Origin of the sequence: Rhodococcus jostii RHA1 (assembly GCF_000014565.1) — a bacterium.
Classification (GTDB): domain Bacteria; phylum Actinomycetota; class Actinomycetes; order Mycobacteriales; family Mycobacteriaceae; genus Rhodococcus_F; species Rhodococcus_F jostii_A.
Genome location: NC_008268.1, coordinates 4,173,636 through 4,590,000 on the forward strand (window position 1 = coordinate 4,173,636; position 416,365 = coordinate 4,590,000).

The window sequence follows — 416,365 nt, forward strand, 5'->3', positions numbered from 1 at the left end:
GGGCTGAGGCTGGTGGCAGGTCGGCGTACACGCGTCATCAGTTTCGACGCCACGGCGGGGGAGAGGACGCTGTCGCCGGCCGACGCCGCGCGAACGGCGGCGAGGAGTTCGGGCGGGGGAGTGTCCTTCAGGAGATACCCCGCGGCGCCGGCCGCGACCGCGTCGAGGATGTCGGCGTCCGTGTCGTAGTTGGTGACGACCAGCACGTGCGGTGGGTTCGGCAGAGACCGCAGGTTCCGGGTGGCGTCCACGCCCGAGGTGCCGGCGCCGAACCGGAGGTCCATGAGCACGAGGTCGACCGGAGTCGTCGCGCACAACGCCACGGCGGTGTCGGCGGTGGCAGCCTCGCCGACCACCTCGATGTCGTCCTCGTGCTCGAGGAGGGCGCGCAGGCCCGCGCGAACGATCGCGTGGTCGTCGGCGAGCAGTAGTCGGATCATGCGCCGACCTCGAGCGGGAAGGACACCGCGACCGCGGTCAGTCCTGGTTCCGACTCGACCGACATCGACCCGTCGAGCAGCTCGACGCGACGGCGAATCGAATTCAGCCCGAACGCTTTCGACGGTTCACGGTCGAGGAGTTCGGCATCGAAGCCGATGCCGTCGTCGACGACGTCCAACCGGACCGCGTCCTCGTAGTAGGTGAGAGTGACCGCCATCCGGGATGAATGCGCGTGCCGGACCACGTTCGACACCGCACCCTGTGCAATCCGCACCAACGCCGCCTCGACGGGCATCGGCAACCGCACCGGCTCCCCCTCGACCACGGCAATGGTGTCGAACGTGTCGCTCCTCGCCTGCGTGCAGATCCGCGCGAGCGCGTCCGCGAGTGACTGCCCGTCGAGGACGGCGGGTGTGAGATCACCGATGAGCTGCCGGGTTTCGGCGAGGCTGTCGGCGGCCGTCTCCCGCGCCAATCGGATACGGTCCCGGGCGGGGTGGTCGGGGGCCGCGCGCTCGGCGGCGTGGAGCAGCATCTGAATGCTCGACAGATCCTGCGCGACGGTGTCGTGGATCTCGCGTGCGAGCCGCTCACGTTCGGCCAGGGAGCCGGCGGCACGTTCCTGCTCGGCGAGTTCGGCTCGGGTTCGGGTCAATTCGCCGATGAGGCGATCGCGTTCGACGGCCTCCCTGTACAACGCCCGGTAGCCGAGGCCGATCGCCACCGCGACGCACGCACCGATCACCGGACCGACGACACCCGCGACGCTCCAGCCGCGGTGCATTCCGGTACCCACGACCGCCACGACGGTCGCGGCTGCGACCGCAAGGACTCCCCAGCGTCGCGGCAGCAGATGCAGGTACAGGAAGAACAGCCCGAACGCGAGATAGGCGGCGTCGGGGGCGAGGACCATCAGCGCCACCCACAGTGCCGTCAGCGCTGCGAGCCACCACGTCCCGCGCAGCCGACGCGTCGCTCCCACCGCGTACACCGCGAGGAACGCCACCGACAGCACCACGATCGCCGGTGCCTGCGGTGCGTCCGGAAGGACGGCGCGCAAGATCACGACTGCAGTGAGCGCCGCGATCAGCGCATGCAGTCCCAATTGGAGTCCCGCGAACACGGGTGTGAGAGGGGAGCGGTGCACCCCGCCCAGCTTATCGACGCGAGCGAACCCGGCATCCATCGAAAGTCGGAACGCGCACCCGACCTTCGACCACCGAGAATTCCACCCCACGTGCGATGGAACCGTGTCGTGCCCGGGGCACGGTGAGTTCGGAGGCCGTGAGCGCCGCCCCGGCCCGTATCGACTGCGGCGCCGGTCGTGATCTGGAGAGGACCATCTGTGTTCGTCGCATCGAGAGACCTGCGTGCCGCGCGTGGTCGCTTCGCGCTGATATCCGTCGTCGTGGTGCTGATTGCGCTGCTCGTCACGTTTCTCAGCGGTCTCACGGCCGGACTGCGTCATCAGAACGTGTCCGTCGTGGAACGCATCGACGCGGAGTCGGTGGTCTTCGCCGCCTCCGCCGACGGTCCGTCGTTCGACGAGTCCGTGCTGACGTCCGAGCAGGTGGCCGTCTGGCGGCGGAGCGCCGACTCGGTGCAGCCGATCGGCGTCGGACGGGGCTCGGCGTCGGCAGTAGGAGGTCCGGCGAAGGGGGTGGCGCTAGTCGGCGCGGACGGCGGTGTGGGCGACCGTGCGCCGTCCGCGCCGGGAACCGTGATCCTCGGGGCCGGCGCGGCGCGATCCCTCGGCGTCCGCGCCGGCGACAATCTCACCGTCGGCGACGTCACCTTCACCGTGACCGCAGTCCGCGGCGACGACTGGTACGGCCACAGCCCGGCCGTGTGGATGACGCTCGCCGACTGGCAGCACGCGAACCCGCGTGGGGGTGCGGCGACGGTGCTCGCGGTGTCGGGCGGGGACGACGCCACGAACGCCGTCGCGGGGACGACCTCCCGAAGTGTGGCCGACTCCTTCTCCGCCATCGGCTCCTATGCCTCCGAGAACGGGTCGCTGACGTTGATGACGGTGATGCTGTTCGCGATCTCCGCGCTGGTGATCGGCGCGTTCTTCACGGTCTGGACCCTGCAGCGGACCCCCGATGTCGCGACGTTGAAGGCGCTCGGCGCGTCCACCGGGTCGCTCGTGCGGGACGCGCTCGGGCAGGCGCTCGTCGTCCTGCTCGCCGGCGTGAGTGTCGGTGTCGGGATCGCGGCGGTGGCCGGGTCGATGATCGGCGACGCGGTGCCGTTCGTGCTCGACATCTCCACCACTGCCCTGCCCGCCACCGCCCTCGTCGGGCTTGGCCTCGTCGGCGCCGCGTTCGCGCTCCGCTTCCTGTTCACCACCGACCCCCTCACCGCCCTCGGGAGCACACGATGACCACACCCGCCCTCACCCTCGACGACGTCACCCTCACCTACCCCGACGGCGCGGGACGTGTCACCGCCCTCGACTCGGTATCGCTGACCGTCGGCCGGGGTGAGATCGCCGCGATCACCGGTCCGTCCGGTTCCGGAAAGTCGACGCTCCTCGCGGTGGCGTCGACGCTGATCCGGCCCGACTCGGGCTCCGTCCGGCTGGGCGCCACCGAACTCACCGCGCTGAGCCGCCGCGAGGCGTCCACACTGCGCCGCGACCGGATCGGCATCGTGTTCCAGCAGTCCAACTTGGTGTCGTCGTTGACGGCCCTCGAACAACTGGAGGTGATGGCGCATCTCGGGCAGCGATTGTTCGTGCCGCGGCGGGCAGGGCGCGCGAAGGCTCGCGATCTGCTCGACGCCGTCGGCCTCGCAGACCACGCCGGGAAGAGGCCCGCGCAGTTGTCCGGTGGGCAGCGGCAGCGGGTGAACCTGGCCCGGGCGCTGATGAACGATCCGTCGCTGCTGGTCGTCGACGAGCCGACCAGCGCGCTCGACCAGGAACGCGGCGCCGCGATCATGGATCTGATCCTCGGTGTCGTGCGAGAGCGCGAGGTCGCAACGCTGCTGGTGACACACGACCACACGCATCTGTGCAGAATGGATGCAGTCCACCGCGTAGTCGACGGCTCCCTCACCCGTGAGCACTTGTTAACCGCGGAAGGTTAATAAGTACGCACAGGTGTGAACAACATGTTTCTTCCAAAGTCAAGGGTTGACGTTTCTCATGTGCGTGAGATTACATCTTAGTGGTAAGCCTTTGAGGGCTTAAGTAAATGCCTCGACCCGACCCTGAGGATGCTCATGACGACGGTATCGCCCGCCATGGCTGCCACAGCTGAGATGATCAGCGCCCGACTCGAACGCCTGCCGATGAGCAGGTGGCATATCAAGGCCCGCGTCATCGTCGGCGCCGTCACGTTCTTCGACGGCTTCGACCAGTTGATGATCGCGTACTCTCTCCCCGTCCTCATCCCCAAGTGGGGTCTGACCCCCGGCGACATCGCCTGGGTGATCGCCATCGGCGGCATCGGCATGCTCGTCGGCGCCCTCGCCGGCGGCTGGTTCGCCGACCGCGTCGGCCGGCTCAACGTCATCATTTTCTCGCTCGCGCTCTACGCAGTGATGAGCCTCGGCATGGCGTTCACCGACAGCCTGATGCTCTTCCTCGTCTTCCGATTCGTGCAGGGTATCGGCCTCGGCGCCGAGGTCCCGGTGGCAGCGAGCTACATCGGCGAGATCACCAAGGCCCACAAGCGTGGACGATTCGTGCTGCTCTACGAGGTGATCTTCCCGATCGGGCTCGTGATGTCGGCAATCGTGTCGGCGTGGGTGGTCCCGAACTACGGCTACAAGATCCTGTTCGCGCTCGGTGCGCTGCCCGTCGTGCTCCTGCCGCTGCTGTGGAAGCTGCCCGAGTCGCCGCGCTGGCTCGCGTCCCGTGGCCGCTACGAAGACGCGCACGATGCCATGACCCGCATCGAGAACGAGATCACCGGAAAGTACGGCAAGACGCTTCCGGCTCCGCAGCCGCTGCCCGCCGTCACCGTCGATCCCCGCCGCGGAACCTTCGCGGAGGCCTTCCGGGGTATCTACCTGCGTCGCACTCTCATGCTCGCGGCCATCTGGGGCTGCGCCTACTTCGTCAACTACGGCATCGCGTCCTGGCTGCCGACGCTGTACCGATCCGCATTCGACGTCAGCGTCGACACCGCCCTGCACTACAGCATCGTCACCAGCGTCGCCGGCCTGATCGGCTGCATCCTCGTCGCGTTCCTCATCGACAACCTCGGTCGCCGCATCTGCATCACCGCGTCGATGGTCCTGTGCTCGTCGCTGCTCTTCCTGCTCGCCGCCTCCGGCGCCGACACCGCGACGAAGGTCCTGTTCTGGTCGGCCGGATCCGCGCTGTTCGTCTTCGCGGTCAACATGGCGCTCTACGTCTACACGGCGGAGCTGTACCCGACCCGGATGCGAGCCATCGGCTGCGCGATCGGCGGAGCGAGCGGACGCCTCGGCATCATCGTCGGTCCCCTCGCCGTCGGCGCCATCCTCGACGGGGGCGGCACACTCACCGTCGTCTTCGGAATGTTCGCCGCGGTCGCAATGATCGGTGCCCTCGTGGTCGGCTTCTTCGCCGTCGAAACCCGCGAAAAGACTCTCGAGGAGATCTCCCAGTGACCGTTCTCGACACCGCACCACACACCCTGCAGTTCGTCCCGGTCGCCGACCGGATCCTCGTCGCCGGGCAGTGGCGGCAGGCGAACGGCCCCGCCTTCGCGGTCACGGACCCGTCGACCGGCGAAACCCTGCAGGTGATCCACCAGGCCACCGCCGACGACGCCGACGAGGCGGTCCGGAAGGGCCGCGCCGCCGCCGACGACCCGGCGTGGCGCGCGCTGCTCCCGCACCAGCGGGCGAAGTACCTGCACCGCATCGCCGACGCGATCGAGGCGAACACGTCCCGGCTCGCGCTGCTGCAGAGCTACAACACCGGCAAGACGGTCGCCGAGACCACGGCACTCGTCGGCAGCGCGGCGGGCACGTTCCGGTACTTCGCCGCCGTCCTCGAAACCGCGGACGACGACCTCACCACCCCGCGAGGCAACTTCCTCACGATGAGCGTTCTCGAGCCCATCGGCGTGGTCGGTGCCATCGCACCGTGGAACTCGCCGGTGGCCAGCGACGCGCAGAAGATCGCGCCGGCCCTGGCGGCAGGCAACGCCGTCGTCCTCAAGCCCGCCGAATGGACGCCGCTGGTGTCGCTGGAACTGGCGCGGCTCATCGACCAAACACAACTGCCTGCCGGGCTGCTGTCGGTGCTGCCGGGCAAGGGCTCGGTGGTCGGCGACGCGATCGTCACCCACCCCGGTGTCGGGAAGGTGACGTTCACCGGCGGCACCAACACCGGACGGTCCATCGCGCACGCGGCAGCCGACAAGCTGATGCCCGTATCGTTGGAACTCGGCGGCAAGTCGCCGACGATCGTGCTGGACGACGCCGACCTCGACGCCGCCGTCAACGGCGTGATGTACGGGATCTTCTCGTCCACCGGGCAGAGCTGCATCGCCGGATCCCGGCTGTTCGTCGACCGCCGCATCTACGACGAATTCCTCGAGAAGCTGGTGGCCAAGACGCAGCAACTGCGACTCGGGCCCGGCCGCGACCCCGGCACTCAGGTCGGGCCGATGGTCCACCGCAAGCACCGCGACAGCGTGGCCGCGTACGTCGACCTCGCCCGCGAAGAGGGCGGACGAGTGTTGTGCGGCGGGGCGATCCCCGACGACGAGCGACTGCGCGACGGCGCGTACTACCTGCCGACGATCATCGACGGGCTCGCCAACAGTTCACGCACGTGCCAGGAGGAGATCTTCGGACCCGTCCTGGTGGTCCTGCCGTTCGACGGCGACGCGGATCTGGTTGCCCAGGCAAATGATTCGGTGTTCGGACTGGCGTCGGGAATCTGGACGGGCGACTACCGCCGCGCCTGGAAACTCGCCCGCCGGCTCCAGGCCGGCACCGTGTGGATCAACACCTACAAGCAGTTCAGCATCTCGACGCCGTTCGGCGGCGTCAAGGAGAGCGGACTCGGGGTGGAGAAGGGGCGCAGCGGTATCGCCGCCTACTCGCGGCAGAAGAGCATCTACTGGGGCCTCGACGAGGAACCCAATCCCTGGGCAGAATGAGCGACCCGCTCGTGGCGTCGCCGAATGTCACACGGGTTCCGTCTGACTGAACCGCTGTCACATCGGCCCACGGGAAGGCTGGAGTAGTAGGTCGTCCGGAAAGAAATTCCCGTCAGCTCTGTACGACCTATTACTTTAGCGCTAAGATATTGAGACCTAAGCAACTGGAGGCATGCGATGAACCAACCCATAGCCCGGCTGCGGTGCCTGCGCTCCGTCGAACTGCGCACGCAGGCCAGCGTCGAATCCACCGACTTCTACTCGGAGGTCTGGGGGCTGCGTGTGGTCGAGCAGGGCACGGACGGTGCCTGGCTGCGGGGGACCGGTGAGCACCACCACGCGCTGCAACTCACCCAGGCCGAGCGGAACGGCCTCGGCCGCATCACGTTCGCCGTCGCCACGCCGGCCGAGGTCGACGAGGCCGCCCGCCGACTCGAACTCCGCGGCGTCCCGATCGTCAGCGGCCCGGGGCCGGTCGACGATCTCGGCGGCGGCTACGGCGTGAGCCTGGTCGACCCCGAGGGCCGCGTCGTCGAACTGCTCGCCGACGCACTGGCGGTCCCGAAGCTCGGCCGCGAGGACGCCGTGCCGGTCGGCGTCACGCACGTCGTCCTCAACACCGTCGACATCGACGCCGCGGTGACGTTCTACTGCGACGTCCTGGGCATGCGGGTCTCCGACTGGTCCGAGCACCAGATGGCGTTCCTGCGCTGCAACACCGACCATCACAGCATCGCGTTCAACCAGGCCGAGTGGACGTCCGTCAATCACGTCGCCTACGAGATGCCCACCGTGGACCACTTCATGCGCGGCATCGGCCGGTTGCGTCAACACGGCACCGTGCCGCTGTGGGGTCCGGGCAAGCATGGCCCCGGCGACAACACCTTCTCCTACTTCGCCGACCCGGCAGGGCTGGTGTGCGAGTACACGTCCGGTATCGCGCAGGTCGACGAGGACCGGTGGCTGTGCAAGGTCTGGCGCCGGGTTCCGGAACTCTCCGACCTCTGGGGCACGGCGGGCCCGCCGTCCGAGCAGGTCCGCGACCACATGGCCGGCATCCCCGACCCCGGTGCGTTCGAGCGCTTCGACCTCGGGCGGGCGTCGTGACGCACGTCGTCGAATCCGGTTCCGGCCCCGCGCTGCTCCTGCTGCACGGGATCGGCGGCAGCGCCGACAGTTTCGCGCCGCAGTTCGACGTACTGTCGTCGTCGCTGCGATTGCTGGCCTGGGACGCTCCCGGCTACGGCCGCAGCGAAGACCCCGGCCGACCGTTCGACCTCGACGACTACGCCGACGCCGCCGCCGACGTGATCCGCGACCGTTGCGGTGACGCGGGAGCGCACGTCCTGGGAATGTCGTGGGGCGGCGTGATCGCCACCCGGCTGGCGATGCGCCACCCGGGGCTCGTGCGGAGTCTGCTGCTCGGCAGTTCCACCGTCGGCTCGGGGGCGGACGACGCCGCCGCCGCCCGCATGCTCGCCCGGGCCGCGACGCTCGAGCAGGAAGGTGCGGAAGCTTTTGCCGCCGAACGGGCCCCGCGGCTGTTGTCCGGGACCGCCGCCGACGACGTGACCGCGAAGGCCACGGCGATCATGGCGTCGTCGATCCGGCTGCCCGGCTACGGGTACGCCGCCGAGTCGATGGCGGCCACCGATCACACGGCCGATCTGCCGAAGATCGACATCCCCACGCTCGTCCTCGGCGGAGACGAGGACAGGGTGACCGGGGTTCCCGCGAGTCAGGTTCTCGCAGGCGGAATTCCGGGCGCCGTGTTCGTCACCATCCGGGGTGCCGGACACCTCGCGAACCAGGAGCGGCCGGAGGCCTTCAACGCCTGGGTCGAATCCTTCATCCACATCACCGAACGCCTACGCAACCACCTCTAGAGAAGGAGCACGACATGACACTCGAATACGGCACCGCCGATCTGAAGGAATTCACCGACTCGCTGATCCTCACCCGTGGCTCCCGCCACGAGGACTGGGACACCCTGGGTTTCCAGGCCAAGGCCGGCGACCAGTTCAAGCGCGCGCAGATCCGCTACGTCGGCTCCGGCGCGACGGGTAACCACGAGAGCGACAACCGCACGATCGGATCGCGCGGATTCACGTTCTCCAACATGCTGCTTCCCCCCGGTGCCGAGGGCCCGGAGCACACCCACCATGACGCCGAGGAAGCCTTCTTCGTCCTCGAGGGCGAGGTGGAGGTCGGTGTTCACCGCGACGGCCAGGTGGAGAAGCGCACCCTCGGCTACCGCGACATGATCGTCGTCCCGGCCGGTGTTCCGCGCAGCCTGAAGAACAACGGCGACAAGGACGCTCTGTTCTGCGTCATCATCGGCGCGCAGAAGCCGCAGATCCCGACGTACCCCGAGACGTCGGCCATGCACGGCGTGACGCGGGACTGACCGTGAATCTCGACGGCCGCAGCATTCTCGTCACCGGGGCGGGGCGGGGTCTCGGTCTCGCCCTGGCCCGCCGGCTCGGCGAGGACGGCGCCACCCTGTGGCTCGCCGACATCCGCGAGGACTGGGGCGAGGACGCGGCGGCAAGCCTGCGCGCCGACGGCGTCAAGGCACAGTTCGTCCGGGTCGATCTCCGCGACGCGGAGTCCGTCGACGCGATGGCGGCGACCGTCACCTCCGGTGGCCCGCTGTACGGCCTCGTCAACAACGCGGCCCTCGCGGACGGCGTGGGCGGCAAACCGATTCACGAACTCGATATCGACGAGTGGGACCGGGTGCTGGGCGTCAACTTGCGCGGCACGTTCCTCGTGAGCAGGGCGATCGTTCCCTCCATCATTGGGAACGGAGGCGGACGAATCGTCACCATCGGCTCGGACGCCGCCCTGTACGGTTCGCCGCGTCTCGCGCACTACATCGCGTCCAAGGGTGGGGTGGCCGCGCTGACCCGCGCCATGTCCCGCGACCTCGGCCCGCACGGTATCACCGTCAACACCGTCTCGCCCGGTCTGACCGAAAGCGAATCGGCGCAGAAGGTTCCGGAGCACCGGCACGAGCTGTACCGCCTGGGTCGTGCGCTCGAGCGGCCGCAGCAGCCGTCGGATCTCGTCGGCGCCGTCGCGTTCCTGATGGGACCCGAGGCGTCGTACATCACCGGCCAGCAACTCGTCGTCAACGGCGGATTCGTCCTGCACTAGAGAAGGGGACCACGTCGTGGACCTGCAACTGAAAGACCGCACCCACCTGGTGACCGGCGGAAGCTCGGGAGTCGGGCTCGCCACCGTCGCGATGCTGCTCGAAGAGGGTGCCAACGTCGTCACCTGCGCGCGCGACCGCGACCGGCTCGACTCCGTGATCGCGCCGCTGCCCGGCAGCGACCGCGTCCTCACCGCGTCCTGCGACGTCCGGGACCCGGCCGCGGTCGCCGCGCTGGTCGACGCCGGAGTCGCCCGATTCGGCGGCCTCGACGGTCTGGTCAACAACGCAGGCAAGTCCCGCATGGTCCCGCGCGGCGAGGCGACCCTCGACGACTGGCGTGACGAACTCGACCTCAAGTTCTCCAGCGTCCTCAACACCGTCGAGGCCGCCCTGCCGGTGCTGCGCAAGTCCGACGCCGCGTCCATCGTCAACATCTCGGCGGTGCTCGCACGTCAGCCCGAGCCGCGGCTGGTGACCACCAGCGCCGCCCGGGCCGGGCTGCTGAACCTCAGTAAGTCGCTGTCGCTCGAACTCGCCGCCGACGGCATCCGCGTCAACTCGGTGTCGCTCGGACTGGTCGACACCGGCCAGTGGCGGCGCCGCTACGAAGAGTCGGGCACCGACGCCACATTCGCCGAATGGGAGGCGGAGATCGCCCAGGACCGCGGTATCGGCCTCGGCCGGTTCGGCCGCGCCGACGAGGTGGCCGCCATGATCGTGACCCTGCTGTCCCCACGCTCGTCCTACGTGACGGGCACCAGCCTCGACGTCTGCGGAGGCGTCGCGCGCTATGTCTGAGAGGAACACCATGTCTGCAGGAAACGACAAGCAGGTGGGTAATGGGGGTGACCTGCTCGTCCAGGTGCTGCGCGAGGCCGGTGTCGACACAGTCTTCGGCATCGTGAGCGTCCACAACCAGCCCCTGGTGCAGGCGGTCAGCAAGCACCTGCGGTTCGTTCCGGTCCGGCACGAGGCCACCGCGGTCAGCGCCGCCGACGGGTACGCCCGGGCCACCGGCGGACTCGGCTGTGCTCTCACGAGCACCGGCACCGGTGCCGGCAACGCGGCCGGGTCACTGATCGAATCGCTCAGTGCCGGAACGTCGGTGCTGCACGTGACGGGCAACGTCGAGAGCCGGTACCTCGGCTCGGGTCGCGGCTTCATCCACGAGACCAAGGATCAGCTGGGGATGCTGACGGCGACGTCGAAGCACGCCGCCACCATTCTCGACACCGACAGCGCCGGAAAGGTGTTGCGGGAAGGCGTCGCTGCCGCGCTCGCCGCGCCCGGCGGCCCGTCGAGTATCGAATGGCCCATCGACCTCCAGTACGCGGAACACGTCGTCGACGTGCTCGAACCGGTGTCGGAGTCGCCGCGCACACCGGACGTCGACGAGTTGGCCGTGGCCTTCGCCCTGCTGCAGTCGGCGGAACGCCCGGTGATCTGGGCGGGCGGCGGTGTCGCCACGGCCGGTGCCGAGCTGACCGAACTGGTGGAGCGGTGGGGAGTCCCGTTGCTCACCAGCAACTCCGGGCGCGGCGCCGTGCCCGAGGACCACCCGCTGTGCATCGGCAACTACGGCAACACCCCCGTGGGGCGCGAACTCCTCCAGGATGCCGACCTGCTGCTGTCGCTGGGTACCCACTTCCGGTCCAACGAGACCGGCGACTACTCCATGCCCGTTCCCGCCGTGCACATGCAGGTCGATATCGACGCGGCCGCGATCGGACGCGTCTACCCGGCGCAGGCCGGGGTCACCGCCGACATCGCCACGTTCCTCCGGCAGCTGTCGGGCCTCGCGCCCGTCGACGCCGCCTGGACCGAACGTGCCCGCACCACCCGCGAACTCGTCCGCAGCAAGCAACGCGCCGGACTCGGCGATCACGCGGTGCTGTGCGACGCCGTGCGTGCCGCGTTCCCGCAGGATTCGGTGATCGCCCGCGACGTCACCATCGCGTCGAGTTCCTGGGGCAACCGGCTGCTGCCGATGTTCGACCCCAAGTCCAACGTCTTCCCCCGCGGCGGCGGCATCGGGCAGGGCCTGGGCATGGCCATCGGTTCCGCACTGGCCGACGAGACCCGGCCAACCCTGGCGCTCGTCGGCGACGGCGGCCTGGCCGTCCACTTCGGCGAGATCCTGACCATGGCGCAGGAGAAGCCGTGGCTGGTGCTGCTCGTGTTCAATGACGGCGGCTACGGCGTGCTGCGCAACATGCAGAAGGGCGGCGGCGACGACACCTACGCCGTCGATCTCGTCACCCCCGACTTCCCGTTGCTGGCGCAGTCCATCGGTGTGCCCTACCTGCGGATCGGTGCCGCAGGCGAGGCCCACGACGTGCTCGCCGACGCCGTGTCGCGGCAGGCGCCGGTGATCGTCGAGGTCGATCTCGTCGCCTACGGCGACATGCCGGCACCGTTCACGCCTCCCGTCACGGTGCCCGGGAAGGGTGCACAGTGACCACGGTCGCCGTCTGCGGCGGCGGCATCGGTGGACTGGCGACGGCGATCGCCCTCCGCAAGTTCGGTCTCGACGTCACGGTCTACGAACAGACGCGGCAGTTCGCGCGCGTCGGCGCCGACATCAACCTCACCCCCAACGCGGTCCGGGCTCTCGACGGACTCGGCATCGGGCCGGCGATCCGCGAATCAGCCGCCCGGCCCCAGTTCCGGATCAGCCGCACGTGGGACACGGGAGCCGAAACGTCCCGGCTGCCGATGGGCGACAGCGCGGAACAGCAGTACGGCGCACCGCAGTTGACCATGCACCGGGGCGACCTGATGACCGCGCTCGAGAACCGGCTGCCGTCGGGTGTCGTCGAAATGGGTCGCCGGGTCAGCGGCGTCGCCGAAGGCCGCATCGAGTTCACCGACGGCAGTACGGTTTCCGCAGACGTGATCGTCGGTGCCGACGGGATCCACTCCGCGGTCCGAACCTCGCTGCTCGGGCGGGAACAGCCGACGTTCACGGGGGTCGTGGCGTTCCGCGCAGTCGTCCCCACCGAACGCGTCGGCAACCTGCCGAACCTCGACTGCTTCACCAAGTGGTGGGGGCCGGATCCGTCCACGCAGATCGTGACGTTCCCCCTCAACCAGGGCAAGGACATCTTCGTCTTCGCCACCTGCGCGCAGGAGGAGTGGACCGAGGAATCCTGGACCACACCGGGATCCGTCACTGAACTACGCGAGCTGTACCGCGACTTCCACCCCGATGCGCGAGCCCTCCTCGACGCCTGCGACGACGTCCTGAAATCCGCTCTCTACGTGCGCGACCCGCTGGCATCGTCGACCGACGGACGCTCCGTGCTCCTCGGCGACGCAGCCCATCCGATGATGCCGTTCATGGCGCAGGGCGCCGGCATGGCCATCGAAGACGCCGTCGTGCTGTCCCGCTGCCTCAGCCTGTTCGGCGACCCCGCAGTCGCGCTGCAGACCTACCAGGACACGCGACTGCAGCGGACCTCACGCATCCAGCGGGGCTCCCGGTCCAACGAATGGCTGAAGGTCGCAGGCAATGGCGACTGGGTCTACGAATACGACGCCTGGCACGTGCCACTGGAGTTGGCCGCCGCCCGAACGGACGCATGAATGGAAGCCGTCGGCGGACACGCTCTGTCGAGGCGGCGGGCGCTGGCCCTGCTGGGGTCCGCCGCCACTGCCGTCGCCGCGACGAGCTGCGCGTCCCACACCTCGGACGCGCAGCCGAGTGGCGCGACGCCACCGGATGCCTACGAGTTGTCCGGTGACGTCGACGGTTACGCGACGACGCTGATTCTGCTCGGCACGGCAGCCGGTCCCATCGCCGTGCCGGGGCGGAGCGGCACGTCCAGTGTGCTCGTCGTCGGCGACAGACCGTATCTGATCGACGCGGGTCCCTGGTCGAGCCGAAAGCTGATCCAGGCTGGTATCGCCGCGGATTCGCTCGGTGGCGTCTTCGTCACGCACCTGCACAGCGATCACATCGCCGACCTGGTCAACGTCTTCTGGCTGCCCGGCGGGACACCGTCCTACACGTTCCGCGACGCTGGTTCCGCACGGCCCGGTCTATCCCTCGCTGGCGTACCGGTTCGACACGGAGGACGGTGCGGTCACGTTCTCAGGCGACACCGCGAAGTCGCCGAACGTGGTTCGACTCGCCCGAGGATCCGACATCCTCGTCCACGAGGTGATCGACGTCGACTTCTACGCGCAGACTTCGGGTCCCGCACTGGTCGAGCACATGATTCAGGCGCACACCACCGCGCAGGACGTCGGGCGCGTCGCCACGGACGCGGATGTCCGCCAGGTGGTGCTCTCCCACATCGGGCCGGGCGACCCCCGGCAGGTCACCGACGACCAGTGGGAACGAGGCGTGAAGTCCACGTTCGCCGGCACCGTGACAGTCGGGCACGATCTCGTCCGGATCGGCGTCGGGCAACGACGGTAGTGCCATTGCTGGCTCGCAGGATCTTGCGCGCCGCCGCTGTCCCGAGAAGGCTGGATGTCACGACACCGTGACGTGATCGGAGCCAGGGATGGACACCACGATTACCGAGATCGCTCCCGACATCTACCGGTTGTCCACGTATCTGGACGAGCCGAACCTGATCATGAACCAGTTCCTCGTCGACGGTGAGGAACCGTTGCTGTTCCACACCGGTCAGCGTGCGCTCTTCCCGTCCGTGTCCGAGGCGGTCGGGCGGCTGATTCCTCTCGACAGGCTGCGGTGGATCACGTTCGGGCACGTGGAGGCCGACGAGTGCGGCGCGATGAACTCGTGGCTGGCGGCCGCGCCGAATGCCGTGGTCGCGCACGGGGCGATGGGTTGCTTCGTGCAGGTCAACGACCTCGCCGATCGGATGCCGCGTCCCCTGCAGTACGGCGACGTGATGGAGACGGGCACCAGACGGGTCCGTCACCTCGACACTCCGCATGTTCCGCACGGGTGGGATGCCGGGCTGGTTTTCGAGGAGACGACGCAGACACTGTTCTGCGGCGACCTGTTCACCGCATTCGGTCATCACCCGCCCGCCACGGAGGAGGAGATCGTCGGCCCGGCGATCGCGGCCGAGGACATGGGGAACGCGACGTGCCTGACGCCGGCCCTCGGGCCCACGATCCGGGGACTCGCCGACCTGGAACCCCTGCTGCTGGCGCCGATGCACGCGCCGGTGTTCACCGGTGACTGCGTGCAGAGTCTGCACGACCTCGCACAGGCATACGAGGAGCGGCTCGCGGCCGAGACCGTGCGGTACCGCGAAGCGGAGTAGCCCGGCCTGTACTCGACGAATTTCCCCTCAACTGTGGCGCACGATACATCTTAGTGCTAAATTATTGAGCACTAAGGAACTATGCCTTCGGTTGAGCCTGGGAGTGAGCGATGACAACAGACGCAGACACCGTCTCCATGATGGTGCGTCAGATGCGGGTCGAGTCCTCGGGCGTGGTGTCGCTTCGCCTCGAACGACAGGACGGCGGCGCGGTCGACCGGTGGACGCCGGGCGCCCACCTGGACCTGCACCTGAACCGCGGGACCATCCGTCAGTACTCCCTCTGTGGAGACCCCGACGACAAGACCGGGTACCGCGTCGCGATCCTCCACGAGGTGACCGGCCGAGGTGGCTCCCGGCACGTCCACGAGACGCTGCGGCCCGGCGACAGCCTGTCGGTGAGCGCGCCCCGCAACAACTTCGAACTCCTGCCCTCGCCGCGCTACGTGTTCGTCGCCGGCGGCATCGGCATCACGCCGATCCTCGCGATGATCGGTGAAGCCGAACGCATGGGCGCCGAATGGGAACTGCACTACGGCGGCCGTGCCCGCGCGTCGATGGCGTTCCTCGACGAACTGTCCGCGTACGGCGACCGCGTGCACGTCGTCACCGAGGAGACCGACGGCGTCCTCGACCTCGCCGGCATCCTCGGCACCGCCCGAGTGGAGACGCTCGTCTATGCCTGCGGCCCCGAGGGTCTGCTCGGCGCGGTCGAGGGGTACACGGATTCCTGGCCGGACGGCGCGATCCGGCTCGAGCGGTTCAAGGCGAAGGAGATCCCCGCCGACACCCTCGCCGGCGACCGTCCCGTCCGCGTGATCTGCGAACGATCCGGCATCTCGGCCACCGTCGCCCCCGACCGGACCATCCTCGACACCCTCGAGGAATCCGGCGTCGACGTCCCCAACTCCTGCCGCGAAGGCATCTGCGGGACGTGCGAAACCCGCGTGCTCGCCGGCACCCCCGACCACCGCGACTCCCTGCTCTCCAGCTCCGAGCAGGAGTCCGGCACCACCATCATGATCTGCGTTTCCCGCGCCCGCTCCGACGAGCTCGTGCTGGATCTCTAGAAGGGAAGAACCATGAGCTTGTATCTGCAACCACGCCAGTCCGGCACGGCACCCACCCCGTACGAGCGGAAGCTGGCCGGTGCGATCGAAGAGGTCTTCGGCACCGGTGTGCACCACCTCGAAGGCTTGGTGAAGGGTTTGAACGCCCTCGGCATCCATAGTCCCGGCGGCGACGCCTGGACGACCGACACTTTCACGGACGAGATCCGACGGATGGGGGCCTGACATGGTGAACCGACTGCACAAGGCGGCACTGACCGGCGACGAGATCTTCGCGACCGGGATGCGTGACCAGTGGCACGCGGTGTGCCCGTCCGACTTCGTCGCGCGCGGCGACATGAAGAAGGTGCGGCGCCTCGGCGAGGACTGGCTGCTGTTCCGTCAGTCCGACGGCACCCTCCGCATGCTCGCGGACCGCTGCCCGCACCGCGGCGCCCCGCTGTCGCAGGGCCAGCACCTCGGCGATCGCGTCGCCTGCCAGTACCACGGCGTGCAGGTCGACGGCGGCGGCACCGTCGTCTCCGTCCCCGGAATGCCCGGCTGCAACCTCGAGGGCAAACGGCTGGTGACCAGCCTCCCCGTGCGGGAAGTGGCCGGCGCCGTGCTCGCCTGGTTCGGCACCGACCCCGACGCCGAGCCCGCGCCCCTGGAACTGCCCGAGCGCCTCACCGACGACGGCATCTCGCACTTTCTCTGCTACGCGGAGTGGAAGGCGCCGTGGCGGTTCACGCTGGAGAACCTCCTCGATCCGATGCACGGAGCGTTCCTGCACCGCGAATCGCATTCGATGTTCGGCGGCGAGACGTCCGCGAAGTTCCGGATCCGCGAAACCGATCGCGGGTTCTTCTTCGAGAAAACCGACCAGCGGGGTGTGAACTTCGACTGGGTCGAATTCTGCCGGACCGGCATCGACTGGGTGGACCTCGAGATCCCGTACCCGCCGACCGCGGGCCCGGGTGGCTCGTTCGGCATCGTCGGCATGGGAACGCCGATCGACGCCGAGACCACCGCGGTGTTCTTCTGGCGGTACCGCCGCGTCGAGGGCTGGGAACGCGACGTCTGGCGGTTCCTGTACCGCACCAAGCTGGAGGAGCGGCACTGGGTGGTGCTCGAGCAGGACCGCACCATGCTCGAGGCGATGGCATTCGACGCGGACCAGGCGGAGAACCTGTACCAGCACGACCTCGGCGTCATCCGGCTCCGCCGGCTCTACCGGGCGCAGGCCGAAGCCCAGGCGAAGGCACTCCAGGAGGCGTATGGTCGCCCGGGTTGACGTGAATGAAATGTCAACTAAGAATGTGTGACGGCCGACACGTCGGGCGCCGGCCGGGGTACGAGGAGGCGCGAGCGGTGCTTACGAACGGTGACGATCGAGGTCGGCTCGCGTTGGTCGAGGCGGCGGGACGGTGCTTCGCCGAGCTGGGATACGAGCGCACCACCGAGGCGGTCATCGCCGCTGCCGCCGGAGTGTCGCAGGCCGAATTCTCCGCCCGGTTCGCGTCCCGGGACGACGCGTTCCGTGCCGTCGCCGCCGCGGTGTTCGACATGTTCGTCGAGGCTCAGCGCATCCCGGTCCCGCCGGACGCGGACCCGCGCAGCGTCCTGCGGGCGGCCACCGCGGCGTTCATCGAGACCGTCTACAGCAGTGGCCGCCTGTTCACGATGATCGAGGATCGCGCCGCCGTCGACCCGGTGATCGGGGAACAGCTCGAGGCGGCCCACAACCGGATCCTCGGCCGGTACATCCGGTTCATCGAACGGCTCAACGAGGCCGGGATAGCGACGCCGTGCGCCGAACCCGCCCAGCTCGCCCGCAAACTGTCCGAGGCGCAGTGGACGGGTGCGGCGCGCCTGATCGGTGCGTCGCAGGACGAGCAGCGACGCTTCATCGTGGAGATGACGGCGGCGTCCGAACGGTTCATCGGATTCGGTGAGGTTGCCGATCTGACCGCCCGCGCGGCCAGCTGAGTCCTCCGCTCAGGCGGTGGGGGCCTGGTTCTCGACGATCGAGTGCTCGAGCTTGCGGAGCAATTCGGCCAGCGCCGCCTGATCGTCCTTCGACATCCCGCTGAGGATCTGCGACTCGTTGGCGAAGTGGGCCTCCGCGACCTTCTCGATCACCCGCAGGCCCTCGTCGGTGAGTTGCGCGTGCACGATGCGGCGGTCCTCGGCGTCACGCTCGCGCTGCACCAGTCCCGCCTTCTCCAGGCGGTCGACGCGCAGCGTGACTCCGCCCGTGGTGACGAGGGCGGATTCCGCCAGCTGTCCGGATGTCATCCGGTACGGCGGACCCGAGCGTCGGAGGGCGGCCAGAACGTCGAACGACGCCATGTTGATGCCGTGCTCCTCGAACACGGCGGCGAGGGACGTCTGGTAGCGCAGATACGAACGGTGTAGGCGGCCCAGCACTTTCAGCGGACTCACATCCAGGTCGGGCCACTGGTGGGCCCACTGGTCGACGATGTCGTCGACGGCATCGCGATCTGGAACGGGGCGTTGCGTCACCGGGCGCACCTCCTGGATCCTCGAGGGTTTCATCTGTTTAGTACCAAGATATCGAACGAAGCATAGGTGACGGCGACGCGCCGCGGGTCCCCGTCGATTCCTCGGAACGGGGACCCGCGGCGCTGCCGGACGGGAGCGCTGTCAGCGTCCCTCGACCGCCGCGACGGCGTCGATCTCGGCGATGGCGCCGTAGGGGAGGCTGCTGACCTCCAGGAAGGTGCGCGCGGGACGCGGCTCGTCGAAGATGCGCTCGAATTGGCGGTTCGCCTCCTCGCGCAGCGACAGGTCGGTGACGTAGTAGGTGAGCTTCACGACGTCCTTCAGCTGCCCGCCGACGGTGGCGAGGCGATCGACCATCCGGTCGACGGCGGCGTCGAGTGCCTCGGTGCGGCCCGGGACGGCGGTGCCCTCGGCATCGACGGAGAGTGCGCCGGAGACGAACGCGAGTCCGCCCGCGACCACGGCCGGGCTGTAGGGGTGGTGGGCGGTGACTTCGGTGAGGGACATGGAGGCTCGCTTTCTGGGTGGGCTTCTCCGGTGATTATATCTTAGCGCTAAACTAATTGACAGGGTTGCGCGAATGAAGCTCCGCCCGACGGGTACTCGACGCCCATGTCCCGAGCCACGAAACCCTCGGCCGCACCGTTCGTGCCGGACACCGACGACCTCGAGGCGCTGTCCCACGCGGCGGACGGGTGCCACGGCTGCGATCTGTACCGCGACGCCGAGCAGACCGTCTTCGGCGCGGGCAGGCGATCCGCGCGCATGATGCTCGTCGGCGAACAACCCGGCGATCAGGAAGACCGCGCCGGTGAACCGTTCGTCGGTCCGGCGGGAAAACTCCTGAACAAGGCGCTCGACGCGGCGGGCATCAACCGGGACCTCACGTACGTCACCAACGCGGTCAAACACTTCAAGTTCGTCCCCGCCGAACGCGGCACGCGTCGAATCCACAAGAAGCCGAACCGCACCGAGATCGTCGCGTGCCGGCCGTGGCTGATCGCCGAACTGGCGGCGGTCCAACCCGACGTCCTCGTCTGCCTCGGGGCCACCGCCGCGCAGGCGTTGCTCGGCCCGTCGTTCCGCCTCACCGAACACCGCGGGGAGCTGCTGCACCTCGACGGCGAAGTCGACGTCGACATGGATCCGGACGTCTTCGCGACGATCCACCCGTCCGCCGTGCTCCGCGGACCGTCGGACGATCGGGACGACGCGTTCGACGCCCTCGTCGCCGATCTGAAGAAGGCCGCCGCAGCCCTGTGATCAACCAGCCGAATCGCTGGCGCGACGGACCGCCGAGGACGAGATTGTTGGCATGACGAATTCCAACCCGAAGCAGACCATGAAGGCAGTCTCCTACTCGTCCTACGGCGGTCCCGAAGTGCTCGAGACCCACGACGTGCCCGTGCCCGAACCCACCGGCAACCAGGTGCGCCTCGTCATCCGGGCCGCCGGCGTGAACCCCATCGACTGGAAGCTGCGGTCGGGATCGATGGCCGAGGTGATGTCGGTGCAGTTCCCGAAGATCCCGGGCAGCGAAGTCGCCGGCGTGGTCGACGCGATCGGTCCGGACGCGACCGGCGTGGTGGTCGGTGACGAGGTGTTCGGCTGGTCCGACACCGGCGGCTACGCCGAATACGCGCTCGCCTCGATCGTCGTGCCGAAGCCGCACGGGTTGAGCTGGACGGACGCCGCCACCATCCCCGTCGCAGGCGAGGCCGCCACTCGTGGACTGCGGCTCCTGAAGCTGAAGTCCGGTGAGACGTTGCTGGTGAACGGCGCGTCGGGGGCGGTGGGAACCCTTGCGGCGCAACTGGCGCTGGACTCGGGTGTCACCGTCATCGGCACCGCGAGCGAGAAACACCACGACGCGCTGCGGGAGCTCGGCGTGACCCCCACGACGTACGGCGAGGGGCTGGCGGACCGGGTCCGCGAACTGGCCCCGAAAGGTGTCGACGCCGTCCTCGACGTCGGCTTCGGCGGGCTCGAGGCGGCGATGGACCTGCGCGGGGGCACCGACCGGATCGTGACGCTGTCGGACGGTGCCGCGTTCGGACTGGGAATCACGTTTTCGTCCGGCAACGCCGGCGACCGGAACGCGGAGACACTGCGCCGGCTGGGCGCCCTCGCCGCGGACGGGAAACTGGCCCTCCCGCCCGCGCGCACGTTCCCGCTGACCGAAGCTGCCGACGCGCAGCGTGCCGGCGAGAAGGGTGGAAGCCGCGGAAAGATCCTCTTGCGCTGACGCGCCCGTGAGTACTTATCAACCGCCGGGGGGCTGTTTCAAATTTCCGGGTCGGGGTGTCCGCGTGCCGCGGCGCCCCGACCTGATGTTTCTTGGATAATGTGTTGGTGGCCAAGGGGTATCGACCGGTGAATCGTGATCAGCAGTTTTTGTTGCCACCGGACATGCGGGAGTGGGTGCCGCCCACGCATCCGGTGTGGACGGTGATCGAGATCGTCGACACCCATCTCGACACCAGCGCCTTTCACGGCTCTCGCCGCACCGGGGGTGCCGGGCGCGCCGGGTACGACCCGGACATGCTGGTGACCCTGCTGATCTGGGCGTGGTCGCGGGGGGTGCGGTCGTCGCGGCAGATCGAGCGGGCCTGCTCGGAGGTGGTGTCCTACCGGGTGATCTGCGCCGGCGACACCCCCGATCACGTGACGATCTCACGGTTCCGCAAGGACAACCACACCGCCTGCGAGGCCCTGTTCACGCAGGTCCTGATCCTGGCCGCACGGTTGGGTCTGGGCCGACTCGAGACGATCGCGTTGGACGGGGTGAAGATCGCCTCGAACGCATCGAAGGACGCCAACCGCACCGAGGACGGGCTGCGCCGGGCAGCCGAGGCCGAGGCCGCGCGGATCGCCGCCGCCGCGGTGGCCGCGCACGCCGCCACCGATGACGCCGAGGACGACCTCTACGGCGAGGACGATTCGGGCCCGGGACAGGTGCCGGCGGAGTTGGCCGATCCCAGCACCCGCTCGGCCCGGATCGCCGAGGCATTGGCCCAGCTCGACGCGGAGAAGGACGCCGAACAGTGCGAGCGGGAGGGGAAAGCACAGGACTATCTGGCCCGGCTCGACGCGGGCCAGACGGTGATGGGCCGGGTGCCGGTCGGGGCCGAGGTCGCCGCCGCCGAGCGGCGTCTGGCCGAGGCGGTCGCCGCCCAGCAGGCGGTGATCGAGCGGTTCCAGGGTGGCACCGCGGCCGGGGGCGGGGGCACCCGGTTCGCACCGAAGCCGGTCGACGAGCACCACCTGGTCCGGCGCCGGCGCACCGAACTCGACACCGCCCTCCGCAAACAGGGTGAGCGCGCCGCCGCCGCCGGGCAGCGGCGCCGCAACACCACCGACCCCGACTCGCGGTTGCAGCCGCTGCGCGGCGGCGGCTGGGTGCAGGGCTACAACTGCCAGGCCTTCACCAGCGAGGACGGGTTGATCCTGGCCACCGGGGTCGGGACCGGCCCGGCGGACTACGACTATTTCCCCGAGATGGTCGACAAGGCCGGGGCGGCCGCGCACCTGATCGACGCCACCCGACGTGGGAAGGAACCGACCGGCACGAGCCCGGAGGAGCTGATCGGGGTGATGCTCTTCGACGCCGGCTACTGCTCCCGCGAGAACCTCACCGCGCCGGGCCCGGACCGGTTGATCGCCACCGGCAAATCCCGTCACCTCGAGGCCGCCGCCACCGCTGATCCGGTCACCGGACCGCCACCGCCGCAAGCGGATCCGATCCAGGCCATGACCCACCGGCTGCGCACCGAGGCCGGTATCGCCACCTACCGCAAACGCTCACCCATCGCCGAAACCGTGTTCGGGCACGCCAAACACAACCTCGGATTCCGCCGCTTCACCAGCCGCGGCCTCGACCGCGCCCGCAGCGAATGGGCGTTCCACGCCACCGTGCACAACCTCGGCAAGATCCTCACCCACCTGACCGGAGGCACCCCGCTCCCGGCCACCCCCTGACCCGGCGGGGGCCACCCCGCACCGGCACCCACCGCGGCACGAGACACCCGCACCCGGACCGCCCTCACTCAATTCCGCAACAGCCCCCCGGACGTTAACAAGTACTCACGGGTCAGGCGGTGGTGGCAAGGGCGGCGGCGAGACCGAACGGAACGGCCATCACCACCACCTCCACGATCGCCCGCCGCAGGGATCCTTCGGCGCTGATCCGGTGCGCGGCCGCCTGCCCGACCCACGTTCGCCGCCACCACCAGCCGAGCCCGAGGAGCGCCGCCAACGCCACCGCCTTGGCGAGGACGATGCGGCCGTAGCCGGTGTCGAACAGCGGCGTCACCCCGCCCAGCCGGACCGCGGCGTCGATGATCCCGGTCGCGGTCAGCAACCACACGCACCGCCACGCGACGACGGAATACCGCGGCAGCCACGACGACCAGTCCCCGCGCGACCGGAGCATCAGACCGAGGGCGGCGAGGAGCCCGAACCACACGGCGGCGGCCAGGGCATGGACGACGTCGAGGACCGAGCCGAGAACCTGCTGCGACATGTGGCCGGTGATCGGGCGGGCCACCAGGGCGAGCGCCGCGAGCACCAGCACCGGGACGGGGAGCCGGGCGTCGCTGCGGCGGAACGCGACCGCCGACCACGCGGTGGCCGCCGCCGTGCACACGAGAACGGCGAGGTCGACGCGTCCCGCGCTGATCTCGGTCACATACGCGCCGAACCGTCCGACCGACAGCTCGGACAATCCCAGGGCGTCGGCCTCGGCCGCCGTCATCGACAGCAGCACCGCCTCGGCGAGCATCCACGCGCCTGCGACGGCGGTCGACAACCGCCACAGCCGTTCGTCCCGCACGAGGGGACGGTTGTCCGCGCGACTCCACCAGCCCAGCGCGGCGAGTCCGAGCATCGCCGAACCGAGCACCAGGCACAGCGCCCGGACGGCGCTCGACGGTGAGGGGACTTCCGGTTGCGCCAACGCCCAACCGCACGCGACCCCGACGAGCGATGTGGGTACGGCGAACAGCAGCCAGGACTGTCGCGCCGTACCCACCGGGCTCAGTTCTCGCCGCGAGGCTTGCGGAGCGCGAACCACAGCCCGCCGCCGAACACGACCACACCGGCAACGATGAACGGCCACAACGGAACTCCGCTGCTGCCGGTTTCACCCGAGCTGTCCGCTGCGGCGCCGGGGGTGCCCGACCCCTCCTCGGTGAGGGTGAACGTGCGGGTTCCGCTCACCGGATGCCCGTCGGCGGACGTGACGCGGAACGCGACGGTGTACACACCGGCCGGCCCCAGCTCGCCGAGTTCGGCACTGACCGTGGGGCCCTCGACGGCCGGGTCACCCTTGGTCCACAGGTTGCCGTCGGGGCCCACCACGGTGAGGGACGCGAACGACTCCTGCAGCGCCTCGTTGAACGTGACGCTCACCCGTTCCGGGCCGGCCGCGATCTGCGCGCCGTTCTCGGGGGTCGAACTGATCACGACGGAATGGGCGACCGCGGTGCCGGCCCCGAGCATGCTCGCGAGCATGGTCAGCAGCCCGACCGCGATCACCTTCACCGACGTGAAGGTGGTGCGTCTTCTCATGAGCGACGGCTCCGGACCATGGCACCGAGACCGAGGGCCGCACCGAGCGCGCCGAGGACCAGGCCGATGCCGCCCAGCCAGCGGGCGGTGTCGTCGGTGCCGGACGCCGTCGTCTCGGTCTCCTCGGACGTCGTGGCGCCGCCTGCGTCGTGGCTGTGGTCTTCACCGCTCGCCGCGGCCAGCGTGAGCGTGGGTGCCGGCTTGTCGGGCTCCGCCCCGTCGGCGCCGACCGCCTGATCCCAGTTGACGACCTCGCCGTCGCTGTATGTCTGGGCGGCCGGGAACGACACCTCGTCCTGGTCCGGCAGCGGTCCGGCGGACAGTTCGAACTGCTGGAACTGGCCGGGCGCGACACCGACACCGGGGTCGGCGGTCCACGTCACGGACTTCGCGAGCTTGGACGTCGGGTCCTTCTCGACGACGGACGTCCACCCCGGCAGCGGTGTGGTGCGGGCCGACTTCAGGTCGGGGAGCGTGACGGTCAGCTTGGTGGTGGACGCCGTCTCGGATTCGGTGGGAACGCGGAACGTCAGGACGGAGTAGCCGCCCTGCTCGGCGCCGGGGGCGACGACGGTCACGTGGGCGGCGGCGACACCGGCCGCGAGCAGCATGGCGCCACCGGTGGCACCGGCCGTGAAAAGGGCACGGGAAACGAGGGAATTCATCGAAGGTCCTTTGAGGGTCTGAACGGAGAGGAGGTGAGAGTCAGACCGGGACCGGGGGACCGCGACGCGAAATGCTCACGCGCAGCAGGGCGACCACGGGGTTCGCGGGACGCGCGGGGACGTGTGCCGTGGTCGCGGCCGAGACGGGCTGCGGTGCACCGCGGAGCACCACCCGCCACACGTGGACGAGGGGGCCGTACAGACGCTCGGCGTTCGCGATCAGCAGCGCGCAGATCACGGTGGCGGCCGCGTGCGCGGCGAGCATCGGCACGGCCGGGACCGCCGAGTGCACGTGCGAGGTGAGCGTGAGCGCGAAGTGCCCGGCCACCTGGCCGACACCGAGGACACCCGCGAGCGCGAGCGGTCCGTGGAAGCGGGCGGGCAGTTGCGCGGTGACCGCACCGACACCGCTGCACGTGACGAGCAGCAGGGTCAGCGCGGCGGATTCGGGTAGGCCGCCCCCACCGACGCCGTGCGCGGCGACCGCGAGAGCGGCCACGAGCGCGCCGACCGCCGAACCCCGAAGGGTGGCAGTCGCGGCGGGGCGGGCAGGGGACATTGCGGTGGGTCGGGTCGTTCAGCGCACGCCGAGGCGGGCGAGGAGATCGGCTTCGACTCCGTCGAGTTCGGACGAGATGGCGTGATGAGCGGCCTTGCGGCGGGCCTGCGGCATCTGCTCGGCCGCGCGGACGGCGGTGCTGAGATCACCGAGGCGGTCACGGATGGCGGCGGCGAACTTCTGCGTCTCCGCGTCGTCCGGCTTCTGCCCGAGGATCTCCGTGGTGGAGCTTTCGGCACCGGCGATGCGGGCGCTGAGCTTGGCGCCGTGCCCGGTGAAGTTGGCGAGCTGGTCGATGTCGACGCCCATCCGGTCGGCACGGCGGGCATCGATCTGCCCGCGCACGACCGTGGCGGCCCGGTAGGCGATCGGCAGCAGCACCGGCGTCAGCAGGCGTGCGACACCGAGGTACTTGCGGACGGCGGCGACCGTGAAACCCTTCTGGGCCGCGGCCTTCTCCTCGGCCTTCAACGCAGCGATCTGAGCCTTCTCGACCTTCTTCAGCGACTTCAGCTCGGCAGCCTCGAGCTTGCGGCCGGCCTTGGCGGACTGCTTGTCGCGTTTCCGTTCGTTCCTCGCGCTCAGCTTCGCCTCCACTCCGGCCTTGTGCCTGAGTGCCTTGGCTTCCGCCTTGCGGGTGGCTCGGGACTTACGTTTCTTGAACAACCCCATCGAAAAGACCCCTTTTCCTGGTGTTTCAGCGCAGCCCACGCTACCAACTGCATCCGGTGCTTCGGGATCAGCCTAGGGGAGCACATAATCTTCGTCATCGTGTGTTCCCATATCGGTCAGCAATCAGAACCCGACGCCTCTCCCGGAAAGGCGTCGGGGACGGTGATCGATGCCAGCGCACTGACGCGGTGCCGCCACCGGGTGCACCTCGATGCGGCGTTCCCCGAACAACTCGCGGCCGCGCCCGAGGACCCGGGCGTCCGCCAGCGTCAGGATGCCGCCGCCGCCAAGCGTGAAGACGTCCGCCGGATCCTCACCGGCCACGCACCGGAACGGTGGGTGCAGATCGACACCGAGCAGAGCCTGCGCCTGCGGGCCGAGGACACCCTGGCCGCGTGCGAGGCAGGCGCGGACCGCATCTGGGGAGCCGTGCTCCCACTCGACCGGGACGCCGGCAGGCGGGCGCGCTGCGAGATCCTCATCCGTGACGAGGACCACGGTGGGTACATCCCCGTGATCGTCGTCAATCACAAGGTCACCGATCCCGGCCGCGGCGCGCTGACGTCGGACATGTTCGAGTGGCAACCGCGGGAGGACGCGACGCGGAAGCCGCGCAGCCAGGTCCGCGACCAGATGCGCGTCGCGCAGGTGTACCGGATGCTCGAGCGGCACGGGTTCGCGAGTCCGGCCCTGGTGGCCGGCGCGATCGGCTACGGCTCCGACGTCATCTTCGTGCACGACCTCACCACCATCCTCGACGACTACGACGAACGCTTCGCCGACAGGCTCGCCGTCGCCCGCGGGGAATCGGCGACCGTGCCGTCGAGGATCGGCGAATGCCGTTCCTGCCCGTGGTGGCCCGGATGCGAGGAGCAGCTGACCCAGACACACGACGTGAGCCTGGTGGCCACCGGTTCCCGCGCCGACATGCTGCGCGACGCGGGCTGCCACACCATCGACGACCTCGCGGCGTGGGACCGCGAACCGCTCGAGGACTGGCCGCACGGCGCGTTCGAGGACGCCGTCGTCACCGCGAAGGCGTGGCTCGCGGGAGCACCGCTGGTGCGACGGTTCCCGGAGATCCGGGTGACCCGCGCGGACGTCGAGGTGGACGTCGACATGGAGAGCTACCAGGAACACGGCGCCTACCTGTGGGGCACGCTGCTCAATGTGGACGGGGTGTCGGCGTACCGGCCGTTCGTCAGCTGGGATCCGGTGCCGACGCAGGACGAGGCACGGTCGTTCGCGGAATTCTGGACGTGGCTGATGGCCGAGCGCGAAGCGGCGGCCCTGAGCGGCAGAACCTTCGCCGCGTACTGCTATTCGCGGTCCGCGGAGGACAAGTGGTTGCTGGACTCCGCCCGCCGGTTCGCCGGGGCACCCGGAATCCCTACCGAAGCCGACATCCGCGAATTCATCGACAGCCCACAATGGGTCGACATCTACCAGGCCGTCAGCGACCAGTTCATCTGCCCGGGCGGTAAGGGCCTCAAGAAGATCGCCCCCGTCGCCGGATTCCGGTGGCGCGACGCCGACGCCAGCGGCGAAGCGTCGATGAGCTGGTACCGCGAAGCCGTCGGCTACGACGGCGAACCCGACCTCACCCAGCGCGAACGACTGCTGCAATACAACGAGGACGACGTCATCGCCACGAAAGTGCTGCGCGAATGGATGTCGGATCGGGCCGAGAAGGAGATCCCGCTCGCGTCCGACCTCTAGGCTGCAAGGCAGGCCCGATTCGGTAGGGGTGGTCAGGTGGAGGTGCCGAAGACATCCACGACGCTGCGGTTCGCTCTGCTCCTCACCGCCGCGGGCGGCTTCCTCGACGCCTACACCTACATCAGCCGCGGCGGCGTCTTCGCGAACGCCCAGACCGGCAACGTCATCCTGATGGCCATCGACCTGTCGGAGCGGCACTTCCACGCCGCCCGGGCACACCTGTGGCCGATCCTCGCGTTCATCGTCGGTGTCGCGTTCGCGCACCTGCTCAAGAGCGAACTCGCCCACAGCGTCTTCGACCACCCGATCCGGATCGCCATGGTCGCGCAGATCGTCGTCCTCGTCGCCGTCGCGTTCGTTCCCCCCAACGTCCCCAACGCGCTGGTCACCGTTCCCATCGCGTTCGTCGCCGCCATGCAGTTCGGCCTGTTCCGCACCATCGGGTCGCTGTCGTACATCGCCGTCGCCACCACCGGCAACCTCATGCGCTTCACCGAGTCGGCGTACGCCGGATTCATCGAGAAGGTCCCCGAATCGCGTCAGCACACCCGGGTGTACGCCGCCATCGTCACCAGCTTCGCCGGTGGGGCCGTCGTCGGAGCGTTCGCCACCCGCTATTTCGGCGGATCCGCCGCCTGGATCCCCGCCGCCCTCCTGTGCGGAGCCCTCGTGCTGTTCTACATCGACGACAGGCGGCGCCGCCGCCTGTGAGCGGTCGACGAGTCCCTGGACTCCTCAACCGCGCACGGGTGGCGAAGCCGCAACTCCGAGGGAATAGGCGCCGACGATCTTCGGCGCGGATGTCTCGTAGAACCGGTCGAGGTCCCGGACGTCGAATCCGGCGTTCGTCACCAGGGTGGGAATGTCGCGGGTGAGGTGGCATCCACCGGCGACGGTCTTCTGGAGCGGTTCGAGCCGGCGCTGCCACCGCTGCACGTTGGCGTCCGGGGCCAGGCCGTGCTCGACGAAATGCAGTGTGCCGCCCGGTTTGAGGACGCGCCGGACCTCCCGGAGTGCGGAATCGACGTCCGGGATGGTGCACATCGTCCACGTCGACAGCGCCGTGTCGAAACTGTTGTCCGGGAAGGAGAGTGACTGGCCGTCCAGGCCGGACCGCTCGACCGGTGTCGTCGACGCCGCCAGACGCTTGCCCGCCAGCTTCCAGCCGAGGTCGGCTGGTTCGACGGCGCTCACCGAATCGACGGCGGCCGGGTAGAACGGGACGTTGAGACCCGACCCGAATCCGATCTCCACCACACGCCCGTGCAGACCGGCGCAGACGCGTCGTCGCGTCGGCTCCGTGAACTTCATCCCGCAACTGATGTCGACGAGCCGCGGAACGATCCGGTCCGAGTAGAACCCCATGCCCACCTCCCAGCGAAGGGCGCTTCGCGCCCCGTGCGCGGTTGAAGAGTCCAGAGACTCGTTAACCACGCACGGGTGGCGGAGCCGCCTACCGCGGCGCCATGCGCAGAGCGCCGTCCATTCGAATGGTCTCACCGTTGAGGTAGTCGTGTTCGACGATCATCTGGGCGAGCTGTGCGTATTCGGCGGGCTGACCGAGGCGCGAGGGGAACGGGACGCCGGCTTCGAGGCCCTTGCGGTACTCGTCGGTGACACCGGCGAGCATCGGGGTGTCGATGATGCCGGGGGCGATGGTGTTGACCCGGATGCCGAACTGCGCGAGGTCGCGGGCGGCGGGGACGGTCATGCCGTGCACGCCACCCTTGGACGCGGAGTAGGCGATCTGCCCGATCTGGCCTTCGAACGCGGCGACGGATGCGGTGTTGATGATGACGCCGCGCTGCCCGGACTCGTCGACGGTGTCGGTCTTGGCGATGGCGTCGGCGGCGAGGCGCATCACGTTGAACGTGCCGAGCAGGTTGACCGTGATGACGGTGCGGAACAGTTCGAGGTCGTGCGGGCCCTTCTTCGACAGGATGCGCCCGGCCCAGCCGACGCCGGCACAGTTGACGACGATACGCAGCGGCAGACCCGATTCGACGATCTTCTCGATCGCGGCCTGGACCTCGTCGCCGCTGGTGACGTCGGTGGCGAGGAGGGTCACGCCGTCGGGGACCTTGTCGCCGGCGCGCTCGATGGACTGCTGCAGGTCGAGTCCGAACACGGTGGCTCCGGCGTCGGCGAGACGCTTGGCGGTGGCGGCGCCGAGGCCGGAGGCCGCTCCGGTGACCAGTGCGGCGGTTCCCTGAATTTCCACAGTTCGCATCCTTACTTTCCCGGCGACCTCCGTTGGCCGACCCTGGTGACCTGCACCATAACGCCCGCTCGGTGTGACGGCAGCGGCGAGGGAAACGTCACGGGCGACGGGAGCGGGTAGTTTGTCTTCTCGCGCGGATCAGGGGACGCGCAGGACCGTAGGGGGACGGATGACCGAGGACCGGCTCGAAGTGGATCGCGACGCGTTGGTGCGGTGCATCGCCGCGTGCGAGGTGTTGGCGGCCGACATGCAGGACCTGCGAGAGCGAGCGCACCGCGAACTCGCGCCCGAGAGCTTCGGTCTCGGCGAAACCCATCTGCGGTCGGCGGCGGACCTGGCGGCCCGGTTCCGGGCGACGGCGATCGGCGGCCCGGGCGTCGCCGTCGAGAACTCGGCGGTCGGGACGTTCGCGGCGCACGAGCGTTACGCGCTGGACCTGAAGGCGACGTTCGAAGCGGCGCTGGCCCGGTACGACGAGCAGGACGCGGCGACGGCACACCGCCTCGAGCAACTCTGACCACGTTCAGTGCGCAATTCTGCAGGGAAATATCGAGTGTGGGACTGCAGTTCTGCGCACTCGCGTCAGTGAATGTGCGCCTGCCAGTCCGCTGGAACCCGTGGACCGGGACCGGGAACGGTCTGGTCGATCGGATGATGTTGCGGCGGGGCAAGATCGGGTCCTTCGAAGGCAATCTCGGTGGCGTAGTTCCAGAACCAGTTCTCGCCCGGTTCGAAGCTCCGCACGACGGGGTGCCCGGTGTCGGCGGCGTGCTTGGTGGCGTGCTGCTCCGGGGAGGTGTCGCAGCAACCGATGTGGCCGCACTGCGCGCACCGGCGCAGGTGCACCCACCACCCGCCGTCGCGGTCGCACTCGGCGCACCCCTCTCCGCTCGGCGGCACGCTCGGGTCGATTCCCTCCAGCTCACCCATCTGAGGCTCCTTCTGCTGCTGCGACTTCGGGTTCGATCGGGATGCGGACCTGGAACCGGGTGTCGCCCGGTTCGGACTCCACACGCAGGTCGCCGCGATGCTTCTTCACGACGATCCGCCACGAGATGTCGAGGCCGAGTCCGGTTCCCTCACCCACGGGTTTCGTCGTGAAGAACGGTTCGAAGATGCGCGACCGGATCTCTTCGGGCACACCCGGTCCGGTGTCGCCGATCTCGATGAGGGCCATGTCGCCGTCGCGGCGGGTGCGGACGGTGAGGGTGCCGTGGCCGTCCATGGCGGCGACGGCGTTGTCGATGAGGTTCGTCCACACCTGGTTGAGTTCCGCGGCGTACGCCGGGATCTGCGGCAGCGTCGGGTCGTACTCTTTCACCACCGTGACGGAGTCGCCGATCTTGCGGCCGAGCATCACCAGCGAGCTGTCGAGCAGTTCCCGCAGATCGACGCGCTGGTAGGGGGCGCGGTCCATCTGCGAGTACTGCTTCGCGGCGTTCACCAGGGTGGACACCCGGGCGGTCGAGTCGGCGATCTCGTTCATCAGCAGTTCGGTCTCGATGGTGTAGTTGAGCCAGCGGATCGCGCTCTCGACCATCGATTCGTCGTCGACGCTGGCGACGATCCGCTCGAGCCACGGCACGTCGAGACCCGCCTGCACGAACGTGGGCGCCAGGTCCCAGCCACCGGAGACGCCGTGGTCGTCGAACCAGTCGCCGAGTTCGTCCTCGCGGTCGGACGCTTCGAGGGGGGTCAGCGTCGGCGCCTTCGCGACCAGTTCGGCTGTCTCCTCCTGCAACCGGATCAACGTGGCCAGCGCCTGCCGGTCGTACACGCCCGAGGCGATCACGCTCAGTTTCTGCCGCATGTGCGACACCCGGTCGCGCAGCGACGCCGTCGCCCGGACCGCGGCGGCCGCCGGGTTGTTGAGCTCGTGGGTGAGCCCCGCCGACAGCGACCCCAGCGCGAGGAGGCGTTCCCGCTGATCGACGACCTGCTTCGCGTTCTGGCTGCCGAAGAACAGCCCCTCCAGCAGGTGTACGGCCATCGGGAACCATTCGCGCATCAGCTGCCCGAAGCGGTCGGCGTCGAGGACGAAGAACCTCGACGGGGCGGTGACGCGCATCGACGCGGTGTACGTCTGGGGTGCTCGGTCACCGAGATACGACTGCCAGGCCCCGGAGTACACGCCGCGCTGGGACGTCCGGCTGAACTCGATCTCCTCGCCGCCCGACAGCTTGCTCAGCACGAGCTCGCCTTCGATCAGCACGTAGAAGCACGTCGCAACCTCACCTTCCGCGAACACGGGGCCGGGTTCGATCAGTTCGACGTGCCCTTTCTCGCACAGCTGCTCGAGCTGGTGGTCGGTGAGCTTCTCGAAGAGGAACAACGTCCTCAGCTCGGGGGGATTGCACGGGAGTTGGCTCATGGTCTGCCCCTGGTCACGGTTGGCCGATGTAGCGGTGGACGAGCATCACGGCCATGGCGCCTTCCCCGACCGCCGACGCCACCCGCTTCGCCGATTCGGAGCGCACGTCACCCGCCGCGAAGATCCCCGGGACGCTCGTCTCGAGGTGATGGGGGAGACGGTCGAGGGGCCAGCCGCTCGGCGGTTTCCCGTCGACGACGAGGTCGGGTCCGGACACGACGAACCCGTTCTCGTCCCGCGCGACGACACCCTCGAGCCACTCGGTCCGCGGGATGGCGCCGATGAACAGGAACAGGAACCCGGCGTCGACGGTCTCCTCGTCGCCGGTGGCGTTGTTGCGCAGCCGGACCTTCTCGAGGTGACCCTCGCCCTCGACGCCGATCACCTCGGTGCAGGGCCGGACGCGGATGCGCGGGTTCCGTTCGATCTGCTGGACGAGGTAGTACGACATCGAATCCTCGAGCGACTGCGCCCGGACGACGATGGTGACGGACCGGGCGCCCCGCGACAGGTAGACCGCCGCCTGTCCGGCGGAGTTGGCCCCGCCGACGATGTAGACGTCCTGGTCGGTGCAGCGGGCGGCCTCGGTGACGGCGGAGCCGTAGTAGACGCCGCGACCGGTGAGATCGTCGACTCCGGGCGCGGGATGACGCCGGTAGGAGACGCCGGTCGCCAGGATCACCGTGTGTGCGTCGATGGTGTCGCCGTCCGCGAACCGGACGGTCCGCGCCGATCCGTTGACCTCGAGCGCCACGACGTCGCGGGTGGTGATCAGTTCGGCCCCGAATCGGGTGGCCTGCCTGCGGGCCCGTTCGGCGAGCTGCGCGCCGGACACCCCGTCGGGGAAACCGAGGTAGTTCTCGATGCGTGAGCTCTGACCCGCCTGGCCGCCGGTCGCGGTCCGTTCGATCAGGGCGGTGCGCAGACCTTCCGAGGCGCCGTAGACGGCGGCGCCCAGACCGGCCGGTCCGCCGCCGACGACGACGAGGTCGTAGAAGTTCTCCGACGGGTCGGTCCGGAGACCGAGATGCCGGCCCAGTTCGGTGTCCGACGGCTCCACCAGGCATTCGCCGTCGGAGCAGATCACCACGGGCAGGCGCCGGCCGTCCTCGCCTGCGGCGGTGAGCAGCCGACCGCCTTCCGGCTCGTCCGACATGTACCAGCGGTACGACAGCTGGTTGCGGGCCAGGAACTCGCGCACTTCCGAAGACCGCGGCGCCCAGCGATGTCCCACGACCTTCGTCTCCTCGGCGGGGTGGTGATCCGACGACGCCCACGCCTCGAGCAGCGCGTCGACCACCGGGTACAGCTTCTCCTCGGGCGGGTCCCACGGTTTGAGGAGGTAGTGGTCGAGGTCGATGACGTTGATCGCCTCGATGGCCGCGTCCGTGTCGGCGTAGGCCGTGAGCAGCACGCGCCGCGCGACCGGATACAGGTCCATGGCCTTCTCGAGGAACTCGATCCCGCTCATCGACGGCATCCGGTAGTCCGCGAGGATCGCCGCGACGGGATCCCCGCGCAGCTTCATCTGCTTCATCGCGTCGAGTGCGGACTCGCCGGATTCGGCGCGGATGATCCGGTACTTCTCGCCGTATCGGCGCCGCAGATCGCGGGCGACCGCGCGCGAGACCCCGGGATCGTCGTCGACGGTGAGAATCGCAGGCTTGCCGCTCGCTACGGGATGGTTCACACACGCCCTCTCGTCCGTGAGAACTGCGAGGTACTCCAAGACTTCCGAGTATTGCCCGAGGGCGCGTCTTTGTCGACCGGGTTCAGTCCTGGTGCTGCATCTGTTCGGGCTCTGCCGCGGCACCGCGGCGGCGCCGCAACCACACTGCGCGACCGGCCGCACCGGCCAGCGCCAGAACGACGACGGCGGCGCCGGCGATCGGGCCGGCCACGTTGCCGGGGAGCAGGCCCTCGAGCAGTAACCAGATGCCGAACGCGAAGAACAGAACGGCCGCACCGATGCGGATGACACTCTCGGGCAGATGCTTACCCAGCACGGCGCCGACGACGATGGCGAGGGCGTCGGCCGCGACCATGCCGACGGTCGAGCCGATCCACACGCCGATCGTGTCGTGGTCGGTGGCGAGCGTGATGGTGGCGAGCATGGTCTTGTCGCCGAGTTCGGCGAGGAAGAAGGCGGACGTGACTGCCAGGAATGCGGAGCGGGTGGCCCGTCCGGCCTTGAGCTGCTCGTCCTCGCTGAGGTCGTCGCCGCGCAGCGTCCACGCACCGAAGATCAGGAAGGCCGCACCGCCGACGATGCTGATCGCCGCGGTCGGGAGCGCGACACCGAGGTAGTGGCCGACGGCGACGGACACCAGGTGGACCACGGTGGTCGCGACGGTGATGCCGGCTATCACGACCCACCAGCGGTAGCGCAGGGCGAACGTCATCGCCATCAGCTGGGATTTGTCTCCCAGTTCGGCGACGAAGATCACGCCGAAGCTCAGTAGTGCTGCGGTCAGCACGGGCATCCTCCTCCTGTGTCGGTCGGAGGATGACGGGTGGATTCCTCCGGCCTGGCAGACGCGGGTACGTCTGTCCGGCCGAAGGTCTCGCCCACCGGCGCCGGGTGATCCGGCGACGGTTCGCCAGGCCGGGTCCGGTGCGGTGAAGCAACGAGCCAGTATGTCGACACAGGCGATTGGGGGCTACTCCCCTTCGATGTCCGTAACGTTAGCGTGACTTATTTGAAAAGGCAAAGGCGGCAATAAGTTTGGGGCACCGACCGCTGAAACTTCGGGTACCCTCACGAGGCGAGCAGCATGGCCAAAACGGCCGTGTCGGGATCGCTGATCGGGTCGATGCCGACCCGGCTGACCATGGACGTCACCGTTCCGTCCGCCTCTGCCTCCACCCACGCCGCCCGGTGTTCCAGCCCCAGGTGGGGGAGTCCGGGGAGCAGGACGCAGCCCGACGCGGCGCCCGCGCACTCCGGGAGCGACGGGGTCGTCTCGGACGGCGGGTGCAGCATCATCAGCGCCGGCGGCTGATGATCCGCGAAGCGGCCGGGAGCGAGCGCGAACTCCCCGAGAACTGTGCCCTCGGCCACCACGAGGCCGACGGTCTCGGGTTCGGGCTCCTCCGGCAGGTCCTCGTGCGCACCGAAGACGGTCGTGGTGTGGAGCAGCCCCGGAACGCACGCCACCCGCACGGCGAGCGCGAGCAACTGGGCCCATTCCTTGGTGGTGTCGGGCCAGCGCCCGGAAATGACGAATCCCCGCAAAGTACCCGCGGCCTGGAAGGGCGAGATGCCGATGTAGCCGTCCCTGTTCATCTCTGCCTCCTCGGTGTGATGACACGCTTCGAACATGATTCGTTCTGCACACCTCGTTGGGTACTTGAAGAATGCGCCCGACAGTGCCTGGCACACAAGAGCAGGCGAGTGCTAAAGGATCTTCACGCGGGCGAGCATCTCAGAGAATCCTCAGAATCGCCACAATCTGCCGCTACGAAAGCCACCTATCCTCACCGGAATGACCTCTGAGCGCGCACGGAATTCCGCGAATCACGCCCGAACCGAGTCGACGCGAAAGGTCCTCACTTCGCGGCGCGTCGCCGCGGCCACGATGGCAGGCCTGGTCCTGGCGTCCGCGGGGGGACTCGGGTACGTGTTCCTCGGTGACAGCGCGGCAGACAGCCGGACCGTGGCCATCGTCAACACCGACGCCGGCGCGACCGTGGACGGAAAACCGGTGCGTGCGAGCGACACCCTCATCGAGAAGCTCGAGGCGAACGAGGCCTTCGACTGGCAGGTGGTCGACGCGGACGCAGCGGCGGGCGGCGACTGGTTCGCCACGGTGACCGTGCCCGAGGACTTCAGCGAGGCGGTGTCCTCGGTGTGGGGCGCGAAGCCGCGGCAGGCGACCCTCGACCTCGACGTCGCGGGTTCCGACACCGGTGCGTCAGAGGAACTCTCCGGAGTGGTGTCCTCCCAGATCGGCGCGGACGGCATCACGGATCTGCTGGCGGACATGTCCTCGTCGCGGACGCGGTTCCAGCAGGCGGGCATGACGGCCGGGTTCCTCGCCGCCGGCACGGCCGCGGCGGACGATGCGGCGCAACAGCTCACGGAGGGCGCCGACACTCTCCTCCCGTATCTCGAGAAGGCACGTTCCGGCTCGGTGCAACTGCTGGGCGTCGCCGACCAGGTGGCCGGTGTGGTCGACCAGACGTCGGGAACGGCCGACGACCTCGCGGACCGGTTGAGCGCGCTGGGCCTGACGCTGGGCGAAGCGAACGACAGCGCCACCCGGATGCGCACCAGAATCGACGAGGCGATCCGCGTTCTCGACGCCACACCCGTTGCATCGGACGTGGTCCCGTCGCTCCGACAGGTCAGTGCCGACCTCGAACTCTTCTCCGCACAGCTGGGTTCGGTGCCCGGACTGGTGGGCGGAGGAGTCGGCCCCGACACGGACTTGGGCGAACTCGTGCGCGTCGCGATGGGTCAGCTCACCGACGCCAGCAATCAGCTGAGCAGCGGGGCACGGCAACTGAACGACGGCATCGTTCCGATCGCCGATCAGGCACCGGAGATGCTCGAAGGCGCCACCTCGCAGATCGTCGACGGGTTCGCGAAACTGAAGACGTTGTCGGGGCAGCTGTCCACCGACCTCAACAACGGTGTCGCGGCGATGCCGGTGCGTACGGCGGCTCAGCAGAACCAGTTGGCGACGGTGCTCGCCGAACCGGTCGCGGTGACCCGCACACTGTCCGCGCCGTCACCGCTCCTCACCGCCGAGCACCTCGCCGTCGGCTTCGGGATCACCACCGTGCTGCTGGCGGGTGCCGTCGTGTGGATGGGCCTGCGGCGCAGGGCCTGACCGTCAGCGGGCGTCCTGGATACGACGCCACGGTGTGGCCTGCTCGAGCTCGAACGCCAACTCGAGCAGCGTCCGCTCGTCGCCGTGGTCGGCGGAGAAATGCGACGCCAGCGGCAGGCCGCGGGACGTCTCGTGCAGCGGCAGCGAGATGGCCGGTCCGCCCGAAGCGTTGTTGAGCGGCGTGAACGCCGTATAGGCGATCAGCTTGTCGAAGAGCTCCTCGAAACTCTGTGTCGGCGAGAGGTATCCGAGCTCCGGCGTCGTGTGAGCCAGGGTGGGCGACAGGATCACGTCGTACTTCTGGAAGATCTGCGCGTACTCACGGTACGTGCGCCGCAACCGGTAGAGCACCCGCGGAGTCTTCGCGATCTTCCTGCGGTACATCGCGGCGAGTCCGCGCGTCAGGTTGTCGGTGGCGTCGCGGTCGAAGTCCGGTCCGAGCATCCGCTTGCCGTTGCTGGAGATGACGAACGACAGGAATCCCCAGTAGATGCAGAAGTCCTCGACGAACGAGGAGTTCACCGGCATCGGGCACTCCTCGACGTGGTGCCCGAGGTCGGCCAGCAGATCGGCGGTCGCGTGGACCGACTTGCGGGTCTCGTCGTCCGTGCGGGAGGCGGTGACCGAGTCGACCACCACCCCGACCGTCAGCCGGGTGCTGCTCGGCCCCTCGACCAATCGGATGGGTGGCAGCGCCGGATTGCGGTAGTAGCGTTCGGCGGCCGCCATCCACTGTGCGGTGTCCCGCACCGAGCGGGTCACGGCGCCCTGCGCGATGATCCGGATCGGCAACGTCTTGTCCATGGCGTCGGGGACCGTCCGCCCGCGGGACGGTTTCAGGCCGACGAGCCCACACGCGGCCGCGGGAATGCGGATGGATCCGCCACCGTCGTTGGCGTGCGCGATCGGCACGACACCCGAAGCGACGAGCGCGGCCGAACCACCCGAGGACGCTCCCGGCGAAAACGCGGGATTCCACGGATTGTGCACGGCCTCGGCGTCCATGAACTCGGTGGACGCGCTGAACCCGAACTCGGGGAGCCGGCTCTTCCCCAGCGAGAGCACACCTGTGGACAGGTACTGCGTGACGAAGTCGCTGTCGACCGGGGCGGGCTGCGCGGCGAAGGCGACGCTGCCGTGCTGCGTGGGCAGGCCGGAGACGTCGACGTTGTCCTTGACGACGGTCGGCACCCCCGCGAAGGCGCCCTCGTGCGGGCGGTCCGCCTCCGTCAGTGCACGGTCGAAGTCGGCGAATGCCAGGGCGTTCAGGGCGGGTCCGACGGATTCGGCGCGCGCGATCGCCGCCTCCGTCACCTCGCGGATCGACACCTCTCCGGAGGCGATCCGTGCCGCGAGGCCGGTGGCGTCGAGGTCGCCGAGCGCGTCGTCGCGGAATGCGTGGACGACGGTGTCGTCCCGGGCGGGGTTGCTGAACTCGGTCACTTCCGAAGCCTATTGGACGCTCGGCCTGCTCGGAAGGAATTCCGGACCCGAAACGAGCACGGGCGCACGGACACACCCGAGAGTGGTCCGTGCGCCCATGGCCGCGAAGAAGAAACTAGACGATCAGGCCCGCGGTCTGCGTGCGTGCCTTCTCGAAACGAGCGGCGACGTCCGCCCAGTTCACGATGTTCCAGAAGGCCTTGACGTAGTCGCCCTTGACGTTCTGGTAGTCGAGGTAGAAGGCGTGCTCCCACATGTCGAGGAGCAGCAGCGGCGTGAGGCCGATCGGGATGTTGCCCTGCTGGTCGTACAGCTGGACGATGAGCAGGCGCTGGCCGATGGAGTCCCAGGCCAGGATGGACCAGCCGGAGCCCTGGATGGCGTTGGCGTTGGCCGAGAAGTGGTTGCGGAACGCGTCGAAGCCGCCGAACTGGTCGTCGATCGCGGCAGCGAGCTCACCGGTCGGCTTGTCGCCACCGTCGGGCGAGAGGTTGTTCCAGAAGACGGAGTGGTTGGTGTGGCCGCCCAAGTGGAAGGCGAGGTTCTTCTCGTGCAGGTTGACCACGGCGGGCAGGGTGTCCGACTCGCGGAGCTCGGCCAGCTTGTCGAGGGCCGTGTTGGCACCGGTCACGTACGCGGCGTGATGCTTGTCGTGATGCAGTTCCATGATCTTGCCGGAGATGTGCGGCTCGAGAGCTGCGTAGTCGTACGGGAGTTCCGGCAGCGTGTAAACAGACACGAGGGTCCCTTCATCTATGGGCGTGTGAGCCCTTGTGTTTCCGGGTGCCGACGACACGTGGGCACGCGTCTGACACCCGCCTTTGGCGAATCGTTCTCGGGTATATACCCAATCTCATTGGTACACCCTGCGCAACAGTTGGGGTCACCGAGCGATTCCCTCACAGGAAAGTTCGGGCACCCGAAAAAATGCTGACGAGGTGACACTGGATGTCGTGAGAATTCGTCCGACCGGTGAACGGAACCTTAAGCTGACGCGATGCCTTCGCTGATACCTGTTGCAGATTCGCATGCGGCCGCGCCGCGTGTGGAGCTCACGGGCGCGAATCTGCTCCGCTTCTTCGCAGTTCTGGCCGTGATCTACTCACACATCTCGTTCTATCTGATCGACGACCTCGGAACCGGATGGTGGTTCATCGACGTCGTCTATCAAATCTTCATCGAGCGGGGCGGTCTCAACCAGCATCTGTCCTTTCTCGGGGTCGCCGTCTTCATGATGCTGACCGGGGTGTTGATCACCCGTTCGGCCATTCGTCACGAGCCCGGGCAATTTCTGTTCAACCGGCTCGGACGAATCCTGCCCGCATTCTGGGTGGCCGTTCTCGCCGCGATCGTGCTCGTCCGCCTCGGCATCAACGGCATGTTCAGCGGCCAGGACGGGGTGTCGAATGTCGACGCGGCCCTGAGTTTCGTGCTCGGCGGTTTCTTCCTCAAACCCGAGGTGGCGGTTCTCGGCGTCACCTGGACCCTCGCCGTGCAGATCTGCTTCTACCTCGCCTGCGTGGCCGCGCGCCCCGTGCTGCGCACGCTGCCCATCGCGATGCCGATGGCCGGCGCCGCGGTCTGCGCGCTGATCCTGCTCTACAACCTGTACGCGCCGCAGCCGTACACGGTCCCCATGCTGTCCAAGATCGCCGCGACGCTCCCGGCCGTGTTCCTCGGGCAGATCATCTACCTCGGCTGGGCGCGACTTGCGGACTGCCGGTGGATCGTCGTCGCCGGGCTGGCCCAGGTCGAGGTCATCCGCCTCGCCACCGACTTCCGCGTGTACTGGGCCGGCGACCACTACCTCTGGACATTCGCCGTCGTCACCGCGTGCGTCGTGCTGGTGGGCCGATACGACGGTCCCGCGGCGCACTGGGCCGTCGTGCGGTGGACCGCGACGCGCAGCTACGCGATCTACCTCGTCCACACCCTGATCCTCTACCGCGTGTACGAGCACACGGTCGGCTCGTTCGGCGAGACCGGGGCGGTGATCGCATTCCTCGTGGTGACGGCACTCGTGTCGGAGGCGCTGTACCGGTGGGTGGAGATCCCCGCGACGGGGTGGGTCACGGCTCGCGTCGAGCGGATGCGCGCACAGTCGGCGCTCGCGCGGGAGGCCACCCCGGCACCGCGCGTAGCATCGAATCATGTCTTGGTACGACGAGCTTCTGGGTCGAGCAGCCGCTAAGTCCGTGATGGTCACCGCCGAGGATGCCCTCCCCGGACGTAGTCAGCCGATTCCCGTTCCGGCGACGCACTTCGTCAACGGTCACCCCCTGCAACCCCCGTTCCCCGAGGGCATGCAGACCGCGGTGCTGGGCATGGGATGTTTCTGGGGCGCCGAGAAGGAGTTCTGGCAACTCGACGGCGTCTACACCACCGCGGTGGGATACGCCGGCGGCTACACGCCCAATCCCACCTACGAGGAAACGTGCTCCGGTCGCACCGGGCACACCGAGGTGGTGCTCGTGGTCTTCGATCCCAAGGTGATCTCGTACGCCGAGATCCTCAAGGAGTTCTGGGAGAACCACGACCCCACGCAGGGCATGCGGCAGGGCAACGACCAGGGAACGCAATACCGTTCGGCCATCTACACGATCGACGAACAGCAGGTGGAGATCGCCGAGGCCACCGGTGAGGCCTTCGAGAAGAGGCTCGCCCAAGCCGGATACGGGGCGATCACCACGGAAATCGCCCCGCTCACGCAGTTCTACTACGCCGAGGACTACCACCAGCAGTACCTCGCGAAGAACCCCGGCGGTTACTGCCCCGTGCACGCCACCGGCGTCAGCTGCCCGGTCGGTCTGCTGAAGCAGGACGAGGTCCCGGCGCAGACCGACATCCTGCCGCCCTCGTAGTCCCCGGTCTCAACCGCGGGTCGCGGACCACGTGAGCACCGCAGACGCCGCGACGGCGCTGACGGTGCGCACGTGGTTCCACCCGGTCCATCCCGACACGTAGTCGCGCCAGTACGCCGCCGAGTCGGCCGCGGTGGGGTCGATCGCGTCCAGCGCGTTGTTGTGCGGCACGTGGTAGACGATGGTCAAGACGATCCCCACGAGATACAGCGCGCATGCGATCACCGCGTAGACGGCCGAACCGTCGTGCCGCACCACACTGACGACCGCGAGCACGATCGACGTCAGTGCGGTGCCGAACAACGCCGTCATGAACCAGAAGTTCGGCGCCTCGCGGTTGATCGCCTGCATCGCCGCGATGCCCTGAGCCGGTTCCAGGCGACCGAGCCCGGTCATGATGAACGTGGAGAACGCGAACATCACGCCGCCCACCACGCCGGCGCCCACCGCCGTGACGATCGTCAGATAACGCTCCATCGGTCAGACCCTCCAGACACCGGCCGCTGCTGCGGCACGGACGTAGTCGGTGAAGTCGCGGGGCGCGCGCCCCAGTGCGCGTTCCACCCCGTCGGTGAGTGATGCGTTGCGCCCGTCCAGCACTTCGTCGAACAGGTAGGTGAGCAGGCCGATCGCATCGGACGGTACCCCCTGCCCGGCGAGTTCCGTCGAAGTCACTTCGGAAGTGACTGGGGTGTACCGGATTTCGCGACCCGTTGCCTCCGAGATCTCGGCGACGGCGTCACCGAACGACAACAATCGTGGCCCGGTCAGTTCGTACAGTTCGCCGGCGTGACCGTCCTCGGTCAGTGCGGCGACGGCGATCTCGGCGAGATCGTCGGCGTCGACGAAGGGTTCGAGCACGTGCCCGTCGACGGGCAGTGCGAGCTCGCCCGCGAGCAGTGAGTCGAGCATGAAGCTCTCGCTGAAATTCTGGCTGAACCAACTGGACCGGAGGATCGTCCACTCGGCTCCCGCCTTGCGGATCGCGAGTTCGCTGCGCTCGGCCTCGGTTTCGCCGCGACCGGAGAGCAGGACGAGTCGCCGGGCGCCGTTCGCGACGGCCAGGCCCGCGAATTCCTCGACGACCTCCGCCGCTCCCGGCACCGCGAGATCCGGGTAGTAGGCGATGTACACCGAGGTGATTCCTTCCAGCGCAGGACGCCACGTGTCCCTGTTCTCCCAGTCGAACGGGGGACGGCCGGAGCGGGAACCGCCCCGCGCGGGTACTTCCGCGGCGGCGAGCCGGGCGAGGACGCGGCTGCCGATCTTGCCGGTGCCGGTGAGGACGAGTGTGTGCGGTTTCGTTGTCATGTCTTTCAGTCAAGACGCCGGCGCTGAGACTTTCCATGGCTGAAACGCGCTGATCCATACGCGAGCGTCTACGCTGGATGTGTGGATCCTCTCGCCGGTCTCATCAGTGGTCCCCGCGCCGCAGGCGCGTTCGTGCTCCGCTCGATCATGGAACCGCCGTGGTCGCTGCAGATCGACGACCACGCGCCGCTCAGCCTCGTCGCGATGGGTCGGGGCGAGGCGTGGATCCTTCCGCACACCGGCGACCCGGTGCAGCTCACCGAGGGTGACGTCGCGATAGTTCGCGGACCCGAGCGCTACGTCGTCGCCGACCATCCGGACACCCCGCCGCACGTGATCATCAACCCCGACCAGAGTTGCACGACCCTCCGCGGGGAACCACTCGCCGAGACGATGGACCTCGGCGTGCGCACCTGGGGAAACAGTGCGGACGGCCGCACGGTCATGCTGACCGGGACGTACCAGACCCCGGGCGAGATCAGCATGCGACTGCTGACCGCGCTCCCGGAACTCGTCGTGCAGCGCCGCGCCGACTGGGACTCGCGGCTGGTCACCCTCATGCACGACGAAGTGGTGCGGGACGAACCCGGACAGGAAGCGGTGCTCGACCGCCTGCTCGACCTGCTGCTGATCGCGGTGCTGCGCGCCTGGTTCGCGCGGCCGGCGGCCGAGGCGCCGTCGTGGGTGCGGGCGCAGAGCGACCCCGTGGTCGGCAAGGCGATGCGCATCCTGCAGAACAACCCCTCACGCCGGTGGACCGTGGAGTCGCTCGCCGCGGAAACCGGCATGTCGCGGGCAGCCCTCGCACGACGGTTCACGGACCTCGTAGGAGAACCTCCCATGACGTTCCTCGCCGGCTGGCGGCTGTCCCTGGCAGCGGATCTGCTCCGCGAACCCGACGCCACGGTCGCGTCCGTGGCCCAGCGGGTGGGGTACGGGAGCGGATTTGCGCTGAGTGCGGCGTTCAAACGCGTGCGCGGAGTGAGCCCCAAGGAGCATCGTGAGATGGCGGGGAGCAGATGAGTGTATTACGGCACAGTGCCCAAAGACACACCGGATTAACTTGATCTTGTTTGCCTTGCGTACGACCCTGGATGGTAGGGAATTGTCGGCGAGAGGACCGGATCCGGAATGTGGAACAACTCTCAAGCACGGGGGCTGCGTAAGCGGTCGGCCCGTCAGCGGCACAACCCGCTACTCCGACGCTCGGACCGGATCGAGAACATGCTCACCCTCGCGGTCGTGGTGCTCGCGTTCGCGATGCTCCCCCTGGCCATCCTCGTGGGTGCCCGGACCATCGACAGTCAGCTGACGCTGGCGGAGAAGCAGGTCGCGGACTACCGCACCGTCTCGGCCACCACGCTCGCCGACTCCACCGGCGTGTCCGTCACCTCCGACGTCGCACCGTCGGGCGTCGACACCGCCCCCGCCGAGTGGACATGGGGCAACGAAACCCGCCACGCCGACATCACCGTCGACCCCGCCACGCCTTCGGGGACGAAGGAAGACATCTGGGTCAACGCCGACGGCAACCTCACCACCGAACCGATGTCGCCGTCCGCGGCACGAATCGCCGGCGTGATCGCCGGCCTGTTCACCTGGTTCGCGGTGATGATGATCGCGCTGTCCGGCTTCCTCGTCTGCCGCGCGTCCCTGAACCGCGCCCGCGACGCGCAGTGGGACCGCGACCTCCGCCAATTCCTGGATTCGACCACCCGGCACTGAACTCGCTCAGCTGATCGAGCCCCTGAACTCGACTGCCTGCTGCGCAGCCTGCGTGGTGACGGCGATGTCGGCGACCGGGTAGACGTGGAACTCGAAGAAAGGTCCGAATTTCGTCGGACCGTCCAAGATGTCGTTCGGGTCATCCGCCTCGACGAAGGCGAATCCCCCGGTTCCGTCCAGACGACCGAGGAAATGATGGAAGGTCGCCCCTTCCGCCGGCGTCCATCTCGCGAACACTTCCAGGCTCCGCCGCGCAGCTGCCTCGTTCTCGGCGGCGGAACCACCGTCACGCAGCGTCCAGGTAATCACGTATTTCATCGCACCCTCCCGAGGGTGTGCCGGGATCAGCTCGCAGGGATCGCGCCGAGCTGCTGAAAGAATCCGAGTGTGTCCCACACCTGCCAGGTCTCGGCGATCTTGCCGTCGGCCAGCCGATGGATCGAGATCGCATCCACTCGGATCTTGTTTCCGGTCGGCGGAATCCCGTTCACCTCACCGACGTGCGTTCCCGTGCCCGTCCAGCGCACGACGACGCGGTCGCCGGCCGAGAACATCTCCTCGATGGTCCAGTGCCCGTCCACCCCGTTCTGATAGACCGAGATCGCCGCAGCCATTCCCGCGGGACCCGGCCCACCCGGGACCTGGGGATCGTGCATCTCGTGGTCGCTGCTGAACAGCTCCTCCGCTATCTCGTTCTTCCGATCGTTGTTCATCTCCTCGTAGAATCGACGCACTACCGCTTCTTCCGCAGAACCCATGACAACCTCCGGCGCACTCGAGTGACACGGCCGTTCCGGTCGTACTTCGAGCATTCCACCGCTGGAAAGGGAACGGAATGGTGCTGAGCACGCCGAATGACCCGGGCAGTCGTCGAGCGGAGGGGTGATGGGCGCGGAGTCCCGACTACGTGATCTGGGGCTGGTGCTGCCCCGCGCCGTCCAGCTGCCGCCGGGGGTGGAGTTGCCGTTCAGCTGGGTACGCGTGCACGGCCGCAGGGTGCTGGTGTCCGGTCACGGGCCGCTCGCCGAGGACGGCACACCCGCCGGACCGTTCGGGTCCGTTCCCGCCGACGTGTCGGCCGCCGATGCCACGCACTCCGCCCGGCTCACCGCCCTCGCGGTGCTGGCGGGGGTTCGCCGCGCGGTGGGCGATCTCGACCTCATCGGTGCGTGGCTCACCGTCACGGGGTTCGTCAACGCCGAACCGGGCTACGACCAGACGACCGCGGTGCTCAACGGGTTCTCCGAGGTGGTGCTCGACGTATTCGGCCCGGATGTCGGCGACCACGCCCGGACGGCGATCGGGGTGGCCGCGCTGCCCCTGAATCTGCCCGTCGTCGTGGCCGCCGAACTCGAGCTCGCCTAGCCCAGTTGCGGAACGACCTCACTGGCGACCAGTTCCAGGTGGTCGAGGTCGCTGAGATCGAGGGTCTGCAGGTAGATCCGCTGCGACCCGGCCTCGGCGTAGCGGCCGATCTTGTCGACGAGCTCGGCGGGCGACCCGGCGAGTCCGTTCTCGCGCAGCTCGCTCACTTCGCGTCCGATGTTCATGGCGCGTGTCGCGATCTCCTCCTCGGTGCGCCCGCAGCACAGGACGAGCGCGTTGGAGTACACCAACCTGGTGGGGTCGCGATCGATCGACTTGCACGCGAGCCGGACCCGTTCGAACACGTCCCGCGTCTCGTCGACGGACTGGAACGGGACGTTGAACTCGTCCGCGTACTTCGCGGCCAGCGCTGGCGTCTTCTTCTTGCCGGTGCCGCCGATCAGGATGGGCGGACCCTGCGGCTGCCGCGGCTTCGGGAGTGCGGGCGAATCCTTGACGGTCAGGTGCGTCCCGTCGTAGGAGAAGGTCTCACCGAGCGGAGTGCGCCACAGCCCCGTGATGACGGCGAGGGTTTCCTCGAGCCGCTCGAACCGCTCCTTCAGCGGCGGGAACGGGATGCCGTACGCCTGGTGCTCCTCCTCGTACCAGCCGGCGCCGATGCCGAGGTCGACGCGGCCGCCGCTCATCTGATCGACCTGCGCCACCGAGATCGCGAGCGGTCCGGGATGCCGGAACGTCGCGGACGTGACGAGGGTGCCGAGGCGGATCGTGGACGTCTCACGGGCGAGACCCGCCAGCGTGATCCACGCATCGGTCGGTCCGGGAAGGCCCTCGGTGTTCATGGCCAGGTAGTGATCGGACCGGAAGAACGCGCCGTATCCGAAACGTTCGGCGGCCTGCGCCACCGCCAGAAGATCGTCGTAGGTGGCACCCTGCTGGGGTTCGGTAAAGATTCGCAACTCCATGTGAACCACTCTGCCCGATCCGTGATCGGTACGCTGATTTCATGGCCAAGATCCCACTGAACCTGCCGAAACCGCTGGCCGACAAGCTGCCCGACGCGTTCGGGGGCTCCGGCGCCGGCGTGGTGCCGGTGGTCCGGCTGCAGGGGATGATCGCGTCCGGCGGAGCGGGTTTCGGGCGCGTGCTGAGTGCGGAATCGGTCGAGGAACCGCTGCGCCGCGCGTTCACCACGCACGGTGCGAAAGCGGTGGCGCTGCTGATCAACAGTCCCGGCGGGTCGCCGACGCAGAGCGAATACATTGCCGCCCGCATCCGTCAGCTCGCCACCGAACACGAACTGCCCGTACTCGCGTTCTGCGAGGACGTCGTCGCGTCCGGCGGCTACTGGCTGGCCTGCGCGGCCGACGAGATCTACGCGACCGCCACGTCGGTGGTCGGCTCCGTCGGTGTCATCTCGGCGGGCTTCGGGTTCTCCGAACTGATCGACCGCCTGGGCATCGAACGGCGGCTGCACTCGGCCGGCGAGGCGAAGGCCCGCCTCGACCCGTTCTTCGCGGAGAAGTCCGAGGACGTGCAGTGGCTCGAACAGATCCAGGAAGGCATCCACGACGAGTTCCGCGACTGGGTGGTGGGCCGCCGGGGGAACAAGCTGAAGGCGGACGGGGCCGAGTTGTTCAACGGCGACGTCTGGCTGGGGCGCCGCGCCGTCGAGCTCGGCATCGTCGACGGAATCGGCACGCTGCGCGAGGTGGTGGAGAAGCGGTTCCCCGACGCGACCCTCGAGATGACCGGGCCGCGCCGCTCGTTGTTCGCGAAGCTCGGGCTGCCCGCCGCGAGCTGGGACGAGGTGGCTGCCGCGATCGTCGGTGCGGCCAGTGCCCGCGTCGCGTGGTCCCGGTACGGGCGGTAACTACTTCGGCACGACGACCCCGACCGGGCCTGCGCCGATGCACAGCGACAGGTCCGGGGTCAGGGTGCTCACCCGCACGCTCTGCCCGCCGCCGGTGAGCCGCACGAACACCGAATTCGGGCCGCGCTGCACCGGCACCCGCACCGGGCTGCCGACCTCCATCGCGACGGCGATCTCACCGTCCGCGGTGGCCATGTAGTTGAGCTGCGCAGTCCACTCCCAGCCGGTCAGCGGTCCGTCGAGGGGGAGGGACACGAAACTGCGCTGATCCACCAGGTTCCCGCAGTCGGGGACGGGTCCGGGCTCGATCGCGCGCACCCACGTGACCTGGGCGTCGACCACCGAACCCGCGTCGTCGATCATCCGGAGGTCGGGGGTGCTGTCGGAGAACGCGGGGCGGTCCCGCAGCGGAGCGAACACCCGGCTCACCAGATTGTTCGGGTATGCCACCGGCAACAGCACCCAGATGGACGCGGGCTGCTGGAGGATCGGCGCGTCGTCCCGTTCGGCGAGCGACGCACGCGCGGTCGCGAGGTAGGCCGTGGTCGGGTTCTCCTCCCAGCTGCGGGTGAACGTGTATGTCGACCACAGGCTGCTCGCGACGAACGCGACCACGGCGGTGACGGCCACCAGCGGCCGCACCCGGACGGGGTCGGCGCGTCGGCGGGGTGCACGGGCGATCACCGCGACGCCGATCGCGAGGATCACGGCGGTGTCCGTGAAGTAGCGCAGCGTCTGCGCGAGTTCGTAGGTGGTGTCCGCGCCCCAGCGGGTGACGACCATCGCCGTCACCGACAGCAGAAAGTACGCGGCCGTGAGGATCCACACCCAGCCGATGCGGCGCTTCAGCCGGACCGTCGCGACGACCGCCGCGACGAGGACCACCCAGCCGACCACCTCCAGCGCCGTCGACGGGGAGGCCCACGGGGGACTCGGAATCCACCGGTCCCACGTCCACGGCCCACCCACGAACGTGGGCAGCAACCCGAGCGACGTGCCGTGGTGGAACAGTTCGAACGCGCGCGACGCGCCCGCCCATTCCCACTGCGACGCGACGGTGGAGACATAGAACGCCGCCCAGACCGCCAGCACCGCCGCCGACGGGACCCAGAGGGCCGCACCTCGCCGCAGCGTCGACCGCACCGGCCGCTCCCGCTCGCCGACGTATGCGAGCAGCGCCACGGTCGCGAACGCGACGAACGGGACCAGGACCGACTTCTCGAAGAACAGCAGCGACGCGATCAGCACGAGCGTGCCCGACACCGCGTACCGCCGCCGCCCGGTGCGGCACAACTCGAGGGCGTCGCGCGCCACCCACGCCAGCGCGATCTGCAGCGGCAGTGCGTTGAGCGCCGCCGCCCACCAGGCGAAAGCCGGCACGGTCAGCGGAGAGAACAGATAGATCGCCAGCGGAACCAGCAGGACCGGACGCGGCCCGAGGATCGTGCGAAGCAGCCGGAAGACCGCATACGACGCCACCGCCTGCAGCGCGATCATCGTCAGCATCGGCAGGATCCACTCGTACGGCGCCAACCGCGTCGCGATACCCGCCACCAGGAAAGCGCCGGGCATGAGGTGACCGTCGTGGTCGTAGAGCAGGAGGTCGGCGGAGAGCAGGGGGAGGCTTCCGCCGCGCCCGGCGAGGATCAGATCGTCCCAGTAGAAGTCGCTGTTCGCGGCCACCCACGTCCGCACGAGAAGTTGCACCACGACGAGGGCGGCGGCCACCTGGAGGACACGGGCGGGCCCGAGGTGCCACCGCGATCCGACGTCGTCCGTCATCGTTTTCCGAGATTACAGATCAGGTGGAACCAAACCGCGCCGGGCTGCGTCAGATCAAGTGTCGGGGCATTTTCGCCCGGCACAGGTGGGGGAGACGACGGCCGGTCCGGAGTTCTCGGGTCGCTTCGCGGGCGATCCGAACTGGAGGGGTAATTCCGGGCCGAGCCGTCGGTCACCGAGTCCGATTGTTCACCGAGCTGCGATGTCAAATTCATCCACCGTTGTGGACCGTTCATCCGAAGCTGTCAACAATCCCGGATTCGCATGCGCTCTGACCTGTGTATGAGCACTACTCACACTGTCCATAACTGTGTATGAACCTGTGGAAACTGTGGATAACTCGGCATTTTCCGTGGTGCAGCTCACACATTCTCCCCAAAAAGGACGATTCGGTCGTGGGCTGCCCGCATTCGCGGGTCGTGACAGAATCGGCAATGTGAAGTGGGTGCGGAGGGGATGAGCGTCGTCGTTCAGGTGTGCGCGCGATGCGCGGCTCGGTGGCCGGTCCTCGGCTCCCCGGCGCAGTGGTGCCCCCGTTGCCACGGCGTGCTGCTCGCCCCCGTCCGCACCGACCAGCACCAGCCACCCGCGAGCCGGGGATTCCGCTGGATCGCGCGATCCCCGCTGCGGCGGAGTGGCCTCGCGGCCGAGCCGCCGGCGCCGAGCCCCACCCCGCACTACACCGAGATCCCCCGCTGGGGACTCCACGATCACGTCGAGACCGCCGCTACGCGGCGCGACTGGCCGGAACTGCTCGCCGGCAAGGCGGCCTTCTTCCTCACCCTGACCGCCGGTCTGTACGCGTTCGCCGTGATCGCCGAACTGGGCCGGTACGCCGTCCTCCTCCGCAACCGCACGCGGCTGATCGACCCCACCCTGCTCGCCGTGTCCGACATCGCGGTGTTCCTCGGCCAGGCCGGCGGGATGCTCCTCGCGCTGCTGTCGGGCATCGGCGGTGTGTGCTGGTTGCTGCGGATGCGTCGCCGCACGTTCGCCCGAGCCAAGACGTCCGACCCGCGCACCCCTACCGAGGTGATCGTCGGTTGCGCGGTGCCGGGCCTGAACCTGGTGATGCCGGGGGTATACCTGCTCGAGGTGATTCGCCGCGACCCCCGCGCCGTCCTACTGGTCCGAGCCTGGTGGAGCCTGTGGATTTTCGGGGCGGTGCTCGTCGTCTTCAACTGGTTCTGGCGGTCCAGGCCCGGACTGCAGGCCATGGCGGACGGTGTCCTGCTGGCCGCCTTCACGGCGCTGGTCGCCTCCGCGACGGCCGTACTCGCACTGATGGTGCTCCGACGACTCGAGGGCCGGACGCTGAAGGGGGCGAAGGAACCCGTCACCCGCTGGGTGATCGCCACCGACCCGCCGCCGCTGACGGACGCGGAGAAGTCCGCGGAGAAGACGTCCGAGGCCGGCGACCGGGAAGCCGTCGCATCGTGAGCCCCGACCGGCGCGGACCCCTGGTCGTGGCGCACCGCGGCGCCTCGGCGGCCATGCCGGAACACACCCTCGCGGCGTACGAGCTGGCGCTGGAAGAGGGCGCGGACGGACTCGAATGCGACGTGCGGCTCACCCGCGACGGCCACCTCGTGTGCGTCCACGACCGCACCGTCGACCGGACGTCCACCGGAACCGGCGTCGTCAGCGAGATGACCCTCGAGGAGCTCGCGGAGTTCAATTACGGCACCGAAGAGGAGCCCGCCGAACTCCTCGAGCTGAGTGCGCTGATCGCGCTCACCCTGGACTGGTCGGCGCGCCCAGTGAAACTCTTCATCGAAACCAAGCACCCCGTGCGTTTCGGCGGCCTCGTCGAGAGCAAGGTGCTCGCCGAACTGCAACGCTTCGGCATCGCCGCACCGCCGTCCGCCGACCACTCCCGCGCCGTGGTGATGTCGTTCTCCGCCGGAGCGGTGTGGCGGATCCGCCGGTCGGCGCCGATGCTCCCGACCGTCCTGCTCGGCGAATCCGCCCGGTACCTCGGCGGGGGAGCCGCGACCACCGTCGGCGCCACCGCGGTCGGTCCGTCGGTGAAGACGCTGCACGAACACCCGGACATGGTCGACAAGGCCGCCGCCGCAGGACGAGCCACCTACTGCTGGACCGTCGACAACCGCAGCGACGTCGAACTGTGCCGCGAACTCGGGGTCAGCTGGGTGGCCACCAACCACCCCGGCCGCACCAAGAAGTGGCTGGCGTCCTGACCGGACCGGCGTCGGCGTGTAGGTTTTGGCGTCGTGGCAAAGAAGAGCAAGAGAAACAGTGGTCCGAAGCCCGGTAGTGCCCGCGCCGAGAAGCTCGCGCAGCGGCAGGCGGAACGGGAGAGCGCCGCAGCGGCCGTGACCCGGCCGTTCGAAGGCCTCGCCGCCGAATGCGATCTGGTGGCGCTGCGCGAGTTCGTCCCGTCGGCGACCGCCCCGCTGCCCGTCAAGGATTCGTCCCGTCCGGTGACCCTCGCGACCGTGCTGCCCGGTGCCGTCGCGGCGCTGGTCCGCGACGAGGGCGACAGTGCAACCGGGTTCGTCGGTGTGCAGGTCCAGGCGCATTCCGCGGATCTCGGCGCCGATCTGGCCGCCTCCGTCGCCTGGGTCCGTGACGCCGCGGCCGGCGAATCGCTGACCTCCGCCAACCCCGGATCCGACACCCCGGCACTGGCCGACGTGATCGACGCGGACGCACCGCTCGACATCACCGTGCACCAGGATTTCAACTGGTGGATTCCCGAAGGCGTGGAGCCGGCCCCCGAGGTCGCGACCACCGTGCAGCACGCGAATGCGGCGATCATGCCGTCCGCGCGCGTCGAGGCCGAAGGTGTCGTCGCGGCGTGGTGGGTCGATGCGGGAGAGAAGGCGCACATCCGCTGGGTGCGCCCGGAGAACGAAGACGATCTGATGCTGGCTCTGGCGCGCGTGCACGCGACCGGCGGCCTGCACCTCGGTGAGGGTTCGCGCTACGCGGGGTCGTTCCGGACACACGGCCTGCTGGTCCCGGTGTTCGACCTGGACCGCGAAAAGCATGCGAACGAGTGGGCGGCCGCCACCGTCGAACTCGGTCAGCGACTGGCCGAAGCGCTCGCCGTCGACGCGCCGCTGACCACCGAGGAGCGTCGCGCCCGCGACGGACTGCGCGGCCGCCAGGTCACGTTGCGATAGGCCCTACGGGCCCGTGAGTGGTTGAGGAGTGCAGAGACTCGTCAACCCCTCACGGGCGGCGGAGCCGCCTAGATGGAACCACCGGCCGCGTGCGGTGCCCCGGACGTGTCTGCGGGGCCGCTCATCTCGCGCGCGACGAACTCCTCGAGATCGAACAGGTTGCTGCCCGCGCGGTCGGCGATGGTCAGCAGCGTCGTCATGCTCGCGACCTCCTCGACCTGCTCCTTGAGGAACCACTGCATGAACTGCTCGCCGAGGTAGTCGCCCTCCTCGCGGGCGGTGCTCGCCAGCTGCACGATCTGCTCGGTGACCGTCTGCTCCTGCGTCAGGGCGAGGGCGATCGGCTCGCGTGTGTTCTCGAACTGGCCCTTCGCCGCGTCGACACCCGACAGTTCCACGGAGATGTCGCGGTCGAGGAAGTACTGGACGATCATCATGGCGTGGTTGCGCTCTTCGACGGCCTGCTTGTAGAAGTGCTTGGCCAACTGCGGCAGGTCCGCATTGTCGAAATAGATGGCAGTCGCGATGTACTGATGTGACGCGTTGAATTCGTTGCGAATCTGGTCGTGGAGCAGAGCGTGGAATTTCGTCTTGTGCGCGTCAGCGGAAGTCATGAAATGGATAATATCGCTGGTCAGAGCGGGTGTCATCCAAGTTCAACCTAATTTTGGGAAGCGTTCCCAAACTAAAGTCAACCTAATTTCGGGACCATTCTGATGTCATTTTCCTAACCTGAGCTGGCGGCGGAGGCTCGACGGGAACGGGGCAAACCACGTCGGCGGGCGCCCGCCCGTGTATAAAATTCACAGCGTTCCGACGGTGCGGAGGGGCAGGCACATGTTGAGACGATTCGGTACGTGGCTCGCGTTGATCCTCGGTGCCCTTTTCCTGGGGGCGACCATTCCCGCCCCGGCGCAGGCCGAACCGTTGTATCCGTGGCCGGATCCCGACCCCTTCTATCTCGCTCCGCCCGACCTCGGGGTCCTTCGTCCCGGCGACGTCGTCCGGACGCGGCGGATCGACACCTGGATGTACGCGAACTCGGACGGGTGGCAGATCGCGTTCCGGTCGACGAACTCGACGGGGCATCCGATCCTGGCCGTCACGACGGTGCTGCTTCCCCGCGGTGTCGCGAATCCTCCGCTCGTGTCGTATCAGGCGATCGTGAATTCGCTCGGAACCAAGTGCGCCCCGTCGCGGTCGTTGTTCAATCTGGAACTGCAGGAGTCGCCAGGCCTGTATCTGGGTCTGCAACGCGGCTGGGCGGTCTCGGTGCCCGACCATCTCGGCCCGACCGGCGCGTACGGTGCCGCGAAACTCGGCGGCATGATCACCCTCGACAGCGTCCGGGCGGTGCAGCGGGTGGCCGAACTGGGGTTGTCGCACAGCCCGGTGGCGCTCGCCGGATATTCGGGTGGGGGAATGGCCAGTGCCTGGGCCGCCGCGCTGGCCCCGAGTTATGCGCCGGAGCTGAAACTCGACGCGGTGGTGGCGGGTGGGATTCCCGCGGACCTCGAACAGATGGCCCAGGGCCTGGGCTTCAATCCGCACCCGGGCTTCGGGCTCGCGTTCGCCGCCGCGATCGGCTTGGAACGCGAATACCCGGACCAGCTACCGATTTCGTCGCAGCTCAACGAGACCGGGCTGTGGCTGCGCGAGTGGATGTCGAACGAATGCCGCCGGTTCCTCCTGTTTCACGGCGCCTTCCGCAGCGCCGGACAGCTGGCGGCGTCGACCAGTCTCATGGCGAGTTCGGGTGCGCATCAGGTGTTGCGCGACAACAGTCTGCGGTATTTCGAGGGTGTCCCGACCGCGCCTCTCTACCTGTGGCACGGCACGCTCGACGGGCTGACACCGTTCGATTCGGTTGCCGAGACCGCGCACCGCTATTGCGCTGCAGGCGCCAGACTGACGTTCGTCCCGTACGAGATCTCCGAGCACATGACGACGGCAGTGGTGGGCTTTCCGGACGCGTACGAATACGTCGCCGCGCGGTTCCGCGGCGAACCGGCGCCCACCCGCTGCTGACCCGGAAGGGTCAGACGCCGCCGCCCGCCCTCTTCGGCGCGCCCGGACGGATCGGTGAGTTCCCGCTCATCTCGCGGGCGATGAAATCCTCGATGTCGAACAGGTTGTCGCCGGCACGCTCGACGATGGTGAGGAGCGTGTGCATGCTGGCGACCTCCTCGACCTGTTCTTCGAGGAACCACTGGATGAACCGCTCGCCGAGGTAGTCGCCCGTGTCGCGGGCCGTGCGGGCGAGCTTGGTGATCTGTTCCGTGACGGCGCGTTCCCGTTCCACCGCCAGAGCGACGGGGCCGCGCACCGAATCGAAATCGGTGACCACGTCGTCGATGCCGGGGACGGTCACGCGGAGATTGTTGTCGATCAGGTACTGGATCATCATCAGCGCGTGGCCGCGCTCCTCGGCGGCCTGCGAATAGAACCGGCGAGCCAGTTGCGGGAGATCGTGCGAGTCGAAATAGACGGCCACCGCGATGTACTGCTGGGATGCGGTGAACTCGTTGCGGATCTGCTGCTGCAGGAGGGCATGGAACTCGCTGGGTGCTTTCGGCGCCGACTGAGACATGGGTGTCAGTTTACGGGCGTCGGTCACGGTCCGGTGGTGACCAGTTCGGCCGGGACCTGACGATCATTCGCCAGCGCGTCGAAGAACTGGGACGCCCGCTCGTGATCCCAGAGCAGCACGTTCCCGGCACCGTCGACGTCCTCGAAACCGCCCACGGGGACGGTGGTGGTGACCATGTCGCCGCGTACCGCCCAGGCGAGTGCGGCGAGGTGCCAGATGTGGTCGCTCTCGTCGACACGCAGCGATGCGGCGGTGTCGGTGACGAGCGGCCAGACGCGGAACGGGTTGAGCCACGTCGCGGGACTGGTGGCCTTCGACATCAACGCCGCCATGAACATCCGCTGATGGTTCATCCGGTCGATGTCGGCGAGCGCCGTCGCGCGGCTGCGGACGAAGCCGAGGGCCTGCGCCCCCGACAGTTCCTGGCAGCCGGGCGCGAGGTTGATCCCCGCGAGCGGATCGTCGATGGCGGTGTCCAGGCACATGTCGACGCCGCCGATCGCGTCGACGATGCCGGCGAAACCACCGAACCCGATCTCGGCGTAGTGGTCGATGTGCAGACCGGACGCCTCCTCGACCGTCTGGGTCAGCAGTTGCGGACCACCGAACGCGAACGACGCGTTGATCTTGTCCTCGCCGTAGCCGGGGATCGACACGTACGAGTCGCGCGGGATGCTCACCATCGTCGCCGGGCCGCCGCCGCTGGGGACGTGCACCACGATGATGGTGTCGGTGCGGTCGGGGCCGCTGTTGCCGCCGGTCGACAACTCCTGTTCCTGCTCGGGGGTCAGCCCGGTGCGGCTGTCCGAACCGACGAGCAGCCAGTTCGTGCCGGGGGTGTCGTCGATCCGGCCGGGGTAGTCGGCCAGCGCGTCGATCCGGTTCAGCGAGCTGTCGAGGTAGTACGTCATGCCCGCGAGCGCCAGGACCAGCACCAGGAACAGGATGCCGATACGCCGGCCCCAGTTCCGCTTGCGCTTGGGACGTCGCTGCGCCGGGGGCTCCGGGGTCCGCGGCGGTGCGAGCGGAGGGGGTGGTGGTGGCGTGCGAGGGGGACGCCGGTCGGGCACCCGAGGCGGCGGTGGCGGCGCGTCGCGGAACGGCTGCGGCGTCTGGGTGGGCGCGTAGCCGCGCGGACCCTGCGGCGGCGCCGACCGGGACAACTGCGGTTCGGGGGCCTGCGACCACGCCTGCTGGGGCGGCGGCGGGGCGCCCCGACCGTCGCGGCGGATCACCTGGGTGCCCTCCGGCGGCGGCGCCGGGGGACCCTGCCGGGGAGCGGGGTGTCGCGGGCGGGGCGCAGGAGGTCCCTGTTGCGGGGGACCCTGCGGTGGCACCCGCCGCGTCTGCGGAGGAACCCGCTGGTCAGGTGGCGGCATTCGGCGGTTCGGGGGCGGCGGCACCTGCGGCCCGCCCTGCGTCCGCCGGGGCGGACGGGGCGGCAGCGGAGGGTAGGGGGCGTCGCCGGTCACCCGCACGACTTTACTGGTCCCACCGGATTACGGAATCCAGCCGACGTGCCCGCGCAGGGCGGCGTAGCCGACGAACGCGACCGAATCGATGGTGGCGTGGGCGATCACGAGAGGCCACAACCGTCCAGTCTTCTGCCAGTACCGGCCGAACACCAGACCCATGGCCACGTTGCCCAGCCCACCGCCGAAACCCTGGTAGAGGTGGTACGTCCCGCGGAGCACCGCCGACGCGAGCAGCGACGAATTCTCGCTCCACCCGAGTTGCCGCAGCCGGGTGACCAGATATGCGACGACGAGCACTTCCTCCGCGCCGGAGTTCGCGATCGCCCACAGGATCAGGGCCGGCAGCCGCCACCAGTGATCCCCGATCGTGCTGGGCACGACGGTGAGGTTGGCGCCGATCGCGCGGGCCAGCAGGTAGAAGCCGAGCCCGGGCAGACCGATCAGGGCAGCGAGCCCGACACCCTGCGTCGCGTCGGGACGCCAACGGGGTCGGCCGAGCCCGACGGCGCACGGCCCGAGGCCGCTGCGCCACAGGAGATACAGACCCAGCGCGCCCCAGGCGAGAAGTTTCACCACGCCGAGCAATTGCCGGGCGACGTCGATGATCTGGTTCTCCGCGCGGGAGACGTTGAGGGCGACGGCCTGATCGGCGAGGTTGCCCGGGGTCAGCAGCGATTCGGACAGCGACAGCAGTCCCGACAGTCCGCTCGTCCCGAACGTGACGAGCAGCACGATCGTGATCTCGATCCACAGGGCACGCCGCTCACTCCCGGTGGCCGGCGGAGCGGCCGGTTCGGGCGATGCGGGCCGTATCCAGGAGGCGAGCGTTGCACGCGAGATCACGCGGCACACGCTAGCGCGCGCCGAACCGGAATGCCGATCAGCCGCGCGCGCGGAGTCCGTTCACGAACGGGCACCCCACCAGCAGCCGGATCGCCCTGCTCAGCGCGACGGCGTCGTCGACCGGCGCGGAGAACGGCATCCAGATGTCGCGGTCGCCGTGATCGTTCTCGACGCGCAGTCGCAGTCCGTACCGGTCGATGCCCAGCGGGCGGACACGTCCGCGTCGCATGTGCGGCGGCAATTTGCGGGACAGCATGTCGATGAGGTCGCGGTGATCCTCGTCGAGGTGCTGGAGCCAGGCGGTTTCCATTTCCCAGAACGGGTCGGGCCGGGCGGCGAGCAGGTCGTCGAGGGCGACGGGTTCGGCGCCACTGGAATCGGCGACCACCGCCGACTCGAGGCGGAGTTGCAGCAGCGTCGCATCGTGCCCGATGTCGAGAAGTCCGGGGTGCGGGTATTCGGACGCCACCTCGTCGGCCAGCGTCCGGGTGTGTGCCTCGCAGAGCGCGTGGAGGTTGCCGCGCAGCCAGACGAGTGACCGCACGGGCTCACGCAGCGCGAGCGGTGAGTTGTCGGTCAGCTCGAGCACGGCGGGGATCCCGCCGCCACCGGCGAGCCAGGACAGCGTGGCGGCCGCCGATTCGGTGGGCACGGCGACCACGACGTCGCCGCTGGACCGCAGGTGGTGTACCGACGTGACGGTCGGTGCGCTGCCTTCGACGGCGAGTACCGCGTCCTGGGTCCGTGCGCACGAGCTACGCACACGCTCGGCGGTGGACGGACCGGTGGTCGTGACGGGCATGGAGCCTCCTTCAGGGTTCCGCGATACTGAGGTAACCCTAACCTAATGTGGGCGAGTCGGCGATGGCAAGACCCCGAGACGAATCCGGTCCACGAGGTGGGCATTACGGTGGGGAGGTGGCTATACCTCTCTCCCTCGGTGTCCCGCGCTCCCGCGAACCGCAGTCGTTGCTCACCGAACTTCTCAGCGGATCCCAGGACACCGGCCCGGCCGCAGGCGGCGCACTCGGACCGCGGGTCGTTCCGGCGTCCGCGCTGCTCGACGCCGCCGGGACCGACGCCGGCCGCATCATCGTGGGTCTCGACGTCGACCCCGCCGCTCTCCGCACCAGCGAGCAGGCCTCCTACGAGGCGGTCCGGTTCCACCTCGACTGCCCCGCGGACCAACTCGGCGACGCGGTCGCGCTCCGGCTGCCGTCTCCGCTCGCGGTGTTCGTCACCGCAGACGGCAGCGACGACCCCGGTCTCGCCGAGACGGCGCAGCAACTCGCGGACGCCGGCCGCATCCCGGGCCTCGCGAGCGGGCACGCCATCGGCGAGGTCGCCGACTTCCTGGCCGTCCTCGCGCACGCGGACGTCGGATACGTGGCCAGGGCCCGGGACACGGCCGAGGTGCTCGCGCTTCTGTCCGGGACGGTCGCGTCCCTGCGCGGCGACGACGTGCGGGCGGCGCTCGCGGCACCGGATCCGACGAGGCTCACCTCGCTGATCCCCGAGGCCGCGGAGGCCGTCCGCGAGGTCCTGCTGGGGGTCGAGGTACACGATCCGGCGCTCGTCGCCCGTGAGCTGGCGGACGCGGGTCTGCGGTAAACATTCACCGTCAATGCGCCGGTCCGTCAACGCTCGGTGCGTAATCTCGTAGGCGTGCCAAAGATCGCGTATTTCGGACCCTCGGGAACCTTCACGGAGATGGCGCTCGCCCAGCTCGAGGCCGCGGGTGCCTTCGACGGCCCGGTCGAGCGGGTCGCCGCGACCAGTCCGCCCGCCAGCCTGGCCAAGGTGCGCAACGGCGTCGTCGACGGTGCCGTCGTTCCCATCGAGAGCTCCGTCGAGGGGGCCGTGGTGCCCACCCTCGACTCGCTCGCGCTGGGCGACCGCCTGCAGATCGTGGCCGAGACCGAGCTCGACGTGGCGTTCACGATCCTCGGCAGGGCCGGCATCGAGCGGCTCGATCAGGTGCGCACCGTGCGGGCGTACCCGGTGGCGGCCGGTCAGGTGCGAATCTGGCTGGAGGAGAACTGCCCCGGCGCCGATCTGCAGACGGCGTCCTCCAACGCGGGCGCCGCCGAGGACGTTGCGAACGGCCTCGCCGACGCCGCCGTGTCCACCGCCCTCGCGGGCGAAAGGCTCGGGCTGCGCAGCCTCGCCGACGGGGTGGCGGACGAGAAGAGCGCCCGCACCCGGTTCGTTCTCGTCACCGCGCCGACCCAGGTGCCCGCACGCACCGGCGGCGACCGCACGTCGGCCGTGCTCGAACCCCACAACACCCCCGGCTCCCTCGTCGGTGTGCTCTCCGAGTTCGCTACCCGCGGAATCGATCTCATCCGGATCGAATCGCGCCCGGTGCGCACCACCCCCGGCTTGTACCGCTTCTTCGTCGACTGCATCGGGCACATCGACGACCCGCTCGTCGCCGAGGCGTTCCGTGCGCTGCACCGCAAGTCGCACGTGCGGTTCCTCGGGTCCTGGCCCGCGGCGAACCCCAGCGGCCCGCCGCCGCCGTCCGACGGAGACGCAGCGGACTGGATCGAACGAATCCGTCAGGGAGAGAGGGAATCGTGAGCGGCAAGCTGATCCTGGTCCGGCACGGGCAGACCGAGGCCAACGTCGAGCGCAGGCTCGACACCCGGCTGCCCGGTGCCCGGCTGACACCCGAAGGGCTCTCCCAGGCCGAACGGCTGGGCACCGACCTCGCCGCGAAGGCGACGACGGTCGCCCTCGTGTCCTCGCAGGCACTGCGCGCCCGGCAGACGGCGCGCTTCGTCGAACTCGCGTCGGGCATCGCCGTTCAGGTACGGGAGGGCCTGCACGAGGCCCAGGCCGGTGAACTCGAGGACCGCAGCGACGAGGAGTCGCACAAGCTGTTCATGAAGACGTTCCACCTGTGGCACACCGGCGAACTGGACGCCCGCGTCCCCGGCGGGGAATCCGCCCACGACATCCTCGAACGGTATGTCCCGGTCGTGGACTCCCTGCGTGAGCAATACCTCGACGACCCGGCGGAATCGGGAGACGTCGTGCTGGTCAGCCACGGCGCCGCCATCCGGCTCGTGGCAGCGCAACTCGCCGGGGTGCCCGGGCTGTTCGCCGCCAACAATCATCTGGCCAACACACAGTCGGTCGAGCTGACACCACTCGCGGGTGGCGGCTGGGAGTGCGTGCGCTGGGGAACCGTCGAGCCACCGTTCGAGCACCGGGTGATCCCCGGCGCCGACGACCCGATGGGGTGACGTCGTTGCGTGCACCCTGGGGTTGCGCGACGATGGAGGAAACCGTCCTCGAGGAGTGACGGCGGTGGATTGGTTCGTTGGCGATGACTATTCGCTCGGTCGGCTGCTCGTCACCGAGGGGCTAGCCGCGATCTATCTCGTCGCGTTCGTGGCTGCGAGAAACCAGTTCAGGCCGCTCGTCGGCAGCAACGGGATGCTGCCGATCCCGAACTTTCTCCGCGCCGTCACGTTCGGACGTTCACCGAGCATCTTCCATTTCCACTACTCGGACCGATTCTTCGAGGCGGTCTGCTGGACCGGCGCCGGACTGTCCCTCGCCGCGCTGCTCGGTCTGACACAGGTCATTCCGCTCGCGGCGTGCATGTTCGTGTGGTTCGCCCTGTGGGTGCTGTACCTCTCGATCGTCAACGTCTCCCAGATCTGGTACAGCTTCGGCTGGGAGTCGTTGCTGCTCGAGGCGGGTTTCCTCGCGATCTTCCTGGGCAATGCCTCGGTCGGTCCGCCGATTCTCGTGCTGCTCGTGCTGAGGTGGTTGCTGTTCCGCCTCGAATTCGGCGCCGGGCTGATCAAGATGCGCGGCGACCGATGCTGGAAGGACCTCACTTGCCTGTACTACCACCACGAAACCCAGCCGATGCCCGGGCCGTTCAGCTGGTATTTCCACCGGCTGCCGAAACCGCTGCACAAGGTGGAGGTGCTCGGCAACCACTTCGCCCAGTTGGTGGTGCCGTTCGGGCTGTTCGCACCGCAACCGGTCGCTGCCGTGGCCGCGACGATCATGATCGTCACCCAGCTGTGGCTGGTGGCGAGCGGTAACTTCTCGTGGCTGAACTGGACGACCATCGTGCTGGGACTGTCCGTCATCCCGGACAGCGTGTACGAGAAGGTGCTGCCCGTCGACGTCCCGGCCGCCGGCGACTCGGCGCCGATGCCCTTCGTCGCGGCGGTGATCGCGGTGACGGCGCTCGTCGTCGTGTTGAGCTACTGGCCGATTCGCAACTTGATCTCCCACGGGCAGCGCATGAATGCGTCGTTCAACAAGTGGCATTTCGTCAACACGTACGGCGCGTTCGGCAGCATCACCCGGGTGCGTTACGAGGTGATCGTGGAGGGCACGTCGGACGCACATGCGAGTGTGCGTTCCGAGTGGAAGGAGTACGAGTTCAAGGGGAAACCGGGAGACGTTCGCCGGCGGCCGCGCCAGTTCGCGCCGTATCACCTTCGGCTCGACTGGTTGTTCTGGTTCACGGCGATCTCGCCCGGCTACGCCGAACCGTGGTTCCGGGGTTTCGTCGAGCGGCTGCTGCGGAACGATCGCGACACTCTGAAGCTGTTGCAGTACAACCCGTTCCCGGAGGAGCCGCCGAAACACGTGCGTGCGCGCATGTACCGGTACGAGTTCACCACCTGGAAGGAGCGCCGCGAGACCGGCGCATGGTGGAAGCGGCAACCGGTGTAGGTCGGCGGAGCCGGTCGGTCAGCGACTCCAGCGCCTGCCGCAGGCGCTGCGGGGTGCCGGGGCTGAGCGACGACCACGCCACCCCGTGCGCGGAAACACTGGACGTGCCGACGATGCGTCCCGCCGACGTGTCGAAGACCGTGACGGGCCCACCCACGGGATCGTATCGTCCGTCGCCGTAGACGATTCCGACGATCTCGGCGTAGGTGGTGCAGGCTGCCATCCCGTTGCCGAGGACGGTCGCGTCGGCCGCCGTCACCCCGAGTGCGGTGAGGGCGGCGGCGAGCGACTTGCCGTCCCCGCCGTGATCGAAGACTTCGCCGAGCTGGACCGTGGGTGCGTTGACGACGCCGACGTTCATCGGGTCCGCGGCCCCCAGTGCTCCGATGACGGGGGCGAAGATGTCGGCGCCCGCATCCTGGACGACGTACGTGTCACCGGCGCGCAGGGCCAGCACCGAGAGGGTCTCGCCCCGGGAGATGCACAGCCTCGAGATGCTGCCGTCGACGTACCAGCGCAGGGCGATCTCCCACAGCGGTCGGGCGAGAACCCGGAGGCGGTCGACGAGTTCGGGGTGAACCCCGCCGCCCGGGAGCAGATCCCGGGCGGCGAGGGTGTCGACGGCGCCGCGGAACGCTGCGTCCCTGGCGTCGTACGTGTCGTACCGCGGGATGGCGTCGAGCACCACCGTCAGCACGTCGAGTGCGAGCGTGTCGACGAGATAATCCATTTCGTCGAGGCTCAGGGTCACCGCCGGGAGGGTCGGTACGCCCGGCTGGGTGCCCAGATCGATCACCGTCCGGACTCCCGGTGGTCGGGGTTCGCGCCGATGACCGACGGAATGACGGTGCGCCCGTCGGAGAAGTGCTCGAAGTTCTTCAGGTAGTCGGGGGTCTCCCGCTCGTCCTCGTCCTGTGAACCCGCCCCCGCCGCGCCGCGCCCGACCGTCATCGGTCCGCTACCGGTGGTGCCGCGCGCCGCCGCAGCCGGGTTCACTTCGGCGCGAACGTCTCCGATCACCCCGCCGGGTGCCGTTGCCGGTGCGCCGGGCCGCGCGCCCTGGCCGCCGTCCGTCTTGCCCCAGCCTTCGGGCAGGGTCGCCCCGCCTGCGGCGCCGGCGCCGATCGCACCGACCGAGGTGCGGGCTGCCGCAGCGCTGGTCGAGGCGGAGCCGCCGCCGTACGCGCCACCGGACATCATCGGCGCGCCGCCCACCATCGGCGTGACGCCGCCACCGGTGACCGCGGACAGCGCCGCGCCACCGATGTTGCTCGCCGCCGACGTGGCGGTGGAGACCGTGGTGCCCGCGATGCTGCCGACCTGCGACGCGGCCGTGGTGACGGCCGGGTTCTGGCCGGCGGCCATCATGGCGGCAGCCGCGGCACGGGTCGGATCGAATTCACCGTCGGACGGGATTTCGTCGAACGTCCCGACCTCCTTCGAATCGGCCTTCGTGACGATCCGAGGGGGCTGCCTGTACGTGCGCTCGAGCGCCAGGATGTTCGACGCGGCCTCGTAACCCTCCATCACGAGACCGGCGCGAATGTCCATCGCGCGGTCCGCGGCTTCCGCGGCCGCGGCGGTGCCGTTGAGCGCCCCACCCGTCGAATACGCGGTGGCCTTCGCGGTCTTCACGGCGACGATCTCGGGGATGCTGGGCATGATGAGCGCGGCAGTGGTGTAGGCGCCCGCTTCGAGCCCCGCCTTCGCTGCGGTGTCCGCGGCGAGCTCGGCGCATTCGGCGGTCCACACCGTGAACGGCGTGATCTTCGCGAGCGCCGCGGCCGCCGAGACACCCTGCCAGCCGGCCGCGAGTTCGGCCATCACGCGGACCAGTGTGAGGTTGGCGTCGACGAAGCTCGTGGACAGCGCCGTCCACGCCGCGCTCGCCACGCTCAGCGGCACCGGGCCCGCGCCTGCGGCGAGGGTGGTCGAGTTGACGGTCGCCCCTCGGGGCAACCAGATGACACCTGTCAGTCCCATGGTCATGCTTGATCTCCTAGTGGTCTCGAGGCGCCGGCCGTCACATGCCCGCAGCGAGGGACGCGCCGAGCGCGAGGTCCTCGGCGACATACAGCGCGGCCTGGGTGCGGAGCGTGTTCGCGGTCTCGCGCATCTCGAGAATGCCCTGGGCGACAGCGGGAGTGAACGTGTTGGCCACGGTGTCGAAGTAACCGGCCGCGTGCAGAGACACCTCTTCGCTCCCGGAGGGGAGCACGCGGATGGCCGCGGAGTTGAGAGCGACCGCGGTCTCGAGACGCGCGGCGAGCGCGTCGAGTTCCACGGCGGCGGCGACAAGAGCTTCAGGTGCGACGTGCAGAGCTGGCATGGCGTCGAACTCCTTCTTGACCTAGGCAGGCGGAAGGCAGTTGCCCCCCGGCAAACGAACTGCATGTGCAGCTGTCCCTACACACTTGGACGCTGCAACGCGCTCTTCGTTTCCCCCCGATCCCGAGAATTTCTTCTCGGGAAAACCGTTCATCCCCAGCCGAGCTCGTGCAAGCGATCTTCTTCTATCCCGAAGTAGTGCGCAACCTCGTGTATCACGGTGACGGCCACCTCGTGGACGACTTCCTCCTCCGAACTGCAGATTTCGAGGAGGGCGTCGCGATAGACGGTAATCGTATCGGGCAGCGATCCGCCGTAATGGCTGTCCCGTTCCGTCAGCGCGATCCCGTGGTAGAGGCCCAGAAGATAGGGGTCCTCGTCGTTGCGGTCGTCGACGAGGACGACGACATTGTCGATCGCGGCCGCGAGCTGGGGTGGGATCAGATCGAGTGCGTCGCCCACCAATTCCTCGAATCGGTCGGGCGTCATGCTCACCGCCACATCAGTTCCCGGGGACCGGAGCTGCGCCGGGAAGCGGCGTCGGCATCGACCTGCCCTCCGGAACCGGCGGCGGCGGCACGGGCGCCGCGCCGTTGATGAGGATCTCGCCCTTCGCCGAACCGGTGATGGTCGAGAAGCCGCCGGCGTCGGTCTCCTTGCCCACCGAGCAGTTCACCCGCCTGCTGCCCGCGAGCCAGCTGTCGAGTTCCAGGTTGTCCCAGAACAGCGTGAGCGTCTTGTTCCGCAACGCGTCGGCGGAACCGAGGTACTCGTTGGCGGCCTGCGTGCACACACCCTCGAGGTACTTGTCCTGGTCTTCGACGGTCGGCATCGACGAGGGGAACTGGGTGGCCAGGTCGACGACGGAGATGACCTCGAAGGCGTGCGGTTGCGCGCAGCCGACGGGATCGGTGGGCACGTTCTGGTTGATGCCGATGCAGGTGCCCGGATCCCAGATGTTGGATTGGTCCTGCTCGGCCACCTTGCCGGCGAACGGCAGCAACGTCCCTGCGGTGCTGGAGAATTGGAGGCCGCACCGCAGTGTGCGCTCGCCCGCCGCCCAACCGGACTCGCTGGGGAACATGAGACCCACGCTGAACTTGCCGTACGGATCGAACTTCGCGCCGAGGTAGGTATCGACGGCGGGCACACAGTGTTCGTCGCGCAGCGCGGCGAACCGCAGCGCACCCGGGTAACGCGAACCCGGACCGAACTCGGCACCCGGATACACACTGAGATCCAGCGGCGCCGCCACCTCGAACCGGTGTTCCTCCGAGCAGTCGACCTTCGCGACGTCCTTCCGGTCTTCCTGCGGATCGTTCGACGGCGTCCAGTCGAGGCAGTCGCCTGCCGCCGCCGAAGCGAACGCGTCGCCCTCCACCGAACCCGTCGCCTGCGGTCCGGCACCGGTCGAGTGCGCGGGGAGGTTCTCGCTGCGGTTGAAACCGCCGGCGATCGCGAACGTCGCGATCGCCGCCACCACGGCACCTGCCGCGACGGCCGCGAGCGCGCGACGCGTCGTGGTCGCGGACATGCTGCGGGGCGCCTTCTCCGGTTGCCCGGCATTCTTCGGCTGGGGTTCGGCGCCGTTCGACTGATCTGAGGACATCGATTTCCATAATGCCTGTTCCGATCGTGGAAGCAGAACAACTCCCGCAATCGGCTCGAACCTGGCGTAACTTCGACGACCATGAGTGACGATCCTCAGCAGTCCGCCGAGCCGGTGGATCCTGAACTGCAAGAGCTCGCCGGGCGCGTGTTCGACACGGCACGATCCGGTGACGCCGTGTCCTTGGCCACGTACCTCGACGCGGGCGTCCCGGTGAACCTGGCCAATCAGAACGGCGACACCCTGGTGATGCTGGCCGCCTACCACGGTCACGCCGAGACCGTTCAGGTCCTGATCGACCGCGGCGCCGACGTCGACCGCCTCAACGACAAGGGGCAATCTCCGCTGGCAGGGGCGCTGTTCAAGGGTGAGGACGCCGTTGTGCGGACCCTCGTCGCCGGTGGCGCCGACGCCACGGCCGGCCACCCGACCGCCGTCGACGCCGCCCGCATGTTCGGCCGCGAGGACCTTCTGAGCCTGCTCGAACCGAAACCGGAGTGAGCCGCTCAGCGGCGCCCGGTAGGGTTTGAAGCCGTGATTGACCTGAAGTTCCTCCGCGAGAACCCCGACGCCGTCCGCGAGTCGCAGCGCACCCGTGGCGAAGATCCCGCCCTGGTCGACGCATTGCTCGAGGCCGACGCGTCCCGGCGCGCCGCCGTTCTCGCCGGCGACAACCTGCGTGCCGAGCAGAAGGCGTTCGGCAAGAAGGTCGGGCAGGCGTCCCCGGAGGAACGTCCGGCGCTGCTCGAGGGCTCCAAGGAACTAGCGGCCAAGGTCAAGCAGGCCGAGGCCGAGCAGCACGAGGCGCAGGCCGCGCTCGACGCCGCGCACCGGGCGATCTCCAACGTCGTCCAGGAGGGCGCACCCGCGGGCGGCGAGGACGACTTCGTCACCCTCGAGACGGTCGGCGACATTCCCGCGTTCGACTTCGAACCCAAGGACCACCTCGAGCTGGGTGAGTCGCTGGGGCTGATCGACATGGAGCGCGGCGCGAAGGTTTCCGGCGCCCGCTTCTACTTCCTCACCGGCTTCGGCGCGATGTTGCAGCTGGGAATGTTGCAGCTGGCCGCGCAGAAGGCGATGGCCAACGGCTTCCAGATGATGATCCCACCGGTGCTGGTACGGCCGGAGATCATGGCGGGAACCGGGTTCCTCGGCGCCCACGCGGACGAGGTCTACCACCTCGCCGACGACGACCTGTACCTCGTCGGCACGTCCGAGGTCCCGCTCGCCGGGTACCACTCGGGCGAGATCCTCGACCTCGCCGACGGCCCCAAGCGGTACGCAGGCTGGTCGACGTGCTTCCGCCGCGAGGCCGGCAGCTACGGCAAGGACACCCGCGGCATCATCCGGGTCCACCAGTTCGACAAGGTGGAGATGTTCACGTACTGCAAGCCCGAGGACGCCGACGCCGAGCACCAGCGACTGCTCGCGTGGGAGCGCGAGATGCTCGCCGCCATCGACGTGCCCTACCGGGTGATCGACGTGGCCGGCGGCGACCTGGGGTCGTCGGCGGCCCGCAAATTCGACTGCGAGGCCTGGGTGCCCACGCAGCAGGCGTACCGCGAGCTCACCTCGACGTCCAACTGCACGACGTTCCAGGCGCGTCGTCTCGGTGTCCGGTACCGCGACGAGAACGGGAAGCCGCAGACGGCCGCGACCCTCAACGGCACCCTCGCCACCACCCGGTGGATCGTCGCCATCCTGGAGAACCACCAGCAGTCCGACGGCACCGTCCGGGTGCCCGAGGCACTCGTGCCGTTCGTGGGGACGGATGTCCTGAAGCCATAAAAGCAGGCCCAGGGTTTTGGGAAGGCTACCCTTGCGCGAATTCCGAAATGATGTAACCCTTACCTAATCGAGTCGGTAAGGAGCTCCACATGTTCGTGTGCATCTGCAAGGCAGTGACGGAAGACGAAGTGCACGAGCACTGCGCCGCCGGAGCTGACAGTGCCGATGCCATCGGGGAGCGTTGCGGCGCCGGATGGGGATGCGGGACCTGCGTCGATCGGTTGAAGGAGATTCTGGAGCGGTCGGCCGCGAACAGCGTGGCCGCGTGACGCTACCGCAGCACAACTGAATCCCGCGATCTTCGACATCGCGGTTACTGCCGGTGGTACGTTCGCCTCAACCAGGGCGAACGGAGAAGTCATGCGCGGCGACGACGAAGTAATTGCTCTTCTCAACGAGCAGTTGACCAGTGAGCTGACTGCGATCAACCAGTACTTCCTGCACTCCAAGATGCAAGCCAACTGGGGCTTCACCAAACTGGCCGACAAGACTCGGGCCGAGTCCATCGAGGAGATGAACCACGCCGAGATCCTCACCGACCGGATCCTTTTCCTCGAGGCGCTTCCGAATTATCAGAAGCTGCTGCCGCTGCGGATCGGGCAGGACCTGCGCGAGCAGTTCCATTCCGACCTCGCCATCGAAGTCGAGGTCGTCGAGCGACTGCGTCCGGGAATCCAGATGTGCCGCGACAAGGGCGATGCCACGTCGGCGAAACTGCTCGAGACGATCCTCAAGGAAGAAGAGGATCACATCGACTACCTGGAGACTCAGATCGAATTGATGGACAAGATGGGCGACCAGCTCTACATGGCCCAGCTCGTCGATCAGCCGCCGACCGTCGGATAGGTCGAAAACGGGGTGACACCCCCGGCGCGGAGTGCGAAACTGGGCGCGTGAGATATCCCGCCGCCCAGCCTTGACCCAGTTCGCAGCGTTCTCTCGCCGTCCGCGTGGTCGGCTACGTGTCCACGCGCGACCTCATCCCGCTCTACGGTCTGTACGACCTATTCTTCGCCGACCACGGACTGAGTGTCGGTCAGATCTCGTCCGTGTTCGTCATCTGGTCGGTTGTGTCCTTCGTCGCGGAGGTGCCGTCCGGCGCGTGGGCCGACACCGTGTCTCGACGTGGCCTCCTCGTGTTCGCGTCCGTGCTGTACACGGCCGGATTCACCGTGTGGATCCTCGAGCCGTCGTACGCGGGATTCGCCGCCGGATTCATGTTGTGGGGCATCAGCGGCGCCATCCAGTCGGGCACGTTCGAGGCGCTGCTGTACGACGAACTCGTGGCGCGCGGCGCTGCCGGTGACTTCGCGAAGTTGCTCGGCTACGCCTACTCCGGCGCCATGGTGTGCAACCTTCTCGCGACGCTGACGGCGGCGCCGCTCTACATCATCGGCGGATATCCGCTGGTCGGGTGGGTCAGCGTCGGCGCGACCGTGGTCCACGGAAGCTTCGCCCTGCTGCTGCCCGCGGCACCCAGGGTCGAGGAGGCGGACGAGACTCTCGAAGCCGCGGACGAACGACGGGGACTCGCGGCCCGGTACGCCACGATGCTTCGGGCCGGCCTCGGCGAGGTGACCCGCGAGGCGGTGGTCCGGCGCGGAGTGCTGCTGTCGGCGGTGCTGATCGCGTTCCTGGCGTTCGACGAATACTTCGGGCTGCTCGCGCGCGACGGCGGGACATCGACGGCGTCCGTTCCGCTGCTCGTCGCGATCACGGTGAGCGGTCAGGTCGTCGGCACAGCCCTCGCCGGACGCACGGCGACGATGCGTGCCCTCACGATGGGGCGGGCCGTCGCCCTCGCCGCGATCCTGCTCGGCGGGGGAGCGCTGCTCAGCGGTGTCCCCGGATTCCTCGCACTCGGCGTCGGCTACGGCATCCTCGGCAACGCGATGATCGTGTCGGAAGCGCGCGTGCAGGATGCGATCACCGGTCCCGCACGCGCCACCGTCACATCGGTGGCCGGATTGCTCGGTGAGGTGGCCGCGGTGCTGATCTACGCGGGCATCGCCGTCGGATCACTGTGGCTGTCGGTCACGACGCTCGTCGCGGCACTCGCCGTTCCGGTGCTGCTGTCGGCGGTCCTGGTGCGTCGGTGGCTGCCGCCCGTCCGAGCCGACGCCCCCTCTGCCGGGTGAACGTACCGTTCGACGCCTCAGGTGCGCCGAAGGGTACGTTCGCCCGCCGGGGTCAGAGCTTCGTGGACCGCAGTTCGTGGCCCTTGGACGTCTTGCAGCGCCCCGATTCGAGGTCCCACTGCCAGCCGTGCAGGTTGCAGGTGAGGTTGGTGCCGTCGACGACGCCGAACTTCGACAGGTCGGCCTTCAGGTGCGGGCAGCGGCGCTGGATCTCGTACCCGCCGAGTTCGATCGACGCGGAGTCGTCGTGGGCTTCGGCGAACCAGCCGTCGGCGTAGGCGATGCGCTCGTCGGTGAGGCACTTGAAGAACGTGTAGAGGAATTCGTTGTATCCGCCGACGCGCCACGCCTCGAAGCGGGTGGACAGGAAGATGGTGTTCACCCAGTCGGGCTCGTCGTCGCGTAGCACCGTGCGCACCAGTTCGGGGGCGATGCGGAAGCCGTACCGGTACTTTCCGTCCTTCTCGCCGCGGGGGCGGACGGTGCGCTGCGGGAAGTCGAGGACGACGGTCTCGTCGCCCATCACCAGGCCGACGGGGTAGCCGATGCCGTCGCAGATCAGGTCGGACTGCTTCATGATCGGCTCGAACTTCGCCTTGAGCGCCTCGAGGAGCGGCTCACCCTCGGCGGGGGCCCACGTGGCCTTCTCGGCAGCGAGGACCGGCGCCATGCGCTTCGCCATGTCCTCGATGTACGCGGCCTTGTCGGAGAAGATCTTGTCGACCTCGGCGTCCGGGATCGGGTGCGTGAGCGTCAGCTCGCCGCCCTTCAGGTCCGCGGTCGACCCCGGGATCATCAGGACGCCGCCGTCGTTGCCGTGGATCCGCATCTGCTCGAGGAACGTGATCTGGTCGGGGAAGATGTTGCCCTCGTCACCCCGGTCGTCGTTCAGGTAGCGCAGTGCGTCGTCGAGGAACACCGGCGGTCCGGCGGACGGCACCACCCACGTGGCCGCGACCTGCTCGATGTAGCTGCGGCAGCGGTCCATGCCGCGCTGACGCTTCTGCTTGCCGAAGTTGGCCTTCGTCTTGGTGGGGATGTCGTAGACCATCGGGTACCAGATGGCGCCCGAGTACTGCAGCAGATGGATGTCGATCTTGCCGAACTCGTCGTGTAGAACGTCCATGTCGACGGGGCGTGCGTCGTTCATGTTGAAACACGTGGTCTCGCCGTCGGACACCACGAGACCCGAGTCGCCGATCGGACCGTCCGCGGGGGCGCGCAGCGCGATGATCATGATGTCGAGGTCACCCTTGGGGCCGGTGACCTTGTGTTTGACCGAATCCTCGGTCTCGAAGAACTTGTGGAAGCCCAGCGCCTCGAGTTCACGCCTGAGGTCCGGCACCGGGTAGTCGGGGAGCAGCACCGTCGCGTCCTTGTTGACGTGCTTGCTCAGGTTCTCCGGATCGAAGTGGTCCTTGTGCAGGTGCGACACGTACAGGTAGTCGCAGTTGCCCAGGGCGTCCCAGTCGAGCTGGGTGTTGTCCGGGAACGGGAACCAGGACCCGAAGTACGCGGGGTTCACCCAGGGGTCGCACAGGATCGAGCCTGCCTCGGTCTGGATATGGAATCCGGCGTGTCCGACGCTGGTGACCTGCACTGGTATGCCTCCTGGGAGCTGAGCGACTGTTCCAGAGTAGGCGTTCCCCCCAGGTGAGTGGCAATGCGCGCTCCAGCACACCATGCCACTCACGTGCGGTCAGGTCACTTCGCCCAGGCAGTAGCCGTCGGGGCCGATGGACAGCGTGACCTGCCTTGTGTTCGTCACACCGGACACGTCGGTGACCGGAACGGACACTTCCAGGTAGTCGCCGCGGACCGGGGTGGCGGTCATCGCGTCGGCGGCGAACGCCGTGGTCCCGGCCAGGACGTCGGGGTCGAGCTGGAGTGGCGGCCGGCCCCCGTTGCCGGTGCCGGACGGGTCCCAGGGGCTGAATCCGGGGCAGATCAGCGGGTAGGCGGCTTCGGTGTCCGCCCTGTTCACCGGCGCGCCCGACTCCCGCGACAGGAAACGGGTGACGGCGTACTCGGCGTCGGCGGGGGTGTAGAAGTCGACGGTCCCGGCGGGGTGGACGTGCGGGCAGGCGTAGCCGGAGGCGATCTCGCTGCGTTTGACGGACACCGTGGTGCCGCCGCCGGTCCACGAGACCGTGAACTGTCCGTCGACGCCGGGCCCGGCGAGCGCCCCGAGGATCGCGGACGTGTCGGCATACTGGCCGGCGGCCTGGGCGGGCGGCAGCGTCCAGCACTTCGCGGGGACGGTGCCGGGCCGGGTGACAAGGTCGGTGGCCCAGGCGCGGACGGCGTCGACCGCTGCGGGGTTGCCGGGCACCTCGCCGACGATCACCTGAGGCACCGGGGCGGGCGGCACGGTGGTCGTGGGCTCGGCCGCGGACGTCGGCGCGGAAACGGTGTCGGCCGGAGGCTCCTCCGTCGGGATGCCGGACTGCGAATCGCACGCCACCCCCGCGCCGAGGATCACCGCGACGACCGGCGCGATGAGCGCCCTCCTGCCCCTGCCAGCCATCTCCAGCGCGCCCTTTCTCTCAACTCCCAACCGAATGTCCGTCCCCGACGGCGGGCCAGATCGCGGATACCCGGCTACGCTAGCCGATTGTGGAACCCGTCTACCGAACCGTCATCGGCATCGCCCGCACCGTATTCGCCCTCGAGGGGCTGAAGTTCACGGTCGAGGGCGATCAGCACATTCCGTCGACGGGTGGGGCGGTGATCGCGATCAATCACACCGGCTACATGGACTTCACCTACGCCGGACTTCCGGCCCGCAGGGTAAAGCGGTACGTCCGCTTCATGGCGAAGAAGGAAGTGTTCGACAACAAGATCTCGGGCCCGATCATGCGCGCGCTCAAGCACATTCCGGTCGACCGGGCCGCCGGCGCGGATTCGTACAAGGCGGCCGTCGACTTCCTGCGCCGCGGCGAACTGGTGGGCGTCTACCCGGAGGCCACCATCAGCCGGAGCTTCGAGATCAAGGAATTCAAATCGGGTGCCGCGCGCATGGCGATCGAGGCGAATGTGCCGATCATCCCGGTGGTCATCTGGGGTGCGCAGCGGGTGTGGACCAAGGGGTTCCCGAAGCGGCTGGGCCGCACGAACACTCCCATCTCGATCGCCGTCGGCGAGCCGATCCAGCCGTTCGAACCCGCATCCGAGCTGACCGCGAAGCTGCACGCCACGATGACGACGATGCTCGCCGACCTCCAGCAGGGCTACGACCACCCGGCGGGCGAGTACTGGGTGCCCGCGCGCCTCGGGGGCAGTGCGCCGACGCTCGACGAAGCGAACAAGATGGACGCCGCCGACGCCGAGGCGAAGGCGCAGTCCCGTCGGGCCCGGGAGACCGGCAGCTAGAGAAGGTGGCGGTGGAGCCTGTCTACGCGGCTGTCGAGGCGACGGCCAAGGCGTTGTCCCTGTTCCAGGGGTTGAGGATGACGCGAGTCGGCCTGGACAACATCCCCACCGAGGGTGGTGCGGTACTCGCGGTCAATCACACCGGCTACCTGGATTTCGTCCAACTGGCACTGGCGGTCGGTGCGGTGGACCGCAAACTGCGGCTCATGGCCAAGGCCGAACTCGCGAACAACAGGGTGATGGCGTTCCTGATGCGTGGGTGCGGGGTCATCCCGGTCGACCGGACCGCAGGCGCGGGCGCGTACCTCGCTGCGGTGGAGCGGCTGCGCGAGGGCGAACTGGTGGGTGTATACCCGGAGGCGACCATCAGCCGGAGCTTCGAGATCAAGGAACTGAAGTCCGGTGCGGCGCGCATGGCGATCGACGCCCGGGTGCCGCTCGTGCCCGTCATCGTGTGGGGAGCCCAGCGGATAGCGACGAAGGGCAGACCGAGACAACTTGGGCGGCATCGGTTCCCGGTCACCGTCGAGGTCGGCAGGCCGATCGAGCCGCGGGAACCGGCGGAGGCCCTCACCGCGACCCTGCACACGGAGATGGACGCGATCCTGCGCCGGGTGCAGGACGGCTTCGACCATCCGGCGGGCGCGTACTGGGTGCCCCGGCGACTCGGCGGCAGCGCGCCGACCATCGAGGAGGCCACCGAGATGGACCGCCGCGAAGCCGAGGAACGGCGGGCCCGGTAACGGCCGCCCGGTGGCGCCGCAGACTCGGCAGGCAGAATGGCTGGGTGAGCCCAGACCGACCGAGCCTTGTAGCGTCCGATGTCGACGGCACCCTGATCGGGGAAGACGAGCGCATCAGTGCCCGCACCCGCGACGCCGTCGCGTCGGTGGTCGCGTCGGGAACCCCCTTCGTGCTGGCCACCGGCCGGCCCCCGCGCTGGATCCATCCCGTCGTCGAGGGCCTCGGCTACGCGCCGCTCGCCGTCTGCGCGAACGGCGCCGTCATCTACGACAGCGACAGCGACCGCGTGCTCAGCGCCGCGACCCTCGACGTCGACACCCTCACGTGGCTGTCGGAGATCGCGCTCCGCGTGCTGCCCGGCGCCGGGCTCGCGGCCGAGCGTGTCGGGGTCAGCGCCCACGACGCCGCGACACCGCAGTTCGTGAGCTCTCCCGGTTACCAGCACGCCTGGCTCAACCCCGACAACACCGAGATGTCCGAGAACGAGGTCGTCGCGGCTCCCGCGGTGAAGCTGCTGATCCGGGTGCCGGAAATGTCCAGTCAGGCGATGGTCGACGCGCTGGCTCCGCGCATCGGTCGCCGGGCGGATGTCACGTTCTCCACCGACAACGGGCTGATCGAACTGTCGGCGTCGGGAATCACGAAGGCGTCGGGTCTCGCGCTGGTGGCGGAACGGCTCGGCGTGACGGCGTCGCACATCGTGGCCTTCGGTGACATGCCCAACGACATTCCGATGCTGAACCTCGCGGGCCGGGGTGTCGCCGTCGAGAACGCGCACCCCGACGCCAAGGCCGCCGCCGACGAGGTGACGGCCACCAACTGGGACGACGGGGTCGCGAAAGTGCTCGAGCGCTGGTGGTCCTGAGACCACCAGCGCCCGAGAGGGTGAAACCCGATCAGCCGGCCGGAACCGGTGCCGGCTCGACGGGAGCGGGTGCGGGAGCCGGTTCGGGTGCCGGAGCCGGTGCCGGAGCCGGCTCTACCGGGGCCGGCGGAACCTGCGCCGGATCCGCCGGCGGTGCGACGGGGGCCGCGGCATCGACCGGGGCACCGTTCTTGTAGGCCTCCGCGTACGTGTCGTTGTAGGTCTTCAGCACCTTGGTGACGATGCCGGTGATCTCGTTGAAGATCAGAGAACCGTTCTCGAAGTCGGTGCGCAGACCGCCCGGGATCGGGTACTCGTCACTGGTCGGCAGGCCCAGTTCGCCGTTGTCGGCTCCGAGGTTCTGCCACGTCTTGAAGATCTGGCCGAGGACCGCCCACACACCGCCGTTGGGTGAGGTGAAGATGGCGCCGTTGGCGAACTGTGCGCCCGAGTTACCGGCCTTGGCCTGCAGCAGTCCGGTGAGGGCCTGGCCGAGCCGGCCGGTGTCGCCGCCTTCCGCCACCCACTTCTGGGCGACCGGCGACGGGTCGGTGAGCCGCAGCAGCTCGTTGACCAGGGCGGGGATTCCGGCGCCGAGACTGGCGCTGGCGTCCGTGCCGGGTCCGCCGGACGGCGCCGGAGCCTCACCCGCGGGTGCGTCCGAGGCCAACGAGGCGTTGCCGCCGCCGAGGCTGGCCGCCGCGATCTGCCGGATCTCGTCCATGTGTGAGTACGCCGCGTCTCCCGGGCAGGACGTGTTGCCGACGTCGCGGTGCGCGAAGATCACTGGAAGATCGACAGCCTCACCCTCCGCGTAGGGAGTGAATTCGGTGCCCTCGGAGTACATCGTCGTCTCACCGAGTGGGTCGAGTCCGGCCTTGCCGAGCTTCCAGCCCAGGAACTTGCCGACGGCGTCGAGGGTAGCCTGCGGCGGATCCTCGGACGAGAAGTCACCCATCATCGCGACTCCGGTGGTGTTCTCGTTGAACCCGCCGGCGTGCGCGCCCTGGACCGGACGGTCGAGACCGCCTGCGCGACCCTCGAAGATCTGGCCGTACTTGTCGACCAGTGCGTTGTATCCGATGTCGCACCAGCCCAGCGTCTGCGCGTGGTAGGCGTAGATCGCGCGGACGATCTCCGCCGATTCGGCCTTCGAGTAGTCGTTGGCCCCCGCGGTGTGGTGCACGGTGGCACCGCCGATGAAGTCGTCGTAGTCGGGGTCCTGGCACCGGATGGACTCGTCGGCACCCCACTGCTGGCGGCTGATGACCTTGGGGCCGCCGCTGTCGAGCGGGCTCGCGATGTCGCCGAGCGTCGCGTCGCCGGGGCCGCTGCCCGGTTCGATGAGGACGGCCGTGACGTCGTCGGCGCCGGCGCGTGCCGGCTGCTGCCGCAACGGCGTGTTGACGGCGGCGGGGGTGTAACCGAGCGGTGCGGCACCTCCGGCGGCGGGTGCCGGTGCGGGAGCGGGGGCTTCGGGTGCCGGTGCGGGAGCGGGAACTGCAGCGGGTGCACCGGCCGCAGCGGGCGTCGAGGTGGGCGTCAGGATCTGGATCGCCTTCGTCAGCCCGACGTAGACGGGTTCGGTGGCGACCTTGCCGTCCGACGCCGTCTTGTCCGTGCGCCGCGTGTCGATCATGTCGGGGGACACCCACTGTCCCCACGTTCCGTCGGCCTGCAGCGCGCGGACCTTCGACTCCGCGGACGCGAGGGTCTCGGAGGTGAGAGCCACCATGCTGAACGGGGTGTCGCGGGACAGTTCCTTGACGATCGCGCCGGGCTGCTGATCGGCCGGGGGCAGGATCGCGGGGTCGGAGACGTCGCCCGGGGCGGGGAGTTTCAGCGGGATCTGCAGGTTCGGGATCTGGATTCCGCCGGGGAGCTGCACATTGCTGGGGATGTGGAGGTACGGCGGGATCTTCAGGTTCCGCAGGTCGCCGATGTTGACGTCGGGCAGGTTCAGCCCGGTCAGTTCCTTCAGCGGAATCACGATGTCCGGGATCTGCGACAGCACGACCTGCGCGATCTCGGTGGACACTGCGGAGTTGGAGGTTTCGTTCGTGGATTTGACGTCGGAGGGTGCGCTACTGATGCCGTAGACCGCAACGGGACTTGCGACAGCCAGAGCGGCGACAGCCCCGAGGACAATCGAGGGCTTCGGTCGACGGTGCGGCAAGGGGGACTCTCCTCAGTTGTAGTTTCCTGCGAGCGACCTCGCGTGTCTGCAACTCGTGATGCTCGTGTGACTGAAGAGACTGTTGTTGCTAACTCCAACCACTCTTGCCACACTAGTCACACAGGTCCATAACGCTCAACCTTACATTGAGACTTTATCCCGAATTTCTCGGACCCGCTGAGACGAGGTGCACGCCCCGTCTCGGCGCTCGTTGTTCAGCGATGAGGAGTGCAGTGATGGCGAAGACCGAATTCGGGGTTCGTGCAGGTAGACCTGCCTGGACCCGCAGGAGGCGGTACATCGCGGGCCCTCCCACCCCGCGCGGATTCAGGGCCAAGCTTCTGCGCGCGTCGGCGCTCGGCATCGCACCCGTCCTCGTCATCGGCGCCGTCACCGGCGTCGTCGTGCAACTGCGCTCCTCCGGCCAGGACGTCCGGGAAACCGTCGCCTCCGACACGCCGTTCACGCTCTCCGGGCACGGCAACGGCCACGGCCGCGGGATGGGCCAGTGGGGCGCCTACGGATACGCGAAGGATCAGGGGTGGGCGGCCGAGCGCATCCTCGGCCACTACTACGGCGGCACCACGCTCGGGACCCTCGCCGACGCACAGATCAGCGTCCGGCTGCAGGCACGTGACGATCAGCCGCTCGACGTCTACTCGGACGCCGGCGCCGTCGTCGCCGGCAAACCCGTCGGACCGGGGGAGGCCGTCCACCTCACGCCGACCGCCGACGGCGGCGCCAACGTCGTGGTCACCCGCGGATGTGCCGGCGAGGTCCTGTGGCAGGACGCCACCGACCACCCGTGGGTGGACCCGGTCGACCTCGCCCCGGACCGTCCCGCCAACGAGCACCTCAAGCTGTGCGCCGGTGACACCCCCTACCGCGGCGCCCTCGGGGTCGCGCTCGACGGTGCCGCCGTGCGCACCGTCAACGTCCTCGACATGGACGACTACCTCCTCGGTGTCGTGCCCGCCGAGGCGAAGGCCGGCTGGGCCGACACCGGTGGGGCCGAAGCGCTTCGGGCGCAGGCCGTCGCGGCCCGCTCCTACGCCGCCGCCGAGAACCGGGAAGAGTGGGCGAAGACCTGCGACACCCAGAGCTGCCAGGTGTACGGGGGTTCTGCGAAGGAAGACCCGCGGACCACCGACGCCGTCCGTTCCACCAAGGGCATGATCCTGACGAAGGACAACAAGCCCGTCGCCGCCGAATTCTCGTCGTCCACAGGCGGATACACCGCGGGCGGCGAGTTCCCGGCCGTCGAGGACCAGGGCGACACCGTGTCACCGAACCACGACTGGACGGTGACCCTCACCGCGGGCGACATCGCGTCCGCATTCAACGTCGGAGACCTCGAATCGTTCGAGGTGGTCACCCGCAACAACTTCGGGGTCGACGGCGGGCGCGTCACCGGTGTGAAGGTGGTCGGATCGTCGGGCACGGCCGAGGCGACGGGCGCCGAGGCGCGGTCGAAGCTGAAGCTCAAGTCCGACTGGTTCACGGTCGGTGAGGGGCTCGGCGTCCCCGCGCCCCCCGCCGCTCCCGAACCCGAGTCCACCCTCGCGTCCGCGGGTGAGGACGAGGACACCGTCGGCACCACCGAGGGTTCGCCGATCGCCGAGAAGTACAAGGAACTCGGCGGCGTCAACAGCACGCTGGGAGCGCCGATCGGTCCCGAGTTGATGCTGCCGTCGGAGGCGGGGAAGTTCCGGATGTACACCAACGGAACCATCATCTGGACCAAGAAGCTGGGTGCACAGGTGATCGACGCCAGCGTGCTGCGCGAGTGGTTACCGACGGGCGGCAGTTAGGCCGGGCAGCGAGGACCGGTTCCCTCGAGCACCGCGAGCATCCCGTCGACGGACTCGCCCCAGCCGAAGTCCTCGGCCCGCCTGCGCGCCGACGCCCGGCGCGTACGCGAGGGGATCGCGAGAATGCCGCTGACCGCTTCGGCGAACGCGGGACCGCGGTCCCGGGCCAGGGCGCCGCAGCCGGGTGTGATGATCTCGGCGAGCGCCGACGACTGTGACGCGACCACCGGGGTCCCCGCCGCCAGCGACTCGAGCGCCGACAGGCAGAACGTCTCGTGCGGTCCGGGCGCCAGCGACACGTCCGCCGACGCGAACAGCGACGCCAGGCGGCCCTTGTCGCTGATGAACCCGGTGAAGTGCACGGGGAGCCCCCGGGCCCGGTACTGCAGCGCCTCGCGCCGCGGACCGTCCCCGGCGATGACCAGCCGGGCGTCGTGACCCTGCCGCCGCAACAGCCGGACGGCGTCGATGCTCCGTTCCACCTGCTTCTCCACCGACAGCCGGCCGCAGTGCAGAAGGAAACGCTGCGCCGGGTCGGCGAACGAGTCGCGCATCACCTGGTCGTGTTTGCCGGGGTGGAACATCGTCAGGTCCACACCGAGCGGCACGCGGTGCAGGTTGGGAGCCCCGATGCGGGTGAACTCCTCGCTCGCGAAGTCCGTCGTGCAGACGACGGCGTCGTAGTTGCGGGCCATCCGGCGGTTCGCGACATCGGCCCAGCCGCGGGCCACGCGGCGCGGAGCGACTTGGCCGAGCAGCCGGTCGAGGCGTTCGTGTGAGACGACCACACTGCGCACCCCGCGGGCGCGGGCCCAGCCCCCGAAACCGCGCAGTGTGAGCCGGTCGGACACCTCCAGGACGTCGGGTCGCAGACCGCTGACCACGTCGGCCACCCGCCGCGGATTGACCACGCGATAACCCCCGGTCGCGGGGATGGTGGGAGCCGACCGGGTGATCCGCAGGACCCCGCTCGGCAGCAGCTCCTCGCAGTCGCGCTGACCTGGGACGACGAGGATCACCTCGTGTCCGCGTTCGACGTAGCCCTGACCCCAGTTGTGGAGGGCAGTGCGGAGCCCACCGGACCGCGGTCCGTAGAAGTTCGCCAGCTGGACGATGCGCACCCGCTCATCAAGCGCGATCGCCGCGTCGGCGGGAACAACGAGGTCTGCAGAACCGGTGAATACAGGGAGAACTCCTCGTGCGTGCCGAGGGGGTGCTTGCCCCCCTTGGCCGCGCACGGGCGGCGGAGTCGCTTACCCTGGTTCATCGTGACCGCTGCAACCCCAGAGACAACCGCCCCTGGCCGGTACGACCTCATCGTCGTCGGCTCCGGATTTTTCGGACTGACCGTCGCCGAGCGTGCAGCAACACAGCTGGGTAAGCGTGTGCTGGTGCTCGACCGTCGTCATCACCTGGGCGGAAACGCCTATTCGGAGGCCGAGCCCGAGACCGGCATCGAGATCCACAAGTACGGTGCGCACCTGTTCCACACCTCGAACAAGAGGGTGTGGGACTACGTCACCCAGTTCACCGAATTCACGAACTACCAGCACCGGGTGTTCGCGCTGCACAAGGGGCAGGCGTACCAGTTCCCGATGGGGCTGGGCCTGGTGTCGCAGTTCTTCGGGCGCTACTTCACCCCGGACGAGGCGCGGAAGCTGATCGCCGAGCAGTCCAGCGAGATCGACTCCGCATCTGCGTCAAACCTGGAGGAGAAGGCGATCTCCCTGATCGGGCGGCCGCTGTACGAGGCGTTCGTGCGCGACTACACCGCCAAACAGTGGCAGACGGACCCCAAGAACCTGCCCGCGGGCAACATCACCCGCCTGCCGGTGCGGTACACGTTCGACAACCGCTACTTCAACGACACGTACGAGGGCCTGCCCGTCGACGGCTACACCGCGTGGCTCGAGAACATGGCGAAGGACCCGAAGATCGAGGTCCGGCTCGAGACCGACTGGTTCGACGTCCGCGACGACCTCCGCGCCGAGAGCCCCGACGCCCCCGTCGTCTACACCGGCCCCCTCGACCGCTACTTCGACTACTCCGAGGGCGAGCTGGGCTGGCGCACCCTCGACTTCGAGACCGAGGTGCTGGAGACCGGTGACTTCCAGGGAACCCCGGTCATGAACTACAACGACGCCGACGTGCCCTTCACCCGGATCCACGAGTTCCGCCACTTCCACCCGGAGCGGGACTACCCGAAGGACAAGACGGTCATCATGCGGGAGTTCTCGCGGTTCGCGGAGAGCAAGGACGAGCCGTACTACCCGATCAACACCCCAGACGACCGCGCGATGCTCGCCGCCTACCGCGACCGCGCGAAGGAGGAGATGGCGTCGAACAAGGTTCTGTTCGGTGGCCGCCTCGGCACCTACCAGTACCTGGACATGCACATGGCGATCGCCAGCGCGCTGTCGATGTTCGACAACTCCCTGCGTCCGCACTTCGAATCCGGTGCGGCCCTCGTGGGGGATGCCGAATGAGCGCCCGACATCTGCTCGAATCCGAGAAGGTCACCGAGGACGCCCCGTTACTCGGCAAGTCGCTGCTGCAGCGGGTGATCCTGCCGCGCGCCGGTGAGCCGCTCGACGTCCGCACCCTCTACCTGGAGGAGGCGAAGACCAACAGCCGCCGCGCGCATTCGCTGTCGCGCACCTCGCTGTCGGTCGGCGCCGAGGCGGAGGCGTCGTTCTGCACCTACTTCAACGCGTTCCCGGCCAGCTACTGGCGGCGGTGGAGCACCCTGAACTCGGTGGTGCTGCGTCTCGAGCTGTCGGGGCACTGCCGCATCGACGTGTACCGCTCGAAGGCCGACTCGTCGCGGATCCACGTCGAGGGCCGCGAGTTCCAGGACGGTGACGCCGCGCTGGAGTTCGAGATCGAACTCGCCCCGTTCGAGGACGGCGGCTGGATCTGGTTTGACATCACCACCGACACCGAGGTCGTCCTGGAGAGCGCCGGCTGGTACGCACCGGTCGACGCCCCCGGTGAGGCCACCGTCGCCGTCGGCATCCCCACGTTCAACCGGCCCACCGACTGCGTCAAGGCATTGACGGCGCTGGCGTCCGACGAACTCGTCATGGACGTCGTCAAGGCCGTCATCATCCCGGACCAGGGCACCCGCAAGGTCAAGGACGAACCCGGCTTCACAGAGGCCGCCGAAGCGCTCGGCGACCGGCTGGCCATCCACGACCAGGCGAATCTCGGCGGGTCCGGCGGCTACAGCCGGATCATGTACGAGGCGCTGAAGACCACCGACTGCCAGCACATCCTGTTCATGGACGACGACATCGAGATCGAGCCCGACTCGATCCTGCGCGCGCTGGCGATGTCGCGGTTCGCGAAGACGCCGATGCTCGTCGGCGGGCAGATGCTGAACCTCCAGGAGCGCAGTCACCTGCACTCGATGGGCGAGGTCGTCGACCGGTCCATCTTCATGTGGACGGCCGCCCCGAACGTCGAGTACGACCACGACTTCTCCCGCTACCCGCTCAGCGACCGCGAGAACTCGCGTCTGCTGCACCGCCGGATCGACGTCGACTACAACGGCTGGTGGATGTGCATGATCCCACGGCAGGCCGCCGAGGAACTCGGTCAGCCACTGCCGCTGTTCATCAAATGGGACGACGCCGAATACGGCCTGCGTGCCCGCGATGCCGGTTACCCGACCGTCACCATGCCCGGCGCCGCGATCTGGCACATGGCGTGGAGCGACAAGGACGACGCCATCGACTGGCAGGCGTACTTCCACCTGCGGAACCGGCTCGTCGTCGCGTCCCTGCACATGCCGGGCAACGGCCGCGGCCTCGTGATCAACACGGTCAAGGCCACGATCAAGCACCTGCTGTGCCTCGAATACTCGACCGTCGCGATCCAGAACCAGGCCATCGCCGACTTCCTGCAGGGCCCCGAGCACATCTTCGAACTGCTCCCCACCGCGCTCGGCAACGTCCACGCGATGCGCAAGGAGTACCCGGACGCGGTGGTCCTGCCGTCGTCGACGAGCCTGCCGCTGCCCTCGGGTGAGGAAGTCGGTGCGGTCGGCCTGCCCACGAACCCGCTCGCGAAGATCGTGCGCCTCGGCAAGGGCCTGATCCACAACGTCAAGCCCGCGCACGAGCAGCACCACGAGCGTCCCCAGCTCAACGTGCCCACCATCGACGCGCGGTGGTTCCTGCTGTCCCAGGTGGACGGCGTCACCGTCACCACCGCGGACGGGCGGGGAGTCGTCTACCGCAAGCGCAACCCCAAGCTGGCGCTCGCGCTGCTGAAGGAAGCGATCCGGCTGCGCCGCGAACTGGCCCAGCGGTTCCCCGAACTCAAGCGCGAGTACCAGGACGCCGTTCCTGCCCTGACCAGCAAGGAGAGGTGGGAACGTGTCTTCGGCATCAAGTGAGGTCCAGATCCTGCAGGCCGTCCAGTCGACCATCGCGAGCCGTCCCGGCGTCGTCTCGACGGCACGGGGTATGTCCCATTTCGGTGAGCACGCCCTCGGGTGGGTGGCCGTTGCCGGCATCGGCGCGGCACTCGACAAGCCTCGTCGCCGGCAATGGGCGGGAGTCGCGGTGGGTGCCGTCGGCGCCCACGCCGCGTCGATCGTGATCAAACGCATCGTCCGCCGCCCCCGGCCGAACGACCCGTCGATCCAGGTCAACGTGTCGACGCCCAGCAAATTGAGCTTCCCGTCGTCGCACGCGACGTCCACGACAGCAGCTGCCGTGCTGCTCGGCCGCCTCACCGGGCTACCCTTGCCTGCGTTGTTGGTACCGCCGATGCTGCTCTCCCGGCTCGTTCTGGGAGTGCACTACCCGACCGATGTGCTCGCCGGATCTGCCCTGGGGGCCGCCTCTGCGGTCGCGGTGCTGAAGGCCGAGCAGAAGTTTGGAGAGAAATGAGCGAGGAACCGGCCGTCGTCACCGGACCCCCGACATCCCTGGCGGCAGGCATCGTCAAGGCCGTTCGCCCGCGTCAGTGGGTCAAGAACGTCCTGGTCCTCGCAGCTCCCGTCGCCGCGGGCACGGCGACGGAATCCGACGTCCTGCTTCCCGTCGCACTCGCCTTCGTGGTGTTCTGCATGGCAGCGTCCGGCATCTACCTCGTCAACGACGCGATGGATGTCGAGGCCGACCGCGCGCACCCCACCAAGCGATTCCGCCCCATCGCGGCCGGTGTGCTGCCCGTCAACCTGGCCTACGGCATGGCGGTCGTGCTGCTCGGTGCGTCGATCGCCCTGTCGTTCCTCGCCAATTGGCAGCTGGCGGTGGTGATGGCCGTCTACATCGGCATCCAGCTCGCGTACTGCTTCGGTCTCAAACACCAGGCCGTCCTCGACATCTGCATCGTCTCGTCCGGGTTCCTGCTGCGCGCCATCGCAGGCGGTGTCGCCGCCGAGATCGCACTGTCGCAATGGTTCCTGCTGGTCATGGCATTCGGTTCGCTGTTCATGGCGGCCGGTAAGCGGTACGCCGAACTGCAGCTCGCCGAGCGCACCGGCGCGAAGATCCGCAAGTCCCTCGAGAACTACACCACGACGTACCTGCGTTTCGTCTGGACGCTCAGCGCCACCGCGGTCGTGCTCTGCTACGGACTGTGGGCGTTCCAGCAGGACGACCTGAAGGCCACCAACTGGTACGCCATCTCCATGGTGCCGTTCACCATCGCGATCCTGCGTTACGCCGTGGACGTCGACGGCGGCGAGGCGGGGGAGCCCGAGGAGATTGCGCTGGGCGACCGCGTGCTCCAACTCCTCGCGATTGCCTGGATCGGAGTGGTGGGTGTCGCTGTCTACCTCGTCTGACTTGGTAGGAGGCGCCGAGGACTCGGACGCCGCCGCGGAGCGGACCACCGAACGCCACCGGAAGGCCATCCTCTCGAGGGTGGTCTTCCTCGGGGGTGTGGCCGTCTCGGCTCTCCTGATGTTCTGGGGTGCCTGGGAACGGCGATGGATTGCCGACGACGGCCTGATCGTGCTGCGCACGGTCCGTAACCTCCTCGCAGGCAACGGTCCCGTCTTCAACTCGGGCGAGCGTGTCGAGGCCAACACCAGCACTGCGTGGACGTACATCGTCTACGCGTTCAGCTGGTTCTCCCAGGCCCGGCTCGAATACGTCGTCCTGACGATCGCGCTGATCCTGTCCACGGCGGCGATCGTGCTCGCCATGTTCGGCACCGCGCGCCTGTACCGCGGTGGGTCCTTCGCCGGCGGCGGCACGCTGTTCCTGATGCCCGCCGGTGTGCTCGTCTACATCGCGGTGCCCCCGGCCCGCGACTTCGCGACGTCGGGTCTCGAAAGCTGCCTCGTCATCTTCTGGATCGCGCTGCTCTGGCTGCTGCTGGTCCGATGGAGTCAGGCGACCACCCCGTCCACCACTTCGGTGCTCGTGCTCTCGTTCGTCGCGGGCATGGGGCCCCTCGTGCGCCCCGAACTGGCGATCCTGGGTGTGCTGTCGCTGGCCATGATCTTCCTCGCGCCCGGTCTCACCTGGGGGGTGCGTGTGGCGATGGTGTTCGTAGCCGGCATCGTTCCGGTGGGCTACCAGATCTGGCGCATGGGCTACTACGCCCTCCCGTACCCCAACACCGCGGTGTCGAAGGACGCCGGCGGCGCCAAGTGGTCGCAGGGTTTCGCCTACCTCTGGAATCTGCTCGGCCCGTACCTCCTGTGGCTGCCGCTGGTCTTCCTTTTCGCCGGCGCCGTGATCGCCTGGCGGGGCCGGGACAAGTCCATCGGAGATGGTGTTCGTCACACCGAGGGGAATCGGCTGACGCGCCTGCGCGGATGGCTGCGGACGCAGAATGCCGTCGTCGTCTTCATTCTCGCGAGCGGGCTGATCCTCGGTCTGTACTCGTTGCGCGTCGGCGGCGACTTCATGCACGGCCGCGTTCTTCTCCCCGTTCTGTTCTGTTTCATCGTTCCCGTCGCCGTAATTCCGGTGCGAATTCCGGACCGGGCCGCGTGGGGGCGTAATAGGGAATCGTCGATTTTCCTCGCAATGGCTTCGCTGTGGGTCGGCACCGTCGTGTGGGCATTTTTCGCGTCGAACACGACGGGAATGCCGGAGGGTGTCGTTATCGGACGGTCCGGAATTGTCGACGAACGCGCCTTCTACGTTCTCAACACCGGTCATGCGCACCCGATTCGCGCGGACGATTATCTGGACTACCCGCGGATGCGCGCCATGGTCCAGACCATCTCGGACACCCCCGACGGCGGCCTGCTCATCCCGTCCGCCGATTACACGTACTGGTTCGTCGTTCCTCCGCCCCTTCCGATCCCGGACGGCGGCGCAGGCCACACCGTGTACTTCCTGAACCTCGGCATGACGAGCATGAACGTCGGCCTCGACGTGCGGGTGCTGGACCAGATGGGTCTCGCCTACCCGCTTGCGGCGCACACCGAGCGGTTGGATGACGGCCGTATCGGGCACGACAAGGCCCTCTACCCCGACTGGGTCGTGGTGGACACGGGAATGATCGACAAGCACCCGTGGATGCCCGGATTCCTCGACGAGGAATGGGTGACCGAGGCGCGGGTCGCGCTCACGTGCCCCGAGACACAGGACCTGCTGACGTCGTACCGGTCCGAACTGACGTGGCCGCGATTCAAGCAGAATTTCAAGGATGCGCTGCATTTCGCAAGTTATCGATTCGAGCGAGTGCCCGCATATGAAATTCAGCGGTGCAATCTCGAGCCACCGTTCCCGGAACCGGCCAAATAGGGCGAACCGGGCGGTGCGTGTGTCACCGGGGCGTCCCGGGCAGATCTCGATGTCGGAACATCAGATCTCGTTTGTGTAACGCTGGAACTGTCGGCGACGATGTACGTCGATGATGAGTCATCGGTGACGGTGGTCTGGAAGTTCCCTGAAAAACGCTCCGTGAGCGTTTGTCAGGGAAGTTCGTGTGACATACAGTCCACCAAGCGCAGTGTGACTTGGAAGAGGTCCGCTGCCGACCCGGTTTCAACGCCCGGGCCGGCAGGTCGCCTGTTCCCCGACGGAATCCGCCGGAGCCGCCCAGTGGCGGAGTCCGCAGACGAAGAGAGTGAGCAGTATTCATGCGTTTTGCCAGACCGAGGTTGTCTCAGCGCCTCAAGCAGCGTGCGATGGCCATCGGTGCCGTCGCACTGGTACTGCCTGTGGGCGCAGGAATCGCTGGTGGAGCCGTCGCCGCAGCAGCACCGACGCACGCGGGTCCCGCCAAGACCGCGCCGGCCGGTGGCTACGAGGAACTGTGGGTTCCCTCTTCCATGGGACCGATCAAGGTCCAGGTCCAGTGGGCAGCCCGCGGCGGTAGCGCCGCGCTGTACCTGCTCGACGGACTGCGCGCCCGCAACGACCGCAACGCGTGGAGCTTCGAGACCAACGCGTTCGACCAGTACCGCAACGACAACGTGACCCTGGTCATGCCCGTCGGTGGCGAGTCCAGCTTCTACTCCGACTGGTACTCGGCGAGCAACTTCAACGGTCAGCCCGTCACGTACAAGTGGGAGACGTTCCTGACCAAGGAACTGCCCGACTTCCTCGCCAACTACGGCGTCTCGCGCACCAACAACGCCGTCCTCGGCCTGTCGATGGGTGGCAGTGCCGCCCTGACCCTCGCCGCGTACCACCGCGACCAGTTCAAGTTCGCCGGTTCGCTGTCCGGTTACCTGAACATCTCGGCTCCCGGCATGCGTGAGGCGATCCGCGTCGCGATGATCGACGCCGGCCGCTACAACGTCGACGCGATGTGGGGCCCGCCGTGGAACCCGGCGTGGCTGCGTAACGACCCGTTCGTGTTCGCCCCGCGCCTGAACGGTCTGTCGATGTTCATCTCGGCTGCCAGCGGTCTGCCCGGCGAGTTCGACCACCCGCGCGCTCCGATCGACTACTACAACACCGCGAACGGCATGGGCCTCGAGGCTCTCGCCCTGGCCAACACCCGCGCCTTCCAGGTGCGTCTGGCCACCCTCGGTGTCCCGGCCACCTTCGACTTCCCCGCCAACGGCACGCACTCGTGGCCGTACTGGGGTGCCGAGCTGTGGAAGGCCCGCGGCCAGATTCTGGACACACTGGGCGCCTGGTGATCTGACACCACTCCCGTGACGAATGCCGCCCCGCCGATCCGGCGGGGCGGCACTCGTGCGCTCCGGGGTGCCCGCGCCCCGGCCGGGTACGTGAGGGAAAACCCAGGATTCCCTTCCCCGGGAGTGCACAACGGAACGTTTTGTCAGTAAGGTGATCCCGTCGAGACGCCACCCGCGCAGCGAGCGCTGCGCGGGTGGCGTCTGTACGTGAGATTTTCACGAGAGTTATCGAGAGGTTGCCGCGGCCGCGGCGCGAGACGGATCAAGCGGAGGGAAGACGAGTTCATGCGAGTTGGGGGTTCGACGAGAACAAGCGGATGGGCCAGGCGTACCGCCGCCGCAATTGCTCTGGCGGTCGCACTGCCACTGGGCGTGACCATGGTGGGCGGCGGCGCAACGGCATCCGCAGCCTTCGACCCCGCCGCACAGGACTTCTGGGTCGATTCCGCCATGGGACCGATCAAGAGCCGCATCTGGCGTGCCGCCGACGGCAACACCAACCGGGTCGTCTACCTGCTCGACGGTCTGCGCGCGCAGGACGACCTGAGCGGCTGGGAGGTCAACACCGACGCGGGCCCGTTCCTCGCCTCGCAGAACATCAACGTCGTCCAGCCGGTCGGCGGGCAGTCCAGCTTCTACTCCGACTGGATTTCGAACTCGAACCTCAACGGCCAGAAGACGCCGTACAAGTGGGAGACGTTCCTCACTCAGGAACTGCGCGACGCACTGGCGAACCGCCTCGGGTTCCAGTCCACCCGTAACGGCGTCATCGGCCTGTCGATGGGTGGCAGCGCCGCCCTGACCCTCGCTGCCTACCACCCCGAGCAGTTCAACTACGCGGGCTCGCTGTCCGGTTACCTGAACATCTCGGCTCCCGGCATGCGTGAGGCGATCCGCATCGCGATGCTCGACGCCGGCCGCTACAACGTCGACGCGATGTGGGGCCCGCCGTGGAACCCGGCGTGGCTGCGCAACGACCCGTTCGTGTTCGCGAACAAGCTTCGCGACAACAACACCCGCCTGTGGGTGTCGGCGGCCAACGGCATCCCCGCCCCCGGCGGAGCCGCACCGACCGGATTCATGGACGTCTTCAACGCCAGCACCGGTGCGAGCCTCGAGGCACTGTCGCTGGCGAACACCCGTGCCTTCCAGGTCAAGATGGCGACCCTCGGCGCGAAGAACGTCACCTACAGCTTCCCGCCCCGCGGCATCCACACGTGGCGTTACTGGCAGCAGCAGATCCACGATCTGGCCGGCGACCTCGGCAACACGATCGGGTAGCTCGGAAGTAACAATTGCACCAGCTGTAACAGCGCGGCACTCCCACTCGTCTGTCGTTTGCGTGTAGAAAGAACCGGAACGCGAGGCCGTGCTCCGTGTTGGCCTCGACGCGCAGAGAGAGAGTGAACGTCATGCGAGTAGGCCTGTTCAAGGCAGAACGTCAGCGTTCGTCGGCCGGAAATGTTCGAAGGCGGACGCTGGCCTCGCTTGCCGCTGTGCTCGTGGTGCCGGTGGCGGTCGGGTTCGCCCAGACCGCCACCGTCTCGGCTGCGCCCGTCGCCGCACAGGCTCCGGTGGCCACGCAGGCCCCGGGCGCCGCGACGATCCATCACGTCGACTGGCTCACCGACCGTCGCGTGGCGATCTGGATCAACTCTCCGTCGATGGGTGTGCCCATCCAGGTGCAGATGCTGCTTGCACGGGACTGGAACTCGAAGCCCACCGAGAAGTTCCCGTCCGTCTACATGCTCGACGGTCTCCGCGCGCAGGACAACGAGAACGGCTGGACGCTCGAGACCGACGCCGAATCGTTCTTCGCCGACAAGAACATCAACGTCGTCCTCCCGGTCGGCGGCCAGTCCAGCTTCTACTCCGACTGGGTGGCCCAGGACAACGGTCAGAACTACCAGTGGGAGACGTTCCTCACGAAGGAACTGCCCCCGATCCTCGAAAGCGACTGGCGCACCACGCAGACACGCGGCGTCATCGGACTCTCGATGGGCGGCACGTCCGCGATGTTCCTCGCGGCTCGCAACCAGGGATTCTTCAAATTCGCCGCGTCGCTGTCGGGCATGCTCACCACCACCGCGCTCGGCATGCCGCAGGCCGTTGCGTACGCGATGAGCGACGCGGGCGGATTCGACGCGGACGCGATGTGGGGTCCCCCGACCAGCGCGGCGTGGGAGGAACACGACCCCTACCTGCTGGCCGACAAGCTCAAGGGCGTCAGCCTGTACATCTCCAGCGGTAGCGGAACCACGGGCCCGTACGACCAGCCGTCCGGAATCCCCGGCGTCAGCACCAATTACGCGGGTATGGGCCTTGAGATCCTGTCGCGGCTCACGTCCCAGACCTTCGCGACCAAGCTGAACAAGCTGGGCATCCCGGCCCAGGTCAACTACCGGCCGTCCGGCACGCACTCGTGGCCGTACTGGCAGTTCGAGCTCCACCAGCTGTGGCCGCAGCTCGCCAGCGCCGTCGACGTCGAACCCGACAAGCCGGTATGCGCCACAGGCGGTTCCATCGCCGGGGTGGCCGGCGCGAACCCGTGGATCGGCGACTGCCTCACCCCCGAGTACAGCCTCGCTGGCGGCACGGTCCAGGACTTCCGCAACGGCCGGATCTTCGCCAAGTCCGACACCGGCGCGCAGCCGGTGGCCGGCGCCATCGGCGGCGTCTACCAGGCGACCGGTGGTCCGGGTGGGCCGCTCGGCTACCCGACGACGCCCGAACTGGCCACCCCCGACGGTCGCGGTCGCTTCAACCACTTCGAGCGCGGGTCCGTGTACTGGTCGCCGCAGACCGGGGCACACGCCGTTCGCGGCGCGATCCGCGACGAGTGGGCACGTCAGGGCTGGGAAGCCGGACCGCTCGGATACCCGGTGGCCGAGGAAGTTCCCACGCCCGGCAAGGACGGCGCGGTGCAGGGCTTCGAGATCGGCGCCATGTACTTCAGTCCGGCGAACGGCACCCACCGCGTGCAGGGAATGATCATGGGCAAGTACGCCGAACTCGGTTACGAGGGCGGGTGGCTCGGATTCCCGAAGACCAGCGAGATCGCGGTCAAGGACGGCGGCCGGTTCAACCAGTTCGAGGGCGGCAACATCTACTGGAGCCCGCTGTCGGGTGCGTGGGCCGTGGAGAACGGACCGATCTTCGACGCCTGGAAGAGCGCCGGCTACGAGGGTGGCCGACTCGGCTTCCCGATCAGCGACAAATTCGCCATCCCCGGCGGAGTTCAGCAGAACTTCCAGACCGGTTACGTCACAGTGATCGACAACAAGGCCGAGATTCACTGATGGCCGGACCGCACTAGAAATCTCACGCGCAGCGGGCGGGGCCGGGTCCGGCGGACCAGGCTTCCGCCCGATCTGCGTCTGTACCCTGTCGAGAGACAACGACTTGGAAAGCAAGGACGGAAATAGATGCCGCAGCACTCACGTATCAGCACCACCTTCCGACGGGCGATCGCCGTAGGCGCGCTCGCCGTCGCAGCAAGCGGATTGTTGGTCGGGTGCGGCAGCGACGATTCCACGGCGACGTCGAACCCGTCCACCAGCGCCGCGACGTCGGCTGCGGCGTCCAGTTCCGCCGAGAGTTCGGCGTCCGCCGCGCCCAGCGCGAGCGCCTCGGCTTCGGCCTCCGCGCCGGTGACGAGCCCGGGTGAGGCGGCGACCGCGCCGCCGCAGCAGCCCGAGGAAGTTCCGGGTGATTTTCCCGGCCCCGCCGAGGTCCCGGTCAGCGCCGAAGGCCAGAAGTTCCTCGACGCGCTGAAGAGCAAGGGCATCGAGCCGGCCGCTGACGGCACCATGGCCGTGAGCACCGCCGACTTCATCTGCCAGGCCAAGGCCGAAGGCAAGAGCGACGCCGAAGCGATGGTGTTCGTCACAGCGATGGTCGGCACCGAGGCGTCGGCTGCGGGTCAGGAACTGACCCAGGAGCAGGCGACGGCCAACGCCCAGACCTACATGGATGTCGCCCACGCGACCTACTGCAAGTAGACGCCGATGTCGTTGACCGGAACGCGGAAGAAGAAGAGCAGCCTCCTGCGCAAGCTGATGGTGCTGATCGTGATCCTGCTGGTGATTCTCGTCGCAGTGATCGCGCTCTGGTATCTCCTCGCAGGGCGGCTGCCCAAGCCGATCCCGACCCCGCCCGGTCCCGAGCGTCCCAACGCCCAGCCGGCCAGCTGTCCCGACGTCCAGGTGGTGGTCGTCCCGGGCACGTGGGAGTCCAGCGCCGCCGACGACCCGTACAACCCGACGGCCAACCCGGCGTCGCTGATGCTCAACGTGTCGCGGCCGCTGCAGGAGCAGTTCGAGCCGTCGCGCGCCGACGTGTACACGGTTCCGTACGTCGCACAGTTCTCCAACCCGGTCGCCTTCCCGCCGGACGGGCAGCAGTCGTACAACAACAGCCGCGGCGCGGGCACGGCCGCCACCAACGACATCCTGATCCGTCGTCACGCCGAGTGCCCGCTGACCAGCTTCCTGCTCACCGGCTTCTCGCAGGGCGCGGTCATCGCCGGCGACGTCGCGTCGAGTATCGGCGCAGGTGACGGTCCTGTTCCGGCGGATCTCGTACTGGGTGTCGGGCTCATCGCCGACGGTCGCCGCGACCCGGCCGCCGCCACGAATATCGGGCAGCCGGTCGCCGGTGTCGGAGCCGAACTGTCGCTGGCCGGTCTGCAGATCCCGGGAATCACGATGACCGGTCCCCGCCCCGGCGGTTTCGGTGATCTCACCGACCGGGCGGTCGAGATCTGCGCCCCGTCGGACGGAATCTGCGACGCCCCGGCGCAGGCGTTGAAACCGAGCAACTGGATCGGAAGCGGTCTGCGTCTGCTCGAGTACAACAACAACCCCGTCCACGCGATGTACAACTCGTACGTCGTCGACGACTCCGGCACGACGGCCACGCAGTGGATCGCCGGATGGGCTGCCGAGAAGATCGAGGCCGCCCCGACCCCGGCACACAGTTGATTTTGTGGCGGATGGGTTCACCGTGGTCGGTGAGCCGTGAAACGTCCCAAACAGATAGGCGAGACGCGTACTGGCCGGTAGTGTGCGTTTCTCGGCACCGGTAGAGTGCTGCACTGTTGCGGCATCACCGGTGCCCGACCCCACCGATGTTCACGTCCTGAAACGCGGGCGTTTCACCACAGGAGAAGCTATTCATGAGTTCCGACGCCAGCTCGTTGCGTAAGTTCCGATTCGCAGCAGGCGGAGAGGGCAACGCGGACGAGGGCGGCGCGCGTCGGTTCGTCAAGCTTGCGCAGAAGGCCGAGGAACTCGGGTTCGACAGCTTCATGATCCCCGACCACCTGGGGAACCAGGTGGGACCGATCGCCGCTCTCGGTGCACTCGCGATCGCCACGGACAAGATCCGGCTCGGCACCGCCGTCCTGGCCAACGGCTTCCGGCACCCGGCGATCCTCGCCAAGGACGCCGCCACCATCGACGTCCTGTCGGGTGGCCGCCTCGAACTCGGCATCGGCGCCGGCTGGATGAAGGAAGAGTTCGACAAGGGCGGCATCGACTACGAGCGCCCGGGCGTCCGGATCGCCAAGCTCGAGGAAACCCTGCAGATCCTCGACGTGCTGCTGCGCGGCCAGGAGTGCAACTTCGACGGCAAGTACTACCAGATCAAGGGCCTGACCGGCAGCCCGCGACCGCGGCAGGGCCCGCGTCCCCCGATCGCCGTCGGCGGCGGCGGCCCCAAGATGCTGGCGCTCGCGGCCAAGTACGCCGACATCATCTCCGTGGCGACGCCGACCAGCAAGGAAGGCAAGCTCCTGCTCTCGGGTGTCACGCTCGAGAAGACGATGGAGCGCGTCGACCGGATCCGGGAAGCTGCCGGTGACCGGTTCGACGACATCGAACTGAACTGGACGATCACCACCATCGTCATCACCGACGACCGTGAGCAGACCGCCGAGATGGCGCTGGCCGCACTCGATCAGGGCTTCCCGCCGAACATCGAGGTCGACACCAAGCTGTCCGTCGAAGACATCCTGAGCTCGCCGTATCTCGCGATCGGAAGCTTCGAGGAGATCGCCGATCAGATACGTATGGTGCGAGAAAAGACGACAATGTCTTACGTCGGTGTGTTCCCCACACAGATGGATGCGTTCGCGCCGATCATCTCGCAACTGAAGGGCGAGTAGACGCAGCGTACCGAGGGCGGCGATGCCAATCTGTAACATATCGATGGTTTGGAATCGATGAACTTATTCGGGTGAGTGGCGTGTTACGTCGTTCCCCACGAGTTGTACAAGATCCGATTCGGCGAAGGAAGTCTGGGGCGCAGTCATGCCGGTGGCATGCCTGTGTGATCGCTTCGGAGGAGATGGAATGAACGCGAAGTTCGATGATTTTATCGACGAGAAGGGCCATATCAGGCTCGACTCGGGAAGCACGCTGGTCGACTACGTCCAGCGGCACACCCGGGAGAACTCGGACGAGCTGGCATACCGCTACATCGACTATTCGCGGGACAGAGACGGCGAAGCACAGGAGCTGACCTGGGAACAGTTCGGCCACCGCCTGCGCGCCGTCGCGGCTCGCCTCCAGCAGGTCACCAAGCCCGGCGACCGTGTCGCAGTCCTGGCGCCGCAGGGTCTCGACTACGTCATCTCCTTCTTCGCCGCCATCCACGCCGGAACGATTTCGGTGCCGCTGTTCGACCCCGACGAACCCGGCCATACCGACCGTCTGCACGCCGTCCTCAGTGACTGCACGCCTGCCGCCATCCTCACGGCCACCTCCTCCGCCGCGGGTGTTCGACAGTTCTTCCGGTCCCTCCCCGCCGCCCAGCGCCCCCGCATCATCGCCGTCGACGCCATCCCCGACAGCGTCGGCGAGTCCTGGGTGCGCCCCGAGATCGATCTCGACGACATCGCGTACCTGCAGTACACGTCCGGTTCCACCCGTGTGCCCGCCGGTGTGGAGATCACGCACCGCGCCGTCGGCACCAACGCGCTGCAGATGGTCGACTCCATCGAGCTCAACGAGAACTCGCGCGGCGTCACGTGGCTGCCGCTGTTCCACGACATGGGTCTGCTGACCGTCATCCTGCCCGCCCTGGGCGGCAAGTACATCACCATCATGAGCCCGCGCGCGTTCGTGCAGCGGCCGTACCGGTGGATCAAGGAACTGGCAGCGGTCTCCGACGGTGCGGGCACGTTCGCGGCCGCACCCAACTTCGCGTTCGAGCACGCGGCCGCCCGCGGTCTGCCGAAGAACGGTGAGAGCCTCGATCTGAGCAACGTGATCGGTCTCATCAACGGCAGCGAGCCGGTCACCACGTCGTCGATGCGCAAGTTCAACGAGGCGTTCGCGCCGTACGGCCTGCCGAAGACGGCGATCAAGCCCTCGTACGGCATGGCCGAGGCCACCCTGTTCGTGTCGTCCACCCGGCACTCGGACGAGGCCCGCGTCATCTACGTCGACCGCGACGAGCTCAACGCCGGTCGTGTCGTGAAGGTGGACCAGGACGCCGAGAACGCCATCCCGCAGGTGTCCTGCGGCTACGTCGCGCGCAGCCAGTGGGCCGCCATCGTCGACCCGGAGTCGCGGATCGAGCAGCCCGACGACCGGGTCGGAGAGATCTGGCTGCACGGCGAGAACATCGGCATCGGCTACTGGGGTCGCACCGACGAGACCGCCGAGACCTTCCAAAACAAGCTGACCAACCGGCTCGCGGAGGGCAGCCACGCGGAGGGCACGCCCGAGGACGCCAACTGGATGCGGACCGGCGACTACGGCGTCTACATCGACGGCGAGCTGTTCATCACGGGCCGCGTCAAGGACCTCGTGATCGTCGACGGCCGCAACCACTACCCGCAGGACCTCGAGTACTCGGCGCAGGAGGCGAGCACCGCGCTCCGCCCCGGCTTCGTCGCCGCGTTCGCGGTCCCGGCCAACCAGCTGCCCGCCGTCGTGTTCGAGAACACACATTCGGGTCTGAACTACGACGCGGGCGACTCCTCCGAGCAGCTCGTGATCGTCGCCGAGCGTGCACCGGGTGCGGGCAAGGCCGACCCCCAGCCGATCGCCGACACGGTGCGGGCGGCGTTGTCGAGCAGGCACGGGGTCACCGCGCGCGACATCCTGCTGGTGCCCGCGGGCTCGATTCCTCGTACGTCGAGCGGCAAGATCGCCCGCCGCGCGTGCAAGGCGAGCTACATCGAAGGCACCCTGCGCGGCGGATACACGCAGACGGCCTTCCCCGATAGCGTTTCCGAATAGTCCACTTCCTGACGGGTAGCTTGGTGAGTTGATGGCTGAAAAAGATGATGACCAGGTCGGGGCGAGCGAAGCGACGGGGAATGTCACCGGCAGCACAGGTGACATGACGGTCGCGCAGCTACGCGAGTGGCTGCGTAACTGGATTGCCGACGCAACAGGGCAACCGGTCGGTCAGATCACCGACGACCGCCCGATGGAAGAGTTCGGTCTGTCGTCTCGCGACGCAGTCGCGCTCAGTGGCGAGATCGAGGAACTGGTCGGCGTCACGCTCACCGCGACCGTCGCCTACCAGCACCCCACCATCGCGTCGCTGGCCACCCGCATCATCGAGGGCGAACCCGAGCAGCTCGACGACTCGGCCGACGCCGCGTACTACGCGTCGGCGCCGACGTCGGATGCGCACGACATCGCGATCGTGGGTCTGGCTTCCCGTTTCCCCGGTGCGGGTAAGACTCCTGCCGAGATGTGGCAGATGCTCGCGGAGGGCCGCGACGGCATCTCCGACCTGCCCGAGGGTCGCTGGGAGGAGTTCACCTCCGACCCGCAGATCAAGGCGGCCGTCGAGAAGGCCAACACGCAGGGCGGCTACCTCGACGACGTGAAGACCTTCGATGCGGAGTTCTTCGCGATGTCTCCGCTGGAGGTCGCGAACGTCGACCCGCAGCAACGCCTCGCGATGGAACTGACGTGGGAGGCACTCGAGCACGCTCGCATCCCGGCCAGCGACCTCAAGGGTGAGCAGGTCGGTGTGTTCATCGGCAGCTCGGCCAACGACTACCAGTTGCTCGCGGTCAGCGACCCCGTCCACGCGCACCCGTATGCGCTGACCGGTACGTCGACGTCCATCGTCGCCAACCGGGTTTCGTACTTCTACGACTTCCGCGGGCCGTCGATCGCCCTCGACACGGCGTGCTCGTCGTCGCTCGTCGCGGTGCACCAGGCGGTCCGCTCGCTGCGGTCCGGTGAGTCGGATCTCGCGCTCGCCGGCGGCGTCAACATGCTCGTGGCGCCCCCCGCCACGCTGGGCTTCGACCAGCTGGGTGTGATGGCCCCCGACGGCCGCATCAAGGCGTTCTCCTCCGACGCCGACGGCATGATCCGCGCCGAGGGCGGCGGTCTCGTGGTCCTCAAGCGTCTCGAGGACGCCGAGCGTGACGGCGACGAGATCCTCGCCGTCATCGCCGGCAGCGCCGTCAACCAGGACGGCCGCTCCAACGGTCTCGCGGCCCCGAACCCGGATGCGCAGGCCGACGTCCTGCGCCACGCCTACCGGGACGCGGGCATCAACCCCGCCGGCGTCGACTACATCGAGGCGCACGGCACCGGCACCATCCTCGGCGACCCCATCGAGGCCGACGCGCTCGGACGCGTCGTCGGGCGTGGACGCGCCGACGACAAGCCCGCGTTGCTCGGCTCGGCCAAGACCAACTTCGGTCACCTCGAAGCCGCCGCGGGCGCCGCGGGCCTGATCAAGGTCGTGCTGTCGATGCAGGAAGACACCCTGCCGCCGACGCTGAACTTCGCCGGACCCAACCCGTACATCGCGTTCGACAAGGCGCACCTGCAGGTCATTCCCGAGGGTGCGGCGTGGCCGCGCTACACGGGCACGGCCGTCGCCGGTGTGTCCGGCTTCGGTTTCGGTGGCACCAACGCGCACGTCGTCGTGCGCGAGTACACCGGACCTGCCGCGGATGACGCGGCCGAGATCACCGAGCCCGCTGTTCCCGCCGAGGAATCGGTGGCCGAGGCCGTCGAGCCGACGGTCGTTCTCGCCGTGTCGGGTGCGCTGCCGTCGCGTCGTCGCCGTGCCGCCGCCGATTTGGCCGACTGGCTGGAGACCGAAGAGGGCAGCACCACTCCGCTCGCCGACGTCGCGCGCTCGCTCGCCCGCCGCAACCACGGCCGCTCGCGTGCCGTCGTCCTGGCGAAGACCCGCTCCGAGGCCGTGACCGGGCTCCGCGCCATCGCCGCCGGAAAGCCGGGGCAGGGTGTGTTCTCGGCGGATTCGCCGTCGTCGAAGGGCGCCGTCTGGGTCCTGTCGGGCTTCGGTTCGCAGCACCGCAAGATGGCCAAGCAGCTCTACCTGGAGAACCCGGTCTTCGCGGCCGCCATCGACGAGGTCGACGCGCTGATCGAGGACGAGGCCGGCTACTCCATGAAGGAGAAGTTCCTCGACGACGCGATCGACTACGACGTCGAGACCTCCCAGGTCGGCATCTTCACCATCCAGATCGGTCTGGCGGCCCTGCTGCGTCACCACGGCGCCCAGCCCGAGGCCGTGGTCGGACACTCGATGGGTGAGGCTGCCGCCGCGTACATCTCGGGTGGTCTGCCGCTCGAGGACGCGGTGCGGGTGATCTGCGCCCGGTCCCGCCTCATGGGAGAGGCCGAGGCCACGCTGGAGGGCGACGACATCCGTCTGATGGCGCTCGTCGAGTACAGCGCGTCCGAGATCGAGACCGTTCTCACCGACTTCCCGCACCTCGAGGTCTGCGTGTACGCGGCGCCGACGCACACCGTGATCGGTGGCCCCGAGCCCGAGGTCAACGCCATCGTCGCGCGCGCCGAGGGCGAGGAGAAGATGGCCCGCGTCCTCAAGACGAAGGGCGCCAGCCACACCTCCCAGGTCGATCCGCTGCTGGGCGAGCTGGCCGCGGAACTGGCGGGCATCGAGCCGACCAAGTTGAAGCTGGGCGTGTACTCGTCGGTCGACCAGGACACGTACTACCGCGCCGGCCACGAGCCGATCCACCGCGAGGAGTACTGGACCAAGGGTCTGCGCCACAGCGTGTACTTCACCAACGCCGTCCGCCTCGCCGTGGGCAGCGGGCACACCACGTTCGTGGAGCTGGCGCCCAACCCGGTAGCCCTGATGTCCGTCGCCGCCACCGCGTTCGACGCCGGTCTGCACGACATGCAGCTCATCCAGACGCTCAAGCGCAAGGAGGACGAGCCGCTCGGTGTTCTCGCAGCGCTCGCGCAGCTGTACGTGCACGGGCACGCCGTCGACCTGTCGTCGCTGCTCCCCGAGGGCGACTTCGCGTCCGTTCCGCGGACCGCGTGGATCCGCAAGCCGTACTGGGTGGAGACCCGCATCGATTCCAGCGGCAACACCCGCGTCCCCGGTGCGCACGTGTCGCTGCCCGACGGCCGCCACGTGTGGGAGGTCCAGGCAGGCGCGGTCACCGACCTGCCCGCACTGGTCACCGCCGCCGCGTCGCAGGTGCTGTCGGACGTGACGCTCGCCGCGTCCGTTCTGCACGCCCACACTCCGGCGGAGGGCACGCTCACCACCACGCTCAACCCGCATCCGGGTGGCGCGTCGCTGCAGGTGCACGCGAAGAGCGGCCCGAGTTTCACGCTGCTGTTCGATGCCGCCGTCACGTCCGGTGCGGCGCTTCCCGAACCCGTCGTCGCGCCGCCGGTGCAGTCGACCTCCCCGGTGGAGGAGCTGCCCGAGGTCGTCGAGGACATCGGTGAGAAGTGGGACCCGAACGGTTCGCAGACCCTCGAGGATCGTCTGGCGCTGATCGTCGCCGAGTCCATGGGCTACGCCCCGGAAGACCTGCCCGCCGAGATCCCGCTCATCGAGCTGGGCCTCGACTCGCTGATGGCCGTCCGCATCAAGAACCGCGTCGAGTACGAGTTCGACATCCCGCAGCTGCAGCTGCAGGCGGTCCGGGACGCGAATCTGATGGAGGTCGGCAAGTACCTGCGCTACGCGGTCGAGAACCGCGAAGAGGTGCAGGCGCTGGCCGACAAGCAGAAGGCCGAGAAGGAAGCGGAGGAGGCCGCGGAGGCCGACCGTGACGCAGAGGCCGACCGTGACGCAGAGGCCGCTCGTGACTCCGAATTCGATGCGTCCCCGCTCGACGCCGAGGACACGTCCGTGGAGGCCGAGGCCGAGGCGATCCTCGCGGCCACCCCGGTGCCGGAGACGGCCGCGGCTCCCGAGGCGGCCGCCGTGGACAGCAAGGAAGCGTTCGCCGACGCGACCGGTTCCGACGTTCCGCCGCGCGACGCCGCCGAGCGCCTGACGTTCGCCACGTGGGCCGTCGTCACCGGCGAGTCCGCCAAGGGCATCTTCAACACGCTGCCGATCCTGAACGACGAGACGGCTGAGAAGCTGGCGGTGCGGTTGTCGGAACGCGCGAACGGTGAGATCACGTTCGACGACGTCCTCGACTCCACCACCATCGAGGAACTCGCCAACGTGGTGCGTGGATTCCTCGAGGATTCCGGCAAGATCGACGGGCTGGTCCGCGCGTTGCGGCCTCGCCCGGAAGGATCCGACGCCGTCCCCGTGTTCGTGTTCCACCCGGCCGGTGGTTCGACCGTCGCGTACGAGCCGCTGCTGAAGCGTCTGCCCGAGGGCACGCCGATGTACGGGTTCGAACGCACCGAGGGTCCGATCGAGGTCCGGGCGGCGGAGTACCTGCCGCTGATCCGCGAGATTCAGGGTGACGGACCGTACGTGCTGTACGGCTGGTCGCTGGGCGGTGTGCTGGCCTACGCGGTGGCGAAGCTGCTGCGTGAGTCGGGCGCGGACGTTCGCATCGTCGGCCTGATCGACACGGTCATGGCCGGTGAGAAGGTCGAGGACACCCCGGACGAGATCCGTAAGCGCTGGCAGCGGTACGCCGCGTTCGCGAAGAAGACGTACAACGTGGACTACCCGCTGCCGTACGACAAGCTCGCCGCGGCGGAGAGCGACGAAGAGCAGATCAAGATCCTGACGGAACTGCTCAAACTGAGTGGCACGAAGATTCCGGGTGGAATCATCGAGCACCAGCGCACGTCGTGGCTCGACAACCGGGCCATCCAGACCGCCGAGCTCGCGCAGTACGACGGCGACGTCGTCCTGTACATGGCCGACCGCTACCACGACGACGTGATGAACCTGGAGCCCGCGTTCAAGACCAGGAAGCCGGACGGCGGCTGGGGCGACGCGGTGAAGAACCTGGAGATCATCCACGTGGGCGGCGATCACATCCAGATCGTCGACGAGCCGTACATCGCGAAGGTCGGTGCCGACCTCACCAAGAAGCTGGCGGCGATCCAGGCCGCCGGAACCGGAGCGCATCAGTGACAACCACGACCGCAGAGAAGCTTGCCGAACTGCGCGAAAAGCTCGAAACGGCAAAGGAACCCGCGGGCGAACAGGCTATCGCCAAGCGCGCGAAGAAGGGCATTCCGAGTGCGCGCGAACGCATCGACATGCTGCTCGACCCGGGAAGTTTCATCGAGGTCGGCGGCCTGATGCGCCAGCCCGGTGATCCGGGTGCCCTGTACAGCGACGGCGTCGTCACCGGCCACGGGACCGTCGAGGGACGCCCGGTCGCGGTGTTCTCGCACGATCAGACCGTGTTCGGCGGTTCCGTCGGCGAGATGTTCGGCCGCAAGGTCGCCGCGATCATGGAGTTCGCCGCCAAGATCGGCTGCCCCTGCGTCGGCATCAACGACTCCGGTGGAGCGCGTGTGCAGGACGCGGTGACGTCGCTGGCCTGGTACGCGGAGCTCGGCCGTCGGCAGGAACCGCTGTCGGGTATGTGCCCGCAGATCTCGATGATCCTCGGCAAGTGCGCGGGCGGTGCGGTGTACGCGCCGATCAACACCGACGTCTTGGTGGCCACCGAGGAGTCGTACATGTTCGTCACCGGACCCGACGTGGTCCGGAAGATCACCGGTGAGGACGTCAGCCTCGAAGAACTCGGCGGCGCCCGGAACCAGGCCCAGTACGGCAACCTGCACCATGTGGCGGCCGACGAAAAGGCTGCGTTCGAGTGGGTGCGCAAATACCTCAGCTTCCTGCCGTCGAGTTGCATGGAGAAGCCGCCGGTGGTCAACCCGGGTCTCGAACCGGACATCACGGACTCCGACCGCGACCTCGACACGTTCATCCCGGATGCCGACAACGCCGGCTACGACATGCACGACATCCTGCTGCGGATCTTCGACGACGGTGAGTTCCACGAGATCGGTGGGCAGGTGGCGCTGAACATCATCACCGGCTTCGCCCGCGTGGACGGGCGCACGGTCGGCGTGATCGCCAACCAGCCGCTGGTCGCGGCCGGCGCGCTGGACGCCCAGGCCTCGGACAAGGCCGCGCATTTCATCCGCATCTGCGACGCCTTCGACATCCCGCTGGTATTCGCGGTCGACACGCCCGGGTTCCTCCCCGGCCTCGAACAGGAGCGGATCGGTGTCATCAAGCGTGGCGGCCGGTTCATCTTCGCGTTCGTGACGGCGACGGTCCCGAAGGTGACCGTCGTGATCCGCAAGGCGTACGGCGGCGCGTACGCCGTCATGGGCTCGAAGCAGCTGGGCGCCGACATCAACTTCGCGTGGCCGACCGCCCGCATCGCGGTGATGGGCGCGGAGGGTGCTGTCGACCTCATCGGGCGCAGGCAGATCGAGGCCGCGGGTGAGAACGCTCCCGCCGTCCGCAGGCAGCTGATCAACTTCTACAACGAGAACATCGCGACGCCGTACATCGCGGCGGAGCGTGGCTACATCGACGCCGTCATCGAGCCCGCCACCACCCGGCTCGAGATCCGCAAGGCGCTGACGATGCTGCGCGACAAGAAGGTGCAGCGCAACCCGCGCAAGCACGATCTGATGCCTCTGTAGGTGACTCATGCCGACCGCAGCTTCGGTTCGGTGTGGACGAACACCGGTGGCCGGGGGCGCGACGCCGCCAGCGTGTGTGCCGTGCGGAGATCCGCGAGCACCGTCGCCGGGTCGGCCTGGATCTGCTTCGGCAGGTGCGTCACGACGATGATGCCCTCGCGCTGCATGCGCGCCCGCCGCCTCATCGTCGCCTCGTGGAGTTCTGGCGAGAAGTGGTACTTCAGCGAGTCGATCTCCCAGGCGACGGCGACATCGTCCAGCCAGCCGTCGGGACGGGCGATCCACAGCCCGGCAGCGGACAGGACGTCCACGTTGTGCCGCATCGGCGGAAGACCGCTCATCGCATACACCTTCTGCGCGTGCACCTCGGCGACGGAATGCGCGTCGGCGCTCAGTTCACGCAGGACCGCGCGGGGCAGGCGGCTTCCGCGGTCGCTGCCGTGCGCGAGTTCACGAACGAGTTCGTCGACGGTCACGTCGCCGCGCTGGATGCCGCCGGCGAGGAGCGCCCGGCAGCTGTCGGCCTGAAGCGTGCGGCGTCCCGCGTCCAGGAGGCTGCGCGCCGGGGGAGCGAGGCGCAGGAGCCCCCGGTGGACCGGTGTGGGCATGCGCCACGTCCGCTCGACCTTCACGTATGCCCAGTCCCGTCGGTGCCGGGTGGACGGGATGAGCAGCAGCACGTCGTTCCGGGCCGCCGACGAGGTGTAGCCGAACGCGGCGAGCGCGGCGTGACCCGACAGCAGCGCGTCCGGACCGCCGTATTCGAGCGCCGCCAGATTGCGCTGCAGCGTCGTCGGCGGCCCGTTGTGCAGCAGGACCACGCCGGGAAGGATCCGCTGCCAGGGACCGCCGTCGGCGCAGCGTGAGGAGATGGTGCCCTTCGCGACACCCAGCCGTTCCGGGGTGGCCGCGCGGACCACACCGTCGCGGCTGACGGCGGCTATCGCAGAGAGATCTTCGGCCCAGGTTCCTCGTCGCATGGGTCAGAGCATGCCGCGGGCGAATCGGACCGTCGCCGGAAAGCCCACGTCGGAAATTGCCCTGTGGATGGACGGAAGGCTGTGGACAACTCCGCGGGTGGCGGAGCTGTTTCGCCGTGTCGGACCGCCCGGCGCGGCGCCCGATGTGACATTCGTTCAGTCAGACGGAACGCGTGTGACATCGGGCGACGCAAGCAGGGCAGGCACAAGAGAGCAGGCGCAAGCGGGCAGGCTTACGGGCTGCTGTACACCCGCAGGGTGCCCGGCTTCCACAGTCCGGATCGGGTGGCGGTCTCGGTGTCGACCGTGGCCGCGGTGGCGTCCGGGTAGTACCGGTCGAAGCGCTCGAGGGAGCCCCAGTCGCGGCCCCAGTCGTCCCGCATGTAGGTGGGGATGGCCGTGGCGCTGGCGAGCAGTTCGGTGAAGCCGAGGGGGCCACCGTTTTCCGGGGATTGCCAGGTGTCGGTGGAGCTGACGGCCAGCGGGCGGTCGGGGAGGATGCGGTAGTTCGGCATCTCCGCGACACCGTACTGGTGGTCGAACGGACGCTGGCACGGGAACTGCAGTCCGACGGCCCAGTCCAGCAGAACCGGCTGTGAGCTGCCGATCGTCGAGTTGAGGGTCTCGAGCTTGGGAACCCGCGGCGGGGTGAAGGCCAGCCACTGGTCGCCGGTGAGGTTGGGATCGTTCGCGACGATCCGCACGGAGTCGGCGTCGGGGGACAGTTCGCTGATCGGGACGCGCAGGTTGCGCCACGACGGTGCGGGTCCGATGTCCTTGGGCAGGTAGGTGCCCTGGGCCTGCACGGTGCCGTCGGGCTGACGCTTGCCGTATTCGAGGAGCAGTGACTGACCATAGGTGAGGGCGCCGGTCGAGTCGACCGACCAGATGCGTCCTGCGGCGGACATGACGATCAGCGGGGCGTCGTCGCTGCGCTCGGGGAGTGCGTACCAGCTGGACGACAGCGTCGCCGGTTCCTGCACGCCTTCCTGGTAGCTGCCCATGACGGGTGTGGTGCCGGGGTCGAGTCCGAACGGCAGCTTGGCGGTGCTGCCGTTGACGCCGACGTTGCCGGTGCCGCCGCTGGTTCCGGCGCTCGATCCGGTCTCGAAGCTGGGCCCGACGCTCTGGTTGTCGGTGTTGCCCATGCCCTGCTTGACCTCGACGTAGTCGGCGGTCAGGTCGGACGGCACCCCGTTGGGGGAGAAGCCGACGGGATCGGCTCCGCCGAGCGGGTCGGCGGGGTTCGCCAGCGGCTGCGCGGGATCGTTGATGGGCGTGAGGTTTCCGCCGTTGGTGTCGCCTTCGACGAGCACGTCCTCGGCGAGTCCGCACGTCTGCCCGGTGAGGGAGTCGAAGTTCGACCGTGCCAGCGAGTACGCCGGGTACTGGGAGACGGCGCCCTTGAGGAGTGAGAGGACTTCGAACAGCACCATGATGCCGGCGATGACGGTGAGCGGGGCGGCCGCAAATTTCCTGATCCGCCTGCCCTTCTCGGTGTTGGCGCGGGCAGGTGGCGCGGCGAATCCCTCACGCAGGTACTGCCAGGCGGCCAGTGCCACGGCCAGCCCGAACAGGACGAGGAAGAACGTGTTGGACTGGCGGCCGCCGATGGAGACCGTCTTGTCGAACCACGGCACGCCGTAGCTCGAGACGTACCAGTAGCCGTTGATTCCCGCGAACGTCAGGGCCAGCATGAGGAGCAAGCCGGCGAGGAAGATCGTGCGGTTGCGGCGCGACCGCAGCGCGGACGCCGACACGGCGACGGCGGTGAGTGCGGCCAGGGAGCCGGCGATGCCCGCGTACGCCCCGAAGTGGTGGGTCCACTTGGTGGGGTTGAACATCATGAAGAAGATCGTGCCGAACACGACACCGAGCAGACGCCACGACGGTCCGGTGGCGGCGCCGGGGATCCGCTTGCGGCGCAGCAGGATGAACAGCGTCGTCAGCAGGCACAGGATCATCGTCAGGAACGCGAAGCGGCGAGCCACGGAACCGTCGACGGTCGGGACGAAGAGGTAGTAGTAGCGCAGGAAGTCCTTGTACCACTCGAGGTTCGGGCCGATCAGGGTGCGGACCCGGGTGGCCTCCATCACCGCGGCGACGGTCTGGTCGGCGAACACCACCACCAGGACGATCGTGCCCGCGGCTGCGATCGGAGCCAGCAGCGGCAGCGTCCCCACCTGGCGGTGGCGCTTGACGACGATCCGGACGAGCGGACGGGCGCCGGCGAGCAGGGCGGCCACACACATCAGTCCCGTCGGGGCGGCCGCGAGCGTGAACGCGCCGATCAGGACGGCGACAGCCGCGGGGAGGAGGCGTCCGGTCGCGATGGAACGCTCGATGGAGCACCACGTGAGCAGGGCGCCGAGCGCCACGATGGGCTCGGGCCGCAGGCCGTTGTTGTAGGGCAGCCAGAACGCGAGGAAGACGAGTCCGCCGGTCCACAGCGCGACCTTGTTGCGCCGGACGGACCGGCCGAGGCGCGGAGCGACCTCCCGGCTGATCACCATCCAGCACAGGATGCCGGCGACGAGGGCGGGCAGTCGCATGAACGGGCTGGCCGTCGAGATCTTCGCCATCGCGGCCAGGACGTCGTAGTACCAGCCGAACGGCGCCTCGGGGACACCGAACCAGCGGAAGTAGTTGGCCATGTAACCGGCGTGGTCGGAGACTCGGGCCATGGTGAGGAGGTAGCCGTCGTCGGACGTGTTGGCGCCGATGAAGTGCCACAGCACCAGCGTGCCCACGACGATCGTGTCGAGTCCGGTGAACTTCCACCAGTGCGACGGAAGGAAGTTGCGGTGCCCGCGCCCGTCCGTGCCGTCGAGGCGGCCGAGAGCGACCAGGGCGACGGCCGTGGCGAGGAGGGCCACGATCATGGCGACGAGCTTGATCAGCGTGGGGCTCGACGAGAACCGGGAGTCGACGTTCATCGTGAACGACAGGCCTGCCGGCGCCGCCCCGTCGCGGAGGTCGCTGAACACGCCCACCACCTGCGGGCGGAGGTCACCGGTGAGGGAACCGGCAATCGGGTCACCGGTCGGAGTGGTCAGACCCACGAACTCGGCGGACGTCGCGTCGATGTTCGACGTGATACGGATCTCGGTGCAGGCGCCCGACTGCACCTGTTCGCGCGGCGCCGTCGCGATGGTGACGTTGCGGTCGAGCACGTCGACGGACTTGTCCGATACCCGCACGAACATCGCATTCAATGCCGCACCCTCGCCCTGTGCGGGGGCGGTGGCCAGCAGGATTCCGCCCTGCGGGGGGAGCCCGGCCACGGCGGAACACGGGATCGCGGCCGACAGATCGACCGGGACCTGCGACATCAGCGGTGCCTCGAGGTCGCCGACGACGCCGTTCTCCGGCCAGTTCACCGCTGCGGTGGTCTGCTGCACCGGCATGAACGGAGTGGCCACTGCCAGCACGAACCCGATGAGTCCGGTGACGATGGCGATCAGACGAGCGGTCCGGTACTCACTCCGCCGGTCCTGGCGAGCAGGCGGCGAAGTGGGTTCGGCGTCGGAGACGGAAGTTGTCAGAGCGTCGGGCACGGTTGTCGATGGTATGTCAGGAACCTGAGTAGGCATATTGCCGCCTACCAGAGGGTAGGGACACTTCTAGTAGTAACGCACCGGTCCGGCCGACCAGGTGCCCGACCTGGTCACCTGTTCGGATTCGACCTGCGCGGGCGTCGCCGACTCGTCGAGCGGTGTGTACCGCTCGAGCGAGCCCCAGTCGCGGTCCCAGTCGTTCGACAGGTAGGTGGCCAGCGTGCTCGCCGACAACAGCTGGTCGGTCCAGCCCAGCGGGCCGCCGCCGAACTTGTCCTGCCAGGCATTGGTGGACTCGGCGCCGATGCGGTCGGGGAGGACACGCCACTGCGGGACCTCGGCGACGCCGTAGCGGTGGTCGAAGGGCCGCTGGCAGGGGAAAGCGAGCCCGACGGCCCAGTCGAGGAGCACGGGGTCGCTGGAGCCGACGACGGTCTGCAGGGTCTGCATCGTCGGCACCCGGGGCGGTGTGACCGCCAGCCACTGGCCGGGGTCGGTGTCCGGGTCGTCCGCGACAAGTCGGACCGTGTTCGCCTCGGCGGGCAGCTGGTCGAGCGGCACGCGCAGGTTGCGCCACGACGGGGACGGTCCGATGTCGATCGGGTCGACGGTGCCGAGCGCGGTGACGGAACCGTCGGGGCCGGTGACCCCGTACTCGACCTTCAGACTCTGACCGGGGGTGACGACGCCGTCCGCGTCGACCGACCGGATGCGTCCGGCGGCCGAGATGGTGAGGATCGGGGCGTCGTCGCTGCGGTCGGGCAGCCCGTACCAGCCGGTGGTGAGGGAGGCGGGTTTCTGCTCCCCGCCCGGCTGGTAGCTGCCGAGGACCGGGGTCCGGGCGGGGTCGAGGCCGAACGGCAGCGTCACGGTGCTGCCGTTGACGCCGGCGGTGGCCTCGGTGCCGCCACCGGTGCCGGAGCTGGTGCCCGTCGTCGTCTCGTCGGTCTCGGTGTCGACGGTGTTGGCGCCGCCGGTGGCGATCTTCTCGGAGTCGGCGGTGAGGTCGTCGGCGATGCCGTTGGGGGTGAAGCCCTCCGCGGACGTCGTGCCGAACGCGCCTGCGCCGTTCGGGTCGGTGACCGGGGTGAGCGGCTGGAGGAGGGCGGCGGTGGGGTCGGTCTCGACGAGGACTTCGTCGGCGAGCGCGCACGAGTTGCCGGTCACCGACTCGATGTTGGCCTTCGCGATGGAGTAACCGGGGTACTGCGCGACAGCCCCCTTCAGCAGCGACAGCACCTCGAACAGGACGACGGCACCGGCCGCGACGGTCAGCGGCGACGGCGCCAGCATCCGGGCACGTTTACCGTTGGGCTTCTTGCCGTTCTCGTACGGTTCGCGGACGTGGTACCAGGCAGCGAGGAGCAGCGTGAGGACCGTGAGGCCCAGGAACAGCGTGGAGAAGCCCTTGCCCGCGATCATCGGCGGCTTGTCCCACCACGGAACGCCGTAGCTGGACACGTACCACCAACCGTTGGAGCTGGTGAACGCGACCGCGAGGATGAACAGGACACCTGCGGCGAACAGAGTGCGGTTCCGTTTGGAGCGAATGCTCGCGGCCCCCACCCCGACCGCGGCGAGCACCGCGACGGAGCCGGCGAGACCCGCGTACACACCGAAGTGGTGCGTCCATTTGGTGGGCGTGAACATCATCAGCAGCAGGGACGCGAACACGATGCCGAGGATGCGGCGGGACGGTCCGATCGCGGTGCCGGGCACCTTCCCCTTGCGGAGGATCAGCATCACGCAGACCACGACGCACAGCAGCATCACGAACACGCCGAATCGGCGGGCCAGCGAGCCGTCCGGCGAGATCCCCATGAGCGAATCCCAGCGCAGCCGCTCGTCGAACCAGGCCACGTTGGGGCCGAGGGCGGTGCGGACGCGCGTCGACTCGAGCACCGTCGCCAATGTCTGATCTGCGAAGACGGCCACCATCACGACGGTTCCCGCGGCGAGGATCGGCAGGATCTGGGACGCGAATCCCACCCGGTGGCCCCGCGCGATGACGATCTGCAGGATCGGCCGCGCGCCGGCGATCAGGGCGGCGATGCAGATCAGGCCCGACGGCCCGGCCGCGAGCGAGAACGCGGCGATGAGCACGGCGACGGCACCGGGGAGCAGTCGTCCGGTGGCGATGGCGCGCTCGATCGAACACCACGTGAGGAGGGCGCCGAGAGCGATGACCGGTTCGGGACGCAGCCCGTTGTCGTACGGCAACCAGAAGGCCAGGAAAACCAGTCCGCCGGTCCAGAGGGCAGTTCTGTTGCGCCGCACGGCCACACCGAGGCGGGGGATGACCTCCCGGCTGATCACCATCCAGCAGAGCAGGGCGGCGAGGAGTGTCGGCAGTCGCATCCACATGCTCGCGGTGCTCACCTTCGCCAGCGCCGCGAGGAGTTCGTACGACCATCCGAACGGCGCCTCGGGGACACCGAACCAGCGGAAGTAGTTGGCCATGTAGCCGGAATGCTCCGACACCCGCGCCATGCCGAGGAGGTAGCCGTCGTCGGAGGTGTTGGCGCCGACCACGTGCCACAGCAGCAGCGTCCCGATCACGACGGCGTCGACACCGGTGAACTTCCACCAGTGCGCGGGCAGGAAGCGGCGCGCGCGGCGACCGTCGATGCCGTCCACACGGTGCAATGCGTACAGCGACGTCAGCGTCGCGAGGACGCACACGATCATCGCCAGCAGTTTGAGCAGGGTGGGGCTGGACGAGAATCGGGAATCCGGGTGGACGTGCACGTTCAACCCTGCCGGCGCCGCACCCTGCAGGTCGGTGAACAGGCCGACCATCTGCGGGCGCTGGTCGCCCTCGACGGAACCGGCGAGCGGTTCGGCGGTGCCCGTGATCTCCGCCGACGTCCGCCGGTGGTCGGACGTGACCGACAGGGCGGTGCAGCCCTGGAGATCCGCGGCGTCCGCCGAGATCAGGGAGATGCCGCGAATCGTGACGTCGACCGTGCCGCCGGCACCGCCCTTCACTACGAGGCCGTTCTTCTCGAAGTCGGGCGCGCGATTCGGGAGGGTGGAGACGACGGTGCCGCCGTCGGGTCCGAGTTGCGTGAACACCGAGCACGGCACGGTCACCTGCATGTCCAGCGGTGTGTACGAGACCAGTGGCGCCTCGACGCTGTTCAGGGTGCCGTCCTGCGGCCAGTCGATCGACGCGGCATCCTGCTTCACCGGGAGGAACGGGGTGGCCAGCGCGAGCACGAACCCGATCAGGCCGGTGACGATCGCGATGAGCCGGGAAGTGCGGATGGTCCGAAGGTCAGGCGGCGGGGGTTGGGACGGCACAGAACGATGTTAGGCGATTGCGGCTCCGCCACCCGTGAGTACTTGTCAACGCCCGGGGGGCTGTTGCGGAATTGAGTGAGGGCGGTCCGGGTGCGGGTGTCTCGTGCCGCGGTGGGTGCCGGTGCGGGGTGGCCCCCGCCGGGTCAGGGGGTGGCCGGGAGCGGGGTGCCTCCGGTCAGGTGGGTGAGGATCTTGCCGAGGTTGTGCACGGTGGCGTGGAACGCCCATTCGCTGCGGGCGCGGTCGAGGCCGCGGCTGGTGAAGCGGCGGAATCCGAGGTTGTGTTTGGCGTGCCCGAACACGGTTTCGGCGATGGGTGAGCGTTTGCGGTAGGTGGCGATACCGGCCTCGGTGCGCAGCCGGTGGGTCATGGCCTGGATCGGATCCGCTTGCGGCGGTGGCGGTCCGGTGACCGGATCAGCGGTGGCGGCGGCCTCGAGGTGACGGGATTTGCCGGTGGCGATCAACCGGTCCGGGCCCGGCGCGGTGAGGTTCTCGCGGGAGCAGTAGCCGGCGTCGAAGAGCATCACCCCGATCAGCTCCTCCGGGCTCGTGCCGGTCGGTTCCTTCCCACGTCGGGTGGCGTCGATCAGGTGCGCGGCCGCCCCGGCCTTGTCGACCATCTCGGGGAAATAGTCGTAGTCCGCCGGGCCGGTCCCGACCCCGGTGGCCAGGATCAACCCGTCCTCGCTGGTGAAGGCCTGGCAGTTGTAGCCCTGCACCCAGCCGCCGCCGCGCAGCGGCTGCAACCGCGAGTCGGGGTCGGTGGTGTTGCGGCGCCGCTGCCCGGCGGCGGCGGCGCGCTCACCCTGTTTGCGGAGGGCGGTGTCGAGTTCGGTGCGCCGGCGCCGGACCAGGTGGTGCTCGTCGACCGGCTTCGGTGCGAACCGGGTGCCCCCGCCCCCGGCCGCGGTGCCACCCTGGAACCGCTCGATCACCGCCTGCTGGGCGGCGACCGCCTCGGCCAGACGCCGCTCGGCGGCGGCGACCTCGGCCCCGACCGGCACCCGGCCCATCACCGTCTGGCCCGCGTCGAGCCGGGCCAGATAGTCCTGTGCTTTCCCCTCCCGCTCGCACTGTTCGGCGTCCTTCTCCGCGTCGAGCTGGGCCAATGCCTCGGCGATCCGGGCCGAGCGGGTGCTGGGATCGGCCAACTCCGCCGGCACCTGTCCCGGGCCCGAATCGTCCTCGCCGTAGAGGTCGTCCTCGGCGTCATCGGTGGCGGCGTGCGCGGCCACCGCGGCGGCGGCGATCCGCGCGGCCTCGGCCTCGGCTGCCCGGCGCAGCCCGTCCTCGGTGCGGTTGGCGTCCTTCGATGCGTTCGAGGCGATCTTCACCCCGTCCAACGCGATCGTCTCGAGTCGGCCCAGACCCAACCGTGCGGCCAGGATCAGGACCTGCGTGAACAGGGCCTCGCAGGCGGTGTGGTTGTCCTTGCGGAACCGTGAGATCGTCACGTGATCGGGGGTGTCGCCGGCGCAGATCACCCGGTAGGACACCACCTCCGAGCAGGCCCGCTCGATCTGCCGCGACGACCGCACCCCCCGCGACCACGCCCAGATCAGCAGGGTCACCAGCATGTCCGGGTCGTACCCGGCGCGCCCGGCACCCCCGGTGCGGCGAGAGCCGTGAAAGGCGCTGGTGTCGAGATGGGTGTCGACGATCTCGATCACCGTCCACACCGGATGCGTGGGCGGCACCCACTCCCGCATGTCCGGTGGCAACAAAAACTGCTGATCACGATTCACCGGTCGATACCCCTTGGCCACCAACACATTATCCAAGAAACATCAGGTCGGGGCGCCGCGGCACGCGGACACCCCGACCCGGAAATTTGAAACAGCCCCCCGGCGGTTAAGAAGTACTCACGGGACCGAAGGTCACGACCGCGGCGACGTCGTCGAGGGAGAGGTCGAGAACCCGGGCGACCGCGGCGATCGTGAAGAACGCAGGTGTGGCGATGCGCCCGGTCTCGATCTTGCGCAGGGTTTCGACGGAGATGCCCGCGTCGAATGCGACCGTGACCATGCTCATGTCTCCCCGCGCGGATCGCAGCAGCTCACCCAGCCTCTGCCCGCGTTCGAGTTCCTCTGCTGTCAACGGCACACGCACCATGTGCCATATAGTAATACCGGTATAGAAATTGGATCCCGACGTGGAGGGTGAGCCGTGGTCGAGTTGAAGTCGGCGGCCGAGGTGCAGGCGATGCGCGCGGCGGGCCGGGTGGTGGCCGACGCCCTGGCCGCCGTGCGCGAGGCGGCCGCGATCGGGGTGACGCTTCAGGGGCTCGATGCGGTGGCCGCCGCGGTGATCCGCGACGCGGGGGCGGAGCCCGTGTTCCTGAACTATCACCCGAACTGGGCGCCCAGCCCGTTTCCCGGGGTCATCTGCGCGAGCGTCAACGACGCGGTGGTGCACGGCATTCCCGGCGAATACCGACTCCGCGACGGTGACCTCGTCAGCATCGACTGCGGCGCCAGGCTCGCCGGCTGGTGCGGGGACGCCGCCGTGAGTTTCGTCGTGGGAACGGCCGACCCCGCCGACATCGCACTCGTCGAGGCCACCGAAGCCGCTCTCGCGCACGGCATTGCGGCCGCCCGGCCGGGAAACCGGTTGGGAGACATCGGTGCCGCCATCGGACTGTTCGCGCGCGGCGCGGGGTACGGGATGCTCGCCGACCACGGCGGGCACGGCATCGGCAGGCAGATGCACGAAGATCCGCACGTGCCCAATGAGGGTCGCGTCGGGAAGGGAATGCTGTTGCGTCCCGGGATGGTGATCGCGATCGAACCCATGCTCATCGGCGACGGCACCGACGACTACCGGCACGAGGCCGACGGCTGGACGCTCCGCACGGCGACGGGCGCCCGTGCCGCGCACAGCGAGCACACCGTCGCCATCGGTGAGGACGGACCGGAAGTGTTGACGCGGTAGGACTTTCCTACGTCAGTGCTCGCACGTCCCACACCCACACGCCGTCGACCGGCTTCGCGGGCGCCCCGACGAGCTGCTGGACCGTCTCGCGCAGAACGCGATCGTTCTGGGTGTGCGGCAGGACCAGGACGTCGGCGTTCCAGAACTTCAGGTCCGTCAGTGCCTGGGCTTTCGCCGCCTCGCCGATGACAGGCACCTGGCCGGACGACTGTGCGGACGCGAGCAGTAGTGCGGTGGCGCGGTCGTCGGGCCCGTACTTGCCCTGGTCCTCGCTGCCGGCCGGGCCGACGAAATACCCACCGGCGATGGGAAATGCGAGATCCTGCTCGGTCTGCCAGCGCAGCATCCGCGCGTTCTCCGGGGAGGGAAGCGGGACCGTGACGACGGAGCCGTCGGTGACGTACTCCCGCCACGTGCCGTCGGCGAAGAAACTCGGTGCGGTGTCACGCTGCACGACGGCGAGCGGCGTGGGCGCCAGCGGAAGCAGCGCCACCGCGAGCCAGCCGACCCACAGCAGGGTGGTGGTCCGCTGGCCCTCGCGGGCGGACGCCAGGGCGCGGTCGGTGCCCAGCGCGAGCAGCAGGGCGGCGGCGGGCAGGCAGCCCATCGCGAAGCGCGATTCGAGGACGGATTCGAGGAGCGGCAGGTGTGAGATCAGCTTCCACGGCAGGGGAATTCCGGTGTCCCAGCCGCCGATAGTCAGCGAAGTCCCGAGCGACAGGACGCCCATCACTGCGACGGTCGCGGCCGCGGCGCGAGCCAGGGGCATGCGCCACAGCCACAGGGCCGAGAGGCCGAGGAGGATCAGCAGGGGCCAGCCGAAATACGCGTTCTCCTCGGTGGCGTTCATGCTGAACTCGGCGGACCCGGGCTCGCCTGCCAGTGAGGACGTCGGAAAGCTGGTGAACGCTTCGGTGTCGTTGCCGACGGGGCCGTGTTCGATCGCCCGGTAGCTGTCGGGCCCGAAGAACTGCCACCACAGGGGAACGGCGGCGATGGCCAGCGCGACGCCGCCGGCAATCGCGAACCCCTTGATGCTGCGCGTGGCCGCCGCGAATGCCGCACGCGGACGTGACGCCGCGAAGGCGGCACCGAAAACCGCGAACGCCAGCGCGTAGATCAGCAGCGGTTCTTCGCCGAGGAAGATCTGATAGGCGATCAGCAAGCCGAGGACGATGCCGTCGCGCACCGGGCGCACACCGCTACCCAGCCTGATCACGGCCAGCGCGATGAAGGGCAGCAGGAACAGGGCGACGAAGTTGGGGTGCCCGTTGGTGTGCGAGATCAGGGCGGGGGCGAAACCGCACAGACCGCCGCCGACGGCGGCCGCGAGCCGCGACGACACGACATGCCGCGAAAACACCCAATACCAGGCAATCGCCGTGCCCGACAGGCCAAGTGTGAGCGCGAGAGTGAAGGTGACATTCGGTCCGAACAACAACGTGACCGGCGCCAGCGGGATGCTGATGCCGAACATGGCCGTGTTGCCCATGAGATTGACGCCCAGCGGGTAGTTCTGCAGGTCGCTGGAGAGCGGATTGTCCAGATGGACCAGAGAGCGGGCGGCGACCGCGAAGAACCACTCCCACATCGTCTGGTCCTGGCCGCTGCGCACCAGATAGCCGGTCCCGAGGTGTTTCCACTGGCGGGCCAACACGAATGCCGCGAGGCCGCCGTAGAAGACGACCGCCGCGACATCGGCCGGGTGCGGCCGGAGACGGGAGCGGAGAGGGCGAGCAGTGGTGCTGGTGCTCGATGCCTGGCGAGTGGTCTCGACCTGGGTGAGTATCTCAGTCACGCAGCTGCGCCTCCGGTTCTCGGGTCGATGTCAATCGACCGAGGGTACCGGAGGTCGCTGAGAGCTTCCTGGGTTGCGATCGCGTGATTGTTGCGTGTATCACATCAAGTTGATTTGTGAACTTCTGATCAATACAGGGATATTCTCCTGCCCCACTGGTTACGCTCAGCATGCTTTTTCGTATCGGTTGCAGTGCACTCTGAATGGGGTCGGCATGACGGACATCAGCACATCTCGATTTGGGTACAAACGATTCACACGCTCGGTGGCAGTCGCAGGCATCGCCGCGCTGGCCATGGTCATGGGCAATGGCACTGCGTCGGCCGGCGTGGACAATTCCAGCTCCGTGATCGACGCAAGAGGAAATCGCATCGAAGTCGTGCAGGGCGACACGGTGTATCAGGTCGTACCGCCGCTGGACGGCGTACCCACCAGCGTGGAGTTCTTCCACAACGGCTACGCCGGGGTCGCCATCACCGGGCCGAACGCGGAGGAGTTCAAGGGGACTCAGCTCACGGTCGGTTATCAGATCGGTTATCCGGTCGCACTGGCAGGCGCGACGATCGTTCTGAACACGCCCGGACTCGGGTTCGCGATCGGGTCGAGCAACGGAATCAACCTGGGACTCGTTCCGGACTTCACGCTGGACCTGAACGCGGGTACCAACGCGGAACTCGCCGGTGACATCATTCCGTCGCAGGAACTCGACATCGACCTGGAGCCCGGTGGAATCACCACCGTTCCGATCCTCGAGGGTCAGGAGTTCGACGGATCGGCCGCTGTGGTCAGGATGCAGGGAGTTCATGGCTCCATCTCCGGTGCTATCGGGCCGGTCACCATCCGTCCGTACGCGATGGCCGTGACGGAGAACGGTGACACCGTGATGACTTACGGTGTGCCGCAGAAGCTCAACTAGGCAGCCCGCCCGACAGGGTGCCTGACAGGGGTCGCCGGACTGACGTCCGGCGACCTTTGTCGACTGACATGGACGACGACGTCGCCTGTGATCCACGCGGCGGCACCGAGCAAGGCGATCACGAAAAGCATCCAGTGCCCGACGTAGGCACCGACGATCGCTCCGATCGTCACGGCGAGTCCGGCATGCACCACCACCTCACCGCCGGCGGTGCCGAGGAGGTAGTCTTCGGCACCGCTACCGGCACGTCGAGGGCCCACTGCATCCGGCATGACCGCTCCTCGCGACGACCCGACAATTCCCCTCGGGGCGCGGAAAATACCCGCCTCCCTGATTGGCTGCGGGGTTCCCGCGAGGTAGGCGAGATAAACGTGAACAGACCGATCAGTTTCTTGTGACGACCACGAACGGCCCGGTCTCCGACACCGTGAATCGGGGGCCGTCGAACAGTTCTTTCGGGAACGTGACGGTGTAGCGGCGCACGTTGGGATCGTTGGGATACACGTCCTCGGCGAGCCGCAGGGTGTACCCGTCGGGGCCCTGCCGGAACACGAACGCGTCGGGGGCGCGCCACGGCGCCGCGTCGAGTGCGGCCACCAACTGGTCGGGCGTCTCGAGTTCGCTCCAGTCCGCGATGGTCCGGGCGCGTCCGGCGAAGTCCGCCAGGGGATTCGAGTAGTGCGACGTCAGCGCCTGGAACCCGAGGTAGGGGTAGAAGCTGAGGAAACTGGTGTCGGCGGTGAGGACCACCGTGTCGTCGCGGTCGCGGGGGACCCGCGCCTGGATCAGCTCGTCGACTGCCGCGTAGTGGGCGGCGGCGCCGGGTGGGCGCTGGTCGGCGCGTTCACCGTTGCCGTCGGTGTCGGTGTAGGCGACGGCGATGTCGGAGTCGAGGAACTTGGGGATGTTCTGGACGAACGACAGCGCGCCCAGCACACCGATCACCAGGACCGCCCCCTTGACCCGCGGGTTGTCACTGGTCGCGAGCACGAGCCAGCCTGCGAATTCGACGAATCCGAAGACACCCGCCGCGCCGAGCAGGACGATCAGCACAGGCTCGAGCCGGAACGAGAGGAGGGTGCTGCCGAGCACGGTGACCGCCATCGACAGCAGCGACCACAGGTAGATGGCCACCACCCCGACGCCGAGTGCCTGCGCGCGCCGCGACGTCGACGCGCGGGCGACGAGCCAGATGGTGCCGAGCAGGCACAGCGCCCCGGTGAGGGAGAAGTGGATCATCGGCAGCGGCAGATGCGCGCCTGCCTCGGGCAGATAGTGCAGCGCTGTTCCCGACGCCGCGGGCGAACCGCCCACGACCTTCAGCAGATACGGCAGCCAGACGGTCAGTGCGAGAAGGCCGGACACTGCGGCGATCACGATCAGCCGGACCAGCGGATCGAACGCCGCCCGCCACGACTTCCGGGCGCGTATCCGCAGGGTCGCGGCGAGCAGTGCGAGCAGGGTGACCGCGAAGGCGGCGAGTCCGAGATACAGCGTGTAGAACGTGGCGGCGAGGCCGAGGAACAGTCCGGTGCCGATCACGGCGCCCCAGCCGCCGCGCCCGTCGACGCGGTTCAGACCGCCCCAGGCGAGGACGAGTGCGGGGCCGATCAGCAGGGTGATGACGGCGCCGTACGGTTCGGGTGATCCGTAGGCCAGGACGAGTGCCGTGGTCGCGAGGGACACGACGATGGCCAGGTCGTGGCGGATCAGGTTGCTCCACAACACCAGTGCCACGACGGCTGCGACGGCGAGCGATCCGATGGCGTACGGCTTGAAGGCTTCCCAGCCGTCCGTACCGAGGAGGTTGGCGACGCGCCCGCCCACCCAGAACCAGCCGGCCGGGTAGTACGGCGGCAGGTCGGCGTACGTCATGTCGCGCAACGCCGCCGAGTCGGTCAGCCGCGTGAGGTACTCGGTGCGGAACTCCTGGTCGACGGAGACGCCGTGCAGGTAGAGCTTGGTGGCCGCGAGCGGCAGACCGAGGGTGACGGTCACGAACCCGGACAGGCTCGCCCACGACAGCAGCCGGGCGAAGCGCGGGGCCCGGTGCAGTCGCACGAGCAGCACCGACACCGCGATACCTGCGATGGCCACGACCTGGCCGACGGTGGTGACGGCCTGGGTCACGTTGGACGAGTTGAACGCCGGCCACTGCACCCGCGCGAACGCGAACAGTCCGACCGCCGCCACCACTGCGGCCACGACGGCCCCCAGCAGCATTTCGACAGCTGTCGACAGGGACCGTCGGGCCGGTGCTACGTCTGCTTCCGTCACGAGGGCGAAGCTTAGATGGGCAGCTTCTTGAAGATCGGTCGCGGGATGTGCCGCAGGATCATCATCACGTAGCGGAAGGCGCCCGGCGCCCACACGAGATCCTTGCCCTTCTCCGCCGACGTGACGGCGAGCTTGGCCACGTCTTCCTTGTTCACGGTGAGCGGGGCTTCCTTCACGTCCGCGGACATGCGGGTGCGGACCTGGCCGGGACGGATGACGAGGACGCGCGGACCGAACTCGCGCAGTGCCTCACCGAGTCCGAGGTAGAAGCCGTCGAGTCCGGCCTTGGTGGATCCGTATACGAAGTTGGAGCGGCGCACGCGCTCACCGGCAGCGGACGACATGGCGATGATCTGCCCGAAGCCCTGCGCCTTCATCTTCTCGCCCACGAGCACGCCCACCGACACCGCGGCCGTGTAGTTGACCTCGGCGATCTGGACGGCCTTGCGCTGGTTCTGCCACAGTTCCTCGGCGTCGCCGAGCAGGCCGAACGCGACGATGGCGACGTCGACGTCGCTTTTGGCCCACGCCTCGTCGATGACCTTCGGGTGGCTCTCGGTGTCGACGGCGTCGAAGTCGATGACGTCGACGGCGTTGGCGCCGGCCGCCTTCAGCTGGGCGACGGCGGCATCGCGACCGGGATCGCCCGGCAGTGCGGCGAGGATCACCCGCATCGGCGCCTTCTTCAGGTACTCCTCGCAGATCGCGAGACCGATCTCGGAGGTGCCACCGAGCAGCAGCAGAGTCTGGGGGTTCCCGACAGCGTTGATCACTAGAGTTCCAACCTTCTGGACATATCGGAGGCGAAGACATTGGTGGGGTCGTACTTGCGGCGGGTGGCGATCCACTCGTCGATCCGCGGGTACATGGCGTGGAAGGTCTCGGCGGTGGTCCGCGAGTCCTTGGCCGTGTAGAGGCGGCCGCCGAACTTCAGGACCCGCTTGTCGAGTTCGGTGACGAACTCGTTCAGGCCGGGCTTGATGCGGAAGTCGACGCAGATGTTCCAGCCCGGGATCGGGAAGCTCAGCGGGGCCTGGTTGCCCTCGCCGAACAGCTTGAACACGTTGAGGAACGAGTAGTGCCCCGACTTCTGGATGTCGCGGATGATGGCCTTGAACTCCTCGACCGCGGTGGTCGGCACCACGAACTGGTACTGCAGGAACCCGTTGGATCCGTAGGCGCGGTTCCACTCACCGAACATGTCGAGCGGGTGGTAGAACTGCGTCAAGTTTTGAACCTTGTCGCGGTAGGTGCCGGACTTCCGGAACCACAGCTCGCCGATCATCGAGAAGTTGAACTTGTTGGCCAGGCCGTTCGGGAAGACGTCCGGGAATGTCAGCAGCTGCGGAGCGTCGAACGCAAGAGGGTTCTTCTGCAGCTTGGCCGGCAACTGGTCGAGCTTCGCGAGCGAACCGCGGGAGATCGCCGCGCGACCCAGCTTCGGCGGCGCCGCGATGGCGTCGAACCAGGCGCTCGAGTACTCGTAGTTGGATTCGCTGCCGTCGCTGTGCAGCGCGATGGTCTCGTCGAGCGTCTGGGTCACGTCACCGTCGGCGATGAAGTACGCCGTCTCGGTGGGCGTCATCTTGATGGTCGCCTTGAGGATGATGCCCGTCAGGCCCATGCCGCCGATCGTCGCCCAGAACAGTGCGCCCTTGGGGTCGTTGCGGCCGCCCTTCGGCGTCAGCGTGCGTACCTTGCCGTCGGCGGTGAGCAGGTCCAACGACACCACGTGGTTACCGAAGCTGCCGGCGCTGTGATGGTTCTTGCCGTGGATGTCGGAGCCGATGGCGCCGCCGATGGTGACCTGCCGGGTGCCCGGCAGCACCGGAACCCACAGCCCGAACGGCAGGGCCGCCTTCATCAGCTGGTCCAGGTTGACGCCGGCGTCGACCTCCACCAGGTGGGTGTCGCGGTCGATGCGGTGGATCCGGTTCAGCGCATTCATGTCGATGACCAGGCCACCGGCATTCTGCGCCGGGTCGCCGTAGGAGCGGCCGAGGCCACGGGCGATCACCCCACGCTGCAGGTGAGCGGGCTTCGACTCGTTCTGCTCCGCGACCTGGGCGACCGCTCGCGCGATCACTTCCACGTCGGGAGTGGACAGCACCTGCGCGGTAGTGGGCGCGGTGCGTCCCCAGCCGGTGAGGGTGCGGGTCTGTGTGGGGAGCGCCTGGGTGGGCGTCTCTTCTGCTGTCGTGGACATCGAGGTAGAGGGTACCCGGAGGCCGGCCCCGCGGGCCCGTGCGTACTTATCCACCGCACGCGGTCGACAAGTACTCACGGGGCGCTAGCCTCGTCGTCGTGTCAGAAACCCAGCCGAGTCACGAGCACGAACCGCACGTTCCGCTCCCCGTCGAGATCCCCGTCACCGAGAACATCGCGGACGACGCACTGGACCTGAAGACGCAGATCATCCGTTTCGTCCTGACCGGCGGATTGTCGGCGATCGTCGACTTCGGCCTGTACGTCCTGCTGTTCGAAGTTGTCGGGCTCCCCGTGAACGTGGCGAAGTCGATCAGCTTCATCGCGGGCACCACCACCGCGTACCTGATCAACCGCCGGTGGACGTTCAAGGCCGAACCGAGCCGTGCCCGCTTCGTGGCCGTCGTCATCCTCTACGCGGTCACGTTCGCCGTGCAGGTGGGCCTCAACTGGGTGATGTATCACGCTTTCCCCGACGAATGGTGGCGTCTGCCGCTCGCGTTCGTCATCGCCCAGGGCACGGCGACGGTCATCAATTTCGTCGTGCAGCGCGCGGTGATCTTCAAGATCCACTAGGGCCTGCCGGGCAACCGCACGGCAATGCCCTGGCGGGTGCTGCGATGACCCCGATCCGGGGGTTTCGGTAACGACTCAGCAACTTCTCTGGCGCGGCAGGCGTGTTCGGTGAGAATCGATCAATGCTGATTGTTCTCGACACCTCGGCCGTCACACGAGACGCGCGCTTCGAGACGTTCGTCCGGGACGCCCTCGACCAGGGCAGCCGGGTACTCGTTCCCCGCCTCGTCCTCGTCGAGGTCGCGCACCGGTACCAGCGGGAGTCCGTCGCGATGATCGACGCCCTGACCGTCCAGGCGCGGATGTACGACCGGCTCGGGCTCCGGGAGGACCTGTCCGTCTTCGTCGACGCCGCCCGGGCCAAGGCCGACGGGTACGTCGACTCGCTCGCCAGGCAGTTGGAGGCGATGGGCTGCGACGTGATCGAGCCGGCACACGCCTCACACCTCGAGATCGCCCGTCGCGAGTTGCAGCGTCGTCGGCCCTATGTGGACAAGAAACGGCACGGCTACACCGCCACCGTGAACTGGCTGACGGTCCTGGACATCGCCGATCGCCGCCCGTCCGAGGACGTGGTGTGGATCACTGCGAACTCCCGGGCGTTCGGCAGCGGCGAACCCTCGACGTGGCACGACGAGATCTGGGCCGAGCTGCAGGACCGTGGCCTCGAGAACCGGGTGCGGTGGGTGGTCGATCTCGACGACCTCGATCTGGGGGACACGGGCGTGCCTCGCCGCGAGCGGGTCTTCGAACCGGTCCTGCCGCCGCCGCCCGTGGCCGCGGTGCCGGCGCCACTCCCGCCCCGGCCTCCCCTCCCGCCCCGGGCACCCGTAGCGACTCCCGACACCGTGGAACCCCCGGCCGCGACGCTTCCTCCCGTGCACGTGGCACGACCCCGGGTGGCGCCGCAGCGGATCCTGCCCTCGGCCAACGCGGACACCGGCGGGCGCCGCGGCATCGGCAGGATGATGGGCGGACGAAAGCGCAAGGTCACCGTGGTGGACGAGCTCGACGAGCTCGATTTCGGCTGAGCCGACCCCCGATGGCCCGCTTGCCGCGCCTGCGATAACGATTCGGGCAGAGGGGATAACGACTTGGGGCCGAAGCCACCATGAGTGACACACGACCGCGGCGGGTACTCCAAGGTTGAAGTTACGTATCCGTCAACGGCGACGGGTACCGGCGACCAGGGGAGAAGGCATGAAATCTGTGCCGAACGACCGCAAGCCGTCCGCGCAGCAGCGGAGCGGGACACCGATCGTCCAGTACCGTTCGGGGGCGAGGCTCGCGGGGCCGAGTATCGAATCCCAGGTTCTCTACCAGGCGTGCAGGTGGTTTCTCCGGCCTGTGGTGCGGATGGCCCCGATCAACGAATCGGCGATTCGCAGGGCCGCTTTGCTGGATCTGGCGGCGGGGATCCGTCCCGCGTCCGGTATTCGCCGCCAGAAGGTGCGACTGCCCGGATTCGACGCGGAGATCGTACGCGCGCCGGGGGTGTCTCCCGATCTGGGCGACGGTGTGGTCCTCTACCTGCACGGCGGCGGGTTTCTGTGTTGCGGGCTGAACACGCATCGGCCGGTGGTCGCGACGATCGCGAAGCTGACCCGGCTGCCGGTGATGCACGTCGGCTACCGGCAACTGCCCGACACGAACATCAGCGGTTCGGTCGACGACTGCCTGACGGCGTACAAGTGGTTGCTGGAGAACGGAGCCCGCGCGGGCGGGACGGTGTTCGCCGGCGACTCGGCCGGCGGGTTCCTCGTCTTCGCGACTGCGCTGAAGGCCCGCGAGGAGGGCGTCGATCTGCCCGCCGGCCTGGTCGGACTGTCGCCGCTGCTGGACCTGGACTGCGCCGACAAGCTGGTGCACGCCAATGCCGCCCGCGACGTGTTCGCGCCCGTGGAGGCGCTCGTCACCATAGGCAAGCTCGGCGGCGAGGTGGACGGCGTGCTCGACCCTGCGCTGTCGCCCGTGAACGGGACTCTCGAGGGTCTGCCGCCTGCGCTGCTGGTCGCTGCGGAAGGTGAGGTGCTGCGGTCGGATTCGGAGCTGATGGCGTCTCGGCTGAGCGCGGCGGGTGTTCCGACGACGCTGCAGATCTGGGACGGCCAGGTGCACGCGTTCCCGGCGTTGTGGCCCGGTCTGCCGGAAAGCCGTGCGGTGCTTCAGCGTATCGCGCGTTTCGTCGCGACACGTGTGCGACCGGAGGACGGCGTCGCCCGGGACAAGACCGCCTGACTACCGCGGCGGGCCTTTCTCGAGCACGATCGTCGTCGATCGCTGTTGTCCGGTCTCGTCGAACCAGCGCACCGCGACCTCGTCGCCGGGGTGCCGCCCGATCATGCGTTCGCTGAGATCATCCGAGGACCGGACGGGTGTTCCGTCGAAATCGGTGATGACATCTCCGATCTCGATGCCCGCTTCGTCGGCGGGGGTGCCGATGCTGACCCAGAGCACTTCGGCGCCCCGATCGTCGTCGGTGACACTGATCCCGAGGAGGGGGGTGTCGCCGATGTGCACGGTGGCGGACGTGGTTCCGGCGCGGACCTGATCGACGATCGTCATCGCGGTGTCGATGGGCACCGCATACGATCTCGGCTGAGCGGGAGCGGGTTTCGTGGGGTCGGAGTCGGCGTTGCCCGCGGTGTTGACGCCGATGACGGCGGCGGTGGCGTCGACGAGGGGGCCGCCGGAGTCGCCGGGACGTACGGCCGCGTCGATCTGGATCAGCCCGTTCAACCGGTTCCGGGAACCGTCGGTGGAACTGCGGGCGGTGATCGTCTGCTCGACGTCGGTCACGAACCCGCGGGCCGCCACCGGAACTCCGCCTCCCTCCGCGTTACCCACGGCGGTAACCGGGTCGCCGATGCCGATGGTGGTGTCCTTCGAGAGGGTCGCCACCGGGAGGTCGCCCGCGCCCCGGAGCCGGAGTACCGCGACGTCGCGCGAACTGTCGTAGCCGAGGACGTCCGCGACGTACGCCGTACCGTTGCCCAGGCTCACCGCGCTGATGTCGAGGGCGCCGTCGATTACGTGGTGGTTGGTGAGGACGACGCCGTCGGGGGTGAGCACGATCCCCGTTCCCGCGGTTTCGACGAGGCCCGAATCCGCGACGAGGGTGACGATCGCCGGGATCACCCTGGCCTCGACCTCCTCCGGGGCCAGGGCCACGGGCGGCGGCGGAGGAGGCGCGGCGGGCTGGGCGACCGTCGCCGCGGGCGGTCCCGGTTCGCGGACCGGTGGTGCGCTCAGCAGCAGGCTGCCGATCACCGCCGTGGCCACGGCGAGGACCGTTGCGGCGCGGGGCGTCGTCATGCCCGGTTGTCGTCGTCGCGGAGTCGGTTCAGGACTGTTTCAGGGATCCCCAGCCGTGCCAGGTGTCGATCTCGATCCAGGCGCTGACCCGTTTGCGGTCGCGGACGGGGTACGGCTTGCCGGTGTAATGCTTAGCGAGGCGGTCGATGTCGGCGAGTTCTTCGTCGACCACGAACTCGGCCACGCGGCCCTGGACGCTGACGTGGGTGATCCAGTCGTCGGGGTCCATCGCGGTGAGGCTGACGCGGGGGTCGCCGCGCAGGTAGTCCAGGCGTCGACGCTCGGCGTCCATGTTGACCAGCACCCTGCCGTCCTCGAACAGGTACCAGGTGGCCACGGACACGGGCTGGCCGTCGGGTCGGACGCAGGCGATGGTGGCGTAATTGGGCCGAGCGAACATCTCGGCGGCTTTCGGTGTCAGAGGTGGCTTCGACATGTCCGAAAGATACTCCGAAGGCCTCCGGCCCTGTGCGTGGTTGACGAGTCTCGGCGCTCGTCAACCCCGCACGGGGCAGGCGGCCGTGGACTCGCGGACGACGAGCGTCGGGGTGAACGAGAGCTGCTGGTGCCGGTGGGTGTCGGGGTTGTTGACCTGGTCGAGCAGGAGTTCGGCCGCCGCCCGTCCCAGTTCGTTCCGCGGCTGGGCGACGGAGGTCAGCGGCACGGCCGCACCGGCGGCGTAGTCGATGTCGTCGTACCCGACGATTGCGAGGTCTTCGGGCACGCGCTTGCCGTGCTGGATGAACTCCTGGAGCACTCCGAGCGCGAGCAGGTCGTTGGCGCAGAACGCCGCCGTGGGCCGCTCGTCACCCGCCATCGCGAGGATCTCGCGGGCCGCCTGGGCGCCGGCCTCGATGCTGAGGGACCGGGTGGCGACGGTGCGCATGCGGGTGCTCGCCGATTCCGCGACGGCGCTGAGCGCCCCGTCCCGGCGGTCGCGGACCTGCCTGATGGTGTCGGGCCCGCCGACGAACACGAGGTTCCGATGCCCCTGCTCCATGAGGTGGCGGGCGGCGATCCGGCCGCCGTGGACGTCGTCGACGGCGACGGAGGATCGGCCGGGTGTGCGGGACCCGCGGTCGAGCAGGACCACCGGTGTGCCCTGACGGTCGAGGTTGGCGAGCATCGGGGTGCTCTCGCCGGTCGGGCAGAGCAGGATTCCGTGGACGCGCTGTTCCATGAGCTGGCCGAGCTGCCGGTTCTCGCGTTCTTCCGATTCACCGGTGCTGACCATGACCATCAGCAGCTCGTTCGCCTCGGCGACTTCCTCGGCGCCCGACGCGACGTCGACGAAGAAGGGGTTGCGCGCGTCGAGGACGACGACGGCGAGCATCCGCGACTGGCCGGCGCGGAGTTGGCGGGCGGCGTCGTTGCGGACGAAGCCGAGCTGTGTGATGGCCGCATGCACACGCTGGCGGGTCGCCTCGGAGACCAGTTCGGGGTGATTGAGCACGTTGCTGATCGTTCCCATCGAGACGCCCGCGAGTGCGGCGACCTCGCGCATGGACGCTGCCATTCGGTTCCCCCTTCAGCCGGCTCGTTCGACTGCGCACATTGTCGCGTCGGCCGGTGCCCGAGAACAATCCGGCGCTCTTGAATCGCTTCAGTCCCAGTATCGCCGTCCGTGGTTGCGGAATCAAGGCCGGCTGCCAGGCGAGACGATGCAGGGCGGTCAGTAATGGACCTGGCGTGCTTTTATAACGATAAGATCACGGTGGTGACCGGGTTAGCCGAACCTCTTGACTTGTGGCGCCTATCACTTCTAGCTTCATGAACGAGAAATGAACCGTTTCAATCGGAGGTGCTGAATGAGCGTCCCCCCTGCGGTGCCGTTGCTGGAAGTGCGGGACGTCACCAAGTCCTTCGGCAACGTCGCTGCTGTTCAGGGTGTGTCGTTTCCGCTCTACGGCGGCGAGGCACACGCCCTCGTCGGAGAGAACGGTGCAGGCAAGTCGACCATCGTGAAGATGCTCGCCGGCGTGCACGGCCCCGACACCGGATCGCTCCTCGTCGGCGGCGAGGAAGTGTCGCTCGGGTCACCCTCGGATGCCAAGGCCCGGGGCATCGCGGTCATCTACCAGGAGCCGACGCTGTTCCCCGACCTCACCATCGCGGAGAACATCTTCATCGGCACCCAGCCGCGGGCCCGGCTCGGAATGATCGACCGCAGCGCGATGAACACCGCCGCCCGCGCGCTGTTCGACCGTCTCGGTGTCCCGATGGACCCGGACCGGCTGGCCAGCGGACTGTCGATCGCCGACCAGCAGCTCGTCGAGATCGCGAAGGCGCTCTCCACCGACGCCAACGTCATCGTCATGGACGAGCCGACCGCGGCGCTATCCGGCAACGAGGTGGAGCGGCTGTTCAAGGTCGCCCGGTCCCTCTGCGCGTCCGGCTCGGCGGTCATGTTCATCTCGCACCGCTTCGAGGAGATCTTCGCGTTGTGCCAGCGGGTCACCGTGATGCGCGACGGACGGCACATCTCGACCTCGGAGCTGGCGGGGCTGACGGTCGACGACCTCGTCCGCAGCATGGTCGGCCGCGACCTCGGCGCGCTGTTCCCGAAGATCGACGTGGAACCGGGCGCCGTCGTCCTCGAGATCGAGAACCTGTCGCGTGCAGGGGTCTTCTCCGACATCAGTTTCCAGGTCCGGGCCGGCGAGATCGTGGCGCTGTCCGGGCTGGTCGGGGCCGGCCGGTCCGAGGTCATGCAATCGGCGTTCGGTGTGGACCCCCGCGACAGCGGAGACGTCCGGGTGCGCGGCAAGAGCCTGCGCAAGGGCAGCCCGAAGGCCGCGATGCGTGCCGGGATGGCGCTCGTCCCGGAGGACCGTCGCCAGCAGGGTCTGATCCTGGACATGTCGATCGAGCGCAACGCCACATTGACGCGGTCGTCCGCTCTCGCGCGGTTCGGCTTCCTCTTCGGGGGACGGGAGCGTCGGTCGGCATACGAGTGGACGAAGAAACTGCAGACCAAGTACGCGCGCATCACCGACCCCGTCGGGGTGCTGTCGGGTGGCAATCAGCAGAAGGTCGTGCTCGCCAAGTGGATGGCCACCGCGCCGAGCGTCCTGATCGTGGACGAACCCACCCGCGGAATCGACGTCGGCACCAAAGCCGAAGTGCACCGGATCATCTCGACGCTCGCCAGTGAAGGCGTCGCCGTCGTGATGATCTCCTCCGAACTGCCGGAGGTGCTCGGAATGGCCGATCGCGTCCTTGTGATGAGGGAAGGACGAATCGTGTCGGAACTGAGCAGGTCCGAGGCCGACGAGGAGAAGATCATGTTCGCTGCAACGGGTTCGGAGGCTGCCGCATGAGCGCACCCACCCGCGTCGCACCTGCAGGTGCCGCGAAGCCCTCGGTGAAGTCGGACGAGGGGCCGTCCCCGATCGAGAAGGTGCTGCAGGTCCGGTCGCTCGGCATCCTCGCCGCGCTGATCGTGCTGATCGTGGTCACCACGATGCAGAACAGCAATTTCCTGTCCTCCCAGAGTATTCGCGACATCCTGCTGGCGGCATCGATCGTCGGGGTTCTGGTGGTCGGGCAGACCGTCGTCATGATCACCAAGAACATCGACCTCTCGGTCGGCTCGGTTCTCGGCCTGTCGGCGTTCGCCGCGGGCAGTGTCATGAAGGGCGCCGACGGCGCACCGATCGTGGTGGGGATTCTCGCGGGCATCGCGGTCGGTGCGATCTGCGGACTCGCCAACGCGCTGCTCGTGCGGTTCGGCGGAGTTCCCGCCCTGGTCGTCACGCTCGGCACCATGTACATCTTCCGGGGCATCGCCTACCTGTGGGCGGGCGGCGAGCAGATCACCGCCGACGAGATGCCGTCGAACTTCCTGACACTCGGTACCGCAACGCTTTTCGGTGTCCCGGTGCTCGTCGTCGTCGCGGTGGTGGCGGTGGTCCTCGCCGGGGTGTATCTCCGTCGGTACCGCAGCGGCCGCGACCTCTACGCCATCGGGTCGAACGGCCATGCCGCCGAACTCGCGGGCATCGCCGTCGGCAAGCGCATCCTGCTCGCCTTCGTGTTCTCCGGGGCCATGGCCGGAATCGCCGGGGTCATGTTCGCGGCGCGTTTCGGCACCGTCGACGCCGCCGCCGGATCCGGATACGAACTCAACGTGATCGCGGCCGCCGTCGTGGGCGGTGTGGCCGTGGTCGGTGGCGTCGGCACCGTCTGGGGCGCCGCGCTCGGCGCGCTGCTCCTGACCACCATCAACAGTTCGCTGCCCGTTCTCCAGATCAACCAGTTCTGGCAGCAGGCCATCGTCGGTGCGCTGATTCTCATCGCCATCGCGGCCGATCGGCTGCTCGCGGTGCGTGCCGCACAGCAACTTCGGAAGAGGAGCGCCCATGTCGACTGACACCATCGAGCCGGCGACGACCGCACAGCCGGACACCGCAGGTCGGACGTCGACGGTCGGCCGGGCCCGCGAGGTGCTCGCCGGCTGGGACTCGGCGACCATCGCCATCACGGTCGTCGTGCTGGTGGTCGCATCGGTCACCAACCCCGACTTCGGGAGCAGCCGCAACTTCGCGTTCCTCGTCCTCGATCTCGCGCCGATCTTCCTGATCGCACTGCCGATGACGTTCATCATCATCACCGGGGAAATCGACCTGTCGGTGGCGAGCGTCCTGGGGCTGAGCGGCGCCGCGATGGGCTGGATGTGGAACAACGGCTTCGCCATCGAGATGATCATCCCGATGTGCATCCTGCTCGGCTGCGTCCTCGGTGCCCTCAACGGGTTCCTGGTCGCCAAGCTGGGGTTGCCGTCCCTGGCCGTCACGATCGGCACCCTGGCCCTCTTCCGTGGGCTCGCGTTCGTCCTCCTCGGTGACCAGGCGGTGTCCAACTTCCCCCGCGCGTACACGTCGTGGGTGACGGGAACTGTCGGGGGCACGTCCATCCCCAATCTCGCGATTCCGCTGGTCGTGGTGGCCTTGGTGTTCGCGGTGATCCTCCAGGCCACGCCGCTCGGCCGCGACATCTACGCGACCGGCGCCAGCGACACGGCGGCACGCTTCGCCGGTATCGACGGGGCGCGGCTGAAGTTCTGGCTCTACGTGGTGTGCGGGGCGGTCGCCGCCCTCGCCGGAGTGCTGTGGAGTCTGCGGTACTCGAGCGCCCGCGCCGACAACGGATCCGGTCTCGAACTGGCCGTGGTCGCCGCGGTGCTCCTCGGCGGTGTGTCGATCTTCGGCGGCAAGGGCCGGTTGGCCGGCGTGCTCGCCGCGGTGGTGCTGCTCGCCACGCTGCAGAATGCGCTGCGGCTCGAGGACATCTCGAACGAGGCGCTCACCATCGTCACCGGCGTTCTCCTGATCGTGGCGGTACTGCTTCCGAATCTGCTGAAGACCGTGCGGACGTCCGCGCAGCGTCGAAAGCTGCAGAACGCCTCCTGAATTCTCCTGCTCCACAGCTCTTTCTCACTTCAGCGTTCGCAGTGACGCGAACACGAGGAAAGGATCCACCATGACCCGATTCCGCCGGACCTTCGTTCCCCTGGCGGGGATCGTCGCAGTCTCGATCGGGCTGACGGCCTGCGGCGGCACCACCCAGGATTCGGCGTCGAACTCGGGAGGTGGCGACCGCGCCACCGGTACCGCGAACCCCGACGCGCCGATCCAGGACGGCCTGCAGGTCGCGTTCCTCCCCAAGCAGCTCAACAACCCGTACTCCGACATCGAGGTCGGGGGCGGCAAGACCGCAGTGGAGGAGTTCGGCGGCGAGTACAAGCTCGTCGGCCCCAACGATGCGAGCGCGTCCTCGCAGGTGTCCTACATCAACACGCTGATCCAGCAGGGCCAGAACGTGATCAACATCGCGGCCAACGACCCGAACGCCGTGTGCCCGTCGCTGAACCAGGCCCGCGACGCCGGCATCAAGGTCGTGACGTTCGATTCGGACGCGGCCGAGGACTGCCGCGACCTGTTCATCAACCAGGCCACCACCCAGGGGGTCGGGGAGACGCTCGCGAAGATGACGAGCGAGCAGATCGGCGGCACCGGCAAGATCGCGGTGCTGTCCGCCACCCCCAACGCCACCAATCAGAACGCCTGGATCGAGGTGCTGAAGGCCGAGCTCGCGAGCAAGCCCGAGTACCAGAACATCGAGCTGGTGGCCACGGTGTACGGCAACGACGACGACCAGAAGTCGTTCCAGGAAACGCAGGGCCTCCTGCAGACGTACCCCGACCTGAAGGCGATCGTGTCGCCCACGACGGTCGGCATCGCCGCGGCGGCGCGCTACATCTCGTCGTCGAGCTACAAGGGCAACATCGTGCTCACCGGCCTCGGCACCCCGAACCAGATGCGGGAGTACGTGAAGAACGGCACCGTCAAGGAATTCGCCCTCTGGGACCCGACCAACATCGGCTACCTCTCCGCCTACGCCGGTGCCGCGCTGGCATCCGGTCAGATCACCGGCGCCGAGGGGCAGAAGTTCACGGCAGGCAAGCTCGGCGAGTACACGATCGGCGCCGGCGGCGAGGTCGTCCTCGGCCCGCCCACCGTGTTCGACGCGAACAGCATCGACCAGTACAACTTCTGAACCGTCCGATGAACAAGTACTGCTTCACCCTGCAACTCCGGCCGGACCGGATCGACGAGTACGTTCGCCGGCACGCCCAGGTCTGGCCGGAGATGCTCGAAGCCCTGAAAGCCAGCGGGTGGCACAACTATTCGCTGCACATCCGGCCGGACGGGCTGATCGTCGGCTACGTCGAGGCGGCCGATCTCGAACAGGCACAGGCGGCCATGGCGCGCACCGACGTCAATCGGCGTTGGCAACACGACATGGCGCCGTTCTTCGAACTCGAGGGTGTGGCCCCCGACGAGGGATTCACGCTCCTCACCGAGATCTTCGACCTGGACGCCCAGCTCCACACCCCTCTCGACCACACGATCTCCACCGAAGGATGATTCACCATGACGGCAACTGACACTCGGCGCGCGGCCGGCGACATCTCCGCCCTTGCCGACTTCGGAATCGAAGTGCCCAGTTGGGCATACGGGAATTCCGGCACCCGATTCAAGGTGTTCGCCACCGCCGGCGTCCCGCGCGATCCGTACGAGAAGATCGAGGACGCCGCACAGGTGCACCGGGTGACCGGGGCGGCGCCGCGGGTGTCGCTGCACATCCCGTGGGACCGTGTCGACGACTTCGGCAAGCTCGCCGCGTTCGCCGCCGATCAGGGGGTGTCGCTGGGGGCGATCAACTCCAACGTCTTCCAGGACGACGACTACAAGCTGGGGTCGCTGACCAACGCCGACCCGAAGATCCGCGCGAAGGCCGTCGCCCACCACGTCGAGTGCATCGACGTCATGCGGGCGACGGGCTCGAAGGATTTGAAGCTGTGGCTGCCCGACGGCACCAACTACGCCGGCCAGGATTCGATCCGCGCCCGGCAGGATCGGCTCGCCGATTCGCTGCAGAAGATCTACGCCGAACTCGACGACGATCACCGCCTGCTGATCGAGTACAAGTTCTTCGAGCCGTACTTCTACACCACCGACATTCCCGACTGGGGAACGTCGCTGCTGCACTGCCTGGCGCTGGGCGAGAAGGCGCAGGTGGTCCTGGACACCGGTCATCACGCGCCGGGCACGAACATCGAATTCATCGTCGCCCAGCTGATCCGGCAGGGACGGCTCGGCGCCTTCGATTTCAACTCCCGCTTCTACGCCGACGACGACCTGATCGTCGGATCCGCGGACCCGTTCCAGCTGTTCCGGATCATGCACGAGATCGTCCGGGCGGGAGCGCACCTCCCGGATTCCGGGGTGAACTTCATGCTCGACCAGTGCCACAACATCGAGCCGAAGATTCCCGGCCAGATCCGGTCGATCATGAACGTCCAGGAAGCCACGGCCAAGGCACTGCTCGTCGACGGCGACGCACTCGAGGCGGCCCAGCAGTCGGGTGACGTGCTCGGCGCCCACGCGGTATTGATGGACGGGTACAACACCGACGTCCGGCCGCTGCTGGCGGAACTGCGCGAATCGCAGGGCAGGGAAGCCGACCCGATCGGCGCATTCGCGCGCTCCGGATACCTGGAGCGGATCGAGCGCGAGCGGGTCGGCGGAAACCAGGCGAGCTGGGGCGCGTGATGACCGCGACGACGGCGGACGCCGTGCCCGCCCGCCTCGACCGCGTGCGTCCCCGGAAGACCCGGCTGGGGCTGGTGTCAGGTGGGCTCGGCGCCTACTGGCCGCAGTTCCCCGGCCTCCTGGGGATCCTGCAGGAGTCCGCCCGTTACGTGACGGGCCGATTCGAGGAGCAGGACTGTCAGGTCGTCGATGCCGGGTTCGTCTCGGACCCGCAGGAGGCCGCCGTCGCGGCCGAGACGCTGCGGCAGGCCGACTGCGACCTGGTGGTGATCTTCCTGACCACCTACCTGACGTCGTCGATGGTGCTGCCGATCGCGCAGCGGACCAACGTTCCGGTGCTGCTGATCGATCTGCAGCCGACCGAGGCGATGGATCACGCGAACACCGACACGGGGACGTGGCTGGCCTACTGCGGACAGTGCCCGCTGCCGGAGGTCGCGAACGTGTTCCGGCGCAGTGGCATCGACTTCCGGTCGGTGTCGGGGTATCTGCACGACGAGAACGCCTGGCGGCGTATCGACGCCTGGGTGAGTGCCGCCTCGGCACGGGCCGCCCTGCGGCACGGCCGGCTCGGACTCATGGGTCACCTGTACCCGGGGATGCTCGACATCTCGACCGACATGACTCTGTTGTCGTCGCAGTTCGGCGCGCATGTGGAGGTGCTCGAATTCGACGACCTCCGGGTGCGGGTCGATGCGGTCACCGATCGTGAGACGGCAGACCGCGTCGCGCTCGCGAAAGAGATTTTCGCGCTCGACAGTTCGGTGAACGCGGACGATCTCGCCTGGGGAGCCAGGGTCTCCGTCGGTCTCGACCGCCTCGTCGCAGACTTCGCGCTCGACGCCATGGCGTACTACCACCGCGGGCTCGGCGGTGAACTGCACGAACAGCTCGGCGCCGGAATGATTCTCGGAGCGTCCCTGCTCACCGCCCGCGGTATTCCGCTGGCCGGGGAGTACGACATTCGCACCGCGGTCGCGATGCTGGTCTCGGACCGGATGGGCGCCGGTGGATCGTTCACGGAACTGCAGGCACTGAACTTCCGCGACGGGGTCGTCGAAATGGGTCACGACGGACCTGCGCATCTGCAGATCTCGTCCGCCGAACCGCTGCTCCGCGGTCTCGGTGTCTATCACGGCAAGCGGGGGTACGGCGTCAGCGTCGAGTTCGACGTGACCCACGGGCCCGTCACGACCTTCGCGGTCGGACAGAACCGCGACGGTTCGTACACCTTCATCGCGTCCGAGGGCGAAGTGGTTCCCGGCCCGTTGCTGGCGATCGGCAACACCACGTCCCGGGTCGACTTCGGCCGGGATCCGGGGGAGTGGACGGACGAGTGGAGTGCCACCGGGACCGGTCACCACTGGGCGTTGTGCGTCGGGCACCGCGCCGGCGCGATCAAGGCCGCAGCAGAGTTGCTCGGCATCGAATTCATCCGGGTCTGAAGTCAAGAATCTCGAGGGAGAAACACGAAGTGAACGCCACGAGCACGATCGCCGAACTGATCGCACGGTCCAACAGACTGGGCGCCGACGCTCGGAACACCAACTACGCCGGCGGCAACACCTCCGCTAAGGGAACCGACGTCGACCCCGTGACCGGCGCCGAGGTGGAACTCGTCTGGGTGAAGGGTTCCGGGGGTGACCTCGGCACGCTGAAGTCCGCCGGTCTCGCCGCGCTGCGCCTCGACCGGGTCCGCGCCCTGACCAACGTCTACCCGGGCCTCGACGCCGAGGACGACATGGTCGCCGCCTTCGACTACTGCCTGCACGGCAAGGGCGGCGCCGCGCCGTCGATCGACACCGCGATGCACGGTCTGGTGAACGCGCCGCACGTCGACCATCTGCATCCCGATTCCGGCATCGCGTTCGCGACCGCCGCGGACGGTGAGGAGCTGACCCGCAAGTGCTTCGGCGACCGGGTGGTGTGGGTGCCGTGGCGCCGCCCCGGTTTCCAGTTGGGCCTCGACATCTCGGCCATCGCGGAGGCGAACCCGCAGGCGATCGGCTGCATCCTGGGCGGTCACGGCATCACCGCGTGGGGGTCGACGAGCGAGGAATGCGAGCAGCGTTCGCTCGAGATCATCCGCACCGCCGAGCAGTTCATCGCCGACAACGGCCGCGAGGAGCCGTTCGGTCCCGCGATCGCGGGCTACGCTGCTCTGCCCGCCGAGGAGCGCCGCCGCCGCGCCGCCGCACTGTTCCCGCTGCTGCGTGGACTGGCGTCCACCGATCGCCCGCAGGTGGGGCACTTCACCGACAGCGACGAGGTGCTGAACTTCCTGGCGGCGCAGGAGCATCCGCGTCTCGCCGCGCTGGGCACGTCGTGCCCGGATCACTTTCTCCGCACCAAGGTCCGGCCGATGGTCCTCGACCTGCCGCCGACCGCGTCGCTCGAGGACGTCACCGCGCGACTGCGTGAGCTGCACACCGCCTACCGCGAGGACTACGCCCGGTACTACGCCGAGTACGCGGAGCCGGGCAGCCCGGCGATGCGCGGCGCCGACCCGGCCATCGTCCTGGTCCCCGGTGTCGGGATGTTCTCGTTCGGCGCGAACAAGCAGACCGCGCGGGTGGCGGGCGAGTTCTACGTCAATGCGATCAACGTGATGCGCGGTGCCGAGGCCATCTCCACGTACCAGCCGATCGACGAGCGGGAGAAGTTCCGCATCGAGTACTGGGCCCTCGAGGAGGCGAAGCTGGCGCGCATGCCGAAGCCGGCACCGCTCGCCACCCGCATCGCCCTGGTCACCGGTTCGGCGTCGGGGATCGGCAAGGCGATCGCGCAGCGCCTCGTCGCGGAGGGTGCGTGCGTCGTCATCGCCGACCTGGACCAGGCGAAGGCGGCCGAGGCCGCCGCCGAGATCGGCGGCAGCGATGTCGCCGTCGGCGTCGCAGCGGACGTGACCAGCGCCGATCAGGTCGCCGCGGCGTTCGAGGCCACGGTGCTGGCGTTCGGCGGCGTCGACCTCGTCGTCAACAATGCCGGACTGTCGATCTCCAAGCCGCTGCTCGAGACCACCGAGAAGGATTGGGACCTGCAGCACGACGTGATGGCGAAGGGCTCGTTCCTGGTGTCGCGGGAGGCGGCGCGGGTGATGACCGCCCAGGCGATGGGCGGCGACATCGTCTACATCTCGTCGAAGAACTCGGTGTTCGCCGGGCCCAACAACATCGCGTACTCGGCGACGAAGGCCGACCAGGCCCACCAGGTGCGTCTGCTCGCGGCGGAGCTGGGCGAGTACGGCATCCGCGTCAACGGCATCAACCCGGACGGTGTGGTGCGGGGTTCGGGCATCTTCGCCGGCGGCTGGGGCGCCGAGCGGGCCGCCGTGTACGGCGTCGAGGAGGAGAAGCTGGGCGAGTACTACGCGCAGCGCACCCTGCTCAAGCGGGAGGTGCTGCCCGAGCACGTCGCCAACGCGGTGTTCGCGCTCACCGGCGGCGACCTCACGCACACGACCGGACTCCACATCCCCGTGGATGCCGGTGTCGCTGCGGCGTTCCTGCGCTGATGGATGCGTTCGCCGCGATCGACCTGGGCGCGTCCAGCGGGCGGGTGATGCTGGGCCGCGTCGCCGACGGCGTGATCACCCTCGACGAGGTCGCGCGCTTCCCGAACCGCCCGGTGCGGCTGGACGGATCGCTGCACTGGGATCTGGCCGGCCTGTACCGGGGTGTGCTGGACGGACTGCGGGCCGCGGCGACGGAGGCCGAGGCCCGCGGTGATGTTCTCGTGTCGATCGGTATCGACACGTGGGCGGTGGATTACGGGCTCCTCGGCGGCGACGGCTCGCTCCTCGGGATGCCGTACCACTACCGCGATCAGCGGACGTGGGGCGTCGCGGCCGGGGTGCGATTGTCGATACCGGATCGGGAGTTGTTCGAGCGCAACGGTATCGCGCAACTGCCGTTCAACACGCTGTACCAGCTGCTGGCCGAGCTCGAGAGCGGCGCGCAGCGGCTCGACGTGGCGGAGCAGTTGCTGATGATCCCCGACCTTCTGGCGTACTGGCTCAGCGGGGTGCGCGTCGGCGAGGTGACCAATGCGTCCACTACCGGTCTGCTCGATCCGGTGAGCCGCGACTGGGATCGTGCGCTGGTTACCCGGCTCGGTCTCGACGACCGCGTGCTACCGCCGTTGGCGGAGCCCGGTTCGGCGATCGGACCCGTCCGGCCCGATGTCGCCGAAGACATCGGCGCGACGGACCGTCCCCCGATGGTGGTGGCGGTCGGCAGCCACGACACGGCGTCGGCCGTCGTCGCGGTACCCGCGGCGAGCACGCGGTTCGCGTACATCGCGTCGGGGACGTGGTCGCTGGTGGGAACGGAACTGCCCGGCCCGGTGCGCACCGAGGACGTGCGGGCGGCGGGGTTCACCAACGAGGCCGGCGTCGACGGCACCACCCGGTTGCTGCGGAACGTGATGGGCATGTGGCTGGTGCAGGAGTCGATGCGGCAGTGGCAGGCGGACGGGCTCGAAATGTCACTGCAGGAACTGTTGGAGGACGCCGCAGCGCTCACCGACCTCGGCTCCGTCGTCGACCCGGACCTGCCGGTGTTCCTGCCGCCGGGAGACATGCCCGCCCGCATCGCCGCCGAATGCGCGCGGACGGGTCAGCGCGTGCCGGAAAATCCGGCCGAGGTGATCCGATGTGTGCTCGACAGTCTCGCGGACGCGTACCGGCGGTCGGTGCAGTCGCTCGTCGAGCTCACCGGCACGCCGATCGACGTGGTGCACATCGTCGGCGGCGGATCCCAGAACGCCCTGCTGTGCCAGCTGACGGCGGACGCCACCGGGCTGCCCGTCGTCGCCGGACCCGTCGAGGGTTCCGCCCTCGGCAATGTCCTGGTGCAGGCTCGGGCGGCCGGTGTGCTGTCCGGGGGACTCGCCGAACTGCGTGCGGTCGTGTCGGATTCGTTCACCCTGCGCGAGTTCGCGCCGTCGGCCGCTGCGCTGTCCCGGGCCTGACGCCTGTCTCTGCCCTAACCCCGGTCCCGGAACCGGGGTTCGCGCTTGTCCTTCCGCGCGGCGGTGGCCTCCTCGAAGTTGTCGGTCAGCAGCCGCACCAGCAGCTGCCCGAGTCCCTCCTGGTGGATGTGGGCTTCGAGTGAGGCGGCGTCGAGCCCGGACCACAGCGTGCGCTTCGTCAGTTCCAGGCCCGGCCGGGAGAACCGCGACATGCGCTCGGCGAGGTCGAAGCATTCGTCCAGGAGGTCCTCGCCGGGCACGCACCGCGACACGAGTCCGATCCGCTCGGCCTCGTCGGCGTGCACGTCGCGCCCGGACAGCATGATCTCGAACGCCCGGGACGAACCGATCGCCCGCGGCAGCAGGTAGCTCAGGCCCAGCTCGCTCGCGGTCAGGCCGTTGTTGATGCCCGCCGCCCGGAAGTAGGCGTCGTCCGCCGCGATCCGGATGTCGGAGGCGAGCGCCAGGCACAGGCCGCCCCCGATGGCGGCGCCGTTGACCGCGCTGATCACCGGCTGGTGCATCCGGCGGAGCGAGAGCACCACGTTGTCGAGCATCTCCATGGCCCGCAGGGCGACGGTCGGCGGGGTGAGGCCGTCGACGTGGGGGATCGTGCCCGCCGACCTCTGGTCGGCGCCGGAGCAGAAGCCGCGGCCCGCGCCGGTGATCACCACCGCGCGCACCGCGTTGTCGTTGCTGATCTCCTCCAGCGCGTCGCGGAACGGGATCATCACGTCGAACGCCATCGCATTCATGCGTTCCGGACGGTTGAGCGTTACCAGGGCGATGCCCGGCCGGGGGTGGTCGACGACGACGAAGTTCACGCACTCGATACTAGAACACGTTTCAATTCTGTGGATCGATTTGGGGTCGCGGACGTCCGGGGGCGACCGTGCGCGCGAGGATGCCCAGCGTCGCGCGCAGGGCGTTCTCAGAAATCACCGGAAAGATCCCGGACTCGCGCCAGACCGGGTCGATGGACGACCAGTCGTAGAACGACGTCACCATCGTTCCCTCGTCGATCGGCTCGAGCCGGTACCCGTACACGTGCCCGATCTGCGGCCGGATCTGCCCGAGAACCTTCCAGGAGATCTCCCGGTCGGGCACGAACGTCTCGATCGTCACCGTCACGTCGTAGAGACCGAGGTCGAAGTCGTTCAACGCGTCGCGGTCCATGTGCACGACGAACGTGTCGCCCGCCGCCGTGACGCGGTCCCCTTCCGCGGACATCAGCATCCCGGAACTGTCGATCGCCACGTGTCCCGCGGGATCGCAGAGAAGGCCGAAGATCGTCGCCGGGTCCGCGGCGACAGCACGCCGGACCTCCAACCGCTCGCCGGTGTCAGTTGTCATGTCCGCATCCTGCCACCCCACGTCAGTGCCATCGAGTGCTCGGGCACGCAAAAACACTCACGTGGGGAAGGTGGGCAGCACTCCGGCGTCCAGGGCCTGCTGCAGAGACGGTGCGGCCGAATCCTTCTCGGACAGCTGGAACGTCAGCGGGCTGCCGTCCCGGCCCACCGTCGGCCAGTCGATTCCCAGTTCGGGATCGAGTGGATGGAGGTCGTGGTCGAGGGCCGGGGTGTACTCGATCGAGCACAGGTACATCACGGTCGACGCGTCCTCGAGGGACAGGATCGCGTGGCCGACACCGGCCGGAAGGTAGACCGCGCGGCGGTCGGCGTCATCGATGAGCACCGAATCCCACTGCCCGAACATCGGCGACCCGACCCGCAGATCGACGATGACGTCGAGGAACGCACCCTTGACGCAGGTGACGTATTTCGCCTGTCCGGGCGGGTTGTCGGTGAAATGGATGCCGCGCAGGACCCCGGCGGCGGACACCGAGCAGTTGGCCTGCGCGAGTTCGAGGCTGTGCCCGACGGCGGCCTCGAACTCCGAGCCCTTGAACCATTCGAGGAACACGCCGCGGTCGTCGCCGAACTGCCGCGGGGTGATCTCCCAGGCGCCCGGAACCTTCAGTTTCCGATACTCCACGTCACCAGTCCTTGCCGCGTTCGAGAAGTTCGAGGAGATAGTCACCGTATCCCGACTTGCCGAGAGTTTCGGCGCGGGCGCACAATTCGGCGTCGGTGATGAACCCGTGGCGCCACGCGACCTCTTCCGGGACGCCGATCTTCAGGCCCTGCCGGTGTTCGAGCGTGCGCACGAAGTTCGCCGCCTCGAGCAGCGAATCGACGGTGCCGGTGTCGAGCCACGCGGTTCCGCGGGGAAGCACCTCGACCTGTAGCCGTCCGGCCTGGAGGTACGCCTGGTTGACGTCGGTGATCTCGTACTCGCCGCGGTCCGACGGCCTCAGGTCGCGCGCGATCGACACGACGTCGTTGTCGTAGAAATACAGCCCGGGGATCGAGAAGTTCGACTTCGGGGTGGCGGGCTTCTCCTCGATCGACATCGCCCGGCCCGTGTCGTCGAATTCGACCACACCGTAGGAACTGGGATCGGACACCCAGTAGGCGAACACGGCGCCGCCGTCGATGTTCTCGAAGCGGTTCAGCCGGGAACCGAGACCGGGGCCGTAGAAGATGTTGTCGCCGAGGACGAGGGACACGGACTCGTTGCCGATGTGATCGGCGCCGAGCACGAACGCCTGCGCCAGGCCGTTCGGTTCCTCCTGCACCTTGTACGTGAGGTTCACCCCGAACTGGGAGCCGTCGCCGAGGAGCCGGCGGAACTGCTCGGCGTCGTGCGGGGTGGTGATGACGAGGATGTCCCGGATGTTGGCCAGCATCAGGGTGGAGAGCGGGTAGTAGATCATCGGCTTGTCGTAAACCGGGACAAGTTGCTTGCTCACTCCGAGAGTGATCGGGTGCAATCGGGACCCGGTGCCCCCTGCCAGGATGATTCCGCGCATGTGCGCAGTGTTCCAGTGTTCGCGTCGGATAGAAACTCGGGTACGCCACTAGGGTGGGTGCACATGAGGCTTCTCGTGACAGGCGGCGCCGGGTTCATCGGTGCGAATTTCGTGCACCAGACGGTCGCCGAGCGCCCGGACGTGCAGGTGACGGTGCTCGACGCGCTGACGTACGCAGGCAACCGGCGGTCGCTCGACCCGGTGTCCGACCGCATCGAGTTCGTGCACGGCGATGTGGCGGATTTCGCGCTGGTAGACCGTCTGGTCGGGGACTCGGACGCGGTGGTCCACTTCGCCGCCGAATCGCACAACGACAATTCGCTGGCCGATCCGACGCCGTTCGTGCAGACGAACGTGATCGGCACGTTCTCGCTGTTGCAGGCCGTCCGCGCCCACGACGTCCGGTATCACCACATCTCCACCGACGAGGTGTACGGCGACCTCGAACTGGACGACCCCGAGCGCTTCACCGAGTCGACTCCGTACAACCCGTCGAGCCCGTACTCGGCCACCAAGGCGTCCAGCGACCTGTTGGTGCGGGCCTGGGCGAGGTCGTTCGGGGTGCGGGCCACCCTGTCGAACTGTTCCAACAACTACGGCCCGTACCAGCACGTCGAGAAGTTCATTCCGCGCCAGATCACCAACCTGATCGACGGGGTGCGCCCCCGCCTGTACGGCAGCGGGAAGAACGTGCGCGACTGGATCCACGTCGACGACCACAACGCGGCCGTCTGGACGATCCTGGAGAAGGGGAGTCTCGGTCAGACGTATCTGATCGGTGCGGACGGCGAGGTCGACAACCGGACCGTCGTCGGAACGCTGCTCGAGCTGTTCGGCCGCGACGCCGACGACCTCGACTTCGTCACCGACCGCCCGGGCCACGACCTGCGTTACGCGATCGATTCGACGCGGCTGCGCACCGAACTGGGCTGGACGCCGCAGTACAAGGATTTCCGCAGCGGCCTCGAGGCCACCGTGCGGTGGTACCGCGACAACGAGTCGTGGTGGCGGGCGCAGAAGGAATCCGCGGAGAAGGCGTATGCGGCCACGGAATCCGTCATCGGCTGACGGTTCCGCGGAACGCCCACGCTCTCGCGGTCAGTGCGATGCGGCCTGCGTCGTCGCGCCTCGAGCGGGTATCGAGCAGGTCGCGAAGCGCGTCTCGCCGCACGGCGGGCAGGGACGTGCAGTATCCGGGCGCGGGCCCTTGCCCGCCCAGAAACGGCCGCCAGAAGTCGTCGAAGTCGGCGAACACGGTGGGAACGTCGAGTGGGTGCACCTCCACCCCGGCCAGCCCCGCGGCGGACAGCGCATCGCGGAGCGGCTGCGGCCGGCAGAGCGGGAAGCGGACGCCCTCGTCGAGGTTCGCGGCCGCCTCGTCGAGTTCGCGTGCGGCGTCCCAGAACGCGCGAATCATCTGCATTCCCTCGGCGTAGTCCCACACGTACCCGGCGACCGTCCCGCCGGCACGCGTGACCCGGTGCATCTCGGCGAGCCCCTCGATCGGGCGGCAAACGAAATTGAGAACGAGCCCGGACACCACCCGGTCGAACACGCCGTTGTCGGCGGGGATGGATTCGGCGGTGCCCGACCGGACCTCGAACCGGGGATCGTCCGTGCCGGCCCGAGCCGCCGCCGCGAAGGGCTGCGACGGTTCGACGCCGACCACCCGGGCCGGATCCGCCGTGCGGAGAACGGTGTGGGCGAGGGCGCCGGTCCCGCAACCCACGTCGCACCACATCTCGCCCGGGCCCGCGGCCAGCCACCGCAGGAACTGCGACGCGACCAGCCTGCTCCAGCGGCCGATGTAGAGCTCGTACGCGGGATCGATCTCCCAGGCGTCCGTCATCGCGGTCTCCTCAGGACGGCTGCGGCACCCGGGAATCCTCGTGGACGAGGGCGTTGCGCAGCGAACGGGAACCGGCGATCGCGGCGACGAACCCGGCGAGCACCTCGCACAGCGTGAACACCAGGCGTGACGCGAGGGCCAGCCCGAGCGCGACCCCGCTGTCCATGAACGGAGACAGCGCCGCGACGACGACGGCCTCGCGGACCCCGATGCCGGACGGCGCGACCACTACCAGCACGCCGGCGCACATGCCGAGGGCGATCGCGCCGATGCACTGTATGAGGGTGCCCGCCGCGAATCCCACCGAACTCGACGCGAGGAACCAGAGGTGCACGCCGTAGAGGACCCAGCTGACGGCGCACCAGCCGAGGGCCCGCGCGATCTTGTGCATGGTCAGCTGCCGCTGCAGCGGGGCGCGCCGCAGGATCCGCAGGGCCAGGTTCACCAGCCGGGTGAGGACCGGAGGATAGCAGCAGATGAGGGCGATCGGGACGAGAACGATCACCGCGACCGCCGCGACGGTGCTGATGTGGAACAGGGCGGGCAGCGCCAGCAGCCCGACGACCAGCGCCGACGTGATGCTCAGCCCGACGGTGACGAGGACGGCGACGAATCCGTTGGCCCGCGACACCCCGGCCCGGCGCACCAGCTCGGTCTGGAGGACGAACGCCCACACGCTGCCCGGCAGGTACTTACCGAGCTGACCGACCAGGTAGCAGCGGGCGGCGTCGAAGGCGGGGATCGGGTGTGCGAGGGCGCCGAGCGCGTGCTGCCACGCGCGCACCGCCGCGCCCATGCCGAGGAAGACGAACACCGCGGAAACGGCGAGCGCCCACCAGTCCAGCTGGGTGATCGTGTCCCTGACTTCGGCCCACTGCGATTTCACGGCGAACACGACGGCGACGACGATCGCGAGGGTGACGAGGATCCGCAGCGCGGTCATCAGGACGGCGCGACCGCCGCGTTCCGGGACGATCTCGGGATCGGCGTCCACGAGAACCACCCCCTCACCGGCAGTGCGCTGCGACGGTGCAGCGTTCGTTTCCGACGATAGCAATCGGAGGGCGCCGGATCAGGAAACGAGCGGTTTCACCGCAAGCTCCCGCCACCAGGCGAAGGCGCCGGCGAGCGACTGCGGGAGTTCCGCGTCGGCGTCGAGCCGCCCCGAGGCGTACAGCGCCGCCACGGCCGCGATGTCCCGGTCGGCGATCCCGGCGCGGCTCATGCCCACCCGGTTGGTGCCGCGCAGGACCGCGGGATTGCCGAACACCGTGGCGAACGGCGGAATGTCCTTGGCGACGACCGATCCCATTCCCACCATCGCGCGCGCACCGATCACCCGCCGCTGATGCACCACCGCGCTCATGCCGAGATTGACGCCGTCGCCGAGGGTCACGTGACCGCCGAGGGTGCTGGACGGCGAGAGGACGCAGTCTTCGCCGATTCGGACGTCGTGCTCGACGGACGTGTGGTTCATGACGAATCCGCCGCGCCCGATGGTCGTCGGCCGCTCGGCGCCCTGCTGGACGGCGCTCATCTCCCGGATCACGGTGCCCGCGCCGATCACGACACCCTGGTGCGGGCTGACCTCCGTCCACGTGCGGGGATGCGTCTTCCCGATCCACTCCGGCGGCGCCCCGAGAGTCGCGTGGGCGCCGATCCAGCAGTCGTCGCCGATGTCGAGAGGGCCGGTGAGGACGGCATACGGTCCGATGCTCACCCGGTCCCCGACGGTGACGCCGTCGCCTATCACGACGGTCGGATGGATCTCGCAGTTTTCACCGATGGTCATGAAAGTTGGCGATTCCTTCCAGGAGCCGTGCAGACCGTGGGAACCTTCAAGTGGGTGCAATCTGTGAAGACGGTGTGAACGCACGTCAATCTATCGGAGGAACCGTGATCGCGATCTCGAGTATCTCTTTCGGAGAGGACGTCGAGCGCGAGGTTCTCGACACCCTGCGATCCGGGATGGTCGCGCAGGGACCGAAGGTCGCGAGGTTCGAGGAGGGGTTCGCCGAACTCGTCGGTACCCGGCACGCCGTGGCCGTCAACAGCGGCACCACCGCGCTGATCGCGGCGCTGCGGGTGCTGGATCTCCAACCGGGCGACGAGGTGCTCACCACCCCCTTCACGTTCGTGGCCACGCTCAACGCGATTCTCGATTCCGGCGCGACGGCCCGGTTCGCGGACATCGGAGAGGCCGATTTCGCGCTCGACCCCGACGTCGTTGCGGAGTGCGTGAACGAGCGCACCCGGGTGCTGATGCCGGTGCATCTGTACGGGCAGACCGCGGACATGGGTGCGTTGATGCCGCTGGCCGAGACCGAGGGGCTCGCCGTCGTCGAGGACGCCGCCCAGGCGCACGGTGCCACGTTCGACGGCAAGGGTGCGGGCAGCTTCGGGCTCGGTTGCTTCTCGTTCTACGCGACCAAGAATCTCACCACCGCCGAGGGCGGCATGGTCACGACGGACGACGACGCGGTGGCCGACCGGTTGCGGGTGCTGCGGAATCAGGGCATGCGACGGCGGTACGAATACGAGATGGCGGGCCAGAACTTCCGGATGACGGATCTGCAGGCCAGTCTCGGGTTGCCGCAGCTGGGTTCCTATCTGCAACAGGTGGAGTCGCGCCGCCGCAACGCGGAGGCGCTGCGGACCGGTCTGAAGGACGTCGAAGGTCTCGTTCTGCCTTCGGAACTCGCGGGCCGCGGGCACGTGTGGCACCAGTTCACCGTGATCCTCGCACCCGATGCGCCGATCGACCGCGACACCCTCGCGCAGCGTCTGAGCGAACGGGAGGTCGGCAGCGGCGTCTACTACCCGAGAACCGTCTACGACTACGACTGCTACCGCGAGCATCCCCGGGTGATCGCCTCACCGACGCCGGTCGCGACGTCCGTGGCCCGCCGGTGCCTCAGCATCCCCGTCCACGCCGCACTCTCCACCGACGACGTCGACCGGATCGTCGCCGCGGCGCGCGAGGCGATGGAGGCGTGATGACGTCCACGCGACCGCGGATCGCGCTCGTCGGATCAGGCAAGATGGGTTCGCTGCACGCCCGCGTTCTCGCGCAATCCCCGCTGTGCGACCTCGCCCTGCTGGTGGAACCGCGTGAGGAACACGGGCGGGACGTCGCCGCACGGTTCGACACCGCATGGGCTGCGGATTTCGACGAACTGGACGGCATCGATGCCGCCGTCGTCGCGGCGGCGACACCCGCCCACTACGAGTTGGCGGGCCGCATCCTCGACCTCGGCAAGCCGGTGCTGGTCGAAAAGCCGCTCGCCGCAACGTACGAGGAGAGCACCGATCTGGTGAAGCGTGCGGCCGCGACCGGTGTTCCGCTGATGTGCGGCCTGCTCGAGCGCTACAACCCGGCGGTCCGGACGGCCCGCGAATTCGCCGGTGACGTGTGGCAGGTCAACGGAATCCGGCACTCGCCGTTCGTCTCCCGCATCCCCACCGGCGTCGCGACCGACCTGCTGATCCACGACGTCGACCTCGCGATCGGTTTCGTCGGATCGCCGCCCGTCGGCGTGAAGGCCGAGTTCGGGTACTTCCACGACAGTTCGCGACGCAACGAGGCCGAGGACTGCGCGGAGGCGGTGCTGCGTTTCGAATCCGGTGCGGTGGCCACCATCTCGGCCAGCCGGGTGAGTCAGCGGAAGGTCCGGCAGTTGTCGCTGCTGGAGCCGGACCGCCTGATCGAGATCGACCTCCTGCGCCGCGACATCACCATCTACCGGCACATCGACGACGACCTGCCCGCCGACCGCGACGGCTACAAGCAGCAGACGGTGATCGAGATCCCCACCCTCCGCTACAGCGACGAACCCCTCGCCGCCCAGCTCGCGCACTACGTCGGGCTGATCGGCGGCGAGGGGGACGCCGACGCGGAACGCGACTCGATCCTGCCCGCGCATCGCGTGGTCCACGAGGCGACGGTGTCGGCTACCGGCTGAGCGCTCCGGCGACTGCCAGGCGGGTGTCTTCCGCGATGAGGTCGGCGTTGAGTGCGGCCGCGGCGCTCAGGGAGGCGCCGGCGGCGACGATCACCTGCGCCTTCGGGTCTGCGACGTTGCCGGCCACCCACACGCCCGGGACCGCGGTGGCGCCGGTCGCGTCGGCGGCGACGGCGGTGCCGATCACGTGTCCGGCCATCTCCATCTCGGTGGTGTCCAGGCCCAGGCTGGTGAGGAAGTCGGCGCGGGCCCGGAACAGCGGCGGGACCACCACGGCGGTGAGGGAGAAGACCTGACCTGTGCGCAGCCGGACCCCGGTCAGCCGGTCGTCCTGCACCTCGAGTCCGGCCACACCGCCGTCGATCACGGCGATACCGCGTGCCGCGAGTTGCTCGTACTCCTCGCCGGTGGGTTCGTTCGCGTCGTTCAGGAACAACGTCACGTTGTCGGTCCACTGCCGCCACATCAGCGCCTGGTGCACCGCCGGCGGACTGCCGGCCAGGACGCCGACCGGCTGGTCCCGGACCTCCCAGCCGTGGCAGTACGGGCAGTGCAGGACGTCGCGTCCCCAGCGCTCGGCCACGCCGGGGATGTCGGGGAGCACGTCGACGAGGCCGGTGGTCACGAGCAGTCTCCGCGCACGCACGGTCGCGCCGTCGGCGAGCGTCACCCGGAACTGGCCGTCCCCCACCCTGTCGGCCGACGTGACGGTGCCGGTCACGATCTCGCCGCCGTACCCGGCAACCTCCTCGCGTCCGATGGCCAGTAGTTCGCCGGGAGGGGTGCCCTCTCGGCCGAGGTAGTTGTGAATGTGCCCGGCCGGTGCGTTGCGCGGGGCGCCGGCGTCGATCACGAGCACCGATCGCCGTGCCCGCGACAGGGCCAGTGCCCCGCCGAGTCCGGCCGCGCCCCCGCCGACGACCACTACGTCGTAACTGTCTTCCATCGCGTTCTCCTTCGTTCGTCGACCTCGTGACGTCCACTGTCCGGTGAGCCCGCAAAACTGGCAAGCAAGTTTGCTGCCGTGGCAACATGATGTGTGTGAACGACGACGTACCCGACCTGGACGGCGTCCTCGACGCCGTGGGACCGCGGCTCAAAGCCCTCCGCCAGCAGCGCGGCGCGACCCTCGCCCAGCTCTCCGAGTCCACCGGGATCTCGGTGAGCACCCTGTCGCGGCTCGAGTCCGGCCAGCGGAAACCCACCCTCGAGCTGATGCTCCTGCTGGCCCGCGCCCATCAGCTGCCCCTGGACGAACTCGTCGACGCACCCGCCACCGGCGACCCCCGCGTCCATCTGCGGCCCCTCGAGCGGAACGGCTCGACGATCATCCCGCTGACCCGCAGGCCCGGCGGGATCCAGGCGTTCAAGCACGTGATCCCGCCGGGTGACCCGAACGGCATACCGAACCTGCAGGTCCACGAGGGCTACGAATGGCTGTACGTCCTGTCCGGCCGGCTGCGACTGCTGCTCGGCGAACACGACGTGATCCTCACGCCGGGGGAGGTCGCGGAGTTCGACACCCACGTCCCGCACTGGTTCGGCAACCCCGGACCGCAACCGGCGGAGATCCTCAGCCTGTTCGGCCCCCAGGGTGAGCGGGCGCACGTCCGCACCGTCCCGCGGGGATCGGCAGCCGAGCGGGACCGTCGGTAGAATTCGTCCGGACCGGTGACGAGCGCTCCCTCCGAGGCGCAGGACGTGATGGGGAGGCCCCGTGCGACGCTGGATTCTCGGTGTTCCCGTAGCGGTCGTGATTCCGCTCCTCGCAGCCTGTTCCACGACTGTGGCACCGCCCGTGGCGCAGCCGCAGACTCAATCGCCGCCGCCGACCGCGACCCTCGTGGGCCTGGGGGACTCCATCCCGGCCGGTGACGGATGCCCCGGCTGCACGCCGTTCGTGGAACTGTTCGGTGATCAGCTGTCCGGCGACGACGCGGTGCCCGTGCAGGTGGCCGATCTGGGTGTCGGGGGCTGGACGAGCGCCGACCTGCTCGACTCGCTCGAACCCGGCGAATACGACGCCGACGCCGTCCGCGACGCCGACCTCGTCACCGTCACGATCGGCGCCAACGACTTCTACGCCGAACTCGACGACTACCTGGACGGCGACTGCGGTGGCGACGACGGGCTCGGCTGCTTCGAACCCGTCCTGCCGCAGCTGCAGACCACGCTGACGTCCGTGCTCGACCGCATCGCCGAACTGCGGGCCGGTCAGCCGACCGCAGTGCTGGTCACCGGGTACTGGGACGTCTTCCCGGACGGTGACGTGGCCCGCGAGTTGTACGGGCCGCAGTTCCTCCGGGACAGCGCCGCGCTGACGCTGCGCGCCAACGACGTCATCTCGGAGGTCGCGGGCGCGGAGGGCGCCACGTACGTCGACCTGTTCAGCACGTTCAAGGGCACGTGGGGCGACGGCGACCCCACCGGGCTGCTGGCCGACGACGGCGACCACCCGAACCAGATCGGCCACCAGCTGATCGCCGACGCGTTGTCGTCCGCCGCGGTCGCGGGGTCCGGTTCCACCGAGGCGTCGGCGTTCACGTCGTCCGAGTGGTCGCCGCGCTGAGCTTCCGCCTGCGCACCACCGGATCGACGACGGACAGGATCAGCACCACGACCGTCGCGGCGCCGAACGCCGCCACGGACAGGTTCTGCCGAGGCGGGCGGAACGTCACGACCAGTTCGTGGTCACCCGGCGGAATCGGCACCGCGAGCAGACCGTGCCACCCCGCGGTCGTCTCCACCGGCTCGCCGTCGACGGCGGCCGAGTAGCCGGGCCACGCGAGGCGCGCGAACCAGACGGTGCCGCCGCTGCCTGCCACCCGCACGGTCTCCGTCGCCGCGCTCATCTCGGACGAGAGCACCCGGACGCCGTCGGACGCGAACGACACGCGTCCGGGCAGGGGCAGCGGCCGGTCACGCTGCAACACCGTCCGGGAGTCGCTGCGCTCGGTGACGTGCCAGCCGGGTGGGGGCGGTGCCGTCGCGACCTCGGGCACGAGCCCGTGCTCCACGACGAGCGTCGACACCCGGAGGTAGTCGATCAGCGGGATCGGGATGTCCGCGTTCACCGGCTGCCACAGCGCCCCGTACACCCCGGGGCAGACGGCGCCGCGGTAGTCCATGCACAGGGCTTCCTGGAACTCGGTGAACCCGATGCCGGTGTAGGCGTTGATGCTGCCCTCGGCGGACGACGCCATGATCTCGTTGCCGAACAGGATCCGGCCGGCGCTGACGTCCTCGTGGGACGTGTCGTCCAGGTCGGCGAGTTGCAGCACGGTGCCCTGGTAGCGGTCCGTCTGCGCGGACAGCACCGACGTGCTCGACGGATCGACGCGGCTGTCGCGTTCGACGTCGCGGGTGAGGGACCAGACCTGCGCTGCGGTCACCACCACGGTTCCCAGGACGAGGGCGGCGATGAGAGCATTCGGGCCCCGAGTGCGCCATGCGGTGTACGCGAGCACGCACAGCGCCGCGACGAGCAGCGCGAACAGCGTGTGCCGCAGCGTCAGGGCGGGTGAGGACGAGAACGCCAGGTAGAAGCCCAGCGCGATCAGCACCGCCGACGCCGTCGCCCGGTGACGCACCCGGTCGTGCGCGATGCCCAGCGACAACGCGAGCGCCAGGCCGATCACCCCGCACAGGTACAGGTATTCGACGAGCCGGATCGGCCACCGGAACATTCCGACGTTCGACGGTCCGAACGTGAAGAGGAAGTAGACGACCGCGATCACGAGCAGGCTGATCAGTGGTCGCCCGTGCGCGCGACGGAACTCCGTGGACGCGAACAGCGTGCGGATCCGGCCCCACGGCAGCCACGGCAGCAGTGGCAGCACGAACCACGAGAGGTACAGCGACGGGATCACCTCGACCGGCCCGCCGAACGTCATGATGACGGGCAGATACGACGGGCTGCTCATTCCCGCGAGGCCGCCGATCTGCGGCTGCAGGAACGTGTCGTTGAAGATGCCGGTGCTGCCCGCGCGGGTGGTGACGTCGACGCTGAGGAACAGCGGCAGGTAGGTCACCAGCGCGGCGGTGCCCGCGCATGCGCCGGTGATCACCAGAACGAACAACCGGAAGAACTGCCGCTGCGCGAGCAGGCCGATCCCGATGCCGAGGAGAACGACGACGGCGCCCAGCGCGGCGTACGGGTTGCCCATGCTCACCGTCAGTACGCCGATCACGAAGGCGACCAGCGGGTTCGTGCGACCGCGGGAGAGGCGCAGCGCCGACCACCAGAACAGCGTCACCCACGCGACGGCCATCATCCCGGACGGCCAGCCCGCCGCCTCGTAGAACAGGGTGAAACCGCTGAACGGAATGGTCAGTCCGGCGAGGATCGCCGGACCGCGGCGGGCGCCGTATTCGCGGCACAGCAGATACGCGGCGAGGGCGAACAGCGCGAGGAACTCGGCCATGATCACGAACGCCGCGACGGACAGGTTCTCGAATGTCGCGGCCAGGATGTAGTTGGCCAGGTTGACCGGGTTGTAGAGGCCGTACGCGGCCTCGCCCGCATAGTTCCCGCCGATCCAGGCGTCGGGATTGACGGTGAGCCACCGCCCGGCGAGGAGTTCGGTGCCGATCCGGTGCCAGGACGGCACGAACGATTCCAGCATGTCGCCGCCGTAGTAGAAGCGGTCGTACACGATCCGGGGAATCGTCGCGATTGCCGCGGCAGCCACCGCGACCGCCGATGCCACCATCCACTCGGGCACGCGGTGTATCGATCGGGTGAACGTCGAGGACACGGACGCGGAGGGTGCCACGGACTCCGAGCCTACGAGTTAGGCTGCGCCCGTGCGCCTTTTCGGTTGTTCCCACGACCAGAAAGGCGCACGTGCGCCGAAGGCGCTGTCGGTCGTCGTCCCCGCCTACAATTCCGCCGCCGTCATCGAGCAGACCGTCCACCGGCTGGCCGAACGCCTGGCCGGTCACGACGTCGAGATCATCGTGGTGGAGAACGGATCCACCGACGACACCGCGGACATCTGCGGCCGCCTTGCCGCCGAGTGGACGCCCGGACCCGTGTCGCTCACCGTGCTGCGGAGCGAGAAGGGCATGGGCAACGCGTTGCGGACGGGAGCGGAGGCGAGTCGCGGCGCGCACGTGCTGCTGACCGCCGACGACCTGCCGTTCGGGTTCGACGACCTCGACGGCGCCGAGACGCTCGCCGGCCACGACGGCCGGCTGCCCGAAGTCGTGATCGGTTCCAAGGCCCACCCCGACTCGCAGGTGCAACGCGGCGCGCTCCGGGGAACCCTGACGTGGGGTTTCGCGGCGCTGCGCCGCGTGGTTCTCGGGATGCGCACCGGCGACCCCCAGGGCACCGTCCTGATGGACGGCGACCTGATGCGAAGACTGGTTCCCGACCTCGTCGAGCCCGGGTTCCTGTTCACCACCGAACTCGTCTACCTCGCGGAGCGGGCGGGCATCGTGCCGGTCGAGGTCCCGGTGCGTCTGAGCGCCGATCACGACAGCCACGACACCCGCATATCCAGGGGCGATGTGCTCGCGATGGGGGTGGGGCTGTTCCGGCTGCGGGCCCGTCACCGGGACGGAGGGCGCCTCGCATGGTCGGGGAGCACGTCGCGAGGTTGATACCCTGCGAACCGAGAAGAGGATCGTGCCGTCGCCGTGGCGCGGTCCAGCCCACCTCTCGCGGGGAACAGTAGGAGCACTATGAACGAGTCTGCGTCGGTAGCACCTGTGGACGGGAGCACGGCCGCGGTACGGAGTGCTCTCACCGAGCATCGCGCACCCGACCGCCTCGTGGTGGCGCGAGGTCTCTTCACGGGACCGACCACCCGGGTCAAGGACGACCTGTACGCCAGGATCGTCAAGGGCCGCGCCCACCGCGAGCGTTACGTCGTACACCTCGAGAAGGGTGCGACGGTCGACACCGACACGTACTTCGGCCGGTTCGCTGCCAGCTACTACCAGCGCTGGACCACGGTCACCGACGTGACCGTCGGGTTCCACCACGAGGCCGGCGGTCGGGCCGTGGTGGCGCTGCGCGGCTCCGATTCGGGCGGCAACTCGCGCATCCTCGCGACGACGGAGATCGACGGCTCGGGCACGGCGACGCTGTCCGCGAAGCTCGACGCCTACCTCGACGGCGGTTCCCTGTGGGTGGAGTTCACCGCCGTCGACGGCCCCCTCGCCGTGAGCGAACTGGAGTGGACCGTCGCCGCGCCGTCGGTGATCCGGCCCGCCGCGATCGCGATCTGCACGTTCAACCGCGCCGACGACTGCGCCGAGACCGTCGCCGCCATCGCGAACGACTCGACGATGGCATCCGGCATCGACGCCGTGTACGTGGTCGACCAGGGCAGCGACCACGTGTCGGACCGGGAGAAGTTCACCGAGGTCGCCGAGATCCTGGGCGACAAGCTCGTGTACCTGCGGCAGCCGAACCTCGGCGGGGCCGGCGGATTCACCCGCGGCATGTACGAGGTGTCGGGGATCAACGAGCACGCCAACCTGATCCTGATGGACGACGACATCCTGTGCGAGCCGGAGTCGATCCTGCGGATGAATGCGTTCGCCAACGTCACCACCGAGCCGACTCTCGTCGGCGCGCAGATGCTGTACCTGATGAACCCGGAGCACCTGCACGTCAGCGCGGAGGAAGCGGACCTGTCGAAGCTGAAGGCGGGACGTTGGGCGGCCGGGTCGCGGCACGACATCAATCTGCTCAAGAAGAAGCAGCACAAGCGCGTCGACGCCGGCTACAACGCGTGGTGGTCGTGCCTGATCCCGGCCGAGGTGGTCGCGCAGATCGGGCTTCCGCTGCCGATGTTCTTCCAGTGGGACGACATCGAGTACGGCATCCGTGCCCGCGCCGCCGGATTCGTCACCGTCACCCTGCCCAATGCCGGTGTGTGGCACGCGGACTTCCACTGGAAGGACCGCGACGACTGGGCCAAGTACTTCAGCATCCGCAACTCGCTGATCGCGGCCGCGCTGCACAGTGACTTCGACGCCAAGTCGCTGAGCAAGAGGATGACGCGGGAGATCACCCAGTACCTCGTGTCGATGCAGTACGGGTTGGCGTACACCATGATTCGCGGTATCGAGGACTTCCTCGAGGGCCCGAAGGTCCTCGAGGACGGCGGTCAGGCCGTGCTGGCGTCGATCCGTGAGGAGCGCAAGCGGTTCCCCGAAACCGTCAAGCACCCCGCGTCGAACATTCCCGGTGTCCGCAACTCCGACCTCGTCACCCGCTACGCCGGTTTCGAGCCGGACAAGAGCAAGATCGACCTCGTCCTCGCCAAGCGGGCCGCGTACCAGTGGCTCGGCCGCACCCAGCACGGGGTCGCGAGTATTCCTGTGGCCGAGGCGCACTGGTGGCACGTGTCGCTGTTCGACACCGCCGTCATCACCGACGCCTCCCAGTCCGGGGTGCGGGTGCGCCGCCGCGACAAGGAGACGGCCCGTGAGCTCACGGCTCGGACCGCGAAGCTGATGAAGCGGTTCCGCGAGGATGCGGCGTCGACGCAGCGCCAGTACCGGGACGCGTTGCCGCAGCTCACCAGCCGGGAGAACTGGGCTCGCCTCTACGGTAAGTGACGTCGGCCGCACCGTTGCAGGCCCGCGATGTGCGTGGGCTGCTCCGGGATTCGTTCCTCGTCTTCGCTGTCGGTGTGGTGCTCGGCGCGGCGTGGAGTTGGCGTCCGTCGTTCTGGTACGACGAGGTCGCGACGCTGTACTCGAGTCAGCGGTCCCGGCCCGACCTGTCGAATCTGCTCGGCCACATCGATGCCGTGCACGGGTTGTATTACGTCGGGATGCACTACTGGTTCGCGATGTTCGGTGCCTCGGAGTTCTCGGCCCGGTTCCCGAGCGCCCTGGCCGCGGGCGCGGCGGGCGCAGGGGTGGTGGTGCTCGGTGCGCTGATCTCGACCAGGCGGGTGGCGGTGCTGTCCGGGATCCTGTTCGTGATCCTGCCCAGCGTCACGTGGGCGGCCGCGGAGGCTCGCGGCTACGCGGCCACAGCTGCCGCCGCGGTCTGGCTGACCGTGATTCTCCTTGCGGCACTGAGGCTCCGGCGGCGGTGGCTGTGGGCGCTGTACGCCGCCGGCCTGGCGGTGTCGATCGTGTTGTTCGTCTACCTGATCACCCTCGTTCCCGCGCACCTGCTGACGATCCTTCTGCTGCGCGAGGTCCGGCGGTCCTGGCTCGGATGGGCGTCCGCCACGGCGGCGGGGGCAGTGGTCGCGGCGCCGTTCGTGGCGCTGGTGCGCCGGGAATCCGTCCAGGTGGCGTGGATCCCGCCGCTCGACGGGCACCTGCCGCGGGCCGTCGCCGAGTACCAGTGGTTCGTCGGCGCACCGTGGTTCGCGATGCTGTTCGCCGTCCTGGTGGTGGCCGGGGTGGTGGCGCTGGTGCGCGGTCGCCGTGTGCCCCCGGTGCTGTACGTCGCGCTGCCGTGGATCGCCGTGCCGATGGCGGCGTTGCTCGCGTATTCGCTCCTGCGCAGCCCGGTGTATCTGCCGCGGTACTTCACGTTCACCACGCCGGCGGTGGCCCTCGTCGGCGGACTCTGCCTGGCCGCCCTGGCCCGGAAGTGGTGGGAGTCCGCCGCGGTGCTCGCGGTGTTCGTGGTGGCCGCATCGCCGAGCTACCTCGACCAGCGCGAGCAGTGGGCGAAACCCAGCGGCATGGACTTCAGCACCGTCAACAGTTTCGCCGGGGAACACCTCCGCCCCGGCGACTGCGTGCTGTTCGACAAGCCGGCCTGGAACCCCACGTCGCTGCGGCTCGTGAAGAACGTGCGGCCGGCGGCATTCGACGGCACCCGCGACATCGGGCTCGGGACCACGGCCGCGAGCCGGGGGTCGCTGTGGGACGACGAACTCGCCGTCCCGGACCTCGCGGGCCAGCTCGAGTCGTGCTCCGTGGTCTGGTTCTTCACCGACTACGAACGCGACGCCGAGCGCGTCATCCGGCACACGTCCAACGAGGTGTGGACGCTGCCGCCGTACCACTTCGAGGACACCGAGGCGTTCGCGGCGCTCGCGCGGTCCGGACTGCGGATCGACGAACGCGCGACGTTCAACGTCACGCAGGCGGTGAAGCTGGTGCGGTGATCCGCACGACCACCTGCTCGTGGTTCGCGGTGTAGCTCAGGTACTCGAAGCCGACGCCGGTGCGGTCGACGAACTCCGCCCACGCCCGGTACTCGTGCTCCTGCCAGCCCGGGAAGTTGAAGAACTCGTCGAACACGATCACCGTGCCCGCGACCAGCCGGCGTTCGATCCGGTCGAGCACCGACTTCGTGGACGAGTACAGGTCGGCGTCGAGATGCACGAACGACACCGGTCCCGGATGCTTCTCCAGGAACCCCGACAGGGTGTCCTCGAACAGTCCGGGCACCAACTGGGCGCCCCGCACCTGCGGCAGATTCTCCTGCGCGAACTCCCCGGCCGGGAATCCGGTGCGCCACGTCTGCGGCAGACCGGAGAACACGTCGAACCCGAATACCTCGTGCTCGGCGTCCTTCAACTGTTCGACGATGATCCGGAGCGTGGTGCCCGACGCCACCCCGAACTCGAGGGCCAGCCCCTCGACCTCCACCTGCGACAGTCCGTAGCGCAGCGTGTCCTGCGGATTCCAGAACACGGGCGCCTTCGGCATGTGTTCGAGCACGAACGCCGCCGCCTCGTTCGTGGCCCGCACGTCCAGTGCCTGCGTGATGTCGCGGCGGGCCTGCTGCTCCAGTTCGCCGAGCCGCTGCTGGACGTCGGAGATCTCCATGCGGGCATCGGACAGCTCGGACAGCACCCGGGCGAGTTCCTGATTGGTCGCGCTCAGCTCTGCCAGGGTCTGGTCGTGCTGGTTCTCGGTGAGCTCACGGGACCGTCGATCCGACTCGGCCACCACCTCGGACATGGCACGTTGAAGCTTGAGACGGGCCTTTCTCCGAAGATCGAACATATACCCATGTTGCCAGTCCGCATCCCGGCTCACCGCTCGAACCGGGATGCGGTCGGACGCCCGTGTCAGTGACCGCGACTGCGGTACATCTGACGTTGCCAGCGGGCGATGCTCTTCCACTCGCGTTCGCGTTCGGCTCGGAGCCTCGCGTCGGTGCGTGACGCGATCCACCCGTTCTCGCGAATCAGCTTGCGGTAGCTGGCAAGCCTGCGTTCGGGCAGTTCGCCGTGCTCCACCGCGCCCTGCACCGCGCAACCAGGTTCGGCCGTGTGGGAGCAGTCCGCGAACCGGCACCGCGCCGCGAGCTCCTCGATCTCGGGAAACGTCTTGTCGATGCCGTCGGACGTGTCCCACATGCCGACACCCCGCAGTCCCGGCGTGTCGATCAGGGCACCCCCGGAAGGCAGCGGCAGGAGTTCACGGTGCGTCGTCGTGTGACGTCCCTTGTGGTCGCCCTCGCGGACACGACCGGTGGCGAGCACGTCCTCGCCGAGCAACGCGTTCGCGAGCGTCGACTTGCCCGTGCCGGACGGTCCGATGAGCGCGACCGTCCCGTCGATGACGGCGGTGAGGACGTCGATGCCGTCGCCGGTGTCGGCGCTCACCGCGAGGACCGTCGCACCCGGTGCCACCGCCGCCACCTCCGCGGTCGCGGGGGAAACATCCTGCACGGTATCGGATTTGGTCAGCGCGACCACCGGCTGGGCGCCGCTCTCCCACGCCAAGGCCAGCAGGCGTTCGATGCGTCCGAGATCGAGGGCGGTGTCGAGTGCGGCGGCGATCACCACCGTGTCGACGTTGGCCGCGAGGAGCTGGCCCTCCGACCGGCCGGACGAGGACGATCGGACGATCGCGCTGCGCCGGGGGAGCAGGTCGGCGACGGCGATGTCGTCGCCGTGACGGTGGAGTGTCACCCAGTCGCCGGTGCAGAGCGTGTGCTCGCCTGCGAGCGCGCGGACGATGCCCGCGGGCGTCGCGACGTCGCAGCGACCGCGGTCCACGCGGATCACCCGACCGGGCTCCCGACCGTCGGCCGGGTAGTTGTCGAAGGTGTCGGAAAGTGTGTCGTTCCAGCCGTAGGGCAGGAGTTGTCCAGGGTCGAACATGGTGGGTGTGATCCTCGGGTCGATGAGCGCCGACCGGACCACTGCGCGGGTTCGGTCAGGCGAGGGGGAAGGGGGAGTAGACGCACACGACGTCGACCGACGAGACAGTCATCGGACACTCACTCCTTCGCAGCACATCGAGATCGAAACACAGCGAGATCTTTCGACCGGAACCCCACGATGCTCCCACCCGGCGGAACCCGGGCGCAACCGAATTACGGGCGCTCGAACCGTTCCTGGCGGCCCAGCTTCCGCAGCCGCATCCACTCCCTCAGACCCTGCGGATCACGCCGCGTGACGAGGAAGTACCACCCGAACCGCACCCATTCCTGCGGCAGCAGCTTCCGCATGCCCGGCTGGGACAGCAGATAACCGCGGTTGCGGTACGTGAAGAACCGCTTCGTCTCGTTGTCCGGGTACTGCGTGTGCATCCGGCCGCCGAGGATCGGCTTGAACTCCTCCGCGCCGTTCGGGTGCACGTACGCTGTCTGCAGGCAGGTGCCGAACGGCAGCCCCGACCGCACCAGCCGGCGATGCACCTCCACCTCGTCGCCGCGGACGAACAGACGCAGGTCGGGAACGCCGACCGTGTCGATCGCCGACGCGCGGAACAGGGCACCGTTGAACAGCGACGCGATGCCCGGCAGCAGGTCGGCGGAGTCGTCGCCGTCGGCGAACAGTTCCGAACGGAGCCGTCGCCACTCCACCCCGCGGCGCAGGGGGAACGCGAGTCGGTCGGGGTCGTCGATGTCGCAGACCACGGGGGAGACCTCGGCCAGCCCGTGCCGCTGCGCGCAGTCGAGCAGCGTCTCCAGGACCTTCGGTCCTTCGGGCCGTCCGTCGTCGTCGGCGAGCCACACCCAGTCGGCGCCGAGCGAGAGGGCGTACAGGATGCCCAGCGCGAAGCCGCCCGCCCCGCCCAGATTGTGCTGCGACCCGAGGTAGCTGACGGGGATCCCGGACGATTCGACGAGCTCACGCACGTCGTCCTCGGCGGCGTTGTCGACGACCACCAGATGGTCCAGCGGACGCGTCTGCGAGCCGAGGACCTTCAGCGATTCCGCCAGCAGTTCGCGGCGCTTGTGGGTGACGACGACACCGACGATCCGCTCGGCAGGAGCGCTCACGCGGACTCCGCCTCGGCTTCCGCGGCCGTACGAACGGGACGCTCGTTCGATCTGTCGCTACGGGCGTCCCGTTCGGCCGAAGCGGTGACCCCGGACTTCTCCCGGTCCAACTCGTAGATGACGTGGCGGACGTGGTCGGCGGCGTCGTCACCCTCGTACGCGCGGACGACGTCCTCGATGCCGCCCTGCTGCCGGATCCGACCGTGGTCGATCCACATGGCCGTGTCGCAGAGCTGGGCGAGGAATTCGTTGGAATGGCTGGCGAACACCAGGATGCCGGACCGCTCCACCAGCGCCTGCAGACGCACGCGCGCCTTCTTCATGAACTCCGCGTCGACGGCGCCGATGCCCTCGTCGAGCAGCAGGATCTCCGGGTCGATGCTGGTGACCACACCCATCGCGACGCGCACACGCATACCGGTGGAGTACGTGCGCAACGGCATCGACAGGTACTCGCCCAGCTCGGTGAACTCGGCGATCTCGTCCATCTTCGCGAGCATCTGCTTGCGGGTCTGCCCGAGGAACAATCCGCGGATGATGATGTTCTCGTAGCCGGAGATCTCGGGGTCCATGCCCACACCGAGGTCGAAGACCGGGGCCACACGGCCGCGGATGCTCGCGCTGCCGCGGGTGGGTTCGTAGATGCCGGACAGCAGCCGCAGCAGCGTCGACTTGCCGGCGCCGTTGTGGCCGACCAGGCCGATCCGGTCGCCTTCCTTCAGCGACAGATTGATGTCGCGCAGGGCCTCGACCACGACGACGTCCGAGTTGTTGCGCCCGATCGACCCGCCGGCCTTGCCGAGGAACGCCTTCTTCAGAGACCGGGACTTGGCGTCGAAGATCGGGAAGTCGACGCAGGCGTCCCGCGTCTCGATACTCACATGCTCTGTCATTACTTCAGACCCCTAAACCCAGTAGGGCACACGGGCCCGGTACTTGCGAAGCGCGAGGATGGCGGCGGCCCACCCGACGACGGTGATGGCCAGCACGATGTACCAGTGGTACGCCTGCTGATCCTGACCGATCATGGGCGCGCGCACGATGTCGAGGTAGTGGAACAGCGGGTTCAGCTCGGCGAGCTTGACGCGCTCGGCGGCCTGTCCACCCTGCGCCTCGAGGCTCTGCGTCGTCCACATGATCGGTGTCAGCACGAACAGCAGCAGCGTCATGCTGCCGAGGATCGGCGCGATGTCCCGGTACCGGGTGGAGAAGATGCCGAACATGATCGACACCCACGCCGCGTTGACGACGATCAGCGCGATCGCCGGAATCGCGGCCAGCGACATCCAGGTCAGGTGCCGCCACACGCCGAACGCGAACAGCATGATCACGTAGATCACCAGGTTGTGGGCGAACAGCAGCAGCTGCCGCCACACCAGCCGGTAGACGTGGACGCTCAGCGCCGACGGCAGCTGTTTGATCAGCCCCTCGTTGGCGATGAACACCTCGGATCCCTCGAGGATGCTCGCGCTGATCAGGTTCCAGACGATCAGACCCACGGTGACGTACGGCAGGAACTCGTCCAGCGGGATGTCGAGCAGGGCGGAGTACAGGATGCCCATCGCCGCGGCCTGCACGCCGGTCGCGATCGTGATCCAGAACGGGCCGATCACCGACCGGCGGTAGCGCTGCTTGATGTCCTGCCAGCCGAGGCTCAGCCACAGCTCGCGCTGAGCGAAGCCGTCCCTGAGGTCCTTGAACGCGCGACGGAAGGTCTGCGAGTCGGACGCCGGGAGCGGGCCGCCTGCGGCCTCGGTTTCGATAGCGGATGCTGACACGGGCACCGAGCCTACCGGGAGTCGAGTTCCATGCTGTTTCGCCCGTTGCTACAGGTACTGGCCGGTACCGCTCGACTGCGACCCCGGATCGGGATTGTGCGCCCCGTGCGGGTTGCCCATGCTGATGCCCGGAGGTAGTGCTCCCTGACGCATCTGTTCGAGCTGGGAGCGGGCCGCCATCTGCTGAGCGAACAGGGCCGTCTGGATGCCGTGGAACAGTCCTTCGAGCCACCCGACCAGCTGCGCCTGCGCGATGCGGAGTTCGGCGTCGGTGGGGACGGTGTCGTCGGTGAAGGGCAGGGTGAGGCGTTCGAGCTCGTCGCGCAGTTCGGGGGCGAGGCCCTGCTCGAGCTCGTGGATCGACGACTTGTGGATCTCCTTCAGCCGGTTGCGGCTGGCGTCGTCGAGCGGTGCGGCGCGCACTTCCTCGAGGAGCTGCTTGATCATCGTGCCGATGCGCATGACCTTGGCCGGCTGCTCCACCATGTCGGCCACCGACTCCGTGCCGTTGGCGTTCGCGTCCGCGGCGGATTCGGAGCCCTCGGGCTTGGTCTCGGCCTCGGCGACGGGGATGGCCATGGGCTGACCGTCGGGGCCGATCACAACGACGTGTTCATTCTCCGAGTTCGTCATGCCTCCATCTTGGCTGTTCCCGCTCGGCAGTGCGAAGGTGCGTCCGATTTGGGCCCATTCCACCTTTGTTGCACTCCACAACAATCGATGGCTGGCTTCGACCGTATTGACTTGGGGTCTTAGAGTGTCGGGCATGGCTTACGACGTTGCCCGCGTTCGGGGACTCATCCCCTCACTCGGCGACGGTTGGATCCATCTCGATCCGCAGGCCGGCATGCAGATTCCCGACGCGGTGTCGCGCACTGTCTCCACGGCCTTCCGGGCGTCTGCCTCTTCGTCGACCGGGCGACATGTGTCCAGTCGGCGCAGTGCGGCGGTACTCGATGCGGCCCGAGCAGCCGTCGCCGACCTGGTCGGAGGCGATCCCGCCGGGGTCGTGCTCGGACCCGACCGATCCGTTCTCCTCGCCTGGCTGGCGGAGTCGCTGAGCACGCGACTCGGCCTCGGTACCGGGCTGGTGCTCTCCCGCCTCGACGAGGAAGCGAACGTCGCGCCCTGGCTCAGAGTCGCCAGCCGCTACGGCGCCCAGGTGCGGTGGGCGGAGGTCGAGATCGAGACGTGCGAACTTCCCAGCTGGCAGTTCCAGGACCTCATCACCACCACGACGCGCCTCGTCGCACTCACCGCCGCATCCCCGATCGTCGGATCGGCGCCCGACGTCCGCGTCGCCTCGGACCGCGTCCACGAAGTCGGGGGACTGATGGTCGTCGACGCGATCGGCGCGGCCCCCTACGCGCACGTCGACATCAACGAACTCGGAGCGGACGTCGTCGCCGTCGGCGCCACCTCCTGGGGCGGGCCGCAGGTCGGGGCACTCGTCTTCCGCGACCCCACCCTCCTCGACCGCATCCCCGCCGTGTCGCTCAACCCGTATGCGCGGGGTGTCGAACGTCTCGAGGTCGGGGTGCACCAGTTCGCGCTCCTCGCCGGCCTCACCACGTCGATCGACTTCCTCGCGAACCTCGACGAATCGGCCACCGGTTCCCGGCGTCAGAAACTCGAGACGTCCATCAGCTCGCTGCAGAATTACCAGGACACCCTGTTCGACCACCTCATGTCCTCGCTGAAGCGGCTGCCGCAGGTCATGGTCATCGGGCGCTCGCCCAGCCGGGTTCCGACGCTCAGCTTCACCGTCGCCGGAGTCTCGGCCGACAAGGTCGCGTCGCACCTCGCCGACAAGCGCATCGCCACCGTCAGCGGCGTCCACGGCGGCTCCCGGCTGCTCGACGCGCTCGGCGTCAACGACGAGGGCGGCGCCGTCACCATCGGTCTCGCGCCGTACACCACCCGTCACGAGATCGACCAGCTCGTGAACGAGCTCGCCACCCTGGGCTGAGCCGGTCGCCGGCTTTGCCCGCTGCGCGCCCGCTGCCCCGCCGCGCCCAATGTGACATTCGTTCCGTTGGAGTGGACGAATGTCACATCGGGCGACGACGGCAGCAGGCAGACCGTCAGTTCCGCGGGATCGTCAGGATCACCTTGCCGACGGTGTCCGCCGAGTCCAGCAGTTCGTGCCCGCGCGGAGCCTCGGTGATGGGCAGTTCCGCCGCGACGATGGGATGGACCGCGCCCTCCGCGATCAGCGGCCACAGCCGCTTGCGGACGTCGGCGACGATGTCGGCCTTGCCCTCGTGTCCCGACTCGGCCCGCCCCCGCAGTCCGGCCGCCGTCACGTGGCCGCGCTTGGACAGCAACTTGCCGAGGTCCAGTTCACCCTTGCGGCCGCCCTGCATGCCGATGACGACGAGCCGGCCGTCGGCGGCGAGCACGTCGACGTTGCGGTCGAGGTACGAGCCACCCATGTTGTCGAGGATCACATCGGCGCCGTGACCGTCGGTCGCCTTGCGGATCTCGTCGACGAAATCGGCTTCGCGGTAGTTGACGAGGATGTCGGCGCCGAGTTCGCGGCAGCGCGCCAGCTTCTCCTCGGAGCCGGCGGTGACGGCCACGCGGGCCCCCAGCGCGACGCCCACCTGGATGGCGTGGGTGCCGATGCCGCCGCCACCGCCGTGCACCAGCAGCACGTCACCGCGGGACAGTCCGGCGCCCATCACGACGTTCGACCACACCGTGCACGCGACCTCCGGCAGTGACGCGGCGACGAGCAGGTCCACCCCTTCGGGCAGCGGGAGAAGCTGCGACGCGGGGACGGCCACCTTCTCCGCATATCCGCCGCCGGCGAGCAGCGCGCACACCTGGTCGCCGACGGACCACCCCGACACTCCCTCGCCGAGTTCGGCGATCGTGCCGGAACATTCGAGCCCGAGGACGTCGCTGGCTCCAGGTGGCGGGGGATAGAACCCCTGACGCTGCAACAGGTCGGCGCGGTTGACGGCCGTCGCGGCTACGTCGAGGAGAACGTGACCGGGTGGGAGTTCCGGGTCCGGCTGCTCCGCCCACTTCATGACTTCGGGGCCGCCCGGTTGATCGATCGTGATCGCATACATGGGGACGACGCTAGCGAAATGCGTCGGCGCCCGGTGGATGTGAGCGATTACAGCGGTCCCTCGGCATTCCCGGGACCGCACGCTACTGGAAAGTAATGTCGCACTACTAGACTGTGAACCTGTGACAGCAGAAACCTCCGACGCCGAAGCCGCGACCAACTGGTTGACCCCGGCCGAGATGCGCGCCTGGCGCGGGTACATGGACGGCAACCAGCGGCTGATGGACGTCCTCAACCGGGATCTGCAGGAGAAACACGATCTGTCCCTCGCGGATTACCGCATTCTGGTGATGCTGTCCGAGTCGCCGGACGGTTCGCTGCGCATGAGCGACCTCGCGGACGGCGTCCTGTCCTCCCGCAGCCGCCTCACCCACCAGATCCGGCGGATGGAAGCGCAGGGCATGGTCACCCGCGACACGTGCCTCGAAGATGGCCGCGGGGTGCTCGCCGTCATCACCGACGAAGGTCGCGCCCGGCTGGCCGAAGCGGCCCCCACCCATGTGGCCGGGGTGCGGAGCAACCTCGTCGATCTGCTCACCAAGTCTCAGTTGAAGGTTCTCGCCGAGGTGTTCGAACGCGTCGACAAGGCCATCGGCGACCGCTGACCGGTTGCCCGCCGACGCCTCTCTACCGATAAGATCGCCCACGGAAGCGTGGCAGAGCGGCCGAATGCACTCGCCTTGAAAGCGAGCGTCGTGAAAGCGACCGGGGGTTCAAATCCCTCCGCTTCCGCCAACGACCGGCAGCCCTGATCTGGTTTCTTCCAGGTCAGGGCTGTTGTCCTCTCTCTACCTCGTCCGGGGTTTCGGCCGCTTCGGCGGCAGTGCGCCGATCTCGGCGATCGCGCGTTCCACCCACGGTGTGGCGCGGTCCGGGGTGTCGCGCCACCGGTCCGGCAGGGCCAGGTACTCGCGCAGCGGCTTTTCTCCCGGACCGAACGGGCCGACGCCGTCGGACGACGCCAGCTCGTCCCTCGCCTGCTCGGTCAGGAATCGCACCCCGACTTTCGGTCCGAGGAGTCCGGCGAACATGTTGCCGTTGACGAACGCGCCCAGGTTGCCGAACATCGGCTTCACCTCGACGCCGGGGGTGTCGGGGATCAGCGACCGGAAGAACTGTTTGTCCTCCTCGGAGGGTCTGGGCATCTTCACGGTCTACTGATCCTGACGTTCCTCGGGCGTCATGATGCTGAAGATCGCGCCCTGCGGGTCGGTGACCGCGGCCATGCGACCGACGGTGGGGATGTCCATTGCTTCTTCGACGATCGTGCCGCCGAGTTCGACGGCCTTCGCGGCGCTGGCGTCGACGTCCTCGACGGCGAAGTACACCCGCCAGTGGTTCGGGGTGCCGGGCTTCATCGGCTCACCGCATCCACCGACCTGGTCGTCGCCCACCTCCAACAGCGTGTAGGTGTACTCCGGTCCCATCGGCATCTTCGACGACGTGATCCCGAAGACGCTGTTGTAGAACGCGAGCGCCGTGTCGACGTCGTCGGTGTTCAGTTCGTTCCACAGGCAGGCGCCCGGGTCGCCGACGAGGGTGGCGCCGATGTGCTTGTTCGCCTGCCACAATCCGACGGCCGCCCCGGTGGGGTCGGTGACGAAGGACATGCGGCCCGCTTCCCCCACGTCGAACGCGGGCATCAGAACTTGGCCGCCCGCGCCGGGGACCTTCGCGACCGTCTCGTCGACGTCGTCGACGGCGATGTAGGTGTTCCAGTTCGCCGGCGCCCCGGCCGCTGCTGTATCGGGTTGTAGTGGCGCGATGGCGGCGACGTTCTCGCCGCGCACGGTGGCCATCGAGTAGACGGGGCCTTCGGGCATCGGCCGGTCGTCGTATTCCCAGCCGAGTAGTTCCGCATAGAACTTCTTGGCGGCGTCCTGATCGCTGGTTTGGAGGTCTACCCAGTCCGGTGTTCCCTGGGCGTATTCCGACTTGATGGGCATGACTGGACCTTTCCGTGTGAGGTGTCTAGGCCGCCGGGACGGGGCGGCGACCGGTGTAGGCGATGAGCCGGGTGACCGCGTCGCTGGTGTGCGGGGCGGGTACGGGGTCGTCGAACCCGACGACCTTCCTGCCTTCGGGCGTGATGATCTTGTGTGTCAGCGACAGCACGTATTCGGCGAGAGGCTCGGATACGGCCACCTCGCCTCCGATCGCGACTGCGAAATCCCAGGCGTGGACCAGGAATTCGATCGAGAGGATGCCCGCGGCGACGGTGGCGGGAGGGTGGTTCGTCCCGATCGTCACCGTGCCGTCCAGGCCGCGACTGCGCCACGCCTCCAGCGCGGGTTGGGCGAGGTCGGCGATTCTGGCCTCGACGGGTTTGCCGGGGTCGTCCTCGAACGTCGCGCCCGCCGCGCCGCCGAGGGCCGTGATCGAACCGACGAGGTGGTCGGCGAGCTGCGAGACGGTGAACTCGGCGCATGCCGTCTGCTTGGACATGTCGGCGGCCGTGACGTCGCGCAGGACACGTTGCACGACGGCCAGTGTCGCCTCGGCACTGGACAGTTCGTCGAGTGGATCGGGCACGGCCGCCCACTCGTCGGGTCCGGCGTCGCTCTTCTGCGCGGCGGCGACGAGACGGTCGAGGTAATGGTTCCAGCCCTCCGCGTGGCGGACGGCCTGTTCGTCGGTGAGTCCGTCGTGCACGAGTCGCACCTCGGTTCCACCGGCCGTGGGGGTGAGCGTCACCGTCACGGTGGACGATCCCGGTGGGAGTTCGTCGTCACCTTCCCAGCCCCATGTGTACACCACCCGCTTGCCGGGCACGACCTCGCGGAACGTGCCCGCGGCCGAATGTCCGGGAACGACGGTCCACCGGTACTCGCCACCGGCCTGCAGGTCGACGCGGGCCGCGACGGTCTGCCAGCGCCGCAGGCGTTCCGGTCGGGTGACGAGGTCGAACGTGGCGTCCGGGTCGAGCGGGACGACGACGGTCTTGTCGAATGGCATCAGCTGTCTCCTTTGGAAGCTGCTTCCTCGGTGGCGTCCGCGACGAGGCGGTCGAGTTCGTCGATCCAGAAGGAATCGAACAACGCGCGCAGTTGCGCGAGTCCCTGTGGGTCGAGCCGGTAGTACCTGAAGCGTCCGTCCTTGCGCGGAGTGACCAGCCCGGCCTCGGTGAGCACCCGGAGATGTTGCGATATCGCCGACCGGCTCGCGGGGAAGTGTGCGGCGAGATTGTTGACGGTCTGTTCACCTGATGTCAGCAGTTGCACGAGGCGTCTCCGGGTGGGCTCAGCTGCGACTTCCAACTGATCGAGCACGACCAATACGTTAGTCGTGACTAACGCGTTGTGCAATGGATCTCGCCGCAGCGGTCGTGAGGTGGGAGAATTCATGGCGACGAGGGAGTGAGAAATGACAACGTCAAGCCCCTGGCCCACGATTCACGACGAACGCCGCGCACTGGTGGACGACCTCGAACCGCTGACCGACACACAGTGGTCGACGCCCTCGCTCTGCGAGCGGTGGACCGTGCGGGACGTGTTCGCGCACATCACGGCGACGGAGAAGATGACGCCGCCGAAGTTCGTCGGAAAACTCGTCGGGTCGGGATTCCGGATCAACACCATGTTCGAGAAGGACATCGCACACGAAGAGGAAGGAACACCGGCGGAGTCACTCGACGAGTTCCGGGCGCACATGGGTGACTCCACGCATCCGCCCGGCCCGATCGACGCCATGCTGGGCGAGATCATCGTCCACGCCGAGGACATCCGCCGACCGCTCGGCATCGCACACGAGTACCCGATGGACGCGGTCGTCCGCGTCGCCGACTTCTACAAGGACTCGAACCTGCTGATCGGGTCGAAGTCCCGGGTCGCGGGGCTGACGCTGCGGGCGACCGACACCGACTGGTCCACCGGATCGGGGCCCGAGGTCTCCGGCCCGATGTTGGCGCTCGTGCTGGCGATGACGGGTCGCCGTGCCGCGCTCGACGAACTCAGTGGCGACGGTCTCGACCAGCTGAAGTCCGCCCTGTCCAAGTAACGGCAAGGCATCCACACACACCCCTTCTGCGTAGCCGCACTCGTATCAGGCCCGGAAGGGGTGCGGCTGCGTGAAACGGGTGCGTCTGCCGAGGCGGATGAGCCGGGACGACCGGCGGCGGACCGTGATGACTACAACCCGATCACGCCGGAGCACACAGCTGTCACAAAACCTCTAAGCTCTTGTTGACCGGACGCATTTTGTACTGTGCAATCGGGGTCCACACAGTCCGGGGAAGAGGGATTTCTTTATGCGTCGCGAAGCATTGGCTGCCGTCGGTCTGGCAGTGTCACTGACCCTCATGGGGCCGGCGTTCACTGCTGTGGCCGATCCGGCGCCTGCTCCGGTCGCGCCTCCGGGAAGCGGCGTCGCGAGCGTCGACAAGATCGTGCCGCTCACCGACACCCGTAGTGCCGTCTTCATCAATTCCCCCGCCATGGGCCGCGTCGTGCAGGTGCAGGTGCTGCACCCCGCCGGTGGCGGGTCGAGGCCGTCGCTGTACCTGCTCGACGGGGTCAGCGCGGGCGCCGAGTCGGACTTCCGGGAAAGCACCTGGACGCAGAAGACGGATGTGGTCCAGTTCTTCGCCGACAAGAAGGTCAACGTGGTGCTCCCGGTCGGTGGCACCGCCAGCTACTACACCGACTGGCAGCAGCCAGACCCCACGCTCGGTGTCAACAAGTGGGAAACGTTCCTGGCCAACGAACTCCCGCCGATCATCGACAAGAATTTCAGCGGCAACGGCGTCAATGCCGTCGCGGGTGTGTCGATGGGCGCGATGGGCGCCGCCAACCTCGTCACCCGGCACCCGCAGCTCTACCGCGGGCTCGCCGCCTACAGCGGATGCCTCGACAACACCCAGCCCAGCTCGCGGGACTCGGTGCGGGGCACGGTGGCGTTCAAAGGCGGGAACCCGGCCAACATGTGGGGTCCCGACACCGATCCGGCCTGGACCGCACACGACCCCTCGGTGAACGCCGAAGCCCTGCGCGGCAAGCAGATCTACATCTCGACGGGCAACGGGCTTCCCGGACCGTACGAGATCAGCGGCGACATTGCGTCCACGATCGCGGTGGGCGGACCACTCGAGGCGGCGGCGAACGTCTGCACGCAGACGTTCCAGCAGCGCCTGACCCAGCTCTCGATCCCGGCGACGTTCATCTACCGCAACTTCGGCACGCATTCGTGGCCGTACTGGCAGGACGAACTCCGCACGTCGTGGCCCGTCCTGAAGGGCGCGCTCGGCGTCTGACCGGCGTCTCTAGCCGACCACGGTGATCCGGTCGGTGTTCGGCGGCGCGACCGGTGACTTCGTTCCCAGATATGCCGTGAAGGCGTCGAGGTCGCAACCTGCGTGCACGGCCTCGGCGCGGGTGCGGAAGGCGTCGAAACCGTCGCCGCCGTCGGCGAGGAACTTGTTGACGGCCACCCGGTAGGTGCCCTCGGGAACGACGGCGTCGCCGTTCACCCGGATGTCCGAGATGCGTTCGCCGACAGTCGCCGAGCGGTTCATGGTGTACGTCAGCGAATTCGACGGGGCGAGGATCCGCTCCGTGATCGTGCCGTCTCCGCGCGGCTGGAACTGCTGCTCCAGGGCAGTTTTCAGGGTCGCGCCGGTGACCGCCAGGACCTCGAGGGTATTGCCGAAGGGTTGGGCGGCGTAGGTCTGCCCGTAGGTGACGGCGCCGTCCGGGCCGCGCAGCAGATCCTCGCGGAGTCCACCCGGGTTGGTGAGTGCCACCTGGGCGCCGTGCCCGGACCCCGCAGCCAGCTGGGCGTCGGCGACGACGTTACCGAGGGTGGACTCGCCGCTGCCGGTGTCGTCGCGGGTGAGGTCGCCCGACAACGACGCCACGCGCGCCGCACCGATCTCGGAGGCCTGGGCGGCGGCGCCGTCCGCGAGCGCCTGGATGTCGGGGTCCGACGGGATGTCGTGGGTGACCACCTGATTGAACGCCGACGCGCGGTCACGCAGGACGTCGCGGGTAGTGCGGTCGATCGACACGTCGACCACCGAGACGATGCGCCCGTGCGACGCGCCCTGCATCATGACGCGCGGGTTCCCCATCGGGTCGGGAAACGAGCAGTTGTACTGCTGGTGGCTGTCGGCGGTGAAGATGACGTCGACCTTCGGGGACGCCCGCAGCGCGAGGTCGCGAGCGGGGCCGGATGTCACCTCGCACGAATTGGGACCGTTGTCGGCGACGGGTTCGGCTCCCTTGTGCATCAGCAGCACGATCGCCCGCACGCCGAAGAAGTCGAGGAGATCCGCCGTCCGGTCGACGGCCGCGAGTTCGTCCGTGAAGCGCAGCCCTCCCACCCCCTCCGGGGTCACCATCGTCGCGGTGTCGGCGGGCATGGTCGCGATGACCCCGACCGGGATTCCCTCGACGTAGTCGACGGTGAACGGCAGGGTCGCGGGCGCGCCGTCGTCGAACTCCATGTTCGCTGCGAGGAGCGGAAAGTTCGCGCCCTCGAACGTGTTTCCGAAGCGGCAGCCGTCGGTGGGATGGCAGCCGCCGGTCTGCATCCGCCGGAACTCCGTGTATCCCTCGTCGAGTTCGTGATTGCCGATCGCGGACGCGTCGACGCCCATCCTGTTGAGCAGCTGCACGGTCGGTTCGTCGTGGAACATCGCGGATTCGAGTGCCGACGACCCCCAGCTGTCACCCACGGAATACAGCAGTGAATGCGTGGCCTGGCCGCGCAGCTGATCGACGTACGCGGCAAGGTAGGCGGCACCGCCGGCCGGGACCAGTGAGCCGTCGGCGTGCTTCACCTGACTGCGGACGCCGGGCGGCGGTTCGAGGCTGCCGTGGAGGTCGTTGAAGGCGAGGAGCCGGACGGAGACCGCGGTGTCCTGCGCCTGCGCCACGGACAGCCCCGCCGTCACCGAGATCGCCAGAGCCATCGCCAGTCCGGCAGCCGGCACGGCAGTGCGGAGCGCGGCGCGGCGACGCATGTGGGGGCTCCCTTCGGCAAAACCTCACTGAGTCTGCCAACAAGGAGTCACGGGCGTTATACCCGTGGGTAACGTTTACGTCTCGAGCGTTACGCCCGGACCGCGACGTTCGCGAGCGAGCGTGCCTCGGTGCTCGTCGCGAAGGCGAGGAACGCGTCGTTCTCCGCGGGATCGCCGATCGTGATCCGTACCCCGTCGTCGCCGTACGGGCGCAGCAGCACACCGGCCTCGGCGCTGGCGGCGGCGAACGCCCCGGAGTGGGCGCCCAAGGGGAGGTAGACGAAGTTGGCGGCCGATTCGGGCACCTCGTACCCGGCGGCGAGCAGAGCGTCGCGTACCCGCTTCCGCTCGGCGACGACGCCGTCCGTGCGTGCCAGCAGTTCGCCGGACGCGGCCAGCGACGCGATGGCGGCGGCCTGCGCGACGGCGTTGACCGCGAACGCGATGTGCACCTTGGTCAGCGCGGTGACGACCGCGGGATCGGCGACCGCGTACCCGACGCGGATGCCGGCGAGGCCGTAGGCCTTGGAGAACGTGCGCAGCACCACCACGTTGGGGCGTCCGCGGAACAGTTCGATGCCGTCGGCGTCGGACCGGTTGTACTCGAAGTAGGCCTCGTCGAGGGCCACCAGGACGTCGGCGGGGACGGCGTCGAGGAACCGCTCGAGTTCGGCCTTCGTCAGCGCGGTGCCGGTGGGGTTGTTCGGGTTGCAGACGAAGATCAGCCGGGTGCGGTCGGTGATCGCGGCCAGCATCGCGTCGAGGTCGTGACCGTGGTCGGCGGTGAGCGGAACCTTGACGGGCGTCGCCCCGGCCACCTGCGTGACCACGGGGTACGCCTCGAACGACCGCCACGCGAAGATGACCTCGTCGCCGTCGTTGCAGGTGGCCTGCACCAACTCCTGGCACAGGCTCACCGAACCGCAACCCGCGGCGATGTTCTCGGTGGCCACCCCGAGGTGGTCGGCGAGCGCCGCGATCAGGGCGACGTGACCGTTGTCCGGGTACCGGTTGGCGTTGGCGGCGGCGTCCGCGATCGCGTCGCGCACACTCGGCAACGGGCCCAGTGTGGTCTCGTTGCTCGCCAGCTTGATCGCCCCCGGAAAGTTCTTGCCGGGGATGTAGGCCGGAATCGTCTCGAGGTCTGCCCTGGTTCGCGGAGTCACCAGGCGATTATGCGCCTCCCGATCCACTGCGCCGACGCCCCCTTCGTGCCAAGGTAGGGACATGTCGGGATTCTTCAGGGACAGTGCAGCCCTGCGGACGTCCGGAGGCGCGCCGGAAAGCCCTCAGCTGCGTGTTCCGCTCACCGCGGTGGAACCGGACGGTCCGGCGCGGGGCGGGATCGTGGTCCTGCACGAGTCGCGTATCTTCAGCGAACCTCTCCTCGATCTGATGCACTCGCTCGCGATGGAGGGGTGGGTGACGGTCGCGCCGCACCTCTTCCACCGGGACCCGGCACCCAGCGATGTCGAGGTGTTCGGCGACGCCCTGTTCGCCGACTTCGACGCCACGTTCGACTGGCTGCTCGCGCGAGGGATCTACGCCGACTGCGTGGGCGTGCTGGGTTTCGACGACGCCGGGACCGCCGCCCTGCTCGTTGCCACGACGCGTCCGGTCGGCGCAGCCGTGAGTGTTGCCGCCCGCGGGATCGTCGAGCCGCTGTCGGAGGACGCGCCCGCGCTGGTGCACGCCGCCCCCGACCTGAAGGCCCCGTGGCTCGGTCTGTACGGGGAGGACGATCCGTCCACGCCGCCCGATCAGGTCGAGCTGCTGCGCGACGCCACCGCCAAATCCGACGTCGCGGGGCTCGTGGTGAGTTACGCCGGGCTCGCGCACCGGGCCGACGAACCGCCTCAGGTGCCCGACGGCAGGGACGACGACCCGGGTGCCCAGGCCATCGTCGACGCACAGCGGCGGATCTTCGACTGGTTCGACAGCCACCTGCGATAAAGCGGCCATCCTTACGCTCTGACCAGCCGTTTTGCCTTTGTGGTGGAAAGGTGTGTAATCTTTCGCACCGGCGGTCCGAAGGGATCGGAACCACCCCAGGGAGGCGTGCCAGAGCGGCCGAATGGGACTCACTGCTAATGAGTTGTCCCTTTTACGAGGGACCGGAGGTTCAAATCCTCTCGCCTCCGCCACACCGGGCCTAGTCGGCCGGTGCAAGCTAGACAACTGAAGAACATGCGCCCGTAGCTCAACGGATAGAGCACTTGACTACGGATCAAGAGGTTAGGGGTTCGAATCCCTTCGGGCGCACAAAGAAACCCCGTCAACTGCAGTAATGCAGGTGGCGGGGTTTCTCTTTGTCGCGATCCGGCCCGTGGCCGCCTAGCAGCAGGACGTTCCCGCGGAGGCCTTCGCCCCGTCCGCGGCGGTGCCGCAGCAGGTGGCTCCCTCGGCATCGGGGTCGAGGTGCCGAGGGCTCGACCCGAACGTGTCGGAGTCGGCGAGCACGGTGTAGACCTCCCACTTCTCGCCGGCGGGGCCGGTGACCCACACTTTGTCCTGGGTCGCGAAGCAACAGGTGGTGCCGATCTCCTCGTCGGTGAACAGGCCTTCCCCGGTCAGCCGTGCGATCTCCTCGTGCACCCGGGCGCTCGATTCGACCTCGACGCCGAGGTGGTTGACGGTGCCGCCCTCGCCGGGGTTCTCGATCAGCACCAGCTTGAGGGGTGGCTGCGCGATGGCGAAGTTCGCGTAACCAGGCTTCAGTTTCGCCGGTTGTGTATCGAACAGTTTCGAGTAGAACGTGACTGCTTCCTCCAGATTGTCGACATTGAGGGCGAGTTGGGCGCGGGACATGACAACCTCCACCTGTGTGACATATGTCGAATTACTTGCACTCATAGAATCCCACCTTTTTGACATATGTCAAGAAGCTGGGAGGATGGAGCCATGCCCAAGACGTTGCCGGTCGTAGATGTCTCCGCGCCGATCTGCTGTGCGCCCGTCTCGGCCGCCCCGATGGCCGACGAGGCCGCCCTGCACCTCGCGCTGCGCCTGAAGGCGCTGGCCGACCCGGTCCGCATCAAGCTGATGTCGATTCTGCTGACCGCGAGCGACGGCGAGGTGTGCACGTGCGATCTCGCGACCGGCGTGGGCCTGTCCGAATCGACCGTCAGTCACCATCTCGGCCAGCTGAAGAAGGCGGGAATGGTCCAGTCCGTCCGCCGCGGCATGAACGTCTTCTACAGTGCGCGGGCGGACGCCCTCGACGCGCTGCGGGTGGTCCTCGACCCCAACTGCTGCACCTGACACCGCCCGGGATCGGTCACGACGTTCGCGTGCTCGATTCGAGACCGATCGTGGTGGTAGTCGAACCGAGGCCGATCCGTGGCCAGCCTGCGGTGACCGCGATGAATCCCGACGTGGGTATCGCGTCCAGCCAGTAGTGCGGTTCGGTGCGGTACTCGGGCGGCCCGCTCCGGCACGGCTTCGCCGCCGCCGCCGGATGGTACGGATCGGCCTCGCCTTCGACGTCGTCGACGCGCGCCCGCACCGACAGATAGGACCACCGCGTCGAGGGATCGTCGGGGTCGGACAGCGGGCGGGTCTCGTACTGCGCCAGCTCCGCGGGCCTGCCCGTCGCGGTCAGGGCCATCCGGAGGTGGAGGCCGTCCGGAAACGCCACCACCTCGAACAGCTCGAGCGTGAGATGGTCTTCGGCCGTGAGGAGCAGGGGGCCGTGCACCCGGTGTCCTCCGGTGGTGGGTGGTGCTACTGCCGGCCAACGCGGTCTGCGCATGACCCCTATAGTCCCACCGATCCGAATGCAGATGCAATGGTGGACAACGAAGTTCATGCCGTGTAGGGGTCGGTGCAGCCGCGACCTCAGCGGGTGGGCGGGGCGAACTCCGGCTGGTCGAGCAGTCGGAGCCAGCTTCCGTCCGGTTGCCTGCGGACGACCTGCGCCCGCGCGCCGGATCCGTCCTTGGGTGGCGTGGACGTGAGGGCGATGTCGTCACTGATCAGCGTGGGGAGTGGCGCCTCCGGTTCGAAGTGCGGCGCGTTCGCGAGCACCGACTCCCACAACTTCTGGATGGCTGCCCGGCCGACGGTCCGGCTGCCGGGGGGATACGCCATGACGGCATTCTCCTCGTAGAGGGCGGCCACTCCGGCCGCGTCGCCGGCGTTGCTGCGCTCGACGAACAGTCGGGTGAGATCTTCGGGGTTCAGGGCCTTCTCGTAGTCGGACACGGGAATCCTTTCGTGGGTGAACGGCTGTCACATACCAGAGTGGTGTCGCCTCAACCGGAAGTCCAACAGATAGTTCTGCTGGATACTAGAATTTCTGCTTATGGAATTGAGGCAGCTGGAGTACTTCGTCGCGGTCGCCGAGGAAGCGAACTTCACCCGTGCCGCGGAACGCGTCCACATCAGCCAGTCGGGGATCAGCGCGCAGATCCGGCAGCTCGAGCACGACCTCGGCGCCACGCTGATCGACCGGTCGAGCCGGACGGCGACGCTCACGGCCGCGGGAGAAGCGGCGCTCGTGCACGCCCGCGCGGCCCTCGCCTCGGCCGACGCGATGCGTCAGGCCGTGGACGACGTGAACCAGCTGATCCGGGGCCGGCTCGTCGTGGGGATGGTCACCGCCTGCACGGTGAAGCCGCTGTTCGACGCGCTGTCCGCGTTCCACGTCGCGCACCCCGGGATCGAGATCACGCTGACCGAGGACAGCTCCGACCGCCTCGTCGAACGGGTCCGCGCCGGTGCGATCGATCTCGCCCTCGTGGGCACCGCGACCGCCCCGCCGGACGGGTTGGATGCCTTCCCGATCATCAGCGAGGGGCTGGTCGCGGCCGTGCCGCCCGGACATCCGCTGGCCGGGCGTTCCCGCGTCACCCTGGCCGAACTCGGCGACCATGCGATCGTATGTATGCCGACCGGAACGGGGATCCGAACGGTTTTCGACCAGGCGTGTGCGGCCGCCGGCCTCCGCCCCGACATCGCGTTGCAGGCGAGTGCACCCGACGCCGTCGCCGACCTCGCGATCCGCGGACTGGGGGTCGCGATCCTCAGCGAGTCGATGGCGACGGATTACCGGGGGCGGTTGACGGCGGTCACACTGGACGACGTCGACATCCCGGCCGTGCTCGCGCTGGTCTGGAAGAGTCTCGCGGGTCCGGCGCTCCGCGAACTCGTCCTGCACACCCGCCGCACTTTCGGGGAAGTGCCGGCCGCGGTCGGCCGGTGAATCCTCACACCACCGATGTCATCCCGCCGTCGATGAAGATCACCTGACCGTTGACGTACCGGGAACCGTCCGACGCCAGCCACACCGCGGGACCGACGAGATCGTCCGGGGTGCCCCACCGGCCTGCCGGCGCGCGGCCGCGGAGCCACGAGTCGAACTCGGGGTCGTCGACGAGGGCCTGCGTCATCTCGGTGTGAATGTAACCGGGCGCGAGGCCGTTGATCTGCAACCCGGACGCCGCCCATTCGGCCGTCATCGCGCGGGTCAGATTCCGCAGTCCGCCCTTCGCCGCGGTGTACGGCGCGATGGTGGGCCGGGCCAGGTCGCTCTGCACCGAGCAGACGTTTATGATCTTCCCGCTCCCGCGGGCGATCTGGCACCGTGCGACCGCGCGCCCGACGAGGAAGGCGCTGGTGAGGTCGGTGGTGAGCACCCTGTTCCAGTCGTCGAGAGTGACGTCGAGCAGCGGCTGACGGTGTTGCAGCGCAGCGTTGTTCACCAGAATCTCGATCGGCCCGACCTCCGATTCGATCCGTTCGACGGCGTCGGTCACCCGATCGGGATCCGTGACGTCGAACGCGTACGCGTGGACGCGGGTCTCGCCGAACTCCTCGCGGAGGCGCTCACGTGCCTGCGCGAGGCGCTCACCCGAAACCCCGTTGAGGACGATCGTGGCGCCCGCCTCGGCCAGGCCGCGCGCGAGTGCGTAGCCGATTCCCCGGCTCGAACCGGTGACCAGGGCGATGCGCCCGGACAGATCGAAGAGATTCACAGCGCACGCACCGGGTTGGCCAGCGTGCCGATACCGTCGAGCGTGATCTCGGTACGGTCGCCCGGTTCGACCGGGCCGAGCGTGAACGGGCAACCTGTGAGCACGACGTCTCCCGGCCCGAGGGTCAGATACCGGGTGAGATGGACCAGTTGCTCGGACACGTTCCACGCGAGCTGCCGCGTGGACGCCTCCGCCACGGTCACGCCGTTGACGCGCACGGTGATCGGAACGTCCCCGGAGCCGAGATCCGTCTCGATCCACGGTCCCAGCGGGGTGAAACCGTCGCCGTGCTTCGCCTGGGTGAGCTTGTCGTCCAGCGCTATCTGCTCGACGGCGGTGACGTCGTTGCCGATCGTGTACCCGAGGATCGCGGACGGGACGTCCTCCGGGCGAAGCCTGCGGCACGTGCGGCGGATGACGACGGCCAGTTCGCCCTCCACGTTGACCTGCCCCAGCCCCTCGTCGACGACGATCGGATCCTCGGGCCGATCACCGTGCGCGTCGACTTCATGAACGCCTGCAACGGCAGGTCGCGATCTCCGGGTGCGCCGTTGTGGGCCATCCCGAGCAGGACTCGCGGTTCGGCGGGCGCGAGCAGCCGTGCGCCGTCGAGGTCGTGTGCGGGTCCGGTGAAGGTCGGTGTGTCCGCGTACGGATCCGCCACCTCGTGCCAGCGACCGTCGCGCAGGCACACCGGCCGCGGTCCCGATTCGGTGGCGATGCGGGCCAGTCTCATGCGTCGACCCGCGCCTTCGACTCGGCGGCCGCGACATCCGGTCCGTGGACCGGGTCGGCCATCGCATCCCAGGCCAGCCCGAGGTCGCGGCCACGGGTTTCGGGTGTCACGAACGTGGTGGCGAACGTGATGACACTGAGGATCAGAACGTAGATCGCGAGCGGCACCCACGAGTTGTTCAGCAGCGACAGCAGCAGTGCGCCGACGAAGGGGGCGATGCCGCCTGCGAGGATGGCGCTCGTCTCCCGGGCGACGGCGACGCCGATGTAGCGGTGGCGATTTCCGAACAGTTCGGGCAGGGCCGCGCACTGCGCGCCGAGCATCACGTTGACGCCGATCCCGTAGCTGACCGCGAGCGTCGCCACCACGAGGTACGGGTTGCCGAGTGAGAGCAGCCACCACGACGGGACCGCGAGGACGAGCTGCAGCGCCGCACCGAACCGGTACACCCGCATCCGGCCGAAGCGGTCCGACAGCGCGCCCGAGAACGGGATGACGAGCATGCCGATGGCGGCGCCGCAGGCGATGGCGAGCGGTCCGATCGACTTGCTGACACCCACCACCGTCGTCACGTAGCTGATGCCGAGGGTCTGGAAGATGTACGAGCCGCCGTTCTCGGCCATCCGCAGGCCGATGCCGCGGAGCACGCTGGGCATCGAGCTGCCGATCAGTTCCCGGAACGGGCTCTCACTGATCTGATCCTGCTTCTCCAGCTTGATGAACGTGGGGCTCTCCTGCATGCGGAGCCGGATGAACACGGCGACGGCGATGAGGAAGACCGACGCGAGGAACGGCACCCGCCACACCCAGGCGAGGAGGAGTTCGCGATCGATCTGGCCGAGGATCGCGAAGACCCCGGACGCCATCAGGGTGCCCACCATGATCCCGACGAACGGGAGTGCGGAGAAGAATCCGCGGCGCTCGGTGGGCGAGTACTCCGCCATCAGCGTGGTGGCACCGGCCTGTTCGGCGCCCGCGCCGAAGCCCTGCAGCAGTCGCAGCGCGACCAGCAGGATCGGGGCCCAGATGCCCACCTGCGCGCCGGTCGGCAGAACGCCGATGAGCGTGCTCGCGCCGCCCATGATCGCGATCGTGATCATCAGGACGGCCTTGCGTCCGAGGCGGTCCCCGAGGGCGCCGAAGAACAGGCCGCCGACGGGCCGGGCGAGGAAGCCGACGGCGTACGTGCCGAAACTGGCCATCAACGCGGCCGACGCACCCATGGCGGGGAAGAACAGCTGGCCGAAGATCAGTGCCGACGCCAGGCCGTACAGGGCGAAGTCGTAGTACTCGAGCGCGCTGCCGATGGAACTGGCAAGCGTCGCGCGTTTGAGGTTTGCGGCGTACTCCGGGTCGTCGGAGGCGCGCACCGGTGGGGTGGAGTGGCTGCTGCCTTCCGGCATCTTCGAGTCTGCGCCTACTTGAATCTTCGATTCTGGGGACATCTTCTGCTCCGTTGTGGGACGGGACCACGTCGAGCGCGGTCACAAACAGGTCGGTGTAGTGACCCAGGTCACTGGCGTGTCGAGGACGATACCGCGCGGACGGCTATTTGTCATACATAACTGAAAGTGTTGACTGAATCACATGATTAGTGCAGAGTTTTTGATCTGAACATATGGTCAGCAACGGCCCGTACCGGAGGAATCTGCAGTGAGCGCACACGACCCGAAGCCACTCGACGGGCGACTCCGCGTCGTCGCCGCGACCCCCGTCAGCGAAGAGCTCATCAGTCTCGTCACCCGGGCGGAACCGCGCATCGACTTCATCCGTGAGCAGGACCTGCTGCCGCCCTCCCGATTCCCGGGTGATCACTCCGGCGATCCGTCGTACTCCCGGACCGCGGAGCAGCAGCAGGCCTTCGACGACCTGGTCGATTCGGCGCACGCCCTGTACGGCGTGCCCGACGAGAATCCCGCGGCACTGACGAGGACGGCAGGCGTCAACCCCGACCTCCGCTGGGTGCACACGATGCCCGCCGGCGGCGGGGCCCAGGTGAAGGCGGCCGGGCTCACCGACGAACAACTCGACCGCATCGCATTCAGCACCTCCGCCGGTGTGCACGCGGAACCGTTGGCCGAGTTCGCCGTCTTCGGCCTGCTGGCCGGCGCCAAGACCCTCCCGCGGCTCCTCGCCCAGCAGCGTGACAAGGTGTGGAGCGGCCGCTGGGCCATGGGAACCGTGTCCGGGCAGCGCATCGTCATCGTCGGACTGGGCAGCATCGGCCGTGCGACGGCGCTGAAGCTGAAGGCCCTCGGCGCCACCGTCGTGGGAACGAGCAGGCGCGACACCGCGGTCGAGGGCGTCGACGGGATCGTCCACCCCGACCGGCTGGCCGACGTGGTCGGGGACGCGGACGGCATCGTCGTGACGCTTCCCGGAACCAGCGCCACCGAAGGCCTCGTCAGCGCAAAGGTATTCGGCGCCGTCAAGCCCGGAGTCACGGTGGTGAGCGTGGGCCGGGGCACCGTCGTCGACGAGGTCGCCATGACCGCCGCGATCGAGGACGGGCGGGTCGGGTTCGCCGCGCTGGACGTGTTCGCGTCCGAGCCCCTGGCATCGGACAGTCCGCTGTGGGCTCACCCGAACGTGCTGGTCAGCCCGCACACCGCGGCGTTGAACCCCGCGGAGGATCGCCTCATCGCGGAACTGTTCGCGCGCAACGCCACCCGGTTCCTCGACGGCGAGGAACTGATCAACCGCGTCGACACCGTCGAGTTCTACTGACGCTTCCGGCGTTCATCCCTCACGGATGATGTCTCGTCGCCCCTGCTCTGTGAGGCTCGAACGCAGTGCTGTCCGGTGGTTCGAGAGACGGGGTGATGCATGCCTTCCGTGGGAGCCTCGCTGTTCTGGATCGTGGCATGCGCCGTGATCGCACCGCTGCTCGCCGGGATGTTTCCCCGGAAGCTGGTGCCCGAGGTCGTCCTTCTGCTCGTCGCCGGGATCGTCATCGGCCCTCACGTCTTCGACATTGCGGTCGAGGGCAGCGAGATCGAGTTGCTGCGCGACCTGGGTCTGGGTCTGCTCTTCCTGCTGGCCGGGTACGAGATCGACACGGCCGAGATCACCGGTCGCGGCGGCAGGCGGGCCCTGCTGACGTGGCTGGTCTCGCTGGCCCTGGCGTTCGCTGTGGTGTCACTGCTGAGCATCGTCCACGTGGTCGACGCCGGAACCGCGGTGGCCATTGCCATGACGTCGACAGCGCTCGGCACGCTGCTCCCGATCCTTCGTGACGCGGGCGCCCTCGACACCCGGCTGGGCCGGACGATCCTCAATCACGGCGCGTTCGGCGAACTCGGACCCGTCGTCGCCATGGCGGTTCTGCTCGGCTCCCGAGGGTCGGTGGCGTCCATCGTGGTCCTCGGACTGTTCACGGCCGCGGCGGTGCTGGTCGCGTTCATCCCCGCCCGCGTGCGGCGGGAGGGTTCCCGGATCACCGCGATCATCCGGTCGGGATCGGAGACGACGTCGCAGACGACGGTCCGGCTGACCATGCTGCTCCTCGTCGCGCTCACCGTGCTCGCGGCGTCGTTCGGGCTCGACACGATCCTCGGTGCCTTCGCGGCGGGATTCATCCTGCGGCGGGCCACACCCGAAGGCGACGAAACGCTCGAAAAGAAGCTCGACGGCCTGGCGTTCGGGTTCCTGATCCCGATCTTCTTCGTGACGTCCGGCATGGCCATCGACGTCGCCGCGGTGGCGTCCGAACCCGGCGTCCTCATCGCGTTCGTCCTGCTGATCCTGCTGGTCCGGGCAGGCCCGGTCTACGTCGCCGGGAGGTTCGACCGGGGTGCGAACGGCACGGATCCACCCTTCACCGCCCGCGAACGCACCCAGCTGGCGCTGTACGCGGGAACCGGCCTGCCGCTGATCGTGGCCGTCACCGGAGTGGCCGTCGACTCCGGTGACATGACGTCCGCCAACGCCTCCGTGCTCGTCGCGGCCGGCGCGATCACCGTCCTCCTCTTCCCGCTCGCCGCGTCGCTGCTCGCGTCGAGCCCCGAACCGGCGGCCGATACGGCGGGTCCACGAGGAGACCAGAACCCCGGGAGCAGGCAGTGACTCGAACCGAAACGACGCAGGCGCCGGCCCGAGCGACGCTGATCCTCGCGACCCTGATCCTCGTCGCCGCCGTCGCCAACCTGAACCTGTCGGTCGCGAACGTCGCGCTCCCCGACATCGGCCGGGCCTTCGACGCGAGTCAGACGCAGCTGAACCTCGTCGCCGTGGCGTACTCACTCGGGCTCGCCGCGTCGGTCCTCTATCTGGGGGCACTCGGCGACCGCTACGGGCGTAAACAGATGCTGGTGCTCGGCATGGCGCTGTCGCTGCCGGCGTCGGCGATCGCGGGATTTGCCGGGAACTTCGAAATACTGTTCCTCGCACGTGTTCTCGGCGGTGTATCCGCCGGCCTCGCGTTCCCCACCACGCTCGCGATCATCACCGCACTGTGGTCGGGACCGCCCCGGACCAAGGCGATCGCACTCTGGTCGGCCCTCGGTGGTGCGATCTCCTCGCTCGGGCCGATCGTGTCGGGCGCGCTGCTCGAGCATTTCCATTGGGGCTCGGTGTTCCTCGTGACCCTTCCGCTCGCCGCTCTCGCCCTCGTCGCCGCCATCCTGTGGGTGCCCGCCCACGTCAACGAGACGACCGATCCCGTCGACAATCTCGGCGGCATCATCTCCGTCGTCTTCATCGCCGCCCTCATCCTCGCGATCAATTTCGCGCCGGTGGACGGCTCCGGGGCGCTCGCCATCGGTCTCGGGTTGATCGCGCTCGCCGCGGGAGCCGCGTTCTTCCTGCAGCAACGACGGGCGGCGCACCCGCTGTTCGATCTGCACGTCGCCGCCCGCCCGACGTTCTGGGTGGCCGCCGTCGGCGGGGTGATCGTGTTCGGCGCGTTGATGGGTGCGATGTTCATCGGGCAGCAGTTCCTCCAGAACGTGCTCGGATACTCCACGCTCGCCGCCGGTTCCGCGATCATCCCGGCCGCCGTCGCGATGGTCGTCGTCGCACCCCGCTCCGCGAAACTCGTCGAATCACACGGCGCCCGGTTCACACTGCTGCTCGGCTACCTGTTCGTCGTCCTCGGACTGGTTGTCGCGCTGGTGTGGTGGGACGAAGACGCAACCTTCTGGTGGGTGGCGCTCGCGTACGCGTTCGTGGGCATCGGGGTCGGGTTCGCCGGGACCCCCGCGTCGCGGTCGCTCACCGGTTCGGTGCCGGTGTCGCGGGCGGGCATGGCGTCCGGCACGTCCGACCTGCAACGCGACCTCGGGGGCGCGATCATGCAGTCGATCCTCGGCGCCGTGCTCACCGCCGGTTACGCGAAGTCGCTGTCGGCGACCATCGCCTCGTCGCCGGACGCCAGCCAGATCACCCCGGAAACCCAAGCGGCGCTCACGAAGTCGTATTCCAGCGCCGAAGTGCTCGCGGAACGCTACCCGCAGTACGCCGAGCAGATCATCGCCGCCGCCCGCAACGCCTTCCTCGACGGCGACGATCGCGCGTACCTCGCCGCGATCCTGGTGGTGTGCGCCGGGGCCGTAGTGGTGTTCTTCTTCTACCCGCATCGCGACGAGGAGAAGCGACTGCTGGCCGAATACGCGACCGACAGAGCGCAGTAGGGCGAATGTATCGCCGGTCGCCTCAGAAGCGCCGAAAGGTACATTCGCCCGGCGGTCGCGGAGTAAGTTCCCGGGAGGGGCACCTCGACGACGGGACGCACGATGACAGCTCAGGTCGTGACCAGGACGAATCGGCGACGAGGCCTCGCGGCGGCCGCAGCGGCACTGCTGCTGGTAGTGCCCGCGGCGTGCTCCGACGACTCCTCCTCCACGGGCACCTCCGCTACCTCCACGACGACGCAGGCGGAATCACCGAACGCCGGGGCCGACGCGCAGATCGACCCCGGTGTCGCGGACCGACTCGACGAGGCGATCGAGAAGACGATGTCGATGGCGGCGATTCCCGGCGCGATCGTGGGGGTGTGGGGGCCCGACGGCAATTACGTGAAGGCGTTCGGCGTCGCCGACAAGACGACGGGCGCGCCGATGGAGACCGATTTCTTCCACCGAATCGGCAGTGTGACAAAGACGTTCACGGTCACGGGACTGTTGCAGCTGGTCGACGAAGACAAGGTTGCGCTCGACGACCCCATCTCGAAGTACGTGGAGGGTGTGCCGTTGGGTGATCAGATCACGCTGCGCGAACTTGCCCGGATGCAGAGCGGGCTGGCGAACTACTCCGCCAACGAGGACTTCCAGAAGGCGTTGCTCAGCGACCCGCAGGCCGCGTTCACCCCGCAACAACTGCTGGGTTACGCGTTCGCGCAGCCCGCGACGTTCCCGCCGGGGCAGGGATTCGAGTACTCCAACACGAACACGACCCTGCTGGGACTTGTCATCGAGAAGGTCAGCGGACTGCCGCTCCCGGACTACGTGACGCAGAAGATCGTCCAGCCACTGAAGATGGCGGACACGAGCTTCCCGACCACCAACGCGTTCCCCGAACCGCACGCGCAGGGCTACACCGAGCAGACCTTGGACGACAAGGAAGCCGTGGCCACCGACTGGAATCCGTCCTGGGGATGGGCGGCGGGCGCGATGATCTCGACCCTCGACGACCTGCACATCTGGGCGCCCGCGCTGGCCACCGGCACACTGCTGCAGCCGGCCACACAGGCGCAACGGCTCGAGACGGTCAACGCACCGGGTCTGGCATCGGACGTCGGCTACGGGTTGGGCATCTTCGACGTCGCCGGCTGGATCGGGCACAACGGCAGCCTCCCCGGGTATCAGACGGTCTGCGTCTACTTACCCGAGCAGGAGACCACCCTCGCGATCATGATCAACACCGACGTCCCCTACCAGGGCAGCGAACCGAGCACCGCGCTGGCGGGGGCCGTCACGGAGATCATCTCGCCGGAACACATCTACAAGCTCAGCGCCGGAGTGCAGAATCCGGACGCGTCGACCCCGGCCACGCCGACGCCCTCGGAGACCCCGGCGACGTCCTCGACGTCCGCCCCGCCGACGAGCTGACCCCATGTGAGTGGCAAAGCGTGCGCGAGCACACTTTGCCACTCGCATGCCCTCCCGCGGCGGTAGCGTGCAGGGCATGACGATTCTCGTGACGGGGGCAACCGGGAACATCGGCAGAATGCTCGTCGACCACCTGCTCGCGCGGGGTGCGACGGACGTCCGGGCCCTCACGAATCATCCTGACAAAGCGCAACTTCCGGACTCGGTCACCGTCGTCGAGGGATACCTCCGCAGGCTCGGCAGCCTGCCCGCGGCGTTCGAGGGCGTCGATTCCCTCTACCTCGCACCGACTCCCGACACCGCCCCGGACGCGCTCGCCCTGGCGAAGCAGGCCGGGGTCCGGCACGTCGTCGACCTGTCCGGTCCCCACGACGGCCATTGGGGTGACGTCGCACGGGCCGTCGAGGCGTCCGGCATCGAGTGGACGCACCTGTGGCCCGGCGAGTTCATGGAGAACGCGGGAATCCTGGCACCGCAGATCACCGCGGGAGACACCGTGCGTGAGCCGTACCCAACGGCGGCGAACGCGCCGATCGCGATGGACGACATCGCCGAGGTCGCGGCCGTCGCCCTCCTCGAGTCCGGGCACGTCGGCGCGTCGTACGAACTCACCGGTCCCGAGACGATCACCCGCGCCGAGCTCGTCCGAGAACTCGGCGCCGCCCTCGGCCGGAACATCGAGTACCGGCAGGTGTCGCTGGACGAGGCCGTCGACGTCCTGACGCCGGCGATGGGAGAGTACGCCCGCTGGTACCTGGAAGGGATGGCGAGCCTGGTCGACGCTCCCCAGCAGGCGAACCGGCTCGTCGAGCAACTCACCGGACGCCCCGCGACCACGTTCGCGCAGTGGGCGTCGGCGCACGTCGACGAGTTCCGCTGACGTCGTACCGGCCGAGTCAGCGGTTCGGGGTGAGCGCGATGACGGGAATCGGCCGGTCCGTCTTCTTCTGATACTCGCTGTACCGGCCGTGGTTGATCGCATTCATCGTCGCCCACATCCGGTCGTACTCCGGGTCGCCCGGCACAACCTTCCGCGCCACCACGGTGATGCGGTCGCGGCCCACTTGGATCTCGCAGGTCGGCGCGGCCAGCACGTTGTGCATCCACGCGGGCGACGTAGGCGCACCACCCTTCGACGCGACGACCAGATAGCGTGCGCCGTCACGGCCGTACGTCAACGCGGACGTCCGCGGCTTCCCGGACTTGCGGCCGACACTGTGCAACAACAGGGTCGGCATCCCGAACAGCAACCGATGCCCCACCCATCCGCCGCTGCGTTCGTAGACGAACTGATGCAGCTGAAGGGCTTTCACGAACAAGTCGGCCACGGTGTCCTCGTCTCGGCACTCGGAACAGATCGTGCCCACACAGTAGACCGTCGTCAGGCCCGGCGAACCGCGTGCAGAACGGTGTCGTGAACGGTGACGGATTGCCCCTCGGGGTCGCGCGCCTCACGCGAGGGTGCCGCCGACACCAGGATGTCCCACTCCTCGGCGTCCAGTACGGCAGCGACCTGTTCCGGTGTGAACAGCATGTCGGGAACATTGGGCCGCCCGACGGACGTCTCCGGATCGGAAGGGTGATGTCCGACGACGAGAAGCCGCCCGCCTCGTCGGACCGCTCCGGCCAGGCGACGGTGCAGGCCGGCAACCGGCTACGGGCTGGGGAATGTGTAGATGCGGCAACCGCTCATGTTCGCCGCCGACACGACCCCGTCGGCACGGGCGTAGTCGCCCTTCGATGCAAGGTTGTTGGCGAGGGCGGCCTGGTCGTCGCAGAAACTCTGGTCCGTCGGGTTGGCTGGGGGGTTGCTGATGTAGGTGTCGCCTGGGGCAGCCACGGCAAAGGTCGCCGGACCGACGAGTGGGACGGCCGCTGCTGCAAACGCAATGGAGGCCGCCGCGACGATACGGCGGATCATCATGCGCCTCCGAAGGTGGTTCGAATGGTTGCTGTGACACCATCCTGCACCGATCGGCGGCGGGCGACCATACCCCTAGGGGTGGAAAATTCAACACCTCGACCGCCGCCGCCGGCGAAGCGGGGGTCACGCGTCGCCGAGAGCTTCCTGGACCCTGTTCGCCGCGACCACCGGATTCTCGTGCTCCCAGACCCGCACCACCGTCCACCCGGCGTCGGTCAGCCTCGTGTCGGTGTCACGATCGCGGGTGACGTTCCCGGCGAGTTTCTCGGCCCACCACTGCGCGTTGTTCTTCGGGAACGTGGCGTGCTGCGGGCAGCTGTGCCAGAAGCACCCGTCCACGTACACGGCCACCTTCCGCCGCGGAAACACCAGGTCGGCGCGCCGCCGGACACCCTTCATCGGCGCCCGGTCCACGTAGTACCGGACCCCGCGCCGGTGCAGTTCCCTGCGGAGTGCGAGTTCGGGTGCGGTGTCGCGACGCCGCTGCGCCCGCATCCGGGCGCTGGTCGCGGGATCGGTGGCGGGCATCGCGGCTCCGTCCGCTACGCGGCGGCCTCGGGGAAGCCGCCCATACGGTCGAGGTGGCTCTCGACGTCGTCGATGAACCCCGGAACGAAACGCAGATTGCCCATCCGCGCCCGCTTCAGGAAACCGGCGGTCGCGCGGGCCGACAGCAGCCGGGTGTCCTCGAGGAATCCGCTGAGATCCTCGTACGGTTCCTGCACCGGCCACGTCGAGGTGTGCACCCGGAACGCCTGACGATTGCTGCCCCACGCTGCCACCGGCCACGCGTCGCCGGGCTTCATCGGCGTCTCGAAACCCCGCTCGTAGTCCGCAGGCTCGAGCAGACGCCGACCGACCCACGACGCCATCCGCACACTCACCGCGTTGCCGACGAGCTTCCACCGATGACTGTTCCGCAATCCGGGGACCAGCGCGGCGGGCGCCGTCCAGTCCGGGTCGAAGCCCTGCAGGCGTTCGGCGTCCACGAGCCCGGGCGTCACGATCTCGCCCGACGGCAGTCGCACGGCGGGCGGGCTCGCGATACCGACGGACGAACCACCCTTCAGCGTCGGAACCGCGTTGACCGCCCACCCGAGGCCACGGGTGCCCTCGGTCCAGTAAAAACCGCACGGGAAGTCGGCATGGTCGTCGACGGGGCGTTCCCCGGCGTCCTCACCGAACAGCACCGCCCGGGGGTCCTCGGTGCGCGAGGCGAGCATCAGGACCCGCTGACGGCGCTGAGGGAGCCCGAACGCGCGCGCATCGACCACCCGGTACGCCCACGTGTAGCCGAGGTCCTCGAGAGCGTCCGTGATGTGCCTCATAGCCGCCCCGCGACCCAGCTGCAGCATGAACGGCACGTTCTCGATCAGGAGCCAGCGCGGACCCTTCTTCCGCTTCACCAACCGGAACACCTCGTCGACGAGGCCGGAACGCGAACCCGTGATACCGGCCGTCCGGCCCGCCTGCGAGAGGTCCTGGCACGGGAAACCGGCGGCGACGAGTTCGATGTCCCGGGGGAGGGAACGCAGCTTGGTGACATCGGAATGCACAGGGACGTCCGTGAATTGGGTACGCAGAACCGCCTGGGCGCCCGGGTCGATCTCACAGAGCAGTTCGGTGTTCCAGCCGTGCTCTCTCAGACCCAACTCGAGCCCGCCGATACCGGCGAACAGGCCCACCATGCTCCCGGTTGACGTCACGGCACCCTTCCTCACGAACCAGTCACCCGAGAACGTTACTCGAGATCTGTGCCTGCTTTGACCAACGACCCGTGAGTACTTATTAACCGCGGGGGGTTAACAAGTACTCACGGGTGGCGAAGCCACATAGACTTCCTGTAGGTGGGAGCACAGGGAGGCGCCATGATCTCGGGTTTCCGGAACCGGCCGCACCTCTTGCGCGACGCCCAGGGCAGCGGCCTCGTCGAAGCGTTCGTCATCATCGGGATCGTCACGATCCTGCTCACCCGCGCCTATCTTCACCTCACCGGTTATCCACAGGTCGGGGGCTCGTCGCTGCACATCGCGCACGTCCTGTGGGGCGGACTCGGCATGGTCGTGGCTCTGGTGACGGTGTTCTCGTTCCTCGGGATGAAACCGCGCGTCCTGGGCGTCGTGATCGGCGGCATCGGGTTCGGGTTGTTCCTCGACGAGATCGGCAAGTTCGTCACCAAATCCAACGACTACTTCTACCGGCCGTCCGTCGCGATCATGTATGTGGTGATCGTCGTGTTGCTGCTGGTCAACCGGTCGCTGCACGACGTCCGGCCGCCGACCCCGACGGAGGACGTCGCCAACGCCGCCGCCATCGCGCTCGGCGGCCTGGACCGTGGCCTGGACCGCGCACGCCGGGAGCAGGCGCTGGCGCAGCTGCGCCGGGCGGCCGCCGCGGGCGCGGACGAGGCGACGCTGACCTCGGTCCGGGATCTGCTCGCCCACTGCCCGGACCGGAACGGCCGGACCGTGCCCACCGCGCGGGAGCTGGCCCGGCGCGCGACCCCCGCGTTCGCCAAGGGTCCCGGCATGCTCTGGACCGCGGCTGTGCTCCTCACCCTGTTCTCCACCCTGGGACTGCTCAGTGCCGTGATCACACTCGACGACGACCTCCGCGGCGACGAAGGAACGGACATCACGACGGTCGGCCAGCTCACCGGGTCGGCGATCGCGTTCGTCCTGTGCTGGTCGGCGATCGTGCGACTGCGGAGCGGGAAGCTGTGGCCGTTGCAGTTCCTGCGGGCCGCGGCCCTGGTCACGGTGCTGCTCACCGAGGTGTTCGACTTCGTCGCCCAGGAGTTCGGGGCACTGCTGAACGTGGCGGTCGGACTCGGCGCGCTCGTTGTCTTCTCGTCGCGCATCGCGGTCACGGAACGAGCCCGGGCACTGGCTCTCGACAACTCTGCTACAACGAAACTCGGCCCGTTGCCACCCCGGGAGCCGTCGTCGCTTACCGTAGACAGGTGAGCATCCAAGCCTCCGGTGCCTCGACCTGGCCCGCAGTACTGACGTGGCGGGCGGACAACGCACCCCGAATGGAATCGGTGCGCGTCCAGCTCAACGGCGACCGCATCAAGGCAGCAGGCCGGATCATCGGCGGCGAGTGCCCCGAGCATCCGGCGTTCAGCGCGTCCTACGACCTCGTCACCGACGAAAGCGGAATCACCCGCAGGCTGTCGCTGCGGACGTCCGTCGCGGCCGGTGAACGGCAGATGTCGATCAGCCGGGACGAAGAGGGCACGTGGATGGTGGAGCACGGCGCCAACCACCAGCGGTCCACGTTCGACGGCGCCCTCGACGTCGACATGGTGCTCAGCCCGTTCTTCAACGCCCTGCCCATCCGGCGGTACGGACTGCACCTCGGATCCGAGGACGTCGAGGTCCCCGTCGTCTACGTGAACCTCCTGGACCTGCGGGTCGAGGGCGCGATCCTCACCTACAGCAGCGGTCCGGACGGCATCCACGTGCTGTCGCCGGTGTCGAGTTCCTCGGTGACCGTCGACCGCGACGGGTTCATCATCGACTACCCGGGCCTGGCCGAACGGATATAGGCGGCGCAGCCGCCCGTGCGTGGTTGACGAGTCTCTGGACTCGTCGAGCACTCACAGGCGGCGGAGCCGCCCTCCCCGCCGACCCGCATCACGCATGTCGTCGATCCAGCCTTCGCGGCCGGGAACGATGCCGGTGATCTCCCACGTCTCCTGGTTGTCGTACGTCAGGCGTGCGGTGTGGCCGGCCTCGACGAGCGTCGCCGTCGACGACTGTTCCGCCAGTTCGGTCCGCGCGTCCTGCAGCAGTACCAATGCTTCGTCCAGGGCGATCAGCAGGGCGTCCCGGTTGCCTTCGCACATGGCCCGGACGAGTCCGGGCGCGCTGCCCGCCACGCGGGTGCCGTCGCGGAACGAGCCGGCCGCCAGGCCCAGGGCCAGCGGTCCGCCGCGGGCACCGGTGATCGCGAGGGTCTCGGCCAGCAGGTGCGGCAGGTGCGAGATGCGCGCGACCGCCCGGTCGTGTTCGGCGGACTCGGCGGGCACGACGACGGAACCGCAGTCCAACGCGAGTTGCGCGACCTGTGTCCAGATGGCGGGGTCGACGCCGTCGTCGGTGCCGACCACCCACACGGCCTCCCGGAACAGGTCGGCGCTGCCGACGCTCCACCCGGACGCCGACGTTCCGGCCATCGGGTGCCCGCCCACGTAGCGGTCGGCGAGTCCCTGGCGGGCTGCCGCCGCCGCGACCTCCGCCTTGACGCTGACGACGTCGGTGATCGAGCAGTTCGATGCGTACAGGGCGATCGCGGTGAGGGTGGCGGCGACCGCGGGCACGGGGACCGCGATCACGATCAGCGCCGACTCGGCCGACGCGCGCTGGAGTACCGCGACCAGATCGGTGTCGGCGTCGAAACCGTCCGCCCGGGCGGCGTCGACGGACGGCGCGGATCGGTTGTGACCCCACGCTTCGCGGCCCGCCCGGACCGCCGCACGCAGCAGTGAACCGCCGATCAAGCCCAGGCCGAGCACGCACACCGGAGGTGCGGAAGGGGTATCAGACACCCGAACAGGTTGGCACATTCGAGTGCGGACTTCATTTACCGGCACCCCGCGGGCTACCGTTGCGCTCATGGGTGCACAGCGCGCGGAAAACAACAGCGCCTCCTCGGATCGGGCAGAGGATCTGGAGGGCTTCGGTGTCGCGGTAGTACACGAGGACGGCCGGTGGAAGGTCAAGGCCCTCACTTCGGCTGCTCTGACCAGTCTCAGCGTCGCGGAGGAGGAGCTTCGGGCCCTCCGTAGCGCGGGCGCGTTCTTCGGTCTGCTGGACGTGGACGACGAATTCTTCGTCGTGCTCCGGCCTGCGCCGTCGGGAACGCGTCTGCTGCTGTCCGACGCCACCGCGGCCATCGACTACGACATCGCCGCCGACGTCCTCGAGGCGCTCAACATCGAGGTCCCGGACATCGACCCGGACGAACTCGACGACATCGAGCCGTGGGAGGAGGGTGACCTGTCGCTGCTCGCCGACCTCGGTCTGCCCGAACCCGTTCTGGCTGTCATCACGTCCGAGACGGACCTGTATCCCGACGAGCAGCTCGGGATGATCGCGCAGCGGCTCGGGTTCACCACGGAGCTGGCCGGGGTTCTCGACAAGCTTCCCCGGTAGTTTCACGCGCCGTGACTCTTCAGGACGACGAGCGGATGATCCGCGCGGCGATCGAAGCGGCCCGCGCCGCCACCGACGCCGACGTGCCCGTGGGTGCGGTGGTGTTCGACGCCGACGGTGTGGAGGTGTCGCGGGCCGTGAACTCGCGGGAGGCGATGTCGGATCCGACGGCGCACGCCGAGATCATCGCGTTGCGGGCCGCCGCGCGGGTATACGGCGACGGGTGGCGCCTCGAGGGGGCGACGCTCGCGGTTACGCTGGAGCCGTGCACGATGTGCGCGGGTGCGCTCGTGCTGGCCCGGATCTCCCGGGTGGTGTTCGGGGCGTGGGAGCCGAAGACCGGTGCCGTCGGCTCACTGTGGGATGTGGTCCGCGACCGCCGTCTCACCCACCGACCGCAGGTCAGGGGCGGTGTTCTCGAGGACGAATGCGCCGGCATCCTCGAAGACTTCTTTCGTGAGCGGCGCTGACCGGTTTCAAACTCTTTCGTGGGGTACTCGACACAATGTGGCCGGGTCCGCATGACCCGTGCTTCTCTGGAGACAGGCGCCGACGAGGCGCCGCCGGACCCGTCCCCGGGTTCGAAATCGGATTCACGGAGGTATCTCGTGGGAATCGCAGACAAAGCTTCGAACAAGGCGGAAGACCTCAAGGGCCAGGCGAAGGAAGCCACCGGCAAAGCCACTGGCGATCAGGACCTGCGCGACGAGGGCAAGGCCGACCAGGCGTCCTCGGCGGTGAAGGATGCCGGCGAGAAGGTCAAGGACACCGCCAAGAACCTCAAGGACAAGCTGACTTAAACGGCTTCACCTGGCGATTTCGGGCTCGGGCGTCACATCCGGTAAAGTCACCGGCGGTGGCGTGTCCGAGCGGCCTAAGGAGCACGCCTCGAAAGCGTGTGACGGGTAACCCCCGTCCGAGGGTTCAAATCCCTCCGCCACCGCCAAAGCTCCCCACCTGCACACGCAGGTGGGGAGTTTTTGTGTATCCGGGCCGGGAATGTTCGTTAGCGTGTCCTGGAGGGAAGGGGCACCGACATGCGCATCGACTCGACGGGCAGAACGGCGCTGGTCACCGGATCGACGCAGGGCATCGGCGCCGCGATCGCAGCGGGCCTCGCCCGCTCCGGCGCGCGGGTGGCGATCAACGGCCGCACCGAGAGATCCGTGGGCGAGGCGATCGAACGACTGCGGGCCGAGGTCCCGGACGGCGAATTCGTTCCGGCTGCCGCCGACGTCACGACGGACGAGGGCGCGCGGCGGGTCCTGGAGATCGTTCCGAGCGTCGACATCCTGGTCAACAACCTCGGGATCTTCGGCTCCCAGCCGGCCCTGGAGATCGACGACGACGAGTGGCGGCGTTACTTCGAGGTGAACGTGCTGTCCGCGATCCGGCTGACCCGCCTGGTCCTGCCCGGCATGGTCGAACGGTCCTGGGGCCGGGTCCTCGACATCGCCAGTGACTCCGCGATCGTCATTCCCGCCGAGATGATCCATTACGGGATGTCGAAGACGGCGCTGCTGGCGGTCTCGCGGGGATTCGCGAAAGAGGCGGCGGGGACGGGTGTCACGGTCAATTCGGTTCTGGCCGGCCCAACCCACACGGGCGGTGTGGAGGATTTCGTCTACAGCCTGGTCGACACGGACCTGCCGTGGGACGAGGCGCAGCGCGAGTTCATGAAGAAGTACCGGCCGCAGTCGTTGCTGCAGCGCCTCATCGAGCCGGAGGAGATCGCGAACATGGTCGTCTACCTCAGTTCGGCGCAGGCGTCGGCGACCACCGGTGCCGCGGTGCGGGTCGACGGCGGCTATATCGATTCCATCGTCCCGTGACCGCCGGTTCACAGCACTCTCGCAGGTCGTACCGAGTGACATCCATTGAAGCTGCAACTAGCCTGATCTCATGAAAAAGCTGTGGTGGTTGGTCGGCGCAGTTGTCATCGTCGTGATCGCGGTGCTGGTGGGACCGTGGTTCTACGGCCAATTCATCGCAGAGGACGACGCACCGGCGGCCTCGGTGTCGACCGAGGGTGCGGAGGCGGCCACCGGATCGGTCGACGGGCAGTGGACCGTCACACCGGGTCAGGGCTCCAACCAGACTGCGGCGGGGTACACCGTCCACGAGATCCTCAACGGCGCGAGCGTCACGGTGGTCGGGTCGACCGCCGACGTGACCGGCAACGCGACCGTCGAGGATGAGAAACTCACCGCGGGCGAGGTGACCGTGCAGGTGGCGACCATCGCGACCGATCAGTCCCGCCGCGACAACCAGTTCCGCGGCAACGTCATGGACACCGGGACGTTCCCGACCGCCACGTTCACCGTCGATTCCCCGGTCGATCTGTCCGGGCTGCCTGCGGACGGCTCCGTGGGAACGGTCTCAGCCCAGGGCACGCTGACGCTCAAGGGGCAGTCGCGTCCGGTGACGGTCGACATCGACGTGCTGCGTTCCGGCGACGACCTCATCGCCTCGGGCAGCATCCCGGTCACCTGGACGGACTTCGGTGTGACGCCGCCGTCACTGGGCTTCGTGACCGTGGACGGCAACGGCACGGTCGACTTCCTGGTCAGCTTCGCGCGTTCCTGACGGCGCCCAGCCGGGCGGCCCGAACACGTAGCCCAGCTTGTCGCGCGACGACGACGCCCGGCGCCAGTCGCGGACGATGGCACCGTATTCGCGGGTCTGCAGCTTCCAGATGCTGTAGGTGCCCACCGGTGTGGTGAGGCCGTAGGTGGGGCGGTGGGTTTCGGGTTGGAACGTGCCGAACATCCGGTCCCACACGATGAGGATGCCTGCGTAGTTGCGGTCGAGGTATTCGGGGTCGCAGCCGTGGTGAACGCGGTGATGCGAGGGAGTGTTGAACACGAACTCGACGGGCCGGGCCAGCTTGTCGATGCGCTCGGTGTGGACGAAGAATTGGTAGACGAGGTTCACGGAGAATCCGATGAACACCATCCACGGCGGAATGCCGATCAGCGGCAACGGAATCCACATCAGGATTTCGGCGCTGTTGTTCCACTTCTGGCGGAGCGCGGTGGAGAAGTTGAAGTACTCACTCGAATGGTGTGCCTGGTGGGTGGCCCAGATCAGGCGGATGCGGTGCGCCATCCGGTGATACGCGTAGAACAGCGCGTCGACACCGAGGATGAGGATCACCCACGTGTACCAGGCGTCCGCGGGTAGGTGCCACGGCGCGACGTACACCCAGATGGCGGAGTACCCGATCAGGGCCAGTAGCTTCCAGAACGTGGTCGTCAGGATTGACACGGCGCCCATCGACACGCTCGCCCGCGCGTCGCGGCGCTCGTAACCGTCCGTCGGGGTCGAACGTCGCGTCCTCGAGGTGCCGGGCCGCGAACCATTCGATGGCGAGGAACAGCACGAACGCCGGGATGGCCAGCGTCACCGGCTCGTGCAGGGGCGTCAGCAGCGCCGAATTCCACGCCGACGTCACGGTCTCCCACATGCTGCTTCCTCCACACAAGACGATCGTCCAGTTCAATGTACCTCGGAGTGACACGCATCACTATCCGCCCCGATCCGAACAGGGAAATAAAAGTGATCATGAGATGCGCACTTTGCCGCGAAGAATGAATTCCGTCAGCAAGAACCGGATCAGGCGAAAGGACTCATCATGTTGCGAGGACTCATTACCGTCAGCCTCTTCGCCGACGACATCCCGGCGGCCCGCGAGTGGTACTGCGCCCTGCTCGGTATCACCCCGTACTTCGAACGCCCCGACTCCGAGAACCCGGCGTACATCGAGTACCGGATCGGGGATTACCAGCACGAGCTCGGCATCATCGACCGTCGGTACGCCCCGCACGGAGCCGCGGACGGCCCGTCCGGCGTGGTGGTGTTCTGGCACGTCGACGACGTGACCGCCGCCGTCGAGAAGCTGCTCACGATGGGGGCGAAAGAGCACGAGCCGCGCACCGAACGAGAGTCGGGATTCGTCACCGCCTCCGTCGTGGACCCGTTCGGCAACATCCTCGGCGTCATGTACAACCCGCACTACCTGGACGTCCTGGGTTCGCGCGGCGAAGCGTGAGTTGCCCGTTTTCATACTTGGATGGTAGGAATTCGGTGTGCACATCACCGCAAAGGTGGACTACGCCGTGCGGACGCTGATCGAACTGGCCGCTGCCGGGCCGTCCCCGTCCAAGGCCGAGTTCCTGGCACAGTCGCAGACCATTCCGCACAAGTTCCTCGAGGCCGTCCTCGCCGATCTCCGGCGCGGGGGACTGGTCAACAGCAGACGCGGACCCGACGGCGGCTACTGGCTGGCCCGGCCCGCCGAGGACATCACGATCGCCGACGTCATCCGGACCGTCGAGGGTCCGCTGGCGTCGGTGCGGGGGGAGCGCCCCGAGGACGTCGACTACTGCGGGCCGGCCGCCAAACTGCAGGACGTGTGGATCGCGGTGCGGGTGAACCTGCGCGCCGTGCTCGAAAACGTGAGCCTCGCGGACGTGGCGAACGGGCAGCTGCCGGGTTTCCTCACCACCCTGACGTCCGACCCGGGGGCCTGGGAGCGTCGCACCCGGCCGGCTACGACGGCTGACGAGGGCGCAGCGCGCGGCTGATCGTCCGGCCGGCCGCACGCACCAGCGGGACCAGCGCGTTCAGTGACGCGTTCTCCGCCGACACCACCAGCGACACAGCCGCGACCGCCGCTCCGGGACGCTCGAAGATCGGGGCCGCGACGGAGACCGCGTCCATGGTCACCTGACGATCACTGATCGCGACCTCGGATCGGCGGATCTCGGCGAGTGTCCGCCGCAGAACGACGGGGTCGGTGACGGTCCGGTCGGTGAACTTCTCGATCGGCCTGCTCAGCACCTGCTCCTGCACGTCGGCGGGCATGTACGCGAGCAGGGCGAGGCCGATGCCGGACGCCGTCAGCGGGAACCTGCCGCCGACGCGGGTCTGGACGGGCACGGCCTTCTGTCCGGCGATGCGTTCGACGAACACGACCTCGGTGCCCTCGGCGATGCCGAGCTGGACGTTCTCCCGCGTGATCTGCGACAGGTCCTCCATCACCGGCATCGCCAGTTCGCGCAGCATCGTGCCGCGCGGGGCGAGCGAGGCGATCTCCCACAGCTTGAGCCCGACCGTGAAGCGGCCGCTGCTGTCACGTTCGAGGGCGCCCCATTCGATGAGGTCGCTGGTCAGCCGGTGCACGGTGCTCAGCGGGTATCCGGACTTCCGCGACAGATCGCTGAGGGTCAGCCGCGGCGTGGACGGGGTGAAGAGCTCGAGGAGCCGCAAGGAGCGAATGGTCACCGATCCGGTGATCGCCATTGCTCGTTCTCCGTCTCACAGTTCCAGCGTCAGACGTGGACAGCTCGCACGCGAGACGCAGATCATCATGGTGTCGTTGGCAGCCTGCTCGTCCGCTGTGAGCAGGGAATCCCGGTGATCGACAGTACCGCCGAGCACGGCCGTCTCGCAGGTTCCGCAGGTCCCCTCCTCGCAGGACGACAGCACCTGGACGCCGGCGGCGGTGACGGCCTGCAGGATCGACTGCTCGGGTGCCACCGTCACGGTCTTGCCGCTCAGCCTCAGCTCCACCTCGAACCCCTCGGCCCGAACCGGTTCCTCGAGATCCTTCGCCGCGAAGCGCTCGATGTGCAGCGTGCCGGACGGCCAGCTGTCGCAGTGACCGGTGACGGCGTCGAGCAGCGGCGCGGGCCCGCAGCAGTAGACGAGGGTGTTCTCCCGGACGTCGCCGAGCAGCCCCGGTAGGTCGATGAGGCCGTGCTCGTCCTCGGGGTGGACCACCACCCGGTCGCCGAACCGCTCGGCGAGTGCGTCGGCGAACGCCATCGAACTGCGGCTGCGTCCGCCGTAGACGAGGGTCCAGTCGGCGCCGGCGTTCTCCGCGGCGTGCGCCATGGTGAGGATCGGCGTGATCCCGATGCCGCCCGCGACGAACACGTACCGCGGTGACGGCTCGAGCTCGAAATGGTTGCGCGGTCCCCGGACCGTGACGTGGTCGCCCTCGCTCAGCTTGTCGTGCACGAACTGCGAGCCGCCGCGGCCCATCGCCTCCCGCAGCACGGCGACGCGCCAGGTCCCGGTGTCGGCCGGGTCGCCGCACAGCGAGTACTGGCGGGTGAGCTCCGGCGTCAGCACCAGATCGATGTGCGCACCCGGCGTCCACGCGGGCAGGGCGGCGCCGGACGGGTCGCGGAACTCCAGGACGACGACGCCGTCGGCGCCGGTGGTCTTGGAGGTCAGCTCCAGCTCGCGCACGGGTTCGGGTGGGATAGGCATGGCGGTCTCTCCGGGTCAGACGGGAACGGGAGCGGATTCCGGCGCCGCGGGCAGCGGCGTGGCAGGCGCCGGCGGATCGGCGGGGTGGTGTCCCTCGGGGTGGGCGAGCAACCACTCCCAGAGGGCGGCGGGTTCTTCCGCCACGTGGCGCGCGCCGCAGTGGCACTCGCCCTCGAGCAGGTCCGACCCCGGAAGCCAGACGATGCGCATCACGTTGGCCCCGCGGAGCATCCTCGTCGGTTCCACGGCTCAGCCCACCGCCGCGGTGACGGCCTGCGGCGCGTCGACCAGCTTCTTCAGGATCCGCCGAGCGCCGAGGCCGCCGGCGTCGATGTTGATCGACAGCTCCTGGTAGCCGTCCTTCTCCGTGTCGAGCGCCTTGTGCAGAATGTTCAGCGCCACGACGTCCTGCATCACGACGGTCCGGTTGTTCTCGGCGAGGAACGTCGTGACGGCGTCGTCGCCGAGTGCGAAGTCGCGGGCCACGGCCCAGAAGTCGAGGGTGGAATTCTCCGTCGACGGGGTGATCGCGTAGACGATCTCGCTGTGGAACGCGTGCGGGTCGGAGCCGTCGTCGCCGGGCAGGGGCGCGCCGATCGGGGCGATGCGGCTGTGCAGCAGGTACAGGCACGGCGGCGTGTACTCGATGTCCTGCCAGCGGGTGATGCGTCCCTCGATGCCCGTGGACTTGGAGTAGAACGGCGGGCACTCGGCGTCGTCCATGTGCCGGGACACGTAGATGACGTTCCGGTCCTCGTCGATCTCCGTGGTGATCGGGGTTTCCGCCACCTCGGGGGTGCCGATGTAGCCGCCGTGCAGGTACGTCTCGTGCGACAGGTCCATCAGGTTGTCGACGAGCAGGCCGTAGTTGCAGTCGATCGGTTCCATGCCGCTGACCACGGTGTAGTCGGGGGAATCCATCCACGGCGCGCGGGGGATGCGCGTCGGGTCGCCCTGCTGGGGGTTCTGCGGGTCGGCGATCCAGACCCACACGAACGAGTCCTGCTCGACCACCTGGTACGAGCGCAGCCGCGCGGTGCGGGGGACGCGTGCCTGGCCGGGCACGAACACGCAACCGCCGTCGCTGCCGTAGGTGAAACCGTGATAGCCGCAGACCACCTTGTCGCCGTCGAGCCGGCTCGGCGCTTCGGACAGCGGGTAGCGGCGGTGCACGCACCGGTCGCTCATCGCGACGGCCTCGCCGGCCTCGGTCCGCCAGAACAGGATCGGCTCCTCGCAGATGGTGCGGGAGAACAGTTCGCGTCCGACCTCACGGCCGTAGGCTGCGACGTACCACTGGTTGCGGGCGATCGTGGACATGGGGCCTCCGGAATATGCTGGGCTGCTGCGTTATTCGTGACGCCAGACTCGGTGGTGCGTCGGCGTCGTCTCCACCACTGTGCGGCACCGGAGGTGATCCACCACACTCGGTTTCCGAATGTCGGAAGGGTTTCGTCAGGGCTTGCGAACGAGGTAGGCGAACATCGTCACCGACATGTGGAAGTCGCCGCTGCGGGCGGCGGCGTTCAACTGGTCCAGCAGTGCGGCGCTCTGCGCGTCGGTGATTGCCCCCTCGGCGATCGCCGCCGCGGTCATCATCTGGACGAGTGGGCCGGTCACGTCGCCCGGATCCTGGATCAACGCCTCCGTGCCGATATCCTCGACGACGAGCCCGGCGGAGGTGAGCTGCCCCGGGAGCAATCGTCCGGAGTGCGGGTTCGCGGTGTGCGACAGCATCACGTCCATGATCTTCTGCAGGACCACGGGATCGCCGGGGTGCATGATCGCGGTTCCCCAGTCGCTGTCGACGATGACGCCGCGCCCGCCCGGTCGCAGAACTCGGGCCACTTCCGCCGCCGCGCGATCCGGTTCGCTCAGGTGCTGGAAAACCCGCTCACTCCGCACGACGTCGAGGCGGTCGTCGGGGAACGGCAGCGAGTAGGCGTCGCCGATTACGAACTGCGCCGTCGAGCCCTCCTCCTCGGCCCGCTCCCGGGCGAGGAGGGCCATACCGGGATTGGGATCGAGCCCGATCGCGCGACCCGACGCGGTGACCGCGGCGGCGAGGGCCCGCGTCTCCGACCCCGTACCCGATCCGAGGTCGAGTGCGCTCTCGCCCGGCTGCACGTGCAGGGCGGCAAGCGACCACTCGCGCAGTCGCCGGATTCCCGGGCGCGCGGCCTGCAGGTCGAGGACGGCGGCGAGTTGGTCCAGGGCGGCGCGGTCGATCTCGTCCGCCCGGAACGACAGCGGCGCCGTCGGATCGGACATGAATCCACCGTAACGCCGCGGTGACTCCCGACACAGTGTTGCGCGGACTGTGGGCAAGCACATAAAAGTTGCACTCTCGCGCAAATTTGCAGAGCCCTGCAAGTTCTGTACCGTCGGTGTAGTGATTTCGGAAATCGGACTGCGGGACCGCAAGAAGGCCGCCACGCGCGCAGCCCTCAGCGGCGCCGCCGCACGCCTGGCCCGCGCGCTGGGCATCGAATGCGTCACTGCCGACGCCATAGCGTCCGAGGCGGGGGTCTCGACTCGGACGTTCCACAACTACTTCTCCAGCAAGGAGGAGGCGGTACTCGCGCACTTCGAGCAGTCCGTCCACGACTGGGTGGACCTGCTCCGCGCCCGCCCCGAGGACGAGCCGATCTGGGATTCCCTCGAGCACGTGGTGGTCCAGATCGTCACCGATCCGGCGAAACCGCTCGAAGAGACCGCGGTGATGATGGAACTCGTCGAGACCAGCCCCGCGCTGCTCGCGAAGAAACCCGAAGTGCACCTGCGCGTCACCCGTCTGGTCGGTGAGGTGATCGCCGAACGCACGGGCACGAACATCGACACCGACCTCTACCCCAACCTGCTGCACCTGGCGGTCGGGTCGGCGTGCAAGGCGTCGCTCGACCTGTGGATGAGTGGTAAGTCCGGTGCGAGCGGACCCGAAGAACTCGTCCGCGACGCCATGCGTCAACTCCGTCAGGGAATCCCGCAGCCGTAGCCGGCTGCCCCGAATCACTCTTCGTTCCACCGACTCAGAAGGAGCCTCTCGTGGCCACCTATCTCTATCGGATCGGCAGATTCGCCTACCGGCGAAAAGGCGCGGTCCTCAGCGTCTGGTTGGTGATCCTGGTCCTCATGGGCGTCGGCGCGGCAACGCTGTCCGGGCCCACGAAGGACTCGTTCTCCATCCCGGGCACCCCCGCGCAGCAGGCGCAGGACCTGATGGCCGAACGCTTCCCCGAGGCCGCGGGCAGTGACCCGATGAACGCCGTCAGCGCGCGTTACGTGTTCGCCGCTCCCGAGGGGCAGACCCTCGAGAGCGAGCAGAGTCAGCAGGCGATGGACGCGGTGCTCGCCAAGGTGCGCGGCATCGAACAGGTCCAGGACGCCGCCAAGGTCGATCCCGCCACCGCCTCGGGCGCCGACGCCGCGAAGGCACTGGTCAACCCCGTCACCGCGAACGAGCAGCTCGTCGAGATGGCGAAGTCCACCGCGGCCGACAAGGGAATCAGTGAGGACGCCGCCCTCGCGAACGCGCAGGCGCTGTCTCCGCTCAACGCCGACAAGACCGTCGGCTACGTCGAGGTGCCGTTCAAGGGCGGCATGGGCGACGTCGACCAGGCTCTGCGCGACCAGATCTCGGCCGCGGCCGACGCCGGCCGCAACGCCGGACTGACCGTCGAGATCAGTGGTTCCGCCGCCAACGAAGCCGAGCCGCCCGGCGGCGCCACCGAACTCGTCGGTATCGGCGTGGCCGCTGTCGTGCTCGCGCTCACGTTCGGTTCGCTGGTCGCCGCGGGTCTGCCGTTGATCACCGCGATCATCGGCATCATGATCGGCAGCCTCGGAATCACCGTCGCCACCGGATTCACCGACCTCAGCTCGATGACACCCACGCTGGCCATCATGATCGGCCTGGCCGTCGCCATCGACTACTCGCTGTTCATCGTGTCCCGTTTCCGACACGAGCTTTCGCTCACCGACGACCGCTCGGAAGCGGCCGGACGTGCCGTCGGCACCGCCGGTTCCGCCGTGGTGTTCGCCGGTCTCACGGTGATCATCGCCCTGATCGCGCTGCGCGTCGTCGGCATCCCGTTCCTCTCCGACATGGGTGCGGCCGCCGCGTTCACGGTGTTCATCGCCGTCTCGATCGCGTTGACGCTCCTGCCCGCGATCCTCGGACTGTTCGGGAAGAAGGCGTTCGCAGGCAAGATCCCGTTCCTCAGCAGTCGTGACCTCGAGGACGACGAGGGCAAGCCGAGCCTCGCCCTCCGGTACATCAGCGCCGTGGTCCGCAGGCCCGCGATTCCGCTGATCGCCGGAGTCGTGGTGCTCGGGGCGCTCGCCATCCCCGCGACCGGCCTGAGCCTGGCCCTGCCCAGTGAGGGCACCGGCGACCCCGCCACCAGCTCCCGGCAGGCCTACGACCTCGTGAGCGAAGGCTTCGGACCCGGCAAGAACGGTCCGCTGCTCGTCGTCGTCGACGCCAAGGACGTCACCACCGGCACGCCGTCGGAGGCGTTCGGTGAGGTCGTGAAGACCATCACCGCGCAGGACGACGTGTCCAACGCGCAGGTCGTCGGCGTGAACAAGGCCGGTGACACCGTGCAGATCCTGGTGACGCCGAGCAGCGCCCCCAGCGATCCGGCGACGATGGATCTGGTGAACAACATCCGCGGTGCGGAGGCGGACCTGCACGACTCGATCGGCGTCAACTACGGCGTCACCGGGCAGACCGCGCTCGAAGGCGACGTGTCCGAGACGCTGCAGGACGCGCTGATCCCGTACCTCGCGGTGGTCGTGGGCCTCGCCTTCCTCCTGCTGCTGCTGGTGTTCCGCTCGGTGCTCGTGCCGCTGACGGCCACCCTCGGCTTCCTGCTCAGCGTCGCGGCCACGTTCGGTGCCACCGTCGCGGTGTTCCAGGAGGGCTGGGGCGGCATCATCTCCAACCCGCAGCCGATCGTCAGCTTTATGCCGATCTTCCTGATCGGCGTCGTGTTCGGTCTCGCGATGGACTACCAGGTGTTCCTGGTGACCCGGATGCGGGAGGAATACGTCCACGGCGCAACCGCGAAGCAGGCCGTCACCGTCGGTTTCAACCACGGTGCCCGGGTGGTCAGCGCCGCCGCGGTCATCATGATCTCCGTGTTCGCAGCCTTCATCGCCGAGCCGAACTCGTTCATCAAGTCGATCGGTTTCGCCCTGGCGGCGGCCGTGTTCTTCGACGCCTTCGTCGTGCGCATGGTGATCATCCCGTCCGTGATGGCACTGCTCGGCGACAAGGCGTGGTGGCTGCCGAAGTGGCTGGACAAGATCCTGCCCAACGTCGACATCGAGGGCGAGAAACTGAAGAAGGTCCTGCACGACGCGGACGAATCGCTAGTAGGCGCTTCGCGCCCGTGAGTGGTTGAGGAGTCTCTGGACTCGTCAACCACTCACGGGGCCGCAGGCCCCGAAAATCCGCGGGCCTGCGGTCGTTTCTGTTGGTAACCTTCGGACATAATGATGACCCGCCAGGATCGCTGCCCATGTTGAATGCCCTGCTCACCACGTACCTCCGCCCGTACAAGCGGGAGCTCACGGCGGTCGTCCTGTTCCAGCTCGTCGCGACCGCGGCAGCCCTGTACCTGCCCAGTCTGAACGCCGATCTCATCGACAACGGCGTCACCAAGGGCGACACCGGGTACATCCTGTCCACGGGCGTCACGATGCTGCTCGTCACCGTCGTGCAGATCGTCTGCTCGATCGGTTCGGTGTTCTTCGGCGCCCGCGCCGCAATGGGTTTCGGGCGCGACGTGCGCCGCGCCGTGATGCATCAGGTCGGGAGCTTTTCATCCCGCGAATTCGGGCGCTTCGGCGCGCCGTCCCTGATCACCCGCAACACCAACGACGTGCAGCAGGTGCAGATGCTCGTCGTGATGAGCTGCACGATCCTGGTGATGGCGCCGATCATGTGCGTCGGTGGTGTCGTGATGTCGATCCGCGAGGACGCCGGGCTCGCCTGGATCCTGGCGGTCACCGTGCCGGTGCTCGCGCTGTCCATGGGGTTCGTGATTTCGCGGATGGTGCCCGCGTTCCGGGAGATGCAGACCCGAATCGACGGGGTCAACCGGGTGCTGCGTGAGCAGATCACCGGTATCCGCGTGGTGCGGGCGTTCGTCCGTGAGCGCTCCGAGGTGGCGCGGTTCGGCGACGCGAACGAGCAACTCACCCAGACCGCCCTGCGGGTCGGCAGGCTGACGGCGGTGATGTTCCCCCTCGTGATGGTCATCGCGAACATCACCAGTGTCGCCGTCATCTGGTTCGGCGGCCACGAGATCAACAGCGGCACCATGCAGGTCGGCTCGCTGACCGCGATGCTCAGCTACATTATGCAGATCCTGATGTCGGTGATGATGGCGTCGTTCATCGCGATGATGGCGCCCCGCGCCACCGTCTGCGCCGAACGCATCGGCGAGGTGCTCGACACGGATTCCACCGTGGTCCCGCCGGTCGACGCCGTCACCGTGCTGGAGAACCCCGGTGTGGTGGAACTGCGCGACGCCCAGTTCAAGTTCCCCGGTGCCGACGCACCGGTGTTGCGCGACATCAGCTTCCGCGCCGAACCGGGCAAGACCACCGCGATCATCGGCGGCACCGGTTCCGGTAAGACGACGCTGCTGTCGCTGATCCCGCGCCTCATCGACGCCACGTCGGGTTCGGTCACCGTGTCCGACACGGATGTGCGCCGCATCGACCTGGACGTCCTGCGGTCCGGCATCGGACTCGTTCCGCAGCGGCCGTACCTGTTCTCGGGCACCGTCGCCACCAACCTCCGGTACGGCAAACCCGATGCCACCGACGACGAACTGTGGCGGGCCCTGGAGATCGCGCAGGCCGCGGATTTCGTCCGCGCGATGCCCGCGGGTCTCGACACCCCGATCGCGCAGGGCGGCACGACCGTCTCCGGTGGTCAGCGACAGCGACTCGCGATCGCGCGGGCACTGGTCCGTCGTCCGTCGATCTACCTGTTCGACGACTCCTTCTCCGCCCTCGACCTCACCACCGACGCCCGGCTGCGTGCGGCGCTCAAACCCGAGACCTCGGATGCGTGCGTCATCGTCGTCGCCCAACGTGTCTCGACGATCGTGGAGGCCGAGCAGATCGTGGTCCTCGAAGACGGCGCCGTGGTCGGAATCGGCACGCACGACCAACTGCTCGAGACGTGTCCGTGTTACGTCGAGATCGTCGAATCCCAACGATCGGTCCAGGAAGCACTATGAGCGATCGCGCAACCACCACCACTGCCGAAAGGCCCGCCGGCCCGCGTATTCCAGGACCGGTCGCTCCGGGTGCCCCGGGGTCCAAGCCGAACGACCTGTGGCCGTCCACCAAGCGGCTGCTGAGGCGGCTGGGTCCCCACCGGATCGCCGTCGGCATCGTTATCCTGGTCGCTGCCGTGTCGGTGGTGCTCACCTCGATCGCGCCGCGGATGCTCGGTCAGGGCACGAACCTGATCTTCGACGGCATCATCGGCGCGCAGTTGCCCGCCGGGATGTCGAAGGATCAGGCCGTAGCCGCGTTGCGGGCCGACGGTCAGAACACGTTCGCCGACATGGTGTCCGGCATGGCCGTCGTGCCCGGTGTCGGAATCGACTTCAGTGCGCTCGGCCGGGTGCTGGCGATCGTGCTGGCCCTGTACCTGGGGTCGGCGGTGTTCATGTGGCTGTCGGGTTTCCTGCTGAACATCATCGTGCAGGGTGTCGTGAAGAATCTGCGCGCCGAGGTCGAACGGAAGATCCATCGACTTCCGCTGCGCTACTTCGACTCCCACTCCCGCGGCGACCTGCTGAGCCGGGTCACCAACGACATCGACAACGTCTCGCAGTCGTTGCAGCAGACGATGAGTCAGCTGATCGTGTCGGCGATGACGGTGATCGGCATCCTCGTGATGATGATCGTCATCTCGCCGCTGCTCGCCTTGATCGCGGTGCTGACGGTGCCGCTGTCGATCCTGGTGACCGCGCAGATCGCGAAACGGTCCAAGACCCACTTCGTGTCGCAGTGGAAGTCGACGGGAGCGCTCAACTCTCACGTGGAGGAGGCGTACACGGGCCACGAACTGGTCACCGTGTTCGGCCGCAGCCGCGAGGTGGAGGCCCGGTTCGAGGAGCAGAACGAGGCGCTCTACCAGGCCAGTTACCGGGCCCAGTTCATCTCGGGCCTGATCATGCCGGCGATCATGTTCCTCGGAAATCTCAACTTCGTGGCCATCGCCGTGCTCGGTGGCATGCGGGTGGCGTCCGGCACGATGAGCCTCGGCGACGTGCAGGCGTTCATCCAGTACTCGCGCCAGTTCACCCAGCCCCTCACCCAGATCGGGGCCATGGTCAACCTCATGCAGTCGGGTGTGGCGTCCGCCGAGCGGGTGTTCGCCATCCTCGACGAGGACGAGGAGGAACCCGACCTCGCCGAAGCGCCCACGCCGGCCGAGCCCCGTGATGCGGGTCGCGTCCATACGTTCGGCCGGGTGGAGTTCTCGGACGTGTCGTTCAGCTACTCGCCGGAGAAGCCGCTGATCGAGAACCTGTCGCTGGTGGCGGAACCCGGTCAGATGGTCGCCATCGTCGGACCCACCGGCGCCGGCAAGACCACACTCGTCAACCTGATCCTGCGGTTCTACGAACTCGACGGCGGCAAGATCCTCCTCGACGGCGTCGACACCGCCGAGATGTCGCGCGACGACCTGCGGTCCCGCATCGGCATGGTGCTGCAGGACGCCTGGTTGTTCGGCGGCACCATCCGCGACAACATCGCGTACGGACGTCCCGACGCCACCGAGGACGAGATCCAGGCGGCCGCACGAATCAGCTACGTCGACCGGTTCGTCCACTCGCTGCCCGACGGCTACGACACCGTCATCGACGAAGAGGGCAGCAACATCAGCGCCGGTGAGAAGCAGCTGATCACCATCGCCCGCGCGTTCATCTCGCAGCCGTCGATCCTGATCCTCGACGAGGCAACCAGTTCCGTCGACACCCGCACCGAGTTGCTCGTGCAGCACGCCACGGCGGTCCTGCGCAGCGATCGCACGAGTTTCGTGATCGCACACCGCTTGTCGACCATCCGCGACGCCGACCTCATCGTCGTCATGGAGGACGGTCGCATCGTCGAGCAGGGCAGCCACGACGACCTGCTCCTCACCCGCGGCGCGTACTACCGCCTCTACAACAGCCAGTTCGTCGGCGCCGAAGTCTGACCACCCGTGAGTACTTCTCAACCACGGGCGGTTGAGAAGTACTCACAGGCACGCAGTGCTTCCCCCGGCTTCGAAGGTGGCGGTGTCGCAGTAGGCGGCGCGTGGGTAGTACGGACCCATCGTGGCGGCCGGGTCGGTGTGATTGTTCTGCGAGGCCTGCACTGACTGTGGGTAGAAGGCGTCGGACGGCAGCATGTACCGCAGGAACAGGACCTTTTTCGCGACGTCGGTGGAGCCCCAGGGGATGATGGTGACGGCCGGGTCGGACGCGGCGCGGGCGGGGACGTCCTGCGGTGCGGCGACGACGTACGTGTAGTCGCCGTCGCCGTCGGTGCGTGTCTGGAAGTCGGCGGCGCATGCGACGACGGGGTACGGCGTCGCCTGATCGTTCTGGCACATCGACCAGTACCGCACCTGGCGGCCGGGTGCCGTGACGGGCTGGCCGGCACGGGTGTCGGGGAATGTCGGTGCCCGGCCCTGTACGACGACGATGCGTCCGGGCTGGTACGTCAGGCCTGCCCCGACATATTTGTTGTCGCCGTTGGGGAACAGGCCCGACGTGCTCGCGGGGTTCACGAACGTCGCCTCGGGCACGTTGCCGGGGAACGCACCGGACGCGGCGCCGGCGATGATCTGGTCGAATGCGGCCTCCGCGACCTGTCCGAGTGGGCCGTCGTCGTAGGCGGAGGGATCGAATTCGGCTCCGCAGGTCGGCACCGGCGACGTTCGGCCCCCGAACGTCAGCGTCACGCCGGGAAGCGGAACACTACCGGTCGGCGATGCCGGGTCGTCGGGGACGTACACCCGGATGATGAGGAAGCCGACGGGTACCGACTGCGTGTCGGCCCCGGCGGGCAGGGCCTGAATCTGGTTGCGGGAGTGGTCGGCCGGACCGGTCACGACGGTCGCGTGCCAGCGCTTCTGCGTGGCGGGCAGGGCGCCGGCGGTAGCGTCGGCGAACGGGTTTCCGCTGCCGGGGTCGGGTCCGATCTGGTTGTCGCGCAATGTGTCGACGGTGTCGAAGTTCGTCCCGTACGTGTTGAGCGAGAAGTAGCGGGCGGCCGGGTAGGTGCCGCTCAGTTCGATGGTGTCACCTGGCCCCAACGCGTAGGGCAGGACCCAGTATGTCGCGTTGGCGTCGGGGAAGGCGACGTTGAGTACGGTCGAGTCGGACATGAACTGCCACGCGCACTGCGCGGTCGGAGGGCGCGCCGCGGACGCGAGCGAGGACCCGCCGGACCACAGCAGCAGAACCAGCGCGGCGGCAACGACTTTCCCGGTCATGTCCGTCAGAACACCTCCCCGAACGCGGTCAGTTTGTCGATGCCCTCGCGGTCGATCTCGCCGGGTGTGTACCGGTTGATCAGCTGGATGTAGGCGAGGTACCGGGCCATCGCGTCGGCGCCCTGCTGAGCGAACGCCGGGGGGAGCGGCGCGGCGAGCTGAGTCGGCAGGTACTGGGTCATCAGCTGGGCGGCCATGGCCGGACCGCGCGGGTCGTGATCGAAGGTGTTGTCGAGTTCCGCCCGACCGCGTTCGGTGGCGTAGTCGTAGAACTCGTACTGGAACGACGCCGGGTCGACATAGGCGGTGGGCCCCAACCACTTCGAATACACCGCGACCTTCGCCTCGGGGGTGCGGAGCACGTAGATGTGGGTGGGGGAGTTGTTCCAGTTGACCCCCTGCGGTGCGTGTTCGTTGGTGGCGAGGACGACGTGGTCGCGACCGGCCGCGGTGTTGCTCCGCAGCAGCGGCATGAGGTCGGCGCGTTCGGCGTACGTGGCGAACAGGTCCCCGGACATCCAGTTCCGGTTGCCGTGCCCGAGCGTCGCGAGCAGCGGCGCAACGTCGACGCTCGACGTGAGTTGGCCGCGCGGGGTGTCGGTGTCGCCGGTGAATCGCCCGGTCGGGTCGGCGACGATCAGCGGGATGTGGAACGCCTCGTCGTAGGCGGTGGACAGTTTGCCTGCGACGAAGCCGTGCGCGCCGGCATATTCGCCGTGATCGGACGTCATGACGAAGACGGTGTTCGCCGCGACATCCTCCGGCAGTGAGTTGATCACCGTGCCGATGTGGTGGTCGACCATCGACAGCACGTTGGTGTAACTGTCGAGGGCCCGCTCCCAGTAGGTGTACGGCGCGAACGCGATGTGCCGGTCGGGATCGGTGCCCTGACCATAGGGCTGGAGGTAGTAGTTCGACAGATTCTGGATGTCGTCGGTGACGCCGCCCCACACCAGGGCCTGGAACTCCCGAGCGAACACCTGGGTGCTCGGTTTCGACTGCAGTGCCTTCTCGGGTTCCCAGTTGGGCGGCACCGAGGGATAACCCAGCCGCGGAGGGTCGCTCTCGCCGGTGGTCACCGACCAGGCCCGGGCGGGGCTGAGTGGGGGAACGTTGTTCGCGTACAGCGACTGATACCGTTCCGCTTCCGTTCCGGCCCAGAAGAACTGCTGGTCATGGGGATTGACGAAGCTCGCCGTGAGGCAGAACGGGCCGTCCCCGGGTTTTCGCGTCGACAACCACGCCGCGGCCTGGTCGGCGATGTGCCCGTCGAATTCGAATCCCTCACCGTTCATTCCGATGATGTCGGGCATGGTCAGTCCGTCGAACCCGTACTCCTCGAGGTAGCCGGGCGCGAGCCCCGAGTCCTCGTCAGGGGACGGCGACAGATGCCACTTACCGACGTACGGCGTGACGTAGCCCGCCTGCCGCAGCAGCTTGCCGTACGTCGGAAAGTCCCGTCCCATCGCGGGCGACGGGACGGGGGAGGCCCGATTACCGGTCCGCGTCTGCAACATCCAGTTCTGCAGCGGATACAGCCCGGTGACGAAACACGCACGGCCGGGGCTGCACGCCACCCCGGCCGTGTAGTGCTGCGTGAACTTCACCCCGGGCGCCCACAGCGTGTAGAGGTTGGGCATGAACCGCTGCAGAAACTGGTCCGGAGTAGTGAACCCCGCGGGAAAGACCTGGGGAAACCGCATCTCGTCGACGACGATGAACACGATGTTGGGCTGTACGTAATTGGTGGGCTGACGGTGTAGCGGCTTCTCCGACGCGTCCGCCCGACGGTCGAAGAGGCCCGACATCACGGTCACCCCGCCGGCGACCGCTGCACCCGAGAGAAACGTTCGCCTGTCGATCCGATGGCCGGCCTGCTCGTCGCTCATGGCGGTTCCTCCGGTCGAAGGGGTGGGATCGTCACACTCTCTGTACCCACTTTCGAACGAAGTAGTGATGTGTCGCCGGAAATGTCGCCCGTGATTGGATACACCCGTGAATGCCGTAGTCCCGACCCCGCCCGATCCGTTCTTCACCGTCGGTACCCGACTCGACGGGCAGCTGGGTCGTACCGGAACCATTCACACCCCACACGGCGACATCGCGACGCCGTCGTTCGTCGCCGTCGGCACCAAGGCCACCGTCAAGGCGGTGCTGCCTGAGAGCATGAAGGAGCTGGGCGCGCAGTCGCTGCTCGCCAACGCCTACCACCTGTACCTGCAGCCCGGGCCGGACATCGTCGACGAGGCCGGCGGTCTGGGCAAGTTCATGAACTGGGACGGCCCGACGTTCACCGACAGCGGCGGATTCCAGGTCATGTCGCTGGGCGTCGGGTTCAAGAAGGTCCTCGCGATGGAAGCCGTCGGGGTACGCTCCGACGACGTCATCGCGAAGGGCAAGGAACGCCTCGCGACCGTCGACGACGACGGTGTGACGTTCAAATCGCACCTGGACGGGTCGCGGCACCGGTTCACGCCCGAGGTGTCGATGCAGATCCAGCACCAGCTCGGCGCCGACATCATGTTCGCGTTCGACGAGCTCACCACGCTGCTGAACACCCGCGGGTACCAGGAGCAGTCGGTGGAGCGGACGCAGGCGTGGGCGGTGCGCTGCATCGCTGAGCACGAGAAGCTCACCGCCGAGCGCGCCCATCGCCCGTACCAGGCGCTGTTCGGGGTCGTGCAGGGCGCGCAGTACGAGGACTTGCGCAGGCAGGCCTGCAGGGGGCTGGAGTCGATCACGGGGGAGAGCGGCCGCGGTTTCGACGGGTACGGCATCGGCGGGGCGCTCGAGAAGCAGAACCTCGGCACCATCGTCCGGTGGTGCAACGAGGAGCTTCCCGAGCACAAGCCGCGGCACATGCTCGGCATCAGCGAGCCGGACGACTTCTTCGTGGCCATCGAGAACGGCGCCGACACGTTCGACTGCGTGAATCCGTCGCGGGTCGCGCGCAACGCCGCGATCTACCACCCGGACGGCCGGTTCAACATCAACACCAGCCGCTTCCGTCGTGACTTCACGCCCATCGACGAGAACTGCGATTGCTACACCTGCGCGAATTACACCAGCGCCTACATTCACCATTTGTTCAAGGCGAAGGAAATGCTGGCGTCCACGCTGTGCACCATCCACAACGAACGCTTCACCGTCCGGCTGGTCGATCAGATCCGCGCCAGCATCGAAGGCGGCTACTTCGACGAGTTCAAGGCCGAAACCCTGGGCCGCTTCTACCGCACGTGAGTGGGAAAGCGCCCTCGGGCACACTTTCCCACTCACGTGGGGGTCAGAGCTGGTAGGTGGGTTCGCGTTTCTTCACGTAGGCGATGACCCGGTACGTGATCGGCATGACCAGTACCTCGACGAGGGTCTTCCACAGGAATCCGACGATCACGTAGTTGACGAAATCGCTCCACGTGCTGATGCCGATCGCGCCTGCGGCGATGGAGCAGAAGATCAGGGTGTCGGCGAACTCACCGACGATGGTGGACCCGATGAGCCGCGCCCACAGGTGCTTCTCCTTGGTGCGCTCCTTGATCAGGACCAGCGTCACCGAGTTCAGCATCTGCCCGACGAGGTAACCGGCCAGCCCGGCGAGCAGCAGTCGCGGGTAGACGCCGACGACGGACCGCAGCGCCTCCTGGTTCTCGTAGAAGTCGGCGGACGGCAGCTCGATGAGGAGCCAGAAGCAGAACGCGGCCAGGATCAGGGCGCCGAAGCCCAGGTAGATCGCGCGACGCGTCGACTTGAACCCGTACACCTCGCTGAGGACGTCGCCGAGAATGTAGGCGAGCGGGAACAGGAAGAAGCCGCCGTCGGTGATGACGGGCAGGATCTGCAGCGGCCCGATGGTCAGCGACGAATCGGCGAAGAATGCGACGCCCTTCGTCGCGCAGATATTCGAGATCAGCAGCGTCGCGGTGAAGAGGGCAACGAACGTGGGGTAGTACCCCCGGCTGACGTGCGCGAACGTCGCGTGGGCGTCTGGCTTGGTCTGCTGATCTGAGGCTGTCACGCCGCAATCCAAGCACCTGCAGGTGGACGTGCGCGAATCAGGAACGGGTGAACGTACCTTTTGTCCGATCTGACGCGACGAAAGGTACGTTCACCCGCACGGTAGGACGGGTTCGGGCTAGCCCTGGACGACGCGCGTGCCGCCGGCCAGTTCGTCGTGCTTGCCCTGCTTGGTGGGGCTGCCGTTGATCGTCACCCCGATGATGATCGCGGCGACGACGCCGAGCACACCGAACAGGAACCCGAGGAGCGGGAACCCGCCGAGCGCGGACAGAACGTAGAAGCCGTTCCTGGTCAGCGACTGCTGCTGGGTGGGGAACCCGCCGTTCGGGCCCTCGACGCGCAGACCCAGGATCTGCTTGCCCAGGGTCTGCCCCCTCGTCGTCTCGAGGAAGACGAAGTAGCCGACGGCGGCGGCCGCGGTGAGGATCGCGCCGAGGACGCTGCCCAGGAAGTTGCCCAGCACCAGCGCGAGGACGGTGCCGACCACGGCCATCGGGATGCCGACGATCAGGCCGTCGATCACGCGTGCGCCGAGGCGGGGAAGAAGTTCACCGGGACGGGACGCGTCGAACCCGAAGTCCGGCTGCGCGAACGGCTGGGTGCCGAACTGCTGCGCCGAATCGAACTGCGGCGGTGCGCCGAACTGCTGTCCGAACTGCTGCTGCCCCGCCCCGTTGTAGTGCGGTTGCCCGTACTGCTGCCCGCCGAACGGCTGTTGTCCCTGGTCTGGATCGAATCCACCGGTAGTCATGTGTTCCCCCTCGAATCTCGAGTCCTGAATGTCTCGGATGACGCCTGAGCACCTTACGCACGGGGTGGGAGTGACTCGAGTGACGGGAGTAGCAAAACGGGTGAGCGTACTTTCCGTCCGCGAAGGACAGGAAGCACACTCACCCGTGGGAGCGAGCGGTCAGGCCGCGACGTAACGGCCGGTGAGCACGCGGTACGCGTAGGTCGACGCGATGATCGTGATCGGGATCGAGACGAGAAGTCCGACGCCGCAGAGGAGTGCACCGACGATGTTGATGCCGACGAGAGCGAGGGCCAGCAGCAGCACCGGGCCGACGTTCTGCGAGATCACGCGGAAGCTCGACTTGATGCCGGTGATCGCGTCCTCGTTCTGATCGATGACGAACTGCAGCGTCCACCAGGTCAGGAAGATGACGATGAGGCCCGGGATGATGAGCAGGACGAAACCGATGGTGGCGGCCACACCGATGATCACGCTGGCGATGATGATCGCCGCGACGTTGGTGAACTGGAAGAACGAACCGAACGCCGGCTTGTTCCCGTCCACCTCGTGCAGCGCGCCCCGCACGAGAGCCGCATTGATCAGGTAGCCGACGATGGTCGTGACGATCGTGCCGATGATGCGCCACACCGAGAACGCCGCGCTCATGTCGGACGACGTGCTGAAGCCGCCGAAGACGAGGTTCAGCACCACCTGGATGATGGCGGCGATCAGCAGGATGCCGATCCAGATGAGCGCGTTGTCCTTGAATTTGTTCCAGCCGTAGCCGATCGCGTCGCCCACGGAGAACTGCCCCGGCGTCTGCCCGGGCGTGCCGTAATCCGACATCGGCGGGGGCGGCGGATATCCGCCGGGCGGCGGTCCCTGGGGCGGCGGCGGGTAATTGCCCTGCGGCGGCGGGTAATTACCGGGGGGCGGTGGATAATTTCCGCCGGACGGCGGTGGATAGTTTCCGCCGGACGGCGGTGGATAGTTTCCGCCGGGCGGGGGCGGGTAGTTACCGCCGGGGGGCGGTGGCGGATATCCGCCGGGCGGCGGTCCCTGCGGCGGCGGAGGGTAATTCCCCGGGGGCGGCGGATAACCACCGGGCGGCGGTGGAGGATTGCCCTGCGGGGGGTATCCGCCCTGGTCACCACCTTCAGGTTTGTCGTTAGGGTCGTATCCACCAGTCGTCATGTGATCCCCTCAGCAAGAGTTGAATGCTCGCGCGTGACAGTGCGAATAAACACTACGTGGACAATCCTTTACTCGCCTCCCTTTGGTCTGCTTCTTCTCCTGCGGTTTTGATGCTTTACGCTGGTTATCGTGACTAATTCTGGGGGATCGGACGATTCGAATCCGTACAACGGGCAAACACCACCCACTTACGGTGAGGTTCCCGGCTTGCCGCGCGACGGATACGGGGTCGACGAATCCGGTTATCCCACCTATTCGGCGCCCACCGAGAAGTACCCCGACTATCAGCAGCCGGGCGCGTACGGGACTTCTCCGAATCCGTATGCCGCGCCGAATCAGAATCAGTACGGCGGCGACCAGTACGGGGCTCCGAACCAGCAGTACGGGACGCCCAACCCGTACGCCGCCCCGAATCAGTACAGCGCCCCCAACCAGTACGGGGCTCCGGGCCAATACGGCGGTCCCGCCCCGCAGTACGGCGCACCGAACCCGTACGGCGCGCCCTACCAGCGGCCGCTGGGGACGAACGGTCTCGCGATCGCGTCGCTGATCACGTCGATCGTCGGCGGATGCTTCTACGGCCTCGGCTCCATCGTCGGCATCATCCTCGGCATCATTGCGCTGGGCCAGATCAAGCAGTCCGGGCAGGAGGGCCGCGGACTCGCGATCGCCGGAATCGCCATCGGCGGCGCCTACGTCATCGGCTGGATCCTGTTCTTCCTGATCATGGTGATTGCGGCGGCGTCGGGAGCCTGACCACCCACGGTTCGCGGTGCAGGCGGGCCGGGTCGAACCGGTCGAGGAGTATCCCGAGATCCACGACCTCGTCCGGTTCCGCGAGCCCGAGTGACGTCGCCAGTACTCCGAGGACGTCGCTCGCGGTGCGTCCCAACGCTTTCTGGTCGGCGAGGGTGACGGCGCCGTCGCGCTTCGCGAGCCGTTTGCCGTCCTCGTTGAGCGCGAGGGCGACGTGCGCGTAGGTGGGGGTGGTCAACCCGAGCAGCCCCGCGAGGTAGGCCTGGCGGGGCGCGGACGAGAGCAGGTCGTCGCCGCGCACCACCTGATCGATTCCCTGGGCGGCGTCGTCGACGACCACCGCGAGGTTGTAGGCGGGTGTCCCGTCGCCGCGACGCAGCACGAGATCGTCCACCATGCCGGAATAGCTGCCGTGCAGGACGTCGTCGATGGTGAACGACGTGACGCCGGCGCGCAGTCGCAGCGCGGGTGGTCGTCCGCCGGCGAGCCGGTCTGCGCATTCGTCCGGTGTCAGGTTGCGGCAGGTCCCCGGGTACGCGCCCTGCGGCGCGTGCGGCGCCGACGCGGCTTTCAGGATTTCTCTTCTCGTGCAGAAGCACTCGTACGTGAGGCCGGCGGCGTGGAGTTCGGCGATGGCAGCGTCGTACCGCGACAGTCGCTGCGACTGCGACACGACGTCGCCGTCCCAGTCGAGGCCGAGGTCGGCGAGGTCGGCCAGCTGCCGGTCCCGGGCGCCCTCGCGGACGCGGTCGAGGTCTTCGACGCGCAGGAGGAACCGCCGGCCGGTGGACCGGGCGAACAGCCACGCCAGCACGGCAGTCCGCAGGTTGCCGAGGTGCAGGTCGCCGGACGGGCTGGGCGCGAACCGTCCCGCGCCCCCCGCCCGATGTGACAGCGGTTCACTCTGACGAGACGGATGTGACATCGGCCGAGGGGTCAGCTGGCCAGTTCGATCGACGACGACGGCACGACGTCGGCGCCCTGCAGAATCATGCCGATCTGAATGTCGAGGGCGTGCTCGAGGTACTCGGGCGGGTACAGCGCCGGACTGCCGATCGCATCGAGCGCGAGGCCGTCGACGGTGGCGAGGAGAAGCGCCGCACGGGTTTCCGCCTCGGGGGTGCCGATCCCGATGAGCACGGCGGACAGTCCGGTGCGGATGGTGAACAGGGTCTTGCGCCGGATCTCGGCGAGCGAGGGGGAGGTCGCGGCCCGGACGGCGAATGCCGCCATGACGTGCGCCTCCCGCGACCGCGCCTCGTCGAGTGGCAGCAACTGGGACATTGCGGCGAACAGGGCCCGGGCGGGATCCCCGCCGCGCTCGACCTCCGACAGTCGGGCGAGGAGTTTGTCGACGAGGGTCCGCAGGGCGAACGCGAACATCTCGTCCTTCGTGGAGAAGTGGTGCTGCACGGCTCCGATGGACACACCCGCCCTCTTGGCGACCTCGCGCACGCTGGCGCCCTCGAGACCCGACTCGGCCGCGACGTCGAACAGGGCCGCGGCCAGGCGTTCGGGGCTGGTGGACGAGTATCGGCGTTCGCGCATGCCTCGAACATTACTGACGTATTGAATCAATACATGCGTCAGGTGCCCGTGTTGCCGCGAGTGGCGGGTGTGACTTCGGTTATCGGCGGACGTACGTCAGGAAAATCATCCCGCTCTCGAAGGCGCGGCTCGCGGCCAGCCGGAACCGCTGAGGGCCGAATTCGCCGTCGAACAGCGGAATGCCGGTGCCGATCGCCACGGGATTGAGCTTGATCCGGAGCTCGTCGATCTCGGGCTGCACTGCGGCGGCGAGCTTGCCGCCGCCGCACAGCCAGATGTCCTTGCCGTCCTCCCGCTTGAGTTCGCGCACCTTCTCGATCGGATCGCCCGAGACGATCTCGACGTCCGGGTCGGGCGACTCGGTGATCGTGGTCGAGAAGACATACTGCCGCAGGTGCGCGTACGGGCTGGTCACGCCGAGGTCGAGGCCGGGCTGGTAACTGGCGCGGCCCATGAGCAGTGTGTCGAAATGTTTGTTGGGGGCATCGATTCCCAGCGGTGCCCGCATGTGGGTGGGGACCGTCTCGGGGTACTCGGCGATCATCACGGGCATGTGATCGCCGTCGATCTCGAAGATGGTGCCGGTGGGGTCCGAGCCGTCGGCGCCGGCGATGAATCCGTCGATGGTGGCGGCGGCGTAGTAGACGAGCTTTCGCATGTGAGTCCTCCCGTGATCGGTAACCACTCCATTTGTAGTACTATGGCTGCAGTGGTTGCAAGTCCTTTGCCGAGGAGTGTCGATGGCGCAGAATCCGGAACGACGTGCGGCTCTCGTGAACGCCGCGATCGAAGTGCTTGCGCGCGAGGGTGCGCGCGGCCTCACCTTCCGCGCCGTCGACGTCGAGGCGAACGTCCCCAAGGGGACCGCGTCCAACTACTTCCCCAGCCGCGACGACCTGTTCGACCAGGTCGGCAAGCGGATTCACGAGCGGCTGGGTCCCGACCCCTCGGTCGTCGAAGAAAGCGGGCGCAAGCCGCAGAATCTCGAGCTCGCGATCGAGTACATGCAGGGGCTGTTCGGCAGGATTACCCGTGACCGCACGGGCTATCTCGCGTTGCAGGAATTGCGTCTCGAAGCGGTCCGGCGTCCCGAGTTGCGGACCACGCTGACGCGCACGATCTCCGAGAATCTGAAGCGCGACATCGGTTTTCACCTCGACTCGGGACTGCCCGGTGATCGCAGCACCGTGCTGATGCTCTACCTCGCGATGAATGCGCTCATCGTCGAGCACCTGACGCTACCCGGCGTGCTCGAGGGGGTCGACACGGAGCGGCTCGTCGCCGATCTCGTGACGCGCGCCGTCGCTACGCCGGACGCCTGAGCGCGTAGTCGTCCACGTACTCCTGGCCCGACAGTGTCATGAGGGCGTGCATCAGCTCGTCCGTCGCGGCCCGGACGATGTGCCGGTTGTCGCGTAGCTCGGCGAATCGGGTGAAATCGAGCGGTTCGCCGACGGTCACCGTCACCTTGCCGAACCGCCACATCCGCGATCCGACGGGGTTGACCTGCCGGGTGCCGTGCATGGCAACAGGCACGACCGGGGCGTCCGTCGCGAGCGCGACCCGGGCGATTCCGGTCTTGCCCTTGTGGAGTCGGCCGTCGGGCGACCGGGTGCCCTCGGGGTAGATTCCCCAGACCTTGCCGTCGTCCAGGATCTTCCGCGCGGTGTTCAGCGCGGATTCCGCCGCGGAGGCCCCGGACCGGTCGATCGGCACCTGGCCGGCCGCTGTGAAGAACCAGCGTTTCGCTCGGCCCTTCGCGCCGCCTTCGGTGAAGTACTCGCTCTTCGCCACGAACGTGATGCGCCTGCGCACCATCAGGACGAGGAAGAACGAGTCGACGACGGTGAGGTGATTGCTCGCCAGAATCACCGGACCCGACGCCGGGATGTGGTGTGCACCGTCGATCGTGGGGCGCCCGAAGATGCGTAGCACCGGTCCGATCAGCAGGTATTTGAAGATCCAGTACCACACGGTGAACTCCTCACTTGGGCGCCGAAGCGTGAGTAGACATTGTCTACTCACGCCATGATAGACACTGTCTACATGAGTGGAGAAGTGCAATCCCTGCGCGTGCGGCTGATCGACAGTGGCCGCGAATTGCTGGACCAGGGTGGCATCGACGCCGTCGGGCTACGCGCCGTCGCCCGGCACGCGGGTGTCTCACACGGCGCGCCGCGGCGGTACTTTCCCACTCACAAAGCGTTGCTCGCCGCGATCGCCGCATCAGGATTCGCCGAGCTGTCCGACGAGCTCCGGTCGGCGACCGCGTCCGAGTCGGACCCCCTCGCACGAGTGCGGCGGACGGCACGGCAGTACCTCTCCTTCGCCGACACCCACCGCACCCTGTTCGAGTTGATGTTCCGGCACGACCTGCTCGAAGGGTCGGGAGAGGACCTGCGGCAACACTCGAAACCCCTGTTCGAGACGGTCGTCGCACTCGTCGCGGACACCGGCTCCGCGGACCCGCACGTGGTCGCGTTGAACCTGTGGACCCAGCTGCACGGGGTGGCGACCCTCCGCGCCACCCGCAGCATCGAGTTGATCGTCGGCGACTTCGACGTGGACAGTTTCGTCGCGCAGCTGATCGACCTACACCTCAGGGCGCGGGCATGACGGCGCGCGGCAAATCAGCCCGCAACTCCACATCGGTGACGAAGTCCCCGTCACCGGGCTGGTAGCGACGCTGCGGATCGAAGTCCTCCACCCGGAAGCTGTCCAGCGTGGGGGAGTGCGTCGTGACGGCGAGCGTTCCGCCGTCGAGATCGAACTGCAGGAGTCGCTGGAACCCGGTCTCGCGGCGGCTGTCCACCGTGAAGTACTGGTAGTCGGCGAGCAACTCCACAACCTTCCGATCCGTGTCGCCCACCTTCCGGTCGGTGACCGTCGTCTGCCCGTCGACGTGTCCCGCGAGGACCAGGAACACCGTGTCGAACGGAACGACGAGCCGGTTCCAGATCTGCTGTCCCGCACTGCTACCGATGTCGCCGAACCCACTCATCCGCAGCGAGCCGTCCTTGTCCAGGTAGTAGTGGCTGCCGATCATCACGTTGCGATCCGGGTGGTCGGCGAGCACGTCCTCGGCCCACTGCAGTACGTGCTCGGGCGGGTTGTAGCCGATGTAGAGCATCAGGAATTTCGCGCCGGCGATGTCGAGCAGGTCGTAGTGCGCCGAATTGTCCGTGTCCGTGACGGATTCGCCCCAGTAGGGCCGGTCGCGGTACCGCCACGGCCCGAAGAACTCGTTGTAGAGGGCGTGGTTCTTCTCGTGTTCGCCGGGAATGAGCCGTCCGCCGACGTTCCACAGGTTGTCGTGGTTGCCGGGCAGGACGCCGTAGGGAATGCCTGCCTCTTCGAGCGTCGCCATCGCCTTGTCGGCCACCTCGAACTCGGGCCGGGCGCGGGACTCGGGTGCACCCGGACGTATCCAACTCTGGACGAGGTCGCCCGTGTGCATGGAATAGGCGATCTTGCGTTCGGCGGCGTTCTCGGCGGTCCAGCGGGTCATGTCGAAGTACACCTCCGGCCGGTCCCGCGACACGTACTGGGTGTCGGAGATGTGCTGCAGCGCGAAGTCGTACGCGTTCGGGTCGGCGAACTGCTGATCGGCTGTCGCGTTGGCCTCGCGGAAACTCCGGTCCCGTCGCGGACCGTCGATGACGAGGATCTGCGCGGTGTCCTCGCCCTCGATCCGGGTGGTCAGGGTGACCGGACCGCCCGGTTCGGACGGCTGCGCCGTCGCGACCGGCTCACCCCAGCTCTGCTCCTCCTCGTCCCACACGTGCATCGCGAGGTCGTCGAGATTCACCGAACGTCCGTGCCAGGTCACGTCCGTTCCTGCGGGCTCCGGACCGAACCGGACCTCGTACCGCATGTACGGGTACTCGCCGAAGCGGTGGCTGGTGGCCGACTGCCCGTCCGACTCCTCACCCGGAACCCGCTGTGAGGGAGCGGCGTCGCCGGTGGTCCCGGCGAACATGACCGCGGACGCGATCGGCGCCGAGGTGACGAGGCCACGCGCAGGCAGACCGGACGCGCCCCGGGGTTCGGGATCGGCCACCGCGACCACGTCACCGCCGAGCAGCGCAGCGGCCAGTGACACCGCCGTCAGCGCGGCAATCCTGCCCGGCACGCTCATGACCCGAGGTTACAAGCGCGACCGGGCAGGCGCTCGGGTCAGGCCTTGCGGCCGAGGAAGGCCAGGACCCTGGTCTGCTCGTCGGCGCCCGCGGGGACGTCCACGGCGGGGCCGCACACCCCGGCCGTGCGGATGTTGTCGCCCAGTTGCTCCGCGACGCCACCCACCCAGGTCAGGTCGTCGGCCGGGATGGTCTCGTCGAGGCCGGTGGCCCGGGCGAGGTCCCAGCCGTGGATCACGAGGTCGAAGCAGTAGAAGCTGTCGATGGTCTTGCCGAGGTCGGTGCGGCCGAAGTGCCCGTCGTACTCGCGGCTCACCCGGGCCGGATCGTCCAGGATCTCCTGCATGCCGTCGCGCGTGGCCGCCCAGGCGGCTACCGGGTCTTCGTCGACGGACGGCGGCACCGGCAGTTCCAGATCGACGACGGTGACGATGTAGCGCTGCGTGTCGATCACGTGCCGCACGACGTCGCGGGCCGTCCAGCCGTCACACGGGGACGCGTCGTCCCAGCGTTCCGTGGGCACGGATTCGACGCGCTTCGTGAACTTCGCGGCAAGGTCGCGGTAATGGGCTGCGGGGGTTTCGGTTGTCGAGGTCATGCGGCCGATTCTTCTCCCGTCCGGGGCCCGATGGCTTGAACATTTCCGACATCGACGACGGATTCCGTCCCGTGCCAGTCGGGGGCCTCGCTGGCGAGGAGGTCGGACGGGGTGAGCGAGGAGATCCGCCGGCATTCCCGCGACAGGTGCGCCTGGTCGCTGTAGCCGGCGGTGGCGGCGAGGTCGGCGAGCCCGGCCCGCGTCCCCGACTGCGCCAGCGCCATGAACCGCTGCAGCCGCAGGATGCCGCGGAGGGTGGCGGGCCCGTATCCGAACGCGTCGTTGCATCGCCGCTGCAGTTGCCGCTCCGTGACGGAGGCGGCGTCGGCGAGCGCGCCCACGTTCCACGAGTGCCGGGACAGCGCCTGCCGGACGGTGCCGATCAGCGGGTCGGCGTCCGGTCCACGGTTTCGCCACGCGCGCACGGCGTTCTCGAACAGGGCGATTCGTTCCGCGTAACCGGGCGCATTGTCGAGCCGGTCGGTCAGTGTCCGTTCCCACGTGGACCCGACCACGTCCCCGAGACCGACCCGGATGTTGCGGACCTCGGCCGCCGACGTCCGCAGCAGATGCGAGGCGGCGCCGGGACGGAAACGGACGCCGACGGATTCGGTGCCCGGCGGCAGCGTGAACGACCACGCCGTGGTCTCGGGACCGCACACGCGGATTCCCACCCCCCGGATCCACAGGATGTCCATGCACGCGTCCGGCACCAGCAGATGCTCGCCCTGCGTGCGCGCGGACCACCCGCACACCAGGGTGTCGGTGAGGTCGGGCGACGGTGAGGTCGGCGTGTACCAGCCCATGCACAGGAGCCTAATCACGCAGACCGACACGTGCGGGCCGGTCACATCGCCCGAAGTGCCCGCACCGGCACGCAACTCGAGGTGAACTGTATGCACGGGTCCGCAGAGGTTCCCCGGAGGCCCGCCACTTCGCCGTCACAGAGAACGAGGACTCCATGAGACGAACATGGGCGCTGGCAGCGATCGCCGCCGTCAGCCTGACCTTCTCGAGTTGCGCCTACGACAGCACCGATTCCGGCGACACGGGTGGCAACGCCCCGGTGTCGCCGACGCCGACGTCCCCGCCCGCCGCGCCCGGAACACCAGTCCTGAAGATGGGACCGACGACGCTCGGCGAGGTGATGGTCGACGACGGCGGCATGACGGTCTACGTGTACGACAACGACGAGGTCGGCTCCGGCGCCAGTTCGTGCCGCGACACCTGCCTGCAATCGTGGCCGCCGGTCACCTCCGTCACCGAGAACCCGACGGTCCAGGGGCTGCAGGAAGTCGTCATCGACACCATCCCGGCGCCGGACGGCACCCACCAGCTCACCGTCAACGGCCGCCCCGTGTACCGCTACAAGGACGACAACGAACCCGGTGACGCATTCGGACAGGCGGTCGGCAGCGTGTGGTGGACCCTCGACTCCGCAGGCAACCCGGTCACGACAACTGCGGGCGGCGAGTAGCGCGGTCGATCCTCAAGTGGACGGTGACGGTCAGCGCTGCCGACAGGACGGCAGCGAACCACAGGGCGTCCAGCCCGATCCAGTGGTGCGCGAGGGCGCCCGTCACCGCTCCCACCACCAGACCGGCCCACAACGCGAAGTGCCGTAGCCACGCCCACCGCGGTCCGCCGAACAGGGCCCCGGCCAGCCGATGTCCCATCTTCACGAGCGCGCCCGTCATGTAGGTGAGACCGATGGTGACCTCGCCGTCGCGCTGGAAGAAGGAGTTCTCGGCGCCCATCGCGAGCAGCATCGCGCCGACGGCCACCGTGCTCGCCCCGACAGTCGCGGCCACCGCGCCGACGATCAGCAGTCCCGACACGACCGCGAGCACCGTCGTCCGGACGGGCAGGCGCCGACGATCGGACAGGTGCACGACCACTGCGCCCAGGGCGCAGCCGAGAACGAACATGCCGATCACCGCGGCAGCCGTCGCCGCGTGCGCCCACGCGGCGTCCGCGAACCCGACACTGAACCGGGTGAGGTTGCCGCTCATGAACGCGACGAAGAACCCGCCGAGCGTGATGAATCCCAGCGCGTCGACGTAACCGGCCAGCGTGGACAGCACCACCGCCAGCGCGAGCATCTGCCTGCTGTCGTCGATCGGCACACTCCACATCAAACACCGCAGCCGACGACAGTGGCCCCCGATCCGGAGATCGGGGGCCACTGTGGCGTAGGTCAGGCGCTCACGACGCCTGGCTCAGGAGGTTCCGAGGGCGGGCGCCAGCGTGTTGGCCCAGGACTCGTGCAAGCGGTCCTGCCAGTAGTTCCACGTGTGGAGGCCGTCGTCGGTGATGTGGGTCTGCAGGTTGGCGCCGGCGCGCTGCGCCGCGGGCACGAACACCTTGCTGCTCAGACCGGAGGCGGTCTCGAGGGGGACCGTCTGCGAGAACTTCACCGGGTCGAACGAGGCGCTGTCCGGGTCGACGGTCGGATCGCTGGCCGTCGAGCCTGCGCCCGACGAGATGTAGACGGACTTGCCGCGCAGCGCGCCGACGTTGAGCAGCGGGTCGTTGCGAAGCCACGCACCCGACGGCCAGAAGCCCCACATGTTCAGCGCGTTGCCACCCATCTGGGCGACGGACACCTGGATGCCCTGCGCGAAGCCGGGCGAGCTGGCCGTCGGGTAACCGCTGTACGACGCGACCGCCTTGTAGAAGTCGGGGCGGTGAGTGGCGAGGTTCAACGCGGAGGTGCCGCTCATCGACAGACCCGCGACCGCGTTGTTCACCCCGTCGCTGCCGAACTGGGAAGCCATCACCGGGGGCAGCTCATTGGTCAGGAACGTCTCCCACTTGACGCGGCCGAGCTTCGGGTCGTCGCGCTGCCAGTCGGAGTAGAAGGTTCCGCCGCCGCCGAACGGGATGACCACGTTGACGTGCTTGCCGGCGAAGAAACTCTCCACGTCGGTCTCGATCAGCCAGCCGTTGTTGTCGTCCGGTGCCCGCAGACCGTCGAGCAGGTACAGGGTCGGCGCGGGGCCGCCGCCCGCGGCCTTGAGCACCTTGACGGGAATGTCCTTGTCCATCGACGGTGAATACACCGAGATCAGGGCCGAGTCGGCGTGCGCGACGCCGGTTCCGGCCAATACGGACACGAGGCCCGATGCCAACACTGCGACCAAACCCACGATCAGTGCGCGGGTGCGACGAATCGCCATACGAATGTCCTTTTATCTCGAATCGACACACAGCACAGCGAACGCTGCACCGCCGACGATAACAGGAAGATAACGGGTTGCGCCCGTTGTGGCCAGGACTTTCGGCTCCGGCAGCCGGTCGGTCGTCGCTCTGAGGACCGAAAAAGGAACCCCTGCGAACCGCTTCTCAGCAGTTCACAGGGGTTCCTGTGGCGGAGGATAGGGGATTTGAACCCCTGAGGGCGTTAACCCAACCCGCGTTCCAGGCGAGCGCCATAGGCCACTAGGCGAATCCTCCGTGGAGGAGCATACCCAACGACGGCGGCTCACCGTTAAACGGCCAGGTAGCCGCCCGTTCTAGGCCCACTTCAGCTGGGTGAGGGCGTGCTCGGCGAGGGGGACGGACCGGTCGCAGGACGTGTCCGGGTTCGCGGTGGCGTCGAGACCGAATTTCGTCTCGATCGACAGGGTGCCCGCATCGGTGGTGACCTCGAGGATGCACTGGTACTTGCTCTCGGCGAGTGCGCGCCCCTCGAGTCCGCCGACGTCGATCGTGCGCAGCGGGTCGACCGGTTCCGGCGCGCTCGTAGTGGTGATCGTCACGGTGTTCAGTGCCTCGGGCTTGCCCCACGTGCAGGCGCGACGTTCGGGACTGTCGGTGGCGGTGCCCTCGCCGGCGCCTGCCGTGAGAAGCGGTGCGAGCGTCGCATCGTCGGCGAGCGTGCACGGCTCGGCCGCGTCCCAGCTCACCGCGTCCGACGTGGCTGCGTCGTCGCTGCCTCCGCCGCACGCCGACAGTGCTGCCACGACGGCGGCGAGTGTCACCGCGTGTGCTGTCCTTCTGAGTTTCATCCCGATCCTTTGCCGAAGGTGGCCGAATGCGGGGGCGACGGTAGCACTGGCCGTGGTCAGAGGTGCGGCGTCGGGCCCGGGCCGGGGTGGATCCCGACCACGTCTCGGGGCCGTCTACACTCTGTGGTGGATCCCGCGCGGCGCGCATCCTGTGAACTCCCCCAGGGCCGGAAGGCAGCAAGGGTCAACGGGCTCTGCCGGGTGCGCGGGGTCCCCTATCTTTCGCATACCCGACCCACGACGTCGGTGAGAGGCCGCTCCTGATGACCAACCAGACCCAGATCGGGTTGATGAGCCATGAGGAACTACTTTCGGAGCACGAGCGCCAGACTGCGAGTTACGCGCAGCTGAAGACGGAGAAGCTCACGCTCGACCTCACTCGCGGCAAGCCCTCGCCCGAGCAGCTGGATCTGTCTGCGGCGCTGCTGACACTGCCCGGTGACGGCGACTTCCGCGACGGCAACGGCACCGACACCCGCAACTACGGTGGGCTGACCGGTCTGCCGGAGCTGCGCGCCATCTTCGGTGAACTGCTCGGCATCCCCGTCGAGAACCTGCTCGCCGGCAACAACGCCAGCCTCGAGATCATGCACGACAACGTCGTGTTCGCCCTGCTGCACGGCACCCCCGACTCCCCGCGCCCCTGGTCGCAGGAGGAGAAGGTCAAGTTTCTGTGCCCGGCACCCGGTTACGACCGCCACTTCGGGATCACCGAGACCTACGGCATCGAGATGATCCCGGTGCCGATGCGCCCGGACGGCCCCGACGTGGGCGTCATCTCCGAGCTGGTGGCGAACGATCCGCAGATCAAGGGTCTGTGGGCCGTCCCCAACTACTCCAATCCCACGGGCGCGGTGTACTCGGAAGAGGTCACGCGGACGTTGGCGTCGATGCCGACCGCCGCCCCCGACTTCCGGCTGTTCTGGGACAACGCCTATGCCGTCCACCCGCTCGTCGGCGAGACGGCGCCGTCGCTGGACATCCTCGGGATGGCCGCAGAGGCGGGTAACCCGAACCGGCCGCTCGTGTTCGCGTCGACGTCGAAGATCACGTTCGCCGGTGCCGGCGTCAGCTTCTTCGGTTCCTCGACCGCGAACCTGGCCTGGTACCAGAAGTACCTCGGTAAGAAGAGCATCGGTCCCGACAAGCTGAACCAGCTGCGGCACCTGCGGTTCTTCGGTGACGCCGAGGGCGTGCGCGCCCACATGGAGAAGCACCGCGAGATCCTGGCGCCGAAGTTCGCGCTCGTCCTGAAGATTCTCGAGGATCGTCTCGGGGCGTCGAAGGTGGCGTCGTGGACGGAGCCGAAGGGCGGATATTTCATCAGCCTGGACGTCGTCGAGGGCACCGCGAAGCGCGTCATCGCTCTGGCGAAGGACGCGGGGATCGCGCTCACCGCCGCCGGATCGGCGTTCCCGTACGGTGTCGACCCCGAGGACAAGAACATCCGGCTCGCGCCGAGCTTCCCCTCGATGGAGGATCTGGACAAGTCGATGAACGGTGTCGCGACGTGCGTGCTGCTCGCGGCCACCGAATCACGCCTGGACCTGCCGAAGTCCTAGTAGACGACGTCCGGCCGCTCACCCTTGGCGGGTGAGCGGCCGGACGTGTCTCTACATCCTGGCGTAGCGCGCCATCACGAAGCTGTACAGCCCGTACGCGGCGATGCCCAGTCCGGCGAGGACGAGGAGGAACTGCCCGAACGGCGCCGAACCCAGGGTCTTGACCGCGCCGTCGAGGCCCGTGGCCTTGGACGGGTCGGCGTTGAAGACCGCCACGATCACCAGCACGCCCGCGCCCGCGATGACGAGGCCCTTGGCTACGTAGCCGACCACTCCGAGGGGCTCGACGAGCTTCGACGGGGTGCCCTTCAGGTCGTCCAGGAAGTTCTTCGACGCCCCCTTGTAGATGTGGTAGCCGCCGATCGCGATTGCGCCGAGACCCACCACCACGAGAAGGATCTTGCCTCCCCCGGACTCCATAAGGCGTGCACTCATTCCGGCGTTCTGCTGACCGCTCGATTTCCCGCCGCCGCTCGCGAACTGGTAAGCCGAGAAGGCGAACGCGAAGTAGACGACGGCCAGGCCGAACGCCTTCGCGCGGTCCAGCAGGGACGTCTTTTCGCCGTCGCCCCCGGAATTCTCGGTGGCATGGGGTCCGAGAACGGTCTCGGCGAGCCGCCACAGCGCCATCGCGATGAACGCGACCATCGCCACCCACAGCACGAACCGGCCACCGGGTTTGGCGGCCAGGGCGCCGAGGGCCCCGGACTGATCGGCGTTGCCGCCGGTGCCGAACGCCAGCTGGACGATGATGTACGCGATCAGCAGGTGGACGAAACCGCTCATCACGTGGCCGGCGCGCGCGACCCGTTCGAAAGTGTTGCTGTCGGTTGCCCTGTCGACGGCGCGGCTCATCCCGTTGGCTCGGTTCGTTTCGTTCTGGGCCATCGGGTGTCCTTCGGGTTGTGTGAACGGACCGGAGTCCCTTTCACGTAGAGGTACCCGGTATGGGCCGCGCCGACACGGGGTGAGCGTTATCGCACTGTGTTCGTGACCCGGTCGATCAGGTTGGACGCGCTGTAGTAGTCGAGGCGGAAGCTGTCCTTCCCGAGCCCGATCACCTGCTTCTTCTCCACGGACGGCGTCTCCCGCAGCGTCGGATCGGCGAGGAACCTGTCGGCGTCCGCTGCTTCACCGATCACGATGAACGTGGTGTTGCCGGGCACCGCACGCGGCAGGTTCTCCTGCCCGGCAGGCACGACGTCCTTGCGGCCGGCCATGATGCCCTTGTCGGCGGCGGTGAGGTCGGACGGCAGCTCGGCAAGCGAGAATCCGAGGCGTTCCAGCAGGATGCCCTGCGCCGAGTCGGCGGTGAAGATCCGCGACTCCTCCGGCGAGTTGTATGCGAGCACATTCACCGGGTTCGCCGCAGCGACCCTGTCGCCCAGCGCCGACTTGGCGTCGTCGAGTTGCTGGTCGAACTTCGCGACGACGGCGTCGGCCTGCTCCTCGGCCCCGATGGCCGCGGCGATCTGTCCGCTGAGGGCCTGCCACGACTTGTCGTCGTATCGCAGCACCACGACGGGCGCGATCTGCTTCAACGTGTCCACCTGATCGAGCGCCGAGTCGCCGCCGGTGGCGGACACGAAGATGAGGTCCGGATCGGCGGCGGTGATCTTCTCGACGTTGGGTTCGCCCTGGTACAGCGTCTCGACGCCGCGCTCGGCGGCGATGTCCGCCCACTGCGTGAACAGACCGTTCTCGTCGGTGACGTCGCTGGCTCTCTGCGCGCCGGTACCGATCAGGGGGGCGTCGAGGGCGAGTAGTGAGCCGGTGAGGGTGACGCTGGTGGACACGATCCGCTCGGGCTTCTGTTCGATCGTGACGCTGCCGGTCTCGTCGGTGACGGTGCGCGGCCAGTTCTGGTCGGACGCGGCGGTGGTGCCGGTGGTCGCGGCGTCGGAATCGGGATCGGACGAGCACGCGGCAGCGCCGATCCCGACGGCGAGGACAGCGACGGCTGCCAGTGAGCGACGAAGTTTCACGGTAGGACTCTCTTTCGCACGGGTAAGGAAGCTGATTTAGGTTAGCGTTACCTACATTCGAATGGGGAGTTGGATGCTGCAACGAGTGCCGGGACCCGAGCGTCGCGTCGTGCGCGCACGGTCGATCGACGACCTGACGCGTGACGGCGTCCCCGCGTTCTGGGACCGTCTCACCGCCGTGGGCAGTCCCCTCATCGAGCGGGATGGGGGCGACCCCGGCTGTGTGATCGCCACGTTCTGCTGGCGGGATCCGGACGGCGACGAGCGCACGTCACGCACGCGGCACGTCTACCTCGACGCCAACGGAATCACCGACCGCTCCCGCCTGGAACAGGCCGGGCTGTCGCGGCTACCCGGCACCGACCTGTGGTCGCTCTCGATCGAGGTCCCCGAGAAGTGGCGGGGCGCTTACCGTTTCATTCCCCGGACGGAACCACTGACAGTTCCCGGCGACACCCCGGGCTGGCAGTGGTGGCGGAGCGTGCTCGCCGACGCGCAACCCGACCCGTTCAACCCACTGCCGACGCGGGTGGTGCAGACCGGCGACAGCTCCGAGGCGGTGATGCCGGCAGCGCCCGCGCAGCTCTGGTGGACGGACCGGCCGGGCCGCGGCGCGCTTCACGAGACGACGTTCACGCTGTCGGGTACGCGACGGTCGGTGTGGGTCTGCGAACCGCCCGGACTCGCTGCTCGGAATCGTCCGGTCGTGGTGTTGCTGGACGGCCGGACGTGGGCGGTCGACCTGCCGATCGCGGGCGCCGTCGACGCACTCGGACGTGCCGGGCACCGGGTTCCGCTCGTCGTGATGGTCGACAGTGTCGGACCCGAACTGCGATCCCAAGAGCTCGGCTGCAGTCCCGCGTTCGCCGCCGGTCTCGCCGGCGAACTGCTTCCCTGGCTGCGGCGGGAATGGGGTGCCACCGACGACCCCGCGTCGACGATCGTGGCCGGTTGCAGCCTGGGCGGACTGGCGGCGTGCCACCTCGCGCTGACGGCCCCGCACGTGTTCGGCTGCGCCGTCAGCCTGTCCGGATCGTTCTGGTGGCCCGGCTCGGGACCGGGAGTCCCTTTCCAGGACCGCGTCCGCGCCGCGGCCCCGTCGACCAGTCGGTTCAGTGTGGAGGTCGGGACCCTCGAATGGATGCTCGTCGAACCCAACCGCGAGGTGCGCGACCTGTTGGCCGGCGCCGGCCACGACGTGCGGTACCGCGAGTTCTGCGGGGGCCACGACGTCCTGCACTGGCGCGACGGTCTGATCGCCGGCGTGGCCGCGATGCTGGAGCGTACCGACCGGTAATGCAGTGATGTGGATAACTCTGTGAATAAACCGCGGGTCGAGGTGAAGGGCGCACCCGCCCGATCGTGGGATGGCAGGATCGGACCATGGCACGCACGCTGAATCTGGTAGGGGATCCGGACGCCGACGCACTCCTGGCGAGTGATCCGCTGGCGTTGCTCATCGGGATGTTGCTCGATCAGCAGGTGCCGATGGAGACGGCGTTCGCGGGTCCGAAGAAGCTGGACGACCGGCTCGGCGGCCTCGAGGTGCATCGCATCGCGGAGATGGATCCGGAGGAGTTCGCGGCCGTCTGCTCGCAGACCCCGGCGGTCCACCGGTTTCCCGGATCGATGGCCACCCGCATCCAGTCGCTGTGCGCGTTCCTCGTCGAGAACTACGACGGCAGCGTCGAGGCGTTGTGGACGAGCGGCGACCCCGACGGCAAAGAGGTCCTGAAGCGGCTGAAGGCGCTGCCGGGGTACGGCGATCAGAAAGCCCGCATCTTCCTGGCGCTGCTCGGCAAGCAGATCGGTGTGGAGCCGAAGGGCTGGCGGGAGGCCGCAGGGGACTACGGCACCGAGGGCTCACGGCGTTCGATCGCGGACGTCGTGGACGACACGAGTCTCCACGAGGTCCGCGAGTTCAAGAAGGCCGCGAAGGCCGAGGCGAAGAAGGCTGCGGCGGCGAAGAAGAAGTAGCCCTACTCGGAATCGGAGGGGTTCTGCTTCCGTTCGGCGTCCAGGTGCCGCCGGCGTTCGGCCTCGTGCATCCACGGGAAGACACTGTTGCCCTGACCACCGCCGCCCGGACCGTGCCCGAGCACACCGTGTTCGTACGCCGATTCGGCGTGCAACGCGAGGTCGATGCCGGACGACTCGTCCTCCGCGCTCACCCGGAACCCGAAGATCCGGTCGATCAGTTTGCCCAGCGCGTACGTCACGCCGAACGCGTACAAGGCGACGACCACCACGGCGAGCACCTGCTTACCGAGTTGCGCGAACCCGCCCCCGTAGAAGAGGCCTTCCGGTCCGCTGGTCATGACCTCGGTGGCCAGCAGTCCGATCAGGAGGGTGCCGACGATGCCGCCCATCAGGTGGACTCCCACGACATCGAGCGAGTCGTCGTACCCGACACGGAACTTCCAGCCGACGGCGAACGAGCAGACCACACCGGCGACGGCGCCGACGACGAGTGCCCCGACCATGCTCACGGTGCCGCAGGACGGGGTGATCGCGACCAGGCCGGCGACGACGCCGGACGCCGCACCGAACGTGGTGGGGTGACCGTCCCGCTTCTGTTCGACGAGCAGCCAGCCGAGCAGACCGGTGCACCCGGCGACGAGGGTGTTCAGGAAGATCGCGGCGGCGGTGCCGTCGGCGGCGAGCGCGGAGCCGGCGTTGAAACCGAACCAGCCGAACCACAGCAGGCCGACGCCCAGCAACACCAGCGGAAGGTTGTGGGGACGCATCGACTCGGACCGGAAACCGAGACGCGGGCCCAGGACCAGCGCCAACGCCAGGCCCGACGCTCCGGACACGATCTCGACGACCAGTCCGCCCGCGTAGTCGAGGGCACCGAACTGCGCGATCCAGCCCTGCGGGTTCCACACCCAGTGCGCGACGGGTGCGTAGACGACGAGGGCCCAGACGGGCACGAAGATCATCCAGGCCGAGAACTTGGCCCGATCGGCGATCGCACCGCTGATCAGTGCGGCGGTGATGATCGCGAACGTCAGCTGGAACGTGGCGAACAGGATCTCGGGCACCTGCCCGTGGACGGTGGTGGGGTCGATGCCCACCATCCCCAGGTGCTCCAGCCCGCCGATCAGTCCGCCGCCGATGTCGTCACCGAAGATGAGGGAGTACCCGGCCACCAGCCACGCGACCGTGACCAGCGCGATCGACACGAAGCTCATCATGATCATGTTCAGTACGCCGGTGGAACGGACCATTCCGCCGTAGAACAGGGCGAGCCCCGGCGTCATCAGAAGGACCAGCGCGGTACTGATCAGAAGCCAGGCGGTTGCTCCGGCGTCGATTGCAGGCACGACATTCTCCTCACACCCCGGGACGAAACCCGGCGCGGAAAGTCACGATGACCGCGAGCGGTTTCGACTGTGCTGCCGCTGCGTTGCGAACGTGTTACGCAATGCGGTCAGGTTCGGACTTGCGCCTGTGAGTAGCGCCCCGAGCGAGTGCCGAGCGGGCGCTTCGACCACCCGGCCCGGACTGTCGGGGACCGCCGGTAGTCTTTCCGCGTGGCCCTGTACCGGAAGTACCGACCCGCATCCTTCTCTGAGGTGGTGGGGCAGGAGCACGTCACCGAACCACTGAGCACCGCTCTAGACGCCGGACGGATCAACCACGCGTATCTGTTCTCCGGTCCCCGCGGCTGTGGCAAGACGTCGTCTGCCCGCATCCTGGCCCGATCCCTGAACTGCGTCGAGGGTCCCACCTCGACGCCGTGCGGCCAGTGCCCCTCGTGCGTGGCGCTCGGCCCCGGCGGTTCGGGCAACCTCGACGTCACCGAACTCGACGCGGCCAGCCACGGTGGTGTCGACGACACCCGTGAGCTGCGCGACCGCGCGTTCTACGCGCCCGCCGAGTCCCGGTACCGGGTGTTCATCGTGGACGAGGCCCACATGGTCACCACGGCCGGTTTCAACGCGCTCCTCAAGATCGTCGAGGAGCCGCCGGAGCACCTCATCTTCATCTTCGCCACCACCGAACCCGAGAAGGTGCTGCCGACCATCCGTTCGCGCACCCATCACTACCCGTTCCGGTTGCTCGCACCGGCGACGATGCGCGGGTTGCTGGAGAAGATCTGCCAGCAGGAGAGTGTGCCGGTCGCGGACCCGGTGTATCCGCTGGTCATCCGTGCGGGTGGCGGTTCGCCGCGTGACTCGCTGAGCATCCTCGATCAGCTGCTCGCCGGCGCGGGCGACGAGGGTGTCACCTATCCGCGCGCTCTCGCGCTGCTCGGCGTCACCGACGTCGCGCTGATCGACGACGCCGTGGATGCGCTCGCCACCGGCGACGGTGCAGCGCTGTTCGGAACGGTCGACCGCGTGATGGACGCCGGACACGATCCGCGCCGGTTCGCCGTCGACCTGCTCGAGCGTCTGCGCGACCTCATCCTGATGCAGGCGGTGCCCGACGCCGCCGAACGTGGCCTGGTCGACGCGCCCGGCGACGTGCTCGAGCACATGCGCGCCCAGGTCCAGCGGATCGGTCCCGCCACGCTCACCCGCTACGCCGAGGTGATGCACGCAGGTCTCGGTGAGATGCGCGGCGCCACCGCCCCCCGCCTCCTGCTCGAAGTGATGTGCGCCCGGATGCTGCTGCCCGCGGCGTCCGATGCGGAGTCCGCCGTGCTGCAACGACTCGAACGGGTCGAACGCGGACTTCCGCCCGCCGGGTCGGCGCCGGCCGTCGACGCCGCAGAGCGGCCCGCGGCGGCTCCTGCGCGTGCGCCGCAACAACCCGCCGAGCCGGAGCCGGAACCGAAGTTCCAGCGACCGTCGATGCGCCAGGCCGCGGCGGCCACCGTGCCCCCGCCGCCCGAGCCGGAACCCGAACCGATGCCGCGGCCGGTTCCGGAGCCCGCGCCGACGCCCGTTCCCGAACCGGAGCCGCAGCCCGAACCGACGCCGGTTCCCGAACCGACGCCCGCGCCCGACCCCGAGCCCGCGCCGACTCCCGCACCGGCGCCCGCTCCTGTGCCGGAACCCGAGCAGACCCCTGTGCCGGAACCGACTCCTGTGCCCGAGCCGACCCCTGCACCGGAGCCGACTCCCGAACCCGAGCCGGAGCCGCCGATCGCCCCCGAGGTGGAGGCGGAGCCCGCCGCATCCGCCGGCCCGGATGCTGCCGCGCTGCGGGAAGCCTGGAATTCGCTGCGCGAAAAGGTGAGTCAGCGGAACAAGATCCTGCCTGCCATGTTGTCGGCCGCGACGGTGCACGACGTTCAGGGCTACCGCCTGATCCTGGCGCACCCCGTTCCCAACCTGGGCGCTCGCATCGCGTCCCCGCACAACGCCCAGGTGATCACCGAGGTGCTCGCCGAGATGTTCGGCGGCACCTGGGAAGTGGAGTACCAGGCCGGCGCTCCGACGGCGCCGCCGCCGCCGGTCGCGAAGGCCGCCGCAGCGCCGACGAAACCGGCAGGCGCACCGCGGTTCTCCCGGCCCAGCCAGGAGCGGACCGCACAGCGCCCGCCGCAGCAGCAGTCCGACACGCAGCGCTCCGATTCGGCGGGTCCGGCTGCGGGACAGGCACGTCCGTCGTCCGAACCGGACGACGACATCCCGCCGCCGGAGGCACCCGACTATCCGGATGATCCCGGGCCGATCGACTACGAGGCTTCGGCGACCACGCCACCCGTCTCCACACCCGAGGACGAGGAAGAGATGTTCGCGGAGGCGGCGGAACCCGTCGATCCCACGACGCGCCGCGACCCGGAAGACGTGGCGTTCGAACTGCTCAAGGACATGCTCGGGGCCAAGAAGCTCGAGGGCTGACCCGACGGGGCCGTCAAGGCGGTCCCGCCACATCGGGACAACCGCCCCTGGTGCCCGGGACGCCGGGTGGCCGATTCTCGTCCCATGAGCACAGTGAACGTTCCAGACGGCGTGCAGAACGAGGTCCCTGCGACCGCACGACCGCGAAGTGGCAGCCGATGGTGGGCCTACGTCGGGGTCCTCGCCGGCGTGGCCGGAATCGTGGGCATCCAGGCGAGCATGTCGATCGACGCCGTCTACGCGGAGGCGTCGGCCGGCGACGCGGTCGCCATCATGAACGGCCTCGCCGAACAGCGCACCGGGATCCTCGTCATGCACGTGTCGATCATGACCACGGCGCTGCTGATCCTCGTCTTCGCCGCCGGGCTGTCCCAGCGGCTGCGGGCAGCGTTGCCCGCCGAGAGCATCCTGCCGTCGGTCGCGGCGTTCGGTCTGGTCCTGACGTCGGCGGCGTGCCTGCTGGGAACCGGCCTGACCACCGAGCTGGTGTTCGGTCTCGGTGACACGGACCAGTTGGTGCCGGAGTTCGCGGTGGTCGGTGGCCACTGGATGGGCACCATCCCGTGGCTGTGGGCGGGCGCCGGGGTCAGTGCGCTGGCGGTGGCCGTCGCGCTGCTGCGCAGACAGGCGGGCCCGCGGTGGATCGGCTGGGTCAGCCTGGTCCTGGGCCTGGTGACGGCCGTCATCGGCGTCTCGCCGCTGCAGTACCTCGCCGGGTTCACCGGACCGCTGTGGGTGCTGGTGAGCGCGATCGGATTCGCTTTCGCCGACACCGTGCGCGAGTAGAGGCGATACTCGTTCGCATCATGGTGAAGCAGAAGGACACTCGAATGACCGAGGGGTCGGCAGGTACGGGCGGTGCGCCCCTACCCGCTGCTGTCATGGCGGTGTCCGCGTGGATTCTGGTCGTCCTGTCCGTGGTGGCGTTCGTCCGGGCCGATCCGGGCATCGATTCGAACCAACTGTTCTTCCTGGTGGACGTCGTCGGGGCGGCGGTCTACGGGACCGTGGCGGGGATCGTCCTCACGCGGCGGGTACACCCGGTGCCGATCATCATGGGGCTCACCGCGATCGGCGTGGGTGTCGCCGCGCTGAGCTACAGCTATTCGCAACTCGCGCTCGTGCGTCCCGGGTTGCCGTGGGTCGACGTGCTGTCGCCGCTGCAGAACACCGCGTGGATTCCGGGGACGCTCAGCCTGTTCCTCATCGTGCCGTGGCTGATCCGCGACCACCCGCTCGGCGTCGGCGCGAAACTCGGCGTCCTCGCGGGCATCGCGGCGACGGCCTGGTACTTCTGGTCCCGCACGTTCACGGAGATCCCCGCAGTGTGGGTGATCGCGCCCGTTCTCGTCGTCGGCTCCGCGGCGGCGGCGGACTGCGGGTGGCGGTGGCGGCACGGCCCACCCGACGAGCGTGTCGGGCTCGGATGGATGTGCCTCGGCACGGCGCTGATGACGGCCGCATACGTTCCGTTGGCGCTGCCCGCGTCGCTGCCGGGACTGTGGGTGCTCAACCCGTTGGTGCACTTGGCTGTTCAGGCGTTCTATCCGGTCGCGATCCTGGTGTGCATCCTGCGCCAGCGCATGTGGGGGCTGAACCTCGCCGTCAGCCGCGCAACGGTGGCCGGCACCCTCACCGTCCTGCTGCTGGTGCTCTACGTGGTGGTGGCCACGGCCGTGGCGGCGCTGCTGCCCGAAGGCGATTCGGTGGGGGCGCAGGTGGTTGCGGCGGGTGTCGTCGCCGTCGCGGTGCAGCCGGTCCGGTTGTGGCTGCAGCGGCGGGTGCACCACCTCGTCTACGGCGAGGGCGCGGATCCGGCGCGGGCCGTCCGGACCCTGGGCCGGCAGTTCGGCAGTGCCGAGACCCCGGAACAACTCCTGGAGGGTCTCGCGGCCGGGGTGGGCGTCGCGTTGCGGCTCGAATCCGTATCCGTGCGGCGCACCAGCGGGGTTGCCGCGGTGTGGGGTTCGGCGACGGGGCACGCCGAGTCGGTGGAGTTGGTCCACCGCGGTGCGGTGCTGGGGACGATGGTCGTGACGGCGCCGCCGGGGGAGTCGCTGGGGGCGCGCACCCGCCGGTCGCTCACCGAACTGTCGGCGGTGGTGACGGCCGGTCTCGTCGTGCTGCAGTCGGCGGAGAACCTGCAGGAGGCGCGACGCCGGCTGGCGTCCGTGCGACTGGAGGAGCGGCAGACGATTCGCCGCGAACTGCACGACGGACTGGGTCCGTCGCTGGCGGGTATCCGACTCGGCCTGCAGGGCGCCCGGAACCTGCTCGGGTCGGATCCGGTCGCTGCCGCGGAACTCATCGACGCACTGCAGGAGCAACTCGACCATCAGGTGGAGGGCGTCCGGCAGCTGTCCCGCAGCATGTTCCCGCCGGTGCTCGACGAGCTCGGCTTGGTCCCGGCCCTGCACGAACTGGCGGCCAACCAGTCGCGCAGCGGATTCCAGCTGAGGGTGCAGGCCGATCCGCCGCCGAGGCTGGGCGCGGAGATCAGCGCCGCGGTGTACGGGATCGTCGTCGAGGCCGTCACCAATGCGCGCAGGCACAGTGGCGCCGACGGCTGCCGGGTCGACGCCACGTTCGCGCGGGAGATGCTCACCGTCGTCATCCACGACGACGGGTGCGGGTTCGATCCGGCCCGGGGCGGCGGCGTCGGGACCCGGTCGATGCGCGAGCGGGCCCACGAACTCGGCGGCACGCTCCACATCGAATCCGGCCGTCCGACAGGCACGGTGGTCACGGCCCGGCTACCGTTGACCGCATCATGAGCGCCGCTGCGAATTCCACCACCTCGTCCATCCGGGTCGCCGTCGTCGACGACCACCCGGTGTTCCGGCTGGGCATGGTTGCGTTGCTGTCGACCCTGGACGGCATGGAGGTGGCCGCCCAGGCCAGCTCCGTCGCGGAGGCGCTCGACGTCGTCGACGGTGACGTCGACGTTGTGCTGATGGACCTCGAACTCGGGGACGGTTCGGGGGTGGACGCCACCCGGCGGCTCGTCGAGCGGCACCCCGCACTGCGGGTGCTCGTGGTGACCATGCACGAGGACGATGAATCGCTGGTCGCGTCGGTGCGTGCCGGGGCTCGCGGCTACCTGGTGAAGGGGGCCGACCCGGGGGAGGTGGAACGGGCGGTCCGGGCGGTCGCCAACGGTGAGGTGATCCTCGGCGCCGCGGTCGCGGCCCGCGCGATGAGCTTCATGGCCGCCTCGCGCAGGGTGGGCCCCACGGTGTTTCCCGAGCTGACCGACCGGGAGCGTGAGGTCCTCGACCTCGTCGCCCGCGGCTACGACAACGCGAGCATCTCGCGCCGACTCGTGCTGAGCCCGAAGACCGTGCGCAACCACGTGTCCAACGTGCTGGCCAAACTCGGTGTGCCCGACCGTCCCGCCGCGATCGTCCGGGCACGGGACGCGGGTCTCGGCCTCGACGCCTGACCTCGCGGCATCCAGCCGGTGCTCGGCGAACATCCGGTTGTAAGTCGTGCTGGAAGGGCAGCCGTGCGCGTTCGAGAGCGAAGTAGTCCGCGACGGGCAGGGCAAGGCTCGCCATCGCCGCGGTGGCGGCGAGCGCCGACTCCGGGCCGTACGCCGGGAGCCGGTCCGCGCACTGCCGGTGATACGAGCCGAACTCGGCATAGTCGCCGCTCAGCAACCGCCTTCGGGACGTCGGGCTCGGTCACGTCGACGATGTCGCCGCCCAGTGCGCGGACGAGGTCGAGGAAGCTGGCGAACAAGGTCTCTATCGGGCCGGGCAGGTCGTCGGCGACACCCCGCGGCAACCCGATGCGCGTGCCGGACAGCGCGCGTGACCCACCCCCGGCGGCCAGCGGACGGTCACCGCACCCACGACCTCGGCGCCGAACAGTTGCCGGCGGGACAGTCGGTGGTCACAGCGTGTTCTCCTCCGCTCGGTGTCGGGTCGAGCGCCGCGTCATTACAGTACGAAAAGGCGGGCCGGGCAGGGCGCAGACAGGCCGATCGTGATCGCCTGGGTCACGATCCAGGATCGCTTCGGTCCTTCCTTCCGTTTTGCAACACGTTCTAAGGTGGACGTGCCGGGGTATGCCCCGTGCAGAGCGCCGTGTGCACGGTCGGCGTCGACGCAGATAAGGAAGGAACACTCCACAGTGACCACAGAGGCATTCATTTATGAAGCCATCCGCACCCCGCGCGGCCGCGGAAAGAAGACCGGTTCGCTGCACTCGGTCAAGCCGATCTCGCTGGTCACCGGCCTGATCGACGAGCTCCGCGCCCGCTTCCCCGACCTCGACGAGGATCGCATCTCGGACCTGATCCTCGGCGTCGTCACCCCCGTCGGCGACCAGGGCATGGACATCGCCCGCGTCGCGGTCAACGACGCCGGACTGCCCGACACCGTCGGCGGCGTCCAGCTGAACCGGTTCTGCGCGTCCGGCCTCGAAGCCGTCAACACCGCCGCGCAGAAGGTGCGCTCCGGCTGGGACGAACTGGTCATCGCCGGCGGCGTCGAGTCGATGTCCCGCGTGCCGATGGGCTCCGACGGTGGACCGTGGGCGCTCGACCCGGCCACCAACTACGACAACTACTTCGTTCCCCAGGGTGTGGGCGCCGACCTGATCGCCACGATCGAGGGCTTCTCCCGCGAGGACGTCGACGCGTACGCCGTCCGCTCGCAGGACCTCGCCGCGAAGGCGTGGACCGGCGGCTACTTCGCCAAGTCCGTCGTCCCGGTCAAGGACATCAACGGCCTCACCGTCCTCGATCAGGACGAGCACATGCGTCCCGGCACCACCCTCGAGAACCTCGCGGGCCTCAACCCGTCGTTCGCCGGCGTCGGTGAGATGGGCGGCTTCGACGCCGTGTCGCTGCAGAAGTACCACTGGGTCGAGAAGATCAACCACGTCCACCACGGCGGCAACAGCTCCGGCATCGTCGACGGCGCCGCACTGGTCCTCGTCGGATCCGAGCAGGCGGGCAAGGACATGAGCCTGACCCCGCGCGCCCGCGTCGTCGCGACGGCCACCAGCGGTGCCGACTCCACGATCATGCTCACCGGCCCGACCCCGGCCTCGAAGAAGGTCCTCGCCGCCGCCGGTCTGACCGTCGACGACATCGACCTGTTCGAGATCAACGAGGCGTTCGCGTCCGTGGTGCTCAAGTTCCAGAAGGACCTGAACATCCCGGACGAGAAGCTCAACGTCAACGGCGGTGCCATCGCGATGGGACACCCGCTCGGAGCGACCGGCGCCATGATCACCGGCACCATGATCGACGAGCTCGAGCGCCGTAACGCCCGGTACGCCCTCATCACCCTGTGCATCGGCGGCGGTATGGGCGTCGCCACCATCATCGAGCGCGTCTGACCGCCCGGACCATCAGGAGACTTGAAGCAGTGAGCGAGCAGAACATCATCAACTGGGAGCAGGACGCCGACGGCATCGTCGTGCTCACCATCGACGATCCCAACCAGGGCGCGAACACCATGAACGACGCCTACATCTCCTCGATGAAGGCGACCGTCGACCGCCTCGTCGACGAGAAGGACTCCATCACCGGTGTCGTCATCACGTCCGGCAAGAAGACGTTCTTCGCCGGCGGCGACCTGAAGAACATGATCAAGGTCGGACCGGAGAACGCCGACGAGATCTACAGCCACAGCGTCGCGATCAAGTCGGACCTGCGCCGCCTCGAGACGCTCGGCAAGCCCGTCGTTGCCGCCATCAACGGTGCCGCGCTCGGTGGCGGACTCGAGATCGCCCTGGCCACGCATCACCGCGTCGCCGCGGACGTGAAGGGCGTCAAGATCGGCCTGCCCGAGGTCACCCTCGGCCTGCTGCCCGGTGGCGGCGGCGTCGTGCGCACCGTCCGCATGCTCGGCCTGCAGAACGCGCTCATGCAGGTGCTGCTCCAGGGTCAGCAGCGTGGACCGGTGCAGGCCAAGGAGGTCGGACTGATCGACGAGGTCGTGTCCTCGGTCGAGGAGCTGGTTCCCGCCGCGAAGGCGTGGATCAAGGCCAACCCCGAGGGCGGCGTCCAGCCGTGGGACAAGAAGGGCTACCGGATCCCCGGCGGCACCCCGTCCACCCCGGCATTCGCAGCCAACCTGCCCGCGTTCCCCGCGAACCTGCGCAAGCAGCTCAAGGGTGCTCCCATGCCGGCACCGCGGGCCATCATGGCCGCCGCCGTCGAAGGTTCGCAGGTCGATATCGACAACGCGCTCCTCATCGAGGCCCGCTACTTCACGTCGCTGGTCACCGGCCAGGTCGCGAAGAACATGATCCAGGCGTTCTTTTTCGACCTGCAGGCCATCAACTCCGGGGCCTCCCGCCCCGAGGGCATCGAGAAGACCCCGATCACCAAGGTCGGTGTGCTCGGTGCCGGAATGATGGGCGCGGGCATCGCCTACGTGTCCGCGAAGGCCGGCTTCGACGTCGTCCTCAAGGACGTCACCATCGAGGCAGCCAACAAGGGCAAGGCGTACTCCGAGGGCATCGAGGCCAAGGCCCTCTCGCGTGGCAAGACCACCGAGGAGAAGTCGAAGACGCTGCTCGACCGCATCACGCCGACCGCCGACCCCGCCGACTTCGCCGGTGTCGACTTCGTCATCGAGGCCGTGTTCGAGTCGCAGGACCTGAAGCACAAGGTGTTCCAGGAGATCGAGGACATCGTCGAGCCGACGGCCCTGCTCGGCTCGAACACGTCGACCCTGCCGATCACCGGGCTGGCGACGGGTGTGAAGCGTCAAGAGGACTTCATCGGAATCCACTTCTTCTCGCCCGTCGACAAGATGCCGCTCGTCGAGATCATCCGCGGCGAGAAGACGTCCGACGAAGCCCTCGCGCGCGTCTTCGACTACGTGCAGGCCATCCGCAAGACACCGATCGTCGTCAACGACTCGCGCGGCTTCTTCACCTCCCGCGTCATCGGCACCTTCATCAACGAGGCCATCGCCATGCTGGCGGAGGGCATCGAGCCCGCCACCATCGAGCAGGCGGGCATGCAGGCCGGCTACCCGGCGGCACCGCTGCAGCTGTCCGACGAACTGAACCTCACGCTGATGCAGAAGATCCGCAAGGAAACCGCGGAAGCTGCGAAGGCCGAAGGCAAGGAACTGCCCGCCGATCCGGCAGGCGACGTCATCAACACGATGGTCGACAAGTTCGACCGCAAGGGCAAACTCGGCGGCGCCGGTTTCTACGACTACGCCGACGGCAAGCGCACCGGCCTGTGGCCCGGGCTGCGGGAGAACTTCGGTTCCAAGGAACTCGAGGTCCCGTTCCAGGACCTCATCGAGCGCATGCTGTTCATCGAGGCCATCGAAACGCAGAAATGCTTCGACGAAGGCGTGCTCCTCACCACCGCCGACGCCAACATCGGCTCCATTATGGGTATCGGCTTCCCCGCCTGGACCGGCGGTGTGTCGCAGTACATCCAGGGCTACGAAGGCGGCCAGGCCGGCTTCGTCAAGCGCGCTGAAGAACTCGCCGCCAAGTACGGTGAGCGCTTCACCCCGCCGGCCTCGCTGAAGTAGGCGGCTCCGCCGCCCGTGCGTGGTTAAGGAGTCTCTGGACTCGTTAACCACGCACGGGCTGAGTTATCCCCAACCTGTGGGTTATCCACAGGGCAATTCATTTCCCCAGGTGCGACACCGAGACCCGTCGGGGGTCTCGGTGACCGTGCCCGGTATGACCTCTACGCAATTCGCCGCCCTGAAAGACGTCGCCGACGCGCAGTTCGGCCTGATCAGCCACACGCAACTTCACGCCCTCGGGTTTCCCCGCAGCAGGGTTCGGCACCGCGTCGAATCCGGTCGGTGGCAAGCAGTGCTCCACGGTGTCTATTCGGTGAGCAACGGACCGATCACACGCGAGATGTCGCTGGAAGCCGCGCTGCTTTTCGGGGGCAAGGGCGCAGTCCTCAGCCACCACACGGCCGCTGAGGAATGGCAGATGATTCGCGTCGATCCCGCACACCCCGTGCACATCACCGTTCCTTATGGACGATCGGCCATCACCCAGCCTCCGACCGTTGTCGGTGCGGGCCTCGCTTCGGTCAGTTTGTGCCACCGGGAAGGAACTGTCGTGCATCCGGGAGTTGTCGTGCATCCGGGAGTTGTCGTGCACCGGTCGAGGGCCCATGATTACATTGCCGTCGACACGGACCAACCCCGGACGGCAAGGGCGGATACGGCTCTGGATGTAGCTGTCGCCGAGCCCACGGCCCGGGACGCGTACACCCGGCTCATCGCCCTCGTGACCAATGCGCGGATCCCGCTGCGGGACATCCGGCGACGCATGGAGGAGCGACGACCGCGTCGGTACGGCAAGGTGCTAGAGGATGCGGTGCGACTGCTCGCCGACGGCGTCCAGTCGGTGCTCGAGTACCGCTACGCCACCGACGTCGAGGACGCGCACGGGCTTCCGCGGGCGCGGCGGCAGTCACCCGTGGTCGTGGACGGGCGCACCCTCTTCGAGGACTGCGACTACTCCGACCACGGTGTGCCGCTCATCGTGCGACTCGACGGACGCCGCGCGCACGCCATGGCGGAGGTCGCGTTCCGGGACCGCCGACGCGACAATGCCGCGGAACTGCAGGGGCGGCCTCGACTGGTCTACGGATTCGACGAGGTGACGAAGAACCCGTGTGTGGTGGCCCGCGAAGTGGAGACCGTGCTGGTGCGGGAGGGGTGGGTGAGGCCCGGCGACAACCCCTGCCGGGCCTGTGAGTGGTCAAGGAGTGCAGAGACTCCTTAACCACTCACGGGCGGCGGAGCCGCCTATTACTTCCACCACGGACGCAGCGGGACGTGCGCCTCGCCCTTGGGGCCGAGCTTGACGGCGAGGACCTGGTGCAGCTGAACGACGTTGCGTTCGAAGCCCAGCCGCGACCCGGCCATGTAGAGGCCCCAGACGCGTGCGGTGCCTTCGCCGACTTCGGCGACGCAGGCGTCCCAGTTGTCGACGAGGTTCTGGCACCATCCGGCGAGGGTGAGTGCGTAGTGTTCGCGCAGGTTCTCCTCGTGCCGCACCTCGAGTCCGACGTTCTGGATCTCGGTGATGATGCGTCCGGAGCCGGTGAGTTCGCCGTCGGGGAAGACGTACCGGTCGATGAATCCGCCTGCGCGCGCCTGACTCTGGTTGTCGGGTCGGGTGATGCAGTGGTTCAGCAGCCGGCCGCCCTCGCGGAGTTTGCTCTGCAGCAGTCCGAAGTAGGCGGGGTAGTTGCCGACACCGATGTGCTCGGTCAGGCCGATCGAGGAGATGGCGTCGAATCCGGTCTCGGGGACGTCGCGGTAGTCGGAGAACCGGACCTCGGCGAGGTCGGACAGTCCTTCTTCGGCGATGGCCTTCTGCGCCCATTCGGCCTGTTCGCGGGACAGGGTGGCGCCGATCACCTTGACGCCGCGGCGGGCGGCGTACCGGACCATCGATCCCCAGCCGCAACCGATGTCGAGCAGTCGGTCGCCGGGCTGGAGACCGAGCTTCTCGAAGACGAGGCGGTACTTGTTCTCCTGTGCTTCTTCGAGGGTCTGCTCGGTGTTCTCATAGCACGCACACGTGTAGGTCATGGACGGGCCGAGGACGTACTCGTAGAAGGTGTTCGAGACGTCGTAGTGGTGGTGGATGACCTCGGCGTCGCGGGACTTGGAGTGCCGCAACCCTTCCGCGACTCGACGCCACCGCGGGAGATGCTCCTGCGGGGGAGGGGCGATGGGGCGCAGCAGATCCCAGCCGAGCGAGCGCGTGATCGCGGCGAGCGTGAGCGCGGACGGGCGACGGAAGTGCAGCTCGTCGCCCATGACACGGAGGATCTCGTAGGGGTCACCGGGGTGGACGCCACGGGCCTCGAGGTCGCCGGACACGTAGGCCCGGGCCATGCCGAGGTCGCCGGGGGCGGTCGCCAGGTAGGTGGTGCCCCGGGTCGTCTTGAGGTGGAGACCGTAGGGGGCGTCCTCCGGGCCGGCGGCGCTGCCGTCGTAGGCGGAGAACCGCAGGGGGAGCATACCGTCGGACAGAGTTTCGAGTATCTCTGCGATGGTCAGCTTGTGATCTTGGGAGCGTGAAGCTTTCAGAGTTGTCATCGACGTTGCACCGCCTTGGAGAAAAGGTCCAGTAATCGTGATTTCGGGTCGTAGCGTTTTTTCAGTTCCGTGTATCGATTGCCGCCGTAGTAGAGGCGTTCGAAGTCTTCCCGTGAATAGTACGAATCGGAGTAGAGGGACTTGTGTCCGTCGAAGTCGCTGACCTTGTCTTCGATCAGCCGATTCGCCGCCCCCTCGGGTCGGCCCGGAACGATGGGCACCGACGACCAGAATCCGATGTTCACGTATGTGCGTTTCGGTTCGAGGGGGTACAGGGGCCAGGGGCGTTGCGAGGACGCGCCGGCGGGGGCGGGTTCCCGCAACCGCAACGGGCACAGCCACAGCGGTTCGATCGGGATCTCGTCGAGGAACCATCGGACGAAGTCCACGGTGCGGTCGATGGGCACTTCGACGTCCTGCACGACGCGTTCGCGCGGCGGGTTGCCCTTGCGCTTCTCGAGTCGGTCGCCGATGTCGTACTTGTGGTCGAGGGCGATGAGCTTCCAGTAGAAGCTGCTGCGGAGGAGGCTCTTCGGCCACAGCCGGCGGATGGTGGGGTTCTGGGCGCCGAAGGCGCGCGAGCACCAGAACCAGTCGGTGTCCCAGCGCCACAGGTAGTCTCGGATGGTGAGTTTGTCCGTTTTGGGGTGGTTCACGGAACTGTGCTGAATGGACCGGTAGAAGATGTTCTGCCCGGTGTAGTCGCTGACGGGGCCGCCCTCGTCGGTCTGATGGCCCAGCGTCAGGTAACTCTCGGATGCGGTGAACACGACGCCGTCCAGGTAGTCGACGGGGATGCCGTCGTGGATGCGCTCGGTGACGATGCGATCCATCGTCGACTGCAGTTCGTCCAGGGAATCGAAACGCAGATGCCGCAGTGCCACATACCTTTTGACGGGCTCGAGTTGGATGCGCAGCCGTGTGGAGTAGCCGAGGGTTCCGTAGGAGTTGGGGAATCCCCAGAACAGGTCGGAGTTCTCGCCTTCCGGTGTCGCGGTGACGATGTCGCCGTTGCCGGTCAGGACGTCGATCTCGAGGACCGATTCGTGGGGGAGCCCGCTGCGGAACGACGTCGACTCGATGCCGAGGCCGGTGACCGCGCCGCCGAGTGTGATGGTCTTGAGTTGTGGAACCACCAGCGGCGCCAGCCCGTACGGCAGGGTGGCGTCCACCAGGTCTTCGTATGTGCACATTCCGGCGACATCCGCGGTGCGGGCCTGCTCGTCCACCGAGATGACTCCGCCGAGACCGGAGACGTCGAGGCCGGGCGCGCTGGTCTGGGCCCGTGCCCGGAACAGGTTGGACGTCTTCTTCGCGAGTCGCACGGTGGCGTCCGTGGGAATCGCGCGGTAGGACGCGAGAAGCCGTTCGACGCCGGCGCGGTGAGCGTCGATCCCGGTGACGGGCAGAGTGCGATGCGCACGGAAGGGGCGTCCACCCTCCCGCATGCTTTTCAGTAGTTCAACCGAAGAGGCAGCCACACCTTGACGCTATCCCTCTCCGCGGGTTCAGGCCACGCATATCGGCGCGGTCGAGCGAAGATTCACACAAATGTCTCATCAACGTGCGGGTCGTGACCACGTCGAAGTGAGCTACCTCACAATAGATTGCCACGTCATCGCCCGGACTCGCCGACGGAAGGCAGGATGAGAGGAGGAAGCAGTTTCGTACAAATCGTACAAGAGGAGTCAGAACAGTGGGCCAGGTCAGCGCGAGCAGTTCGATCACCGTCGCAGCCACACCGGAGAAGGCGCTCGCGGCTTTGACGGACTACGAGACGGTGCGTCCGCGCATCCTCTCGGAGCAGTACCTGGACTACCGCGTCCTCGAGGGTGGGCAGGGCGGCGGCACCGTCGCGCAGTGGACGTTGAAGGCCACCGAGAAGCGGTCCCGCGACATCAAGGCCACGGTCACCGTGGCGGGCAACACGATCACGGAGACGGACGCGAACTCGTCGCTCGTCACCACCTGGGTCGTCGCCCCGAGCGGCAGCGGTTCCACGGTCACCACGACCACCGAGTGGAAGGGCGCGGGCGGCATCGGGGGCTTCTTCGAGAAGACGTTCGCGCCGCTGGGTCTGAAGAAGATTCAGGGGCAGGTGCTGGCGAACCTCGAGCGCGAACTCGCCTGACGCGACGCCGGTTCGCTCCGGCGCCGTCGGCGTGAGTCCCACGACGGCGTCGGCGCCGGACCGCACTGACGGTCACGGTCTACTCTGGCAGGGGAAACAGCAGAAAGGACCACGTCAGTGCAACCAGGTGGACAACCCGACATGTCGGCGCTCCTCGCGCAGGCACAGCAGATGCAGCAGCAGCTGATGGCCGCCCAGCAGGAGATGGCCGAGGCCGAGGTCACCGGGCAGGCCGGTGGCGGACTCGTGACCGCGACGGTCAAGGGGACAGGTGAAGTGGTCGGTCTGAAGATCGATCCGAAGGTCGTCGATCCCGACGACGTGGAAACTCTGCAGGACCTCGTGATCGGTGCGATCGAGGACGCGTCGAACAAGGCGCAGGAGATCGCGGCGCAGAAGCTCGGTCCGCTCGCGGGCGGATTCGGTGGGGGAGGCCTGCCCGGTCTCCCCGGTTTCTAGAGGCGCGGCGTGTACGAAGGTCCGGTTCAGGATCTGATCGACGAGCTCGGCAAGCTGCCCGGCGTCGGGCCGAAGAGCGCACAGCGCATCGCGTTCCACCTGCTCAGCGTCGAGCCGCCGGAGATCGACCGGCTCAAGAATGCGCTGCAGCGGGTGCGCGACGGCGTCCAGTTCTGCGTGGTGTGCGGCACGGTCTCCGACAAGGAGCACTGCCGCATCTGCGCCGACCCGCGCCGTGACCGCACGGTGATCTGTGTGGTCGAGGAGCCGAAGGACGTCCAGGCCGTCGAGCGCACCCGCGAGTTCAAGGGCCGCTATCACGTTCTGGGCGGTGCGCTGGATCCGCTGTCCGGGGTGGGCCCCGATCAGCTCCGTATCCGGGAGTTGCTCGCGCGCATCGGCAATCAGGAGGACGGCGTCGACGTCTCCGAGGTGATCATCGCGACCGACCCCAACACCGAGGGGGAGGCCACCGCGACGTATCTGGTGCGGATGCTGCGGGACTTCCCCGGGCTGACGGTCAGCCGGCTCGCGTCGGGTCTGCCGATGGGCGGCGACCTCGAGTTCGCCGACGAGCTCACGCTGGGCAGGGCGTTGTCGGGGAGACGCACGCTGTGACGTCGGATCCGGGCACTGCCGCGCCGGTGAAGCGGACGGCCGAGCAGTCGCGGTCGCTGATCGTCGACGCTGCGGGCCGGGCGTTCGCGACGCGTCCGTACCGGGAGATCACGCTCAAGGACATCGCCGAGGACGCCGGGGTCAGCGCGCCGCTGATCATCAAGTACTTCGGGTCGAAGGAGCAGCTGTTCGACGCGCTCGTCGATTTCCGTGCCGCCGCGGAGATCGTGTTCAGCGGTCCGCTGGACGGTCTCGGTGAGCGGATGGTGTCGATGTTCGCGCGGCCACTCGAGCCGTATAAGCCGCTGTCGCTGAACATCCTGTTCATGAGCGGGCCGAGCGAGGAGAGCAGTCGCAAGCTTCGCGCCAACTATTCGGCGCAGATGATCGACGCGCTGGCCGAACGACTGCCCGGGCGGGATGCCCGGTTGCGCGCCGAACTGGTGATGTCGATGCTGACGGGTCTCGCCGTCATGCGTCGCAAGATGATGCAGGAGCACGCGACGGGCACCCCGGAAGAGGTGGTGGCGCACTACGCCCCGCTGGTGCAGGAGTTGCTCGACGGCTGAGGGCGGATTGTCCGGCTTGCGGGGTAAATGGTTGTTCACCTAATGTGGTGAACAACCATTTACCAGCTGTGCAAGGGGTGACGCTTGACGATCTCGTTGCCGCGCCCACTGTCGGCGCTTGCGGATCAGCCGGTCGCACCGCCGGACTCTGCCGGCGGATCGCGTTACCTCTTCCCGATTCTCGCGTTCGCGGGCGTGTTCCAGGCCGTCTTGCAGACGGTCATGGTGCCCCTCCTGCCCAGCATGCCGACGTTCACCGGCGCGAGTCAGACGTCCGTGTCCTGGCTGATCACCACCACCCTCCTGGTCGGCGCGGTCGTCACCCCCATCTTCGGCAGGCTCGCCGACATGTTCGGCAAGAAGCGGATGCTTCTCGTCGCCTTCGTCTTCATGACGCTCGGAGCGTTGATCTGCGCCGTGACGTCCGACATCGCGTTCCTGATCTTCGCGCGGGGACTGCAGGGGGCAGGCGCCGCCGTCATCCCGGTCGGAATCTCGATCCTCCGCGACGAATTGCCGCGGGAGAAGGTCAACGGCGCCATCGCCATGATGAGCTCGACCCTCGGGATCGGCACCGCGCTCGGATTGCCGTTCGCGGCCTCCGTCGCCGAGTACTCCAACTGGCACGTCCTCTTCTGGGTCATCGCAGGAATCGGACTCGCCGTCACCACGGCCGCGGTGCTGTTCATCCGCGAGTCCGAGGTGCGGTCGGGTGGGCGGTTCGACGGCGTCGGCGCCGTCGGTCTCACCGCGGCCCTCGTCTGCCTGCTCGTCCCGATCACCCAAGGCAGCTCGTGGGGCTGGGGCAGTCCCGCGGTGCTGGGCATGTTCGCGTCCGCGGTGTTCCTGTTCGCGCTGTGGGGGCATCAGCAGCTGCGCAACCGGAACCCGCTCGTGGACCTGCGGGTGTCGGCGCGACGGTCGGTGCTGCTGCCGCATGTCACGGCGCTGCTCGTCGGGTTCGCGTTCTACGGAAACGCCCTCATCACCACCCAGCTGCTTCAGGCGCCCCGCGGGGACTCCGGCTACGGCCTGACGATTCTCCAGGCCGCAGTGTGTCAGCTGCCGACGAGTCTGTCGATGATCGTCTTCGCGCAGGTCGGGGCCCGGGTGTCCGAACGCTACGGGTCGAAGGTGACGATCCTGTCGGGCGCGATCTGTCTCGTCCTCGGCTACGCGCTGCACACGGTGCCGCACAAGGAGTTGTGGATGGTGATCGCCGCGCTCGGGGTCGCGGCCGTCGGCACCGCGCTGGTGTACAGCACGCTGCCGATGCTGATCGTGCGGGCCGTGCCGTCCACGCAGATGGCCGCGGCCAACGGCGTCAACGTGCTGCTGCGGACGACGGGGACCACCATGTGCAGCGCGGTGGTGGCGACGGTCCTGGCGGCGAGCATGGTGGGCGGTGTCGCCTCGGCCGCCGGATTCTCGATCGCCTACGGGGTATGCGCGGTGCTGGCGGTGCTGGTGTTTGCAGTTTCCCTGGCCCTGCCGGGGCACGATCGGATGAAGAAAAGTCCGATCGAGCCTCTTGTGACGTAGATCACTCGCGTGTATCGTCAGTGATGCGGATCGAGGAAATGTACCTGTGAGCAGAGAAAACTCGAGAAGCAGAGATCCGGCCGAGAATGCAGAAGCATTCCCGGCCGAACCCCTGTCTGGGGTCTTTACTCCTCCATCGATTCCGCGATCTGCTTGATGGCGGCTAGTCGGCGGTCCCACTCGGCGCCGATCCGTTCCAGCGTCCGCGCCGTCTTGTTGAGTTCCGCGCCCAGCGCGCGGTAGCGGATCTCGCGGCCCACCTTCACCGACTCCACCAGTCCGCAGGCCTGCAGCGCATTCAGATGCTTCGCGATGGCCTGCCGCGACACCGGAAGCCGGGTGGCGAGCGACGACGCCGACTGGTCGGCCCGCCCGAGTTCGGTGAGGATCTCCCAGCGGGTCTCGTCGGACAGCGCCGCGAACACCGAGGCCAGTTCGGCGTACGTGCCCACTGTCATGCCTTCACGCCGTGCAGGTACGCGACCAGTTCGTCGAGTTCGGCGTGCCAGCCCTGGACGTTGCCCTCGCGGGCCCGCTTCTGGTCGGCCACGTCACGGTCGAGGGTGTCGAATCCGGTCTCGACGACGGTCAGTTCGGTGCCGGACGCGTGCTCGGACAGCGTGAACCGCACCAGGGTGGAGTTGCCGATCACCGGGTCGGCGTCCATGTCGGCGGCCCAGCGGAAGCCGAAGGTGTTCGGTTCGTCGACCTCCGTGACGACGGCGCGGGCGGTGCCGTGCTCGTCCCAGGTGAAGGCGGCCTTGCCGCCCACGCTGAGGTCGAGCGACGTGCGCTGCCCGAACCACTGGCTGATCTTGTCGGGATCCGTGATCGCCGCCCACACCGCCGATCTCGGGGCGTTCACGACGACGGTCCGGGTGATGCTGCTCGATGCGTCCATGGTGGTTCACCTTTTCGACGACGGTTGATGTGCAACTCCATGGTTGCACTCTTTTCGTCTTTCTGCAACCCTCTGGTTGCGCTCGGCGCGTGAGTGCCGATGTGTACCCGGATGCGCATCTGCACTCACAGGGGTTATCCACAGGCTGTGGAAAAAATGGTGGGAAGGGGCGGTTCCTGTCGGGGCGGGCCGACACCGTTCCGGGCATGGAACACGACTCATGGCAGGCCCTTCTCGACGCCCAGGACGGCGTCGTCACCACGGCACAGCTCCGGGCGCACGGCGTCAGTGCGGGCTGCCGGGCGGGAAACGTCAGATGCCGCACGTCGTGGACGGCCCGATTCTGCACGGGGACGTCGATTACAGCCCCACGGGTGTGCCGCTGATCGTCCGGCTCGACGGGCAGCAGTATCACAGCGCGCAACAGTCCCGCTTCCGTGACCGTCGGCGCGACAACGCGGCGGAGCTGGCCGACCGTCCACGGCTGGTCTACGGGTGACGACGCTGTGCCACTCACGTGCCTAGACGCGCAGGCGCTCCCGGCGCAGCTGCGCGACCTCCGGCAGGTCGAGCGGCGCGAGTTCGTCGACGCCCAGCGCCCGCTTCAGGAGCAGGTCGGCGAGTTCCGGGTTGCGGGCGAGCGCGGGTCCGTGCATGTACGTGCCGATCACGGAACCCTGGACGACGCCTTCGAGTCCGTCCCCGACGCCGTTGCCGACGCCGTGCGTGACCTGGGCGAGACCGCGGGCGTCGGCGCCGAGTGTGGTACCGCCGCGGTGGTTTTCGAACCCCGTGAGCGGCTGCGTCAACCCATCCATCCGTGGTGTCGTGATCACTTCACCGATGGAACGGGTCGCCTGCGGGGACGTGGTGACGTCGAGCATCGAGACACCGTCGACGCGTTCGCCGCTCGACGTCTCGTACCAGTTGCCGAGCACCTGGATCGCGGCGCAGATCGCCAGGACGGGGGCGCCGCGTTCGGCGGCCTTCTGCAGTCCGGGGTACTTGGCGAGGTGCCGGGTGGCGAGGCGCTGCGCCGAGTCCTCGGCCCCGCCGAGCGTGTACACGTCGAGGGATTCCGGGACCGGGTCGTTCAGAGTGATCTCGACGATCTCCGCGTCGTATCCGCGCATGCGCAGTCGCTGCCGGAGGATCAGGGCGTTTCCGCCGTCGCCGTAGGTGCCCATCACGTCGGGGAGCACCAGGCCGATGCGTACGGTCGAGTCAGGCATTGCGCGCCTCCTTCGCGATGGCGGTGTTCAGGTCGCGGAAGGCGGTGTAGTTGGCGAGCACCTCGACGCGTCCGGGTGGGCAGGACGCGATGGCCCGCAACGGGTTCGGGTCGAGCGTGTGCTCGACGCCGGCGTACGTGAGGCGGACGGCGAGGTCGGTGCCGCGTTCGCCGGCGGCCACCACCTTGACGCCCTCGAAGTGCTCGAACCGCACGTCCCACAGCCAGGACAGGTCCTCGCCGTCGGGAACCTGCCCGTTGACGGCGATCACGAGTCCGTCGACGGTGGGGTCGATCATCGACAGCGCCTCCTGCCAGCCGGCGGGGTTCTTGGCGAGCAGCATGTGCACGGAGTGCGACCCGACCTCGACGGTGCTGTAGCGGCCCGCGACCTCCTGGACGGTGGCTGCCGCGGCGACGGCGTCCTCCGCCTTCGCGCCCATCGCGACCGCCGCGGCGACGGCCTGCGCGGCGTTGCCGCGGTTGGCGCGCCCGGGGAGGGCGAGGGTCATCGGGATCTTCAAACCGTCGGGCCCGTACAGGTTTTCGTCGTCCAGCCACCAGTCGGGGGTCGGGCGTGCGAAGTCGGAACCGGTGCTGCGCCAGTGGGAGCCCTCCCAGACGATGGGTTCGCCGGTGCGCGGACAGCTGGCGGCGTCGCTGGCCCATCCGCCGCCTGCGGCGACCCAGACGACGTTCTTCGCGTCGTAGGCCACCGAGGTGACGAGGACGTCGTCGCAGTTGGCGATCACGACGGCCTCCGGGTGTGCGGCGACGCAGGCGCGGAGTTTGCGTTCGATCATGTTGATCTCGCCGACCCGGTCGAGCTGGTCGCGGCTGAGGTTGAGCAGCACCAGGGCTTCGGGGTTGACGGCGTCGGAGACGTGCGGGACGTGGAGTTCGTCGACCTCGAGGGCGGCGAGGGGCGCGTGGACGCGGGTGCTGAGCGCCGCGACGATGCCGGCGTCCATGTTGGCGCCGTCTGCCTGTGTCGCGACCTCACCGAGGGTGGAGAGCGCCGCCGCGGTCATCCGGGTGGTGGTGGACTTGCCGTTGGTGCCGGTGATCACCGCGGTGCGCCGGCCTGCGCCGAGCTGCTCCATCAGTGTCGGGTCGATCTTCAGGGCGATCAGTCCGCCGATCATCGAGCCCTTGCCCCGGCCCGCCTTCTGTGACGCCCACGAGGCCGCTGCCGCTGCGCGCAGGGCGAGCTTGCCCCGCGTCGTGATCCCAGTTCCAGTACTCACTCCGCGAGTTTTGCACAGGGTCCGGTCAGACGCCGACTCGCGCGGGAGCAGGTGAGTGCGAAAGTGTGCTCGGACGCACTCTGCCACTCACCTGGGTGGCGGCGGCACCGGCGATGACGACGACCCCGCCCATCAGCGACAGCATGCTCGGCTCCTCGTGCAGCACCAGCCAGGATGCCCCGATCCCGACGATCGGAACCAGCAGGGAGAACGGTGCGACCATCCCGGCGGGGTAGCGGCTGAGCAGCGCTGTCCACAGACCCGAGCCCGCGACCGTGCCGAGAATCACGATGTAGGCGAGGCCCGCGAGCGCGAGCGGGCCGGTGCCCTCCAGCGACGACGTCAGGGAGTTCCAGCCCGCGGACGGGCCCTCCACGCCGAACGACAGCGCCAGCATCGGCAGGGGCGGAATGACGCACATCCACAGCATCAGGCGCATCGGCTGGTCCGACGCGGCCTTGCGGTTGCCGATGTTGCCCACCGCCCACGACAGTCCCGCGAGCAGCGTCAGGGCCACCGGCAGCAGCGCGGCGTGCTGGGCGCGGTCCCAGCCGATGAGGGCCATTCCGGCCATCGCCACCAGCAGTCCGCACACCTGTGCCGGCCGCAGGCGCTCCCGCAGCAGGACCGCGCCGAGGACCACGGTGAACGGTGCGGACGACTGCAGGACCAGCGACGCCAGCCCGGTGGGCATGCCGACGTGCATGGCCCAGAACAGGAAGGCGAACTGGCCGACGCCGAACCCGAGGCCGTACACCAGCAGCCACTTCAGCGGGACCTGGGGCCGGGGAACGAACAGGATCACCGGGATCGCGATGACGAAGAATCGCAGCGCGGCGAAGAAGAACGGCGGGAAGTGATCGAGGCCCGCGCGAATGGCGAGGAAGTTGAGCCCCCACAGGACGACGACGGTGAGTCCGAGCAGCCGGTCGCGGGAGGTCATGCATTCCATCGTGAGGTCCGGAAATGATCAGGACAAGCGCATTAAAGTGCATCATCGATGTAGTTTTGCTACATGGATGCGACCCGGTTGCGCGTGCTGCGCGAACTGGCGGACCGTGGGACGGTGGCGGCGACCGCGCAGGCGTTGTCGATGACGCCGTCGGCGGTGTCGCAGCAGCTCAAGATCCTCTCGCGGGAGGCCGGGGTGACCCTGCTCGAACCCGCCGGACGCCGGCTGCGGCTCACGGATGCCGGTCAGGCACTCGTCGTCCGCGCCGACGACGTCGTGGCCGCCCTGGACCGTGCGGCGGCGGAGATGAGCGCCTACCGCGGTTCGCCGCGCGGGCGGGTGCGGGTGGCGCTGTTCCCGTCCGGTGCCGCGCTGCTGCTGCCCGGACTGCTGGACGCGCTCGCGGGCAGTGGGGTGGATCTGCAGGCGCGCGACGAGGACCTGCCCGCCGCCGCGGTGCCCACCCTGCTCGCCGATTACGACGTGGTCCTCACCCATCGCGACGAGCGGGCCCCGGACACGTCCTCGCCGCGGGTGACGGCCGAACGGCTGATGCGCGAACCCATCGACCTCATCCTGCCGCCGGGCCATCCGCTCGCCAGCCAGGATGCGGTCCGCCCGGACCAGTTGGCGGACGAGCGGTGGATCAGTGTGCGCGGCGGGTTCCCCGTCGACGACGTGCTGATGTCGGTGGCAGCCGCGACCGGTGTGCAGCCGCATGTGGTGATGCGCATCAACGACTTCCGTGTCATCGAGGAACTCGTCGCCGGCGGTCACGGCGTTGCCCTGCTGGCCCGCCATGCGGTGACGAACCGCTCGGTGGTCCAGTTGCCGCTCGCGGGGGTGCGGGCGGCCCGCATCTACGAGCTGGCCAGGCGGCCGGCCGCCGACGACGTTCCCGCGGTGGCGACGGTGCTGCAGGCGTTCCGGGACGTCGCGGCGCGGATCGCGGACTGAACGGGCCGGAAACGGACGAAGGCCCGCCGGGTGGGCGGGCCTTCCCGTGGATCGGGAACTCAGCTGCTCAGCGCCTTCGCCTTCAGCGTCTCGTACTCCTGCTGAGTGATGGTGCCTGCATCGAGTAGGGCCTTCGCGTCCGCGATCTGCTCGGCCGAGGACTTGCCTGCCACGGAACGGATGTAGCTGTCCTGGGCCTGCTTCACCTCCTGCGCGGCCGCCATCGACCGCTGGGCCATGCCGTCGCTCTTGACGATGAGGTACACCAGCGCAGTCAACAGGGGGACGAAGAACAGGAAGATGATCCAGATGGCCTTCGCCCAGCCCGACGTCTTATGGTCGCGGAACAGGTCGGTGATGATGGAGAACAACAGGATCAGGTAGGCCACGAAGCCGAAGGTGACGATGATCACCCAGAGAAAGTCCCAGAAAGAGTCCATTGCAGCGCTCCATTCACAGTCGAATTCACTCTGCGCTGACTATCGCACCGGGCCGGGGCACCCGCGTCATCCGAAACAGGTGAAATGCGGCCGGTGCAGACTCCCCACCCGCGGTGGCGGAAACGCCGAACGGCCGCGACACCGGTAGGTGCCGCGGCCGTTCGGGTGGGACTACTTGCCTGCTTCGACAGCCCGGCGCATGCCGCGCTCGACCGCGCCGATGATGTACGGACGCAGCTCGACGGCCGGGATGACGGCGTCGACGGAGCCGACTCGCTGTGCCCGCTGGATGTTGTGCACGGCCTCGAACTCGGCCGCGACCTCACCGAGCTTCTCGTTGCGCACCGCAGCCTGCTGGGCCGCCAGCTCCACCCGCAGGTGAGCCTGCTGGGCGTCGTTCTGGGCGCCCGCCAGGTTGGCCTCGAGCTCCCGGATCGACGGGTCGGCGGCCACGCGCGAGTTGACCTCGCGGGTGAACACCACGGCCGCGGCGGGGGCGCCACCGAGGACCGACGCGAACGAACCCTCGACCGCCAGCACCTCCATGTTGTCGTTCAGTGCTCCGGAGAACACCACGAACGCGCCACCGTGGTAGCGGGAGACGACGCAGAACACGATCGGGCCGTCGAAGTTGACGATGGCGCGGCCGATCTCGGCGCCGTACTCGAGCTGAATGTGCCGCAGCGAGTCCGGGGAACCGTCGAAGCCGGACAGGTTGGCCAGCACCACGAGCGGACGGCTGCCGCTGGCGGCGTTGATCGCCCGGGCCGTCTTCTTCGACGACTGCGGGAACAGTGTTCCCGCAGTCCACTGGTCGGGACCGTTGGCCGGCGACCATCCCTTACGGGCGATGGCCCGCGACTCGATGCCGATGACGCTCACCGGGTAACCGCCGAGGTGCGCGTCGAACACGACGGACGTGTCGGCGTCCGCCATGTCGGCCCACCGCTCCAGCACCGCGTGGTCCTGGTCGACGAGCGAACGCATCACCGTGCGAATGTCGAACGGCTTCTTGCGTTCCGGGTTCGTCTCCGCGGAGAAGATGTCGCCGACCGTGGTGAAGTCGCTGGACGGGTGGATGTGCGGGAAGGACCGCACGTCGCGCCCGATCGGGTCGCTGGTCTGCGCCCGGCGCGGGAAGCGTTCTCCGGCAACGACGTACGCGTGGTCGTAGTGCGCGAACAGGATCTCGCACGCGGCGGGCAGGTTCGGCGCCCAGTACTGCGCCTCACCGTTCGGGCCCATCACGCGGTCGTAACCACCGATGCCGAAGTTGTCCTCGGCCGAGACGCCACCCGAGTAGTCGAGCGAGTTCTTACCGGTGAGCACCATGGCGCTGTCCGGCGTCATGACGAGGATGCCCTTGGTGTGCATCAGCATCGTGGCTTCGGCGTTCCAGTACGGCTGCGCACCGACGTTGATGCCGGCCACGATCACGTTGACCTCGCCACCGTTCTGCGTGAACGTGATGAGGCGGCGCAGGCCGCGGGACACCCAGTCCATGTTCTCGGTGCCGCTGTCCATGGAGATCGTCGCGCCGGACGACAGCGCGAACCACTCGACCGGGACACCCAGCTTCTCGGCCAGGTCCACACCGGCGACGAGGCGGGCGCATTCGGCTTCCGCGACGGTGCCGAGGGCCTTCGTCGGGTCACCGAAGAGCGCGACACGGGTCATTCCCTCGGGATGCCGGTCGGTGCGGGCGGTGACCAGACCGACGACGAGGCCGGCCTTGTTCTGACCGTACGGACGCTCGACGGGAACCAACTGGCCCGACTCGTCCAGGTCGTGCTCGACGAAGCTGCCGTCGCGGCCGGTGAGCAGCGGGATCAGCTCGTACGGGTAGACGGTGCCGCGGGCACGTGAGCTGCGGACCTTCTGCGTGTACGCGTCGAGCGGCTGCAGCGGCTCGGTCGGCGGTTCGGTGACCTTGACGACCACGCCTGCACCGGTGCGGTAGGAGAAGCGCAGAGCCTTCTCCCGCGACTCCGTGCCGGGCTCGCCCTGGAGCCGGGCGATCACGGTGATCTCCTCGAGTCCGGCGCCCGCGGTGAGCGGTGCCGCGACCCGGGCGAACGCCTCGAGGTCCTCGACCGGAACGTCGATCTTCGGCCACACGTACAGCACGACGCGGTTGGCGTCGAGCTTGCGCTTGCTGCCGCGCGTGGCCTGCGCCCGGCGGATGCCGTCGAGGCACGACTGCAGGACGCGTTCCGCGGCGGGAACACCGATGACCTGGCCGTCCTCGTTGCGGACCGGCGTGATGTCGCGGATCTCGGCGAGCGCGATGAGGCGTTCGTCGGTGGGGTTGTCGCGCGAGACCAGGTTGAACAGGAACGTGTCGGCGACCGCGGGGAGGCGGGTGCCGTCGAAGTTCTTCAGGCGCCACAGGTCGAGTCGCTGGCCGGTGAGCGGGTGCATGTCCCGGATCAGCTTCTCTTCCGCGAGGACACCTGCGTCCGGGCGGTACGTGAACTTGCGGACGTCCACGTCGGTTCCGCCGAAGACGGACACCGTGACCCGGCGGCAGGTCGCGGCCAGCGGCAGCGCCGCCAGCGCCTTCCGCAGGTCCTCGGACATGGTGTTCGGGTCGGCGGGCGGTGCGGTCCACGACAGGTAGAGGTCGAGGACGAGGTTCTCGGGGTTCTCCGAGGCGACGGCACCGATCTCGTCGAGCGCACCGGGCAGTTCGGCGTACTCGGCGACGGCCGACACCAGGTTGAGGCGCTCGCCGAGCAGATCGAAGTTGCCGGTGACGAAACGCCGTCCGTTGCGGTCGAAGGACGTGACGTCCTCGAGCGTGCGGATGTCGTAGTAGCGACGGGTGACGACCTCGAGCAGCGGCCCGACGGTCGTGCTCTTGCGTGCGATCCGCTGCCCGAGGAGTTCGGTCAGCGACTGCGGGGTGGCGACCAGGGCCTCGAGACGTTCCTGGTAGTCGACGGCGTCGGGACGCTCGGCGAGGTATTCGAGGCTGCCGCGGACACCGTCGTAGACCTGCTCGCGGGCCTTGCGGATCTGCGGCTCGTCGAAGAACCGGAACCGCACGTTGCGGGCGACGTTGCCGATCACCGGGTAACGGACCTGGGTTGCGATGATCAGCCGGTCCAGGACCTCACCGAGTCCGCTGGGTGCGCGGCCGGGAGCGTTCTTTTCGTTCAGCCACCGATCGAGCAGGGCGGCGATGACGGGAACCTGGTTGTCCATGCGCTGCTGCGCGAGGAACAGGCGGTAGACCGCCTCCTCCAGCTCGGCGGTGCGCTCGAGGTCGGTGACGTCGTAGTGACGCAGCGCCCGCGACAGCCGGGTCGTGAACGACTCGGGCAGGCCTTCGAGCTCGACGTCGAGGGTGTGGAGGTAGGTGTGGAAGTGCTCGCGCGGGCTGTGGACGCGCTCGTCACCGTCCTCCTCGTCGGCGGTCGGACGGTTACGTCCGATCTCGCAGATGTCCGCGAACGTGTTCAGCAGGGCGAGCTCCGCCTGCACGAGATCCGGGTCGCCGGCGATCTCGGCGCGCAGCTTCTCGTACTCGGCGAGGAGCACACCGGCCCGCTTCGCGCTGACGTCGTAACCGGTGAGCAGTGCGGCGAGTGCGTCGATCTGCTCGAGGGCGTCGGCCCGGGTGTTCCCGTGCGAAGCGGGAGCACCGAGATCGAACTCGACGCGCGGCGACTTCGGAGCGGTGGACTCCTCGGAGCTCTCCTCGACGCGCAGCAGTGCCGTTCCGGCGTCGACCTGGGAGTTGACCATGGCGAGAACTTCCCGCACCCGGCCTGCGACGGGGGCGCGGACCGCGGTCTCCATCTTCATGCTCTCGAGGACGACCAGCGTGGCGCCGACCTCGACCTCGTCGCCGACGGACACGGGCACCGCGACCACGACTGCGGGAGCCGGTGCGCGGACGACGCCGGCCTCGTCCTGGCTGATCTGGTGGCTGATGCCGTCGACCTCGACGAGGTACTGGGCGCGGCCTGCGACCGAGACGACGTGGTGGCGGCGGTCGCCGATCACCAGGCGGCTCTCGAACTCGCTGAGGCGGTCGACCTCGACCTCGGTCTCGGGGGCGTCCCCGTCGACGCGGTAGCTGTGGGCGCCGACCTGCGTGACGGTGAGTCCGTAGGCCTGGCCCTGGTAGCTGAGCTCCACCTTGCGGCCGATGGCGTGGCCGGCGCGGGGGCGTCCACCGCGAGCGGACGACAGGAACGCCTCACGCTCGAGCTTCTCCTCGGCGTCGTAGACGTCGATGGCGGCGGCGATCAGGGCGACGTCCGCGGTCCGGGACGGGACGTTGGAGGTGCCTGCGTCGGTGCGGTCCAGCCAGCCGGTGTCGGCGGACGCGGAGATGACCTCTTCGCGGTCCAGCAGGTCCAGCAGGAACGACTTGGTGGTGGTGCCGCCCTGCAGCACGACCGTGGTCTCGCGGAGCGCGGTGCGCAGACGCGCCAGCGCCTCGGAGCGGTCGCGACCCCAGGCGATGACCTTGGCGACCATCGAGTCGTAGTCGGGCGGGATGACGTCGCCCTGGGCGATGCCGGTGTCGACGCGGAGACCGCTGCCGAGCGGGAACTTGAGCAGCTGCACGGCGCCGGGCGCGGGAGCGAAGCCGTTGGCGGCGTCCTCCGCGTTGAGGCGGGCCTCGACGGCGTGACCGAACTCGGGCGGGCAGTCGCCGACCAGCGGCTCACCGCTGGCGACGAGGATCTGCAGCTTCACCAGGTCGATGCCCGTGGTGGCCTCGGTGATGGGGTGCTCGACCTGCAGGCGGGTGTTGACCTCGAGGAACGTGAACGTCTTCTGCTCGGGCTGGTACAGGTACTCGACCGTGCCGGCGCCGCGGTAGCCGGCGGCGCGCACGAGCTCGGCGGAGACGGTGCGCAGATGGTTCGCCTGCTCGGTGGTGAGGAGCGGCGAGCTGGACTCCTCGATGACCTTCTGGTTCTTGCGCTGGATGGAGCAGTCGCGCACACCGGGAGCCCAGACGTTGCCGAAGTTGTCGGCAATCACCTGTACCTCGACGTGGCGTGCGTCGGTAACCAGTCGTTCGATGAACACGACGGGGTCGCCGAAGGACCGCTGGGCCTCACCCTGGGTGCGCTCGAGCGCGAGTTCGAGTTCGTCCTCCGACCACACCTTGCGGATACCGCGGCCACCGCCACCGGAGCGGGCCTTGATGATGAGCGGGTAGCCGATGGCCTGGGCGTGACGGCGGGCGTCGGCGCGGGTGGCGACGGGGCCGCCGCTCCACGGCGCGACCGGGACCTCCACCTTCTCGGCGAGGAGCTTGGCCTCCACCTTGTCGCCCAGCAGGCGCATCGATTCGGCGGGCGGGCCGATGAACGTGATGCCGAGCTGCTCGCAGACCTCGACGAACGCGGGATCCTCGGCGACGAAGCCCCAGCCGACCCACACGGCGTCGGCCTTGCTCTCGCGCAGCGCGCGGGCCAGTTCGGCGTGATCGAGGTAGGCGGTGCCGGTCTTGACTGTGCGCAAGCACACACCCTCGTCGGCCTGCCGAACGAACATCGCGCGGCGTTCCGCCTCGGTGTGCAGTGCGATCGTGCGGATGCCGTAGTTGTGCTCGGCGTTCAGTTCGCGCACCGCACGAATCAGGCGGACTGCCGCCTCGCCGCGGTTGACTATCGCTATTCGCTTGAACATCTGTTATCGCTCCGTTTCCGTAAAACTCATTGATCCGCAGAGTGTTTCGATGGCCAAGGCCATGTCCGCCGAGGACTGGGTGCCGCCTTCGCGGACACGTGCACCCCTGCACAACCCACTTGACTACCTCCAGGGGCGCCCCGAACGCGATCGTCGGACCTGCGCCATTGCGGGACCGATGCTCGGGGAATGCGAGCATAACGTCGAAAATATGTACCCGCGCGTAACTTCTGCGTGGCCCCGATCTGCTTGTCAAGCGTTCAATGACTTGCGTGTCGACCCTACGGCGGAGTAATGAGGCCGGAATTTCGCCGAACTGGGCGTCCTCCGGAGAGGTATCTGCAACCCGTTGTCACAGAGTCGTTTTCGTCCCGTTCCTCGAGAAGCTCTCGGGGAAGGGAACTTTCACGCGGAAGTTACTGGCGGTTCACCTTCGGGTCGGCGCCTGCGGGTTCGGTCGCGTGCGCCACCGCGCCCCGCACGCCGACATGTGCCTCGCGGTGCATCCGGTCGACCATGTGCGGATAGTGCAGTTCGAACGCGGGACGCTCGGAGCGGATGCGCGGCAGTTCGGTGAAGTTGTGCCGCGGCGGCGGGCACGTCGTCGCCCACTCCAGGGAGTTGCCGAACCCCCACGGATCGTCCACAGTGACCACCTCGCCGTACCGGTAGCTCTTGAAGACGTTCCAGACGAACGGCACGGTCGACGCGCCCAGGACGAACGCGAACACCGTGGAGACCGAGTTGAGGACGGTGAAGCCGTCCGAGGGCAGGTAGTCGGCGTAGCGGCGCGGCATCCCCTCGGCGCCGAGCCAGTGCTGGACGAGGAACGTGCCGTGGAAACCGGTGAACGTGGTCCAGAAATGCCATTTGCCGAGACGCTCGTCGAGCATGCGTCCGGTCATCTTCGGGAACCAGAAGTAGATGCCGGCGTACGTGGCGAACACGATCGTCCCGAACAGCACGTAGTGGAAGTGGGCGATCACGAAGTAGCTGTCGGTGACGTGGAAGTCCAGCGGCGGGCTCGCGAGGATGACGCCGGTGAGACCGCCGAAGATGAACGTGATGAGGAAGCCGAGCGAGAACAGCATGGGGGTCTCGAACGTCAGCTGCCCTTTCCACATGGTGCCGATCCAGTTGAAGATCTTCACCCCGGTGGGCACCGCGATGAGGAACGTCATGAACGAGAAGAACGGCAACAGCACCGCGCCCGTCGCGTACATGTGGTGCGCCCACACGGCGATCGACAGGGCCGCGATGGCGATCGTCGCGTAGACGAGCCCGCTGTACCCGAAGAGCGGCTTGCGGCTGAAGACCGGGAAGATCTCCGACACGATGCCGAAGAACGGCAGCGCGACGATGTACACCTCCGGATGGCCGAAGAACCAGAACAGGTGCTGCCACAGCAGCACGCCGCCGGTGGCCGGGTCGTACAGATTCCCGCCCAGGTGGCGGTCGACGAACAGCCCCATCAGCGCTGCGGTGAGGATCGGGAACGCCACCAGGATCAGGATGCTGGTGATGAAGATGTTCCACGTGAAGATCGGCATCCGGAACATGATCATGCCCGGGGCTCGCAGGCAGATGACGGTGGTGATCATGTTGACCCCGCCGAGGATGGTGCCGAGACCGGACAACGCAAGCCCCATGATCCACAGATCGGCGCCGACACCCGGCGCATGCAGCGCGCTCGTCAGCGGCGAGTACGCCGTCCAGCCGAAGTCCGCGGCACCGCCGGGGGTGACGAAACCCGCGATCGCGATGGTGCCGCCGAACAGGAACGCCCAGTAACTGAACGCGTTGAGACGAGGAAACGCGACGTCGGGGGCGCCGATCTGCAGCGGCAGGATGTAGTTGGCGAACCCGAACACGATCGGCGTCGCGTACAGCAGCAGCATGATCGTGCCGTGCATCGTGAACAGCTGGTTGTACTGCTCGTTCGACAGGAACTGCAGACCCGGAACGGCGAGCTCGCCGCGGATCAGCAGGGCCATCAGACCGCCGGCCATGAAGAAGACGAACGACGTGATCAAGTACAGAATCCCCAGGTCCTTGGGATCCGTCGTCGTGATCATCTTGTAGAAGAAGCTGCCCTTGGGGCGATGCCGGGCCGGAAACGGACGGACCGGACGATGCTGTTGAAATGCCAGATTCACGACGCCCCCCGAAGGGTCCGAGGCGGTTCGGGTCCGGTGTGGACTCCGTTACCAGGGTAGTCACCCGACGGCCGGAGGGAGTCGCTTTCCGGGGCCGGAAACGACGCTGCCGCAGGTGCGCGTGGTGCGCGCCTGCGGCAGCGAGGGTAGGGAAGCGGTCAGTGCGCGCGGTTGACCGCCGACACGACGGCGCGCAGCGACGCGGTGGTGATCGACGTCGCGATGCCGACACCCCAGACCACGGTGTTCCGTCCGTCGGGAGCGGTCACCGCGCACTCGACGTACGCGGCCGCCTGGGCGTCGTCACCGGCCGACATGGCGTGCTCGGAGTAGTCGAGAACCCGCACGTCGAAGTCGATCGTGGCGAGCGCGTCGACGAACGCGGCGAGCGGGCCGTTGCCCGAACCCGAGATCTCGTGCTCCTTGCCGTCGACCTTCACGGTCGCGGTGATGGAGTCGGTGCCGCCGTCCTCCTCGGACGCCGTGACCTTCTGCTTCATCCGCTCGAGCGGCGTGATCGGAGCCAGGTACTCCTCGTGGAAGACGTCCCACATCTCCTTGGGCGACACCTCGCCGCCCTCACCGTCGGTGATCCGCTGGACGGCCTGCGAGAACTCGATCTGCAGGCGACGCGGCAGCACCAGCCCGTGATCGGCCTTCATGATGTACGCGACGCCGCCCTTGCCGGACTGCGAGTTGACGCGGATCACGGCCTCGTACGTGCGGCCCACGTCCTTGGGGTCGATCGGCAGGTAGGGAACCGCCCACAGGATGTCGTCGACGTCCGCGTCCTGTGAGTCGGCGTCGAACTTCATGGCGTCGAGACCCTTGTTGATCGCGTCCTGGTGGCTGCCGGAGAACGCGGTGTACACGAGGTCGCCGCCGTACGGGTGACGCTCGTGGACGGGCAGCTGGTTGCAGTACTCGACGGTGCGGCGGATCTCGTCGATGTTCGAGAAGTCGATCTGCGGGTCGACGCCCCTGGTGAACATGTTGAGCCCGAGCGTGACCAGGCAGACGTTGCCGGTGCGCTCACCGTTGCCGAACAGGCAGCCCTCGATGCGGTCGGCGCCGGCCTGGTAGCCCAGCTCGGCGGCGGCCACGCCGGTGCCGCGGTCGTTGTGGGGGTGCAGCGACAGGATCACCGAGTCGCGGCGGGCCAGGTTGCGGTGCATCCACTCGATGGAGTCGGCGTACACGTTGGGCGTCGCCATCTCGACGGTGGCGGGCAGGTTCAGGATCACCGGGTTCTCCGGCGTCGGCTGCAGCACCTCGGTGACGGCGTCGCACACCTCCTTGGCGTACTCGAGTTCCGTGCCGGTGTACGACTCGGGGGAGTACTCCCAGCGCCACTGCGTGTCGGGGTACTGCTTCGCCTCTTCGAGGGCCAGGGTCGCCGCGTCGGTCGCGATCTTCTTGATCACGTCACGCTCGGCCTTGAACACCACCCGGCGCTGCAGGATGGACGTCGAGTTGTAGAAGTGGACGATCACCTTGTTCGCGCCCTCACAGGCCTCGAACGTGCGCTTGATCAGTTCCGGCCGGGACTGCGTGAGTACCTGGATGGTGACGTCGTCCGGAATCGCGCCGTCTTCGATGATCTCGCGGACGAAGTCGAAGTCCGTCTGGCTCGCCGACGGGAAGCCGACCTCGATCTCCTTGTAGCCCATCCGCACCAGCAGTTCGAACATGCGGCGCTTGCGGGCGGGGCTCATCGGGTCGATCAGCGCCTGGTTGCCGTCACGGAGGTCGACCGCGCACCACTGCGGCGCGCGGTCGATGACCTTGTCGGGCCACGAGCGGTCCGGCAGCGACACCGGCTCCACTTCCTCGGAGAAGGAGCGGTAGCGGAACGTCGGCATCGACGAATTCTTCTGCGTGTTCCACTCCGGCTGATCGGAGGGAGCAGGCTTGGAAGGCGGCGTGATGGTGCGCGTTCCGGAGGTAAAGGCGTCAGCGGGGGACATGGGATTGATCTCCAGATTCGATGTGGACTTTCTGAGTCCAACGGCTGTGTCGACCGGCGCACGAGAAACCCCGCGACGGGAAGCCAGTCTGGATCAGACCCCGTCGCGGCAACCAAGGAGGAGTGCGCGCTGCATACTCAGCACTGTACTCCGGGCACCATCGTTCGCGTGCCGGGGTTCGAAGTCCGAGTGAGGAGACAGCGGTGGGCCGCAGCACGACGGTGGTATCACCGCTGGTGGCCGCACTTTTTGCGGTACTGCTCGCGTCGTGTGCCGGGGTAGTCGAGGGGGCGCCGAGCGTGGCGGGGGTCGGCGAGCCGATCTACGGCCTGCCGGTCAGCGACCACAGCCGCGTCGAGTTGGCCGCCGCCGCCGCGGCCCGCGACATCGCCCCGTGCTCACTGCTCGACGAAAATCTGGTCGCCTCGCTCGGGCAAGTCACCGCGTTCGGTCCCGTCGGCGATCTCTCGACGTGCCACGCCGAGTTGGTGCCTCCCCGCGGCACGCCCGCCAACCCCGTCTGGGTCGAGGTGACGGTGGGCGAGCGCGAACCCACGGAAGAAACCGGTGCGGGCGAGGCGACGGCGGGAATCGAGGTGCGTCCCGCGGTCGGAGCACTCCCGGGCACGTGCACCCTCTACTTCTCGCTGCCCCCGGTTGCGGGAGTGCCGGCGGACGACGCCACCGCTCCGGGGCGATGGGGGCACGTCTCGTACCTCGATGGGGCGGGCGGAACGGGTGACTCCGCCGCCGGCGACGACTGCGCGGAGGCCCGTATCGTGCTCGGATCGATCACCGGCAGGCTGCGCACCCCGGTGCCGTTGCGCTCGGAAATCCCTCTCGCGCAGCAGGATCCGTGCCGGGTGGTCGAGAAGATGTCCGGACGGGGCGTCGAGACGTTCACCCCGGGCAGCCGTCCCTACGAGTGTCTCCTCACTCTCCGCGGCGGCGACGCGGCGTCCGTGCAACTGGCCCTGTCGCCCGAACCGTCGCAGACCGGCGGCCCCGAAGCGGTCGAACTCGACGGCAAGACGTTCACGTACTTCCGGGACACACGCGAATGCCACTACTACTTCTACCCGGGTGCGGTGTTCGACACGAACCTGCCGTCGAGTCCGGTGAGCGAACGGGACAAACGCACGAATCGACTGACGGCGTCCGTGGCGGCGTCCGCGCCTAGCTGCGACGACGCGGAAACGCTGGTGCTCGCTGCGGCCGAAATGTTCGACTACTGACATGAACACACAGGTCGATGTCGCCCGGGCCTACTTGGACGCGTTGCTCAGCCACGACGGCAACTCGGTGCCGATCGAGCCGCGCGCCGTGCGCTACGAGGTGGGGCTGAAGACGGCGTTCTCCGGAAATCACCTGCGCCGAAGCCTGTCCGGCGGCCCTCAGTACCGGGTGATCCGGGCGATCCGCGACTGTGTGTGGACGGTCGACGGCGACGACGTCACCGTCGACTACCTCCTCGACGCCGGACTGTTCGGCCGCACCCTCGTGACGGTCCGGGTGGTCGAGACGTTCCGGATCCCGCAGGACGACCTGCGTATCCACCGCATCGACGCGAAGATCCGGCGCCCCTGAGTGGGACGCCGGACCGTCTGTCGCGCACTGTCTTCCGCACGTGAGTGGCATTGTGTGCCCGGGCACGCTTTGCCACTCACGTGGGGTCAGTCGAGCGTTTCGTGCGCCGCGGGAACGGAACCCAGGCGGCCGGCCTGGAAGTCCTCGAACGCCTGCAGCACCTCGGCCTTGGTGTTCATGACGAACGGTCCGGCCATCGCGACCGGCTCGCGGATCGGCTTGCCGCCGAGGAGGAACACCTCGAACGCCTTGGTCCGCGAATCCTGGGTGTCGGCCGCGGCGATCGTCAGCGTGTCACCGCGGCCGTAGACAGCCGTCTGCCCCATGTGGATCGGACGACGCTCCGAACCGACGAGCCCCTCACCCGCGAGGACGTAGGCGAGCGCGTTGAACTCGGGGTTCCACGGCAGCGTCAGGCTCGCACCCGGTGCGATCGTCGCGTGGACGAGACTGATCGGCGTGTACGTGGAACCGGGACCGTGGTGTCCGTCCACGTCACCGGCGATCACGCGAACGAGCGCGCCGCCGTCCGGCGAGGACAGCAGGGCCACCTTCTGGCCGGTGATGTCCTGGTATCGGGGTGCGGCCATCTTGTTGTCGCGCGGCAGGTTCACCCACAACTGGACGCCGTGGAACAGGCCACCGCTCATCACCAGGTGCTCGGGCGGGGTCTCGATGTGCAGGATGCCGCCACCCGCGGTCATCCACTGGGTGTCGCCGCCGCCGATGGTCCCGCCGCCGCCGTTGGAATCCTGGTGCTCCATGATGCCGTCGATCATGTAGGTGACGGTCTCGAAGCCGCGGTGCGGATGCCACGGTGTGCCCTTGGGTTCACCGGGTGCGTAGTCGACCTCACCCATCTGGTCCATGTGGATGAACGGGTCGAGGGCGGGCAGGTCGATGCCCGCGAACGCGCGGCGCACCGGGAAGCCTTCGCCCTCGTATCCGACGGGTGCGGTGGTGAGCGAGCGGACCGGGCGGTCGACGGCGCCGGGAGCGGGTGCGTCGATACGCGGCAGGGCAAGGATGTTGTCGACCGTCACGGCAGGCATGGGGTGTCTCCTCGTACTCAGGTAATTGATTGTTCAACTACTTCATGGTGTGTAACACCGGCTGCGTCCAGGTATTCCCCAGGCAGCGGCTCCGCCGCCCGTGCGCGGTTGACGAGTGCAGAGACTCGTTAACCGCGCACGGGCGCGAAGCGCCTACTACTAGACGATATGGAGTGACGCACGACTTGTCGTGAGCTCGCTCCCGTTGCGGCGGGACGTCCCCTCGGTCCGATGAAAGGGTGCGCCCGGCGCGGGGGACGATCTCAACGTCGTTCATGCTCGCTGCGCTGCGCGTGCTCCACGTTGACATCGCCGGCCTGCGCCGGGCGGGTCAGCAGTAACCGAGGGACGCCCCCCCGAAAGGAGCCGGTAGAGCGCTCTTGCGGGCCGAGGCCTCACGCACAAGATTCGTGGGTTACCGAGCAGACGAACCTGCCTGCCCGGCCTATCCGACAATTGTGGGAGGCCCCGGTGTTTACCGAGCGTACGAGCATTGGACTGGACGTGCACGCACGTTCGGTCGCGGCAGCGGCCATCGACAGTCTCACCGGTCAGGTGGTCCAGGGACGATTGACCCCGTCCTATGAGCACATCCGATCCTGGATATCGAGCCTGCCGGGGCCGGTAGCAGTTGCGTACGAGGCCGGCCCGACCGGTTTCGGACTGCATCGGGATCTGGCCGCCGCCGGCGTCCGGTGTGAGGTTGTCGCGCCGTCCAAGCTGCAGAAACCATCCGGGGACCGGGTCAAGACCGACGCCCGCGACGCTCTGCACCTGGCCCGGTTGCTGCGCCTGGACGAGGTCACCTCGGTAGCGATCCCCAGCGTCGATCAGGAAGCGGCCCGGGATCTGGTGCGGGCCCGGGAGGATTGCCGCGGGGATCTGATGCGGGCGCGTCACCGCCTGTCGAAGCTGCTGCTTCGGCACGGCATCGTCTACTACGGCGGCCGAGCATGGACCGGAGCGCATGACCGGTGGTTGCGCACCGAAGCGGCGCCGCAGTTGATCTTGCCTGCGACACGGATGGCGTTCGACGCCGACTACGACCATGTGCTCACGATGCAGGCCCGACGTCGGCGACTCGATGCCGCGATCGAGGAGATGGCCGCGGCGAGTGAGTTCACCCCGATTGTCCGCCGGATGTGTTGCCTGCGCGGGGTCAGCACCTTGACCGGTTTCGCGTTGGCGGTGGAAATCGGTGACTGGAATCGGTTCACCGGCAACACCATCGGCTCATTCGTCGGATTGGTGCCCTCGGAGTACTCGTCCGGTTCGTCCCGGGTGCAGGGATCGATCACCAAGACCGGCAACACCCACGCCCGACGGCTCTTGGTGGAAGCTGCCTGGCATCACCGGCCGCGCTATCACATCGGGGCAGTGATGCGGTCCCGGTGGGAGCAGGCACCGGCCGCGGCCCGCACCCGAGGCGACGACGGCAACCGTCGCCTGCACCAGAGGTGGGTGGGGTTTCTCGAACGCAGCAAACGACCCGTGACAGCGAACGTGGCCATTGCGCGGGAACTGGCGGGCTGGTGCTGGTCTCTGGCGGTGATGGACTGCTGACGGTCAACCCCCTGATCTGCTTCGCCGACGACCTCCAGCGGTGACGGCGCGTGGATCGACCCGCGACACAACTATGAGCAGGCCGTCGAGGCCGACGCTCGACCCTAGACACGCGGATGCGATCCAGCCGAAAAACCGTCCTGCGGTACCCAACCCGCGTATATCAGTCTGACCGCGCGTCGCATATCGACACGCTCACCACTGGGACCTGTCGATGAAGTGCAGAGGCGCCTCCAGGGTCGCTCCCCGGAGGCGCCTCACTCTGCCCTCTTGACAGACTCCTCTACATATCAGTTGAGGACGTTCTCGTGATCGGGGCAGTACCGCGTGATCGCACCGATGATGTACGGGTAGACGCCGTCGTTGGTGAGCATCGGCGTCCACTCCTCACGCACCTGATCGAGGGGCTTGCCCGCGTCGAGGGCGGTGCAGATCTCCCCGGCCTGATGGACCGCCAGGTCGTCGTCGGTGACGGTCTGATTGTTCGCGCGCAGGTAGGCCAGGTAATCGGCGGCCGTCTGCGGGTCGTCGGCGACCGAGAACACGCGGCTGCCAGGGGCGGTGGCGGCGGTCGTCCTCGCCGCCACGGAAGCCGAGGCGGACGTCGTCTCGGAGGCGGCGGTGTCGCTGTCGCCACCGCAGGCGGTGAGGATTGCCGCGGAGCAGACGGTGAGGGCGGTCAGAGCAAGGGTGCGGCGCATGGGGCGTGTGATTCCTTTCGAGGCCTGTGACGGCGACGATCGTATCGCCTGCGGGGCCGGTGTTCCCGGCGGCGATCACCCGCACTGTTTCGGGTCAGAGTCCGCGATCGATGAGATCGAGGATCTCCTCACTCGTCGCGGCGTGAATCTTGTCGACCGCGGCCGCATGCGCATCGTCGGACGTGCCGACCTCGGCCAACAGGCTTCCTAGACGCTGTGCGATGGCGGACCGCGCCTCGCTGTCCTCGCCGAGTTCGGCGATGGTCGCACGAAGCCGGTCGACGTCGGCCAGAGCGACGGACATCGGGTCCGGGACGAGTTCGGAGCGCAGGAACTCGGCGACGGCACGCGGACTCGGGTGGTCGAACACCATGGTCGGCGGCAACCGCAGACCCGTGGCGGCGCCGAGATGATTGCGGAGCGCAACGGCCGCCAGCGAATCGAAGCCGAGTTCCTTGAACGCCTGGTCGGGGTCCACCGAGTCCGACGCGTCGTAGCCGAGCACCGTGGCCGCCCCGCCGCGCACCAGATCGAGCATCAGGTGCCGCTGTTCGGGGATCGACCGGTCGGCGAGGCGCTGCGCCCAATCCGACGGCCCGGACCCGCTCGCTCCGGTCACGACCGCGTCCGACCCCGCGGCGTGCGGGCGCGATTCCCGGATCAGGCCGCGCAGCGGGGCGGGAACGTACGGTGCGGCCGAACCGGAGTGGTCGAACCGTGCGGCCGCGACCGTGGGTGCACCGGCGGCCAGCGCGCTGTCGAGGAGGGCCAGGCCGTCGGCCGCGGGCATGGGAATCATTCCGCTGAGGCGGGCGCGGGCGAGGTCGATCGCGCCGAGGTTGTCGGTCATGGCGCTCGGTGTCGCCCACATGCCCCACGCGATCGAGAGCCCGGGCAGCCCGAGGGCGTGGCGGTGATGGGCGAGGGCGTCGAGGAACATGTTCGCGGCCGCGTAGTTCGCCTGCCCGGGGGCCCCGAGGATGCCGGCGAGCGACGAGAACATGACGAACGCACGCACGTCGCTGTTCGCGGTCAGCAGGTGCAGGTTCCAGGCCGCGTCGACCTTCGGGCGTAGGACCGCGTCGAGCCGCTCGGGGGTGAGTGACGCGAGGGTGCCGTCGTCGATCACGCCGGCTGCGTGGATCACCGCCGTGAGTGGGTGTTCGGACGGTACCCCGGCCAGCAGCGCGGCGACCGCCGACGCGTCCGACATATCGCAGGCAACGATGCTCACCTCGGCGCCCAGACCGCTCAGTTCGCTGCGCAGCCGGTCGCTGCCCTCGGCGTCGGGTCCGCGCCGGCTGGTCAGCAGCACGTGCCGTGCTCCGTGCTCGGTCACGAGGTGCCGGGCTACGAGAGATCCCACCGTGCCGGTGCCGCCGGTGACGAGGACGGTGCCGCCCGGATCGAACGGTGTCGGTTCGTCGACGGCGGGCATGCGCCGCAACCGCGGTGCGCGCAAGGTGCCGTTCCGGACCGCCAATTGCGGTTCCCCGCTCGCCAGCGCCGACGTGACCGCGGTCTCGGCGTCGGATTCGTCGTCGAGGTCGATCAGCACGAACCGGTCCGGGTTCTCGTTCTGTGCGGAGCCGACGAGACCCCACACGGCCGCGGCCGCGAGGTCGGGACGGGTGTCGTGGTCCTGCCCGTCGTCGGTGACCATGGCGTTGCGCGTCACGATCACGAGCGGGCTGTCGGCGACGGCCTCGTCGTCGAGCCACTCCTGGAGCAGCCGCAGTACCCGAGCGCACAGGTCGTGGGCCGCGTCCGGACCGTGGTCGCCCTCGGTTGCACAGCCGACCAGCACCGTCCACGGACGCAGATCGTCGTCGTCCGGCCGGGACTGCATCGCGGTCCGCAACGTCTCGAGGTCGGGGTAACCCGGGAACGTCGAACCGACACCCGGGTCGCCGAACCCCTCGGCGTCGAGGACGACCGCCGGTCCGAGGGGCCGTTCGGACGAGGCCACCTCCACCGGGATCCAGGCCGCCCGGTGCAGTCGCAGGGACGGCGACCGGCCTGCGTCCTGCCCGTCGACCGCCCTCTGCGCCACCCGCAGCGCATCGACGGTCAGCACCGGCTCACCCGCGGGGTCGACGGCGGCAACGCGGTACCGCCCGTCCGGGCCGGGGGTGAACCGGGCGGTCATCGCCTCCGCGCCGACGGTGTGCAGACGGATCCCCGACCAGGTCACCGGCCAGCCGTCCCACCCGAGGAGGGGCTCGATCGCCGCCTGCAGCAGTTCCGGATGAATGCCGAATCCAGTCGTGTCGGTGCCGTCGTCGAGACGCACCTCGGTCTCGGTGTCGCCCGGGTCCTGCTGCGGCACAGCGGCGACGGGGCCGACGACGTCGTCGATCGTCGCCGAAGCGTTCCGAACCCAGCTGTCCGGGCCGTCGAGGTCACCCGACTTCGACGAGATCGTGACGGTGCGAGCGCCGTCGGTGCCGGGCGGCGACACCAGTACTCGAATCGAGGCCAGTCCCGACGGCGGGAGGACGAGCGGATGGTCCAGCGTCAGTTCGTCGATGTGGTCGAGACCGACGTGGTGGGCCGCGTGCAGGGCGAGTTCGACCGGCACCGCCGGCAGCAGCGTCTTCGCTGCGCCGGCCGCCGGCTGGTCGCCGTCGTCGATCGTCGGTGGCACGAGCCATGGATCCCGGTGCAGCGACAGCTGTCCGGTGAACAGGGTCGCGTCGTCGTCGAGGGTCACCGCGGCACCGAGCAGCGGATGGTCGGCCGGGGTCAGACCCAGCTCGGTCGGATCGCCGGTGTGGCGGGTGGCCGCCGTCGGCCAGTAGGAACGGCGCTGGAATGCATAGGTGGGCAAGGCCACGCGGCGGCGACCGGGCAGTACCCGATCCCAGTCGATCGTTGCGCCCTGCACGTAGGCGGCGGCGACCGCCTCGATGATCCCGTGTGTTTCGTCTCCGCGCCCGGGCAGCGTGGCGATCGTGTTCGGGACGACCTCGGCGGCCAGTGCCGCCAGCGCCGCGCCCGGGCCGACTTCGACGAGGCGGGTGACGCCGAGTTCGTCGAGGGCGCAGACGCCGTCGTGGAAACGCACCGCGTGCCGGATGTGCCGGGTCCAGTACTCCGGGGACATGAGGTCGTCGGCGGTGGCGACGCGTCCGGTGACATTGGAGACGACCGGAATCTTCGGCGGCTGCGCCGTCAGCCTCGCCACCACGGCGGCGAACTGGTCGAGGATGGGGTCCATCAGGGTCGAATGGAAGGCCCGCTCGACCCGCAGGCTCGTGGTCTTCAGTCCGGCGGCGGACAGTTCGGACGCGACGGCGTGCACGTCGCGTTCGCTGCCGGCGAGGACGACGGATTCGGCGCCGTTGACGGCCGCGAGATCGACGCGGCCGTCGATCCGCGGCAGGATGTCCTCCTCGCGTGCCCGTACGGCGATCATCAGCCCCGGTTTGGTCGACTGCATCAACCGTCCACGGTCACCCACCAGGGCGGCGGCATCGGGCAGGCTGAACACCCCCGCGACGTGGGCCGCGGTGATCTCGCCGATCGAATGGCCGATCAGGTAGTCGGGGGTGATGCCCCAGTCCCGCAGCAGCCGATAGAGCGCGACCTCGACGGCGAACAGTGCCGGCTGGGTGTACTCGGTGCTGTCGAGCGTCGCGCCGCCACCGTCGGACTCGTCCCAGATGACCTGCCGTACCGGGGTTTCCACGTGTTCGTCGAGTGCGGAGCAGACCTCGTCCAGTGCCCGTGCGAACACCGGGTAGGCCTCGTAGAGGCCGCGGCCCATCCCGATGCGTTGCGCACCCTGGCCGGTGAACATGAAGGCCGTCTTGCCGCGGGCGCTCGTCCCGGTGACGACGTTGCCGCCGGGGCGCCCCGTGACGATGCGGGCGAGGCCGTCGCGCAGGTCGGCGAATGTTCCTCCGATCACCGCGGCGCGGTGGGTGAAACCGGATCGGGTGGTGGCCAGCGAGTAGGCGAGGTCGGCCGGATCCGGGAGTTCGGACTCGTCCGTGTCGAGGAACTCCGCCAGCCGGGTGGCCTGCGCCCGCAGCGCGTCCCCGGTCTTTCCGGAGATCACCCAGACCAGCGGCGACGTCGACGGAGAGACCTCCGGCGCCGCGTCCTCCGGCGGTTGTTCGAGGATCATGTGCGAGTTGGTGCCGCTGATACCGAACGACGAGACGGCCGCCCGCCGGGGCCGTCCGGTCTCCGGCCAGGCAACCGATTCGGCGAGCAGTGAGACCTCGCCCGCGGTCCAGTCGACGTGCCGGGTGGGGACGTCGCCGTGCAGGCTCGGGGGCAGGATCCCGTGCCGCATCGCCATCACCATCTTGATCACGCCTGCGACGCCCGCCGCCGCCTGGGAGTGGCCGATGTTCGACTTGACGGAACCGAGCCACAGCGGCCGGCCGTCCCGGCCCTGCCCGTACGCCGCCAGCAGTGCCTGCGCCTCGATCGGGTCGCCGAGCGTGGTGCCGGTGCCGTGCGCCTCCACGGCGTCGATGTCTGTGGGGCCGAGCGAGGCGTCGGCCAGCGCCTGGCGGATGACCCGTTCCTGGGACGGCCCGTTCGGGGCGGTCAGTCCGTTGGAGGCCCCGTCCTGGTTGACCGCCGATCCACGGATGATCGCCAGCACCCGGTGGCCGTTGCGCCGGGCGTCGCTTAGCCGCTCCAGCACCACCATTCCCGCGCCCTCGCTGAGCCCGGTGCCGTCGGCCCGGTCGGAGAACGGCTTGCAGCGTCCGTCCGAGGCGAGGCCTCGCTGGCGGCTGAACTCGATCAGCACACCGGGTGTGGCCATCACCGTCGCCCCGCCGGCCAGCGCCAGCGCGCATTCCCCGTCGCGGAGAGCCCGCGCCGCCAGATGCATGGCCACCAGCGACGACGAGCAGGCCGTGTCCACGGTGACCGCGGGACCGGTGAAGCCGAGGGAGTAGGAGATTCGGCCGGACGCCACACTGTTACTCGTCCCGGTCATCAGATAGCCCTCGGCGTCGACGTTGCGCTGAGTCATCAGGTGGAAGCCGTAGTCGCCGCCCATCAGCCCGACGTACACGCCGGTGTCGGTGAGGCCGGGCGCGGTCGGCCGGATTCCGGCCTGTTCCAAGGCTTCCCAGGCGCTCTCGAGGAGCAGCCGGTGCTGCGGGTCCATCGCGATCGCCTCGCGCGGGCTGATCCCGAAGAAGGCGGCATCGAATTCGTCTGCGTCGTAGAGGAACCCGCCCTCCTTCATGTACGTGGTGCCGGCCCGGTTCGGGTCGGGGTCGTACACCTCGTCGAGATTCCAGCCCCGGTTGTGGGGGTACGCGCCCACGGCGTTGCGGCCGTCGTGGACGAGCCGCCACAGGTCCTCCGGGCAGTACACCTTGCCCGGGTAACGGCAGGCCATTCCCACGATCACGATCGGGTCGTCGTCCCTGCGGGCACGTGTCGGTCCGGCCGGCTGCGGAGCCGCATCGTCCCCGAGCAGGCGCGCCACCAGCTCCTGGGTCAGCGCGTCCGCGGTGGGGTGGTCGAACACCACCGTCGCGGCCAGTCGCACGCCGGTGGCGGTCGCCAGCTGATTGCGCAGTTGCACGGCGGTCAGCGAGTCGAAACCGAGTTGTTTGAAGGCACGTTCCGGGTCGATCGCCTCCTTGCCTTCGTGACCCAGCACAGCCGCCACGTGGGTGGTGACGATGTCGAGCACCCGGTTGTGCCGCTCCCCGGGATCCAGCGCCCGCAACTCCTCGGCCAGGCCGGTCGGGGAATCGGCCGCCGCGGCACGGCGACGACGGACGCCGAGCACCCGGCGCAGGATCGGCGGCAGCGACTCGCCCTCGGATCGAGAGGCCCTCGTCGAGAGCCGTATCGGCACGATCAACGGACGGTTCACGGCGAGAGCAGCGTCGAACAGGGCCAGACCCGACTCCGGGCTGATGGTGTCGATGCCGCTGCGCTGCAACCGATCGAGGTCGGCCGCATTCAGATGGGACGTCATGCCGCTGGGCCGGTCCCACAGTCCCCAGGCCATCGACGTCGCGGGCAGCCCGCGGGCACGGCGGTGCTGCGCGAGTGCGTCGAGGAAGACGTTCGCCGCCGCATAGTTCGCCTGGCCTGCGCCGCCGAGCACCCCCGCCGCCGAGGAGAACAGCACGAACGCCGACACGTCGCGGTCCCGGGTGAGTTCGTGCAGATGCCAGGCGCCGTCCACCTTGGGACGAAGGACGGCGTGCAACTGGTCCTCGGTCAGGGTGGCGGCGGTGGCGTCCTCGAGCACCCCGGCGGCGTGGATCACGCCGGACAGGTCGGGAATGCCGGCAAGGAGAGCGGCGACCGCGGCGCGGTCGGCCACGTCGCAGGCGACAGCGCTGACCTCCGCCTCCGACTCGGCGAACTCGGCACGCAGTTCGGCCGCGCTCTCGGCATCGAGTGCGTGCCGGCCTGTCAGCACCAGACGGCGCACCCCGTGCCGCGCGACGAGGTGGCGGGCGATCAGTCTGCCGATGGTTCCCGTGCCGCCGGTGATCAGGACCGTGCCGTCCGGACCGAAGAGTGCCGGTCCCGGTTCGGGTGCCGATGCGGCGGGCGTCACCGCGGCGAGCATGGGCGCCAGCAGTACACCGTCCCGGATGGCCAGCTGAGGCTCGTTGCAGGCCAGAGCCATGGCGATCAGCGAAGGGTCACCGGCGTGTACGTCCAGGTCCACCAGCGTGATGCGGTCCGGGTGCTCGTTCTGCACCGCGCCGATCAGTCCCCACGATGGGGCGGCAGACACGTCGTCGACCGGATCGTCGTCGCGGACCGCCACCGCGAGCCTCGTCGTGACCAGCAACCGGGTCTCGGCCAGGCGATCCTCGCGAAGCCAGGACTGGACCGCCCGCAACGTCGCCTCCGCGGCGGCGTGCGCGCGGGCCGGCGTGTCCGGTTCGTCGCCCGGTTCGCGGTCGAGCCACAGCACGCGACCTTCCGGATCACCGCCGGCAAGCGCCTCCTCGAGCGGCATCAGCTCTGCTGGAGCCGTGCTGGACGCACCCACCGGCATCCATTCCACGCGGTAGAGGCTGTCTCGGACCCCGGCGGCGGGCACGCCCGCTTCCCCGAGCGGCCGCAGTGCCAGCGAATCGGCGGTCAGCACCGGTCCGCCTGCCGCGTCGTACGCGGAGACCCGGTAGCGCTCGGGTCCGATAGTGGTGACGTGCACGCGCAGGGCGGTGGCGCCCACGGCGTGCAGCTGCACCTTGTCCCAGGCGAACGGCAGCCGGACACCGGTGTCGGCGGCCCCGAGCGCAATCACGTGCAGCGCCGCGTCGAGCACCGCCGGATGGATTCCGTATCCCGCGACCGCCGCAGCCGGGTCCTCTCCGCTCAGCCGCACCTCGCCGTACAGGTCGTCGCCGCGCCGCCACGCCGCGCGGAGACCACGGAAGGCCGGGCCGTACTCGTAGCCGGCCTCGTCGAGTACGTCGTACAGACCTCGGACGTCGATCGGCGTCGAATCGGCGGGCGGCCATTGCTGTTCGGGGGAGTCGGCGGTGTCCACGGCCGCCGTGAGCGTGCCGGTGGCGTGCCGGGTCCACGGGGTGTCCTGCGCGGCATCGGCAGGCCGGGAGTGCACCGACACCGTGGATCGACCCGATTCGCCGTCGGCCAGCACGCTCACCTGCAGTGCCGCCTCACCCTCGGCGGGAATCACCAGGGGTGCTTCGATGGCGAGTTCTTCGAGCCGGCCGCACCCCACGCGGTTCCCCGCGTGCAGGGCGAGTTCCACGAAAGCTGTGCCCGGCAGAATGACCGTGCCGCTGACGCCGTGATCGCTCAGCCACGGAAGGCGTTGTGGCGACAGCAGACCCGTGAACACCGCGCCCCGGCCGTCCCCGAGCTCCACCGACGCGGCGAGCATCGGATGCCCACCCGCTTCCATGCCCGTCGACGCGAAATCGCCCTGCGGCACCGGACTTTCCAGCCAGTAGCGGCGGTGCTGGAAGGCGTACGTAGGGAGGTCCACCCACTGCTGCCGATCGTCGTGCCGAGCCCAGCTCACCCGGTCCCACTCGACGTGCAGTCCGTACACCTGCGCCTCGGCGAGTGCGGCGGTGAACTGGCGCAGGCCCGCACGGTCGCGCCGGATGGTGCCGACGGCTCGGCCTGCGACGCCCGCAGCGTCGAGGGTTTCCTGCAACGGCACGGACAGGACGGGGTGGCTGCACGACTCGACGAACAGTCGGTACCCGTCCGCGGCCAGCGATCTCGTCGCCTGCTCGAAGCGGACCGTCCGTCGCAGATTGCGGTACCAGTAGTCCGCGTCGAGTGCGGTGCCGTCCAGCACGCCACCGGTCACCGACGAGTAGAACGGAATTCGCGACCGGCGGGGAGTGATCGACGCGAGGACGTCGAGAATGGGTTCCCGCAGGACGGAGACGTCCGCGCAGTGCGACGCGTATTCCACTGCAATCCGCCTGGCCTGGACGCCGTCGCCCTGCAACTGCCCGATCAGGGCGTCGAGGGCGTCGACGGGGCCCGAGATCACCGTCGCGGACGGCCCGTTCATCGCCGCGACCTCGACGGCGCCGGCCCAGGGCTGAATCTTTTCCCGCACGGTGTCCGCCGGCAGTGCCACCGAGGCCATCCCGCCGCCCCGCCGGGCCGACGCGCCGATCACCCTGCTGCGCGCGGCCACGACGAGCGCTGCGTCCGAAAGGCTCAGCGCGCCCGCGACATAGGCGGCCGCGATCTCGCCCTGCGAATGTCCGACGACGGCCGCCGGTTCGACGCCGTGGGAACGCCACAGTTCCGCGAGACCGACCATCATCGCGAACAGCGCCGGTTGCACCACGTCGACCCGGTCCAGCGCCGCGGGATCGCGGTCGCGCAGCACGTCCAGCAGCGAGAAGTTGGTGTACGGGGCCAGCGCGTCGGCGCACTCCCGCACGGTGTCGGCGAACACCGGCGACGTGTCCAGGAGTTCGGTGGCCATGCCCACCCACTGCGAACCCTGGCCGGGGAAGACGAACACCGGCCGGTCGCCCGCTTCCAACGCCACGCCGGTGACGACGTCGGCGCTGGGCGCGCCTCGGCTGAGTGCGTCGAGGCCGTTCAGCAGGCCTTGAGGCCGCGCGCCGATCACGGCGGCGCGGTGGTCGAACGTGGCACGCGACCCCAGCAGTGCGCATGCCACGGCGGCGGGCGTCAGGCCGGGGTGCTCGGTGACGTAGTCGAGCAACCGCTCGGCCTGGGCGCGCAGCGCCGGCTCGGTGTGGGCCGACACGAACCAGGCCACGACTTCGTCCGGGGGAGAGTCTGATTCAGACGCCGGCGGCTCGACCGGTGGGGACTCCTCCAGGACGACGTGGGCGTTGGTGCCGCTGATGCCGAACGACGAGACCGCCGCCCGCCGGGGCCGATCGGATGCCGGCCACTCCCGGTTCTCGGTGAGCAACGACACCGAACCGGCGGACCAGTCGACGTGCGGGGTCGGCCGGTCGACGTGCAGAGTCTGGGGCAGGACGCCGTGCCGCATCGCCATGATCATCTTGATCACCCCGGCGACGCCGGCAGCCGCCTGGGTGTGCCCGAGGTTCGACTTCACCGAGCCGAGCCACAGCGGCCGGTCGGCGGGGCGGTCGCGGCCGTAACCGGCCAGCAGAGCGGACGCCTCGATCGGATCGCCCAGTTTCGTGCCGGTGCCGTGCGCCTCGACCACGTCGACGTCGCCCGGGCCGAGTCCCGCATTGGCCAGCGCCTGCGCGATCACCCGCTCCTGAGCCTGCCGGTTAGGGGCGGTCAGACCGTTGCTGGCGCCGTCCTGGTTCACGGCGCTGCCGCGGATGACGGCCAGTATCCGGCGACCCTTGCGCTCTGCGTCGGACAGGCGTTCCAACGCGACCATCCCCGCGCCCTCGCCCCACGCCGTGCCGTCCGCGGCGGCGGAGAATGCCTTGCACCGGCCGTCCCGAGCCAGCCCGCGCTGGCGGCTGAACTCCACGAACACCGCGGGGGTCGCCATGACGGTCGCCCCGCCCGCCAGCGCCAGCTCGCACTCGCCGCTGCGCAGCGCCTGCATGGCGAGGTGGATCGAGACCAGCGACGACGAACACGCGGTGTCCACCGTGATCGCGGGACCGTTCAGGCCGAAGCTGTAGGCCACACGGCCGGACGCGACGCTCATGGCGTTGCCGGTGATGAAGTACCCCTCGAGGTCTTCGGGCGGCATGCCGCCCGCCCGCGCCGCGTAGTCGATGCCGGACAGCCCGGTGAACACGCCCACCTGGCGGCCGTGCACCGACCGCGGATCGATGCCGGCGTGCTCGAACGTCTCCCAGCTCGTCTCCAGCAGGAGTCGCTGCTGCGGGTCCATCGCCAGCGCCTCGCGCGGCGAGATGCCGAAGACCTCGGGGTCGAACCCCGCCGGGTCGTCGAGGAAGCTGCCCTGCACCGTGTATGTCTTGCCGGCCTGCTCGGCCGTCGGATCGTAGAGGTCCGCCAGGCCCCAGCCCCGGTCCTCGGGGAACCCCGCGACGGTGTCGGTGCCGGACTCCACCAGGCGCCACAGATCCCGCGGCGATCGCACCCCGCCGGGGAACCGGCAGCCCATCCCGATGACGGCGATCGGTTCGCGGCTCACACCCTCGACCTCGCGCAGCTTTTCCCGCGCTTGGTAGAGCTCCGCGGTGACTCGCTTCAGATAGTCGAGGAGCTTCGCCTGATCGGCCATATCGCGGTCCTATCCGAGATCCGCCATTGGTTGCGCGGAGACCTCGATTGTATCCGCCACCACCATGCGGAGGCAGCGGTCCGAGCATCACCTTCGATCGATCTGCCTGGTCAATTCGGGCAGGTCACATGGGATACCCGCCGCTGCTCCGGTCCACACCACTTCCGGTTATTCGGATGCCCGGCGACCGCGGATGGAGGTAATGTGGCGACTCCGAGCAGGATCCGTATCGAGGAGGTGAGACCTGTGTCCGTTCGTTCAGTTCGGATGCTCTCACTCCGCGACCGCGCGGTCGTACCGACGTAAGGTGGCCGGGAGAGCGCCCATCGGCATTCCGGAAGGCTCTCCCATGTCAGTGTCTCTCTCACCGTCCCTCGAATTCGTTCTCGTCACGAGGCTTCGCGCCGCCGGCTGTGTGTTCGCCGAGGACGAGGCCCGTTTGATCGTCTCCGCGGCCCGCACGTCCGACGAACTCGCGTCGATGCTGGACCGCCGCGTCGCAGGCGTCCCCCTCGAACACGTCCTCGGCTGGGCCGAGTTCTGCGGGCTCAGGATCGCGGTCGATCCGCGGGTGTTCGTGCCACGTCGTCGTACCGCGTTCCTCGTCGAGCAGGCCGCCGCCCTCGCGGGCCCGCATGCTGTCGTGGCCGACCTGTGCTGTGGTTCGGGCGCGGTAGGTGCGGCGCTCGCCGAGACGGGCGACGGCATCGAGTTGTATGCGGTGGACATCGACCCCGCCGCCGTCCGCTGCGCGCGACGCAACGTCCCGGACCCCGGCCGGGTATTCGAGGGCGACCTGTACGAGCCGTTGCCCACCGCGCTGAGGGGAGGCATCGACGTCCTGGTGGCCAACGCCCCGTACGTGCCCACCGACGCGATCCGGTTGATGCCGCCGGAGGCCCGGTTCCACGAGCCGCGGGTCTCGCTCGACGGCGGCGCGGACGGGCTCGACATCCAGCGGCGAATGACCCTCGGGGCGCGCGACTGGCTCGCACCGGGCGGTCATCTCCTGATCGAGACCAGTGCGGGTCAGGCCCCGCTCACCGCGGAGGCGTTCGCGGACGCCGGGTTGATCACCCGAGTCGAGACGTCGGACGAGATGGACGCCACCGTCGTCGTCGGCGCCAACCCCAGGTGAGTGCCGAAGCGTCCCGGGGCACGCTTTGTCACTCACGTGCGGGTGGCTGCTCACTTTCGATCCGCACGCAGCAGTACCCGTCGGCGGGTGCCAGTGTGGCGCGGCGATCCTCGCATCCCGCGCCGTCGAGCAGTCCGGACAGCAGCGCGAGGTTCATTCCGCACACCATGTCCGTGTGCTGCCGGGCGAGCGCGTGGAACGGGCAGTTGACCAGGACGAGGGTGCCGTCGCTACGGCGCGGCTCGTAACCGCACGTCGCGAGCGCCGCGAGCAGGTCGTCGTCCGTGCAGCCCGTGTCGGCGCCGAGGCCGCGCCCGAAGTCGTGGGCACGCGCGGAGAGGGCCGCCCGCGGTGATGCGCCGGTGGCGTCCGCGTCCTCGATAGCCTGGGCGAACAACTCGCCGGCGAGCGCGTACGCACGCTCGGGCAGGTGTACCGAGAACTCACGGTCGGACCGTCGGTAGAGCTTGGCGGGCCGCCCCGCGCCCGGACCCGAGCGCCCCCCACGCCGAGCGAACTCGACCGCCAGCAGCCCCTCGTCGGCCAGCTTCTCGAGATGGAACGCGGACGTCGAGCGGGCGAGTCCCAGCGCCTCGGCGACGTCGTCGCGGCTGACCGGCGTCGCCTGCGCGCGCACGTGGTCGTACACCCGCCTGCGCACCGGCTCGTCGAGGGAGGAGACGGCCGAGACGTCCGAGCGTGGAGTGTCGTCCATGGGCCCATTGTAAAACCGGGAGACGTTGACTTAATTGTGTCGAGAATTCTATAGTCAATATATATAGTTTTTAGAAGGAGTCGTCATGGCTACCAACACACCCCACGAGGTCAGCCACGGTTCGCACACCCTGGCCGACCCCGGCTATCAGGCCTTCCTCGTGCTGCGCACAGTCTTCACCGTGGCGCCCATCCTGTTCGGCCTGGACAAGTTCACGAACTGGCTCACCGACTGGCCCGCCTACCTGGCGCCGTGGATCGACGGCATCCTGCCGGGAACCGCGCAGCAGGGCATGTACGCCGTCGGCGTGATCGAAGTGGTCGCAGGAATCCTCGTCGCCGTCGCGCCGCGGATCGGCGCCTGGGTCGTCGCGGCCTGGCTGGCCGGAATCATCGTCAACCTGGTCACGCTGTCCGGGTACTACGACGTCGCACTGCGCGACTTCGGGTTGCTCGCCGGTGCCGTCGCTCTCGGCCTGCTCGCCGCGGAGTACGGGCGCCCGCTCCGTCACCCGCACGGCTGATCGGTACCGCGGCCCCACGTGAGATGCACCTCATCGACTGTTTCGGGCGACTCGACCGCTCGTAGTCTGTGTGGTCGTGTCGCCAGGAGCGCAGGATCAGGGAACCGGATCGCGGGATCACGGTGTGCCGATCCCTGCGCCGGCCCCGGCACGCTCGTTGCTTCTGGGGGTGCCGGGGCAGGGTCGGCGCTGGCCGGGAGTGGTCCGCGCCGGCGTGGCGGCGTGTCTGCCCGCGCTGGCGGGGGTAGCGCTCGGACACTCTGCGGTTGCCGCGACGGCGACTGTGGGAGCCTTCGCCGTCGTCTACGGCGAGGGCAGGGCGTACCGGGTGCGGTGGCGGGTGGTCTCGATCGCCGCCGCCGTGATGGTGCTCCTCGCCGGTGTCGGCGCCGCGGTCGGCGCGCTCGTTCACGGCGCGACCGCGGCGGGCGGTTCCCCGCTGTGGGGGATGGCGCTCGTCCTCTCGATGACCGTCGTGGTTGCCGTCTGCGCCTTCGTCGTCGACGGGTTGCGGCTCGGGGCGCCCGGTGCCTTCCTTCCACTGCTCACGGTGGAGATCTCGTCCGCGCTGCCCGCCCTCGGTGTCTCCGTTTCGGAGGTGACGTCCTGGGCGGCGGCCGGTGCGGCGTCGGCGTTGCTCGTGTCGATGTCGGGGCTGCTCGCGCGTCCACGCACCCCCGAGCGGGCCGCGGTCGCGACCGCGGTCGCCGCGGTCGACGCCGCACTCGCCGACTCGCCCGCACCGAATGCCCGCCGGGACGCGGTGCGGTCGCTGCACGCCGCCTGGCAGTGCCTCCACGACGCCGCCCTCGTCGGCCGCGATCATCCGCTCACCCGCACGTTGCGTGCGGCTCACCTGCGGTGCGCCGCCGTGGTCGACGGCCACGACGCGAACCACGCCTCCGACGAAGACGACCTGCGGCCGCAGGTCCCGCTGCCCAGGCCGTCGATCCGCTACCGGCTCGCGCGGGCGGCCCATCTCCGGGGCCGGTCCTGGACGATCGTCGCGCGACTGCTGGTCGCGTGCCCCGCTGCCGGTCTCCTGGCGCTGGGTCTCGGTGTCGCCCGCCCCGACTGGGCGGTGATCACCGCGGCGATGATCCTGCACCAGGGCCCGGACCGGGTGCTGGGGACGTACCGCGGGCTGCACCGGTTCTTCGGAACGGTGCTCGGACTCGCCCTGTTCGCAGCGCTGGCGACGCTCGACCTGTCGCCGGCCGCGCTGGTACTCGTCGTGGCGCTCCTGATGGCGGGGACGGAAGCCTTCCTCGTCCGCAATTACGGCCTGGCGATGGTGTTCATCACCCCACTCGCGTTGGTTCTCGGCGGTCTCGGAACGCACGTGGACCTCGTCGCGGTCACCCGGGACCGGCTTCTCGAGACCGTTCTCGGCGTGGCGGTGGCGCTCCTCGTGCTGTGGACCGTGCTTCCGGGTTCGTACCGGCGGATCCTGCGCGACGCGGACGTCCAGGTGGCCGGGACGATCGGGCGGCTCGGCGATGCGCGGGAACCGGCCGCCGTCGCGGAACTCTGCCGGGATCTCGAGTTCGATCTGCACAGTTCCACCACCGCCGCGATCACCGCCGCCCACACCGACCCGGCGTGGACCCGCGACCGGTGGCCCGAGCACCACCACCTCCACGAGCTCGGCTACCGAATTCTCACCCGGCACTTCGGACCTCGTCTTTAGCCGGTCGGCACCGGATCCCCGCTGTTAGGGTTCGGTGATGGGTCCTGTGACGGGAATCGGAACGGCAATTCGGGCCTCGTTGGCCGCGGCTCTCTGCGTCGGCATGCTGGCCGCGTGCGCGTCGGACGAGGAACCGCAGAGCGATCCGGCGGCCACGTGTGCGGACGTTCCCAACGGCACCCCGATCGCCAAGGCGCCGCCGCCCCCGGGCCCGGCGCCGACCACCCAGAACCTCGCGACCAACCCCGAGATCGCCACGGTGTACCGCTCCGGGATGGTGCCGGTGAACACGGCGTCGTACGCGGTCTCCACCGCCAATCCCGTGTCGACGCAGGCCGCCTGCGAGGTGTTGCGGGACGGGGGCACGGCCGCCGACGCGCTGATCGTGGCCCAGACCGTTCTCGGGCTCGTCGAACCGCAGTCCTCCGGAATCGGGGGCGGGGCGTTCCTGCTCTACTACGACGCCGGGCAGAAGAGCGTCGAGGCGTACGACGGCCGCGAGGTCGCGCCGATGGCGGCGACGGAGAATTACCTGCGCTGGATCAGCGACACCGACCGCACCGAGCCCAAGCCCGACGCCCGGGCGAGCGGGCGGTCCATCGGCGTTCCCGGGGTGGTGCGGATGCTCGAGCTGGCGCACCGCGAACACGGCCGGGACGAGTGGCGGGAACTGTTCGACCCGGCCATCTCGCTCGCGGACCAGGGACTCGAGATCAGCCCGCGGATGGCCGGGCAGATCGCCGAGTCCGCACCCGATCTGGCGCTCGACGAGCCGTCGAAGGCGTATTTCCTCAACCCGGACGGCAGCCCCAAGCCGGCGGGCACGAAGCTGACGAACCCGGCCATGGCCAAGACGCTCGGTGCGATCGCGGCGGGCGGTGCCGACGCCTTCTACACCGGGGCCATCGCCCAGGGCATCGTCGATGCGACGGCGACGGCGTCGGGCGGGCGCACCCCCGGACAGATGACGCTCGACGACCTCGCGAACTACCAGGCGAAGAAGCGCACGGCGCTGTGCACGCCGTATCGGGACCACGAGATCTGCGGCATGCCCAACCCGTCGTCCGGCGGGACGGCGGTCGCGGCGACGCTCGGCATCCTGGAGAACTTCGACCTGTCGGAGTACGGGCCCACGAACCTCGACGACAACGGCGGGAAGCCGACGGCGGAGGCCGTGCATCTCATCTCCGAGGCGGAACGACTGGCGTACGCCGACCGGGACAAGTACGTCGCGGACTCCGATTTCGTTCCGCTGCCGGGCAATTCCCTCGACACGCTGCTGAACGAGGACTACCTGAAGCAGCGGGCCGACCTCATCGACCCCGGCAAGAGCATGGGCACCGCGCAACCCGGAAACTTCGGTCCGGTCCCGCTCGGTGTGCAGCCGCAGGACAAGGAACACGGCACCAGCCACATCTCGATCGCCGACCAGTACGGCAACGTCGCGTCGATGACGACGACGGTGGAATCGGCTTTCGGCTCGTTCCACATGACGGACGGCTTCGTTCTCAACAATCAGCTCACCGACTTCTCGGCCCAGCCCGTCGGGCCGGACGGGACGCCGCTCGCCAACCGCGTCGAACCGGGTAAGCGGCCCCGCAGTTCGATGGCGCCGACGCTCGTCTTCGACCGCAGCAGCGACGGGTCGCTGGGGGACGTCCAGTACGTGACGGGGTCGCCGGGCGGTTCGGTGATCATCCAGTTCGTCGTGAAAACGCTCGTGGGAATGCTGGATTGGGGTCTGAACCCGCAGCAGGCGGTGTCGGCGGTCGACTTCGGGGCCGCCAACACCCCGGTCACCGGCGTCGGCGGGGAGCATCCGAACATCAACGCGGTCAACGACGGCGCCGACGACCCGTTGATCGTGCAGTTGCGGGCGATGGGTCACCAGGTGTCGGTCGCACCGCAGTCCAGTGGGCTCAGTGCGCTGCAGCGTCAGGACTCGGGGTGGGTCGGCGGCGCGGACCCACGACGGGAGGGCGCGGTGATGGGTGACGGTACGGGTTAACGCACCGCCACCGCAGGAATTACGCCTGTTCGACGAGCGGGGCCACCTTGGTGCCGAGCAGTTCGATCGCGCGCATCACCTTGTCGTGGGGCAGCGGCCCGACGCTGGGGTGCAGCATGAACCGTTCGATGCCCAGGGTGTCGCGCATGCCGACGATCTTCTCGGCCACCTGTTCGGGGTTGCCGAGCACGAGCGAACCGCCGGGTCCGCGCAGACCGTCGAATGCCTGCGGGTTCATCGGTGCCCACCCGCGTTCGCGTCCGAGGCCGGTCATGGCCGCGGCGTACGACGGGTAGAACTCCGATACCGCCCGGTCCTCGGTGTCCGCGACGTAACCGTGCGCGTGGACGGCGATGGGCTGCGGTTCGTGCCCACCCTCCGACACCGCACGGCGGTGCAGGTCGGCCAGCGGTGCGAATCGGGCGGGTTGTCCGCCGATGATCGCGAACGCCATCGGCAGGCCGAGCAGTCCGGTGCGAGCCACCGACTCGGGATTGCCACCCACCCCGACCCAGATGGGAAGGGGACGTTCGGGCCGTGGGTAGACGGACTGGTCTGTCAGCGCCGCCCGGTGCCGTCCCGACCAGTTCACGGTCTCCGAGTCGCGGAGGGCGAGTAGCAGGCCGAGTTTCTCGACGAACAACTCGTCGTAGTCGGCCAGGTCGTAACCGAAGAGCGGGAACGATTCGGTGAACGAGCCGCGACCGGCCATCACCTCGGCGCGCCCGTCGGAGATCAGGTCGAGGGTGGCGAATTCCTCGAACACCCGTACCGGGTCGTCGGAGCTCAGGACGGTGACCGCACTGGTCAATGCGATGCGGGACGTCCGGGCGGCAGCGGCCGACAGCACGACCGCGGGTGCCGACGCGGCGAAGTCCGCGCGGTGGTGCTCACCGACGCCGTACACGTCGAGGCCGACCTGCTCGGCCAGGACGACCTCTTCGAGCAGATCCTTCAGACGCTGCCGCGGCGACACCACCCCGGACCCGCCGGAACCGACCTCCGCGAACGTCGTCAACCCGAGTTCCATCGCACACCCTCGCTCTAGATAGTTGAATCATCAATTAGGTGGTGTAACTGCGTGGGTGGACGGGATATTCCGTCCGATGATTCAGACCCGGGTGGGCGGGGAACCCGACGACCATGGCGAAATACCGAGTGATCGATCCCCAGGGCAGTGTCGTCGAAACGAAGGAGATTCCGAGCGCCGGTGACGCGCACGCGTGGTTCGTCGACGTTCGCGCGGACAATTCCGAACTCGGATGGCGGATGGAAGTCGACGAGGACGGCACCTGGGCGTTCTTCGACGACACCGAGGGTGCCACGGAGAAATAGAATAGAAATAGAGGCACATCGTGCTCGCCAGCGACCCACGGAAAGTGGGCGTCGAGGAGGAATTCCACCTCATCGATCTGAAGACCCGGCGCCTGACCACCCGCGCGCCGGAGTTGCTGGCACGACTTCCCGACGACGTGTACGTCGACGAACTCCAGCAGTGCGTCGTCGAGGTCAACAGTGGTGTGTATGCCGACCTCGACGGCCTGCGGAGCGATCTGGAGCGACACCGCAGGCTGCTCGTCGACGCGGCCGAAGATCTCGGCATCGGCGTGGCGGCCGCGGGCTCGGTGCCGCTGGCGTTGCCCGCCGAGATGCACGTGACGGGAACGCAGCGCTACGGGCGCATGCTCGCCGACTATCAGGTGCTCGCCCGCGAGCAGTTGATCTGCGGCACGCAGGTTCACGTCGACCTGCCCGATCGTGACGAGGCCGTGCAGGTCGCGCACCGCGTTGCTCCGCACATGCCCGTCCTCCTCGCGCTCAGCGCGAGTTCCCCGTTCCGGTCCGACGGCGCGGACACCGGCTATGCCAGCGCGCGCACACTACTGTGGCTGCGCTGGCCCAGCACGGGTCCGGCCGCACCCGTCTCCTCGGCAGCCGAATACGGCGCCCTGATCGACGACCTGGTCGCCAGCGGGGTGATCAGCGATCCCGGCATGGCGTATTTCGACGTCCGGCCGTCGGTGAAGCTTCCGACCCTGGAGTTGCGGGTGTGCGACAGCTGCCCGCGACTGGACACGGTCCTGCTCGTCGCCGCCCTGTTCCGTGCGCTCGTGGAACGCGAGGTGGAGGGATTGCGCGCCGGGAGGAAGGGCGTCGAGGTACTCCCGACCCTGACGAGAGCGGCGCTGTGGCGGGCGGCCCGGTCGGGGTTGGAGGAGGAACTTGTCGACGTGACGGTTCCGCAGGCACGTCCTGCGTCGGAACTCGTCGGCGACTTCGTGAATTCGCTGCGCCCCCAGCTCGAGGAGACCGGTGACTGGGACCGCGTGGTGGAGTTGTCCGCCGAGGCGACCGCCCACGGGAGTTCCGCCGCCCGGCAACGTCAGGCGCTCGGTCGCCGAGGCCGGCTCACCGACGTGGTGGATCTGCTGCTGGCGGAGACGGCGGGCCGCACCGAGCATCTCCCCGACGTGGAAGTGCCGCCGCCGCGCGAACCCGGCCCGAAGTCGACCGGGGCGGGCCGGACCCGGAGATATTGGAGCGCGAGGTTCTGGGACCGCGGCGACACCGCCGACATGACCTGGACGGAGTCGACGGAGCTCGACGAGAAGAAGCTCGTCGAGTGGCGCCGCGACCTGCACGCGCATCCGGAACTGTCGTTCGAGGAACGCCGGACCACCGGAGTGGTGCGCGATCATCTCGTCGGTCTCGGGCTCGAACCCGTCCTGATGCCCGGCGGAACCGGCCTGTGGTGCGACGTCGGTCCGGAGACGGGCGAGTGCATCGCGCTGCGGGCCGACCTCGACGCGCTGCCGGTCGCCGAGACAACCGGTCTCCCGTTCGAGTCGAGGGTGCCCGGAGTGTCACACGCGTGCGGTCACGACGCCCACACGACGATGCTGATGGGCGCGGCATCCGTCCTGACGAAATACCCGCCGCCGACCCGCGTCCGTCTCGTCTTCCAGCCGGCGGAGGAGACCACCCCCGGCGGCGCGGTCGACACGATCGCCGCGGGCGCACTCGACGGGGTGTCGAAAATCTTTGCACTGCACTGCGACCCGCACCTCGAGGTCGGCAAACTGTCCACCCGGACGGGGCCGATCACGTCGTCCAACGACTCCGTCACGGTGCGGTTGTGGTCGGCGGGCGGCCACACCGCCCGACCTCACCTGACCGGCGATCTGATCCACGCGACCGCTGTCCTGGTGACCGGACTGGCGTCCGTACTCGACCGCCGGATCGACGCCCGCACCGCGACCGTCCTCACCTGGGGGAAGGTGGCCGCCGGGCAGGTCGCGAACTCCGTGCCCGAGTCGGGTGAACTGGTGGGCACCCTGCGCAGCGCGTCCCGCGAGACGTGGGCGTCGCTCGAACCGCTGGTTACGGACGCGATCTGCCACCTGCTCGCACCGTACAACGTGCGGTACGAACTCTCCTACCTGCGGGGCGTCCCGCCCGTCGTCAACGATCCCGACTGCACCGCCGACCTACGGGAGGCGATCGAATCGGTCGTCGGCTTCGACCACCTGGCCGAGGCTCATCAGTCCAGCGGCGGCGAGGATTTCGCGTGGTATCTGGAGAAGGTTCCGGGCGCGATGGCCAGACTCGGGGTGTGGGACGGGACCGGCACCCGGCAGGAGCTTCACCAGCCGGGTTTCAACCTCGACGAGCGCGCGATGATTCACGGGGTCCGAACGCTGGTGGCGCTCACCCGGCTCGAAGACCAGTCCGGGTGAGCGCGGCGTCAAGCCGATTTGGCGGCGGCCTCGGCCAGTTTCGGTACGAGTGCCTCGACGGCGTACGGGAGGCTGAGGACGGTGCCCCAGGTGAGCGCGCCGGAGACGGTGGGGTCGTCGACGAACACGGCCCGTCCCGCCTTCGCCACCGGTAGCGACTGATAGACGGGGTCGGCGGTGATCTGCGCTTCGGCGCCGGGACTGCTGCCCACGTTCCAGACGAGGACGTCGACGTCGACGGTGTCGAACTGCTCCTTGCGGATGGTGAACGCATCCTGATCGCCTGCGAGTTGCGCGATCCGCTCCGGGACGACGAACCCGAGCGACGTCATCAGCCGTGAACGCGGGTCGTTCGGGGAGCGGACGTAGAACGTGCTTGCGTCGCCCAGTTCGGCGACCGCGACCGACTTGCCCTCGAATTCGGGGTGGGCGGCGCGCTGCTGCGCCACCAAGTCGTCCACACCGGCGACGAGGTGGTTCGCCTTCCCGTCCTCACCGAGGGTGGTGCCGACGATCCGGACTGCGTCCTGCCACGGCATGCCGAAATCGGGGTAGTCCGGCGATGTCGTCACGGTGGGCGCGATCGCCGAGAGTCGTCGATACGCGTCGTCGTCGACGTCGATGTACAGCGCGAGGATCAGGTCGGGATCGAGTTTCGCGATGGCCTCGTACGCGAAATTGGCCTCGCCGGTGAACTGTCCGCGGTTGAAGACCTCGGGGTGCGTCCGGCTCAGCGCGTCCTGGGCCCAGGGCCACGTGGCGTCTGGGTAGTCGCCGTACCAGTCGGTGACGCCGACCGGCTGACGTCCGAACGCGAGGAGCGTGTCCTGGTCGGAGTAGCCGACCGTGACGATGCGCCGGGGGTTGTCCGGGACTTCGGTCGTTCCCTTCTTGTGCGTCGCCGCCCGGGTGCCGCCTTCGGTGTCTGCTGCGGTTCCCGAGGAACATGCTGCGGCTACGCCGGCCAGGCCGACCCCGGCGCTCACGGTCAGGAACTTGCGACGGTCGAGCGTTCGCACCCACATGCCTCCCTGTAGGTGAGGCTAACCTACGGGGAGGGGTCCCGGCCGTGCATCTGCGGCGGAAACGGGGGAGTCGGCTCGGGAATCGGGGGCTGCGGAGGTCCCGGATCCGGCGGCCGGTTGCGGCCCGGGCTCGGGAGGTGCAGGTTCCGGCCCCGGCTCGGGCGGAAACGGGTGAGGCGGCGTCGGCGTCGGCGGGACGGGCGGAGGGCTCGGATCCGGCGGCACCGGCTCCGGGTCCGGCACGGGATTGCCGAGCTCGTCGTGGGCACTCGTCATCCACTGACCACCTTCCGATCGGCTGATTGAGTGGTACCCGGAACGGGCATCCCGCAACCACGGGTGAGCTGTGGCCGCCCGGGAACAAAACGCGGGATCGGTGCGTTGTCTAGCAACCGTGCCCCGCAAGTGTGGAATTTCACGACACGGGGAACATGAGCCAAAGGGAGGAAGTCATGGCAACCGACTACGACGCACCACGGGTTACCGTCGACGACGAACTCGCCGCGGACTCGCTCGAAGAATTGAAGACACGGAGGAACGACTCACAGTCGTCCGTCGTCGACGTCGAGGAGACCGACACGGCGGAGTCCTTCGAACTGCCCGGCGCCGACCTGTCCGGTGAGGAACTCACGGTCCGCGTCGTTCCGAAGAGGGCCGACGAATTCACTTGCAGCAGTTGCTTCCTGGTCCATCATCGGTCGCGTCTCGCGTCCGAAGAGGGCGGGCAGCTGATTTGCCGCGACTGCGCATAGGAGGCCCGAGTGGCCGAGGTCAGTAGAACGTTCACCGTCGCCGCACCGCTCGAGAAAGTCGTCGCGTACCTGCGCGACTTCGCGAACACCGAGGCCTGGGATCCCGGGACCGACACGTGCGAGCAGACCACCCTCGGTCCGGTGGCGGTGGGCACGGAATGGCACAACGTGTCGTCGTTCTTCGGCCGCACCACCGAACTCACCTACCGCATGACCCGCGACGACCCCGATCACGTCGTCTTCGAGGGTCGCAACGGCACCGCAGCCACGTCGGACGATCTGGCGTTCGAGAAGGTGGACGACGCCTCGACGTCGATCACCTACCGCGCCCGTCTCGAATTCACCGGCCTGGCGCGATTCGCCGACCCCGTCGCCCGCCTCGCATTCGAGGTGCTCGCGGCCAAAACCGTCACACAGATGACCGGGGTCCTCGAAGCGAGGTAAGCGGTATCACGTTTCAACAGCGCCCTCACTCGTCGAGTGAGGGCGCCGCTGCGTATCAGGGCCGATCAGCTGAGGTGATGCACCTCCTGCAGCCCGTACACCGGTGTCGGGATCTCCTCGTGCCGGGCCTTGAGCTGCAGAGCGAGGTACAGCGAGTAGTGCCGCGACTGGTGCAGGTTGCCGCCGTGGAACCACAGCGCTTCCTGCTGCGTCGGCTTCCACATGTTGCGCTGCTCGCCCTCCCACGGTCCGGGGTCCTTGGTGGTGTCGGAGCCGAGGCCCCAGCACTTTCCGACCTTGTCGGCCACTTCCTGACCCATGAGGTCGGCGGCCCACCCGTTCATGGACCCGTAGCCGGTGGCGTAGACGACGAGGTCGGCCGGCAATTCCGTCCCGTCGGTGAGAACCACGGCGTCCTCGGTGAGGTGGTCGACCTGCCCGGACACGAGGTGGATGCTGCCGTCGGCGACGAGTTCGGACGCGCCGACGTCGATGTAGTAGCCGGATCCGCGGCGCAGGTACTTCATGAACAGACCGGAGCCGTCGTCACCGAAATCGAGCTTGAATCCGGCCTTTTCCAGTCGGTCGTAGAAGTCCCTGTCCCGTTCGGCGATCTTCTGATAGATCGGGATCTGGAACTCGTGCATGATCTTGTACGGCAACGACGCGAACGTCAGGTCGGCCTTCTCCGTCGTCATGCCCGCCGCGACCGCGCGCTCCGAGTAGAGGTCGCCGAGGCCGAGGTCCATCAGCGAGTCCGACTTCACGATGTGGGTGGACGACCGTTGCAGCATCGTCACGTCGGCGCCGTTCTCGAACAGCGCCTTGCAGATGTCGTGAGCCGAGTTGTTGGCACCGACGACGACGACTCGCTTGCCCACGTAGGCGTCCGGACCGGGGTGCCGGCTCGAATGATGCTGCTCGCCCCGGAAGACGTCCTGGCCCGGGAACGACGGAACGTTCGGCTTGCCCGACATGCCGGTGGCGAGCACCAGTTGCTTCGGGTGGAGCACCACGTCCTCGCCGTCGCGGTCGAGGACGACGGTCCACTCCTTGGTCTCGTCGTCGAACGTCGCGGACGTGCAGGTGGTGGACGACCAGTACGGAATCTCCATCACCTTGGTGTACATCTCCAGCCAGTCGCCGATCTTGTCCTTCGGCGCGAAGACCGGCCAGTTGTCCGGGAACGGCATGTAGGGCAGGTGGTCGTACCAGACCGGGTCGTGCAGGCACAGCGACTTGTACCGGTTGCGCCACTGGTCGCCGGGGCGTTCGTTCTTGTCGACGACGATGGCCGGGACCCCGAGTTGGCGCAGCCGCGCACCGAGCGCGATGCCGCCCTGGCCGCCGCCGATCACGAGAACGTACGGCTGGCGGGTGTAGCCGAGTTCCCGCTCCTCGATCTCCCGCTTCTCCGCCCAGCTCAGGGTGTCGCCGCCGGAGCCGTGGACGGCACCCTTGACGCGGTTCCGTCCGCGGCGTTCCTCGTGGCCCTTCAACTCCTGCATGGTGGTGAGGAAGGTCCACGCCTCGTCGCCCTTCAGGCGCAGGTGTCCCTTGCCCCGGCCCGTCGCGGTCTCGAACTCGATCCATGCCGAGGTGACGCCGTCGGCCTCGTCCGGTGTCTCGGTGGTGCGGAAGTTGACGGGGTCGGTGTCGTCCAGGCGTGCGTGCAGCATCGCGGCGACGGCGTCGCGTCCCTCGACCGTCTTGAGGTTCCAGGTGAACGCCACCAGGTCGCGCCAGAAGCTGTCGACTGCGAACATGCCCGCGGCGCGGTCGACGTCGCGCGCCGCGAGAGCGGATTCGAAGCTCGCCAACCACAGGTCGACTCGTTCCTGAGGTGTCAGGGACGTCTGCACCGCAGCCGGCTGGACCGTCTGTGTCATGTACCTCTCCTTCGCTTGGTATGTGACATACAGCACACTCCGGAGTGGGGCGGGCGGCAAGCGTTGCATCGTGTTGCAGTCCCCACCCGTGAGTACTTATTAACGTCCCGGGGGCTGTTGCGGAATTGAGTGAGGGTGGTTTGGTTCTCTCGTGACTTGGCGGGTGCCGGTGCGGGCGGGGGTGTCCCCGCCTGGTCATGAGGTGGCCGGGAGCGGGGTGCCTGCGGTCAGGTGGGTGAGGATCTTGCCCAGGTTGTGCACTGCGGCGTGGAACGCCCATTCGCTGCGGGCGCGGTCGAGGCCGCGGCTGGTGAAGCGGCGGAATCCGAGGTTGTGTTTGGCGTGCCCGAACACGGTTTCGGCGATGGGTGAGCGTTTGCGGTAGGTGGCGATGCCGGCCTCGGTGCGCAGCCGGCGGGTCATGGCCTGGATCGGATCCGCTTGCGGCGGTGGCGGTCCGGTGACCGGATCAGCGGCGGCGGCAGCCTCGAGGTGATGGGATTTGCCGGTGGCGATCAACCGGTCCGGGCCCGGCGAGGTGAGATTGGCGCGGGAGCAGTAGCCGGCGTCGAAGAGCATCACCCCGATCAACTCCTCCGGGGCCGGGGCCGGGGCCGGGCGGGCAGGGTCCGCGCCGACCGGGTTCGTGTCGCGGCGGGAGGTGTCGATCAGCTGCGCGGCCTTGCCTGCCTTGTCGACCATGTCGGGGAAGTAGTCGTAGTCGACCGGGCCGGTCCCGACTCCGGTGGCCAGGATCAACCCGTCCGCACTGGTGAAGGCCTGGCAGTTGTAGCCCTGCAGCCACCCGCCGCCGCGCAGCGGCTGCAACCGCGAATCGGGGTCGGTGATGTTGCGGCGCCGCTGCCCGGCGGCAGCGGTGCGCTCACCCTGCTTGCGCAGGGCGGTGTCGAGTTCGGTGCGCCGACGCCGCACCAGGTGGTGCTCGTCGACCGGTTTCGGAACGAACCCGCCCCCGCCCCCTGACGCGGTGCGCCCCCGGAACCGCTCGATCACCGCCTGCTGGGCGGCGACCGCCTCGGCCAGACGCCGCTCGGCGGCGGCGACCTCGGCCCCGACCGGCACCCGGCCCATCACCGTCTCACCCGCGTCGAGCCGGGCCAGGTAGTCCTGTGCCTTCCCGTCCCGCTCGGACTGTTCGGCCTGCTTCTGCGCGTCGAGCTGGGCCAACGCCTCGGCGATCCGGGCCGAGCGGGTCGTGGGATCGGCCAACTCCGCCGGCACCTGCCCCGGGCCCGGATCGTCCTCGCCGTAGAGGTCGTCCTCGGCGTCATCGGTGGCGGCGTGCGCGGCCGCCGCGGCCGCGGCGATCCGCGCGGCCTCCGCCTCGGCTGCCCGGCGCAGCCCGTCCTCGGTGCGGTTGGCGTCCTTCGATGCGTTCGAGGCGATCTTCACCCCGTCCAACGCGATCGTCTCGAGCCGGCCCAGACCCAACCGTGCGGCCAGGATCAGGACCTGCGTGAACAGGGCCTCGCAGGCGGTGTGGTTGTCCTTGCGGAACCGTGAGATCGTCACGTGATCGGGGGTGTCGCCGGCGCAGATCACCCGGTAGGACACCACCTCCGAGCAGGCCCGCTCGATCTGCCGCGACGACCGCACCCCCCGCGACCACGCCCAGATCAGCAGGGTCACCAGCATGTCCGGGTCGTACCCGGCGCGCCCGGCGCCTCCGGTGCGGCGAGAGCCGTGAAAGGCGCTGGTGTCGAGATGGGTGTCGACGATCTCGATCACCGTCCACACCGGATGCGTGGGCGGCACCCACTCCCGCATGTCCGGTGGCAACAAAAACTGCTGGTCACGATTCACCGGTCGATATCCCTTGGCCACCAACACATTATCCAAGAAACATCAGGTCGGGGCGCCGCGGCACGCGGACACCCCGACCCGGAAATTTGAAACAGCCCCCGGGCGGTTAACAAGTACTCACGGGGCGCGAATGTCGAAATTGGAGGTAGCCCGTTCGACGTACTGTGTGAGTCCACGGCACGAAGGCCGGGACCGACCACAATCGAGGAGGAAATCATGCGAGTCATGGTGATGATCGAGGGTGCAGGTGCCGACGAAGACAAGATCGCCCCGACCGAGGAAATGCTGGCGGCGATGGGTGCGTACAACGAGGAACTGGTGAACGCGGGCATCATGCTCGACGGCCAGGGTCTCAAGCCGACCAGTGCGGGGGCGCGACTGGTGTTCGAGGGCGGGACGACGTCGGTGGTCGACGGTCCGTTCACCGAATCGAAGGAGATCATCGCCGGGTTCTGGCTGTGGGAGGTCAGCTCGCTCGAGGAGGCCGTCGAGTGGGCGAAGAAGTGCCCCGTCGATCCGGACAGCGGATTGCGTCAGGTGCTCGAACTGCGGCCGATCTTCGAGGCCGAGGATTTCGGGGACGAGTTCACGCCGGAACTGCGGGAGAAGGAAGCCGCACTGGCGGAGCGGATCCGTGAGCAGCACCCGAACGGCTGAGTCCGGTGGACGTCCAGCGGACGGTCGAGGCCGTGTGGCGCATGGAGTCACCGCGCCTCATCGCGTCGCTCACCCGCCTCGGCCATGACGTCGGGATCGCCGAGGAGATCGCTCAGGATGCGTTCGTGCTCGCGCTCGAACAGTGGCCGGAGCAGGGCGTTCCCCACAAACCGGGTGCGTGGCTGACGGCCACGGCCAAGCACAAGGCGATCGACCGCATTCGCCGTGACCGGTCGCGGCAGTCGAAGTACACGGAGATCGCCGTCGACCCGTCCGCGCAACCGAGCGCCATGCCCGCGCCGGACGCCGTCGACGGCGTGGAGGACGACCTGCTGGCTCTGGTCTTCGTGGCGTGTCATCCCGTGCTTCCCCGGGAGTCGCGGGTGGCGTTGACCCTTCGTCTGGTCGGGGGTCTGCGCACCGACGAGATCGCGCGGGCGTTCCTCGTCCCCTCGGCGACGATGGGGCAGCGGATCAGCAGGGCCAAGCGGACGCTGTCGGAGGCGAAGGTGCCGTTCGAAGTGCCTGCACGCGAGGAACTTCCGGCACGGTTGGCGGCGGTGCTCGAGGTGGTCTATCTGGTGTTCAACGAGGGGTACTCCGCCACGTCGGGTGAGGACTGGATTCGGCGTGACCTCGCGTCGGAGGCGATGCGGCTCGCCCGTGTCCTCGCCGGCCTGCTGCCCCGGGAACCGGAGGTGCACGGACTGGTGGCGCTCACCGAGTTGCAGGCTTCACGGTTCGCCGCCCGGGTGGGCGCCGACGGTGAGCCGGTCCTGCTGCAGGATCAGGACCGGTCTCGTTGGGACCGAACCCTTCTGACGCACGGCACTGCCGCGCTGGAACGGGCTGTCGGGCTCGGCCGCCCGCTCGGCCCCTATTCGTTGCAGGCCGCGATCGCCGGGTGTCATGCCAGGGCGCCACGTTTCGAGGACACCGACTGGGAGGCGATCGTCGCGCTGTACGACGCGCTGGCGCAGGTGGCGCCGTCACCGGTGGTGGAACTCAATCGTGCGGTGGCGTTGCTGCATTCGGACGGGCCCGAGGCCGCGCTCGCTGCGCTCGACGCTGTGCGGGGCGACCCTCGGCTGGCGCGCCTGCACCTCTACGGCGCCGTGCGGGGCGAAGTCCTCGAACGCCTCGGCCGCTACGGCGAGGCGGCCCGGACGCTCGAGGACGCCGCGGCGACCGCACCGACGCGCCGTGAACGGAACCTCCTCATGGCCCGCGCGGCCGCCGCGGCGGAGCAGGCCGAGCCCTGAGTCTCGACCATCGATTCACGATTTCCTGAATACAGAAATCGATGTACTGTCAGAATCATGGAGACACTGGTCCACCGGGACGCCCTCGCGCGTTTCGGATACGCGCTGTCGGACACCACCCGCACGCAGATTCTGCTGAGCCTGCGGTCCGGGCCCGGGTATCCGTCGGAGTTGGCCGAGAAGTTCGGGGTGTCCCGGCAGATCCTGTCGAATCATCTGTCGTGCCTGCGTGGCTGCGGTCTGGTCGTCGCGGTGCCGGAGGGTCGGCGGAGCCGGTACGAACTCGCCGACCCACGCATCGCACGTGCCCTCGACGACCTGCTCGGCCTGGTCCTCGCGGTCGATCCGTCCTGCTGCCCGGACGCGGAGACCGAAGGCTGCTGCTGATGGCGTCCGAACTCGGCATGCCCACCAGACCGTCCGGCGAACGCAGGCAGGTCCTGTCCCGCCGGATCAGGTTCTTCGTCGCCGCGACGATCTCCTACAACGTGATCGAAGCGATCGTGGCACTCACCGAGGGTGCGCGGGTGTCGTCGACGGCATTGATCGGGTTCGGCCTGGATTCGGTGATCGAGGTGTCGTCGGCGGCCGGGGTCGCCTGGCAGTTCGCGGGACGCGATCCCGAGTCGCGGGAGAAGGTCACGCTCCGAGTCATCGCGTTCTCGTTCTTCGGGCTCGCCGCGTACGTGAGCGTCGACGCGGTGCGGTCACTGCTCGGAGTCGGCGAAGCGCAGCACTCGACGGTCGGAATCGCGCTGGCCGCAGCCAGTCTGGCCGTGATGCCGGTCCTGTCCTGGGCGCAGCGCCGGGCCGGTCGTGAACTCGGCTCCCTGTCGGCGGTCGCCGATTCCAAGCAGACACTGCTGTGCACCTACCTGTCCGCGGTGCTGCTCGTCGGGTTGCTGCTCAACAGCACCCTCGGCTGGTCGTGGGCCGATCCGATCGCCGCCCTGGTGATCGCGGTCATCGCCGTCAGGGAAGGCGTCGACGCGTGGAAGGGCGACACCTGCTGCCCCGCGCCGGTCGGTGGTCGCGCGGTCGATCAGGATCCAGGCTGCGACTGCTGCGACTTGTGATCGCCGAACGGCTCGTCGCGTTCGCGGACGGCCTCACGGAATCCGGCGGTGGCCGAGCGTAATTGGAACGCGTACCCCTCGCGGGTGTGCCGGGACATGCCGTCGAAGACGGTGCTCACCATCGTCGAGTTGGCGACGCCCTGCGCCAGCAGTGCGCTGTTCAGTGCGAGTTTCACCATCATCAGCTGATTGACGGGCATCCTCGCGATCCGCTCGACGAGGTCCTCGGTGCGACGGTCGAGTTCCTCCACGGGCGCCGACTCCACCGCGAGACCCCACTCGGCCGCCTGCCGCCCCGTGATGCAGTCGCCGGTGAGGAGGAGTCGTTTCGCCCGCTGGTCGCCGAGGCGGTGCGCCCACATTCCCGCCGCCGGAACACCCCACACACGGGTCGGCGGATAGCCGATCTTCGTGTCGTCCGCGGCGACGATCTGGTCGCAGTACAGCGCGATGTCGGTGCCGCCGCCCACGCAGAATCCGTGGATCTTCGCGACCGTCGGCTTGTTCGCGTGGAGCAGGCTCGCGAAGCCGCGGTTGAACCGGCTCATCATCGCGTAGTCGGCCATCGGATCCCAGTTGCCGAACGGATCGTGGTTGCGCGCCTGAACGATCGGATCGAGCACAGTGCCCGTCGTGCGGTCCGGTCCCTCGTCGGCGTGGCCGCCGTTCTCGGCGAAGATGCCCAGGTCGTATCCGCCGCAGAATCCCTTCCCGCGCCCCGACAGCAGGATCACGTGGACGCGGGGATCGAGGTCGGCGCGTTCCACGGTGGCGGCGAGTTCGACAGGAGTGTCGGCGGTGATCGCGTTGCCGTGGTCGGGACGGTTGAACGTGATCCGGGCGATGCGCCCGGTCACCTCGTAGGTGAGGGTTCGATACTCCACGGCGTCGTCCGCCCGGTCCGGTTCACGGCCCGCGAACAGTGAGTCGCCGCCCTCGTCCCAGCCGTCGCGCCAGGCCGCCGGACGGGTGCCGGCGTGGTCGTCGCGGCCGGTCACGACCCCACCTTGGGAGTGGCGCGGTCGATGATGGCGGCGGTGTCGACGCCGGTCGGCAGCGTCCCGAACACGGTACCCCAGTCGCCGGACAGCCGGCTGACGCAGAACGCGTCGGCCACCGCCGGGTGTCCGTGGCGGATCAGCAGCGACCCCTGGAGGGCGAGCGCCATGTCGCCGACGACCCGCCTGGCCCGGTGCTCGAGCGTGTCGCGATCGCCGAAACTCGCCTTCAGATCCGCGACGGCGGCGTCGAGTCGCGCGTCGGCTCCCGCGGTGGAATCGAGTTCGTCGAAGAAGACCTGAAGCGTCTCCGGCTGTTTCGCCATCGCACGCAGAGTGTCGAGGGCGGCGACGTTGCCGGATCCTTCCCACACCGACAGTAGGGGAGCCTCCCGGTACAGCCGCGGCATCCGCGATTCCTCCACGTACCCGTTGCCGCCCAGGCATTCCAGGGCCTCGGCGGCGTGGATCGGGCCGCGCTTGCAGACGAAGTACTTGCTGACCGCCAGCGAGATGCGACGCAGGGTGTTCGCGTGCTCGTCGCCGGCGGTCGCCCGGTCGGTGAGCGCGGCCAGCCACAGGGCGACGGTCGTGGCCGCCTCCGACTCGACGGCGAGGTCGGCGAGCACGTTCCGCATCAGCGGCTGATCCACCAGGTGGGCGCCGAATGCGCTGCGGTGCACGGCGTGGTGCGCGGCCTGCGCGGTGCCGACACGCATGCCGGTGGCGGTGCCGATGGTGCAGTCGAGCCGGGTCATGTTGACCATCTCGATGATCGTCGGAACGCCGCGGCCTTCCTCGCCGACCAGCCAGGCCACCGCCTCGTCGTACTCGACCTCGCTGCTGGCGTTGGAATGGTTGCCGAGCTTGTCCTTGAGGCGCTGCAGGTGCATCCGGTTGCGGGTGCCGTCCGGCAGCACCCGGGGGAGGAAGAAACACGACAGTCCGCCGGGGGCCTGCGCCAGCACGAGGAACACGTCGGACATCGGCGCCGACGTGAACCACTTGTGGCCGGTCAGGAGGTAGCTGCCGTCGGACTGCGGCACCGCGCGGGTGGTGCCTGCGCGGACGTCGGAGCCGCCCTGCTTCTCCGTCATCGACATCCCGGCGATCAGTCCGGCCTTGGTCAGCGGAGGGTGCAGCGCCGGATCGTAGACCCGGGCGGTGAGGGGCGGTTCGTACTGTTGCGCCAGCTCACGGTTGTGGCGCAGGGCGGGGACGACGGCATACGTCATGGAGATCGGGCAGCCGTGTCCGGCGTCGACCTGCCCCCACACGGCCATCTTCGCGGCCCGGACCAGGTGGGCGCGCGGGTGCGGGTCGGCCCAGGGTGCGCCGTGCAGGCCCATCTCGACGGCGGTGGTCATCAGCTGGTGATATGCGGGGTCGTACTCGACCTCGTCGATGCGGTTGCCGTAACGATCGTGGGTGCGCAGGACGGGAGGGTGCGCCTCGGCGAGATCACCCCAGCGCTGCGCGTCCTCGCTTCCGGCGAGGCGTCCGACGTCGTGCAGTTCCTCGAGCACGTCGTGGGCGCCCTCGCGTTGTAGCGCTTCGAGGATCGGTGGGTAATCGGCCGCGTCGAAGTTGACCAGTGGCGGCACCTGGTTGACGACCTCGTGTGTGGCACTCATGTCGGGCTCCCGAGGGATCGAAGGGTGAAGGTGAGCAGGGCGGGGATGATCGCGCCGTCGACGGCACCGCGGGCGAGTGGCAGAATCAGCGCCTCGCCGATGGCGCCGACGATGCAGGCAGCGGTCACCGACGCGTCCTGTTCCGGGATCTCCCCGGCCTCGACGGCGGCGGCGATCGCGACCGCGAGGGCGTCGCGGAAGGACTCGTGGAACAGGAGGCGCTCGGTGTCGACCTGCGGGTCGACGGGTTCGACGAGCAGCGCGTACGCCAGGGTGGGTGCGCGCAGCGCGCGTTCGGCGAACGTGCCGACGGAGGCGGATACCGCGGCGACGCACCGACCTTCGGCGCCGCGGGCGGCGTTGCCGGATTCGACGGCGGCGCTCACCTCGCGGCTGCAGACGATGCGGAAGACTTCCGCGAACAGTTCGCCCTTGTTCGCGAAGTGCCGGTAGACGGTGCCGGTGCCGACGCCCGCCTCGGCCGCGACCGCGGAGATCGAGCACCCCGCGTACCCGTGGCGGGCGATCAGCCCGATCGCGGAATCGATGAGGGTGGTGCGGAGAGCGTCCAGGCGTTCCTGGACGGCGGGTGTGCGCCGGTAGGCCATATTCAAGGAGTGAACACCCGTTCCGTTCTTCCGTCAAGGGTGCTAGCGTCGGCTACACCAGCGAGGAAAGGCGCACTCGATGACTTCCGACGTGGTACTCGTTCGCAAGGACGGCCCGGTCACGACGATCAGCCTGAACCGGCCCGAAGTCCGCAATGCCGTCGACCGGCCCACCGCCGAGGCGCTCGCCGACGCCTTCCGTGCATTCGACGCGGACGAGAACGCGTCGGTCGCGGTACTCCACGGCGAGGGCGGAACATTTTGCGCCGGAGCAGATCTCAAGGCGATCAGTTCGGGGACCGGGAACCGGGTGGCGCCCGACGGTGACGCACCCATGGGCATCTCCCGGATGCGGTTGTCCAAACCGGTGATCGCCGCGATCGACGGGCACGCGGTGGCAGGCGGGCTCGAACTGGCGCTGTGGGCCGATCTGCGGGTAGCCGGTGCGGACGCCGTCCTCGGAGTGTTCTGCCGACGCTGGGGCGTGCCACTCATCGACGGCGGAACCGTCCGCCTGCCGCGGCTCATCGGGGAAAGTCGCGCGATGGATCTCGTCCTCACAGGGCGGCCCGTCGACGCCGACGAAGCCCTGAGTATCGGGCTGATCAACCGGAAGGTCGCGGCGGGGGAGGCCCTCACCGCGGCCCGCCGGCTGGCCGCCGAGATCGCCGGCCTGCCCCAGGTGTGCCTGCGGCAGGATCGGTTGTCGCTGCTCGAGCAGGCGGGACTAACCGAGGATCAGGCCATGCTGAACGAATTCCGGCACGGCTCAATCTCTCTGGCCAACGGAACGGTGGAGGGTGCCGCACGCTTCGCCGCCGGGGCAGGCAGGCATGGGGATGCTGCGCCCGTGAGTACTTATTAACGGCGGGCGGTTAATAAGTACTCACGGGCGGCGGCAGCACCTCCGGTGGGCGGTGTGGTGTGCGTACCTGCTCGCGCTGGCCGTCACGATCTACACGCTGGGGCTCCCCACCGACCGCATCTACCAGGCGACGTGGATCGTCGCCGGCCTCGTCGCCTTCACGATCGATCGGCCGTGGCAGGACCATGTGCGCGTGGTGCGGGACTGGTTGCCACTCATCGCCGCTCTCGTGGTGTACGACCTCAGCCGGGGCGTCGCCCACGAACTCGGGATGCCGGTGCGGGCTGAGGAACTGGTGACCGTGGAGAGCTGGCTCTTCGGCGGCGCGATCCCCACGGTCTGGTTGCAGGACACCCTCCTACCCCCGACGGGCGAGCTGCCGTGGTGGACTCTGCTCACGGGAATCGTCTACACCAGCCACTTCATCGTTCCGTGGGTGGTCGCCGCCGTCTTCTACGTGTACTCGCGCGACCTGTGGTCGGAGTACATGCGGCGGGTGCTGTTGCTGTCGTATCTCGGTCTGGTCACCTACATCCTGCTGCCGTCCGTCCCGCCGTGGCTGGCCGCCGAGGAGGACGTGATCTCCGGCAGCGTGGGCCGCGTCGCCGGTTTCGGTTTCGGTGTGGTCCCCACGGATGTCAGTACTCGGTGGCTGGAGGCGCAGAGCAACCCGGTCGCCGCGCTGCCGTCCCTGCACGCGGCGTTCGCCCTGCTCGTGGCCGTCGCTCTCTGGCCGTTCGCGAAGAACGTGTGGTCGCGGACGCTGCTGGTCGTCTACCCGCTCGCCATGGCGTTCGTGTTGGTCTACGGCGGTGAGCATTACGTCGTGGACGTGCTGGCGGGGTGGGCGTACGTGGGCCTGGCGATCCTGCTGGCACGGGCGTGGGAGTCCCGCACGACGGCGTGGCCCGGCCGGGCCGTCACCGCCGGCCGCCCGCTACGTCGCTGGTGACCGACACCTCGTCGAGAATGGGCTGGAGGAAGGGCAGGATGCGACCGACGATCGCCTCGTTGTACGCGACCGGTTGCTGGTTCGGATTCGCGTGACCGGTCCCGTCGAGCTTCGCCACCAGCAGCGTGCCGTCGGTCCCGCCGGACTGCTCGACGAGGATCTTCTGCGTGTAATCGACGTCGACCACCGCGTCCTTCCACCCCGCTCGGGGACGCACGAAGACGATCCCGGGCCGCGGCTTGTCCTCCGTCTCCACCGCCAGCGACTTCAGGTTGTCGATCGCACCGGACGCGACGATGGTCTTGAACTGCGATTCGATCAGCCCGTTGCTCGCCACGTCCTCCGACAGGACCTTCTCGGTGAGGACCTCGTCGACGACGTCGCGGAACTCGTCGACGTCGACATGCGGATACCAGTCCGACTTCGTGTCGAGGAACCTGCTCTGCCGGGCCGCGGTCTCCACGAGCAGGCGCATCGTCCGGCTCTCCCGCGCGCCGGGCAGCCAGCCGATCCACCGCAGCATGTCCTCACCGCTGTCACGGCTCCCGGCCCGGACGGCGTGCAGGTCCACCGGGGTGCAGTCGAGCACCACCCCGATGAGGTTGGCGTCCGTGTCCTCGTAGATGTGCTGCGCGACCTCCAGCGCGACGACGCCGCCCATGCTGTGCCCGGACAGGACGATGTTGTCGATGCCCTCGTCGGCCGCGTGGGTGGCGATCAGTTCGCTGATCACCCTGGTGTCGATACCGCCGTTGTCGTATTGGACCGCCCATACGCGCCCGATCCGGTCGTACGAGGACAGGGTGCGGGCGGTGTCGGTGGCATCCTTGTTGCCCAGTCCGACCAGGTCGACGACGGCGGTGTCGTGGTCGGCGGGCGACTGCGCGTCGTACACCTCGTGGATCTGTGGCTGGGTCAGCGCGAGGCGCTCGCGTTCGGGTTGCACGTCGTGAACCCAGTACTGTCCGCCGGCCAGGAGCAGGGGGACGGTCCCGAGCGCGACCGCGGCGAGGAAGCGCCGGGTGCGACCGAATTTCTGCCATTGGTGACCGAGCCGTGTCGCGTGCAGACGCGCCTTGCGGCGATCGTTGCTCCAGTCGGCCACGGTGGACGGATGGCGTGTCATTCTCTCCGACATCCACTCCGATGGTACGCGCGGGAGCAGAGGGGCCCTGCTACGCGCGAACGAGCTGGGTGTACTCCACCCCGGTCAGCTCGACGGACTTCTCCCACAGGGCCGCCGCGAGTTTCGTGTTCCGCGCCCCACCGGTGCGCGGCGAGCGCGCCACCGGTCCCCGAACCCCGAACAGTTCGTTCGGGCCCAGGTAGTCGTCCGTGCGGACGTCGGGCATCGTCGCCGCGTACAGCTGTCCGAGCGCGCCGTCCTTCTCGTCGTTGCCGACCATCCGCAATCCGAGGTGGGTCACGGCGAGAGCCCCCGGGATCGGCGGGGCCATCGAGTCGAAGAGATTGGTGGCGGCGATGCCGGGGTGCGTCGCCACCGAGAGAAGCGGAAGACCCGCGGCTGCACTGCGCCTGGCCAATTCGCCACTGAACAGAAGGTTGGCGAGCTTCGACTGGTTGTACGCGCCCATCCGGGTGTACTTGCGGCGGTCGAAGTTCAGGTCGTCGAGCACGATCCGGCCGCGGCGGTGCGCGATGCTGGCGAGAGTCACGACACGCGGCGCGGGAGCGCCGAGGAGTGCCGGGAGGAGCTGTCCGGTGAGCGCGAAATGGCCGAAATGGTTTGTGCCGATCTGCAGTTCGAAACCGTCCGCCGTACGGCCGAAGGGAACGGCCATCAGTCCCGCGTTGTTGATCAGCACGTCGATTCGCGGTGCGACCCCGCAGGCGTGCTGCGCTGCGTCACGGACCGAGGCCAGGTCGGTGAGGTCCAGAGGAATCAGGTGGTGCTCGGCGTCGCTGCCCGCCTTGCGTATCCGGGTGAGCGCGGCGGCGCCGGTCTGCGGATTGCGGCACGCGAGCAGGACCGTCGCGCCCGCACCGGCGAGCGCCGTCGCGGCGTGGAGCCCGAGTCCGTTGTTCGCGCCGGTGACGAGGACAGTCCTGCCCCACTGGTCGGGGATGTCGCCGAACCCGAAGTGCCTGTTGTCGAGTGCTGTCATGAAGGAACCGTCTCCTCGGAGGTGCTGTCAGATGTCCAGGACGACGCGCTCGCCCTGGGTTCGTTCGACGCAGAGCAGCATCTGGCCGGAGGTCCGGCCCTCGTGCTCCACGCGGACGGCACAGGTGCCGCAGAACCCCTGTCGACAGGAGAAGGCGAGCCCGGGACGCACGTCGGAGATCGCGTCGAGCGCAGTCCGGTCGGCGGGAACGACGACCACCTCACCGGTGCGGGCGAGTTCGGCCTCGAACGGCCGGCCGTCGACGATCGGTGGGGGCGAGAACCGCTCGTAGTGGAATTCGGCACCAGGCGGCAGGGCGTCGTCGATCGCCTCGATCATCGGGATCGGTCCGCAGCAGTACACCGCGGAAGTATCGGTCACCGCGCCGAGCAGCTCTGCTGCGGTGGGGATTCCGCCGTCGTCGTCGGTGCGCACCGACACCCGGTCGCCGAACTCCGCGAGCTGGTCCAGGAAGGGTAGCGACTCGCGGTTACGGCCGGTGTAGGCCATCGACCAGTCGAGGTCGAGGCGATGGGCAAGGCGCACCATCGGGAGGATGGGGGTGATCCCGATTCCGCCGGCGACGAAATGCAGGCCGTCGGCAGTCGATCCGTGTCCGGGCAATGCCAGGGGGAACGCGTTGTACGGGCCGCGGACCTTCACCGAGGCTCCGGGGTGCAGGGTGTCGTGGACCTCGAGTGAGCCTCCGCCGCCGTCGGGAAGGCGCCGCACCGCAATGGTGTACGCGCGACTGTCTGCGGGGTCGCCGCACAGGGAGTACTGACGGCGCCGCCCGGACGGCAGCTCGAGGTCGAGATGCGCGCCCGGCCGCCACCGGTCGAGTTCGCCGCCGTTGGGCGCGGCCAGCGTGAGGCTCACGACGTTCTCGTCGTGCGCCACCACTCTGCGCTCACACACCAGCATTCGCCGGCTACCGTCGCTGACCGGTGGGGTGAGGTCGGTGCGGTAGAGGAAGCGCAACGACCGCATGTACGCGGTGGTGACACCGGCGACGGCACGCAGCAGCGGGTCGCGTTGCCGCTTCCCCCACAGATCACCCGGTACGGAGGTCGGTGCCGGATACGTCGGAGTCACTACGCCGCCGCCCTCGCGGCAGGCGACTTGGCCAGGTAGGCGATCGCCTGCGCCGTGTCGCCCTCGGCCTGCGGCGAGTACCGGGGGTTCAGGTATCGGAGCGCACCCCGGAACAGGCTCGACAGCCCGGGCAGGGAACCCCGGCGCATCGCCGCGAACAGCCCGATCCACAGCGAGAAGTAGCCGCGGTCGCGCATGGTCGGGTCGGCGTGCACGATGAACTTCAGCCCGCGCGTCATCACCACGAGAAACGCGAGATACGACACCAGCATCGCGAGGTTGCGGCGGAAGTACCCCACCCCGAAGTGCATGGCGACGTCGTGAGCGACTGCGATGCTCGACCTCCTCCGCGCCGTGCCAGCGGTACAGGTCGGTCATGCTCGGGTCGGCGTCGAAGTCCTCGAGGCGCGCGTTCAGGATCCAGTCACCCAGGAATGCCGTCATGTGCTCGATCGCACCGATGAACGCGAGCCGTTCGACGAGTTGCTGACGCTGCGCGCGGGCGCTGCCCATCTCCCTGCGGCCCAGCACCTTCCGCATGAGGAATTCCGACTGCAGCACGAACGGCCGCGGATCCACGTCGTGTGCGTCCAGGAACTCGTACAGCACCACGTTGTGGGTCTCGGCGTGCATCGCTTCCTGCCCGATGAACCCGCGGACGTCGGCGCGGAGCCGGTCGTCGTTGATCAGGGGGAGCGCCTCGGTGAACGTGGCGCAGAACCACCGCTCCCCCTCGGGGAGGATCAGGTTGATCGCGCTGAGCGTGTGGGAGGCGATCGGTTCGCCGGGAATCCAGTGCAGCGGGGTCCGGGACCAGTCGAACTTCACGTTGCGTGCCTGCAGGGTCACGTCACCGGGGTCGACGTCGATCGCGTCGACCTTCTTTCCGTTCCGCAGTGCCATCAGTGATCTCCTCGAAGTCGGCTTCGGGCGAGGGTTGCCGTTCGGCCGCGTTGCCGCTGGTACCGCGAGACACGATGAGCGTTACCCGCGGTTACGTTTTGTGCGAGTCGAGTGTCACACCGGCGAACTTCGGTGTCAACCACTACTGCCGTTGTCGGAACACGGTCCCGTACCCTGGGTATCGGCACGCGGTCCAACGAGTATTCGGAGTCCAGGCGAAGTGGCAGAAACAGACACCCCGCGGTCGTGGGACCGGCGGGCACGCGCCCGTGAAGAGTTCATCGACGCCGCCTACCGGGTGATCGACACGCACGGCCCACGCCCGAGCATGAACGACATCGCCAAGGAAGCGGGGGCCACGAAGCCCCGGCTGTACCGGCACTTCGCAGACAAGGCCGACCTCTACAAGGCGATCGCCGACCGCACCACCCACGACGTCTACAAGCTGGTGGCGCCCAAGTTCAACTTCCTGCTCACCACACCGCACGAGGCGCTGAACCATGCCATCACCGGCTACGCAGAGGTGGTCGCCGAGCACCCGAACGTCTTCCGCTTCCTGGCGGACGGGGAGCTGAAACAGGACGGCGCGGGATCCGCCCTGTCCCTCGACGTCGAGCGCGACCTCACCGACCGGCTGGCCGGCGTCGCGTCGACGATCTTCGAGTCCGTGTCCGCCGAAGTCTCCGACGTCCGGTTCACCGCCCGCGCCGCAGTCGGGATCATGGTCTCGACCACCGACCTCTGGCTCGAGTCGTCGAAGGGTTCCGCGAAACCGGACACCGAGTACTTCGTCGGCCAGGTGGCGCCCCTCGTGTGGGGCGTGCTCGACGCGTTCCTCCGTCGCAACGGGATCGAACTCGACCCCACCGAACCGCTCTACCTCGCGCTCGCCCGCATCAACGCCCCGTGAGTACTCGTCAACCGCGGGTGGGTGACAAGTACTCACGGCGGAAGCGGCTGGACTCCGGGCAGAGGGCGGCGACCGGTGCGACGTCGGTCGCGTAGTCGACGTCGCGGAGCGTCGGCAGCGACAGCACCTCGGCGCCCGCCGCGAGGAGGGCCTCCCGGGTGAGGCGTCCGGTGTCCGGACCCGACGTGGGAACCGATCCGATCGCCTCCGTCGCCACGGCGTCGGGCACTCCGAGGATCCACCACCCGCCGTCCTCCGCGAGTCCGAGGACGCATCGGCCCTTCCGCTCGGTGAGCAGGTCCGCCGATTCCGCGAGCAGGCCCGCCGTCACCTGCGGTGTGTCCATCCCGATCTGGAGTATCGGCAGGCCGAACGTGTCGAACGTGTCGGCGTGGGCGTTCACCAATCGCTCCGCGAAATTCTCACCCCGCTGCGGAAGCACCGTGAAACAGTCCAGCGCCGAGGCGATGTCGGTGCCCCGGACCGCCCGGCCGAGGTCACCGGTCATCGCCACCACCCGCTGCGCGACGCGGGCACCGGTGACGGCGTCCAGGGTGTCCAGCAGCGAGGCGGCAGCGAGGTCGGCGGCCCGGGCGTCGCCGACGTCCCGCGCGAGCCGGGTCTTCGCGAACCCGGGCACCGGCGCCTTCGCGACCACGAGTACTGCGACGTCGAGGCTCACCCGATCACCTTCCAGAAGTCGTGGACGGCGACGACGGTGCCTTTCAGCGAACCCGACACCTTCGACGCGCCGGCGGTGCGCGGCCGATACGTGATGTCGCGCTCCATGACCCGCCAGTGGGCGCGGCCGGCGAGCACGAGAAGCTGCAGCGGATAGCCCGACCTGCGGTCGTCGACACCCAAGTCGAGGAGGTCCTGTCTGCGTACGGCTCGCATCGCCCCGAGATCGTGGATCGGCAGCCCGTACCGGCCCCGGAGTCGTGCGGCGACGACGGCGTTGCCGATCCTGCTGTGCAACGGCCACGTTCCACGCCGATCGGCCCGCCGCCGCCCCACGGCGAGGTCGGCGCCCGAGTTCAGCGCAGCGACGAGTCGCGGCAGTTCACCCGGATCCATCGAGCCGTCGCCGTCCAGCACACAGACCACCGGAGTCTGCGCCGCCAGCACCCCGGCGTGCACGGCCGAACCGTATCCCGGGACGTGCTCCCACACCACCGACGCACCGTGCGCCCCCGCGACCGCGGCGGTGCCGTCGGTGGAATTGTTGTCCACCACCACCGTCCGGTAGCCGGGTGGCACCGCGGCCAGCACTCCGGGCAGGGAACCGGCCTCGTTCATGCACGGGATCACGACGGTGACGTCCCGCGCAGAGATCGGCACGCGCTCAGACACGGGGAGGTCCCGCCGGCACCGCGTCCCTCAGGGGTGCGTGCGCGAACGCCGCGATCCCGTCGGCGGGCCTGATCTGCGCCCGGAATCCCAGCCGCTCCCGGGCCAGCCAGGGGTCGGCGACGATGTGCCGCACGTCGCCGGGGCGGTACTCGCCGGTCACGACGGGTTCGGGCCCGCCGTGCGAACGCGCAAGGGTCGCGGCCACCTCGCCGATCGTGATCGGGTGCCCCGAGCACACATTGAACGCCGCGAATCCGGGCAGCGCCGCCTCGACCGCGGCCACGTTCGCCGCCGCGACATCGTGGACGTGCACGAAATCCCGCGTCTGCCTGCCGTCCTCGAACACGTGCGGAGGATCGCCGTTCTCGAGGGCGGAACGGAACATCGCGGCCACCCCGGAATACGGGGTGTTACGCGGCATGCGATCGCCGTACACGTTGTGATAGCGCAGAGCCGTCACGGAACCACCGGTGGCCAGTGCCCAGGCGAGCGCGTAGTTCTCCTGGGCGACCTTGCCTGCGGCGTAGAGACTCCGCGGACGCAGCGGCGAGTGTTCCTCCACGAGTGCCCACTCGAGGGGCTCTCCCGTGTCGGGATCCGTCTCGTCGAAGAACCCCGCCGCCAGGTCCTCGGCCCGGCGGGCGGCCGGTTCCACGAACTCGCCCCGCCCGTTGCGGTACCGGCCTTCTCCGTAGACGACCATCGACGACGCGAGTATCAGCGTCTCGCAACCCGACTCGTGCATCGCGGCGAGCAGCGTCGCCGTACCGAGATCGTTGTGGCTGGCGTAGGCCGGCGCATCACGCACATCCACACCGGCGCCGACGACGGCGGCCTGATGACACACGACGTCCACCCCCCTCAACAGTTCGATCAGAGCGGGACGGTCGCGGACGTCGGCTCGTCGCACACCGTCCGGCGGTTCGGGGTCGGCACCGTGCGCGGACGGGAGCAGGGCATCCACGGCCACGACGTCGTGACCGGCTTCGATCAGCGCGGCGTGGACGTGGCCGCCGATGAATCCGGCTGCACCCGTGAGCAGTACACGTGTTCCCATCATGGCAACTCGATCGGCAGTGTCACACCCTCGTGGACGCGACAGGCTTCACAGGGTCCCTCGGGGGCGGCGGCGATCGCGGACCGCACCAGCGTCTTCAAGGACCCGAGATTGCGCTGGAACTCGGCGAACACGTCCACTGCGCGTACCCCGTCGCCGGCCTCGATTCCCGCATCGAGGTCGGTGACCAAAGCGATGGTGGCGTAGCACATCTCGAGTTCCCGAGCGAGGACCGCCTCGGGGTGGCCCGTCATGTTGACGAGAGTCCAGCCCTGCCGGGCGAACCACAGACTCTCCGCCCTGGTCGAGAAGCGCGGTCCCTCGACCACCACCAGCACCCCGCCCTCCACGGTGCCCGGTCGGGCGGCGGCCTTGCGCAGGTCCGAGCAGTACGGGTCGGCGAACTGGACGTGCACGCCGCCTCCGTCGAAGTAGGTCTGCGTGCGGCCGCTGGTGCGGTCGACCAACTGATCCGGCACGACCATCGAGCCCGGTCCCAGGTCGGGGGTGAGGCTCCCGGCGGCGCAGGGCGCGAACACCTGCCGCACGCCCAGCGTGCGCAGCGCCCACAGGTTCGCGCGGTACGGGATGGTGTGGGGCGCGAATTCGTGCCGGACGCCGTGGCGGGGGAGGAACGCCACCCGCCTGCCCTCCACGTCGCCGACGGTGATCGCGGCGCTGGGGCTGCCGTACGGAGTGTCGATCGTGACTTCCGCGGCGTCCTCGTCGAAGAACGAGTAGAAGCCGCTCCCGCCGATCACGGCGACGTCCGCGCGGCCCAATTCGCGTGCACTCATTGCGGTCATGCAGTCAATCCTCCGTCGTTATGCTGGGCGCGAGTGCGACTTTCGCCGAAGGAGATGACGTCATCGGATCCCCGCAGCGCGCCGAGGAGCGGAATTTCCGGTACTGCGACGTCGTGGGCGCCGCACTCGCCCTGATCCTGGTGGTGGTCGCGTTCGTCGTCCCGCGCCTGGGAAACGAGACGATCACACCCATCGTCCACCGCACCGCGGAGAGCGTGCGGGACTTCGCGGACGCCGCGCCGCTGTTCGGATTCCGCGACGTGCACGTCGGGTGGGGGACGCCCGTCGCCGTCGGCGTCGCGGTCGCGGTCGTGTCGTGGGGGCCGGGCCTGGCGCAGAGGCTGGCGTGGCGTCGTCTCACCGTGGGAGTGTGGCTCGCGTCCGCCCTGTGGGCGATGGCGCTCGCGCTGGTCGACGGCTGGCAGCGTGGATTCGCTCGGCGCCTGACCTCGACCGACGAGTATCTCCACGAGGTTCCTCGTGTCACGGACATCCCCGCGACGCTGCGCGGTTTTGCGGGACGAATCCTGGACCTGCAGCCCGATTCGTGGACCACGCACGTGTCCGGACATCCGCCCGGTGCGCTCCTGACGTTCGTCTGGCTCGACCGGATCGGACTCGACGGCGGCGCCTGGGCGTCCGCGCTGTGCGTCGCGGTCGGATCCAGCGCCGGTGCCGCCGTGATCGTCGCCGTCCGTGCGCTCGGTGACGAGGCCATGGCTCGTCGCGCGGCCCCGTTCCTCGTCCTCGCACCCGCCGCGATCTGGGTGGCGGTGTCGGCGGACGCACTGTTCGCCGGCGTGGTGGCGTGGGGGATCGCCCTGCTGGCCCTCTCGGCGACTCGTACCGTCCCGGTCCCCGCGCTCGTCGCGGTGACGGCGGGTGTGCTGCTCGGATTCGGTGTCTACCTCAGCTACGGCCTCACGCTGATGGCGATCCCGGCGGTCGCCGTTCTGATGATCGCGCGCACGGCCCGCCCGCTGGTCGGCGCCCTGGCCGGTGCGCTCGCGGTGGCGGCCGTGTTCACGCTGTACGGATTCTGGTGGTTCGACGGCTACCAGCTGGTGCAGGAACGGTACTACCAGGGCATCGCATCGGATCGTCCCTTCGCCTACTGGGGCTGGGCCAACTTCGCGTCGCTCGTCTGCGCGGTGGGGTTGGCGGTACCCGCCGCACTGCCCCGGGCGTTCGCCTGGACGCGGGTGCGGGCACTGTCGCCGGTTCCCGTCCTCGTGCTCTCCGCGCTGGCGGCGGTGGTGATCGCCGATCTGAGCGCGTTGAGCAAGGCGGAGACCGAGCGGATCTGGTTGCCGTTCGAAGTGTGGCTTCTCGCCGCCCCCGCACTCCTGCCGCGCGGAAGCCATCGGTTCTGGCTCGCAGTGCAGGCCGCCGGTGCGCTGGCCGTCAACCATCTGCTGTTCACGAACTGGTGACGGCCGGCGCATCCGAGGTGCCGTTCGGGGGGCAGACGGTCACTTGGTCGCGATCGTGATGGTGGCGATTCCGACCAGCAACCCCGGCTTCACGGCGTCGGTCTTGAACGTCTCGTTCAGCAGTCCGGCCGCGTCCTCCGAGATCTTGACCTCGGTACCCTGCAGGATCGCGGTGTCGTTCGGCCCTGTCTGCAGCGGCTTCAACGTGCGGCCGTTGAGATCGAACAACACCGCATCGGTGGCCGCGGACGCACCGTTGACGCTCACGTCGCCGGTGAGGAGCGACGTGCCCGGGTCGATCGCGAAATCGGTGAGTTCGACGACGGTGCCGGGCGCCGCCAGCGACAATCCGCTGCCGTCGTGCATGATCTCGCCCTGTACGTAGGGGTCGACCGTGCCCGGCTCCCAGTACTTCACGTTGCCGCCGGTGATCGGGAAGCTGACCGATCCGTCGGCGAGGGCCGCCGTACCCACCACTCCGGGTGTGAGGCCGAGCGTCGTCAGGGCGCCGGTGAAGCCGGAATCCAGTGCGACGGCGGTACTCACCCCGGTCAGGTTGTCGACCTGGGCGACGGGTGCGGGTTGCGTGGATGCTGCTGCGCTCACATTCGACGACGCATTCGAGTCGTTGCTCGAACACGCCGCCAGCGGGGTCAGGGCCAGGGTGCCGATGGCCGCCGCTACGAGTGCTTTTCGATAGTTCGACATGATGATCAAACAACCTTTCCGGGAGGAAGGGGATGGGTGGATGTTCACTAGGTATTCGGTGCGACCTCGCCGGCGGATGGGAGCTCTTTACACCCATTCCATCCGCACGAAGTACCGATTCGCGTGCTGCAGAACATCGATCACGCTCAGTCCGGCGGCGTGTGCGACCCCGGACACCGCCGCGACACCCACACTCGCCCAGGCGAACCATTCGCCGGCGAGATGCTCGGTCTCCCAGCGCAGTAGTTCGTGACGAACTCCTGTCGTGGTCGGCGGATCCACCTCGGCGATCACAATTCCGTGTGGTTGCAACAGTTCTCGCGCACGGCGCAGGATCCGCACCGGGTCTCCGCCGATGCCGATGTTGCCGTCGGCGAGCAGCACCCGGTCCCAGTGTCCGGACCGGGGAAGCGGCGCGAACAGGTTCCGGTGCAGCGCGAGGCCGCCGCGGCGGATCGTGAGTTGGACTGCCGTGAAAGACGAGTCGACGCCCAGCGCCGAGACGCCGGCCGAGACGAGCGCCGCGGTGAGGCGGCCCGGTCCGCATCCGAGGTCCACGGTGGCGCCGTGGCACCCGGTGAGCATCACGCGGTCCGCGATCCGATCGGAGAGGGTGGATGCGTCCCCGCCCATCCACCGGCCCACCGGCAGGGGGCGACGCGTCCCCCGTGCGTCGCGCACCCAGCACGGGAGACCCGCCGACGCGCGCCGCATCAGGAGGTCCGTGGAGACGTCGGTTCTCCTCATGAGCCGCGTACCGTGTCACCAGTCTTGCGGGACAACGCGAGTCGCATGGCGTAGGCGACGGCGGACACCGCGAAGAACACGGCGGTGAGCAGCAGCCAGCGTTCGAGGAACGGTTCCTGCGTCAGCCCCGTCGCAGCGAGATACGCGTCGGCGCCCTGCTCGATGATTCCCGGCAGGAACAGCAGCAGCGTCAGGCCGGATGCGAGCGCCGGCACGCGAATGTAGTTGAGCGCCGAGACCGACCGCGGTCGTGGAATTCGTCTGCCCCGCATCGCATTCAGCCCGGACGTCAGGGACCGGTCCGCGAGCGCGTACAGCGGGAACAACACCAGGTCGTGCGCGATCACCGCGCCGAGGAACCACACGGCGATGGACTTCCACCACACGTCCTGATTCCACAGATTCTGCGGACCCACCACCGCCACCGCATATCCGGCGAGGGCGAACGTGAACAGCACCGCCAGCAGATGCAGCGGGTCGGCGCCGTAGAAGCGGGCGAATCGGCGCATCTCACGCCTCCCGGAATTCGATGGCCTGCACCCACTTGGTGTTGTGGACACCGGGCAGGGCGGGAACGATGATCCGGGCGGGGTAGCCGTGGTCGAGGGACAGGTCCGCGCCGTTGACCTCCAGCGCGAGCAGGGCATCGGCGTCGCGCACCTGATCGGACGTGAGCACCGCCTGATTGAACGCCCCGGACCGTTCCAGCGACGTCACCTTCGCCGAGGCGAAATCCGTCACCCCGGCAGCGTCCGCGAGGTCACGCAGTCGCACGCCCGTCCATGTCTCGGTGGTGGACCATCCCTCGACGCACGCGATCGGAAGAGTCGCGGTGTGCGACGGCATTGCGCGCAGCTGACTTCGGCTCAGCTGCACGGGTTCCGCGCCACCCGTCACCGAGAGCCGCCAGGTGTCGCCGATCTGCTCCAGGGTGACCTGCGCGGCCGCGGCGGTGCGGTTGATCTGAAAGTCGTTGGGACCGTCGCCGTACGAGCGACCCCGGGGGAGGAGCAGTGCGGCATTGCGCAGGAACCCGCCGGTGGTCTGCCCGACCGACAGGACGGCGACCAGCGCGGCGCCGCCCCCGACCAGGGCGAGGGCGCCGCGGCGGCTGATCGTGGGCGAGGTGGGGTCTTCGGCCACGAGGCCGTTCTCGTCCGGCGATTCGGGGCGCGTATCGGCGCGGGAGGTGCGCAGCACTCGACGGAAAGACCGGGAACGCAGCGACCTCACCATCACCGGCACCTTCAGGATCGTGTGCGTCACGAACCCGGCGATGAAGACCCACGCGCCCCAGTAGTGGGCCGTGTAGAAGTCGAAGCCGAAGATGTAGTCGTACTGGATGTTCAGGACCCCGGTGATGATCTCGAACAGCGCACCGCCGACCAGGGCGATCAGCGACAGACGTTCGAGCGCCTGCGCCGGCGACCGCACCGGCGGAAACACGAACAGTTTCGGGATCACCGACCACAGCTTGGCGAGGACGACCGGCACCAGGATCAGTCCGAGCCCGACATGCAGCCCCTGCGTGAGCCGGTACAACCACGACGGCCGGGTGGGCCACGCGAAGTACGGAAGGTGCAGCCACCCGACGTCGCCGGGACGGGCCTGCCCGAACTGCGGACCGTACGCGATGTACGAGAGCAGTCCCGTGACGATGACAACCGGAAGTCCGATCAGCAGGACGAGGCCGAATACGGAGGTCAGCCACGGTCCGCGCAGTGGACTGCGTAATCGTGGGCCGCGAGAGTGGTCGGTCATGGTGTATCAATCCCTCCGGCTCGATCATCTCGAGCCTCAGAGGTAATTCGGTGCCGCCGCCGTCCAGGACTGCTCCGCCCGTGAGTACTTGTTAACCGCGGGAGGTTAACAAGTACTCACGGGTGCGCGCCGTGCCGGATCTCGTCGCGGGGCTGGTCGTACCGGACCATTTCGTATCCGATCATCGCGAGCAGGACCGCGGTGAGCACACCCAGGGTGGCGAGGGCCGGGATGTGCCAGACGACGGGGAGGAGCGCGATCAGGACGACCGCCGTCACGACGCGCGGCACGGTGACCGACCTCGTCGCGTACGCCTTGAACGCGACCAGCGCGAGAACGTACAGCGCCGCGCCACCGAACAGTGCGATCAGCGGCCAGCCGTACAGCGGGTCGGTGAGCCGGTGATGGTTGCCGTCGCCGACGTACGACAGGATCTTCTTCAGGCCGAGCGACAGCATCACGATCCCGATCACCATCGGCAGGTGCAGGAAGCTGTAGCAGTTGCGGGCGATCTTGATCTGACGCGCACCGGTTGCCTCCTCGAAGGCGTGCTCGACGGCTAGTGACGTGACGTCGAAGTACGACCACCACAGCAGCCCCGACACCGCGAGTCCCAGCAACGAGGCGACGATGATCGCCCAGGAGATCGGCAGGCTCGCGACGCCGATGCCGATCGACACGATCGACTCGCCGAGCGCGACGATGACGATGAGGCCGTGCCGTTCGGCGAAGTGGCTCACCGACCGCAGCCGCCAGTCGGTGCCGCCGATCAGTGTGCCGATGTAGTCGCCGGCGAGGGCGAGGATCCACATCACGGTCTGCGCCGTGCCGGTGAGCTGCGATGCGATGAGCAGGAACACGGTGCCGGTGACCATGCTCGGCGCGAACCGCAGCACCTGACCGCGCAGTTGGGGGTCGGTGCGGCTGATGACCCAGAACATCACCAGGTGCAGCAGGCGGACGACGAAGTAACCGAGGGCGAAGATGACGGGGCCGTCGAGTCCGCCGGGCAGATCGTCGAACGCCTCGGGGATCGTCAGGGCGGTGACGAACATGGCGCCCATCGCGCCGAACATCACCACCCGCACGATGCCTTCGTCGGCGCGTACGAGGTTGCAGAGCCAGGCGTACCCCACCCAGCTCCACCACAGGACGGCCATCACCAGTGCGCCGCGCAGCAGGTTCACCCCGGTGGGGTCCTCGGCCATCAGATCGGTGACGCGGGTGAGGGCGAACACGAAGACGAGGTCGAAGAACAGCTCGAGCGGCGACACCGACGCTCGTTCTTCGACGAGACGGGGACGCAAACGATGGGCGAAGGTCACGGGGAGAATGCTGCCACCGGACGGCGACGCGGGAAAGTCCTACGAACTGCGACGAGCCGTGGGGTCGGGCGCAGCCTTTCGTTCGGGGGAGCCGACGGGGGTGCGGGGGATACGCCCGGTGAAGAACAACGCCGTGATGGCGAGCAGCGCGGTGACGGCGTACGCCACCTGGAGTGCCTCGAGTCGCGCATCGGAATTGATGTCGAGGATGTCCTGGGCGGTGGCGTCGGGGACCGACGCCTCCTCCAGGGCCGCCGCCAATTGTGTGTCGGAGAGGAACGGGACACCGCTCGCCAGTTCGGTGGTCGCCCGCTCTTGGACCGACTGCGGAACGTCGGGATCGGCTTGGATCCCCGCGACGATCGAGGTGCTCAGGGTCGCGATGAGCACCGATCCGATCAGCGCCGTCCCCAGGGACGCGCCGAGGTTGGTCGCCGTGTTCTGCAGCCCGCCGACCTCGGCGCTCTGCGAATCGGGGACGGCCGACACCGTGACGGCGCCGAGTTGGGAGGCCAGTGCACCGAGTCCGAGCCCCATCAGCAGCATCGGCACGGCCACGACGCCGGCATTGGCCCCGGGATCCATCCCGGCCACGAGGAACAGGATGCCGACGATCATGGACGCCAGACCGAACCGGACCACCCTGCGCGGATTGGCCTCGGGCCGGAGTTTGGGGATCCCGGCAGCGGCCAGCAGCAGTGCGACGGACAGCGGGATGAGCCGGATCCCGGTCTGGAGCGCGTCGAGTTCGAGCACAACGGACAGGAACAGGGGGACGGTGAAGAACACGCCCGCTTGGACGGTGAACTGGGCGAAGAACATGCTGAGCCCGCCGGCGAGTTGCCGGTTCCGCAGCAGCCGGGGGTCGATCAGCGGCTCGCCGCCGGTGTCGGCGAGATGCGCTTCCCACCGCAGGAACCCGTAGAGCACCAGGAGACCACCCAGCACCAGCCACACGACCGGTGACAGCCCCGCGATCGCGGTTCCGCCGGGCTTGGCCCGCACCCAGCCCCACTCGCTCGAGCGGAGGACGCCGAACACGATCATCCCGAGGCTGACCACCGACAGCGCCGATCCGACCAGGTCGAGGCGCACCTTCACCGGCGGAACGTCGTTGATGCGTCGGAGCACCAGCAGGATGAGGAGGACGATCACCACCTCGCCGGCGAAGACGTACCGCCACGACGCGAACGTGGTCACCGCACCGCCGATGAGCGGTCCGGCGGCAACCGCCATCGCACCGGCCGCGGCCACCAGACCGTAGGCGGCGGGACGCCTTTCGGGCGCGAAGTTCGCCGCGACGAGGGCAACGATCGCGGGCATGATCAGCGCGGCGCCGATGCCTTCCAGCAGGGACCATCCGATCAGCAGCACCGCCAGGTTGGGTGACAGTGCTGTGGTGAGCGAGCCCGCGCCGTAGACGACCAGGCCGAGAGCGAACGCCCTGCGACGACCGATGATGGTGCCGATCTTGCCGCCGGTGATCATCAGCGTCGCCATGACGAGCGTGTACAACGTGATGGCCGTCTGGATGCCGGTGATCGTGGTGCCGAGATCCGACGCGACCGTCGCCATGGACACGTTCATCACGGAGCTGTCCAGTGTCATCAGAAACTGGCTGGACGCCAGCACCGTGAGCACCAGACCGGATCCGGCGACCGCGACCGACTCTTTGCCTGGACTCACGACGGCCTTCCTCGGGCATCTCGAGACTCGCTTCGGTGAACACTTCCGTGGGCTGCCGCTGGGGAAGGTCGTCCCCAGCGTCGCATGGGGGCAGACCACCGAAAATCATCCGAAGAGGGTGAAAGCTCGTGAGACGGTCTCGAACCGGATTATGCTCGGAGAATGGCCGGAATTCTCGTGGGGGATCCCGGATTATTGTGACCGAGCCCTGATCCGGGGTGACATCCGCGGATCCTCGGCGTGCACGAAGAGAGGTTTTCCGGTGAACGATATCGACCCGGAGGATAGCGGACCGATCGATTATCTCGTGGTGGAGTTCCCTGCCGACCGACGACCGGACGGATCAGCGTTGGCGATCCTCCGTGAACTCGTCGAGCAGGGCACGGTGCGAGTGCTCGACCTGGTCTTCCTTCGCAAGGAAGTGGACGGCTCCGTCGTGGCGATCGACGTCGTCGACGTCGGGCTCGAGGGCGACATCGATGTGTCGCTCTTCGCAGAGGCCTCGACCGGCCTGCTCGACCTCGCCGACATCGCCGACGCCGGGTCCGTTCTCGAACCGGGTGCTTCGGCTGCGGTAGTGGTCTACGAGAACACTTGGGCCGCACCGCTCGCAACCGCCCTGCGTCGCAGCGGAGCTCAACTCGTGGCGTCGGGCCGCATCCCTGTGCAGGGCATCCTTGCATCACTCGACGCGCTCGAAGCCTGAAACTGAAACCGAGGACAACATCATGCCCGGACTTCTCCGCGGGATCGCCCGCACCGCCGTCGTCGCCGGAACCGCGACCGCCGTGTCGAATCGAGTGTCTCGACGCCAAGGCCAGCGGTGGGCGGGGCAACAGCAACCGCAAGAGCAACCACAGCAGCAACCGCAAGCCCCGCAGAACGAGGCCCCGGTCTCCGCTCAGGCACCCCCGCCGCAGGCCGCTCCCGCCTCCGCATCGGGCGGAGGCAGCGTCGACCGGATCGCCGCGCTGAAGGATCTCGGAGAACTCAGAGCGCAAGGAGTGCTCACCGAGGAAGAATTCAGCGCCGAGAAGGCGAAGATCCTGGCGTCCTGAAACCACCCGTGAGTACTTGTTAACCGCGGGCGGTTGACAAGTACTCACGGGCGGCGGAGCCGCTACTTGACGCCACCGGCGGTCAGGCCGGACACGATGCGGCGCTGCAACAGCAGCACGATGATGACGAGCGGGATGGTCACGACCGTTCCCGCTGCCATCACGGACGTGAACGGCTCCTCGTGCGGCTTGCTGCCCGCGAATTGTGCGATGGCGACGGTGGCCGGCTGGGTCACGTCGTTGGACAGCTGACTGGAGATCAGGTACTCGTTCCACGACGCGATGAACGCGAGGATCGCGGTGGTGAACAGTCCCGGCGCGGCCAAGGGCAGCAACACCATTCGGAAGGCCTGCCGCCTGCTGGCCCCGTCGATTCGGGCGGCCTCCTCGAGTTCCCACGGCAGTTCCTTGAAGAACGCGGTGAGGGTGTAGATGGTGAGGGGCAGCACGAACGAGATGTTCGGGATGATCAGCGCCTGGTATGTGCCGAACCAGCCCATCGACGTGAACAGCTGGAACAGCGGTGTCAGGACGGCGACGCCCGGGAACATCGACGCCGCCAGGATGATTCCGAGGACGACGTGCTTTCCCCGGAAGTGCAGTCGCGCCAGCGCGTACGCGGTGCCGACACCGACGACCAGACCGATCGCGGTGGTGACGGCGCCGATGATCGTGCTGTTGACGAGTGCCCTGGCGAAGTGGTTGCCCGCCTCCGTCGAGAACACGCTCGCGAAATTCTCCAGCGTGACGTGGGTGGGCCACGGGGTGGTGTCGAACGTGTAGTCGGAGTGGCGGAAGGCGGTGACCACCATCCAGTAGACGGGGGCCAGACCCCAGACGACGATCACCGCCAGGCCCAGGTAGGTGCGGATGGAGGCGAGCGACGGTGCCCGGCGCCGGCGTGCCACCGCGGCACGGGGGATCCCCGGTGTGACGACTGCTGTGGACATGGATCAGGCCTTTCGCTGCTGCTCTTGGGTGTCGATCACGTTGACGCCCATCACCTTCACCAGTACGTAGGCGACGGCGAAGATGAACAGGAACGTGATCGTGGAGAGGGCGGACGCGCTGTTGAAACCCTGGCGCATCTGGTCGATCACCAGGATCGACAGCGTGGTGGTGGCGGTGCCGTCGCCGCCACCGCCGCCGGTGAGGATCGCCGGGAGGTCGTAGATCCGCAGGACGTCCAGCACCCGGAAGAGGACCGCCACCAGAATGGCCGGCTTGATGAGGGGCAACGTGATCGACCGGAACCGTTGCCACGCATTGGCGCCGTCCATCCGCGCCGCCTCGTACACCTCGGCGGGCACCATCTGCAGTCCGGCGAGGATCAGCAACGCCACGAACGGTGTGGTCTTCCAGGCGTCGGCGATCACGACGGCGAACCGGGCGGGCCACGTGTCACCGGTCCACAGGATCTCCGTGCCGAGCAGTTTGTTGGCGATGCCGTCGTAGGCGAAGACGAAGTACCACAGCTTCGCGGTGACGGCGGTCGGGATGGCCCACGCCACGAGAATGCTGGTGCGCAGCAGTGCCCGACCGCGGAACGCCCGGTTCATGATGGTGGCGAACCACAGTCCCAGCGCGACCTCGATGGCGACGGTGACGACGGTGAAGAACACGGTGACCCACATCGACTGCCAGAACAGCGACCCCAGAGTGCCGCCAGGGCAGGACACCGACGCTCCGGTCGTGTCGGTGCACCGCTGGAACAGCCAGTGCGTGTAATTCGACAGACCCGCGAAACCCTGGTCGACGAACTTGCCGGTGGAGGGATCGATCGTCGGGTCCTTGAACAGCGACATCACCATGGCACTGACCACCGGGTACAGAACCACGATGCCCAGCAGGATCATGGTCGGCAGGATCAGGAACATCGCCGCCTTGCTGCGGCCCTTCCGCGGTCGCGCGCCCTGCGGTTCGCCGGATCTCGCGCCGTCCCGATGTGGGGGAGCGGGCGTCTTCTCGAGCGAGAGTTCGTGAACGGTCATCGGCTGTCTCCTCTAGGACCCGGCCGCGGCGATCGCGGACTGGATGTCGGCGGCGGCCTGGTCCACCGTCTTCTCGCCTTTGATCGCGGCGTAGGCGTTGTTCTGCACGGCCCGGGTGACCGCGGGATAGAACGGGGTGATCGGCCGGGTCACGGCGTTCTCGATCGACGTCTTCAACGTGGGGAGGTACGGGTACTGCTCGATCAGCTCCGGGTCGTCGTAGACGTCGGCGCGGACGGGGGCGAGCGATCCCTGCGAGAGGAAGAATGCCTGTGACTTCTTCTCCAGGAAGAACTTCAGGAAGTCCGAGGCGGTCGCCTTGTGCTCGGAGTACACGTTGATCGCGGCGCTGTGCCCGCCGAGTGTCGAGTGACCGGGCCCGCTCTTCCCCGGCAGCGGCGCCACCGCGAACTTGCCCGACACTGCGGAACTGCCCTGACCGTCCATCAGGCTGTACGCGTACGGCCAGTTGCGCATGAACAGCAGGTCGCCGCTCTGGAGCGCCTGCCGTGCCTGCTCCTCCTGGAACGTGACGGACTCGCGGGGGATGGCACCCGAACGGTAGGCGTCGACGAGCGATTGGAGCCCCGCCTTGGCTTCCGGGGTGGTCATCGTCGGGGTCACGCCGTCCGGTCCGAGGATCGACCCGCCCGCGGTGTTGATGGCCTCGGACGCGTTGACGGTCAGCCCCTCGTACTTGGCGTACTGCCCGGCGTAGCAGCCGATTCCGGCGTGTTGCGCCGTCCCGCACGCGCCGAGGAGTTCGTCCCAGGTGGCGGGCGGATGATCCAGCAGGTCGGTGCGGTAGTAGAGCAGCGCGCCGTCACTGGTCTGCGGAGCCGCATACAGGACGTCCCCGTACGTGGCCCCCGCGACCGTCGCGGGGAGCAGGCCGGACGTGTCGATCGCCATCGGGCCCTCGAGTGGTTGCAGCCATCCGCGGGCCGCGAATTCGGCGGTCCACACGACGTCGACGACGGCGACGTCGTACCCGGAGTCGCGGGACTGGAAGTGCTGCACCAAGTCCTCGTGCTGCTGGTCTGCCTGGTCGGACTGCTCCTTGAACGTCACCTCCTCGCCGGGATGGATGGCGTTCCATTCGTCGATCAGCGGCCGGATGACGTTGGAGTTGTCCTTGCCCTGCACGTAGGTGATGGGCCCGCGGCCATCCAGGTTCTCCTTCTCCGCCTGCGCGGCTGCGTCGATGCCCTGATCGGCGCAGGACGTCGCCGCGAACAGGACGCCGACGGCCACCGCGGCGGCGGCGACGCGCTTCATCGTGATTCACCCGTGCCCGGTTCCGACAGCCACACCGCGGCGTCGGACGGGAGAACCCCGCCGGTGATGCCGGCGACCGAACCGAGTACGACGGTCAGTCGTTCGGGGAGTGCGATCGGTTCGGTGCCGGTGTTCACCCAGCACTGCACTGCGCCGCGGGCGAACGCGAGCACGTCCCGGGGAGTGTCGAGCCACTCGACGGCATGCGGGGTGTCGAAGAATTCGCGTCGCAGTTCCAGCGCCTCGCGGTACAGCGTGAGGAACGACTCGGGGTGGCCGGCCTGCGCTTCCGCGGTGTGCGGGGCCCAGTGTCCCGGCTGCGGAAGCCACGTGTCCTCCTCCGCGTCGAACGGGGAGAAGCCGTACGGCACTGCGTCGTTCGACCACGGGATCGGAACCCGGCAGCCATCCCGGCCGCGGTCGGTGAAGCCGGTCTGGAACCACGTCGGATCCTGCCGGACCTCGTCGGGAAGGTCCTCGACCTCTTCCAGTCCGAGTTCCTCGCCCTGGTAGATGTATGCGGTGCCAGGCAACGCCAGCTGCAGCAGCGCGGCCGCGCGGGCACGACGCCGGCCCAGTTCGTGGTTCGGATCCTCGAGCGCCCAGCGGGCCCGCTCCCAATCGGTTTCGACCAGGTGGTCGGGCTGCGAGCGCGAGTAGCGGGTGACGGTGCGGGGAACGTCGTGGTTGGAGAGCACCCACGTAGCGGGTGCGCCGACGGTCGCCGCCTGCTCGAGCGCGTCGTCGATCACGGCACGGATGCTCACAGAACGCCAAGGGGCGCGCAGGAAATCGAACTGGAACGCGGTGTGCAGCTCGTCGGGCCGCAGGTAGCGGGCCAGGCGGTCGTTGCCGGGTACCCAGGCCTCGGCGACGAAGACGCGGTCGGCGTAGGTGTTGGCGACGGCCCGCCAGCCCCGGTACACCTCGTGGACGGCATCCTGATCCCACGCGGGGTGGGGGTCGGTGTGTTGCGAACCGGGAAGGCGCTCACCGGCATCGGGGAGTGCGGGATCCTTGGCCAGGCCGTGGGCGACGTCGATCCGGAAACCGTCGACGCCCTTGTCGAACCAGAAGCGCAGGATGTCCTCGAACTCTGCCCGGACCTCGGGGTGCTCCCAGTTGAGGTCGGGCTGGGCGGGAGCGAACAGATGCAGGTACCACTCGCCGGTGCCCAGGCGGCTCCACGCGGGACCGCCGAACGCGCTCTGCCAGTCGTTGGGTGGCTCGTCGCCTGCCGGACCGCGCCCGGGGCGGAAGATGTAGCGGTCGCGGGCTCCGGGCTCGTCGCGGAGGGCGGCCTCGAACCAGCGGTGCTCGCTGGAGGTGTGGTTGGGCACGATGTCGAGGATCACGCGGATCCCCAGCTCGTGGGCCTCGGCGATGAACGCCTCACCCTCCGCGAGCGTGCCGTACGACGGCTCGATGTCGCGGAAGTCGGCCACGTCGTAGCCGGCGTCCGCCATCGGCGACGGGTACCAGGGATTGATCCACACGGCGTCGACGCCGAGGTCGGCGAGGTAGGGCAGCTTGGAACGCAAGCCGGTGAGGTCGCCGATGCCGTCGCCGTTCCCGTCGGCGAAGCTGCGGATGTAGACCTGGTAGACGACGGCCGTCTTCCACCAGGCCTCTGGGTGCCGGCTCGCGACGGTGGTTGCGGTCGACTCCACGGACTGGGTCATCGAATCTCCTCGGTGGGGGATGGGATGGGGAAATGTGATGCGTAAACGTTTGCGTAAATAGCGTGAGGCACGTCACAGGGGGCTGTCAACTCGAGCGGTGAGATTCTTTTTTCGCACTACAGCGTCATGGAACTTGTGAGGATTCAACGCAAATATTTGCGTTACTCGCTTACTGTAGGAACGTGATCCCCAAGCAGTCCGTCAACATGGCCGACGTCGCGCGCCGCACCGGAGTCTCGATCGCCACCGTCTCGCGCGCGTTGCGCGGCGAACGCGGTGTGTCTGAAGCGACCCGACTGCGAATTCAGAGGGCCGCCGACGAGTTGGCGTACGTCATCTCACCCGAGGCGTCGAAGCTGTCGGGCGGCGCGACGGGCCGGGTGGCCGTCGTGGTGCCGTGGATCGACGCCTGGTTCTACTCGCGGATTCTCGCCGGCATCGAACACGAACTCCGCGCCGCGGACCTGGACGTGTTGCTGTACTGCCTCGAGGAGTCGTCCCAGCGCGAATCGTTCTTCGAACGGCTTCCCTTGCGCCGCAAGGTCGATGCCGTCATCGCCGTGGCGTTTCCTCTCACCGGGCCGGAGCGGGCCCGGCTCGAGGAGATGGATGTGACCGTCGTCGTCATCGGCGCGCACGCCGGCGAGTTCCCGTCCGTCCGTATCGACGACGAACTGGCCGCGCGTCAGGCCGTCGGGCACCTGATCAGGATCGGCCACACCCGGATCGGAATGATCCGCACCGTGGACCCGGAGGGTCAGTACTGGGAGGGCGACATCGCCCGGGTGGCGGGATTCCATGCCGCTCTCGCCGACGCCGGACTCGACGACGACTGCACGGCGACCGTTCCCTGGGGAATCGAGGGCGGCGAGCGCGGCATGGAACTGCTGCTCAGCCGTGCCGAGGTGCCCACCGCGGTGTTCTGTCATTCCGACGAGGTCGCCGTCGGAGCGTTGCGCACGCTGCGACGTGCGGGGATTTCCGTTCCGGCCGGGATGTCGGTGATCGGGATCGACGATCACCCGACGGCCGAGCTGGCCGACCTGACCACGGTGCGGCAGCCGGTCGGGGAGCAGGGTGCGGCGGCCGGCCGGGCGGTCGTGGAACTGCTCAGCGGACGGGAACCGGCGGAACGGGCGGTCGTGCTCCCGACCCACCTGGTGGTTCGGGGCTCGACCGCCCGCCCTCCGGAACTCTGACGTCAGCGCACGAGACGCTCGCCCGCCGCGTCGGTGGCGAAGATCTGCGCGTGTGCCTCGTCGACGCGGACGTGCACGACCTGGCCCTTCTCGGGTGGGTTACGCCAGTCGACCCGTGCGACCAGGTTCTCGGTCCGGCCGCCCACAGTGGTGCGGCCGAACACGAATGCCTCGGAGCCGAGTTCCTCGACGACGTCGATCTCGAGTTTCAGTCCGCCGGAGTCGGCGATCTCGACGTGCTCGGGCCGGATCCCGAAGATCACCTCACGCCCGCCCGCCGCGGTGAGGGCGTCGCGGGGAACGGGAACCAGCTGGTCGCCGATCTGCACGCCGCCGTCGGTGACGGGCACGGTGAACAGGTTCATCGACGGTGAACCCATGAATCCCGCGACGAAGACGTTCGCGGGCCGGCGGTAGAGCTCGCGGGGGGACGCGCACTGCTGCAGCACGCCGCCCTTGAGGACGGCGACCCGGTCGCCCATTGTCATGGCCTCGACCTGGTCGTGGGTGACGTAGACGGTGGTGGTGCCGAGTCGGCGCTGGAGCTGGGCGATCTGGGTGCGGGTCTGCACCCGGAGTTTCGCGTCGAGGTTCGACAGCGGCTCGTCCATCAGGAACACCTGGGGTTGGCGGACGATGGCGCGGCCCATCGCCACCCGCTGTCGCTGGCCGCCGGAGAGGGCCTTGGGTTTGCGGTCGAGGTAGGCGCCGAGGTCGAGCATGTCGGCGGCTTCCCCGACGCGCTTGCGGATCTCGGCTTTGTCGGTGCCGGCGAGTTTGAGGGCGAAGCCCATGTTCTCGGCGACGGTCATGTGCGGGTAGAGCGCGTAGTTCTGGAAGACCATCGCGATGTCGCGGTCCTTGGGTTCGGCGTGCGTGACGTCGCGGCCGCCGATCAGGATCTGGCCGCCGTCGACGTCCTCGAGTCCGGCGAGCATCCGCAGGGAGGTGGATTTGCCGCAGCCGGACGGGCCGACGAGGACGAGGAATTCGCCGTCCTCGATGTGCAGGTCGAGTTGATCGACCGCCGGGACGTCCGAGCCGGGGAAGAGCCTGGTCGCGCCGTCATAGGTGATTGTTGCCATGAGAAATGAATCCCTCCACCGGCAGGAACGTGCCGGACGATCCGAGTGTTAGGGGTGTGCCGGCAGACACCGACGAGGAAGAACTATGGCCTAGATCACAGTGCTTGTCCACTTGGAGGCGAGCTGAGCTTTGTTCTCGAAAAGACGGAAGTGTGTATTGATGAAAATCCAAAGGTCCTCTACTGTCAGCGTGACACCCCTCACTCGCAGATTTGAAGAGGACACGAGACATGGCTCTGACAATTGGCATCGACGTGGGTGGCACGAAGATCGCAGCCGGCGTGGTCGACACCGACGGAGTCATCCACCGGATGGTGCGTCGTGACACCCCGTCCCACGATGCGCGCCGTGTCGAGAACGTCATCGCCGAACTCGTCCGCGACCTGGCGGATACCCACCCGGTGCAGGCGGTCGGCATCGGCGCGGCCGGCTTCGTCGCCGCGGACCTCAGCACCGTGCTCTTCGCCCCGAATCTGGCCTGGCGCAACGAGCCTCTCGGCGAGGTGGTCGAAGCGGCGTGCGGACTGCCGACGGTGGTGGAGAACGATGCCAACGCCGCGGCATGGGGCGAGGCGCGCTTCGGGGCCGGGCGGACGGGGCAGACCGTCGTCGTGCTCACGGTCGGAACCGGGATCGGCGGCGGCATCGTCGTCGACGGCGTGCTCCATCGCGGCAAGTTCGGTGTGGCCGCGGAATTCGGGCATCTCAATGTCGAACCGCACGGTCGCCGATGCGGCTGTGGCAACCACGGCTGCTGGGAGCGTTACGCCAGTGGCCGGGCGCTCGTCCGCGAGGCGCAGGATCTGGCGAACGTCTCGCCCGGTTTCGCCGCCGACCTCCTGGCCCGCGCCGGCGGACGGGCGGACGCCATCACGGGCCTGCACATCACCGCGGCCGCGCAGGAAGGTGACCCCGCCGCGCTCGAGTGTTTCCGGGTGATCGGTTCCTGGCTGGGTCATGGCATGGCGGACATCGCGGCGTTCTTCGACCCCGACCTGTTCATCATCGGCGGGGGAGTGTGCGAGGCGGGCGAACTGCTGCGCGGTCCCGCCGCCGCCGCGTTCGAGAACCGTCTCACCGGACGCGCACACCGACCGGTCGCCGAGGTGCGACTGGCTGAACTCGGCGCGAACGTCGGCATCGTCGGCGCCGCCGATCTGGCCCGGGAACGAATTCTCGGGCTCGCACACAACGGCTCACGAGTATCTGGAGGAGTGCAATGTCCAATCGGTTGAGTCTTCCCATTCCGGTCGCCGAGGTGTGGGACTGGCAGAGGGACGCCGCGTGCCGCGGCTACGAGTCGTCCACGTTCTTCCACCCCGACCGCGAACGTGGCCGGGCTCGCGAGATGCGGGACTTCCGCGCCAAGATGATCTGCCGCGGATGCCCCGTCCTGGTGCAGTGCCGGGAGCACGCGCTCAGTGTCGGTGAGCCGTACGGTATCTGGGGTGGACTCTCCGCGAACGAGCGTGAAGAACTGCTCGCCAATCACCACGGCCGGGTGGACGAGGCCGTCGCGGAATCCTTCGGCTTCGATCTGGCGCGCCAGGCCTGAGCGGGAGCGGTCAGCTTCCGGCGGGCAGCATGACCACTCGGCTGTTGTCGGTGTCCGCGACGTACACGTCGCCTCGGCTCGACACGGCGATCCCCTCCGGCTGGTCCAGCTCGGAGAACGGGAGAACCTCCTGCTCGTCCGAACCGGCGGCCAGTCGCAGAATGCGATTGTGGTTCTGATCGATGGCGTACACGGTTCCCTCGTCGTCGACCGCGACACCACCGACGCTCTGGAGATCGGTGAACGGCAGGTAGCTCTGGGCATGGGTGGCGGCGTTCCACGCGAGAACCTTGTTGGGTGTGCCGACGTAGAGATCCCCGTGTTCACTGACGGCGACGGCGAACGGGCCGATCACCGTCAGCGGCACCGCGACGGGAGCCGCGGTGACGTCGTGCAGCGACATCACCCGATTGTTCAGCGTATCGGCGACATACAGCGTGGCGTCCGGCCCGAGTGCGATTCCGAACGGCTGGTCGAGTCCGGCGAACGGCAGCGGCACCTGGGTGCTGCCGTGCAGCATCGTCACGGTGTTGGTCACCAGATCGGAGACGTAGACGTCGCCGGACGCACTGACCGCGACTCCCTGCGGAACCTCGAGTCCGGTGAAGGGAAGAACTGTCTGCTCGTACGTCCCGGCGCTCACTTTCAGGACCTGTTTGGCCGCGCTGTCGGCGATGTACAGGTCTCCGGTGCCCGAGACCGTGAGCCCTGCCGGACCCTGTAGACCGGTCAGCGGGAGCACGACCTGCGCGCTCGTCGACTCCTCTCCCGGCCAGGCGACATAGGCGACGGCGGCGACGACGAGGACGAGGACGCCGGCCAGCAGCGCGGCGAGCAGTCGGCGCGTCCGCCGCCCCGCGACCGGTGTCGGTTTCGTGGGCACCGCACCCGGCACGGTGTCGGGACGGGTCACGTCCGGACCGCTCGCGCGGGTGGTCGAGGCGGGGTCGACCAGGGCAGCAGGCCGGGTCACGTGGCCGGGCCCGGACCACTCGATCGCGCGGACGGCGTCGCTGAACTCACGACAGGTCGAGTAGCGATCTTCGCGGTTCTTGGCCAAGGCGCGCGCGACGACCGCATCGACACCGGTGGGCAACCCGGGGCGCACCACGCTCGGCTGGGGAATCGGTCCGTTCAGATGGCCGTGCATCACCGAGGACGCGGTGTTGCCGGGGTACGGCGGTTCGTTGGTGAGCAGGTGGAAGAAGGTGCAGCCCAACGCGTAGATGTCGACGCGATGGTCGAGTTTCTCGCCCTCGATCTGCTCGGGCGCGGCGTAGTGCAGGGTCGCCACCAACATCCCGGTGCGGGTCAGCTGATGTGTTTCGTCCAGGGCCTTGGCGGTGCCGAAATCGGTGAGCAGGACCCGTTCTGGGTCGCCCGGCGCGAGCAGGATGTTCGCCGGCTTCACGTCGCGGTGCAGAATCCCGGCCTCGTGGGCGTAGTCGAGTGCCTTCCCTGTCTCGCTGACGATGTGGACGGCGCGCTCGACGTCCAGGGCGCCGGAGCCGAGCGCTTTCCTGGCGTCGCTGCCGGGAACGTACTGCATCGCGATCCACAACCTGCCGCCTTCGCGGCCGCGGTCGTGGACGGTGACGATGTTGGGATGGTCGAGATGCGCGGCGTGGTCTGCTTCCGATTCGAAGCGTGACCGGACGTAGTCGTCGTTCGTCCACGACGTGTCGAGCAGTTTGAGGGCGATCTTGCGCGGCAGGTTGGGATGCTGGGCGAGGTAGACGGTGCCCATGCCGCCTCGTCCCAGAACCCGTTCGATCACGTAGCCGGCAAACACCGTGCCCGGTTCGAACTCGCCGCTCACATCGGCTTCACCGCCTCCCGGGTCACTCCAACCATTGAACCCCGACGCCGGGTCAGTCCGGTAGCCGCCGCATCTCGATGACGGTCAGTCCCAGCGCGTCGAAGCGTGCCAGCATGCCCCGGAGATCCGTCGGGCTGTCGACCGGGCCGTAGAGCGTGGTGTCACCGGTCGTGACGTCCGAGACGTCCAACTCGGGGAACGCGGCCAGCACCCGATCGGAGAGGGCGCCGCTGATCAGGAAGGCGTACCTGACCTTGCCGGGCCAGTTCGATTCAGGACGCACCACGGTGGGCTCCTTCATTCGCATCGTCGTTCCAGAACTCGGTCAGCCGTAAATTTCAGGGTGACCGACGAAACGGCAACGCGCCTCACCCGCAAGTGGTGAACCGGCTCAGAGCAAGCCGTTGTGTTGCGCGGCGGCGATGGCGTCGCGGCGGGAGGTGACGCCGAGCTTGCGGTAGATCCCGCGCAGGTGGGTCTTCACGGTGTTCACCGACACGCACAGATCTGCGGCGATCTGCTCGGCGGTCCGCCACGACGGAAGTTCCACGAGGAGTTCCAGTTCGCGGGGAGTCAACATGTCGGACGCAGCACTCTCCGACCGCGGGAACGACGCCCGGAGCCTCTCCGCGAAGGGTTCGAGGACACCGAACCGGCCGGTGCTCCGCACCAGTAGTTCCCGGATCTGCGGTCCGCAGTCGTGGAACGGGCGCAACGCCGACTGCGGTTCGGCGAGACGCAACGCCTCGGTGAGCGCGCTGTGGGCTCGTGAATCATGTTTGCGGGCAAGCGCGATGGACGCGTCGACGAGCCACGCCGCGATCAGGTTGGTTCCCGCCGCGCACTCCAGTTCACCGTCCAGGACGGGTTGGAGTGTCTTACGTGCCAGGTCGAGGCGATGGAGGTGCAGATGGACGATCGCCTCGACGACGGCTGTGTCGCCGGTGGGTCCGAGGAGGGCATGCGTCTCGGACGCCAGCTCGTGCGCCCACCCGGTCTCGCCGGCGAACAGATAGGCGTACTGGATGGCAGGCAGCAGCACCGCCCGGATGCCGGGCGGGACCGGCAACGAGGACGACACGGGGCTCTCCGCGTGCAGCGTTGTCACCGAACTGTGCCGGTTTCCGGTCTCGTCGAGACCGAACAGGGTGGCGGCGCCGTCGGCGAAACCCGCCGTCTCGGTATGTGCGCGATGCAGTGCCTCGGCGGACTCGGCGGCGAGACGTGCGGCATCGGGGTCCATCCGAATGTAGCGGCACCAGGAGTCGATGAGCTTCGCCAGCTGGAATGTCGGGTCGCTCGTTGCGGAATGGGTCCGGCCGATCGCCAGTGCCTCGTCGGCCAGTGCGGACGCCCGCACCACGTCCCCCCGCGACATCGCGACGCCGCCGAGAGTTCCCAGGCAGTACATGACGCCCAGCGGCACATCGCCGAGTCGAGCGTGGGCAAGCGACTTCCCGAGCACGACCTCCGACTCGTCGTTCCGCCCGAGGAACAGCAGCGCGCGCCCTTCCTGGAGCAGGACGAACGCGTCGAGATCGGGATCGCCGCTCGATCCGACACCGACATTGCGCAGCCGGTTCAGGGCGGTCTCGATGCCCCCGGTGCCGATCGCGGTCTGCACCCGGAGCGATTCGCGGAGCAGCAGGTGTACCCGGGACTCGGCGGCGCCGTCCACCAGCAACCCCGACCGCCTGCGGTCGAGAAGCTCGAGGGTGGACGTGGCCACCGGGATGTTGCCCGATGCGAGCGCCGCGGCGGCGCGGATGAGCCGCGCCGACGGGTGGTCCTGCGAAGATCGGGGCGCCCGGGTGAGGAGCCGGTCGACGGCCTCCCCATGACCTCCGACGATCAGGGCCAGCGAAGTCCGGGCGAGCAGCGCCACGATCTCGTCGTGGTCACCGGAGTTCACCGCGTGCTCGAGTGCGAGCAGCGCGTCCCCGAATTCGTCGTGCCAGTGGGCGGCCGTCAATTCGAGATGCTCGACTTCGACGTGCCCGATCCGGCTGATCTCCGCCCGCAGATAGCTCCGCAGCAGCGGGTGGTAGCGATAGTGAGTGGGGCTGTCGGTGATTCTGCTGATCAGAAAATTGTGGTGTTCGAGCCAGTCGATGTTGCCGTGCGCATCCGTGCACCCCGTGAGCTTCTCCGCGAGTTCGACTGTGAACGAGACGGGTACGGACGTGCGCAGGAGGAATTCGCGCATCTCGTCGGTCTGGCCGGCGAGGACCTCTTCGATGAGATAATCGGCGACCGCCCGGCGGTCGCCCGTGAACTCGGCGATCAACCGGCTCGGATCCGGATGTCCTTCCAAAGACATTCCCGCCAAACGAATTCCGGCAGCCCAACCCTCCGTGCGATCCATCAGCGCGTCGAGATCGTCCGCGCTCAGCACGACGTCGTGCTCGTCGAGCATCTCGGCCGCCTCGTCGGACGTGAAGGCGAGATTCTTGGCCGTGAGCGTGAACAGCTTGCCGTCCAGGCGAAGTCGCTGCAATGCCAGCGGCGGCTCGAACCGTCCGATGATGACCATTCGCAGCATCGGAGGTTGCCAGCGCACGAACGACTCGAGGTCGGTGAGTACGTCGGTGTCGCGGAGGAGGTGGGCGTCGTCGATGACCATCCAGATGTTCTCGCCGAGTTCGTGCAACGCGGCCGACAACTGCGCGCCGAGGTCCGGTGCCTCGGAATCGAGCCCGGCGCATGCCTTCTGCACGCGAGCATTCCCGGTGTCGGTGAGTGAGCGGAGGATCGCCCGGTGGACTACGTCGAGGTCGTTGTGCCGCTCCTCGATCGTGAGCCAGGCAATGGTCGGAGCGTCGCCCGCGGCGAGCAGTTCCCGCACCCAGTCGCCCACGGCCCGCGTCTTTCCCGACCCGGCCGGTGCGCAGACGAGCGCCACCGGGCAGGGGTGGGCGTCGTCGGTGAGCGCTTCGGTGAGCATGGTGTGCAGGCGGGTCCGGGTAACCGTCCGACCCCCTGCACTCGTAGGTATTCGAGTGCTCAGATGAAATTCGCCGAGAGGTGCTGCCGTCACGCCGACCCCCAATTCTCGCTGCACCGAGAAACGATCTTCGACAAACGCCAATCCCGGACGCCGTTGGCCGGTGGGACGATTTTAGCGAGAATGCGCTGTCTTGTGTGGGTGAACGTGTTTTACCGAACGGGAACGCCACGCTGTCGTGCTGGTGTTCGGACTACTTCGTCATCGCGATCCTGCACCCGATTCGGAGTTCGTCACTCCGCGGGGACCTGAGAAAATTAGCCAAAGCCGCGTTGCAGGCGTGAGCCTGCGGAAGCATTCGACACACTCGTCAACGGAAGTAGACAGCATGCACACACAAGTGGTGCCTGCCGCGGGCCCACCCGATCACGAACTCGATGCGTTGCGGGCCGAGGTGCGAACGTTCCTGCGCGAGCAGATCGACGCCGGCGTGTTCACACCCGGTGTGGACACGTGGCTCACCAGGTGGAATCCGGACTTCACGAAGGCCCTCGCAGCCCGCGGCTGGCTGGGCATGACGATCCCGGCGGAGTACGGCGGGCAGGGCCGCACGTTCATGGAGCGGTTCGTCGTCACCGAAGAACTGCTGGCCGTCGGCGCGCCCGTCGCCGCACAGTGGGTCGCGGACCGGCAGGCCGCGCCGTCGCTGCTCACCTACGGCACCGAGGAACAGAAGCAGCGGTTCCTCCCCGGAATCGCGGGCGGCGAGATCAGCTGGGCGATCGGAATGAGCGAACCGGAATCGGGCTCCGACCTCGCGAGCGTCCGCACGAAAGCGGTCCGGGTCGACGGCGGCTGGCGGATCACCGGGACCAAATTGTGGACGTCCGGCGCCCACCGGGCCGACGCGTTCTTCGCTCTCGCGCGGTCGGCTCCGCTGGATCCGGCGCAGCGCCACGCCGGGCTCAGCCAGTTCATCGTTCTGCTCGACTCCCTGGGGGTGCAGATCAGGCCGATCCTGTCGATGTCGGGCGATCACCATTTCAACGAGGTGATCCTCGACGACGTGTTCGTGCCGGACGAGTTGCGGCTCGGCCGCATCGGCGAAGGCTGGAAGCAGGTCACGTCCGAACTCGGGTTCGAATGCAGTGGCCCGGAACGTTTCATGTCCACGTTCCCGATCCTCGCCGCGATGGCCGAGGAAACCCGGGAGGGACGGCAACCGGCCGATGCCCGCATCGGAGCGCTCGTCGCCCGGACCTTCGGACTCCATCACATGTCCTGTGCGGTGTCGGAGGCACTGGGGCGTGGTGACGACGCCGAACTCGGCCTCACGAGGCTCACCGGCCCCGAATCCGAGGGCGGCAGCGACGCCGGGTGGACGGAGTCGGTGTACCTGATGGCGGCCGCGGGCGCGGCCGATCTCCCGATCGCCGAGAACGATCTGCTCGCGGGATGCTGCTCGGCAGGTCCGGGTGCCCGACCGCGAACTCCGGCCCCGCCGTGGTCCGCACCGCAGCCGTGCCGTGCTGGACGCCGACGGCACTGCAAGGCACGTCCCGTGGGCACGCTCGGCGGATGCGCTGGTGGGGCTGTGGGAGGCGGACGGAACGTGGCGGGTCGCCGAATTCGCCCGCTCGGACCTCGAGGTGACGGAGGCGGCCAATCTCGCGTCGATGCCGCGGGATCACGTCCGGGTCGACCTGTCCGCACAGCAGGGCACACCGGTGCCGGCGGACGTGGTGACCGAGTTCCGCCGCCGCGGCGCACCGGCCCGGGCGCTTGCGATGGCCGGGAACCATGGAACGCGTCCTGACCCTCGTCGTCGAACACACCTCGGCGCGCGCACAGTTCGGTCGCGCGGTGGGCAAGTTCCAGGCGGTGCAGGCCATGGTCGCCGACATCGCTGCGGAGGGCGCCCTGGCACGCGCCCCGCCGACGCCGCGGTATCGATCGCCGAGGAACACGGGTTCGGAAGCTCGGAGGCCGGTTTCGCCGTCGCCGGGGAACGTGGCCTGTGGCGGCTCATCGCCTACGGCGTGACGATCGGGAACGCGCTGTCGGGTGCGTCGAGGAGTTCCGTGAGGACCAGGAGTTTCGACGGGTCACCCGTCACCTCGATGCCCTCCAGCCCCTTGCCGGCGAACAGTCCGAGCAACTGCATCTTCGTCAGGGTCAAGGAGACGTCCGGTTGCGTCGTGGTCCTCGGCGCGACCGTCTGGATGAGCGCACCGTTGGACAGCGACGTCCGGTAGTGCGCTTCGGGTTCGGTGAAGTGCCACTCCGCGACGAGGGACTTGTCCCAGGCACGTGGGCCATTGATGCGGAGGGCGACGGAGTCGAAGATCTGCTCGATCGTCAGGGCGCTCAGCATGTCTGCGCCGAGGTCGCTGAGCGGCGGGGCGACGATGCCGCCGCGCAGTTCGAGTGCGCCCGTGAGGTAGAAGTTGCGCCACGTCGCGTTCTCCGCACCGAATCCGAGTTGTTCGTACGTGCGGGCAAGCAGTTCTTTCGCGTCGCTGTCCGACGGGTCGGCGAACACCGCATGCTTCGAGAGTTCGGCGGCGAACCGGAAGTCGCCGTCGTCGAAATACCGTTGAGCCTTGGCCCGGACCTCGCTCTGGCCGCCCATGCACTCGACGTACCGTGTCGCGACGTTCTCCGGCGGGTGCTGCCACAGCGACGTCGGGTTGCCGTCGAACCAGCCCATGTACCGCTGGTAGATCGCTTTTACGTTGTGGCTCACCGAGCCGTAGTAACCGCGTGCGTGCCAGGCGGATTCGAGGGCAGGCGGAAGCGGGAAGTCCTCGGCGATCTCGGTTCCCGTCATCCCGGTGTTGAGCATCCGCAGGGTCTGGTCGTGCAGGTACTGGTACAGGTCGCGCTGCTGCGACAGGAATGTCACCACCCGGTCGCGACCCCACGTCGGCCAGTGGTGGGAGGCGAATGCGACGTCGTAGCCGCTGTCGAACATCTCGATCGCCTGGTCGAGGTACCGCGACCAGGCGCGGGGGTCCCGGACCAGCGCGCCCCGCAGCGTGAGGAGATTGTGCAGATTGTGGGTGGCGTTCTCCGCCATACACAGTGCCCGGTGGTCGGGGAACAGGAAGTTCATCTCGGCGGGCGCCTCCGTTCCCGGCGTCACCTGAAAGACGATCCGGATGCCGTCGACGGTCTCCTCCTGGCCGGTGTGGGTGATGTCGACGGTCGGGGGGATCAGTCCGGGCCGACCCGCCGAGGTGTTCGTTCCGAGCCCCGCCCCGAGGTGCCCGCGCGGGCCCTTGGGGAGCAGCGGTCCGTACATGTAGGTGGCGCGCCGGCCCATTGCCGTTCCGGCATAGACGTTCTCGGATACCGCGTGTTCGAGGAAACCTTCGGGGGCGAGGATCGGGACGTCGCCGCGACCGTCCGGGAGAACGCCGACGACGCCACCGAAGTGATCGATGTGGGAGTGCGTATAGATGACTCCGGTGACGGGCCGGTCGCCACGGTTTTTCCGGTACAGCGCGAGCGCGGCGGCCGCCGTTTCCTGCGAGATCAGCGGGTCGATCACCAGGACGCCAGTCTCGCCCTCGACGATCGTCATGTTGGACAGGTCGATTCCGCGTAGCTGGTAGATGCCCTCGGTGACTTCGTACAGACCGTTCTTCGCGCACAGTTGCGACTGACGCCACAGGCTCGGGTGGGCGGTGTCCGGGCAGTCACCGTTCAGGAACGAATACTCCTGCATGTCCCACACCACGCGACCGTCCCCACTCGTGACGGTGCAGGGGTCGAGGCGGTCGACGAAACCGCGGTCGGCGTCCTCGAAATCGGTGGTGTCCGAGAAATCGGGTGTCATGATTCTTCCTTCTCGTGTCGCGGTGGGGAGGGGGCAGGAACCGGTGCAGGGGGAGTGGGAGCGCTGCTGAGGATCGTGTTCACCCACCGCGTGGACGGGTCGATGTCGATCAGCAGCGCCTTCGCCATCAACGACAGCGGGATTGCCAGGATCGCGCCGAGCGGCCCGAGGATCCACGCCCAGAACACCAGCGACAGGAACGTGAACGTCACGGACAGGCCCACCGCGTCACCGACGAACTTCGGCTGGATCACCGACTGGATGATGACGTTGATGACGCTGTACACGACGATGACCGTCAGCATCAGTCCCGGACCGCCCTGGAGCAGCGCGAGCAGGGCCGGCGGAACCAGCCCCAGGATGAACCCGACGTTCGGGATGTAGTTGGTGATGAACGACAGCAGTCCCCACAGGATCGGCAGCGGAATTCCCAGCGCCCACAGTGCCCCCGTGTCGATGACGGCGACGATCAGCCCGAAGACCGTGGACACGATCAGGTACGTGCGGGTGCCGGCCGAGAACGACGTGAGAGCGGTGGCGATGTCGGGACGCATCTGCGTGACGATCCGCATCCGCGCACCGTAGGAACTTCCGTCGACGGCCATGAAGAGCAGAAGGGCGAGGACGAACAGAAGATTCGAGAAGATGCCCAGCATCGACTGCAGGATCCCCTCCACGAAGCCGAAGACCTTGCCGTAATCCACCTGGGAGAGCAGGGTCTGGGAATCGGTCGAGTTCACGCCGTTGCTGTTCAGGAAACTCTGGGCGTCATCGATGAGGGCGGTGAAGTCGTCCGCGTACTCCGGTAGGAGCGTGGCGAGTTGGGCAACCGACAAGGCCAGCGACAGCACGAGGACGAGAATGATGCTGTTGACGACCAGGATCGCCGCGATCGTGGCGAGCCAGGTCGGGAGACCCTTTCGGTGAAGCCATTCGGGCAGCGGGTGAACCGCGACGGTCAGCATGAGAGCGAGAAAGATCGGGCCGACTATCGACGCGGCCACCTGTATGCCGGCCACGGTGACGACGAGTGCGGCCAGGCCGAGGATCACGATCAGACCCCGCGGCATCGACCACTGAGAATCCGGCGCCGCGCCGGATACGTCCTGCGGATCGGTCATCGCGTGTCCCTTCGCAACAATCGGCCAACCGGGATGCCCCGAATCGACTGTTGCACCCGACCGGCGACGACACATCATCCGTTGCAGATGAGGATCACCCGGCGCGGATGATGCCGATGCCATCGCGAAGCCGCACGATTCCACTGTTCGAGCACATCCTTTCGAGAAGGGCATGGACATGACGACAAATCCGGAGTCCAGGACCACCAGCCCTGTCAAACAGGGCTTTGCCGCGGGAACGTCGCTGGCAGCGGCGATATTACTGCTGACCGTCGGCGTGATCTCCTTCTTCCAGGGCATCGCCGCGGTCGCCTCCGACAACCTGCTGGTCATCGGTGTCCAGTACACCTACCAGTTCGACACCACCGCATGGGGATGGATCCACATCCTTCTCGGCGTCGTTCTGGTCATCAGCGCGATCGGCCTCATGACGGGCGCCACCTGGGCCCGTGTCGTGGCCGTCTGCATCGCCGCGCTGTCGATCCTCGCGAACTTCCTCTGGCTGCCCTACTACCCGCTGTGGTCGATCCTGATCATCGCGCTCGATGTCGTCGTGATCTGGGCGGTCACCACCTGGGATACCGCCAGGGACTAGGACGATGACGACGTGGTGAGCTCCGCGACCGGCACTTGGCCGGTATTCGGCTCGCTGCAGGAGTATCGGAAAGGGTGGGTCAGGCCCGACGTCATCGCGGGCCTGACCGTGTGGGCCGTGCTGGTCCCGGAGGCCCTGGCCTACGCGACCATCGCGGGAGTTCCCCCTGTCGTCGGTCTGTACGCGGCGATACCGGCCCTGGTCCTCTACGCCGCGGCAGGCAGTTCCCGGCATCTGGTGGTCGGGCCGATGTCGGCGACGGCCGCCCTGTCGGCCGCGATCGTCGCGCCGCTCGCCGGGGCGGACGGTGGCAAATACGCCGCCCTGACAGCGGTGCTGGCAATCGCCACCGGCATCGCCGGGCTGCTCGCGGGGCTCCTGCGTATGGGCTTCATCGCGGCGTTCATCTCGGAGCCGGTGCTGAAGGGCTTCATCGTCGGGCTGGCTCTGACCATCATCGCCGGGCAGGTGCCTGCCCTGTTGGGAGTGGAGAAGGAGCACGGCAACTTCTTCGAACAGGCCTGGGGGGTCATCACCCAGCTGGGCGACGTCGACTGGGGCACATTCGTCGTCGGTGTGCTCAGTCTCGTCGTGGTGCTCGGATTCACACGGTGGCTGCCGCTCGTGCCCGGTTCGCTGCTGGCCGTCCTCCTCGGTATCGCCGCGGTCGCCGTGTTCGGTTTGGACGGTAGAGGTGTCGACATCGTCGGTCACATCGACTCCGGTCTGCCGTCGGTGGGATTGCCGGGCGGTGTCGGATTCGACGACTACGTCGACCTTCTCGGGCCCGCAGTGGGCGTGCTGCTCATCGGGTTCGCGGAAGGGCTCGGTGCCGCGAAGACGTACGCCGCGAAAGAGGGCTACGAGGTGGACCCAAACCGGGAACTCCTCGGCCTCGGCGTCGCCAATCTCGGCTCCGGGCTGTGCTCGGGGATGGTGGTGAACGGCAGTCTCTCCAAGACGGCGGTCAACGGCGGGGCCGGCGCCAAGTCGCAGGTCAGCGGTCTCCTTGTCGCGGTCCTCACCGTGGTGACCCTGCTGTTCCTCACCGGACTGTTCGAGAAACTTCCCGAGGCGACGCTGGCGGCGGTGGTCATCGCCGCCGTCATCGAACTCGTCGACATCTCCGCGCTGCGCCGGCTCTACGGGGTGTGGACCGAAAGGCTCGGCAGCATCTACGGATACGCCGCGCGCGCCGATTTCGCAGCCGCCCTCGCCGCCATGGTGGGCGTGCTCGTGTTCGACACCCTGCCCGGACTCGTCATCGGCATCGGGGTCTCCATGCTGTTGTTGCTCTACCGCTCGTCCCGTCCCCACGTCGCGGCGCTGGCGAAGGAAGGGTCGCTGTGGGTGGACGCCGAGCGTCACCCCGACCTCCCGACCACCCCGCACGTGGTCGTGGTGCGCGTCGAGGCTGGACTGTTCTTCGCGAACGCCGATCACGTCAAGGACCGCATCGAGGACCTGTGCACCGACGACACGCGAGTGGTGGTAATCGACGCCGAGACGTCGCCGTTCGTCGACGTCAGTGCCGCGCAGATGCTCGTGCAGTTGCGGGATGTGCTCGCACGCAGTGGAATCGAGCTTCGTGTGGCGCGGGACATCGGGCAGTTCCGCGACACGATTCGAACCTCGGGTTCGGACGCGACCCCCGTCGGCCTCTACCCGACCGTGCGAGAGGCTCTCGCGGAACCGGACCCACAGTAGGCGCTCCGCACCCGTGAGTGGTTGACGAGTCTCTGGACTCGCAGACCACGCACGGGCGGCGGAGCCGTACGGAACAGGAGACAGTAGTGAGCGCAGGATTGCAGGAACTCGCCGCGAAGGCGTGGGTGTACGGTTTTCCGCTGGTGTTCGACCTCGACCAGGTGAACCGCTTCGTGTCGGAGGGGATGGGGAGCCTCGACGCGGGACCCTTCAACAAGTTCAGCCACGCCCGCACACTCGCCGGGCCGCAGGACACGTTCGTCTCGGTCAACAACGACACCATCTATTCGATCGCCCAGATCGACCTCGGCCACGGACCGCAGTTGCTGCGAGTCCCGGACGCCGGTGGGGCGTACTACGTGCTGCAATTCGTCGATGCGTGGACCGACAACTTCGCGTACGTCGGCAAACGCGCGACGGGAACGGCGGCCGGCCGTTACCTGCTGACCGGTCCCGGGTGGTCCGGTGAGGTCCCCGACGGCGCGACGCAGATCGCGTTCCCCACCGCGGTGGGCACCGTCATCGGCCGCTGGGCCTGCGACGGCGAGGCCGACCTGGAGCGGGTGAAGGGATTGCAGTCGGCCCTCACGTTGGAACCCGTCTGCGACCAGGACCCGGCGGAGGGCCTGCCGGTACCCGACCCGAATGTCCCCGAGGAACTTCAGTTCTGGGAGAAGCTGCGGGTGTACTCGCAGGCGTACCCGCCCGCCGCGCAGGACCTCGTCGCGCAGCAGGCGTTCGCCCCGCTCGGGTTGCTCGAGACGGGGCAGTCGCCGTACCTCGAAGCGCCGCCGGACCTCGCATCCGTGCTCACCGCTGGTGCCGAGGCCGGGCGCCAATCACTGGTCGCCGCACTGAAATCGGGTGCAGGAAGCGAGGTGGTCAACGGCTGGCAGTTGATGTACCACGCCTTCGATTACAACGACGACTTCTTCGAGATCGGCACCCTCGACTCACCCGAGTGGCGGATCGAGGACCGCTCGAAGGCGCTGGGACTGCGGGCCGGCGCCGCGATGGCGGGGCTGTGGGGAAACCATGGTTACGAAGCCGCATACGCACCGATCTACCACGACAGCGAAGGCAACGAACTGTCCGGCGAGCACACCTACACACTCACGTTTGCGCCGACCCCACCGGTCGACGCGTTCTGGTCGATCACCATGTACGACCTCCCGGACTTCTACCTCGTCGACAATCCGATCGACCGTTACTCGATCGGTGACCGCACGCCGGGACTGGTGTTCGCGGACGACGGTTCGCTGACCATCACACTCAGCGCGGACGCCCCGGCCGATCCGGTGGCCCGCGCCAACTGGCTGCCGACACCGGCAGTCGGGTTCCGGCCGCTGCTCCGGATGTACAGCCCGAAGCCGGAGGTGTTCGACGGAACGTTCGAGATCCCGCCCTTCGTGAAGACCAGGTGATCAGGGGGCGCAGGTGATCGGACTGATCTGAGTGCGAACGTCGTACGACGCCGCCGACACGTAGTCGTCCCAGTCGGGAAGGAGCAGGACGACGCGCAGTTCTCCCATCGCGGGTCGGTGACCGATCCTCGACAGCAGAGTTCCCACGCAGTCGATGGCCTGCATCAGGGCGTCACCCACCCGGACCCGCATCCGCACGAGGACATCCGCCTCGCACGAGGTGCGCCAGCTTCGGCAGGTCGATCCGACACAGCATCCCGCCGGTGCCGGTCCACCGGATGGTTGACGACCAGGCCCGCCGTGAAGACGAAGAAGCCCAGGAACATCCCGAAGGAGTTCCACACCAGCGGGTCGTCGCGGAACAGCGTCAGTCGCGGGGTCAGCGTCGTGGCACCGAACTGACCCACCAGGAACAGCAGCGAGAACACCACGCTCGCCGGCGTGATGACGGCGCCGGCGAGAGTGAACAGCAGGGTGGCCACGCTGGTGCCGCTCGTCCGGGGACCGATGTCGAGGGTGGGGAGCGCGAGGCCGAGGAGGAAACCGCCGAACAGATAGCCGAGCTGGACGAGCCCCAGTCGCAACGGCGGCCGGCGGCGAAGCGCGCGCAGAACAGGTCGCGAATCCGATCCGGACCGGGGGAACTCGGCTGCTCTGTTCACGGCGTCCCCTTCGCCCTCCGATGATCCCGAATCGGCGGTAGGGTTCGTGCCGATTCGAGGGGGGATCGAGTGAAGAAAGTTGCCGCGGCGCTCCTGTGCGCCGTGATCACGTCCGGGTGCGCGCACAGCGTGTCGGGGACTGCGGGGGCGTCTCCGCTGCAGGAACTGAGCACCGGGCAGCAACGGCACATCCACGTCGAGAACGCGCTCCGCGACGCCGATCCGTGCGGACTGCTCGACGTGGCCGCGGTGCGGGGCGCCGGAACAGTCCAGCAGTACGGGACCGCCGTGCAACTGCCGGTGTGTTCGGCGTTGATGGCCGGGCCCGGCGGCGCGACCACCTACGTGGAGTTGTCCCTGCTGCCGTCGATGCTGCCCGACGCGGCGCTGACCCGGCCGGAGACGGTCGACGGGGTGACCGTCTACCGCGGTGCGGGCGCCGACCAGATGCGCGGGACGTGTGAGCGCGTCTTCCGGCTGAACCTCGGAACCGACCGGGAACAGGTGGAAGGGCAGCTGGCGACCGTCCGCGCCGGAACCGTCGCCGGCCAGGACGCCTGCCCGATCGCCGACGCGGTGCTGGACTCGGCGATCGACAGGATGCGGTCGGGACTGCCCGCTCGCGACGCCACGTCCGCGCATCAGGTGGCGCTCGCGGTCCACGACCCGTGCGAAGTACTCGACGTGCTGGGCGCCACGGCGGGCGGACGCGTCGTCGATCCGGAATCGCCGCCCACCCCGTTCGACTGCGTGCTGTTTCCGAACCCGAATCGGGTGCCGGGGAGTGAGGTGACCGTGTCGTTCACGCTGTCGCCGGTCAAGGAAAACCGACCACCCGTTCCCGCCGAGCCGGAGACGGTCGGCGACCGATGCCGGTGGACGAGCCCGATGGGCGAGCCGATCGACATCACACGGCCCGGAGCGGGCGTCGACGAGTTCACCCGCAGGCTCGGTCACGCCGGTGCAGTCGTCACTGTTCACGGGCCGAACTGCGCGGCCGTGGCGAGGGTCGCGGACGCCGCGAACACGGCGTTCGGATAGGCGTCCGAACGGACTCACCCGGGATCAGATTGGACTCCGCCGGTAAGCTCGACAGCTGGACCAGTACAGATTCATCGACCTGGAGGTAGAAACGCGTGGCTCTCGTCGTCCAGAAGTACGGCGGATCCTCGGTGGCAACCGCCGAGAGAATCCGACGAGTGGCTGAACGGATCGTCGAGACCAAGAAGGCCGGCAACGATGTCGTCGTCGTGGTTTCAGCGATGGGGGACACCACTGATGAGCTGCTCGATCTGGCTCAGCAGGTGTGCCCAGCCCCACCCGCCCGCGAAATGGACATGCTGCTGACCTCCGGTGAGCGCATTTCCAATTCTCTCGTCGCGATGGCAATTCATTCGCTCGGTGCGGAGGCCCGTTCGTTCACGGGCTCCCAGGCGGGCGTCATCACCACCGGTGCTCACGGCAACGCCAAGATCATCGACGTCACACCGGGCCGCGTCCGGGATGCGCTCGACGAGGGCTCGATCGTCCTCGTCGCCGGGTTCCAGGGCGTCAGCCAGGACAGCAAGGACGTGACGACCCTCGGGCGCGGCGGTTCGGACACCACCGCGGTGGCCCTCGCCGCGGCCCTCGAGGCCGACGTCTGCGAGATCTACACCGACGTCGACGGCATCTTCACCGCCGACCCGCGCATCGTTCCCGACGCGCAGCGTCTCGAGACGGTGTCGTTCGAGGAGATGCTCGAGCTCGCGGCGTGCGGCGCGAAGGTGCTCATGCTCCGCTGCGTCGAGTACGCCCGCCGATACAACGTGCCTGTGCACGTCCGTTCGTCATACACGACCAAGCCGGGCACCATCGTGTCCGGATCGATGGAGGACATCCCCGTGGAAGAGGCAATCATCACCGGAGTCGCGCACGATCGCGGCGAGTCCAAGATCACCGTCGTCGGCCTGCCCGACACCCCGGGTTACGCCGCGCAGGTCTTCCGCGCGGTGGCCGAGGCGGAGATCAACATCGACATGGTGCTGCAGAACATCTCGAAGGTCGAGACCGGCAAAACCGACATCACGTTCACCTTGCCCACCGCCGACGGCCCGCGCGCCGTCGAGAAGCTGACGAAGCTGCAGGGCGACATCGGCTTCACGCAGGTGCTGTTCGACGACCACATCGGCAAGGTGTCGCTCGTCGGCGCCGGCATGAAGAGCCACCCGGGCGTCACCGCGACGTTCTGTGAGGCCCTCGCGAAGGCCGGTGTCAACATCGACCTCATCTCCACGTCCGAGATCCGTATCTCGGTGCTCGTCAAGGACGTGGAGCTGGACAAGGCCGTGAAGGCGATCCACGATGCATTCGGGCTCGGCGGCGACGAAGAAGCCGTCGTGCACGCAGGAACGGGACGGTAGATCATGACCACCATCGCTGTCGTCGGTGCCACCGGACAGGTCGGCATCGTCATGCGCACCCTCCTCGAGGAACGGAACTTCCCCGCGGACAAGGTGCGGTTCTTCGCTTCCGCGCGGTCGGCGGGCAAGAAGCTGCCGTTCCGCGGCGAGGAGATCGTCGTCGAGGACGCGTCCGCGACGTCCGACGAGGACCTGAAGGGCATCGACATCGCCCTGTTCTCGGCCGGTGCGACGCTCTCTCGTGAGCAGGCCCCGCGGTTCGCTGCGGCAGGCGCCACGGTCGTCGACAACTCGTCGGCGTTCCGCAAGGACCCCGACGTTCCGCTGGTCGTCAGCGAGGTCAACCCGGAGCAGGCGAAGAACCCGCCGAAGGGCATCATCGCCAACCCCAACTGCACCACGATGGCCGCGATGCCGGTGCTGAAGGTTCTGCACGACGAGGCCGGTCTGCAGCGTCTCATCGTGTCGAGCTACCAGGCCGTGTCGGGCAGTGGCATCGCCGGTGTCGAGGAGCTGGTGGGCCAGGCCCGTGCCGTCATCGACGATGCGGAGAAGCTGGTGCACGACGGCAGCGCCGTCGACTTCCCGGCCCCGAACAAGTACGTCGCACCCATCGCGTTCAACGTTCTGCCGCTGGCCGGCTCGATCGTCGACGACGGCAGCGGTGAGACGGACGAGGACCAGAAGCTCCGCAACGAGAGCCGCAAGATCCTCGGCCTGCCTGACCTGCTGGTGTCGGGGACTTGCGTCCGCGTCCCCGTGATCACGGGCCACTCGCTGTCGATCAACGCCGAATTCGAGCGTCCGCTGTCGGTGGAGCGTGCGCAGGAGCTCCTGTCGAAGGCTCCCGGTGTGCAGTTGGTGGACGTCCCCACCCCGCTCCAGGCCGCGGGCAGCGACCCGTCGCTGGTCGGGCGCATCCGTCAGGATCCGGGTGTCCCGGAGGGCCGCGGTCTGGCACTGTTCGTGTCCGGCGACAACCTGCGTAAGGGTGCCGCCCTCAACACCATTCAGATCGCCGAACTGTTGGTCTGATCTCCCCCACGTGAGTGGCAAAGTGTGCTTCCGCACGCTTTGCCACTCACGTCTGTTTGTGCGGGTGGATACTGAGCCGATGAGAGTCGTCGGTGCTGCGGTGGCGGCGATTCTGTTGCTGCTCACCGGTGTGAGCGAGGCGTCCGCGCAGCCGGGAATCCTGCTGTCGCAGGAAGAACTTCCACCCGCCGCGGTCCCCGGCCAGGCAGGCGACAGCGTCCGGGTCCGCTACTCGACCCTGCGCACCGCGACCGCGACCGGTGAGTCGACCGGATCGATCTTCCTTCCCCGTGGCGATCCCCCCGACGGCGGCTGGCCGGTGGTGTCCTACGCGCACGGCACGGTCGGGGTCGCCGACCAGTGCGCGCCGTCCGTCGCCGGGTTCAACTACGTCGAACTGCCCGCGATCGAGCAGTGGCTGGCCGCCGGGTATGCCATCGCAGCAACGGATTACGCGGGAATCGGCACGCCCGGTGTCAATGCCTACCTCGACGGCCCTGCCGCCGCCGCGAACGCCGTCGACATCGTCCTGGCCGCCCACGACGTCTACGGGGACGTGCTCAGTGACCGGTGGATCGTCACGGGACTGTCGCAGGGCGGGCACGCGACCTACTTCGCTGCCCGCGGGGCCTCCGCCCGGGCACCCGCGCTCGACTTTCGCGGCGCCGTCGCGGTGGCCGCGCCGACACACCTCGAACAGCTCTTCCCGGCCGCGGGTCCCGCGATTCCGGCGCTGCCGACAACCGGAATCGTGAACTACGCGTTGCTGACCCTCGCCGGCATCGACGACCAGCGTCCGGAGGTCGACATTCGGCGGTATCTGTCGCCGAAGGGAATCGAATTGATGGAGCTGGCGAAGGTGACGTGCAGCCGGGAACTCGGCCGGTACCTGCTCGCCCATCCCGCTTCGGTCGGGGACCTGTTCGCGGCGCCCCTGTGGAACGAGCAGTTCCGGGCGCTGTTCCGGGAGATGCAGCAGGTGCCCGTCGACGGGTTCGACCGCCCCCTGCGGGTGGTGCACAGTCTGTCCGACACGTCGGTGCCGATTCCGTTGACGTGGGCGCAACTCGCCGAGATGCAGCAGCGCGGGGTGAACGTCGAATATCAGCAACTCGCCGCCGAGGATCACCGCGAATCACTGATGGCCTCAATGCCGGAGTCCCTGGCGTTCGCGGCGCGCGTGCTGTCCCCCAGGTGAGTGGGCGGATTCTGGCGGTCATCGCAACAGCAGTCGTTCCATCTCTTCGATGGGTGTGCGAAATTCTAGCCGTTTCCGGGGGCGCTCATTGAGTTGCCGTGAGACCCACTCCAGGTCTGCTTTCGAGTGCACACTCAGGTCCGAACCTTTGGGGAAGTACTGACGGAGAATGCCGTTCGTATTCTCGTTGGTCCCGCGCTGCCAGGGTGCGTGTGGATCACAGAAGTAGATGTCGATCCCGGTGGCCGCGCTGACGCTCTTCCAGTCCCGCATCTCCGAACCCTGGTCCCACGTCAGGGTCCGGCGCAGGCTCGTGGGCAGCGTCTCGAGCTGTTCGGTCAACGCGGGCGCGGTCTGCTCGGGCTTGTATCCGTCGGGCAGATGAACGAGCATGACGGTGCCGGTCGAACGTTCGACGAGTGTGCCGATCGCGCTCAGATTCCGTTTGCCGACAATGAGATCACCCTCCCAATGTCCCGGTACTGCACGGTCTTTCACGTCTTTGGGGCGGTCCGCGATGTTGGCCATATCGGGGATCCGATTCTTGCGCTGGCCGGCCTTCCGACTGGGTCGGCGCAGCCCACGTCCGGTCCGCAACGATCGAGTGAGGGTGTGTTCGAGTCCGCCGCGGGAGGGTTGGTAGAGCGATTGGTAGATGGTCTCGGTGCTCACCCGCATCTGTGGATCGTCGGGGAAATCGAGTCGGAGGCGGCCCGCGATCTGCTCGGGTGAGTGGCGCTCGGTCAGGGATTTCTCGACCGTCTCGCGCAGCGACGGATTGATGGCGAGCTTGGACGGCTTGGGCCGCGAGGCCCGATGGTAGGCGGCTGCGTGAGCCGATCTGGCTCGGTACCGCCCGGACGGCTCACAATTGCGGGCGATCTCGCGTGAGATCGTCGACGGACTCCGGTTCAAGGCTTTCGCGATCTCACGAAGCGTGTGACCTGCGGCGATGCCGATGGCGATCTCTTCCCGCTCCGCGAACGTCAAACACCGGCCCTTGAGGTTGCGGCCACGCCGGGGACGCACCCCACCACAGGCCGCAAGCCACCGAGCACCCTGTTTGCGATACGAGCCGGCCGCCTCGGCCGCGCCCGTGATGAACTCACCCGCCGCCATCCCCGACCAGAACGTCTGAAAGATCTCCGGAACCATCCGATGAGAATATTTCGCCATGTGCAACACCCTTTGATCAGTGGTGTTGCGATCACCGCACGAACCCAAGGTGGCACCGCGTACCCGAGCACACTTTGCCACTCACCTGGGTTCACCCGGCACGTGCGAGGCGGAGACGGCGCCCCGAACCTACGGTTCGGACATGGGCTCAGTCATCGGAGAACTGTTACCGCTCGCAGTGGGTGTCGCGATCTCGCCGATACCGATCATCGCCGTCATCCTGATGCTGCTGTCGAAGCGTGCGGGCGGTGCGAGCGCGGGCTTCGGCGTCGGCTGGATCCTGGGGATTCTTGTTGCTACGGGCATCTTCATGCTCCTCGCCGGCAGCATCGACACGTCCGGCTCCGACGGTCCGTCGGCGACCGCGTCGTGGGTGAAGGTGGTTCTCGGTGTGCTGCTGCTCCTGCTCGCGGGGCGGCAGTGGAGAAGCCGCAATGCCCACGCGGAGCCGCCGAAGTGGATGCAGGCCATCGACGACCTGAACTTCGTGAAATCCACCGGTCTCGGATTTGCGCTGGCGGCAATCAATCCCAAGAACCTGCTGCTCTGCGTGTCCGCGGGCGTCGGGATCGGTACGGCCGGGGTGAGCGGCGGCGAGCAGGTGGTGGCGCTGATCGTGTACACGGTGCTGGCCGGATCGACCGTCCTCGTCCCGGTCATCGCCTACGCCGTCGCAGCCGACAAGATGCGTGGGACCCTCGACAACCTCAAGGTCTGGCTCCAGTCCAACAACGCCGCGGTGATGAGCGTGCTGCTACTCGTGATGGGGGCCGTCGTCCTCGGTAAGGGATTCGGCGGCTTGTTCTGACAAGCGCGGACTTCGCCGTGGGAGTGAGGGTCAACGCGGGTGCGTGCGGCCGATCGGCGGCGCAACGTATAACTCCGAAGAGCGGTGCGGGGCCGAGCGGTTGCGGGGATTCTTGGTCCCGGCGCGCGGAGAAGGTGGCCGAACCGACGGCGCGGCATCGTTCGTGGAGTTGCCAGTCCCAGAATTCGGTGACGGCGGTGAGCTTGGCCTGCTGGAGAGTCGACTGCGGCACGGTGGTTTCTCCTCAGGAGGGAGAGGGAGCCGGGTGACGGTCCGCCGCGGGCAATGAGGTGTCGGCGGACGTGGTTGTCCGTGGCCGGCCGGAGGGGTGGGTGCGCCACGCTCCCCACCCCGCCGACCGCCGACGGTCAGCGATTTCCTACGCGGGGATGGGGGTGCCGCGGTGGGTTTCGCTGAGCTCGGACGGGCGCGCGGACTGTCCGGAGCCCGGGTCCTTGTGGAAGGCACCGTTCTTCATGATGCCCACGATCTTGGACTGGTCCTGAAGGATGGTGATGTCTTCGAGCGGGTCACCGTCGATGAGGATCATGTCCGCGTAGAACCCGGCCTTGACCTGCCCGAGGTCGTCGGGCATCCGCATGATCTGCCCGCCGAGTGCGGTGGCCGAGAGCAGCGTGTCCTTCGGGGAGAACTCGAGTAGTTCGACGAAGTGCTGCAGGTCGCGGGCGTAAGTGCCGTGCGGGGTCCAGGCGAAGCCGTAGTCGCCGCCGGGCAGCACCCGGATGCCGCGTTCCTTCATCTTCTTCAGATTGTCGATCGCACAGTCGAGTTCGTGCTGGTATCCGGCAGCTTCGGCGGCCTCGGGGGGATACCCGAACGCTTCGGCGTCGTGCAGGGTGGCGACCAGCCAATTCAGCCCGGGTGCGACGAAGATGCGGTCCTTCTGCTCTTCGAGCATGTCCAGACCCTCCTCGTCGGTGAAGGAGGCGTGGTAGATGATGTCGACGCCGTTGCGCAGCGACATCTTCACGCTCTCCCCGGACCTGGCGTGGGAGCACACCCGCAGTCCGCGGCGGTGCGCCTCGGTGACCGCGGCGAGGGTTTCCTCGTCCGAGAAGTAGTTGTCCTCGGCGTGCTGGTTTCCGGTGATCTCCTCACCGGACATGCTCAGCTTCACCAGGTCCGCGCCCAGGTCGACGTTGCGCCGGACGGCCTTGCGCATCTCCTCGGGACCGTCGGCGAAGGCGGTGATGCCCTTGACCAGGGCGCCGCCGGTGACCGCGATTTCCTGACAGTTCGCCAGGTAGCGGGGTCCGGGGATCTGGCCGGCGTTGATGGCGTTGCGGATGACCACATCCAGTCGCGGCTTGGCGGCCGCGGCACCGAGGCACATGGTGTAGCCGGAATCGATGTAGGTCTGCGCCGAGCGGGCACACAGCAACGTGTGTTCCTCGACGCCCATGGTCCCGAGACCGGGCAGGTCTGCGGAGTTGACCCAGGAGAAGTGGGTGTGAGCATCACACAGACCCGACATCAGGAACTTGCCCTGGCCGTCGATGACCCTCGCGCCTTCGCGAGGCAGATCTCCTGTGCCCTTGCGGACCTCGGCAATGCGTTCGCCTTCGACCAGCACTTCACCCTCGTACGGGTCGGAGCCGGTGGAGTCGAAAATCCGAACGTTGGTGAAAAGGATGGACTGATCGGGGGTGTTGGCTGACGTCATTGTCGCCACTCCTTTCTTCGGAGAAGCTCAGGGCTTGTTCAGGAATTCCTGGAGCCGGTTGGTGACAGCACTGGGATCTTCGAGGGAGTGCCAGTGGCCCACCCCGTCGAGCACGTGCTTCTGGGCGGTGGGGTAGATCGAGAGCAGTTCGTCGTTGACCGCGACCGGACTGACCTTGTCCTCGTCGCCGGTGAGCAGCAGAACCGGGACCTCGATCGACGCGAAGTCGGGTTCGACGGCGGCGGCGAGTGCCTCGCAGGCGCTCGCGTAGCCCTCGGGGTTCTGGCCGAGCAGCAGCTCGCGGACCAGGGCCACCGACGTCGGGCGGGTGCTGTGCGTTTCCTGCGACAGCGCCGCTGCGACGACGGTGTCGGCGACGGCGGACATACCGCCTTCGCGGACGGTGCGGGCGCGGGCGCGGGTGGCGGTTTTGGCTGCCTCCGGCTGAGCGCGGACCGCCCCGAGGAGCGCGACCTTGCTGACACGCTGCGGGTACTTGGCGGCGAACGTGTTCGCGACCAGGGTGCCCATCGAGTGCGCGACCAGGGCGGTCTGCTCGATGCCCTCCGCGTCGAGCAACTCGCGCAACTCCTCGACCCAGTTGTCGATGCTCGCGGGACCGGCGAATGGGGAGCGGCCGTGACCGGACAGGTCGTAGCGCAGCACGGTGTGGGTTTCGGCGAGCGTCGCGATCTGCGGCTCGAACACGGTGGTCGCACCGCCGAGGCCGTGGATCAGCACGACCGCGGGTCCGCTGCCGGTCTTCTCGACGAACAGCTCGCTGGTGCCGACCGGGGTGAGGTGGTCCGCAGCGGCCGGGATGCCGATGGTGTTGCGCAGCTCGCCGAGGCCGGGTGCGGAGACGATGACCTCGTCGCCCTCGACGAGGTACTTCGGCGGGTCGAAGCCGATGCCGACGCCGACCGGGGTGCCGGTGGCGATCACGTCACCGGGTTCGAGGGTGATGCCGGCCGAGAGCGTCTCGATGATGGTGGGCACGTCGAAGATGAGCTGGGCGGTGTTGGTGTCCTGGCGGAGCTCGCCGTTGACCCGGGTCTGCAGCTGCAGGTCGTTGATGTCGATCTCGTCCGCGGTGACGGCCCAGGGGCCGAGCGGGCAGAACGTGTCGAGGGACTTGCCGATGAACCACTGCTTGTGGTCGCGCTGCAGGTCACGGGCGGTGACGTCGTTGATGAGGGTGTAGCCCCACACGTAATCCATCGCGTCGTCGCGGCTGACCTTGGAGGCGCGCTTGCCGATGATGATGCCGATCTCGCCCTCATAGTCCAGGGCCGAGGTGATGTCGGTGTGCGGGTCGACCGGATCGCCGCAGGCGATGACCGTGGCGGCGGGCTTGGTGAAGACCACCGGGTACTGGGGCACGTGCTGACCGTCCGCGGAGCCGGTCGCGTCGAACCCGCTCTCGGCGAACTCGGCGGCGTGCTCGGAGTAGTTCCGCCCGACGCAGAACACGTTGCGGTGCGGGGTGATGGGGGCGAGCAGCTTTCCGCCTTCGGCAGGGGTGCTGGTGCTCAGCCGGCCGAGTGCGGCCCGGCCGCCGGCGATGATCTCCTGCAGCTCGCGCACTGGGGCACCGGTGTCACCGAACTGCACGGGCAGTGCAGCTCCGTTCGCGTCCACGGCGCAGACGACCGCGCCGTTCTTACCTTGAATCCGCGCGAAGCGCATGAGACCTCCTGTGAAACCAATGTGAACCAAAACGGGTTGCGGTTCGTATTGGTTACGATAGGTCGAGGCTGGTGTGATCGTCAACACGTGATTTTTCCGATTGCTGGCAGGGGAGCTGTTGACCAAGCCCCTATAATTGGTTCGAATTGGTTCGTCGAGAGGAGTTGTTGTGACCCTGGCTGTGGGACCTACGGCTGCCGCTCTGCGGCACATCGAAGCCGTCGTCGCCGAGCGGCAGTTAGGCCCGGGCGACAAGCTGCCGACCGAGCGGGAACTCGCCGCCGAGGCCGGTGTCAGCCGTGCCGTGGTCCGGTCTGTACTCGAGGACCTCGAAAACCGTGGAACAGTGGTGCGTTACGTCGGCCGGGGCACGTTCCTCGCCCCCAGTGAATCCGCGGCCGCGGAGACGGCGAATCATCCCAGCCCCAGCGAAATCATGAGCTCGCGGCTCATCCTCGAACCGGAACTGCTCCCACTCGCCGTCGCCGCAGCGACCCGTGACGACATCGAAGAAATGCGGCGCTGCCTGCGCGGCGGCGACGGCGCCCGATCTTCGGAAGAGTTCGAACGATGGGACACCGCGCTGCACCACAGCTTCGCGCTCGCCACCCACAACATCGTCCTGATCGGGGTCAGCCAACTCCTCATCGACAGCCGTCAACAACCGATCTGGGGTGGCCTGAAGAAACGCACCTTCAACCCGGAGTTACATCGCGAATACTGCGGCGAGCACGAGGACATCGTCGAAGCCATCGCCGACCGGGACCCGGACAGCGCCCGCACCGCGATGCGCGTGCATCTGCGGCACGTCCGCACGACCCTGTTGGGCGACAACGCCTGACCGCACCACAGCACCACCGACGAAGTGGCCACCGGTCGACCACACTTCGGCGGTCTCGGCTCATACGCGTACGACGACGTGGCCCCGCGGGGCGTCCGTCAGGCCGCGTCGTCGTGTGCGGGTGAGTCCAGCGCGGGGGCAGGTCCGCGCAGATATTGCCCGACGTAGCCTTCGTCGAGCGCGATGGCCTTGACGATCACCGCGGACCCCACGATCACGACCGACAGGACGAACAGCCAGCTGATCGCGGTGAACACCAGGCCGAGCGGTCCGAACTGGTGTTGCGCGGCGGCGGTGATCCGGGGCAGGACGAGACGTCCGCCGACGTGGAGAGCGGTGAGCGCGGCGGCGGTCAGCGCCCCCGTCGCCCAGAGCACGCGACCCTTGAGGGTGCCCATCGTCAACAGGTACGGACTGAGGGTCCACACGGCCATCCACACCGCGAACTCCACGGCGACTGCGAGAGGTGGCCCGATGAACCGGACGGTCGTGAGCTCGGCGGCCAGGCCGATCGCCGTCCCCGACATCGCAACGGCGAACAGGACGACGAGCCACCGCCAGGCGTCTCGGAGGGTGATCGACGGGACGTTCCAGATCTTTCCGTAGATCCGGGCGAGGGCCCTCGCGAAGGACGTGCCGCTGATCGCGATCATCAGCAGACCGACGACCCCGAACGCGGCGAAGGAGGGGTTGGTGGTGTCGACGGTGCCGGACGTGGTCGTCAGTTCCGTGGGGTCGAAGCCGAACTGGGTCTTGATGGTGCGTGCGGTCACGTTCCAACTGCTCAGCGTCGATGCCGCAATCATCACGGGCAGCACCGACGTGAAGATCCTGGCGGCGAGCGTCATCGACCGGTCGACGAGTTCGATCGCGATCAGCCCGTCGATGACGCGACGAACCGTGCGGCCGGGTGGTGTGCCCTGCAACCAGCCGTTGGCCGTTTCGGTCCGCGCGGCCAGCGCTTCCCGGGCCAGCGCCACAGACAATTTGGTGGACCGCACACCACCGACTCAACCGCAGTGGACGCGGCGCGTCTTCATCCCCGTGAGGTGAGAAAGACCGTCACGGGCGGATGATGCACCGGAACCCGATGTGGCAGGTCGACGTCTCCTCGGTGTCGCCCTGCCGGGCGGCGGGTCGGTAGCGCAGGCAGTAGTTGGGCGCGCAGAGGTGCGAGCCGCCCTTGATCACGCGGCGCGCATAGGGCTCGTCGGGATTCTCGACGCGCGCCGTCTCGACTCGCGGGTTGGTGGGAATGCAGCAGGAATTGGCGGGCGCGACGTTCTTCCCGCTCGCGGAGTGATCGGCGGTGAAGTAGTCGGTGGTCCATTCCCACACGTTGCCGGCCATGTCGCTGAGTTCGTAACTGTTGGGCCGGAAATGGCCGACCGGCGACGTCCCGGCGAAGCCGTCCTCGAGGAGGTTCTCCCACGGGAACCGTCCCTGCCAGACGTTGCCGCCGGGCCTGCCGCCCGGTTCGTGCTCCTCGCCCCAGACAAACGGCTTCCGGTCCAGCCCGCCGCGGGCGGCGAACTCCCATTCGGCCTCGGTCGGCAGGTCCTTGCCTGCCCATTCCGCGTAGGCGCGGGCGTCGAACCACGACACGTGCGTGACGGGATGGCGTTCGCGTCCGCCGACGTTGCTGCCCGGACCCTCCGGGTGGCGCCAATCGGCTCCCGGCGTGAACGACCACCAGCGGGTGTAGTCGTCGAGCGGGACGGGCCCCGGTGTCGGGGTGAACACGAGCGAACCGGGCACGAGCAGAGCGGGATCCGCGCCCGGGTACTGCGCGGGATCGGGTGCGATCTCGGCGGTCGTGACGTGGCCGGTGTCCTTCACGAACCGCCGGAATTCGGCCACGGTGACCTGGTGCGCGTCCATCCAGAATCCGTCGACGGTCACCTGGTGAACGGGGCGTTCCTCGGGGTAGAAGTCCTCCGAGCCCATCCAGAAGGTGCCCCCGGGGATCCATGCCATGTTCTTCGGAGCTGCACCGGTCATGGAGTCAGACTGGCATGACGGTGGTCGCTGCGCGAAGAGACGCCCCGTAAACCCGGTGAGAGGGGCAACGGTTGCGGTACCGTCGGCTACTCGATTCGCAATGCTGTTCTCACCGTGCAGGGGGCTCCTCCGAATGGATCGACGGATTCCGCGTAGGTCGTTCGTGCGTGGATTGGCGCTGACGGCCGGGCTCGGGGCCGTCGGGGTGGGATCGGCGAGCGCCTACCCGTTCGGGATCGATCCGTTGCGGCCGTTCGTCTTCTCCTCGCCGCCGCTCCAGCCGTTCCGGGAACAGTTGCCGCCGTTGCCGATGATGGGTGGGAGCGCCGTCGAGGTGCACGCGAGCAGCACGACGCACGTGTTCCATCCCGATCTGCCCGCGTCGCCGGCCCTCGGCTACGGCGGCATGGACTACCTCGGCCCGACGATCGAAGCCCACGTCGGCGAGCGGACCTCACTGACCTACCGCAACGACATCGCGAGCAACCCCCTCGCCGCCGACGTCGACCCGCGGATCCACGGCGTGAGCGAGCAGGACCGCACCCAGGTGCCGACGTCATTGCACTTGCACGGTGGTCGGACGCCCCCCGAGTTCGACGGGCACCCCGAGGACACGATGCGGCCCGGGCAGGGGATGGTGCACGAGTTCCCGAACCGGCAGGAAGCCTGCGCGCTCTGGTATCACGACCACGCGATGGGCGTCACCCGGCTCAACATCTACGCCGGGCTGGCGGGCATGTACCTGCTGCGCGACGAGTACGACACCGGTCGGAGCGGCAACCCGCTCGGGCTGCCGTCGGGCGAATTCGAACTCCCGCTGGTGTTGCAGGACAAGAACTTCACCGACGACGGACGGCAGAGCGTCCGTTCCAACCCGCTGAATCCGCAGGGCAGCTGGGAGGCCGCCACACCCGGTGACGTGGGGGTGGTCAACGGCAAGGTGTGGCCGGAGATGTCGGTGGCGCGGGGCCTGTACCGCCTGCGGATGGTGAATGCCGCATCGTTCAGCGTGTGGAATCTGTTCTTCGAGAACCGGATGAGGTTCTGGGTGATCGGCGCCGAGGGCGGGCTGCTCGACGCGCCGGTCGCCACCGACCACGTCCGGCTCGGACCCGGCGAGCGGGTGGACCTCCTCGTCGACTTCGGAACCCTCGCACCCGGCACGACGGTGGAACTGCGCAACGACGAGCCGATCCCCGCGCAGGTCGCGCAGCGCGGGGTGCAGATCATGCCGCGGTTCTGCCGGTTCCGGGTCGGAACCGCTGCCGGGTTCACCGGTGGCGTTCCGGAGACGCTTCGGGGCGGAAGCCGTGGTCTCACCGTCCTCCCGCCCGTCGCGCCGCCATCGGTCGTACGCAACGTGTCGGTGATGCAGCTCGCGCAGGGCCCCGGTCAGCCGTCCCCGCTGATGTCGCTGAACAACCTGCGCTACACCACCGACGACATCGAGATGCCCCGGCAGGGCACCGTCGAGCAGTGGAACATCGTCAATGTCACGCCGGAACCGCATCCGATCCACCTGCATCTGGTGACGTTCCGGGTGGTCGGACGGCAGTCGATCGACACGAACGCCCTGATGCAGGCCGTCCCGGTGCCTGCCGTCGGGATGCGGTGGACGCCGTCGGCGGACCCGTTTGCTCTCGGGCCGAACCTCGCGCCGCAGGTGTGGGAGTCGGGGTTCAAGGACACGGTGATCGCGGACGCGAACTCGATCACCCGGATCATCGTCCGGTTCCCGACCGCGGACGAACTCGGCTTCGACCCGGATGCCACGTTCGGGATGTCGGCGCACACGATGGATCACTCCGAAGGCGGACACGGCCACATGGAGCAGGCTTCGCGTCCCCTGCAGGGTTACGTGTGGCACTGCCACATGCTCGACCACGAGGACCACGACATGATGCTGCGGTACCGCGTGGTGCCCTAGGCCCGTGAGTACTTATTAACCGCCGGCCGGACGTTAATAAGTACTCACAGGCACGCAGCGCAAACTTAAAAGCAGTCTGGACTGTTTTCTATTTTCCGCCTACAGTGCTGGGTGTGACACCTGACACAGAAGTGGTCAAACCGACCCGCACGCAGGCCGAGCGGACCGCGGCGATGCGCACGAAGCTGCTCGACGCGGCCGTCGACTCCCTGGTCGAGCTCGGGTATGCCCGCACCACCACGCAGGGCATCGCCCGGCGGGCGGGGGTGTCGCGCGGCGCGCAGCTGCACCATTTCCCGACCAAGGAATCGCTGGTGGTGGCCGCCGTGGAACATCTCGTGGACAAGCGGATGGAGGAGATCCTCGCCGCCGATGTGGACGCCGGCCGCGGCGTCGACGTGCTCGCCGACGCCTTCTCCGGCCCGCTGTTCTATGCCGCCCTCGAGTTGTGGGTGGCCGCCCGCACCGACCCGGCGCTGTACGAGGCGACGGTTCCGCTCGAGCGGAAGGTCAACGACGCTCTGCGCCGCGGGTCGGCGGAGGTGTTCGGCGATCGGTTCGACGCCGACACCATCGAGCTCAGTATCGAATTGGTTCGCGGTCTGGCGGTGTCGGCACTGTTCCGCACCCCCGAGGCCGAGCAGTCACTACGCGCGCGGCTGTTGCCCGTGTGGGAATCGAAGGTTGAGAAGTCGTGAATCTTCCGCAGCACGTACACACCCTCATCGTGGGGGCAGGTTTCGCCGGCATGGGACTGGCGGCGCGCATCCTGCAGACCCAGCCGCAGGCCGACGTCCTGATCATCGAGCGCGGCGACGACGTCGGCGGCACGTGGCGAGACAACACCTACCCGGGATGTGCGTGCGACGTCCCGACGTCGCTGTATTCGTACTCGTTCGCGCCGAGCGCCGACTGGAGTCACACGTTCGCCCGCCAACCCGAGATCCACCGTTATCTGAAGAAGGTCGCGGCCGACACCGGGGTCCGGTCCCGGGTGGTGACCGATTGTGAACTGCAGGAAGCGCACTGGGACGCCGACGAGGCCGTGTGGACCGTCCGGACCAGTCGCGGAACGGTGACGGCGGACGTCGTGGTGGCCGCGACCGGTGCGCTGTCGACTCCCAGCGTCCCGGACATGCCCGGGTTGGAGACGTTCGGCGGCACCACGTTCCACTCGGCCACGTGGAACCACGACCACGACCTCACCGGTGAGCGCGTGGCGGTCATCGGTACGGGTGCGTCCGCCGTGCAGTTCGTGCCGGAGATCGCCCCCGTGGCCGAGCATCTCACCGTGTTCCAGCGCACTCCCGCCTGGGTGATCCCGCGCCTCGACCGCGAGCTGTCCGGCTCCGAGAAGCGCCTCTACCGTCGACTGCCATTGGTGCAGAAGGCCGTCCGCGGGACCGTGTACGGCTTCCGCGAAGCGCTGGGTGGAGTGCTCGCCCACGCTACCGGGCTGCTGCCGGTGTTCGAGATGGTGGCCAAGGCGCATCTGCGCCGGCAGGTGCGGGATCCGGAACTGCGCCGGAAGCTCACACCGAACTTCACGATCGGCTGCAAGCGGATGCTGCTGTCGAACGACTGGTTGCGGACCCTCGACCGTCCCGACGTCACGCTCGTCGACGCGGGACTCGCGGGGGTCACACCGGACGGCGTCGTCGACGCGCTGGGTAACGAGCACAAGGTCGACACCATCATCTTCGCGACGGGCTTCACGCCGACGGAACCGCCTGTGGCGCACGCATTGCGCGGTGCGAACGGCCGTACCCTCGCCGAGCACTGGGACGGGAGCCCGAGTGCGTACAAGGGGACCACTGTCGCCGGTTTCCCCAATCTGTTCCTGATGTACGGTCCCAACACCAACCTCGGGCACAGCTCCATCGTCTACATGCTCGAATCGCAGTCCGCGTACATCGCCGACGCCTTGAACGTGATGCACCACAGCGAGATCACCGCATTCGAGGTCACCGAGGAGGCGCAGCGCCGGTACAACACCCGCATCCAGTCCGAACTGCAGACCACCGTGTGGAACAAGGGCGGCTGCTCGAGCTGGTACTACGACTCCGAGGGTCGGAACTCGGTGCAGTGGCCGACCTTCACCTGGAAGTTCCGCTCCCAGTTGCAGCGTTTCGATCAGGAGAACTACGTCTCACGACGCAGGGCCGCGAAGGAGACCGTCGCGTGACGCATTACGACGTGATCGTGGTCGGCTCCGGTTTCGGTGGCAGCGTCGCGGCGCTCAGGCTGACCGAGAAAGGGTATCGGGTCGGCGTTCTCGAAGCGGGCAGGCGCTTCGCCGACGACGAGCTGCCCGAGACGAGCTGGCGGCTGCGGCGTTACCTGTGGGCGCCGTGGCTGGGCTGCTACGGCGTGCAACGGATCCACCTCCTCCCCGACGTCCTGGTCATGGCCGGGGCGGGGGTCGGGGGTGGGTCGCTGAACTACGCGAACACCCTCTACCAGCCGCCGCGCCGCTTCTTCGAGGACAAGCAGTGGGCGCACATCACCGACTGGCAGTCGGAGCTGGCCCCGTATTACGAACAGGCGAAACGGATGCTGGGCGTGACGACCAATCCGTCGTTCACCCCCGCCGACGCCGTCATGCGTGAGGTGGCCGAGGAGATGGGCGCAGGTGAGACGTTCACGTCCACACCGGTGGGCGTCTTCTTCGGCGAACCGGGGTCGCGGGTGGCCGATCCGTTCTTCGGCGGAGTAGGGCCCGAGCGCACGGGGTGCACCGAGTGCGGCGGTTGCATGACGGGTTGCCGTGTGGGCGCGAAGAACACGCTCGTCAAGAATTACCTCCACCTCGCCGAGAAGGCGGGCGCCCGGGTCCATCCGCTGACGACGGTGAAGGAGTTGCGCCCGCGATCGGGCGGGGGCTACGAGCTGCGGACCCGCCGCACCGACGGCATCCGCAAGCGGGAGCACTCGTTCACCGCCGACCACGTGGTGGTCGCCGCAGGCACGTACGGCACCGCCCGGCTGTTGCTGGCGATGAAGGAATCCGGTGCGCTGCCGCGGTTGTCGCCGAGGCTGGGGTCGGTGGTGCGCACCAATTCGGAGGCGGTCCTCGCGGCCACGGCGAAGAACCGCGCCACCGACTTCACGAAGGGCGTGGCCATCACGTCCTCGTTCCACCCGGACGATCACACCCACATCGAGCCCGTGCGGTACGGCAAGGGCAGCAACGCGATCGGACTGTTGCAGACCGTCCTCAGCGACGGCGGCGGCAGGACGCCGCGGTTGCTGAAGACGGTCGGCGTCGCGTTGCGCCGCCCCGGGGCGTTCGTGCGGAGCCTGTCGGTGCGGCACTGGTCGGAACGCACCGTGATCGCGCTCGTGATGCAGACCGACGACAATTCGCTCGAACTGGCCAAGGGGCGGGGCCGCCTCGGTCGCGCGGTCACCAGCCGTCCCGGACCCGGAGATCCGCCACCGGAGTGGATCCCGCAGGGTCACACGGCCATCCGCAAGGTGGCCGAACGGATCGGCGGAGACCCCGGCGGTTCGTTCGCCGACGTCGTGAACATTCCGATGACCGCGCATTTCCTCGGGGGTTGCACCATCGGGGACTCGCCTGACACCGGCGTCGTAGACCCCTACCTCCGGGCGTACGGCCACGACGGTCTGCACGTGGCCGACGGTTCCGTGGTGAGCGCGAACCTCGGCGTCAATCCGTCACTCACTATCACCGCCCAAGCCGAGCGTGCATTCGCGCTGTGGCCCAACAAGGGTGAGGCCGACACCCGGCCCGAGCCGGGCAAGCCATACGTACGTATCGAACCGTCGCCGCCCCGGAATCCGGTGGTACCCGCCGACGCGCCGGGTGCGCTGCGGCTCCCGCTGACGGTCACCACCCGAAGGGAAACAGTCCATGTGGAGCGTGCCTGAATCGACCACCCGGCGCACCGACTGGCCCGAGAGCGCGCCACCCCCGTGGCCCGCGGGGGTGCGCGCGACACTGTGGTGGCACCGCAGCACCACGGCCGCTCGCGCGCTCGGACCCGACGGTGCCACCGTGCCGTTGACCCTCGCGATGATGGTCGACTACCTCGACTCGCCCGTCGGCCCCTACCGGGAAATCCTCGCCAGTCCGGTGCTCCGCGCGCCCGGACGTCGCATCGGCCTCCTGCCGCGCATGGCGGTCCCGTTCATTGCCGTGGATTCGGAACCCTCCGTGCACGGCGGCCGCGTGCACTGGAGCCTGCCGAAGGTGCCTGCCGAGTTCGGCGGCGACGTGCACGGCGACTTCGAAGCCTCGTCCGACACGTGGCGCGTCGTCACGAGCACTCGTCCGCGCGGACCGCGGCTACCGATCGCCGGCGCGCTGGGTTTCGCTCAACCCGGCGACCACGGCCTCGTCACGGCGTCCGCGCGACTTCGGGGCCGTTTCCGATATGCCCGCGTGGACGTGACGGCCGAAGGTCCCACCCTCGGTGACTGGCTGACGCCCGGCACCCACCACGGCATCGTGATCACGGACGGCCGGATGACCACCGGACCCGCGCAGCACCGCTGACCCGCTCAGGCCGGTCGCTGTCCGATGCCCGCGACCACGCCGGTGAGACGTGGCAGCACGGTGTCGCGCCAACCCGGACCCATCCGCGTCGCGGCTGCGCTTGTGGTCGAGGTCGAAGCCGGAATGGTCGAGGAACAGGCCGGTGCCCGCACCTCGGGAACGAGGCGCCAGACAAGCGTCCAGTTCTCGGCGGTCAGGTGGTAGTGCCGTTGCCGCCCGGACGGTTCGTCGCGGACGAGCCCGGCCCGGCGCAGGACCTGCAGGTGCTCTGCCACGGCGGGCCGGCTGAGGTCGAACCGGCCGGCGAGGTCCCCGGCGGTGAGGGGGCCGTCCACCGGGATTTCCGGCAGGCGCCGTCGCGCGGGGTTGGCGAGGGCGACACATCCTTTTCTTGACTAATTCCAAAAAGGCGCGATACTTGAACACATGCGACACGACACGGATCCCAAAGCGCAGCTGCGCGAGGTGGGCCTGCGTGTCACTGCACCACGTGTTGCAGTGTTGAATGCGGTTGCCGTGCGGCCGCATTCCGACGTCGACGACATTGCGGCCGTAGTTCGTGAAGAGCTGGGATCGGTCTCCACCCAGGCGGTATACGACGTCCTCAAGGCGTGCACCGCCGCCGGCCTGCTCAGACGTATCGAGCCCGCGGGATCGCCCGCGAGGTTCGAAACCCGTACCGGAGACAACCACCACCACCTCGTGTGCCGCAGCTGCGGGACCGTCGTGGACGTGGACTGCGCCGTCGGTGAGGCTCCGTGCCTCGACCCGTCGGAGGCCCACGGTTTCGAGATCGACGAGGCCGAGGTCGTCTTCTGGGGGCTCTGCTCGCAGTGCCGGACCGGCGCGCAGAGCGGAACCGGGTCGGCAGCAGCCCTGTCCTGACCCCGTCCGTCCCCACCGCTCCACCCTCACCCGATGCAACCTGGAGGCTTTGCCATGCCTGAAACACAGCGCGCCACCACCAACAACTTCGGAATTCCCGTCGCCAGCGACAACGAATCCCTCACGGCGGGCACGCAGGGCCCTATCCTGCTGCACGACCACTACCTGATCGAGAAGCTCGCCCAGTTCAACCGGGAGCGTGTCCCGGAGCGCGTCGTCCACGCCAAGGGTGGCGGTGCGTTCGGCGAGCTGGTCGTCACCCACGACGTGAGCCGCTACACGAAGGCCACGCTGTTCCAGCCCGGCGTCAGGACCGAGTCACTGGTCCGCTTCTCCACCGTCGCCGGCGAGCAGGGCAGCCCCGACACCTGGCGTGACCCGCGCGGATTCGCCGTGAAGTTCTACACCGAGGACGGCAACTACGACCTCGTCGGCAACAACACGCCCGTCTTCTTCATCAAGGACCCGATCAAGTTCCCCGACTTCATCCACTCGCAGAAGCGACTGCCGGGATCCGGTCTGCGCGACCACAACATGCAGTGGGACTTCTGGACGCTGCGGCCCGAGTCCGCGCACCAGGTGACCTGGCTGATGGGTGACCGCGGAATCCCGAAGACGTGGCGTCACATGGACGGTTTCGGCTCGCACACGTACCAGTGGGTCAACGCCGAAGGCGAACGGTTCTGGGTCAAGTACCACTTCAAGACCGATCAGGGCATCGAGTTCCTCACGCAGGACGAGGCCGACACCCTCGCAGGCAACGACCCCGATCATCACCGCGCCGACCTGTACGACACGATCGCCCGCGGCGAGTTCCCCAGCTGGACGCTGAAGGTTCAGGTCATGCCCGTCGACGAGGCCGAGGGCTACCGGTTCAACCCGTTCGACCTCACCAAGGTGTGGTCGCAGAAGGACTACCCGCTGATCGAGGTCGGCAAGTGGACCCTCAACCGCAACCCCGACAACTTCTTCGCGCAGATCGAGCAGGCCTCGTTCGAGCCGTCGAATGTCGTTCCGGGAATCGGCTTCTCGCCCGACAAGATGCTGCTGGGGCGGGTCTTCTCCTACGCGGACGCGCACCGGTACCGCATCGGCGCCAACTACGCGCAGCTGCCGGTCAACGCGCCGAAGAACCAGGTCAACTCGTACTCGCAGGACGGTGCGATGCGGTACGCCACCAATTCGCCCGAGACCCCCGTGTACGCGCCGAACTCCTACGGCGGCCCGCACGCAGACGCGTCGCTCGCGGGCGACGAGGGACAGTGGGCGTTCGACGGCGAGTCCGTGCGAGCCGGCTACATCGAGCACGCCGAGGACGGCGATTTCACGCAGGCGGGCACGCTCGTCCGTGAGGTCCTGAGCGACGAGGAACGCGACCGCCTGGTGGACAACATCGTCGGCCACGCGCTCGGCGGCGTCAGCGAACCGGTTCTGCTGCGGGTCTTCGACTACTGGAAGAGCGTCGACCCCGACCTGGGCAAGCGAGTGGAAATCGGTGTCCGGGAAGGGCAGAGCCAGAACTGATGTCGGTGGTGAGGCAGGCTCAGAGCAGGCCCCACCAATAGATCAGCACGGCGAGAACGAACACGATCACAGTTTCCACGACGACCCTCCTCCGCCCGACTGCACGCACTTCCATCATCCACCTTCAGCGGGGACGGACGCCACTGCGCTTCGCGCCCGTGAGTACTTGTCAACCGCCCGCGGTTGACAAGTACTCACGGCCGTGTGACAGGTGTGTCGGATGTTGTTGCTAGGTTGGGCGGTGTCAGGACACCGGCTCGGATGACCGTGTCCCGAGTCGGGGTCGAAAGGTGCTGTCTTCCATGGTGATGGGTCCCACCCATGCAATGTCCGGTGCGGCTGTCGGTCTGGCGGTGGCGGATCTGCTGCCGCTCGACTGGGGTGGGCCCACGTCGACCGCCGAGACCTTCACGTTCGCGGCGGTGTGCGCCGGAGCGGCGCTTCTCCCGGACCTGGACACGAGCCAGTCCACGGTCGCGCGCTCGTTCGGTCCGGTCAGCAGCGTCGTCGCGAAGGGCGTCGATGCGGTGTCGCTGGCTTTCTACACCGTCACCAAGGGCAAACGCGACGGCAAGCGGCGTGGCGGGCACCGCACGCTCACCCACACGGCCCTGTTCGCCGCCGGTATCGGGGCCGGGGTGTCCGCGCTGGTCGTCCAGTTCGGCAAGCCGGCCATCATCGCGACGCTGTTCGTCTGCCTCGGGCTCGCGCTCCGCGGGCTGGCCGGGGAGCTGGCCAAAGAAAAAGGCTGGCTGGCGGTTTCGGTGGTCGCGGCGGTGCTGTCCGCGCTCACCTGGCAGTCGTATCCCACCGAGGCCGGTTCCACCGGACTCGGAGTCGCGGTGGCCCTCGGCTGCGCCACCCACTGCCTCGGCGACGCCATCACCAAGGAAGGCGTCCCCTTCCTCGCCCCGTTCCTCACACTCGGCAAGGAACGGTGGTGGGAGTTCCGGCTCCCGTCGTTCCTGTCCATCCGGGCGGGCGGGCCGTTCGAGAAGGTCGTGCTCGGGCCCGCCCTGACGGTGGCCGTCGGTCTCATGGTCATCTGGGCCATCGACGGTGCGCCGCAGGCAATCTACGACGCGTTCATGCCTGTCCCGCAGTGACTCAGGCGGCCGCGAGCATGTTCTCGAGGTCGTCGAGGACGAGCATAGCCCCGGTGGGTCCCAGCGCGAGGAACCAGGTCTCGTCGCTCACGTGCACGGCCTTGCCGTCCTTCACCGCCTGCATCTGATTCCACAGCGGGCCGCCGACCACGGTCGACTCGTCGGTGGTCTCGGGCGCGCCGTAGCTGGAGTAGAAGATCCGGTCGGCGTTCGCCTCACCGATCGTCTCCTGGCTCACCTCGACGGCGAGTTCGTCGACGTTCTGCACCGTCGGACGCGGAAGTCCGACGTCGTTCAGGATGACGCCGATGAACGACAGGTTGCCGTACAGGCGGATCTTGCCGGACATGAACCGGACCAGCGAGATCGTCGGCTCGTCCGTGATGGTCTCCCGGACCTCGTCGGCGCGGGTCTGATAGGCGTTGAGTACCTCCTCCGCCTTGGTCTCCTCACCGAGGGCGTCGGCGACCAGCAGGAAGTTCTCCTTCCACGGGAAACCGGGGCGGATGCCGAACACGGTCGGTGCGATGGACGACAGCTGCGGGTACAGCTTGTCGGCGCGCAGCTTGCTGCCCAGGATCAGATCGGGCTGCAGCGCGGAGATCGCCTCGAGATTCAGGTTGTTGGTGGTCCCGACGTCCGGCACCCCGGCCAGCTTGTCGGCGAGGTAGGACGGCTGGCCGGCGGCGCTCTCGGGGCTGGCCAGTCCGACGGGCGTGATGCCCAGGGAGAGCACGTCGTCCAGCTCACCGCCGTCGAGGACGATCACCCGTTCGGGCTTCTTCTCGATGACGGTCTCGCCGAGCGCGTGGGTGATGGTCCGGGGGAAGGCGCCCGGTTCGGCGTCGGTGCCGAGCTTGGCGGTCTCGGCGTCCGCCGTGGCGAACAGACGGCCGCCGGTGGCGACGTCGGCGTTGCCGGCGGACGACCCGGTGTCGGTGGTGCCGCAGGCGGCGAGAAAGACGGTGGCCAGGGCAACCAGCCCGGCGCGTACGTAGAGCCTCGAAGACATGAGGTGAGGCTAGCCTGAGGTTTTGGGCGGGTGCTCGCGGGGTCCCGGGCAATCGGACAACGCCTCCGCCATGCAGAAGAGGCCCTGACCGGCGAACCGGTCAAGGCCTCTTCTCGGTGTCTCACACTGTCGGGGTGGCGGGATTTGAACCCACGACCTCTTCGTCCCGAACGAAGCGCGCTACCAAGCTGCGCCACACCCCGTGTTGAACCTCGGCTAGCTTACATTACCCAGCCGGTGACCATTAAATCCCCTGGTCAGTTGCGTATAACGGTGCTCTCCGACGACTCGGTGCGACCCCGCGCGGCGTCGGCGTCCGCGCCGCCGCGCTGAGCCGGAACCAACGTCAGGAGCGTCGCCTCGGGGCGGCAGCAGAAGCGGGCGGGCGCCCACGGGGACGTCCCGATCCCCGCGGACACGTGCAGCCGGGTGTGCGCACCCCACTTGGACGGACCCTTCACCCGCGAACGGTCGATGTCGCAGTTGGTGACCAGCGCGCCGTAGAACGGCAGGCACAACTGACCGCCGTGCGTGTGGCCCGCCAGGACGAGGTCGTAGCCGTCGTCCGCGAACCGGTCGAGCACCCGGGGCTCGGGCGAGTGGGTGATGCCCAGTCGGAGATCGGCCAGCGGATTGGGCGGACCGGCGATCGTGTCGTACCGATCGCGCTTGAGGTGCGGATCGTCGACACCGGCCGACGCGATCCGGACACCCGACACCTCGAGGTCGCGGCGGACGTGCGTGACGTCGAACCAGCCGCGCTCGGTGAACGCGGCCCGCAGGTCGCCCCACGGCAGCGGCTCGCCGAGGACACGCTTGTGGTCCTTGCGGAAGTACTTGAGCGGGTTCTTCGGCTTGGGCGCGAAGTAGTCGTTGCTGCCGAAGACGAACAGTCCGGGGCGGGCGAGCAGATTTCCGAGCGCCTGGACCACTGCGGGCACGGCGCGCTGGTGCGACAGGTTGTCGCCGGTGTTCACGACGAGGTCGGGGTCGAGGTTGTCCAGTTCCCGCAGCCAGTTCTGTTTCAGCCGCTGTCCGGGCATCATGTGCAGGTCGCTGATGTGCAGCACGCGGAGCGTCGACGACCCGGGTTCGAGTACCGGCATCGTGACCTCACGCAGCGCGAACGCATTGCGCTCGATGAGCGAGGCGTAGCCGATGCCGAGGGCGGCGGCACCCGCTGTACCCAGGGCGGCGCGGGTCAGGTTGGCACGGAACTCGTCAGACACTCTTCCAGGATACTGATGAGCGCAATCGAGATGCAGTGGACGAATCGGGGCGCGTAGCGTTTCGCCCATGCCAGATTCACTGAAAGCAAGACTGCGCTCCGACATGACGGCCGCCATGAAGGCCAAGGATTCGCTGCGCACCGCCACCATCCGCATGCTGATGGCCGCCGTGCAGACCGAAGAGGTCTCCGGCAAGGAAGCCCGCGAACTCACCGATGACGAGGTGCTGAAGGTCCTCGCGAAGGAGTCGAAGAAGCGCGGCGAGTCCGCCGAGATCTACACCGAGAACGGTCGAGGTGAGCTGGCGGCGCAGGAGCGGGCCGAGGCGCAGATCATCGACGAGTACCTCCCGACGCCGCTGACCGACGCGGAACTGGTCGACGTCGTGGACACCGCGATCGCTCAGGTGGCCGAGGAAATCGGTGAGCGTCCCGGCATGCGTCAGATGGGTCAGGTCATGAAGGCCGCCGGCGCACTCGCGGGCGGCAAGGCGGACGGTTCGCGGCTCTCGCACGCGGTGAAGTCCCGCCTCTGACTCCCCGAGGTGAGTGGGAAAGCGTGCGTCGACACACTTTCCCACTCACCTGCGGTCACCGGGGTATGGGCGGCAGCTGGATCGGCGGCAGGCCGGGCAGCTGGATGGGCGGAACGGGGATCCCCTGAGCCGGCGCCTGCGGGGGAGCGGCCTTCACCGATCCGTCGCTGACGTAGATCGTGATGGTCGACCCCGGAATGGCCGAACCGGACGGCGATGCGCTCGTGACCGTCCCCTTGGCCGCCTGCGACGCGGTGGTGACTGCGTTCACGGTGAACCCCGCTCCCTGCAGACGGGACGTGGCGGCCGACTGGCTCAGCCCGGTGACGTCCGGAACCTGACCGTTCTGCGATCCCCGCGCGTACTTCTGGTCGACCGGAGGCAGCGTCGTCGGCCCGAAGTTGTTGGCGATGGGGTTCATCGCCGCGTACCAGGTCCGCGCCGGTTCGTTTCCACCGAACAGGTTGCCGTCGCCACACGGCCGCAGCGGGGCCGAGCAGATCTCACCCGGCGTCGGCGAGTCGCCGAACACGTAGACGGCGGCGGCGAAGTTGTTGGTGAATCCGAGGAAGCCCGAGGACATGTGGGATTCGGTGGTACCCGTCTTGCCTGCCATCGGCAGCGTCCAGCCGACGCTGCCCGCCGCCCCGGCGGACGTGCCGCCGGGCTTGTCGTCCTTGCTCATGGCGTTGGTGAGGGTGTCGGCGAGACCGGGTTCGACCACCTGCTCGCAGGCCTGCTGGGTGACCGAGACGGGCTTGCCTTCACGGTCGAAGACCGAGTCGATGGGGGTGGGCGGGCACCACTTGCCGTGCGAGGCGAGCGTCGCCGCGACATTCGACAGTTCCAGGGGATTGATCCATGTGGGCCCGAGGGTGAACGACCCCAGGTTCTGATCCTTCTGGAAGTCGGCCATGCTGCGGTCGTCGAATCCCGAGGTGCCGGGCTGGGTGTACGAGCGAAGACCCAGCCGCACCGCCATGTCGACGGTGGGGGCGACTCCGGTCGCCTGGATCAGCTTGACGAACGCGGTGTTGGGCGACTGTGCCAGCGCGTCCGTCACCGACAGTGCCGCGGGGTACTTGCCTGCGTTCTCGACGCAGTACGTGGCCGCGGGGCAGCCTCGAGCACCACCGCTACCCATGCCCCTGGCCTCGAACCGCCCGGGCACGTCCAGGATGGCGTTCGTGCCGAGGCCCTTCTCCATGGCGGCGGCAGTCGTGAAGATCTTGAAGATCGACCCGGCGCCGTGACCGGCCAGTGAGTACGGCTGCGCCTGCACGGTCTCGTTGGCGTTCGCGTCGAGGCCGTAGGTGCGGCTACTGCCCATCGCGAGGATCCGGTGCGAATCCTGGCCGGGCTGGACCACGTTCATGACATTCGCGATGCCGTCGAGTTCCGGGCTGGCGTTCGCGTTGAGCGCCGCCTTGGTCGACGCCTGGACCGCGGGGTCGAGCGTGGTCTTGATCAGGTAGCCGCCCTTGTCGATCTGTTCGCGGCTGATGCCGGCGTTGGCTAGATACTGCAGGGCGTAGTCGCAGAAGAAGCCGCGGTCGCCGGCGGCGATGCACCCGCGGGGCAGCCGGTTGGGTTCGGGCAGCACGCCGAGGGGTGTGTCCTTGAGCTGCCGGAGTTCGGCGGCACGCTCGGGAATGTTCGAGATCATCGTGTCGAGAACCACGTTGCGTCGTTCGAGGACGCCCTCGGGGTTCGTGTACGGGTTCAGCGCCGAACTCGACTGCACCATGCCCGCGAGCATCGCGGACTGCTGAGTGTTCAGTTCGGAGGCGTCGATGCCGAAGTAGGTCTGTGCGGCGTCCTGGATGCCGAACGAGGCGTTGCCGAACGGAACGAGGTTGAGATAGCGGGTGAGGATCTCGTCCTTGGTGAGTTCTTTGTCGAGCGTCAGCGCCATCCGGATCTCGCGGATCTTGCGGGCGGGCGTCGTCTCGATCGCGGCGCGGCGTTCGGCGTCGGTCTTGGCCACGACGAGCAGCTGGTAGTTCTTCACATACTGCTGGTCGAGGGTGGACGCGCCCTGCTGCACCTCACCGCTCGTGGTGTTGGTCAGGAAAGCGCGCATCGTGCCCTGCCAGTCGACGCCCTTGTGCTCGGGGAACCGGCGGTCCTCGACGGAGACGATGGCGAGCTTCATCTCGTTGGAGATCTTCTCGCTGGGCACTTCGAAGCGCCGCTGGTCGTACAGCCACGCGATGGGATTGCCCACCGAGTCGACCATCGTCGAGACCGCGGGAACCGTTCCTTCGACCAGTTCGGCGGACACGTTGTCGACGGTGTCAGCCGCCCTGTTGGAGGCGTAACCGAACCCTCCGGCGAGCGGAAACATCACGCCGGCGAGGAGCACTCCTGCCAAGGCGGAGGATCCTGCGAGCTTCCCCACTGTTTTTGCAATCGACACGATCTACAGACTACGTGGGGTCTGTGGGTGCGCTGGTTGGGCGCAGAATTCGGCCAGGAAAAAGCCCTGAGCACGGGGTATGGACGGGCGTACCAAAAAAGCGTGTTCTTCGTCTTGCGCGTTGCGGTTTCTTTACCTAAATTGTTGGAACAGTGTGATGGAGATAACACTCCATCGCTTATGTGGTGCAGCCTCGGCGTGCTAGGTGCTGGGTTGCGCAGACTCGAAGAGGGGAAACGAATGCACATGACCACCCCAACCAGCCGTCTGGACGTCGAGCAAGCAGAAGCGCGAATCGCCTGGGTCACCCAGGCCCGTTGCCGGGAAGTCGATCCCGATCAACTCTTTGTACGCGGCGCAGCACAGCGCAAGGCCGCAACCATTTGCCGGCATTGCCCGGTACTGATGCAGTGCGGAGCCGATGCTCTCGACAATCGTGTCGAGTTCGGCGTGTGGGGTGGCATGACGGAACGTCAGCGCCGGGCGTTGCTCAAGCAGCACCCCGAGGTGGAATCATGGTCCGATTTCTTCGAAGCTCAGCGGCAGCACCAGTCCGCTGTCTGACGTTCGGGATCTGATTCGCAGAACAGGTAAGACACAGGCGGGTGACCGGTTCTCCGGCAGCGAGCTGATCAGCTCGTGCGGGTGAGCTGGTCACCTACCGCTCTCAAGGCCTCGAGGTCCGACACCTCGAACGGCAGCGAGGGCACGCCGACGATCGGCACCCGAGGGTGGGCGGCCGTGAACCGGCTCAGCAATTGGACCTCACGCTTGGCGATCACCGCCCGATGGGCGTGGATCCGCAGCACAGCGGCGGTGAGGGGGTCTTGGTCCCCGAGTTGGTCGGCGGCAGTGACCGCATGATCGGCCGACAGGGAACTGAGAGTGGGGTGCGTCCGATTCAGGACGAGGCCCGCGAGCGGCATCTCGTCGCCCGCGAGCCGGTCGACGAAGAACGCCGCCTCCCGCAGTGCATCCGGCTCCGCCGCCGCGATCACCAGGAACTTCGTGCCCGGCTGCCGGAGCAATTCGTAAGTGCGCGTGGCTCTTTCCCGGAAACCACCGAACATCGAGTCCAGTGACTGCACGAAACTCGAGGCGTCCGACAGCATCTGACTGCCCACGATGGTGGAGACGCCGCGCAGGGCGAGGCCCATCGCACCGGTGACGAGCCGGGTGAGACCTCGACCCGGCGCGGTGAGCAGCCGGATCATGCGACCGTCGAGGAATGCGCCCAGACGCTGGGGCGCGTCGAGGAAGTCCAGGGCGTTGCGGGACGGCGGGGTGTCGACGATCACCAGGTCCCACTTGTCGCTGGAGGCGAGCTGCCCCAGCTTCTCCATCGCCATGTACTCCTGCGTTCCCGAGAACGAGGTGGCGACGGTCTGATAGAAGGGGTTCGCGAGAATCTGCTCCGCCTTCTCCGGTGTGGAGTGCTCGATCACCATCTCGTCGAACGTGCGACGCATGTTGAGCATCATGGCGTGCAGTTCGCCCGTCGCGTCCGGTCCGAGTTGCACGGGTTGCGGCGTGTTGTCGAGTTCCGCGACGCCGAGCGCCTGCGCGAGCCGGCGCGCCGGGTCGATGGTCAGCACGACCACCTTTCGCCCCTGCTCCGCCGCGCGCAGTGCCAGCGACGCGGCCGTGGTGGTCTTGCCGACGCCACCGGCGCCACAGCACACGACGATCCGCGTGGCCCTGTTCTCCAGAATCCCCGCGACATCGAGAGCGGAGGCGGTGCGGCGACGCTCGTGTTCAGTTGTCTGGGTCATCGGACACCCTGTTCCGTCAGATATTCGGCGAGTTCGTAGAGCCCGCCCAGGTCGACACCGTCGGCGAGGGACGGCAGATGCAGTCGCGCCCCGTCCACTTCGCTGAGTGCTCCGGCACTCTCCTCCTGCGCTTCGAGGACCGACGCGTGCTCGATCGTCTCGGTGAGCAAACCGGCGAAATCGTGTTCGTCGAGGGTGATCCCGCTCTTCTGCAGTCCGGCCCGGATGACCTCGGCGTCGATGCGGCCCTTCGCGGCGTCGGCCAGCGTCTCGGCAGGCAGGAACTGCGGGCTGGTGCGGTTGACCACGATGGTGCCCAGCCGCAGGTCGGCGCGGGCCAGTTCCTCTGCGGCGTCGGTGGTCTCCTGCACCGGAAGCGCCTCGAGCAGCGTCACGAGGTGGACGACGGTCTCGTCGGAGTGCAGCAGGCGCACCACGCCCTCACTCTGCGAACGCACCGGCCCGCCTTTCGCGAGGTCCGCCATCGCCTTCGTCACGTCGAGGAAGTTGCCGATCCGCCCGGTCGGCGGGGCGTCGACGACGACGGCGTCGTACACCCGCTTGCCGGACTTGTCGGTGCGGACGACACATTCCTTGATCTTGCCGGTCAGCAGCACGTCCCGAAGCCCGGGTGCGATGGTGGTGGCGAACTCGATGGCGCCGAACTTGCGCATCGCGCGGCCGGCGAAACCGAGGTTGTAGAACATCTCGAGGTATTCGAGGAAGGCGGTCTCGATGTCGATGGCCAGGGCCATGACCTCCCCGCCACCCTCGGCGGCCGCGACTTTCGTCTCCTGCGGCGGCAGCGGGGGCACGTCGAAGAGCTGGGCGATCCCCTGCCTGCCCTCGACTTCCACCAGCAGCACGCGACGCCCACCCTCGGCCAGCGCGAGAGCCAACGCGGCGGCCACCGTGGACTTTCCGGTGCCGCCCTTTCCGGAGACGAAGTGCAGCCGGGCCTGCGCGGCCTTCTCGGGCCACGTCGGGGTGAGCTGGTCTGGGGATGCAACCACGGGGTCGAGCCTATAAGTCTGGGAGCCGGGATGTGCGGGGGATAGGCTCACCGGCATGAGTGAATTGACTTCCTGGGAGTACGCCACCGTTCCGCTGCTCACACATGCGACCAAGCAGATCCTCGACCAGTGGGGCACCGACGGCTGGGAACTGGTGACGGTTCTGCCCGGGCCCACCGGTGAGCAGCACGTCGCGTACCTGAAGCGTCCGAAGGGCTGACGGCCGTGGCAGAGACACAGAACTGGTCCGCCCGCCTCGCCGAACTCGGCATCACGCTGCCGTCCGTCGTTCCGCCGGTGGCCGCCTACGTGCCCGCCGTGCGCACCGGCAACTACGTCTACACGTCGGGGCAGCTGCCGATCGTCGAGGGCAAGCTGACGATCGCGGGCAAGCTCGGCGCCGGCGTGTCGGACGAAGACGCCAAGGCCGCGGCCCGGGCGTGCGCACTCAACGCGCTGGCGGCGGTCGACGCGCTCGTGGGCATCGACTCGGTGGTGCGGATCGTGAAGGTCGTCGGATTCGTCGCGTCCGCCGAGGGATTCACCGGTCAGCCCGGTGTTGTGAACGGCGCTTCGGAATTCCTCGGCGAGGTGTTCGGCGACGCGGGTGCCCACGCACGTTCGGCTGTCGGCGTCGCGGAATTGCCGCTCGGCGCCCCCGTCGAGGTGGAGCTGATCGCCGAAGTGCAACCGGAGTCGTAGTGCCATGACTCTTGCCCATCCGGCCTACGCCCAGGTGCGGGAGGTCACCCCGATCGTCTCGGTGATGCTCGAGAACAATCCCGGCATGATGACGCTCGACGGAACCAACACGTGGATTCTGCGTGCGCCGGGCCGGGACGAGTGTGTGGTGGTCGACCCGGGTGACGCCGACGAGGAGCATCTCGCCCGCGTCGCGGCGCTCGGACCGGTCGCGCTGACGCTGATCACTCACCGTCATTTCGACCACACCGGGGGAGTGCAGCGGTTCTTCGAACTCACCGGCGCGCCCGTGCGTTCGGTGGACCCCGAATTTCTCCGCGGCGGCGGCGAAACCCTCGTGGACGGCGAAACCATCGACGTCGCGGGACTCACCCTCACGGTGATCGCCACGCCCGGGCACACGAAGGATTCGGTGTCCTTCACCGTCGAAGGCGAGGGCACCGTCCTCACCGGCGACACGATCCTCGGCCGCGGCACCACCGTGCTCGACGACACGGACGGCGACCTCGGCGACTACCTGTCGTCGCTACGCCGCCTGCTGGACCTCGGAACCGGACACCGGGTCATGCCCGGCCACGGACCCGAACTGCCCGAACTGAACGTCGTCGCGCAGCAGTACCTCGATCATCGCGAGGAGCGACTCGACCAGGTGCGGGCCGCGATCGAGGCGCTCGGGGGCACACCCACCGTCCGCGAGGTGGTCGAGCACGTCTACTCCGACGTCGACCCCAAGTTGTGGCCGGTGGCGGAGAAGTCCGTCAACGTGCAGCTCGCCTACCTGCGCAGCCACGACTAACCACTGAAACGACTGCGGCCACCCCCTCGATAGGAGGGGGTGGCCGCAGTCGTAGGTGCGGGAACTACCGCGCGCGACGTGCCAGGCGCTCGGAGTCGGAGATCAGCACGCTCTTGCCTTCGAGGCGCAGCCATCCGCGGTGCGCGAAGTCGGCGAGCGCCTTGTTGACGGTCTCACGGGAAGCGCCGACGAGCTGGGCGATCTCTTCCTGCGTGAGGTCGTGCGTGACGCGGAGCGAGCCCGCCTCCTGGGTGCCGAACCGCTGCGCGAGCTGCAACAGCGCCTTGGCGACACGACCGGGGACGTCCGTGAAGATGAGGTCGGCCAGGTTGTTGTTGGTACGACGCAGACGGCGCGCGAGCACCCGCAGGAGCTGTTCGGCGATCTCGGGGCGGTGGTCGATCCATGCCTTGAGCGCTTCGCGGTCCATGCTGACCGCGCGGACCTCGGTGACCGTCGTGGCGGTGGACGTACGCGGGCCCGGGTCGAAGATGGACAGCTCACCGAACATGTCGGACGGGCCCATGATCGTCAGCAGGTTCTCACGGCCGTCCGGCGAGCGGCGGCCGATCTTCACCTTGCCCGAAACGATGATGTACAGGCGGTCACCGGGCTCACCTTCGTTGAAGATGACATGTCCGCGGGGGAAGTCGACAGGCTGCAGCTGCTTGGTCAGCGCCGCTACCGCTGAGGGCTCGACTCCTTGGAAGATGCCGGCTCTTGCCAGGACGTCGTCCACGTGCGCTCCTTGGGAATATTGTTCGTCTGTATGCATATTGTGCGCGATTTGCTGCATGTCGACGATGCCCCGGTGATCCGCGGCGTGTCGCTGTGCAACAGGTACGGCTCTGAAGTCTACGTTGAGACGGCTCGATCTGAGTGACCGATACCACGGAAGTCGCAAAAGTTAACCGGGGGAAGCGGCCTGCGGTGTGCTGTTTCGGGGGCTTCCCAGCGCTCAGCTGGCGCGCCGCGAGCCCACTTCGGTGACGGCGGCGTCGTCGGATTCGAAGCCCGACCGACCCTTGCGCCGTCGATGGAAGCGTGCCAATGCGTGGGGAAAACCTTCGTGGGCCAGGGTGGCCACTTCGTCGTGACTTGCCTGGTCGAGGAACTCTTCCACCTCTTGCTGACGAACCGTGAGCCGGCGGAGTCTGAACTCCACCCGCTCCATTGCCAGCGCAAACAGCATCAGCAGCACTGGGAAGAGGACCACAGCGAGACCTTGCATACCGGGAAGTAAACACTGCAAATGTCTCAGAAGCGACACAGCGGCGATTCGGATCGGTCGGGTATCCGTAGAGTTGATCCCGTGCATGCGACCCCCAGCGACGGCTCCGAAGTGCGTGGACGCACCCGTTCGCGGGCCGCGAAGCAGGACGAAACCCGGCTCGGACTCGTCCGGCGCGCCCGGAGAATGAACCGGCGGCTCGCCGAGGCGTTCCCGCACGTCTACTGCGAGCTCGACTTCACCACCCCACTCGACCTCGCCGTCGCGACCATCCTCTCCGCGCAGTGCACTGACGTGCGGGTGAACATGGTGACGCCGGCGCTGTTCGCCCGCTATCCCGACGCCAAGGCGTACGCGGAGGCCGAACGCACCGAACTCGAGGAGTACATCCGGTCCACGGGTTTCTACCGAAACAAGACGAATTCTCTGATCGGGCTCGGGCAGGCTCTGCTCGAACGGTTCGACGGCGAGGTCCCCGGCAACCTGAAGGACCTCGTGACGCTGCCCGGGATCGGCCGGAAGACGGCCAACGTGATCCTCGGCAACGCGTTCGATGTGCCCGGAATCACCGTCGACACCCACTTCGGGAGGCTCGTCCGACGCTGGAAGTGGACCGAGGAGGAAGACCCGGTCAAGGTCGAGCACGCGATCGGCGCCCTGATCGAGCGCAAGGAGTGGACGCTGCTCTCGCACCGGGTGATCTTCCACGGCAGGCGCGTCTGCCACGCCCGCAAGCCCGCCTGCGGGGTGTGTGTGCTCGCCAAGGACTGTCCGTCGTACGGGCTCGGTCCGATCGATCCGGACGTCGCCGCCGAACTGGTTCGTGGACCGGAGACGGAGCATCTGCTGCGTCTGGCCGGCAGGTGAGGGTAGATACGAGTGTCTAGCGCAGCGCGGTGGAGTCTGGCCGCCCTCGTGGTCGTGGTGGCTCTCGTCGTCGCGATCTGGCCGCGGGGCGACGACGCGGAGACGCCGTCGTACCAGGATCGGTTCGGTTCGGGTGGTCGCACGCCGACAGCGGTGAGCGCCGATCCCGACGCGCTCGCGGCACTGAGGACGCAGGCGGGGCTGGCATCGTGCCCGGCCGCGACGGCCACGTCCGAGCCGTCGCCGGGTTCGGTCCTGTCCGGCATCACGCTGGAATGCGTGGGCGACGGCAGCCAGGTGGATCTGGCCGCCGCGCTCGGTGGTAAACCGGCGCTGCTGAACCTGTGGGCCTACTGGTGCGGCCCCTGCGCCGAGGAGCTGCCCTATATGCAGCAGTTTTCGGATCGTGCAGGCGACGCGGTTACCGTGCTTACGGTGCACACCGATCCCAACGAGGCCAGCGCGCTGTCCCGGCTCGTCGATTACTCCGTCACCCTGCCCGGTGTGCAGGACGCCGACGGGCGTGTCCGCGCCGCGGTCGGAGCCCCGCCCGTCCTGCCCGTCTCGGTGCTGATCCGACCCGACGGCACGGTGGCCAAGGTCCTGCCGCAGCCGTTCCGCAGCGTCGACGAGATCGCGGACGCCGTCGAACAGAACCTGGGGGTGGCGGCATGACGAACTCCGTGGACGGTGTCGCCGTTCCGCCGTGGCTGCGCCGGGTCGTGCACCGGACCCCGGCCGACCCGCACAAGATCAACCCCGTCCTCGATCGTCGCGCACCCCGCGGCGCAACCACCCGTGAGGCGGCGGTGCTCGTGCTGTTCGGCGGCCCCGTCGAGGCGGACCCGCTGATGTCGGGAGGCCTGCCCGCCGACGCCGACATCCTGCTCACGCAGCGTGCGTCCACGATGCGTCAGCACAGTGGCCAGGTGGCATTCCCCGGCGGCGCCAGCGATCCCGGCGACGAGGGGCCCATCGCCACCGCTCTGCGCGAGGCGCAGGAGGAGACGGGACTCGACCCGTCCGGTGTCCGCCCGCTCGCCGTGCTCGAGGAGATCTTCATCCCGCCGTCCGGTTTCGACGTCACTCCCGTCCTCGCGTACTGGGAGAAGCCCAGCGAAGTCGGGGTGGTCGATCCCGCGGAGGCCGAACGTGTCGCCCGGGTGCCCGTGCACACCCTGATCGACCCGCGGAACCGGTTCCAGGTGCGTCACCCGGCCGGATACCAGGGGCCCGCGTTCGCCGTCGACGGCATGCTCGTGTGGGGTTTCACGGCCGGCATCCTGGCCGCGCTGTTCGCTGTCTCCGGCTGGGAACAGGAGTGGGACCGCCACGACATCCGCGACCTCGACACCGTCCTCGCCGAACTCGACAACGATCTGGACGACGACCATCTGACCCACGGTCACGGCCGGCCGGCGGCCGAGCGATGACGGGCTCGCACTGGATCGACCTGGCGATCGTGCTGATCGCCTTCGTCGCCGCGACGTCGGGCTGGCGGCAGGGCGCGGTGGCGTCGGTGCTGGCCTTCATCGGGGTCGTGCTCGGTGCGGTGGCGGGCATCCTGATCGCCCCGCACGTGCTGGTGCACGTGGACGAGGGCCGCGGTCGTGTGCTGGTCGGTATCGCCCTGATCGTGGTGCTGGTGATCGTCGGCGAAGTCGCGGGCATGGTCCTCGGCCGGGCCGCGCGGGGAAGCATGCACAGTCCGGTCGCGCGGTCCGTCGACAGCGTGATCGGCGCCTGCGTGCAGGCCGTCGCGGTGTTCGTCGCGGCGTGGCTGCTGGCGATCCCGCTCACGTCCTCGTCCCAGCCTCAGCTGGCGGCGGCGGTGCGCGGGTCGAGTGTCCTCGAAACGGTCGACAACATCGCGCCCGCCTGGATGCGGCAACTGCCCACCGAGTTCACCGCCCTGCTCGACACGTCCGGGCTTCCCGACGTCATCGGGCCGTTCGGGCGCACCCCCATCACGACCGTCGACCCGCCGGACGCCAGCGTCCTGCAGAGCCCCGTCGCGTCCTCGCTGCAATCGAGCGTGCTGCGGATCCGGGGTGTGGCCCCGAGCTGCCAGCGGGCGCTCGAGGGATCCGGATTCGTCGTGGCCCCCGACCGGGTGATGACCAACGCCCACGTGGTCGCGGGGACGGCGGGCATCGTCGTCGACACCGCGAACGGGCCGATGGACGCCGAGGTCGTGCTGTTCGACCCGTCCGCCGACGTCGCGGTGCTCGAGGTGCCCGGACTGGACGCCCCCGTCCTGAACTTCGCGCCCGAGCCGGCGCAGACCGGCGACAACGCCCTGGTGCTCGGCTACCCGGGCGGCGGACCGTACACGGCCAGCGCCGCGCGTGTCCGGGAGATCCTGGACCTCAGTGGTCCCGACATCTACCGGGCGGGAACGGTCCAGCGTGAGGTGTACACGGTCCGCGGTTCCATTCGGCAGGGCAACTCGGGCGGCCCGCTCGTCGACAGCGACGGCCGGGTGCTCGGGGTGGTGTTCGGCGCCGCCGTCGACAACAGCGACACCGGGTTCGTGCTCACCGCCGCCGAGGTGTCGCGTCAGCTGCAGGCGGCGTCCGGGGCGTCCGTCGCCGTGGACACCGGGGCGTGCATCCTCTGACGGCCGGTCAGACCGTGCGGGGTGCGACGAGGTCCAGCAGGGCGGCGTTGACGCGTTCCGGGGCTTCCCAGTGCGCGTAGTGGCCGACACCGGTCACCGTCTGCATCTGCTGGGTGGGCGCGAAGCGGTGGCTGCGGCGCACGGTGTCCGCGAGCACGTACGGGTCGAGGTCGCCATGGAGGTGCAGCACCGGGATCCGCAGCGTCTGATCCATCGACGCCATGAACCGGCTGCCGTCCGGACGGAACTGGCTGCGGAACGCCCACCGCTGGTACTCCAGGGTGCAGTGCGCGGTCCCGGGAATCTGGATCGCCGAGCGCATCCGTGACATCACGACGTCGAACTCCGGGTTCTCCGACCAGGCGGGGCCGGAGCGCTCACGGATCAACCGTTCGACCTCCGATCCGTTGTCCCGGGTGAGGCGACGTTCGGGACGCCACGGCACCTGGCAGGAGACGAACGAGGGCAGCAGGGCCTTGCGCTGGTAGCGGTCGTGGAGGACGGCCTGCTTGAGCGCGACGGGATGCGGCGAGCTGACCAGTGCGATCGACCGGACGAGGCGAGCGTGGAGGACGGCCGTCGCCCAGCAGACGAGTCCGCCGTCGGCGTGCCCGACGAGGGTGGCCTCGCCGTAACCCATGGCGCGGATCAGACCGGCGATGTCGCCGGCCAGCGTCCACCCGTCGTAGCCGCGCGGCGGTTTGTCGGAATCGCCGTAGCCGCGGAGGTCGACGGCGACAGCCCGATATCCCTCCGCGGACATCGCGGTCAGCTGATGGCGCCACGACCACCAGAAGTCCGCGAATCCGTGCAGCAGGACGACGAGCGGCGCATCCGGTGCGGATGCGCCGACCTCGACGGTGTGGAAGCGGATTCCGTTGGCGTGGATGTCGCGATGAATCCAGGGGCCGTCGAAACGGACGGTAGACGGATCGGGTGGTGCCACAGGAGCGAGTTACCGCGCGTGACGTCCGCTGGACGACGCGAGATGGGCTTCCGCGTCCGAATACGACGTCGGAAGGACCGTCTTGGCCTGCTTCAGGGAGTCGATGGTCTTCTCGGGCGCGCGGAGTTTGCGTACCCGCAGATAACCGAGCAGCGCGAGGAGCGCCGTCACCACGACCATGATCAGGAAGACGATCAGGAACGCCAGCCAGCGGGCGATCCACACGTCGAGGAGTTCGGCGAGGAAGAAGAAGAAGAAAAACGAGCTGAACAGCAGCACGGTGAACGCGAGGATGAAGAACAGGCTGCCCTGCAGGCCCTTCTTGACCTCACCGGTGACCTCGGCCTTGGCGAGCTCGACCTCGGCCCGGAACAGGGTGGACACCTGTGCGGTCGCATGCTTGACCAGCGTGCCGAGGCTCGCCTCGCCGGGTGTCTGAGCGTCCACGTCCGTGAGCGGGATCGACGACACCGTGTTCGGCACCCCGTCTCCCGTGTATCGCGGGCTGTCTCCCTTGCCGTGAGTGATGCTCACTTGTCGACCCCTCCAGGTAGCTCTTGCACGTCCGAGTCATCCTTCCGGGCCGCATGGGCCCGACCGCGTCGCCACAATAACGCTGATCCGATCAGCGACGCTGTCAACGATGTCACGAGCACCGCGACCTTAGCTATCTCGGCCTCGCTGCCGTCACCGATTCCCGCAAGCGCGAGATCCGCTACGAGAAGGCTAACGGTGAACCCGATCGCACCGAGCACTGAGAGGGCAAACATGTCCCGGAACCCCAGTGCTCGCGGCTTCTTCGCGATACCCAGGCGGATCGCGAGCCAGGAGATGCCGAAGATGCCGACGGTCTTGCCGACGAGGAGCCCCGCGATCACGGACTGCGAGATGGGGTTGGTGAACAGCTGCCCGAGGAGCTCGCTGCTCAGGGCCACGCCGGACGCGAACAGGGCGAACACCGGGACGCAGACGCCCGCCGACAGCGGCTGGATGCGGTGCTCGAGGCGGGAGGCCGGGGATTCGCGCTCGCCGGGGTCGCGCCGGACGCGGGTGAGGAGGCCGAGAGCGACACCGGCGAGGGTGGCGTGGATTCCGGCGTCGTGCATGCAGTACCAGGTCAGCAGTGCGAGTGGAACGTAGAGCAGTGGGGTGGTGATGCGCCGGTGCTGGGCGAACGCGTAGACGGCCAGGCACGCGATGGCGCCCAGAAGCCACAGCAGGGCGATCGAGCTGGTGAACAGCACCGCGATGAGCACGATCGCGAGGAGGTCGTCGACGACGGCCAGGCTGAGCAGGAACACGCGGGCGCTCGTCGGGATGCGAGACCCGGTCAGCGCCAGCACTCCCAGTGCGAACGCGATGTCGGTGGCGACCGGGATCGCCCAGCCCCGGTCCATGCCGGGAGTGCCGGCGCCGATCGTCGCGGCGATGATCGCGGGCACCACCACACCGCCGCAGGCGGCGATGATCGGGAGGAGGGCGCGTTTGCGGTCGGCGAGTTCGCCCACCACCAGTTCCCGCTTCAGTTCGAGGCCGGCGACGAAGAAGAAGACCGCCAGCAGCCCGTCCTGCGCCCACGTCCCGACCGTCAGGTTCAGGTGGAGCGCCTGCGGGCCGATCTGCCAGTCGCGCAGTGCGAAGTACGAATCCGAGACGGGGGAGTTCGCCCACACGAGGGCGATCGCCGCGGCGATCAGCAGGATCGAACCGCCGACCGTCGCGGTGCGGAGATAGCGGGAGAGTTCGGAGCGGAAAGGCTGGGTCACCGGGGACGCTCGCTTTCGATGTGGTCCGGGTACGGCAAATGCTCTGCCGACCAGACTTCCCGGCGCACCGAGAAGAGCTTATCCAATTTGCCAAGCGAAAGACACGAGGTGTTCAATTCCTAAGAAATGGACTCTCGTCCCAATAGTTGAAATAGCATCGTGCAGGAGTAAGTCGAGTGAGCAGTGCCGTCGATACGTCGAAGCCAGATCCGGACGGCGGGGCCACCGTCGCCGGCGTACCCAGAAGCCGGATCGTCGTCGCGAGCATGGTGGGAACATCCATCGAGTTCTACGACTTCTACATCTATGCCACCGCGGCCGTGTCGGTGTTCCCACACCTGTTCTTCCCCAAGGGAAACGGCACCACCGCCTTGCTGGCATCGCTTGCCACGTTCGGTCTCGCCTTCGTCGCCCGGCCGCTCGGCTCGATCCTGTTCGGCCACTTCGGCGACCGCATCGGACGCAAGACGACGCTTGTCGGCTCACTCCTCACCATGGGCATCGCCACGTTCGTGATCGGACTGCTGCCGACGTACCACCAGATCGGCCTCGTCGCGCCCGCCCTGCTGGCGTTGATGCGTTTCTGCCAGGGTCTGGGACTGGGCGGTGAGTGGAGTGGCGCGGCGTTGCTCGCGACCGAGACCGCGCAGAAGGGCAAGCGGGCCTGGGCCGCCATGTGGCCGCAGCTCGGCGCACCCATCGGGTTCTTCCTCGCCAATGGTCTGTTCCTGATCATCACGCTGTTCCTGGACCACGACAACAGCAGTCCCGACCTGGACGGCGCGTTCCTGACGTGGGGCTGGCGTATCCCGTTCCTGCTCAGCGCGATCATGGTGATGATCGGCCTGTACGTGCGGCTGAAGCTCGAGGAGACGCCCGTGTTCGCCCGCGCGGTCGCGCGGGGCGAGAAGGTGAAGACCCCGCTGGCCGAGGTGTTCAAGACCAGCTGGCGTCAGCTGATCATCGGCACGTTCGTCATGCTCGCCACCTACACACTCTTCTACATCATGACCACCTGGGTGCTCAGCTACGGCACCGGCAAGACCCCCGCCCAGGGCGGCACCGGAGCCGGCTTCCACTACACCGACTTCCTCGTCCTCCAGCTGATCGCGGTCCTGTTCTTCGCGGCCGCCGTCCCCGTCTCCGGATGGCTGGCCGACCGCTTCGGCCGCCGCATCACGCTGCTCACGATCACCGGGCTCATCATGGTCTTCGGGCTCACGTTCGGTGTGATGCTGAACCAGGAAGGCATGGGCAACGCCCGCATGCTCGTATTCCTGGCCATCGGAATGTTGTTGATGGGCATGACGTTCGGGCCGATGAGCGCCGTTCTGCCCGAGCTGTTCCCGACCAACGTGCGCTACACGGGCTCGGGGATCGCCTACAACACCGCCAGCATCCTCGGCGCCGCCGTCGCGCCGTTCATCGCCACCTGGCTCGCCACGTCGTACGGCGTCGGCTGGGTCGGCATCTACCTGCTTATCGCCGCCGCGCTCACGTTCGTCGCGCTGCTCGTCATGCGCGAGACGCGCGACCAGTCGCTCGACGACGTAGGGGCGTAGCCCCCGTGCGTGGTTGACGAGTCCAGGGACTCGTCAACCACGCACGGGCCGCGCAGCGGCCTATAGTTCTTGCATGGCGAAAGCCGTGCTGCTGTCCAGGACGGCCCGGATCCGGCTGCCGAAGCAGGATCTGTGGTCGTTCCTCGCCGATACCGATCGGCTCAACCGCAACATCGATCTGTCGCCGGTGCACTTCGCTCCGATGCTGGACCGTCGGCGCAAGGGTCATTATTCGGCGGAGACCCGTTCGTACGGGCGGCGGGTGCGGTACGAGGAATTTCCGTTCGAGTGGATCGAGGGCCGCTTCTACCAGGTCCTTCGCCGCTTTGCCCGCGGTCCGCTCGCGGAGGTCTCCACGGGTGTCCGGCTTCGCCCGGCCGCCGACGGGACCGAGGTCGAGGTGTTCGCCCGGATCGTCCCGCGGACCTGGTTCGGGGCGATTGCGGCACGAACCCTGCTGGCCCGCACGGGCATCCGGAAGACGGTGGCGCTCGCGCGGGCGTTAGAACTCCACATCCGCGACCCGCACACGCATGCCGTGCCCGCCCTGCCGCCGCCGGAGCAACTCGACGCCGGCCGACTGGAACTCCGCACGGCACAGCTGTCTCGATCGCACGATGACCCGAACCTGATCGGGCGCTTGGAATCCCACCTGCGGACCGCGTCCGACCTGGAGGTGACGGGCATGCGGCCGTTCGAGCTGGCGGACCGCTGGGGGGTCGATCGGATGCAACTGCTGTACGTCTTCCTCCACGCCGCGGACTGCGGACTGCTGGACCTGAGCTGGAGCGTGCTGTGCCCGGTCTGCCGGACGGTCCGCGAAGACGCCGGCCGGATTCGACAGCTGGCGAGCCGCGTCCACTGCGACACGTGCGACATCGCCTTCGACACCGACCTGGCACGGTCGGTGGAGATCCGCTTCGACGTCAACCCGGCCGTCCGCCGGGCCGAGCGGGCCCGGTACTGCATCGGTGGTCCGGCGAATTCCCCGTCGGCGGTGGCGCAGCTGCGGCTCGAGCCGGGCGAGCAGCGGTCCGAGCGGCTCGAAGTCGACCCGGGGTGGCTGCGGCTCCGGTGCTATCAGGTGGGCACCCCGGTGGCCTGCGAGGTCGGCCCTGCCGGTGGAACGCTGCGGGTCGAGTGCGGGCCCGGCGAACTCCGGGTGCATGGTTCGCCCGACACCGACGGCGCTTTACGGCTGGAGGTCGACAACCGGCTCCCCGGCGAAGCGCTGGTGGTGGTCGAGCGGGAGCGGTGGAAGGACGCCGCGGCGACCGGCGCGCTCGTCACGTCGCTCGACGGTTTCCAGGACCTGTTCCCGGATCAGGGGGTGGCGCCCGGCGACGAGATCGGGATAGCGAACCTGGCGGTGCTGTTCACGGATCTGAGCGGTTCGACCGCCCTGTACGAGCGCATCGGGGACGTCCGGGCGTTCGCGTTCGTGCAGAGCCATTTCCGCTACCTGCATGACGCCGTGGTGCGCGAGAACGGCGGTGTCGTGAAGCAGATGGGCGACGCGGTCATGGCGACGTTCGCCGATGCGAGGGAGGCCTGGTCGGCGGCGTCGACGATGCAGTCCGGCTGGGACGACTTCCGTCGCGGGCACCTCGGCGACGACGACTCGGTGGCGTTGAAGGTCGGGCTGCATCAGGGGCCCGCCGTGATGATCGACAACGACGGCCGGATCGACTACTTCGGCGCGACCGTCAACTTGGCGGCGCGGGTGCAGGGTTGTGCGGCGGGCGGCGACATCGTCCTGTCCCGGGCCGTTCACGACGACCCGGAGGTGGCGCCGCTGCTGGCAGAATCGGACTACGGGTGCAACGTCTTCACGACCGGTCTGAAGGGTATCGGCGAGGAGCAGACGCTGTGGCGGCTTCGCCGCCCGTGAGTGGTTGAGGAGTGCAGGGACTCGTCAACCACTCACGGGGCGCGGAGCGCCCTACTTGCCGCGGATCGCGTCGAAGACCTTGGGGTCGACGAGCGTGGAGGTGTCGCCGAGGTCGCGGCCTTCGGCGATGTCCTTGAGCAGGCGACGCATGATCTTGCCGGAGCGCGTCTTGGGGAGTTCGGGGACGATCGTGATCTGGCGGGGCTTGGCGATCGGGCTGATCTCCCGGGACACTTCGGCCTTGAGTTCGGCGATGAGGGTGTCGCCGGTGTTCTCCACGCCCTCGCGGAGGATGACGAACGCGACGATGCCCTGGCCGGTGGTCTCGTCCGCGGCGCCGACGACGGCGGCCTCGGCGACACCGTGGTGTCCGACGAGGGCGGATTCGACCTCGGAGGTGGAGATGCGGTGTCCGGAGACGTTCATGACGTCGTCGACGCGGCCGAGCACCCACAGGGCGCCGTCCTCGTCGTACTTGGCGCCGTCGCCGGCGAAGTACCAGCCCTGCTCGGGGTAGCGGGACCAGTAGGTTTCGCGGTAGCGGTCCATGTCGCCCCAGATGCCGCGGAGCATCGCCGGCCACGGCTTGTCGAGCACGAGGTAGCCGGAGCCGCCGGCGCCGAGTTCGTTGGCGTCGTCGTCGACGATCTTCGCGGAGATACCGGGCAGGGGTGCCATCGCCGATCCGGGTTTGGTGGCGGTGATCCCGGGGAGCGGGGAGATCATGATCGCGCCGGTCTCGGTCTGCCACCAGGTGTCGACGATCGGGGCTTTGTTTCCGCCGATCACCTCGCGGAACCACTTCCAGGCCTCGGGGTTGATCGGTTCGCCGACCGAGCCGAGGAGCCGGATCGAGGTCAGGTCGTGGGCGTCGGGAATGTCGCGGCCCCACTTCATGAAGGTGCGCACCAGGGTGGGTGCGGTGTAGTAGATGCTGACGCCGTACTTCTCGATGATCTGGAAGTGGCGGTGCTCGTCGGGGGAGTTCGGGGTGCCCTCGTAGACCACCTGGGTGACACCGTTCGAGAGTGGCCCGTAGACGATGTAGCTGTGGCCGGTGACCCAGCCGATGTCGGCGGTGCACCAGTACACGTCGTGGCCGGCCTTGTGGTCGAAGACGTTGTGGTGGGTGTACGACGCCTGGGTGAGGTAGCCGCCGGAGGTGTGGATGATGCCCTTGGGCTTTCCGGTGGTGCCGGAGGTGTACAGGATGAACAGCGGGTGCTCGGAGTCGAACGGCTGCGCCTGATGGGTGCCCTCCGCCTTCTCGACGGTCTCGTGCCACCACAGGTCACGGCCCTCGGTGACCTCGACGTCGATGCCGGTGCGCTTGACGACGAGCACGTGCTTGACGGACTCGGCGCCGTCGACGGCCTCGTCGACGGCGGGCTTGAGGGGTGCGGCCTGGCCGCGGCGCCACTGTCCGTCGACGGTGACGACGAGCTTGGCTTCGGCGTCGTCGATGCGTGAGCGCAGGGCGCTGGCGGAGAAGCCGGCGAACACCACCGAGTGGGTCAGGCCGAGGCGGGCGCAGGCGAGCATGGTGACGATGGCCTCGGGGATCATCGGCATGTAGATCGCGACGCGGTCGCCGGCGACGAGTCCGAGGTCGGTGAAGGTGTTGGCGGCCTTGCTGACTTCGGCGAGCAGGTCGTTGTAGGTCAGGTCGCGGGTGTCGCCCGGTTCGCCCTCGAAGTGGATGGCGACGCGGTCGCCGTTGCCCGCGAGGACGTGGCGGTCGACGCAGTTGTAGGCGACGTTGAGCCGTCCGTTCACGAACCACTTCGCGACGGGGGCGTCGGACCAGTCGAGGACTTCGGAGAAGGGGGCGTGCCAGTGCAGGCGCTCGGCCTGCTTCGCCCAGAATGCGAGGCGGTCTTCGTCGGCGGCGGCCTGGAGGTCGGGGCCGGCGTTCGCCGTGGCGGTGAACTCGGGGCTCGGGGGATACACCTGCGGGACGGAATCAGAATGTTCCGACTTCTCCGTCGCTCCGCTCGCCTGTGCTGCACTGGTCATTGTGGCCCGGCCTTCTTTCCAGTCTCGAATTCGGCACTTCTAGCACGTGTGAGGGTAGTCACATGGTCTCCCGCGCGCACCGTTGCACAGGGTTGCATGCCCATATTCTGCGACGATCGGTCGACTGGACGCGACGGACGGCGATCGGGTGCGACGAGTGGAGACCCCTGCGCCGACGATGTTTCGATCAGGTGCCGATTGCACGAGTTTCGCCCGTCGTGGCTACACAGATTGAAACGTTGACTTATCGTCATCCCATCATTCGGGCTGCGCCCGGAACCGCTGCCCGGAACCATGCAGATCTGGGAGGATCGTTTTGCGCATCACACGTGTGGCAACCGCCGTTCTGGCGGTCGGCCTGGCAGCAGGGATGCTGTCCGCCTGCTCGTCCGGAGATTCGACGAGCGGGGGTGGTAGCGGAATCGTCAACGCCTGGGCAGGTGAACCGCAGAATCCGTTGATTCCCACCAATACCAGCGAGAATCAGGGTGGCCGCGTCGTCGATTCGCTCTTCGCAGGGCTCGTCTCCTACGACGCGGACGGCGGGGTGAACAACGAGGTTGCCGAGTCGATCGAGACGACCGACGGCAAGAACTTCACCGTGAAGCTGAAGGACGGCTGGACGTTCACGGACGGCACGCCGGTCACGGCGGCCTCGTTCGTCGACGCCTGGAATTACGGCGCGCTGTCCACGAATGCACAGATCCAGGCGTCCTTCTTCGACCCGATCCAGGGCTACGACGAGGTGGCCGCCGAGAACCCGACGGCGCAGACCATGTCGGGACTGAAGGTGGTCGACGACTCCACGTTCACGATCGAACTGAAGCAGCCCGAGTCGGCCTTCCCGGACCGCCTCGGGTTCGCGGCCTACTACCCGCTGCCTGCGGTGGCGTACCAGGACATGGCCGCGTTCGGCGAGAATCCCATCGGCAATGGCCCGTACATGATGTCCGGCCCCGGAGCGTGGCAGCACAACGTCCGGATCGACACCGTCGTGAACCCCGACTACAACGGCAACCGCAAGCCGAGGAACGCCGGCGTCGACTTCGTCATGTACAACAGCCTCGACACGGCGTACACGGATCTGCTCGCCGGCAACGTCGACGTCCTCGACCAGGTGCCGCCGAGCGCGGTCACCACGTTCGAGACCGACCTGCCGGGCCGCACCGTGAACCAGCCGTCCGCGACCATCGAGACGTTCACGATCCCGGGCCGTCTGCCGCACTTCAGCGGTGAGGAGGGCACGCTGCGCCGCCAGGCCATCTCGATGGCGATCAACCGCGATCAGATCACCCAGCAGATCTACAACAACACCCGCACCCCCGCGCTCGACTTCACCAGCCCCGCCATCGAGGGCTGGTCGGATTCGCTCGTCGGCAACGGCAACCTGAAGTACGACCCGGAGGTGGCGAAGAGGCTGTGGGCCCAGGCCGATGCCATCGCACCGTGGTCGGGCAGTTTCGAGATCGCGTACAACGGCGACGGCGGCCACAAGGAATGGGTCGATGCCACCGCCAACAACATCCGCAACACCCTCGGTATCGACGCGAAGGGCAAGGAGTACCCCACGTTCGCGCAGATCCGCACGGAGGCCACCAACCGCACCATCCCCAGCGCGTTCCGTTCGGGCTGGCAGGGCGACTACCCGCAGCAGTACGGCTTCCTCGCGCAGAACTACCAGACCGGTGGCAGCTCCAACGACGGCGACTACTCGAACCCCGAGTTCGACCGGCTCCTGCGCGCCTCCGCGGGTGAGGTCGATCCCGGCAAGGCCCAGGAACTGCTGAATCAGGCGCAGGAAGTTCTCCTGCGCGACCTGCCCGCCGTCCCCACGTGGTACCGCAACGCCGCCAGCGGCTGGTCGGAGAACGTGTCGAACGTGGTCATCGATTGGAAGGGCATTCCGATGTACTCCGACATCGAGAAGAACTGACGCACCGGAGATTCTTCGACGACGGGTGGGGCCGCGAGCTGTCAGTTCGCGGCCCCGCTCGGGAGTACGAGCCGAGGCTACGGATTCCTGACGTCACTGCTCCCGACGAATAGGAGGTGATCCGATGCTCTGGTACGTCGGTCGCCGTTTGCTCCAGATGATCCCCGTTTTTCTCGGGGCCACGTTCCTGATCTACGCGATGGTGTTCCTGCTGCCCGGAGACCCCATCGCCGCGCTGGCCGGCGACAAGGCACTCAGCCCCGCGGTGGCGGCCCAACTCCGTGAGCGATACCACCTCGACGAGCCGTTCCTGACGCAGTACCTCCTGTATCTGAAGGGCATCTTCACCCTCGACTTCGGTACGTCCTTCTCCGGCCGCGCCGTCAGTGAGGTTCTGGCGCAGGCATTCCCGATCACCATCAAGTTGTCCCTGATGGCACTCGCCATCGAGGGGATCTTCGGGGTCGGCTTCGGCCTGTGGGCCGGACTCCGCAAGGGCGGCATCTTCGACAGTTCCGTCCTCCTCGTGAGCCTGCTGATCATCGCGATCCCGATCTTCGTCATCGGCTTCCTGGCCCAGTTCTTCGTCGGCGTGAAATGGGGGCTGGTGCCGCCGACGGTCGGGGGGAACACCAGTTTCAAGAATCTGCTGCTGCCCGCGTTCGTCCTCGGGTCGGTGTCGTTCGCGTATGTACTCCGGCTCACCCGGACTTCGGTCGCCGAGAACCTCACCGCCGACTACGTGAGAACCGCCACGGCCAAGGGCCTTTCGCGGCGCCGCGTGGTGCAGGTGCACGTGCTGCGGAACTCGCTGATCCCGGTGGTCACGTTCCTGGGCGCCGACCTCGCCACCCTGATGGGCGGCGCGATCGTCACGGAGGGCATCTTCAACATCAACGGTGTCGGCGGCACGATCTATCAGGCGGTCACCCGCGGTGAGGCGCCGACGGTGGTGTCCTTCGTGACGGTGCTGATCGTCATCTATCTGCTCGCCAACCTGCTCGTCGACCTCCTGTACGCCGCGCTCGACCCGAGGATTCGCTATGTCTGAGAAAGTGGAGAACGAGTCGCCTCGGACGGGCGACCGGAAGACCCGGCAGGCGCATTTCGTGGCACCCGAAGAAGTGGCGGCGCCGGGAGAGACCGACGCCGTCCACATCGACCAGCCGCCGACGAGCATGTGGTCGGATGCGTGGCGGGACCTCCGCAAACGTCCGCTGTTCCTGGTCGCCACGGTGATCATCGTGGTGGTGATCGCCGTTGCGGCTTTCCCCGGTCTGTTCACCGGCACCGATCCCAGGTTCTGCGATCTCGCGTTCAGCATGCAGGGGCCGTCGTCGGGGCACTGGTTCGGATTCGACAAGCAGGGCTGCGACATCTATTCCCGCACGATCTACGGGGCGCGGGCGTCGGTGCTGGTGGGTGTCGGGGTCACGTCGATCGTGCTCGTCGTGGGCGTGGTGTTCGGTGCGGTCGCCGGGTACTACGGCGGCTGGGCCGACTCGCTGCTGTCCCGGGTGGCCGACATCTTCTTCGGCATCCCGCTCATCCTCGCCGCGATCGTCCTGATGCAGCTGTTCGCCAACCGCACCATCTGGACGCTGATCGTCGTCCTCGCCCTGTTCGGCTGGCCTCAGATGGCGAGAATCGCTCGCGGCGCAGTGATCTCGGCGAAGAACAACGACTACGTGATGGCGTCGCGGGCGCTCGGGGTGTCGAACATGCGCACCCTCGTCCGGCACGTGCTGCCCAACTCCCTCGCCCCAATCATCGTGATCGCGACCATCTCGCTTGGCATCTACATCGTGGCCGAGGCGACGCTGTCTTTCCTCGGCATCGGTCTGCCGTCCACCGAGATCTCCTGGGGCGGAGACATCAGCACCGCCCAGGTCACGCTGCGTCAGGGGTCGCCGATCCTCTTCTATCCGGCGACCGCGCTGGCGATCACGGTGCTCGGTTTCATCATGATGGGCGACGCTCTGCGGGACGCGCTCGATCCCAAGGCCAGGAAGAGGTGAGCGCGGTGTCCACGAACGAACCAGCCGGACCGCAGAATTCGGCCGACGAGGTGCCGCTGCTCGAGATCCGGGACCTGGAAGTGTCGTTCCAGTCCCATTCCGGGCTCGTGCCCGCGGTGCGCGGTGTCAGCCTCACGGTGTATCCCGGGCAGACGGTGGCGATCGTCGGCGAGTCCGGTTCGGGCAAGTCCACGACCGCCCACGCGATCATCAACCTGCTGCCCGGAACGGGAAAGGTGACCGGCGGCCGGATCCTGTTCGAGGGGCAGGACCTCGCGGAGGCGTCCGAGCGCGAGTTCGTCGCGCTGCGCGGTCAGAAGATCGGCCTCGTCCCGCAGGACCCGATGTCCAACCTCAACCCGGTGTGGAAGGTCGGCTTCCAGATCGAGGAGGCGTTGGAAGCCAACGGGATCGCGAAGGGCAAGGCCGCGAAGGCGCGTGCCGCCGAGCTGCTCGAGGAGGCCGGACTCGCCGACGCCGAGGACCGCCTGGGCCAGTATCCGCACGAGTTCTCCGGCGGCATGCGCCAGCGCGCCCTCATCGCCATCGGGCTGTCGGCCCGCCCGCAACTGCTGATCGCGGACGAGCCCACGTCGGCACTCGACGTCACGGTCCAACGCCAGATCCTCGACCATCTGGACGGTCTCACCAACGAGCTGGGTACCGCGGTCCTGCTCATCACCCACGACCTCGGCCTGGCCGCCGAGCGGGCCGAGCACCTGATCGTCATGAGCAAGGGGCGGGTGGTCGAGGCGGGGCCGGCGCTGGAGATCCTGCAGCGGCCGCGCCACCCGTACACCCGGAAGCTGGTGGCCGCGGCGCCGTCGCTGGCGTCGCAACGCCGGAGTTCTTCACTGGCCCGGGCGGACATCCGGGAGCACGCCCTCGAGGTGGTGGGCGAGGCCGAACAGCACGGCGAGATCGGCGTCGAGTTCGGCAACGCCACCGACGACGTGGTCGTCGCCACCGGACTGACCAAGGTGTTCAAGATCCGGCACGGGCTACGGAAGTCCACCGACTTCACCGCGGTCGACGACGTCTCCTTCGCGGTCCGGCGCGGAACGACAACGGCCATCGTCGGCGAGTCGGGGTCGGGCAAGTCGACGGTCGCGCAGATGGTCCTCGGGCTTCTCGCGCCGACGTCGGGGAATGTCGTGTTCGACGGCAAGGACGTCGCGACGCTGGACCGCCGGGAGACGCTCGCGTTCCGTCGCCGGGTGCAGCCGATCTTCCAGAACCCGTACGGCACGCTCGACCCGATGTACTCGATCTTCCGCACCGTCGAGGAGCCCCTCCGCACCCACAAGGTGGGGACGAAGGCGGAGCGGGAAGCGCGGGTCCGCGACCTGCTGGACAAGGTGGCGCTGCCGGCGTCGGTGATGCGGAGGTTCCCGAACGAGCTGTCCGGTGGCCAGCGGCAGCGGGTGGCGATCGCCCGGGCGCTGGCGCTGCAGCCGGAGATGGTGGTGTGCGACGAGGCGGTGTCGGCGCTCGACGTGCTGGTCCAGGACCAGATCCTGACCCTGCTGAACGACCTGCAGGCGGAGCTGGGGTTGACGTACCTGTTCATCACCCACGACCTGGCGGTGGTGCGGCAGATCGCCGACGACGTGCTCGTCATGTCCACTGGCGCGATCGTGGAGAAAGCGACCACGGATGAGGTCTTCACGTCACCGAAGGAGGAGTACACGCGGAAGCTGCTGGACGCGATTCCGGGCGGATCGATCCGGCTCGGCGCCTGACGCTGGACGGCGCCGGGTAGCGTTGCGGTACGTGAGCGACCCGTTGCAGCCCCTCGTCGACCTTCCCGGCGTCCGCGAAGCCGCGGACCGTGCGCGCGACGCGCTCGGTGCGGTTCACCGCCACAAGACCAACCGGCGCGGCTGGCCGACCACGGCGGCCGAGGCGGCGGTCCGCGCGGCCCGCGCCTCGGCGTCACTGGACGGCGGCAGTACCGAGTTACCCGCTCCCGGCGAGGCAGGCGACCCGATTCTGTCGGGGGCGCTGCGGGTCGGGCAGGCCCTCGACGGTGACGCCCTCACGCTTCTGCAGTCCACCTGGCAGCGGGCACCGCTGCAGGCCCTCGCGCGGCTCCATCTGCTGGCCGCGGCCGACCTCGTGGAAGATCAGGAATTGCTCGGCAGGCCGCGTGCCGGGTCCGGCGTCGCGGAGCGGCTCGACGGTCTCGCCCAGCTCGTGACGGGGGGAACGGCTGCGCCCGCGCCGGTTCTGGCGGCCGTGGTGCACGGGGAATTGTTGACGCTGAAGCCGTTCGGGGTCGGCGACGGTATCGTCGCGCGCGCCGCGTCACGCCTGGTTTCCGTGGCGAGCGGGCTCGATCCCCACAATCTCGGGGTCCCGGAGGTCAGCTGGTTGCGCCGGCAGCAGGCGTACCGCAACGGGGCGGCCGCGTTCGCGTCGGGCGAGCCGGAGGGTGTCGGCAGCTGGGTCGTCCTCTGCTGTGGCGCTCTGGAGGCCGGAGCCCGGGAGGCCACCTCGATCGCGGAGGCAGCGGCGAGTTAGCCGAAATACCCTGCGCTGCAACAAGTTCCCGAATATGTGAAACGGGCGGCGCTGCCGACTGGTGTCGACTTCGCCGCCCGTTAGCACGGACAACCGGTTACCAAGCGTGCAAAGGTGGGTTGTGTGGGTGGCCTCGGCGAGAGTCCGAATATCCTCGGGTCGTCCTTGCAACCTGTGCAGGGTCCTTGCCGGTGAAGACTCGGGTCTCGCAGGCCCACAACGCTTCTGCCCTTATAGTGGCTTATGCTTCGCGTGGGTACCTAGTGCCCGTGCTGGGAATCCTGGTCGGGAGATCGATCCTTCTCTTCTGGGTCGACCTTGGCCTTCCGTTCTTCCGTAACTCCTTTGTACCCCGTGACCCCCCTCACAGCAAGTATCAAATTCGGTTTGTGACCGTGTCGCGGGTTGCGGCGGTCAGCGCTTGCGGCGCAACACTCCATACGTGAACGCACCCGCGACCAGGGCCCCGACGCTCACCGCCGCTGTGGTCACGACGGTGGTCACGGACGGCGCCTGGAGGCGTGCCCGGAGGGAGACCGGATTGGAGAAAGTCAATATGGGCCAACCGTTTCCGGCCGCGGCCTTCCGCAAAGCCCGGTCCGGGTTGACCGCCGTCGGGTGGCCGACCGCGGTCAGCATCGGGAGATCGGTCACGGAGTCGGAGTAGGCGTAACATGCCGACAGGTCGTAGTGGTATTCGTCGGCCAGTTGCCGCATCGCGTCCACTTTGCCTTCGCCGTAGCAGTAGAACTCCACCTCGCCGGTGTAGAGCCCGTCCGCGACCGCCATGCGGGTGGCGGTGCTGCGCGTGGCCCCGAGTGCTTCGGCGATCGGCGCCACCACCTCCTCGCCCGACGCCGACACCACGATGACGTCGTGGCCCCGCAGCTTGTGGTCCGCGATGAGGTCGGCGGCCTCCGCGAACACCAGAGGGTCCACGATGTCGTGGAGGGTTTCGGCGACGACGGACCGGACCTGGTCCACGTTCCAGCCCGCGCACATGCTCGTGAGGTAGGCGCGCATCCGCTCCATCTGATCGTGATCCGCGCCCGACAGCAGGAACAGGAACTGCGCGTAACTGCTCTTGAGAACCGATCGGCGGTTGATCAGGCCCTGGTCGAAGAACGGTCTGCTGAACGCGAGGGTGCTGGATTTCGCGATGATCGTCTTGTCGAGGTCGAAGAATGCGGCAACCCGACCTGTCTCGGTGTGTCGACCTGTCTTGGCACTTCTCTGTGGCTTCGCGGTCACAATTTCCAAGGATATGCGGACTTCGGGTGGGGTGGGGGCTCGTATGACGGGGCGGAGGAAGGGTCTTTCGGCACTATCGACACGACGGAACGTTCAACAGTTGAACTTGCAAATACTGATCGGGGGAGGTGTAGTATTGATGATGCCCGGATTTGATCCGGGCGATGTTCAGCCCGACCCCCCGGGGCTGAACACTGACGACCCTCGCCTCCTCCCCCCCTGGCGAGGGTCGTCCTCTGTCTGCGGCGGGTCTGCCGCACTCCTCGGCTAGAACCCTTGAAATTGGTGCGCTGGTACCAGTTTCTATCCACAGGGCCGAAGTTGTCCACAGTTCGAGCCGAGCCCCTTCCGGCAGTCTCCGGCAGCGGGCACGCTCGCTGCATGGACGCAGAAGGCAGGGGTGAAGTGCTGGTTCTGGTCGACGACCCGGCATTGCTGCACAGCATCAGGCGCGTGGCGGCAGCGGCCGACCGGGCGCTGAACGAGGTCGACGTCGCCGACGCCCGGCACGTCTGGGGAAGCGCCCCGATCATCGTGCTCGACGCGCGAGCGGCCGCCGCGTGCCGCAACCGGCTCCCGCGCCGGCGGCGGGTGGTGCTGCTGTGCGACGGGCCGCCGGGCATCGACGAGTGGCGGATCGCGACCGCGGTCGGGGCAGAACACGTGCTCGCGGTACCCGAGGACGAGTCCGCGTTGGTCGCCGTGCTCGGCGAGCAACCCCAGCGTCCCGACGCGGACGGCACCGTCGTCGCCGTCGTCGGCGGATGCGGCGGTGCGGGCGCCTCCACGCTGGCGGCGGCCACAGCCCTCACCGCGGCGTCGCGGCCGCAGCCGGCCCTTCTGCTCGACACCGATTCTTGGGGGTCCGGCCTCGACGTGCTGCTGGGCATCGAGGACGTGCCCGGACTGCGATGGTCGGGTCTGTCGATCGAGGGCGGCCGGATCTCCTCGGGCGCGCTCCGGGACGCCCTCCCTGCCCGCGGCGAGCGGCTGCGGGTGCTCGCCTGCAGCCGGACGGGGCACGGCGCCGGACCGACAGAGGCCGCGGTCCGTGCGGTCACCGATGCCGGCCGTCATGCCGGCGATCTGGTCGTGTGCGACGTGTCGCGGTTCCCCGGCCCGGTCACGGAAACCGTCCTCGAACTCGCCGATCTGGTGGTCCTCGTCGTGCCCGCGACCGTCCGGGCCTGCATCGCCGCGGGAAAGGTATCGCAGTGGATCACCGAGAGGAACCCCAACCAGGGACTCGTGGTCCGCGGCCCCGCACCCGGTGGGCTCCGCGGCGCCGACATCGCGGAGGTTCTCGACCTGCCGCTGATCGCGTCGATGCGCGCCGAGCGCGCGCTCACCGGAATGCTCGAACACGGCGGATTGAGGCCTGGCAGGCGCTCCCCGCTGGGCGCCGCGGCCGAGGCGGTCCTCGACACGGTCGGCAGCAGACCGCGGTCGCGGGAGTGGGCGGCATGAGTTCCCTCGTCACACAAGACCTCCTCGACCGGGTGCGCGAACGTCTCGCGCACACGTCCGGCGAGCCGACGCCGGCGACGGTCGCCGCTGCCATCCGTACCGAGTCCGGTGGCGTGCTCGGCGACACCGATCTGCTCGGGGCGCTGCGGGTGCTCATGACCGAACTCACCGGCGCCGGCCCACTCGAGTCGTTGCTGACGGAACCGGGAGTAGCGGACGTGCTCGTCACCGCGCCCGACCGCGTGTGGGTCGATCGAGGCCGCGGGCTCGAACGTGCAGCCGTCCGGTTCACCGACGAGGCGGCGGTGCGCCGGCTCGCGCAGCGGCTCGCGCTGTCTGCCGGGCGCCGCCTCGACGACGCTCAGCCGTGGGTCGACGGAAGGCTACGCGACGTCGGAAACGGCTCGTTCGGTGTGCGGCTGCATGCCGTCCTCGCTCCCGTGGCTCAGGGCGGCACCTGTCTGTCGCTGCGGGTGCTGCGCCCGGCCACCCAGGGGCTCGGCGCGCTCGTCGCGGGCGGTGCCGTGGCTGCGGCGGCCCACGACCTGCTGATGACGATCGTGCAGGCACGGCTCGCCTTCCTGGTCACCGGCGGCACCGGCGCAGGCAAGACCACGCTGTTGGCCGCATTGCTGGGGGCGGTGGACCCGGCGGAACGGATCGTGTGCGTGGAGGATGCCGCGGAGTTGGCGCCGACGCACCCGCACGTGGTCCGGCTCGTGGCCCGGGCACCCAACGTCGAGGGCGTGGGTGAGGTCACCGTCCGGGACCTCGTCCGTCAATCGCTGCGTATGCGACCCGACCGGATCGTCGTCGGCGAGGTTCGCGGCGCCGAGGTCGTCGACCTGCTGACGGCGCTCAACACGGGTCACGACGGCGGTGCCGGAACGGTGCACGCCAACTCGCCCGAAGAGGTTCCGGCGCGGCTCGAAGCGCTTGCGGCACTGGGTGGAATGGACCGCGCGGCGCTGCACAGTCAACTGGCCGCTGCCGTGCAGGTGGTCCTGCACGTCCACCGGTCGTCGAGCGGGGCGCGGCGGCTGACGCAGATCGGTGTCGTCACTCGGGACGAACACGGGCGCGTCACGATCGTGCCTGCCTGGAATCACGACACGGGTGAGGGTCCGGCGGCGGACCGTCTCCGCCACTTGTGTTCTCGGCGTGGACCGGTGGACTCGGGGACGGTGGTGCCGACGTGATCGCCGGTCTGGTGGTCCTCGGCTGCGCGGTGCTTGCGGTGCCGTCCGCGAGATCGCGGCCCCGGTTGCTCGCGGTGACGGGCAGGGAGGGTCCTCGTCGCCGGTTGCGTCTGCCCTGGGTGGTTCCGGCGGCGCTCGCGGGCATTCCGATCGTGTACGAAGTGGGCGGGCTCTGCGCGGTCCTCGCCGCGACGATCGTCTGCGCAACTGTGCGTTTCAGATCGGCGCGACGCAGGGCGGCGAAAGCGAAGGATGCCGATCTGCGTGTCGTACTGTCGAGTCTCGAGGTGGTGACGGCGGAACTTCGGGTGGGTGCTCATCCGGCTGCCGCATGCCAGACGGCGGCCGACGAGTCGGCAGGCAGTGTGGCGGCGGCATTCCGGGCTGCGTCGGCGCGCTCGCGGCTCGGAGGATCGGCCGCGGACGGGTTCCGGATCACGGACTCCCGCGTCGGTACCGAGTTGGGGCGGATCGCCGATATCTGGGCGGTGGCCGATGCGCACGGTCTCGCGCTGGCGGAACTGCTCGAGGCGGCACGGACGGACCTGTTGGGACGCAATCGCTTCCGTCAGCGAACGGAGGCCTCCCTGGCCGGCGCGAGGGCGACGGCGACCGTACTCGCCGGGCTGCCGCTGCTGGGTGTCGGTCTCGGCCAGATGATGGGGGCGGCCCCTCTGACGGTGCTGTTCGGCGGTGGTGTGGGCGGAATCCTGTTGCTGCTCGGTGCGGGGCTGGTGTGCGCGGGCCTGTTGTGGACCGACCGGATCACCGGACGCGTGACGGGATGATCTGGTGCGCGGCACTTCTCCTCGCCTGCGGCGTGCTGGCGCTGCCCGCACCCAGCTCGCCGGTACAGCGAGTGCGCGGCAACGGCGGTCGCGGCCCGGGTGACGCGGCGTCCGCGGTCGACGACACCGCGCGCCGTGAGGACCCGCTCGCGATCGCCGCGACCTTCGACCTCCTGGCAGCGTGTCTGCGCGCCGGACTGCCCGTCGCGACTGCGGCGCAGGCCGTGTCGCGGACGGCGCCGGCACCGCTGTCGGAATCGTTGCGCCGCGCCGCGGACCTGCTGTCGCTGGGGGCGGATGCGGCGACCGCGTGGGAGGCGGCGGCGTCGGACCCGGCCACCGAATCGCTCGCCCGCATGGCGCGCCGGTCGGCCGCATCGGGATCGTCGCTCGCGGGTTCGATGACGGAACTCGCCGCCGACGGCCGGATCCAAGTCGAGCACTTGGCGGCGGCGGCGGCCGAACGAGCGGGCGTGCTCATCAGTGGCCCCCTCGGGCTGTGCTTCCTGCCGGCATTCATCTGCCTCGGCATCATCCCGGTCGTCGTCGGGCTGGCCTCGCGGGTGCTGGACGGCGGGCTGTTGTGACACATCGGCACTTCCGGAGCAGAACCGCTGCGCCGGACACTCTGAAGGGGGAACACCATGCGACACGGAATCCGGGCCTTGGCGGAAGTTCGAGCACTGATCGCTCGCTTGACGCTGCTCGCGACGGACGAGGACGGCATGTCGACGGCGGAGTACGCCATCGGCACCATCGCGGCGGCGGCCTTCGGCGCCGTTCTGTATTCGGTCGTCACCGGCGACAGCATCGTGACGGCGTTGACGAACATCATCGACAAAGCGCTGAACACCGCGGTGTGATGAGTGCTGCCGAGAACCTGCGCCGGTCGGAGGCCGGCGGCGTGACGGTCGAGGCCGCCATCGCGATCGCGTCGATCGTGGCGGTGGTGGTGCTGTGTGTCGGCGCGATCACCGCGGCGACGCTGCACGTCCGGTGCGTCGACTCGGCCCGTGAGGCAGCACGGCTCGCAGCCCGTGGAGATCGCGAGTCGGCGATCTCCACGGCGGCGAAGGTGGCACCCGATGGTGCCGACGTGTCGGTCCGGGCCGAGGGGGAGTTCGTCGTCGCGACCGTGCGGGCACGCAGTCCACTCCTCCCGCTCGTGAACATCTCCGCGGAGGCGGTGGCGGCTCTCGAACCCACCGTGCCGGGGTGGGGCGGGGGAGGGTGGTGAGTTCGGTGATCACCGACGATCGTGGTTCCGTGACCGTCACGGCGTGCTGTGCGCTCGCGGCGCTGGTGGTGGTCACGGCGATGTTGGTGCACGTCGGCTCGGCGGTGTCGGTGCGGCACCGGGCGCAGTCCGCTGCGGATCTGGCTGCCGTCGCCGCGGCCGTCGGGCTGGACCGCGGCACCGAGGCGGCGTGTGCCGCGGCGCGGGAGGTGGCGGGGCGAATGCGCACCGAAGTCGTGTCCTGTGAGATCGACGACTGGGACGTCGAGGTCGCGGTCACCGCGCCGGTGCTCCTGTCCTCGCTGGGTGTCCGGGATGCCCGGGCGGTCGCGAGGGCAGGTCCCGCGGAGTGACGTCGGAGCGAGGAGGTGGTCCGGTGAGGCGCATCACTCCAGCGTGTGCAAGGTTTCGGTGATTGTGACCGGAATCGCAATAATCCCCCGCTCAGGAAGTATTGGACGGCATCGATCCTGTGATGCGAGTCTCACTGGTGCGAGCTGGTTTTCATCCACACCACTCCCTTTGGCGAGAGAGGGCATTACATGACCACGGCACCACCGAAGCGGACCGAGGCCGAGACAAAGGCGCGGAGGGCGGGCATTGCCTCGTTCATCGGCACCACGATCGAGTGGTACGACTTCTACATCTACGGCACCGCGTCGGCACTGGTCTTCGGTCAGGTGTTCTTCTCCGACACCCTCCCGGCAGGCATGGGCACCCTGCTCGCGTTCGTCACGTTGTGGGCGGGGTTCCTCGCCCGTCCGATCGGCGGTATCGTCTTCGGCCATCTCGGCGATAAAATCGGTCGAAAGAACACCCTGGTCATCACGCTCATGATGATGGGCACCGCCACCGTCGGAATCGGACTCCTGCCCTCCTACGCGCAGATCGGGATCTGGGCGCCCGCCGCCCTGGTGTTCCTCCGGGTCGTCCAGGGTGTGGCAGTAGGCGGTGAGTGGGGCGGGGCGGTGCTGATCGCCAGTGAGAACGCACCCAAGGGGAAGGGGATTCTGTACTCGGCGTTCGCCCAACAGGGGTCGCCCGCCGGAAACCTCCTGGCGACGATGGCGTTCTTCCTTCTCTCCGCCATGCCCACCCCGGCTTTCGTGCTCTACGGGTGGCGCATCCCGTTCCTGATCTCCGCGGCCCTGGTGATCGTCGGCATGATCATCCGCCTCAGGCTCGAAGAGTCGGAGGCGATGAAGACCGTGCTGAAGCGCAAGAAGACTGTCGCACTGCCGATCGGTGAGGTGCTGCGCAAGCATTGGGTCCTCGTCCTCCTCGGTGCGGGCGCGCTGCCCCTGGCCCAGGTGACGTACTTCAAGAACACCTTCGCGTTGTCGTGGGCCACCAGCGAACTCGGCTACGACCGGGGCACGTTCCTCGGCGCCATCGCCATCGCCCTCGTGGTCCAGTTCATCGTGCAGCCGTTCGGCGCCGTCCTGGTGTCGCGGATCGACATGCGGAAAGCCATGTGCATCATGGTGATTCCCGAGTTCGTCCTGATGCCGGCCATTTTCTTCGCGATCCGGACCGAGAACTTCGCGATTGCCGTCGTCGCGATGTGCCTCGCGACCATTCCACACTCGATGTTCTACGGCGCCATCGCCGGAGTGCTCGCGCGGGCCTTCCCCGCCAACATTCGCTACACCGGCCTTTCCGCGGCGTACCAGCTGTGTTCTCTGATCGTCGGCGGCGGCACCCCGGTGCTGGCGCAGTGGATGCTCAACTCGTCCGGAAACATCGTCGGTGTTGCGTTCGTGTCGGCCGGCTATGCCGCCGTCTCCTTGGTCTGCACGCTGTTGCTGCTGAACCGGACCGGATTCGACGCGCGCCGGTTGTCGACCGCGGAGCAATCCGACGCGGACGAACTGCAACTCGAGATCGATGAGGACGATGCGGTGGACACCGCTCCGAATGCAAGGCAGGCCCGTGCGACAGCCCACTCCTGACCGCGGGGGTCATTCCGGCGTGGGCATGGCCTCTTCGGACAGCCGGAGGACTTCCCGCAACGCGGCGTTGTCGTCGTCCGCTCTCCAAGCGATCCGCAGTTGCAGGGTGCTGGGACCGCCGACCAGCGGCAGGAACACGACATCGGGGTTGTTCACGTTCTCGGCCACGGAGGAGACGGTCAACGCGCAACCGACCTCCGCGGACACCAACGCCATCAACGCCATCGAGTCCGGGGCGCTCTGCACGATCCGGGGCGTGAAACCGGCGTCGTGGGCCGCCCTCTGCAGGGAGTCCCGCAGCGCCGATCCGGGATCGGCGGGCAGCGTCACCCAGGGCTCGGTGGACAGTTCCTCGATGCGAACGCCGTCCCTGCCTGCGAGCGGGTGGTCGGTGGGCAGGGCCACCACGAAGTCCTCGTTGAGGATGACGCGGGACGCGATGCCCGGCGGGGTGAAGATCCACCGGACCAGGCCGATGTCGAGGGTTCCGTCGAGGAGCTTGTTCAGCGCTTCGCTCGCGAAAGCGGAACTGTCCAGCACGAATTCGATACCCGGGTGGGTGTGCCGGACGAGTTTCGCCCACCGTCCGATGAGCAGGTGGGACGAAACTCCGGCGAAGCCGATGCGCACCCGGCCGACCTGTCCGCGCCCGGCGGCGGCGACGGCGATCTCCGCGAGCCGGCAGGCGTCCAGGATTTCGCGCGCCGGGCCGAGCAGTGCCTCACCGGCGGAGGTCAACCGGACGTTCCGCGTGTTTCTTTCGAAAAGAGTTGCTCCGAGCTGTTTTTCCAGTTGCCGAATCGTTCGGCTCAGCGGCGGCTGGGCCGAGTGCAGGCGCTGCGCGGCGCGGCCGAAATGCAACTCCTCGGCAACTGCGAGAAAGGCAGTGATCTGAGAAATCTCCACGGGAGAACTATTGCAGTTCCAGCAACAGATTTGTCAACACTATTGATTCACACGGCGGTAATCCGGTGGGAGAGGTTCCGAGGCGACCTCCCGTCGTTCCGGAGAAGGGCATGGCGATGAGCAAAGTGGTCAGCATGGCGGAAGCCATGGAAACGTATGTCGAGGACGGGATGACCGTGTGCCTCGAGGGCTTCTCGCATCTCATCTCCTTCGCGGCTGCGCACGAGATCATCCGGCAGAAGCGGCAGAACCTCACGCTGTGCCGGATGACGCCCGACATCGTGTCGGATCAACTCGTGGCCGCCGGGTGTGTCACCAAGCTCGTGGCCTCGTTCTTCGCGAGCGGCTCGGCCGGATCGCTGCACGAGTTGCGACGCCGAATCGAGCACCACGATCCGGTGGCCCTCGAGGTCGAGGAGTACAGCCACTACGGAATGGTCTGCCGCTATCAGGCGGGCGCCGCACGACTCCCGTTCTTTCCGCTGCGCTCCTATGCCGGAAGCGACCTTCCGCGGCTCAACCCGCGAATTCGACTCGTCGACGATCCCTACGGCGAGGGCACCGTGTACGTCGTGCCTCCGCTGAACCCGGACGTCACCATCGTCCACGCGCAGCGCGCCGACCGTCACGGCAACGTGCAGATCTGGGGTATCTCCGGGGTTCAGCAGGAAGCGGTGTACGCCGCGGGGAAGGCGATCGTGGTCGTCGAGGAGATCGTCGACGACGAGGTCGTCCGCTCCGACCCCAGCCGCACGTTGATTCCCTCCCACGCGATCGATGCCGTCGTGGTCTGTCCGCGCGGGGCGCATCCGTCCTACGTGCAGGGGTACTACGACCGGGACTGCGCGTTCTACCGGCGATGGACCGCGATCAGCAAGGACTCCGCACTCCTGCAGGCGTGGCTGAAGGAGTGGATCCACGGCACCGCGAATCACGCCGAGTACCTGGACAAACTCGGCGGCGACTACTGGAACGACCTCGCCGTCGAGCCCCGATTCTCCGAACCAGTCGACTACGGGAGCCGGAAATGAGCACAGCACCACTCGGAGCGATCTCGGCGACGGAGATCATCGTGTCCGTCGCCGCCCGCGAACTCGCCGGGAAGGGGCGCGTCTTCGCCGGCGTCGGCTTGCCGACTCTCGCCGTCGATCTCGCCAAGAGGACAAGTAACCCGGACGTCGAATTGATCTACGAATCGGGAGTGTGCGGCGCGCACCCCGCCGCGATGGCCGAGGGCATCGCCGACTCGGTCGTCGTGTCGGGCGCGGAGTCGGTGGTATCGATGTCGGCACTGTTCGGTTACGTGCTGCAGGGCGGCAACGTCGACGTCGGATTTCTCGGTGCGGCCCAGATCGACCGGTACGGCAGCCTCAACACCAGCATCATCGGCGACTGGGACAAGCCGACGGTCCGGTTGCCCGGTGCCGGTGGCGCCGTGGAGATCATGCCCAACGCCGGCGAGATCTTCGTGGTGATGCGGAGACACGACCCGAGCGCCTTCCCGGCGGAACTGGACTTCTGCACGTCCCCGAGCCCTGTCCGGGCCCGGGAGGCAGGTGACGGAATCATGCCCCGAGGCCGAGGGGTGACGAAGGTGTTCACGAACCTGGGGGTGCTGTCGAGGCAGGGTCCGTTCGACGAACTCGAGCTGGTCAGCGTGCACGAGGGGGTCACCGTCGACGACGTGCGAGCGCAGACCGGCTGGGAACTGAAGGTCGCCGACGATCTCACCGTCACCGCCCCGCCGACCGGCGAGGAGATTCACCTGCTCCGCGATGTGATCGACAAGGTTCGGCTGTATCTGCGCTGACCCGTCAGCCGAGTGAGTCCAGTACCGCCGTCAGGACCCGGATCGCGCCGTCCTTGTCGAGGGGGTCGTTACCGTTTCCGCACTTCGGTGAGTACACGCACGACGGGCAGCCTGACGTGCATTCGCACGATTCGATCGCTTCACGGGTCGCGCCGAGCCAGCGAGTGAGTTCGGCGTGACCCCGGTCGGCGAATCCGGCGCCGCCTGCATGACCGTCGTAGACGAACACCGTCGGAAGTCCGGTATCGGCGTGCACCGCCGTCGAGACGCCGCCGATGTCGCCTCGATCGCACACCGCGACGAGAGGCAGGAGCCCGATCGCGGCATGTTCGGCGGCGTGGAGCGAACCGGGCACGCGTTCGGCCGGAACACCCGCCCGCACCAGAAGTTCCGGGGTAACGGTGTACATCACCGCGCGGGTGGGGAGGGTCTGCTTCGGCATGTCCAGTTCGACCGCGTCGAGGACCTCGCCCGAAGGCAGCCGTCGCAGGTACCCGATCACCTGATGGGTCACCTCCACCTCGACGAGCGCAACCTCGACGTCGCCGAACTGCTTCTGCTCGAGTACCGAGGTGACGGTGATCTCGGTGGTCTCGCGGGCCGACGTCGTCCAGTCCGGGTCCTCCGCGTGCACCAGGGCGAGTCCCTGGTCGAGGTCGAGTTCGTCGACGACGTACGACTCACCCTGGTGGATGTGGACGGCGCCGGGGTGTGCCGTGGCGGGAGCGCGGCCCGTGTCGACAGTTCCGAGCATGCGTCCCGATTCCGACACGACAATTGCCACCTGGGTTCCGATTCCACCCCGGATATCCACTGCGCCATGAGGATTTGTGCCGGCGGTGACGAACCAGCCGTGTGCCCGCCGGCGGATCAGGCCCTGCTCGGCCAGCTTTCCGAGAACGTCGATCGCCCCGAACGCCTCGGCCTCGGCGTCGGAAAGTGGTAGTTCCATTGCCGCGCAGAGCAACTGCGGTCCGAGGACGTACGGATTGCTCGGGTCCGTGACGGTCGCCTCGACGGGTTTGTCGAGCAGCGCGGACGGGTGGTGGACGAGGTAGGTGTCGAGAGGGTCGTCACGCGCGATCAGGACTACGAGCGAACCTTCGCCGCGTCGGCCGGACCGGCCTCCCTGTTGCCAGAACGACGCCACCGTGCCGGGGAACCCGGCGACCACGACGGCGTCGAGGCCGGCGATGTCGACGCCGAGTTCCAGCGCATTCGTCGTCGCCGCCCCCAGCAGCGTGCCGTCGGCGAGTGCGGTCTCGAGCTCACGCCGGTCCTCGGCGAGGTACCCGGCTCGATACGACGCGACTCGCGACGAGAGTTCGGGATCGATCTCCCCGAGTAGGCGTTTGGTCGCCATAGCAGTCAGCTCCGCGCCCCGGCGGGAACGCACGAAGGTGAGCGTGCGGGCTCCCTCGACCATCAGGTCGGCCATGATGCGCGCGGCCTCCGAACCCGCGGGCCGTCGAACGGGGCTTCCGTTCTCCCCGGTGACCTCCCGCATGAGCGGGGGTTCCCACAGCGCGACCGTCCGGGGGCCGTGTGGTGAACCGTCTTCCACGACCTCGGCGCAGGGCGCGCCGATCAGCCGTGACGCCGCCGCTCCAGGGTCCGCTGTCGTGGCGGACGCGAGGACGAAGACGGGTTCGGCGCCGTACCGTGCCGCGATGCGCCGGAGCCGTAACAGCACGAGCGCGACATTCGAGCCGAAGACACCACGGTAGGAGTGGCATTCGTCGATCACCACGTACGCCAGGTTCCGGAAGAAGTGCGCCCATCGCTGATGGGTCCGGAGGAGGGAGATGTGCAGCATGTCGGGGTTCGTGAAGAGCCACCGCGAGTTCTCCCGTGCCCAGTGCCGCACCTCGAGTGGGGTGTCGCCGTCGAACATGCACGGGCGCACGCCCCGGAGGTCGTCCCCGGCGTCCAGGACTTCCGAGTCGATGAGCGAGGTCACGGCCCGGAGTTGGTCTGCTCCCAGCGCCTTGGTCGGCGAGAGGTAGAGGGCGGTCGCCCGCGGATCCGTTGCCAGAGTGGTGAGTACCGGAAGCTGGTAGGCCAGGGACTTGCCCGAGGCGGTGCCGGTCGACACCACGACGTTCGTCCCGTGATGTGCCAGGTCGGCGGCGGTGGCCTGGTGGGTCCAGGGACGGGGGATCCCGTTCTCCTGCATGGCCCGGACGACGCTCGGGTGCGCCCACGCGGGCCATTCCGACAGCTGAGAAGTCCGGGCAGGCATTTCGGCGGCGAAAGTGAGCGGGTTTTCGTCTCGGGGAACACCCTCGAGGACTCGGTTCAGCAGCGCCCGGCCGTATGTTTCGCCCGTATTTCCACTGTCGTCACGTGGTGAAAACGGTGTGCTCACTGATGTCTCCGGGCTGTCGTAGGGTACGGGCGAGTAGCTTCCACACCGCCACGACCTGCGCATTTGATGATAACGAGTCCTTTTCCGGGGCTGTCGCCCGGGGTGTCGTGACCCCCGCGCCAATCCGCTGTTTCGTGCCTGTTCGCTACAAGATCAACTTTTTGTGTGAATTGTTCGGATTTCGACTGTTGCGTTCGCGGAGTTCATGGTTGACTACAACTGGTCGCAGCTTCTGTGTTCGTAGGCTTGAAAGAGTGAACGTTCGCAGGATCGATGTTGCGAACGCGGTGCTCTGCTTTTCCTGAGGGGGAAATCTAGAAGTACAGCGGTCGGAACCGGCCCGGCGGACTGTATGTGCTGTCCGCCGAATCCGGTGGTTAGAAAGAGAAGGAAAAGCATGGCACAGGGCACTGTGAAGTGGTTCAACGCGGAAAAGGGCTTCGGCTTCATCGCACCCGAAGACGGCTCCGCTGACGTCTTCGTTCACTACTCCGAGATCCAGGGCAGCGGCTTCCGCACCCTCGAGGAGAACCAGCGCGTGGAGTTCGAGGTCGGCCAGGGCACCAAGGGCCCCCAGGCTACCGGCGTTCGCGCAGTCTGATTCTGCCGTTCACATTCGTGAACACGTAAATCAGATAGGCGGGGTCTTCGTGACCGCGTCTGATTCGTCCCCCATCGCCTGAGGCGGTGGGGGACGAGTCGTTTTCACGGCAACGGTGCCGTGGCAAAGGGGGTACTTCAGTGAGCCAGCTCTCCTTCTTCTCCGCGGAGTCGATGCCGCCGGCAGTCACCGATCTGTGCGGTCTTCTCGCCGCGACGGGTCAGGTGGTCACATCGGCCGGGCGTGCGCGCATCTCGATCGTGGTCGACGCCCAGTGGCGGGCGGAGGCGATTGCGGAGTTGATCACCCAGGCCGGACTCGAGGTCGAGATCACGCGCAGCGACGAGGGCAGCCCGCTGGTCCGCACCGCATCGGTCGTCGACTTGCGGCCTCTCGCGGACCAGTGGACGAGAGGGGCGGTCAAGGCGGTGCCCTCCGGCTGGGTGCCGTCGGGGCGTCAGCTGAGGGTGTGGGCTCTCGCGTCGGGCAGGAGTGAAGCGGAGGGGGAGCGGTTCGTCCTCGGACTCGATCCGCATGCCCCGGATACCCACGCGCCGTTGGCTCAGGCATTGATGAGAGCGGGCATCGCGCCGACGCTGATCGGTACCCGTGGCTCCGGTCCGGGGCTCCGAATCTCGGGTCGGCGTAGGCTCGGCAGACTCGTCGAGAGCATCGGTGAGGCGCCCGGAAATTTGGACGACCGTACCGGTTGGCCCCACGTGTAGAGCCGCGCACACGGTACTGATCTGCGAGGATGGGTTCCGGGTATGTCACTCTAGTAATAGGCGAACCGGGTATAAAAGGGTTTGTCTGCACAACTGCCGAGTGGCAGCGATCGACTTCAGGAAGGCTCGGGCTACAGGTGGCTAAAGGGGACAACGGCAGTGCACAGGGTGCGGCGGGAGCGTCCGGCCAGCCTCGCCGCCTCGTGATCGTCGAGTCGCCGACCAAGGCCCGCAAGATCGCCCCGTACCTCGGAAAGAACTATGTCGTCGAGGCGTCGGTCGGTCACATCCGCGACCTTCCGCGCGGAGCCGCAGACGTCCCGGCCAAGTACAAGGGTGAATCCTGGGCGCGGCTCGGAGTCAACGTCGACCATGATTTCGAACCCCTCTACGTGGTCAGTCCAGAGAAGAAGTCCAAGGTCACGGAGCTGAAGAGCCTCCTCAAGGACGCCGACGAACTCTTCCTCGCCACCGACCCCGACCGTGAGGGCGAAGCGATCGCCTGGCATCTCCTCGAGACGCTCAAGCCGAAGATCCCGGTTCGCCGGATGGTCTTCCACGAGATCACCGAGCCGGCCATCCGCGCCGCGGCCGAGGACACCCGCGAACTCGACAACGACCTGGTCGACGCGCAGGAGACCCGCCGCATCCTCGACCGTCTGTACGGCTACGAGGTCAGCCCCGTGCTGTGGAAGAAGGTCATGCCGAGGCTGTCGGCAGGCCGAGTGCAGTCCGTCGCCACCCGTGTCATCGTGCAGCGGGAACGTGAGCGGATGGCGTTCCGCTCGGCGTCCTACTGGGACATCTCCGCCACCCTCGACGCCGGCGCTGACGCCAGCCCCCGCAGTTTCGGGGCGCGTCTGGTGAGCGTCGACGGCTCCCGGGTCGCCACCGGCCGCGACTTCGGCGCCGATGGCCAGCTGAAGACGAGCACCGTTACGGTTCTGGACGAGGCGCGAGCGCAGCGTCTGGCCGAGTCCCTCGCCGGTGTCGACCTCACCGTCTCCTCCGCCGAGAGCAAGCCGTACACCCGCAAGCCGTACGCGCCGTTCATGACGTCGACGCTGCAGCAGGAGGCGGGCCGCAAGCTCCGCTTCACGTCCGAGCGGACCATGCGCATCGCGCAGCGGCTGTACGAGAACGGCTACATCACCTACATGCGTACCGACTCGACGACCTTGTCGTCGTCGGCGATCGCTGCCGCCCGCGCGCAGGCCACCGAGTTGTACGGCGCCGAGTACGTGCACGACACACCGCGCCAGTACACGCGCAAGGTCAAGAACGCGCAGGAGGCGCACGAGGCCATCCGCCCGGCCGGTGACGTGTTCCAGACCCCTGGTCAGCTGCACTCCCGCCTCGACACCGACGAGTTCCGCCTGTACGAGCTGATCTGGCAGCGCACCGTGGCGTCGCAGATGGCGGACGCGCGGGGCACGACGCTCACCTTGCGGATCACCGGAACCGCGGGCACCGGCGAGGAATGCACCTTCTCCTCGTCGGGCCGCACCATCACGTTCGCCGGATTCCTGAAGGCCTACGTGGAGAGCGTCGACGAGGAGGCCGGCGGCCAGTCCGACGACGCCGAGTCGCGCCTGCCGGTGCTCGTCGAGGGCCAGGCGGTCACCGCCACCAAGCTCGATCCCGATGGCCACACCACGAACCCGCCCGCCCGCTACACCGAGGCGAGCCTGATCAAGACCCTCGAAGAGCTGGGCATCGGCCGCCCGTCCACCTACTCGTCGATCATCAAGACCATTCTCGATCGCGGATATGTCTACAAGCGCGGCAGTGCGCTGGTCCCGTCCTGGGTGGCGTTCGCCGTCATCGGTCTCCTCGAGATGCACTTCGGGCGGCTGGTGGACTTCGACTTCACCGCCGGGATGGAAGACGATCTCGACGCGATCGCCGGTGGCCGGGAACAGCGCGGCAACTGGTTGAGCAGTTTCTACTTCGGCGGCGATCACGGCGCCGAGGGTTCGGTTGCCCGTGAGGGCGGCCTGAAGAAGATGGTCGGGGTCAACCTCGAGGAGATCGACGCTCGCGAGGTCAACTCGATCAGGCTCTTCGACGACGCCGAGGGACGGGAAGTGCACGTCCGCGTCGGACGGTTCGGTCCGTACCTCGAGCGGATGGTCCAGAACCCGGACGACCCCGAGGGCGACCTCATTTCCCAGCGGGCCAACCTGCCCGACGACCTTCCGCCGGACGAGCTGACACCGGAGTACGCGGAGAAGCTCTTTTCGACGCCGCAGGAGGGTCGCAAGCTGGGCGTCGACCCGCTCACCGGCCACGAGATCGTCGCGAAGGAGGGCCGCTTCGGCCCCTACGTCACCGAGATCCTTCCCGAGCCGGAACCGGAGCCCGAACCGGCAGTGGTGCCGGTGACGGACGAATCCGGCGACGGGACGACCAAGACGAAGACAGCTGCCAAGAAGGCGCCCGCGAAGAAGGCGGCGGCGAAGAAGGCCACCGGTCCGAAGCCGCGGACGGGTTCGCTGCTCAAGTCGATGGACCTGGCGACGGTGACCCTCGACGACGCCCTGAAGCTGCTGTCGCTGCCGCGCGTCGTGGGTGTCGATCCGGAGTCCAAGGAAGAGATCACCGCGCAGAACGGCCGCTACGGCCCGTACCTGAAGAAGGGGACGGATTCGCGGTCCCTCGCCACCGAGGACCAGATGTTCACGGTGACCCTCGACGAGGCGCTGAAGATCTATGCGGAGCCCAAACGCCGCGGACGGCAGGCTGCGGCCACCCCGCCGCTGCGTGAGCTGGGCGTCGACACGGTCAGCGAGAAGCCGATGGTGATCAAGGACGGCCGGTTCGGGCCGTACGTGACCGACGGTGAAACCAACGCCAGCCTCCGCAAGGGCGACGAGGTGGAGTCCATCACCGACGCCCGCGCTTCGGAACTGCTGGCGGATCGGCGTGCCCGCGGTCCCGTCAAGAAGAAGGCCGCCGCGAAGAAGGCGCCCGCCAAGAAGGCTGCAAAGAAGACCGCCGCCAAGAAGGCGCCGGCCAAGAAGGCGGCCTCGAAGAAGGCAGCGGACAAGAAGGCGTGAGCCGGTACCTCGGGCCGGTCGTGCTGTCGCATGTGCCGGTTAGGCTGGCGCGGTGACGGTATTCGACCGGTTGGTGGGCCAAGAGGACGTCGAGGCCGAGCTGACGGCCGCGGCGACCGCCGCCCGTCGCGGAGTCGGCGCGATGGGCTCCTCGATGACGCATTCGTGGCTGTTCACGGGCCCACCCGGATCGGGTAGGTCGGTGGCCGCGCAGTGTTTCGCCGCAGCACTCCAATGCACCAGCGACGGCGTTCCCGGCTGCGGCGTCTGCCACGCGTGCACCACCGCGATGGCCGGTACCCACGGCGACGTCCGGCAGGTAGTCCCCGAGGGGCTGAGCATCAGCGTCAAGGAGATGCGCGCCATCGTGCAGACCGCCGCCCGACGGCCGAGCACCGGGCGCTGGCAAATCGTGGTCGTCGAGGACGCGGACCGGCTCACCGAGGGGGCGGCCAACGCCCTCCTGAAAGTGGTGGAGGAGCCGCCGGATCGCACCGTGTTCCTGTTGTGTGCGCCCTCTGTCGACCCGCAGGACATCTCCGTGACGCTGCGGTCGCGCTGCCGGCACGTCCATCTCGTGACCCCGTCGGCCGACTCCATCGCCAAGGTCCTGCGCGAGCGGGACGGCCTGGATCCCGCCGATGCGCAACTGGCGGCCTCGATCAGCGGCGGTCACGTCGGGCGCGCCCGACGTCTCGCGACGGATCTCAATGCCAAGGTGCGCCGTAAGGATGCTCTGGATCTCGCCGTCGCGGCGCTGCGGCCCGCCACCGCGTTCGCCGCCGCGGAGGAACTGGTGCGTTCCGCCGACGCGGAGGCGAAGGAGATGAGCGCGTCCAGGGACGAGCAGGAGACCGAGGAGTTGCGCACCGCGCTGGGAGCGGGCGGCACCGGCAAGGGTGCTGCTGGAGCCCTGCGAGGCTCGGCCGGCGTGCTGAAGGATCTCGAGAAGCGCCAGAAGTCCCGGGCCACTCGCACGGGCCGTGACGCACTCGACCGTGCACTGATCGATCTGGCCGGTCTCTACCGCGACGCGCTCGCCGTCGCATGGAAATCGAACGCGGCCGCGAACCACCCGGACATGGCGGATCGGGCCGCCGACCTCGCCTCGCGAACAACCCCGGAAGGCCTTCTGAGGTGCATCGAAGCCGTCCTCGAGTGCCGCGAGGCGATCACCGTCAACGTCAAGCCGCAGTGGGCTGTCGACGCCATGGTGGCCACTCTCGGCGACGCGTTCAGGGAGCCGTTTTCGCATACTCGGGGTTGAGGCGCTAGACTCGCCACCGCCGAAAGGCACCGCTGCCTTAGCTCAGTCGGTAGAGCATTTCACTCGTAATGAAAAGGTCGAGAGTTCGATTCTCTCAGGCAGCTCAGCGGTCCTCTGGCCCTTCCCGATCAGTCGGGAAGGGCCAGAGTTGTCTCCGGGGCAGGACACGTTCGCCGTGGCCGATGTGTATGCCCGGAAGAATCGGGAAGACTGGTCACGTGGACACCCACAGCGAAACTCCGACGACGTCGGCGGCCGGTCTGCGCGCACTCGGTGCACCCGCCGCTGTGGCCGCCGGCGCCGTTGTCGCTGCCGCGATCCTCCACTTCCGGGATCCGCATCAACCGGGTTCGTACGGCTTCTGTCCGGTCTATGCCCTGACCGGATGGTGGTGCCCGGCCTGTGGGGGGCTGAGGGCGGTGCACGACCTCACCAACCTCGACATCGGCGCCGCCGTGGCCGGCAATGTTCTGATCGTCCCGTTCATTGCGGTGATGGTCTTCGCCTTGATCGGATGGGCACGTCGCCGATGGCGAGGACAACGCGATCGCACGATCGTGTTCGGTCCGCGAGTGATGGTCGGTGTGCTCATTTTCCTTGCGGCGTTTACCGTCACCAGGAACACATCTTGGGGAAGCTGGCTCGCGCCGGCCTGACACCTGGTCGCCGCGGGCACGAAACAGAGAGTCGGTTCACAGATGGCAATGCAGGTCTTTTCGTTGATCGCGATCCTGGGCGCGCTGATCGTCCTCATTCCGACCGCGCTGCGAGTCTTCGGCAAGAGCGACAACGTGAAGGCGCCGGACGAGACCGAGGAGTGAGTTCGGTGCACTCTCGACAACCCACCGTCGCGCGGTCATGATTTCGATATGAGCGATTCGCTGAAGGACCGGGTGCGCGAGAAGCTGTTGCGCCAGCTGGCCGAGGACGGGGGCCACCCGGTCCAGGAGGCGGAGGGGGACGATCCACGATTGGTGTCCATCGACTCCGACCTCGCGGCTTTGGAGCAGGCCACGGACGGTGATGTGGTGATCGAGGAGCTGGCTGCCAAGTACTGGGTGCCCTGAATCAGCGGTTTTGCGGCGTTGACCTGGCGATTTGGTGTTCTTGTTTCCCTTCGCGTAACTTATTCCAGGTCAGAGCGACACGGACACCGACCCCGGCCGGAAGGCGGGGGACACGAGGTTGGACGAAGGCGCCTGGTACATCGGAAGTTCACCGTCGTGTACGGTGGTGCTTCCATCCCGGTTAGATTCTGTTCAGCGTCTCGGCTTGCGCCGGTGAGGCTGGTAGGATAAGATGGAACGGTTGCCCCGGAGCGGCTGG

378 protein-coding genes, 7 tRNA genes, 1 other RNA gene and 6 pseudogenes (1 of these 392 running past the window's edge) are annotated in these 416,365 nt (G+C 68.2%); 212 read left to right on the forward strand and 180 right to left on the reverse strand.

The window, feature by feature from the left end:
* Both RHA1_RS19265 and RHA1_RS19270 read right to left on the reverse strand, forming a co-directional pair.
* Window positions 1-440: the 5' portion of a response regulator gene (locus tag RHA1_RS19265; RefSeq protein WP_009477056.1), read on the reverse strand. 184 nt of this gene lie to the left of the window's left edge; the window shows 440 of its 624 coding nt (coding positions 1-440); the start codon lies at window positions 438-440; its stop codon lies beyond the left edge, outside the window.
* The gene (locus RHA1_RS19270) at window positions 437-1,627 is read right to left on the reverse strand and encodes a sensor histidine kinase (protein ID WP_041811713.1); all 1,191 of its coding nucleotides are present in this window, start codon (window positions 1,625-1,627) and stop codon (window positions 437-439) included. Before RHA1_RS19270 ends, RHA1_RS19265 begins: the two co-directional genes overlap by 4 nt.
* 159 nt (window positions 1,628-1,786) lie before the next feature.
* Here RHA1_RS19270 and RHA1_RS19275 point away from each other — a divergent pair, with 159 nt between their 5' ends.
* From RHA1_RS19275 to RHA1_RS19360, 17 genes are all read left to right on the forward strand, one after another.
* Window positions 1,787-2,827, forward strand: coding sequence for an ABC transporter permease (locus tag RHA1_RS19275; RefSeq protein ID WP_041811716.1), 1,041 nt, complete (start codon window positions 1,787-1,789; stop codon window positions 2,825-2,827).
* Window positions 2,824-3,534: an ABC transporter ATP-binding protein gene (locus RHA1_RS19280; protein ID WP_011596500.1), complete on the forward strand. Its 711-nt coding sequence runs from the start codon at window positions 2,824-2,826 to the stop codon at window positions 3,532-3,534. Before RHA1_RS19275 ends, RHA1_RS19280 begins: the two co-directional genes overlap by 4 nt.
* Before the next feature lie 129 nt (window positions 3,535-3,663).
* Window positions 3,664-5,046 (forward strand): MFS transporter, encoded by a 1,383-nt coding sequence (locus RHA1_RS19285; protein ID WP_050787333.1) that lies wholly within the window; start codon window positions 3,664-3,666, stop codon window positions 5,044-5,046.
* Window positions 5,043-6,551 carry an aldehyde dehydrogenase gene (locus RHA1_RS19290; RefSeq protein WP_011596502.1) on the forward strand — a complete coding sequence of 503 codons (1,509 nt, stop codon included), beginning with the start codon at window positions 5,043-5,045 and terminating at the stop codon, window positions 6,549-6,551. The genes RHA1_RS19285 and RHA1_RS19290 overlap by 4 nt, the downstream gene beginning before the upstream one ends.
* Before the next feature lie 177 nt (window positions 6,552-6,728).
* Window positions 6,729-7,658, forward strand: a complete 930-nt coding sequence (locus RHA1_RS19295; RefSeq protein ID WP_011596503.1) for a VOC family protein — start codon at window positions 6,729-6,731, stop codon at window positions 7,656-7,658.
* The gene (locus RHA1_RS19300; protein ID WP_011596504.1) at window positions 7,655-8,437 is read left to right on the forward strand and encodes an alpha/beta fold hydrolase; all 783 of its coding nucleotides are present in this window, start codon (window positions 7,655-7,657) and stop codon (window positions 8,435-8,437) included. Before RHA1_RS19295 ends, RHA1_RS19300 begins: the two co-directional genes overlap by 4 nt.
* Before the next feature lie 14 nt (window positions 8,438-8,451).
* On the forward strand, window positions 8,452-8,958 hold the full coding sequence (locus RHA1_RS19305; protein WP_009477065.1) for a cupin domain-containing protein: 507 nt from the start codon (window positions 8,452-8,454) through the stop codon (window positions 8,956-8,958).
* A gap of 2 nt (window positions 8,959-8,960) precedes the next feature.
* Window positions 8,961-9,710 carry a 3-oxoacyl-ACP reductase family protein gene (locus tag RHA1_RS19310; protein ID WP_009477066.1) on the forward strand — a complete coding sequence of 250 codons (750 nt, stop codon included), beginning with the start codon at window positions 8,961-8,963 and terminating at the stop codon, window positions 9,708-9,710.
* Between the two features lie 16 nt (window positions 9,711-9,726).
* Window positions 9,727-10,509, forward strand: a complete 783-nt coding sequence (locus tag RHA1_RS19315) for an SDR family oxidoreductase (RefSeq protein WP_009477067.1) — start codon at window positions 9,727-9,729, stop codon at window positions 10,507-10,509.
* The gene (locus RHA1_RS19320; RefSeq protein WP_011596505.1) at window positions 10,502-12,169 is read left to right on the forward strand and encodes a thiamine pyrophosphate-binding protein; all 1,668 of its coding nucleotides are present in this window, start codon (window positions 10,502-10,504) and stop codon (window positions 12,167-12,169) included. The genes RHA1_RS19315 and RHA1_RS19320 overlap by 8 nt, the downstream gene beginning before the upstream one ends.
* Entirely contained in the window at window positions 12,166-13,296 is a 1,131-nt protein-coding gene (locus RHA1_RS19325) for an FAD-dependent monooxygenase (RefSeq protein WP_011596506.1), read from the forward strand. Before RHA1_RS19320 ends, RHA1_RS19325 begins: the two co-directional genes overlap by 4 nt.
* A complete protein-coding gene (locus RHA1_RS53635; RefSeq protein WP_081437457.1) occupies window positions 13,297-14,205 on the forward strand; it encodes an MBL fold metallo-hydrolase in 909 nt (302 codons plus the stop codon).
* A 17-nt stretch (window positions 14,206-14,222) separates the two neighbouring features.
* Entirely contained in the window at window positions 14,223-14,957 is a 735-nt protein-coding gene (locus tag RHA1_RS19340; protein WP_011596508.1) for an MBL fold metallo-hydrolase, read from the forward strand.
* 110 nt (window positions 14,958-15,067) lie between these two features.
* The gene (locus tag RHA1_RS19345; RefSeq protein ID WP_011596509.1) at window positions 15,068-16,027 is read left to right on the forward strand and encodes a PDR/VanB family oxidoreductase; all 960 of its coding nucleotides are present in this window, start codon (window positions 15,068-15,070) and stop codon (window positions 16,025-16,027) included.
* A gap of 12 nt (window positions 16,028-16,039) precedes the next feature.
* A complete protein-coding gene (locus RHA1_RS19350) occupies window positions 16,040-16,252 on the forward strand; it encodes a recombinase-like helix-turn-helix domain-containing protein (protein ID WP_005248918.1) in 213 nt (70 codons plus the stop codon).
* Between the two features lies 1 nt (window position 16,253).
* Entirely contained in the window at window positions 16,254-17,300 is a 1,047-nt protein-coding gene (locus tag RHA1_RS19355) for a Rieske 2Fe-2S domain-containing protein (RefSeq protein ID WP_011596510.1), read from the forward strand.
* A 5-nt stretch (window positions 17,301-17,305) separates the two neighbouring features.
* Window positions 17,306-17,995 carry a TetR/AcrR family transcriptional regulator gene (locus RHA1_RS19360; RefSeq protein ID WP_011596511.1) on the forward strand — a complete coding sequence of 230 codons (690 nt, stop codon included), beginning with the start codon at window positions 17,306-17,308 and terminating at the stop codon, window positions 17,993-17,995.
* Window positions 17,996-18,004: 9 nt separating this feature from the next.
* Here the strand turns inward: RHA1_RS19360 and RHA1_RS19365 are convergent, their stop codons facing one another.
* Window positions 18,005-18,565, reverse strand: coding sequence for a MarR family winged helix-turn-helix transcriptional regulator (locus tag RHA1_RS19365; protein ID WP_016884391.1), 561 nt, complete (start codon window positions 18,563-18,565; stop codon window positions 18,005-18,007).
* A 108-nt stretch (window positions 18,566-18,673) separates the two neighbouring features.
* Window positions 18,674-19,039, reverse strand: a complete 366-nt coding sequence (locus RHA1_RS19370; RefSeq protein WP_009477076.1) for a RidA family protein — start codon at window positions 19,037-19,039, stop codon at window positions 18,674-18,676.
* Between the two features lie 105 nt (window positions 19,040-19,144).
* Between RHA1_RS19370 and RHA1_RS19375 the strand changes: the two genes are divergently transcribed.
* The 3 genes from RHA1_RS19375 (at window position 19,145) to RHA1_RS19385 (ending at window position 22,510) form a co-directional block, all read left to right on the forward strand.
* The gene (locus RHA1_RS19375) at window positions 19,145-19,795 is read left to right on the forward strand and encodes a UdgX family uracil-DNA binding protein (protein WP_011596513.1); all 651 of its coding nucleotides are present in this window, start codon (window positions 19,145-19,147) and stop codon (window positions 19,793-19,795) included.
* A gap of 52 nt (window positions 19,796-19,847) precedes the next feature.
* Entirely contained in the window at window positions 19,848-20,777 is a 930-nt protein-coding gene (locus RHA1_RS19380) for an NADP-dependent oxidoreductase (RefSeq protein WP_041811723.1), read from the forward strand.
* A 101-nt stretch (window positions 20,778-20,878) separates the two neighbouring features.
* The gene (locus RHA1_RS19385) at window positions 20,879-22,510 is read left to right on the forward strand and encodes a transposase (RefSeq protein ID WP_011596515.1); all 1,632 of its coding nucleotides are present in this window, start codon (window positions 20,879-20,881) and stop codon (window positions 22,508-22,510) included.
* A gap of 112 nt (window positions 22,511-22,622) precedes the next feature.
* On the opposite strand, the gene RHA1_RS19390 is transcribed toward RHA1_RS19385, so the two are convergent.
* From RHA1_RS19390 to RHA1_RS19410, 5 genes are read right to left on the reverse strand one after another with little or no spacing between them, the layout of a single operon-like run.
* A complete protein-coding gene (locus tag RHA1_RS19390) occupies window positions 22,623-23,561 on the reverse strand; it encodes a CopD family protein (protein WP_011596516.1) in 939 nt (312 codons plus the stop codon).
* Window positions 23,562-23,566: 5 nt separating this feature from the next.
* The gene (locus RHA1_RS19395) at window positions 23,567-24,100 is read right to left on the reverse strand and encodes a copper resistance CopC family protein (RefSeq protein WP_041811727.1); all 534 of its coding nucleotides are present in this window, start codon (window positions 24,098-24,100) and stop codon (window positions 23,567-23,569) included.
* Window positions 24,097-24,765 carry a YcnI family copper-binding membrane protein gene (locus RHA1_RS19400; protein ID WP_011596518.1) on the reverse strand — a complete coding sequence of 223 codons (669 nt, stop codon included), beginning with the start codon at window positions 24,763-24,765 and terminating at the stop codon, window positions 24,097-24,099. The genes RHA1_RS19395 and RHA1_RS19400 overlap by 4 nt, the downstream gene beginning before the upstream one ends.
* A gap of 40 nt (window positions 24,766-24,805) precedes the next feature.
* Window positions 24,806-25,324 (reverse strand): hypothetical protein, encoded by a 519-nt coding sequence (locus tag RHA1_RS19405; protein WP_011596519.1) that lies wholly within the window; start codon window positions 25,322-25,324, stop codon window positions 24,806-24,808.
* Between the two features lie 18 nt (window positions 25,325-25,342).
* The gene (locus RHA1_RS19410) at window positions 25,343-25,996 is read right to left on the reverse strand and encodes a DUF6474 family protein (protein WP_011596520.1); all 654 of its coding nucleotides are present in this window, start codon (window positions 25,994-25,996) and stop codon (window positions 25,343-25,345) included.
* 162 nt (window positions 25,997-26,158) lie between these two features.
* Between RHA1_RS19410 and RHA1_RS19415 the strand changes: the two genes are divergently transcribed.
* Window positions 26,159-27,715, forward strand: a complete 1,557-nt coding sequence (locus RHA1_RS19415; protein WP_050787334.1) for a TM0106 family RecB-like putative nuclease — start codon at window positions 26,159-26,161, stop codon at window positions 27,713-27,715.
* 36 nt (window positions 27,716-27,751) lie between these two features.
* Entirely contained in the window at window positions 27,752-28,426 is a 675-nt protein-coding gene (locus RHA1_RS19420) for a YoaK family protein (protein WP_009760490.1), read from the forward strand.
* A 24-nt stretch (window positions 28,427-28,450) separates the two neighbouring features.
* Here the strand turns inward: RHA1_RS19420 and RHA1_RS19425 are convergent, their stop codons facing one another.
* Together RHA1_RS19425 and RHA1_RS19430 are read right to left on the reverse strand one after the other, a co-directional pair.
* A complete protein-coding gene (locus RHA1_RS19425) occupies window positions 28,451-29,080 on the reverse strand; it encodes a class I SAM-dependent methyltransferase (RefSeq protein WP_011596522.1) in 630 nt (209 codons plus the stop codon).
* An 88-nt stretch (window positions 29,081-29,168) separates the two neighbouring features.
* Window positions 29,169-29,936, reverse strand: a complete 768-nt coding sequence (locus RHA1_RS19430; protein ID WP_011596523.1) for an SDR family NAD(P)-dependent oxidoreductase — start codon at window positions 29,934-29,936, stop codon at window positions 29,169-29,171.
* 169 nt (window positions 29,937-30,105) lie between these two features.
* Here RHA1_RS19430 and RHA1_RS19435 point away from each other — a divergent pair, with 169 nt between their 5' ends.
* On the forward strand, window positions 30,106-30,453 hold the full coding sequence (locus tag RHA1_RS19435) for a hypothetical protein (RefSeq protein ID WP_011596524.1): 348 nt from the start codon (window positions 30,106-30,108) through the stop codon (window positions 30,451-30,453).
* A 65-nt stretch (window positions 30,454-30,518) separates the two neighbouring features.
* Here RHA1_RS19435 and RHA1_RS19440 read toward each other — a convergent pair whose 3' ends face one another.
* The 5 genes from RHA1_RS19440 to RHA1_RS19460 form a co-directional block, all read right to left on the reverse strand.
* The gene (locus RHA1_RS19440; RefSeq protein WP_011596525.1) at window positions 30,519-30,866 is read right to left on the reverse strand and encodes a UBP-type zinc finger domain-containing protein; all 348 of its coding nucleotides are present in this window, start codon (window positions 30,864-30,866) and stop codon (window positions 30,519-30,521) included.
* Complete coding sequence (locus RHA1_RS19445; RefSeq protein ID WP_011596526.1) at window positions 30,859-32,307, reverse strand: ATP-binding protein; 1,449 nt, start codon at window positions 32,305-32,307, stop codon at window positions 30,859-30,861. Before RHA1_RS19445 ends, RHA1_RS19440 begins: the two co-directional genes overlap by 8 nt.
* 13 nt (window positions 32,308-32,320) lie before the next feature.
* Window positions 32,321-33,997: an NAD(P)/FAD-dependent oxidoreductase gene (locus tag RHA1_RS19450; protein ID WP_009477080.1), complete on the reverse strand. Its 1,677-nt coding sequence runs from the start codon at window positions 33,995-33,997 to the stop codon at window positions 32,321-32,323.
* 82 nt (window positions 33,998-34,079) lie between these two features.
* Window positions 34,080-34,790 (reverse strand): TMEM165/GDT1 family protein, encoded by a 711-nt coding sequence (locus tag RHA1_RS19455; protein ID WP_081437458.1) that lies wholly within the window; start codon window positions 34,788-34,790, stop codon window positions 34,080-34,082.
* Between the two features lie 275 nt (window positions 34,791-35,065).
* Window positions 35,066-35,593 (reverse strand): hypothetical protein, encoded by a 528-nt coding sequence (locus tag RHA1_RS19460; RefSeq protein ID WP_005248897.1) that lies wholly within the window; start codon window positions 35,591-35,593, stop codon window positions 35,066-35,068.
* Between the two features lie 199 nt (window positions 35,594-35,792).
* Here RHA1_RS19460 and RHA1_RS19465 point away from each other — a divergent pair, with 199 nt between their 5' ends.
* Window positions 35,793-37,142, forward strand: coding sequence for a YhgE/Pip domain-containing protein (locus RHA1_RS19465; protein ID WP_011596528.1), 1,350 nt, complete (start codon window positions 35,793-35,795; stop codon window positions 37,140-37,142).
* A gap of 3 nt (window positions 37,143-37,145) precedes the next feature.
* Here RHA1_RS19465 and RHA1_RS19470 read toward each other — a convergent pair whose 3' ends face one another.
* Together RHA1_RS19470 and RHA1_RS19475 are read right to left on the reverse strand one after the other, a co-directional pair.
* Window positions 37,146-38,585, reverse strand: coding sequence for an amidase (locus RHA1_RS19470; RefSeq protein WP_009477083.1), 1,440 nt, complete (start codon window positions 38,583-38,585; stop codon window positions 37,146-37,148).
* A gap of 115 nt (window positions 38,586-38,700) precedes the next feature.
* Complete coding sequence (locus RHA1_RS19475) at window positions 38,701-39,324, reverse strand: superoxide dismutase (protein WP_005248891.1); 624 nt, start codon at window positions 39,322-39,324, stop codon at window positions 38,701-38,703.
* A 258-nt stretch (window positions 39,325-39,582) separates the two neighbouring features.
* Between RHA1_RS19475 and RHA1_RS19480 the strand changes: the two genes are divergently transcribed.
* On the forward strand, window positions 39,583-40,776 hold the full coding sequence (locus tag RHA1_RS19480) for an acyltransferase family protein (protein WP_009477085.1): 1,194 nt from the start codon (window positions 39,583-39,585) through the stop codon (window positions 40,774-40,776).
* Window positions 40,736-41,446, forward strand: coding sequence for a peptide-methionine (S)-S-oxide reductase MsrA (gene msrA / locus RHA1_RS19485; protein WP_041811736.1), 711 nt, complete (start codon window positions 40,736-40,738; stop codon window positions 41,444-41,446). Before RHA1_RS19480 ends, msrA begins: the two co-directional genes overlap by 41 nt.
* Window positions 41,447-41,455: 9 nt before the next feature.
* Here msrA and RHA1_RS19490 read toward each other — a convergent pair whose 3' ends face one another.
* Window positions 41,456-41,923, reverse strand: coding sequence for an anthrone oxygenase family protein (locus RHA1_RS19490; RefSeq protein ID WP_011596530.1), 468 nt, complete (start codon window positions 41,921-41,923; stop codon window positions 41,456-41,458).
* A gap of 3 nt (window positions 41,924-41,926) precedes the next feature.
* Window positions 41,927-42,757, reverse strand: coding sequence for a Rossmann-fold NAD(P)-binding domain-containing protein (locus RHA1_RS19495; protein WP_011596531.1), 831 nt, complete (start codon window positions 42,755-42,757; stop codon window positions 41,927-41,929).
* 81 nt (window positions 42,758-42,838) lie between these two features.
* On the opposite strand from RHA1_RS19495, the gene RHA1_RS19500 reads away from it, so the two are divergent.
* Together RHA1_RS19500 and RHA1_RS19505 are read left to right on the forward strand one after the other, a co-directional pair.
* Window positions 42,839-43,780, forward strand: a complete 942-nt coding sequence (locus RHA1_RS19500; protein ID WP_011596532.1) for an AraC family transcriptional regulator — start codon at window positions 42,839-42,841, stop codon at window positions 43,778-43,780.
* Window positions 43,781-43,888: 108 nt separating this feature from the next.
* Window positions 43,889-44,482 carry an Rv1733c family protein gene (locus tag RHA1_RS19505; RefSeq protein WP_011596533.1) on the forward strand — a complete coding sequence of 198 codons (594 nt, stop codon included), beginning with the start codon at window positions 43,889-43,891 and terminating at the stop codon, window positions 44,480-44,482.
* Between the two features lie 6 nt (window positions 44,483-44,488).
* Here the strand turns inward: RHA1_RS19505 and RHA1_RS19510 are convergent, their stop codons facing one another.
* A complete protein-coding gene (locus RHA1_RS19510; RefSeq protein WP_005562556.1) occupies window positions 44,489-44,800 on the reverse strand; it encodes a DUF3303 domain-containing protein in 312 nt (103 codons plus the stop codon).
* Between the two features lie 26 nt (window positions 44,801-44,826).
* Complete coding sequence (locus tag RHA1_RS19515; RefSeq protein ID WP_011596534.1) at window positions 44,827-45,240, reverse strand: ester cyclase; 414 nt, start codon at window positions 45,238-45,240, stop codon at window positions 44,827-44,829.
* 127 nt (window positions 45,241-45,367) lie between these two features.
* On the opposite strand from RHA1_RS19515, the gene RHA1_RS19520 reads away from it, so the two are divergent.
* Window positions 45,368-45,847: a RidA family protein gene (locus RHA1_RS19520; RefSeq protein ID WP_009477094.1), complete on the forward strand. Its 480-nt coding sequence runs from the start codon at window positions 45,368-45,370 to the stop codon at window positions 45,845-45,847.
* Here RHA1_RS19520 and RHA1_RS19525 read toward each other — a convergent pair.
* On the reverse strand, window positions 45,844-46,773 hold the full coding sequence (locus RHA1_RS19525; protein ID WP_011596535.1) for an LLM class F420-dependent oxidoreductase: 930 nt from the start codon (window positions 46,771-46,773) through the stop codon (window positions 45,844-45,846). The two genes, RHA1_RS19520 and RHA1_RS19525, sit on opposite strands and share 4 nt — an antisense overlap.
* Window positions 46,774-46,814: 41 nt before the next feature.
* Here RHA1_RS19525 and RHA1_RS19530 point away from each other — a divergent pair, with 41 nt between their 5' ends.
* Complete coding sequence (locus tag RHA1_RS19530) at window positions 46,815-47,681, forward strand: S49 family peptidase (protein WP_011596536.1); 867 nt, start codon at window positions 46,815-46,817, stop codon at window positions 47,679-47,681.
* Here the strand turns inward: RHA1_RS19530 and RHA1_RS19535 are convergent, their stop codons facing one another.
* Window positions 47,682-49,463 (reverse strand): hypothetical protein, encoded by a 1,782-nt coding sequence (locus RHA1_RS19535; protein WP_011596537.1) that lies wholly within the window; start codon window positions 49,461-49,463, stop codon window positions 47,682-47,684.
* A 456-nt stretch (window positions 49,464-49,919) separates the two neighbouring features.
* Here RHA1_RS19535 and RHA1_RS19540 point away from each other — a divergent pair, with 456 nt between their 5' ends.
* From RHA1_RS19540 to RHA1_RS19550, 3 genes are read left to right on the forward strand one after another with little or no spacing between them, the layout of a single operon-like run.
* Window positions 49,920-50,903, forward strand: a complete 984-nt coding sequence (locus RHA1_RS19540) for a DUF4328 domain-containing protein (RefSeq protein ID WP_011596539.1) — start codon at window positions 49,920-49,922, stop codon at window positions 50,901-50,903.
* Window positions 50,900-51,664 (forward strand): glycerophosphodiester phosphodiesterase, encoded by a 765-nt coding sequence (locus tag RHA1_RS19545; RefSeq protein ID WP_009477100.1) that lies wholly within the window; start codon window positions 50,900-50,902, stop codon window positions 51,662-51,664. The genes RHA1_RS19540 and RHA1_RS19545 overlap by 4 nt, the downstream gene beginning before the upstream one ends.
* 33 nt (window positions 51,665-51,697) lie before the next feature.
* Window positions 51,698-52,612 carry a DUF5926 family protein gene (locus RHA1_RS19550; protein ID WP_011596540.1) on the forward strand — a complete coding sequence of 305 codons (915 nt, stop codon included), beginning with the start codon at window positions 51,698-51,700 and terminating at the stop codon, window positions 52,610-52,612.
* Between the two features lie 68 nt (window positions 52,613-52,680).
* On the opposite strand, the gene RHA1_RS19555 is transcribed toward RHA1_RS19550, so the two are convergent.
* Entirely contained in the window at window positions 52,681-53,226 is a 546-nt protein-coding gene (locus tag RHA1_RS19555) for a ferritin (protein ID WP_029539686.1), read from the reverse strand.
* Window positions 53,227-53,449: 223 nt separating this feature from the next.
* Here RHA1_RS19555 and RHA1_RS19560 point away from each other — a divergent pair, with 223 nt between their 5' ends.
* A complete protein-coding gene (locus tag RHA1_RS19560; protein ID WP_009477103.1) occupies window positions 53,450-54,640 on the forward strand; it encodes a lipase family protein in 1,191 nt (396 codons plus the stop codon).
* Window positions 54,641-54,650: 10 nt separating this feature from the next.
* Here the strand turns inward: RHA1_RS19560 and RHA1_RS19565 are convergent, their stop codons facing one another.
* The 4 genes from RHA1_RS19565 to RHA1_RS19585 form a co-directional block, all read right to left on the reverse strand.
* A complete protein-coding gene (locus tag RHA1_RS19565) occupies window positions 54,651-55,202 on the reverse strand; it encodes a ferritin (protein ID WP_029539687.1) in 552 nt (183 codons plus the stop codon).
* Between the two features lie 23 nt (window positions 55,203-55,225).
* Entirely contained in the window at window positions 55,226-56,437 is a 1,212-nt protein-coding gene (locus RHA1_RS19570) for an LCP family protein (RefSeq protein ID WP_011596542.1), read from the reverse strand.
* Between the two features lie 264 nt (window positions 56,438-56,701).
* Window positions 56,702-57,520, reverse strand: coding sequence for a CPBP family intramembrane glutamic endopeptidase (locus RHA1_RS19580; protein ID WP_050787335.1), 819 nt, complete (start codon window positions 57,518-57,520; stop codon window positions 56,702-56,704).
* 37 nt (window positions 57,521-57,557) lie between these two features.
* Entirely contained in the window at window positions 57,558-58,322 is a 765-nt protein-coding gene (locus RHA1_RS19585) for a DUF2470 domain-containing protein (protein WP_011596544.1), read from the reverse strand.
* A 116-nt stretch (window positions 58,323-58,438) separates the two neighbouring features.
* On the opposite strand from RHA1_RS19585, the gene RHA1_RS19590 reads away from it, so the two are divergent.
* From RHA1_RS19590 to RHA1_RS19605, 4 genes are read left to right on the forward strand one after another with little or no spacing between them, the layout of a single operon-like run.
* Window positions 58,439-59,131 (forward strand): hypothetical protein, encoded by a 693-nt coding sequence (locus tag RHA1_RS19590; protein WP_011596545.1) that lies wholly within the window; start codon window positions 58,439-58,441, stop codon window positions 59,129-59,131.
* Between the two features lie 54 nt (window positions 59,132-59,185).
* Window positions 59,186-60,103: a prephenate dehydratase gene (gene pheA / locus RHA1_RS19595; RefSeq protein WP_050787336.1), complete on the forward strand. Its 918-nt coding sequence runs from the start codon at window positions 59,186-59,188 to the stop codon at window positions 60,101-60,103.
* Window positions 60,100-60,771, forward strand: coding sequence for a histidine phosphatase family protein (locus tag RHA1_RS19600; protein ID WP_009477110.1), 672 nt, complete (start codon window positions 60,100-60,102; stop codon window positions 60,769-60,771). Before pheA ends, RHA1_RS19600 begins: the two co-directional genes overlap by 4 nt.
* Window positions 60,772-60,826: 55 nt before the next feature.
* Window positions 60,827-62,230 carry a lipase maturation factor family protein gene (locus RHA1_RS19605; RefSeq protein WP_011596547.1) on the forward strand — a complete coding sequence of 468 codons (1,404 nt, stop codon included), beginning with the start codon at window positions 60,827-60,829 and terminating at the stop codon, window positions 62,228-62,230.
* Here the strand turns inward: RHA1_RS19605 and RHA1_RS19610 are convergent.
* The 5 genes from RHA1_RS19610 to RHA1_RS19630 all read right to left on the reverse strand — a co-directional run bounded on the left by RHA1_RS19610 (window position 62,172) and on the right by RHA1_RS19630 (window position 66,167).
* The gene (locus RHA1_RS19610) at window positions 62,172-63,026 is read right to left on the reverse strand and encodes an ESX secretion-associated protein EspG (RefSeq protein WP_011596548.1); all 855 of its coding nucleotides are present in this window, start codon (window positions 63,024-63,026) and stop codon (window positions 62,172-62,174) included. The two genes, RHA1_RS19605 and RHA1_RS19610, sit on opposite strands and share 59 nt — an antisense overlap.
* Window positions 63,023-64,219 carry a PPE family protein gene (locus RHA1_RS19615; protein WP_041811743.1) on the reverse strand — a complete coding sequence of 399 codons (1,197 nt, stop codon included), beginning with the start codon at window positions 64,217-64,219 and terminating at the stop codon, window positions 63,023-63,025. Before RHA1_RS19615 ends, RHA1_RS19610 begins: the two co-directional genes overlap by 4 nt.
* Before the next feature lie 34 nt (window positions 64,220-64,253).
* Window positions 64,254-64,559, reverse strand: coding sequence for a PE family protein (locus RHA1_RS19620; RefSeq protein ID WP_005260458.1), 306 nt, complete (start codon window positions 64,557-64,559; stop codon window positions 64,254-64,256).
* 149 nt (window positions 64,560-64,708) lie between these two features.
* Complete coding sequence (locus tag RHA1_RS19625) at window positions 64,709-65,059, reverse strand: metallopeptidase family protein (protein ID WP_009477115.1); 351 nt, start codon at window positions 65,057-65,059, stop codon at window positions 64,709-64,711.
* Between the two features lies 1 nt (window position 65,060).
* A complete protein-coding gene (locus RHA1_RS19630; protein ID WP_011596550.1) occupies window positions 65,061-66,167 on the reverse strand; it encodes a septum formation family protein in 1,107 nt (368 codons plus the stop codon).
* Between the two features lie 81 nt (window positions 66,168-66,248).
* On the opposite strand from RHA1_RS19630, the gene RHA1_RS19635 reads away from it, so the two are divergent.
* The 5 genes from RHA1_RS19635 to RHA1_RS19655 all read left to right on the forward strand — a co-directional run bounded on the left by RHA1_RS19635 (window position 66,249) and on the right by RHA1_RS19655 (window position 70,096).
* The gene (locus RHA1_RS19635; RefSeq protein WP_009477117.1) at window positions 66,249-66,668 is read left to right on the forward strand and encodes an ankyrin repeat domain-containing protein; all 420 of its coding nucleotides are present in this window, start codon (window positions 66,249-66,251) and stop codon (window positions 66,666-66,668) included.
* Between the two features lie 33 nt (window positions 66,669-66,701).
* Window positions 66,702-67,958: a serine--tRNA ligase gene (gene serS, locus RHA1_RS19640; RefSeq protein ID WP_009477118.1), complete on the forward strand. Its 1,257-nt coding sequence runs from the start codon at window positions 66,702-66,704 to the stop codon at window positions 67,956-67,958.
* An 89-nt stretch (window positions 67,959-68,047) separates the two neighbouring features.
* A complete protein-coding gene (locus tag RHA1_RS19645) occupies window positions 68,048-68,227 on the forward strand; it encodes a (2Fe-2S)-binding protein (protein WP_009477119.1) in 180 nt (59 codons plus the stop codon).
* A 91-nt stretch (window positions 68,228-68,318) separates the two neighbouring features.
* Window positions 68,319-68,804: a bacterioferritin gene (bfr, locus tag RHA1_RS19650; RefSeq protein WP_009477120.1), complete on the forward strand. Its 486-nt coding sequence runs from the start codon at window positions 68,319-68,321 to the stop codon at window positions 68,802-68,804.
* Between the two features lie 104 nt (window positions 68,805-68,908).
* Entirely contained in the window at window positions 68,909-70,096 is a 1,188-nt protein-coding gene (locus RHA1_RS19655; RefSeq protein ID WP_011596551.1) for an MFS transporter, read from the forward strand.
* Between the two features lie 52 nt (window positions 70,097-70,148).
* Here the strand turns inward: RHA1_RS19655 and RHA1_RS19660 are convergent, their stop codons facing one another.
* Complete coding sequence (locus RHA1_RS19660) at window positions 70,149-71,696, reverse strand: Rieske 2Fe-2S domain-containing protein (protein WP_009477122.1); 1,548 nt, start codon at window positions 71,694-71,696, stop codon at window positions 70,149-70,151.
* Between the two features lie 99 nt (window positions 71,697-71,795).
* A complete protein-coding gene (locus RHA1_RS19665; RefSeq protein ID WP_011596553.1) occupies window positions 71,796-72,623 on the reverse strand; it encodes a hypothetical protein in 828 nt (275 codons plus the stop codon).
* Window positions 72,624-72,712: 89 nt separating this feature from the next.
* On the opposite strand from RHA1_RS19665, the gene RHA1_RS19670 reads away from it, so the two are divergent.
* From RHA1_RS19670 to RHA1_RS19680, 3 genes are read left to right on the forward strand one after another with little or no spacing between them, the layout of a single operon-like run.
* Entirely contained in the window at window positions 72,713-73,468 is a 756-nt protein-coding gene (locus RHA1_RS19670) for a lysophospholipid acyltransferase family protein (RefSeq protein WP_009477124.1), read from the forward strand.
* An 11-nt stretch (window positions 73,469-73,479) separates the two neighbouring features.
* Entirely contained in the window at window positions 73,480-74,211 is a 732-nt protein-coding gene (locus tag RHA1_RS19675) for a lysophospholipid acyltransferase family protein (RefSeq protein WP_016884415.1), read from the forward strand.
* 44 nt (window positions 74,212-74,255) lie between these two features.
* Window positions 74,256-75,077 carry a Cof-type HAD-IIB family hydrolase gene (locus RHA1_RS19680; protein WP_011596555.1) on the forward strand — a complete coding sequence of 274 codons (822 nt, stop codon included), beginning with the start codon at window positions 74,256-74,258 and terminating at the stop codon, window positions 75,075-75,077.
* A gap of 31 nt (window positions 75,078-75,108) precedes the next feature.
* Here the strand turns inward: RHA1_RS19680 and RHA1_RS19685 are convergent, their stop codons facing one another.
* Window positions 75,109-77,253, reverse strand: a complete 2,145-nt coding sequence (locus RHA1_RS19685) for an N-acetylmuramoyl-L-alanine amidase (RefSeq protein ID WP_011596556.1) — start codon at window positions 77,251-77,253, stop codon at window positions 75,109-75,111.
* A gap of 236 nt (window positions 77,254-77,489) precedes the next feature.
* On the opposite strand from RHA1_RS19685, the gene RHA1_RS19690 reads away from it, so the two are divergent.
* Complete coding sequence (locus tag RHA1_RS19690; RefSeq protein ID WP_011596557.1) at window positions 77,490-79,064, forward strand: SpoIID/LytB domain-containing protein; 1,575 nt, start codon at window positions 77,490-77,492, stop codon at window positions 79,062-79,064.
* Here the strand turns inward: RHA1_RS19690 and RHA1_RS19695 are convergent.
* Complete coding sequence (locus RHA1_RS19695) at window positions 79,061-80,185, reverse strand: glycosyltransferase (RefSeq protein ID WP_011596558.1); 1,125 nt, start codon at window positions 80,183-80,185, stop codon at window positions 79,061-79,063. The genes RHA1_RS19690 and RHA1_RS19695 overlap by 4 nt on opposite strands.
* Window positions 80,186-80,332: 147 nt before the next feature.
* Here RHA1_RS19695 and glf point away from each other — a divergent pair, with 147 nt between their 5' ends.
* The 14 genes from glf to RHA1_RS19765 all read left to right on the forward strand — a co-directional run bounded on the left by glf (window position 80,333) and on the right by RHA1_RS19765 (window position 103,013).
* The gene (gene glf, locus RHA1_RS19700) at window positions 80,333-81,550 is read left to right on the forward strand and encodes a UDP-galactopyranose mutase (protein WP_005248845.1); all 1,218 of its coding nucleotides are present in this window, start codon (window positions 80,333-80,335) and stop codon (window positions 81,548-81,550) included.
* Window positions 81,547-83,463: a glycosyltransferase gene (locus RHA1_RS19705; RefSeq protein ID WP_011596559.1), complete on the forward strand. Its 1,917-nt coding sequence runs from the start codon at window positions 81,547-81,549 to the stop codon at window positions 83,461-83,463. The genes glf and RHA1_RS19705 overlap by 4 nt, the downstream gene beginning before the upstream one ends.
* On the forward strand, window positions 83,444-83,962 hold the full coding sequence (locus RHA1_RS19710) for a phosphatase PAP2 family protein (RefSeq protein ID WP_009477133.1): 519 nt from the start codon (window positions 83,444-83,446) through the stop codon (window positions 83,960-83,962). The genes RHA1_RS19705 and RHA1_RS19710 overlap by 20 nt, the downstream gene beginning before the upstream one ends.
* Complete coding sequence (locus tag RHA1_RS19715) at window positions 83,959-84,864, forward strand: decaprenyl-phosphate phosphoribosyltransferase (protein ID WP_009477134.1); 906 nt, start codon at window positions 83,959-83,961, stop codon at window positions 84,862-84,864. The genes RHA1_RS19710 and RHA1_RS19715 overlap by 4 nt, the downstream gene beginning before the upstream one ends.
* Window position 84,865: 1 nt before the next feature.
* Entirely contained in the window at window positions 84,866-86,785 is a 1,920-nt protein-coding gene (locus RHA1_RS19720; protein ID WP_011596560.1) for an arabinofuranosyltransferase AftB family protein, read from the forward strand.
* A 338-nt stretch (window positions 86,786-87,123) separates the two neighbouring features.
* The gene (locus RHA1_RS19725; RefSeq protein WP_009477136.1) at window positions 87,124-88,134 is read left to right on the forward strand and encodes an alpha/beta hydrolase; all 1,011 of its coding nucleotides are present in this window, start codon (window positions 87,124-87,126) and stop codon (window positions 88,132-88,134) included.
* 285 nt (window positions 88,135-88,419) lie between these two features.
* Window positions 88,420-89,415, forward strand: coding sequence for an alpha/beta hydrolase (locus RHA1_RS19730; RefSeq protein ID WP_009477137.1), 996 nt, complete (start codon window positions 88,420-88,422; stop codon window positions 89,413-89,415).
* Between the two features lie 131 nt (window positions 89,416-89,546).
* The gene (locus tag RHA1_RS19735) at window positions 89,547-91,433 is read left to right on the forward strand and encodes an alpha/beta hydrolase-fold protein (protein WP_050787506.1); all 1,887 of its coding nucleotides are present in this window, start codon (window positions 89,547-89,549) and stop codon (window positions 91,431-91,433) included.
* A gap of 126 nt (window positions 91,434-91,559) precedes the next feature.
* A complete protein-coding gene (locus RHA1_RS19740) occupies window positions 91,560-92,135 on the forward strand; it encodes a DUF732 domain-containing protein (RefSeq protein ID WP_005260437.1) in 576 nt (191 codons plus the stop codon).
* A gap of 6 nt (window positions 92,136-92,141) precedes the next feature.
* Window positions 92,142-93,116 (forward strand): cutinase family protein, encoded by a 975-nt coding sequence (locus RHA1_RS19745; protein ID WP_009477139.1) that lies wholly within the window; start codon window positions 92,142-92,144, stop codon window positions 93,114-93,116.
* A 194-nt stretch (window positions 93,117-93,310) separates the two neighbouring features.
* The gene (locus tag RHA1_RS19750; protein ID WP_009477140.1) at window positions 93,311-94,300 is read left to right on the forward strand and encodes an LLM class F420-dependent oxidoreductase; all 990 of its coding nucleotides are present in this window, start codon (window positions 93,311-93,313) and stop codon (window positions 94,298-94,300) included.
* Window positions 94,301-94,487: 187 nt separating this feature from the next.
* Window positions 94,488-96,383 carry a long-chain-fatty-acid--AMP ligase FadD32 gene (gene fadD32 / locus RHA1_RS19755; protein ID WP_050787337.1) on the forward strand — a complete coding sequence of 632 codons (1,896 nt, stop codon included), beginning with the start codon at window positions 94,488-94,490 and terminating at the stop codon, window positions 96,381-96,383.
* Between the two features lie 31 nt (window positions 96,384-96,414).
* Window positions 96,415-101,472 (forward strand): polyketide synthase Pks13, encoded by a 5,058-nt coding sequence (gene pks13 / locus RHA1_RS19760; protein WP_011596563.1) that lies wholly within the window; start codon window positions 96,415-96,417, stop codon window positions 101,470-101,472.
* Entirely contained in the window at window positions 101,469-103,013 is a 1,545-nt protein-coding gene (locus RHA1_RS19765) for an acyl-CoA carboxylase subunit beta (protein ID WP_011596564.1), read from the forward strand. Before pks13 ends, RHA1_RS19765 begins: the two co-directional genes overlap by 4 nt.
* Before the next feature lie 5 nt (window positions 103,014-103,018).
* Here the strand turns inward: RHA1_RS19765 and RHA1_RS19770 are convergent, their stop codons facing one another.
* The 5 genes from RHA1_RS19770 to RHA1_RS19790 form a co-directional block, all read right to left on the reverse strand.
* On the reverse strand, window positions 103,019-103,993 hold the full coding sequence (locus tag RHA1_RS19770) for a hypothetical protein (protein WP_011596565.1): 975 nt from the start codon (window positions 103,991-103,993) through the stop codon (window positions 103,019-103,021).
* A 233-nt stretch (window positions 103,994-104,226) separates the two neighbouring features.
* On the reverse strand, window positions 104,227-107,550 hold the full coding sequence (locus RHA1_RS19775; RefSeq protein WP_050787338.1) for an arabinosyltransferase domain-containing protein: 3,324 nt from the start codon (window positions 107,548-107,550) through the stop codon (window positions 104,227-104,229).
* Window positions 107,551-107,616: 66 nt separating this feature from the next.
* Entirely contained in the window at window positions 107,617-110,853 is a 3,237-nt protein-coding gene (locus RHA1_RS19780) for an arabinosyltransferase domain-containing protein (RefSeq protein WP_011596567.1), read from the reverse strand.
* Window positions 110,854-110,996: 143 nt separating this feature from the next.
* Complete coding sequence (locus RHA1_RS19785) at window positions 110,997-112,628, reverse strand: transposase (protein WP_011596515.1); 1,632 nt, start codon at window positions 112,626-112,628, stop codon at window positions 110,997-110,999.
* Window positions 112,629-112,707: 79 nt separating this feature from the next.
* Window positions 112,708-112,968: a helix-turn-helix domain-containing protein gene (locus tag RHA1_RS19790; RefSeq protein ID WP_011596569.1), complete on the reverse strand. Its 261-nt coding sequence runs from the start codon at window positions 112,966-112,968 to the stop codon at window positions 112,708-112,710.
* A 54-nt stretch (window positions 112,969-113,022) separates the two neighbouring features.
* Here RHA1_RS19790 and map point away from each other — a divergent pair, with 54 nt between their 5' ends.
* Window positions 113,023-113,787, forward strand: a complete 765-nt coding sequence (gene map, locus RHA1_RS19795) for a type I methionyl aminopeptidase (protein ID WP_011596570.1) — start codon at window positions 113,023-113,025, stop codon at window positions 113,785-113,787.
* A 7-nt stretch (window positions 113,788-113,794) separates the two neighbouring features.
* Here the strand turns inward: map and RHA1_RS19800 are convergent, their stop codons facing one another.
* Window positions 113,795-115,585 (reverse strand): glycosyltransferase family protein, encoded by a 1,791-nt coding sequence (locus RHA1_RS19800; RefSeq protein ID WP_011596571.1) that lies wholly within the window; start codon window positions 115,583-115,585, stop codon window positions 113,795-113,797.
* Window positions 115,586-115,799: 214 nt separating this feature from the next.
* On the opposite strand from RHA1_RS19800, the gene RHA1_RS19805 reads away from it, so the two are divergent.
* Window positions 115,800-116,501 (forward strand): MspA family porin, encoded by a 702-nt coding sequence (locus RHA1_RS19805; RefSeq protein ID WP_011596572.1) that lies wholly within the window; start codon window positions 115,800-115,802, stop codon window positions 116,499-116,501.
* Here RHA1_RS19805 and RHA1_RS19810 read toward each other — a convergent pair.
* From RHA1_RS19810 to dprE1, 4 genes are all read right to left on the reverse strand, one after another.
* Window positions 116,498-116,773, reverse strand: coding sequence for a hypothetical protein (locus RHA1_RS19810; protein ID WP_011596573.1), 276 nt, complete (start codon window positions 116,771-116,773; stop codon window positions 116,498-116,500). The genes RHA1_RS19805 and RHA1_RS19810 overlap by 4 nt on opposite strands.
* Before the next feature lie 112 nt (window positions 116,774-116,885).
* On the reverse strand, window positions 116,886-118,778 hold the full coding sequence (locus RHA1_RS19815) for a galactan 5-O-arabinofuranosyltransferase (RefSeq protein ID WP_011596574.1): 1,893 nt from the start codon (window positions 118,776-118,778) through the stop codon (window positions 116,886-116,888).
* A gap of 11 nt (window positions 118,779-118,789) precedes the next feature.
* Entirely contained in the window at window positions 118,790-119,551 is a 762-nt protein-coding gene (gene dprE2, locus RHA1_RS19820; protein ID WP_005248822.1) for a decaprenylphospho-beta-D-erythro-pentofuranosid-2-ulose 2-reductase, read from the reverse strand.
* Entirely contained in the window at window positions 119,551-120,984 is a 1,434-nt protein-coding gene (dprE1, locus tag RHA1_RS19825; protein ID WP_005253221.1) for a decaprenylphosphoryl-beta-D-ribose oxidase, read from the reverse strand. The genes dprE2 and dprE1 overlap by 1 nt, the downstream gene beginning before the upstream one ends.
* Window positions 120,985-121,082: 98 nt before the next feature.
* Here dprE1 and RHA1_RS19830 point away from each other — a divergent pair, with 98 nt between their 5' ends.
* The 3 genes from RHA1_RS19830 to RHA1_RS19840 all read left to right on the forward strand — a co-directional run bounded on the left by RHA1_RS19830 (window position 121,083) and on the right by RHA1_RS19840 (window position 123,797).
* Window positions 121,083-121,559 carry a GtrA family protein gene (locus RHA1_RS19830; protein ID WP_009477153.1) on the forward strand — a complete coding sequence of 159 codons (477 nt, stop codon included), beginning with the start codon at window positions 121,083-121,085 and terminating at the stop codon, window positions 121,557-121,559.
* 122 nt (window positions 121,560-121,681) lie between these two features.
* On the forward strand, window positions 121,682-122,590 hold the full coding sequence (locus RHA1_RS19835) for a PIN domain-containing protein (RefSeq protein ID WP_011596576.1): 909 nt from the start codon (window positions 121,682-121,684) through the stop codon (window positions 122,588-122,590).
* Between the two features lie 169 nt (window positions 122,591-122,759).
* A complete protein-coding gene (locus RHA1_RS19840; protein WP_011596577.1) occupies window positions 122,760-123,797 on the forward strand; it encodes an alpha/beta hydrolase in 1,038 nt (345 codons plus the stop codon).
* On the opposite strand, the gene RHA1_RS19845 is transcribed toward RHA1_RS19840, so the two are convergent.
* The 3 genes from RHA1_RS19845 to RHA1_RS19855 are packed head-to-tail and all read right to left on the reverse strand — an operon-like array spanning window position 123,798 to window position 126,390.
* On the reverse strand, window positions 123,798-124,874 hold the full coding sequence (locus RHA1_RS19845; RefSeq protein WP_011596578.1) for a S1C family serine protease: 1,077 nt from the start codon (window positions 124,872-124,874) through the stop codon (window positions 123,798-123,800).
* A 28-nt stretch (window positions 124,875-124,902) separates the two neighbouring features.
* The gene (locus RHA1_RS19850; protein ID WP_011596579.1) at window positions 124,903-125,310 is read right to left on the reverse strand and encodes a TIGR03618 family F420-dependent PPOX class oxidoreductase; all 408 of its coding nucleotides are present in this window, start codon (window positions 125,308-125,310) and stop codon (window positions 124,903-124,905) included.
* 60 nt (window positions 125,311-125,370) lie between these two features.
* The gene (locus RHA1_RS19855) at window positions 125,371-126,390 is read right to left on the reverse strand and encodes a LacI family DNA-binding transcriptional regulator (protein ID WP_011596580.1); all 1,020 of its coding nucleotides are present in this window, start codon (window positions 126,388-126,390) and stop codon (window positions 125,371-125,373) included.
* A 292-nt stretch (window positions 126,391-126,682) separates the two neighbouring features.
* Between RHA1_RS19855 and RHA1_RS19860 the strand changes: the two genes are divergently transcribed.
* The 9 genes from RHA1_RS19860 (at window position 126,683) to RHA1_RS19900 (ending at window position 137,962) form a co-directional block, all read left to right on the forward strand.
* Window positions 126,683-128,194 (forward strand): sugar ABC transporter ATP-binding protein, encoded by a 1,512-nt coding sequence (locus RHA1_RS19860; RefSeq protein WP_011596581.1) that lies wholly within the window; start codon window positions 126,683-126,685, stop codon window positions 128,192-128,194.
* Complete coding sequence (locus RHA1_RS19865; protein WP_011596582.1) at window positions 128,191-129,246, forward strand: ABC transporter permease; 1,056 nt, start codon at window positions 128,191-128,193, stop codon at window positions 129,244-129,246. The genes RHA1_RS19860 and RHA1_RS19865 overlap by 4 nt, the downstream gene beginning before the upstream one ends.
* Window positions 129,236-130,285, forward strand: a complete 1,050-nt coding sequence (locus RHA1_RS19870) for an ABC transporter permease (protein WP_011596583.1) — start codon at window positions 129,236-129,238, stop codon at window positions 130,283-130,285. Before RHA1_RS19865 ends, RHA1_RS19870 begins: the two co-directional genes overlap by 11 nt.
* A 70-nt stretch (window positions 130,286-130,355) precedes the next feature.
* The gene (rhaS, locus tag RHA1_RS19875; RefSeq protein ID WP_011596584.1) at window positions 130,356-131,432 is read left to right on the forward strand and encodes a rhamnose ABC transporter substrate-binding protein; all 1,077 of its coding nucleotides are present in this window, start codon (window positions 130,356-130,358) and stop codon (window positions 131,430-131,432) included.
* A gap of 8 nt (window positions 131,433-131,440) precedes the next feature.
* The gene (locus tag RHA1_RS19880) at window positions 131,441-131,803 is read left to right on the forward strand and encodes an L-rhamnose mutarotase (protein WP_009477161.1); all 363 of its coding nucleotides are present in this window, start codon (window positions 131,441-131,443) and stop codon (window positions 131,801-131,803) included.
* A 6-nt stretch (window positions 131,804-131,809) separates the two neighbouring features.
* On the forward strand, window positions 131,810-132,991 hold the full coding sequence (gene rhaI, locus RHA1_RS19885) for an L-rhamnose isomerase (protein WP_009477162.1): 1,182 nt from the start codon (window positions 131,810-131,812) through the stop codon (window positions 132,989-132,991).
* Window positions 132,991-134,436, forward strand: coding sequence for an L-fucose/L-arabinose isomerase family protein (locus RHA1_RS19890; protein WP_011596585.1), 1,446 nt, complete (start codon window positions 132,991-132,993; stop codon window positions 134,434-134,436). The genes rhaI and RHA1_RS19890 overlap by 1 nt, the downstream gene beginning before the upstream one ends.
* Window positions 134,437-134,465: 29 nt before the next feature.
* Window positions 134,466-136,505, forward strand: a complete 2,040-nt coding sequence (locus tag RHA1_RS19895; protein WP_011596586.1) for a bifunctional rhamnulose-1-phosphate aldolase/short-chain dehydrogenase — start codon at window positions 134,466-134,468, stop codon at window positions 136,503-136,505.
* On the forward strand, window positions 136,505-137,962 hold the full coding sequence (locus tag RHA1_RS19900) for a rhamnulokinase (protein ID WP_011596587.1): 1,458 nt from the start codon (window positions 136,505-136,507) through the stop codon (window positions 137,960-137,962). The genes RHA1_RS19895 and RHA1_RS19900 overlap by 1 nt, the downstream gene beginning before the upstream one ends.
* Before the next feature lie 14 nt (window positions 137,963-137,976).
* On the opposite strand, the gene RHA1_RS19905 is transcribed toward RHA1_RS19900, so the two are convergent.
* Genes RHA1_RS19905 through rfbA form a run of 4 tightly spaced genes read right to left on the reverse strand, consistent with a single transcriptional unit; the run spans window position 137,977 to window position 140,837 of the window.
* Complete coding sequence (locus RHA1_RS19905) at window positions 137,977-138,786, reverse strand: enoyl-CoA hydratase (protein ID WP_011596588.1); 810 nt, start codon at window positions 138,784-138,786, stop codon at window positions 137,977-137,979.
* A gap of 22 nt (window positions 138,787-138,808) precedes the next feature.
* On the reverse strand, window positions 138,809-139,315 hold the full coding sequence (locus tag RHA1_RS19910) for an SRPBCC family protein (RefSeq protein WP_011596589.1): 507 nt from the start codon (window positions 139,313-139,315) through the stop codon (window positions 138,809-138,811).
* A gap of 57 nt (window positions 139,316-139,372) precedes the next feature.
* Entirely contained in the window at window positions 139,373-139,960 is a 588-nt protein-coding gene (locus RHA1_RS19915) for a dTDP-4-dehydrorhamnose 3,5-epimerase family protein (protein ID WP_011596590.1), read from the reverse strand.
* Between the two features lies 1 nt (window position 139,961).
* Window positions 139,962-140,837, reverse strand: a complete 876-nt coding sequence (gene rfbA / locus RHA1_RS19920) for a glucose-1-phosphate thymidylyltransferase RfbA (RefSeq protein ID WP_009477169.1) — start codon at window positions 140,835-140,837, stop codon at window positions 139,962-139,964.
* Between the two features lie 63 nt (window positions 140,838-140,900).
* Here rfbA and rfbB point away from each other — a divergent pair, with 63 nt between their 5' ends.
* Window positions 140,901-141,905 carry a dTDP-glucose 4,6-dehydratase gene (gene rfbB, locus RHA1_RS19925; protein ID WP_011596591.1) on the forward strand — a complete coding sequence of 335 codons (1,005 nt, stop codon included), beginning with the start codon at window positions 140,901-140,903 and terminating at the stop codon, window positions 141,903-141,905.
* Here the strand turns inward: rfbB and RHA1_RS19930 are convergent.
* The 3 genes from RHA1_RS19930 to RHA1_RS19940 all read right to left on the reverse strand — a co-directional run bounded on the left by RHA1_RS19930 (window position 141,895) and on the right by RHA1_RS19940 (window position 144,478).
* Window positions 141,895-142,686 (reverse strand): class I SAM-dependent methyltransferase, encoded by a 792-nt coding sequence (locus RHA1_RS19930; protein ID WP_011596592.1) that lies wholly within the window; start codon window positions 142,684-142,686, stop codon window positions 141,895-141,897. The two genes, rfbB and RHA1_RS19930, sit on opposite strands and share 11 nt — an antisense overlap.
* 10 nt (window positions 142,687-142,696) lie before the next feature.
* Window positions 142,697-143,689, reverse strand: a complete 993-nt coding sequence (locus RHA1_RS19935; RefSeq protein WP_011596593.1) for a lysylphosphatidylglycerol synthase transmembrane domain-containing protein — start codon at window positions 143,687-143,689, stop codon at window positions 142,697-142,699.
* Between the two features lie 69 nt (window positions 143,690-143,758).
* A complete protein-coding gene (locus tag RHA1_RS19940) occupies window positions 143,759-144,478 on the reverse strand; it encodes a DapH/DapD/GlmU-related protein (protein ID WP_011596594.1) in 720 nt (239 codons plus the stop codon).
* 104 nt (window positions 144,479-144,582) lie between these two features.
* On the opposite strand from RHA1_RS19940, the gene RHA1_RS19945 reads away from it, so the two are divergent.
* Entirely contained in the window at window positions 144,583-145,683 is a 1,101-nt protein-coding gene (locus tag RHA1_RS19945; RefSeq protein ID WP_041811753.1) for a DegT/DnrJ/EryC1/StrS family aminotransferase, read from the forward strand.
* Window positions 145,683-146,648 (forward strand): Gfo/Idh/MocA family protein, encoded by a 966-nt coding sequence (locus tag RHA1_RS19950; RefSeq protein WP_011596596.1) that lies wholly within the window; start codon window positions 145,683-145,685, stop codon window positions 146,646-146,648. Before RHA1_RS19945 ends, RHA1_RS19950 begins: the two co-directional genes overlap by 1 nt.
* Here the strand turns inward: RHA1_RS19950 and RHA1_RS19955 are convergent.
* Window positions 146,638-147,594 (reverse strand): NAD(P)/FAD-dependent oxidoreductase, encoded by a 957-nt coding sequence (locus RHA1_RS19955; protein ID WP_011596597.1) that lies wholly within the window; start codon window positions 147,592-147,594, stop codon window positions 146,638-146,640. The two genes, RHA1_RS19950 and RHA1_RS19955, sit on opposite strands and share 11 nt — an antisense overlap.
* 86 nt (window positions 147,595-147,680) lie before the next feature.
* On the opposite strand from RHA1_RS19955, the gene RHA1_RS19960 reads away from it, so the two are divergent.
* Window positions 147,681-148,304 (forward strand): helix-turn-helix domain-containing protein, encoded by a 624-nt coding sequence (locus tag RHA1_RS19960; RefSeq protein WP_011596598.1) that lies wholly within the window; start codon window positions 147,681-147,683, stop codon window positions 148,302-148,304.
* 61 nt (window positions 148,305-148,365) lie between these two features.
* Complete coding sequence (locus tag RHA1_RS19965; RefSeq protein ID WP_011596599.1) at window positions 148,366-149,217, forward strand: SGNH/GDSL hydrolase family protein; 852 nt, start codon at window positions 148,366-148,368, stop codon at window positions 149,215-149,217.
* On the opposite strand, the gene RHA1_RS19970 is transcribed toward RHA1_RS19965, so the two are convergent.
* The gene (locus tag RHA1_RS19970) at window positions 149,189-151,360 is read right to left on the reverse strand and encodes a glycosyltransferase family protein (RefSeq protein WP_011596600.1); all 2,172 of its coding nucleotides are present in this window, start codon (window positions 151,358-151,360) and stop codon (window positions 149,189-149,191) included. The two genes, RHA1_RS19965 and RHA1_RS19970, sit on opposite strands and share 29 nt — an antisense overlap.
* Window positions 151,361-151,454: 94 nt before the next feature.
* Here RHA1_RS19970 and RHA1_RS19975 point away from each other — a divergent pair, with 94 nt between their 5' ends.
* The 3 genes from RHA1_RS19975 (at window position 151,455) to RHA1_RS19985 (ending at window position 155,746) form a co-directional block, all read left to right on the forward strand.
* Window positions 151,455-152,255, forward strand: a complete 801-nt coding sequence (locus RHA1_RS19975) for a glycosyltransferase (protein ID WP_011596601.1) — start codon at window positions 151,455-151,457, stop codon at window positions 152,253-152,255.
* Between the two features lie 81 nt (window positions 152,256-152,336).
* Window positions 152,337-154,226, forward strand: a complete 1,890-nt coding sequence (locus RHA1_RS19980; RefSeq protein ID WP_011596602.1) for a glycosyltransferase — start codon at window positions 152,337-152,339, stop codon at window positions 154,224-154,226.
* On the forward strand, window positions 154,223-155,746 hold the full coding sequence (locus RHA1_RS19985; protein WP_011596603.1) for a glycosyltransferase family 39 protein: 1,524 nt from the start codon (window positions 154,223-154,225) through the stop codon (window positions 155,744-155,746). Before RHA1_RS19980 ends, RHA1_RS19985 begins: the two co-directional genes overlap by 4 nt.
* Here RHA1_RS19985 and RHA1_RS19990 read toward each other — a convergent pair.
* The 6 genes from RHA1_RS19990 to RHA1_RS20015 all read right to left on the reverse strand — a co-directional run bounded on the left by RHA1_RS19990 (window position 155,718) and on the right by RHA1_RS20015 (window position 161,237).
* Window positions 155,718-156,593 carry a class I SAM-dependent methyltransferase gene (locus tag RHA1_RS19990; RefSeq protein WP_029539696.1) on the reverse strand — a complete coding sequence of 292 codons (876 nt, stop codon included), beginning with the start codon at window positions 156,591-156,593 and terminating at the stop codon, window positions 155,718-155,720. The two genes, RHA1_RS19985 and RHA1_RS19990, sit on opposite strands and share 29 nt — an antisense overlap.
* Before the next feature lie 65 nt (window positions 156,594-156,658).
* Window positions 156,659-157,741: a ribosome small subunit-dependent GTPase A gene (rsgA, locus tag RHA1_RS19995; protein WP_050787339.1), complete on the reverse strand. Its 1,083-nt coding sequence runs from the start codon at window positions 157,739-157,741 to the stop codon at window positions 156,659-156,661.
* Between the two features lie 173 nt (window positions 157,742-157,914).
* Complete coding sequence (glfT1, locus tag RHA1_RS20000; RefSeq protein WP_009477186.1) at window positions 157,915-158,826, reverse strand: galactofuranosyltransferase GlfT1; 912 nt, start codon at window positions 158,824-158,826, stop codon at window positions 157,915-157,917.
* Window positions 158,823-159,719 carry a galactan export ABC transporter ATP-binding subunit Wzt/RfbE gene (gene wzt / locus RHA1_RS20005; RefSeq protein WP_011596606.1) on the reverse strand — a complete coding sequence of 299 codons (897 nt, stop codon included), beginning with the start codon at window positions 159,717-159,719 and terminating at the stop codon, window positions 158,823-158,825. Before wzt ends, glfT1 begins: the two co-directional genes overlap by 4 nt.
* A 12-nt stretch (window positions 159,720-159,731) precedes the next feature.
* On the reverse strand, window positions 159,732-160,604 hold the full coding sequence (gene wzm, locus RHA1_RS20010) for a galactan export ABC transporter permease subunit Wzm/RfbD (protein ID WP_012691162.1): 873 nt from the start codon (window positions 160,602-160,604) through the stop codon (window positions 159,732-159,734).
* A gap of 48 nt (window positions 160,605-160,652) precedes the next feature.
* Window positions 160,653-161,237 (reverse strand): bacterial proteasome activator family protein, encoded by a 585-nt coding sequence (locus RHA1_RS20015; protein ID WP_041811758.1) that lies wholly within the window; start codon window positions 161,235-161,237, stop codon window positions 160,653-160,655.
* A gap of 133 nt (window positions 161,238-161,370) precedes the next feature.
* On the opposite strand from RHA1_RS20015, the gene RHA1_RS20020 reads away from it, so the two are divergent.
* Window positions 161,371-162,573: a cysteine desulfurase-like protein gene (locus tag RHA1_RS20020; protein WP_029539698.1), complete on the forward strand. Its 1,203-nt coding sequence runs from the start codon at window positions 161,371-161,373 to the stop codon at window positions 162,571-162,573.
* A 115-nt stretch (window positions 162,574-162,688) separates the two neighbouring features.
* On the opposite strand, the gene RHA1_RS20025 is transcribed toward RHA1_RS20020, so the two are convergent.
* Complete coding sequence (locus tag RHA1_RS20025) at window positions 162,689-163,684, reverse strand: NAD(P)H-quinone oxidoreductase (RefSeq protein ID WP_011596608.1); 996 nt, start codon at window positions 163,682-163,684, stop codon at window positions 162,689-162,691.
* Between the two features lie 121 nt (window positions 163,685-163,805).
* On the opposite strand from RHA1_RS20025, the gene RHA1_RS20030 reads away from it, so the two are divergent.
* Together RHA1_RS20030 and RHA1_RS20035 are read left to right on the forward strand one after the other, a co-directional pair.
* Window positions 163,806-164,288 carry a MarR family winged helix-turn-helix transcriptional regulator gene (locus RHA1_RS20030; protein WP_009477191.1) on the forward strand — a complete coding sequence of 161 codons (483 nt, stop codon included), beginning with the start codon at window positions 163,806-163,808 and terminating at the stop codon, window positions 164,286-164,288.
* Window positions 164,289-164,330: 42 nt separating this feature from the next.
* Window positions 164,331-164,418 (forward strand) — tRNA-Ser (locus tag RHA1_RS20035).
* Window positions 164,419-164,471: 53 nt separating this feature from the next.
* On the opposite strand, the gene RHA1_RS20040 is transcribed toward RHA1_RS20035, so the two are convergent.
* The 4 genes from RHA1_RS20040 to RHA1_RS20055 are packed head-to-tail and all read right to left on the reverse strand — an operon-like array spanning window position 164,472 to window position 166,952.
* Window positions 164,472-164,834 (reverse strand): TfoX/Sxy family protein, encoded by a 363-nt coding sequence (locus RHA1_RS20040; protein WP_011596609.1) that lies wholly within the window; start codon window positions 164,832-164,834, stop codon window positions 164,472-164,474.
* A 3-nt stretch (window positions 164,835-164,837) separates the two neighbouring features.
* The gene (locus RHA1_RS20045; protein ID WP_011596610.1) at window positions 164,838-165,629 is read right to left on the reverse strand and encodes a VOC family protein; all 792 of its coding nucleotides are present in this window, start codon (window positions 165,627-165,629) and stop codon (window positions 164,838-164,840) included.
* Between the two features lie 25 nt (window positions 165,630-165,654).
* Window positions 165,655-166,638: a TIGR03086 family metal-binding protein gene (locus RHA1_RS20050; RefSeq protein WP_011596611.1), complete on the reverse strand. Its 984-nt coding sequence runs from the start codon at window positions 166,636-166,638 to the stop codon at window positions 165,655-165,657.
* Window positions 166,638-166,952: an ArsR/SmtB family transcription factor gene (locus RHA1_RS20055; RefSeq protein ID WP_237724202.1), complete on the reverse strand. Its 315-nt coding sequence runs from the start codon at window positions 166,950-166,952 to the stop codon at window positions 166,638-166,640. The genes RHA1_RS20050 and RHA1_RS20055 overlap by 1 nt, the downstream gene beginning before the upstream one ends.
* A gap of 94 nt (window positions 166,953-167,046) precedes the next feature.
* Here RHA1_RS20055 and RHA1_RS20060 point away from each other — a divergent pair, with 94 nt between their 5' ends.
* Together RHA1_RS20060 and RHA1_RS20065 are read left to right on the forward strand one after the other, a co-directional pair.
* Window positions 167,047-167,679: a maleylpyruvate isomerase family mycothiol-dependent enzyme gene (locus RHA1_RS20060; protein ID WP_011596613.1), complete on the forward strand. Its 633-nt coding sequence runs from the start codon at window positions 167,047-167,049 to the stop codon at window positions 167,677-167,679.
* Between the two features lie 250 nt (window positions 167,680-167,929).
* Complete coding sequence (locus RHA1_RS20065) at window positions 167,930-168,931, forward strand: alpha/beta hydrolase (RefSeq protein WP_011596614.1); 1,002 nt, start codon at window positions 167,930-167,932, stop codon at window positions 168,929-168,931.
* A 9-nt stretch (window positions 168,932-168,940) separates the two neighbouring features.
* On the opposite strand, the gene RHA1_RS20070 is transcribed toward RHA1_RS20065, so the two are convergent.
* Together RHA1_RS20070 and hisC are read right to left on the reverse strand one after the other, a co-directional pair.
* On the reverse strand, window positions 168,941-170,641 hold the full coding sequence (locus tag RHA1_RS20070; RefSeq protein ID WP_011596615.1) for a bifunctional metallophosphatase/5'-nucleotidase: 1,701 nt from the start codon (window positions 170,639-170,641) through the stop codon (window positions 168,941-168,943).
* Between the two features lie 89 nt (window positions 170,642-170,730).
* On the reverse strand, window positions 170,731-171,807 hold the full coding sequence (gene hisC, locus RHA1_RS20075; protein ID WP_029539699.1) for a histidinol-phosphate transaminase: 1,077 nt from the start codon (window positions 171,805-171,807) through the stop codon (window positions 170,731-170,733).
* 61 nt (window positions 171,808-171,868) lie between these two features.
* On the opposite strand from hisC, the gene RHA1_RS20080 reads away from it, so the two are divergent.
* From RHA1_RS20080 to RHA1_RS20090, 3 genes are all read left to right on the forward strand, one after another.
* Window positions 171,869-172,594 carry a dienelactone hydrolase family protein gene (locus RHA1_RS20080; protein WP_011596617.1) on the forward strand — a complete coding sequence of 242 codons (726 nt, stop codon included), beginning with the start codon at window positions 171,869-171,871 and terminating at the stop codon, window positions 172,592-172,594.
* 99 nt (window positions 172,595-172,693) lie between these two features.
* Window positions 172,694-172,785, forward strand: a tRNA-Ser gene (locus tag RHA1_RS20085).
* Window positions 172,786-172,830: 45 nt separating this feature from the next.
* Window positions 172,831-172,903: transfer RNA gene (locus tag RHA1_RS20090), tRNA-Arg, on the forward strand.
* A gap of 72 nt (window positions 172,904-172,975) precedes the next feature.
* Here the strand turns inward: RHA1_RS20090 and RHA1_RS20095 are convergent.
* Window positions 172,976-173,449, reverse strand: coding sequence for an ArsI/CadI family heavy metal resistance metalloenzyme (locus RHA1_RS20095; RefSeq protein WP_029539700.1), 474 nt, complete (start codon window positions 173,447-173,449; stop codon window positions 172,976-172,978).
* 93 nt (window positions 173,450-173,542) lie between these two features.
* On the opposite strand from RHA1_RS20095, the gene RHA1_RS20100 reads away from it, so the two are divergent.
* Window positions 173,543-173,902, forward strand: a complete 360-nt coding sequence (locus tag RHA1_RS20100) for an Rv2640c family ArsR-like transcriptional regulator (RefSeq protein ID WP_011596619.1) — start codon at window positions 173,543-173,545, stop codon at window positions 173,900-173,902.
* Window positions 173,903-173,918: 16 nt separating this feature from the next.
* Here the strand turns inward: RHA1_RS20100 and RHA1_RS20105 are convergent, their stop codons facing one another.
* Together RHA1_RS20105 and RHA1_RS20110 are read right to left on the reverse strand one after the other, a co-directional pair.
* Window positions 173,919-174,392, reverse strand: coding sequence for a hypothetical protein (locus tag RHA1_RS20105; protein WP_011596620.1), 474 nt, complete (start codon window positions 174,390-174,392; stop codon window positions 173,919-173,921).
* A gap of 86 nt (window positions 174,393-174,478) precedes the next feature.
* Entirely contained in the window at window positions 174,479-174,844 is a 366-nt protein-coding gene (locus RHA1_RS20110; protein ID WP_011596621.1) for a YybH family protein, read from the reverse strand.
* A gap of 100 nt (window positions 174,845-174,944) precedes the next feature.
* Here RHA1_RS20110 and RHA1_RS20115 point away from each other — a divergent pair, with 100 nt between their 5' ends.
* Complete coding sequence (locus RHA1_RS20115) at window positions 174,945-175,844, forward strand: LysR family transcriptional regulator (protein ID WP_011596622.1); 900 nt, start codon at window positions 174,945-174,947, stop codon at window positions 175,842-175,844.
* A gap of 4 nt (window positions 175,845-175,848) precedes the next feature.
* On the opposite strand, the gene RHA1_RS20120 is transcribed toward RHA1_RS20115, so the two are convergent.
* From RHA1_RS20120 to RHA1_RS20130, 4 genes and pseudogenes are all read right to left on the reverse strand, one after another.
* On the reverse strand, window positions 175,849-176,616 hold the full coding sequence (locus tag RHA1_RS20120) for an SDR family oxidoreductase (RefSeq protein WP_009477206.1): 768 nt from the start codon (window positions 176,614-176,616) through the stop codon (window positions 175,849-175,851).
* The gene (locus RHA1_RS51955; protein ID WP_237726933.1) at window positions 176,613-177,056 is read right to left on the reverse strand and encodes a fumarylacetoacetate hydrolase family protein; all 444 of its coding nucleotides are present in this window, start codon (window positions 177,054-177,056) and stop codon (window positions 176,613-176,615) included. Before RHA1_RS51955 ends, RHA1_RS20120 begins: the two co-directional genes overlap by 4 nt.
* 206 nt (window positions 177,057-177,262) lie before the next feature.
* Window positions 177,263-177,352: pseudogene (locus RHA1_RS51960) on the reverse strand (fumarylacetoacetate hydrolase family protein); the annotation flags it as partial.
* The gene (locus tag RHA1_RS20130) at window positions 177,349-178,797 is read right to left on the reverse strand and encodes an MFS transporter (RefSeq protein WP_011596624.1); all 1,449 of its coding nucleotides are present in this window, start codon (window positions 178,795-178,797) and stop codon (window positions 177,349-177,351) included. The gene RHA1_RS20130 and the pseudogene RHA1_RS51960, both read right to left, overlap by 4 nt.
* A gap of 208 nt (window positions 178,798-179,005) precedes the next feature.
* Here RHA1_RS20130 and RHA1_RS20135 point away from each other — a divergent pair, with 208 nt between their 5' ends.
* From RHA1_RS20135 to RHA1_RS20155, 5 genes are all read left to right on the forward strand, one after another.
* On the forward strand, window positions 179,006-180,079 hold the full coding sequence (locus RHA1_RS20135) for a D-2-hydroxyacid dehydrogenase (protein WP_011596625.1): 1,074 nt from the start codon (window positions 179,006-179,008) through the stop codon (window positions 180,077-180,079).
* A gap of 99 nt (window positions 180,080-180,178) precedes the next feature.
* Window positions 180,179-181,417: a cation:proton antiporter gene (locus RHA1_RS20140; protein ID WP_011596626.1), complete on the forward strand. Its 1,239-nt coding sequence runs from the start codon at window positions 180,179-180,181 to the stop codon at window positions 181,415-181,417.
* A complete protein-coding gene (locus RHA1_RS20145) occupies window positions 181,414-182,982 on the forward strand; it encodes an MFS transporter (protein ID WP_011596627.1) in 1,569 nt (522 codons plus the stop codon). Before RHA1_RS20140 ends, RHA1_RS20145 begins: the two co-directional genes overlap by 4 nt.
* Window positions 182,983-183,084: 102 nt before the next feature.
* On the forward strand, window positions 183,085-184,398 hold the full coding sequence (locus tag RHA1_RS20150; protein ID WP_009477212.1) for a serine hydrolase domain-containing protein: 1,314 nt from the start codon (window positions 183,085-183,087) through the stop codon (window positions 184,396-184,398).
* A 76-nt stretch (window positions 184,399-184,474) separates the two neighbouring features.
* On the forward strand, window positions 184,475-185,278 hold the full coding sequence (locus RHA1_RS20155) for an NAD(P)H-binding protein (RefSeq protein WP_043780545.1): 804 nt from the start codon (window positions 184,475-184,477) through the stop codon (window positions 185,276-185,278).
* 16 nt (window positions 185,279-185,294) lie between these two features.
* Here RHA1_RS20155 and RHA1_RS20160 read toward each other — a convergent pair whose 3' ends face one another.
* From RHA1_RS20160 to RHA1_RS20175, 5 genes are all read right to left on the reverse strand, one after another.
* Complete coding sequence (locus RHA1_RS20160) at window positions 185,295-185,726, reverse strand: nitroreductase family deazaflavin-dependent oxidoreductase (protein ID WP_011596629.1); 432 nt, start codon at window positions 185,724-185,726, stop codon at window positions 185,295-185,297.
* Between the two features lie 53 nt (window positions 185,727-185,779).
* Complete coding sequence (locus RHA1_RS50565; RefSeq protein ID WP_011596630.1) at window positions 185,780-185,932, reverse strand: hypothetical protein; 153 nt, start codon at window positions 185,930-185,932, stop codon at window positions 185,780-185,782.
* Between the two features lie 120 nt (window positions 185,933-186,052).
* Window positions 186,053-186,319: a hypothetical protein gene (locus RHA1_RS20165; protein WP_237726934.1), complete on the reverse strand. Its 267-nt coding sequence runs from the start codon at window positions 186,317-186,319 to the stop codon at window positions 186,053-186,055.
* Between the two features lie 126 nt (window positions 186,320-186,445).
* Window positions 186,446-186,850: a very short patch repair endonuclease gene (locus RHA1_RS20170; protein WP_009477217.1), complete on the reverse strand. Its 405-nt coding sequence runs from the start codon at window positions 186,848-186,850 to the stop codon at window positions 186,446-186,448.
* 14 nt (window positions 186,851-186,864) lie between these two features.
* Window positions 186,865-188,010 carry a DNA cytosine methyltransferase gene (locus RHA1_RS20175; RefSeq protein ID WP_041811762.1) on the reverse strand — a complete coding sequence of 382 codons (1,146 nt, stop codon included), beginning with the start codon at window positions 188,008-188,010 and terminating at the stop codon, window positions 186,865-186,867.
* A 180-nt stretch (window positions 188,011-188,190) separates the two neighbouring features.
* Here RHA1_RS20175 and RHA1_RS20180 point away from each other — a divergent pair, with 180 nt between their 5' ends.
* Both RHA1_RS20180 and RHA1_RS20185 read left to right on the forward strand, forming a co-directional pair.
* A complete protein-coding gene (locus RHA1_RS20180) occupies window positions 188,191-189,288 on the forward strand; it encodes a hypothetical protein (protein ID WP_011596632.1) in 1,098 nt (365 codons plus the stop codon).
* Window positions 189,285-189,872, forward strand: a complete 588-nt coding sequence (locus RHA1_RS20185; RefSeq protein ID WP_011596633.1) for a putative glycolipid-binding domain-containing protein — start codon at window positions 189,285-189,287, stop codon at window positions 189,870-189,872. The genes RHA1_RS20180 and RHA1_RS20185 overlap by 4 nt, the downstream gene beginning before the upstream one ends.
* A 51-nt stretch (window positions 189,873-189,923) precedes the next feature.
* On the opposite strand, the gene RHA1_RS20190 is transcribed toward RHA1_RS20185, so the two are convergent.
* Complete coding sequence (locus tag RHA1_RS20190; protein ID WP_011596634.1) at window positions 189,924-190,892, reverse strand: prephenate dehydrogenase; 969 nt, start codon at window positions 190,890-190,892, stop codon at window positions 189,924-189,926.
* A 49-nt stretch (window positions 190,893-190,941) separates the two neighbouring features.
* On the opposite strand from RHA1_RS20190, the gene RHA1_RS20195 reads away from it, so the two are divergent.
* The 6 genes from RHA1_RS20195 to RHA1_RS20220 all read left to right on the forward strand — a co-directional run bounded on the left by RHA1_RS20195 (window position 190,942) and on the right by RHA1_RS20220 (window position 194,067).
* The gene (locus tag RHA1_RS20195; RefSeq protein ID WP_005248749.1) at window positions 190,942-191,481 is read left to right on the forward strand and encodes a tRNA adenosine deaminase-associated protein; all 540 of its coding nucleotides are present in this window, start codon (window positions 190,942-190,944) and stop codon (window positions 191,479-191,481) included.
* Window positions 191,482-191,492: 11 nt separating this feature from the next.
* Window positions 191,493-191,951 (forward strand): nucleoside deaminase, encoded by a 459-nt coding sequence (locus tag RHA1_RS20200; RefSeq protein ID WP_005561213.1) that lies wholly within the window; start codon window positions 191,493-191,495, stop codon window positions 191,949-191,951.
* Window positions 191,952-192,089: 138 nt separating this feature from the next.
* On the forward strand, window positions 192,090-192,281 hold the full coding sequence (locus RHA1_RS20205; RefSeq protein WP_016884463.1) for a CsbD family protein: 192 nt from the start codon (window positions 192,090-192,092) through the stop codon (window positions 192,279-192,281).
* Between the two features lie 55 nt (window positions 192,282-192,336).
* Window positions 192,337-192,427: transfer RNA gene (locus tag RHA1_RS20210), tRNA-Ser, on the forward strand.
* Between the two features lie 91 nt (window positions 192,428-192,518).
* Window positions 192,519-193,313, forward strand: a complete 795-nt coding sequence (locus tag RHA1_RS20215; protein ID WP_011596638.1) for an SDR family NAD(P)-dependent oxidoreductase — start codon at window positions 192,519-192,521, stop codon at window positions 193,311-193,313.
* A 70-nt stretch (window positions 193,314-193,383) separates the two neighbouring features.
* Window positions 193,384-194,067: a YceI family protein gene (locus RHA1_RS20220; protein ID WP_011596639.1), complete on the forward strand. Its 684-nt coding sequence runs from the start codon at window positions 193,384-193,386 to the stop codon at window positions 194,065-194,067.
* Here RHA1_RS20220 and RHA1_RS20225 read toward each other — a convergent pair.
* Window positions 193,999-194,947: pseudogene (locus tag RHA1_RS20225) on the reverse strand (sterol desaturase family protein). The gene RHA1_RS20220 and the pseudogene RHA1_RS20225 overlap by 69 nt on opposite strands.
* A 168-nt stretch (window positions 194,948-195,115) precedes the next feature.
* On the opposite strand from RHA1_RS20225, the gene RHA1_RS20230 reads away from it, so the two are divergent.
* Window positions 195,116-195,532, forward strand: coding sequence for a VOC family protein (locus RHA1_RS20230; RefSeq protein WP_011596641.1), 417 nt, complete (start codon window positions 195,116-195,118; stop codon window positions 195,530-195,532).
* Between the two features lie 37 nt (window positions 195,533-195,569).
* The gene (locus RHA1_RS20235) at window positions 195,570-196,067 is read left to right on the forward strand and encodes an RrF2 family transcriptional regulator (protein WP_009477226.1); all 498 of its coding nucleotides are present in this window, start codon (window positions 195,570-195,572) and stop codon (window positions 196,065-196,067) included.
* Here the strand turns inward: RHA1_RS20235 and RHA1_RS20240 are convergent.
* From RHA1_RS20240 to RHA1_RS20260, 5 genes are all read right to left on the reverse strand, one after another.
* A complete protein-coding gene (locus RHA1_RS20240; protein ID WP_011596642.1) occupies window positions 196,033-196,785 on the reverse strand; it encodes an IclR family transcriptional regulator in 753 nt (250 codons plus the stop codon). The genes RHA1_RS20235 and RHA1_RS20240 overlap by 35 nt on opposite strands.
* 15 nt (window positions 196,786-196,800) lie before the next feature.
* Window positions 196,801-197,760, reverse strand: coding sequence for a PDR/VanB family oxidoreductase (locus tag RHA1_RS20245; protein ID WP_011596643.1), 960 nt, complete (start codon window positions 197,758-197,760; stop codon window positions 196,801-196,803).
* A gap of 15 nt (window positions 197,761-197,775) precedes the next feature.
* Complete coding sequence (locus RHA1_RS20250; protein WP_009477229.1) at window positions 197,776-197,991, reverse strand: hypothetical protein; 216 nt, start codon at window positions 197,989-197,991, stop codon at window positions 197,776-197,778.
* An 18-nt stretch (window positions 197,992-198,009) separates the two neighbouring features.
* The gene (locus RHA1_RS20255) at window positions 198,010-199,080 is read right to left on the reverse strand and encodes an aromatic ring-hydroxylating oxygenase subunit alpha (RefSeq protein ID WP_011596645.1); all 1,071 of its coding nucleotides are present in this window, start codon (window positions 199,078-199,080) and stop codon (window positions 198,010-198,012) included.
* A gap of 135 nt (window positions 199,081-199,215) precedes the next feature.
* Window positions 199,216-200,031 carry a class I SAM-dependent methyltransferase gene (locus tag RHA1_RS20260; protein WP_009477231.1) on the reverse strand — a complete coding sequence of 272 codons (816 nt, stop codon included), beginning with the start codon at window positions 200,029-200,031 and terminating at the stop codon, window positions 199,216-199,218.
* 121 nt (window positions 200,032-200,152) lie between these two features.
* On the opposite strand from RHA1_RS20260, the gene RHA1_RS20265 reads away from it, so the two are divergent.
* The 4 genes from RHA1_RS20265 to RHA1_RS20280 all read left to right on the forward strand — a co-directional run bounded on the left by RHA1_RS20265 (window position 200,153) and on the right by RHA1_RS20280 (window position 206,995).
* Window positions 200,153-200,755, forward strand: a complete 603-nt coding sequence (locus RHA1_RS20265) for a TetR/AcrR family transcriptional regulator (RefSeq protein WP_041811767.1) — start codon at window positions 200,153-200,155, stop codon at window positions 200,753-200,755.
* Between the two features lie 50 nt (window positions 200,756-200,805).
* Window positions 200,806-203,160, forward strand: coding sequence for an MMPL family transporter (locus tag RHA1_RS20270; protein WP_011596647.1), 2,355 nt, complete (start codon window positions 200,806-200,808; stop codon window positions 203,158-203,160).
* 125 nt (window positions 203,161-203,285) lie between these two features.
* Window positions 203,286-205,019: an ABC transporter ATP-binding protein gene (locus tag RHA1_RS20275; RefSeq protein ID WP_011596648.1), complete on the forward strand. Its 1,734-nt coding sequence runs from the start codon at window positions 203,286-203,288 to the stop codon at window positions 205,017-205,019.
* Entirely contained in the window at window positions 205,016-206,995 is a 1,980-nt protein-coding gene (locus RHA1_RS20280) for an ABC transporter ATP-binding protein (RefSeq protein WP_011596649.1), read from the forward strand. Before RHA1_RS20275 ends, RHA1_RS20280 begins: the two co-directional genes overlap by 4 nt.
* Before the next feature lie 42 nt (window positions 206,996-207,037).
* Here RHA1_RS20280 and RHA1_RS20285 read toward each other — a convergent pair whose 3' ends face one another.
* On the reverse strand, window positions 207,038-208,279 hold the full coding sequence (locus RHA1_RS20285) for a hypothetical protein (RefSeq protein ID WP_011596650.1): 1,242 nt from the start codon (window positions 208,277-208,279) through the stop codon (window positions 207,038-207,040).
* 5 nt (window positions 208,280-208,284) lie between these two features.
* Window positions 208,285-210,168: a sulfatase-like hydrolase/transferase gene (locus tag RHA1_RS20290; RefSeq protein ID WP_011596651.1), complete on the reverse strand. Its 1,884-nt coding sequence runs from the start codon at window positions 210,166-210,168 to the stop codon at window positions 208,285-208,287.
* 106 nt (window positions 210,169-210,274) lie between these two features.
* Between RHA1_RS20290 and tgt the strand changes: the two genes are divergently transcribed.
* Window positions 210,275-211,519 carry a tRNA guanosine(34) transglycosylase Tgt gene (tgt, locus tag RHA1_RS20295; RefSeq protein ID WP_009477237.1) on the forward strand — a complete coding sequence of 415 codons (1,245 nt, stop codon included), beginning with the start codon at window positions 210,275-210,277 and terminating at the stop codon, window positions 211,517-211,519.
* 43 nt (window positions 211,520-211,562) lie between these two features.
* Here tgt and RHA1_RS20300 read toward each other — a convergent pair whose 3' ends face one another.
* The 3 genes from RHA1_RS20300 to RHA1_RS20310 all read right to left on the reverse strand — a co-directional run bounded on the left by RHA1_RS20300 (window position 211,563) and on the right by RHA1_RS20310 (window position 213,872).
* Complete coding sequence (locus tag RHA1_RS20300) at window positions 211,563-212,291, reverse strand: queuosine precursor transporter (protein WP_011596652.1); 729 nt, start codon at window positions 212,289-212,291, stop codon at window positions 211,563-211,565.
* Window positions 212,292-212,408: 117 nt separating this feature from the next.
* The gene (locus RHA1_RS20305) at window positions 212,409-213,044 is read right to left on the reverse strand and encodes an RDD family protein (protein WP_011596653.1); all 636 of its coding nucleotides are present in this window, start codon (window positions 213,042-213,044) and stop codon (window positions 212,409-212,411) included.
* 159 nt (window positions 213,045-213,203) lie between these two features.
* Window positions 213,204-213,872 carry a DUF2189 domain-containing protein gene (locus RHA1_RS20310; RefSeq protein ID WP_016884474.1) on the reverse strand — a complete coding sequence of 223 codons (669 nt, stop codon included), beginning with the start codon at window positions 213,870-213,872 and terminating at the stop codon, window positions 213,204-213,206.
* 555 nt (window positions 213,873-214,427) lie between these two features.
* Here RHA1_RS20310 and RHA1_RS20315 point away from each other — a divergent pair.
* Window positions 214,428-214,976 (forward strand): DUF4190 domain-containing protein, encoded by a 549-nt coding sequence (locus tag RHA1_RS20315; RefSeq protein WP_011596655.1) that lies wholly within the window; start codon window positions 214,428-214,430, stop codon window positions 214,974-214,976.
* On the opposite strand, the gene gluQRS is transcribed toward RHA1_RS20315, so the two are convergent.
* The 3 genes from gluQRS to RHA1_RS20330 form a co-directional block, all read right to left on the reverse strand.
* Window positions 214,945-215,901, reverse strand: coding sequence for a tRNA glutamyl-Q(34) synthetase GluQRS (gene gluQRS, locus RHA1_RS20320; protein WP_011596656.1), 957 nt, complete (start codon window positions 215,899-215,901; stop codon window positions 214,945-214,947). The two genes, RHA1_RS20315 and gluQRS, sit on opposite strands and share 32 nt — an antisense overlap.
* A gap of 11 nt (window positions 215,902-215,912) precedes the next feature.
* Window positions 215,913-216,524, reverse strand: a complete 612-nt coding sequence (locus tag RHA1_RS20325) for a TetR/AcrR family transcriptional regulator (RefSeq protein ID WP_011596657.1) — start codon at window positions 216,522-216,524, stop codon at window positions 215,913-215,915.
* Between the two features lie 79 nt (window positions 216,525-216,603).
* Window positions 216,604-217,182 (reverse strand): dihydrofolate reductase family protein, encoded by a 579-nt coding sequence (locus RHA1_RS20330; protein ID WP_005248710.1) that lies wholly within the window; start codon window positions 217,180-217,182, stop codon window positions 216,604-216,606.
* A gap of 82 nt (window positions 217,183-217,264) precedes the next feature.
* Here RHA1_RS20330 and RHA1_RS20335 point away from each other — a divergent pair, with 82 nt between their 5' ends.
* On the forward strand, window positions 217,265-217,846 hold the full coding sequence (locus tag RHA1_RS20335) for a TetR/AcrR family transcriptional regulator (protein WP_011596658.1): 582 nt from the start codon (window positions 217,265-217,267) through the stop codon (window positions 217,844-217,846).
* Here RHA1_RS20335 and RHA1_RS20340 read toward each other — a convergent pair.
* The gene (locus RHA1_RS20340) at window positions 217,830-218,498 is read right to left on the reverse strand and encodes a lysophospholipid acyltransferase family protein (protein ID WP_011596659.1); all 669 of its coding nucleotides are present in this window, start codon (window positions 218,496-218,498) and stop codon (window positions 217,830-217,832) included. The two genes, RHA1_RS20335 and RHA1_RS20340, sit on opposite strands and share 17 nt — an antisense overlap.
* Window positions 218,499-218,552: 54 nt before the next feature.
* Between RHA1_RS20340 and RHA1_RS20345 the strand changes: the two genes are divergently transcribed.
* Entirely contained in the window at window positions 218,553-219,140 is a 588-nt protein-coding gene (locus RHA1_RS20345) for a TetR/AcrR family transcriptional regulator (RefSeq protein ID WP_011596660.1), read from the forward strand.
* Here RHA1_RS20345 and RHA1_RS20350 read toward each other — a convergent pair.
* From RHA1_RS20350 to RHA1_RS20360, 3 genes are read right to left on the reverse strand one after another with little or no spacing between them, the layout of a single operon-like run.
* A complete protein-coding gene (locus RHA1_RS20350) occupies window positions 219,124-220,662 on the reverse strand; it encodes a metallophosphoesterase (RefSeq protein WP_050787341.1) in 1,539 nt (512 codons plus the stop codon). The genes RHA1_RS20345 and RHA1_RS20350 overlap by 17 nt on opposite strands.
* Window positions 220,663-220,700: 38 nt before the next feature.
* On the reverse strand, window positions 220,701-221,261 hold the full coding sequence (locus tag RHA1_RS20355) for a TIGR03086 family metal-binding protein (protein WP_016884478.1): 561 nt from the start codon (window positions 221,259-221,261) through the stop codon (window positions 220,701-220,703).
* Complete coding sequence (locus RHA1_RS20360; RefSeq protein ID WP_029539704.1) at window positions 221,258-222,067, reverse strand: helix-turn-helix domain-containing protein; 810 nt, start codon at window positions 222,065-222,067, stop codon at window positions 221,258-221,260. The genes RHA1_RS20355 and RHA1_RS20360 overlap by 4 nt, the downstream gene beginning before the upstream one ends.
* A 155-nt stretch (window positions 222,068-222,222) precedes the next feature.
* Here RHA1_RS20360 and RHA1_RS20365 point away from each other — a divergent pair, with 155 nt between their 5' ends.
* The gene (locus RHA1_RS20365; RefSeq protein WP_005248698.1) at window positions 222,223-222,738 is read left to right on the forward strand and encodes a COG4315 family predicted lipoprotein; all 516 of its coding nucleotides are present in this window, start codon (window positions 222,223-222,225) and stop codon (window positions 222,736-222,738) included.
* Here the strand turns inward: RHA1_RS20365 and RHA1_RS20370 are convergent.
* The 4 genes from RHA1_RS20370 to RHA1_RS20385 form a co-directional block, all read right to left on the reverse strand.
* Complete coding sequence (locus RHA1_RS20370) at window positions 222,713-223,396, reverse strand: YoaK family protein (RefSeq protein ID WP_011596664.1); 684 nt, start codon at window positions 223,394-223,396, stop codon at window positions 222,713-222,715. The genes RHA1_RS20365 and RHA1_RS20370 overlap by 26 nt on opposite strands.
* Window positions 223,397-223,480: 84 nt before the next feature.
* Window positions 223,481-224,440, reverse strand: coding sequence for an alpha/beta hydrolase (locus RHA1_RS20375; protein WP_009477251.1), 960 nt, complete (start codon window positions 224,438-224,440; stop codon window positions 223,481-223,483).
* Between the two features lie 189 nt (window positions 224,441-224,629).
* A tRNA-Ser gene (locus RHA1_RS20380) sits at window positions 224,630-224,717 on the reverse strand.
* Between the two features lie 59 nt (window positions 224,718-224,776).
* A complete protein-coding gene (locus RHA1_RS20385) occupies window positions 224,777-225,271 on the reverse strand; it encodes a DUF3558 family protein (RefSeq protein ID WP_011596665.1) in 495 nt (164 codons plus the stop codon).
* Between the two features lie 125 nt (window positions 225,272-225,396).
* Here RHA1_RS20385 and ffs point away from each other — a divergent pair.
* Together ffs and RHA1_RS20390 are read left to right on the forward strand one after the other, a co-directional pair.
* Window positions 225,397-225,491, forward strand: an RNA gene (gene ffs, locus RHA1_RS44350) — signal recognition particle sRNA small type.
* A 43-nt stretch (window positions 225,492-225,534) separates the two neighbouring features.
* Window positions 225,535-226,833: an aspartate aminotransferase type Ic gene (locus tag RHA1_RS20390; protein ID WP_011596666.1), complete on the forward strand. Its 1,299-nt coding sequence runs from the start codon at window positions 225,535-225,537 to the stop codon at window positions 226,831-226,833.
* Between the two features lie 51 nt (window positions 226,834-226,884).
* Here RHA1_RS20390 and RHA1_RS20395 read toward each other — a convergent pair whose 3' ends face one another.
* Both RHA1_RS20395 and fepB read right to left on the reverse strand, forming a co-directional pair.
* Window positions 226,885-227,721 (reverse strand): DUF1206 domain-containing protein, encoded by an 837-nt coding sequence (locus tag RHA1_RS20395; RefSeq protein WP_011596667.1) that lies wholly within the window; start codon window positions 227,719-227,721, stop codon window positions 226,885-226,887.
* An 86-nt stretch (window positions 227,722-227,807) separates the two neighbouring features.
* Window positions 227,808-228,818 carry a Fe2+-enterobactin ABC transporter substrate-binding protein gene (gene fepB, locus RHA1_RS20400; RefSeq protein WP_011596668.1) on the reverse strand — a complete coding sequence of 337 codons (1,011 nt, stop codon included), beginning with the start codon at window positions 228,816-228,818 and terminating at the stop codon, window positions 227,808-227,810.
* Window positions 228,819-228,891: 73 nt separating this feature from the next.
* Here fepB and fes point away from each other — a divergent pair, with 73 nt between their 5' ends.
* On the forward strand, window positions 228,892-230,115 hold the full coding sequence (fes, locus tag RHA1_RS20405) for an enterochelin esterase (protein ID WP_011596669.1): 1,224 nt from the start codon (window positions 228,892-228,894) through the stop codon (window positions 230,113-230,115).
* Between the two features lie 86 nt (window positions 230,116-230,201).
* Window positions 230,202-230,795, forward strand: coding sequence for an HhH-GPD-type base excision DNA repair protein (locus RHA1_RS20410; RefSeq protein WP_011596670.1), 594 nt, complete (start codon window positions 230,202-230,204; stop codon window positions 230,793-230,795).
* 2 nt (window positions 230,796-230,797) lie between these two features.
* Here the strand turns inward: RHA1_RS20410 and RHA1_RS20415 are convergent, their stop codons facing one another.
* Window positions 230,798-232,144 (reverse strand): ammonium transporter, encoded by a 1,347-nt coding sequence (locus tag RHA1_RS20415; protein WP_011596671.1) that lies wholly within the window; start codon window positions 232,142-232,144, stop codon window positions 230,798-230,800.
* A 210-nt stretch (window positions 232,145-232,354) separates the two neighbouring features.
* Between RHA1_RS20415 and RHA1_RS20420 the strand changes: the two genes are divergently transcribed.
* The 7 genes from RHA1_RS20420 to RHA1_RS20450 all read left to right on the forward strand — a co-directional run bounded on the left by RHA1_RS20420 (window position 232,355) and on the right by RHA1_RS20450 (window position 243,355).
* Complete coding sequence (locus RHA1_RS20420; RefSeq protein WP_011596672.1) at window positions 232,355-234,616, forward strand: DNA polymerase III subunit gamma and tau; 2,262 nt, start codon at window positions 232,355-232,357, stop codon at window positions 234,614-234,616.
* 84 nt (window positions 234,617-234,700) lie between these two features.
* The gene (locus RHA1_RS20425; RefSeq protein ID WP_193384937.1) at window positions 234,701-235,402 is read left to right on the forward strand and encodes a hypothetical protein; all 702 of its coding nucleotides are present in this window, start codon (window positions 234,701-234,703) and stop codon (window positions 235,400-235,402) included.
* 44 nt (window positions 235,403-235,446) lie between these two features.
* A complete protein-coding gene (locus RHA1_RS20430) occupies window positions 235,447-237,390 on the forward strand; it encodes a sensor histidine kinase (protein ID WP_011596674.1) in 1,944 nt (647 codons plus the stop codon).
* Window positions 237,387-238,058, forward strand: a complete 672-nt coding sequence (locus RHA1_RS20435; RefSeq protein ID WP_009477263.1) for a response regulator — start codon at window positions 237,387-237,389, stop codon at window positions 238,056-238,058. The genes RHA1_RS20430 and RHA1_RS20435 overlap by 4 nt, the downstream gene beginning before the upstream one ends.
* A gap of 692 nt (window positions 238,059-238,750) precedes the next feature.
* The gene (locus RHA1_RS20440; protein ID WP_005253367.1) at window positions 238,751-239,965 is read left to right on the forward strand and encodes an acetyl-CoA C-acetyltransferase; all 1,215 of its coding nucleotides are present in this window, start codon (window positions 238,751-238,753) and stop codon (window positions 239,963-239,965) included.
* A gap of 29 nt (window positions 239,966-239,994) precedes the next feature.
* Complete coding sequence (locus RHA1_RS20445) at window positions 239,995-242,133, forward strand: 3-hydroxyacyl-CoA dehydrogenase NAD-binding domain-containing protein (RefSeq protein ID WP_011596676.1); 2,139 nt, start codon at window positions 239,995-239,997, stop codon at window positions 242,131-242,133.
* 154 nt (window positions 242,134-242,287) lie between these two features.
* Window positions 242,288-243,355 carry a type IV toxin-antitoxin system AbiEi family antitoxin domain-containing protein gene (locus RHA1_RS20450; protein WP_011596677.1) on the forward strand — a complete coding sequence of 356 codons (1,068 nt, stop codon included), beginning with the start codon at window positions 242,288-242,290 and terminating at the stop codon, window positions 243,353-243,355.
* Window positions 243,356-243,381: 26 nt separating this feature from the next.
* Here RHA1_RS20450 and RHA1_RS20455 read toward each other — a convergent pair whose 3' ends face one another.
* Together RHA1_RS20455 and RHA1_RS20460 are read right to left on the reverse strand one after the other, a co-directional pair.
* Window positions 243,382-244,683, reverse strand: a complete 1,302-nt coding sequence (locus tag RHA1_RS20455) for a class I SAM-dependent methyltransferase (protein ID WP_009477267.1) — start codon at window positions 244,681-244,683, stop codon at window positions 243,382-243,384.
* Complete coding sequence (locus RHA1_RS20460; protein ID WP_041811774.1) at window positions 244,680-246,131, reverse strand: FAD-binding oxidoreductase; 1,452 nt, start codon at window positions 246,129-246,131, stop codon at window positions 244,680-244,682. Before RHA1_RS20460 ends, RHA1_RS20455 begins: the two co-directional genes overlap by 4 nt.
* Window positions 246,132-246,379: 248 nt before the next feature.
* Between RHA1_RS20460 and RHA1_RS20465 the strand changes: the two genes are divergently transcribed.
* The 5 genes from RHA1_RS20465 (at window position 246,380) to RHA1_RS20485 (ending at window position 250,002) form a co-directional block, all read left to right on the forward strand.
* Window positions 246,380-246,814 carry an SRPBCC family protein gene (locus tag RHA1_RS20465; RefSeq protein ID WP_005248646.1) on the forward strand — a complete coding sequence of 145 codons (435 nt, stop codon included), beginning with the start codon at window positions 246,380-246,382 and terminating at the stop codon, window positions 246,812-246,814.
* 117 nt (window positions 246,815-246,931) lie between these two features.
* Entirely contained in the window at window positions 246,932-247,273 is a 342-nt protein-coding gene (locus RHA1_RS20470; protein ID WP_009477269.1) for a YbaB/EbfC family nucleoid-associated protein, read from the forward strand.
* Window positions 247,274-247,282: 9 nt separating this feature from the next.
* Window positions 247,283-247,891: a recombination mediator RecR gene (recR, locus tag RHA1_RS20475; RefSeq protein ID WP_005248644.1), complete on the forward strand. Its 609-nt coding sequence runs from the start codon at window positions 247,283-247,285 to the stop codon at window positions 247,889-247,891.
* The gene (locus RHA1_RS20480; RefSeq protein WP_011596679.1) at window positions 247,888-248,460 is read left to right on the forward strand and encodes a TetR/AcrR family transcriptional regulator; all 573 of its coding nucleotides are present in this window, start codon (window positions 247,888-247,890) and stop codon (window positions 248,458-248,460) included. Before recR ends, RHA1_RS20480 begins: the two co-directional genes overlap by 4 nt.
* An 84-nt stretch (window positions 248,461-248,544) precedes the next feature.
* Window positions 248,545-250,002 carry an MFS transporter gene (locus tag RHA1_RS20485; RefSeq protein WP_011596680.1) on the forward strand — a complete coding sequence of 486 codons (1,458 nt, stop codon included), beginning with the start codon at window positions 248,545-248,547 and terminating at the stop codon, window positions 250,000-250,002.
* Between the two features lie 125 nt (window positions 250,003-250,127).
* Here RHA1_RS20485 and RHA1_RS20490 read toward each other — a convergent pair whose 3' ends face one another.
* Window positions 250,128-250,460 (reverse strand): ArsR/SmtB family transcription factor, encoded by a 333-nt coding sequence (locus RHA1_RS20490; protein ID WP_005248640.1) that lies wholly within the window; start codon window positions 250,458-250,460, stop codon window positions 250,128-250,130.
* Window positions 250,457-250,903 carry an SRPBCC family protein gene (locus RHA1_RS20495; protein ID WP_011596681.1) on the reverse strand — a complete coding sequence of 149 codons (447 nt, stop codon included), beginning with the start codon at window positions 250,901-250,903 and terminating at the stop codon, window positions 250,457-250,459. The genes RHA1_RS20490 and RHA1_RS20495 overlap by 4 nt, the downstream gene beginning before the upstream one ends.
* A 283-nt stretch (window positions 250,904-251,186) precedes the next feature.
* Here RHA1_RS20495 and RHA1_RS20500 point away from each other — a divergent pair.
* Window positions 251,187-251,399: pseudogene (locus RHA1_RS20500) on the forward strand (hypothetical protein); the annotation flags it as partial.
* Between the two features lie 25 nt (window positions 251,400-251,424).
* Here RHA1_RS20500 and RHA1_RS20505 read toward each other — a convergent pair.
* From RHA1_RS20505 to RHA1_RS20515, 3 genes are read right to left on the reverse strand one after another with little or no spacing between them, the layout of a single operon-like run.
* Window positions 251,425-252,135 (reverse strand): type 1 glutamine amidotransferase, encoded by a 711-nt coding sequence (locus tag RHA1_RS20505; RefSeq protein ID WP_011596683.1) that lies wholly within the window; start codon window positions 252,133-252,135, stop codon window positions 251,425-251,427.
* The gene (locus tag RHA1_RS20510) at window positions 252,128-253,381 is read right to left on the reverse strand and encodes a Mur ligase family protein (RefSeq protein WP_005253380.1); all 1,254 of its coding nucleotides are present in this window, start codon (window positions 253,379-253,381) and stop codon (window positions 252,128-252,130) included. Before RHA1_RS20510 ends, RHA1_RS20505 begins: the two co-directional genes overlap by 8 nt.
* 25 nt (window positions 253,382-253,406) lie before the next feature.
* Window positions 253,407-254,324 carry an EamA family transporter gene (locus tag RHA1_RS20515; protein ID WP_009477274.1) on the reverse strand — a complete coding sequence of 306 codons (918 nt, stop codon included), beginning with the start codon at window positions 254,322-254,324 and terminating at the stop codon, window positions 253,407-253,409.
* A gap of 72 nt (window positions 254,325-254,396) precedes the next feature.
* Here RHA1_RS20515 and RHA1_RS20520 point away from each other — a divergent pair, with 72 nt between their 5' ends.
* The gene (locus tag RHA1_RS20520) at window positions 254,397-255,290 is read left to right on the forward strand and encodes a LysR family transcriptional regulator (protein ID WP_011596684.1); all 894 of its coding nucleotides are present in this window, start codon (window positions 254,397-254,399) and stop codon (window positions 255,288-255,290) included.
* A 59-nt stretch (window positions 255,291-255,349) separates the two neighbouring features.
* Here RHA1_RS20520 and RHA1_RS20525 read toward each other — a convergent pair whose 3' ends face one another.
* The 4 genes from RHA1_RS20525 to leuA all read right to left on the reverse strand — a co-directional run bounded on the left by RHA1_RS20525 (window position 255,350) and on the right by leuA (window position 265,511).
* Window positions 255,350-255,730 carry an SHOCT domain-containing protein gene (locus tag RHA1_RS20525; RefSeq protein ID WP_009477276.1) on the reverse strand — a complete coding sequence of 127 codons (381 nt, stop codon included), beginning with the start codon at window positions 255,728-255,730 and terminating at the stop codon, window positions 255,350-255,352.
* Window positions 255,731-255,901: 171 nt separating this feature from the next.
* Window positions 255,902-261,388, reverse strand: coding sequence for an ATP-binding protein (locus RHA1_RS20530; protein WP_009477277.1), 5,487 nt, complete (start codon window positions 261,386-261,388; stop codon window positions 255,902-255,904).
* A gap of 416 nt (window positions 261,389-261,804) precedes the next feature.
* Window positions 261,805-263,544 (reverse strand): aa3-type cytochrome oxidase subunit I, encoded by a 1,740-nt coding sequence (ctaD, locus tag RHA1_RS20535; protein WP_011596686.1) that lies wholly within the window; start codon window positions 263,542-263,544, stop codon window positions 261,805-261,807.
* Window positions 263,545-263,702: 158 nt separating this feature from the next.
* Window positions 263,703-265,511: a 2-isopropylmalate synthase gene (gene leuA, locus RHA1_RS20540; protein WP_009477279.1), complete on the reverse strand. Its 1,809-nt coding sequence runs from the start codon at window positions 265,509-265,511 to the stop codon at window positions 263,703-263,705.
* 203 nt (window positions 265,512-265,714) lie between these two features.
* Between leuA and RHA1_RS20545 the strand changes: the two genes are divergently transcribed.
* Both RHA1_RS20545 and RHA1_RS20550 read left to right on the forward strand, forming a co-directional pair.
* Entirely contained in the window at window positions 265,715-266,746 is a 1,032-nt protein-coding gene (locus RHA1_RS20545) for a hypothetical protein (RefSeq protein ID WP_011596687.1), read from the forward strand.
* 1 nt (window position 266,747) lies between these two features.
* On the forward strand, window positions 266,748-267,098 hold the full coding sequence (locus RHA1_RS20550) for a DUF8021 domain-containing protein (protein ID WP_009477281.1): 351 nt from the start codon (window positions 266,748-266,750) through the stop codon (window positions 267,096-267,098).
* An 86-nt stretch (window positions 267,099-267,184) separates the two neighbouring features.
* Here RHA1_RS20550 and RHA1_RS20555 read toward each other — a convergent pair whose 3' ends face one another.
* The gene (locus RHA1_RS20555) at window positions 267,185-268,150 is read right to left on the reverse strand and encodes a pirin family protein (RefSeq protein WP_011596688.1); all 966 of its coding nucleotides are present in this window, start codon (window positions 268,148-268,150) and stop codon (window positions 267,185-267,187) included.
* A gap of 471 nt (window positions 268,151-268,621) precedes the next feature.
* Between RHA1_RS20555 and RHA1_RS20560 the strand changes: the two genes are divergently transcribed.
* A complete protein-coding gene (locus tag RHA1_RS20560) occupies window positions 268,622-269,713 on the forward strand; it encodes an IS110 family RNA-guided transposase (protein WP_011593996.1) in 1,092 nt (363 codons plus the stop codon).
* Window positions 269,714-270,003: 290 nt separating this feature from the next.
* Here RHA1_RS20560 and RHA1_RS20565 read toward each other — a convergent pair whose 3' ends face one another.
* Together RHA1_RS20565 and RHA1_RS20570 are read right to left on the reverse strand one after the other, a co-directional pair.
* Complete coding sequence (locus RHA1_RS20565; RefSeq protein WP_005248623.1) at window positions 270,004-270,414, reverse strand: DUF732 domain-containing protein; 411 nt, start codon at window positions 270,412-270,414, stop codon at window positions 270,004-270,006.
* 94 nt (window positions 270,415-270,508) lie between these two features.
* Window positions 270,509-281,092 carry a type I polyketide synthase gene (locus tag RHA1_RS20570; protein ID WP_011596689.1) on the reverse strand — a complete coding sequence of 3,528 codons (10,584 nt, stop codon included), beginning with the start codon at window positions 281,090-281,092 and terminating at the stop codon, window positions 270,509-270,511.
* A 349-nt stretch (window positions 281,093-281,441) separates the two neighbouring features.
* Between RHA1_RS20570 and RHA1_RS20575 the strand changes: the two genes are divergently transcribed.
* The gene (locus tag RHA1_RS20575) at window positions 281,442-282,230 is read left to right on the forward strand and encodes a putative protein N(5)-glutamine methyltransferase (protein WP_011596691.1); all 789 of its coding nucleotides are present in this window, start codon (window positions 281,442-281,444) and stop codon (window positions 282,228-282,230) included.
* Between the two features lie 28 nt (window positions 282,231-282,258).
* Here the strand turns inward: RHA1_RS20575 and RHA1_RS20580 are convergent, their stop codons facing one another.
* Window positions 282,259-282,945, reverse strand: a complete 687-nt coding sequence (locus RHA1_RS20580) for a helix-turn-helix transcriptional regulator (protein WP_009477285.1) — start codon at window positions 282,943-282,945, stop codon at window positions 282,259-282,261.
* Window positions 282,946-283,030: 85 nt separating this feature from the next.
* Between RHA1_RS20580 and RHA1_RS20585 the strand changes: the two genes are divergently transcribed.
* The 3 genes from RHA1_RS20585 to ggt all read left to right on the forward strand — a co-directional run bounded on the left by RHA1_RS20585 (window position 283,031) and on the right by ggt (window position 287,166).
* Window positions 283,031-283,468, forward strand: coding sequence for a DoxX family membrane protein (locus RHA1_RS20585; protein WP_011596692.1), 438 nt, complete (start codon window positions 283,031-283,033; stop codon window positions 283,466-283,468).
* Window positions 283,469-283,592: 124 nt separating this feature from the next.
* A complete protein-coding gene (locus RHA1_RS20590) occupies window positions 283,593-285,158 on the forward strand; it encodes an FUSC family protein (RefSeq protein ID WP_011596693.1) in 1,566 nt (521 codons plus the stop codon).
* Window positions 285,159-285,195: 37 nt separating this feature from the next.
* A complete protein-coding gene (gene ggt / locus RHA1_RS20595) occupies window positions 285,196-287,166 on the forward strand; it encodes a gamma-glutamyltransferase (protein ID WP_009477289.1) in 1,971 nt (656 codons plus the stop codon).
* Between the two features lie 19 nt (window positions 287,167-287,185).
* On the opposite strand, the gene RHA1_RS20600 is transcribed toward ggt, so the two are convergent.
* Window positions 287,186-288,196 carry an LLM class flavin-dependent oxidoreductase gene (locus RHA1_RS20600; RefSeq protein WP_011596694.1) on the reverse strand — a complete coding sequence of 337 codons (1,011 nt, stop codon included), beginning with the start codon at window positions 288,194-288,196 and terminating at the stop codon, window positions 287,186-287,188.
* Window positions 288,197-288,309: 113 nt separating this feature from the next.
* Here RHA1_RS20600 and RHA1_RS20605 point away from each other — a divergent pair, with 113 nt between their 5' ends.
* Together RHA1_RS20605 and RHA1_RS20610 are read left to right on the forward strand one after the other, a co-directional pair.
* The gene (locus tag RHA1_RS20605; protein WP_009477291.1) at window positions 288,310-288,501 is read left to right on the forward strand and encodes a hypothetical protein; all 192 of its coding nucleotides are present in this window, start codon (window positions 288,310-288,312) and stop codon (window positions 288,499-288,501) included.
* 20 nt (window positions 288,502-288,521) lie between these two features.
* Complete coding sequence (locus tag RHA1_RS20610) at window positions 288,522-290,903, forward strand: glutamate--cysteine ligase (RefSeq protein ID WP_011596695.1); 2,382 nt, start codon at window positions 288,522-288,524, stop codon at window positions 290,901-290,903.
* Between the two features lie 8 nt (window positions 290,904-290,911).
* On the opposite strand, the gene RHA1_RS20615 is transcribed toward RHA1_RS20610, so the two are convergent.
* A complete protein-coding gene (locus tag RHA1_RS20615; protein ID WP_011596696.1) occupies window positions 290,912-291,928 on the reverse strand; it encodes an iron-siderophore ABC transporter substrate-binding protein in 1,017 nt (338 codons plus the stop codon).
* A 452-nt stretch (window positions 291,929-292,380) separates the two neighbouring features.
* On the opposite strand from RHA1_RS20615, the gene RHA1_RS20620 reads away from it, so the two are divergent.
* Window positions 292,381-292,680: a DUF4193 domain-containing protein gene (locus tag RHA1_RS20620; protein WP_005248611.1), complete on the forward strand. Its 300-nt coding sequence runs from the start codon at window positions 292,381-292,383 to the stop codon at window positions 292,678-292,680.
* Window positions 292,681-292,689: 9 nt separating this feature from the next.
* Window positions 292,690-293,124: an SRPBCC family protein gene (locus RHA1_RS20625; protein WP_011596697.1), complete on the forward strand. Its 435-nt coding sequence runs from the start codon at window positions 292,690-292,692 to the stop codon at window positions 293,122-293,124.
* Between the two features lie 65 nt (window positions 293,125-293,189).
* On the opposite strand, the gene RHA1_RS20630 is transcribed toward RHA1_RS20625, so the two are convergent.
* Both RHA1_RS20630 and RHA1_RS20635 read right to left on the reverse strand, forming a co-directional pair.
* Complete coding sequence (locus RHA1_RS20630; protein WP_011596698.1) at window positions 293,190-295,013, reverse strand: NAD(P)/FAD-dependent oxidoreductase; 1,824 nt, start codon at window positions 295,011-295,013, stop codon at window positions 293,190-293,192.
* Window positions 295,014-295,208: 195 nt separating this feature from the next.
* Window positions 295,209-296,864, reverse strand: coding sequence for a transposase (locus RHA1_RS20635; protein ID WP_423816276.1), 1,656 nt, complete (start codon window positions 296,862-296,864; stop codon window positions 295,209-295,211).
* A 189-nt stretch (window positions 296,865-297,053) separates the two neighbouring features.
* On the opposite strand from RHA1_RS20635, the gene RHA1_RS20640 reads away from it, so the two are divergent.
* From RHA1_RS20640 to RHA1_RS20655, 4 genes are read left to right on the forward strand one after another with little or no spacing between them, the layout of a single operon-like run.
* Entirely contained in the window at window positions 297,054-297,494 is a 441-nt protein-coding gene (locus RHA1_RS20640; protein WP_011596700.1) for a YciI family protein, read from the forward strand.
* Between the two features lie 5 nt (window positions 297,495-297,499).
* The gene (locus RHA1_RS20645; protein ID WP_041811787.1) at window positions 297,500-298,756 is read left to right on the forward strand and encodes an RNA polymerase sigma factor; all 1,257 of its coding nucleotides are present in this window, start codon (window positions 297,500-297,502) and stop codon (window positions 298,754-298,756) included.
* A 57-nt stretch (window positions 298,757-298,813) separates the two neighbouring features.
* Window positions 298,814-299,143: an ArsR/SmtB family transcription factor gene (locus tag RHA1_RS20650; protein ID WP_041811793.1), complete on the forward strand. Its 330-nt coding sequence runs from the start codon at window positions 298,814-298,816 to the stop codon at window positions 299,141-299,143.
* Window positions 299,143-299,832, forward strand: coding sequence for a cation efflux transmembrane domain-containing protein (locus RHA1_RS20655; RefSeq protein ID WP_041811795.1), 690 nt, complete (start codon window positions 299,143-299,145; stop codon window positions 299,830-299,832). Before RHA1_RS20650 ends, RHA1_RS20655 begins: the two co-directional genes overlap by 1 nt.
* Here RHA1_RS20655 and RHA1_RS20660 read toward each other — a convergent pair.
* The 3 genes from RHA1_RS20660 to RHA1_RS20670 are packed head-to-tail and all read right to left on the reverse strand — an operon-like array spanning window position 299,799 to window position 303,072.
* Window positions 299,799-300,830 carry a crotonase/enoyl-CoA hydratase family protein gene (locus tag RHA1_RS20660; RefSeq protein ID WP_011596703.1) on the reverse strand — a complete coding sequence of 344 codons (1,032 nt, stop codon included), beginning with the start codon at window positions 300,828-300,830 and terminating at the stop codon, window positions 299,799-299,801. The genes RHA1_RS20655 and RHA1_RS20660 overlap by 34 nt on opposite strands.
* A complete protein-coding gene (locus tag RHA1_RS20665) occupies window positions 300,827-302,464 on the reverse strand; it encodes an acyl-CoA dehydrogenase family protein (protein ID WP_011596704.1) in 1,638 nt (545 codons plus the stop codon). Before RHA1_RS20665 ends, RHA1_RS20660 begins: the two co-directional genes overlap by 4 nt.
* Window positions 302,461-303,072, reverse strand: a complete 612-nt coding sequence (locus RHA1_RS20670) for a TetR/AcrR family transcriptional regulator (RefSeq protein WP_011596705.1) — start codon at window positions 303,070-303,072, stop codon at window positions 302,461-302,463. Before RHA1_RS20670 ends, RHA1_RS20665 begins: the two co-directional genes overlap by 4 nt.
* A 79-nt stretch (window positions 303,073-303,151) precedes the next feature.
* Here RHA1_RS20670 and RHA1_RS20675 point away from each other — a divergent pair, with 79 nt between their 5' ends.
* Both RHA1_RS20675 and RHA1_RS20680 read left to right on the forward strand, forming a co-directional pair.
* Window positions 303,152-303,937, forward strand: coding sequence for a crotonase/enoyl-CoA hydratase family protein (locus RHA1_RS20675; protein WP_011596706.1), 786 nt, complete (start codon window positions 303,152-303,154; stop codon window positions 303,935-303,937).
* 52 nt (window positions 303,938-303,989) lie between these two features.
* Window positions 303,990-304,889 carry a phosphatase PAP2 family protein gene (locus RHA1_RS20680; protein ID WP_011596707.1) on the forward strand — a complete coding sequence of 300 codons (900 nt, stop codon included), beginning with the start codon at window positions 303,990-303,992 and terminating at the stop codon, window positions 304,887-304,889.
* Here RHA1_RS20680 and RHA1_RS20685 read toward each other — a convergent pair.
* The 4 genes and pseudogenes from RHA1_RS20685 to RHA1_RS20700 form a co-directional block, all read right to left on the reverse strand.
* Window positions 304,858-306,015, reverse strand: a complete 1,158-nt coding sequence (locus RHA1_RS20685; RefSeq protein ID WP_050787343.1) for an alpha/beta fold hydrolase — start codon at window positions 306,013-306,015, stop codon at window positions 304,858-304,860. The two genes, RHA1_RS20680 and RHA1_RS20685, sit on opposite strands and share 32 nt — an antisense overlap.
* 49 nt (window positions 306,016-306,064) lie before the next feature.
* The gene (locus tag RHA1_RS20690) at window positions 306,065-307,015 is read right to left on the reverse strand and encodes an oxidoreductase (protein ID WP_011596709.1); all 951 of its coding nucleotides are present in this window, start codon (window positions 307,013-307,015) and stop codon (window positions 306,065-306,067) included.
* A gap of 27 nt (window positions 307,016-307,042) precedes the next feature.
* A complete protein-coding gene (locus RHA1_RS20695; protein WP_041811798.1) occupies window positions 307,043-308,110 on the reverse strand; it encodes a PDR/VanB family oxidoreductase in 1,068 nt (355 codons plus the stop codon).
* Window positions 308,110-309,013: pseudogene (locus RHA1_RS20700) on the reverse strand (metal-dependent hydrolase). Before RHA1_RS20700 ends, RHA1_RS20695 begins: the two are co-directional and overlap by 1 nt.
* A gap of 220 nt (window positions 309,014-309,233) precedes the next feature.
* Here RHA1_RS20700 and RHA1_RS20705 point away from each other — a divergent pair.
* The gene (locus tag RHA1_RS20705) at window positions 309,234-309,923 is read left to right on the forward strand and encodes a TetR/AcrR family transcriptional regulator (RefSeq protein ID WP_050787344.1); all 690 of its coding nucleotides are present in this window, start codon (window positions 309,234-309,236) and stop codon (window positions 309,921-309,923) included.
* 7 nt (window positions 309,924-309,930) lie between these two features.
* On the opposite strand, the gene RHA1_RS20710 is transcribed toward RHA1_RS20705, so the two are convergent.
* From RHA1_RS20710 to RHA1_RS20725, 4 genes are read right to left on the reverse strand one after another with little or no spacing between them, the layout of a single operon-like run.
* Window positions 309,931-310,605, reverse strand: coding sequence for a TIGR04282 family arsenosugar biosynthesis glycosyltransferase (locus RHA1_RS20710; protein ID WP_011596712.1), 675 nt, complete (start codon window positions 310,603-310,605; stop codon window positions 309,931-309,933).
* The gene (locus tag RHA1_RS20715) at window positions 310,602-311,276 is read right to left on the reverse strand and encodes a glycosyltransferase family 2 protein (RefSeq protein ID WP_011596713.1); all 675 of its coding nucleotides are present in this window, start codon (window positions 311,274-311,276) and stop codon (window positions 310,602-310,604) included. Before RHA1_RS20715 ends, RHA1_RS20710 begins: the two co-directional genes overlap by 4 nt.
* A complete protein-coding gene (locus tag RHA1_RS20720; protein WP_011596714.1) occupies window positions 311,269-312,336 on the reverse strand; it encodes an NAD-dependent epimerase/dehydratase family protein in 1,068 nt (355 codons plus the stop codon). Before RHA1_RS20720 ends, RHA1_RS20715 begins: the two co-directional genes overlap by 8 nt.
* Window positions 312,333-313,139: an S-methyl-5'-thioadenosine phosphorylase gene (locus tag RHA1_RS20725; RefSeq protein WP_011596715.1), complete on the reverse strand. Its 807-nt coding sequence runs from the start codon at window positions 313,137-313,139 to the stop codon at window positions 312,333-312,335. Before RHA1_RS20725 ends, RHA1_RS20720 begins: the two co-directional genes overlap by 4 nt.
* 20 nt (window positions 313,140-313,159) lie before the next feature.
* Here RHA1_RS20725 and RHA1_RS20730 point away from each other — a divergent pair, with 20 nt between their 5' ends.
* Window positions 313,160-314,572, forward strand: coding sequence for a hypothetical protein (locus RHA1_RS20730; protein WP_011596716.1), 1,413 nt, complete (start codon window positions 313,160-313,162; stop codon window positions 314,570-314,572).
* A gap of 39 nt (window positions 314,573-314,611) precedes the next feature.
* Here the strand turns inward: RHA1_RS20730 and RHA1_RS20735 are convergent, their stop codons facing one another.
* The 6 genes from RHA1_RS20735 to RHA1_RS20760 all read right to left on the reverse strand — a co-directional run bounded on the left by RHA1_RS20735 (window position 314,612) and on the right by RHA1_RS20760 (window position 320,799).
* Window positions 314,612-315,280 carry a hypothetical protein gene (locus RHA1_RS20735; protein ID WP_009477316.1) on the reverse strand — a complete coding sequence of 223 codons (669 nt, stop codon included), beginning with the start codon at window positions 315,278-315,280 and terminating at the stop codon, window positions 314,612-314,614.
* 87 nt (window positions 315,281-315,367) lie between these two features.
* A complete protein-coding gene (locus RHA1_RS20740) occupies window positions 315,368-316,027 on the reverse strand; it encodes a methyltransferase domain-containing protein (RefSeq protein WP_041811800.1) in 660 nt (219 codons plus the stop codon).
* Window positions 316,024-316,536: a hypothetical protein gene (locus tag RHA1_RS20745; protein ID WP_011596718.1), complete on the reverse strand. Its 513-nt coding sequence runs from the start codon at window positions 316,534-316,536 to the stop codon at window positions 316,024-316,026. The genes RHA1_RS20740 and RHA1_RS20745 overlap by 4 nt, the downstream gene beginning before the upstream one ends.
* Window position 316,537: 1 nt before the next feature.
* On the reverse strand, window positions 316,538-317,788 hold the full coding sequence (locus RHA1_RS20750) for a molybdopterin-dependent oxidoreductase (RefSeq protein ID WP_011596719.1): 1,251 nt from the start codon (window positions 317,786-317,788) through the stop codon (window positions 316,538-316,540).
* A 116-nt stretch (window positions 317,789-317,904) separates the two neighbouring features.
* Window positions 317,905-319,113 (reverse strand): low temperature requirement protein A, encoded by a 1,209-nt coding sequence (locus tag RHA1_RS20755; protein WP_011596720.1) that lies wholly within the window; start codon window positions 319,111-319,113, stop codon window positions 317,905-317,907.
* Between the two features lie 39 nt (window positions 319,114-319,152).
* Window positions 319,153-320,799 carry an MFS transporter gene (locus RHA1_RS20760; protein WP_011596721.1) on the reverse strand — a complete coding sequence of 549 codons (1,647 nt, stop codon included), beginning with the start codon at window positions 320,797-320,799 and terminating at the stop codon, window positions 319,153-319,155.
* 262 nt (window positions 320,800-321,061) lie between these two features.
* On the opposite strand from RHA1_RS20760, the gene RHA1_RS20765 reads away from it, so the two are divergent.
* Entirely contained in the window at window positions 321,062-321,505 is a 444-nt protein-coding gene (locus RHA1_RS20765; protein ID WP_011596722.1) for a DUF6325 family protein, read from the forward strand.
* Window positions 321,506-321,527: 22 nt separating this feature from the next.
* The gene (locus RHA1_RS20770; protein ID WP_011596723.1) at window positions 321,528-321,857 is read left to right on the forward strand and encodes an SHOCT domain-containing protein; all 330 of its coding nucleotides are present in this window, start codon (window positions 321,528-321,530) and stop codon (window positions 321,855-321,857) included.
* A 62-nt stretch (window positions 321,858-321,919) separates the two neighbouring features.
* Here the strand turns inward: RHA1_RS20770 and RHA1_RS20775 are convergent, their stop codons facing one another.
* From RHA1_RS20775 to RHA1_RS20790, 4 genes are read right to left on the reverse strand one after another with little or no spacing between them, the layout of a single operon-like run.
* Window positions 321,920-322,807, reverse strand: coding sequence for a carbohydrate ABC transporter permease (locus RHA1_RS20775; protein ID WP_009477329.1), 888 nt, complete (start codon window positions 322,805-322,807; stop codon window positions 321,920-321,922).
* A 3-nt stretch (window positions 322,808-322,810) separates the two neighbouring features.
* Window positions 322,811-323,848, reverse strand: a complete 1,038-nt coding sequence (locus RHA1_RS20780; protein WP_011596724.1) for a carbohydrate ABC transporter permease — start codon at window positions 323,846-323,848, stop codon at window positions 322,811-322,813.
* 12 nt (window positions 323,849-323,860) lie between these two features.
* Window positions 323,861-325,126 carry an ABC transporter substrate-binding protein gene (locus tag RHA1_RS20785; protein WP_011596725.1) on the reverse strand — a complete coding sequence of 422 codons (1,266 nt, stop codon included), beginning with the start codon at window positions 325,124-325,126 and terminating at the stop codon, window positions 323,861-323,863.
* Window positions 325,123-326,808: a glycoside hydrolase family 13 protein gene (locus tag RHA1_RS20790; protein ID WP_011596726.1), complete on the reverse strand. Its 1,686-nt coding sequence runs from the start codon at window positions 326,806-326,808 to the stop codon at window positions 325,123-325,125. The genes RHA1_RS20785 and RHA1_RS20790 overlap by 4 nt, the downstream gene beginning before the upstream one ends.
* A gap of 182 nt (window positions 326,809-326,990) precedes the next feature.
* On the opposite strand from RHA1_RS20790, the gene RHA1_RS20795 reads away from it, so the two are divergent.
* On the forward strand, window positions 326,991-328,007 hold the full coding sequence (locus RHA1_RS20795) for a LacI family DNA-binding transcriptional regulator (protein WP_009477333.1): 1,017 nt from the start codon (window positions 326,991-326,993) through the stop codon (window positions 328,005-328,007).
* Window positions 328,008-328,009: 2 nt separating this feature from the next.
* Here RHA1_RS20795 and RHA1_RS20800 read toward each other — a convergent pair whose 3' ends face one another.
* Window positions 328,010-329,092 carry an ABC transporter ATP-binding protein gene (locus RHA1_RS20800; protein WP_011596727.1) on the reverse strand — a complete coding sequence of 361 codons (1,083 nt, stop codon included), beginning with the start codon at window positions 329,090-329,092 and terminating at the stop codon, window positions 328,010-328,012.
* Between the two features lie 230 nt (window positions 329,093-329,322).
* Between RHA1_RS20800 and RHA1_RS20805 the strand changes: the two genes are divergently transcribed.
* Window positions 329,323-330,327 (forward strand): ROK family glucokinase, encoded by a 1,005-nt coding sequence (locus RHA1_RS20805; RefSeq protein ID WP_011596729.1) that lies wholly within the window; start codon window positions 329,323-329,325, stop codon window positions 330,325-330,327.
* Complete coding sequence (locus RHA1_RS20810; protein ID WP_005253437.1) at window positions 330,312-330,647, forward strand: WhiB family transcriptional regulator; 336 nt, start codon at window positions 330,312-330,314, stop codon at window positions 330,645-330,647. Before RHA1_RS20805 ends, RHA1_RS20810 begins: the two co-directional genes overlap by 16 nt.
* Before the next feature lie 10 nt (window positions 330,648-330,657).
* Here the strand turns inward: RHA1_RS20810 and RHA1_RS20815 are convergent, their stop codons facing one another.
* The 3 genes from RHA1_RS20815 to RHA1_RS20825 form a co-directional block, all read right to left on the reverse strand.
* Entirely contained in the window at window positions 330,658-332,466 is a 1,809-nt protein-coding gene (locus tag RHA1_RS20815; protein ID WP_011596730.1) for a serine/threonine-protein kinase PknD, read from the reverse strand.
* A 52-nt stretch (window positions 332,467-332,518) separates the two neighbouring features.
* Window positions 332,519-332,767 carry a DUF8691 family protein gene (locus RHA1_RS20820; RefSeq protein ID WP_016884498.1) on the reverse strand — a complete coding sequence of 83 codons (249 nt, stop codon included), beginning with the start codon at window positions 332,765-332,767 and terminating at the stop codon, window positions 332,519-332,521.
* Between the two features lie 90 nt (window positions 332,768-332,857).
* Window positions 332,858-335,410 (reverse strand): winged helix-turn-helix domain-containing protein, encoded by a 2,553-nt coding sequence (locus tag RHA1_RS20825; RefSeq protein WP_050787345.1) that lies wholly within the window; start codon window positions 335,408-335,410, stop codon window positions 332,858-332,860.
* Between the two features lie 388 nt (window positions 335,411-335,798).
* Here RHA1_RS20825 and RHA1_RS20830 point away from each other — a divergent pair.
* Together RHA1_RS20830 and RHA1_RS46280 are read left to right on the forward strand one after the other, a co-directional pair.
* Window positions 335,799-336,773, forward strand: a pseudogene (locus tag RHA1_RS20830) (acyl-CoA dehydrogenase family protein); the annotation flags it as partial.
* A gap of 437 nt (window positions 336,774-337,210) precedes the next feature.
* Window positions 337,211-337,453, forward strand: coding sequence for an acyl-CoA dehydrogenase family protein (locus RHA1_RS46280; RefSeq protein WP_237726935.1), 243 nt, complete (start codon window positions 337,211-337,213; stop codon window positions 337,451-337,453).
* Here RHA1_RS46280 and RHA1_RS20835 read toward each other — a convergent pair.
* Together RHA1_RS20835 and RHA1_RS20840 are read right to left on the reverse strand one after the other, a co-directional pair.
* Window positions 337,443-339,251 carry an alkyl/aryl-sulfatase gene (locus tag RHA1_RS20835; RefSeq protein ID WP_011596733.1) on the reverse strand — a complete coding sequence of 603 codons (1,809 nt, stop codon included), beginning with the start codon at window positions 339,249-339,251 and terminating at the stop codon, window positions 337,443-337,445. The genes RHA1_RS46280 and RHA1_RS20835 overlap by 11 nt on opposite strands.
* On the reverse strand, window positions 339,248-340,372 hold the full coding sequence (locus tag RHA1_RS20840; RefSeq protein ID WP_016884503.1) for an AI-2E family transporter: 1,125 nt from the start codon (window positions 340,370-340,372) through the stop codon (window positions 339,248-339,250). The genes RHA1_RS20835 and RHA1_RS20840 overlap by 4 nt, the downstream gene beginning before the upstream one ends.
* A gap of 172 nt (window positions 340,373-340,544) precedes the next feature.
* Here RHA1_RS20840 and RHA1_RS20845 point away from each other — a divergent pair, with 172 nt between their 5' ends.
* The 3 genes from RHA1_RS20845 to RHA1_RS20855 all read left to right on the forward strand — a co-directional run bounded on the left by RHA1_RS20845 (window position 340,545) and on the right by RHA1_RS20855 (window position 344,098).
* Window positions 340,545-340,967 (forward strand): DUF7144 family membrane protein, encoded by a 423-nt coding sequence (locus RHA1_RS20845; RefSeq protein WP_009477342.1) that lies wholly within the window; start codon window positions 340,545-340,547, stop codon window positions 340,965-340,967.
* A gap of 12 nt (window positions 340,968-340,979) precedes the next feature.
* The gene (locus RHA1_RS20850) at window positions 340,980-342,674 is read left to right on the forward strand and encodes a SulP family inorganic anion transporter (protein ID WP_011596735.1); all 1,695 of its coding nucleotides are present in this window, start codon (window positions 340,980-340,982) and stop codon (window positions 342,672-342,674) included.
* A gap of 86 nt (window positions 342,675-342,760) precedes the next feature.
* Window positions 342,761-344,098, forward strand: a complete 1,338-nt coding sequence (locus RHA1_RS20855) for a DUF1254 domain-containing protein (protein WP_011596736.1) — start codon at window positions 342,761-342,763, stop codon at window positions 344,096-344,098.
* On the opposite strand, the gene RHA1_RS20860 is transcribed toward RHA1_RS20855, so the two are convergent.
* Both RHA1_RS20860 and RHA1_RS20865 read right to left on the reverse strand, forming a co-directional pair.
* Window positions 344,099-344,278 carry a DUF2254 domain-containing protein gene (locus tag RHA1_RS20860; protein ID WP_167540949.1) on the reverse strand — a complete coding sequence of 60 codons (180 nt, stop codon included), beginning with the start codon at window positions 344,276-344,278 and terminating at the stop codon, window positions 344,099-344,101. It abuts the gene before it with no gap.
* Complete coding sequence (locus tag RHA1_RS20865) at window positions 344,263-344,760, reverse strand: DUF2254 family protein (RefSeq protein WP_011596737.1); 498 nt, start codon at window positions 344,758-344,760, stop codon at window positions 344,263-344,265. Before RHA1_RS20865 ends, RHA1_RS20860 begins: the two co-directional genes overlap by 16 nt.
* Before the next feature lie 69 nt (window positions 344,761-344,829).
* On the opposite strand from RHA1_RS20865, the gene RHA1_RS20870 reads away from it, so the two are divergent.
* The 4 genes from RHA1_RS20870 to RHA1_RS20885 all read left to right on the forward strand — a co-directional run bounded on the left by RHA1_RS20870 (window position 344,830) and on the right by RHA1_RS20885 (window position 349,395).
* Entirely contained in the window at window positions 344,830-345,801 is a 972-nt protein-coding gene (locus tag RHA1_RS20870; protein ID WP_011596738.1) for a hypothetical protein, read from the forward strand.
* Window positions 345,802-345,896: 95 nt separating this feature from the next.
* Entirely contained in the window at window positions 345,897-347,162 is a 1,266-nt protein-coding gene (locus RHA1_RS20875; RefSeq protein ID WP_009477349.1) for an aspartate kinase, read from the forward strand.
* 3 nt (window positions 347,163-347,165) lie between these two features.
* Window positions 347,166-348,197 (forward strand): aspartate-semialdehyde dehydrogenase, encoded by a 1,032-nt coding sequence (locus tag RHA1_RS20880; RefSeq protein WP_011596739.1) that lies wholly within the window; start codon window positions 347,166-347,168, stop codon window positions 348,195-348,197.
* Between the two features lie 79 nt (window positions 348,198-348,276).
* Window positions 348,277-349,395, forward strand: a complete 1,119-nt coding sequence (locus tag RHA1_RS20885; RefSeq protein WP_011596740.1) for an alpha/beta hydrolase family protein — start codon at window positions 348,277-348,279, stop codon at window positions 349,393-349,395.
* Window positions 349,396-349,413: 18 nt separating this feature from the next.
* Here RHA1_RS20885 and RHA1_RS20890 read toward each other — a convergent pair whose 3' ends face one another.
* Entirely contained in the window at window positions 349,414-350,571 is a 1,158-nt protein-coding gene (locus RHA1_RS20890) for an IS30 family transposase (RefSeq protein WP_011596741.1), read from the reverse strand.
* A 142-nt stretch (window positions 350,572-350,713) separates the two neighbouring features.
* Here RHA1_RS20890 and RHA1_RS20895 point away from each other — a divergent pair, with 142 nt between their 5' ends.
* Window positions 350,714-351,379 carry a GAP family protein gene (locus RHA1_RS20895; RefSeq protein ID WP_041811807.1) on the forward strand — a complete coding sequence of 222 codons (666 nt, stop codon included), beginning with the start codon at window positions 350,714-350,716 and terminating at the stop codon, window positions 351,377-351,379.
* 379 nt (window positions 351,380-351,758) lie between these two features.
* On the opposite strand, the gene RHA1_RS20900 is transcribed toward RHA1_RS20895, so the two are convergent.
* Window positions 351,759-353,063: a metal-dependent hydrolase family protein gene (locus tag RHA1_RS20900; protein ID WP_011596744.1), complete on the reverse strand. Its 1,305-nt coding sequence runs from the start codon at window positions 353,061-353,063 to the stop codon at window positions 351,759-351,761.
* Between the two features lie 27 nt (window positions 353,064-353,090).
* Window positions 353,091-354,752: a bifunctional fumarylacetoacetate hydrolase/alpha/beta hydrolase family protein gene (locus tag RHA1_RS20905; protein WP_011596745.1), complete on the reverse strand. Its 1,662-nt coding sequence runs from the start codon at window positions 354,750-354,752 to the stop codon at window positions 353,091-353,093.
* 169 nt (window positions 354,753-354,921) lie between these two features.
* Here RHA1_RS20905 and RHA1_RS20910 point away from each other — a divergent pair, with 169 nt between their 5' ends.
* On the forward strand, window positions 354,922-355,593 hold the full coding sequence (locus RHA1_RS20910) for a FadR/GntR family transcriptional regulator (protein ID WP_009477355.1): 672 nt from the start codon (window positions 354,922-354,924) through the stop codon (window positions 355,591-355,593).
* A 98-nt stretch (window positions 355,594-355,691) separates the two neighbouring features.
* Here RHA1_RS20910 and RHA1_RS20915 read toward each other — a convergent pair whose 3' ends face one another.
* A complete protein-coding gene (locus RHA1_RS20915; protein WP_009477356.1) occupies window positions 355,692-356,594 on the reverse strand; it encodes a hypothetical protein in 903 nt (300 codons plus the stop codon).
* Window positions 356,595-356,655: 61 nt separating this feature from the next.
* Complete coding sequence (locus tag RHA1_RS20920) at window positions 356,656-357,594, reverse strand: formylglycine-generating enzyme family protein (RefSeq protein ID WP_011596746.1); 939 nt, start codon at window positions 357,592-357,594, stop codon at window positions 356,656-356,658.
* 100 nt (window positions 357,595-357,694) lie between these two features.
* On the opposite strand from RHA1_RS20920, the gene RHA1_RS20925 reads away from it, so the two are divergent.
* The 5 genes from RHA1_RS20925 (at window position 357,695) to RHA1_RS20945 (ending at window position 364,043) form a co-directional block, all read left to right on the forward strand.
* On the forward strand, window positions 357,695-359,521 hold the full coding sequence (locus RHA1_RS20925) for a multicopper oxidase family protein (RefSeq protein WP_041811810.1): 1,827 nt from the start codon (window positions 357,695-357,697) through the stop codon (window positions 359,519-359,521).
* 104 nt (window positions 359,522-359,625) lie between these two features.
* On the forward strand, window positions 359,626-360,219 hold the full coding sequence (locus RHA1_RS20930) for a TetR/AcrR family transcriptional regulator (protein WP_009477359.1): 594 nt from the start codon (window positions 359,626-359,628) through the stop codon (window positions 360,217-360,219).
* The gene (locus RHA1_RS20935) at window positions 360,216-361,706 is read left to right on the forward strand and encodes a flavin-containing monooxygenase (protein WP_011596748.1); all 1,491 of its coding nucleotides are present in this window, start codon (window positions 360,216-360,218) and stop codon (window positions 361,704-361,706) included. Before RHA1_RS20930 ends, RHA1_RS20935 begins: the two co-directional genes overlap by 4 nt.
* Complete coding sequence (locus tag RHA1_RS20940; RefSeq protein ID WP_011596749.1) at window positions 361,703-363,415, forward strand: FAD-dependent oxidoreductase; 1,713 nt, start codon at window positions 361,703-361,705, stop codon at window positions 363,413-363,415. The genes RHA1_RS20935 and RHA1_RS20940 overlap by 4 nt, the downstream gene beginning before the upstream one ends.
* Window positions 363,399-364,043: an acetoacetate decarboxylase family protein gene (locus RHA1_RS20945; protein ID WP_011596750.1), complete on the forward strand. Its 645-nt coding sequence runs from the start codon at window positions 363,399-363,401 to the stop codon at window positions 364,041-364,043. The genes RHA1_RS20940 and RHA1_RS20945 overlap by 17 nt, the downstream gene beginning before the upstream one ends.
* A 5-nt stretch (window positions 364,044-364,048) precedes the next feature.
* Here RHA1_RS20945 and RHA1_RS53255 read toward each other — a convergent pair.
* Window positions 364,049-364,423, reverse strand: a pseudogene (locus RHA1_RS53255) (ArsR/SmtB family transcription factor); the annotation flags it as partial.
* Window positions 364,424-364,469: 46 nt separating this feature from the next.
* Here RHA1_RS53255 and RHA1_RS20955 point away from each other — a divergent pair.
* From RHA1_RS20955 to RHA1_RS20965, 3 genes are all read left to right on the forward strand, one after another.
* Entirely contained in the window at window positions 364,470-364,928 is a 459-nt protein-coding gene (locus tag RHA1_RS20955) for a Fur family transcriptional regulator (protein WP_011596752.1), read from the forward strand.
* A 54-nt stretch (window positions 364,929-364,982) separates the two neighbouring features.
* Window positions 364,983-366,452: a catalase gene (locus tag RHA1_RS20960; protein ID WP_011596753.1), complete on the forward strand. Its 1,470-nt coding sequence runs from the start codon at window positions 364,983-364,985 to the stop codon at window positions 366,450-366,452.
* A gap of 302 nt (window positions 366,453-366,754) precedes the next feature.
* Entirely contained in the window at window positions 366,755-367,558 is an 804-nt protein-coding gene (locus RHA1_RS20965) for a metal-dependent hydrolase (RefSeq protein ID WP_011596754.1), read from the forward strand.
* A 1-nt stretch (window position 367,559) separates the two neighbouring features.
* Here RHA1_RS20965 and RHA1_RS20970 read toward each other — a convergent pair whose 3' ends face one another.
* The 3 genes from RHA1_RS20970 to RHA1_RS20980 form a co-directional block, all read right to left on the reverse strand.
* On the reverse strand, window positions 367,560-368,570 hold the full coding sequence (locus RHA1_RS20970; protein WP_011596755.1) for an ABC transporter substrate-binding protein: 1,011 nt from the start codon (window positions 368,568-368,570) through the stop codon (window positions 367,560-367,562).
* Window positions 368,571-368,699: 129 nt separating this feature from the next.
* Window positions 368,700-368,773 (reverse strand) — tRNA-Pro (locus tag RHA1_RS20975).
* A 54-nt stretch (window positions 368,774-368,827) separates the two neighbouring features.
* A complete protein-coding gene (locus RHA1_RS20980) occupies window positions 368,828-369,799 on the reverse strand; it encodes a metallophosphoesterase (protein WP_016884522.1) in 972 nt (323 codons plus the stop codon).
* 67 nt (window positions 369,800-369,866) lie between these two features.
* Between RHA1_RS20980 and RHA1_RS20985 the strand changes: the two genes are divergently transcribed.
* Window positions 369,867-370,334 carry a GatB/YqeY domain-containing protein gene (locus RHA1_RS20985; RefSeq protein WP_005248498.1) on the forward strand — a complete coding sequence of 156 codons (468 nt, stop codon included), beginning with the start codon at window positions 369,867-369,869 and terminating at the stop codon, window positions 370,332-370,334.
* A gap of 55 nt (window positions 370,335-370,389) precedes the next feature.
* On the opposite strand, the gene RHA1_RS20990 is transcribed toward RHA1_RS20985, so the two are convergent.
* The gene (locus RHA1_RS20990) at window positions 370,390-372,735 is read right to left on the reverse strand and encodes a penicillin-binding protein (RefSeq protein ID WP_041811814.1); all 2,346 of its coding nucleotides are present in this window, start codon (window positions 372,733-372,735) and stop codon (window positions 370,390-370,392) included.
* A 258-nt stretch (window positions 372,736-372,993) separates the two neighbouring features.
* Here RHA1_RS20990 and RHA1_RS20995 point away from each other — a divergent pair, with 258 nt between their 5' ends.
* A complete protein-coding gene (locus tag RHA1_RS20995) occupies window positions 372,994-373,317 on the forward strand; it encodes a WhiB family transcriptional regulator (RefSeq protein WP_005248496.1) in 324 nt (107 codons plus the stop codon).
* 68 nt (window positions 373,318-373,385) lie between these two features.
* Here the strand turns inward: RHA1_RS20995 and bagB are convergent, their stop codons facing one another.
* Both bagB and bagA read right to left on the reverse strand, forming a co-directional pair.
* Entirely contained in the window at window positions 373,386-374,525 is a 1,140-nt protein-coding gene (bagB, locus tag RHA1_RS21000) for an ATPase BagB (protein ID WP_011596758.1), read from the reverse strand.
* Entirely contained in the window at window positions 374,522-375,538 is a 1,017-nt protein-coding gene (gene bagA / locus RHA1_RS21005) for an ATPase BagA (protein ID WP_016884524.1), read from the reverse strand. Before bagA ends, bagB begins: the two co-directional genes overlap by 4 nt.
* 55 nt (window positions 375,539-375,593) lie before the next feature.
* On the opposite strand from bagA, the gene sp36 reads away from it, so the two are divergent.
* From sp36 to RHA1_RS21015, 3 genes are read left to right on the forward strand one after another with little or no spacing between them, the layout of a single operon-like run.
* On the forward strand, window positions 375,594-375,758 hold the full coding sequence (sp36, locus tag RHA1_RS48970) for a Sp36 family protein (RefSeq protein WP_005248493.1): 165 nt from the start codon (window positions 375,594-375,596) through the stop codon (window positions 375,756-375,758).
* A 5-nt stretch (window positions 375,759-375,763) separates the two neighbouring features.
* Entirely contained in the window at window positions 375,764-376,240 is a 477-nt protein-coding gene (locus tag RHA1_RS21010) for a RidA family protein (protein ID WP_009477371.1), read from the forward strand.
* Window positions 376,241-376,244: 4 nt separating this feature from the next.
* Entirely contained in the window at window positions 376,245-377,036 is a 792-nt protein-coding gene (locus tag RHA1_RS21015; protein WP_011596760.1) for an MBL fold metallo-hydrolase, read from the forward strand.
* Window positions 377,037-377,100: 64 nt separating this feature from the next.
* Here the strand turns inward: RHA1_RS21015 and RHA1_RS21020 are convergent, their stop codons facing one another.
* Window positions 377,101-377,775, reverse strand: coding sequence for a Crp/Fnr family transcriptional regulator (locus tag RHA1_RS21020; protein WP_005256089.1), 675 nt, complete (start codon window positions 377,773-377,775; stop codon window positions 377,101-377,103).
* A gap of 219 nt (window positions 377,776-377,994) precedes the next feature.
* Window positions 377,995-378,267 (reverse strand): hypothetical protein, encoded by a 273-nt coding sequence (locus RHA1_RS46285; protein ID WP_005248489.1) that lies wholly within the window; start codon window positions 378,265-378,267, stop codon window positions 377,995-377,997.
* A gap of 21 nt (window positions 378,268-378,288) precedes the next feature.
* Between RHA1_RS46285 and nth the strand changes: the two genes are divergently transcribed.
* The 4 genes from nth to marP are packed head-to-tail and all read left to right on the forward strand — an operon-like array spanning window position 378,289 to window position 381,754.
* Window positions 378,289-379,134, forward strand: coding sequence for an endonuclease III (gene nth / locus RHA1_RS21030; RefSeq protein WP_011596762.1), 846 nt, complete (start codon window positions 378,289-378,291; stop codon window positions 379,132-379,134).
* Between the two features lie 12 nt (window positions 379,135-379,146).
* On the forward strand, window positions 379,147-379,809 hold the full coding sequence (locus tag RHA1_RS21035) for a TlpA family protein disulfide reductase (protein WP_011596763.1): 663 nt from the start codon (window positions 379,147-379,149) through the stop codon (window positions 379,807-379,809).
* Window positions 379,806-380,567 (forward strand): NUDIX hydrolase, encoded by a 762-nt coding sequence (locus RHA1_RS21040; protein ID WP_005256094.1) that lies wholly within the window; start codon window positions 379,806-379,808, stop codon window positions 380,565-380,567. Before RHA1_RS21035 ends, RHA1_RS21040 begins: the two co-directional genes overlap by 4 nt.
* On the forward strand, window positions 380,564-381,754 hold the full coding sequence (gene marP, locus RHA1_RS21045) for an acid resistance serine protease MarP (protein ID WP_009477376.1): 1,191 nt from the start codon (window positions 380,564-380,566) through the stop codon (window positions 381,752-381,754). The genes RHA1_RS21040 and marP overlap by 4 nt, the downstream gene beginning before the upstream one ends.
* A 7-nt stretch (window positions 381,755-381,761) precedes the next feature.
* On the opposite strand, the gene RHA1_RS21050 is transcribed toward marP, so the two are convergent.
* Genes RHA1_RS21050 through nhaA form a run of 3 tightly spaced genes read right to left on the reverse strand, consistent with a single transcriptional unit; the run spans window position 381,762 to window position 384,466 of the window.
* Window positions 381,762-382,700, reverse strand: coding sequence for an alpha/beta fold hydrolase (locus tag RHA1_RS21050; protein WP_011596764.1), 939 nt, complete (start codon window positions 382,698-382,700; stop codon window positions 381,762-381,764).
* Window positions 382,701-382,709: 9 nt separating this feature from the next.
* A complete protein-coding gene (locus tag RHA1_RS21055; RefSeq protein WP_009477378.1) occupies window positions 382,710-383,234 on the reverse strand; it encodes a phage holin family protein in 525 nt (174 codons plus the stop codon).
* On the reverse strand, window positions 383,231-384,466 hold the full coding sequence (gene nhaA, locus RHA1_RS21060; protein WP_011596766.1) for a Na+/H+ antiporter NhaA: 1,236 nt from the start codon (window positions 384,464-384,466) through the stop codon (window positions 383,231-383,233). Before nhaA ends, RHA1_RS21055 begins: the two co-directional genes overlap by 4 nt.
* A 176-nt stretch (window positions 384,467-384,642) precedes the next feature.
* Here nhaA and RHA1_RS21065 point away from each other — a divergent pair, with 176 nt between their 5' ends.
* Both RHA1_RS21065 and RHA1_RS21070 read left to right on the forward strand, forming a co-directional pair.
* Window positions 384,643-386,028 carry an MFS transporter gene (locus tag RHA1_RS21065; RefSeq protein ID WP_011596767.1) on the forward strand — a complete coding sequence of 462 codons (1,386 nt, stop codon included), beginning with the start codon at window positions 384,643-384,645 and terminating at the stop codon, window positions 386,026-386,028.
* A gap of 73 nt (window positions 386,029-386,101) precedes the next feature.
* Window positions 386,102-387,919, forward strand: a complete 1,818-nt coding sequence (locus tag RHA1_RS21070; RefSeq protein WP_011596768.1) for an adenylate/guanylate cyclase domain-containing protein — start codon at window positions 386,102-386,104, stop codon at window positions 387,917-387,919.
* A gap of 51 nt (window positions 387,920-387,970) precedes the next feature.
* On the opposite strand, the gene acs is transcribed toward RHA1_RS21070, so the two are convergent.
* Window positions 387,971-389,935 carry an acetate--CoA ligase gene (gene acs / locus RHA1_RS21075; protein WP_011596769.1) on the reverse strand — a complete coding sequence of 655 codons (1,965 nt, stop codon included), beginning with the start codon at window positions 389,933-389,935 and terminating at the stop codon, window positions 387,971-387,973.
* Window positions 389,936-390,251: 316 nt separating this feature from the next.
* On the opposite strand from acs, the gene RHA1_RS21080 reads away from it, so the two are divergent.
* From RHA1_RS21080 to RHA1_RS21100, 5 genes are all read left to right on the forward strand, one after another.
* Window positions 390,252-391,868 (forward strand): peptide ABC transporter substrate-binding protein, encoded by a 1,617-nt coding sequence (locus RHA1_RS21080; protein ID WP_011596770.1) that lies wholly within the window; start codon window positions 390,252-390,254, stop codon window positions 391,866-391,868.
* A 124-nt stretch (window positions 391,869-391,992) separates the two neighbouring features.
* Complete coding sequence (locus tag RHA1_RS21085; protein WP_011596771.1) at window positions 391,993-392,919, forward strand: ABC transporter permease; 927 nt, start codon at window positions 391,993-391,995, stop codon at window positions 392,917-392,919.
* Complete coding sequence (locus RHA1_RS21090; RefSeq protein WP_009477386.1) at window positions 392,912-393,886, forward strand: ABC transporter permease; 975 nt, start codon at window positions 392,912-392,914, stop codon at window positions 393,884-393,886. The genes RHA1_RS21085 and RHA1_RS21090 overlap by 8 nt, the downstream gene beginning before the upstream one ends.
* Window positions 393,883-395,628, forward strand: a complete 1,746-nt coding sequence (locus tag RHA1_RS21095; RefSeq protein ID WP_011596772.1) for a dipeptide ABC transporter ATP-binding protein — start codon at window positions 393,883-393,885, stop codon at window positions 395,626-395,628. Before RHA1_RS21090 ends, RHA1_RS21095 begins: the two co-directional genes overlap by 4 nt.
* A gap of 31 nt (window positions 395,629-395,659) precedes the next feature.
* Window positions 395,660-396,409 (forward strand): hypothetical protein, encoded by a 750-nt coding sequence (locus RHA1_RS21100; RefSeq protein ID WP_009477388.1) that lies wholly within the window; start codon window positions 395,660-395,662, stop codon window positions 396,407-396,409.
* Between the two features lie 414 nt (window positions 396,410-396,823).
* Here the strand turns inward: RHA1_RS21100 and RHA1_RS21105 are convergent, their stop codons facing one another.
* Complete coding sequence (locus RHA1_RS21105) at window positions 396,824-397,660, reverse strand: HAD-IB family hydrolase (protein ID WP_011596773.1); 837 nt, start codon at window positions 397,658-397,660, stop codon at window positions 396,824-396,826.
* Window positions 397,661-398,041: 381 nt separating this feature from the next.
* Between RHA1_RS21105 and ssd the strand changes: the two genes are divergently transcribed.
* From ssd to RHA1_RS21145, 8 genes are all read left to right on the forward strand, one after another.
* Window positions 398,042-399,127, forward strand: a complete 1,086-nt coding sequence (gene ssd / locus RHA1_RS21110; RefSeq protein ID WP_029539712.1) for a septum site-determining protein Ssd — start codon at window positions 398,042-398,044, stop codon at window positions 399,125-399,127.
* On the forward strand, window positions 399,124-400,326 hold the full coding sequence (locus RHA1_RS21115) for a TadA family conjugal transfer-associated ATPase (RefSeq protein ID WP_011596775.1): 1,203 nt from the start codon (window positions 399,124-399,126) through the stop codon (window positions 400,324-400,326). The genes ssd and RHA1_RS21115 overlap by 4 nt, the downstream gene beginning before the upstream one ends.
* Entirely contained in the window at window positions 400,323-401,114 is a 792-nt protein-coding gene (locus RHA1_RS21120) for a type II secretion system F family protein (protein ID WP_011596776.1), read from the forward strand. The genes RHA1_RS21115 and RHA1_RS21120 overlap by 4 nt, the downstream gene beginning before the upstream one ends.
* Window positions 401,111-401,701, forward strand: coding sequence for a type II secretion system F family protein (locus RHA1_RS21125; RefSeq protein ID WP_011596777.1), 591 nt, complete (start codon window positions 401,111-401,113; stop codon window positions 401,699-401,701). The genes RHA1_RS21120 and RHA1_RS21125 overlap by 4 nt, the downstream gene beginning before the upstream one ends.
* A gap of 57 nt (window positions 401,702-401,758) precedes the next feature.
* Window positions 401,759-401,977, forward strand: a complete 219-nt coding sequence (locus RHA1_RS21130; RefSeq protein WP_011596778.1) for a DUF4244 domain-containing protein — start codon at window positions 401,759-401,761, stop codon at window positions 401,975-401,977.
* Window positions 401,977-402,351: a TadE family type IV pilus minor pilin gene (locus RHA1_RS21135; RefSeq protein WP_011596779.1), complete on the forward strand. Its 375-nt coding sequence runs from the start codon at window positions 401,977-401,979 to the stop codon at window positions 402,349-402,351. Before RHA1_RS21130 ends, RHA1_RS21135 begins: the two co-directional genes overlap by 1 nt.
* Window positions 402,348-402,704 (forward strand): Rv3654c family TadE-like protein, encoded by a 357-nt coding sequence (locus tag RHA1_RS21140; protein WP_009477418.1) that lies wholly within the window; start codon window positions 402,348-402,350, stop codon window positions 402,702-402,704. The genes RHA1_RS21135 and RHA1_RS21140 overlap by 4 nt, the downstream gene beginning before the upstream one ends.
* Window positions 402,705-402,893: 189 nt before the next feature.
* The gene (locus RHA1_RS21145) at window positions 402,894-404,303 is read left to right on the forward strand and encodes an MFS transporter (RefSeq protein WP_011596781.1); all 1,410 of its coding nucleotides are present in this window, start codon (window positions 402,894-402,896) and stop codon (window positions 404,301-404,303) included.
* 9 nt (window positions 404,304-404,312) lie between these two features.
* Here the strand turns inward: RHA1_RS21145 and RHA1_RS21150 are convergent, their stop codons facing one another.
* Window positions 404,313-405,209 carry a LysR family transcriptional regulator gene (locus RHA1_RS21150; RefSeq protein ID WP_011596782.1) on the reverse strand — a complete coding sequence of 299 codons (897 nt, stop codon included), beginning with the start codon at window positions 405,207-405,209 and terminating at the stop codon, window positions 404,313-404,315.
* Between the two features lie 110 nt (window positions 405,210-405,319).
* On the opposite strand from RHA1_RS21150, the gene RHA1_RS21155 reads away from it, so the two are divergent.
* Window positions 405,320-406,240, forward strand: a complete 921-nt coding sequence (locus RHA1_RS21155; RefSeq protein ID WP_016884538.1) for a CoA transferase subunit A — start codon at window positions 405,320-405,322, stop codon at window positions 406,238-406,240.
* Window positions 406,237-407,019: a CoA-transferase subunit beta gene (locus RHA1_RS21160; protein ID WP_009477423.1), complete on the forward strand. Its 783-nt coding sequence runs from the start codon at window positions 406,237-406,239 to the stop codon at window positions 407,017-407,019. The genes RHA1_RS21155 and RHA1_RS21160 overlap by 4 nt, the downstream gene beginning before the upstream one ends.
* Window positions 407,020-407,023: 4 nt before the next feature.
* Here the strand turns inward: RHA1_RS21160 and sftH are convergent, their stop codons facing one another.
* Window positions 407,024-409,387, reverse strand: a complete 2,364-nt coding sequence (gene sftH, locus RHA1_RS21165; protein WP_011596784.1) for a DNA 3'-5' helicase SftH — start codon at window positions 409,385-409,387, stop codon at window positions 407,024-407,026.
* Between the two features lie 397 nt (window positions 409,388-409,784).
* Between sftH and RHA1_RS21170 the strand changes: the two genes are divergently transcribed.
* From RHA1_RS21170 to RHA1_RS21205, 8 genes are all read left to right on the forward strand, one after another.
* The gene (locus RHA1_RS21170; protein ID WP_005248460.1) at window positions 409,785-409,988 is read left to right on the forward strand and encodes a cold-shock protein; all 204 of its coding nucleotides are present in this window, start codon (window positions 409,785-409,787) and stop codon (window positions 409,986-409,988) included.
* A gap of 140 nt (window positions 409,989-410,128) precedes the next feature.
* Window positions 410,129-410,713, forward strand: a complete 585-nt coding sequence (locus RHA1_RS21175) for a hypothetical protein (RefSeq protein ID WP_011596785.1) — start codon at window positions 410,129-410,131, stop codon at window positions 410,711-410,713.
* A 137-nt stretch (window positions 410,714-410,850) separates the two neighbouring features.
* Window positions 410,851-413,772: a type I DNA topoisomerase gene (gene topA, locus RHA1_RS21180; protein ID WP_011596786.1), complete on the forward strand. Its 2,922-nt coding sequence runs from the start codon at window positions 410,851-410,853 to the stop codon at window positions 413,770-413,772.
* A 52-nt stretch (window positions 413,773-413,824) separates the two neighbouring features.
* Entirely contained in the window at window positions 413,825-415,039 is a 1,215-nt protein-coding gene (locus RHA1_RS21185; protein ID WP_011596787.1) for a DNA polymerase III subunit delta', read from the forward strand.
* Window positions 415,040-415,070: 31 nt separating this feature from the next.
* A tRNA-Thr gene (locus RHA1_RS21190) sits at window positions 415,071-415,143 on the forward strand.
* 114 nt (window positions 415,144-415,257) lie between these two features.
* Window positions 415,258-415,695: a DUF2752 domain-containing protein gene (locus RHA1_RS21195; RefSeq protein WP_011596788.1), complete on the forward strand. Its 438-nt coding sequence runs from the start codon at window positions 415,258-415,260 to the stop codon at window positions 415,693-415,695.
* A 42-nt stretch (window positions 415,696-415,737) separates the two neighbouring features.
* Window positions 415,738-415,860 carry a hypothetical protein gene (locus RHA1_RS52920; protein ID WP_005248443.1) on the forward strand — a complete coding sequence of 41 codons (123 nt, stop codon included), beginning with the start codon at window positions 415,738-415,740 and terminating at the stop codon, window positions 415,858-415,860.
* A 48-nt stretch (window positions 415,861-415,908) separates the two neighbouring features.
* The gene (locus tag RHA1_RS21205; RefSeq protein ID WP_009477430.1) at window positions 415,909-416,106 is read left to right on the forward strand and encodes a hypothetical protein; all 198 of its coding nucleotides are present in this window, start codon (window positions 415,909-415,911) and stop codon (window positions 416,104-416,106) included.
* The last annotated feature ends 259 nt before the right edge of the window (window positions 416,107-416,365 follow it).

Coding starts and splice junctions, on each gene's coding strand:
- RHA1_RS20675 (WP_011596706.1), top strand. CDS start 303,152: ATGACTTCCGACGTGGTACTCGTTCGCAAGGACGGCCCGGTCACGACG.
- RHA1_RS20050 (WP_011596611.1), bottom strand. CDS start 166,638: ATGCCATTCGACAAGACCGTCGTCGTCCCGCTCGACCCGGACGCCACG.
- sp36 (WP_005248493.1), top strand. CDS start 375,594: ATGAGTGAATTGACTTCCTGGGAGTACGCCACCGTTCCGCTGCTCACA.
- RHA1_RS20740 (WP_041811800.1), bottom strand. CDS start 316,027: ATGAGGAGAACCGACGTCTCCACGGACCTCCTGATGCGGCGCGCGTCG.
- RHA1_RS20550 (WP_009477281.1), top strand. CDS start 266,748: ATGAACACACAGGTCGATGTCGCCCGGGCCTACTTGGACGCGTTGCTC.
- RHA1_RS50565 (WP_011596630.1), bottom strand. CDS start 185,932: ATGCTGTTCACACCGGAACAGGTCGCTGCCGTACTGGACGCCGAGGAG.
- RHA1_RS19745 (WP_009477139.1), top strand. CDS start 92,142: ATGTCGTTGACCGGAACGCGGAAGAAGAAGAGCAGCCTCCTGCGCAAG.
- RHA1_RS20450 (WP_011596677.1), top strand. CDS start 242,288: ATGACCTCTACGCAATTCGCCGCCCTGAAAGACGTCGCCGACGCGCAG.
- RHA1_RS53635 (WP_081437457.1), top strand. CDS start 13,297: ATGGAAGCCGTCGGCGGACACGCTCTGTCGAGGCGGCGGGCGCTGGCC.
- RHA1_RS19940 (WP_011596594.1), bottom strand. CDS start 144,478: ATGACCATCGGTGAAAACTGCGAGATCCATCCGACCGTCGTGATAGGC.
- RHA1_RS20165 (WP_237726934.1), bottom strand. CDS start 186,319: ATGATCCGCCGTATCGTCGCGGCGGCCTCCATTGCGTTTGCAGCAGCG.
- RHA1_RS20330 (WP_005248710.1), bottom strand. CDS start 217,182: ATGCGAAAGCTCGTCTACTACGCCGCCGCCACCATCGACGGATTCATC.
- RHA1_RS20880 (WP_011596739.1), top strand. CDS start 347,166: ATGACCACCATCGCTGTCGTCGGTGCCACCGGACAGGTCGGCATCGTC.
- RHA1_RS21145 (WP_011596781.1), top strand. CDS start 402,894: ATGACCACGGCACCACCGAAGCGGACCGAGGCCGAGACAAAGGCGCGG.
- bfr (WP_009477120.1), top strand. CDS start 68,319: ATGCGCGGCGACGACGAAGTAATTGCTCTTCTCAACGAGCAGTTGACC.
- RHA1_RS19320 (WP_011596505.1), top strand. CDS start 10,502: ATGTCTGAGAGGAACACCATGTCTGCAGGAAACGACAAGCAGGTGGGT.
- pks13 (WP_011596563.1), top strand. CDS start 96,415: ATGGCTGAAAAAGATGATGACCAGGTCGGGGCGAGCGAAGCGACGGGG.
- RHA1_RS20060 (WP_011596613.1), top strand. CDS start 167,047: ATGACAACGTCAAGCCCCTGGCCCACGATTCACGACGAACGCCGCGCA.
- RHA1_RS20905 (WP_011596745.1), bottom strand. CDS start 354,752: ATGCGCTTCGCGCGGATTCAAGGTAAGAACGGCGCGGTCGTCTGCGCC.
- RHA1_RS19890 (WP_011596585.1), top strand. CDS start 132,991: ATGACCGCGACGACGGCGGACGCCGTGCCCGCCCGCCTCGACCGCGTG.
- RHA1_RS20885 (WP_011596740.1), top strand. CDS start 348,277: ATGAGAGTCGTCGGTGCTGCGGTGGCGGCGATTCTGTTGCTGCTCACC.
- msrA (WP_041811736.1), top strand. CDS start 40,736: ATGTCTTGGTACGACGAGCTTCTGGGTCGAGCAGCCGCTAAGTCCGTG.
- RHA1_RS20525 (WP_009477276.1), bottom strand. CDS start 255,730: ATGGACTCTTTCTGGGACTTTCTCTGGGTGATCATCGTCACCTTCGGC.
- RHA1_RS19410 (WP_011596520.1), bottom strand. CDS start 25,996: ATGGGGTTGTTCAAGAAACGTAAGTCCCGAGCCACCCGCAAGGCGGAA.
- RHA1_RS19740 (WP_005260437.1), top strand. CDS start 91,560: ATGCCGCAGCACTCACGTATCAGCACCACCTTCCGACGGGCGATCGCC.
- RHA1_RS20685 (WP_050787343.1), bottom strand. CDS start 306,015: ATGACACGCCATCCGTCCACCGTGGCCGACTGGAGCAACGATCGCCGC.
- RHA1_RS52920 (WP_005248443.1), top strand. CDS start 415,738: ATGGCAATGCAGGTCTTTTCGTTGATCGCGATCCTGGGCGCGCTGATC.
- ssd (WP_029539712.1), top strand. CDS start 398,042: ATGGACGCAGAAGGCAGGGGTGAAGTGCTGGTTCTGGTCGACGACCCG.
- marP (WP_009477376.1), top strand. CDS start 380,564: ATGACGGGCTCGCACTGGATCGACCTGGCGATCGTGCTGATCGCCTTC.
- RHA1_RS19730 (WP_009477137.1), top strand. CDS start 88,420: ATGCGAGTTGGGGGTTCGACGAGAACAAGCGGATGGGCCAGGCGTACC.
- RHA1_RS19365 (WP_016884391.1), bottom strand. CDS start 18,565: ATGAAACCCTCGAGGATCCAGGAGGTGCGCCCGGTGACGCAACGCCCC.
- RHA1_RS20955 (WP_011596752.1), top strand. CDS start 364,470: ATGCGACACGACACGGATCCCAAAGCGCAGCTGCGCGAGGTGGGCCTG.
- RHA1_RS19460 (WP_005248897.1), bottom strand. CDS start 35,593: ATGAACAGGGACGGCTACATCGGCATCTCGCCCTTCCAGGCCGCGGGT.
- bagB (WP_011596758.1), bottom strand. CDS start 374,525: ATGACCCAGACAACTGAACACGAGCGTCGCCGCACCGCCTCCGCTCTC.
- RHA1_RS19305 (WP_009477065.1), top strand. CDS start 8,452: ATGACACTCGAATACGGCACCGCCGATCTGAAGGAATTCACCGACTCG.
- RHA1_RS20455 (WP_009477267.1), bottom strand. CDS start 244,683: ATGACAACTCTGAAAGCTTCACGCTCCCAAGATCACAAGCTGACCATC.
- RHA1_RS19950 (WP_011596596.1), top strand. CDS start 145,683: ATGACGTCCACGCGACCGCGGATCGCGCTCGTCGGATCAGGCAAGATG.
- RHA1_RS19525 (WP_011596535.1), bottom strand. CDS start 46,773: ATGGAGTTGCGAATCTTTACCGAACCCCAGCAGGGTGCCACCTACGAC.
- RHA1_RS20395 (WP_011596667.1), bottom strand. CDS start 227,721: ATGGCCCAGAACGAAACGAACCGAGCCAACGGGATGAGCCGCGCCGTC.
- RHA1_RS20095 (WP_029539700.1), bottom strand. CDS start 173,449: ATGTCCCGCGCCCAACTCGCCCTCAATGTCGACAATCTGGAGGAAGCA.
- RHA1_RS20290 (WP_011596651.1), bottom strand. CDS start 210,168: ATGAGCGACGAGCAGGCCGGCCATCGGATCGACAGGCGAACGTTTCTC.
- RHA1_RS20115 (WP_011596622.1), top strand. CDS start 174,945: ATGGAATTGAGGCAGCTGGAGTACTTCGTCGCGGTCGCCGAGGAAGCG.
- RHA1_RS20490 (WP_005248640.1), bottom strand. CDS start 250,460: ATGACAGTGGGCACGTACGCCGAACTGGCCTCGGTGTTCGCGGCGCTG.
- RHA1_RS46285 (WP_005248489.1), bottom strand. CDS start 378,267: ATGCAAGGTCTCGCTGTGGTCCTCTTCCCAGTGCTGCTGATGCTGTTT.
- RHA1_RS20140 (WP_011596626.1), top strand. CDS start 180,179: ATGCCTTCCGTGGGAGCCTCGCTGTTCTGGATCGTGGCATGCGCCGTG.
- RHA1_RS20425 (WP_193384937.1), top strand. CDS start 234,701: ATGAGCACAGTGAACGTTCCAGACGGCGTGCAGAACGAGGTCCCTGCG.
- RHA1_RS20730 (WP_011596716.1), top strand. CDS start 313,160: ATGCTGGGCGCGAGTGCGACTTTCGCCGAAGGAGATGACGTCATCGGA.
- RHA1_RS19770 (WP_011596565.1), bottom strand. CDS start 103,993: ATGCGACGAGGAACCTGGGCCGAAGATCTCTCTGCGATAGCCGCCGTC.
- RHA1_RS20750 (WP_011596719.1), bottom strand. CDS start 317,788: ATGACCGACCACTCTCGCGGCCCACGATTACGCAGTCCACTGCGCGGA.
- RHA1_RS19690 (WP_011596557.1), top strand. CDS start 77,490: ATGGCGAAGACCGAATTCGGGGTTCGTGCAGGTAGACCTGCCTGGACC.
- RHA1_RS20520 (WP_011596684.1), top strand. CDS start 254,397: ATGGATGCGACCCGGTTGCGCGTGCTGCGCGAACTGGCGGACCGTGGG.
- RHA1_RS19990 (WP_029539696.1), bottom strand. CDS start 156,593: ATGTTCGATCTTCGGAGAAAGGCCCGTCTCAAGCTTCAACGTGCCATG.
- RHA1_RS19445 (WP_011596526.1), bottom strand. CDS start 32,307: ATGAGCCAACTCCCGTGCAATCCCCCCGAGCTGAGGACGTTGTTCCTC.
- RHA1_RS20615 (WP_011596696.1), bottom strand. CDS start 291,928: ATGTGGGTGCGAACGCTCGACCGTCGCAAGTTCCTGACCGTGAGCGCC.
- RHA1_RS20335 (WP_011596658.1), top strand. CDS start 217,265: ATGGCGCAGAATCCGGAACGACGTGCGGCTCTCGTGAACGCCGCGATC.
- RHA1_RS19340 (WP_011596508.1), top strand. CDS start 14,223: ATGGACACCACGATTACCGAGATCGCTCCCGACATCTACCGGTTGTCC.
- RHA1_RS19750 (WP_009477140.1), top strand. CDS start 93,311: ATGAGTTCCGACGCCAGCTCGTTGCGTAAGTTCCGATTCGCAGCAGGC.
- RHA1_RS46280 (WP_237726935.1), top strand. CDS start 337,211: ATGGAACGCGTCCTGACCCTCGTCGTCGAACACACCTCGGCGCGCGCA.
- RHA1_RS21125 (WP_011596777.1), top strand. CDS start 401,111: ATGATCTGGTGCGCGGCACTTCTCCTCGCCTGCGGCGTGCTGGCGCTG.
- RHA1_RS19495 (WP_011596531.1), bottom strand. CDS start 42,757: ATGACAACGAAACCGCACACACTCGTCCTCACCGGCACCGGCAAGATC.
- RHA1_RS19725 (WP_009477136.1), top strand. CDS start 87,124: ATGCGTTTTGCCAGACCGAGGTTGTCTCAGCGCCTCAAGCAGCGTGCG.
- RHA1_RS20155 (WP_043780545.1), top strand. CDS start 184,475: ATGACGATTCTCGTGACGGGGGCAACCGGGAACATCGGCAGAATGCTC.
- RHA1_RS19845 (WP_011596578.1), bottom strand. CDS start 124,874: ATGACGACGCCCCGCGCCGCAACGGTCCTCGCCGTGGCCACGGCGGTG.
- RHA1_RS20350 (WP_050787341.1), bottom strand. CDS start 220,662: ATGAGCGTGCCGGGCAGGATTGCCGCGCTGACGGCGGTGTCACTGGCC.
- RHA1_RS19970 (WP_011596600.1), bottom strand. CDS start 151,360: ATGGTGGCATCGGCGGTCGCGGTGGCTGCCGCGGCAATCGCGACGATT.
- RHA1_RS20665 (WP_011596704.1), bottom strand. CDS start 302,464: ATGAGTGCCACACACGAGGTCGTCAACCAGGTGCCGCCACTGGTCAAC.
- RHA1_RS20345 (WP_011596660.1), top strand. CDS start 218,553: ATGATAGACACTGTCTACATGAGTGGAGAAGTGCAATCCCTGCGCGTG.
- RHA1_RS19490 (WP_011596530.1), bottom strand. CDS start 41,923: ATGGAGCGTTATCTGACGATCGTCACGGCGGTGGGCGCCGGCGTGGTG.
- RHA1_RS20920 (WP_011596746.1), bottom strand. CDS start 357,594: ATGACCGGTGCAGCTCCGAAGAACATGGCATGGATCCCCGGGGGCACC.
- RHA1_RS19705 (WP_011596559.1), top strand. CDS start 81,547: ATGAGCGCCCGACATCTGCTCGAATCCGAGAAGGTCACCGAGGACGCC.
- nth (WP_011596762.1), top strand. CDS start 378,289: ATGTCTCAGAAGCGACACAGCGGCGATTCGGATCGGTCGGGTATCCGT.
- RHA1_RS19805 (WP_011596572.1), top strand. CDS start 115,800: ATGACGGACATCAGCACATCTCGATTTGGGTACAAACGATTCACACGC.
- ggt (WP_009477289.1), top strand. CDS start 285,196: ATGGGTCCTGTGACGGGAATCGGAACGGCAATTCGGGCCTCGTTGGCC.
- RHA1_RS20995 (WP_005248496.1), top strand. CDS start 372,994: ATGCACATGACCACCCCAACCAGCCGTCTGGACGTCGAGCAAGCAGAA.
- RHA1_RS20370 (WP_011596664.1), bottom strand. CDS start 223,396: ATGTGGAGTGTGCCGATCGACGACAGCAGGCAGATGCTCGCGCTGGCG.
- RHA1_RS20435 (WP_009477263.1), top strand. CDS start 237,387: ATGAGCGCCGCTGCGAATTCCACCACCTCGTCCATCCGGGTCGCCGTC.
- RHA1_RS20195 (WP_005248749.1), top strand. CDS start 190,942: ATGGGTGCACAGCGCGCGGAAAACAACAGCGCCTCCTCGGATCGGGCA.
- rhaI (WP_009477162.1), top strand. CDS start 131,810: ATGACGGCAACTGACACTCGGCGCGCGGCCGGCGACATCTCCGCCCTT.
- RHA1_RS19400 (WP_011596518.1), bottom strand. CDS start 24,765: ATGAATTCCCTCGTTTCCCGTGCCCTTTTCACGGCCGGTGCCACCGGT.
- RHA1_RS20780 (WP_011596724.1), bottom strand. CDS start 323,848: ATGACCGTTCACGAACTCTCGCTCGAGAAGACGCCCGCTCCCCCACAT.
- RHA1_RS19375 (WP_011596513.1), top strand. CDS start 19,145: ATGTCCCGAGCCACGAAACCCTCGGCCGCACCGTTCGTGCCGGACACC.
- RHA1_RS21085 (WP_011596771.1), top strand. CDS start 391,993: ATGCTCTGGTACGTCGGTCGCCGTTTGCTCCAGATGATCCCCGTTTTT.
- RHA1_RS19790 (WP_011596569.1), bottom strand. CDS start 112,968: ATGGTGCGTGTGCCGTTGACAGCAGAGGAACTCGAACGCGGGCAGAGG.
- RHA1_RS20410 (WP_011596670.1), top strand. CDS start 230,202: ATGGCACGCACGCTGAATCTGGTAGGGGATCCGGACGCCGACGCACTC.
- RHA1_RS20275 (WP_011596648.1), top strand. CDS start 203,286: ATGTTGAATGCCCTGCTCACCACGTACCTCCGCCCGTACAAGCGGGAG.
- RHA1_RS21205 (WP_009477430.1), top strand. CDS start 415,909: ATGAGCGATTCGCTGAAGGACCGGGTGCGCGAGAAGCTGTTGCGCCAG.
- RHA1_RS19440 (WP_011596525.1), bottom strand. CDS start 30,866: ATGGGTGAGCTGGAGGGAATCGACCCGAGCGTGCCGCCGAGCGGAGAG.
- RHA1_RS19540 (WP_011596539.1), top strand. CDS start 49,920: ATGAGCGTCGTCGTTCAGGTGTGCGCGCGATGCGCGGCTCGGTGGCCG.
- RHA1_RS20945 (WP_011596750.1), top strand. CDS start 363,399: ATGTGGAGCGTGCCTGAATCGACCACCCGGCGCACCGACTGGCCCGAG.
- RHA1_RS19910 (WP_011596589.1), bottom strand. CDS start 139,315: ATGACAACTGACACCGGCGAGCGGTTGGAGGTCCGGCGTGCTGTCGCC.
- RHA1_RS19285 (WP_050787333.1), top strand. CDS start 3,664: ATGCTCATGACGACGGTATCGCCCGCCATGGCTGCCACAGCTGAGATG.
- RHA1_RS20025 (WP_011596608.1), bottom strand. CDS start 163,684: ATGTATGCGATCACGATCGATCAACCGGGCGGCCCCGAAGTCATGAAG.
- RHA1_RS20220 (WP_011596639.1), top strand. CDS start 193,384: ATGAAAAAGCTGTGGTGGTTGGTCGGCGCAGTTGTCATCGTCGTGATC.
- RHA1_RS19900 (WP_011596587.1), top strand. CDS start 136,505: ATGGATGCGTTCGCCGCGATCGACCTGGGCGCGTCCAGCGGGCGGGTG.
- RHA1_RS20565 (WP_005248623.1), bottom strand. CDS start 270,414: ATGCGCCGCACCCTTGCTCTGACCGCCCTCACCGTCTGCTCCGCGGCA.
- RHA1_RS19565 (WP_029539687.1), bottom strand. CDS start 55,202: ATGTCTCAGTCGGCGCCGAAAGCACCCAGCGAGTTCCATGCCCTCCTG.
- RHA1_RS20970 (WP_011596755.1), bottom strand. CDS start 368,570: ATGTCTTCGAGGCTCTACGTACGCGCCGGGCTGGTTGCCCTGGCCACC.
- RHA1_RS19405 (WP_011596519.1), bottom strand. CDS start 25,324: ATGTCCCCTGCCCGCCCCGCCGCGACTGCCACCCTTCGGGGTTCGGCG.
- RHA1_RS20305 (WP_011596653.1), bottom strand. CDS start 213,044: ATGACTACCGGTGGATTCGATCCAGACCAGGGACAACAGCCGTTCGGC.
- RHA1_RS19455 (WP_081437458.1), bottom strand. CDS start 34,790: ATGCCCGTGCTGACCGCAGCACTACTGAGCTTCGGCGTGATCTTCGTC.
- rhaS (WP_011596584.1), top strand. CDS start 130,356: ATGACCCGATTCCGCCGGACCTTCGTTCCCCTGGCGGGGATCGTCGCA.
- RHA1_RS19615 (WP_041811743.1), bottom strand. CDS start 64,219: ATGACCATGGGACTGACAGGTGTCATCTGGTTGCCCCGAGGGGCGACC.
- RHA1_RS19630 (WP_011596550.1), bottom strand. CDS start 66,167: ATGTCCTCAGATCAGTCGAACGGCGCCGAACCCCAGCCGAAGAATGCC.
- RHA1_RS19860 (WP_011596581.1), top strand. CDS start 126,683: ATGAGCGTCCCCCCTGCGGTGCCGTTGCTGGAAGTGCGGGACGTCACC.
- RHA1_RS20150 (WP_009477212.1), top strand. CDS start 183,085: ATGACAGCTCAGGTCGTGACCAGGACGAATCGGCGACGAGGCCTCGCG.
- RHA1_RS19505 (WP_011596533.1), top strand. CDS start 43,889: ATGTGGAACAACTCTCAAGCACGGGGGCTGCGTAAGCGGTCGGCCCGT.
- RHA1_RS19425 (WP_011596522.1), bottom strand. CDS start 29,080: ATGGGGTTCTACTCGGACCGGATCGTTCCGCGGCTCGTCGACATCAGT.
- RHA1_RS20365 (WP_005248698.1), top strand. CDS start 222,223: ATGAGACGAACATGGGCGCTGGCAGCGATCGCCGCCGTCAGCCTGACC.
- RHA1_RS19350 (WP_005248918.1), top strand. CDS start 16,040: ATGAGCTTGTATCTGCAACCACGCCAGTCCGGCACGGCACCCACCCCG.
- RHA1_RS21160 (WP_009477423.1), top strand. CDS start 406,237: ATGAGCACAGCACCACTCGGAGCGATCTCGGCGACGGAGATCATCGTG.
- acs (WP_011596769.1), bottom strand. CDS start 389,935: ATGACCAGTGCAGCACAGGCGAGCGGAGCGACGGAGAAGTCGGAACAT.
- RHA1_RS20690 (WP_011596709.1), bottom strand. CDS start 307,015: ATGACAGCACTCGACAACAGGCACTTCGGGTTCGGCGACATCCCCGAC.
- RHA1_RS20670 (WP_011596705.1), bottom strand. CDS start 303,072: ATGGCCTACCGGCGCACACCCGCCGTCCAGGAACGCCTGGACGCTCTC.
- RHA1_RS20605 (WP_009477291.1), top strand. CDS start 288,310: ATGGCGAAATACCGAGTGATCGATCCCCAGGGCAGTGTCGTCGAAACG.
- RHA1_RS19855 (WP_011596580.1), bottom strand. CDS start 126,390: ATGGCAGCGTCCATGCGCGAGGTCGCCGCACTCGCGGGCGTCTCGATG.
- RHA1_RS20900 (WP_011596744.1), bottom strand. CDS start 353,063: ATGACGTCAGCCAACACCCCCGATCAGTCCATCCTTTTCACCAACGTT.
- RHA1_RS20215 (WP_011596638.1), top strand. CDS start 192,519: ATGCGCATCGACTCGACGGGCAGAACGGCGCTGGTCACCGGATCGACG.
- RHA1_RS20895 (WP_041811807.1), top strand. CDS start 350,714: ATGGGCTCAGTCATCGGAGAACTGTTACCGCTCGCAGTGGGTGTCGCG.
- RHA1_RS20285 (WP_011596650.1), bottom strand. CDS start 208,279: ATGACCGGGAAAGTCGTTGCCGCCGCGCTGGTTCTGCTGCTGTGGTCC.
- RHA1_RS20620 (WP_005248611.1), top strand. CDS start 292,381: ATGGCAACCGACTACGACGCACCACGGGTTACCGTCGACGACGAACTC.
- RHA1_RS20105 (WP_011596620.1), bottom strand. CDS start 174,392: ATGCGCAGACCGCGTTGGCCGGCAGTAGCACCACCCACCACCGGAGGA.
- RHA1_RS19295 (WP_011596503.1), top strand. CDS start 6,729: ATGAACCAACCCATAGCCCGGCTGCGGTGCCTGCGCTCCGTCGAACTG.
- leuA (WP_009477279.1), bottom strand. CDS start 265,511: ATGTCCCCCGCTGACGCCTTTACCTCCGGAACGCGCACCATCACGCCG.
- RHA1_RS20255 (WP_011596645.1), bottom strand. CDS start 199,080: ATGTCCACGATCGCCCGCAACCAGTGGTACGTCGCAGCCTACGGCCGT.
- RHA1_RS20575 (WP_011596691.1), top strand. CDS start 281,442: ATGTCAGTGTCTCTCTCACCGTCCCTCGAATTCGTTCTCGTCACGAGG.
- RHA1_RS21155 (WP_016884538.1), top strand. CDS start 405,320: ATGGCGATGAGCAAAGTGGTCAGCATGGCGGAAGCCATGGAAACGTAT.
- RHA1_RS20555 (WP_011596688.1), bottom strand. CDS start 268,150: ATGCCTGCCGTGACGGTCGACAACATCCTTGCCCTGCCGCGTATCGAC.
- RHA1_RS20965 (WP_011596754.1), top strand. CDS start 366,755: ATGGTGATGGGTCCCACCCATGCAATGTCCGGTGCGGCTGTCGGTCTG.
- RHA1_RS19510 (WP_005562556.1), bottom strand. CDS start 44,800: ATGAAATACGTGATTACCTGGACGCTGCGTGACGGTGGTTCCGCCGCC.
- RHA1_RS19635 (WP_009477117.1), top strand. CDS start 66,249: ATGAGTGACGATCCTCAGCAGTCCGCCGAGCCGGTGGATCCTGAACTG.
- RHA1_RS19370 (WP_009477076.1), bottom strand. CDS start 19,039: ATGTCCCTCACCGAAGTCACCGCCCACCACCCCTACAGCCCGGCCGTG.
- RHA1_RS21170 (WP_005248460.1), top strand. CDS start 409,785: ATGGCACAGGGCACTGTGAAGTGGTTCAACGCGGAAAAGGGCTTCGGC.
- RHA1_RS19645 (WP_009477119.1), top strand. CDS start 68,048: ATGTTCGTGTGCATCTGCAAGGCAGTGACGGAAGACGAAGTGCACGAG.
- RHA1_RS21115 (WP_011596775.1), top strand. CDS start 399,124: ATGAGTTCCCTCGTCACACAAGACCTCCTCGACCGGGTGCGCGAACGT.
- RHA1_RS20775 (WP_009477329.1), bottom strand. CDS start 322,807: ATGTCCACAGCAGTCGTCACACCGGGGATCCCCCGTGCCGCGGTGGCA.
- RHA1_RS20250 (WP_009477229.1), bottom strand. CDS start 197,991: ATGCTCCGCGGGGCCAACGTGATGCGCATCGTCTGGCTTCCGGGGTCG.
- RHA1_RS20805 (WP_011596729.1), top strand. CDS start 329,323: ATGGCTCTGACAATTGGCATCGACGTGGGTGGCACGAAGATCGCAGCC.
- RHA1_RS20800 (WP_011596727.1), bottom strand. CDS start 329,092: ATGGCAACAATCACCTATGACGGCGCGACCAGGCTCTTCCCCGGCTCG.
- RHA1_RS20360 (WP_029539704.1), bottom strand. CDS start 222,067: ATGGGCTGGTACACGCCGACCTCACCGTCGCCCGACCTCACCGACACC.
- gluQRS (WP_011596656.1), bottom strand. CDS start 215,901: ATGTCACATCCGTCTCGTCAGAGTGAACCGCTGTCACATCGGGCGGGG.
- RHA1_RS19530 (WP_011596536.1), top strand. CDS start 46,815: ATGGCCAAGATCCCACTGAACCTGCCGAAACCGCTGGCCGACAAGCTG.
- RHA1_RS20820 (WP_016884498.1), bottom strand. CDS start 332,767: ATGAAGGAGCCCACCGTGGTGCGTCCTGAATCGAACTGGCCCGGCAAG.
- RHA1_RS20130 (WP_011596624.1), bottom strand. CDS start 178,797: ATGTCCCCAGAATCGAAGATTCAAGTAGGCGCAGACTCGAAGATGCCG.
- RHA1_RS20170 (WP_009477217.1), bottom strand. CDS start 186,850: ATGCCCGCCACCGATCCCGCGACCAGCGCCCGGATGCGGGCGCAGCGG.
- RHA1_RS20580 (WP_009477285.1), bottom strand. CDS start 282,945: ATGGACGACACTCCACGCTCGGACGTCTCGGCCGTCTCCTCCCTCGAC.
- RHA1_RS19360 (WP_011596511.1), top strand. CDS start 17,306: ATGAAATGTCAACTAAGAATGTGTGACGGCCGACACGTCGGGCGCCGG.
- RHA1_RS19555 (WP_029539686.1), bottom strand. CDS start 53,226: ATGACTTCCGCTGACGCGCACAAGACGAAATTCCACGCTCTGCTCCAC.
- RHA1_RS20260 (WP_009477231.1), bottom strand. CDS start 200,031: ATGTCCGATCCGACGGCGCCGCTGTCGTTCCGGGCGGACGAGATCGAC.
- RHA1_RS20245 (WP_011596643.1), bottom strand. CDS start 197,760: ATGCCTATCCCACCCGAACCCGTGCGCGAGCTGGAGCTGACCTCCAAG.
- RHA1_RS19835 (WP_011596576.1), top strand. CDS start 121,682: ATGCTGATTGTTCTCGACACCTCGGCCGTCACACGAGACGCGCGCTTC.
- RHA1_RS20790 (WP_011596726.1), bottom strand. CDS start 326,808: ATGACCCAGTCCGTGGAGTCGACCGCAACCACCGTCGCGAGCCGGCAC.
- RHA1_RS19345 (WP_011596509.1), top strand. CDS start 15,068: ATGACAACAGACGCAGACACCGTCTCCATGATGGTGCGTCAGATGCGG.
- RHA1_RS20720 (WP_011596714.1), bottom strand. CDS start 312,336: ATGATGGGAACACGTGTACTGCTCACGGGTGCAGCCGGATTCATCGGC.
- RHA1_RS20745 (WP_011596718.1), bottom strand. CDS start 316,536: ATGCGCCGATTCGCCCGCTTCTACGGCGCCGACCCGCTGCATCTGCTG.
- RHA1_RS20180 (WP_011596632.1), top strand. CDS start 188,191: ATGATCTCGGGTTTCCGGAACCGGCCGCACCTCTTGCGCGACGCCCAG.
- RHA1_RS20045 (WP_011596610.1), bottom strand. CDS start 165,629: ATGCCCATCAAGTCGGAATACGCCCAGGGAACACCGGACTGGGTAGAC.
- RHA1_RS20430 (WP_011596674.1), top strand. CDS start 235,447: ATGACCGAGGGGTCGGCAGGTACGGGCGGTGCGCCCCTACCCGCTGCT.
- RHA1_RS19280 (WP_011596500.1), top strand. CDS start 2,824: ATGACCACACCCGCCCTCACCCTCGACGACGTCACCCTCACCTACCCC.
- RHA1_RS19480 (WP_009477085.1), top strand. CDS start 39,583: ATGCCTTCGCTGATACCTGTTGCAGATTCGCATGCGGCCGCGCCGCGT.
- RHA1_RS20890 (WP_011596741.1), bottom strand. CDS start 350,571: ATGGCGAAATATTCTCATCGGATGGTTCCGGAGATCTTTCAGACGTTC.
- RHA1_RS19380 (WP_041811723.1), top strand. CDS start 19,848: ATGACGAATTCCAACCCGAAGCAGACCATGAAGGCAGTCTCCTACTCG.
- RHA1_RS19355 (WP_011596510.1), top strand. CDS start 16,254: ATGGTGAACCGACTGCACAAGGCGGCACTGACCGGCGACGAGATCTTC.
- rfbA (WP_009477169.1), bottom strand. CDS start 140,837: ATGCGCGGAATCATCCTGGCAGGGGGCACCGGGTCCCGATTGCACCCG.
- RHA1_RS20960 (WP_011596753.1), top strand. CDS start 364,983: ATGCCTGAAACACAGCGCGCCACCACCAACAACTTCGGAATTCCCGTC.
- RHA1_RS20230 (WP_011596641.1), top strand. CDS start 195,116: ATGTTGCGAGGACTCATTACCGTCAGCCTCTTCGCCGACGACATCCCG.
- RHA1_RS19585 (WP_011596544.1), bottom strand. CDS start 58,322: ATGCCCGTCACGACCACCGGTCCGTCCACCGCCGAGCGTGTGCGTAGC.
- RHA1_RS20570 (WP_011596689.1), bottom strand. CDS start 281,092: ATGGCCGATCAGGCGAAGCTCCTCGACTATCTGAAGCGAGTCACCGCG.
- RHA1_RS20065 (WP_011596614.1), top strand. CDS start 167,930: ATGCGTCGCGAAGCATTGGCTGCCGTCGGTCTGGCAGTGTCACTGACC.
- RHA1_RS20630 (WP_011596698.1), bottom strand. CDS start 295,013: ATGACACAGACGGTCCAGCCGGCTGCGGTGCAGACGTCCCTGACACCT.
- RHA1_RS19715 (WP_009477134.1), top strand. CDS start 83,959: ATGAGCGAGGAACCGGCCGTCGTCACCGGACCCCCGACATCCCTGGCG.
- RHA1_RS19560 (WP_009477103.1), top strand. CDS start 53,450: ATGTTGAGACGATTCGGTACGTGGCTCGCGTTGATCCTCGGTGCCCTT.
- RHA1_RS20100 (WP_011596619.1), top strand. CDS start 173,543: ATGCCCAAGACGTTGCCGGTCGTAGATGTCTCCGCGCCGATCTGCTGT.
- RHA1_RS20240 (WP_011596642.1), bottom strand. CDS start 196,785: ATGGCGATCACCGGATCGGTGACCATTCGCTCCTTGCGGCTCCTCGAG.
- RHA1_RS20600 (WP_011596694.1), bottom strand. CDS start 288,196: ATGGAACTCGGGTTGACGACGTTCGCGGAGGTCGGTTCCGGCGGGTCC.
- RHA1_RS20825 (WP_050787345.1), bottom strand. CDS start 335,410: ATGCTCACCGAAGCGCTCACCGACGACGCCCACCCCTGCCCGGTGGCG.
- RHA1_RS20020 (WP_029539698.1), top strand. CDS start 161,371: ATGGCTTACGACGTTGCCCGCGTTCGGGGACTCATCCCCTCACTCGGC.
- RHA1_RS20725 (WP_011596715.1), bottom strand. CDS start 313,139: ATGACCGCAATGAGTGCACGCGAATTGGGCCGCGCGGACGTCGCCGTG.
- fadD32 (WP_050787337.1), top strand. CDS start 94,488: ATGAACGCGAAGTTCGATGATTTTATCGACGAGAAGGGCCATATCAGG.
- RHA1_RS19520 (WP_009477094.1), top strand. CDS start 45,368: ATGGGCGCGGAGTCCCGACTACGTGATCTGGGGCTGGTGCTGCCCCGC.
- RHA1_RS19955 (WP_011596597.1), bottom strand. CDS start 147,594: ATGGAAGACAGTTACGACGTAGTGGTCGTCGGCGGGGGCGCGGCCGGA.
- RHA1_RS20585 (WP_011596692.1), top strand. CDS start 283,031: ATGGCTACCAACACACCCCACGAGGTCAGCCACGGTTCGCACACCCTG.
- RHA1_RS20385 (WP_011596665.1), bottom strand. CDS start 225,271: ATGAAACTCAGAAGGACAGCACACGCGGTGACACTCGCCGCCGTCGTG.
- RHA1_RS19980 (WP_011596602.1), top strand. CDS start 152,337: ATGAACGAGTCTGCGTCGGTAGCACCTGTGGACGGGAGCACGGCCGCG.
- RHA1_RS20985 (WP_005248498.1), top strand. CDS start 369,867: ATGCCAGATTCACTGAAAGCAAGACTGCGCTCCGACATGACGGCCGCC.
- RHA1_RS20810 (WP_005253437.1), top strand. CDS start 330,312: ATGTCCAATCGGTTGAGTCTTCCCATTCCGGTCGCCGAGGTGTGGGAC.
- RHA1_RS20310 (WP_016884474.1), bottom strand. CDS start 213,872: ATGTCGGATTACGGCACGCCCGGGCAGACGCCGGGGCAGTTCTCCGTG.
- RHA1_RS20080 (WP_011596617.1), top strand. CDS start 171,869: ATGTCGGGATTCTTCAGGGACAGTGCAGCCCTGCGGACGTCCGGAGGC.
- RHA1_RS20280 (WP_011596649.1), top strand. CDS start 205,016: ATGAGCGATCGCGCAACCACCACCACTGCCGAAAGGCCCGCCGGCCCG.
- RHA1_RS20175 (WP_041811762.1), bottom strand. CDS start 188,010: ATGGTGGGCCTGTTCGCCGGTATCGGCGGGCTCGAGTTGGGTCTGAGA.
- dprE1 (WP_005253221.1), bottom strand. CDS start 120,984: ATGTCCACGACAGCAGAAGAGACGCCCACCCAGGCGCTCCCCACACAG.
- RHA1_RS19960 (WP_011596598.1), top strand. CDS start 147,681: ATGATGTGTGTGAACGACGACGTACCCGACCTGGACGGCGTCCTCGAC.
- RHA1_RS20390 (WP_011596666.1), top strand. CDS start 225,535: ATGACCAACCAGACCCAGATCGGGTTGATGAGCCATGAGGAACTACTT.
- RHA1_RS20640 (WP_011596700.1), top strand. CDS start 297,054: ATGCGAGTCATGGTGATGATCGAGGGTGCAGGTGCCGACGAAGACAAG.
- RHA1_RS20840 (WP_016884503.1), bottom strand. CDS start 340,372: ATGACCGATCCGCAGGACGTATCCGGCGCGGCGCCGGATTCTCAGTGG.
- RHA1_RS20505 (WP_011596683.1), bottom strand. CDS start 252,135: ATGCCTGACTCGACCGTACGCATCGGCCTGGTGCTCCCCGACGTGATG.
- RHA1_RS20070 (WP_011596615.1), bottom strand. CDS start 170,641: ATGCGTCGCCGCGCCGCGCTCCGCACTGCCGTGCCGGCTGCCGGACTG.
- RHA1_RS21015 (WP_011596760.1), top strand. CDS start 376,245: ATGACTCTTGCCCATCCGGCCTACGCCCAGGTGCGGGAGGTCACCCCG.
- RHA1_RS20530 (WP_009477277.1), bottom strand. CDS start 261,388: ATGTTCAAGCGAATAGCGATAGTCAACCGCGGCGAGGCGGCAGTCCGC.
- RHA1_RS19270 (WP_041811713.1), bottom strand. CDS start 1,627: ATGGATGCCGGGTTCGCTCGCGTCGATAAGCTGGGCGGGGTGCACCGC.
- RHA1_RS19840 (WP_011596577.1), top strand. CDS start 122,760: ATGAAATCTGTGCCGAACGACCGCAAGCCGTCCGCGCAGCAGCGGAGC.
- RHA1_RS20735 (WP_009477316.1), bottom strand. CDS start 315,280: ATGTCGAACTATCGAAAAGCACTCGTAGCGGCGGCCATCGGCACCCTG.
- RHA1_RS20785 (WP_011596725.1), bottom strand. CDS start 325,126: ATGAAGCGCGTCGCCGCCGCCGCGGTGGCCGTCGGCGTCCTGTTCGCG.
- RHA1_RS20495 (WP_011596681.1), bottom strand. CDS start 250,903: ATGGACGCATCGAGCAGCATCACCCGGACCGTCGTCGTGAACGCCCCG.
- RHA1_RS20355 (WP_016884478.1), bottom strand. CDS start 221,261: ATGACCTCGACAACCGAAACCCCCGCAGCCCATTACCGCGACCTTGCC.
- RHA1_RS19880 (WP_009477161.1), top strand. CDS start 131,441: ATGAACAAGTACTGCTTCACCCTGCAACTCCGGCCGGACCGGATCGAC.
- RHA1_RS19465 (WP_011596528.1), top strand. CDS start 35,793: ATGACCTCTGAGCGCGCACGGAATTCCGCGAATCACGCCCGAACCGAG.
- RHA1_RS19735 (WP_050787506.1), top strand. CDS start 89,547: ATGCGAGTAGGCCTGTTCAAGGCAGAACGTCAGCGTTCGTCGGCCGGA.
- RHA1_RS19515 (WP_011596534.1), bottom strand. CDS start 45,240: ATGGGTTCTGCGGAAGAAGCGGTAGTGCGTCGATTCTACGAGGAGATG.
- rfbB (WP_011596591.1), top strand. CDS start 140,901: ATGAGGCTTCTCGTGACAGGCGGCGCCGGGTTCATCGGTGCGAATTTC.
- RHA1_RS19620 (WP_005260458.1), bottom strand. CDS start 64,559: ATGCCAGCTCTGCACGTCGCACCTGAAGCTCTTGTCGCCGCCGCCGTG.
- RHA1_RS19665 (WP_011596553.1), bottom strand. CDS start 72,623: ATGGCTGGCAGGGGCAGGAGGGCGCTCATCGCGCCGGTCGTCGCGGTG.
- RHA1_RS20835 (WP_011596733.1), bottom strand. CDS start 339,251: ATGACACCCGATTTCTCGGACACCACCGATTTCGAGGACGCCGACCGC.
- RHA1_RS20015 (WP_041811758.1), bottom strand. CDS start 161,237: ATGACGAACTCGGAGAATGAACACGTCGTTGTGATCGGCCCCGACGGT.
- fes (WP_011596669.1), top strand. CDS start 228,892: ATGCTGCAACGAGTGCCGGGACCCGAGCGTCGCGTCGTGCGCGCACGG.
- RHA1_RS21070 (WP_011596768.1), top strand. CDS start 386,102: ATGGCGAAAGCCGTGCTGCTGTCCAGGACGGCCCGGATCCGGCTGCCG.
- RHA1_RS20190 (WP_011596634.1), bottom strand. CDS start 190,892: ATGTGCCAACCTGTTCGGGTGTCTGATACCCCTTCCGCACCTCCGGTG.
- RHA1_RS20770 (WP_011596723.1), top strand. CDS start 321,528: ATGCCCGGACTTCTCCGCGGGATCGCCCGCACCGCCGTCGTCGCCGGA.
- RHA1_RS20650 (WP_041811793.1), top strand. CDS start 298,814: ATGGAGACACTGGTCCACCGGGACGCCCTCGCGCGTTTCGGATACGCG.
- RHA1_RS19435 (WP_011596524.1), top strand. CDS start 30,106: ATGACCGAGGACCGGCTCGAAGTGGATCGCGACGCGTTGGTGCGGTGC.
- RHA1_RS20460 (WP_041811774.1), bottom strand. CDS start 246,131: ATGCGGGAGGGTGGACGCCCCTTCCGTGCGCATCGCACTCTGCCCGTC.
- RHA1_RS21090 (WP_009477386.1), top strand. CDS start 392,912: ATGTCTGAGAAAGTGGAGAACGAGTCGCCTCGGACGGGCGACCGGAAG.
- wzt (WP_011596606.1), bottom strand. CDS start 159,719: ATGACAGAGCATGTGAGTATCGAGACGCGGGACGCCTGCGTCGACTTC.
- RHA1_RS19865 (WP_011596582.1), top strand. CDS start 128,191: ATGAGCGCACCCACCCGCGTCGCACCTGCAGGTGCCGCGAAGCCCTCG.
- RHA1_RS20325 (WP_011596657.1), bottom strand. CDS start 216,524: ATGCGCGAACGCCGATACTCGTCCACCAGCCCCGAACGCCTGGCCGCG.
- RHA1_RS19850 (WP_011596579.1), bottom strand. CDS start 125,310: ATGTCGAAGCCACCTCTGACACCGAAAGCCGCCGAGATGTTCGCTCGG.
- RHA1_RS19535 (WP_011596537.1), bottom strand. CDS start 49,463: ATGACGGACGACGTCGGATCGCGGTGGCACCTCGGGCCCGCCCGTGTC.
- RHA1_RS21040 (WP_005256094.1), top strand. CDS start 379,806: ATGACGAACTCCGTGGACGGTGTCGCCGTTCCGCCGTGGCTGCGCCGG.
- RHA1_RS19810 (WP_011596573.1), bottom strand. CDS start 116,773: ATGCCGGATGCAGTGGGCCCTCGACGTGCCGGTAGCGGTGCCGAAGAC.
- RHA1_RS20845 (WP_009477342.1), top strand. CDS start 340,545: ATGGACATGACGACAAATCCGGAGTCCAGGACCACCAGCCCTGTCAAA.
- RHA1_RS20925 (WP_041811810.1), top strand. CDS start 357,695: ATGCTGTTCTCACCGTGCAGGGGGCTCCTCCGAATGGATCGACGGATT.
- RHA1_RS19870 (WP_011596583.1), top strand. CDS start 129,236: ATGTCGACTGACACCATCGAGCCGGCGACGACCGCACAGCCGGACACC.
- RHA1_RS20655 (WP_041811795.1), top strand. CDS start 299,143: ATGGCGTCCGAACTCGGCATGCCCACCAGACCGTCCGGCGAACGCAGG.
- RHA1_RS20515 (WP_009477274.1), bottom strand. CDS start 254,324: ATGACCTCCCGCGACCGGCTGCTCGGACTCACCGTCGTCGTCCTGTGG.
- RHA1_RS19930 (WP_011596592.1), bottom strand. CDS start 142,686: ATGACGGACGCCTGGGAGATCGATCCCGCGTACGAGCTCTACATCGGC.
- RHA1_RS21130 (WP_011596778.1), top strand. CDS start 401,759: ATGCGACACGGAATCCGGGCCTTGGCGGAAGTTCGAGCACTGATCGCT.
- RHA1_RS21135 (WP_011596779.1), top strand. CDS start 401,977: ATGAGTGCTGCCGAGAACCTGCGCCGGTCGGAGGCCGGCGGCGTGACG.
- RHA1_RS19395 (WP_041811727.1), bottom strand. CDS start 24,100: ATGAGAAGACGCACCACCTTCACGTCGGTGAAGGTGATCGCGGTCGGG.
- RHA1_RS20375 (WP_009477251.1), bottom strand. CDS start 224,440: ATGGCGATTCGTCGCACCCGCGCACTGATCGTGGGTTTGGTCGCAGTG.